The organism is Gammaproteobacteria bacterium (assembly GCA_016705365.1).
Taxonomy (GTDB): Bacteria; Pseudomonadota; Gammaproteobacteria; order Pseudomonadales; family UBA5518; genus UBA5518.
This window is the reverse complement of sequence record JADIYI010000002.1, coordinates 229239-690611: the sequence shown is the minus strand read 5'-3', so window position 1 is coordinate 690611 and position 461373 is coordinate 229239. Positions and strand designations below refer to the sequence as shown.

The following is a 461373-nucleotide window of genomic DNA, read 5'->3' as shown; positions in this document are numbered from 1 at the left end:
CGTAGAGATTGGCGATCTGGGCATAGCCGCAGTTCTGCGCGAGGTTGCCGTAGGGAATATCGAATTGCGCCTGCGGTGAGCCGTATTCGTTGCTCGAGGCGCCGAAGGGAAAGGGGTGTGGCTTGATTTCGCGTGGCATGGGTAGCGGTCCGGCGGGGAACGCACAGACCACGACTTCGGCAATTCCGAGTTCGATGGCCGCGGCCGCGCGCCAGACCGCGCCCGCCGCGCTCGCGCCGCCGAGATCCACATGCTCGGCGAAATTCAATTCCAGCCCCATGTATTCGGCCAGCGTCGCCGGCGCAAACATCGCCGATTCCGCAATGCTGGATGTGACCAGACCATCGACTTCGTGTTTGTCGATCCCGGCGTCCTGCAGCGCCGCCTGGGCCAGCAGCGCCCACTGTTCGATGCTGAACAGCGGATCGCCCGGCGGTTTCTTTTCCGGTTTCAGTTCCACGTAGCCGGCTATCGCGGCTGTGCCCTCGAGTCCCATTGACTACCTCGCTGTCTTGCATGGGCCGCTTGGCGCCCTGATGAACCGATGATGCGCTGGCGCCAGCATATCCGCAATGACGGGCGCGGCCAAAAGCTGTTCGATCAGGCCAAACCCGCCGCTGGGCCGGGACGTACTGTCCTCGACGATCTCGCCGGCGGCTTTCCCGCCGCCCGCTTGTCAGTCTGGAGCCTGGCGCAATGCCGGCAGCAACGCCTCACCGAAAAGACGCAGCGTTTCCCAGCCCACCTCAGGATCCAGTCCGGCCAGCAACGGATGCACGAACAGCCAACCGTTGTCTCCCAGCGTTTGCGCCAGGCCCAGCCCCTCGCTCACGCTCAGCACCTGGTAGAGACCGGATTCGCGCAGCGTTGCGGCCTCGGTGATCGGCTGATAGGGGCCGACGGTACCGGTTTCGGCGTACCAGCGCGCATAGGAGTTGGTCTCGTGCAGTGCGTGCGGGGCGATGCGCGCCCAGGCGGCGGCGGGATCGGCAGACAGAAATACCGCGGCGGCCGAACCCGAATGGCGCTGCTCCGAGGGAGTGACGCCGAGGGTCTGACAGGTCTCGTGATAGATCGGGTAGAGTTCTGGAACCGCCGGCACGAAGCCGTCGGCGATACGCGCCGCGCGGCGTGCCGCCTGCGGCGTAGAACCGCCGAGGAGCAATGGAGGATGGGGGCGCTGGAGCGGGCGGGGAGTGATTCGAACCTTGCGCCCCTGGTACGTGAAAGGCTCACCGCTCCAGGCCTGTTTGAGGGTTGCAATCCCGTGTTCCAGCAGCTTGATCCGTGCCGCGAACGGTTTGTCGAACTGGGCAAATTCTCCGGGGCGGAATCCGGCGACGCACACCAGCTCGATGCGTCCGCCGCTCAGACGATCGAGCACCGCCACGTCCTCCGCGATGCGCAGCGGATCGTGCAGCGGCAGAATCAGGGCCGAGATGCGGATTCGCATCCGCCGTGTGCGGGCCGCGATCGCTGCGGCCATCACCAGCGGCGATGGTAGATAGCCATCCTCCTCGCCGTGGTGTTCAGAGACCATGCATTCGCTGAAGCCGTGGGCATCGGCCCATTCGGCCATATCCAGCGCAGTGCGGTAGTAATCGTCGGGGCAACGGGCAAAGGGTGGGGTGCGCAGATCGAAGCGCAGTGTCAGTCGGGTCATTGGCAGGCTCCTGTTGCTAGATCCCGCCGAAGGGAAGTTCGCCCGAGGGTTGCAGCGGAGCCGTGCCGTGGGCTGCCTCCAGTTCGGCAAGATCCCGGCTCAGCAGGTGCTCGAGCAATCCGGTGAGTGCCAGAAACAGGGGCAGGGGATTCATGGTCTGAAGTTTCTGTTTCATGACCGGCACCCAGCGCCCCGGATGACGCGCGATGAAGTCACGCCGGGCGAGCCGATAGGCGGTGGTGGGGGCGCCCTGAGCCTGCAATTCATGTTCGCCGAGCGCGAGGAAGTGGAGGAAATTCAACTCGGTGGTGAGATGGTCAGGCAGTTCCTTCTGTTCCTCGCTCAGGGTCAGGCCAAAATGGGCATAAAAGCGCACCGCCTCCTCCATGACTTTCATCTGTGGACCCACCTGCAGGCCACCGTTCAGCGAGCAGGCCGTGCCGCGGGCGCCGGCATCGAAGAGGCGCGTGAATTCCACGGTCAGCGCATCGCTGGTGGCGGCCTCGTCCTCGAGGGCCGATATATCCAGCGACTCGAGAAACCCGGCATCCAGTTCGCCACAAAGAGCTCTCGCCTGTTGTGCCAGTGCGCCGCTGCGCACGCTCTCGGCAAGATCGGCATCCGGGTAGCAGAAACACTCGCCCAGCAAGCCGTAGAGCTGGCTGTAGGTGGCGGCCGACGAAGTCGCGCCGGCGCCGGAATCGGTTGCGATCAACTGGCTCAAAACAGGATCACTCCACGGGCGTTGCGGCCGGCTTGCAGGTCCTCGAAGGCCTGCGGCACCTCGTCGATCGTGTAAGTGCGGCTGATCATCGCGTCCAGATCCAGACGCTTGGCCATATAGAGTTCCAGCAGATTGGGCATGTCCACCTTGAAGTTGGCGTTGCCGTACATGCAGCCGACGACCGTTTTTGCATCGGAGGAAAAGGCGCAGGCATTGAGGGGGAAGCTCTCGGTGTAGCTGCCGATCCCGATGATGCAGACGGTCCCGCCGCGGCGTGTCGCCGCGTAGGCCTGTTCCATGACGGCGGTCTTGCCGGTCACCTCGAAACTGTAGTCCGCACCCCAACCGCCGCTCAATTCCCTGACTGCCGCGACCGGGTCGTCCTTGGCATTCACGGTATGGGTGGCGCCGAAATGCCTGGCGTATTCCAGCTTGGACTCCAGCGGGTCCACCGCGATGATGCGCCTGGCGCCCACCAGCCTGGCGCCCTGGATGGCGGACAGGCCGACACCGCCGCAACCGAATACCACCACGGTGGAGCCGGAGCGCACCCTGGCGGTGCTGGTCACCGCTCCAACGCCGGTCATCACGCCACAGCCCACCAGGGCGGCCTTGTCGAGGGGAATGGCACGATCGATCTTCATCACGCTGATCGCAGGTACCACGGCGAACTCGGCCATGCAGCCCAGCATCGCCATGGCGCCGATTTCCTGCCCGCGCAGGTGCAGGCGGGTGCTGCCATCCAGCATGCGTCCATCGGGCGAGCCCGCGGCACAGAGGTGAGGCTCATGGTGATCGCAGAAATAGCACTGCCCGCAAGCGGGAATGAAAGACAAGGTCACGTGGTCGCCCGCGGCGACCGTGGTCACGCCGGGACCGACCGCTTGCACGACCCCCGCTCCCTCGTGTCCCAGTGCCAGCGGCAGTGGCATCGGCACGACGCCGTGGAGCACCGAAAGATCCGAGTGGCAGACCCCGGTCGCTGCCATCCTGATCATCACCTCGCCGGAACGGGGCGGCTCCAGTGTCACGTCCTCGACGCTCAGTTTTCCGAAGTCAAGGGCCAGCGCTGCTTTCATGGGCGGTACTTCATGGTGGAAGATTTATCGGTTGCGGGCATTTCGTTTCGCCGGCGCAGGGTCCGGATGCATCAGCATCTGCACCGCAAGTTTTTTCAGCGTGGCGATCTCGTTCACATAGGCGTGGGGGCGGGGGCTCATCAGGCGCAGTATCGAAAGTCCCAGCAGAGTCGCCAGGGTGTAATTGCGGGCGTTCTCCAGTACGGCCGGGTCCACGCCGAATTCGTTGAAAAACCGGCCCCACATGATTTCGGCCTGGCGATTCGTCAATTGCTCCTGCTGCTGCATCAACCGCGGGTTTGTGCTCACGCGGTTGTAGATGACCAGTTCGTTGAATGCCAGGGCGGCTGGCTCGTTGATGTATTTCCAGGTCACGTCGATCAGGGTGTGCATCCGCTCCGGCAACGTGGGTCCGACGTGTTCCAGTGCGCTTGCGAGATAGTTGAGAAAGACCTCGGCATTGCGTTCGATTACCGCGAGCAGCACCGAATCCTTGTCGCCGAACTGATGGACTATCGCGCCCCAGGTGACGCCCGAGCGGGTGGCGATCCGCGCCGCCGTGGCGTTGTGCAGACCTTCCTCGACGATACAGTCGATCGTCGCATTGATCACTTTTTCCCGTGTCGTCGCGCTACGCTCTTCCTGGGTCCGGCGCTGGACGGTCTTGCGGATTGCCGTTTTCGGTTTGCTCATCTGCTGGCCTGGCATGCCCCGATTGCGGTGGATGGATCGAGTCGCAGCCGCGAGCGCTCCGTCAGCGGGAAAGGCTTGTCGCTACCTTGCGTTGCTGCGCGATCAGCATGCTATACTCGCCAAAAAAACAAAGCAAGCGCATGGGATGTTTGTTACAAGCGAGGAATGTTCGGCGATGCACACTCCGCAGGAACTATTCAACCTGGAAGGCAAGGTTGCGATCGTCACCGGGGGCAGTCGCGGGCTCGGCCGGGCCATCGCGCTGGGTTTCGCGGCTGCCGGTGCCGATATCGTCGTGACCAGCCGCTCCCTTGCTGCCTGCGAAGACGTCGCGAGGGATATAGAGTCCCTGGGACGTCAGGCCCTCGCGGTCGCCTGCGACGTGGCCGACTGGCAGCAACTGGAGCAGTTGGTGGAAACCGTCTACCGGAAATTCGGCCGTTGCGACGTCCTGGTCAACAACGCGGGCGTGACGCAGCTCATGACGCCCCTCACCCGGACCAGCGCGGAGATGTTCGATCAAATCTATGGCGTGAACACCCGTGGCCCCATGCATCTGGCGGCCCTGGTAGCCGAGCGCATGGGCAAGTCCGGCGGTGGCACGATCGTCAATATCGTCACCATGGGCGCATTGCGCTCATGCGGCCATATTGCTCTGTACACCTCGAGCAAGGCCGCCATGGTCGCGCTGACGCGCAGCATGGCTGACGAATGGGCGGCGCTCGGCATACGCGTCAATGCCATTGCGCCGGGGCCGTTCCTGACCGAAATGCTGGCCGATCTTGCCGCGCAGTCCGCCGGTTTCCTCGAGTATTCGGAGGGCGCGACCATGCTCAAACGCGCCGCGCAGCCCGAGGAAATCATCGGACCGGCACTTTTCTTCGCCAGCCAGGCTTCGAGCTATGTGACCGGGCAGACTCTCGCGGTCTGCGGCGGCGCGATCTGATTTTTCCTGGCTTTCGTTTCCGGAGACGGCCCGATGGTGACTCGCGAACAGACTCAGGCAAAGATGGATCTCGTTGCGGCCGGTGCCATGAAGCACACGCCCGAACAGTCCTATACCATCGTCGACCGGCTGGAGGAGTGGGCCGCACAGGCGCCCGAGCGTCCGTTTCTGATCTGGAACGGTCGTACTTTCAGCTATGGCGCGGTGAACACCCAGGCCAACCGCTATGCCCATTTTGCACTCGGCTGCGGTCTGCAACCGGGCGAGGTCGTGGCGCTGCTGATGGAGAACCGGCCGCAATACCTCTTCGTCTGGTTCGCCTTGGCCAAGATCGGCTGCGTTTCGGCCCTGATCAACAATCAGATCAGTGGGGATGCGCTGCGCCACGCCCTGGTGATGACCGCCAGCCAGCGTCTGTTCATTGGCAGCGAATGCCTCGATCGCCTGGAGCACACGCCCGAAATTCCCGAGCGCTTTCCCGGCTATGTGGTGCCGGATGATGGCGAGCCCGGCGTGATTCCGAGCACCTGGCTACGGCTCGACGAGCAACTGGCGAGCCTGCCGGGGACGAACCCCGACGCCGCGTTGCGCCGCGACGTGATTGGTCGCAGCACCCTGTGCCTGGTGTTCACCTCGGGCACCACCGGTTTGCCCAAGGCTGCCCGCATCACCCATTCGCGCTGGCTCGGCGTGGGCGAGGGCTGGGCCAATTTTCTCGGGGTGGGGCGCGAGGATGTCTTCTATTGCGTGCTGCCGCTCTACCATGTAGCTGCAATGATGTCCCTGCTCTCCAATGCCATGGCCTGTGGCGGCAGCGTGGTGCTGAAGCGGCGCTTCAGCGCGAGCCGGTTCTGGCGCGATGTGCGCGAGCACGGCGTGACGGTGGCGCAGTACAGCGGCGAATTGTGCCGTTATCTGTTCAATCAGCCGTCCGCTCCCGATGACCGGGCACACAAACTGCGGGTGATGACGGGCTCGGGCCTCAGCCCGTCCATCTGGCGGGCGTTCCAGGAGCGCTTCGGCGTCACCCGGATGATCGAGGGTTATGGTGGCACCGAGATCAACGTCGGACTGATGAACGTCGATGACCGCGTGGGCTCGTGCGGCCGGCTGCCCTTCAAGGAGCGATCCAACGCCCGGCTGGTGAAATATGACCGCGACAACGACTGCTACATTCGCAATCCCGACGGCACGCTGATCGAGTGCGAGGCGGGCGAGGTCGGTGAGATGCTGGGGATGATCCTCGAGCTTCCCGGCGTGACCGGCGGGCGCTTCGACGGTTATACCGATGCGGAGGCCACGGAGAAGAAGATCCTGCGCAATGCCTTCCGCCCCGGTGATGCGTGGCTGCGCACCGGTGATCTGTTTCGCCGCGACGAGGACGATTACTACTATTTCGTGGACCGCGTCGGCGATACCTTCCGCTGGAAGAGCGAGAATGTCTCGACAACGGAGGTGTCCGGCGCGCTGGAGGATTGTCCGGGACTGGACACCATCACCGTATACGGGGTGAGCATCCCGGGCCAGGAAGGCCGGGCCGGTATGGCCACCGTGGTGATGCAGCCGGGGCAGCGCTTTGATCCGGCGGATTTCTACCGGCGCGCAAACGACAAGTTGCCCGGCTACGCGATCCCGGTCTTCATTCGGCTCAGGACGAATGCCGATATCACCGCCACGTTCAAGTTGCGCAAGGTCGATCTGCAGAAGCTCGGTTATGCCGCGGCCGCGGGTGATGAGCTCTTCGTGACCGATCCTGGCGCGGGTAGCTACGTCCCGCTCACCGGGGAAAGTCTCACCCGGCTCGGCATGGCACCCCAACCTCAGTCCGCTTGAGGCCGGGCGCTTTCGTCCAGCCCTCGCTACGGGTGGAGATCGCTGCGTGGGACCACCCGGGCCTGGATATCCGGAACGGGCAGATGGGTTCTCGACCAGCGGAACAGCATCGGCCCTTCCAGGTGGCCCCGGGTATCGATCCAGTTGGGAACCCCCGGATCGCGCAACGAAATCACGATCCGCACGCTGCCGTCAGGTTCGCAGTGCACGGTGCGGTTGTTGTAGTGCGAACGGTGATCGGCGTAGGAGAGCGGTTCGAACCAGTAGCTGGTGGTGTCGAGGCCCCAGTAAGGCACGTCCGCCGGTGCGAAGTCGATCACCAGTGCCTCGTCCTCGCGCAGGCGGAAATAGCCGGATGAAAACCGATGTCCGGTCGGCATCTCCGGCGCCTCGTCCAGGTCATCCTTGTGCTCTGTTTCGAAAACGAAAAAGCGATTGGGCGGTGCGGCCCGGCGTTGATCCACGATCGCTGCCCAGATGTTGCTCGAACGCGCGACATAGGCCGAGGTCCGCGTCAGCGCCGCGCTCACTTCGGCCAGCGTCAGCGGCGGGCGCTCGCCACTGACGCCGATCTGCTCGATGTGGTAGGTGGCGTCGCGGGTCTTGCTCCAGTCGTGGGCGTACTGACGGATGTAAAGCAGCGTGGCCTCGGGCGTGGTGCGAATCCAGTTGCCAGGCTGGGGCGAGGGGGAGAGCATCAGCTCGTAGCTGGCGTCCGGATTCACCTGCAGATCGAGCTCGGTGATCGCGCCCACCTGGGCGCTGCTGCTGTCGAGTCCGATCTTGCCGGCGTAGACCGTGAATTCCATGTAGGGCGCGTCGCCGCGCTGACCCCATACCCGGTAGGTCTTGCTGCCGTCGATCACGACCTGGTGGTAATGCGCGTCGGAGGTTTCGCCTTCACCGAGCGTGGTGGGGGTGACCAGTTGATACACTTCGGGAAAGTCGCGGTTGCCATATTCCAGGGTGGCTTCGAAGCCCATGCGAATCATCCGCACCAGCTTGCGCAAGCCCTCGGCCTGGGTCAGTTCGTCATCCGGCGTCGATTCGCGTGCCAGCACCTGGCCCGCCTGCTTCAACTGCTCGCAGAATGATTCCCAGGCCCGCACGCTCGTCTGCTTTTCGGTGCTCATCGTTGCTCCTCGTGGCTGTGTCCGTCCTGGCTGTTCACGCCTCGTCGGCGACGTGGAAGTACTCCTGGTAGAAGCGGTAGCGCTTGCGCTCCTGCGCCGGGTCCAGGCCGAACTGCTCCAGTTTGTAGTGGTGGGTGCCGTGCCTTTCCTTCGGATGGTTGGCGATGAAGTCGTGCATTCGCTGTTTGGTGCTGGTCGGCAGGGGCAGATCGAAATGAGCGTAGATCCGCTCGACCATGCCTACCTGGTCCTTCACCAACTCGGAGAAATGCATGTCGAACACCTCCGAGGCCTTGCCGGCCTGGCGGAATTCGACGAACTTGCGCATGGCGTTTTCCCAGGTGACGCTCCAGAACTCGCCAACCTGCTTCTGGTCCACGGTGTCGCTGCCCATGCCGCAGGCCATGGATATCAGCGAGCAGTGCGAGGCGATCAGTTTGATCGGGTCGCGATGGGTCATCACGATCCGGGCATCCGGATAAATCGCAAGTATCGCGTCCAGACCCCAGAAATAGCTGGTGCTCTTCAGCACCCAGCGCGACCGGGGATTCTTCCACTGCATATACTGGAGCTGGCGCTTGTGGGTGCGATACACAGACAGGTTGTCGGTGTTCTCCACCCAGCGCTGGTAGGTGGGCACCCAGAACTGGTTGGAGAAGATCTGGCTCTTGAAATCGAAGGCATTGAGCATCAGGCATTCCTGCGCCAGCCGGGCCCCCATCTCGTGGATGGCCTGGAATTCCGGGATCAGGGCCTGGGCGGTCCGTTCCAGATGCGCTTCGCAGTCCGCGATACGGGGATCGGAGTCGTAGGTGGCCGCCTCCGGGGGGGGCGACATGTAGTTGCATTCCCAGGTCATCGGCACCCGGTTGTCCGGATCCTGGGCCAGCAGATCGTGAAGGATCGTGGACCCGGTGCGCGGCAGGCCCATCACGAAGACCGGCTTCTCGATCTTCACCTGCAGGATTTCCGGATGACGCGCGATGTCGTCAGTGACCCGCAGCCGGTTTTCCAGGTGGCGCAGCATTTCGCCGAAGGCGATGATGCGCCCGACCTTGTTGAGCATGGCCTCTTCGTTCAGCCCCTGCAGCAGTAGCGTGAAGCCCTCTTTCCAGTCCGCCTCGTCGCCGAAGTCGGACAGGCCGGTCTTGGCGCGGGCGGCTCCCAGCAGGGCAGCTTCAGTCAATTCCACGTCGGGCAGCGAGGAAATATCGAAACCAGGGTCGGCGGTGTTCACACGATCTGCTCCTTGGTGTATCGCGGCAACGAGTGCTGCTCAACCGGCTTGCGGGTGAATCTTCTCGATCTCCACCCGGGTCGCCCGGTCGGTGGAACCCGGGGTGAATTCGGCATCGCGTGCCTGGATATGGAAATATCCGCCCGCGAGCTGCAGCGGGTTGATCGGGTTCGGCGTCACCGAGGTGTAGGAGGTGCTTCCCTTGGACATGAAAGGCTCCCATGCGTGGTAGACGGTCACCTGGCCTGGCCGGTGCGCCGGCGTGATCTTGGCCATCAACTCCGTGGAGCTGACGTCGTTGAACAGGCGCACCTGGTCACCATCCTCGATGCCCCGTGCCGCCGCGTCCTCGACACTGACGAAGATCAGCGGCTGGCCCCGGTTCAATTGCTGCATATGGCGCTGGTCGCGCCAGGAGGAATGGATGGACCAGCGGGTGTGGCCGCCGGTCATGTGCAGCGGGTAGTCGCCACCGATGGCGGGCTGGTCCTTGTGCACCGGCAGTACCTCGCCCAACTCCTCGTAGAAGGGGTGATCGATGCAGAACTGCATGCGCCGTGTCATGGTCGGCCACGGCATCTTCTTTTCCGTGTGCCAGAGACCGGCGGTGATGGTGTCGGTCTCGCTGACGTCGGTGGCATTGCCAACGGTCATGTAGTCGTTCTCGGGCAGCGACGTGAAGCGCTGGAAGCCCTTTTTCTTCAACTGCTCCCAGTTCACACCGCCGACATTGGTGGATACCGAGAGGATCAGGTCGAGGAACTCGTCGACGTTGTTCTCGGTGTAGCGGCCGCCAAACGTGAACTCGTCATAGACATCGAAAGTGCGCTCCTCGCCATGGCGATCCTTGAAATGCGTCAGCCCGCGTTCCGCGGCGCGCTTCTGGATGGTCTTCAGCAGCAGACAGTGGATTTCCCAGTCCGGCTTTGCTTCGGCGATCGGTTCCGCCGCCCGCGTGATCACCTGGGAAAACGGTGACAGGGGAGTGGCCCAGGTGATGTCGTCCTTTTCGTACCAGGCGGCAGCCGGGAGCACATAGTCGCTGTGGAGCGCCGTGTTGCTCATGCGCCAGTCGATCGTGACCATCAGATCGAGCGTCGGGAGCAGACGCTCCGCCACCTTGTCGAAGGCGCGGAATCGTCGCAGCACGTTACCACCCGCCTCGAAGAAGATCCGCGGCCGGTCCGAGGGTTGCATCTGCCAGCCCTTGGCGATCGATTCCTTCATGTAGGAATCGAGCGGGCGCTTCATGGCCGGATCCCACTTTTCCGTCCGGCCGTAGGTGTCTTCCATGCCGCCCTGGTGGTAGAGCCAGAGCAGGCTGGCGGGGCTTCCGCCCTTGCGGTAGTGTTTCCGGCCCAGGTCATGCAGGATCATTTCGGGCGTGTAGTGGTTCCACTTGTACTTCAGCATTGCCGGAGCCATCGACAGGCCGAGCGCCGCCAGTGCCAGTGTGGGCGATCGCTGACCGGTCGCCTGCGACAGTGGTGCGACGCCGTCGACCGACATATAGGGGAAGCCCATGTAGCCTGCACCCTTGCGCCCCATCTGCCCGGCGAGGGCGAAGCACAGGAGTTGCGCACGTTCCATCTCGATGCCGTGGTAGTACTTCGAGAAGTTGGACTGGCTGATACAGGTGGCGGCGCGGGCCTTCGCGAGATCGCGCGCCAGGCCGCGGATGGTGTCCGGGTCGGTGCCGCAGATCGTCATCGCCTGTTCCGGCGTGTATTGCTGCAAATGGGCGCGCAAACGCGCAAATACCGGGGTGACGATCAGCGTGCCGTTCGTGGTCTGCACCTCGAACTCGCCTTCGAGAGCCGGATCCAGCCCGTCCAGCGCCAGCGTGGTCTGGGGTGCCAGCACCACGCCCTTGCCGCCGAGATCATGGATGTAGAACCGGTCATCGGCACCGCCTTCGCCGAGGTCGGACTCGCGCAGGAAGCGGCCGTTGTCGATGCGTACCAGCAGCGGCAAATCGGTCTGCTCCTGGATGAACTTGCGGTTGCACAGGTCCTCTTCGATCATCACGTGCGCCATCGACAACGCCAACGCCGCATCGGTCGCCACTTTCACCGGCACCCACTGGTCGGCGTGGATGGATGAGGCGGAGTAGTCGGGGGCGATGGTGATGATCCTGGCGCCGTTGTAGCGGGCCTCGAGCATGAAATGCGCATTCGGAATCTGCGTGTAGATCGGGTTGCCGCCCCAGATCAGGATCAGGTCGGAGTGAAACACATCATCCGAGGAACTGCAGAACACCATCTTGCCCAGGGTCACGGCGACACCGGGACGGTGATCGCCGATCTCGGTGTTCACGTCCAGTACCGGCGTGTCCAGCACCAGCGAGGTGCGCATCATCGCCAGCCCGGCGCCGCCGTTGGTCTGGGCCGTGCCCTGGTCCCAGACGATGGAGCCGGGACCGTCGCTGCTGATCATCACATCGATTGTCTTGTCGGCGATGTCGGTGAGTGCCTCGTCCCAGCTCACCCGCTGCCACTGTCCGGCGCCGCGTTCACCGACCCGCTTCAGCGGATGGCGCAGGCGGGATTCGTCGTACATGCGTTCCGAGTAGCACGCGCCCTTCTGGCAGCCGCGGGGGTTGTAGTCGGGAATCTTCGGGTCGATCGGCTCGTACATGCCGGCCTGCTCCTCGCGCCAGACCACGCCGTCCTTGACGTAGACGTTCCAGTTGCAGCCGCGCTGGTACCAGCAATTGACGAAGTGCGTGCCCTTGGCGACGCTGTCCCACTTCCACTGGCCGCGGTAGACGTCCTCGAAACCGGTGTAACTCACGGGCGGAAAATCGAAGTTTGCGGCGTGCGCGCGCTGCACGCCTCCCTTCCACTTCAGTTGCACCAGCGACAGCGCCAGGGCGCTGCCACCGGTCCGGATGAAACTGCGTCGGGTCAGCGTCATCGTCGTGCTCCTCTCAAAGTTGGGCGGGGTCCTGGACGAAATCGGGGAAGATGTCCTCGGGCCACTTGTAGACGATCAGGGTGTCCATCAGTTCGGAGGGCAGTCCCTTGGCCTTTTTCTCCTTCTCGGCCTGCAATACCGCCAACACTTCCTCGACACGGGGGCCGAACAGGCCCTGCAGATAGTCGAGCGGTATGCGGGGCTTGGAGAGATCCACCTTGCCGTTGATGTCCACACTCGGCGGCGACAGCGGCGGGACGTAGTAGACGTTCGGCTGGGTGCCATGCTCCTCGTGCAGGGGCAGGGCGACCTTCCATTTGTGCACCAGCTTGTGGATCGGTCCGTTCTCGTCGTCCAGGTAGCCGACGAAGCGCAGGCGGCCGGGGCACTGGCGGGCGCAGGCCGGGGCGACGCCCTTTTCGATCCGCGGGAAGCAGAAGATGCACTTCTGCGCCACGTCACGGACATGGTTGTAGTAGATCCGCTTGTAGGGACAGGCCTCCATGCAGAAGCGGAATCCCTTGCACTGCTTGTCGTTGACCAGGACGATGCCGTCTTCGTCGCGCTTGTAGATCGCACCCCGGGGGCAGGCTTCCAGGCAGGCGGGGTGGGTGCAGTGGTTGCAGATGCGCGGCAGGTAGAAGAAGTGTGAGTTGGGATATTCGCCACCGCCCTCGTCCTCGTCCCAATTCGGCCCCCAGTCAGGTGCCTCGCCCTTGGCGTTGACCGGTTTGAGGTGGCTCTCCTTGCCCTTGCCGCCGTAGAAGATCTCCTCCTTGTTGAACGTCCAGGCATCCCCATACTCGTCACGCAGCGGAATCCGGCTGGGATTGGGTTCCCCTTTCTCGTTCCAGCCGCCGCCCATGCCTTCCCAGTTCTTCGGCGTACCCTTGCCGGGCATGGTGTTGACCACCGCCCACCACTGGTTGTCCATGCCCTCGTCGCGGGTCCACTGGCGCTTGCAGGATATCGTGCAGGTCTGGCAACCGAGGCACTTGTTCAGGTCGAATACCATCGCCAGCTGACGTTTGGGCGTGTGCAGATTGCCATCGATCAGGCGGCCGATATCGGTTGTCTTGCTCATACGCTGTGCTCCTTCAGGCTTCCAGCTTCAGATCCAGCCAGGCGGGCGAAAAAGCCTTGATGCCCGCTCGTTCCTGGTTGCCGCCATCCCATACCGCAAACGCGCTGCGCAGGACCTGCCCCGGCGTGAACTGGATGGCCGTCATGCCTTCGGCCTGCACCTCCAACGCCCGGCGTATCACCACCGACCAGCGGCCATCCTGATGGACCGAGCGGGCGCTGAGGGATTCGCCATCCACTACCCGGGAGGTACCGATTCCGGTGGCGATATCGCTGCGTGCCCGGCTCGGGTGGTCGGCCCGCCAGTACCAGAGGTTGACCGGCGCTTCCGGCGTGCCCATGAAAAGAGAGGCGTTTTCGGCCAGGGGGAACAGCATCGCGACCGCGTCGGGAAAATCGGTGTTCTCGGCGCGTTGCTCGTTTTTGGTCGGATCCAGCCATTCCAGACGGAAGGCGATTTCCCGGGCATTGTGCAATGCCTTCACCGCGACGCCCTTGGTCTGGCCGTAGGGCTGGTTCTGCCACTTGGTCGTGATGTAGCGCGTGGGCTGCATCGCCGCCGGGGCCTGGATCAGTGCCACGGTCTCGTCGCGCAGCGCTTGCCAGGGGGCCGAGGCGGGGTCGTCGAACTCGGCGGCGCCGATATTGACTCGTTTGATCAGCATGAATCCCCCCGACCGTGAGCGAAGCGCCCTGGTCCAGGGTGTGCCTCGTCGTTTCACATACCAAGCAATCACTATGTAATTTGGATTATTATCCTGTCGCTCTGGATTTGCAAGGCCGTCTCGTCAAGGTTTTGTGTCTTCGCCGCCGCCGCCACCACCACCGTTGGCGGAGATGAGCGATCCGCCTGCGCTCGGCGTAATCCACCAGGAATCGGCGTGGTGCGTGCATACGGCGCGCGGGTCAGCGGGAACAGCAGGCAGCGGAACGCAGCGCCCGATCAGAGCGCCTGCTGCACCGGGTTGCTTGCCATGCTGATTGGTTGAGAACATTGATCAAAATCAATATGTCGGTGACTGGCAACATCTGACCTTGTATTTGGCCAGAAAGGACCTTGTTGAAATATGCGCTCACACTAGGCTGGCTATCGCGAGGATTCTTCTCCCACGCCTATAAAGGAGCACAATGTCATGAGCAATTTCCTGAGCGCCTACTCAATTCAAAGCTGGCTTGAAAGCTGCCCGCAGGGATACCTGATGAACACCGAGTACGGTCATGAACCCGGCGAAAAAGAACCCGATTTCAATCTCCACAACGATGTGATGCGCGAGGACGCCCTGCGCACCACCACACAACTGGTACTGGGAGAGCGTTGCGCCCTGGCCGCCTCATCCGGATTGATCAACTGCGCGCCCGATTATGAGAGCAAGCACTTTCTCGCTACCCAGACCCTCGATGAAGCCCGGCATGTGGAAATTTTCACCCAGCGCATGTACGACCTGGGCGTGAAAAAAGAGGATTTGGAAAGTACCCTCAACCACTATGGCAACCCGAACCTGGTGAAGTTTGCCGCGGTGCTTCTGGAAAAAGTGGACAAGAAGGATTTTGTCGCCGGTGTTGTTGGCCAGAATATCGTGCTCGAGGGAATGGCATTCTCGGTATTTGAAATGCTCAAGGCCGTCAACGAGAACAGCAACAAGAAGTTCGCCCATATCCTGGCGGGCACAATTGCCGACGAACGCAGGCATGTGGGTTTTGGTGAAAACAGGATCGGATCACTGATTACCCGGTACCCCGAACGCAAGCCCGAAATAGAGCAGATGCAGAAAGACATGACTTACCACATGCTTGCAACCTTTGCAGACGTCTTCAGTGACAACGAGAAGAGCTACGAGGAAGCCAGGAAAGTAACAGCCGCCGATACCAATGAGGAGGGTGTTATCTGGCACGGTGCCAACCTGTCGGTACTCGAACCAAAAGACATGGAAAAGGTTCTCGCCGATACCGTGCTCAAGGAGTTCAAGACCCGGCTGGGGCGAATCGGACTGGACTATCAGTCCCCGGCCAAACCCATGGCGGCATAGCTCTCGACAACTGACCGGGCCGGAGTGGTGTGATGCGGATGACAGCGGAACCCCATGAGCTGCCAGAGGCCGATTTCCTCAGCGAAGTGCACTCTTTCGACTTCTGGTTCCAGGCAGTTGAAGGTTATTTGCTGGATACGGAGCATGGGCGCGATGCCGCATTGACGGACGCGCCCATGGAGGAAGTTCAGCGGGAAAACCTGATAAGCACGCTGTGCAACTACTGCGTGGGAGAAACTGCCGCACTGGAAGCCTCCAGCGGCATGATCGGCTACGCACCCGACCGATGCATAAAGATTTTCCTGGCGACCCAGGTCGTGGACGAGGGTCGCCACCTGGAGGTTTTTCTGCACCGTCTGAGTGAGCTGGGTGTGGCCGACCCGGATAGCGAAATCCTGCGGCGCGCCAATCCCGCGCTGTTGAAATTCAAGGAGCAGCTGCTCGAATACGTCGACAGCCGTGACTGGGAGGCTGCCGTATTTGCCCAGAACATCATCCTGGAATCCCTGGAGTTCACCGTTTTCGGCGCCCATGCGCAGACCGCCGACCCGATAACACAACAGGTTCTGCTGGGTGTTGTCAAAGATGAAAGGCGGCATATGGGCTTCGGTGAAAATGACTTGGGTCGCAGGCTGGCACTCACGCCACACCTGCGTCCCCGCCTGAAGAAGATAAAGCGCCGGATGGATATGCTGGTGATGGAAACCTTCGCAGGCACTCTGCGTGATACAGGTGCATCGGCGGAAGACCAGGCCCGATTTACCAGCAACTACCTGGCGACTGTCGCCAGGCTGGGAGTGGACCTGTGAACGACCCGCTGCTGGCCGAAGCGCCGACCGAGGGCAAGGGCGACAAGGTCCCTCCCCGCCAACGCTACGTGCTGGAGGACACCGGCTTTGACGAAGTGCCAAAAAAATATCGCAAGTTCTACCGCCGATTCGGCGGCAAAGGCGATACGCTCGCGCCCAACGAGGTGATCTGTCCGGTGTGCATGGTGGTGGTGCGCTCGAGCCGCGAACTGCGACCCGGCGACCGCGTCTACTGCATGCCCTGCTTTTCCCGCCTTGTCGTAGTGGAATCCAACGGAAGACTGGAAGCACGGCCGGTTTACTGAACTTAGCGGACAGTCGCTTGCCACCACCGCCGTTGGCGGAGATACACGATCCAGCTGCCCTCGGCTGCGACTGACATGAGCCAGCAGGGTGCAGGCAATTCCCGATACCTGGACCGTGTCGCTCCCGCGGATGAAGGGCTTGCATCCGAACTGCCCGAACTGCAATCATCTCTTCCATCGCCAGCTGCAACGGGCCCGGGAGCAGAGCTGGCCGTTCCGCGATCGTTTGCCCGATAGGCTGCGGCGGCTGGAGTACACGGGTGCTGCCGCCGGCAAACGATTTCGTTTCCTTTATGTCCGAAGGAGATCGTGATGAACCGGTATCTCGCGGTGATCATCAGCGGGGTAATTGCAATGGCTTGCGCCCACGCGCCGGTTCATGCGCAGCAGAGAACGAGTGGCATGTTGCGCTTTGACCGCGCAATCATTCTCGATGCCTCCGGCTTCGAGCAGCCGATGGCCGCCTCGACGATGTTCATTCCGCATGGCTGGCAAACCACGGGTGGTGTCGAATGGGGCAACGAGCATGCCTGCACCAACGGCTACAATTTCAACTGGATGGCGGTGTCACCTGACGGCTCGAGCAGTATTACGGTACTGCCGCAGTTCAAGTGGGAGGCGAACAATTACCGGGCGCCTCCGAGCACTCCCGGATGCTCCTTCGCACCCTACACCAATGTGCAGGCCTATCTGCAGGCGGTCGTGCAGCGCTGGCGGCCCGGTGCGCGAATACTGGATTTTCGCCGGCGTGCCGATCTCGAGAGCAGGATGGCGCAGCTCAATGTTTCGCAGCCCACGGCGATGGGCGATCTGCGCACCTGGGTCGAGGGCGGCGAGATGCTGTTCGCGTTCGAGCAGCAGGGGCGCGATATGCGCGGGTCGGTGTCGGCATTGGTCATTTTTTCAGTGAGCAGGACCAATGCAGGATCCGGCATGGGCGTCATGGAAGCCCTGAACGCCATGGCGCTGCCGGCCTATGGCGTGATCGCGCCCAATGGTCAGTTGAACCTGGCGTTCTACGAGGCCTTGCGCCAGACGATCAAGACCAATCCGCAGTGGGAGAAGCGGCTCAGTAACCACAACCTGGCGATTGCCAGGGTTGCGCGGGAGGAAGGCGCCAAACGCGCGGCGATTATCGCGAAGAGCAATGACGAGATTTCCCGGATCCGTGAGCAGGCGTGGAACTCCTACAATGAGAGTTCGGATCGGCGGGCACGCGAATTTGGTGAGCTCATACGCGGGGTCGAGACCTACAGCGATGCGAACGCGCCTGGCGGCACCGTGGAGTTATCACATTATTACGACAACGCCTGGCGCTTGAATGATGGATCCTATGTGTTGTCGAATGATGTGAATTTTGATCCCGGACGGGATCTTGGTGTGGATGGCCAACGACTGGAGGCAGTGAAATGATGATTGCGAAAGGCATGATATTTAAATGTTGGGCGGCCGTTCTCCCGCTGAGTGGTGTTCTTGTTTCACTGAGCGCGGACGCTCAGGACAGCTTTGGCAATCAGCCGATGCCGCAGCAGCAGCAGCAGCAGCAGCAGCAGCAGCAGCAACAACAACAACCACCACCACAATATCAGCAGCAGCCCGGCTATTCGCAGCAGCCGCAATACGGGCAACAGCCACAGTACCCGCAACAGCCGCAATACGGCGAACAGCCACAGCCACAGCCGCAGCAGCAGCCGCAATATGGTGAACAGCCACAGCCGCCGCAGTACCCGCAACAGCCGCAGTATCCGCAGCAACCGCAGTATCCGCAGCCGCAGCAGCCGCAATACGGGCAACAGCCACCGCAGCCGCAATATCCGCAGCAGCCGCCAAATGGCGGCGGCCAGCCGTCGATGCAGAGTGAGCAGCAGGATTTTGGCGTGCCGCCCACACCGCAACTGCACAGCGGTGCGATGCATGGTCCGACACCCACCAGCATTCCCGGCGGACAGGTGATCAGCACGCAGGAATTGATGGCTCTCGTGCAGGGCAAACAGACGCCTCACTTCCTGTTCGATGTGCTCGGGGGGCAGGAATCCCTGCCCGGAGCGCTTCCCGCGGTTCCGGCCTCGCAAGCGGGCAGCTTCAATGATCAGACCCAGCAGCAGTTCGGCGCTTTCCTGCAACAGACCACGCAGGGCCGAACCGATACGCCACTGGTCTTCTACTGCCTCTCCAACCAATGCTGGATGTCGTACAACGCGGCCCTGCGCGCGATCAACATGGGCTACACCAAGGTGCTCTGGTATCGCGGTGGTATCGAGGCATGGAAGGCTGCGGGGATGCAGGCAGTGGCGAATTGAGGGCTGTGTCCCGACCTTGGCAGGCAAGCAAAATTTAAGTTGACAGAATGCTGAATCGGCGAGCAGACTAAAAACAGATCGCGCTGGGAAGGACCCCGTTCATGCGCACCGGAGCTGGTTTGATCCAACGGCTCGTCGCCGTAGTCATCGAACGTCTGCCGCACGGAAGCACACCGCGCGCGGCGCGGCTCGCTTTGCCTGGCAGCCTTTCTCTCGAAGATACCAGCTGGCTGCTGTCGTCGTTCTGTCTGCTTCATCGCATTGCATTCCACCCGGCGTTGTTCGCGCAACGCTATCCGCCGCCTGTCTCGCGCACGATGATCCAGGGTGCGGCTGCGGAGTTGGGGCTCGAATGCGAATTCCGTTCCTGTGGCCTCGAAACCGCACTGGCGTGGAAGTTGCCGCTGGCGGTTTGGCTGCACCCGGCAGAGGCTGGCGATGCCGCCGCTCCTGGGCTCGCCCTGCTGCTCAACGCCGACGAGAATCGGGTGGCGCTGCTGGAGCGCGGTGTCGAGGCTCCGGCAACGGTGCAGATACGCGAGCTGCGGCAACGCTACCTCGGCGCCGCATGCGCTTGCTGGCCGCACTTGAAGGATGTAATCGACCCCGACGGGATCGGGCGCAATGATTCGCGATTCGGACTGCGCTGGTTCGTGCCGGAGTTGCTCAGGCACAAGCGCGTATGGCGTGATGTGCTGGCCGGCTCGCTTGCGCTGCAGCTGATGGGGCTGACACTGCCGCTGTTCACCCAGGTGATCATCGACAAGGTGGTGGTGCATCGCACCCAAAGCACGCTGATTGCGCTGGGCATTGCCATGGCGGTGTTTCTGCTGTTCAACGGCTTGCTGTCCTGGGTGCGTCAGTACCTGATTCTCCACACCGGCCAGCGCATCGATGCAGTGCTCGCGGCGACGGTGTTCGACAAACTGTTCCGGCTCCCGCTCCGTTATTTCCGGCATCGCCCCACCGGGGTCATTTCGGCCCGGCTGCAGGGCATTGAAACCGTTCGCGAATTCATCACTTCGGCGGGCGTGAGCGTAGCCCTCGATCTGCCGTTCCTGCTGATCTTCGTTGGCATCATGTTCTGGTACAGCGTGCCGCTCACCCTGCTGGTGCTGGCGATCGTGTCGCTGGTCAGCGTGTTGAACCTGCTGGTCGCGCCCTTGTTTCACGAGCGCCTGAACCGGCAGTTCCGCTGCGGGGCCGCGAACCAGGCCTTTCTGACCGAATACATTGCCGGCATGGAGACCGTCAAATCGCTGCAGTTCGAGCCGCAGCTCGGACAGCGTTACCGCAACCTCATGGCGCAATACCTCGGCGCGGGGTTTGCCACCCGGCAGCTGGCCAATACCTGCAACGTTGTCGCCGGTGGACTCGAACAGCTGATGAGTACGTCGATCCTGCTGGTCGGTGCCTGGATCGTCATCAGCACCCAGGAACTGACGATCGGCATGCTGGTGGCATTCCAGATGTTTGCCGCCCGCGTCAGCCAACCGATGCTGCGGATGGTCGGGCTGTGGCAGCAGTGGCAGCAAATGCGCATCGCGGTGGCACGGCTCGGCGACATCATGAATGCGCCGAGCGAGCCCTACAGCCTGAAGCCGCGGCGTGCGGCAAGCCAGGCGCCGGGCTGCATCGAGGTGGAAGAGCTGGCCTTTCGCCACGACGAGCATCTGCCCTACCTGTATCAGGACTTCAGTTTTTCACTGCGCCCCGGCGAATTGACCGTGCTGACCGGACCCTCGGGATCGGGAAAATCGACCTTTGCCGCACTGCTGCAGGGTTTCCACGTGCCAACCCGGGGTCGCATCCGCATCGATGGCGTCGATACCGGACACCTGTCGGCCAATGAACTGCGAACCAGTTTTGGCGTGGTGCCGCAGGATACCGTGCTGTTTTCGGGCACGCTGTCCGACAATCTCAAGCTTGCCAATCCCGGCGCCTCGTTCGAACAGATGGTGGCGGCCTGCCAGATGGCGGAGATCCACCACACGATCGAGTCCCTGCCGTGCGGCTACGAAACCGAAATCGGCGAGCGCGGGGCGGGATTATCCGGCGGGCAGCGGCAACGGCTTGCGATTGCGCGGGCGCTGCTGAAGGGGCCGAAAGTGCTGATCTTCGATGAGGCGACCTCGAGCGTCGATACGGCCACCGCCGAGCAGATCGGCCGCACGATCAGCAGCCTCCGTGGGCGAGTCAGCATGCTGTTCATCGCTCATCGCCTGCCGCGAAGCCTGCAGGTCGACCAGGTCGTGCGTATCGGCGACAAGCTCAGCGTCGTGGCCGCCGAACTGTCGGGTATGGGGGCGAGGCCATGAAGCGGCTGTTATCCAGGCAGGCGCCAAACGCCGACGCGCAATCTCTCGCGACTCCCCGGGTTCGCAGCGCACTGTTCGAGATTGCCTTTCGTCCGTCTGCCCAGGCGGCGCGCTGGATGCTGTGGGGAATTTCCGTGTGGTTTGCGTTGCTGGCGCTGTGGGCCATCGTGGCAAAGCTCGATATCGTGGCGGTTGCGCCGGGGCGGCTGGTACCGCAGAGCTACCTCAAGATCGTGCAGCCGGCCGTATCCGGAATCGTGCGCGAACTCCTGGTCAGGGAGGGTGATGAAGTCCAGGCGGGACAGGTCCTGCTGCGGCTCGACGCCACTGAAACCAAAGCCGATCAGGCAGCCATCGAACGCGAACTCGCGATCCAGAAAATGCAGTTGCGTCGCATCGATGCCGAATTGCAGCATCAGCCGCTGCGCCAGCAGAGCGACGACGATGCGGAGCTGCTTGCCCAGGCCCTTGCCCAGTATCGCGCCCACCGCCAGACCTATCTGCACGCGCGCACGCAACAACGGGCGGCGCTGGAGCGCTCGGACAGGGAGCTGGCTGCGGCGCGCGAAATGGTGCGCAAGCTGGAACTGACCCTGCCGAGCTATGAGCGCTCGGCGCAGGCCTATGAAAGCCTGGCCACCCGCAATCTGGTCGGTGCGTTGCAGGCGGAGGAGGTACGCCGCGGCGCGATCGAGAACCGGCAGAACCTGCAAGCCGCGCGCGCAACGGTTGCGGGCCTGGAGTCGGCGGTGAGTGAATCCGGGCATCGGCTTGCCCTGCTCGCCAGCGAGTACCAGAGCGAGCTGCAAGGAGAACGTGTGCAGACGATCAGCAGGATCGGCCAACTCGAGCAGCAGCGGATCAAGGTGAATTACCAGCAGCGCAACCTCGAGCTCAGGGCGCCGCAGGCGGGCAGGGTCAAGGAGCTTGCAACCACTACGCTCGGCGCCGTCGTGCAGCCCGGCACCGTGCTGGTCAGTCTCGTTCCCCGGCATGAACCGCTGCTCGCCGAGGTCATGATCGAGAACCAGGATATCGGCTTTGTGCGGCCCGGGCACGCGGTGCGCCTGAAGCTCGCGACCTATCCGTTCCAGCGCTACGGCATGCTCGATGGCGTGGTCAAGACCGTGATTGCCGATTCGCAGCCGCGCGCCACCGCGGAGCCGGGTGTGGACCTGAGAGGGAAAACCGAAAGCGGCGTGGCATCGACCATGAGCTTCAAGGCCACGATCGAACTCGCCGACCAGGCGCTGACTGCAAACGGCGTGCGCCTGCCGCTCGCCGCGGGCATGCAACTGAGTGCCGAGATCATCGAGGGCAGGCGTACGGTGCTGGAGTATCTGCTGTCGCCGCTGCGGCGGGTGATCAGCGAGGCAGGGATGGAGAGATGACCCGCGGACAGTTTCTGTGATTCGCGAGCCTGGTCGCGAACGACGAAAGCCGTGAACCGATAATTTTTACAGCGCACCGCAATGGAGGGTGAAACATGGGCGTCGGTAAAGCCATCAAGTGGATTCTGCTGTTGCCACTGATCCTGGCAGGGCTCGGAATCGCCTACTGCGAGGCGAACAAGGCGTATTGGGATCATAGGGTTAGAGGTCTTTGCAAGAAGGATGGAGGGGTAACGGTGTTTGAGCAGTTGGAGATTGCAAAAGTCGACTATCCCACGCTCAAGTATTCGTCGTTTGGCGCTGTGATTTTCCTAGTGAAAGAAGATGCCAAACCTTCAGTCCATTTATCGATAGAGTTTAATTCGAAATCGTTGCATAGGGTTTTTCAAGACGTAATTAGATTTGGGCAATCGATTAGAAGGATGTTGATACCGAAAAAAGATAGCAAGCTCATTGCAAATTCATTTTAGCGAAGGCGGGGATTTTCCTATCGGAATTCTCACCCGTTTCGTTTCATTGTGGGGACCAAGGTCTGAAATCAACAAATTGTTCGAAAGTTGTTCTCAAAAGGAGGATTGAAAATGAACATGGAGCTGAACTGTTTAATGCCAGTGAACTTTCGCATGGCGGCCTATGCGAATTGCATGCTGGTCACTGCCACACACGTTCAAAGGCAAAGACTTGTATCGGTAGGGATGAGTGAATATCAAGCGACCGAATTCGCTACCCGCTACCCGGAAATCCTCGCGGTAAAGCCGGATACGATGGGAGGTTCCTACGGCTTTTCAGCTACGGTACTGAAGAGTGTTGACGGAAAGTTGACGTTGGCCATTCGTGGAACATCGGGAATTACCGATCTCGCCGAGGACTTCATGTCCGTCTTTCCCGATGGGACGGCCTACCGGCAGATTGTCGAGATGTACAACTGGTGGTTGCAGGTTTCAAGACCGGCTGGAACGCTGGTGGCGCAGTATGTGATTGCGGACGGATTGGGAACACCACCACCCGGAGGCGTTACATTGTCGCCCGGCGAGTACCTTGTCCAGGTGGCGCCGGTCGGTGCAACCGGCGAACTGAGCCAGGCGCTGGCGCTTGATCCGCTGATCGATGTAACGGGCCATTCGCTGGGCGGCCATCTCGCGATGGCATTTGCGAGTATTTTTGCCGCTGATGTCGGGCAGGTCACCGTGTTCAACGCACCCGGCTTCCTGTCGAGCACGGTGAATCAGCGTTTCTTCGCCGGGCTGGGTGGTTCGATTCCCGATGGTTTGCGCACAACCAATGTGATCGCCTCCGAGAACGGCAGCGACAGCAATTCCTTCAGCCCGATCGGTGGCCTGCATTCACGCCCGGGCGTGGCGGTCGATGTCCCGATCGAGGATCAGAGTGCCTGGCCGCCTGCGGGCAATCATGCGATCGCGTTGCTCGCCGAATCGCTGGCGGCCTACCAGTTGCTGGTGCAACTCGATCCGGGCCTCACGCTCGAGCGTTACCACGCGCTGCTGCAGTCTTCGAGCAACCGGATGGACGCGAGTCTCGAACGCGTGATCGACGGGGTGCGGGCACTGATCGGTATCGACGCGGATCCCTTGCCCACCGGATCCGCCCAGCGCGAGGCGCTGTACCAGGCCATCTACGCGCTGCAGGATCCCGTGGGCACGCCGCAGTTTACGCAATTGCGCGGCAACCTCGTGTTCAATGCGCTCGAGGATATTTCCGTCGCGAAGGCGCGCAGTGATTTCGGCGTGTTTCTGTCGTTGATGCAGTTGTCCCCACTGGGAATAGGGACCAATCAGGCGGGCGCGGCGGTGCTGCATGCCGTGCACGCCGCGGCTTATCAGCAATGGGCAAAGGGCGCTTCGGCCACCAGCGACACCTTCCTGCACGATCGGCTGACGCTGCTGAACGCCAGCGCAATCCTCAACAGCAATGACGCCGAGGTGATCGGCGAAAGCCTGTACGCGCGCGATCGCGGGCTCTACATCGACCGGGAAAAAATGGCGGCGGGCGATCGGGCGGTGCAGCTCGTGGATGAGGTTATTCGCCTGGTGGACAATCCGGATCGCGCGGAGTTTGCCGTGACGCGACGATTCGTGTTTGGAACCGATCAGGCCGATTACATCGAAGGTGGCGCCGCAAGTGATCGGCTGTACGGACAGGCCGGCAATGACACGCTCGAGGGCGGCGACGGTGATGACGAGTTGCAAGGCGGCGCCGGCAACGACAGTTACCTGATCGGCTTTGCAGGGGGTGGCGCGGCGAGACCGCTCGGCGATATCGTAAGTGATGAACAGGGAAGCAACACGCTTTGGGTGCAGCACGGCGCCGGCGGCAGTCATATGGCGGTCAGAGCGCTGGGCCAGATCGTCGGCAACCTGTACGCGGAACCCGACGCGCACGGCAAACCGGCGAACGGGACGCGCTATCTGCTGAGCGGGGTCGATCTGATCGCGACCACGGCGGGCGGAAATTCCGTGACGATCGAGGGATTCCTGCTGCGCGATGGCGTGGTGCTTGGCGACAGGAACGCCAATGCCTTTGGCATCAGCTTCAGCGACATGATCGATGCCGCTGCGCCAGCGACCGATATCACGGTCACGCGCTTGGGCAGCGCCAGCAACGAGACCGATCCGCTTGCCCACTGGCGCGAATACAGCAGCCAGGGTGGACACGGCTGGTCCACCACGGCCATCCGCTTCGATGCGGATCAAGTGCAGAATTACAACGGTTCGCCCGCCCACGGCAATCTTGGCGGTGTCTTCGAAGGCGGTCCGGTTGGCGACTATCTCGGAGGCGATGGTGATGCCAATGCGCTTTACGGGCTCGCCGGAGCCGACCTGCTGGAGGGCGGCGGCGCCGATGACTATCTCGCCGGTGGTGCGGGAGCGGACACGATCAGCGGCGGCGCCGGTCATGATCTGATATTCGGCAGCGAGCGCGCCGATTACGAGACGCTGTTCGCGGTTCAGGATCCTATCGTGCGCGGGTTCTATTTTACCCAGGCGCGTGACGCCGCAAGCGATATCAACTGGCTCGACGGTGGCGCCGGCGATGATCTGGTGAGCGGCGGCGAGCATGCCGACATCATCGACGGGGGCAGCGGCTGGAACCGTTTGTTCGGCGGTACCGGAAGCGACCAGATCGTCGGTGGTGCCGACACGGATATTGTCTACGGCGATTCCGCGCTGGCGTACCGGCTGACGACCGGTGCGAATCAGAATATCTTCGAGCACCTGGAGATCGCGTTCGCCGATGGTGCGGATACCGTTGACCGCTACGACGATCTGGTAACCGCGGGAGGCGGCGACGATTATCTCTGGGGTGAACTCGGAAACGACACGCTGTATGGCGAGGGGGGCGACGATCTGCTGGTTGGCGATCGCGTGAACGACCGCGACTGGTTCGATGCCGAACTGCCCGCTTATGCGAACACGTCGGCGGCACTGGCGACGGTACTGCACGGGGATGACAAGCTATACGGGGGCGCAGGCAATGACCTTCTGTGGGGGCTCGGCGGCAACGATCTGCTCGATGGCGGCGCCGGCAACGACACCCTGGTCGGTCACGAGGGCAGCAACACCTATCTCTTCGGTCGCGGGGATGGTCTGGATACCATTGTCCCCTTCGTTGATCCGGCGGCCGGCAAGCTCAATACGCTGAGATTCAAGCCCGGTGTCTCACCCGGGGAAATCATCGTGAGCCGCAACGGTGCGGACCTCAGGATCGCGATAGAGGCAACCACGGATTGTCTCGTCATCGGATCATTTTTCAAGGCGGACGATGTGCGGAATCCGGAAAATCCGCTGCAACGCATCGAATTTTCCAGCGGAACGGGCTGGACCCTCGATCAGCTGCTGGCGCGGTGTTTCACCGGTACCGCCGCTAACGACACGCTCACCGGCACGGTGACTGCGGAGGCCATGGATGGCGGTGGCGGTGACGACTCGCTGCTGGGGCGTGGCGGAGACGATACCCTGCGTGGTGGCACCGGCAACGACACGCTGAACGGTGAGGACGGGGTGGATATGCTTTTCGGTGGCGCCGGCAATGACAGCTACATTCTCGGCGCAGGCGATATCGTCGTGGAGCTGGCCGGCGAAGGGATCGACACGGTGTTCTCGGCTGCGTCCTGCACACTTGGCGAACAGGTGGAGAATCTGACGCTCACGGGGAGCGCATACGCGATGCAGGGATACGGTAACGCGCTGGACAATGTCATTCGCGGAACCACCACCGCGGCCGGCAGCTACCAGGGCACCAACCTGCTCTACGGGGAGGGCGGTAACGATGTGCTGTGGGGCGAGGGGCAGGACGACAACCTGTACGGCGGGGATGGCAATGACACCCTCTACGGTGACAGCGGCTCGTTGGCGCTTGCGTTGCATGGCAGCGACTACCTCAACGGCGGTGATGGCGATGACCTGATGTTCGGCTTTGGCGGTAACGATAGATACGCCGGTTTCAGCGCCAGCAGTGGACGCGATGTGATCAGCGACAACAGCGGCGGCAGCGATCGGATCGAGTTTGCGCTGGATGCGAACGTCGATATCGAAAGCATGCAGTTCACGCGTCAGGGCAACGATCTGAAAATGACGATCAACGCCGGTAATTCGATCACCGTCAGCGGCTGGTATGCGAACCCGAACAACGTCATCGAATCGATGCTGGTTCGCAACCAGGGATATTCGTACTGGTATACGGCAACCCAGATCCAGGGCTGCGCTGACGGCGTCAATACCGCACCCGTCGCGAACCAGATGGATATGCAGGATGCCCATCCCGGTCAGGCGAGCCGCTTCACGGTACCTGACTATGCGTTCTTTGACATCGAATCGCAGCACTCACTGAGCTACACGGCGACAATGGCCGACGGTTCGCCGCTGCCCGCGTGGTTGAGCCTCGACGCGGCCACTGGCGAGTTCACCGCCCTGGCGCCGGCCGACAGCGCGGACCAGTCTTTTCCTGTCCGCCTGACAGGCTGGGATGAGGGCGGGCTTTCGGCTTCAATAAGCTTTGAGTTTGCGATCGTCCGGGCCATGATCGATGGCACGGAAGGGGATGATGTTCTTGCTGGCAGCATGTGGAATGATTTTTTCGATGCGATGGGTGGCGACGATGTTCTCGATGGCCTGGACGGCGCGGACGAGATGTGGGCGGGCGAGGGTCAGGATACGCTTTACGGGGGCGCCGGAGACGATAGCCTGCTCGGCGGTGAGGGTAATGACTATCTCGATGGCGGTGTCGGCGCCGATGGGATGTGGGGCCAGAACGGTGACGATATCTACGTGGTCGACAACACCTTCGACCGTGTCACTGAAGACGATACCGAAGAGGACGACGGTGTCGACGAAGTGCGCGCCACGATCAGTTATACCCTGCCGGCATTTATCGAAAACCTGCTGCTTGTCGGCAGTGCCGCGATCAACGGCACCGGCAACACGCTGAGCAATGTGCTGACTGGCAACAGCGGCAAGAACACGCTTGCCGGGCTCGCGGGGAACGATACCCTGGACGGCGGCAGCGCCGGCACGGATGTGCTGAAGGGCGGAACCGGGAACGATACCTACCTGGTGAATCGCAGTTCGGGAATCACGCTGACCGAAAACGCCGGTGAAGGCACGGATACCGTTGTCGCCGGCGTGACGTATACACTCGGCAACAATCTCGAAAACCTGGTGCTCGCGGGAAGTGCCGTGATCAACGGGACCGGGAATACGCTCGCCAACGCGATCACCGGAAACAGCGCCAGCAATATCCTGGGTGGCGGTTCCGGAGCCGATACGCTCGTCGGTGGCGCAGGCAACGACACGCTCGATGGCGGATCGGGAAATGACTTCACGATCGGCGGTCCCGGCAATGATGTCCACGTGGTTGCCCAGGCGGGTGACGTGGCAGCCGAAAACGCGAATGAAGGCATCGACACCGTGAACTCTTCCATTACCCGATCGCTCGAGGCGAATATCGAGTTGCTGTTTCTCGGCGGTACCGGCGCCATCAACGGCACCGGCAACACGCTGGCCAATTTGCTGCGTGGCAACAGCGCGAACAACACGCTTGCCGGTGGCGGGGGTTGCGATATCCTGGAAGGCAGCGCGGGCAATGACAAACTGTCGAACACGTCCGGCAACACGCTGCTGTGTGGCGGTGCGGGTGCCGATACCCTGAGCGGCAGCGGCAGTAACGATCTGCTGATCGGCGGCACTGGCAACGATACGCTGAACACCGGCAACGGTGCCGATATCATCGTGTTCAACAAGGGCGATGGGCAGGACACGGTGGCCGCGAGCAGCACCAGGGACAACACGCTGTCGCTGGGCGGAGGCACGAAGTACGCCGATCTGTTGTTCCAGAAAAGCGGCAATAACCTGGTCCTGAAAGTGGGCAGCACCGACCAGATCACGTTCACCAATTATTATTCCAGCGCATCCAACCACAGCATCGACAGATTGCAACTGGTGCTGGAAGGCAGCACCGATTACAACACGGGTTCATCCAACCCGCTTTACAACAGGAAGATCGCAAGCTTCGATTTCAATGGACTGGTAGGCGCGTTCGATGCCGCCAGAACCAGCAATCCGAAGCTGGGTGCATGGGCGCTGAGCAGCGCATTGTCGGCACAGCATCTGGGTGGCAGCAACAGCGCGGCGATCGGCGGTGACCTGGCGTATCGTTATGGCGTGGGCGGCAAGCTTGCGGATATCTCCTTCACCCCTGCGATGGGGATCCTGGCTGCTGGCGGTTTCGGTTCGAGTGTACAGTCCTTGCAAGCCAGTGCCAGCCTGCAGGACGGCTCACCGAGATTGAGTTAGCACGGGATCTCGATGTATCTTGAGCGTCATGAAGCAGGGCATTGTCGGCTATCACCGCGATGAGCTTGAGGACTGGGTCGCGGAACTCGCCTGCGGGCATTTCCAGCATGTACGCCACACTCCGCCGTGGATGAATCGACCGTGGGTGGTCAGTGAAGAGGGCAGGACATCGATGCTCGGATTCGAACTGGAATGCAAGAAGTGTGATGCGGGGGCAGCGCGCGACCAGCTTTGATGCGCTGACTCAATACCGCACCGGCTTGCCGCTGTACAGCAGACGTCGCCAGCCATGACGCTCGAACGGTGACCATTGGCCTTCCGGCTGCGCCAGACGGTCGGCGAGTACGTAGAACGTCTGCGGGTTGACGCCAAAGCCGGCATGGCTGCTGCAGACGTGAATGTTTTCGGTGCGGGGGCCTTCGGTTTCGCAGGCGATGCTGGGATGAACGAAGCCGTCGGTCTTGCTCCAGATCACCGACAGCGGTACTTCGAGCGGAATGCGCGCCCGTTCCATCCAACGCTGCATATCAGCCTCGGGCGGTTCCCGTGTCTCGCGCAGGCGCTGCATGATCGGCCAGACGATGGTCGAGCGCGGATCACCGAAGGGCGTGCCCAAGGTGATCACCTGCCGTACCAGGTCCGGGTAGGTCGCCGCCAATTGCCGCGAGTAGAGACCGCCAAGGCTCCACCCGACCAGCGAGACGCGCTTGCCACTTTTTTTCTTGATGTCGTGCAGTTGCTTGCCAACGATCCCGATCACGGTGTCCATGAAATCGAGAACCGAGGACATTTCCTTTGCCGATCCCGGATTGAGGTTGCGTCCCAGCCGCCAGGGATGTGCTTCATAACCCCAGCGCGTGATATAGCGGCGCATCAGTGCGGTGCTGCCATCAGCACCACCGAATCCGGGTAGCGTCATCACCGGTTGCCCCTCGCCGTGCGGCAGGCGGGACAGCCAGCGATTGGTCGGTAGCAGGGAGCTGAGCTCCTGCACCGCACGCCCGAATTCCAGTGCCGCGTAGAGTGTTCGTGGCGCCTGATGGCGCGAAGGCTCGCTGCTGCTCATGTGTATCCGGTTCCGGAGGATGGATCGGACAAAGGCTAACAGAACAGGGGGACGCAAAACAATGATGCCGATGGTGTACCGGGAGGCCTTCGCCGGGCTGCTCAAACGCCGGCACGATGCCGTGTTATCAGCTCGCCGAGCTGTTCGAAAAAGTCCTGCTGGCTGGTGTTGCGCCGCCACACGAGACCGATCGTGCGGTGCGGTGCGGGAGCGCGGAACGGTATGAAGCGCAGATTGCGCGGGGCGTCGCGGGTCGCCATTTCCGGAACCAGTGTGATCCCCAGATCGGTCGCGACCATCTGGATCAGGGTCTCGAGGCTGGTGGCACGGAACTCGCGGCTTTCGTCGATCGCGTTGCGCTTGCAGAATTCCAGCGCCTGGTCGCGCAGACAGTGTCCTTCATCGAGCAGCAACAGGTTGGCGTCCTGCAGGTCGGACGGCCCGACATTTTTCTTGCGCGCGAGCGGATGCCTATCGCTTGCGGCAAGACAGAACGGTTCATCGAACAGCGTCTTGCAATAGAGGTCATCGCCCGGCACCGGCAGCGCGAGAAGCGCCAGGTCGATCTGGCCGCGCCGCAGCCGTGCCAGCAGCAGTTCGGTTTTTTCCTCGAGCAGCAACAGGCGCAGCCGCGGGTACTCGGCATGGATCGCGGGTATCACCCGTGGCAACAGGTACGGGGCAAGCGTGGGGAACACGCCGAGGCGGTAGTGGCCGGCGGTGGGATCCTTGAGGCGGCGCGCAACGCTTTGCAGTTCCTCGTAGTCGCGGATCAGGATGCGGGCACGCTCGACGATCTGTTCGCCCGCGCCGGTAATCAGGACGCGGCGTCCCGAGCGCTCGAACAGTGCCACGCCAAGCTGGTCCTCGAGCTTGCGGATCTGCATGCTGAGTGTCGGTTGGCTGGCATGGCAACGTTCTGCCGCGCGCCCGAAGTGCTGCAGTTCGGCAACCGCAACCAGGTACTGCAGGTCGCGGATGTTCACGCCGGTGCTGCGCTCACAGCAGGTCGTCGACGAGCGAGGCGAGGACGGCCGGATCCTCGATGCGATTCTCGAAATGATAGTGCGGATGATCGATGCCGAACGCGAGCGCAGCGCCGCTGCGTAGCGCGCTAATCACCTCGTCGGTCAGATCGAAACGCAGGAAGTGCACCGCTGACGTTTTCTCCTCGTTGGAGCGTTCCATGTCCTCGTCCGCGGTCGCGGCGATGCGGGTGCCACCGATGTCCGCGTAAACATGATGTTCGACGTGACGCAGGTACTTGAGCTGCACACGACGCTCGTCGGCATCCGCGAACTCGATGAGCATCGTCGCGCGCCAGTCCTTGCCGCCCGGGATCAGCGGATTGTAGGCATCGAGTTCCTGCTGCATGCCTTCGCTGTCGGTGGTCTTCTCGATACGCAGCATTTCGAGGATCTGGTAGAGCACGGTGGTGCGGTTCTCGAACAGCAGCGAGACATTCTCGCCGATCGCGACATAGCGCAGTTTCTTGGTCTGCATGACCTCGCTGCGATAGGCGTCGCGTTGCCGCGCATACTCATCGAGCGGAATCAGGTCGTTCGGTGTGATGGTGTGAATCATGTCGTTAACCTCATTGCATGAATTCGGGATTGACGCCGGGGATGTTCGCTGCAGGCGCGCCGTGAATACATCCCTGCAGGCTTGTGTCGCCGTCCCGGCGACACAATGCCTGCTGCGATCATCCCCGGCGCCACTCCCTCGCGTGGTGCCGCGACGCTCGCTTGGCTTGTGCCGATTCAGATCCCGTATGCCTTGCGCAGCAGCGACAGCGGGTGCAGGGGATCGGTGTCGTGACCGAGGCCGTGGGCGATATGCGAGCCCGCCATCGGGCAGTCGCTGGTATAGGACGTGGGGTCGAACTGCTGTACCTGGCCCACGACCGGCTTCACGATCTTCATCGCGTGTTCGTATGTCTCCTTGCGCACCGCATAGGTGCCATCGTGCCCCGAGCAGCGCTCGATGGCCTTGACCTCGGTGCCGGGGATCAGCGCGAGCACGTCGCGTGTCTTCAGACCGATGTTCTGCACCCGCTGGTGACAGGCCACCTGGTAGGCCACCTTGCCGAGACTGTTCGGGAACTCGGTGTTCAGCAGGCCGGCCTTGTGGCGATGCATCAGGTATTCGAAGGGATCGTAGATGTTCTCCTTCACGGTCCGCACATCGGCATCGTCCGGGAACATCAGCGGCAATTCCTGCTTGAACATCAGGACGCAGGAAGGGATCGGCGCGATGATGTCCCAGCCGGCGCGGATCGCTTCGACCAGAACCGGGATGTTGTGTTCCTTCAGCGCGGCGACGCTGTCGAGATCACCGAGTTCGAGCTTTGGCATGCCACAGCATTTTTCGCCGCTGACGAGTTTGGTCGGGATGCGGTTGTGTTCGAACACCCGCACCAGGTCCTCGCCCATCTGGGGTGTGTTGTAGGTGCCGTAACAGGTTCCGAACACCGCGACCTTGCCGCGCGTCGGACCCGCGGTCTGCGGTTCCTGGGCGCCGGGCTGGTGATTCCTGAGGCGCTTCCTGAGGTGATTGCTCTGGTATTGCGGCACCTTGGCCAGGTGGTGAACGCCAAGCGCCGCTTCGAGGCCCTTGCGCACAAAGCCAAGCTTGTTTGCCGCGTTCACGGTTACATCGACCAGCGGAATGCTGGCGAGGCGCCCGAGCGTGGTGGTGGAGGTGAGGACCTTGTCACGCAGGCTGGCGCCTTCGCGGCGGAACTTGATGGCCTTGGCGCGCAGCATCAGGTGCGGATAGTCGATCGCCCACTCGTGGGGTGGCACGTAGGGGCATTTCGTCTGGTAACACAGGTCGCAGAGGTAGCAATGGTCCACCACGTCCTTGTACTTGCTCTTGTCGGCGCCCTCGAGTTCGAAGGTGGGTGATTCGTCGACCATGTCGAACAGCGTCGGGAACGAGTCGCACAGGCTCACGCAGCGCCGGCATCCGTGACAGATATCGAACACGCGATCCATCTCCGCGAGGCATTTTTCCTCGTTGTAGAAATCCTCGCTGGTCCAGCCGAGCGGGTGACGGGTGGGTGCCTGCAGGCCGCCTTCGCGCGAACTCATCGGCGATTCTCCGGGTTTTGACGAAAGAAAAGGGGACAGGCGGCGGTTGCCGCCTGTCCGGTTGCGCTCAGCGCTCCGACAGGTAGCTGTCCAGCGTGCGCTGGAACTTGCCCGCGTGGCTGCGCTCGGCCTTGGCCAGTGTCTCGAACCAGTCGGCAATCTCGCCGAAGCCTTCGTCGCGCGCGGTCTTTGCCATGCCCGGGTACATGTCGGTGTACTCGTGGGTTTCACCGGCAATCGCCGACTTGAGGTTATGCTCGGTGGCACCGATGGCAAGGCCCGTCGCCGGATCGCCAACCTGCTCGAGATACTCGAGGTGGCCGTGTGCATGACCGGTTTCGCCTTCCGCCGTCGCACGGAATACCGCCGCGACATCCGGTGAGCCTTCGACATCCGCCTTGGCCGCGAAGTAAAGATAACGACGATTGGCCTGGCTTTCGCCGGCAAATGCGTCGGCCAGATTCTTTGCAGTTTTCGAGCCCTTGAGTTCCATGATTACCTCCTGGTGCATTGGATTGGGTCCACGCCAGACGACCCGCCTTGGGTGTTCAAGCCCTTACAGGATACTCTCTGACCGATAAGTTACAACAGTTATTTTCTATATTACCGATAGGTTTTGCCTATCAATTGATTCGGCGCAAATCATATCCACATCGGCACCCGGTACCGCCCGGGGCAGAGCGCCCGATCCGGGTTCCACAGCGAGGCGCGCTAATTCAGTAAACTGTCGCCCTGTCACCCGTGCCCCGGAATTTTCCCGACCATGTCTTTCAGCACAACCGCCTCGATCGTGAACCGCCGTTTTGCCGACTGGGCTCCAACCGCCGCGCTGATCGTCGTCCTGGCGTTTGCGCACCAGTGCCTGGCCGATGATACCGAGAGCGAGTTGTCGCTTCCCGAAATGCAGCAGCGCCTGGCAAGCTACCAGGGCGCCAGCCAGGCGGACCCGCAGAATGCCAAGCTCGCGGAACTCTATGCCGCGGTGGTCGCCAATCTCCAGACAGCGATCGAGTATCGCTCGGAGCAGGAGCGCTTCGATCGTTTGTTCCAGGAGTCGGCGGGCAAGGTCGAGCGCTCCGATCGCGAGCTGCGCGATCTGCAGCGCCAGACGCGCTCGGTAAAATCGCTGTCGCAAAGCGTCGCGATTGCCCGGCTCGAGCGCGTGCTCAGTGATACGCGCGCGAAACTGGAAAAGCTGCGGGTTCAGGACGCCAAGCTGCTCGAGACCATGCGCACCTTGCAGGGACGCAGCGAAGACGCGCGCTTGGAATTGAAGCAGGCGGTTGCGCAGGGCGCCGCGAGCATTGCGCCGGCCGCGCGCGCCGAAGACAGCAAGGCCCTGAGCCAGGCGCGACGCGACGAATGGCGCTCGCGGCAGCTACTTACCGACAGCAAGGTGGCAAAGCTGGAAACCGAGATACGCACCATACCGGAGCGCCTGGTTGCGGTGCGTGCGCAGCAGAAACTGGTGGGCGCACAGCGTGAGCTGGCGGAGCAATTCCTTGCCGAGCTGCTCAATATGGACACGCTGAAGCGCATCAGCGAGGCCGAGCAAGCGCGGACCTTGTTGGCGGAACGCATGGAGTCGATCCAATCGCAGCACCCCGAGGTGTTGGCGTTGAAGCAGGGTCTGATGCAGCTTGCCGACGAGCGCGTATTCGTGGTGACGCGCGCCGAGAGCATCAGCGAAGAACTCAATGAGACCAATGATCGCCTGCGCGAGCTGAAAGCCTCGGCGGACAGCATTCGCGAGCAGCTCACGATCTCGTCGATCGACGATGCGCTCGGGCCGGTGTTGATGGAGCACTACCTGAAGCTCGGAAACTATGATAGTCCGGAATCCAATCTGCGACGCATTTCCGCGATGCTGGCGGCGGCGCGCCTGCGCGGGTTCGAGATCGGACAATTGCTGCAGTCCGAAGTGAGCATGCACGAACGCGTCTACCGGGCCATCGAGGCGACGACCGAGCTGAACGGTGTTCCGTTCAGCAATGGCGAGCGCGAGGCAGCGCTGGCCGCGAGCGACCGCCTGTTGAGCGCGCGCAGCGCCTTGCTCGAGTCGCTGAACCTGGTGCTGGTCCAGGGGACCGAGCAACTGGTGGATCTCGACCAGGCCTATACGGAACAGGCCGAGGTGGCCGAGGACTTCCGCGAGCTGCTCGACCGCAACCTGATCTGGATGAAGTCGCATCGCCCGCTCAACCTCGATGACCTGCTCCATTGGCCAGCGGCTGCCTGGCAGGTGATCCGGGCCGCGAACTGGCGCGGCTTTCCGATGGAACTCGCGCGCGCGGCCCGGTCAAACCCGTTGATTCCCCTGCTTGCGCTGATTTTCTTCGCGCTGCAGCTGCGCTACAGGGGGGTGCTCATGCAGCGCCTCGAGTCGCGCAGCGCACGCAAGATCGGCTGGAGAAACTACCGCTTTCACATGGCGTTCGAGGCAATCGGAACGCATGTTTTCCTGGCCTTGCCGTTGCCGGTGCTGCTGGTGACGCTGGGCTGGTTGAGCGGGCATGCCGAGGAGCCTGATCAGTTGTCGACGGCGTTCGCTATTGCTTGCTATCGGACGGCATTGCTGGGTTATGGTTACCTGGTAATCCGCGAGGCGCTCGGTCCCCAGGGCTTCGCGCGCCAGCATCTGCGCTGGAAGGCCGCCCGCGTGCAGTCCGTCGAGCGTCTGCTCATCACTGCGCTGTGGGTGTTGCTGCCGCTGCTGTTCGTCAACGTTCTGACCACCGAGCTGTCGGCGAAGACTGCGGCGGACCAGTCGTTTCGTATCGGTCTGTTGCTGGTGGCGGCGGCTTTTTTCGTGTTTTCGGTGCTGGTCACGCGCGCCGCGCGTGGAATGTTCAATGCCGCGTTCTTTTCACGCACTCACCCGATATTGCAGCGGATCTGGCCGCTGCTGGTGCTGGCTGTCATCGCATTGCAACCGCTGGCACTGGTACTGGATGTTCTCGGCTACCACTTCACGGCGATCGCGCTGTTGCAGGGCGGTTTCGTAACGATCGTGTTGATCATGTTCACCAAGATGGCGCTCGATACCGGCTTGCTCGGGATCACGATTGCCTCGCAGCGTTCCATTGCAGCCCACGAGGAAGAGCGTGCCGATGGCAGCGATCAGGGCGATTCCACCGGGACCAAGCCAGCAGAGGCCGGCGATGAAATCAACTGGGAACGCATGAATGACAGTGCCGTCGCATTGTTCAACGTGATCATTCTGGGCGGGTCGGCGGTATTGCTGTTGACCATATGGAGCCAGTTTTTCACCGCGCTGCAAGTGCTGGATACAGTGGCGCTGTGGAATTACGAAACCGTGGTGGCGGGCACCGATACCCTGGCCACGGTGTCGCTGTTCGATGCCGGCAAGGCGCTGCTCGTCCTGGTGCTCGGCCTGGTGCTGGCGAAGGGTTTGCCGTCGCTGATCGGCATCGTGTTCTACAGTTTCATTACCAAGAAGGGCGTGCTGTATGCGATCCAGACGGTGCTCGGTTACCTGGTCGCCACCGCCGGCGTGATGATTTCGTTGCAGATGCTCGGGTTCGGCTGGTCCAAGCTGCAATGGATGGCCGCCGGATTGTCGGTCGGTGTCGGTTTCGGCCTGCAGGCGATTTTCGCCAATTTCTTCGCCGGCCTGATCATGCTGTTCGAGCGGCCGGTGCGTATCGGCGACGTGATCACGCTGGGCGAATTCAGCGGGACGATCCAGCGCATCCGCATGCGTGCCACCACGATCACCGATTTCGACAATCGCGAGATCATCGTGCCGAACCAGACCTTTGTGACCGAGCGCCTGATCAACTGGACCCTGTCCTCGACGGTGGTGAGGACGACTTTCGAGGTCGGGATTTCCTATGACGCGGACCCGCGTGTGGCGCGCGACACGCTGCTCTCGATACTCGGCAGCGATCCGCGGGTACTCAAGGAGCCCGCACCCAACGTGGTATTTCGCGAATTCGGCGCCAGCTCACTCAATCTGCGCTGCTTTTTCCATGTCGAGGACGTGGCGCTGCGGTTTCCGGTGCTGAACGATATGCATATGCGCATCACCGAGGTGTTCCGCGAGAAGGGCATCGAAATCGCCTATCCGCAGATGGATCTGCATCTGCGCTCGGTCGACCAGGCGGCGCAGCTCAAGTCGTAAGGGGGACGATACGATGAGCATGGACCGGGAACTCCTCCGCTCGACATGGGCGCCATCGAGGAACGGGTGCTGAACTGTTGCAGGGCAGTGGACCGGCGGGATTTCGATGCGTACTGAATCGCTGGTGCTGTTGTGCCGCGCGGGTTTTGAAAAGGAATGCAGCGCCGAGATCATCGAGCGCCTGGCAACCATTGGTGTTGCCGGATATTGTCGTGCCGGGCAAGGCAGCGGATGGGTCGAGGTGAAGTCGGCAGCGCATTGGGATCCGCTGGTGGCATTCGAGACCTTGCGGCTGAGGGATCTGGTATTCACCCGCGACTGGTTTGCGGGCGTGCCGTTCCGCGATCTCCACCCGGGCGATCGCCTGGCGCCGTTGCTCGCCATGGCACGGGCGCCGGGGCCGTTCATGCAGTGCTGGCTGCAGCACGTCGATACCGAAGACGGGCGCTCGGTGGGACGCCTTGGTACACGCATGCGCGCCCGGGTCGAGGGGGCACTGCAGGAGGCGCGGTTGATCAGGGCGGATGCGGGCGCGCGGTTGCATATCCTGTTTCTGGGCGGGACCGACGGGTTCCTGGGAATCTCGCGCGCCGATAACGGGGCGCTGTGGTCGATGGGCGTGCCACGCCTGCGCCTGCCTGGCGCGCCCAGCCGCTCGGCCGCCAAGCTCGAGGAGGCATTCCTGTGGTTTCTCGGCGAGCGCGAGGCACGCGAGTTGCGCGCGGGCATGAGCGCGGTCGATCTCGGTGCCGCCCCGGGCGGCTGGACCTGGCAGCTGGTACGCCGTGGTATCAGGGTCAAGGCGATCGATCGGGCGGCATTGCGCGCGGACCTGCTGGAAAGCGGCCTGGTGGAACATCTCGAGGCCGATGCATTCAGCTATCGGCCCGAGCGGCAGGTGGACTGGATGGTCTGCGACGTGGTCGACAAGCCGGCACGGGTCGCGGATCTGGTGGTGCGCTGGTTTGTGAACGATTGGTGCAAACGCTGTATTTTCAACCTCAAGCTGCCGATGAAGCAGCGCTACCGCGAGGTATCGACGCTACTCGAACGGATCCTGCGGCGCATCGTCGAGCAGGGCGGAGATGTGTCTTGCGAGGCGCGCCAGCTCTACCACGATCGCGAGGAGATCACGGTGTTCCTGCGCCGGCGCTGAGCGGCCCGTTGCGTGCCGGGCAGGGCATCGCCGATACTTGCGCCCTTTTTTCGCGGAGCACCATTCATGCATATCGCCAAGGACACCATTGCCCGATTCCATTACACCCTGAGCGGAGAGGACGGCATCGGGATCGAGGATTCGCATGCCGGCGAGCCGATCACCTATCTGCACGGTCATGGCAATATCCTGCCGGCGCTCGAGGAGCAGCTGCTCGGAAAGGCGGCAGGCGATACCCTGGAGGTGGCGCTGGCGGCGGAGCAGGCCTACGGTTTGCGCCACGCCGACGCGGTGCAGCGGGTGCCGCTGAAACACATTGTGCACCGGGGAAAATTGCAGCCCGGAATGGTGGTGGGCGTCCAGACCGGGCAGGGTGCACGCCAGGTCACGGTGCTGAAGGTCGGAAAATTCAACGTGGATGTGGACACCAACCACCCGCTGGCCGGGCGTGCGCTGACTTTCGCGATCGAAGTGCTCGAAGTGCGCACCGCGAGCGAGGAGGAGATTGCCCACGGTCACGCCCATGGTGACGGTGGGCATCATCATTGACCCGGGCTTGGACCAACCGCCAGCCGGACAGCGCTACTGCCCGGAATTCGGTGCCAGCCACTTGCGTTCGAGTTCGGCGAGATTGCGCACATGCGAAATCACCACGATTTCGTCGTTGTCGTGCAGCCGCGTGTCCTCGTCGGGAATCATGAATTTGCCGTCGCGATAGAAACAGATCACCCGGGTCATCTCGGGCAGATCGAGTTCGTGCATGTGTGTGGCTTCGTGGCCATGCAGAACAAATGAAAAAACCCGTGCCACATCGCGGATCATGGTGGTCATTTCCAGGACATTGCGCCCTTCGGCCATGTCGAACAATACACGGCTGATCGCGCGCGCCGGGATGACGGTTTCCTCCAGTCCGAGTTCCATGCAGATATGCTCGAACTCCGGATCCTCGATACGGGTCACGACGCGGGCGAAACCGAGCGAGCGCCCGACCAGGCTGGCGAGAATATTGGTCTGGTCGTTGTTGCTGAGGCAGAACAGCACATCGGTGCGGGCGGGATCCAGGTCGCGCAACACCAGCGGTTTGCTGCCATCGCCGTGGATCAGGCCGCAATCGATTTGCTCCGCAAGCGCATCGATGCGTTCCTTGTCGGGGTCGACGATGATCACCTCGTGACCCTGGCCGAGCAGCAGGCGCGCGGTGCGCAGCGCGATCGATCCCGCGCCGAGGATTGCTGCTCTCATCGCCGCCTATCTCCGTAATATCCAGGTGCGGGGGTAGAGTAGCACCAGCAGTGCGAACACCTCCACTCGCCCGAGCAGCATATCGAAGCACAGCAGCAGCTTCAGGCCGGTGGGCAGTGCCGTGCTGCTTATACCGACCGACAATCCGGTGGTGGCCAGCGCGCTGCTCACCTCGAACAGCGAATCCACCGCCGGGTACCCGCAGGCGACAAACACCAGCCAGGAACCGAGCAGCACCAGCACGAACAGCAGCAGCAGAATCAGGGCGTGCTGTATTTCGTCGCCCGACAGCAGGGCGCCACCGAGCTTGTGCGGCACCACGGCGTGTCTCGGCATCGCACTGCGCAGAAAATAGACCTGCAGTACCCGCAGCAGGATCAGGATTCGCAGCAGCTTGATTCCGCCGGCGGTCGAGCCGAGACAGCCGCCGCTCAGCATGGACAGGCACAGCAACAGCTTCGAGATGTCATCGAGTTGCAGCGGGGCGAGGACCGAGAAGCCGGTGGTCGATTGTGCCGAAATGCCGAGCAGCCCGCCCTGCAGCAGCGCTTCGGGCCAGTCGATACCGAGGTTCTGATGCATTCTCCAGGCCAGCAGCAGCGCCCATGCCAGGCACAGGGCCAGCAGCGCGCGGATTTCCCCGTCGCCACCCGCCTGCCTCAAGCCACGTTCGATCACCAGTGCCAGCGGCAGGGCGCCGATCAGGCTGAACGCAATGACCAGGTAGCGACTACCCCAGCCGGGCATATGCCGCAAGCTGTCGGCATACGGCGAAAAGCCACCGGTCGATACCGCCGACAGCGTGTGCAGCAGGGCATCGAAGGGGTCGGTGCCAGTCAATGACAGCACGGCCCATGCGCCGAGGCTCAGCAACACATAGGCGCGCAGCATGTTGCGCGCAAAGCGGCGTGAGGAGTTCAACAGCAAGCGGTCATCCAGCGGGGAGTAGAGCCGGCGCGTCGCGGTGTCTTGTCCGCCGAGCAGTGCGATGCCCAGCACGATCACTCCCAGGCCGCCATACCATTGCAGCCAGGCCCGCGTGAACAGAAAGGTCGCCGGGTAGGCGCCAGGGTCGGCAATCATCGACAGCCCCGTGGTACTGATACCCGATACGGCCTCGAACAACGCGTCGGTGATGGGCATGCCGTTTGCCACGAACGCGAGAGAGGAGAGCGCGGGTGTGATGACGAAGGCCAGCGCCACCAGGACCAGGGCTTCGTTGCGCTGCAACTCACCGTCGATGCCGCTGCGGTGAAGCACGATACCGAGCCCGCAGAACGCCAGCACGATCAGGCTCTGCACCAGGGCGCTGCTCCACTCGCCGAAGAACAATGCGACCAGAAGCGGTGCGCCGTTCATCACCGCGCCAACGAGCAGCAACTGTCCACCGAAGCGGGCGAGGACCCGCGCCCGTACCGGGCGTGCCAGGGTGGCGGGTCCCCCGCTCATCGGCGTATCGCTGCCTCAGCGGGCTCGGCGGCGCCGCGGTGCGCTCAGCAGAAGTGCCGCCCGGACCCCGGATTGTCCGAACCGGGCCATGCGCGAGAAAGCCGCACGGTCGATGGGTACGTATTCCTTGTCGGTCACCGATTCGTCGCGTTCGATCTTGATTTCCGGGTCGTGGATGTAGACGAAGTCGTCGTCGACGGCCGAAACCACGATCCAATGCGGCGCTTTCTCCCGCGTCAGCCGGTAGGAACTGATCAGCACCACCGGCACCTTGCGCTGGTTGAGGCAGCGCTCCATTTCCTCCACCGACAGCGGCTGGTAACTGAGCGGAATTCGCGCCGCGAGCGCCTGCTCGTGGTAGTCGGCATGAACCACTTTCAGGGCGCGCCGCTTGCTTTCGTCACGCAAGCCGTCAATAAACAGCACGCCTTCCCCGTTGAGGAACACTTCCGCCTTGAAGCCGCGCCGACGCGCCGCGAGCGCGAGTCCGCGCGGGCCGCAGCCGCCGTGTCCCGAGGTCATGAACACCGTGGTGGCTTCGCGCCACAGGCGCAGTTCCTCGCGCTGATCGAACGGTGCGGCCGGGTCGAGCGCCTTCATCGCCATCATCAGGCAGGACGCGCCGCAGGTGAACGGCGTGGTCTGGGAGTAGTAGGGAATGGGCAGGTCCGAGGGCTCGCGCTCGTAGAAGCGGATACGCTTCTCGAAGCGCAATGCATCGGTGCCATCTTCGTAATAATCGCTCAGGGTTCCGAACTGGCGGTAGCCCAGACGGGTGTAAAGCCGGATCGCGGCCGGATTGTCGCGCCGCACCTCGAGCCGCAACGAGGCGCAGCCGGCCTGCCGCACGGCCTCTTCTCCGGCCCTGACCAGGGCTTCGGCAATGCCTTGTCCGCGCGAGACCGCATCCACGCAGAGCGAGTACAGCCGCGCGAGCCGCGTGCCGCGCCGCTTGAGCAACAGGATATAACCGACAATACCGTCGGCGGTTTCGGCCAGCAGCAGATGATCGTTGCCACCCTGCAGGAAGCGGCGCAGGCTGCGGCGGCTGAGCCGGTCGGTTTCGAACGCATCCTTCTCCAGTCGCACCAGCGCCTCGAGGTCATCGATCCCGGCCTCGCGCAACCTGGCTGCCCGGGAGACGCTGGTCTTCTCGATCGTCATGCCTGTCATGGGCGTCATCCGGCAATCACGGTATGGGTGACCAGTCTAGCCCCGGGAGCGGATGGCGGGAATAGCGGCAAAATTGGCGGTTGCCACGCTGTGTGTGCCGGGCGGCTCTGCTAACATCTGTGGCGCCATTCCTGTCGGATCAAGCGGACGCCGTGCTCAAGATCATCGTAGACGACCCAGCGGACTGGGGACCTTTCTATCCCAGCGAACATGTCGTTGCCTTTGCCGATTATATTGCGCAGCCCGATGAGGCGATCAAGCAGCCGCTGCGGATCATCAATCTGTGCCGCAGCGATCGCTACCTGTCGCGCGGCTACTATTGCTCCCTGCTCGCGGAAGCGCGCGGGCACCGGGTGCTGCCAAGCGTCGCGACGCTCAATATCCTGCGCAACCGCAAGCTGTTCATTCTCGAGTTCGACGACCTCGAGGAGCGGGTCGATGCCCTCGTTGCCGGGCACTCTCCGGAGCGCCCGGAAGGCTTCAGTGTAAAGAGCTATTTCGGTCGGGTGCGGGAGGAAGCGCTGGCGCCCCTGGCGCGTGATCTGTTCGAGCGTTTTGCCTGTCCGATTCTCGAAATCGAGTTTCGCAAGCGCACGCGCTGGGAGATTGCGGCGCTGACGCCGCTCGGTCCAGCCGAACTCGACGACTCGGAACAGACCGTGTTCGCCGAGGCGCTGGAGCATTACAGCCGCGCGGTGTGGCGACGTCCGCGCGAGCGAACCCGCTATCGCTACGACATGGCGATACTGGTCGATCCGCAGGAACCCCACTCGCCCAGCGATCCCATCGCGATCAAGCACTTCATGAAGGCGGCCAAGCGTCTCGGAATCGCGGTCGACCTGATCAAGCGCAGCGACTACGGCCGCCTCCAGGAATACGATGCGCTGTTCATTCGCGCGACCACGGCGATCGACCATTTCACCTATCGCTTTGCGCAGAAAGCCGAGTCCGAGGATATGGTGGTACTCGACGATCCGACCTCGATCCTGCGCTGCACCAACAAGGTCTATCTTGCCGACCTGCTGAGGCGACACAAGATCCCGGCACCCGACACCCGCATCCTGATCCGCCAGCCGCAGTCGAAATTGCTCGCTTCCGTGGCGGGACTTGCCTTTCCGCTGGTGTTGAAGATTCCCGACGGCTCGTTCTCGAAAGGCGTGGTCAAGGTCAAGAACGAGGACGAGTTGCAGGAGACCCTGAAGGAATTGTTCAAGAAGTCATCGTTGCTGCTCGCCCAGGAGTATCTCTACACCGATTACGACTGGCGCATCGGGGTGTTGAACAACCGTGCGATCTACGCCTGCAAATATTTCATGGTGCGCGATCACTGGCAGATCTACCGCTATGGTGATAAAGGTGCTGTGGACAGCGGGCGCTTCCAGACGCTACCGACCCATGAAGTGCCGCGTCCGGTGATCGAGGCCGCGTTGCGCGCCACGCGCCCGATCGGCAACGGGCTGTATGGTGTGGACATCAAGCAGGCGGGTGATCGCATCGCGGTGATCGAGGTGAATGACAATCCCAGTATCGAGTCCGGCGTCGAGGACCAGTATCTCGGTCTCGAGCTCTATCACCTGATCATGGAAGATTTCCTGCGCCGTCTCGACGAGCAGCGCGCCAACCGCCCGAAATAGCCCGCTTAATGAACCATCCGCCGCGCGATACCTGGCTGTCGCGGCGTCTTCAGGCGCTCTCCGACGAGCTCTCGAGGCATCGCGTGCTGTGGCAGCACGCCGCGTTTCGCGCGCCGGTACTCCCCTGGGAAAGCGACTATCCGCAGCTCGCAACACGTTTGCGCGCGCTGACGCTGGCTGAAGCGGAGGCGCTGCATGGTGATCCGCCGGCGAGCGCCGCGCTGCTCGCCGGCTGGCTTCCGGTCGATCGCTGGTTGTCGCTGGCAGCCGTGGCGCGTGCTCGGCCGCGCCCGCTCGTTGCCTGGCCGCGGGCTTTTGCACGCGATGTGCCGGGGCGCAAGTGGGCGCAGATTGATGCCTTCGTTGCGGTGTTGCGCGATCAGGCTGAGCTGCCTTGCCTCGAGTGGTGTTCGGGCAAGGCGCACCTCGCGCGGGCGCTGCAGCAGCAGTGGAACGGACGCCGGCTGAGCGCACTCGAGAGGAATCCCGTGCTGATCGCACAGGGCCGGGAGCTGGCGCGACGCCATGGCATGCTGATCGATATGCAGCGCTGCGATGTGCTGGATGACGAGGTGCTGTGCCACCTGGCGCAACCGGTGCACGTCGTTGCGTTGCACGCTTGCGGCGATTTGCACCTGCGGCTCTTGCGTTGCGCGGTGGCGGCTACCTTGCCCGCCATCAGTTGCGCGCCCTGTTGTTATCACCTCGGAGCAGCGCAACACTATCAAGCCCTGTCGCGGGCGGCGCGTGCCTCGCCGCTGGCGCTTGGTCGCGGCGATCTGCGCACCGCGGTGCAGGAGACCGTTACCGCACCCGGGCACGCGCGCCGCCAGCGCGCGCGGATGCAGCAATGGCAACTCGGTTTCGATCTGCTGCAGCGCGAGCAGCGCGGTATCGATGAATATCTGCCGCCGCCCTCCGTTTCCGGTGCCGGCGATTTTGCCGCCTATTGCAGGGGCGCGGCGCAGTTTCTGCAGATTGCATTGCCATCCGCTGTTGCGCTGGCGGGATACGAGAGCGCGGGCGCTGAACGGTTTCGGGTGGTAAGCGCGCTGGACCTGGTGCGGCACCGGTTTCGCAGGCTGCTGGAATTGTGGCTGGTGCTCGACCGGGCGCTGTTTCTTGCCGATCACGGTTACCGGGTCGAGGTAACGGAGTTCTGCGCGCGGGAACTCACGCCACGCAACCTGCTGATCCAGGCGCGCGCGGGCTAGTTCGTCGAGCTGATCGCGGGCAAGCGTCTGAGCCCGAGCCTGATCAGGCCGATGCCCAGCAGGGCGGAGACCGTGGAGCCGAGGATGATCCCCGCGCGCTCGTCCACCCGTATAGCGGGGTCAACGAATTCGAATGCCAGCGAGCCGATGAACAGGCTCATCGTGAAGCCGATGCCGGTGAGGCAGGCGACGCCCGTGAACATCACCAGGTTGCCGCGGTCGGGCAATCGCGCGCAGCCGAGTGCGATGGCAATCCCGCTGAACAGCAGCACACCGAGCGGTTTTCCGAGCACCAACCCGAGGGTCACGCCAAGCGGGATCGGCGCAAAAAACGCCTCTGGCCCGACGCCGATGAACGTCACGCCGCAATTGGCCAGCGCAAACAGCGGCAGCACACCAAAAGCCACGCTGGAATGCAGTTCTTTTTCGAGCCGGCGCAACGGCGATTGCCCGGTGCTGTCCCTGAGCGGAATGAACATCGCGAGCAAGACTCCTGCGAGCGTTGCATGGACGCCGGATTTGAGTACCGAGAGCCACATGATGGCGCCGATCAGCAGATAGGGCACCATGGAGTCGACTTTCGAGCGATTGAGCGCGAACAGGCACAGCAGGCAGGCAGCGGCCAGGGCCAGCGACAGCGGTGCGAGCTTCACGGTGAAGAACAGCGCAATGATGATGATCGCGCCCACGTCATCGACGATCGCCAGCGTGACCAGGAACAGTTTCAGCGAGGTAGGCACCGATTTTCCGAGCAGCAGCAACACGCCGAGCGCAAATGCGATGTCGGTGGCCGTAGGGATCGCCCAGCCACGCATGGCAATGGCGTCGTTCCAGTTCACCAGCGAATAGGTGAGTGCCGGCACCAGCATGCCGCCGACCGCGGCAAAAGCGGGGAGGGCGATTTTCGACGGCGTCGAGAGTTCACCCTCGAGGATCTCGCGTTTGAGTTCGAGTCCGATGGTGAAGAAAAAGATTGCCATCAGGCCGTCGTTGATCCACAACCGCAGCGGTTTCAGCACCATGAAATCCCCGACACGTACCTCCACTTCGATTGCGAACAATGCGTGATAGGCACCGGCGAGCGGGCTGTTGGCGAGCAGCAGCGCGATCACTGCCGCGGCGATCAACAGCATGCCGCCCGCTGCTTCGTGGTGGATGAAGTTGCGTATCAGTTTCATGGTCTGGTTCAGCATCCGTCCGGTTGCACGCAAGTTTTGCGGAGGTACCCGGGCAAGCGTACCACGCAGTGCTTGTCGGCGGGCAATGGCATGCGTGCAGGAGAAACTCTGTGGCATCATGCGTGCCGTTTGCATCGGCGTGCCGCCGCAAAAGAGCAACACCTGAATCGGGAGGGCGATCGTGACAGATATCGGGAATCGGGAGTATTGCGTATGGTGCATGCGGGCAATCGCGTTGCTGCTGGCCGGCAGCTTGCTTTCTGCATGCGGCGACGGCGAGCCCGTGCGGCGCGGCACGGAAGGCTCGACGGGCACCGGCGCGGGCGCCGCGCAGGCGCAGGTCACGACGCAGCAGGTGCTGAACTGGAATCTCGCCGATCTCTACACCGATGCGCAGACCTGGCAGCGGGAATACGCCGCTCTCGACGTGGAACTGGTCCGGCTCGATGAGTGGCGTGGCAGACTCTGCACCGATGCCGCGACACTTGCCGATGCCGCCGGCCTGGCGTCGCGCCTCGGCAAGCGGGTGATGCGCCTCTACGTGTATGGGCAGCTGAAGGCGGACGAGGATACGCGGGTGCAGGCCAATCTCGCGCGCTTCCAGCTGGCCAAGCAGATGTACGTGCGCTACGGGGAGGTGGTTGCATGGATGAGCCCCGAGATCATCGCGGCCGGCGCCGAGCGGGTCGAATCGTTCATTGCGACGGAACCGCGCCTGGCAGTCCACGCGGTGATGTTGCGCGACAGCCTGCGCAATGCCGCGCATACGCTCGACGCGAGTGGCGAGCGCATCCTGTCCGCGGCCCGATTGCCGCTGTCGGGGGCGCAGACCATCTACACGCAGATGTCTGCTTCGGATATTCCCTGGCCAAGCCTGCTGATCGATTCGAGCGAAGTGCGCATCGACAACCAGGGCTACGGCCTGCACCGCCGGAACCCGGATCGTGCGGTCCGGCGCCAGGTGTTCGAGAGCTTTTTCGGAACCTGGAAGCAATACGAATCCGTTATCGGACAAACGCTCGCCTCGCAGGTGCAGGGGCAGGTGTTCGCGGCGCGGATGCGCAATTTTGCCAGTGCGCGCGAGGCCGCGCTGTTTGTCGACAAGCTGCCGGTATCGATCTATGACCGCCTGATCGAGCAGGCGCATGCGGGATTGCCGGTGCTGCATCGTTATTTCCGGCTGCGCGCACGGATGCTGGGTGTTGATGTTCTCGCCTACCACGACATCTATCCCGATCTGGTGAGTCTGCCTGAACCCGGCTACACGCTCGAGCAATCGAAAGTCATTACCCGCCGTGCGCTGGCGCCGTTCGGACCCGAGTATCTCGCGGTGCTCGACCGGGGGTTCGCAAGCGAGTGGATGCATGCGTTTCCGCAGGAAGGCAAGCGCAGCGGTGCGTACGTGTTCGGCAGTGCCTACGATGTGCACCCCTATGTGCTGCTCAATCATCAGGATGACTTCGACAGTCTGTCGACGTTTGCCCACGAGTGGGGTCATGCGGTGCACTCGGTGTTGTCCAACCAGGGCCAGCCCTGGGAGACCGCAGGTTACGCGACATTCGTGGCCGAGATGGCATCGACGATCAATTCGATCCTGCTGCTGCAACACCTTCAGGCCAATGCAGACAGCGAGCAGCAGCGGCTGTATTTCCTGGCGCAGGAACTCGAAACCTACCGTGCGACCTTTTTTCGCCAGGCCATGTTTGCCGAGTTCGAGGCCGCGATACATGCGGCGGCCGAGGCTGGCGAGGCGCTCACCGGGGAGCGTTTCAGCACGATCTATCTCGAGTTGTTGCGCCGTTACCACGGCAGCGATGAGGGGGTGATGGACATCGACCCGGGCTATGCGCTGGAGTGGGCCTATATCCCGCATTTCTATCGCAATTTCTATGTATTCCAGTATGCGACCTCGGTTACCGCCTCGACCGCGTTTGCCAGCCGGCTGACGGGGCCCGATGCGGCGCAGGCGCGCGAGGATGTGATCGGCATGCTGCGCAAGGGCAGCTCGGAGTACCCGCACGACATGTTCGTGGCTGCCGGCGTCGACCTGAGCGAGCCCGCTCCCTACCAGGCGGTATTTGCGCGCATGAATGCGATCATGGATGAAATGGACCGACTGGTAGCGGCAGGCAGCCCCCGCAGCTTGTCTTCCCGGGGGTGAGCGTAGCCATGATCAGGCCGTTCGTTGCACCGTGGTGGATTCGAGATATCCGTCAAGCGCAGTCAGCAGTGCCTGGCGTTCGGATGGCGATTCGCGGGTGTGGCGGAACACATGGCTTGGATGGGGTTCGCGATCGAGCCAGAATTTTCCGCTCGAGCGCGCGGCCTCGGTTGCCGCGCACAGCCACACGATCGTGTCGGCGCCCTGGGCAGGGCTGCGCAGGGCGCCGCGGGTCAGCCGGTGGAATGTCGGCAGCGAACTCTCGACACCAGGCGTGTCTGCCCAGCCCGGATGCATGGCGTTGACACATATGCCCTCATCCTTCCAGCGATCGGCCCAGACTTCGGTGAGGATCATCAGCGCACGCTTGGCGCGGGCATAGGCAAGCGCTCCGGAATATTTGCCGCTGCGGCTCTGCAGATCATCGACCTGCACCCGCTGCGAGTACATGCCACCGGACAGCACATTGACCACGCGCGCCGACCCGGCGCTCGCCAGCAGCGGGTGAAGGCGTTCGGTGAGAATGAATGGCGCCAGCAGCAGCAACGCGAAACTCAGTTCCAGTCCTTCCGCGCTGAGTTGCCGGGGATTGAACAGCGCGCCGGCATTGTTGACCAGGATGTCGATCGGCTCACCACGCTCGAGCAGGCGATCGGCCAGCGAATGCACCTCACGCATCAGGCCGAGGTCGGCAATTTCGATCTGCACGCGTTCGTTGCCGGTCTGTTCGCGGATCCGGCGCACCGTTTCCCGCGCTTTGCCCTGGTCGCGCGCCACCAGGGTGATCTTCGCTCCGAGCGCTGCCAGCGCCAGTGCGCTGGCTTCCCCGACGCCGGAGGTCGCACCGGTGATCAGGGCATGGCGATTTGCCAGGAACGCGGAGACCGGCTTCCAGTTCTTGCGCGCGCTGCGGTAACCGGCACGGGTAAAGCGCCAGATGCCAGGCAGCAGCAGGCGATCTCCGATCGCCCGTGCGGTGGATTCCCGCGGTGCCGGGAATCGATCCTCCAGCGCAGCCTTCAGCCCCTGCATCGCGCTTTTTCCGACACGATCCATCAGCGAAGGAAACAGTCGTGAAACCAGAGCCAGCGGCGCCGGGAAATCGAAGATCGCGACATAGCGTACGCGCGTGACTTTGCCCTGGCGACTGAACGTGATTTCTTCCCTTGCACTGAAAATGCGCGACGAGACCGCCATAAGCATGCGTTTGCCGGGCTCCCAGCCGATCACGCGGTAGTGCAGCGAAAAGCCCGCTTTCATGTCGATCCGGTATTCGCTGCCGAGCCCGGGCGCTCCTTCGCTCAACCGGGTGCCGTGCAGCACTGCCGGATCCCATTCCTCGATGCGCGAGAATTCCGCAACATAGGCGAACACTTCGTTCAGCGGGCGTTCGACCTCGATGGTCTCGTCCAGGGTCAGTTCACGATTCATGAGCGATGCACTCCACAATCTGCCGAGCCGGTTGTACGCATTCGCGTCGTGATCGGTTCATTGCGCGCGAGAGCGGGCTCCCGTGTCGCAGGCGGATTGCCATCGTAGCGGTAGCTGATTTCCACGGTCAGCGACGAATCATCGCCGTCTTCGAGATTCGACAGCCCGCGGTAGATTCTCAAACGCTTTTGCTCATCGTAGCCGAGCGTTATCGGGGCGACGAACGGGCGCAGCCATGCCTGTGCCGCAGAGATACGAAACCAGGCGCTCGTTTCCGGGTAGCCCTCGGGTGTGTCCATCCGCTGGATCCGCAGCCTGAATGCCTGTAGTCGGGCGGGAAGCGCGAAGTCGAAGTCGATTCGCTTGCCGCCGATCAGGGCGCCCCATTCAGCCTGCACGAAGCGATTGAACCCGGAGCTTGCGACCAGGCTGTCGGGCTGTCTGAGGGCGCGCGCCTGCCCGTTGCGTATCAAGGTGTATACGCCATTTTCCCAGCGTGCGCCGAATCGTGTTCCATCGCGCAAATCGTGCTGCTCGAATGCCGGTGCATTCTGGCTGCAGGCATAATCGAGGCGTTGTTCGGCGATCAGGGTGCCCTCGGGCGTGCGGTACTCGATGTGTTGCCAATGGGTATCGCTGGTGTGATGTTCGCGATAGGCCTCGGTCTGTTCCGGCAGGCGCAGCGCAACGCCCTCGATATACTCGAGCGATACTGCCGGCAGATGCCAGAGCAGTAGGGTTGCGCCCAGCGCAAGATCGCGCGGCGTCTTCACGGGTCGATTCCACGCTTGTGGATCCACAGCAAAAGCGGCAGCAGTGCCATCCATGCCGGTGCCATTGCCAGCGCGACCTGCCAGTGCGCCAGCCCCGATTGCGCGGCCCCGAGCGCGAGGCCGGCGTAGTAACTTGCCGGTCCGAAGACGGCGCCGAGCAGTGCGGCGAGCCGCAGGCGGCCATGCAGCCAGGAAAGCGACTGCCCGAGCGTGGCTGCAAACAGCAACCAAAGCATCAAGAGCCAGACCGGCAGCGGGCCGATTGCCGCGCCCCCGAAGCTCAGCAGTCCGGCGTATTGCCACGTCATGTCCAGCGTGACGCCGATGCCGGCACAGATCAGCATCAGGGCTGCCTCGCGGCGCGGCGTGCCGCACAGCGCGAGATGGATTGGCAGGAAGATTGCGGCCGCGGCCAGCGCCCATGCAGTACCGCCGATGACACAGGCAAACCACCCGCCCTGGAAGGCGATGGCATTGAGCAGCTTGCGTTGCGTGCTCATGGCGCGGAAAGCGCCGCCACGCCGAGGGCGCGAAAGGCCTGCAGTACCTGTTCGCGCGCAATCCGGGTGTCGATTATCGGTGCGGGGTAGCCGGTGGCGAGCAGCTCCGGGTGACCCGGCTCGAGCAGGGCAGCCGTCGTTACCCCGGCGAGTTCGGGCACATACCGGCGCACGAACTCGCCCTCGCGGTCGAAGCGCTCGGCCTGCCGGACCGGGCTCAGCACGCGGAAGTAGGGCGCGGCGTCGGTGCCGGTGGAAGCGGACCATTGCCACCCGCCGTTGTTTGCCGCGAGCTCGCCGTCCACCAGCTGGTCCATGAACCAGCGTTCGCCGATACGCCAGTCGATCAGCAGATACTTGCTGAGAAACATCGCGCACAGCATGCGCAGGCGATTGTGCATCCAGCCACGCGCGAGCAGCTGGCGCATTCCGGCATCAACCAGCGGAAAGCCGGTGCGTCCGCGTTGCCATTGGTCGAGCGCCAAGCCGGCACCACGCCAGGGAACGCCATTGGTATCGGCGCGAAACGGCTGGTTGCGGCTGACGCGCGGAAACGCGACCAGGATATGGGTATAGAACTCGCGCCAGACGAGTTCGCCGAGCCAGGTCTGTACGCCGCGTTGACCGCTGTCCCATTCGCCGTGATTGGCGGCAAGCGCTGCCTGCATGCAGCGGCGCACCGAAAGTACGCCGCTGGCCAGATACGGTGACAGGCGCGAGCTGCCATCGAGCGCGGGGACATCGCGATCTTCGTGGTAGCGCTCGATTCGGTGCGCGACGAAATCCTCCAGTCGCTGCCGGGCGCGGTTTTCGCCGATCGGCCACCAGTCCCGATCGAGCGAGCCGGGCGGCGGGTTCCAGGGCGGTACCGGCGGAGGCTCGATCGGGGTGCGCAAGGGGGGCGCCGGGAAGCAGGGAATGGCTGCACCACGCACCACGTCGAGCCAGGCACGGCGAAAGGGGCTGAACACGCGAAACGGAGCGCCTTGCCGGGTGAGCACGCTGCCGGGTGCCAGCAGCGTGAAGTCGTGCAGTACACGCAGCTTCACCCGATGTGCGGCAAGCCGGACCGCGACCCGTCGGTCGCGCGCACCCTCGTCGACGCCGTACTCGGCGTTGGCCAGCACGCGCCTGGCGTTGTGGTGAAGCACGAAAGCCGCCAGTGCGCCCGGCGCATCATCGAGGCGCGGTGCGTGTTCGATGTGCAGCGCGATGCCCCGTGCCGCCAGCGCGGTGCGCAGCGCCAGCACATGTTGCCAGACGAACAGCTGCTTGCGCGGCCCCCAGTGATGCGTGCGCCATTGCCCGTCGGCGAGCAGGAATACCCCGATCACGGGCTCGCCGATTTCCAGCGCGGCGTTGAGCGCGCTGTTGTCGTCGACGCGCAGATCGCTGCGAAACCAGACCACCGATGTCATCGGGCAGCGGGTGCACGGTACAGCGGTTTGGCGAACAGGAACTGCGCGGTGCCGACCGCCCGTTCGCGGAATCCACCTTCGCAGTAGCTGAAGTAATAATCCCAGAGACGCATGAAATCGTCGCCGTAACCGAGCGCTCGGATCGCATCTCCGTTGCGATGGAAGCGCCGGCGCCATTCGGCCAGGGTGTCGGCGTAGTGGGCGGTGATATCCAGCGTGTCCAGGAGCTGCATGTCGGTATGCTCGCCCGCATGCCCGATGAGCGCGCTGCTCGATGGCAGGAAACCGCCAGGAAAGATGAATCGCTGGATGAAGTCCACATTGCGTTGCGCGCGCTGGTAGCGTTGGTCGGGCATCAGGATCGATTGCAGCAGCATCAGTCCGTCGGCTTTCAGCAGCCGTGCGCAGCTGGCAAAGTAGCGTGCCAGGAAGCGATGCCCGACGGCCTCCACCATCTCGATCGACACCAGTTTGTCGTACTGGCCTTCGAGTTCGCGGTAATCGCTCAGCAGTACCGTTACGCGCTCCTCCAGGCCGGCATCGCGAATGCGCCGGGTGGCGTAATCATGTTGCTGGCGCGAGATCGTGGTCGTCGTCACGCGGCAGCCGAAATGGCGTGCGGCGTATTCGGCCATGCCGCCCCAGCCGGTGCCTATTTCCAGCAGATGGTCCGTGCTTTTCAGCTCGAGCTTGCGACAGATGCGCTCGAGCTTGCAGCGCGAAGCCTCCTCGAGCGAGGCATCGGCACGGGGGAAAATGGCTGCGGAATACATCATGCCGGGATCGAGGAACTGGGCGAACAGCTCGTTGCCGAGATCGTAATGGGCTTCGATATTGCGGCGTGAACCGGGCACATTGTTGCGATTCAGTGCATGCAGCATTCTCAGCGCGAGTCGCTGTAACACCGAGCTGCTGTCATCGAGGGTGTTGAGCAGCTCGATGTTGGCGGCCATCAGTTGCATGACTTTCAGCAGATCGTTGGTACGCCAATGCCCGTGCACCCAGGATTCGGCCGCGCCAATACTGCCGCCGCTGGCCAGTTCATGGTAGAAAGCCTCGTTGACGACGAACACCTGCGCCACCAGATCGCTGCGCTCGTCACCGCTACCGAATCGATAGACGCCATCGGCGTCCTCGATTACCAGGCGTCCGCGCGGCAACTTCCTGATCCGGCGGAAAATCTGTTCGCGCGCAAAGCGTGCCTGCCATGAGAGGCGCCGAGCCGTTGCCGGCAGTGCCAGTTCCCGGGTACTCGAATTCATTCTGTCGGCTCCTTGCTCACGGATGCGGTTTGCGGGTGCGGGTAAAACGGGATCCTCTTCAGCAGCAGGCGCATGGCTTCGAAGTAGATCGCGGCGGCAATGCGCAGGCTCATCAGCGGGAAACGGAGCAGCAACAGGCGTGCGAGTGCCCTGTGCGTGAGAGGCTCGCGCCGCAGGCTGAGAGTCGCGTCGAACACCTTTTCGTGCTCCAGATGATTCTCGAGATGGATCGTCAGGCGCTCGCCGGGCCGGCGACTGCGCCAGTCGTAGTGCATACCCATCGGATTGAACGGCGAGACGTGCAGCTTCTTGGCGAACTGCGCGCGTAACAGCGGACCGGCCCCGGAAGCGGGCAATACATAGGCGTGGCGCTCGTTCCATGGCGTACTGGTGACTTCCGCGACCACTGCCTCGAGCGTTCTGCCATCGCTGCCATAACAGTAGTAGCAGGAGATCGGGTTCATCAGTACGCCGAAATAGCGCAGGTTGGCCAGCAGCATGACTGGTCCCCGCGGGCGCGCCCCGGTTTCGATTTCGACCAGATCGCGCACGCAATCCGCCAGTGGACGGTTCGGGTCGCCGAGAAAGTCCCCGCGCCTGAACCAGCCGGGAGCCGGTCGCGTTGCGGACCACAGCCAGCTGCCCCTGAACAGTTCCGGGATTCGCTCCACATCGAGCAGCAGCATGAACAAGCGATAGCGGAATGCGTGCGCGACCGGGCGGAAGCGCCGATGACGCAGTTCGCCGCTGTAGATGGCGCTGCGGATCACCACTCGACCCCCAGTGCATGCGCGACGCGCAGCGCACTCGTCACGCCATCCTCGTGAAATCCGTTGCCCCACCAGGCGCCGCAAAACCAGGTGCGCCGGGTGCCGTTGATCTCGGCCCAGCGCGCCTGCGCCCGGATGCCGTTTACGCTGAATACGGGATGACTGTAATTGTAGCGGCCGAGAATGCGGGCCGGGTCGATCGCGGAAGTGTCGTTGAGGGTCACGCAGAACGTGGTGTCGGCATCGAGCTTCTGCAGGATGTTCATGTCGTAGCTGAGCACCGGCAGTTCGCCGGCGCCGGCTCGCACCCGGTAGTTCCAGCTCGACCAGGCGCGGCGCGAGCGTGGCAATACCCGCGTATCGGTATGCAGCACGACCGCGTTGTCGCGATATGGAATCGCCTCGAGGATGCTGCGCTCGGCGGTGGAGGGCCGGTCCAGCAAGGCCAGGGCCTGGTCGCTGTGACACGCCAGGATGACCTGGTCGAAGCGCTCGATGCGTCCGCTGCGGGTACCGAGCTCGACCTGCTCTGCCTCGCGCACGATGCGGATCACCGGATCATTGGTATGTATGGCGGATGCGAAGCGTTGCTTCAGCGGGTCGAGATAGGAGCGCGAGCCGCCGACGATGGTGCGCCACTGCGGGCGGTCAGCGATGCTGAGCAGGCCGTGGTTGCGGAAAAAGCGGATGAAAAATTCCACCGGGAACGCATCCATCTGACGGGTTCCCGATGACCAGATCGCGGCTCCCATGGGAACCAGGTAGTCGTCGCGAAACTGCGCGCAGTAGCCACCCTCGTCGAGGTATTCGCCAAGCGTCATGCCGTCGGGGATGCGACCCTGCTCGAGATCGCTTACCGCGCTGCGGTTGAAGCGCAGGATATCCCGCACCATGGCCCAGAATCGCGGCCGGAGCAGGTTGCGGCGCTGCGCGAACAGGGTGTTCAGATTCGATCCGGCGTATTCGAGCCCGCTGAGATCGTTGCTGACGCTGAAGCTCATCTCGGTCGCTTGCGAGGCTACGCCGAGCTCGCCGAGCAGGCGGATGAAGTTCGGATAGGTGCGATCGTTGAATACGATGAAGCCGGTGTCGATTGCGAAGTGCTGTCCTGCGACCGTGACATCGACGGTCGCGGTATGCCCGCCGATGCGCGGCTCGGCCTCGAATACCGTCACCTCGTGGCGACGGCTCAACAGCCAGGCTGCGGTCAGCCCGGAAATCCCGGCTCCTATCAGCGCGATTCTCATCAAACGACTCCATCCAGCATGGCGGCTTGCGGTTGCGGCTTACGCTCGTCGCGTTCTGCTGGATCAGTGCTCGCTGAAGTGATCTGCCTCCTGGCGCGTTGCGTATCAACGGTCGAACCATCATGTGTTGCGGAGAAGCGTCGGATGCGTGCCAGGAAATTGTTGTCCGTTCCATCCAGCCCGGGTTTACAGCTGGTAGCTCAGCGCCCATCATTGGCGACCATGGGAAACGTGGTGGCACTGGAACAGGAAAACGATGTCTGGACCTTGCGCCTGGAGGCGGTTGCCCGCCAGCGCGACCGCGAGGCATATGCCGAGTTGTTTCATTACTTCGCCCCGCGGCTGAAGTCCTTCGCCCTGTCCAGCCCGGGGATGTCGTCGAATGCACTGGCCGAGGAGCTGGTGCAGGAAGTGATGCTGAAGATCTGGACCCGGGCCAGCACCTTCGATGCGGCCAAGGCCAGCGCCACGACCTGGATCTATACCCTGGCACGCAATTGTCGCATCGACCTGTTGCGCAAGAAATTCAGGGTGCGCGAGGAGGTCGATGTCGATGAATTGTGGGACTTCGGTACCGATCCGGAGGAAGTCGAGGATGAAATCGACCAGCGTCGCGGCGCGATCGATGTGCGCGAGTCGCTGCGTTCGCTGCCCTCGGAACAGCGCCAGATCATCGCCAAGGTGTACATGGAGGGCAAATCGCACAGCGAGGCTGCCGAGGAGCTGAATCTTCCGCTGGGTACCGTGAAATCCCGGATCCGGCTGGCAATGAGCAAGCTGAAAGTGATGCTGGACAGATGAGTGCCCTGGCAATGACGCATTTTCACCCCGATCAATTCCTGCTCAACGATTACGCGGCGGGCAGTCTGGCCGGCGCGGTGGCGTTGCCGATCGCGGTGCACCTGGAATACTGCTCGCGTTGCCGCGCTGAATCGCGACAGCTCGAGGCGCTCGGCGCGCAGCTGTTCGAGGATCTCGATCCGGTTCCGGTCGCTGACGGTGCGCTCGAGCGTCTGATGCAGTGCCTCGAGGGCAAAACGCCTGTGGCTCCGATCACGGCACGCCCGGCGCCGGATGGGTTGCCACGGGTGCTGCGCACGCTGGTTCCGGGTGGCCTCGATGCGCTGGGGTGGAAGCGAATGGGCTCGTTGCGCGCGACCCGCCTGCGCTTTGGCGATGCCACGCGCGAGGTGGCGTTGCATCACATCACGGCCGGAGGCAAGGTGCTCGAGCATGGTCACTCGGGCACCGAGATCACGGTGGTTCTGAACGGACGCTTTTCGGATCAGGACGGGCTGTATCAGCAGGGCGATTTCCTGGTCCGCGGACCCGACGATGTGCATCGTCCGGTAGCGGCCGAGGACAGCGACTGTCTTTGTCTCGCGGTGCTGGATGCGCCGATCCGCTTCGCCGGCTTGCTGGGACGTATCGCCAATCCGTTCATGCGCATCCACCCGCGCTGATATTTTCTATAGCCCGGGACTATCCTCCACCAGCCCCAGCATCACCTGGGCGGAGTCGGTGTAGGTCTTCTCGCCGATAAAGGTATGCTGCGTGCCGGTATAGATATCGCGGAATGCGCGCTCCAGGCGGCTGCCTTCGCGGATCGCGCTGGTGCCTGCCGCGAGATGCGCCCAGTGCACCACTTCGCGGCAGGCGTCGGTGGCATAGGTTGCGGCAATGCGTGATTCGGCACGCATCGCGGGGCTGAGTTCCACGCCAGCCGCCACCTGCTCGCCGAGCGTGCCGAAGGTCTCCGTCACCAGCAGGCGTGCGGCCCGCCACATGCCTTCGTGATGTGCGAGATTGCGCTGGAATGTGGTCTTGTGCGCCAGCGTGGTCGTGTCACCCATGCGTATTTTCTCCAGCGCCAGGGTACGGATATCGTCGAGCGCGCTGCGCGCCACACCGAGCGCCCAGGCGGCATGCCCGGCCGCGGTCACCGGCATCACTCCGAATCGATACGGCGAACCACCGCGCAGCGGGGTGCGCGTGAACAGCGGGAAGATGCGCTGGTCGGGGACGAATACGTCCTGTACGTTGTAGTCGTAGCTGCCGGTACCTTTCAGCCCCTGCACGAACCAGCCATCGGTGAAGTTGATCTGCTCGCGCGGGAAGACCGCGATCAGCATCTGCGGCAGGCCGTGGCTGGCCATCTGCATCTCGCCGTCGTGCATCGGGATGAAGCCGCCGATCACGAAATTCGTGTGCCCGGTACCGCTGCCGAAATTCCAGTTTCCACTCAGCCGGTAGCCGCCGTCCACGCGCTGACCGAGGCCATTGGGCGCGAACTGCCCGCCGAGCACGCTGCGATTATTGTCGTTTGCGCCGAAGACTTCCCGGAAACCGGCCTCGGGCAGATAGGCGGCGGTGAGCGCGGTAGCGGGAAAATTGGCGATGCTGATCCACCCGACCGAACCATCCTGCCAGGCGAGTTCCTGCCAGGTATCGATCAGTTCGCGAAACGCGGGTTCGTGGCCACCGGCCGCGCGCGGATTCATGAACTGCATCAGCCCGCTGCCCCACAGCGCATCCACGATTTCAGGCACCAGTGTGCGTGCCTGCTCGCTGGCGCCCGCATGGCTGCTCACCACGTCGCGGATGGATCGGGCCATGGCGGGCCCATCGAGATGTGTACTCTGGCTCATATGTGTTTTGCTCCGGTCGGATTGATTTGCTGACGGCCTGCCCCAGGCAAACGATAGCGGCTTGTCGGGACAATGGGTGTTACGCATCGGTAATATCAACCGAACAATCCATGCATGAACCACTGCCTGCTGCCGTATTCACGGAATATCCAGCACAACGGGCCGCTCTCGTGGCGGGCGATGAAGTAGTCGCGTTTTACCGCATTGCCCCACCAGTTGCTCTCGATGCGCTCGGGGCCGTTCAACAGTTGCAGGTGTCCGTTCCAGTCGAGGCCGGTGGCGCGCTGTTGCAGCGCAACAGGTTGTGGCAGCAGCCAGCAGGGGCGCTGCGCGGGTGCCGGATTGTCGCTGCCGTGGCGGTCGTCATGGGTGCGCTGCCAGGCTTCCTCCGGAAGATGTGCATCCGCGAGACGGATGCCGTGCAGGCATTGTTCTCCGATGCGGATGGCGAGACGATCCAGCAGCAGTTTTTCGGCTTGTGCCAGGTCCGCCGTCGCGCTCTGGAACAGGGCAGCGCTCTGTTGATGGACCGGAGAAAATGCACGGCAGGCGAGGCTCAGTGACTCGACCGGTTCCGGCAGTTGCAGCGGCTCCAGTGCGAGACGCGTGAGATCGAACAGGGCCGTGTAACTGTGGTGCGCGAGCGAGCAGGGAACCGTCAGCCGGTGGCTTTGGTCGCGGGCGCCGTGCATGCGCCACTCCAGTCGCTGGCAATGGCATTGGCGCCGGTCCAGGAACTGTGACAACTCGCGCAGCAGGCGCTGCATCGGGAACAGCAGCATGGCGTGTTCGTGCAGGGGTTCGAGAAAGTGCAGCTCGCCGTGAAAAAAATCGCGCGGCCGGTGGGGCGCGCGGGGGTCAGCTTGCTCGCCGCACAACTGGCGCAGGCTGCCGAGCAGTTCCTGGCCAAAGCGTTTGCCGAGCGCGGCGCGCGGCAGGGCGAGCAGTTCGCCGATCCGGGTGAAGCCCATGCGTCGCATCGCCTGTTGTTGTTTTTCCGCCACATCGAGCAAAGCCAGCGGCAGGGTGTCGATCAGGGTGCGGAATGCTTGCGGGTCGCCGCTTGCGCACCACCCGGGTAATGCGGCGGCCGTGCAGGGCAGGGCGCGCGTCATCAACTGCGCACCGCGCGGTGTCGGCGCGAGTCCGCTGAGGTGGGTGTAACACCGTTCGGCGAGATCCGTCTCCACCTGCTCCAGCAGTTGCGCGAGGCCACCAAAGAGCCGCAGGCTGGCGCTGATCTCCAGCAACAACCGGTCCGGCGCCTGCAGCGTGAGCATCGGCGTGAAGCGGTATGCCCAGTCGGCGAGTTCGAGCAAGGCGGTGTTCTCGCGTGCAAGGTGACGTTCCAGCACCCGCAGTTCCGCGCACAATGCCTGTGCGGTGCCGGCCGAGACGCCGGTCATGATGCCGTGCTGTACGGCGGTCTCGTTGGCGCACAGCACACGGCTCTTCTCGAGAACCGCGATCGCCTCCCCGGATCGGGTTTCAGTTCGGCACAACTTTGCCGAACGGGTAAATACCTCGAGCGGAAGCAATGGAAAATGCAGGCAGAGCCACAACATGAAAGCAGCTTGCGTTCAGTGCATCGCGGCCCATGGCCGGGTGCCGGGGTACTCTTTGCGAAAGTGTGTGCCGGGTGCGGTTGCAGCGCAATCCACGCCTGCTGCACCGGGCATGACCGTCGGCAGCATGGATGGATCGATGCGGGCTTGCAGCAGCGTGCCGCTGCGCGCGATGCTTATGCATTGTCCGGCCCGACCACCGCGTTGCTTCACGATTTCCACCGCCAGCCGGTTTGCGGTGCCACGCAAAACCAGGCGCAACGCGGCCGGTGACAGCGCGCGGGCAGTGTGTGTGGGCCGGAACAGAAAAGCCGGGCCGCTGCTGGCGCGCGCGGCGAGTTGCAAACGGCGCAGCGCAGGATAATCGGCCTGGCGTGATCCGGGCAGCCAGGCCAGCAGGCAACTGCAGGCGCCAGAGCGAAGGATCTGTTCCGCGCACCACAAGGTGTCGCTACCCGGTTGTGCCGATACGAGTTGCAGACGCTCGAGCCGCAGGCCAAGCGCATGCAGCGAGGGGGCATATGGGAGATAGGGCGGGCTCAGGAAAAACAGCCGTCGCGGGTCCCGGCTGCAGTGCGCCAGTGCGGGTGCGAGCAGCTGCATCTCGCCGATGCCACAGCCATCCGTGAGCAATTCGGTGAGCGCCGCGTGCGGCCAGCCCCCCTGGTGCAGCGCGCTATCGAGCAGCGTGTGCCCGGTGGGCAGTACGTTGCGGGCTTCGTTCGCCGCGCGCTGCGAGGCTTGCCACACATCGGGGCGGGTGAGCAGGGCTTGCAACCGAGGGTTCATGAGAGCATCCTGATAACTGTAAGTATATACAGTATTCTTGTTGATGCAGGTGCTCCCTGTAAAGAGCCGGAGCCCGAGCTGGCGCTTCTCCATGAGGTTATGCACGCCGGGCGTGCAATACCGGGTTGTGGATGGTGACGGAGAAGTGCTATCGGGAACTTCGATGGTGATGAGGATTTTTTTAAAAAACAGATGGTTGAGTAATTGATGCGGAGTGATGAGCAGGGGCCAGGGATGGGAGGTGAACGCAACGATATTTTTATCCCCGCCTTTATCCACAAGGCGGCAAAACGCCTGTGCTAGGATTGCCACGCCCCGCACACCCCCCCCTACGAGGAGAGGATCAGCGCCGATGCAACAACGACTCATCACCATGCTGGAAATGCAGGACCGGATGAACCGCAAGGTCCACCCCGACTGGATCAGCCAGAATTTTGCATGGTATCGGGCGTTGTGGATCGAGTGTGGCGAGCTGGTCGAGCACTACGGATACAAATGGTGGAAAAAGCAGGAACCGGCCTGGGAGCAGGTCCGCCTGGAAGTGATCGATATCTGGCATTTTGGCATGAGCATGTACTTCGACGGCAACAACACGCCGCTACAGATCGCCGGGGAAATACTCCAGGAACTGCAGGAAGAGCCTCCCGCACAACTCGAGTTGCGTGATGCGGTCGAGGCACTCGCCGCCCACGCACTCGCTACCCGACGATTTTCGGCCAGCCGTTTCTGGGCGCTGATGCATGCCGCAGGCATGACGCCAGACGAATTGTTCGCTGCCTATGTAGGCAAGAACGTGCTGAATTTCTTCCGCCAGGATCATGGGTACAAGGACGGGAGTTATCGCAAGCAGTGGCAGGGACGTGAGGACAACGAGCACCTGGCCGAGCTTTTGGGGACTATCGACAGCGATAACCCTGCCTACGCGGAGCAACTCTACAGTGCGCTCGCGGAGCGATACTCCTATGCCGTGGGGCTTGACGTATGAGTGCCGGTTATGCACACCGTGACAAACGGTTGGCAGGGACGTCCAAAAACGTAACAAAAACGATCCGTTAGTCCCTAATCACATTAATAATAATCTGTAACATCATGATTAATAACGGAAAAATATATTTTGTACGTTTTATGAGCAATCCGTGCGAGAGCCAGCACATTCGCGGCATGGGGCCGCATACTCATACATTATCCTCAGACTTATCCACAGAAACTGTGGACAACTCGGCAGGTAAATCCAGTGTCCGGCACTGAGCAATACCTCTCGGGTTCCGCGCTTGCGCGGCGCCTCAACATACCGGTACGGGAACTATTCACCCTGCTGGCGGAGCACGGCTGGATCGTGCGCAATGGCGAGCAGTGGCGGCTCACCCGCAAGGGTGAATTCGAGGGGGGCCGCTACCAGGAGAGCGAACGCTTCGGACCCTACATCGCCTGGCCCGAGCAGGTGCTCGAACACCGTCTGTTCAGTACCAATCCGGGCAGCACCCTGCTGACCGCCGCCGCGCTTGGCGCGCGGGTCCGGCTGTCTGCCCGCCAGACCAACCTGTTGCTGCTCGAGCTGGGCTGGATACGCAAGGGCGTGAAGGGATGGGAGCTCACGGCACGGGGCAAGGCGCTCGGTGGCGTGCAGGAAGAATATCCGGACACCGGTGTTCCGTACGTGCGCTGGCCCGCGACGCTGCCGGGCAACCCGGTGCTCAACGAAAACCTGCAGATGATCCACGCCTATGAGCATATAGGGGAGGTCAGCGAAGGGGATCTGTTCGCCGACCCCGATCGCGAGATTCGCATCGAAGGCGGCAATGGACTGCGCGCACTCGATGGGCACGTGCTGCACAGCAAGGCGCAATTGGTGATCTGCCATTGGCTGTACATGTCCGAGATCGCGCATGCGCACCGCCGCCGCCTTCCGGTGGAAGGCGAATATCGCTGTGACTTCTACCTGCCGTCGCTGCATCTGTACATCGAGTACTGGGGTGACGAGGCGGCACCGGGGCAACTGGCCGCAAAGCTCGAAAAGAAGTCGGTCTACGAACGTCACGGATTACGCCTGCTGGAGCTCGTTGCCGATGACCTGCAGCGGCTCGACGACGTGCTGCCGCGCAAGCTGCTGAAATACGGACTGGCGGTCTACTGAGGCGCGGCGAAGCGCTCCATGGCCTCGGCCAGGACGAAATCGAGAACCGTGACACCTCCCGCATCATGGGTGGTCAGTGCCACGTCGACGCGGTTGTACACGTTTGACCATTCCGGGTGGTGATCGAGTTGCTCGGAGCGCAGCGCCGCACGGGTCATGAACGCAAACGCAGCGGAGAAATCCGCAAAGCGGAATGTCCGGTGCAGCCTGGCATCCTGCAGTCGCCAGCCCGGCAGGCTGGCAAGTCGCTGCTCGATTTCGTTTGGCGACAGCTTGGCGGGTCTCATCGCTCACGGCTCCTCGCACCAGGTACGCATCGTCATGGTGCGGACCCAAGGCGTTGCAGCAGCACCCCGCATTCGATGTGCTCGGTATACGGAAACTGGTCAAACAGTGCCAGGCTTTCGATGCGATGGCTGCCCTGCAACTGTTTCAGGTTGACGCACAGGGTATGCGGGTTGCAGGAAACATACACGATCCGCTCGAAGCCGGCGGCAAAATCCAGGGTGCGCGGGTCGAGCCCGGCCCGGGGAGGATCCACCAGCAGCGTAGCGGGCTGCAACGCGTCGAGATCGAATTCCCGCAGGCGGAAGAATGCCCGTTCGCGTGCCAGGGCCGCGGCTGCCTCGGCGCTCGACAGTCGCGCCACAAAGGTGTTGCAGACGCCGTTGGCGGCGAGATTGTGACGTGCCGTGGCAATGGCACCGGTGTTGATTTCGGTCGCCAGCACGGTGCGAAAGCGCGAGGCGAGCGCGACGGTGAAGTTGCCGATTCCACAATAGAGTTCCAGCAGATCGTCAGGGCTGTCGCCACAGACCGCGCGCGCCCACGAGAGCATGGCACGGTTGACCTGGGCGTTTGGCTGCGTGAAGCAGCCTTCGGGTTGGCGTAACACGAACTCCTCGCCGTCCACCGCCAGGCGCTCGCTGACGTAGGGCTCGCTGATCACCACGCGCTGGCCCCGCGAGCGCCCGATCAGGCGTGCACCGAGCAGGACTTCCAGCTCCCGCGCAGCGTCCTCCCATTCCAGGCCGAGCGGGCGGTGATACACCAGCGTGATCAGGGATTCACCGGCAAGCGTGTCGAGAAACTCCACCTGGTAAAGACGCTGGCGCAGTGTCGGGACTCTCAGCAGTTCGATCCGCAGCGCGCGCATCAACTCGTTGATGCGCCACGAGGCCGGTGCAAAGTCGTCGATGCGCAGCGGTGTGCGCGGCTCGCCACGCTCGAACATGGCGTAGAAAAGATCATCGCCGCAATGCCAGATACGAAACTCCGCGCGCTGACGATAATGCCTGGGGGGCGAGGCGTACAGCTGTGGATCGGGCGCTGCAAATTCGCGCATGAGCGTTGCAACACGAGTGGCCTTGGCGGTGAATTGCGCCGCGTAGGCTTGCGCGGAGCAATCGTCGGGGATGATCTTCATATGCTGCTGAAACCCCGGCTGGCTCGCCCGCGCCAGAGGGTATGCTCGGGAGGGATGGGCCGCAAGGCGCGCCCCGGATCCATCGTCACAGGCAATGCTCCGGCTTTGGCAGGCCGGCGATCTTGCTGGCGAGGCGTGCGGGGCTTCCCGGGAACAGCTGCAGCAGGTAGATGCTGCGTCCCTTGTCGGGGCCGAGTTCGCGACGGGTCAGGCTGACCAGCGCCCGCATCGCGGGGGAATGCGCGTGGCGGGCGTAGTAGGCGCGCAGCATCAGCAGGATTTCATGGTGTGCGGGTGTCAGGACGAGGTGCTCCTCGCTGGCCAGAAGCTCCGCGCAGCTTTCGTTCCAGTCGTGCCAGTCGAGCAGAAAGCCATCGGCATCACGCGGCCAGGTGATGCGGCGCGCGGGATTCATTTCAGAACCACGACACCGAGCGCGGGTGCCTGCAGGCAAGATCCACGAAGCCCGGATAATCCGTGGCCCGCACTACGGGCAACAGCCGCCCGCTGATGCCGCGGGCCACGCAGTCATCGCCGATCGCATACACCGCGACGGTAGCAGCTGCAAGTGCGTCGAGCTGCTGCGCACATGCGCCGTCCTGCAACGCTGCGTATACGCCGTCACACAGCAACAGCAGCGTATCCCCGGGGGCCAGCGCACGGCGGCACAGATCAAAGGAGGGGCCGGCATGGGGAGAGGCGGACAGGATGTGCAGGGTCATCGCGGTCACACGCTCAGGATCATGTCATGGCTTGCCAGCAGCACCGCGAGCTGTGCATCATCGGCGAGTTGGGCTCCCGCAACGAGATCGGCCAGTTCCAGGCCGCGTTCCTTCATGGCGCTGGTCTCCACGTGCAAGCCCGTGATGCCATAATCGGCCAGCGTACCGACCAGCTTGGCGATATTGCGTGCCGGCAGGGCGGTCGGATTCTGTTGCTCCAGCAACGCCAGTACTCCGTCACCGAGGAACAACAGCGTGGGCTGCTGCTCGAAGGCGCCGAAGGCCATTGCAATATCGAGGGCATCGCGTGCCCGCTCGCTACCATACGGAGGCGTGCAACACAGCACCAGAACCGAACGCGCCATCGCGCTCACCCGCCAAAACTCAACACGCGGTCGGAGCGAATGCACGCCTCGACCAGTTGTCCCATGCCGGAAATCTCGAATCCGGGGCGCAGGTTCGACCCGGCTAACCCGTGGCGGGAAGCCTCTTTCTCATCGATGATCCCGCGGCGCAGTGCCGAGCTGACACACACCACCAGGTCGACCTGATGCACCACCGCAAGCTCCTGCCAGGACCGGGGCAGGTTGGCTTCCGAAGCCGTGGCGATATTCAAGCCCGAGCCGTGCTGCACTCCGTCCCGGAAAAAAAACACGCGAAACAGTGTGTGACCCGCATCGATGCATCCCCGTGCGAATCGGTATGCCGCCAGGCTCGACTCCCTGCCGACCGGCGATTCCTGCACCAGGAGTGAAAAGATCATGGTTTACCAGCGCAACGGCCCCGCTGCCGGGGCCGTGGGAAATGAGGTCCGCGCGATCAGTCTTCGCCGCCGAGCAGACTGAGCAGGATCGTGAACAGGTTGTAGATCATCACGTAGAGCGTAACGGTGGCGGAAATATAGTTGCGTTCCCCGCCGTGGATGATCTGGCTCGTTTGCCACATGATCAGGCCCGAGGACAGGAACAGGAACATGCAACTCACTACCAGCGCCAATGTCTGGATCTGCAGAAATGCATTGGCAATCCCGGCCACGAAAGCCACCAGGATACCGGTGGTGAGAAAGCCCGTGGCAAATCCGAAATCGCGGCGCGTGACCAGCACATAGGCAGACAGACCGAAAAAGATCAGCGCCGTGCCACCAAGCGCGGTAAGCACAGGCTCGAATCCGGAGATGCCGACGTAGTGATTGAGGATCGGCCCGAGCGAGAAGCCAAGCCAGCCGGTCAGCGCGAAGACGCATACGAGGCCCATCGCGGAATTCTTGTTCTTCTCGACCAGGAACAGCAGCACGAAATACGGCAGCAGCGTCCACAGGCCCATATAAGGAATGGCCATGGCCATCGAAGCCGATGCGGTGAGCGCACTGAACATGAGTGTCATCGCAAGCAGTGCATAGGTGTTGCGCAGAACCCTGCTTGCGCCGGCATCGAGGCTACCGCTTCTGATCGCCTGGGTATTGACTGGCATCGTATCGAACTCCTGTTTGACGAACCGAACCATAGTGTAGCCTTATGGCGCTGCGAATTGAACCAGGCGCAGGTTTCAGCGGGGGAGTGTCGTGCGTCGGGGCGCTCGCGCGGACGAATTCGCCGAAATCCGCCGCGCTCATCGGTTTTCCGAACAGGTAGCCCTGCGCAAAATCACAACCGAGTTCGCGCAGATAGTCACACTGTGCCTCGGTTTCGACGCCCTCGGCCACGACTTTCTTGCCCAGACGCCGCGCCATCCCGATGATGGTGTCGATGAGCGTTTCATGGGCCTTGTCGAGGCCGATGCCGCGGGTGAATGAACGGTCGATCTTGATCGTATCGACCGGGAATCGCATCAGGTAGCCCAGTGACGAATAGCCGGTTCCGAAATCGTCGATCGAGATACTGACCTGCGCCGCCGACAGTTCCTTGAGCGCCCGGTGCGCCTCGTCGGATTCGCCAACCAGCAAACGTTCGGTAATTTCGATCGAAAGTCGCAATTCGCGTGCGGTTTCCCTGACCAGCCCCATCCAGCGTTGCAGATCCTGGTTCTTCGAGAAGAATATCCCCGGCGAGACATTCGCGGACAGGCCGATGGACGTGCCGTGCTTCGAATTGATGCAATTCAGGGCATTGATAGAGGTCTGCAACACGAAATAATCCAGACGGTTGATGAGTCCGCGTTGTTCGGCAACCTCGACGAATTCGGCCGGCGAAACCCAGACGCCATCGTTGCGCTGCCAGCGGGCAAGCGCTTCGCATGCGGTGATTTCACCGCTGCGCAGACAGATGATGGGTTGCAGATAGGCCTGCAACTGGTCGTTGTCGAGGGCCACGCTCAACTCGTTGAACAGGCGATGGCGGCGTTCGGATCGCTCGTGCATTTCCTGGGTGTAGAAATGCCATCCGTTGCGACCCGACTGCTTGACGCTGTACATCGCCTGATCGGCCTTGATGATGAGCGTGTCCGGATCGTCGGCATCACTCGGGTAGACAGCCAGGCCGACGCTTGCGGCGCAGAATACCTCCCTTTCGCCGACCCGGAACGCCCGTCGCATCGACAGGACAATTTTCTCCGCCACCTGGCCGATCGCGTCCTGCGCGGTGACATCATAAAGAATCGCGGTGAACTCATCGCCGCCCAGGCGGGCGACGGTGTCGGAGCCGCGCACACAGTCGCGGATCCGCTGCGCTGCTTCAATCAGCAATTGATCGCCCGCATCATGGCCGAGATTGTCGTTGACCGACTTGAAATCATCGAGGTCGATGAAGAGCAACGCATGGGAGGCGCCCGATCTTGCCGAGCGCGCAATGGCAGAGGAGAGTTTTTCCCTGAACGAGGCGCGGTTGGGAAGTCCGGTCAGTGCGTCTTCATTGGCCTGGCGGTTGATTACCGACGCGTACTCCCGTTCCTTGCGGTGCTGGAGCATGCGCGAGCGCAGCGCGGCAATCGTCAGCACGAGCAGGGCGGCAAACGCAAGGCGGATAACCCAGAGCCCGAACGGGGTGGCGGCGCCCGCAATGGCGGTGGCTCCGATCTGCCACGAGCCGCCACCGACGAGAATTGGCATGCTCACCACGTCAGGCAGATCGAAGGTCGCGGGATCGCCGTAAAAGACATCGCCCTGTTCGCCCGTGCCATCGCGCCCGCGAATGGCTATTCGCAGGTTCTGGAGCGCCGTGGCAATACCCGCGCTCTGCAGTGCTCCATCGACACTGATAGGTGCGGAAACCAGCCCCCAGATGTGTCTCACGCCATTGGCGTCGTCGACATAAACCGGCACGCGGCCGATGAATGCTTCACCGCCCTGCACCAGATTTACCGGGCCGGCCACGATCATTTCTCCGGTTTGCAGCACGCGCTCGGCAGCCTCGCGTTGCGCCTTGTTCTTGCGATAGTCGAGCCCGATGACGGCCTCGTTTCCCTTGCGTGGATAGACATGGCGCACCACAAGGTCAGGCGCCGCCGCAAGGTTGATCAGAGTGGGTTCGCGCGCGATGATGGCTTTGGCATAGGCTTCGAATTCCGCGTCATCGAGTTCGGGGTTTGCTGCAACGAATGCGGCCAACCCGTTGGTAAGCGAAAGATTGTTGTTGATAACACCCTCGATGCGCGCACGCACCGCGCTCAATTGCTCGATGACATCGAGGCGCACGTTCTGTGCCTGCTCCTCGCGATAACGCCACTCGACCAGCAATTCCGCCATCGCCAGCAAGGCAATCAACACGAACGAAGCATGGCGGAACCTGAATCTCCACCACACCATGACCGCGAACATCAGCAACACGATCGCGCCAAGCAATACCAGATCCAGCATGGTGGGGGAGCGCGCAGCGCCACTCCCGGTAGCGGATGCCGACAGCAGGTCCTCGATTGCGTAAGGATGCTCGATCAGACCGGCGTCGAGCAGCAGCCGATAGCTGCGGCTCCATCGATTGCGATCGCTGGTTCCGGGATTGACGCCGGGAAAGTAGGTGTACCGATCCATCCGGGCCGCGAATTCGCGGTTGTAGGTCTGCAAATCGCCGAAGGTATAGATGTAGCGTGGCAAGGTCGCGCTGATGCGATCGGCGACCTCCTGTTTGTTGTCCAGCGCGTAACGCCACCCCTCGAGGCTGGCACGCACGAACCGCTCGACGAGGTCCGGGCGCTGATGGACCAGATCGCCGGATGTGAACAGCGTGTCGCCATAGGTTTGCACACCGAAATCCGCCGGCTCGAGGCTGTGCAGACTGACGCCGAGTTCGCGGGCGCGGGCCTGCGCCGAAACGCCGTAAGTCACGATTGCGTCCGCTTTGCCGCTGACCAGGGAATCGACGGTTGGTGGCTCATGGACAATGTTCAGTGCCGCTGGCTCCAGCTTGCTGGCGCGCAGCATGGCACGTACCTCGACGATCCCGTACTCGCTTTCAAAGGTGGCAACCCGCAGTTTCAACAGGTCTGCGGGCTTTTTCAGCACGGTGCCGCTCAGGGCATGGACCGCGAGCGGAGAGCGCTGGAAAATGGGTGCGAGTGCGATGAGATCTTCTCCCTTTCCCCGCCCGACCAGGATGTCGAGCGAACCAACGCCGAACTGCGCGCGTCCGGCAAGCACCTCGCCGATGGGGTCGAGAAGCTTGCCCTCCGGGGTTGCGGCGGAACGTATCTCTACGTCGAGTCCTTCGCGCTCGTAGAATCCTTGCCATTTTGCAGCATAGTAGCCGGCGAACTGGTATTCGTGTTCCCACTTGAGTTGCAGCACGACATTTTCCAGCGCGAGCGCCGGCGCTGCGATACAAAGCATGGCTGCGAGAGAAAGAACGAAAAACCGGGCGGATTTGCCAATGTGCAACGAGAATTCCTGACACTTGGATAGCGGACAGCATGCAATGATAACGTCAAGCGGCGACTGCCGACAGCGCATGACAGGTGCGTTCCTCCGCCGCAACCATTGCCCGGAATCGGATTCCTGACCCGGCGAAAGCACGGCGCCCCGGCGTGGCGCCGTAGACGCCGGTATTCGAGATCATGGGGTCCACGCAGGCGGCCAGACGCCGGTCCAAGGTTCGCTCACTTCACGCCTTCGGATGGGGTTGGTCAGAACAGCCTTGGGGCTGTTCTGACCCTGGGCGCACTCGCTTCGCTCGTGCGTCCAAAGCGGCAGTCTTGCCGATTTGTCGAACCGGCGGGTTCGTGCACACCACCCTCTCCACCACTACAAAAAAGGCCCCGGGTGGGGCCTTTTTGTAGTGGTGGAGAGGGTGGGATTCGAACCCACGGAGGGCTTTCACCCTCGTCGGTTTTCAAGACCGGTGCTTTAAACCACTCAGCCACCTCTCCGCAACGCCGCGCATTATAGCGGCCGGGTAGCCGCAGACAATGCGCTCGTGTCATGCCTGCTCCCGATTCGACTCCACTGCCGCATTTCCCTCCGTCAGCACCGGGACAGCGTTGCTTGCCCGATCGTGACGCGGGTCGTTGGCAGCGCGCGGCGGCTGTGGCCGGGTAGGTTGGGGCAACGGAACCGGAGGGAAGCGTGACGGATCGATTACCAGCGATTCGGTAACGATCTCGACCTCGGCAACCGGACGTGGGTTCTGCCGCGGATCGTTGGCGGCGCGTCCAACGAGTCGCAACGGAGCCGCTGGCTTGGCCACTGGTGCGGCAACGGCAATCGGTGCGGCTTCGGGCCAGGGCTTGCTTGCCACGGCAGTTTGCGGCGCCGGCGATTTGCTGCCGGAATCCGAATCGGCGACGACCGCAACGTCATCGACGGTGGCCTCGATCGCCTCGGCCACTCGCACAGGCGGCGATGCCACGACGTCGGCTGCAGACGGCGTATCGTCGTCTTCCGCAATCAAGTCCAGTTGCACATCTTCGCCAGCGTCAATTTCGTCTTGCGTCAGATCTCCCTGACGTTCCGTCGCACGTTGTCTGCCGCGCTGGCGACGTCGACGCGGACGTGCGCTGCGCTGCTCGCTTTCGCCGTTGATGATGGTTTCCGCTGCTTCGCCACTCGTATCGACGGCGCTCGCATCCAGCGCGGTTTCGAGCGCTTCGACTGCCGGAGGCGCATCGGCACTCACGGTGGCGGCGCTTGCTTCTCCGCGCCGCCGCGGTCCGCGACCACTGGGCTGCGCATCGGTCGGGCGTCGTTCCGGGGCATCCGCACGCGGTGAATCGGGAGCGCGCCCGGCGGGGCGGGGTTCCCGTTCTCTCTCTCTGCGGGGTGCTCGTTCCCTTGGGGTATCTTCGCGTGTTCTCGATTCGTCACCGCCGGGAGATTCATCGCGAGCTCTGGGCTCGTCGCGACCGCTGCGCGAGTCGGGAGTCCGCTCGCCGCGCTGGGTGCCCTGCCCGGGGCTGCGGCTGCGGTTTGAACCACCGCGCCGCCCGCGCCGTCCGCTGCGCCGGGTGTTGTCTTCCGCGCTGCGCTCGGCAGCGCTGGTTGCTTCTACTACTTTGGGTTCCGCAACTTCTGCTTTCGCAGGGGGGGCTGCCACCGGCGCCGGTCCGAACAGCTTGCCGAACAAGGATTTCAGCAGCCCGGGTCTGGCTTCGGCCGCTGCCGCAACCGGTACTGCCGGCGTCGTGGAGGTCGGGGCAGCAAGTTCCTGCGGAGCTGCAGCCGGAGCGGGTTTGGGCTTTTGCGGAGCTACCGACTGAACCGCGGCCTGCGGCATTTTTACCGGTTCGGCGTTACGGGTTACCAGGTCAGCAGGTTGCGGTGCTTCGGGTATGAGTTCGAAACTGGTTTCCTCGCCGTGGATGAGCGTGCTGTCATCGCGCAGGCGGATCACTTCATAGTGTGGTGTTTCCATGTTCGGGTTGGGAATGACCACCACGTGAAGCTTGTTGCGTTGCTCGATGTCGATGATGGCGCGGCGCTTCTCGTTCAGCAGGTAGGCGGCAACCTCGACCGGCACGATCACGCGGATCTGTGCGCTGCGCTCCTTGTTGGCTTCCTCCTCGACCAGGCGCAGTATCGACAGCGCCAGGGACTTGGTGTCACGTACCGTTCCCTGTCCGCTGCACCGCGGGCACACCGCCGAACTCGTTTCCTCGAGCGACGGGCGCAGGCGCTGGCGCGACATCTCCATCAAGCCGAAACGCGAGATGCGTCCCACCTGCACCCGCGCACGGTCAGGTTCGAGCGCTTCGCGCAGGCGATTCTCCACCTCGCGCTGATTGCGGGAGCTGTTCATGTCGATGAAATCGATCACGATCAGGCCGCCCATGTCGCGCAGGCGGAGCTGGCGCGCGATTTCATCGGCCGCCTGCAAATTGGTCTGCAGTGCGGTTTCCTCGATATCCTGGCCCTTGGTCGCGCGCGAGGAGTTGATATCGATCGACACCATTGCTTCGGTCGGATCGATCACTATGGAGCCGCCCGAGGGCAGTTTGACTTCGCGTTCGTAGGCCGTTTCGATCTGGCTCTCGATCTGGTAGCGGTTGAACAACGGTATGGGGTCTTTGTAGAGCTTTACCTTGCTGCGGTAATTCGGCATCACCAGTTCGATGAACTCCAAGGCCTTCTCGTGGGCGTCCGCAGAGTCAATGATGACCTCGTCGATATCCTGGCGCAGGCAATCGCGGATGGCACGGATGACGACATTGCTTTCCTGGTAGATCAACAGCGGCGCCCGCTTTTCGGCGGCCGCGGTGATGGCGGACCACAATTGCAGCAGATATTCGAGGTCCCACTGCAGTTCCTCGCCGGAGCGTCCCACGCCGGCGGTACGGATGATGACACCCATGCCCTCGGGCAGTTTCAGCGAATCGAGCGCGTCGCGGAGTTCCGTGCGCTCGTCACCTTCGATGCGCCGGCTGATGCCGCCGGCGCGAGGATTGTTCGGCATCAGTACCAGATAGCGTCCGGCAAGACTGATGAACGTGGTCAGTGCCGCGCCTTTGTTGCCGCGCTCTTCCTTGTCAACCTGCACGATGACTTCGGTGCCTTCCTTGACCACGTCGCGAATCCGGGGGCGCCCCTGCGAATCGTCCGCCGAGCCGCTGAAATACTCACGCGATATTTCCTTTAGCGGCAGGAAGCCGTGTCGATCGGCCCCGAACTCGACAAACGCTGCTTCAAGGCTGGGCTCGACGCGGGTGATGCGGCCTTTATAGATGTTGGCCTTGGTCGCGATACGGTTGCGATTCTCGATATCCAGATCGTAAAGCCGCTGTCCGTCTACCAGAGCGACCCGCAACTCTTCCGGTTGAGTTGCGTTGATGAGCATTCTTTTCATGATAACCAATGTCCTTGATGCATATGGCAGGGACCTTGGCACCTTCTCAACAGCAGTGCGGCCTAATTGGCTTGTTGTGCAGAGGCTTCTTGCTTCCTCGAAGTCTGTTTGGCGTATGTGCAGGCAATGGCGGTACGCTCACTGCGCTGCGCGAATCCGGAATGGAGGCTACTACCAGTCCATCTCATCGGCGCTTCTCAGTCCTTTCAGGTCAAGCGGGCAACCGCAGTTGCGGTTTTCCCACAGAAAATCTCAACAAGCTTCCCGTTGCTGTTCGCACGGTGCCTTGTGTCTCCTGGTTTAATTCGATCAAACCAAGCGCATCCCGCGCGCCAAGCCCATGGGGCATTCCTGATAAGGCGCACTCGAGACGCTTGCATGGGCGGCATATATACACGCCAGAAACTCCGGGCCGATCGTTGCGCTTGGCGCAACTGCTTGCTCGGCTTCGCGCTCTGATCCGGCCCGAAAACGGGCGGTGACTTCGCCCCATGCGCGGGCGAGTATAGCAATGTCGGGTAAGTGCTTCAATTAGCAGCGAAAATGCTAGACTAAACAAATGATAGATCGATCAAAAAATGATCAGCCACGCGTGCAGTTGATGGAAATCGACGCTGAGCACGCGGGCCAGCGGCTGGACAACTATTTATTGGCACGCCTCAAGGGCGTTCCGCGCTCGCTGATCTATCGAATCGTACGCAGCGGAGAGGTGCGAGTGAATAGCGCTCGCGCTCGCCCCGAACAGCGGCTGGAGGGAGGTGACAGGGTACGAATCCCGCCCGTGAGGGTGGCGGATCGACCAAGCGCGGCGCCAGGCAGGGGGCTGATCGAGACGCTCGCGGGCCGGGTTTTGTACGAAGACGAAGGGTTGCTGGTCGTCAACAAACCGAGTGGCCTGGCCGTACACGGGGGCAGCGGGCTATCTCTCGGCTTGATAGAGGCACTGCGATCGATACGCAGCGATGCACGCTCGCTGGAATTGGTGCACCGGCTCGACAAGGACACCTCTGGGTGTGTGTTGATCGCAAAAAAGCGTTCCGTGCTGCGCCACCTGCATGCGGCCTTGCGTGATGGCACGATCACCAAGACCTATTCGACGCTGGTGCAGGGTCGCTGGCCGAAGCGCCGTACCCGTGTTGCCGTTTCGCTGGAAAAAAATACCGTCAGCTCGGGAGAGCGGGTGGTGCGGGCGGATGAGGGCGGCAAGGCGTCGGAGACCCGGTTCCGCATCGTTCGCGTGTTTCGCGAGGCGAGCTTGCTGGAGGCGCAGCCCGTGACCGGTCGCACCCACCAGATCCGGGTGCACGCGCAGGTGTCAGGGCATCCGGTGGCAGGCGACGAAAAATACGGTGACCGGGGGTTCAATCGGCACCTGCGTGACTTGGGGCTGCGCCGGCTGTTTCTGCACGCGAGCTCGCTTTCTTTCGAGCTTCCGGACGGGCGACCGCTCGATATCAGTGCGCCTCTGGACCAGGTGCTGCTGGATGTGCTCGAGCGGCTCGACCCGTGAGATGCTCCCCGCCGCACATTTTCATATTCGACTGGGATGGCACGTTGAGTGATTCCGTGGGGCGGATCGTTATCTGCCTGCGCCGTGCGGCACTGGATCTGGGGCTGGAGGATCTCGGGGACGATGCATTCAGCGAGGTGATCGGGCTGGGGTTGCCGCAAGCCATCGCTCAGCTGTATCCGGGGCTCGATGCAGATACAGGCGAGCGCTTCCGTGTCGGCTACGCGGGCCATTTCATCGCTGAGGATATTGCTCCATCGAAGCTGTTTCCGAAAGCATTGGAGGTGCTCGAGGAACTGAGGGCGCGCGGACACTACATTGCGGTCGCTACCGGCAAGAGCCGGCGTGGCCTCGATCGCGTATTGGCATCGATGGGGATGGAGGGCTTTTTCCACGCCACGCGATGCGCCGATGAAACAGCCTCCAAGCCGGACCCGCGCATGATCCTGGAGATCATCGAGGAGCTGGGTGAGGCGGTTGAGCAGGCGGTCGTGGTGGGCGATACCGAATACGATATGGACATGGCGCGCCGGGCCGGTGTGGCTGGAATTGGCGTGAGCTATGGCGTGCATTCGCCGCAGCGCCTGGCTCTTTATCGCCCGTCGTTGATAGTGGGCTGTCTCAGCGAATTGCTGGACTGGGTCCCGGGATCATCGGGCGAGTACGTTGATGCCGATTTGTGCGAGAAAGCTGGTGAGGCGGATCAGCGGTAGTCCCTCGAGGCTGGTGGGGTCATCGAGCGCCAGTTGTTCGAACAACGCGATTCCCAGGCCCTCGACCTTGAAGCTGCCAGCACAATCGAGCGGTTGTTCGCGTTCGACATAGTCACGTATCGAGGCGTCATTCAGCGCCCGAAACCGGACCCTGCAGGTTTCCACCGCGATGTGTTCCTGCCCGGATGCCGGGTCCAGCACGCAAAGTCCGGTCAGAAAGCGTACTTCGCGAGCTGATACGCTGTGTAGCTGGGCGATGGCCGTTTCTGTGGAGCCGGGTTTGCCAAGCAGGCGATCCCCCGCAACGCCGGCCTGGTCAGAGGCAATTATCACTGCATCGGGATGCACCAAAGCCACGGTCCGGGCTTTCAGGATGCTGAGACGGGTGACCATCGCCTCGGCCGATTCTCCATCGAGGCGCGATTCGTCGACGTTGGCGGCGATCGATTCGAATGGCAGGCCAAGTCGTGCGAGCAGCAGGCTGCGATACGAGGAGGCCGAGGCGAGAATGATCCGAGGCATGTCAGGAACGGGTCCGGAAGGGAGTCGGGTCGTTGAACTATGCGAATAATTCGCGGATTTTCAATCATTTATTTTTTGACACCCCACAAGCTCGTCACTATCATGGCGCGCCTATGTCTACCACCCGGGTGCCGAGACACGCTGATTTGCGCAAACTGGCTGCAGCCGGTGTGTGTCTGGCTGGTTCGATTCCGATCGCCCAGCTTGGGCGTTTGTGTGCGGAATTGCTCTCGTCGACCGGCGATGTGGCGGTCGAGCTGCAGTTTGGAGTGGATGATGAAGGCTTGCGGGTCATCGAGGGCAATGCCGAGGCATCGCTGAGTTGTACCTGTCAGAGATGTCTTGGTGAAATGTGCCTGGTGGTGCAGGCCCGGATAAACCTGGCGATGGTCCGGGATGAAGCGCAACTCGCGGCGCTCCCGACGCGCATCGATGGTCTTGTGGTTGGTGACGAACCTGCGGATTTGTATGGCATCGTCGAAGATGAATTATTGCTGGCGCTGCCATTTGCGCCGCGCCACGCCGACGAGCAATGCAGCATGGCAGTCGAGCCTGTCGCAGCGCTTGCCGGAGACGCCGGTGGCGAACGCGTGAAACCGTTTGCCGAAGCACTGGAGCTTTACAAGTTGGACCGATCCTGAATGCTCTTTGGCGCAGGTTCGGAACGTTGAAATGCCAGCATCCGCTGGGCTGATATTCAGTTGTTATTCGAGGAGCTAATCATGGCCGTTGGACAAGCCAGAATGACCAGATCCCGCCGCGGAATGCGTCGGGCCCACGATGCGTTGAGTGCATCCGCGCTCTCGAGCGACGCGACCAGCGGCGAGACACATCGCCGCCATCACGTGACCGCGGACGGCTTCTATCGCGGGAAAAAAGTAGTGGAGACGAAAAAGGACTGAGTATCCGGTCCTTGTGCCTCCATGAGAAACTCGGCGGCGAGCCTGTGAAGTGCTCGCCGTTTTCGTGTCTGCTCCTGCGTAAAGGAGGCTGAGATGGCGCCACGTCTGGCATGCGTTTTCCCGGGACAGGGTTCTCAGCGCGTCGGGATGCTGTCCGCGATGGCGGCGGTGGAACCGCTGATCGGGAATACTTTCGACGAAGCATCGAGCGTGCTGGGCTATGATCTGTGGCGGCTTGCGCAGACCGGTCCGCAGGAAGAGCTGAACCTGACGGAGCGAACCCAGCCGTTGATTCTCACCGCCAGCGTGGCGCTCTGGCGGGTATGGTCAGCGCGCGGTGGCGTGCGTCCCGAGTATATGGCCGGGCATAGCCTTGGCGAATTCACCGCGCTGGTTTGTGCGGGTGCTCTGGAGTTCGCCGATGCGGTGCGACTGGTTCGCAATCGCGGAGCGTATATGCAATCGGCGGTACCGGTCGGGGAGGGCGCCATGGCGGCTGTGCTCGGACTGGATGATGATCTGGTCGAACTGGCCTGCATTGAGGCGGCTGGCTCCGAGGTCGTGGCAGCGGTGAATTTCAATTCCCCGGGCCAGGTAGTGATCGCAGGTCATACGGCCGCCGTGCAGCGCGCTATCGCTGCATGCAAGGAAAAAGGCGCCAAGCGAGCCTTGCCGCTCCCGGTCAGCGCCCCTTTTCATACCAGCCTGATGAAGCCTGCCGGTGAGCAGCTTGCGCGCGATCTTGCCGGTATCCGTATAAGTGCGCCCGCAGTGCCGGTGGTGCACAATGTTCATGCGGGTACCGAATCCGAGCCGGAGCGGATCCGCGAACTGCTGGTGCAGCAGATTCATAGCCCGGTCAAGTGGACGCAGTCGGTACGCTTCATCGTCGCGCAACAGGTTGCCATGGTTCTCGAAGTCGGCCCTGGCAAGGTGCTTGCCGGACTGTGCAAGAGAATCGATGGCGGACTCGAATGCCACGCCAGCGAGGATCCCGATGACATGAAGATTTCAATTGCGGCAGCGGCCGCCTGACCCGGGAGGGGCGTGATATGCAGCGCGTGTGTCTGGTTACCGGCGCGAGCAGGGGCATCGGAGCGGCAATTGCGGATTCGCTGGGTGCGCTCGGTCATGTCGTGATCGGCACAGCCACCACCGATTCCGGCGCGACGCGCATCTCCGAGCGCTTTGCCGCAGCCGGTATTGCCGGTACCGGGATGGCGCTCGATGTCGCCTCGCCAGCAGCCATCGATGATGTCCTGGCGAGGATCGTGGATGCATACGGTGCACCATTGATCCTGGTGAACAATGCCGGCATCACGCGCGACAACATCCTGATGCGCATGAAAGAGGAAGAATGGCAGGGTGTTATCGACACCAACCTCAGCTCCGTTTTCCGCCTCAGCAAGGCCGTGATGCGTGCAATGACCAAGGCGCGCTGGGGGCGTATTGTCAGCGTCAGCTCGGTGGTTGGTTCGATGGGCAATGCGGGGCAGGCAAATTACGCCGCGAGCAAGGCCGGGATGGAAGGATTCTCGCGTTCGCTGGCGCGGGAAATCGGCTCTCGCGGAATAACGGTGAATTGCGTGGCACCGGGTTTTATCGACACGGACATGACGCGCGAGCTTCCGGACCAGCAACGCCAGGGTTTGCTGGAACAGATTCCGGCAGGACGATTGGGAGACGCTGCGGAAGTGGCGGCAGTAGTGGCCTTTCTTGCCTCGGAGTCAGCTGGATACGTGACCGGCGAGACGATTCATGTAAACGGTGGCATGTACATGCGCTGAGCGCATTTTGTCAATATATTAAATGTTGCGGAGATTCAGGGTAGAATCCTTGCTCGCGTTGCAGCACAGCGCGGGAATTGGTGAAACCGGTTGCAACGACGTACTCAACCCTTAACAGGAGCACGATACGAAAATGAGCAGCATCGAAGAACGCGTCAAGAAGATAGTCGCGGAGCAGCTTGGTGTGAAAGAGGAGGATATCCAGAACTCTGCTTCCTTCGTGGAAGACCTTGGAGCCGACTCTCTCGACACCGTTGAACTGGTCATGGCTCTTGAAGAGGAGTTTGAGACTGAGATCCCGGATGAGGATGCGGAGAACATAACCACGGTCCAGCACGCCATCGATTATATCGAATCCCATTCCTGATCAATGCCCGTCGGAAGGCTCCTGCGGCACACTGGATCGCGGTGTGGCAGGCGGCCTTCCAAGGCCTCCGTCCGGCGGATTTTCTGATGCTGCGGTGGACCGGATGCGTGGCCGGCACGTTGGTGATGAATTTCTGATGTCTTTGTCCGGGTTGCGTCTGTTACGTCCCGCCATTAAAAAGACGTTTCGCAAACGGAGTTCGCCGCAATGAAGCGACGCGTGGTCGTAACCGGGATGGGTGTAGTCACCCCCCTTGGAAACTCGGTTCCCGAGACATGGGATGGCATCGTCAATGGCCGCAGCGGTATTCGGCCGATCGAACATTTCGACGTTTCTGCTTATTCGACGCGCTTCGGTGGATCGATTCGCGATTTCGATACCTCCTTCCTCCCGCCCAAGGAAGTGCGCAAATTCGACGAGTTCATACTCTATGGCCTGGGCGCTGCAGTGCAGGCCATGGACGATTCGGGGCTCGTGGTCGACGAATCGAATGCTGCACGCATCGGCGCGGCAATCGGATCCGGCATAGGTGGCATCGCCTCGATCGAGAAGAGTCATCAGATCGTCATCGAATCAGGGCCACGACGCATCTCGCCGTTTTTTGTACCCGGATCGATCACCAACATGATCGCGGGCTATCTGTCGATACGCTATGGTTTCAGCGGCCCCAATCTGGCGGTGACAACCGCCTGCACCACGGGCACCCACAATATCGGCCTGGGGGCGCGTCTCATCGCGTGGGGCGAGGTCGATGCCATGGTGGTGGGTGGATCGGAAATGGCCACGACGCCGGTAGGCCTTGGCGGTTTTGCCGCGGCCAGGGCATTGTCGACGCGAAATGAAAATCCGGCGGCGGCGAGCCGACCCTGGGACCAGGACCGCGATGGCTTCGTGCTGAGCGACGGTGCCGGAGTGCTGGTGCTGGAGGAACTGGAGTGCGCGCAAGCGCGGCGCCCGAATTCACGCGGAGGTGATCGGTTTTGGCATGAGCGGTGATGCCTGTCACATGACCTTGCCTCCCGAGGATGGGCGCGGAGCGAGTTCCTCGATGATGAATGCGATCCGCGACGCCGGGATCGCGCCCTCGGATATCGACTATATCAACGCACATGGGACCTCGACTCCGGCCGGAGATGCAGCGGAATTCCGCGCCGTGCAGCGTATTCTCGGCAATGCAGCGCAAGATGTTGCAATGAGCTCCACGAAATCCATGATTGGCCATCTGCTGGGAGCAGCAGGCGCGGTCGAGGCGGTATTCAGCATTCTCGCGATTCGCGATGGGGTTGCCCCACCGACCATAAACCTCGACAACGTCGATGCGGATTGTGTTCTGAACTGCGTGCCGCATGTGGCGCAGGAGCGCAAGATCGATGTGGCCCTGTCGAATTCCTTCGGTTTTGGCGGGACCAACGGATCGCTGATTTTCCGGCGGTTCTGACGGGTATTCCGATGAGTCAGGATTCGCAGGAAGCGTTGGTGTGGGTCAATGCCAGGGAAGGTGCCTCGCCGGAGGCGGGTGATCGCGGGCTGGCTTATGGTGACGGGGTGTTCGAGACCATGCGCTACAATGAAGCGCGCATTCCCTTGCTCGACAGGCACATGGACCGGCTGGATTCTTCCTGTCGCCGCCTGTCGATACCCGTCGATCTTGATCAATTGCGCAGCGAGATCGGCGCCTTTGCTGGCGCGGCCCGGAGTCGTGGCGCACGTGGCATTATCAAGCTGATCGTGACGCGCGGCACCGGCGGCGCGGGCTACCGCACGGATGCGCACGCAACGCCGACGCGTATCCTGATACGGCAAGCATTGCCTGATTATCCTGTATCGCGTGCTGCCGAGGGTGTGGCGGTGCGCTTCTGTGATGCGCGGCTCGGCATGAACGTGACCTTGGCCGGCATCAAGCATCTCAACCGGCTGGAGCAGGTGCTTGCACGCATGGAGTGGGCGGACGATGACATCGTGGAGGGCCTGATGTCCGATTCGCGCGGGCGCATTGTGGAGGGAATTTCGACCAATGTATTTCTCGTCAGCGGTGGTCGGCTGATCACGCCGATCATAGAAAGCTGTGGTGTTGCCGGCGTCATGCGCGGATACATCATCGATGAAGTGGCACGGTCGCTGGGTATCGCCGTCTCCACCACGAATTGTGAACGGGCACTGCTCGCGGGGGCCCAGGAGTTGTTCATCTGCAACGCCGTGATCGGTGTCTGGCCGGTGCGCAAGCTTGGAGCAAAAGGCTATGCGGTAGGTGCGGTCACGCGCAAGATCCGGGATTATGTGGCGCGGCAGTTCGCGGCTTAGCGGCATCGGGCACTATGCCCCGGCGGCGCTTGCGGCGGGCGTTTTATCGTTGTTCATCGCCTGCCAGGCGCTGCTTTACTGGCTCGACAAACCGAGGCACTTCGACGCACCCGAGTTGGTGGAGTTGCGTGCGGGAACCAACCTCACCGTATTTCTGGACGATCTTGGCGAGCGCGGAATACTGCCCCATCCGGACTGGTTGCGCTATTACGCACGGCTCATTGGTGTCGCGGATGCGGTGCGTGCCGGTGAGTACCTCCTGGAGCCCGGTATCACGCCCCGAGGCATACTTCAGAAGCTGATCAAAGGCGAGGTTGTGCTGTATTCGGTGACCATCATCGAAGGCACGACCGTCAGGCAGATGTTGGCCCAGCTGCATGCGCAACGCAATCTGCAAGTACTGATCGACCCTGCAGAGCCGGATGCTCTTCTGCAATTGCTCGGCGCGGACAAGGAACTGAAATCCGCTGAGGGGGTCTTTTTTCCCGACACCTATCAGTTTCATGCGGGCATGAGCGATCTCGATATCCTGAAGATGTCTCATCAGCGCATGCAGCAGATACTCGAGGAAGAATGGCAAATGCGGGTTGACAACCTGCCGTATGCAAACTCCTATGAAGCGCTGGTGATGGCTTCGCTGGTGGAAAAGGAAACCGGGCTCGCCTCGGAGCGCCCGGATATCGCGGGCGTATTCGTCAGGCGATTGCAGCGCGGCATGCTGCTGCAGACGGACCCGGCAGTGATCTATGGTGTCGGGAGCGAGTTCACCGGTAATCTGACCCGAGTGCATCTTCAGACCCCGGGCCCCTACAACACCTATCTGAACCCGGGTCTGCCACCTTCTCCCATTGCGTTGCCGGGACGCGCGGCGATCACCGCGGCGCTGCATCCGGCCGGGGGAGATACCCTGTATTTTGTGGCGCGTGGCGATGGTTCCCACGAGTTCAGCACGACGCTCGATGCGCACAATGCCGCGGTGCGCAAGTTTCAGATCCGCAAGCGTGCCGTGAACTATCGTTCGAGGCCGACAGGATGAGCGGGTCGCAACGGGCTCGACCGGTGAAACGCGGAAAGTTCATCAGCGTCGAGGGCGGCGAGGGTGCGGGAAAGAGCACCAACATCGCGGTAGTGCGCGAGATTCTCGATTGCTCCGGCTTGAATGTGGTGGTGACCCGTGAGCCCGGCGGGACGCCGCTTGCGGAGGATATCCGAGCGGTGTTGCTGGCGCGCAGGGAAGAGCGCATGTGTGACTCTACGGAACTGTTGCTGGTTTGCGCGGCACGCGTACAGCATGTGCAAATGGTCATCGAGCCGGCGCTGGCGCGCGGGGATTGGGTGATCAGCGATCGTTTCGGTGATGCCACGCTGGCCTACCAGGGAGCCGGCAGGGGGATGGATACGCGTGCGATCCTCGAACTGCACAAGCTGCTGCTGGGTGAATTCGCGCCGGACCTCACCCTGCTGCTGGACGTTCCGGTAGCGGCGGGCATGCAAAGAATGCAGGCGCGCGGTGATCCGGACCGTTTCGAGATCGAGGACGAAGCGTTTTTTGAACGAATCAGGGCTTGTTATCTGGATCTGGCACACGCACAACCGGAACGGTTCCGGATCATCGATGCGGGTCGGGCGCTTGTTGAGGTAGAGCGCTCGGTGCGGGCCGTGATGCAGGATTTTCTGGATAGGCACAATGTCTGATGATGCGCGTGTGCCGGTGACAGCGCCGTTGCCCTGGCAGTTCGATGACTGGGCGCGTCTTTCAGGCAGCATCCGCAAACGTCGCCTGCATCATGGCGTGCTGCTCGGCGGGCCGGCAGGCATTGGCAAGCGTCTGTTGAGCGAACGGCTCGCCGCGGCAATATTGTGCGGTCATCTCATCGAAGGCGAGCCGTGTGGTGAATGCAAGAGCTGTTCGTTGATGCGGGCGGGCACGCATCCGGACCTGTTGCGGATCGCACCCGAGGAGCCGGGCAAGCAAATCAGGATCAACCAGATAAGGAACGAGCTCGGCGAATTCGTGATGCGTACGTCCAGTGTCGCGCAGGCAAAGGTGGTAATGATCGATCCGGCGGATGCAATGAATCACAGCACCGCGAACTGCCTGCTGAAGAGCCTGGAAGAGCCGGCGCCGGACACCCATCTTGTGCTCGTAACCGATGCTCCGGCGCGCCTTCTTGCAACCGTGCGCTCGCGTTGCGAACAACTGCGTCTGCGACCGCCTGCTCCCGGGCAGGGGCTGGCGTGGCTGACAACGGTCGCGGGTGCCGAGGACGCGGCCGACGCGCTCGAACTGGCTTGCGGCTGTCCGTTGGCTGCGCTCGAGCTGCTGCGCGACGGGGGTTTCGGACAGTTCGAGCGGGTGGCGAATCTGATGTTTCGCGCAGCCGATCCCGGGGCCTGGATTCCGGTGTTGGTGTCGGAGTATGCCGATCTGGATCTGCGCGTGCTGCTCGAGTGGATTTTCATGTTTCTTCTGGACTTCAGTCGATCCCTGACCACAAAAGATCCTGCCGTCGCACGGCTGCGCCGCACCACGGGAGATTATGTCGCTTTGACCGGCCGTAGCAGCGCCCGTCATGTTGCGCGTGTGTTGCAGCGCACTGTCGCAGCCAGGCGCGATGCCATGTCCACGGCGAATCCGAATCGCCAGCTATTGCTGGAGGCCCTGATGATTGACTGGCAACGTGGCTTTGTGGGCTGGCAAAAAGCCTGATGACTCGCTACCCTTCTATCGTTGACCAGCGCGAGAGTGCAGCATCCGGTTATGAGCGCACAGCAGGGAACCCGCAACGGGATATTGTCGTTGACCATCAAGGACAAGGCGGTGCTTTATGCCGCGTATATGCCATTTCTGCAAAATGGCGGGCTCTTCATCCCCACCAACAAGCCCTATCGGATCGGGGATGAGGTGTTCATGCTGCTGAACCTGATGGAGGAGCCGGAGAAAATACCGGTGGCCGGAAAGGTTGTATGGGTAACGCCAAAGCGGGCACAGGGGAACCGCGCCTCGGGTATTGGCGTGCAATTCAACGGGCAGGATGACACGGCCAGCAAGAAAATCGAGACCTATCTCGCCGGTGCGCTCGATTCAGAACGTCCCACGCACACGATGTAGCGCTGCGGCCCCGTGTGGCCGGGCAATACCATGCTGATAGACAGCCACTGTCATCTCGATTACCTGACCGGCCCGGACCGCAACATGGATATCGAGGTCGTTCTCGGATCCGCCGCCGCGGCAGGGGTCGGAGGGGTGCTCACCGTGTCGGTGGACAAGGACAATATTCCCCGCGTATTGCAGCATGCGCGTCAACATCGCCAGGTCTACGCCTCGGTTGGTGTTCATCCGATGTCCTGCGTGGACGAATTGATCGATGAAGAGACTCTCGTTGCCCTGACCCGGGAACCCAAGGTGGTTGCGGTTGGCGAAACCGGTCTCGATTACTACTACGAGGGTACGCAGGCAGAGTTGCAGCGCCAGAGCTTTGCCATGCATTTGCGTGTCGCTGGCAGGACTTCGTTGCCCGTGATTGTGCATACGCGGTCCGCGCAGGAAGACACGCTGCGGCTGATGGGCGAACATGCGGACCCGAAGTCGGCCGGCGTGATGCATTGCTTTACCGAATCCGCAGAGATGGCTGCGGCAGCCATGGAGATGAACTTCCTGATTTCATTTTCGGGAATCATTACCTTTCGCAACGCCACGGAGTTGCGCGAGGTGGTGCGCCAGGTTCCTCTCGAACGCCTGCTGGTCGAGACAGACTCGCCGTATCTTGCCCCGGTGCCACATCGTGGTCGTACCAATGAGCCCCGGTTTGTCGTCGAGGTCGCGGATGCGGTGGCGCAGATCAAAGGCGTGTCCAGAGCGGTGGTTGATGCGGTGACCACCGAGAATTTCTTCAGGCTGTTTACGCGTGCGCAGCCCGCCTGAGTATGCCGCTACACGCGCTTCCATTCGGCCTTGGCCTCATCGAGGGATTCTACGGCCGTGGCTGGGAAGAGAGAGATCGCCGGGACTGCATCGAGTTCCTCGCGAAGTCCGGTTATCACTATTACGTCTATGCTCCCAAGGGCGACCCATGCCTGCGAAAGAACTGGCGAGGGCGCTGGGCCGCGGATGCCGAGCGGCTCATGCATGACATTTCCGCGCAGTGTGCGCGTCAGCAGCTATTGTGGGGGACGGGCCTGTCGCCGCTCGGCCTGGTTGAAAACCCGACCCCGGGAAATCGCCAGAGTCTGCGCGACAAGGTGCGCTACCTGGACGGCTTTGGTACGCAGATACTGTGTATCCTGTTCGATGACATGCCGCGCGGTGTGGATAGCCTTGGCGAACTGCAATGCGAGCTTGTGCAGGAGGTGTTGTCGGTGACCTCGACGCCTCATGTGCTGGTATGTCCCAGCTACTACAGCGCCGATCCGATATTGGAGAAGCTCTTTGGGTCGATGCCTCCGCGATACTGGGAAACGCTCGGAAGCACCCTGCCGCTCGAGGTCGGGTTGTTCTGGACCGGGGAGCAGGTCTGTTCGCGATCCTATGACGAGGAGTCCTTGCGCCGCATTGCCGGGAGTTTTGGCCGCTTGCCGGTGCTGTGGGACAACTACCCGGTGAATGATGGCGCAAAGGCTTCGCGGCTTCTCCATCTCGATGCTTTCCGCAATCGACCGGCTTCGCTCGCGCAACTGAGCACGGCACATTTTGTCAATCCCATGAATCAGTGCTGGCTGTCACGGATTCCGCTCGCCACGCTGCCGCGATTGTATCGGGATGGCCCGCGCTATGAGCCGGATGTCGCGTTTCGGCGGGCGGCGGACGAGCTTTGTGGCCGGGAAATGGGCGCGTTGCTGGCAGAGGATCTGGGCTTCTTTCAAACGGCGGGACTTGCATCGCTTACCCCGGATTTGCGCAGAATGCTGGTTGATCGATATGGCCGGCATGACTCCCCCTATGCGCGGGAACTCCTCGACTGGCTGGCCAATGGCTATGCCTTCGATCCGGCGTGCCTCACTGACTGACCGGCAGCTATGCCACAGGTAGTGGTTTTCGCGGCGGCGCGATTCCTATAATCTGCGCTCTTCTGCTTCAATTCGACCGGAGTCATCCATGCACTTTCAGGGCAAGGCGATCAGGCTGCAACTGCTGCCGGACGGTATCGCGGAACTGTGTTTCGATCGCGCTGGCGATGCCGTAAACAAGTTTGATCAGTTGACGCTGGGCGAGCTTCGGGAGGTATTGCAGTTGCTCGGGTCGGCGCAGGATGCGCGCGGCGTGCTGATCTGCAGCGCCAAGCCGGAATCCTTTGTCGTTGGTGCGGATATCACGGAGTTTGGTGCTCTTTTCCGTCTCGGGGAGGAAGCGCTGCTGCAGAGCCTGGCGCAGGCGAACGCGATTTTCAATATGCTGGAGGATCTTGGACTGCCGAGCGTCTGTGCAATCAACGGATCGGCTCTTGGCGGCGGACTCGAATTGTGTCTGGCTGCCGATGCCCGCGTCATGGCCGCGTCGGCGCGAATCGGCTTGCCGGAAGTGAAACTTGGCATCAATCCCGGGTTTGGCGGAACGGTGCGATTGCCGCGCTTGATCGGGATCGACAACGCCGTGGAATGGATTTGTGGCGGTCGCGAGTACAAGGCGGATGCGGCGCTGGCGGTTGGTGTCGTCGATGCGATCGTGGATCCCTCGAAGCTTCGCGACGCGGCGCTTGATCTGCTCGGACAATGTATTTCCGGTGAATTGGATTATGTAGCGCGACGGCGCGAGAAGGTTTCGCCGGTTTTGCTGAACGATGTCGAGCGCATGATGGCGTTCATGACCGGCAAGAGCGTTGTTGCCGCGCAGGCTGGTCCGAACATGCCGGCCCCGGTGACTGCCGCGAAATCGATGGAAAAATCTGTCGGCTTGGCGAGAGACGAAGCACAGAAAGTGGAGGCGAAATTCTTTGCACGCCTCGCCATGGGCAACGAGGCGGACAGCTTGATCGGTCTGTTTCTGAACGAGCAGGTGGTATCCAGGAAAGCGCGGAGTCTCGGGAAAGCGGGGCGCAGCGTGAGCAAGGCGGCGGTGCTTGGCGCAGGAACCATGGGCGGTGGCGTGGCTTATCAATCCGCAAGTTGCGGTGTGCCGATCGTGATGAAGGATATCGCCGAGCGCGGGCTCGAGATCGGTATGGCGGAAGCCGGAAAGTTGCTGGCCGGGCAGGTCGACAGGGGGCGGATGTCGGCGATTTCCATGGCAGGCGTGTTGTCGGCGATCAGCCCGACGCTCGACTATGACGGGTTCGCCGGCGTGGATTTTGTGGTGGAGGCGGTAGTCGAGAACGAATCAGTCAAAAAGAAGGTGCTGGCTGAATGCGAAGCAACGCTGGGCGAAGATGCCATTCTCACCAGCAACACCTCCACCATTTCCATTACCCGGCTGGCGACTGCATTGCAGCGCCCGCAAAACTTCTGTGGCATGCATTTCTTCAATCCGGTTCACCGCATGCCTCTGGTCGAGGTCATACGTGGTGAGCACAGTTCCGATGCGGCCATCGCGACCACTGTTGCATACGCGCGAACCCTGAAGAAGACTCCGATCGTGGTACGTGACTGCCCGGGGTTCCTGGTCAACAGGGTGCTGTTTCCGTATTTCGGTGCGTTTGACCTGCTGCTGCGCGATGGTGCGGATTTCACCCATATCGATCGCGTGATGCAGAAATTCGGCTGGCCGATGGGCCCGGCCCATCTCATCGACGTGGTCGGTATCGATGTGGCGCATCACGCCGCCGGCGTGATGGCGGCGGGCTTTCCCGAGCGCATGAAAGTCGATTTCCGCTCCGCGGTGGATGTATTGTTCGACAGCGGACGTTACGGTCAGAAGACCGGGGCCGGGTTCTACCGCTACGAGCAGGACAAGCGCGGCAAACCGGTCAAGAGTCTGGATCCCGTGGTTGCCGCGATGCTCCAGGAGATCTGTGCGCCGGCGCGTGAATTTGCAGATCAGGAAATAATCGAGCGGATGATGATTCCGATGTGCAATGAACTCGTGCGTTGTCTCGACGAGAACATCGTTGATTCGGCCGGTGAAGCCGACATGGCGCTGATTCTTGGTATTGGCTTTCCGCTGTTCCGTGGTGGGGCGTTGCGCTACATGGATCATATGGGATTGAACGATTTCTGTGCCGCTGCCGACAGATTTGCCGATATCGCACCGGTGTATGCGGTGCCGCAGTCGCTTCGCGAGCGCGCACGGAACGGCAAACGCTTCTATTCCTGACCGGGCTGGTCGATTTACGTATTCGGGGGAGATCCAGGGTGAGCTACCAAGACGACGACGTGGTGATAATCGATTGTGCACGCACGCCGATGGCGCGCTCGAAAAACGGGGTATTCCGCCACGTGCGGGCCGAGGATTTGTCCGCGGACCTGGTCAACGCCCTTTTTGCCCGCAACCCGGCCATCGATCCGGCAAGCGTCGAGGATGTAATCTGGGGCTGCGTCAACCAGACCGAGGAACAGGGCTGGAACGTCGCCCGGATGCTGTCGTTGCTGACGGTGGTGCCGCACAGTGCCGGTGCCCAGACCATCTCGCGTCTTTGCGGCTCGTCCATGTCGGCGTTGCATATCGCGGCGCAATCGATCGGGACTGGCTACGGTGATGTGTTCCTCGTTGGCGGTGTGGAGCATATGGGGCATCTGCCGATGGACAAGGGCGTCGACCCCAATCCCAGGCTCAGCAAACACGTGGCGAAGGCGGCCGGCCTGATGGGTATTACCGCCGAAGGTCTGGCCATGCTGCATGGCATCACGCGTGAACAGCAGGATGCATTCGCCGTGCGCTCGCATCGGCTGGCGGCGCTCGCGCAGGACGAAGGGCGCTGGGAGCGTGAAATCATTCCCGCGCGTGGGCACGATGAGCATGGACTGAGCTTTCTGGTGCGTGCGGACACAACCGTTCGTCGTGACACGACCATGGAAGGTCTGGCGGTGTTGGCGCCCGCTTTCGATCCCCGCAATGGAACCGTAACGGCGGGCACCTCCTCGCAAATTGCCGATGGCGCTTCCGCGATGATCGTGATGTCGGGTCGCAAGGCAAGGGAGTTTGGCGCAACGCCTCGGGCGCGTATCCGTGCAATGGCGGTTGCGGGAGTGGACCCGTCGATCATGGGATACGGACCGGTTCCGGCCACCCATAAAGCGCTGGCGCGGTGCGGGATGTCGATGTCCGATATCGAGGTGGTCGAATTGAACGAGGCGTTCGCCGCCCAGGCGCTGCCGGTGCTGAAGGACCTCGGTCTGCTCGATGACATGGATTCCAGGGTGAATCTCAATGGTGGCGCGATCGCGCTTGGGCATCCATTTGGCTGCTCCGGCGCGCGCATCACCTCGACCCTGATCAATGTACTGGAACAGCGCGACCGGACGATTGGCCTGGCCACGATGTGTATTGGCATGGGACAGGGAATCGCGACGATTGTCGAGCGTCTTTGATGAGGCTCAGGTCGTGACGCTGATCGTGTTCGTGAGAGGCTGAGGCGTGCTTGCACCGGCGGAGTCGAGGCGATGGCTGCTGATTGCCAGCTATGCTTCCGTGGGAGTGGCCGTATTCCTCATCGTGGTGAAATCGGTCGCATGGATCTACACCGGCTCCGCCAGCCTGCTTGGTTCGTTGCTGGACTCGGTGATGGATTCCATGGCCTCGCTGGTCACCATGGCGGCTATTCATTACTCGTTGAAGCCCGCGGACGAAGAACATCGTTTCGGTCACGGAAAGGCCGAGTCGCTCGCGGCCCTCGCACAGGCAGGGTTCATCCTCGGCTCCGCGATATTGCTGTTCCTGTATTGCATGCAGAAACTGCTGCGTCCCGCAGGGCATGCAGTGGAAAACGCCGACATTGGCCTTGCCGTTACCGCGTGTGCGATTGTGCTGACGATCGGTCTCGTGCTGCTGCAGAGTTATGTCGTCAAGCTCACGAATTCCACCGCGATCAGCGCCGATCGGTTGCACTACAAGTCCGATTTGCTGCTGAACGTCAGCGTCATCGTGGCGCTGGTATGTGCACAGCGTGGTTTCGGGATGGTAGATGTGATTCTCGGAGTGTTGATTGCGCTGTTCATCAGTTATGGCGCACTGCGCATCGGGTGGGATGCGTTCGGCATGCTGATGGACCGCGAATTGCCTCCGGAAGTCGATAATGCAATTTTCGAGCTGGCTATGGTCCATAGCGGCGTGATGGGCGTGCACGACCTGCGCACCCGGCGCTCGGGTTTGAGGTACGTGATCCAGCTGCATATTGAAATGGCCGATGATATGCCGCTACTGCACGCGCATCGGATCGCCGATGAAGTGGAAGCCGCACTTCTTGGCAAGTTTCCGGGGGCCGATATCATCATCCATCAGGATCCGCACAGCATCGTGGAGGAAGAGGCTGCTTTGGCCCGGCGTGTTGTGTCATAGTCGCGCCGTGGGTCAGACATCCGGCTGCCGCTCGCGGTGCTCGGTGTCGCCAATGCACAGGCCGCATGTCTCTCTCGCGTACGTGTCGGAAGGGGGGCAAAAGCGATTATAATCATGAAGTTGGTGGCTTTTTTTGAGAAACCAATCGATGCGATGCCAGAGACAGCGCGAAAGTGGGGGAACTGGTAGACCCGCTGGATTTAGGTTCCAGTGCCGCAAGGCGTGAGAGTTCGAGTCTCTCCTTTCGCACCATCTCCGTGCTTTGAGTCCAGAAAGCAAAATCCCGTGCTAGAATGCGCGCCCTTGCAGCGGGCGCAAGCACCTGACCGAGCCTGGAATGTGCGCCGATCCGGCTGTCTTTAGAGATGACACGGGGCAGTTACTCTGCCGCAGGCAGAGGCGTGCCCCGAGCCTGCCACTGTGCGCGGTTATTGGCCCCGTGAATCGTGGTGACAACAGATTTTGAGAGAGAGGTTTGAAATGCAGGTTTCCGTTGAAATCACTTCGGGACTTGGTCGGCGGCTGACCATCGGTGTACCGGCGGCACGGATCGATTCCGAGATTGCCGCGCGCCTTGAAAAGGCGGCCAAATCCATAAGATTGAAAGGTTTTCGGCAAGGCAAGGTGCCGATGAAGGTCGTGCGTCAGCGTTTTGGGGCAGGTGTGCGTCAAGAAGTGCTGGGCGAGGTCATGAGCCAGTCATTCTATGAGGCGGTTCGGCAGGAGGATCTAAAGCCTGCCGGGCAACCGGTCATCGAGCCGCGGGCCTTCGGTAGCGGGCGTGACCTTGAATTTACCGCGACTTTCGAGGTCTACCCGGAAATCGAACTGATCGATTTCGGCAAGCTCAGCGTAGAGAAACCGATTGCCGAAGTCACCGAAGCGGACATCGATCACATGATCGATGTGCTGCGCAACCAGCAGGCGACCTGGATTGCGGTCGAGCGTGTGGCCCGGGATGGGGATCGGGTGAACATCGATTTCACCGGCCGGCGAGATGGCGAGGAGTTTGACGGCGGAAGTGCCAAGGGCAGCGATCTGCACCTGGGCACCGGGCGGATGATTCCCGGTTTTGAATCCGGCCTGGAGGGAATGGCGAGCGGCGAAACGAGGACTCTTGATCTGCGTTTCCCCGACGAATATCACGCGGAGAATCTGCGCGGCACACAGGTGCAGTTTGAAGTCCGGCTGAATGCGGTTTCGGAGAAGCAGCTTCCGGAGCTCGACGATGAGTTTTTCGCGCGCTACGGCGTTGCGGAAGGCGGCCTCGATGCCTTTCGTGTCGAGGTGCGCTCGAACATGGAGCGTGAACTGAAGCAGGCGCTACGCAACAAGGTCAAGGGGCGGGTCATCAACTCGCTGCACGAGCGCTCGGACATCGCCGTCCCGCAAGCACTCGTCAAGCAGGAAATCGGCGCCCTTCGCAAACAGACCTTGCGCCAGTTCGGCGGTGATGCGGCACGCATTGACGAGAACATGCTGCCTGACGATATGTTCCGCTCCCAGGCCGAGCGCCGGGTGGCGATGGGCCTGTTGCTCGGGGAAGTGATTCGCAAGGAAGCGCTCAAGGCCGACGCTGCCCGCGTACGGGCGGTCGTTGAGGAGATGGCCTCCACCTACGAGGAACCGGAGGAAGTCATCAGCTGGTATTACGGAAACAGGGAACAACTCGCCTCGGTCGAAGCCGTGGTGCTCGAGGATCAGGTGATCGATCTGATTCTCGAGCGCGCCGCAGTAACCGAGCTCCGTTGCACCTACGAGGAAGCGCTGCGCGCAGATGCTCCCCGGCCGGCGCAGCCCTGAGTTCCAGCTGGCGCGCGGGTTCGCGCGCCCCGATATTCGCACCCATCTGGCAGGAGAGATCATGGAGCAACGCGGAGAGCGTCAATCACAGGCCATTACCGGCCTTGGGCTGGTACCGATTGTTGTAGAGCAAACCGCGCGCGGAGAGCGCTCTTATGACATCTATTCGAGGCTGCTGAAGGAGCGTGTTATCTTCATGGTTGGCCCCGTCGAGGATCATATGGCGAATCTGGTCGTCGCCCAGATGCTGTTTCTCGAGTCGGAGAATCCGGACAAGGACATACACCTTTACATCAATTCTCCGGGGGGATCGGTCACTTCTGGCCTCGCCATCTATGACACGATGCAGTTCATAAAGCCCGATGTGAGCACAATGTGTATTGGTCAGGCCGCGAGCATGGGTGCGTTTCTGTTGGCCGGAGGGGCCGCTGGAAAGCGCTATGCGCTGCCGAATTCGCGCATCATGATCCACCAGCCGAGCGGTGGCGCGCACGGGCAGGCGTCCGATATCGATATCCATGCGCGCGAGATTCTCATCATACGCGAGCGGCTGAACATGTTGCTGGCAAAGCACACCGGGCAATCCATTGAAACAGTGGCGCGCGATACCGAACGCGATAATTTCATGAGCCCGGACAAGGCACGCGAGTATGGCATCGTCGATGAGGTTCTCAGCGGGCGCCCCGGCAAATAGGTACCAATTTGGGGCTATCCTGCTAGACTTTCCGGCAATGCGGGCAGCTGGCGACCATCCGGAGACCGGGGGAGCCGATTTGATGTGTGAATCCATTCGGGCGGAGCGGGAATGACGAAGGAAAGCAGCAGCGACAAGAGCAAACTTCTGTACTGCTCTTTTTGTGGCAAGAGCCAGCATGAAGTGCGCAAGCTGATTGCCGGGCCATCGGTGTTCATCTGCGATGAGTGTGTCGATCTGTGCAATGACATCATCCGCGAGGAAGTCCAGGAATCCTCGAGCGATTCGTCCAAGGGCAAGCTGCCCAAGCCGCGCGAAATCTGCCAGACACTCGATGAATATGTCATCGGGCAGCGACATGCCAAGAAAGTCTTGTCGGTCGCGGTCTACAATCATTACAAGCGTCTTCGCGAAGGCGAGCGCCAGCGTGACGATGTCGAACTGGGCAAGAGCAATATCCTGCTGGTCGGCCCGACGGGTAGCGGCAAAACCCTGCTCGCCGAGACGCTGGCGCGGTTGCTGGACGTGCCGTTCACCATTGCCGATGCCACTACCCTGACCGAAGCCGGATACGTCGGCGAGGATGTCGAGAACATCATCCAGAAGCTGCTGCAGAAAGCGGACTACGATGTTGAAAAGGCCCAGATGGGTATCGTCTATATCGACGAGATCGACAAGATTTCCCGCAAGTCGGAGAACCCCAGCATCACGCGGGATGTGTCTGGCGAAGGCGTACAGCAGGCACTGCTGAAGCTGATCGAAGGCACCATTGCGTCGGTTCCGCCGCAGGGTGGCCGCAAGCATCCGCAGCAGGAATTTCTGCAGGTCGATACCTCGAACATCCTGTTCATCTGCGGCGGTGCGTTTGCCGGTCTTGACAAGATAATCCGGGATCGCTCGGAAAAGAGCGGGATCGGCTTTTCGGCTGAAGTCAAAGGCAAGGACGAAGCCAAGAATATCAGCCAGTTGCTGCGTGAACTGGAGCCTGAAGATCTGATTCGTTATGGCTTGATTCCTGAATTCGTGGGCAGATTGCCGGTGATTGCGACACTCGAGGAACTCGATGGCGCGGCGCTGATCCAGATTCTCACCGAACCAAAGAACTCGCTCACACGTCAGTTCAAGAAGCTCTTCGACATGGAGGGCGTGGAGCTGGATTTCCGCGAAGATGGACTTCGGGCCATTGCCGAACGTGCGCTTGCGCGCAAGATCGGTGCGCGCGGGCTGAGGTCCATTCTCGAGTCGGTGTTGCTCGAGACGATGTACGAGATCCCATCCGAGCGTGACATCACCAAGGTCGTGATCGACGAGTCGGTGATCAGGGGTGACTCGGAACCGCTGAAAGTCTACGAATCCGTGCAGCCAAAGGCGGCGCCGGGCGAATGAGCTTGCGCGCGGCGCAAGACGCGCCGGGCCACGTCCTGTAGAATCTCCCTCATCGATCGATCCCGGCTTGTGCGCCGGGGTGTCTGTATTCATGCCCTCCGGGGGCAAGGAGTTGATACATGAAGTCCGGAACTGGCGCTCTGGCGACGTTGCCGTTGCTGCCACTGCGTGATGTCGTGGTTTTTCCGCACATGGTGATTCCATTGTTCGTCGGTCGCGAGAAGTCGATCAGTGCGCTGGATGCGGCGATGTCTGCCGAGAAGAAAATTCTGCTGGTCGCGCAGCGCAGCGCCGCGGAGGATGATCCCGGACAGAAGGAAATATACAAGGTTGGTACCGTCGCCAACGTGCTGCAACTGCTCAAGCTGCCGGACGGCACCGTCAAGGTGCTGGTCGAAGGCAGCGAGCGCGCGCTGGTCGAAGCGGTGACCGAGCATGCCGACTATCTGGCTGCGGATGTTCGGCTGACGCCGGGCAATCGCCTGCAGGATAAAGAAGGCGAAGCGCTTGTGCGTGCCTGCATGCGCCTGTTCGAGCAGTACGTAAATCTCGGCAAGAAAGTGCCGGCGGAAGTACTGAGCGCACTCAGCGGCATAGATGATCCCGGGCGCCTGGCTGACACCATTGCTGCGCACATGTCGCTCGAACTCGCCCAGAAGCAGGAAATTCTCGAGCTAACGGGAACGGCGGAGCGCATCGAACACCTGATGGGTCTCATGGAAGGCGAGATCGAACTGTTCCAGGTCGAGAAGCGTGTTCGCGGCCGGGTCAAGAAACAGATGGAGAAGAGCCAGCGCGAGTACTACCTGAACGAGCAGATGAAGGCGATCCAGAAGGAGCTTGGAGATCTGGAGGATGCCCCCAGCGAGTTCGAAAATCTCGACAAGCGTATTCGCGGCGCGGGCATGGCGCGTGAAGCCGAGACCAAGGCGCTTGCCGAACTCAACAAGCTCAAGATGATGTCGCCGATGTCTGCCGAGGCATCGGTGGTGCGCAGCTACCTCGACTGGATGGTTTCCGTGCCGTGGAAAAAGCGCAGCAAGGTGCGCAATGACCTCGCACGTGCGTCACAGATCCTGGAACAGGATCACTATGGCCTGGAAGAGGTCAAGGAACGGATTCTCGAATATCTTGCAGTGCAAAAGCGCGTCGGCAAGGCCAAGGGGCCAGTGCTGTGTTTTGTCGGGCCGCCAGGCGTTGGAAAGACCTCGCTCGGTGAGAGCATTGCCCGTGCGACCAACCGCCGCTTCGTGCGCATGGCCTTGGGCGGGGTGCGTGACGAGGCGGAGATTCGCGGGCATCGACGCACCTACATAGGCTCCTTGCCGGGCAAAATCCTCCAGAAGCTGTCCAAGGCCGGGGTTCGCAATCCATTGTTTTTGCTCGACGAAGTCGACAAGATCGGGATGGATCACCGCGGTGATCCCGCCTCGGCATTGCTGGAGGTTCTGGATCCCGAGCAGAATCATGCGTTCAATGATCATTATCTCGAAGTGGACTACGATCTTTCCGATGTGATGTTCATCTGCACGTCCAACTCGATGAATATTCCTGCGCCTTTGCTGGACAGGATGGAAGTGATTCGTATTCCCGGCTACACGGAAGACGAGAAAATCAATATCGCCGAACGGTATCTGGTACCGAAGCAGTTGAAAAACGCCGGACTGTCCGGCGATGAGCTCGGATTCGGGCGGGGCGCCATCCGCGACATCATTCGTTATTACACCCGAGAGTCCGGTGTGCGCAATCTGGAGCGCGAAATTGCCAAGATCTGCCGCAAACAGGTGAAGCGGCTGTCGCTGAAGAACAACGTCGAGGAAGCCCATCCGAAGGTGACGGAGAGTGCGCTCGAGGAATACAGCGGCGTGCGCAAATTCCGCTATGGCGAAGCGCTCGATCAGAATCGTGTCGGTCAGGTCACCGGGTTGGCCTGGACACAGGTAGGCGGAGAGTTGCTGACCATCGAGGCAGTGGCGGTCCCTGGCAAAGGGCGACACGTACGGACCGGTTCGCTCGGAGATGTAATGCAGGAGTCGATCCAGGCTGCGATGACGGTCGTGCGCAGCCGTGCAAAAATGCTGGGGATTCGCCCCGATATCCACGAAAAATATGATCTGCATATACACGTGCCCGAAGGCGCGACGCCCAAGGATGGCCCGAGTGCGGGAATCGGCATGTGCACGGCGATCGTGTCCGTACTGACCGGTATCGCAGTGCGTGCCGATGTGGCGATGACCGGAGAAATAACCCTGCGCGGACAGGTGCTCGCGATCGGTGGCCTCAAGGAGAAACTGCTGGCAGCGCATCGCGGAGGCATCAAGACGGTCGTGATCCCCGAAGAGAATGAGCGCGATCTGAAGGAAATTCCAGAGAACATAAAGAGCGCGCTTGAAATACGCCCGGTACGCTGGATAGATCAGGTTCTCGACATCGCGCTCGAGCGGATGCCCGATCCGGTATCGGACGAGGAGTGGAAGCGGCTGAGCGAAAAAGCTGCGGCAGAGATCGAACGCGGTGTTGATGAAAGCAGAATCAACACGCATTGAGTCAGTGTATCGCTTGACCTTCTTGGGCGCTGGTGGTGTAAACTTCACGCCCCTCGTACCGGTCGTATAGCGGTGCGTTTCAAATCAAAATTCTGAATACTTGACAGGTGTGGATGTGAATAAATCCGATATGATCGATCTCATTGCAGACAAATCCGATATTTCCAAGGCATCCGCTGCGCGCGCACTGGATGCGATGCTCGAGGGAATAACCGCGGCACTCAGGAACGGCGAGCAGGTTGCATTGGTTGGCTTTGGGACTTTTGCGGTGAAGGATCGTGCAGAACGCCAGGGCCGCAATCCCCAGACCGGTGCGACCATGGTCATCAAAGCGAGCCGGATTCCCGGTTTCAAGCCTGGCAAGGCACTCAAGGACGCCGTCAACTGAGACCTCGCAATCCGGACCTCAGGGCAGGTTCCTGCCGGTCGCGGCGTCAGGTTTGCGTGCTGACCTGATCGAACCGGCATCGCCGTTCCATCCAACGAACCTTCCATCCATTCCAGCGGGGCGTGCGCCGCAATGCTGCAAAACATCCGGGACAAACTCCAGGGAACCGTTGCCAAGGTGATCATTGCGCTGATCGCGGTGCCGTTTGCCGTGTTCGGTATCGATGCATTCTTTAGCGGCTCGGCACCGGATGCCGCGCGGGTCAACGGCGAAGCCATCAGCGAATCCGAGCTGGCTCAGGGTGTCGAGTTGCAGCGCCGGCGGCTGCTCGATCAGGCGCAGGACAATCCCGATCCCGCATTGCTCGATGAGGCGCGCTTGCGTGGACCGGTACTCGATGCCCTCATCGATCGCAAACTGGTGCAACAGGTGGCGGAGGAGGCCGGCTTTCGTGTAAGCGAAGCGATGCTGAACCAGATCATTCTCGAGAACACGAGCTTTCAGGACGATGGCAAATTTTCCCAGGCGCGCTTCCAGGGCATTCTTGCCAGTAACGGGATGAGCCCTTCGTATTACAAGGGTTTGCTGCGCGAAGAAATCCTCATGTCCCAGGTGATGAGTGGACTCGCGGCGAGCGAGTTCGTTACCGAGCACGAACTGCGCGAGGTCGCCCGCATTACGCAGCAATCGATGGACGTGCGTTATCTCACCATACCGGTCGCCGCTTCAGGCGGCGGGATAACCGTTCCCGAAGAGCAGGTCCGCAAATACTACGACGAGAACAAGACAGATTTCCGTACCGAGGAACAGGTCAGCGTGGAGTATCTGGAACTCAAGCTCGAAGACCTGGTCAAGCCGGTATCGGAACCGGATCTGCGTCGCGAATACGAGAGCCGAATGGCGAACTTCAAGGGCGTAACGGAACGTCATGCCGCGCACATCATGCTTTCCTCGCTTGCGGACGAGCAGGCCAGGGAGAAGCTTGCCGCCCTGCGCGAGAAGTCCCTCGCAGGTGCGGATTTTGCTGCGCTGGCGCGCGAGAATTCCGAGGACGTAGGCTCCGCGAACAGTGGCGGTGATCTGGGGTTCTCCGCGGGTGACGCCTTTCCGGCCGAGTTCGAGGAAGCGCTCGCCGGGCTCGAGCCGGGCGGGATTTCCGAACCGATTCAGACCGACTCCGGCTGGCATCTTGTCAAATTGCTCGAGGTGCGCGTCCAGGAGGCACCGGGTTTTGACGAGATGCGGGGGGCTATCGAGAAAGATCTGCAACGCGCGGCGGCAGAACCGCTGTTTGTGGAGCGCAGCGAGAAACTTGCCGACTTGACGTTCAATTCCGATGGCTTGTCGGAAGCTGCAAAAGAACTCGATCTCGGGATTGAGAGCAGCGGCTTGTTCGGTCGACGCGGGGGTGAGGGGCTGTTTGCAGATGCCCGGGTGATCAGGGCTGCTTTCAGCAAGGATGTGCTGGACAATGCCCAGAACAGCGAGTTGATCGAAATCGATTCCGGGCACGCCATGGTGCTGCGCCTCGAACAGCACCAGAAGGAAAGACAACAGGAGCTGGCGGATGTTCATGACCGCATCGCGGACCTGTTGCGTGAATCGTTGATCCGCGAGAAGGTCCGGGCCGAGGGCGACGAGATCCTGGCATCCATGAAAGCCGGACAGGACGTGGAAACGCTGGCAAGGAAAAACGGTTATCAGTGGCAGGTTGTCCTGCAGTACCGTCGTGGTTCACCGGAACTGGCGGTGGAGATCGGCAACGCGGTATTTGCCACGCCGCGCACCGAGGCCGGCACCGGCTTCGGGAGTGTGGTGTTGCCCAGCGGCGATGCGGTGGTTTTCAAAACCGCTAATTTTCATGAAGGAGATTTCGCGGGAATTCCCGAAGAGCAACGGCAGGTCCTCGGAAATCTGATGCAGCAGGCTCGCGGTCGCGAAATCACCGCGCATTACCAAAACCGGTTGCGTCAGGTCGCCAGCATAGAGCGACGCTGAACACGGGTAGCCGAGAGTGAGCAGCGCGCCCGAGAATGCGTGGAGCGCGGCGCCGCCGCGATTGCAGGACGGCGATGTGCATATTTGGCGCTGCGAACTCGATACCGATACGGATCCGGCGCTGCTGAGGCGTTTTGCTGCTCTTCTCGATGAAAATGAACAGCGACGCCATCGGCGATTCATCCACGCCCGGGACCGGCATCGCTTTCTTTCGAGTCACGCTTTTCTTCGTCTGGTTCTGTCGCAATACGCGCCGGTTGCCCCCGAGGCCTGGCGGTTCATCACCAACGCGGACGGAAAGCCTTTCGTTGCGGGCCCTCGGGGGCAGCGCGCTCCTCTGTTCAATCTTTCCCATTCCGGATCGGTCGCACTGCTGGCACTATCCATGGCGCCATGCGAAATCGGTGTGGATATCGAGCAACATCGTGAGTCGCGCCGTTTTCATGCGCTCGCACAGCGCAATTTCGCGCCCTCGGAGGCATTGACGCTGGCTGGTTTGCGCGGGTCCTCGCTGGTGCGACAATTCTACGATCTGTGGTCCTTGAAGGAGAGTTTTGTCAAGGCGCGTGGACTCGGTCTGAGGTTGCCTCTCGACGGGTTCTGGTTCGATCAGGATGCTGGCTGCGGAAGGCTGCTCTTCGATGTCGCTCCGGTGTGCGAAACATGCCCTGCGGCGTGGTCGTTCTGCAGTTATCGTCTCGCGGGCGGGTACAGTGCCGCCCTGGCGATCACACACCCTCTGGACCGGGCGCCAATCTGGTTTGATGCAAGGCCCTGGATCGAATGGCGCCTCGTCGAAGTGCCGATGCGCGGCCGGACCCGTCGGATTACCGCCAATTGAAAACACCCTGCGGGCGCTCCTGGGCTAAAATGGCCGCTTTGATGCCGCCCGCCTGGCGTCACTGCGTACTCCGATGTGGTGGTGCAGTTCAGCAGCGGGTTTTGTTGCAGACCACAGCCGGGAGAGATGCAGATGTTCAGGATAAGAACCTATAACCAGATTTCGGTAAAAGGGCTCGATCGGTTTCCCCGCGAGTGTTATCAGGTGGGCAGCGATGCCGACGCACCGGATGCGCTGTTGTTGCGCAGCCACAAACTCGTCGCGGAGCAGATCACTGCGCAGGTGAAGGCGGTCGCGCGAGCCGGTGCAGGCGTAAACAACATACCGATCGATGCCTGTACGGCACGCGGCATTCCGGTGTTCAACACCCCGGGAGCCAATGCCAATGCGGTCAAGGAACTGGTTGCCGCCGCGCTGCTGCTTGGCTCGCGCGGCATCTATGAAGGCGTTCAGTATGTGAATTCGCTGGCTTCGGATATGGCGGCTGCCGACATGAGCAAATTGCTCGAGCAGGAGAAGAAGCGCTTTGCGGGACAGGAAATTCGTGGCAAGACGCTGGGTGTGGTCGGGCTTGGCGCAATTGGTTCCAAAGTGGCACGCCTGGGGCTCTCGATGGGCATGGAGGTCATTGGTTACGATCCCGCGTTGTCGGTGGAAGCGGCGTGGCGCCTGCCGAGCGAAGTCAAGCGCATGGCGAACATGAATTCGCTGTTTGCCCGTGCTGATTTCATCAGCCTGCACCTGCCGGTTCTCGAGTCGACGCGCAACCTGGTCAACGCCGGCAATGTCGTCCATTTCCGCAAGGGCGCTTGCCTGCTCAATTTTGCCCGCGAGGAAATCGTCGATGTGGAAGCGATCGTGAGCGCGCTCGATTCCGGCCTGTTGGGTCGTTACATCGCGGATTTCCCCCATCCGCGCCTGCTCGGACGCAGCGACGTCATCCTCATGCCGCACATCGGGGCAAGCACCGAAGAGGCGGAGGAAAACTGCGCGGTCATGGCGGCGGATCAACTGAGGTCGTTTCTCGAGCACGGCAATATCCGCAACTCGGTCAACTTTCCCGGGCTGGAACTCGAGCGCACGGTGGGATACCGGTTGTCGGTGACCAATAGCAATGTGCCCGGTATGCTCGGCAATATCCTGTCCCTGCTCGCCTCAGCCGAAATCAACGTCGTGGACATGCTGAACAAGAGCCGCGACAACCTGGCCTATAACCTGATCGATATCGAAGGCGCGCCCTCGCAAACATTGCTCGACGGGATCCGTGCCGTGGAGGGAGTGGTCAATGTTCGTCTGATCCCGCCGCCTGCCTGCTGAACGGCCGCGTGCAGAGGCAATGATGGTGGATGCGGCGCGCGGGACGGGCACGAAGCGGGCGGCAGAATTCCTTATCGATCGGGAGGGTGTCTGGCATCATCGAGGTTCGCCGATAAAACGCGAGTCCATGGTCCGGTTGTTTGCCGGTATGCTGTGCCAGAACGAATCCGGTTATTTTCTGAGGACACCGGATCAGATGGTGCGAGTCGAGGTGCAGGATGCGCCGTTTCTTGTGACCGATTGCGAGTTCATCCGTGTTGATGACCAGCCAGAGCTGTGGATGACCACCAATCTTGGCGAGCGCTACCCGGTCGGAGAGGAATATCCCCTGGTGTTGCGTACCGACGTAACGCGTAACGAGACGCGCGTCTATCTGCTCATCCGCAATGGACTGACCGCCCTGGTGCACAGGAATGTGTTCTACCGGTTGGTCGATGTGGCGCAAACCGATCCGCACAGCGGCAAGCAGGGCATTCGCAGCCGCTCAGGTTTTTATCCCCTGCATTGATTCCTCGAGCGATCTGCCTTGCACCCATGCACAGGTTGCTGCCCATTGATTCTTTCGGCTCCCCTCGCTGTGCTTCAGGCGGGCCGAGCCAGGCCGTATTGCCTGAACAACTCGCTGGATCGGAGCGTGATATCGCTCTGCAGGGCTTTTTCGTACACCACGTCCAGCACATAGGCCTTGGCGCGCAGTCGAATCGCGAGCCGCTCCGCGACCGCCACTTCCTCGATTGAAAACGTCACCGGCTTTTTCAGGTAGGCGAAGCGGCTGGTCACGATCACCTGCCGCACGAGGTCGCGGGCCAGGTTGATATCGACATCGAGGGCGAGGTGGAAGTCGGTGACCACCATCATGTCGAGCGCCCCGGCATTGGCCGATGCCGTGATATCGTTGATGAAGCGCGAATTGGGAATCGTGACGAGATTGTCGTCGAGGGTTTGCAGGCGGACCGAGCGCAGGCCTATCGATACGATTTCCCCGTAAACATTGTCGAAGCTTACGCGGTCGCCGACCTGGAACGGTCGGTCGAACAGCAGGATGAGTCCCGATACAATGGAAGCGGCGATGTCCTTGAGCGCAAAACCCACCGCGACGGCGGCCGAGCCGCCAATCGCGATCAGAAATTCGCGCGGTGGCTGCAGTACCCCGACCACGAGCACCAGCGATCCGCCGATATAGACCGTAAAGCTGATCAGCGTCGCAAACTGCAGGATCAGAAAGCGCCGCGAAGGGAATCGTTGCATCAACGCCTGGCCAAGGCGACGAACCGCTGCGTTGGTGAACGCTATCGCGGCGATTCCGAGAATCAGCAGCGACATCCTGGCGACATCGAACATGTTCGCCAGCGTGGCCACCTGGCTCAGCACATTATCGTCATTCATGGAGCATGTTCTTCCTGCCGAGCAGACTGCGGACACTCGGATACCATATGGGCTCGAGGCGATACCTGCCACCCGCCGTGCGCTGCACAAAACCGGTGTCCTGGGCGGTTTTCAGGGCCGCCCTGATCACACCATCGCCCATCGCCGTGACTGACACCAGTTCCTCGGCAGTCATGTTCTCGTGAATGACGAGCGCTGCATACACGAAATGAAAATCATCGGGAAGACTCTCGAGGGCAGCTGTAGAGGGCTGCGCCGGCAATCCGACCACAACGGTCCCGCCGTCTGCACGCAGGGAACTGATCCACAAGCGCAGCGCCAGCAGTGGATTGCCGCGACAGGCATCCCACAAAAGGCTGAAATAACGTTGCTCGGCATTGCGCACATTTCCGGCTTCCGGTCCTCTCGATGCCAGTAGTACATCGTCGTAGCGGATCCGGAAGCGGCTGCGCTTGTGCCGCGACATGATCAACGAACGGATTTCGTTCTGGGTCCATGGCCGGGCGCGCAATATGCGGCTGAACTGGTAGTCACGGCGGAAGACATTGCCGAGATAGGCAAGGCTCTGGTTGTTGATCACGATCAACCAGAAAATGTTCGCCAGCCGGGCATTGGTGAGCCCCAGCAGGGTCTGCCAGCCATCCAGTCCGCCTACGCGGCGCAGGAAAAAGCCATGGGCATTATCCAGAATCACGATCGAGGGCTGGCGCTCGGCGTCGGCTTTCACCAGCGCCGCAGGGCCTTCGCCGAGGTCAGTCCCGAGCAACTCTCCGATCAGCGAACGAACCGCTTCCGGCGAGGTGGTTTTTGCGGGCACCTCCAACTGCAACACGCGGATGCCGGGATAGTTCTTTTCAAGTTCCTTCCCGAGCTGCAACAGCATCGAGGATTTGCCGATACCACGTTCACCGGTCAGCACCAGCGTGTTCTCTTCGGACTTGTCGGCGAGCCACGGCGACATACTGTCGATGATTGCCGCGCCCAGACCGGTATCGATCAACGGACCTTCGGCCAGTGAATCCGGTTCGAACCAGCGGTTGTAATCGCTGAGGCGCAATTCGTCGGCTTCGGATTCCGTACTCTCGGCGGCTTTCGATGTCTGCGCTCGCAGTCGAAAACCGCGCGCATACAGTTTCCGGTACCAATCGACATCGAGCATGGCGCGATTGACAAAAGCCACGCCGAACACGGCCAGCAGAGGAAGCACCGCCAGCGGCCCCGTCAGCCAGAACAATTGCCCGCGCAGGACTCGCTCCACCCACGGGTCGATGTGTGGCGGCAGCACCGACTGGAGCGCCTTCACCAGATCCTGTTCGCGGGTACGCAGCAGTATCCCGATCGCGACAAAAGCGGCCAACTCGCGGGCCCGAACGCACACATCGAGCAACTGGGAACTGCCAATGGCAATGTTCACGAGGTCACCGAGCAGCCACGGGAGCATCACAACCGCCGCCGCCTGATGCGCCCGGGTCTCCAGCAACGCGCTCTGCTCCGCGTTCAGATAACTGCCGGCCTGCTGGGCAATGCGCAGTACCAACCACTCGCCCAGAAGCGTACCGACGCCATACACGATGTACAGTCGGGCCAGGGGTATGGCAGGCACCAGAAACACGAACTCGTAGCGATAGAAAAACCAGCCCAGCAGATCGAGTCCGAACCAGCCTGCGAGCCATGGCAGCAGTGTCGGCAGTCCGGCGCCAACGCGGCTCAATTGGGTTGCGATGCGGTTGCCCCGGACACGGTCGCTCAGGTGCGCATGGAGCCGCAGCGCCGGCGTCGCAAGGGCGCGGGCAATTCGCGCGAGCAGCACAATCGCCGCCAGTCCGAGCAGGGTTTTCAAGGCCGTGACGGCGATGCGAGTGTAGGATGCCTCGGCCGATGCATCCTGCTGATAATCCTGTCCAACCTCGCTGAGCAGACGATCCAGCCGATGACGCACTGCCTGGGTCTCGATGATCAGCAAATTCCAGCGCCCGCCTGCCGCCTCCCTTGCCGTCGCCCTGAACACCCCATCGGGGGATTTCCAGAGTATTGCGCGAACCAGATTCAGCACTGAGCGCAGCTCGATTGCATCGAGGCGCGCCAGGACCATATAGTCACGTATCCCGCTCTGCAACTCGGCCGGCAGAGCTGCGAGCTCGCTTTCCGACGCCAACATCCCGGCCGGTTTCGCCTTGATAGCCAGGCTCCACAGTTCGAAGAATGCACGCGATTTTTCAACGGTGACGCCCTGGTTCAAATCAGGCACGACGCCAAGCATGGACAGTCTTACGCGCTGCAACCGCCCGTGAATGGTGCGCAGCGCGGCCAGCACGGTCTGGCTCGGCTTGTCGTTCTGTTTTTCGAGCTGTCCCGAAACCTGTTCGAATTGTTTCACCAGCCGTTGTCGCGATGCCCAGATCTGGCGCAACTCCTCGCGGAAATCCTCCGGCATTTGCGTCCAGACGCGCTGTTGCTGCCGGTAAATCTGTTGTCGCAGCCAGATCAGGTCGTCGTGTGTCGCCTGGTAACCGGCGAGCAGCGCATCGCAAGAGACGGTCTTTGGCCAGCCGTCGGGCTCGCCCAGGGCGCGCGCATTCGTGCGCGGATCGGCAACGCCACGAAGATCCGTGATGAAAAGATTTTCCAGTGAGACATCGCTCGACAACGTTCCCTTGAAAAGACTGTCTATCGCATCGTGCCATTCGGTCAATCGGGCGACATCGGCCTGAAGTCGGGAGACGGTGAATTGCGCTTCGCGACAGGCGGCGCCGGACGTGCTTTGCGGGTATGCACGCGACCCGTCAGTGTCTGTTCCCTTGACTGCGGGCGGTGGTGATTTTGCGACAGCCGGCTTGACGGATTCGGCGCGCGGACTGGCTGCGACAAAGCAGGCAAGCAGCACAATGAGCATGGCTTCGGCGAGTATCGAGAGGCCACTGGTAACCCGGTTCAAGGCTGAGCTCCTGAAGTCATTCGTTGCTTCAACAAGAAAGAACACCGGCACCGAGGGGTATCGCTGCAACCGTGTCATTATCGAAGCAAAACAGGGTGGAGGGAATGGTGCGACGCCGCCGTCCGCCAAAAACACCGTGCAGCGGCGCTGCCCGGTCAGCGCCGGCAGCAGGGCCTGTCCGCAGGGGGCCGTGCCCTGGCCTGCGCCACGAAGGGATGGTGCGGCAGCAGGGAGCTACATGCAGGCTTTGCCAGGGCTTTTGTCACATGTTCGGATAATTCGGTCCACCCGATCCTTCGGGTGTCACCCAGACGATATTCTGGGTGGGGTCCTTTATATCGCAGGTCTTGCAGTGCACGCAGTTCTGCGCATTTATCTGCAGGCGCTTGACTCCCTTGTCATTTTCCACGATCTCATAGACCCCCGCAGGACAATAACGCTGTGCCGGTTCGTCATACAGGGCAAGGTTGTGGCGGATCGGAATTTCCGGGTCGCGCAGGGTCAGATGACAGGGCTGGTCTTCCTCGTGGTTGGTATTGGAGAGGAACACCGAGGACAGGCGATCGAAACTCAACACATTGTCCGGCTTCGGATAGGCAATCTGCCGGGATTGGGCGGCCGGCTTCAGTTGCTCGTGATCCGGGTGCATGTCGTGCAGGGTCCAAGGCAACTTGCCGCGGAATATATTGATATCGATGAACGCATAGGCGGAACCGAGCACGTTGCCGAACTTGTGCTGGGCAGGTCCGAAATTGCGTTGCATCTGCAGTTCCTGACCGGCCCAGGAACTCATGAACGCCTCGGTGTAGGTGCTGATTTCCTCGCCCATCTGTTCGTGCACAGTAATCGCGCTGTGCACTGACTCCGCAGCCAGCATGCCGCTCTTCATCGCGGTGTGGGTGCCCTTGATCTTGGCGAAATTGAGTGTGCCGGCATCGCAGCCGATCAGCAGGCCGCCCGGAAAGCTCATGCGCGGCAACGCCTGCGGACCGCCCTTGGTGATAGCCCGTGCACCGTAGCAGATACGTTTGCCACCCCGCAGATACTGATTGATCACCGGGTGCTGCTTGTAGCGCTGGAACTCCTCGAAGGGACTGATATAGGGGTTGCTGTATCCGAGGTCGGTGATCAGTCCGATCGATACCAGGTTGTCATCGAAATGATAGAGAAAACCTCCGCCGTGCGCACCGCTCTGCTGCAGTGGCCAGCCGGCGCTGTGGACCACCAGTCCCCGCTGGAAATTCCCGGGCTTGACCTCCCACAACTCCTTGACCCCGAGACCATAGTGCTGCGGATTGCGTCCTGCGTCGAGTTTGAAGCGCGCTATCAGCTGTTTGCCGAGGCTGCCACGGCAGCCCTCGGCAAACAGCGTGTACTTCGCATGCAGTTCCATGCCTGCGGTGAAACTGTCCTTGTGTTCGCCGCTGGCGGATACTCCGGAGTCGCCGGTTGCAATGCCCTTGACCCGGCCGTCTTCGTGAAACAGGATCTCCGCCGCCGCGAAACCAGGATAGATTTCCGCGCCGAGGTTCTCGGCCTGCTGGCCCAGCCAGCGGCACAGGCTGCCAAGGCTGACGATGTAGTTGCCTTCGTTGTGCATGGTGCTCGGCACCATGAATCCTGGAACTTGCAACGACTTGTTCTCGTTGAGCAGAACGTGGATGTGGTCATCGCTGACCGGCGTATCCAGTGGCGCGCCATTCTCTTTCCAGTCGGGGAACAACTCGCTGAGTGCGCTCGGCTCGAGTACCGCGCCGGAAAGGATATGGGCACCCACTTCCGAGCCTTTCTCGACCACGCAGACGCTGAGATCGCCCGCCAGTTGCTTGAGCCGGCAGGCTGCCGACAACCCTGCCGGTCCTGCGCCGACGATCACGACATCAAATTCCATCGATTCTCTGGTCACTGGTATTCTCCACTGCTGCTCGACACGCACGCTCGCCGGAAAACAGGGCAGGAGAGCGGCTCAACCCATTGCGGCGAGGCAGACAAGCCCTCGCCAAGGCCCGAAGCATACTAGAAATGTACTTGCCGGACCTCAAGAATTCAGGGTGTCATGATGCGGCGCAAAGCTTGCGCGGCTTGACCTGTCAGGCGGATATCCGGACAATAACGCCGCTTTGCAGCCGGCGCGGCGCGCGGAACATGGCTGCAGGGTCCCATTCGAATTCTTTCCTGACGCAAGCGGAGAGTACATGAAAGTTCTGGTAGCGGTAAAACGCGTGGTGGATTACAACGTCAAGGTCCGGGCCAAGAGCGACGGGTCTGGCGTTGAACTCAACAACGTGAAGATGTCGATCAATCCCTTCTGTGAAATCGCGGTCGAGGAGGCTGTACGCCTGCGCGAAAAGGGCGTGGCCAGCGAGGTCATTGCGGTCTCGATTGGCGAAAAATCCTGTCAGGAACAGATCCGGACGGCCCTGGCACTGGGCGCCGATCGTGGCATCCTGGTCGAAACATCCGAGGATCTGCAGCCGCTGGCGATAGCCAAGCTGCTAAAGGCAATCGTCGAGAAAGAGGGCGTGGAACTCGCCATTCTCGGCAAGCAATCGATCGACGGTGACAACAACCAGACCGGACAGATGCTGGCCGCACTGGCGGATATGTCGCAGGGAACCTTTGCTTCCGAAATCGTCATTGACAACGGCAAGGCGCGGGTCACGCGCGAGATCGATGGCGGACTGCAGACCCTGGAGCTGACATTGCCCTGCGTCGTGACCGCGGACTTGCGGCTGAACGAGCCGCGCTATGCCTCGCTGCCGAACATCATGAAGGCCAAGAAGAAGCCGATGGACACGCTGACACCTGCGGATCTTGGTGTCGATGCCGCACCGCGCGTGCGCACGCTCAAGGTGGAGCCACCGCCCGAGCGCAAGGCCGGGATAAAGGTAGGTTCCGTGGCAGAACTGGTCGAAAAACTGCGTAACGAAGCAAAGGTGATCTGATGAGCACGCTGGTAATCGCTGAACACAGCAACAATGAACTGAAAGCCGCGACACTGCATACGGTCACCGCAGCGACGGCGCTCGGTGGAGAGGTCCATGTGCTCGTGGCGGGCGCAAATTGTGCCGCTGCGGCGGAAGCGGCAGCACGTATCGCTGGCGTGAGCAAGGTACTGGTCGCGGATAACGCGGCTTATGCACACCAATTGGCCGAGAATGTCAGCAAGCTGGTGGCAGAACTCGGTGTTTCCTATGAAAACTTGCTCGCACCCGCGACCAGCAATGGCAAGAACGTGATGCCGCGGGTTGCGGCGCTGCTCGATGTCGCGCAGATTTCCGAAATCACGGCGGTATTGAGTGCGGATACGTTTCAGCGTCCGATCTATGCGGGCAACGTGATAGCAACCGTGCAAGCGGGGGATGCACGCAAAGTCATCACCGTACGCACCACGGGCTTCGATGCCGCGGCCGCGGAAGGCGGCAGCGCTGTGGTCGAAGCGGTCGCCATCGTTGCTGACGCCGGGCGTTCGAGTTTTGTCGAGGAGAAAGTCGCGAAGTCCGACCGGCCGGAATTGACTGACGCCAGGGTAGTGATTTCCGGTGGCCGCGGCATGCAGAATGGCGAGAATTTCAAGATGCTCGAGGCGGTTGCCGACAAGCTCAACGCCGCCGTGGGAGCTTCCCGGGCTGCAGTGGATGCTGGCTTTGTCCCGAATGATTACCAGGTCGGGCAGACCGGCAAGATCGTTGCCCCGGAACTCTACATAGCAGTCGCGATTTCCGGTGCGATCCAGCACCTGGCCGGGATGAAGGACTCCAAGGTCATCGTGGCGATCAACAAGGACGAGGACGCACCTATTTTCCAGGTCGCCGACTATGGCCTGGTGGCTGATCTGTTCCAGGCAGTACCGGAGCTGGAGAGCCTGCTCTGACTGATCCGACGCGTTGTCGGGACGACAAGCGGGGGCGAGTGATCGCCCCTGTTTTCGTTTTGCTCAGGACAGACGGTTGCGGAAATCCTCGTAACCGAAGCGCCGCACGATCTTCAGCGCATCGGTGCGTGAATTCCAGATCGCGATCGAAGGCAGGTTGATGCCGTTGAAGGTCGAAGTCTTGACCATGGTGTAGTAAGCCATGTCCTCGAAGACCAGGCGCGTACCGACAGTGAGCGGCTCGGGGAAGGAGTAATCACCGATGACATCACCTGCGAGGCAGGTCTGGCCACCAAGCCGGTAGGCGTGTGCGTGCTCTCCCGTTTCACCCGCACCGCTCACCGCCGGACGATAGGGCATCTCGATCACGTCCGGCATATGGCAGGTCGCGGAGGTGTCAAGAATTGCCTGCGGCATCCGGTTGTGAGTGATATCGAGAACTTCGCTGACCAGGACACCACAGTGATAGGCAATTGCCTCGCCCGGCTCGAGATAGACCTCAACGCCGTGGCGCTCGCGGAAATCGATCAGCAGGCGGATCAACCCGTCGACCTGGTAGCCGGGGCGGGTGATGTGATGCCCCCCGCCAAAATTTATCCACTTCATACGTGGAATGAATTCGCCGAAGCGCTTCTCGAAGGCCTTGACGGTGCGCGCCAGCGGCGGCAGATCCTGCTCGCACAGGGTGTGAAAATGCAGCCCGCTCACACCATCGAGGGCCACCTCCCGGAACTCTGCGCGAGTGATGCCCAGCCGGGAGCCGGGTGCGCAGGGATCGTAGAGCGGGACCGCGCCTTCGGAATGCTCCGGGTTGACGCGTAAACCGATGGCGAGCCCGGGGCGTGCAGCACGCGCCGCGTCAATCAGCGTGCGGAATTGCTCGAGCTGATTTATCGAGTTGAAAACCACGTGATCGGAAATTTCCAGTACCGCGCGCAAATCCTGTTCCGTGTACGCAGCGCAGAAGGTATGCACTTCGCCGGCAAATTCCTCGTGTCCCAGGCGTGCTTCGTGCAGGCCGCTGGCGCAGGTGCCAGCCAGATAACGATCAATCAGCGGAGCCATGCTGAACATCGAGAAGGCTTTCAGCGCCAGCAGGATCCGCGCTCCGCTTTGCTGCTGAACACGCTGAAGGATGCGGAGGTTTTCTTCCAGCGCCACTTCGTCCACCACGAAGCAGGGCGAGGGCAGTCGCTGCAGATCGAGCCTGGCAAAGCGTTGCATGGCGATTGACATCGTTCAGGGCCTTTGCCGGGGTTCAGTCCAGACCCTGATCGAGCTGTATCAGCTGCCACGGCAGGCCGTGCATCGCCAATGCCTCCATGTACGGGTCCGGGTCGAGCTGTTCCATGTTGAACACGCCCTTGCCCTGCCACTTGCCGGTCAGCATCATCTTGGCGCCGATCATGGCCGGTACTCCGGTCGTGTAGGAGATCGCCTGGGACTGCACTTCGCGGTAACAGGCCTCGTGATCGCAGATGTTGTAGAGGAACATCGTCTTGGGTTTGCCGTTCCTGGTGCCGCGCGCCAGGCAGCCAATGCAGGTGCGTCCCTTGGTCAGCGGTCCGAGACTCGAGGGATCCGGCAGCAGTGCCTTGAGGAACTGCAACGGCACGATCTCCTGGCCCTGAAACATCACCGGGTCGATGCGCGTCATGCCGACATTGCCCAGCACCTGCAGATGATTCAGGTAGTTGTCGGAAAAGGTCATCCAGAAGCGAGCACGCCGCACCCCGGGAAAATGCTTGACCAGGGACTCGAGTTCCTCGTGGTACATCAGGTAAATTTTCTTCGGACCGATGCCTTCGGGGAAATCGAACAGCCGGCTCACCGATAGCGGGTCAGTACTCTGCCAATCGCCTTCATCCCAGTATTTTCCGCGTGCCGTGACTTCCCGGATATTGATTTCGGGATTGAAATTGGTCGCAAACGGCTGGCCATGATCGCCGGCATTGCAATCGATGATATCGAGTTCATCGATCTCATCGAACTCGTGCTTGTGCAGCCAGGCCGTGAACACATTGGTCACGCCCGGATCGAAGCCGCTGCCGAGCAACGCCATGAGGCCACGATCACGGAAGCGCTCGTGGTAGGCCCACTGCCACTTGTATTCGAACTTGGCCTCATCCGGCGGCTCATAGTTTGCGGTATCGAGATAATCCACGCCCGCCTCGAGACAGGCATCCATGATCGGCAGATCCTGGTACGGAAGCGCGACATTGATCACCAGGTCGGGCTTGACCCGCGCGAGCAGTGCGCCCATCTGTGCAACATCGTTGGCATCGACCTGGGCAGTCTGTATCGGACGTTTTATCTGGGCTGCGATCTGCCGGCATTTTTTCTCGGTACGGCTCGCAAGAACGATCTCCGAAAACACCTCCGGAACCTGCGCGCACTTGTGCGCCACGACCTGCCCGACGCCACCGGCTCCCACGATCAGTACTCTGGCCATGGCTCGTCTCCTCTCAATGTTCGTAATAGGTGTAGCCGCGCAAACTCGCGCTGAACAACTCGAGCAGGTTCTGGCGCTCGGAAGGCGCAATGCGCCCGCTGCGTACGGCGCGTTCGGCGGTGCGGCGGAATTGCTCGAGCAGTTGCTGCGGCTGGTATTCGACGTAGCTCAACACATCGGCGATGCTGTCTCCGCTCATTTCGCGGACAAAATCGAAACTTCCGTCCTCGTCGATGCGTACGCTGACCACATTGGTGTCACCCATGAGGTTGTGCAGATCTCCGAGCGTCTCCTGATATGCACCGACCAGGAACACGCCGAAATAGTACTGCTCGTTGTCCTCGAGCGGGTGTACGGGCAGTGTCTTGCGCAGGCCACGCGGGTCGATGAAGCGATCGATCTTGCCGTCCGAATCGCAGGTGATGTCTGCAATGATGGCCTGGCGCGTGGGTTGTTCCCGGTGGCGATGAAGCGGCATGATCGGAAACACCTGCTCGATCGCCCACACATCGGGCAAGGACTGGAATACCGAGAAATTTCCGTAGTAGATGTCCGAGAGGGAGTCCGCGAGACCGTCGAGACCGGGAGGCAGGCGCTTGGCGCCCTCGGTTTCGCGCACGATCGCGCGCACGGTTTCGAGGAACAGTTTTTCCGACAGTGCCAGGGAGCGCAGCCGGATCTGTCCGCGCTTGAACAGATCGCGTATCTCGTCGCGATAGTAAACCGCGTCGTTGAAGCACTCCTGAAGACTCTTGGCATTGACCGCGTTCAGCGCTTCGGCCATGTTGCGTATCAACTCGTGTTCGCCCGGGTCGATTGTCTCCGGCAGATTTCCCGACTCGAAGCGTGTCACGTCGAGAATGTTGAAAACCAGGATGGAGGAATAGGCAACCGTGGCGCGTCCGGACTCGGTGACGATGGCCGGATGCGTGATGCCTTCCGGGTCCAGCGTGCTCATGATCGACTCGACGATGTCGCAGCAATATTCGTCGAGCGAGTAGTTCTTGCTGTATTCGTAGTTGCTCTGCGAGCCGTCATAGTCGACGGCAAGGCCACCGCCGAGATCGAGAAAGCCGAGCGCCGCGCCTTCCTTGACCAGATCGACATAGAAGCGGCAGGCTTCGAGCACGCCACTGCGGATGTCACGGATGTTGGGAATCTGCGAGCCGAGGTGGTAGTGCAGCAACTGCAGGCAATCGAGCATGCCGTGCTCGCGCAGCATGTCGACTGTTTCCACGATCTGCGAGGTCGTAAGCCCGAATATGCTGCGATCGCCGCTGCTTTCGTTCCAGTAGCCGCTCACCTTTGAAACGAGTTTCACCCGCAAACCCAGTATGGGCTTCACGCCGAGGCGCTTGCTGCATTCGAGGATGATCGGCAACTCGGCGGGTGTCTCGATCACGAAGGTGCAGCGGAAGCCGAGCTTCAGTGCCTGCAGGCCCAGCGTGATGAACTCCTCGTCCTTGTAGCCATTGCAGATGATGTGACTCGAGTCCGGGTCGAGGCTTGCCAGCGCGATCAGCAGTTCCGCCTTGCTGCCGGCCTCGAGGCCGTGACCGTAACTAGCACCGAAGCGGGCAATCTCCTCGATTACCTGGCACTGCTGGTTTACCTTAATCGGGAACACGCCGCGAAAAACGCCTTTGTATCCCGCCTGGGCAATCGCGCGTGCAAAGGCCTCGTTCAGCAAGGTGATCTGCGAGTCGAGCAGGTTTTCCACCCGCAGCAAAACCGGCATTTGCAGCCCGCGCTGTTGCATGCCGACGATGATGTCGGGAATGCTGACGCTGGCCCGCGTGCCATTTACGGTCACATTGATCGTTACGGCGCCGTCTTCCGCGAGATCGAAATACCCCGCGCCCCAATTCTTGATGCCATAGAGTTCGGCAGAATCTGCCGGGGTCCAGTTCGGTTTGCCGTTACTTTTCAATTTTGGTCTGTCCCTCCAGGGTTGCCGGGATATCGAGTGGGCGCGGATAGTGCGGTCGCTCAACCGAAATATCAAGCCCGGAGATCATGAAAATTTGATGAAATGCGTGCAGTGCATTGCTCAGTCACGACGCAGGCGATCGGATATCGCAATCGGGTTGGGGCAGTTCAGCACTACTATATAAGACGAGATGATGAAGGTGATAATTGCCGTCGCCTGGATCAGATGCGAGGCTTCCTTGCCGATCAGCGCAAAGCCGGCTGCCAGGTAGGCAATCAGCAGCGAGAACTCGCTGTTCTGTCCGAGGCGCAGACCAACATCCCAGGCGAGCGCGGGAGTTTCGCTCAGGCGCCCGAGCAGGAAGCGGAACACCAGCGGTTTGACGACCAGGACAAGCAGCGACAGCAGCGCCGCCGCCGCGTAGATCGATCGGAGCACGCCGAGATCGAAACTCGCGCCGAGGGAAAAGAAAAACAGCACCAGGAAGAAGTCGCGCAACGGTTTGAGACTCACCGCGATGTACTGGCTGATGGGGCTGGAGGCGATCGACACACCGGCAACAAAAGCGCCTATTTCAGGTGACAGCTTGAGTGCTCCGGCCAACTCGGCCAGTCCCAGGCACCAGCCGATCGCCAACAGGAAGATGTACTCGTGGAAGCGGTCGAAACGCTGGATCAGGCGCACCAGAACCAGCTTGACCAGTGCCACGGAAACGGCGATCAGGAGCGGCAGTGCCAGCAGGGCGCCCAGTGCGGCACTGACCTCGAATTCACCCTTGCGACTGCCCATCAGCATGACCAGCACGAGGATCGCGATCATGTCCTGAAGCAGCAGCACGCCAACCATCAGTTCGCCGGTATGGCGGTGATGCAGCACCGTGGTCGGCAAGAGCTTTATGCCGATGATGGTGCTGGAGAACATCATGGCCAGGCCGATTATCAGGGCCTCGAGGGTGCTGAAGCCGAAGACATGGGCCACGCCGGCTCCGAGCAGCGCAAACACCAGCGAACTGAGCAGCGCAACGAGCGTCGATTTGCGCACCGTGGTGAGCAACGCCTGCGGCTGCATATCCAGCCCGAGCAGGAAAAGCAGGAAGATGATTCCTATATGCGCGATATCCTGCAGCAGGCTGAGATCGGTGACCAGTGCCATGCCATAGGGGCCGATCAATGCGCCAAGCACGATATAGGCGATGAGCAAGGGTTGGCGCGTGTAGAGCGCAGCGGACGCAAGCACGGCCGCCCCGCTGAAGATCAGGAAAAAGGAGAAAGTGACCGGTGACTGGTCCATCAGCGGAGGGCCCTCGATTCAGATCGTATCAGCGCTACGCGACGCCGATCCCCGGGGCAGTGGTTTCATTCCAGCCCGAAGCCCGGCGCAGTCTCCCCGCTTACGCGATCGGCGCGCTCCGCTTCGGCCAGAGCCCGTTCGAGCACCGAGTGCTCGTGCGGGGCGAGGCCCGAATGCAGGTAATGCCTGACCGCATCCCGCACCCGCTCGAGCTGGCCAATGCGGACATGGGAATTGAGCAAGGCTTTGGCAATGAAGTGCGGATCCTGCTGCTGTTCGCGCATGCGCGCCGCCTCCTGCAGCGCCGTGCTCATTTCGGATGCGGTCGGTCTGGACATTTTCGGCAGGGTCCTGAGTGGACGAATGAGCGAGAGTATACCAGCTTGCCGGGAATCAGCCCCGTTGCAGCAGCGGCGTGCCTGGATCCATGGTACAGAACTGGTAGGCATGGCGAAAATCCGCGAGGCTGGCAAGAGCCTGCTCCGGATCCCGGTCGGCGCGCAACTGAAAACTGTCGAAGCCACAACGGCGCATCAGGAACAACTGGTCGCGCAGCACGTCTCCGATGGCGCGCAGTTCGCCGCCAAAGCCGTACTGCTCACGCAGGATTCGTGCACTCGAATACCCTCGGCCATCGCTGAAAACCGGGAAATTTATCGCTACCATGGACAAGTGCGGCAAGATATCCGCAATGGCCTCGGGATGTTGGTCGGAATCGAGCCACACTGCCAGGGGCCCGTCGCGGACGAGCAGTTCAGCCTGCCGCTCGAGCCATACAGCCAACGGGAATACAAGCTTGCCCGGTGCAAGCTCTGCTCCTGCCTGCTCGGGCATGACCAGCACCCAGTCATCGACAATGATGCGGTTATCCCTGATCAGCCTTGCCATAGGCGGCCTCCCTGAATGGCTCGATACCGATACGCCGGTAGGTTGCGAGAAAACTTTCAGTGGCGTGCCGATGCGCGACATATACCCCGAGGATAGCGGCGATGACATCCGCAATGGCATCCTGCGCAAACGATGGGCCGAGTATGGTGCCGAGCGAGGCATCGGTGCCCGAATTGCCGCCGAGCGACACCTGGTAGAACTCCGCTCCTTTCTTGTCGACGCCGAGAATGCCGATCTGTCCGATGTGATGATGACCGCAAGCGTTCATGCATCCGGAAATATTCAGGTCGATGTCCCCGAGGTCATGCAGATAGTCGAGGTCATCAAAACGCCGCTGTATCGCTTCCGCGACAGGAATCGATTTGGCATTTGCCAGTGAGCAGAAGTCACCGCCCGGGCAGCAGATGATGTCGGTCAGGAGACCGATGTTGGGCGTGGCAAGGCCAGCCTTGCGAATGATTTCCCACAACTCGGGCAGCTTTGACTTGGGTACGTCGGCAAGTACCAGGTTTTGTTCGTGGGTTACCCGCAATTCGCCGAAGGAGTAGCGATCGGCAAGGTCCGCGATGAGATCCATCTGGCGATCCGTTGCGTCTCCCGGGGCAATACCAGCCGGCTTGAGGGATAGCGTGACGATGGCATAACCGGGCACCCGGTGAGCGGTAGTATTGCGCTGCATCCACCGATCGAACGCGCGGTTTGCCTCTCGTTCCCTGCGCAGTTCCTGCTCCGCCTGCTGGTCGTCCAGAGCCGCGTAGGCGGGCGCGGCAAAACACGCCCTGGCGCGTTCCAGCTGCGCGGGTGTCAGCGGTGGCATGCGGGTTCGGATCGATTCCCATTGCTGTTCGACCCGGGCACGAAACTCTTCCACGCCCAGCGCCTTGACAAGAATCTTGATCCTTGCCTTGAAGAGGTTGTCACGCCGACCGTACTGGTTGTAGATCCTCACGATGGCTTCGAGATAGGACAGCAAGTCGGCGACCGGCAGAAACTCGCGTATTGTTGATCCGATTATCGGTGTGCGCCCGAGGCCACCGCCCACCAGTACTTCAAAGCCGATTGCCCCGTTGTGGTCCTTTACCAGAATCAGACCGATATCATGGATGCGCACCGCAGCCCGATCAGCCAGTGAACCGTTCACCGCAATCTTGAACTTGCGGGGCAAAAACGCAAACTCGGGATGGAATGTGGACCATTGCCGGATCAACTCACAATAGGGGCGGGCATCCTCGATCTCATCGCGCGCCACTCCGGAAAACTGATCGGCGGTCGTATTGCGGATGCAGTTGCCGCTGGTCTGGATCGAGTGCATCTGCACGCTGGCAAGTTCGGCGAGTATCTCCGGTACCTCTTCGAGACGCGGCCAGTTGAACTGGACGTTCTGGCGGGTACTGAAATGCGCATATCCCTTGTCGTATTTCCGGGCGATATGGGCGATCTTGCGCAGTTGCCGGCTTTCGAGCATGCCGTAAGGTATCGCCACGCGCAGCATCGGCGCGAGACGCTGTATATACAGCCCGTTCTGCAGGCGCAGCGGGCGGAACTCGTTTTCCGCGAGTTCGCCGTCGAGGTAACGCTCTGTCTGGCCGCGAAACTGCGCGACGCGGTCATCGAGCATTGATTGGTCGAGTGAATCGTAACGATACATGATCTTACAGGTATGCAGGGAATCGGGTGTTGGCGGCCCGCTGGAGAGGCAGGCGCCGGCTCATGCGGTCCTTGATCGACTGTGGGCGCACATTAGCAGAACGATCGGGTGCATAGAACTAATGTTTTTCACTAACCAAGGAATATTTGGTCATAATGCGCGCGGTGCGCGGTCGAGCGCTTCTGTACGTGTTTGCGGTGCTGCTAGAATTCCCCCGACCTGTCTGATCAACACCCGAAATGGAGCAGTCTGCCGATGTCCAGTCAAACTAAAAGTGCACCGGTTTCCGATCCGGAGCGCGCGGCAGACGGCCGCGCCGATGCTCTGGGCGCCGTCCTGCTGGTGGTGATCGCCGTGGCGGCTGCGGTGTTCTGGATTTCCGGTCACTGAAATCAATGTGCACCGGCGGTTCGCAATACCAGTGATACGACCAGGGCTACCGTAGCCACGAACGCTGCCGCAAACAGTATTCCTGCGATGATGAAATGGCGGGAGTTGCCATGACTGAAATCGCGCTCCTTGTTTTTGCTGCTCTGGACACCGAAGGCGGCCGCTGCCACGCTGCGTATCAGCGTGCCGAACGTGACTGGTGGCGGCTGTTGCCTGGGTGAGGATGGGTCTTCGCTGCGCTCGTTCATGCGCGGTTTTCCTCCGGGGTTTCGAAGGTGTTCTGCGCATGGCTCTCATAGCCGAGATTTGGCCGGAGCCAGCGCTCCGCAACACGACAATCCACTTCCTTGCGGGCAGCGAGTGATTCCACCTGGTCCCGGCCGATTTTTCCGACCGGGAAATAACGTGCCTTGGGGTGCGAGAAATACCAGCCGCTGACCGAGGCGGCCGGGTACATCGCGAAATTTTCGGTCAGCGTGATGCCGATCGAGCGCTCGGCATCGAGCAACCGGAACAAGGTCGCCTTTTCCGAGTGGTCAGGGCAGGCGGGGTAGCCGGGTGCCGGGCGTATCCCGCGGTAGCGCTCGCGGATGAGGTCTTCCGCGCCGAGCAACTCATCGGGTGCATAGCCCCACAGTTCCGTCCTGACGCGCCGGTGCAGGTGCTCGGCGAGGGCCTCTGCGAGGCGGTCGGCAAGCGCCTTGGTCATGATGCTGCCGTAGTCGTCGTGCCGATGTTCGAACTCGGCTGCGAGCTCGTCTGCACCGAAGCCGACACTGACGGCGAAGGCGCCGATATAATCGGCCGGTCCATCTGCCGGCGCCACGAAGTCGGCAAGACAGTAATTGGGCCGATCATCGGGCTGAGCTTTCTGCTGACGGAGAAAATGCAACAATGCGATTTCCTGTTCGCGTGTCTCGTCGGCAAACACCGCAACGTCATCGCTGCCGCGACGAGCGGCCGGCCAGAATCCGAGCACCGCGCGCGCGACCAGCAGTTTTTCGCTCACGATGCGCCGCAGCAACGCAGAGGCATCCTTGAACAGGGCGCGCGCAGCCTCACCGATTTTCGCATCATCGAGGATCGCCGGGTACTTGCCGGCGAGATCCCATGCGATGAAGAAGGGCGTCCAGTCGATGATTTCGATCAGTTCGGCGAGCGGGTAGTCCGGGAATACCCGCAAACCGGTAAAAGCCGGTCGCTGCGGCGTGTAGGCACTCCAGTCGAGGTGTGCCGCGTTGGCCACCGCCGCGGGGTAATCGAGCAGAGCGGGGCGCTCGGGACGTTTGGCGTTGCGTTCGCGGATCGTGGCGTATTCTGTTCTGTGTTCGGCGACGAGCCCATCGCGCAGGTTGTCGCTCAGCAATTTCGTCGCAACAGTCACGCCTCTTGATGCATCCGCCACATAGATGGTCGGGCCGGACCGATACGCCGGCTCGATCTTTACCGCGGTATGAGCCTTGGATGTCGTGGCACCGCCGATCATCAGCGGTATGTCATAGCCGCGGCGCTGCATCTCGCTCGCCACGTAGATCATCTCGTCGAGTGAGGGAGTGATCAGGCCGCTGAGGCCGATGATATTGACCTGCTGCTCGCTGGCGGTGGCAAGTATTCTTTCGCAGGAGACCATCACCCCGAGATCGATGACCTCGAAATTATTGCATTGCAGCACCACCCCGACGATATTCTTGCCGATGTCGTGGACATCTCCTTTTACTGTGGCCATCAATACCTTGCCGTTGGATTGGCGGGTGCCATCGGCGCGATCCATGTATGGAAGCAGCCAAGCGACAGCCTGCTTCATGACGCGCGCGCTCTTGACCACCTGGGGCAGGAACATCCGGCCACTGCCGAACAGATCGCCGACGACGTTCATGCCGGCCATCAGCGGACCTTCGATCACGTCGAGTGGCCGTTCCGCGCGCAGCCGCGCTTCCTCCGTATCTGCTTCGATAAACGCGTTGATGCCTTTGATCAACGCATGCTCGAGGCGCTTCTCGACCGGCCAGCCGCGCCACTCGAGTTCCTCCACCGCGACCGCCTCGCTTTTGCCGGCGTATCGTATCGCGATTTCCAGCAAGCGCTCGGTGGCATCCGTGCGGCTATTGAGCACCACGTCTTCCACCCGTTCGCGCAATTCGGCCGGGATTTCGTCGAGGATGGCAAGCTGGCCCGCATTGACGATCCCCATGTCCAGCCCTGCGCGAATCGCGTGATACAGGAACACGGCGTGGATGGCTTCCCGGACGCGATCATTGCCGCGAAACGAAAACGAGACATTGCTGATACCGCCCGATACCAGCGTCCCCGGCAATTCGCGCTTGATAAAGCGACAGCATTCGATGAACTCGATCGCATAACCCGCATGCTCCTCGATGCCGGTGGCGATCGCAAACACATTGGGATCGAAAATGATGTCATGGGGTGCGAAGCCGAGTTGTCCGACAAGGATGTCGTAACAGCGTTTGCAGATTTCCTTGCGACGCTCGAGATTGTCCGCCTGACCCTGCTCGTCGAAGGCCATGACCACTACCGCGGCGCCGTAGCGCAGCGCGAGGCGCGCGTGGGCAACGAATTCCGCCTCGCCTTCCTTGAGGCTGATCGAATTCACCACGGATTTGCCTTGCACCACGCGCAATCCGGCCTCTATGACGTCCCATTTCGAGGAGTCGATCATCACCGGTACGCGCGAAATATCGGGTTCGGCGGCAACCAGTTTCAGAAAGCGCTCCATCACCGCCCGCGAGTCGAGCATGCCCTCGTCCATGTTCACATCGATGATCTGGGCGCCGGCCTCGACCTGCTGACGTGCGATATCGAGCGCGGCATCGTAGTCCTGCTCGCGGATCAGCCGGGCAAAGCGTGCGGAGCCCGTGACGTTGGTGCGCTCGCCCACGTTGACAAACAGCGAGTCGCTGTCGATCACCATCGGCTCGAGTCCTGCCAGGCGCATTGCCGGCGCGATCTGCGGCAGCTGTCGTGGCGCCACGCCGCTCACGCGGGCGGCGATCGAACGTATGTGCTCCGGTGTGGTGCCACAACATCCGCCCACGATGTTGAGCAGGCCGCTGTCGGCAAATTCACCGATTATCGAGGCCATGGTCCGGGCATCCTGGGTGTACTCGCCGAACTCGTCCGGCAGCCCGGCGTTGGGGTGCGCACTGACCGCAATGTCGGCTACCTTGCCGAGCGCCGCGACATATGGGCGCAGTTGCTCGGCACCGAGGGCGCAGTTGAGGCCGATTGCGACCGGTCTGGCATGTGCCACCGAGTACCAGAAGGCCTCGGCGGTCTGGCCCGACAGGGTTCGGCCGCTGGCGTCGGTAATGGTGCCCGAAATGAGTATCGGCCACTCGCGCCCCCGGTTCTCGAAGCTTTGCTGGCAGGCGAAAATCGCTGCCTTGGCATTCAGCGTGTCGAATACCGTTTCGATCATGAGCAGATCGACCCCGCCATCGAGCAGGGCATCCACTGCAGCGAGGTAATCATCGGCGAGCGCCTCGAAGCTGGTGTTGCGAAAGCCCGGATCATTGACATCCGGCGATAGCGAGGCGGTACGACTGGTTGGCCCAAGCACGCCTGCGACAAAGCGTGGCTTGTCGGGGCTGCGTGCGGTGAATTCGGCAGCCACTTCGCGCGCGATCCTCGCGCCGGTTTCGTTGAGTTCCCGCACCAGATGCTGCAACTGATAGTCGCTCTGCGAGGCGGCCGTCGAGTTGAAGGTATTGGTCTCGATAATATCGGCTCCGGCTTCCAGGTAAGCCTCATGGATCGAGCGGATCACGTCCGGGCGGGTCAGCGAGAGCAGGTCGTTGTTGCCGCGCAACGGCACCGGGTGGTCGGCAAAGCGGGTGCCGTGAAAATCGGCGTCCCCCAGCTTGCACCGTTGAATCATCGTGCCCATTGCCCCATCGAGCACCAGGATGCGTTGTTTCAGGCAGTGTTGCAGCAGGTCGTGGGTCAGGGTCATGGTAATTGGCACAAAAGCGGGAGATTGAAGGACCGTTGAACGGGGCGTGGAGCAGGCGGAATACTAGCAAACCAGGGTGACGGCGCGGCTGAGATTGACTAATCCGCAACATGAATATCGCCAATACCTGAGTAAAATAGTAGTATATTCAACTGTTCCAGTTCTGCAGGGTATACGTTGCATGATCACCATTACCGAATCGGCGCAGGAATACCTGCTCGGCCTGTTGTCGAAGCAGGATGCCGAGGTCAAGGGAATTCGCGTTTTCATCAATGATCCGGGTACTCCGAGGGCGGAAACCTGCATCGCCTACTGCCGCGAAGCGGACTTGAAGGACGATGACGAGCAACGCCAGTACGCGGGCTTTGTGGCCTGGTTCGAAGGCCGTAGCCTGCCGTTTCTCGAAGATGCTCTGGTCGATTATTCAAAAGACAAGATGGGCGGACAACTCACCATAAAGGCGCCCAATGCCAAGCTGCCGCAGGTAAATGCCAACAGCTCGCTGTCGGACCGGATCAATTACATCTTGTATAACGAAGTCAATCCCCAGCTTGCAGCGCACGGTGGCGAAGTGCGCCTGGTGGAACTCGACGACGACGGCGTGGCGGTGTTGCAGTTCGGGGGTGGGTGCCAGGGTTGTGGCCAGGTCGACGCAACCCTGAAATACGGTGTCGAGCGCTCGCTGCTCGAGCAGATTCCGGACCTCAAGGGAATCCGCGACGTGACCGACCATTCCGTACGAACCAACGCCTATTACACCTGACAGAGCGCAAGCTATCCAGTCTGTCTGCCCGCTGAGCTGTCGGGGCGATTGTTGCCGCCCGTCCCTTGAGGTTTTTTGATCTGACGCAGCAGTGCTGCACGATCCGACGCTATCATGTGCCTGCGAGTTCGGTTGCGCGCCTTGCGTGGAACAGTCATGGACAACAGGGGGGAGAGTGTTATGCCGACAGAATCCGCGGGTCCGGCAAGGGCTCCCCGGCGCCTGATTGCAGTGGTGCTGGCGCTGGGTGTAGTGATTGGCATCGTGGGGGTGGCGGTTTTCAACTTCAGCCTGGCCGCGACCAGCACCGACGAGTTCTGCCTGGGCTGTCACAACCACGCCATCCCCTATGCCCGGCACCAGCTGACTGTGCATTACAAGAACGAGTTTGGTGTGGTGCCGGGGTGTTCCGATTGTCATGTGCAACACGACTTCTTGCCCAAGATGCAGCGCAAAATGGAGGCGGCACGGGAGGTTTGGGGACATTTCCGCGGGGTGATAGACACGGACGAAAAGTACCTGGCACACCAGCCCGAAATGAAGGAGCGCGAGCTTGCACGTTTTCGCTCCAGCGATTCCGCGACCTGCCGCTCCTGCCACAACGTCGAGCGCATGGATCTCGAGGCGCAGAGTCCCAAGGCGCGGCGCGATCACGCCAAGCTGGGCCAAGGCAAGACCTGTGTCGATTGCCATGAAGACGCGGGACATGCAGTGGCCAGCGAGGAAGCTTCGAAGAGCGGTGATTCCTTCGACTTCTGAGGCCACCATGATCCGGATCAAGGTTGAACGAACCCGAGGCGGTTAGCGTAAAGACAGTGCAATAAGCCCTGAAAGGAGAGAGTTGCATGTTGCGGGTGTCCGATTCTCCGGTTGATCGTTTCTTGTCGGTGAAGACCAGGGTTGCTTGCGTGGGGTTGCTGTGTTGCATGCTCCCCGGTGGCGCATTTGCGCTCGATTGGAGCAAGGCAACAGCCAGGGACATCGCCCTGTTCCTGCCTGGCCAGACCTCATGGGAGCAGACGCTCACCGCTGCCTCGCACAAGGGTGCAGCGAAGATCCGTTCCGGCCAAAGCTGTAATGAATGCCATGCCGAGGAAGAGGCGGACATGGGCACGTCACAGGCAGCCGCGGTTTCCTACCCGGGACGTGCTTCGGTGGTGGTGCAGGTCAAGGCCGCAGTGGAAGGAGATGTTCTGCATTGGCAGATTTCCGGGCCGGCCGTCGATGGCAAAGTCCCCGGGGTGGCCATCATGCTCGGAAACGATGCGCTCAAATCGACCGCGCAAGCGGGTTGCTGGGCTGCCTGCCATGACGACGCCCCGGGGATGAAGAGCGATTCCGGTCAGAAGCTGGGCAAATATCTGTCCCGTTCACGCAGCAAGAACACGGCGACCGGAGGCGGCGACAGCGTGCGCCCTCAAGCGGAACTCGATGCCGCGCTGGCAGCCGGGGAATTCCTCGACCTGATCGAAATCGAGGCATCGGGTGCAGCGGAACGGGGCTACGTGCTGGACAAGTTTCACGAGAAGGAAGTTGGCGGAGCGGGCAGCATTCGCCTCGAAGGAGCCCGCTGGATTGCGGAAATTCAACGTCCGTTGGCTGCGGCGGGGGTCGGCGAACTCTCCCTCACCACCGGTGCCGTCTACCATTTCGGCATTGCCATCCATGATCCGGGTGTGAAAAAGCACCAGCACCTGGTGAGTCTGGAGCATTCGCTGGCCATTGGTGCGGGCAGCGCCGATGTGGTTGCAGCGGCGCAATGATCGATTCGGGGTATTCACGATGGACGCATCGTGAATCAGCTAAAAAAAGACCACGGCAAACGGTCCGGAACAGGGGAGCAAATGGTATGCGTAGTCTGATTATCAGGGCCTTGGGGGCTACGGCAATCGGTGCGGTGTTGTTCACTGTGGCGGTTGTATCGAAGGCCGAGGATCGCAGTGCGTTGCCGGCGTCCACCACCTACAGCGAAGGTGGCATCAAAGCCTGTACCGAATGTCACGATGACGAGCATGCCAGCGCCATCATGAGCGGCCCTCACGGGATGGCAGGCGACAGTCGAACCCCTGCCGCGAACAAGGGCTGTGAATCCTGTCACGGACCCGGCGGCGAGCATGCCAAGAAAGAAAAGCAGTTCCGGGTGGCGCAAACGTTTGCGAGCAAGGATCCCGCCGACGCGGCGGCGCATGCCGAAATGTGCCTGGGTTGCCATGGCAAGGTTGGACAGCGGCATTTTCTCACCAGCGAACACAGCCGCGCGGATGTTGCCTGCAATGATTGTCACAAGGTGCACGAACGCGAAGACAAGATCCTCGACCGCCAGACGCAGGTGGACGCTTGCGTGGGTTGTCACACTGATCAGAAAGCCAACCTGAACAAGTTTTCGCGCCACCCGATGCGCGAAGGCAAGGTGGTGTGCACCGATTGCCACAATCCCCACGGTGCCAAGGGTGATCACATGCTGGTCGAGGCTACCGTCAACGAGACCTGCTACAACTGCCATGCCGAGAAACGCGGTCCGTTCCTGTTCGAGCACGAGCCGGTGCAGGACAATTGTGGCGATTGTCATAACCCGCATGGATCGGTGAACGATTCCCTGCTGGTATCAAGGCCGCCGTTCCTGTGCCAGCAGTGCCATATCGACACCCGGCATCCGGGTACCGTCTACGCCAATGCGGCCGTCGCCGGCAATAACCGGGTCGTGGGCAGAGCCTGCACCAACTGTCATACCAATGTGCACGGGACCAACCATCCGGCGGGTCTGACGTTCCGACGCTGAAAATTTCGCGAGAAAATGGGGGAGGAAGCGGTATGAACAGCAAACACAAGGCGCTCTGGCTGGCGATCCTGGGGGCAAGTCTTGGCGCAGTCGGGGTCCAGGCTCAGGAAGAGTTTGCGTTCGAGGACACGAGCGCGCCCAAGGCGAAGCCGGTTTACGAAAATCATATCGAACTTGGCGGTGGTTATACCGACGACGGCAACGGGAAATTCGGCGAGTACACGTCGGGTATCAGCGACGCGTACCAGGATGACGGCGGCTTTCCGGTCGGCAGTTTGCACCTCGGCGGCAGCGACCCGGACGCGGCGAGTTCCTGGGACATCAAGGCGGGTATCGGTTTCGGGCGATTGCTGGAAGCCAGCTATGGCGTGCAGGGGAATTACGGCTTGTCGCTTTATGCCGATCAGGTCGAGAAAACGGAGTATGGCGAGGCGCGCACGGTTTATCCCGGGGGAACGCCGATCGCAAGGCTTCCCGCAGGTTATGTGCCGGGCGCGAGCAGCGCCGCCCCGGCTTTCTATACGGGAGAGGATATCGGCTCCAAGCGCAGCACCTTCGGGCTGGAAGGCCTGAAGACGCTGGGAGAACAATGGACCGTCAGTTTCGACCTGCAACGTCAGGACAAGACCGGCGACGATGTCATGGGCGGCAACCAGGGATTCAGCGGTACCGGCCTGGTGCCCGAGAACATCAATTACAGCACCGATCTGATGAGCGCGCGCGCGGATTATGCGAGCCGTTGTCTGCAGACCGGGCTGGAGGTCTATCTGTCGCAGTTCGACAACGACAACAACGCGCTTCCCTACGAGAATGCCAATTACGCGCCTATCGGCGTGGAGCAACTGGCGCTGGAACCCGACAACCAGTTTCTGCGCGTTGGGATCGACGGCGGCTGGAACTTCGATATGCGCACCCGTCTCAGCTGGTTTGCCGACTGGAGCCGCGGCGAGCAGGACGACCATTTCCTGCCGGTGGTCAATGACACCAATTTCTATCCGACGGTCAACCCGGTGTTTCCTTATTCTTCGCTGGATGGCGAGGTCGAGCGCACCAGCCTGAAGCTGGCGCTGGTAGGGCGGCCGACGGCGCGCCTCGACTACCGCCTGCAGTACGACTACAAGGACAAGGATACCCGGCACGATCCGATACAGACGCAGCTGGTCAGTTATTCGGGGTCGGCGTCAGACGGCTATTCGAACCGTATCTATGACTCCGAGCGCCAGACTTTCGCAATCGAAGGCGGGTACCGGTTCGCCAGTCGGGTGCGCTTGCGTGGTGGCATCGAGCTGGAAACCACGGATCGTGACACCGATGAACTGGACCCGCTCGGTGCGGCGCTTTCGTTCACCGATTCCACCGACGAGGATCGCTATTGGGTGGAGCTGAAACTGCCGAACCTGGCCGCCTTGTCGGTGAAGCTGCGGGCGGAGTACAACGTGGTCGAAGCGGATCTGAGCGACGAGACCGAGGAATTTATCTCTCCGGGTGGCGTCGGGCGTCGCGCCACCCCGTTTTTCCTGCTCGATCGCGACCAGGATGTGTACAAGATCAATGCCGATTATGCCCTTAGCGACAGTGTCTCGCTGTACGGTTCCTTCAGCGTGGTGCGCGACGATTTCAACAACGACACCTATGGCCTCGACACTCGCGATGCCGAGGTCACCACGGTGGGTCTGAGTTGGGCTGCGTCGAAAGCGGTATCCCTCTCTGCCTACGGCAGCTACGAGGACTACAAGGTCCGTCAGCTCGGGCGCCAGATGGGTGGCACCGCGGTGCCGTACTCGGAGTGGAAACTGGATAGCGAGGACAACGCCGATGCCTTTGGCCTAACCCTCGACTGGGTGGTGGTCGAGGACCGTTTCGATCTGTCGATGGATTTTGCCTACCTCGAATCCGATTCGAGCTATGAAACCAACGAGACCTATTTTGGTGGTATCACGCTGGTAACCGGGGATACGCCGGATTCGAACGACTCGCTGAGTCGCTTGAATATCGTGGGCAACTACCATTTCAACGACCGGATCGATGTGATTGGTCGCTACATCTATGAAAGCCGCAATGCCGAGGACTGGGCGTGGAGCCCGGATGTTGTCACTGCAGGCACGGCGGCTGCGGTTGCCTTCGCCTACGAGCGGCCCGACTATAATTCACAGGCTGTCATGATGTCGGTTCGTTACAAGTTCTGAGCGGCCGAGGTCGACCACAACGGCGCCCGAGGGCGCCGTTGCTTTTTTCGGGGGAAAACACCGGATGCCGAACAACAACGATTTGCCACCCGATATCGAAATCGCGCGAGCGGCAACGATGCTGCCGATCGCCGAGGTCGCGGCGCGCGCCGGTATCCCCGGAGATGCATTGATTCCCTACGGGCGCACCAAGGCGAAGATCGAGCGATCCTTTCTGGATTCGCTCGCGCCGCGCCCTGACGGCAAGCTGATCCTGGTGACCGCGATTTCGCCGACACCGGCGGGCGAGGGCAAGACCACGGTTGCGGTGGGGCTGGCGGACGGCATGAATCGCATCGGCTGCAACACGCTGCTTGCGCTGCGCGAACCGAGCCTCGGACCCTGCTTCGGCATGAAAGGCGGTGCCGCCGGTGGCGGCTATGCACAGGTGGTGCCGATGGACGATCTGAACCTGCACTTCACCGGCGATTTCCATGCCATATCGGCTGCGCACAACCTGCTTGCGGCGATGGTGGACAACCATCTGTACTGGTCGAATTCGCTGCGCCTTGATCCGCGCCGGGTCACGTGGCGGCGCACCGTGGACATGAACGACCGCAGCCTGCGCGCCATATGTGTGGGACTTGGCGGCGCCGGCAACGGACTGGTACGCGAGGCTGGCTACGATATCACTCCTGCTTCCGAGGTGATGGCGATTTTCTGCCTTGCCAAGGACATGGCTGACCTGGAGCGCAGGCTGGGCAATATCATCATCGGGTACCGGCGCGACCTCACTCCGGTGCATGCACGCGAGATCAAGGCCGAAGGCGCCATGACGGTGTTGCTGAAAGACGCACTGCTGCCAAACCTGGTGCAGACACTGGAAAACAACCCGGTGCTTGTCCATGGTGGCCCGTTCGGCAACATTGCCCATGGCTGCAATTCGCTGATAGCTACCCGCTCGGCACTGAAGCTTGCGGACTATGTGGTGACCGAGGCGGGTTTCGGCGCCGACCTCGGCGCCGAGAAATTCTTCAACGTTGCCGCCCGCAAGGGAGCGCTCAAGCCTGATGCGGCGGTGCTTGTTGCGACCGCCAGAGCCCTGAAGATGCACGGCGGAGTCGCGCGAGACCGGCTCGGCACGGAAAATCTGGAGGCGCTGCGTGCCGGATGTGCCAACCTGGCGCGCCATGTGCGCAACATCAGCCTGTTCGGCGTGCCGATAGTCATTGCGATCAATCGCTTCGACAACGATACGGACGCCGAGGTGGCGCTGCTGGTCGAACAAGCCGAACGGCTTGGTTGCGAAGCCATCGAATCGCGGCATTTCCGTGATGGAGGCGCAGGTGCCGAGGATCTTGCCCGGGCGGTGGCGAGGCTGGCCGATTCCGGGCGCTCGCAGTTCCGCACGCTGTACGACGACGATATGCCGCTATGGGAGAAGGTCGGCTGCGTGGCGCGCAACATCTACGGGGCGGGGAACGTCGTGGCCGACAAGAAGGTGCTCGACAAGTTTGCGCAGTACGACACCATGGCGCGCGGTTTTCCGGTGTGCATTGCCAAGACTCAATACAGCTTCTCAACCGATCCGGGCTTGCTGGGCGCACCGCTCGATCACACCGTGGCGGTGCGCGACGTGGTGTTGTCGAATGGTGCGGAATTCGCCGTGGTATTGTGCGGTGACATCATGACGATGCCGGGACTGCCGCGACGACCCGCTGCCGAAGATATCCGGCTCAACGGCCGCGGCGAGATCGAGGGTCTGTCCTAGTCGAATCTAGGTAGGTATGCGGCCAACCCGGCGCTCGATGAGAGTCTTGCGCACCTTCTTGCGCAACGCACGGATGGCGGTTTCGGTTGTACTCCAGTCCATGCAGGCGTCGGTCACCGACACGCCGTATTTGAGTGCCGAGAGGTCCGCGGGAATCGGCTGGTTGCCCGCCTCGAGGTTGCTTTCGAGCATGGCTCCCACGATCGAGCGGTTGCCTTCGAGGATCTGATTGCCGACGTTTTCCAGAACCAATGGCTGGAGGGAGGGGTCCTTGTCGGAATTGGCATGACTGCAATCGACCACGATATTGCAGGCGACGCCGGCCTTGCCGAGTTCGCGCTCGCACAACGCGATGTGCATGGAATCGAAATTCGGACCTTGTGAACCGCCTCTCAGCACGATATGGGCATGGCGATTGCCGCGCGTGTGGATCACCGCCACTTCGCCCTGGTGGTTGATGCCGAGAAAACGGTGCGGACCGGAGACGGATTTCAGTGCATTCACCGCCACCGTAAAACCGCCATCGGTCCCATTCTTGAATCCAACTGCGCAGGAAAGCCCGCTTGCCATCTCGCGGTGAGTCTGGGATTCAGTGGTGCGCGCCCCGATCGCCGACCAGGCGATAAGGTCCTGGAGATACTGCGGCGAGATGGGATCGAGCGCCTCGGTTGCCGCTGGCAGGCCCATCGCGGAAATATCGACCAGCAGCCGGCGCGCGATATGCAGGCCTTCCTGGATGCGGAACGAATCGTTCATATGCGGATCGTTGACCAGGCCCTTCCAGCCCGTCGTGGTGCGTGGCTTTTCGAAATATACGCGCATCACCAGGAACAGGCTGTCCTGGACTTCGTCGGCGAGGTGTTTCAGCCGCTGCGCATATTCCAGTGCCGCGCGCGTATCGTGTATGGAGCACGGGCCTACCACCAGGAACAGGCGGTGATCATTGCCGTCGAGAATATCGCGGATTGTGCTGCGTGCGCGTAGCACCGATTCACACACGGCAGCGCTCAACGGGATCTCGCGCTTGAGTTGATCCGGTGTGATCAACGGTTCGAATGCTCCTACATTGATGTTTTCAACGGATCTTTCGCTCATGTACTGCTTCAACCTGCCTGCTGCGTGAATGCCACCCGCGGAGCGGGCGCGCGATTATAGCGGAACCGCGCGGAGGGTTCACGCCGGGCGTACAGGCTCAGGCTTGCAGTGCGCGCTGCAATTCGCGATGGGCGTTTGCGAGATGCGCATCGAGGTGTTCGATCGCGGGCAACTGGTCGGGACAACTGGTGATGCCGAGGCACACGCGGGTGCCGCAACTGACGGCCGTGATATTGAGTGCCTGGGCATCGGTGACTACGGAGAGCGGATAGATTTCCTGCAGTTTCGAGCCCGACAGATAGAGTGGACGATCGGGTCCAGGCACGTTGGACACGATAACGTTGAACGCCGGAGGGATGAGGGTGGCAGCGTGCGCCAGTGTCAGCACCACGGTAGGAAGCAGCACCAGGTTCATATAGTCCTGGCGCGCGGTTTGCGACAGGTTCTTGACATCGCGCTTCGCGCACCGCGTGATGCGGCTGATGTTTCGCAGGCGGGTGAGCGGATCGCGGGTCGTGGTGCCGAGAGGGCAAACGATGGTGCTCAACTGGTTGCCATGACTTTCTCCGCTCGTCTTTACCGATACCGGAACCCCGGCCAGCAAGGTTTTGCTCGGTAACCGATGCTGTTCCAGCAGGTAGCTGCGCAATGCGCCTCCGCAGATCGCCAGAAGAACATCGTTTACGGTTCCGTCCACGATTTTTCCGATCCGGCGCAGCGAGGCGAGCGGGAAGCTCGCCGTTATCACGCGGCGTCGGTTGCTGATCTCGGTGTTCATGATGGCATGCGGGGCGGTAAAGGGCAGTGGTGGCGAAGCAGCGGCCTGCTCGCTGCGCATGCGCAGCAGCATTGCCGCAAGCTCCGGGAGTGCACGTCCCTGGGCCAGAAATGCCTCGGCGGTATGAGACAGGTCGCCGAGCCAGCTATGTGGTTCGATGCGAGACGGAACTACCTGTTGCGCCGTCTTCCGCGTAGTGGCCGGCGCGGTGCGCGGAGAGTCCGCAAGCAGGCTGCGAAGCACGCGCCAGGCGCCCACACCGTCGATCAGCGCATGATGCATCTTGCAGTAAACAGCAAAGCGATCGCCCGCGAGCCCTTCTATGAGGTGCCATTCCCACAGTGGGCGGCTGCGGTCGAGGAGGCGTTCGTGGACGCGCGAGAGTAACACCAGCAAGTCCTCGAGGCGCCCGGGCTGCGGCAATGCGTAATGGTACAGGTGATAGGCCGGATCGTAGTCTGTGGCTTCCAGCCAGCGCGGTTCCGAGGGTTTGGTGAGGTCCAGCTTCTTGCGAAAAACCGGATCGAAGCCTGGAAGTTGCCGGGACAGGCGGGCAGCAAGCTTGCGCAGGTAATTGGCTGGTGCATCCGGTGGCAGTGAAAAGATCAGCAGCCCGCCGACGTGAAACGGCCGCTCCGGACTCTCGAGTCGCAGGAACGCCGCATCCTGGAAATTGAGCTTTTCCATCGCCTGGTCCTCCCGCTCGCACTACTCTTGTGATGGTACTGCGCGCTGCACGGACAGTGCATCGAATGGATCAATGATTGACGCTGTCGTGGCGCAAGAGCGATCCGTGCACGACTCCCCCGCGTGATATGGAGTCATGGTATTGCCGACCGCAGCAGCATGCCCAACAGGCCGTCCACTGCGGTCTCTATCGCGCTCAACGTGGCATCGAAGGCTTCCGCCCCTTCATAGTAGGGGTCAGCTAGCTGGGTGTTTCCCGAGTCGGGTGCGAATTGCATCAGCAGGCGCAATTCGCCGCTGAAATCCGCAGGCGCCCAGCCGCGAAGCGTGAGCAGGTTGGAATTGTCCATTGCCACTATGTGGCGGAAGTTGCGGAAGTCCTCGTCGCTGATCTGGCGCGCGCGCTGGGCCGCAATTGCGTATCCGCGCCGCTCGGCCACGGCGATGGCGCGTGGATCGGGCTCCTTGCCGACATTGAATGCGGCAGTGCCACAGGAATCCACCAGAAATCGCCCGGCATCTGCCGTTTGCGCGAGACGCTGTTCGAGCACTCCCTGCGCGAGCGGCGATCGGCATATATTGCCCAGGCACACAAAAGCACACCGGTTTTGCGCATGGTCACGGGAAGATTTCCTGGTCGAGCCGTCGGCCAGTCTAGCAGCCCGGCGAATGATGCAATTTGTCATCGTTTATTGATCAGGCGATGCCATTGTGATGTGTTGCGTGGCGGATACACTCCTCGGACATCATTCTCCACAAAGGGAGTCCGCCATGGCATTCACGGGTAAAGTTGCGCTGGTCACGGGCGGCGCCAGCGGCATGGGTCGTATATCCGCGCTGCGGCTCGCCGCGGCGGGAGCGAAGGTGGCGATATTTGACCTGAACGAGGCCGCTCTGGCGCAGACCGCGACGCAATCGCCGAATATCCGTGCCTATCGCTGCAATGTGGCGGACTGGGTCGAGGTGCAGGCACGTGTTGCGGAGGTGGAATCGGAACTCGGGCCGATCGACCGGCTCACCCATGCGGCCGGCATCATGCCCAGCTACGCCGCAATCGATACCACGCTGGAACAGGCGCACCGGCTGATCGATATCATTTATTTCGGTACCCTGCATATGGTGCGCGCAGTGGTTCCCGGAATGCTCGAGCGCAATCGCGGCGATGTGATCCTGTTCGGATCGGTCTCGGGCATGGCGCTGGTGCCAAAACTCGCCGGCTACGCCGCGGCGAAGGCGGCGGTCAATGTATTCGGCGAGACGCTGGCCAATGAGCTGGCGGGTACCGCGTTGCGCATCGCGGTCGTGGTGCCGCCCGCGGTCAACACGCCGCTGCTCAAGCAGTCGCTGGACACCGATGCGGCGAAGGCCATGCGTCTGGCGCAGGAGAGCGGCAGGCTGAGCGATCCCGAGAAAATCGTCACCCAGATAGAGCAGGGGCTCGAGCGCGGCAAAAAAACCATTTACCCGGGAGAAGCACGTTTCCTTGCGCTGTGGCATGCCATCGCGCCGGGATTCTGGTGGAAGACCGTGCTCAAGTTCGAGAAATGAGCGTCGCGGATTCCGCCATCACCGCTGCCGTGGTGTGACCTTCGCCATGGCGCGGCCCGCCATCCGGCCCGAGAAGGTTGCATCGCCGACCGAGATGCCGCTGCTGTAGCCGGCACCCGTGCGTGGCACGCCACAGGCCGTTCTGCCGGCGGCATAGAGCCCCTCGATGACGCTGCGATCCGCCCTCAATACCTCGCCGCTCGCAAGCGTGTCGAGTCCGCCCAGCGTGAAGAAGGGATATTGTGCCCCATTGCCGCGCGTGCAATCGATCGCGGCCAACGGGAGTTCCAGCGGCTTCAACCATTCTGCGGACTTGTGGAACAAGGGATCCTTGCCACTGCGGGCATTGCGATTGTAGAGCTCGATGGTGTGTTGCAGCGCGGACTCGGGTAGCTGTAGCTCGGCCTCGAGTTCCGCGACCGATTCCTCGGCGGTTCCCGCAAACGGAGCCCCCAGAACATTCATCTTCTGGTAGCGGTCGAAATCCGCGGCGTTGGCTATCAGGTAGATGCGACGATCCGGCTGCTGCAGGCAGTAGTAACCGACCCGCCCATGGTAAACATCCTCGTTGATGAAGCGCTGACCTTGCGCATTGACCAGGATGCCGCAAGTCAGTTCTGCCGGCGGATAGTAGGGCAGGCTCACGAAACCATCGTGCATGTTGATGGCTGCTGCCCCCACGCCCATGCCCATCAGTATGCCGCTGCCGGTATCGCCGGGGTTCCCGATCGGCATGGTGGCGCCAAGCAGTAACGGTGCGTATTTGCGCACCATGTCAGGGTTCATCGCGAAGCCACCGCTTGCCAGCAACACGCCGCGCCGTGCGCGCACATAGCGCTCCTGCTGGTCGATTCGCACCACCAGTCCGTGAACGCATTGCCGATCATCGACGATCAGGGTGAGCGCGCGCGCTTCGTGGATCACCTTCACGCCGCGCTTGCTCATGTTCTCGGTCAGTATGCGGAACAGCAGTGGCCCGCCGTTGTCGCCCTCGATCTGCAGGTTGTGGCCGCGCGGACACGGCTTCGCGTGCTCGACGAAGGGCCATGCCTTTTCGCTGCCGGTATAGAGCAGGCAGTCGTCGCTCAGCGCCATGAGGGCGCGCTGGTCGTAGATCGAATCCTTGTACGGCACACCCAACCCGACCAGCCAGTTGAAATGATCGACGCTACCCTCGCAATATGCCCGGGTCTTGTCCGCATCGGCCGTTGGACCGCTTGCCATCATCAGGTAGTTGTACATATCCTCGGTGCTGTCCCGCAGCCCGCAGGCCTGCTGTACACGGGTTCCGCCATTGCCACCCATATAGATCTCCGCGCTGGACATGGCGGTCGAGCCGCCACCGGCACTGGCGAGTTCGAAAACCGTCACCTCGGCACCCATATCCGCAGCTTCGATCGCCGCGCATGCACCTGCGCCGCCGAAGCCGACGATGGCGAGATCGGTTTCCATGTCCCAGCGCTCGATATCTGCCAGGCGAAGCGGTCGGGAGGGAGAGCTTTTGTTGGTCCGTGCATTCATTTGTGTTGACTCTGCGGATTTCCGGGTGAACTGGAATCGGTTTCAATGAGTGACGAGCAGTTTAATTTATTGCCTCATGCGTGCCGCATTACCAAATTGACAGGCGAGGCGCGTGGTGCGTGTGCCAACGCCGACCTTTGGCAGAATGCTCACATCGGCACGAAGCGCAGGTCCGGATCGGCGACGCTGCGCTGCCACAGATCATCGAATTGCTCGCCAAAATGCTTCACCAGCGCCCGGTCGTCGCGATTCATGAAACAGGTCTTGTCGTCGTCGTTGGGAATGAAGAATATGCCGCTGTCATCGACCAGCACATAATTGGCGAGGAAGTGTTCGGGGGCATAGCTCAGCTTGCGCAGCAGCACCGAGGAAACGAGACGCCGGTGCAGCGCAGCCAGCCGGTGCGCCCGCTTGACCAGGAACGTGCTGTCCTTGATCAGGATCTGTACTTCGCACTGCCGCCCCTGGCGGGCGACGCGCGACAGTTCATGGGCCAGTTGGGCATTGTCAAACAATGCGGGGTCCAGCGTGTCGCTGAAAATGCGCACCCTGTGTTGCGCTCCCGTGAGCAGTTCGCACAGGACTCCGGCCTGATCGTCCGCCGCCGCCAGTTCGACTCTTCCTTCGATTCGCGGTTGTATCATCGTTGCACCCTCACTGCTCGAGATGTTTGCGTATTTGCCGTGCCTGCGCGGCGGCATTGCCGGTGTAGCTGGCCGGGGTCAATTGCAGCAGCGCCTGGCGCGCCGTCTCGGGTATCGCCAGGGACGCGATGAAACTGCGCAACTCTTCGCGGCCGATGCGCTGTCCGCGCGTGAGTGTCTTGAGTTTTTCGTAAGGCTCGGGTACGGCGTAGCGGCGCATCACGGTCTGGATCGGCTCGGCGAGCACTTCCCAGTTGGCATCGAGATCCTCGGCCAGGCGCGATTCGCCGAGTTCCAGCTTGCCCATGCCTTTCAGTGCGGCTTCATAGGCGATCAGGCTGTGCGCGAAAGCGCTGCCCAGGCTGCGCAGCACGGTGGAGTCACTGAGGTCACGCTGCCAGCGTGACACCGGGAGTTTCTCGGCGAAGTGGCCCAGCATTGCGTTCGCCAGCCCCAGGTTGCCTTCCGCGTTTTCGAAGTCGATCGGGTTGACCTTGTGCGGCATGGTGGACGAGCCGATTTCACCGGCACGCGTACGCTGGCGAAAATACCCGATCGAGATATAACTCCAGATATCGCGCGCCAGGTCGAGCACGATGGTATTGGAACGCTGCATGGCGGCACACAACTCGGCAAGACAATCATGCGGCTCGATCTGGGTGGTATAAGGATTCCAGCCAATGCCGAGCGCCTCGACAAAGCGGCGGGCATTGAGTTCCCAGTCGACCTCGGGATATGCGACGAGGTGCGCGTTGTAGTTGCCGACGGCACCATTGATCTTCCCGAGCAGAGTGACCTGTGCAAGCTGCGCGCGCTGCCGACTCAAACGGTACGCAACGTTGGCGATCTCCTTACCCATCGTGGTTGGCGTCGCCGACTGACCGTGGGTGCGCGAGAGCATGGGCATGTCTGCCCAGTCCTGCGCCATCGCAGCCAGGGTCTCGATGATGCGGTCCATCGCGGGCAGCATGACCTGGTCGCGTGCATCGCGCAGCATCAACGCGTAGCCGAGATTGTTGATGTCCTCGGAAGTACAGGCGAAATGCACGAATTCGATTGCGGCGCTGCAACCCGGAATGCCCGCAATACGCTCTTTCAGAAAGTATTCGACCGCTTTCACATCGTGATTGGTGGTCGCCTCGAATTCCTTGACCCGTGCCGCATCGCTCAGGGCGAAGCTATCCACGATGTGGTCCAGCGCCGCCCTTGTTGTGGCGTCGAACGGTCCGACTTCCGGCATCTCTGCAATGGAGGCGAGGCATTGCAGCCAGCGCACCTCGACCATTACCCGGTAGCGGATCAGGCCATACTCGCTGAATATCGTGCGCAGCGGCGCGGTTCTGGCAGCATAGCGCCCGTCGAGTGGTGAAATCGCGCTCAGTTCGCAAAGCTCCATGCAATCCTCGGTTTGTTGCTGTCAGCACCGTTGTGCAGAGCCACGATGATACTAGATGCCCGGCGGATGCGCAGTTCCCGTTCAGCCCGTCGCACGCAGTTCGCGGCAGGCGGCGAGCAGGCGGGAGCGCCCGAGCACGGTAGCGGTGCGGCTCCCGCCGATGAAGCGCCACAGCACCGCGGCGCGCAGCCCCGCCAGCAGCAGTGTGCGGATGCGTTCGGCGACCCGTTCGGTCTGTAGATGGGCTGCGCTGCCGGAAACCTGGATGCGGTAGCGATAGGTACTGATCGTGTCCTGATAGATCGCCGCTATCCGGGTGGAAAGTTCCTCGTCGCGGGTGGTGAGACGCTCGGATTCGAGGCCGATGTGGGCGAGTCGCGCGCGGATGGCTGCAAGCCGTTCGCGGTCACGCGATAACTGGCGGCCGAGGCGCAGCAGTGCGATCGTATAACGCAATATCGCGCCATGGGCGGGGCTGGAAAAGTTGCGCAGCATCTCTTCCAGCGTGGCCAGCGCCGGCTGCAGGGATGCGATGCCTCCGAACACTTCGGCCACCGATTGCCATTCGAAGCGGAACAGGCTTTCGGTCAATGCCTTGAGTTCCGCGGCCGGCGCGCTGCCGGTGCGTGCCAGCAGATCGACCAGCCGCGCGGCCTCGACCACGGCGGCCAGCGCGATGACCTGGTCGCGCATCGCCGGTGTCACGCTCATGCGATGCGTTCCTCGATCACTGCGCCCCCGAGGCAGCATTCAGCGTCGTAGAAAACCACGTATTGACCGGGAGTTACCGCGCGTTGCGGGCGCTCGAACGTTACGCGGTAGCCGCTGGCCGGGTCGCCCTGAAGCGTGCACCGCTGATCCGCCTGGCGGTAGCGGATCTTGGCCCCGAGTTGCACGGATGCTCCCGGGGGCACGCCGTCGATCCAGTGGATTTCGCGACAGCCGAGAGATCGGGAAAACAGGGCCGGGTGTTCGCTGCCCTGAACCACGATGAGCATGTTGCCGCCCAGATCCTTTTCCGCTACATACCAGGGCTGCTCGGGCTGGCCACGCCGGCCTCCGATCCCCAGGCCCTGCCGTTGGCCATAGGTGTAGTGCATCAGGCCGTGGTGCTCTCCGAGCAGTTCACCCTCGAGGCTGCGTATCTCTCCCGGTGTGGCCGGCAGGTAGCGGCGCAGGAAATCCCCGAAGCGGCGCTCGCCGATGAAACAGATGCCGGTGCTGTCTTTCTTGGCATGTACCGGGAATCCGTGCTCGCGCGCGATTCGCCGGACTTCGCTCTTGGACAGTGCCCCGACCGGGAACAGGCATTTGGCGAGTTGCGCACGGGGCACCGCATGCAGAAAATAGCTTTGGTCCTTGGCCGCATCGAATCCCTTGAGCAGCCGCGTTGTGTCAGCGTTGCCGCTGGTTCGCGCGTAGTGTCCGGTTGCGATACGCGCGGCACCGAGCATCTCCGCGTATTCGACAAACACCTTGAACTTGATTTCGCGATTGCACAGCACATCGGGGTTGGGCGTGCGCCCGGCGCGATACTCGGAAAGGAACTGCTCGAAAACGTTGTCCCAGTACTCGGCGGCGAAATTGGCTGTATGGAGGCGGATTCCCAGCAATTCGCATACGGCTTCGGCATCAGCGAGATCCGTCTTTGCCGTGCAATACTCCGTGCCATCATCCTCGTCCCAGTTTTTCATGAACAGGGCTTCCACCGCATGACCCTGCTCTTTCAGCAGCAGTGCGGCGACGGCGGAATCCACCCCGCCGGACAAGCCCACGATCACCCGGTGCTCATTGTTCATGGGTGTTGCGGGTAGAAGAAATGCAGCGGGAAGCGATGACCGCTGCGATGCTGCTCGATCGTGGCCAAAACGGATTCGCTGCGCAGGCGCGCGCGATTGTCGATGATTTCCCGGTAGCTCATCCAGCGCGGAGCGACGATTTCACTGTCGAGTGTCCGCGAGGCATGGTGGCGTAGCGGCCGCGCCAGAAAGCTGGTCCGGTAATAGCTGATGCCGGTCTGCTTGTTGTGGAACAGGCTGGCGCCGAGCACCGCCTCGATCTGCACTTCCCAACCCGTCTCTTCCAGCGTTTCGCGCGCCGCAGCCTCGCTCAGCGTCTCTCCGGCTTCGAGATGTCCGGCGGGCTGATTGAACACGTGCCGCCCGTTTTCCAGTTCCTCGACCAGCAGGTAACGCTCCTCGTGAAACACGACGGTGGCGACCGTCACGTGCGGAATCCATTGGCGGTTCTGCATGGCTGTCCGGGACCTCGTGAAAGCGGCGCATTATAGCCGCCCGGCTGGTTCGCGGCGCCACGCGCCACTTTCGAGGCCCTGCAGCGTCCAGTTCCCGACCTGCCAACGTACCAGTCTCAGCGTGGGGAAACCCACCGCGGCCGTCATTCTTCGCACCTGGCGGTTGCGCCCTTCGCCAAGCCCGAGCCTGATCCAGGACGTGGGGATGCGGGCCCGGAAACGTACCGGGGGATCACGCGGCCACAGTTGCGGGGGATCTATCGCCTCGGCGCTCGCGGGCCGCGTGAGCCCGTCCTTGAGTTCGACGCCACGGCGCAATCGCGCGATGGCGGTGGGGCTGACCAGTCCTTCCACCTGTACCAGGTAGATCTTGGGAAGCTTGAACCGCGGCGAGGCGATGCGAGCCTGCAGCACGCCGTCTGCGCACAGAACCAGCAGGCCTTCGGAGTCGTAGTCCAGCCTTCCGGCAGCGCGAAAGCCCGGCGCGTCCATGAAGTCGGCGAGCGTGCGGCGGCCCTCGCGGTCGGTGAACTGGCTGAGCACGGCGTAGGGCTTGTTGAACAGGATCACGTCGGACACTTCGCAGGTCACCGCTTGGATCAGGATGTGGTGCCCGGGTTCAAGGAGCGGGCGGCGATGCTATACTGCCGCCCCTCGGAAGACAGCAGTTTTATACTTACTTGACACATCAGCAGGAGCAGAAAATGGCGTACAAGCACATCAAGGTACCAGCGCAGGGCGAAAAGATCACGGTGAATCCGGATTATTCGCTGAATGTTCCTGCGAACCCGGTCATACCCTTCATCGAAGGGGACGGCATTGGTGTGGATATCACGCCGGCGATGCTGAAGGTCGTGGATGCTGCCGTTGCCAAGGCCTATGGTGGCAAGCGTCGGATCAGCTGGATGGAGATCTATACCGGCGAGAAGGCAGCGGGGCTCTACGAGGGAGACTGGTTCCCGGCCGAAACGCTCGATGCGATCAAGGAGTATGCGGTTTCGATAAAGGGCCCGCTCACGACTCCGGTCGGTGGCGGGTTCCGCTCGCTCAACGTGGCGCTGCGCCAGGAACTGGATCTCTATGTCTGCCTGCGCCCGGTGCGCTGGTTCGAGGGTGTGCCCTCACCGGTACGCGAGCCATGGAAGACCAATATGGTGATCTTTCGCGAGAACTCCGAAGACATCTATGCGGGCATCGAGTGGAAGCCCGGCAGCGTGGAAGCCGACAAATTGATCAGCTTCCTGCGTAATGAAATGGGCGTGACCAAGATCCGTTTTCCGCAGCAGTGTGGTATCGGCATCAAGCCGGTTTCGGAAGAAGGTACCCGGCGCCTGGTACGCCGTGCAATCCAGTATGCCATTGCCCAGGATCTGCCCTCGGTGACCCTGGTGCACAAGGGCAATATCATGAAATTCACCGAGGGAGCGTTCAAGGATTGGGGTTATGCACTCGCGCGCGAGGAGTTTGGCGGCGAACTCCTCGACGGCGGACCCTGGGTCAAGGTGCGCAATCCGAACACCGGCAAGGATATCGTGATCAAGGACGTGATCGCGGATGCAATGCTGCAGCAGATATTACTGCGCCCGGATGAATACAGTGTGATTGCCACGCTGAACCTCAATGGCGACTATCTGTCGGATGCGCTGGCAGCACAGGTGGGTGGTATAGGAATTGCTCCCGGTGCGAACCTCAGTGACACGGTCGCTTTGTTCGAGGCCACGCATGGCACCGCGCCCAAATACGCCGGTCAGGACAAGGTCAACCCGGGCTCGCTGATCCTGTCAGCCGAGATGATGCTGCGCCACATGGGCTGGAACGAAGCGGCCGACCTGATCATCAAGGGCATGAATGGTGCGATCCAGGCCAAAACCGTGACCTATGATTTCGAGCGCCTGATGGAGGGTGCGCAACTCATGAAGTGCTCGGCATTTGGTGAGGCGATCGTGCGCCACATGTGATCGCTGTGCGGCCCGGCGTCTCCTCAACGAGATGGCCGGGCAGCCATTCAACTTCCCAGCATTGCGGAAATCTCCAGGGCTTCGATGGCGATCGCGTGCATGCCCTTGGGGCCAGCTTCGACCTCGAAACGGACACTTTGCCCGGCTTTGAGCGTCTTGTAGCCTTCCATGTTGATCGCGGAATAGTGCGCGAATACATCGGTTTGGCCTTCATCCGGAAGAATGAAGCCATATCCCTTTGCATTGTTGAACCACTTGACGATACCAGTATTCATGACTCTGGTCCTCGTTGCCCTGAGCGGGCAGGCGCTGTGTTTTCGTTATAATTCCTCCGGCGTGACGAGCAGCTTCCGGGGAACAGGGCTTTTTTAACGAGCCGTGGAGCAATAGTCAAGCCGGCAGCAAGGCAAGGGGCCGCGGATTGGTGCCACCCCTTGTGCCGGTTCCTGATCCATGCAACATTCTTGGTGCGTATGTGTCTGACAAGTGGGTGATGAAAACGATACTCGAAATGGCAGGCGGCGCCTTGGTGCGTGGCAGCAAGGCGGTTCCAAAGGGTGACGGCGATATCCTGGTACAGGAATCGAAGCCCGAACTGAAGGAACCGCCGCTCTACCAGGTAGTGATGATCAATGACGACTACACCCCGATGGAGTTCGTGGTGGAGGTGCTACAGACGTTTTTTTCGAAGAGCCGCGAGCAGGCGACGCGCATCATGCTGACGGTGCATACCCAGGGCAGGGCTGTGTGCGGGGTGTACACTCGCGATATCGCCGAGAGCAAGGCAATGCAGGTGAATCGCCATGCAAGAGACAACCAGCATCCTCTTTTGTGCGAAATTGAAGCCGTCGGTGAAAGCTAGACTATTCTGGATGGTGTGGTAGCTGTTGTGGGAGAGCCACGATGCTGAGCAAGGATCTCGAGTTGAACCTCAACTCCGCCTTCAAGGGGGCGCGGGCGAGGCGCCATGAGTTCATGACGGTCGAGCACTTGTTGCTGGCCCTGCTGGACAACGAGACCGCGGCGAGGGTACTGCGTGCCTGCGGCTCGGACCTCGGACAGCTGCGCGGGGAGCTGGCCGAGTTCGTCGAGACCACGACCCCGGTGATACCCGAGGCGGACAGCGAACGCGAGACCGAGCCAACGCTCGGTTTTCAGCGGGTGCTGCAACGCGCGGTGTTTCACGTGCAGTCCTCGGGAAAAAGCGAGGTCACCGGCGCCAACGTGCTGGTGGCCCTGTTCAGCGAACAGGAAAGCCAGGCCGTCTACCTGCTGAAAAAGCAGAATATCGCGCGCATCGATGTGGTCAATTTCATCACTCACGGCATTTCCAAGGTCGCGGATAACCCGCGCCCCGGTGGTGTCGAGGGCGGCGAGGAGGACCAGCAGACCGGGGAAGGCGGAGAAGCCAGCCCGCTGCAGAGTTTCGCTACCAACCTCAATGACGAGGCGCGCGCAGGGCGTATCGATCCACTGGTCGGTCGCGCAGCAGAACTCGAGCGCGTTGCCCAGATCCTCGCGCGTCGGCGCAAGAACAATCCGCTGCTGGTGGGGGAGTCGGGGGTTGGAAAGACAGCCATTGCCGAAGGGCTCGCCAAGCGCATCGTCGATGGCGAGGTGCCCGACGTGCTGAGCTCGAGCGTGGTCTATTCGCTGGATCTTGGTTCCCTGCTGGCGGGAACCAAGTACCGGGGTGATTTCGAGAAGCGCTTCAAGGGACTGCTGGCCGAGTTGAAGAAAAGGCGCCACGCGATCCTGTTCATCGACGAAATCCATACCATCATCGGTGCCGGTGCCGCCTCCGGTGGTGTCATGGACGCCTCCAACCTGCTCAAGCCGCTGCTCAGTTCCGGCGATATCCGCTGTATCGGGTCGACTACCTTCCAGGAATTCCGGGGTGTTTTCGACAAGGATCGGGCCCTGAGCCGGCGCTTCCAGAAAGTCGATGTGAATGAGCCGAGCGTGGCCGAGACGATCGAGATCCTGAAGGGCTTGCGCTCGCGCTTCGAGGACCATTTCGATCTGCGCTACAGCGTCAAGGCGCTGGAAGCCGCCGCGGAACTTGCCAGCCGGCATATCTCTGACCGGTTCCTGCCCGACAAGGCGATCGATGTGATCGACGAGGCCGGCGCCTATCAGCGTCTGCAACCCGCGGCCAAGCGCAAGAAGCTGATCGGGGTGCGGGAAATCGAGGAGATCGTGGCCAAGATCGCGCGGATTCCGCCGCGCAGCGTGTCTGCTTCCGACAAGGAAGCGTTGCGTACGCTCGACAGCGATCTAAAGCAGGTGGTGTTTGGTCAGGCTCCGGCCATGGATGCGCTGGCGACTTCCATCAAGCTCTCGCGTGCCGGGCTCAAGGTGGGCGAGAAGCCGATAGCCAGCTTCCTGTTCGCGGGTCCTACCGGTGTCGGCAAGACCGAAGCCAGCCGCCAGCTGGCGAAAACGCTCGGTCTCGAGTTGATCCGCTTCGACATGTCGGAATACATGGAGCGCCACACTGTCTCGCGCCTGATCGGGGCGCCTCCCGGCTATGTGGGTTTCGATCAGGGCGGCCTGCTGACCGATGCCGTGACCAAGCATCCGCATTGTGTATTGCTGCTCGATGAGATCGAGAAGGCACATCCGGAGGTGTTCAACCTGTTGCTGCAGGTGATGGATCATGGAACGCTCACCGACAACAACGGACGCAAGGCGGACTTTCGCAACGCGGTGCTGATCATGACGACGAATGCCGGCGCCGAACAGATGAGCCGTCGCTCGATCGGCTTTACCGAGCAGGATCAGAGCAGTGACGGACTCGAGGCAGTAAAGAAAATGTTCACGCCGGAATTCCGCAATCGCCTCGACGGCATCATCCAGTTCGGCTCGCTCAGCCCGGAAGTAGTGCGCTCCGTGGTCGACAAGTTCCTTGCCGAACTCGAAACCCAGGTGGGCGAGCGCAAGGTGCGCATCGAGATCGATGACGCGGCGCGCGACTGGCTGGTTGCGAAGGGTTACGACGAGAAAATGGGTGCACGGCCGATGGCGCGCGTGATCCAGGAGCATATCAAGAAGCCGCTGGCCGAGATCCTCTTGTTCGGCGAGCTCGAAAAGCGTTCCGGCGTGGTGCGGGTGAGCGTGGACGGCGATGGGCTCAAGCTGAGTGTCGAGCCGCTGCACTGAGGCGCGGTGTCAGCGCTCGCGGAAGGTGATGCGGCCCTTGGTGAGATCGTAAGGAGTGAGTTCCACCTTGACCTTGTCACCGGTGAGAATACGGATGTAGTGCTTGCGCATCTTGCCGCTGATATGGGCGGTCACGATATGCCCGTTCTCGAGCCGAACCCTGAACGTCGTATTCGGCAGGGTGTCGACCACCTCGCCGTCCATCTCGAGAACATCTTCTTTCGCCATCCGGCACAACTCTTAGAAACTGAGGCGGGGCATTCTGCCTCAATCGCCGGCGGAAGCAAAGCGGCACAAATGCCCCTGATCAGTCGACCCGCACCCAATGACCGTTGGCGAGCAGTTCGATGGGCCGGAATCGGGTCTTGTAGTTCATCTTGCGACAGTCGCGGATCCAGTAGCCGAGGTATACCGCCGGCAAGCCGAGATCCCGTGCACGCTCGATCTGCCACAGGATCACGAAGCTGCCGAGGCTGCGCTGCGTCTGCGCCGGATCGAAGTAGGTATAGATCGCCGACAGTCCGTTCTCGAGCCGGTCGAGTACGGCAACCGCGAGCAACTGCTCTTCGGCCCGAAACTCCACATAACTGGTGCTGCCCCATTCGCGGGTCAGGAACGAGGCGTACTGTTCGCGATCCGGCGGGTACATGTCGCCGTCGCGATGGCGGGCATCGATATACCGGCTGTAGAGCGCGAAATGCTCCTCGGTCTGGATATCGCTTACCAGTGCGGCATCGAGATCCTCGTTGCGTGCCATGATCCGACGCTGGCTGCGGTTCTGGCGGAAATGGGCCACCGGGACGCGTGCCGGCACGCAGGCATTGCAGGCAGCGCAATGCGGGCGGTAAAGATGGGGACCGCTGCGCCGGAATCCGATGTACGACAGTTGGCTGTAGATACGCGCGTCGATCGGGGTGCTCGGATCGACAAACAGGGTGGTGGCCTGCTCGCCGTCGAGATAGCTGCAATCATGCGGGTAAGTGGCGAACACGCGCACGTTTGCAAGCAGCGTTACCGGATTGCCCATGGCGGCTGGCTCTGGCTCCAATCGAGCTGCCAGGGAAACTCTCGCCCCGGCAGATGAACGTTACGCTCTAATATATCGTGAAATTCGCTCCGGGCAATGGTGCGAGCACCGAACGAGCGCATGTGGACAGTGTCCTGCTGGCAATCGATCAGTGCAAATTCCCAGCGCTGCAGTTGCCTCGCGAGGTGGGCAAAGGCGACCTTGGAGGCATTGTCGACACGGCTGAACATGGACTCGCCGAAGAACACCCGCCCCAGTGCAAGACCGTAGAGACCGCCGACGAGTTGATCGCCGAGCCAGACCTCGATCGAGTGCGCATGGCCGAGCCGGTGCAACTCGCAATAAGCCTCGAGCATGGCCTGGCCGATCCAGGTGCCACCGTCCGCGGAGCGTGGTGCGGCACAAGCCTCGATCACGTGGCGGAACGCCGTGTCGGCGCGAACGGTGAAGCGTTGCCTGCGCAGCACCTTGCGCAGGCTGGAGGAGAGATGCAGTTGCGCGGGTACGAGTACCGCGCGGGGATCCGGCGACCACCACAGGATCGGGTCCGGCTCCTCGTACCACGGAAATACGCCTTGCCGGTAGGCTGCCAGCAGGCGTGCACTGCCCAGGTCGCCGCCGGCCGCCAGCAGCCCGTTCGGCTGGGAGAGCGCCTGCGCCGCAGGCGGGAACTCCTGCGTGCCGGCAATCCAGGGAATGGTCGCCATGGCCGGGCGGACAGCGTGTCTAGCTGGCGTCGAGATATTTTTCCGCGTCGAGCGCCGCCATGCAGCCGAAGCCAGCCGATGTCACGGCTTGCCGGTACACGTGATCGGCCACGTCGCCCGCCGCGAACACGCCTTCGACGCTGGTTGCCGTGGCATTTCCCTCGAGGCCGCTGCGGGTGCGGATATAACCATTGTGCATCTCGAGTTGCCCGGCAAAGATGGCGGTGTTCGGGGTGTGGCCGATGGCAATGAACACCCCGTGCAGATCGACGTCGCGGGTCGCTCCGTCGCTGGTCGAGCGCACACGCATGCCGGTCACGCCGGACTGGTCACCGAGGATTTCCTCCAGCGTCTGGTTCCACAGCATCTCGACCTTGCCCTCTTTTTCGCGGGCCAGCAGTCGCTGCTGCAGGATTTTTTCCGAGCGCAATGCGTCGCGGCGATGCACTACAAAGACCTTTGCGGCCAGGTTGGACAGGTAGAGCGCTTCCTCGACTGCGGTATTTCCGCCACCGATCACGGCCACCACCTTGTTGCGGTAGAAGAAACCGTCGCAGGTTGCGCAGGCGCTCACGCCGCGTCCCAGGAACTTCTCTTCCGAGGGCAGGCCGAGGTAGCGCGCCGAGGCGCCGGTCGCAATGATCAGGGCATCGCAGGTATAGCTGCCGCCATCGCCCTCCAGACGCAGCGGGCGGGTCGCGAGATCGGTGCTGTTGATATGGTCCGGGATCAGGTTCACCTCGAAGCGCTTGACGTGCTCCTGCATGGCTTCCATGAGTTCCGGACCCTGCAGTTGTGCATGACCCCCGGGCCAGTTTTCGACTTCGGTGGTGGTCATCAACTGACCGCCCTGCTGGATGCCGGTAATCAGCGCCGGCCGCAGGTTGCCGCGTGCGGCATAGACCGCCGCGGTATAGCCGGCGGGCCCCGAGCCCAGAATGATCAGTCGATGATGTGTGGTTTCAGTCATAGGTCCATGCAGTCCATGTAATTGCACCCGATGCACGGGCAATGCGCGGATTAGCGCCTATACTTCCAAGGTGCGCGCCTCCTCGGCGAGGAGGGCTGCAGTGTACCTGCAAAAACCTTGATTTCACAGGAATTTGCCCGTCCCGCGGGCACTCACAGCACGGGAAAGACATTGGCCAGAACACGAGGAGCATCGGCGATTGCCGAACGCACACTGACACCGAACTTCATGCATGGCATTCGTGAGGGACTGATCATCGGGCTGCTGGCATTCGGCGCCTACCTGCTGCTTGCGCTGGGAACCTACAGCGTTGGCGATCCCGGGTGGTCGAGCACCGGCAACGGCGCGGCGATCAGCAATTCCGGCGGAGCTGCCGGCGCGTGGATCGCCGACGTGCTGTTGTCGCTGTTCGGCTACGTTTCCTACCTGCTGCCGCTGATGCTCGGATACCGTGCCTGGGCACAGGTCCGGGTGCGCCAGACACCGCTGGAACTCGATTGGCTGCTGGTGTCCATCCGCGGTGTCGGCTGTGTCCTGGTCGTGATCTCCGGTACCGGGCTGCTGGCCCTGAAGGGCAGCGTCACCACCTTGCTGCCTTTTGGCATCGGCGGGATGCTCGGCGAGACGCTGGCGCAGGTGTGCCCGCGTGCATTCGGATTCGCGGGCAGCCAGTTGCTGCTGATGTCGCTGATGTTGTTTGGCATGACCATATTCACCGATCTGTCGTGGTTGCGCCTGACGGAGCAAACGGGGCGTCTGGCGCTGCTTGCCTGGGAGCGGATACGCCCGGTCGGGGCGCTGCTATGGCAGCGACTGCGGCCCGTGCACGATGGCGAGGACGGCGCGCAGGAGCAGGAACGGGCAGAAAGCGCGCCGCGCAAGCGGCGGCAGCGTCGCGAGCCGCAGATGGAGGACGCCGACGACACGATGTCGATGGTCGATGCCCGCGAGCCGGTTTTACGCCTGCCCGAAATCCGCCTGCCCGAAAAGCGCAGGGAAAGTGGCGAGCGTCTGCTGCGGGAGAAACAGGGCAAATTGTTTGCGCCCTCGGGCGCGACCGAATTGCCACCGCTCGGTCTGCTGGAGATGGCGGACAAAAGCGAGCAGCGGGGATTTTCCGCCGAGGCGCTGGAAAGCATGTCTCGTTTGCTCGAGATCAAGCTGCGCGATTTCGGTGTCGATGCCAAGGTTGTGGCGGTGGATCCCGGCCCGGTGATCACCCGTTTCGAGATCCAGCCGGCAGCAGGCGTAAAGGTCAACCGCATCAGCAACCTGGTCAAGGACCTGGCGCGCTCGCTGGCGGTGATCAGTGTGCGGGTGGTCGAGGTGATTCCGGGAAAATCCGTGGTCGGGATCGAAATACCCAATGAGGACCGCGAGATGGTGATGTTCGGGGACGTGCTGTCCTCGCGCGCTTACGAGGCGTCGAAATCGCCGCTTACGCTGGCCCTCGGCAACGACATTTCCGGCGAGCCCGTGGTGGTCGACCTGGCCCGCATGCCGCACCTGCTGGTGGCGGGCACCACGGGATCGGGCAAATCGGTTGGCGTCAACGCAATGCTGCTCAGCCTGCTGTACAAATCGACCCCGGCCGAGGTTCGCCTGATCATGGTCGATCCGAAGATGCTCGAGTTGTCGGTGTACGAGGGCATTCCGCATCTGCTGACACCGGTGATCACCGACATGAAGGATGCGGCCAACGGCCTGCGCTGGTGCGTCGGCGAGATGGAGCGTCGCTACAAGCTGATGGCCGCCATGGGGGTACGCAACCTGGCGGGCTTCAATCGCAAGGTGATCGATGCCGCCGCCGCGGGCGAGCCGATTGCCGATCCGTTCTGGCAGCCCGATCCGATGGTGTTCATCAGCGAGGAGGAGCAGCTGGCCTCGCCGCCGATGCTCGAAGCGCTGCCCGCCATCGTGGTGGTGATCGACGAATTTGCCGACATGATGATGATCGTCGGCAAGAAGGTCGAGGAATTGATTGCGCGCATCGCGCAGAAAGCGCGTGCCGCGGGTATTCACCTGATCCTCGCCACCCAGCGCCCCTCGGTCGACGTGATCACCGGTCTCATCAAGGCCAATATCCCGACCCGGATCGCGTTCCAGGTTTCCTCCAAGATCGATTCACGCACCATCCTCGACCAGGGCGGCGCCGAGCAACTGCTGGGTCACGGCGACATGCTGTACCTGCCGCCGGGAAGCGGCGTTCCGATACGGGTGCACGGCGCATTTGTCTCCGATGCGGAAGTGCATCGAGTGGTCGCGAACCTGCGTGAAGGCAGCGGTCCGAACTATATCGAGGGTATTCTCGAGGAGAGTTCGGCGGCGGGTATGACCTTGTTGCCGGGCGAGAGCAGCGACAACCCCGAGGAAGATGGGCTTTACGACGAAGCGGTCCGCTTTGTCACCGAGAGTCGCAAGGCGTCGATATCCGCAGTGCAGCGCAAGCTGCGGATCGGCTACAATCGCGCGGCCCGGATGATCGAGGCAATGGAAGCGGCGGGTGTCGTTACTTCGATGAACAGCAATGGAAGCCGCGAAGTGCTGGCGCCGCCGCCGCCCTCTCACTGACCCTTTGCAGGTGCGCTCTTGTCACGTCTTGCCGCTCTCGCAGCGTTGCTTGTCCTTTGCATGCAGGCACCGGCTGACCCTGCTGCTGCCACCCGTCTCGGGGTGCTGCTCCAGGGTATGCGCCAGATCGAGGCCGATTTTCACCAGACCCTGATCGATGAGCACGACGAGGTGTTGCAGGAGAGCAGCGGCAGGGTAGTGCTGCAGCATCCGGGGCGATTCCGCTGGGAAACCCGGGTGCCGTTCGAACAGCTGGTGGTGTCCGACGGCGCCAGCGTCTGGCAGTACGATGACGATCTGCAGCAGGTCGTGATCCGTCCGCTCGATCGGCGCGCCGATCAGGTACCCTCGCTGTTGCTCAGTGGCGAGATCGAGCAGGTGAATCGCCTCTACGAGATTTCCTCGCGCACGGACGACGCGGGTGTCGAGCGCTTCGAATTGCTGCCGCGCGATGCCGGCGGTCCGTTTGCCTCGCTGGCGATACAGTTTCGCGCTGGGGTGCTGGAGCGCCTCGAGATTGCCGATGGCATGGGGCAACGCACCATCGTCTCGTTCGAGAAGGTGCATTCCATCGAAAAAGCCGACGAATCCCTGTTTGTTTTCGTGACGCCACCCGGCGTCGATGAACTGCACGATGAGTGAGCACGATGCGGCGCAGACGCCGTATGTGCCGCTCGCGGCGCGCATGAGGCCGCGCGTACCGGAGCAGTTTTTTGGCCAGGAACATTTATTGGGCGATGACCGGCCGCTCGGCAAGGCAATCCGCTCCGGGGCCGTGCATTCGATGATCCTGTGGGGACCGCCGGGTGTGGGCAAGACCTCGCTGGCGCGGATGATCGCGGAAACGACCGGCGCGCACTTCCAGGCAATCTCCGCGGTGCTCGCGGGCGTGAAGGAAATTCGCGCCGCGATCGAACAGGCCCGAGAGCAGCGCGCCCTGAACGGACGGCGCAGCATCCTGTTTGTCGACGAGGTGCATCGCTTCAACAAGTCCCAGCAGGACGCTTTTTTGCCCTATGTCGAGGACGGCACCGTGATATTCATCGGTGCCACCACCGAGAATCCCTCGTTCGAGCTCAATGGTGCCCTGTTGTCGCGGGCGCGGGTATACCGATTGCGTCCGATGACCGAAGACGCAATCGTGGCGGCGCTGCGGCGTGCGCTGGCAGATGATTCGCAGCTGGCAGCCCGAGGCCTGATTGCCGAAGATCGTCAGCTGGAACGCATTGCACGCGCGGCGGATGGTGATGCGCGCCGCGCCCTCAATCTGCTCGAGATTGCCGCCGATCTGGCCGCTACCGATACCGTGGACGATGCCGTGCTGGTCGAGGTGCTCGGGGGTGATCCGCGACGTTTCGACAAGGGCGGTGATATCTTCTACGACCAGATTTCGGCGCTGCACAAGTCGGTACGCGGGGGCTCGCCCGATGCGTCGCTGTATTGGCTTGCGCGCATGCTCGACGGAGGCTGCGATGCCCTTTATGTTGCGCGGCGGGTAGTGCGTATGGCGACCGAGGATATCGGCAATGCGGATCCGCGCGGCCTGGATATTGCGCTTTCGGCCTGGGATACGCAGCAGCGTCTGGGCAGCCCGGAAGGTGAGCTGGCGATCGCGCAGGCCGTGGCTTACCTGGCTTGCGCGGCAAAGAGCAATGCGGTGTACAAGGCATTTGGCGCGGCCCGCGCGGAAGTCGCGGGCAGCCCCAGCTACGAAGTGCCGATGCATCTGCGCAACGCGCCAACGCGCCTGATGAAGGACATGGATTTCGGTGCCGGCTATCGCTATGCGCACGACGAGCCGGAGGCCTACGCGGCCGGCGAGAGCTATTTCCCGCCGGAGCTCTCCGGTCGGCGCTACTACTACCCGGTCGAGCGCGGACTCGAGAAGTTGATCGGCGACAAGCTCGAACACCTGCGCACGCGTGATGCCCAGAGCAGCCAGCAACGCTATCCGTCGCGGGGAAGCAGGCGTGATGACTGAGGCAAGGAGCTGTGCTTCATGGTGATACGCACGCTGGTGTTCGTGGCGGCAGGGGGAGCGTCCGGCGCCGTGGCCCGCTACCTGTTGTCGAATGCGGTGCATGCGCTGGTGCCGATGCGGTTTCCGCTGGCGACCCTCGGCGTGAACCTGCTCGGTTCATTGCTGATCGGAATTCTCTATGTGCTGATCGCCGAGCGTGGTGTGCTGCACCCGGAGTGGCGCAGCGTGGTGATGGTGGGCTTTCTGGGTGCATTCACCACCTTTTCGACCTTCTCGCTGGAAGCGGTGACCCTGCTCGAGCATGGGCTCGGCGCGCAGGCGCTGGCCTATATCGTGGCGAGTGTGGTGCTGTGTATTGGCGCTGCATGGGCTGCGATATTATTGACGCGGCTGGTATGGACGGTTTGAGGAACAGCGGATGATCGATGTGAAGTGGTTGCGCGGCGACGTGGACGGTATCGCGCGCCAGCTGCAGCGCAAGAAATTCCGGCTCGATGTGGCGCGCTACCATGCGCTCGAGGATCGACGCAAGCATTGCGATATCGAAACCCAGCGTCTGCAGGGCGAGCGCAAGCAGGCCTCGCGGCGCATTGGCGACATGGTTCGCGAAGGCGTACCGGTCGAGGAGGCGAAGGCGCGTGCGGGCAGGGAGCTCGAGGCGGTCAATGCCGCGCTGGACGGTTTGCGGCGTGAGAGCGAGACGGTTCATGCCGAGCTCGATGCCTTTCTCGCGGCCATCCCGAACGTGCCTGCCGACGAGGTGCCGGATGGCGATGCCGAGGAGCACAACGCCGAGGTGCTGAAGTGGGGCGTGCCCCCGCAATTCACGTTTCCGGCGCGTGATCACGTGGATCTGGGCGCGCGCGGCGCGGCCATGGATTTCGATGTTGCGGCAAAACTGAGCGGCTCGCGCTTCGTGGTGATGCGCGGCGCAGTGGCGCGCATGCATCGGGCATTGATCCAGTTCATGCTCGATGTGCATGTGCGTGAGCACGGGTACGAGGAAGTCTACGTACCGTTCATGGTGAATGCCGATTCGTTGTATGGCACCGGGCAGTTGCCGAAATTTGCCGAGGATCTGTTCCGCATCGGCGCCGAGCCCGGTCATTACCTCATTCCGACCGCGGAGGTGCCGGTCACCAATCTCGCGCGCGACACGATCGTCGAGGACGAGGCGCGGTTGCCGCAGCGCATGGTGTGCCACAGTCCCTGTTTCCGCAGTGAAGCGGGCAGTTACGGCCGTGATCAGCGCGGCATGATTCGCCAGCATCAGTTCGAGAAAGTCGAGCTGGTGCAACTGGTGCGGCCGGAGCAGTCGGATGCGGCGCTGGAAGAGCTCACCGCGCATGCCGAATCGATCCTGCAGCGTCTGGGGCTCGCCTACCGCAAGGTGCTGCTGTGCGGTGGGGACATGGGGTTTGCGGCCCGCAAGACGTACGACCTCGAGGTATGGCTGCCCGGACAGCAGAAGTATCGCGAAATTTCCTCGTGCAGCAACATGGGCGATTTTCAGGCGCGGCGCATGCTGGCGCGCTGGCGCAACCCGGCGACCGGCAAGCCGGAACTGCTGCATACATTGAACGGTTCGGGCCTGGCGGTGGGGCGCACGCTGGTGGCACTGCTCGAGAACTACCAGAACGCCGATGGCAGCGTGACCGTCGCCCCGGCGCTGCGACCCTACATGGACGGCGCGCTCACGATCCTTGCTCCATAAGATCGGCCAGCATGGACTACCTGCCGATTTTTCTCGATCTGCGCGGACGTACGGTGCTGATCGTCGGTGGCGGTGCGGTGGCATTGCGCAAGGCAGGCCTGCTCGCCGCGGCCGGTGCGCGCCTGCGGGTAGTCGCGCCGCAGATCCTGCCGGCCCTGGCGCAGCTGGTCAACGATGGCGGGGGTGAATTGATTCGCGCACCGTTTGCTGCGATGCATCTCGATTCGGTGGTGATTGTGGTGTCCGCGGTCGGCGATCGCGGCATCGATCTCGAGGTGCAACGGGCCGCCGCGCAGCTGCGCATTCCTGTCAATGTCGCGGATGTGCCCGAGCTGTGCAGCTTCATCCTGCCGGCAGTCGTGGATCGCTCGCCGGTGATCGCGGCATTCTCTACCGGAGGCAGCGCACCGCTGCTTGCGCGTCGCCTGCGTTTGCGCCTCGAAGCCATGCTGCCGGCCAACTACGGCAAGTTGGCCAGTTACCTTGGCGCACACCGTGCGCTGCTGCGCAGGCGCATTGACGACGTGGCGCTGCGCCTGCGCATCTGGGAGCGGATAATCGATGGTGCGGTGGCCGAGCGGGTACTGGCTGGGGACGAGAACGGTGCCGATCGCCTGCTCGAGCAGGAAATCGGCATGATCGAAGGGCCGTGTCAGGGTGAGGTGTATCTGGTCGGGGCGGGCCCCGGTGATCCGGACCTGCTCAGCCTCCGGGCCCTGCGCCTGATGCAAAAGGCCGATGTAGTGCTGCATGACCGCCTGGTCAGCGCGCCGATTCTCGAGTTGGTGCGCCGCGACGCCGAGCGTGTCTACGTGGGCAAACGCCGCGGTCGACACGCTGTCGCACAGCCCGACATCAACGAGTTGCTGGTGGGCTATGCGCGCATGGGAAAGCGGGTGCTGCGGCTCAAAGGCGGCGATCCATTCATCTTCGGACGCGGCGGCGAAGAGATCGGCCACCTGGCGGAGGCTGGCATTCCTTTCCAGGTCGTGCCTGGCATCACGGCGGCATCGGGGTGTGCGGCCTACGCCGGCATCCCTCTCACCCACCGCGATCATGCCCAGTCGGTGCAGTTTGTAGCCGGTCATCTCCACGAGGGCTCGGTCGATCTCGACTGGAGGCAGTTGGTGGGGCCACGCCAGACGCTGGTGTTCTACATGGGACTGCTGGGCCTGCCCACGATCTGCGCCAGGTTGATCGAACATGGAATGGATCCGGAGACCCCGGTTGCGCTGGTACAGCAGGGTACGATGCCGCAGCAGCGATTGTTGGTGTCCACCTTGCGAGCAATGCCGGAGGTGCTGCGCGGAACGGATATCCACGGACCGACCATCACCATCGTGGGCCAGGTGGTCTCGTTGCATGCGCGGTTGCAGTGGTTTGGGCACGACCAGACTAAAAATGATAAACAACATTAAAATAATATCTCAATATGCTGATTTATAAGTATTTTGATAAATTTTATCAATAGATCTTTGCAACGATACAGCCCTGTGCATTCGGTACTTTCCTAAAGATCGGGCGCGTGGTGCCGAAATCTTGTGTTGTATATCCTTATCAGGGAATGCCGGCAAGCTGCTGCATCGGGCCACCGGCTGTTGGCAGGAGGTCGTCAATGAGCATCGATATCCCGCGCATCCAGCCAGTGGTCACACCTCCCGGCGCGATGGACGAGGAGGAGATCAGAGTGCGTCGTACCGCACCCGAACCGCGTATCCCGGCCGAGTTGCCGCAGCCATCGAAGGAGCGCCGCGGTCTGCTACCGCGGCGTCGTTTCCGCGAACAACGGCCGGAGCCCTTCGAATCACGCGATGGTCATGAGCGCCGTTCGAAGGTCGATACCGACGCCTGAACCAAAGCGCCGGAAGGGTCCCTGCGCCGTGCGGTCGGGTCACGATTCCGTGGTGATCAGTTGCTGGCTGCCACGCGCCGGTTCAGCTGGATTGCGTCGAGCAGGATATTCCCCGACTCCGTGAGCAGGATGTCGTCAGCGGGATCTTTTTGCGCGCTCGTATCGTCCACCAGGGCAGCATCTTCCGATTCATCGGCAGCGTGCTGTTTTTCGAGCTCATCCACCGAAGCCAGCAGTTCGAGGCCCTTCGCCGAACGACGCCGGTTTTCGAGCGCGAGTTCCGCCTCACGCTGGCGCTGGCGTTCCGCCAGGCGGATTTTCTCGCTGAGCGAGACGGTGTTGGCCGCATCGTGTTCCTTGGCCAGCGCAAGTTCACCCTCCAGGTACTGGAAGTCGGGGTCATGTTCGACCCGCGCCTGGTGCCGTTCGCGTAGCGTGCTGATGATCGAGGGTAACTCCTGGTAGTTGCGATGGCGAACCGGTGCAATACGATCCCACGGCAAGGCATTTTCGAGCGCGCTCTCACCGACTTCAGACAGGTTGTAGATGGTTGGCAGTTCGATGTCCGGCACCACTCCGCGATGCTGGGTGCTGTCACCCGAGATCCGGTAGAACTTCGACTCGGTCAGCTTCAGCTGTCCGTGGTTCAAGGTGCTGAGTGATTGCACGGTGCCCTTGCCGAAGGACTGGGTGCCGACTACCAGTCCGCGTTCGTAGTCCTGGATCGCGCCGGCAAAGATCTCCGAAGCCGATGCGCTGAGGCGGTTGATCAGCACCAGCAATGGGCCCGCATAGTAGCTGTCATCGCGAAATTTCTGCTTGCGCTCCACACGTTCGTTGCTGTGGCGGATCTGCACGGTCGGACCCGACTCGATGAACAGCCCGGTAAGCGCATTCGCTTCCTGCAGCGAACCGCCGCCGTTCTCGCGCAGATCGATGATGATGCCGGCGACTTTCTGCTCCTGCAGCTCGCCGAGCAGACGGGCCACATCCCGGGTGGTGCTGCGATAGTTGGGATCGCCGCGCTGCATGGCTTCGAAATCGGCGTAGAACGCCGGAATATCGATGACACCGACCTTCTGCAGCGCCCCGTCGTAATACATATCGAGCACCCGGCTCTGGGCAGCCTGCTCCTCGAGCTTGACCCGTTCGCGCACGATGCTGATCACACGGTGCTCTTCGGCCGCTCCCGTGCCGCGTACGATTTCAAGGCGCACCGTGCTGCCCTTGTCGCCGCGGATCAGGTCGACCACGTCATCGAGGCGCCAGCCGACCACATCGACCAGCTCGTCGGATTCGTCCTGTCCCACCGCCACGATACGATCGGAGGGGCGCAACTCGCCCTGCTTCGCTGCCGGCCCGGCCGGCACCAGGCGCGCAACCTTGGTGAATTCGTCCTCCTGCTGCAGCACCGCGCCGATGCCCTCGAGCGAGAGCCGCATGTTCATGTTGAAGTTTTCCGACGAGCGCGGTGACAGATAGTTGGTGTGCGGATCGAACAACTCGGTGAAGGAGTTCATGTAGAGCTGGAACACGTCTTCGCTGTTGACCTGGCTCATGCGGCGCAGCTGGTCGCGGTAGCGCTTCAGCAGCAACTCCTCGATGTCCGGCATCTTCTTGCCCGCAAGCTTCAGACCCAGCACGCTCGACTTGAGCTGCTTGCGCCATATCTCGTCCGCTGCCGCGGCATCGGCCGGCCAATCGAGCTTCTCCCGGTCGATGATCAGGACTTCATCGGCAGTGAAATCCATCGCCTCGATCATCGAGTGCAGGTTGGCGGTCACGGCTTCGAGGCGCGTTTGGAGGCGGCTGCGGTAGCGTTCATATATGGCGAAGCCGGCGCTGAGATCTCCGCTGAGCAGCTGATCATCGAGTCCGGTGCGCAGGGTATTGAATTCTTCTATATCCGCCCGCAGCAGCACGCTGCGGGCGGGATCGAGATTATGCAGGTAGTTCTCGAGCAGGCGCTCGGAGAGCTTGTCGTCGATCGGCACGCGCGCATAGTGATGGCGTCCGAGCCGCTCGATGATGTCGAGCGTGGTGAGACTCTGGATGCGATCGTAGCCGAGGGGCTGGGGGTCGCTGCGGGCGCCGGCAACAGGCGGCACCAACAGCAACGCGACCAGGGCCGCGCGCGCCACGAAGGCCAGGGAAAAGCGGGATAGATGAGGCATGTTCAAGGGCGTTTGCTGCCGACTACGATGACATTGCCGACAATATTACTGATAATCCTCCGGCATTTCACGAACCGGATACCGAAATCCGGTGTGAATTCTCAATGCATTGAACAACTGGCGGGGAAGCGGGCATATGCGTATCGGGCTCAATATCGGATACAGCGGCAAAAAAGCGGTAGCGCCTGTGGAACTGATACGGCAGGCGGAGGCGGTTGGATTTGATTCGGTCTGGGTTGCGGAAGCCTACGGTTCCGACGCGGTATCCATTGCATCGTGGGTGTTGGCACAGACCACACGTATCCGCGTGGGCACTGCCATCATGCAGATGCCGGCACGCACCCCCGCGAATGCGGCGATGACCGCGATGACCCTGGCGCACCTGTCCGGCAACCGCTTCCTGATCGGGCTCGGCGCATCGGGGCCACAGGTCGTCGAGGGCTGGCACGGAGTGGCCTACGGCAAGCCGGTTACCCGCATGCGTGAATACATCCGGATCATGAAGCTGATCATGGAGCGCAAGGGGCCGGTGGAGTTCGATGGCGAGGTCTATCAACTGCCGTTTCGCGGCGTGGGTGCCTCCGGGCTGGGCAAGCCGCTCAAATCGATACTGGAAGCGACCCCCGGCATACCGGTTTATTGTGCGAGCTTTACCCCGGCCGGTCTTGCGGCGGCCGCGGAGGTGGCCGACGGCGTATTTCCGATCTGGATATCGCCGCAGAAGACCGATCTGATCGAGCAGCATCTGGCGGCGGGCTTTGACAGGCGCCAGGATGACCGTACCCGGGCAGATTTTGACGTGGCTCCCACCCTGAGCGTGGTGGTCGGCGATGATCTCGATGCCTGCCGTTTGCCGGTCAAGATGATGATGGCACTCTATATCGGCGGGATGGGAGCGCGCGACAAGAACTTCTACAACCGCTATACGCGAGAAATGGGCTACGAAGCCGCAGCGATCGAAATCCAGGACCTGTTCCTGTCCGGGCGCAAGGAGGAGGCGGTGCAGGCGGTTCCCGATGCGCTGGTCGACGAGGTCGCGCTGATAGGCCCGCTGGGGCGTATCCGGGAGCGGGCCAGCGAATGGCGTCGCCTGGGTGCCGAGGGCAAGGTGGGTACGCTGATACTCGGCATGCAGCAGCAGGAGCATCTGGGTGCAATTGCCGAGATCCTGCTTGGATGATGCTGCATAGATCAAACAGGCTGGCGGGGATCACCGGACCGGTAGTCACGGTTGTGCTCGATGGGGTGGGGCAGCGCAGCGCACACCTGGGCAACGCGGTGGCCAATGCCTGCACGCCGACGTTCGATCGGCTGTTCGCGCGTTATCCGCATATCCTGCTCAAGGCTCATGGCCTTGCCGTGGGAATGCCGGGCGATGACGATATGGGGAACTCCGAGGTGGGTCACAACGCACTCGGCTCGGGGCAGGTCTACAGTCAGGGCGCCTCACTGGTCAAGGAGGCGATTGCCAGCGGCAGCCTGTTCAGCGGCTCCGCGTGGAAGGAGATAGCCACCAATGCCGCGCGTGAGGGTGCCACGCTGCATTTCATCGGCCTGTTTTCCGACGGCAATGTGCATGCTCATATCGACCACCTGAAAGCGATGATCGTCGCGGCCCGCGAGCACCCGGTGCGGCGCGTGCGTATCCATGCGCTGCTCGACGGGCGTGACGTGCCGGAGACTTCCGCGCTCGATTACCTGTTGCCGTTCGAGCGCTTTCTGGCGGAGCTGAACACGGCCGAATTCGATGCGCGTATCGCCAGCGGTGGCGGACGCATGCAGATCACGATGGACCGCTACGAGGCAGACTGGGGCATGGTGGCTCGCGGCTGGGCCACGCATGTGCACGGCGAGGCACGGCAGTTCCCCGCTGCCGAGGCTGCGATCCGCCAGTTGCGCGCCGAGCATCCGCGGGTCAGCGACCAGGACCTTCCCGCTTTCGTGATCGCCGACCAGGGGCAGCCCGTCGGCTGTATCCATGATGGCGATTCGGTGGTGCTGTTCAATTTTCGTGGCGACCGGGCGATCGAGATCTCGCGCGCGTTCGAAGAGCCGGATTTTGCCGCCTTCGAACGCCAACCCCTGCCGCGAGTCGTGTACGCGGGAATGCTCCAGTACGACGGCGACCTGCAGATTCCGCGGCGCTTTCTGGTCGCGCCGCCGGCGATACGTGACACCATGGGCGAGTATCTGGCGGGCAGCGGCATCAGCCAGCTGGCGATTTCGGAAACCCAGAAATTCGGTCACGTGACCTATTTCTGGAATGGCAACCGGAGCGCGCGTTTCGATGAGCGGCTCGAGAGCTGGATCGAAATCCCCTCGGACCGGGTACCGTTCGAACAGCGTCCGTGGATGAAAGCCGCGGAGATCACCGATACCCTGATCGCGGAACTGCGCAGCGGAAAACACCGCACGGCAAGGGTCAATTACGCCAACGGTGACATGGTCGGCCATACCGGGCATTACCAGGCCGCGATCATCGCGATCGAGACCCTTGACCTGGCCTTGTCGCGGCTGTTGCCCGCGATCGACGCGCTGGGCGGTGTTGCGCTGATCACCGCCGATCATGGCAATGCCGAAGAAATGTACGAGATTGATCCGCGCAGCGGCCAACCGCTGCAGGCCGAGGACGGCAGGATTCGCGCCAAGACCAGCCATACGCTCAATGCCGTGCCATTGCTGCTCTATGACAACCAGAGTGGCGGCCGTCTCGGCCTGCGCGCCGATCCCGATGCGGGCCTGGCCAATGTCGCTGCCACCAGCGTGGAACTGCTGGGTTTCGAGGCGCCACCGATGTGGCGGCTGAGCCTGCTCGAGGTGGTGGGCTGAATTTCCTCTCCGGATCAACACATAGACGCGCGCAGGGACAGGACATGGGAAGCACGATTCATCTGGATGACCTGGCCGCGCCGCGCTTCAGTGAAGCGGTGCGCGAGATGCTGCAGGGCGTGGCTTCGATACCGGTCGATCTCAGCGAAGCGGCGGTGCTTGCGGCGGCGCGTGCGCAGACGGGCCTCGAGGATTTCGGAGCCGGGGATTTTCGCGAGCGGCTCGGCCTCATTGTGCAGAGCATGCACGAGGATACCGATCTCAGTGCGCTCGGGAAGCTGACAAATTTCAGCATGCTGGTCCGGTTTGCGGCCAACCGCCTGCGGCTGGAGGATCTGATCCGTCGTCATCCCGAGATTCTCGAGATCGAGATTCGCCGGCCGATCATCGTTGCCGGCCTGGCGCGTAGCGGCACCACGCACCTGCTGAACCTGCTGTCGAACGACACCGGGCTGCGTTCGCTGCCCTACTGGGAAGCGCTGGAGCCGATACCGGTTCCGGGCGAGACGCCGGACGCGCATGGCGAGGATCCGCGTCTGCTGCGCTGCCGCCAGGGCATCGAGATGCAGGACCAGGTGATGCCGCTGTTCAAGCTGATGTTCAACCTCCAGGCCGAGCGCACCCACGAGGAGATCGAGCTGCTGGCGATCGATTTCTCCACCATGTTCATCGAGAATCTCGGGCTGTTGCCGCGTTGGCGTGACCATTACCTCGCGCACGATCAGACCCCGCACTACGAGTATCTGAAAAAAGTGCTGCAGGCGCTGCAATGGTTGCGCGGGCCCGAACGCTGGCTGTTGAAGACGCCACAGCATCTCGAGCAGTTTGGTCCGCTGATGAAGGTGTTTCCGGATGCCACGGTGGTGATTACCCATCGCGATCCGGTAGCCACGGTGGCCTCGATGACGACGCTGGTCAGCTATGCCGCGCGCATGAGCAGGGAGCCGGTGCGCCCGCGCGATATCGGGCATTACTGGGCGGACCGGATCGAGCAGATGTTGCGTGCCTGCGTGCGTGACCGCGAGTTGTTGCCCGCCGCGCACTCGATCGATGTGCGCTTTCACGAGTTCAACGCCGATGACCTGGGCACCGTGCAACGCATCTACGATCTGGCCGGACAGCCATTGACCGCAGCGCTGCGTTCCGGGATGCAGCAGTTCATCCGCGAAAACCCGCGCGGCAAGGAAGGCAAGATCGCCTACGACCTGGCCGTGCTTGGTCTCGACGAAGCCGAGTTGCGCCAGAGGCTGCGCTTCTACAGCGAACGATTCGCCACCCTCGACGAGCGGATTGGCTGAGCCGCGCCGCTATTTCCTTGCGGGAATGGCCAGCAGCCGTGCGGGCAGTATCTGCATCAGTCGCCCCAGCAGCCGCCAGGGCAGGGCGGGCACGGTCGCGTAAGTCACGCCGCGCTCGATCCTGTCGGCCATGAGGCGCGCGCCTTGTTCCACGTCGATCACGAACGGGCGCGATGCGGCGCCGCGATTCATCGGTGTGTCGATATAACCGGGCGCGATTTCGGTGACGGTAATCGGCTCGTGATAGCTCTCGAGCCGCAATGCCTGCAGGTAGCGGTGCAGTCCTTCCTTGGCCGCGCTGTAGGCCCCGAATCGCGGCAGACCGCGATAGCGTGCCACCGAGGTGATGCCGACTACCTGCCCGTGGCCGCGGGCGCGAAAATGACGCACCGCGGCATCGACCGTGGCACAGGCCCCGGACAAATCCACCTCGATGGTCTCCAGCAACTGTTCCAGCGTGCCTTCACCAATCCTGCAGGTATGCGCGACTCCGGAATTGGCGACCACGATATCCAGTCCGTCGAGTTCCTCGGCACAGGCCTGCAGTGCCGGTTCGATCGCCGCCGCCTCGCGCACGTCGAGCGCCCGGACGCAGACCTGCGGCGCGCCGAGCATGAGCAACTCACCGCGCAGTTCCTCGAGTTTCTCGAACCGGCGCGCCAGCAGCGCCAGGCGATAGCCGCGGCGCGCCATTTCCCGCGCAAGCGCTTCGCCGATGCCGCTCGAGGCGCCGGTTATCAAAATGGATTTATTCATCGGTTGGCTTCTTCCGCGGTGGCAGTGCATAGGCGAGCAGCATATTGCCCGGCATCTGCCCGAACATGCTGTAACCCGACACGATGTACAGGTGATCGCCCTGGATCACGGCGCTGGTTACGTCTATCGCGCCTCCGTGGCCGTCGATACCGTTGCTGGCGGTGAAAGCGCGCGCGGTCTCGAACACCCGCAACTCGCGACCGTCGTCGGCCGCCAAGGCGCGCAGCTTGCCGTCGAGGGCGCCCGCATAGACCACGCCGTTGGCCAGCACCGCGGCCGCCGAATGCGCGTAGAAATAGGAGCAATCGGGCCATCGATCGCGCGGATTTGCATCGCTCTGGCGCATCTCGGCGAGACCCGCGGACGGTGCGTCGGCCGGATCGAAGTCGCAGCCACGCGTGACCGGATGTTCCCAGAGCAGGCTGCCATCGGCGATGCGTACGGCATAGATACCGGGGCGTGGAGTGTAGCCGGGCAACTTCCAGTCGGGATCCGACACCGGTGCAAAGACCGTCCCGGCATCGCTCGCCATGCCCCAATGGATACCGCTGTTGCCGCCGTTCGCGGTGCCCTGGCTGAGACGCTTGCGCCACAGCAGCGCGCCGCGCCGATCGGGGTCGAGCGCGAACAATTCGCCTGATTTCTGCCCGACCAGCAGTCGGTCGCGGCCGTTGCTGTCGGTGCTGAGGATCACCGAAGCGCCGATGTCCCAGTCGGGACCGGGATTTTCCGGGCAATTGGGCCCGTTCAACTGACACGCGCCGTTCCAGACATCGCCCGCCAGTGCCTGGAAATGCCAGCGTTCCTCGCCGCTCGCGATATCGATGGCAATGACCGCATCGCTGGTGGTGGTTTGCGGCTGGGACAGGTTCTCGCCGGTGCCGATATACACCAGGCCGCGGCGCGCATCCACGGTTGGGGTGCTCCAGACCGAGGCCCCCGAGGGACCCCACATCTGCACCCCTGCGCTGTTGAGCTTCGTTTTGGCCGCCTGCGCGGTGGTGTGATAGGTCCACAGCGTTTTACCCGTCAGGGCATCGAGTGCCAGCAGCAGGCCATGCGAGCGGCAACAGGGGTAGGTAGGCATGCCCGCGACCGCGACCTCGAACGAGGACAGCGGTACCAATAACCGGTCTTCATGAAACGTGAGGGAGCCACTGACCACCGAAGTCTGGAAAATTCGCACCGGGGTTTTCCAGCGCAAGGTGCCGTTTTCCGCCGCCACCGCATACACGGTTCCCAGGTCGTCGGCGAAAAACAGGGTTGCAACGCCATCGGAGGTCGCCGCGAGATTGAGCGACGAACGAATCGCGCCGAGGGTGCGGAACTGCCAGAAGACGCAGCCGCTACGCTGGTCGAGTGCCAGCAGATTGCCGTTTTGGGTGCCGAGGAACAGGGCATTGCCGGCCGCGACTGGCTGCGAGCGCATATCGGTGACCTGCGGAATCGCCAGCGACCAGGCGAGTTCGAGATCGCCGATATTGTCCGCGTCGATCGCGACGCCGTGTTCGATGTGCCGGGTGTTACGCACACCGAAACCCCAGTTGCGGTGGCCGTCGACCGGGATCGGGCCGATCCTGTTGCTGCAGGCATTGGCGCCGATCCAGTTGTCACGCTCGGCGTCATCGGCTACTGCAATCCATTGTGCGATAGCCTGGCGTTCGCTCGGGTCCAGCTGCGCTGCCTGTGGTTGCATCTTGCCGAATTCCAGCGCCGACAGCAGCCGCGACAGGGGCATCTGCTGCAGCGTGGCAAGCGGCGGGGCCTTGGTTTCGGGGTGTGCGTGGCAACTCGCGCAATGCGTGTCGAACAGTGCCTGTGGATCGCTTGCGGCGATACCGGGCGCGGCGCAGAGCAGCAGGGCGCCGAGCGCCGGAACCAGGCGGGCGAGGTTGACGAATACATGCATGACAGGCTCCTGCCCGCGGAATCCGGCGTTGATTGTGGCTGCGCCGGGCGCGGGGGGCAAGCATACGGCGGACCCGGATGACAGGGCCGTCATACCCGATCCGGGCCCGATCGATTATGCTTCCGTTCTGTTCCACCCGAGGTATCGCGATCCATGAGTAAAGGCAGTATCGGACCGTTGCTCGATGCGGACGAGTTTTTCAACCATCAGATTGTCGATACTTTCGCTACGGTCCAGCAAAGTGATTACTCCTGGACGGAAAAAGTCTGCGGCATGGCAGCAGCGCGCGACGGCTCGCTGCAGATCGCGTTCGGCTTTGGCAAATACACCAATCGCAATATCGTGGATGCCTATGGCGGCGTGAGCCGGGGGCTGGAACAGTGGACGGTACGGGCCAGCCGCGCGCTGGCATCGGAGCCGAACAGCGTGGGTGCCGGGCCCTTGCGCTACGAAGTGATCGAGCCGCTCAGGCGGGTGCGGGTCACGCTGGAAGCCAACGAGACCCAGCCGATCGCCTTCGACCTGGTACTTGAGGGAATCGTGCCGTGCATGCTCGAGGATCGCGAGGATCGCCGAACCTTGCACGGCTATCGTCATACCGCGAACCAGATCCGCTATCACCAGACCGGCACCGCGCGCGGCTGGGTGGAAGTCGCTGGGCAGCGCACCGAGGTCGGTCCCGACAGCTGGATCATGACCCGCGATCACAGCTGGGGGATCCGCCCCGATGTCGGGGTGCGTATCCCCGATCTCGCGCCTGACCCGATGGACGGCAGGGCGCCTGCTGCGCTGGCAATCTGGAATCCCTTGTACTTCAAGCGCCCGGATGGTTCGAGTTACGCATTTCATCAATACTACCTGAGTTACAGCGGCCCGGGATTCCGTCATGAGCGGGTGCAGGGTGGCTACGAGTATGCCGACGGGCGCCGTGAACCGCTGTCATCGCTAAGGCCGCGGCTGCAATTCGATCCGGCCAACCGGCGCCTGCTGCGCGGTGAATTTCTAGTACGCATGGCCGACGGCAGCGATCGCCTGCTGAGCGCCGAGGCAATTTCGGATACCGGGTTTCACCTCGGTGCCGGCCTTTACCATGGATTCGATGGCAAACATCATGGATCCTGGCTCGGAGACCTGCATGTCGAGGGCGAATACTTCAGTGATTGCTCGACGCCGGAAAGCGTTGCCCGTCTCAACCAGTTCCGTGACTGCCTGATCCGGGTCCATGACCATCACAGCGGCGCGACCGGCTGGGGTAACTGTCAGACCTATGTTCTGGGAGAGTTGCCGACGTCCGAAGACTGAAGATGGGCTTTAACCTACTAAAACGGTCAATTTAATAGTTGACTGAATAGGTTGGTTATTGGATACTGGCCACGGTACTTTCAGGCTTCCGAATCGATGAGGTATCCGTGCAACTGACCACGCGTGGCCGTTATGCGGTCACTGCCATGCTGGATCTCGCGCTGCGCGAAGATTGCGCGCCGATACGGCTCGCGGACATTGCCCAGCGCCAGGGAATCTCGCTGTCCTACCTGGAGCAGCTGTTTGCGCAACTGCGCCGTAGCGGCCTGGTGCTAAGCGTGCGTGGCCCCGGTGGCGGATACCGGCTGGCGCGAAAACACCACCTGCTCAGCGTGAGCGACATCATCGACTCGGTCAACGAGAGGATCGATGCCACGCGCTGCGACGGGCGTGGCGACTGCCAGCAGGGATCGACCTGCCTGACACACCACCTGTGGGTGGAATTGAGCGAAAACCTGCATGATTTCCTGCGCGGTATCACGATTGCCGACCTGATACGCGACAATGCGGCGGGCCAGGACCGTGGCGCGACCGAACTGGATGTATCCGATGACTGAACATATTGATGCCTTGATCGCCAGGGACTACCAGGCCGGATTTGTCACCGACATCGTGTCCGACACGCTGCCTCCTGGCCTCAACGAGGAGGTGGTGCAGTTTATCTCGGCGCGCAAGGGTGAGCCCGAATGGTTGCTCGAGTGGCGGCTGAAGGCCTACCGCGCCTGGGTCGGGATGAATGCACCCGGCTGGGCTCACGTCGATTTCCCGCCGGTGGATTTCGCTACCGTTTCGTATTATTCGGCGCCGCGCAATATGGCCGATGGCCCGAAAAGCCTGGCCGAAGTCGATCCGGAATTGCTGCGTACCTACGAGAAGCTCGGTATTCCGCTCCACGAGCAGGGCATCCTCGCGGGTGTGGCGGTCGATGCGGTCTTCGATTCGGTATCCGTGGTGACCACCTTCAGGGAAAAGCTGCTTGAAGCAGGCGTGATTTTCTGTCCGATTTCCGAGGCGGTGCACTCGCATCCGGAGCTGGTGAAAAAATACCTGGGCAGCGTGGTGCCGCAGCGTGACAATTTTTACGCGGCGCTCAACTCGGCGGTGTTCAGCGATGGCTCCTTCGTCTACATTCCGCAGGGCGTTCGCTGTCCGATGGAATTGTCGACCTATTTCCGGATCAACGAGGCCAAGACCGGGCAGTTCGAGCGCACCCTCATCATTGCCGACGAGGGCAGCCACGTCAGCTACCTCGAGGGCTGTACCGCGCCGATGCGCGATGAAAACCAGCTGCACGCCGCGGTGGTGGAACTGATCGCGTTGCCTGGTGCACGGATCAAGTATTCGACGGTGCAGAACTGGTACCCGGGCGACAAGGACGGCAAGGGTGGCATCTACAATTTCGTGACCAAGCGTGGCCTGTGTCACCGTGATGCGCGGATCTCCTGGACCCAGGTCGAAACCGGTTCCGCGATCACCTGGAAATACCCGTCGGTGATCCTGCGCGGCGACAATTCGGTGGGCGAGTTCTACTCGGTGGCGCTCACCAACAACCGCCAGCAGGCGGACACCGGCACCAAGATGATCCACCTGGGCCGCAACACCCGTTCCACGATCGTGTCGAAGGGAATTTCCGCCGGCCGCTCGAGCAATGCCTATCGCGGGCTGGTGCGGATGAATCCGGGCGCCGAGGGCGCCCGTAACTACACCCAGTGCGATTCACTGCTGATCGGCGATCGCTGTGCGGCGCATACCTTTCCGTATATCGAGAGTCGCAATGCCTCGGCGGTCGTCGAACACGAGGCCACGACCTCGCGGGTCAGCGACGATCAGCTGTTCCTGTGCCGCCAGCGCGGTCTCGACGCGGAGAAAGCGGTATCCATGATCGTCAACGGGTTCTGCCGCGAGGTATTCAAGGAATTGCCGATGGAATTCGCGGTGGAAGCGGGCAAGTTGCTCGAAGTGAGCCTCGAGGGATCCGTCGGCTGAGTTTGTCAAAGAAGGGTTTGGGAATGTTGTCAGTTTCAGGTCTGAGTGCGCGTATCGGCGACAAGCAGATACTCGCGGGAATCGATCTCGAGGTGCGCCCCGGCGAGGTGCACGCGATCATGGGGCCGAATGGCTCGGGCAAGAGCACACTGGGCTACGTGCTGTCCGGACGGGAAGGGTACGAGGTCACTGGTGGCAGCGTGTCGTTCCACGGCAAGGATCTGCTGGCAATGGCGACCGAGCAGCGGGCACGCGAAGGATTGTTCCTCGCATTCCAGTACCCGGTGGAAATTCCCGGCGTGAGCAATATGGAGTTCCTCAAGGCATCGGTCGATGCGGTGCGCGCGCACCGCGGCCAGGAAGCGCTCGATGCGGTGCGCTTCATGAAACTGGCGCGCGAGAAGTGCAGCGCGATCAGCCTGCGTCCGGATTTTCTCAAGCGCGGCGTGAACGAAGGTTTTTCCGGCGGCGAGAAAAAGCGCAACGAAATTCTGCAACTCATGCTGCTCGAGCCCACGCTGGCAATTCTCGACGAGACCGATTCGGGGCTCGATATCGACGCGCTGCAGGTCGTGGCGGAGGGAGTCAATGGCATGCGCTCGGCAGGCCGTTCGTTCGTGATAGTCACGCATTACCAGCGCCTGCTGAACTACATCGTGCCGGATCATGTGCACGTGCTGGCCCACGGACGGATCGTGAAATCCGGCGGCAAGGAACTGGCGCTGGAACTCGAGGACAAGGGCTATGCCTGGATCGAGCAAGAGGTTGCCTGATGGGTGTATTTGATCAACAGGTGGCGGCGCAACTGTTCGACGCCGCCGCAACGCTTCCCTGGCTGCAGGCGCAGCGCGGCGCGGCGCGTGCCGCGTGGCTGGGTGGCAAGATGCCGACCCGCAAGACCGAAGCCTGGAAGTACACCACGCTCGACGCGCTGGCCGAACTGGATTATCTGCCGGCCTTGCCGACGGGCTCCCCGGACATCGGCCAGACCGGCGCGCTCATCGACGGGCTCGAAGCGGACCGGCTGGTGTTCGTCGACGGACGTTACGAGCCGGCGCTCTCGAGCCTGCGCGCGCAACCGGGAGTCACCGTGGTGCGCTTTGCCGCGGCCGATGAGGCGCAACGCGCGCTGATTGCCAGCCGCTTCGCAACACTCGCCCACGGCGGAGACAATCCGTTTATCGCTCTCAACGGCTGCTGGACCACCGATGGTGTGCGGTTGCACGTGGCGGCGGGTGTAAAGGCCGAGCGACCCCTGTGCGTGGTGCATCTCGGAGTCGCCGACAGCCGCCCCGTGGCTGCGGCGCAACGCACCCTGGTGGTGCTCGAGGAACAGGCACAGGCACAATTGATCGAGTATTTCCCATCGGTCACCGGGTGCCAGAATTCGCTGCTGACCGGCGCCACCGAGATCGCGCTTGCGGCCTCGGCCCAACTCGAGCATTGCCGCCTGCACCTCGAGGAGGAGCATGCGATCCATATCGGCGGGGTATACGTCGACCTCGGGCGCACGGCGCGCTACCAGGGCTTTGTGATGGGGCTGGGCGGGCGCCTGAAGCGCCTCGACCTGCGCATCCGGCATCGCGGGCAGGGCAGCGAGTGCCATACCAACGGGATCTATCTCGCGCGCCATGCCCAGCATTTCGATCTGCACAGTACCGTGGAGCACGAGTCCACCCACGGCACCACCGCGCAGGTGTTTCGCGGCATCATCGACGATGCCGCGCGAGCGGTGTTCAACGGGCGCATCCACATTCACCCGCAGGCGCAGAAGACCTGCGCGGATCTCAGCAACCGCAACCTGTTGCTCAGCAACGAGGCCGAGATCGACACCAAGCCGGAACTCGAGATCTACGCCGACGATGTGCGTTGCTCGCACGGGGCAACGGTCAGCCGGATCGACGAGAAAAGCCTGTATTACCTGCAGACGCGCGGCATCGCGCGGGCCGAGGCGGAACGGCTTCTCGGGTTCGGCTTTGTCAATGAATTGCTGAACCCGGTGACGAACACAGCGCTGCAGGAATTGTTGCGTCGCGTGGTACGCGGCTGGTTTGGCCGTTCCGCCGACCCGCTGGGACAGTTGCCATGAATCGCGCGGTACTCAAGACGGCAGGTTTCGACGTACAGGCACTGCGCCGGGATTTTCCGATCCTGCATCAGCAGATCAACGGTCAGCCGCTGGTGTATCTCGACAACGCGGCGACCACCCACAAGCCGGTCGCGGTGATCGATGCGCTCGCCGATTATTACCGCACCATCAACTCCAACGTACACCGCGGGGCACATTCCCTGAGCGATCGCTCGACCAGCGCGTTCGAGCAGGCACGCGACAGGGTCGCCCGCTTCATCAACTCCCCCGCGCGCGAGCAGTTGATCTGGACCCGTGGTACCACCGAGAGCATCAACCTGGTGGCGGCGTGTTTTGCCCGCCCGCGGCTGCGCGCCGGTGACCGGATCCTGGTCTCCGGCATGGCGCATCACTCCAACATCGTGCCGTGGCAGATCGTTGCCGCGCAGTGTGGCGCAACCGTGGTGCCGATCCCGGTCACCGCGGAGGCCGAGCTCGATTTCGATGCCTTGCGCACCCTGCTCGATGCGCGCACGCGCATCGTAGCGCTCGAACATGTGTCGAATGCGCTCGGCACCGTGCATCCGGTGGCCGAGATCATCCGCCTGGCACATGCGGCGGGTGCGCAGGTGCTGCTCGACGGTGCCCAGGCGGTGGCGCATATGCCGGTCGATGTGCAGGCGCTCGATGCGGATTTCTATGCCTTTTCGGGTCACAAGATGTTCGGCCCGACCGGGATCGGTGCGCTCTACGGCAAGCGCGAGTGGCTGGAATCGATGCCTCCGTACCAGAGCGGCGGCGAGATGATCGAGACCGTATCGTTCAGCGGTACGCGCTATGCGCGCCTGCCTTATCGCTTCGAGGCGGGTACGCCGCATATCGCCGGTGCCGTCGGTCTGGGCGCGGCCGTAAGCTATCTCGAGGGGCTCGACCGCGTCGCGCTCGCCACCCACGAAGGCGCTCTGCTGGCGCTGGCGCTGGAACTGGCGAACGATTTTCCGGGCTTCAGGCTGATCGGTCGCTCTGCCAGCAAGATCGGCGTGCTGAGTTTTCTGCTCGAGGGTGCGCACCCGCACGATGTGGGCACGTTGCTCGATCAGCAGGGCGTGGCGGTGCGCACGGGACACCATTGCGCACAGCCGGTGATGGAGCATTTCGCGATTCCCGGCACCATCCGCGCCTCGTTCAGCATCTACAACACGCTCGACGAGGTCGAGCGCCTGTTCGCCGCATTGCACAAGGTTCGCAGTTTCCTGTGAGGGACGCCATGGAAGTACAGCTTATCGATCCGCAGGCGCCGCTGGTTGTCACCGACGCCGCGGTGCGCCATTTCCGCGAGCAGATCGCCGCCGCGCACGCCGCCGGTATCCGGCTGTGCGTGAAGGAAAGCGGTTGCACCGGGTATATGTACGTGGTCGATCTCGCGGAAAAAGCCGGGGACGATGACCTGCTCATGCAACTGGCAGACGATGTACGCCTGTTCGTGGATCGCGCCTCGCTGCCGATTCTGCGCGGCACCACCGTCGATTTCGTGCGCGAGGGCCTGAACAGCGTGCTGCGTTTCGGCAACCCCAATGCGCAGGATCATTGTGGCTGCGGCGAGAGCTTCAGCATCGGCGAGGCGCGCGCCTGATGGAGCGGCGTATCGTGGTGACCCAGCGCGACTGCCCTGCGCGGCTGGTTCCGGTGGGAACGCCGATCACCATAGCGAAGGACACCTTTGTCACCATCACCCAGGCGCTCGGCGGCAGCTATACCGTGACCGTCAACGGCAATATGGCGCGGGTGGATGGCACCGATGCCGATGCGCTCGGGATGGAGGCGCTGGAATTGCGTTTCGCGGAGCATCCCGGCGACGGGATCTCCGAGGAGCAGGTGTACCAGGCGCTGGAGACGGTCTACGATCCGGAAATACCGGTCAATATCGTGAATCTCGGCCTGATCTACAGTGTTGCGATCGACCAGGCAACGGCCACGGTCAGTATCCGCATGACCCTGACCGCACCGGGCTGCGGCATGGGACCGGTACTGGTCGGCGATGTGGAGTACCGGGTCGCCAAGGTACCCAACGTCAGACATGTCGCGGTTGACCTGGTGTTCGATCCGCCGTGGTCGCGCGAGATGATGTCCGACGAGGCGCGTCTCGAGACGGGAATGTTCTACTAGACGAATTCATCGGCGCCGGTCGCGCTACCGGGTGCCGGCAATACGGGATGTGGTGTGGAAAATCCTTACGGCACGCAAATCACGGCCGCCGATGTGGTGGAGACGCTGGGCTTCTTCGACAACTGGGAGGATCGCTACCGCTACATCATCGATCTCGGCAGGCAACTTCCGGCGATGCCGGAATCGCACAAGCGCGAGGAGTTGCTGGTTCGTGGCTGCCAGAGCCAGGTGTGGCTGGACTGGCGCGAGTGCGCGGGGCGGATGGTGTTCGAGGTCGACAGTGATGCGCATATCGTGCGGGGACTGATCGCGATCGTGCTGAGCGCCTATAACGACAAGACGCCAGGCGAAATCCTGGCCTTCGATATCGATGCGTATTTCACCCGGCTCGATCTGCTCTCGCACCTCAGCCCGACCCGGGGCAACGGACTGCGTGCGATGGTGCAGCGTATTCGCGATATTGCCCGGGCCGACGAGGCCTGATCACGGATCGCGCCACGGCAGGAGCGCGCCCGCATCTGCCTGCCTTGCCACGCCACGCCAATAGAAGCGCAGCCACGCCGGGCGTGTATCGCGCTCGGCATTGGCCGCGAACCGTTCCCAGCGCTCCAGCCAGTCTTCGGCGATTTCCCAGCCACCCCGCGGGTCGGCAAATATTGCCCGCTGCACGCGCTCGCGATCGATCGCGTACGAGGCCGGCAAATGGCCCGGATTGCGCATCACGCGCCGGTGAAACAGCTCGAAACGCCACCACAGGCTCGAGCTGTCGGGACTGCCGGTGGGGTGGCCGCAATCGCGAGCGCGGTTGAAATCGAGCGGGCGGAATATACCGAGGCAGGGTGCAGAGGTGCCGCTCGCCCAATGGGATGCGCCCTGATCGCCGAGCTCGCTGATCCAGCTCGAAACGGTCTGGCTGGCCGCGATCAATCCTCCCGCATGGACGCAGGGGGCCTGCATCGCCCCGTTCACGATGCTGAAACGGGGTGCGGGCCGTGGACCGTGATCGGCCAGCACGCCGGCTGCGGTACTGGTCGAATGCACCTCGCGGGCGAGACATTCGACCCGTGCGCGCCGGCTGCGACTGGCGGCGATCAGGGTGCGCAACGGGCGTGAGTAGCGGCTCAGTCCGGGGATCGTCAGGCCATTGGAGATGGCACGCACGCCGCGTGTCACGCGCTCGGTCGCCACGCGCTGCCCGGCCGTCTCGATCACCCAGGCCTGGTGCCGGTCGGCGACCAGAAAACTGTTGTGATAGCGAAAGCCGGGGTTGCCGTATGCGCAGCGCCCGCCCTGGCCGTGCGTTTGCACCAGTTCGCAGACGAGTTCGACCGCCTCCGTGGCGCTCGCGGTGCGCTCCAGCGCAAGCCGCACGATATCCATCCCGAGCAGGCCCTCGGGTGCGAATGCCGCGCGGGTGAATACCGCCTCGTTGCCGATCACGACGCCGTGTTCGTTGGCGCCCATTTCCGCGCCCCACATCCAGTACGGACGGCTGAGAATCAGCGCGTGGGTGTGACGTACCTGGGGCAGCGTGTGCCAGGTGCAGCGAAGTCGTGCACCCGGCGGGTGATCGCGGGCCGCGACCCAGTTCAGCACCTGGGCTTCGTTCGGATCACGATCACTGTTCTTTGCAAATATCACGCGATCGGTGTCCACGACCACGAAGGTGTCGCACATCCTGCCTGCTCCGCTGCCAGTCGTTATGCACCATAGAGCAGCAGTGCAGACAATGCACGAAGGTGGCCCTAGAATCCGCATGGCGAATTTTTCATGGCAGGGGGATGCGAGGATGGGAATCGGACAATTTGTCTGGACCAGCGGAGTGACGCTGCTGGCGTTGATCGTATATTTCTGGGTCACCTTGCGCGTCGGCCAGGCGCGCATGAAGCATGGGGTGCAGGCGCCTGCGACCACGGGTGCGCCGGAGTTCGAACGCGCATTCAGGATTCAGCAGAATACCCTGGAGCAGATCGTGTTCTTTCTGCCCTCGCTGTGGCTGTTTGCACTGCTGGTGAGCGATATGTGGGCCGGCGTGGCCGGTGCAGCCTGGGTGCTCGGACGGGTGCTCTATGTCCTCGGTTATGCAAAAGCCGCGGAAAAACGGGGCCTGGGCTTCGCGATTGCTCTCCTGGCGAGCGTGGTGCTGCTGCTCGGTGCGCTGGTCGCCTGGTTCATGGCGCGCTGAGATGTGTTCGTTTGCTCTCGATACCGCGGTGGAGCGGGTGCAGCAGGGCAGCTACCGCGGCCATATCGAGTCCGGGTGGGATATCGCAGGCAACGCCAACGGGGGTTACCTGCTGGCGCTCGCGGCACGCGCGATCGCGCTGGAAACCGCTCGCCCCGATCCGGTGACGATCACCGCTCATTATCTCAGCCCTGGCCGGGCGGGTCCGGTTACGGTCGAGGTGCAGGTACGCAAGCAAGGCCGGCGTTTCGCGGTCGCCACCGCCACGCTCTACGCGGGTTCCATCCCGCTGTTGCAGGTGTTGGGTACCTTTGGTGATTTGGGGCAAACAGTGGCGGGAATCGAGCGCATAGACGCTGCGCCGCCCGAGTTGCCGCGGCCGGAGGAATGCGCACCGCACGTTTCGGCCAACGGCGCGCCGCCGCTGTTCGACCAGCTGGATCTGCGTCTGCATCCGGAAGATGGTGGCTTCATGCGCGGTGCGCCGAGCGGCCTGTTGCGTGTGCGTGGCTGGTTCCGGTTTCCGGAAACCGACACCGTGGATACGCTGGGCCTGTTGCTTGCGGTCGATGCGTTTCCACCCACGGCATTCAACGCGCACCCGGTCGCATGGATCCCGACGGTCGAGCTGACCACGCATGTGCGCGCGCGTCCCGCCCCGGGGTGGTTGCGCGCCAGTTTCAGCTCGCGATTCCTGAGCGGCGGCTTTCTCGAGGAAGATGGCGAGATCTGGGACAGCAACGATCGGCTGGTCGCGCAGTCGCGGCAATTGGCCCTGCTACCACGCAGGGAATGAACTCCAGGCACGGTCCTCGGGCGCGCCGAACCCTGCCGGATCGGGTTAGAATCGCCTCATTGTCGTTCATGCATGGAGCTTCACCGGGATGAAAACACGTGCCGCGGTCGCATTCGCTGCCGGAAAGCCGCTGGAAATCGTCGAGGTGGATCTCGACGGACCCAGGGCGGGCGAAGTGCTGGTCGAGATAAAGGCGACCGGGGTCTGTCACACGGATGCGTTCACACTCTCGGGCGATGATCCGGAAGGTGCGTTTCCCGCCATTCTGGGACACGAGGGTGCGGGCATCGTGATGGAAGTCGGGCCCGGTGTGAAATCCGTGAAGCCGGGCGATCACGTGATACCCCTGTACACGCCGGAATGCCGCGAGTGCGATTATTGCCTGCACCCGAAAACCAATCTGTGCCAGGCGATTCGTGCCACCCAGGGACAGGGCCTGATGCCCGATGGCAGCAGTCGTTTCTCGCTCGATGGCAAGAAATTGCTGCATTACATGGGCTGTTCCACGTTCTCGAACTACACCGTGCTGCCCGAGATCGCGGTGGCGAAAATCCGCCCCGACGCGCCGTTCGACAAGGTGTGTTACATCGGTTGTGGCGTTACCACGGGTATCGGCGCGGTGGCGTTCACGATGAAGGTCGAGCCCGGTTCGACGGTGGCGGTGTTCGGGCTCGGTGGTATCGGACTCAACGTGATCCAGGGCGCGCGGATGGTCGGGGCGAGCCGCATCATCGGCGTCGATCTGAACGAGAGCAAGGTGGAACTGGCGCGCAAATTCGGGATGACCGACTTCGTCAATCCCAGGGATGTGGCGGATGTGACCCAGGCCATCGTGGACATGAGCAATGGCGGCGTCGACTACAGCTTCGAGTGCATCGGCAATGTGAAGACCATGCGCCAGGCGCTGGAGTGCTGTCACAAGGGCTGGGGGCAGAGCTGCATCGTCGGGGTCGCGGGTGCCGGACAGGAAATCTCGACCCGCCCATTCCAGCTGGTTACCGGTCGCGTCTGGCGGGGTACCGCATTTGGCGGTGCGCGCGGGCGCACCGATGTGCCGAAAATCGTCGACTGGTACATGGACGGCAGAATCCGCATCGATGAACTGATCACCCACACCATGCCGCTGGACGATATCAACAAGGCATTCGACCTGATGCACGCGGGCGAGAGCATCCGTTCGGTGGTGCTGTATTAGATCAGCCCGAAGGCTGGCACAAAGGGAGAGGGCGCATGGAACAGATCGCATCGCACCGGTGTTTCGGGGGCCAGCAGCTGCGTTTGCGCCACCGCTCGGAAGTCCTCGATTGCGACATGGTGTTTTCGCTGTTCCTGCCGCCGCAGGCGCAGGAGCGAGCGGTGCCGTTGCTGCACTGGCTGTCCGGCCTGACCTGCACGGACGAGAACTTCGTGTTCAAGGCCGGTGCGCAGCGTTACGCCGCCGAGTACGGCATCGCGATCCTGGCACCGGATACCAGCCCGCGCGGTGAGACGGTGCCGGATGATCCCGATGGGGCCTGGGACTTTGGCCTCGGGGCGGGCTTCTATGTCAATGCGACCGAGCTGCCCTGGAGCGCTCACTACCGCATGTATGATTACGTTTGCCGCGAACTGCCGGCGCTGGTGCTGGCCCGCTTTGCGCTCGATGCCGGTCGCCAGTCGATCAGCGGACACTCGATGGGCGGTCACGGCGCGCTCACCATCGCATTGAAAAATCCGGGCTGCTACCGCTCGGTCAGTGCCTTCGCCCCGATCTGTGCGCCGATGGAGTGCCCGTGGGGCGAAAAGGCGCTCGGCAATTATCTCGGTGCCGAACGCGCGGCGTGGGCAGCGCACGACGCTTCGCAGTTGATCGGGCGTGCAACCGAGCAATTGCCGATGCTGATCGACCAGGGAGAGGCCGACAACTTTCTGCTCGAGCAACTCAAGCCCGAGCGTCTGCAACAGGCGGCCGCCGCCGCCCGCTACCCGCTCACGCTGCGGATGCAGGCGGGCTACGATCACAGCTACTATTTCATTTCCAGCTTTATCGGCGAGCACGTGGCCTTTCATGCAGGACATCTCCATGCCTGATGCGCGCCCGCCGCCGGATGCCGCCATACGCGAGTGCGTGGACGCCGCGCTGCGCGAGTTCAGGGGTGTTCCCGGCGCACTGTTGCCGGTTCTGCAGGCGGTGCAGGAAGCGCTCGGTCATGTGCCGCCGCAGGCCGTGGCGCCGATCGCCGAAGCGCTGAATCTCTCGCGCGCCGAAATCCACGGTGTGCTGAGTTTCTACCATGATCTGCGCACCGTGCCGGGCGCCCGGCGACGGCTTCAGCTGTGCCGCGCCGAAGCCTGTCAGGCGAGCGGTGCCCGGGCCCTGGAAGCGGCCGCAAGGCAGCAACTCGGTATCGCGCCGGGTGAGATAACGGCCGATGCGGCCTGGAGCCTGGAGGCGGTGTATTGCCTCGGCAACTGCGCCTGCGGCCCCTGTGTTCGCATCGACGATGCGATATATGGTCGGGTCGATGCGCAGCGCCTCGCGCTGCTGCTGGGTGCAACCACCGCCCGGCCAGGCGCATGACGATGCGGCTGTTCGTACCCAACGACACCAGTGCCTGTTCGCTGGGCGCTGATGAGGTTGCAGCGGCGCTCGCTGCCGAGGCGACAGCCCGTGGCATCGATATCGAGCTGGTGCGCAATGGCTCGCGTGGCGCGTACTGGCTCGAACCGCTGGTCGAGGTGCACACCGCCGCCGGGCGACTCGGATTTGGCCCGGTGGGGGTTGCGGATGTTGCGTCGCTGTTCGACAGCGGCTTTGATGCAAACAGCCATCCCCTCGCGCTCGGCAACCTGGCCGAGTTGCCCTGGCTTGCGCGCCAGCAACGGGTGAGCTTTCGCCGCGTGGGTGAAATCGATCCGTTGTCGATCGCGGATTACCGTGCCCATGACGGCCTGCTCGCGCTGCACAGAGCGCTGGCACTTTCGCCGCAGCAGATAGTCGATGCGCTGAAGGAATCCGGGCTGCGCGGGCGTGGCGGCGCGGCGTTTCCGGCCGGCATCAAGTGGCAAACCGTGCTCGATGCGCCGTCCAGCCAGAAATACGTCGTGTGCAATGCCGAGGAGGGCGATTCGGGTACCTTCGCCGATCGTCTGCTGATGGAAGCCGATCCGTTCCAGCTGATCGAAGGCATGATCATCGCGGGCCTCGCGGTGGGTGCCACCCGGGGCTATATCGGGCTGCGCGTGGAGTACCCGCGCGCGGCCCGGGTATTGCGCCAGGCGCTGGAACTGGCGCGGGCCGATGGCTGGCTGGGCGCGGATATCGCGGGCAGCGGGCGCGCTTTCGAGATCGAGTTGCGCATCGGTGCCGGTGCCTATATCTGTGGCGAGGAAACCGCGCTGCTCGAGAGCATCGAGGGGCGTCGTGGCATGGTACGTGCCAAGCCACCGCTTCCCGCCATCAAGGGCTTGTTCGGCGAGCCGACGCTGGTGCACAACGTGTTGAGCCTGGCTGCGGTCACGACGGTGCTGGAGCAGGGCGCGGATTTCTACCGCCGCCACGGCGTCGAACGTTCGCGCGGCACGCTGGCGGTGCAACTCGCCGGGAACGTGCGCCGCGGCGGTGTGATCGAGCTCGCATTCGGGTTGTCGTTGCGCGAGGTGCTCGATGATTTTGGCGGCGGGACGCTGAGCGGGCGAGCGCCGCGCGCGATCCAGGTCGGTGGTCCCCTGGGTGCCTATCTGCCGCAAGCGCAATGGGATACGCCGCTCGATTACGAGGCCTTCGGCGCGATCGGTGCGCTGCTCGGGCACGGTGGCGTGGTGGTTTTCGACGATACCGTGGATATGCACGAACAGGCGCGATTCGCGATGGAGTTCTGTGCTCTCGAATCCTGCGGCAAGTGCACGCCGTGCCGCATCGGCTCGGTGCGCGGCGTGGAAGTGATAGAGCGCATCGGGCGCGGCGAGAAGCGGGCACAGAACCTGCGGTTATTGCAGGATCTGTGCGACACGATGAGCGCCGGTTCGCTGTGTGCGCTGGGCAGCCTGACGCCGTTGCCGGTGCTGAGCGCGCTGAAGCATTTCCCGGCGGATTTTGCCCGCGATCCCGTGGCCGGTAGCAGCAACATCGCGCTGCTGGACACGCTGTAGATTCGTCGCTTCGGAGCCGACGGTCGCGCGCGCCATCCCGGCCGGCGCAGTGGCGGGCTTTGGCGATGCCTGGTTTTGTGATCGATGACACTGGGAGGATGCTGCCATGCTGCAGTATTACGAACCCCGCAAGGATTTTGGCACGCCGGCGCCGGCCAGCGGGCGCCAGGTTGCGCTGAACATCGACGGCTTCGAGACGCTGGTGCCCGAGGGCACATCGGTGATGCGGGCCGCGGCAATCGCGGGCATCAAGGTGCCGAAGCTGTGCGCCACCGATTCGCTGGAGGCGTTTGGCTCGTGTCGCGTATGCCTGGTGCAGATCGGGGGCCGCAAGGGCTATCCGGCATCATGCACCACGCCGGTCGAGCCTGGCATGGTGGTGCGTACCCAGACGCCGGAGCTCGCGCGGCTGCGCCGCAATGTGCTCGAGCTGTACATTTCGGATCATCCGCTCGATTGCCTGACCTGTGCCGCCAACGGTGATTGCGAATTGCAGGATGTAGCGGGCGCGGTCGGCTTGCGCGAGGTGCGTTACGGCTTCGACGGCGCGAATCACCTGCACGCGGAAAAAGACCAGTCCAATCCCTATTTCAGTTTCGATCCGGCCAGATGCATCGTGTGCTCGCGCTGTGTGCGTGCCTGCGAGGAAGTGCAGGGCACCTATGCGCTGACCGTCGATGGACGCGGATTCGCGTCGCGGATCGCCGCCGGCATGGACGAATCGTTCCTGGAATCGGATTGCGTTTCCTGCGGCGCCTGCGTGCAGGCCTGTCCGACCGCCACGCTGCAGGAAAAATCCGTCATCGAACTCGGTCAGCCGGAACACAGCGTGGTGACCACCTGCGCCTATTGCGGCGTCGGCTGCGCCTTCCGCGCCGAGATGCGTGGCGACACGGTGGTGCGGATGATGCCGCACCGGGATGGCAAGGCCAACGAGGGACACTCCTGCGTCAAGGGGCGCTTCGCGTTCGGCTATGCGACTCACAAGGATCGCATCACCACGCCGATGATCCGCGACAGTATCGATCAGCCGTGGCGCGAGGTCTCGTGGGAGAAAGCGATCGCGTTCGCCGCCGCGCGCCTCAGGAGCATTCAGCAGCAATACGGTCGCAACAGCATCGGTGCGATCACCTCGTCGCGTTGCACCAACGAGGAAACGTTCCTGGTACAGAAGCTGGTGCGGACCGCATTCGGCAACAACAACGTCGATACCTGCGCCAGGGTCTGCCACTCTCCGACCGGCTATGGGTTGAAAACCACGCTTGGCGAGTCAGCCGGTACGCAGTCCTTCAGCTCGGTCGCCGAGGCCGATGTGATCATGGTGATGGGTGCCAATCCCACCGATGCGCACCCGGTGTTCGCTTCGCGGCTGAAACGGCGGCTGCGCGCGGGCGCGCAGCTGATCGTGGTCGATCCGCGGCGCATCGAGCTGGTGAAGAGCGCGCATGTCCAGGCCGCGCATCACCTGCAGCTTCTTCCCGGCAGCAATGTCGCGTTCATCAATGCGATGGCGCACGTGGTGGTCACCGAAGGGCTGGAGGACCGGGAGTTTGTCGAGGCGCGCTGCGACATCGATGCCTGGCAGCGCTGGCGCACCTTCATCGGTGATGTGCGGCATTCACCCGAAGCCACCGAAAATGTCACCGGGATACCGGCAGCGGAACTGCGCGCGGCGGCACGTCTGTTTGCCGGTGCCGGCAATGGCGCGATCTATTACGGACTCGGCGTGACCGAGCACAGCCAGGGTTCCACCGCGGTAATGGGTATTGCCAACCTGGCGATGGCAACCGGAAATCTCGGGCGCGAGGGGGTTGGCGTCAACCCGTTGCGGGGTCAGAACAATGTGCAGGGTTCCTGCGACATGGGTTCGTTCCCGCACGAATTTCCCGGCTACCGGCATGTGTCGGACGCCGCGGTGCGCGGACGTTTCGAGGCCGAGTGGAATGTCGAACTCGATGGCGAGCCCGGTTTGCGTATTCCGAACATGCTGGATGCCGCGCTCGATGGTCATTTCAAGGCTTTGTATTGCCAGGGCGAGGATATCGCGCAATCGGATCCGGATACCCAGCACGTCGAGGCCGCGCTGCGCTCCTTCGAATGCCTGATCGTGCAGGACCTGTTCCTGAACGAGACCGCGATGTTTGCCCATGTGTTTTTTCCGGGCGCGACCTTCCTCGAGAAGAACGGGACCTTCACCAATGCCGAGCGACGCATCTCGCCGGTGCGACGCGCGATGGCGCCGGTGGCGGGCATGGAAGACTGGGAAATCACCCAGGCGTTGGCGAATGCGCTCGGTTACCCCATGCGTTATACCCATGCCTCCGAGATCATGGACGAAATCGCACGCCTCACGCCCACCTTCAGCGGTGTGAGCTTTGCATTGCTCGACCGTCTGGGCAGCATTCAGTGGCCGTGCAACGAGGCCAGTCCGGAGGGCACCGCCACGATGCACGTTGACACCTTCGTGCGCGGCAAGGGGTTTTTCGCGATGACGCCGTTCGTGCCGACCGAGGAGCGTGCCAGCCGGCGTTTTCCGTTGCTGCTGACCACCGGACGTATCCTGTCGCAGTACAACGTCGGGGCGCAGACGCGCCGGACCGCGAATATCGTGTTCCATGGCGAGGATCTGCTGGAAATCCATCCCGCGGATGCCGAGGAGCGTGGTATCGGGGAAGCCGACTGGGTGGGGCTGCGGAGCCGCACCGGCGAAACCGTGTTGCGTGCGCATATCACCGAGCGGGTCCAGCCGGGCGTGGTCTACACCACGTTTCATCATCCGTGGAGCGGTGCCAACGTGGTCACCACCGGGAATTCCGACTGGGCCACCAACTGCCCGGAGTACAAGGTCACCGCGGTGCAGGCCACGCGTGTCACTTCGCCCTCCGGGTGGCAGCGGCGCCAGCGCGAGTTCGCGCTGCGCCAGCGCGAACTGCTGGCGATGGCAAGCGAATCCAGCGGCGATCGCGATTGAGCAGCGAGCCGATGGCGGCGGACTGCCGGCGCGATTTGCCCGTAACGCGCTGGCCGGAGCGGCGCACCCCGGTTTGTGATGCGGTTGCCGAGGAGGTAGCGGTAGCGCTGAGCTACAACGGGATCTCCCACGTGGTGATGATGATGACACCGGCGGACCTCGAGGATTTTGCATTCGGCTTCAGTCTTTCGGAGGGCGTGGTGGAGCGCGTCTCGGAGATTCATGGCGCCGAGGTGCTGCGGCACGAGGCGGGTTTTGAACTCGCGGTAACGATCAGCGGCGAGCGCTTTGCAAAGCTCCGCCAGGCGCGGCGGAACCTTGTCGGTCGCACCGGTTGCGGGCTGTGCGGCGCGGAATCGCTCGAGCAGGCGATACGCCCGGTGCCGCAGGTAGCGGATGGTGTGCGCGTCGCAGCTGCGGCAATCGATCGCGCGCTGGCGGCGCTGGACACGCGTCAACCGCTGCAGGGCGCTACCGGGGCGGCGCATGGTGCGGCATGGTGCGACGTGTCCGGCGACATAGTCTGCATGCGGGAGGATGTGGGGCGTCACAATGCCCTCGACAAGCTGATCGGTGCGGTGGCACGCAGCGACTTGCCGCTCGATGGCTTTGCGCTGGTGTCGAGCCGCGCCAGCTATGAAATGGTCAGCAAGTCCGCGCGTGCCGGCATGCAGGTGCTGGTGGCGGTGTCGGCCCCGACCACGCTGGCCGTGCAGCTTGCCGATCAGGTCGGGCTGACGCTGGTCGGTTTTGCCCGGCCCGGCCGTTTTTCGGTCTACAGTGCAGCATTGCGCATCGCGTTATGAACAGGGGGCGGGAATGGGACAACACGAGTTGGTGCATCTGAGCCGGATGCTGGAACAGATTGCCGCGAATTTTTGCTGGGAATCCGATCAGGAACGCGCTGCGGCCGCGGTGGCGGCGCATATCAAGCGTTTCTGGTCGCCGGATTTGCGGGCTCAGGTGGTGGCCGCGGCCACATCGGGAAGCATCAGCCCGGGGCCGGTGGCGCGGGCTGCGATCCGCCAGCTGGATTGATCGCGCTCGGTATGCGCGTCCGAATCCCGGACGCACGGTCTTTTCTTCCATCCATCGCAAGAGGCATGAATGTTCATCGATGGTACCGGGCTCTCTGGAGAGCGGACCCGGGCGCGAAGGTGCGCGCGTGGGACTCGAGGAATACCTGGAGACCAAGCTGGGGGGATTCAGCATCTGAGGGCCGCGAAAACGCGCGCCAGACGCAGTCCGCGCAGGCGCCCGGGCCGTTCGACAAAGCGATGGCCAAAAGCGGCGGTCTGGCGCGGTTGGCTGAAGCGGTTCCGTCGCGCGCCGGTATCCGTGCAGATGATCTGCACCATTGTGGCCACGCTGTCGTGCTGGTTCTTGCTCAACGGGATCTACCACGTGGTGCGCAAGCCATCGGAACTGTTCTTTCCGGTGAGCGGCGCGCTGTACAAGACGCCGACGCAGACCTGGCGCGATTACGCCCCGATCTTTCGTGCCCACTCCACTGCGGTGATGACGCCTGGGCTGCTCGCCGCGCTGGCCCAGGTCGAAGCCTCGGGCAACCCTTTGGTGCGCACCTATTGGCGCTGGTCGCTCACGCCCGATCCCCTCGATATCTACCGGCCGGCATCGAGCGCGGTTGGCATGTTCCAGATCATCGACGGCACTTTTGCGGAAGCGCGCCGCTATTGCATCCACGATCATGTGGTGGTCGAGGACGGGCCGTGGCACGATTTCGATTCATGCTGGTTCAACAGCCTTTATATGCGCGTGCTGCCGAGTCATGCGGTGGAGCTCACCTCGGCGTACCTCGATCGGCGAGTCGCCGATACGCTGGCGCGCCAGCGTGCCGCCGGGGCATCGCTGTTGCGACGCCAGGAGCTTGCGACGCTGATCCACCTGTGCGGCGCCGGGGCGGGAAATGCCTTTGTGCGCCGCGGATTTGTCCTGAGCGCGCACCAGCGCTGCGGAGATCACGACGTGCGCGCCTACCTGAACAAGGTTGCGCGCATGCAGGCGGAGTTTGCGCGCCTTGCGGTCCGCACTCCCGCGTGAGCGCCGCGGAGGCCTCATTTTGTCCCGAGCATTGCCGCCGCTGCCGTTTCATCGTTATTCTGCACATCCGCAAGAACACATGGGTCTGAAAATGCCACGTATAGCCTGGATGGCAATTTTGTTCCTGAGCGCGCTGTCGCTCGGGGCCAGGGCCTACGATTACCCGATCCAGGACCGCTTCGCCGCGACCATTGTCGGGACACCGGAGAAATATGCCGCGGTCTTGCCCGCGCATGTTCCGGTCAAGGTCTACGAGTTGCCAGGAATCAAGGAGATTCCCAGGCAGTTCTGGTACCAGAAAGGGCCCAAGTTCTCGGTGGCGAAGCAGAAGGGTCGGGCACCGCTGGTGTTTCTCATCGCCGGTACCGGTGCAGCCTACGATTCATCGAAAATGGTCTTCCTGCAGAAAGCGCTGTACGGTGCCGGTTTTCATGTTGTCAATATTTCCTCGCCCACGCATTTCAATTTCATCGTCAACGCGTCGACCAGTTCGCTGCCCGGATACCTGCCCGATGACACCCTTGACCTGTATCGGGTCATGGAACAGGCGTGGGCGCTGATTCGCGGAGATGTCGAAGCGAGTGAGTTCAGTGTCGGCGGCTACAGCCTTGGCGGCATCAACGCGGCATTTCTTGCCGCCCACGATGAGCAGGCCGGCAGTTTCGGCTTTCGCCACGCGCTGATGATCAACCCGCCGGTCGATCTCTACAGTTCGGTGACGCTGCTGGACGGGTACCTGCGTGACAACGTCCCGGCCGAGGAGGCGGGAACCTTTCTCGATCAAGTCATCGACCGCCTGGCTACAGCCTACAATCCCGATAATGGCATGCGCCTCGATGGTGACTTTCTGTTTCGCGCCTACGAGAGGCGCGGGAGTTTTGCTGAAGATCCGCTCATCGAAGGCGGCAACGCGGCCGCGGCGTTGATCGGCATGTCGTTTCGGCTGTCATCGAGCGCCATGCTGTTCGCGGGCGACGTGATGGCCCGCACCGGTTACATCGCGCCCGCGGACAAGAATTTCGGTCGCGCCGAAAACCTCGATTATTACGCGTGGGCGAGTTCGCACGTGCCGTTCGCCCGCTATGTCGATGAGTTGCTGGTGCCTGAGCTGATGAAGCGTCATCCGGGCAAAACGCGCGAACAGTTGCTGCACGAGGCGAGCCTGCGCGGTATCGAACCCTACATCCACTCCAGCAGCAAGATCTATGCGCTGACCAATGCCGACGAGATCATCCTCGCGCCGGGAGAACTCGAATACCTGCGTGCCGAACTCGGTGAGCGCATACACATCTATCCCTACGGAGGACACTGCGGCAATATCAGCTATCGCGATAACGTACGCGACATCATCGCGGTGTTTCGCGGTGAAGCGCTGGCGAGCGGAGCCTGACCCATGAAAGCCAAAACGCTTGCCCGCCTGTTGTTGCTGATCGCCTGTACCGGAATGATTGCCCCCGTGATCGCCGCGGAGCCGAAGCCGGTATTTTCCGATGTTCCGGATCCGGCCAGCGTGAAGCTTTTCTTCGAACCGCCGACGTCGCTGGACGGTACCATGCTGGAAGTAAACGACCCGCTCGAGGCGTTCAATCGCAGGATGTACACCTTCAACGCGGGTTTCGATCACGTGGTTTTCCTGCCGGTGGTGAATGGCTACCGTTGGGTGATGCCGGACTTCGCCGAGCGCGGGGTCAGGAATTTTTTCGGCAATCTGCTGGAAATCCGCAATTTCATCAATAATGCGCTGCAGTTCAACGGCAAGGACAGCGCGGTCACCCTGGGGCGTTTTGCGATCAACACCACGGTTGGCCTGGGCGGCTTGTTCGACCCCGCGACCAGGATGGGAATGCTGGTGCGCAAGGAGGATTTTGGTCAGACGCTGGGGCGCTGGGGTGTGGGTGCGGGGCCTTACCTGGTGTTGCCGTTGCTGGGCCCCTCGGGTTTGCGCGATGCCGGTGGACTCGCGGTGGATTTCGCGGTCCAGTATGCAATCGACCCGCTGAACATCAATGGCGATTCCGACAGGGACGACGAGCGCATCGCCCTGAACCTGCTCAATGCGGTGAATACCCGGGCCAACACCGCGTTCCGCTATTATCAAACCGGTTCGCCGTTCGAGTACGTGCTGGTGCGCTATGCCTACACCCGCATGCGCGAGGTCGAGGTCGAACGCTGAAGCCGTGCAATCGCCGGTGAATTGACGGGACAGAGGTGATTTGTGCATGATTCGGAGATGTTGTCTGCAACGGCAAATGTTCGGGAATCAACGCGTGCGCCGAGGAGAGTGACCATGAGTATCAACGGTTTTCGCGGCCTGCCGCTCATGCTGGTGCTGGCTGCCGGCATGCAGTTGACGGGTTGCAGCGACGACAAGGAGGCATCCGCGACGACGCAGATGCAGTCGAGCACCGCGGGCGCAGCGGTGGCGGGGTCGACAATGCCGGATGCAGCCAACGCCTGGTCAGCCGAGTCGCTGGAGGAACTGCTGGCACCGATCGCGCTGTACCCGGACCCGGTATTGGCACAGGTACTTGCCACCTCGGCCAATCCGCAGGAAGTGCTTGACGCCGGCAACTGGCTGCTGCAGAACGAGGGGTTGGCGGGAAAGGCACTGGAGACAGCGGCAACTGCTGCGGGATTCACGCCACCGATGGTGGCGATGGTCCAGTTCCCCACGGTGGTCGACATGATGTGCATGGAGATGGACTGGACCACCGAGCTTGGCTCGGCGTTTCAGGCCGATGAACCGGGCGTGCTGTCCGCGGTGCAGCGTCTGCGTGTTCAGGCCCGTGACATCGGCAATCTGCAGAGTTCGGAGCAGATGAAGGTAGTGACCGAGGAACGCAACAACCAGCAGGTCGTGGTGGTGGAGCCCGCCGACCCGCAGATCGTCTACGTGCCCCAATATAATCCCACAACGGTCTACACCACGCCGCCACCGGCGGCAGCGGCCGTGGCACCCGCGGCGGCGGTCGAAACCGGTCACAGCACCGGTACGCTGATAACGACGGGTTTGCTGGCGTTTGGCGCCGGCATCCTGGTCAATGAAATGTTCGATGATGATGACCACCATGATAATTATTACCCAGCCTGGGGTTACGGTGGCGGGGGCTATTACCCTCCACCGTACCGGCCGGTCTATGGCGGCGGATTCCACCCGGCCTACGGTTACAACCGGCCCCCCAACTACCAGCACGGTTTCAACAACAACAACGTGATCATCAATACCGGTGGCAACGACTACTGGAACCGCTTCGACAACAGCAAGAAAAACAATTATCGCAACAAGGCCCAGAGTCCGATCTCCGCGGCGCGCCCGAACCGCCCTGAATTGCAGCAGCGCGCTAACGCGCAGCCGGCAGCGAGGCAACAAGCTGGTGCATGGAAGGGACAGGGCAGTTATGCAGGTGCGCAGCAGGGCAACCGGCCGAAGGGCACCGAGGCGCGTTCCCCGACGGCACGTCCCGCGACGACACCTGGCGCGAAAAAGCCGCCTTCCGGCAGTTACGCCGGTGCAAAGCCGGCGACTCGCCAGCAGCCCGCAGGTGCACGCGATCGCGGTCGCAGCACCAGCGCCGCGGCACGGCCGGCCACGAAGCCGGCCACGGCGCCGGCCGCCAATCGCAGCCAGCAGCGTCAGCTGCCTTCCGCAAGCAACAAGGCGCAGCCCAGTCGCGCCAGTGGATTCCAGCAGTCGCAGGGCAGCGGCAAGGCTGACAGGGCCGCCAGCCAGCGGGGGCGTTCCAGCATGTCGCAAGGGGCCAAGCCGCAGCAAAAAGCCAGATCCGCGCCGAAACGAGGGAAGTGATCATGAACCGGTTTTTCAAATGCAGTTCCTTGCTGGTGGTCCCAGTTCTATTGCTGACGCTGCTGGGCGCGCCAGAGGCAAGCGCGCAGGAGCACCGGGGATTCGCCAGCGCCGACGAAGCGGTCGGCGCATTGATCACCGCGCTCGAAAGCGACGATCTTGCGCAACTCGGCCTGTTGTTCGGGCCGGGAAGCGAGGCCGTGGTGTCCTCGGGCGATGCGGTGGCGGACAACACCGCGCGCGAGAATTTCGTGGCCTCATACAAGACGCGCCACTCCCTGGTCGACGCGGGTGATGGCACCCTGGTGCTGCAGGTAGGCGATGACGAATGGCCGCTGCCCATTCCGCTGGTGGAGCGCGACGGTCAGTGGTACCTCGATGGCGCTGCCGGCGTCGAGGAACTCACCTTTCGCCGGATCGGCGGCAACGAGCTTGGTGCAATCGCGGTTTGTCGTGGCTTCGTGGATGCGCAACTGGAGTACGCGGCGCAGGGACACGACGGCAACGAGCCTGGCATCTTCGCGGCGAAGCTGCTGAGCGATCCTGGCCAGCACAACGGTCTTTACTGGGAGTCGGCAGAAGGCGAGTCGCCGAGTCCTGCGGGCCCCGCGCTTGCGGCGGCGGCCGAGGAGGGTTATCGGGCCGCGCTCGGTGGCAAGCGAACCGCCTATCATGGCTATTACTACCGGATGCTGTTCGCACAGGGCGCCAATGCCGAAGGCGGTGCCACGGAGTATTTCGTCGATGGCTACCTGACGCAGGGCATTGCCCTGCTGGCGTGGCCCGCGAGCTATCGCAGCAGCGGGGTGAAGAGCTTCATGATCAACCATGACGGCGTGGTCTACGAGAAGGACCTCGGCGAGAACAGCGGCGAAATTGCCGAGTCAATCCGGCTTTTCGATCCGGATGACTCGTGGTCGATCGTCGAAGAAGCTCCCGAATCCTGAGCCGCACGGAGGCGCGAGTCCGCGATGCCAGGGTTCAACAAGATCGTGCTGTTCACCGATGGCGATGGCCGTGCCCGCTTTCGCGAGGAGCGGCTGGCGTTTTCCGAGGGGACCCCGCAGTCGATGCTGTCCGCGCTGTTGCCGGGCGCTGGTCTGCAGCTTCGCGAGAGTCCGAGTGGCTTTCGCAGCAGTTTTCACTGCACCACGACACCACAATGGGTATTCATTCTGAGCGGTCGCATGGAAATCGGGTTGCAGGATGGCAGCTCGCGTGTCTTCGGGCCGGGAGACCACTTCTATTCGGATGATGTCCTGCCTGCTGGCACGGCATTCGATCCTGCAGTGCACGGCCACTGGAGTCGGGCACTCGGCGAGGAGCCGCTGGTTACGGCGTTCGTGCGCAGCGCCTGAACCGGCGCCCGCCACCTGCGCTTCAATGCGATCTGCGATCGCTCAGCCAGTAGAAACGAAAGCCGGGTATCACCAGGTCCTCACCATCCATCAGCGGCGATTCTCCGCTGTGGAGATCCTGCAACTGCACCTGCGAGAACAGGCCGCGGTTGCCGAGTTCGCCCAGCCGCATTGACTGCGCGTTGCTGTCGAAATTGCAGGCGACGAGCACGTTGTCGCCTTGCAGTCGCGGATTGTTGCGCATGAACATGAACAGGTGCGGATTGTCCGTCTGCAGCAGTTCGCGATTGTTGTAGTCGGCGAATGCGGGCGTGCTCTTGCGCACTGCGATCATTTTCTTCAGGCCATCGAAAATGCGCTGCTCCACGCTGCCGCGCTGCTTGCGCAGCTCTGCCCGCTGCCAATCGATGGTCGGGCGATGCATCCAGCGGTTGTCGTGCATCTTGCTCTGGTCATCGACAAAGCCGCGATCGTTCATGGTACCGGTCTCGTCGCCATAGTAGAGCAGCGGGATGCCGCCGAAGGACATGATCGCGCCGTGCAGCAGCAGGATCAGGTCGATGCTTTGCTGGATTGCGCTGTCGTCGCCGCGTTCCAGTGCAACTTCGAGACCCGCCAGCGAGGCGAGCGCCCCGGAAATCCGCGCATCGCCGGTTTTCGAGTTCTGGCCGAAGGGCTGGCCGCGGGCCGGCGAGCCGGGAAAGGCGCCGGTGAAATAATCGAGCAGAAAGCGCCGGTGGGCCTGCGGCTGGTAACCGGCACTGACGATATCGCGGTCATCGAAGCCGAGTCCGATATCGTCGTGGCAGCGCACATAATTGAGCCAGGTGGCGCGATCGAGCTTGACCGGCAGATTGCGAATCCCGTGGTTCAGCAGTGCGGCATTGCGGGTCGCCACCGCGTCCCACAGCAACGCCATGTAGGTGGCGTTGTAGGCGATCTCGCACTCCTTGGCGATCACCGCGTCCTCGCCGAAATACTTGATGATCTCCACCGGGGCGACGATGGCTTCCGCGATGAACAGCACGCCGGGTGCGGTGACCTGGCTGCAATCCTTCATCAGCTGCAGTATCAGGTGTGCCTCGTGCTCGTTCTGGCAACTGGTGCCGAGCTTTTTCCACAGAAATGCCACCGCATCGAGGCGCACGATATCGGCGCCCTGGTTGGCCCAGAACAGAATGATGTCCAGCATCTGCACGAACACCGCCGGATTGGCGTAGTTCAGGTCCCACTGGTAACTGTGGAACACCGTCATCACCCATTTTTCCATCGCCTCGTCGAAGGTGAAATTGCCCGGCGAACTCTCCGGGAATATCTCGGGCATGCTTTCCTCGAACAGGTCGGGCAAGCCACGGTCCTCGAACACGTGGTAGTAGTCCTGGTAGACCGTATCACCCTCGCGCGCGCGCCGCGCCCATTCGTGCTCGTCCGAGGTGTGGTTCACAACGACGTCCAGCGTGAGCAGGATATTGCGCCGGCGCATGTCCTTCGCCAGCGCCAGCAAATCCTCGCGGGTCCCTATGCGCTCATCGACATCGCGAAAATTGCTGACTGCATAACCTCCGTCGCTCGCGCCCTGCGGGCACTCGAGAATCGGCATCACGTGCATCATGTTGATGCCAAGTTCCTGGAGATAGCCGAGACGCGAGCGCAACCCGCGCAGGTCACCGGCGAAACCGCCGGTGTAGAGCGCCATTCCCACCCACTCCTGGCTGAGGAACCAGTTGTGGTTCTGCTCGCGCCGGATGTCGATTTGTTTCAATTCGCCGGAACGCTCGATGTAGCGCGTGGCCATGACCTCGACCAGGTGCAGCAGCTGGGCATCGAAATCGCCGCGCTGTCCGTAGAGGTGATGGAACAGCGAGTAGATCGCATAGAAATTCGCTCCGAGCCGCGTATAGAAATGACGCAGGTCGCGTTTGCGGATATCCGGCTTCAGTTCGTCGAGAATCCGGTTGAGCAGCGAGTGTGATACCTGTTCGTACATGGTTCTCGCGGGGCCTCAGTTTGCGCAGTTCCAGGCGGTGACAAACGGGCGATAGAACGCCCGCTCGCGCACGGTCGCGCCGCGAACGCCGACCACCGCGCTTGCGAAGCCCTGTGCCCGCTGCAATGCGAGCCCGTGCGGCCATTGTTCGAGCAGGCCGAGAATCATCACCGCGGCGAAGGCATCACCGGCGCCGACGGTGTCGGCCACCGGAGCCGCGGGCGGGCGCACCTCGAGACGTTCACCGTTGGCCCGGAACAGTTCGGCGCCGCGTGCCCCGTGGGTCACGATCAAACCCTGCAGCGCGTGTTGGCGCAGGAAGCCTGGCGCGTCGAGCGCGGGTCCGGCGAGCTTGGCGAGTTCCTCCGCGCTGAGCTTCACCCAGTGCGCGCCGTGCAGAGTTTCCAGCACCGCTTCACGCCGCCACCAGGGAGCGCGCAGGTTCACATCGATGAATACCAGCGGCGGATTGCCCTGCCTGATGTGTTCCAGTGCGCTGCGCGATCGCGTTTCGCGCAACGCGAGGCTCCCGTGATAGAGCAGGCCGATGTCGCCGCGCCTTGCGGGAGGATCGATGGCATCCCAGGCGCAGGGCCAGAGGATATCGTAGGCGGGTTCGCCGCCGCTGATCGTCACCTCGACGCGGCCGGTCGCAAGCGCCGGATCGAGCTGCAGTTCGCGGGTGTCCATGTCCCATTCGCGCATCGCCGCGGTGATACTCGCGCCATCGGGATCGTTGCCGATGCGACTGCATAGGAGCGGCCCCTTGCCAAAGGCCTGCAGATGCCACGCGACGTTGAAGGGGGCGCCGCCGAGCACCCGCGTTCCATTCGGGAAATGGTCGAACAGCACTTCCCCGAAAATGCATGTGCGCTTGCGAATCATGTGCGTGACCCGACCCTTGCGAAGCCCATCCAGCCCTCGGTATGGGGGAGAAAATGCGCGATGCCTTCCAGCGCGCCGGCACTGTAGTTTCCGTTCATGCCGTGGAAGCCGCCACGCGCGATATACAGTTGCTCGCGCAATCCCCGATCCGCCGCGAGACTCAGTGCAAGTTCGCGCACGGAAGGTTCGCAGTTGGCCACCAGCACCGCCGGGATCGGGCTGGCGAGGACCTCGATATCGTTGCCGCTGTCGCCGCAGAACACGCACTCGCCGGCGCTGAACCCCTGCCGGCGCATCAGGTACTCGATGGCGTGGAACTTCGAGGCACTCGCCGGCAACACATCCAGCAGCCCCACTCCGGCCGGCTCGTCTACGCTCCAGATCAGGTTGGCCAGGATCCGCGGTGCGGCGAATCGTGCATGAATCCTTGTCGCCAGGATTTCGCGATCACCGTACGGAGCCGTGTAATAACTGAGCTTGTGTTCGTTCTGGCGTTCTGGTTCCTGCGGGCGCAGCGCCTCGACATCGGCCAGCAGTGCCGCGAGCTGCTCATGGGACCGGCCGCCCCAGTCAGCGGCCAGGGTTTGCGCCCAGTCATCCTGGCGGAGCCAGTCATTCTCGTGGCCCACGTGATAGATTGTGGTACCCACATCGGCGATCACGAAATCGGGGCAGGGCAGGCAATAGTCTTCGATGGCCTGCTCGACCAGCGCGCGATGCCGGCCGCTCACATACGCAAGCGTGACCCCGGAATGCGCCGCGAGGGTGGCAAAATGCTCGCGGGCGGCGGGTGATTCGGGCAGGAGGCCGTTGGGGATCAGGGTACGATCCAGGTCGGTGCAGATCAGCAGGTGCGTGTTCATGCGGGTGCCGGGGAGATGCGGGCGTTGAAAAAATCGTAGTGCTCGATCGCTTCCAGAATACCGAGCGCATAGGGCTGGCTGGCAAAGAAGATCTTGTCCTGGTCGACCAGCTGCGACAACTCCTCGTGATGACGGTTGGCGACCACCACGGCCAGGGTATTGCCGCGCATCATGTCTTCATCACTGCCCGAGCCGCCGACCGCCAGGATCTGTTCGAGGGGAATGTCCAGACACTGGGCAACGTAACGCAGCGCCTGTCCCTTCGAGGCGCGCGAGGGCAGGATATCCAGAAACTGGCCAAACGAGCCGATCACGTTGGCCGTGAACTCGTTGGTGCGCAACAGCAGCACGATCTCCTCGAGCGATGGCGCGAGGCGTGGATCGAAATAGTACGACAACTTGAACGGCGTCTGTTCCTGCCTGGGCTGCCGCTTGATTCCGGGCAGGTCCGCGAGCAGGCGCGCGATCTTGCGCGGATTCCAGTTGTGGTCGATGTGATTGGCCCAGTATTCGTCCTCGGTCAGCGCCGTGCCGTAATGGATACGTGTGCCCATGCTGCTGATCAGCACGTCGGGGACCGGGATGCCATGCTTCCTGATCAGCGCCAGTGCGCTGTCGACACGCCGGCCGGTGGCAATGCCGAAGCTGATCCGCTGATGACTCGCGCGCACCAGTTCCACGAAGCGTTGCAGCCCGAGCTGGTCGCCGATGAGGTTCTGGTCGAGATCGGTGAATATCGCGCGATCGCGGTAACGTTGCGGGCGTGCCGCTGGCCGCTTGCCGGTATTGGGGCGAAATCCGCGCCGCAATTCATCGATCTTGCGCAGGTAGGTCGCGGCGTGCGCTTGCCAGGAATAGTGGCGCCGGACCCCGTCTATTCCGTTGCGCGCAGCCTCGAGCCATGCATCGTGATCGCACAGCAACGCGAGCAGCGCGGCGCTGATCGCGTCCTTGTCCAGGGGATCGACCAGCAATCCGTTGCGGCAGTTGGCAACGATGTCCACCGGTCCCCCGTTCTCCGTGGCCACTACCGGCAGCCCGCTGGCGGCGGCTTCGAGGAGGGTCAGGCCGAAGGGTTCGGTCAGCGCGGGGTTGATGAACACGCCGCCGCCCCGTGCCACGTAGCGGTAGATCTCCGGTACTTCGTCGGCGCGATGGGTCTTGGGAATCGCGACCTTGCCATAGAGGTCATGGCTGTCGATCTGCAGCAGGATGTTGGTGAGTACCGCCTGTGCACCGGTGTCGAGGTCGTGGATATGCTCGCGTACGCCGGCGATGATCAGCAGGTTGGCGGCGCGCTGCAATTGCGCGGATTCGCCATAGGCATCGATCAGGCTCAGGATGTTCTTGCGCTCGTCCGGCCGCGACAGCGCGAGTATCAGCGGTTTCCGCGGATCGCGGAAAAATCGCGCCAGCTGCTTCGCGAAGCGGGGATGCTCCGCCTGTTGCACCGGGTGGAACAGCTCCAGGTCGGTGCCCGGAGGAATTACCGCCATGCGCTCCTTGTCGTAGTAGTTGTAAAGGCTGTATTGCTCCTCGATTTCGTTGTGGGTGCTGGTCACGACCAGGTCGGCATTGGCAAGCGTTTCCTCCTCGGCGTCGATGCGTCGGTCAATGTGGTAGGAGCGCTCGATTGTCTCCGGCGAAAGACCGCTGGCCAGCAGGCGCTTGCGCTTGTCACGACCGAGCGAATGGCCGGTGTACACCAGCGGGACGGCGAGCAGGTTGCTGAGCCGCACCCCCACATACCCGGCATCGGCATAGTGACTGTGGACCACGTCGGGCTTGCGTGGCTGATCCTGCAACCAGCTCACCAGATTGTCGAGCAAGCCGTCCAGATGGTCCCACAGCAGTTCCTTGGGGATGTACTCCGCCGGTCCCGCATCGATGCGGATGATGCGTGCCTTGCCCGACAGCATCTCGACGGGTGCGGCGTAGTCCGTGCTGAGCGAGCGGTCGCGTACCATGCGGGTTACCAGGTCGACACGCTCCACACCCTCCTGCGTCGCAAGCGCACGGGCGAGATCGACGACATATTTTGTCTGCCCGCCGGTATCCGCATCACGACCGAGTTCGAGCTCATGCCCCCGGATCAAACCGTGGATGCTCAACAGGAGCAGGTATTTGCGCGTGTTGCTGATTCTCATCCTCCCACGATAGTTTCGGCGCCGGGTACGAACTTGCGTCGTGACGCGGCGCATGCTGTTGTCGGGTGAGGCCGCAGTATAACAACGCAGCATCCGTATCGGGGCATCGCTTCGCTTGCGCGCAGTGGGAGAGATCACCGAAGTCCCCGCATCCCGTGCGATTGACTCGGTGACGGTGCGGCCGCTATTCTAATATTAACGAACGTTAAGTAAGGGTTGTTGATAGTGATTTCCGCGGCATCGTGCGAGCCGAATACCCGCGAGGATATACTGCGTCAGGCGATCGCGCTGTTTGCCAGCGCAGGTTACAGCGGCGTGTCGATGCGCGACGTGGCGGCGCTGGTCGGCATCAGCGCCGCGGCGTTCTACCATCATTTCCCCGACAAGCAGGCGCTGTATCTGGCGGCCATGACCCGGGCATTCGAGAGCGCCAGCGCCAGCATGCGCGCGGTGCTCGAGAGCGATTCGCCCGCGATCGGGCGCCTGCAGGATTTTATCGAGCGGTTCACCGGGCTGGTAGCGGGTGACGAGCACCTGCGCCTGCTGGTTCAGCGCGAACTTCTCGATGGTGACGATACGCGTCTCGCATTGCTGGCCGAGCAGGTCTTTCGCGAGCTGCATGATGCGGTGGTCGCGCTGGCGCGCGAGCTGGATACGGATCTCGATCCCTACATGCTGGCGAACTCGATCATCGGACTGGTGCTGTTCAGCTTCCAGAGCGCGCCGCTCAGGCGTCATCTGGCGGCGGGTCGCGCCAGGCACGAGCAGCCCAGAACCATTGCCCGCCATATCGTCACGCTGCTCACGCGTGCCTGCGGTTCCAGGAGCGCCGATTGAAGATGAACAGCCGTTATCCGGTTCTGCTCCTGTGTGCCGTTGTCGCGTTGCTGGACGCTTGTTCGCGAGATGCCGCTACCGGCGCCGTCAGTGCCCCGGGCACACTGGTCACGGTAGTGGCGGCGGGCAGCCGCGATGTCCCGGTGGCGGTGAGCACCATGGGGCGGGTGGAAGGCAGGGCATCGCCGCTGGTTGCGGCCGAGGTGGACGCGCGGGTGCTGAGGCTGACGGTGGACGAAGGTGATGCGCTGGCGGTGGGCGATGTGATGGCCGAACTGGATGCCACTACCTTCGCGCTGGAACTGCGCGCGGCATCGGCCGAGACCGCGCGTGCCCAGGCCATGCTCGACAACGAGGAACGCCGCGTCGCCAGGCTGCACGATCTGCTGCAGAAGGGTTCCATTGCGCGTGAGCAATACGACGATGCGGCGGCGCAGCTCGCCGTCGTGCGCGCGCAACGCCAGGCGGTCGAGGCGCGCCTGCGTCTCGCCGACGACCAGCTTGGCAAGGCGATAGTCCGCGCGCCGATCGCGGGCCGGGTGCAGGCGCGGCTGGTCTCGGTGGGGGATTTCGTGAAGCGCGGCAATCCCTTGTTCGAAATCGCGACCAGTGGCGCGCTGCGCGCGCTGCTGCCCTTTCCCGAGCCTCTTGCCGCACAGCTTCGTCCTGGCCTGGCGGTAAGCCTGAGCACGCCTGTCGCGCCCGGTAGCGTGGCCCGCGGGGTGATTGCCGAGCTGCGGCCCGCGGTTGGCGCGCAGAGCCGGGCGGTGTGGGCGATAGTCGATATCGACAACCCCGGTGACTGGCGACCGGATTCCACGGTGCGCGCGCAGATCGTGGTGGCGACCCATGCCGATGCGGTCGTGGTGCCGGAGCGTTGCCTGGTACGCCGCCCCGCCGGCGAGGTTGTTTACGTGATTGTCGAAGGGCGCGCAGCGCAGCGCGTTGTAATGGTCGGAGAGCGCTTCGACGGTGTGGCCGAGATCAGTGCCGGGCTGGCTGCCGGCGAACTGATTGCACTCGAGGGAGCCGGGTATCTCAGTGATGGCGCGCTGGTGCGTACTGACGGGAACCTGCCGTGAACCTGGCCGAACTCTCGGTACGCCGCCATGTGCTGGCGTACATGCTCTCCGCGGTGCTGGTGATGTTCGGGGTGCTGAGCTTCGATCGCATCGGGGTCGACCGCTATCCGGAAGCCGAGTTTCCGATGATCACGGTGCTGACACGCCTGCCCGGAGCGAACCCCGGGATCATCGATTCCAGCATTACCCGCACGATCGAGAAAGCCGTGAACGGTGTCGCCGGGATCGAACACGTGGAGTCGGTATCGGCGCCCGACGTCTCGGTGGTACGGGTGAGATTCGCGCTCGAGAAAGACCTCGACATCGCATTCAATGAAATCCAGGCCAAGATCAACCAGGTTTTGCCGCGCCTGCCCGATGAGACCGATCCGCCGGTAGTGGCCAAGGTCGAGGTCGGCGGGTCGCCGCTGATGTGGCTCACGCTGAGCGGAGACCGCACGCTCCAGCAATTGAATCTCTACGCGGAAAACCAGATCAAGCGGCGCCTCGAGACGATCGGTGGCATCGGCGAAGTGCGCATAGGCGGCGAACGCCGGCGCACGATTCGCGTCGAGCTCGAACTCGAGCGCATGGCGGCCTTTGCCGTCACGGTGCAGGATGTGCAGGGTGCGTTTCAGCGCGAACACGTGCGCCTTTCGGGTGGTTTCATGGTCGCAGAGCACGGCGAGGATCTGTTGAAGGTCGACCTCGAATTCCATGACCTGGCGTCGCTGGAGAACATGATCGTGGCGCATCGCGACGGCGCGCCGATCCGCCTCGCGGATGTGGCGCAGGTCCGCGACGGACTGACGGATTTCCGCCTGCTCGCGCGCTTCAACGGTGAACCGACCGTCGGTATCGGCATCGTGAAAGTGCAGGGTGCCAATTCCGTGGCGATTGTCGAGGAGGTCAAGCGGCGTCTCGCAACCGAGATCGTGCCGCTGTTGCCGCCCGGTCTCGCCATTGGCATTGCGCACAACGAGGGTGATCTGATCGAGCAGATTGCCGCGGCATTGAACGAACATATCGTGCTCGGTACGCTGCTCACCGCACTCGTGGTTCTCGTCTTCCTGCGCAATCTGCGCTCGACGCTGATTGTCGCGGCTGCTATCCCGGTGTCGCTGTTCGGCGCGGTCGCGGCGATATATTTTCTTGGTTACACCTTCAACAACATGACGCTGCTCGGGCTGCTGCTGCTGATCGGAGTGGTGGTCGACGATGCGATCGTGGTGCTCGAAAGCATCTTCCGTCATGCCGAGGTGAACGGTTCCGACCCGCTCGTCGCGACGCGCGAGGGGGCGCGCGAGGTACTGCTGGCGGTCATGGCCGCGAGTCTGACCCTGGTATCGATCTTCGCGCCGGTAATCTTCATGCAGGGCATGGTGGCGCGACTGTTCGAAGCCTTCGCGGTGGTCGTGACGGTCGGCGTGCTGGTTTCGCTGTTCGTATCGCTTACGCTCACCCCGATGCTGTGCGCGCGTCATCTGCGTCTCGGCAGCGGGCACGGGCGTGTCGCGCGGGCGCTCGAGCGTGCATTCGGGAACCTGGAGGACGCCTACCGGCGCGCGCTTGGCATTACGCTGCGGATGCGCTGGGCCATCGTGCTGCTGACGCTGGTCTCGGTGATATCGAGCGGCTGGCTGTTCGCCCGGATCGGCAAGGGCTTTTTCCCGGAAATGGACGATGGCTACTTCCTGGTGACCGTGAAGGTGCCGCTCGGCTCGTCGATCACACACGCGACCGAACGCCTCGAGCGCATCGAGGAGGTGCTCGGGCGCCAGCCCGAGATCGACGGCTATTTCGCGACCATAGGCCAGGACCAGGCGGGGCAGGTTAGCCAGGCCAGCCTGATCGTGCATCTGCACCCCTGGCGTGAGCGCAAGCGCACTCAGCAGGAGCTGATAGTTCGCCTCGAGCGCGAGTTTGCCGGCATTGCCGGCGTCGAGGCCTTTCCCGCGCCGGCTTCGCCGATCGGCGGCATGCGCGGCGAGCCCTTGCATTTCGTGCTGCTCGGCCCGGAACTGGATGAAGTCGCGCGCCTGGCCTATTCGCTGCGCGAGCGCCTGATGGGGGAAGGCAATCTTGGCGGTCTCGATCTCGATCTGCAGTTGAGCCTGCCGCAGCTCGAGCTCGAAGTGGATCGCGACCAGCTGGCCAGCGTCGGGCTGGCGGCACGCGATGTGGCGCTGGCGCTCGGTGTTCTCGCCGGTGGCTGGGACATCGCGGACTACAATGACGAGCCCGGTGACGGCGAGCGCTACCGCATCCGCTTGAAGGCCGCCGAGGGCGAGCTGGCGCGGGTGGAGGATCTTGGCCGGATCTTTCTGCGCACGCCCTCCGGCGAACTGCTGCGCCTCGACAGCGTCGCAACCTTGCACCGCGGCGTCGGACCGGCGGTGATCGCGCGCTATGATCTGCAGTACGCCGCCAATTTCTATACGGCGCCGACCATTTCCGAAGCGCAGGCCGGCGCGCGTGTCCTGGCGCTTGCCAACGAGCAGATGAAACCGGGCTATCACGTCGAGCTGGCCGGGCGCGCCGAGGAATTCCAGAAAACCGCCGACTACATGCTGCTCACCTTCGTGACCGCGATCCTGCTGGTCTATATGGTGCTGGCGAGCCAGTTCAATTCCTTCGTGCAGCCGCTGATCGTGATGGTGGCGCAACCGCTGGCGATCATCGGCGGCGTATTCGCGCTGTGGGCCATGGGGCACACCATCAACATGTTCTCGATGATCGGACTGGTGCTGCTGGTTGGCCTGGTGGCCAAGAATTCGATTCTGCTGGTCGACCTCACCAACCAGTTGCGCGCCCAGGGTCTGGCGATCGATGCGGCGCTGACGAAGGCCTGTCCGATCCGCATGCGCCCGGTACTGATGACTTCGCTGACGATCGTTCTGGCGATGTTGCCGGCGGCGATCGGTGCCGGTGCGGGTTCCGATACCAACTCTCCGCTCGCGGTGGCGGTGATCGGTGGCATGGTCAGTTCCACGCTGCTGACGCTGGTGGTGGTTCCAGCGGTGTATTCGCTGGTCGAGCATGCACTCGAGCGCCACCGGGCGGCTGCCCGGACCTCGTTCTAGCGCTTTTGCTCGATGGGGTGATCGGCCCGCAGCGACTTCATCGGTGCCACCGACATGAATACGCCGACCACCACTGCTTTCAGCTTTTCTCGGATTGGTGAGCGCCGTATCCATTGTGTTGCGGATCACGCGATGAACTTCCATGGTGACGCAAGGCGGTTGCCGAATCCACAAAGAGTGACGGTTGCCGGGTCGCCGTGCGATTGCAGCGCATTGCGCAACAACGCTACGCTGCAACATCCTGGTGGGCAACGGCTGTACTGGATATGCGGATCAACGACTGGCTGGATTCGATCGCGGAGGCGGGCCGCGAACTGTGGCAGCGCGGCCGCAACAACCGCCGCGGCGGGGCGCGCCAGATCGAGTATCTGTGCCAGGAACTGGGCTCGAGCCGCGGCGAGGCGATGGGTACTGCGGTGGCGCAGGAACTCCTGTTCGCCTACCAGCGTCTCGACGATGCCGGTCGCATGGCGTTTTTCCGGTTGTTGCAGCAGGCTTACGCGCCGCGCCGCGAGGAAATCCTGCAATGCGCAGCGCGCTACCGCGAGGATGACAGCGAGGAAAACCTCAGGCGACTGCAAAGGGCACTCGAGGGGGGCCGGCGCAAGCTGTTTCGGCGCATCAACATGGCTTCCGGCGGCATGGCCACCATACTCGGCATGCGCCGCGACCTGTTGCGCCTGCTGCCGGATCAGAAGGATCTGAAACCGGTCGATGCCGATCTGTTGTATGTGCTGAAAGCCTGGTTCAACCGGGGGTTCCTCGATCTCAGGGCGATCTCCTGGGAAACGCCGGCGCATATTCTCGAGAAGCTGATCGCCTACGAGGCGGTGCACGAGATGGATGGCTGGGACGATCTGCGCCGCCGTCTCGCCGATGACCGTCGCTGCTTTGCGTTTTTCCATCCGGCGCTGCCCGACGAGCCGCTGATTTTCGTCGAGATCGCGCTGGTCGAAGGCATGTCCGGCAACGTGCAGCAACTGCTGGCGGCCCCGGCCGCCACGGCGCGCGGGAAAATCGACACCGCGGTGTTTTATTCGATCAGCAACTGCCAGGAAGGTCTGTTGGGGATCTCGTTCGGCAATTTCCTGATCAAGCAGGTGGTGATGGAGTTGCGTCGGGACTTTCCGGGGCTGAAACAGTTCGTGACGCTGTCGCCGATCCCCGGGTTCCGCGCATGGCTCGAACGGGAATTGAAAAAACCGGAACTGACGCTGTTGAGCGAGCCCCAGCGCCAGCTGTTGCGTGAGCAGTTGCCGAAGGAATGGCAGCGCAATCCCGCGCTGGCCGAGCAGATGCGAGAACTGCTGATGCCGCTTTGTGCGATCTATCTCGCCCACGCCAGGCGCGGGGAGCAGCCGCTCGATGCGGTGGAGCGGTTCCATCTCAGCAATGGCGCGCGCATCGAGCGACTCAACTGGCTGGGCGATACTTCCGGCAAGGGGTTCGCGCAGTCCTGCGGCATGCTGGTCAATTACCGTTACGTGTTACAGGAGGTCGAGGCCAACCATGAGGCGTACATCAACGCCCATTCGGTAGTGACATCGAACGGGTTCAGGAAGCTGCTCAACGAAAGGCGCGAGTTGCAGGCGAGTGCCGTTGCCGAGCGCAGCTGAAGCCGCCGTGGTGGAGCGGGTCGCACAACGGGCTGGGTTTCCGCACACTCACAATGGACCGGCCACCGCTGAATGCGCTGACGCTGGAGAGCCTCGGTGCGCTGCGCAAGGCAATGGGGGACGCGGCCCATGCCATCGACGATCCGATGTTCGGCAACATCATCGACGTCACTGTCGAGCCCGCGGAACTGTTGCCCGCGGCGCGGAGCCGGGCGTGGCAGCTTGTGGCGATGCCGGGATTTGCACGGGTGAAGGCGCAATACCGGCGCGCGACGCGTGCGCGACTGGCGGTGATGGCGAGTGGCCGCGACCCGTTGCTCGACATGATCTGAATTGGCGGAGCTGGCAACGCCGGCGGCAGCGCTGCGGCGCAAGCACGTTGTTGCCTGTCGCCAACGCACTTACCATTGGCTGGCAATGTTTCCAGCCACGCCCTGCATACGGAGCACTCATGCATCTTGGTTTCAGCTCGATGAATACGCTGCTCGACCCGACTCCGGTGGTGCTTGCGCGTGCGCTCGAGGAGCGCGGTTTCGATTCGTTGTGGTACGGCGAGCACAGCCACATCCCGGTCTCGCGCCAGACTCCGTACTCGGGCGGTGGCGAGTTGCCGGAACCCTACAAACTGATGATGGACCCCTACGTGTCGCTGATGGCAGCGGCTTCGGTGACCACCACGTTGCGGGTCTGCACCGGGATCGCCTTGTTGCTCGAGCGTGACCTGTTCTCGCAGGCCAAGTCCATCGTCACTCTGGATCAGCTCTCGGGTGGGCGTGTGATCATCGGCACGGGGGTTGGCTGGAACAAGGAGGAATTTTGCAACGTCAGCAGTCAGCCTTGGGGCAAGCGCTACGCAGTGATGCGTGAAGCGGTGGCTGCGCTGCGTACGCTATGGACCCAGGACCAGGCCGAGTACCACGGGCAGTACATCGATTTCGATCCGGTATGGTGTGCGCCGAAACCGTTGCAGCAGCCGCTGCCGGTGATTTTCGGCGCAGTGGGTCCGCTGGGTGTGCGGCATGCAGCCGAATGGGCCGACGGCTGGATGCCGGTCGACGTATTGTTGCGGGACATCGCAAAGTCCGTTGCCGATTTCCGCCGGGCGGTGCGCGACAATGGCCGTGATCCGGCCTGCGTTTCGATCACGTTGCAGGCGATGCGCACGCCGGATTTCGATACCTTGAAGCGCTACCGCGATATCGGTATCGAGCGGGTGAACGTCGGTGTGGCGGTGGATCTGTGGGACAAGCCGGAGCAGGTGATGCCGATGATCGATCACTTTGCGCACGTGATTCCCGAGCTGAAGCCCTGAGCGGGGAAGCGTGTCCGCCGCGATGATCCATGCCTTGCAACAGGAGGCCGGGACGGCTGCCCGGCTGCTCGGATTGCTGCAGCCGCAGTTCGATCGCGCGGTGGGGAAGCTCGCGCGCCTCTGCACGAGTGGCACAAGGCTGCAGTCCGGGCTTCTCGATACCCACCAGGTCGCTGCCTACGAGCTGGCGTGGTCGAGCGCGGAGCTGCTCGCGACCCGCACCGTGCTCGCACGACTCGATGCCGACAGCAGCATCCAGGACGCGCGGTTGGCGCTGATCTTCGCGGTCGAGGCGATCGCCGCGGTACTGGCGCGGCTGGAGCCGATCTTTCTCGAACTCGATCTGGAGTTGGCAGCGCTGCACTCGATTGCGGGCGATCCCGGGTGGGCGCGGTTGCGTCATGCGGTGGCAGGTGCACAGGCTCTGGCGGCAACCGGGCGGGCGCTGGCGCAGGGCGATCAGGAGGTAGGCCGGGTGCCGCTCGATCAGGAGCTGCGCATCGCCCGCGACACGTTCCGCCGGTTTGCGGCCGAGGTGGTCGCACCGCAGGCCGGAGCGATTCATCGTCAGAACCTGACGGTGCCCGAGAGCCTGCTGCAGCCGTTGCGTGCACTGGGTGTGTTCGGTCTTTCGATCCCGGAATGCTACGGAGGCAGCGCGACGAGCGATGTCGGCGCCACACGGATGATGGTGGTGGTTACCGAGGCATTGTCGGAGGCCTCGCTGGCGGCGGCCGGCAGCCTGATCACCCGGCCCGAGATTCTGAGCCGCGCGTTGCTCGCAGGCGCGACCGAGGCCCAGAAGCGGCGCTGGCTGCCGCAGATAGCGGCCGGCGATCCGTTGTGTGCGATCGCGATCACCGAACCCGATTTCGGTTCCGATGTGGCCAACCTGGCGCTGCAGGCTACACCTGCACGGGGCGGCTGGCTGCTCGATGGCGCCAAGACCTGGTGCACCTTTGCCGGCAAGGCCGGGCTGCTGATGGTGGTTGCACGCACCGACGCCGACCGGACACTGGGGCATCGCGGCCTCAGTGTGCTGCTGGTCGAGAAGCCCTCGTACGACACGCACTCTTTCGGGTTTCGCCAACCAGGCGGCGGGTCGCTCCAGGGCAGGGCGATCCCGACCATCGGCTATCGTGGCATGCATTCCTTTGATCTGGCATTCGAGAATTTTTTTGTGCCGGATGAGCATGTGATCGGTGGTGCAGCAGGGCTCGGCAAGGGTTTTTACTACACCATGGCGGGGATGACGGGCGGACGCCTGCAGACCGCGGCGCGCGCCACCGGGGTGATGCGTGCGGCTTTGCTCGCCGCGCTGCGCTACGCCACCGAGCGCAAGGTGTTCGGAGCGCCGTTGATCGGCTGCCAGCTCACGCTGGCCAAGCTTGCCCGCATGGCGGCGCGGCTTGCCGCGTGCCGTCAGCTGACCTATGCGGTTGCCGGTGCGCGGGAACAGGGCGACGCCCGGATCGAGGCGAGCCTGGTCAAGCTACTGGCCTGCCGCTCGGCCGAGCTGGTGACGCGCGAGGCGCTGCAGATCCACGGCGGCATGGGTTATGCCGAGGAGGCGCCGGTCAGCCGCTACTTCGTGGACGCGCGGGTGCTGTCCATTTTCGAAGGCGCCGAGGAAACTCTGGCCCTGAAGGTTATCGCGCGCAGCCTGCTCGAGCAGGCACTCGCCAGGGAGGACGGTTGATGGAAACCGAAGTTGCGCGCGGGCCGGTGCTCGCCGGGATGCGGGTGGTCGAGGCGGCCGCGTTCGTGGCCGCGCCGCTCGGGGGCATGACGCTGGCGCAGATGGGCGCCGACGTGATCCGCATCGATGCGCTCGGCGGTGGTCTTGATTACCGGCGCTGGCCGGTGACGCGTGACGACGTGAGCCTGTTCTGGTGCGGTCTCAACAAGTCCAAGCGTTCGGTGGCGCTCGATCTCGCATCTCCCGAAGGACGCGAGCTGGCGATGGCGCTGATCTGTGCACCGGGCGCGGATGCCGGCATGCTGCTGACGAATTTTCCGCCGCGCGGCTGGCTCGACCATGCACTGCTCGAGCAGCGCCGCCACGACCTGATCCAGTTGACGGTGCAGGGCGACCGCCACGGTGGCTCGGCGGTGGACTACACGATCAACCCGCGGCTCGGCTTGCCGTTCATCACCGGGTCCGCAGATCACGACGCGGTGGTCAATCACGTGCTGCCGGCCTGGGATCTGATCACCGGACAGATGGCGGCGGTGGGCCTGCTCGCGGCGGAGCGATACCGCTTGCGCAACGGTGTCGGGCAGCATGTGAAGCTGGCGCTCGAGGACGTGGCGCTGGCGGTGATGGGACATCTCGGCTTTCTCGCCGAGGCGCAGCTTGGGGAACAGCGCGCGCGGCACGGCAACGAGTTGTTCGGTGCGTTCGGGCGCGATTTCGTGTGTGCCGGTGGCGAGCGGGTCATGGTGGTGGGCTTGACCGCGAAGCAATGGCGATCGCTGCTGGGCGCGATGGATCTGGGCGCGGCGATGGCCACGCTTGGCCAGCGTCTCGGGCTCGATCTCGGGCTCGAAGGCAATCGCTTCCGTGCCCGGCGCGAGATTGCCGTGGCGGTGGGCGAGTGGATCGCGGCGCGGCCATTTGCGCTGATCGAGGATATTTTCCGTCGGCACGGTGTGTGCTGGGGCCGTTACCAGAGTCTGGAGGAACTGGTGCGGCGCGACCCGTCGTGTTCCGAGGCCAACCCCATGTTCGGTCGCATCGAGCAGCCTGGCGTGGGTGCGCTGATTGCGCCGGGCATTGCGCTCGATTTCTCGGGTCGGGATCGCTTGCCGGTAAGACCGGCGCCACGACTCGGCGAGCATACCGAGCAGGTGCTCGGTGAGTTGCTGGGGATCGGTGCCGGTGAATTCGCGCGCCTGCACGACCGGGGTGTGGTCGGCACGCCAGGATAGCCCCCGGCCGCCGCGAGCGGTGGAACGGGCGTCCGCGCTGCTGTCCCCGGTGCTTCAACCCGTGCTGCTGCACGCGCCACAGCAGCACATCGATGCGGTGCTGGCCAAGGCTGCACCGTTAAACGAGTGTCGGCACCCCCCCGGTGGCCGGCTGTCTCGCGTGCGATCCGGCGGATGCGCGGCGTCGCGAGATAGGAGCAGGGGCTGCGAAACGACCAGTACAGATCCACGTGCAATGTCATCGGCATATTCTTGACATTATTCAGAGCTGCCAGCCCAGTTCGACGAACAGGCTGCGTGGTTCGCCGACGAAATAGCGGTAATCGCCAAACGCGTAATCGGCACGCTCGGCATAATCCTCGTCGCCGAGATTGGTGACGCGCACGCCGAGCATCAGCGAATGGCCCAACTCGCGCCGCAGACGCAGGTGCAGCAGCTCGTGACCCGGATAATCGTAGGTATCGGTGGGCTCGAGAAAGTAGCGGCCGATATGCTGCCATTCGAGTTCCAGCGTGGTGCGCGGATCCGGGGTCCAGCCCAGGCGCAACGATGCCATCGAGCGTGGCGCCGTGTCGATGTCGCGGCCCTCGATGCTGGTGCCGGGCGCCAATCCCTGCAACGGGGCGTCGTCGGCGTAGCGGTGGCGCGCCAGCGTGCCGTCCGCGCTCAGCATCCAGTGGGGGGCAAGACGCCAGGCAAGCGAATACTCGAAACCGTAGTGCTCGGTGGCGGCGCCATCGACGTTGCGCCTCTCGGAATCCTGGAAAATCACGTCGGATTTTTCCATGTAGTAGCTGCTGAGGTTGTAATCGAATGCGGCCCAGCTGCCGCGCCAGCCGAGTTCGATGCTGTCGATCTGCTCGGAGTTGATATCGGCTGCCAGTTGTCCGCTCTGCAAGCGGTAGAGTTCGGCAGTCTGCGGTGGGCGGAAGCCGTGCGCAATGTTCAGGATCACTTCCTGGCTGGAGGTCAATGCATGGCTGATGCCGGCATTCAGCGACACTTCGCCGAAGGAATCGTTGCGATCCGCCGGGCGCGAATAACGGCAGGGAAGTGGCTGGGCGGGTGATCCGCAGTTGCTGCCGTCATCGCGCGTTGCCCCGTCGAGCATGCGGTTGTCGTAATCGTAGTCCTGCTCTTCGAGACGCAATCCAGCCATCACCCGGGTTGTGCTGCTCGCCTCCCAGCGCAGCTGGGCAAAGGCGGCGCCGTTCAGGCTGTCGACCCGGTAGTCGTAGTGTTTGCCGGTCGGCAGCACGCTCACAGTCACGGCTTCGCGCTGGGTTTCCTGCAGGTAGCTGTCGCTGTACTCGGCGTCGATTCCGGTGCTGAGCAACAGGGCATCGCTCAGAGACAATTCCCAGGCGCTCTGCCAGCCGACACTGCGCAAACCGTTTTCCTCGAGCGGCTGCCCGAGCAGGAAATGCTGCAGGAAGCGCATATCCTGGTAGCGCAGATAGGGGGTGATGGCGAGCGTGCCCGAGGCGCCGAGATCGATGTCGAAGCGACCCTGCCAGCGTGCCGTCTTGTTGTCGCGAAACGCTTCCGGGTTGGGGTTTTCGCGCTTTTCTCCGGAATGCTTGTAGGCGTCCTCGCCAACCACGAAGCCCGCGGTTTCCTGGTTGAGATTGGCGAGGCTGAGCAGCGAGGCGAGGGTCACGCCGGACCAGGCGACATCGTGGCGATAGCTGAGTTTCTGCTGGTCGAAACCGGAGTCGTCCTTGTAACCGCCGTCGTGGGCGGCGTTGATGCTGAGTCGCCAGGCATGCTCGGGATGCGCCTCGCCATAGCTGCCGAGCAGGCGTGCGTATTCGTTTGGGCCGCCCTCCAGCGACAGCGAGGCGTCGCGTGGCGTCTCGGGTGGTGGCATGCTGATCACGTTGATCACGCCGTGCTGGGCATTGCTGCCGTGTACCGCGGTGCCGGGTCCGCGCAACACTTCGATGCGGGCGGCCTGCTCGCCGTTGATTTCGGACAGTTCGTTGACATTGCAGACGCCGGGCGGGCGTATCGGCACACCGTCCTCGGCCACGTAGAACGCTCCGCAGCTGCCGGCCCCGGTGAATACCGGGGAACGGATCGCGGTGAGATTCTCCTGGCCATTGCCGCGGTTGATCCAGGCGCCGGGCACCCGCGCCAGGACCTCGCTGATATGCACTGCGCCGATCATCGCGAGTTCCTCGGCGCTCAGGGTGCGGATACTGTTGCTGAGTTCCGCTGCCGGTACCGAGCTGCGGGTGGCGCTGACCACCAGCGTTTCGAGTTCCTCGGCCGCCGCGACCGGGTTGCTCGATAGCGCGATCAGCGCCAGCAGTGCGTGCGGTGCGGATCTATTGGGTATTCTCATCGATGGTTCTCAATTGTTGAGTCGCCTGCTCCTGTGTCTGCAGCTCGAGCGCCCTGGCCTTGTCGGTCTGTTCCATGTATTGCTGCTCCGGCTTCTGTACCTGGCCCTCGCGGCCGTTCAGGTAGAGAGTCGCCAGCACCACGATGGCCAACACGATCAGCAAGCGAATCATTGGAAACCTCCGTTTGGTCGGGAATGCGCACTCATGTCGGCGGCTTCCGCTTCAGCGCCCACGCAGTATCGAACCCAGCACACCGCGCACGATGCTGCGTCCGAGTCCGCTGCCTATGCTGCGGGCGACGCTCTTGAGCAGTGCTTCCACCGGGCCTTCGCGGGTCGAACGCCGGGCGGGTTCGCGCGCCGGAGAGGCCTTTTCATTGCTTGCCTCGGCGAGTTGGCGCTGCGCGCGCTGTTGCAGGATCTCGTGCGCCGACACCGGGTCATGACTGGTGCGATAACGCGCAAACAAGGCGTCCGCGCCAAGCAGCGACTGGCGCTCGTGATCTTCCAGTGGTCCCATGCGCGAGCCGGGCGGGCGTACCAGGGTGCGTTGCACCACCGAGGGCACGCCACGTTGCTCGAGCACCGATACCAGCGCCTCGCCGACGCCGAGCTGGGCAATCACCTGCTCGGTTTCGAACAAGGGATTGGCGCGAAAGGACTGCGCCGCGACGCGCACCGCTTTCTGCTCGCTCGGCGTGTAGGCGCGCAGCGCATGCTGGATGCGGTTGCCGAGTTGCGCCAGTACGTCGTCGGGTATGTCGCCCGGACTCTGGGTGATGAAATAGATGCCCACGCCCTTGGAGCGGATCAGGCGTACCACCTGCTCGATTCGCTGCATCAGCGCCTTCGGCGCGCCGTCGAACAGCAGGTGTGCCTCGTCGAAGAAGAACACGATGCGCGGGCGTTCCGGGTCGCCGATCTCGGGGAGCTGTTCGAACAGCTCCGACATCAGCCACAGCAGGAAGCTGGTATAGAGCCGCGGTTGATTGATCAGCTCGCGCGCATCGAGAATATTCACGACCCCCTGTCCATTGGCGGCAGTGCGCATCAGATCCGTCAGCTGCACCGCAGGCTCACCGAAGAAGGTCGCGGCACCGGCATTTTCGAGCAACAGCAGGCGCCGCTGGATGGCGGCCACCGAGGGGCGCGAGAAAGCGGCGTAACGGGTGTCCAGCTCGCGCGCGTGTTCGCCAAGGTGCACCAGCGTGGTACGAAGATCGTTCATGTCGAGCAGCAGCAGGCCCTCGTCATCGGCAAACTGGAACACCAGCGACAGCACCGCCTCCTGGGTTTCGTTGAGTTCCAGCATGCGCGAGAGCATCTGCGGGCCGAGTTCGGAGAGGCTGAGCCGCAACGGGATGCCACCCTTGCCATACACGTCCCACAAGCTGACCGGTGCGGCGGCGAACGGGGGCTGGGCCACGCCGATGCGGCTCCAGCGCTCCTCGATGCGCGGATTGGCGACGCCGGGCATCGCCAGCCCCGCGAGATCGCCTTTGACATCGGCGACGAATACCGGCACGCCGGCCGCGGAGAAGCTCTCCGCGAGCCCCTGCACGGTGATGGTCTTGCCGGTGCCGGTGGCGCCTGCCACCAGTCCGTGACGGTTCGCATAACGCAACGGCAGGCTCACGGGGATTTCGCCGGCGCCGATCAGGATGCTGTCATCGTTCAATGCTCGATTCTCCGGCCCGAGGGCTTGCAAACAGTCGCAAGATCGCCGCAGCGGCGTTACACCACGACAAAAGGTTCAGGGTGTGATCATGATCTTGCAATGATCGTTGGGTTGTTGCAGCGTGGCAAACATCGCCGGCAGCGCGTCGAGACCGACCGTGCCGGTTACCAGGCCCTCGGTGCTGATCCGGCCGACAGCCAGCATGCGCAGCACGAACGGAAAATCGTCGAGCTCGTAGGCAAGGTGGAAGCTCATGCGCAGACGCTTCAGCGCGGCAGTCACCACGGTCAGTTGCTCGGGCTGCATGCCGGTGCCGACCATGACAAGGTGCGCGCCAGGGGGCGCCATGTCGATCAGCTTCTGGATCATCGGGCGGCCAACGCACTCGAAGATCACCGTCGGCGCGCGCCCGGTGATCCGCTGGAATTCGGCGACCGGATCGGCGTACCGTGCGGCATCGATAACGATATCCGCGCCAATCCGGCGGGCACGCTCGATGCGTGCCGGTACCATCTCGCTGATGCCGACATCGCCGGCACCGAAGAAGCGGGCCCACTTGGCGACCGCCAGGCCGATGATGCCGGCACCGATTACCAGCACGCTGGCACCGGGCTCGAGCGCCGCACTGCGGCAGGCACCCAGTCCGACCGCCAGCGGCTCGATGGTCGCGGCATCCTGCAGGTCCACCGACTCCGGCAGCTTCATCGCCAGCACCGCCATGCACCGCGTGTACTCGGCATAGGCACCGGGCATGCGCGGGTCGAAGCCCTGCATCAGCATATCGCCGCACTCGACAAAACGGCCCGCCTTGCAGGCCGCGCACACGCCACAGGGGCTCGCGGGCAACGCGGTGAGGCGCTCGCCGATGGCCCAGCCGTTCACCCCGGCACCGATCGCCACCACCTCGCCGGCATATTCGTGGCCGAGCACGTTGCCGGGACTGAGCATTCCCGGTGCCTCGCTCGCGTGCAGATCGGAGGCGCAGATGCCGCAGGCCCTGACCCGGATTACCAGCGATCCCGGCTCGGCGCCGGGCATGGGTCGTTCTTCGATTTGCAGCGGCTCGCCTGCTGCGGAAAAGATGGCTGCTCTCATTTGTGGATCCGATGGCCGAGGGTGCGCGTTGAGGGGGTGTGACTGCCGCTCATTGTACGGGAATCATCTTGATGCGGCATTCCGGCGATGATGCGATTGCCGTTCCCGGGCGATGCAGCTGCGGCAAACACTTCGCCCCCTTGGCTCGGTGCGCGCGGGATCGTTGCAAGCCAGACAAGCCGTCGCTACGCAGCGCCGTCCAACTCATCCAGCGCCTCCAGCAATTTTGCATCCCGCTGGTAGATGTCACGCTTGAGCAGGATGTCGCCATCGTCCTCGATCGCGACTGTCCAGTAGTAGAGCAACACCGGTACCGGGGTATCCAGGGACACCTTGCGGGTACGTTTGCCGGCGAGCGACTCCTCGACCTGCGCCGGCGTCCATCCCTGGCGCGCGAGCAGCAGCTTGGCCAGCGTCGCGGCCTCCTCGACTCGAATGCAGCCGGAACTGAATGCGCGCTCCGACTGACGGAACAGGTCGCGGCTCGGGGTATCGTGCAGGTAGACGTGGTGCTGGTTCGGGAACATGAATTTCACTCGCCCGAGCGCATTGTCCGGCCCCGGATCCTGGCGGATCAGGTAGGGCAGGTTCTTTCCCTGGTAACGCGACCAGTCCACGCTTGCCGGATTCACTTCCTTGCCCTCGAAGGTCAGCACGCGCATCTTCTTGCTGGCCAGATAGCCGGGATTCTTCCTGATTTGGGGCAGGACATCCTGGCGCAGGATGGTGGGTGGCACGGTCCAGGTAGGATTGAATTCCAGGTACTTCATGGTCGCGCGAAAGATCGGTGTCATGCGAAAGGGCTTGCCGACCACCGCGCGCGATCGCAGCAGTTCCTTGCCGTCCTGGACATAGCGCACCGTAAAGCCGGCGATGTCGACCAGAACATAGCTCGCCGGCAGATCGTGCAGCAACCAGCGCGCCCGCTCCAGGTTGATCCGGATCTGATCGATGCGCTGGCTCACCGGCACATTCAGCGCGGTGACGGTTTTCTTGCCGACCACACCGTCGGCATCGAGCTGGTGGCGGGTCTGGAAATGCCGGGTCGCCTGCGCGAGCGCGGTATCGAACAGCTCGCGGTCCGTTACCGGGCCGGGATCGCGAAGATCGGCGCTGGCGCTCAGGCGCTCGCGCAAAGCCACGACCCGCGGCGAGCGATCGCCCGGATGCAGGGTCGGGCCGTCAGCGACGAGCCCCCAGCCGCCGCGCTGTTCGATGGCCCGGTATTGGGCCAGTCCTGCTTTCAGCCGCTGATAGATTTCGCCGTGTGGCGTGAGCCGCTCGAGCAGTGCGGGAATATCCGGTTTGCCGATCGCATCCTCCAGCAGCTGCACCGCGCTGGCACCGAGTTCGGCGTTCTGCAGATCGATCTCGGGGAGATAGTCGATGGCGTCCAGCTTGCCGTGAAAGAGGTGCGCCGCGAGGCGGATCAGTGCATCCGTGCGCAGCGCATCGAAGGCGGCAGAGGTGGTGTTGGAGCCCTGCAGCGCAGCGAGATGGTAATCGCGCGGATTCAGGCCTTCGGCCGCGGCCGTGCCCACCGCCGCGAGCAGTTGCTGACGGCTCGCAGGGCCGTCCCACGCCGCCCGCTGGCCGCGCGTGACATAAAAGGATTGCAGCAGCGGACTGTTGCGGACCAGGGCCCCGGCAACGCGGATACTGCCGTCGCGCTGCAACTGTTCGAGCGTCGCGGCGAGCGTGTCCTGCGCTGCCGCATACTGTGGAAACAGCCAAATCAATAGAAGCAAACGCCAGGCTCTCAACGTAACGGACATGCTTCCTGCTTTACCAATCAAGGATATAGGGTTATTTTGTATGGACCTGCGCAAGTGTCGGTAACCGTTGGTCCGGGCGCACCATAGCATTTTATTCAGGCTGAATCACAACGGGAGGGCTTATGCCGTTTTCTTCCGACAAGCTGCCGTCGGCACCGTGCAAAGGACGTCGTGGCTTTCTGAAAACGCTGGCGGTTGCCGGGTTGATGGGCTCTGCCGGGGCCCGTGCGCTGGTTGCAAACGAGGGCGCGCGCGAACTCGGCTTCCTGAACCTGCACACCGGCGAGCGGCTGCGCGTTCCGTATTGGGAAAATGGCAACTATGTGAACGGTGCTCTCGCGGAGATCAATCATGTGCTGCGCGATCATCGCGCCAACGAGGAGCACACGATCGATACCGCGTTGCTCGATCTGCTGAGCCGTCTGCAGCGCGCGGTCGGCAACCAGCGTTCCTTTGAGGTGATTTCCGGCTACCGCGCACCGGCCTCCAATGAAATGCTGCGTTCGCGCAGCAGTGGAGTTGCCCAAGGCAGCATGCACCTGTATGGCAAGGCGATCGATATCCGCCTGCCGGGTTCTGACCTGTCAAAGCTGCACTCGGCCGCGCGCTCGTTGCGTGGTGGCGGGGTGGGGCTCTACCGCGCATCCAACTTCATTCATGTCGATACCGGGCGCGTCCGTTATTGGTGAGCCGCGCGCACCTGGTCGCGTGCGGCCTTGTCGAGTTCCTTCGGAAAACGTCGCGCGAGGCACATCCATTCACCGGGCGTCGCGCGGATCCAGCGTTCGAAACGCGCGTTCATCTGCTCGGTCATGTCCAGCGCCTGTTCCGGCGCCGGTGCCTCGGGATTGCGCGCCACGATGGGCGCTTCCATCGTGACCCGGTAGCGCGCGCCCGGCAGACGCAGCACGTGCACCGGCACCAGTTGCAGTCCCTGGCGCAGTGCCAGCCGCGCGGGTACCGTGTTGGTCAGCGCTGGATGCCCGAAGAATGGCACCGCCTCGCCCTGGTCCAGGCGAGTGTCGCAGGCAAGCCCCACCGAGCGCCCGGAGCGCAACTCCTCGATCAGGCGCTTGACGCCGCCGTCGCGCGAGATCCAGGTGCAGGGGAGCTGGTCGCGCAACCGGAACGTCAGGTCGGCGAGCAGCGGATTTGACTCGGGGGCATAAAGTGAGGTGAGTGCAAAGTTGTAACGGGCAGCGATGAAGTTGCTGAGCTGCCAGGCGCCGACGTGCGCCGTGACCAGCACCATTGGCGGCTTGCCGGGCCCGATACCGAGGATCGCGGGATCGGCCACGAACTCCATCCGGGCCTCGCGCTCTTGCCACAAGCGCTCGATGAGCACCAGCTCAGCGACCGCGCAACCCAGATGCGCGAACACGCCGCGCTGCAGCTGTCTGCGTTGGGCCGGGTCGAGTTCCGGGAATACGATCGCGAGATTCCGACCCACGTTGTCCCACATCGGCATCAGCGGTCCGATCAGGCCCATCACCCGCATTGCCAGCGCGATGGAGCGCTCGGGCGCGAACTGGCGCAGCAGCCAGGCAATGGCGCGGACGAACAGCGCCTCGACATGCCACGCGACCCGCCGCAACCAGGGCAGGGCGCGGGTCAGGCGCTTTGGTATCAGCAGGTGCTCGGCCACGGCGGATATCAGCGCGCGCGCCGGCCCGGTATCTCCTCTTCGGGATAGGTTCCGAATACCCGGTCCCAGAGCGGTGAACTCACGCCGTAGCGCTTGCCGTCGGCGCCGTAGTGGTGCCGCAGATGGTAGACCTTCAGGAAATGCAGCGCAGGATGCTTCATCGAAAAGTGGTGCGTCCCGTAGTGAATATAGTCATAGACCAGGTAGCCGACGATGAAGAAGGCGCAAAAGGGTTCGATCCACGGCGCCGGCACCACCAGGCGGAACATCTGCCACAGCAGGAACATCACGATCACCGCGCCCGCGGGCGGCATCACCAGGCGGGTCTTGTCGCGCGGCGCATCGTGGTGCACGCCATGGAACATGAACACCAGGTACTTGCCGACAGGACCCTTTGCCGGGTAATGGAACACGAAGCGGTGCAGGCAGTATTCCGCAAGTGACCAGACCACCAGGCCGAGGACCGCGATCAGCACCATTCCGTCTGCGGGCAATTGATGCACCGTGATGCTGCGCCACAGCAACCAGGCGACAACCGGACTCCAGAACAGCAGCGGCACGATCGGATGCACATGCGTCAGCGCCTCCAGGAAATCATTGCGGAACAGGCGGATCGAGGGCTCCTGTGCGCGTGGGGCCGGCTTGGCATGGATTGTCATGGGGAGTATCTCAAAGTTGATGCAGATATCAGGCAGCGCGCGCGCCGTCATTTCGGGTCCGTGAGCCGCCGTATGCTTCCTTCGGCCACAGCCGCTTGGAACAGAACCACTCGCCGGGGCGCTCAAGTATCCATTGCTCGAAGAGGCTGTGGATCTCGTGCGTCATGCGGATCGCCTGCTCGATCTCGTCTGCCGCCGCCGCTGCCGCAGGTGGCCTGATCGGCGGATAAAAGCTCACCCGGAAGCGGGCGCCATGCAAACGCTCGGTGCGTACCGGCACCAGGTCATAACCGAAGCGCAGTGCAAGTCGTGCCGGTATCAGTGATGTCGGCTTGTCGATCCCGAACAGCGCCACTGGCTTGCCGGAGTCGACCCGCCGGTCCGCCACGATACCGAGAGACGAACCATGTGTCAGCGCCCGGATCATCGGACGCATGCTTTCGTCGCGGGTCAGCATTTCGCATCCGAGTCCGCTGCGCCAGTGCCGCAGCATTTCATCGAGCAGGGGATTGGTCGGTGGCGAAAACAGTGCTGCGAGCGGGACGCCGAAGCGGGTAATGGCCGCCCCCATCATTTCCCAGTTTGCCTGGTGCGCTCCGACGAAAATGGCCGGGCGTGCGGGGTTGCGCAGGGTTTCGATATCGCCATGCACCACACATTCCATGCGCCCGGAATCGGCCGGGATGATGGTGTCGAGATGACCGTACTCGGCGAATACGGCACCCGCATTGGCCCAGGCCTCGCGCGCAATGCGTTTGCGTTCGAGCGGTGTTGCGTGGGGCAGCGCGATGCGCAGATTCTCGTCTAGCGCGCGGCTCTTTCTGAAGCGGGGCCCGAATGTGCGTCCGACGGCGGCGCCGAAGCGCGAGGCAAGATCGACCGGCAACAACCGGATCAACCACAGCAAGGCGCCAAAAAACAAGCGATCCAAGCGGTACAACACGCGCTCGACGCGGGTATTGCGCGCACCGAGCCCGCGCATTCCGTGTCCGAGGATGAATCGTGCCATGGCGCGGTGCGGTCTCCGTATACAGGTTCACGGTGAAAGTCTATCGCAGCCGCCAGTGTGCGACACGGAAATAACTGACACCGGAAACGCGGAAGATTTACCCATCGCGATCGCATTGGCGGCGGTCGTGACCGTGTTGAGCGGAGTCATTTTAGCTGCGCAGCCTGCGCCTGCGACCGGTGAGTGTCTGCCGGTGAGCAATCCATTCAGCCTGGCGTCAGCGGTGCAATTCGTCTTGCTCTTTGCAGTGGTGGTGCCCGGAAGAGGTCCTGTGCGCACCCTTCTGGTGCTGGCTACGGCGCGTATCACATCATTTGCGGGTGTAGTGCGCTCCTTGTGGGGAGCGTCTCGAGGCCGCGCGCCTTGCGTGCCGGGCATCCGGGCCTGGCGAGAACCGGGTGCCGGTTCCCGCCGGCTGGTAGTTCGGAACCAGGTGTTTCTTGCCGTTGCCAATCAGATCGGCGCGGCCCATGCGCTGCAATGCCTCGCGCAGCAGCGGCCAGTTCTCGGCATCGTGATAACGCAGGAACGCCTTGTGCAGGCGGCGCGATTTCGCCGCGCGCACGGTTTCCACGTTTTCGCCGTCGCGGCGCACGCGTTTGAGCGGGTTCTTGCGGGTGTGGTACATGGTGGTCGCCAGTGCCATGGGCGTCGGCAGGAACGTCTGTACCTGGTCGAGACGAAAACCGTTGCGCTTGAGCCACAGCGCGAGGTTCATCATGTCCTCGTCGGTGGTGCCCGGGTGTGCCGCGATGAAATACGGGATCAGGAACTGCTCCTTGCCGGCCTCGCGCGAGAAACGTTCGAACATCTCCCTGAAGCGTTCGTAACTGCCGATGCCGGGTTTCATCATTTTCGACAGCGGCGCGTCCTCGGTGTGTTCGGGCGCGATTTTCAGGTAGCCACCAATGTGATGGGTCACCAGTTCCTTCACGTATTCGGGCGAGCGTACCGCGAGGTCATAGCGCAGCCCGGAGCTGATCAGTATCTTCTTGACCCCGGGCAGCTCGCGCGCCTTGCGGTACACGCTGATCAGCGGCGAGTGATCGGTGTTGAGGTTCACGCACACGTCCGGGTACACGCAGGACAGGCGTCGGCAGGCGCTCTCGATTTCCGGTGCCTTGCAGGCCATGCGGTACATGTTCGCGGTGGGGCCGCCGAGGTCGGATATCACGCCGGTGAAACCGGGGCTGCGGTCGCGGATATCCTCGATCTCGCGCAGTATCGATTGCTCCGAGCGGCTCTGGATGATGCGTCCCTCGTGCTCGGTGATCGAACAGAAAGTGCAGCCGCCAAAACAGCCGCGCATGATGTTGATCGAGAAGCGGATCATCTCATAGGCGGGGATGCGTGCAGCGCCATACGCGGGGTGCGGGGTGCGCTGGAAGGGCAGGTCATAGACGCCATCCATCTCGGCCGTCGTCAGCGGCAGCGGCGGTGGGTTCAGCCACACGTCGCGGGTGCCGTGTGCCTGGACCAGCGCCCGCGCATTGCCGGGATTGGATTCGACATGAAAGGTGCGCGAGGCGTGGGCGTAGAGCACCGGGTCATCGCGTACCGCTTCGTAGGCGGGAAGCCGCACCACGCTGCGCTCGCGATCGAGTTTGCGCTTTTCGCGCGGCATGATGCGCAGCGCCTGCAAATCCCCGCCGGGTACCGGTTGGCGGCTGCACGCCGTGGTGTCCTCCCGCGGATCCATCGCGTAGGGATCGGGGTGCTGCACCAGTGGCCCTGGCGTGTCGACTTCCGTGGAATCGAGCTCGGCCCAGTCTTTGTCCGGTCGCCAGTCGCGCTTCACCATGAACGCACTGCCGCGCAGATCGCGGATAGACTCGATGGACTCGCCGGCAGCGAGCCGGTGCGCGAGCGCCACGATGGCACGTTCGGCATTGCCGAACAGCAGCAGGTCTGCCTTCGAATCGGGCAGTACCGAGCGCCGGACCGTGTCCGACCAGTAATCGTAGTGCGCGATGCGGCGCAGGCTCGCCTCGATCGAGCCGACCACGATATTGGCGTCGGGAAAGGCCTCGCGCGCACGCTGGGCATAGACCACCACCGCCCGGTCCGGGCGGCGGTTGGAAGCGGCGTCGGGCGTGTAGGCATCATCGGAGCGGATCTTGCGATCGGCAGTATAGCGGTTGACCATCGAATCCATGTTGCCGGCGGTGATGCCGAAGAACAGGTTCGGGCGCCCCAGCTGGCGGAACGCTTGCGCCGATTGCCAGTCGGGTTGCGCAATGATGCCGACCCGGAATCCCTGCGCCTCGAGCACGCGCCCGATCAATGCCATGCCGAAACTGGGGTGGTCGATGTACGCATCCCCGGTCACGATGATGACGTCGCAGGAATCCCAGCCGAGCACATCCATCTCGGCGCGTGTCATCGGCAGATAGGGCGCGATGCCAAAGCGCTGCGCCCAGTACTTGCGGTAGCCGAAGATGTCGGGTGCGTTGTTCATCCAGCTATCTTATCCGTCCCGCGCCCGCCATGCCCCCCGCAATTCGGGTAATCCTGTTCAAACACCGCCGGACCGCGGCCCGGTTCAGTAACCGAAGCGTTTGAGGATCCCGGCGCGACGCTTCTCCATGCGCCGCGCCCGTTCCGGCGCGTCGATGCGCCGTGCCCCGGGCAGCCGGGTGTCGAGTTCGCTGCGCGGCACCAGGGTGCAATCGGGGCGTGGGTAGGCGTCGGCACCGATCCAGCGGTAGGTGACGTAGCCCTCGCTGTAGCCGGCAGGGTCGAGCCAGTTCGCCAGTCCCGGATCATCATGGCTCACCACCACGACCAGCTCGCCGTCGGCCTCGAGATCGGCGTGATGACAGTTGGTGCTCGCGTGGCGGTAACGGTAATCCATGGTTTCCCACCAGTAATTGCCGAACTCCACGCTCCAGAAATCGGCACGCGGCGGGTGCACGCGGATGATCAGCGCCTGCCCGGGCGGCACCTTCCAATAGGCGATCAGGGGCTCGCCACCCGGTGTTGCATCGATCGCGTTGTCATCGAGCTGGCGGTAGGACAGGAATTGGTGTGGTTGCTTCTGCCAGCGGTCGAGCATGTCGGCCCAGTAGTGCAACGATACGTTGACCCAGCGCGCGGCCCTGGCCAGACCCTCGGCCATGCGTGCCTGATCTGGCGCGGCCGGCGGGCATGGGGTGTCGCAGAGGCGATCGATGCGCGCGCGCATCGGTTCCTCGTTGAGCCAGTCGGCGAAGAACTGGCGGATGGTGACGCGATAGGTTGCGGCATTGGTGGCTATCCAGTTTCCGGCTTGTGGCGTCGGTGCGAGTGTCACGCTGAAGCGGCCCTCGGCATCGGTCACGATATCGGGCCCGAACAGCGCGCCGACTACCTTGCCGCCCCACGGGGTGGCCCCGTCCTCGAGCACCGTGATCGCGAAGTAGCGGGCGCTGCCACGGGTGCCGTGAATGCGGTAGGTATCGCTGCCGTTGATCGGCGCGCCGACATAGAGCGCGTCGCTGTTGTCGCCGCCCTGCTTGCGGATCGGGTCGAAATAATGCAGCAGCTCCGGATGCAGGGGGTCGTTGTTCTCGAGCTCGAATTGCAGGCCGAGCGCGATATTGCGCGCCAGCGCCCGCAACCCGGTGGCCTGGTCAATGGCCGAGGAGGGCGTGCTCGGACGCAACAGCAGTTTGCCGGCATCTTTCAGCTCGTCACAGAAACTGTTCCAGATCTGTTGCGTTTGCGCATGTACCGAGTCGCTCACCATGATCTCCCGCCGCTGGTTTGACAGCCGGCAGTGTAATCGCGTCCTTGCGGCACTGCGAGCCCGGCTATTGCCCGTCGGCACGACTGCGATTAGTCTGCCCTCCGGCGTCGTGATGGAGGAAATGTCGGCACATGTTCGAGTGGATGAGCAGCCCGGAAGCGTGGGTCGCCCTTGGCACGCTGACAGCACTCGAAATCGTGCTGGGTATCGACAACATCGTGTTTCTGTCTATCCTGGTGGGACGACTCCCGCCCGAGCAGCGCGACTCGGCGCGCATCCTCGGCCTGGCGCTGGCGATGCTGACGCGCATCGCGTTGCTGCTCTCGATTGCCTGGGTGTCGCGGCTTACCAAGCCATTGTTCGTGATCCCGTTGACCGAGGAGGGGATATCGGGGCGCGATATCGTGCTGGTGCTCGGGGGGTTGTTCCTGCTGTTCAAGGCCACCTCGGAAATCCATTCCGCGGTCGAAGGGGCGGCCGACGATGCGCAACTGGTGCTCAAGCACGCTGCCTATATTGGCACCCTGGTGCAGATCGCGATCATCGATATCGTGTTTTCGCTCGACTCGGTGATCACCGCCGTCGGCATGGCCCGCGATATCCCGGTGATGGTGCTCGCGGTGATCGCCGCGGTCTTGGTCATGATGTTCGCGGCCAGGCCGCTGGGGGAGTTCATCGAGAATCATCCGACCGTCAAGGTGCTGGCGCTGGCTTTCCTGGTGATGATCGGAACCGCGTTGATCGCCGAGGGCTTCGACTACGGCATTCCGAAACCCTATCTCTACGTGGCGATGGCTTTTTCACTCGGTGTGGAGGTACTCAATATTCGCCTGCGTCGCAACCTCGGGAGTCGCGCCTGATTCCGCGATTCAGGGCCCGGCGGCAAAGGGGTCGGTGGCGGGACTGTCGATGATTGCCTGTGGCGAGGTGGTCTCGATGCTGTTGCCGCGCAGGGCTTCCTCGATTTCCTTTTTCAGTACCAGGATCACGATGCGCCGGTTGCCGGCATCCTGCGGATCGTCGACCAGGCGCGGGATCGAGGCACCCATGCCCTGCACCGTGAGCACCTTGGCGTCGGGGTAGCCGCCATCGAGCAGCGCCCGCCGTGCACTGTTGGCGCGGTCGGCGGAGAGTTCCCAGTTGGTGTAGTCCGCACCCGGTCCGTAGGCGACGGAATCGGTATGACCGTTGATGCTCAGCTTGTTCGGCACCACGTCCAGACGCGGCGCGAGCGCCCGCAACACTTCTTCCGCATAGACCTGCAATTCCGCCTGGCCGCGATCGAACATCGGACGGTTTTCCTTGTCCACGATCTGGATCCGCAAGCCGAGCGCGGTGCGGTCGATGAGGATCTGGTCGCGCAGCTTCATGAACGCGGAATCGTCCTTCTCGAGTTCCGCGCTGAGCTCGTGTTCAAGCTTGTCGAGTGAACGCTGCTCGCGCTCGGCCTGCTCGCGCGCGAGTTCGGCATCGCTGGCCTGGCTGAGGTTGGGCGAATCGGACGGCGGTTCCTGGCTGCGTTCGGGTTGCGTCAGCGGATTGTTCATGTCGATGACACCGCTGTCCGCGCCACCCGGTCCGATCAGGTTCGCGCCGGGGGCGTCGAGCCCGCCGCCCTGGCCGGCCAGCGAACCGCTGGGATCCTGGAAATAGCCCTGGATGGCATTGCGCTCCTCCGGGGTGGTGCTCGCGAGCAGCCACAGCAGCAGAAAGAAAGCCATCATAGCGGTCACGAAGTCCGCGAAGGCAACCTTCCACGCCCCGCCGTGGTGGCCATGCGCGACCACCTTCTTGCGCTTGATGATGATCGGCTGGGTGGCGCCGTCGCCCGGTGCGCTCATGCGGGTTTCTGCTTCACGCGCTCCTCGAGCTCGGTCCAGCCCGGGCGCACTTCATGGAACAGGATCTTGCGGCCGAATTCCACCGAGAGTTGCGGCGGCGCCCCGTTGAAACTCGCCATCATCGAGACCTTGATGCACTCGAAGAACTTGGCCTCCTCGCGCGAGAGGTGCTCGAGGTAAACGCCCATCGGGCCGACCACGCCATAGGACAGCAGGATACCGAGGAAGGTGCCGACCAGCGCCGCACCGACATGGTGTCCGAGCTCCTCGGGCGGACCGCCGATATGACCCATCGTGATCACGATCCCCATCACCGCGGCCACGATACCAAAGCCGGGCAGTGCCTCGGCCACCTTGCCCATGGCGCCCGAAACCAGGTGCGACTCGGCGTGGTGGGTTTCGAGCTCGGCTTCGAACAACGCGTCGAGATCGTGGCTCGCCACGCCGCCGAGCGTCATGACCCGCAGGTAGTCGATGATGAAGTCCATCGAGCCGTGGATCTTGGCCACGCTGCCGTATTTGCTGAAAATCGGGCTTTCATCGGGTGCATCGATATCCTTCTCGATGCCGAGCAGTCCTTCGCGGCGGATCTTGTTGAAGATCTCGAACAGCAGCGCCAGCAATTCGAGGTAGAGCCCCTTTTTGTACGGCGAGGCCCTGAGCAGGGTGCCGGTCGATTTCACCACGCCCAGGGTGACGCTGAGCGGATTGGACATGACCATGGCACCAAAGGCCGCGCCGCCGATGATCAGCAGTTCGTAGGGCTGGAACAGCGCCAGCAGTTCGCCGCCGGAGGCGAGGAATCCGACGACGCATGAAGCCAGCACCACAATCAGGCCAATAAGCACATTCATCGAGCGGGGGTTTCCATTGACGACGAGGGTTGCGCGAGTGCCGGCTCAGGGTATCTCGGCGGCCAGCCTGGCTGCCTCGGCGATGATTTCGGCTTCGCGTACCGTGTTGATTCCGAGCAGTTCGAGACACAACGGCCCCATTTTTTCCCACTCGCAGGTATGGCTGAGACCCGATTCCAGTTGCAGCGCGCGCTCGGCGAACTGGGCGATGGCAATCAGGACCGCGCTCTCCCGCGGGAGGGCAACCGCACCGGCCGCGATCGCGGGGATATCGTGGTGGTGGCGGATGGCGAGGCAACTCTGTTCAGGCAGCCACCAGGTGCGTGCCAGCAGGCAACCGACCACCGCATGATTGGAGGGGTGGTGCTCGAGTTCGATTGCGGTGAAGCAGCGTTCGTTGTTGTCATTGGCCAGACGCAGCGTATCGCCGTAGTCGCGAAAGCGGCGCATCATCAGCGCGATGCCGCAGTCGCGGAACAGCCCGAAGGTGTAGGCATCGCCCGGAGTCACGGAGTCCTCGAGCCCGATACGGCTGCACATCCAGCCGGATATCTGCGCGATGCGCGCCGAGGCGTCCCAGAAGCGCTCCAGCGAGGCAATCTGCGGAAAGGTGCTGCGCAGCACCAGGCCCGTCGCCGCGCGACTCGCGGTGTCCAATCCGAGCGCGAGCAGGGCCTGCTGGACCGTGCGCGCACGCCCGCGCAATCCGAAAAACGGCGAGTTGGCAATTTTCATCAGGCCCGCCGACAGGCTGACATCGGCACTGATGATGCCGGCGAGCCGCCCCGAATCGGGCTCCGGGCGCCGCATCTCGGTATTGATGCGCTCCAGAACCGCCGGGCGTGGCGGAATGCCGATATCACGCACGGCCTCCTCGAGCATGTTCCCGATGTCCTGTTTCGCGGTACTCGTTGCTTCTTTCATCAGCTTCTGCCCTTCAGCCATTGCACGAACGCGTCCGAAGGCATCGGTCGCGCAAAATAATAGCCCTGTACCGCGTCCACCTCCGCTTGCCACAGGGACTCGAGTTGTTCCGGCGTTTCCACACCTTCCGCCACCACGGTCATGCCGAGTTCGCGGCCCAGCTGGCTCATCGCGCGCACCACCGCAAACGCGCGTCGATCGGCGGGCAGCACGCTGGAGAACGCGCGATCGAGCTTCAGCTTGGTTGCGGGCAGATCCTTGAGCTTGGCCAGGCAACTTTCGCCGGTGCCGAAGTCGTCGATCGCGAGCGGGTTGCCGAGCCTGGTACAGGTGTCGATATTGGATTGCACCTCCGCCGAGAGCCGCAGCACCAGCGACTCGGTTACCTCGAGTTCCAGCAGCGCGGGATCGAGATTGGTGAGCAGCAGGGCACCGGCAAGACTCTCGGAGAACCCCGCCGCGTGCAGTTGCGTCGCGGAGACATTCACGGCGATCTTGGTGCGCATGCCCGTGGCACAGAGATCGCGGGCGAACTCGGCGGCGGTGACCAGCGACCATTCGCCGAGACGGGCGATCAACCCGGTTTTCTCGGCGACGCGAATCAATTCATCGGGCCGCGTGGTGCGGCCATTCACCGTGCAGCGCATCAGCGCCTCGGCACCCTCCACGCTGCCGTCGCGGTTGATGATCGGCTGGTAGTGAAGCGAGAGACCGCCGGTGTCGAGCGCATCGTGCAGATCGTTCTCGATCTGCAGGTCCTCGCGCTCGAGGGGAGTGCCGTGGCGCCCGAGCACGCGCTCCTCGCCGGAGAATACCCAGCAGTTACCGCCCTGTTCCTTGGCGTCGTGCTTGGCGCGATCGGCGCGGTGCAGCAGTTCCGCAGCTCCCTCGTCACGTTCGAGAATCGCAATGCCAATCGTCAGTGCCGGGTGCAGCTGTACCGCACCGAGTTCGAGCGGCAGTTGCACCACCGCCATCAATTCCGCGGCGATGCGTGCCGCCTGGTCGCGCGTGGTGCCGGGCGTCAGCAGCACGAACTCGTCGGCGCCGACATGACACAACACGGTGGCGGGGTTGCGGTGCGCCTCGATGCGCCGCGCCACCTGGTCGATGACCTGGTCGCCACCGGCATGTCCGAACGCGCGGTTGATCGACTGGAAACGGTCGAGATCGAGCCACAGGACCGCGAGCGTGGTCGCGCGCTGGCGCGCCTCGGCAACGAGCCGGCCTGCCTCGACCATGCAGGCACTGCGATCCGGAAGCGCGGTCAGTGCGTGTAGGGAGATCGGTATTGGCATTACGGCGTGGCCTTCCGTGTTCCAAGGAGGTTAGCACACGAATACGCGTATCGCCTCGGGGGATCAACCGAACAGCGCGATGGACTCGAAATGGCTGGTCTGGGGGAACATGTCGAGTACGCCGGCGGCAAGCAGTTCGAGCTTGCTGTCCGCGCACAGGTTGCGGGCGTCGCGGGCCAGTGTCGCGGCATCGCAGGAGATATAGCAAAGGCGTCGCGGACGCAGTCTCAGCAGGGTCGGAACCAGTGCCGCGGCACCGGCGCGGGGAGGGTCGAGCACGATCAGCTGGTAGCGCCGGCGGGCCCAGGCGCTGGCACCGGGGTCATGTGCGAGATCGGCACGCAGAAACTCGGCATTGGCGATGCCATTGAGTTGCGCGTTGTGGCGCGCGCACTCGATCGATGCGGCATCGCCTTCGATACCGGTTACCTGCGCCACCCGTCCGGCCAGCGGCAGGGCAAAGTTTCCGATTCCGCAAAACAGGTCGAGCAGGAGATCCGCCGGTTGCGGTTGCAGCAGGTCGCCGACCAGAGCGATCAGCGCACGGTTCACGGTGCGGTTGGCCTGGGTAAATTGCCAGGGCTGGAATTGCAACCGGATGTCCGCGCAGCCGGTGTGGTAGCCGAGTGCTTCGAGCCGTTCTGGCCAGCGGATCCGGCCATCGTTCACGATGCCGATCTGCAACTGCACCGAGTGGGCCGCGCAGAATGCGTGCAGACGTTGCAGGTCGTTGGGATGCGCTGTGGCGCGGGTGCAGCCAAGGGCGAGTGCCAGGCCGGGTTCGCCGCTCGCAAGCCATGCTTCCTGCAGCCAGCCGGGCTGTTCGAGTTCGCCGAGCAGCTGTGCCAGCGGCGCGAGCAACGCGCTTGCCGCTGCCACCAGAACCGGACAGGAATGCAACGCCTCTACACGCCTGGACCCCTCGCGGCGCAAGCCGAGCGTGGGCGCGGAGCCGCGCTCGCCACATTCGATGGCCAGGCGGGCTCTCGCCCGGTACTCCCAGGGCTCGCTCGCTACCGGGTCGAGCCAGCGCCGTGGGCGCAGCCCCGCGATTCGCTCGAGGGCGTCGCCAAGATGTTGCTGCCTGACCTCGAGTTGGGCCACCGGCGCAAGATGCTGCAGATTGCAGCCGCCGCAGCGACCGTAGTGGGGGCAGGGCGGCGCGACCCGTTGCGGCGAGGGGTGGAGGATCTCCAGTGTCAGAGCCTCGTCATAACGGGCGCGGCGCTTGCTGATCCGGTAGCGCACTTCCTCGCCGGGGAGCGCACCATCAATGAACAGCGTCTTGCCCGCAACGCGGGCCACGCCGCGTCCATCATGTGCAAGTCGCTCGACCAGGACCGTGCCCTGCTGCGGAGTCTGGCTGTTCAATGTTGCGGCCCGGCCGTTGCCTCCGGAATGGTCTGTCGGGGGGTGGTGAGTGCACGGCGCTCAACGTGACGCGCGCGTCACTTCCAATCCTGCCGTCAATTAAGCACCATAGCGCCCCTGAAAACCAAGCACGCCAGGAGCCGACCATGCCCGCCAAGATCATTTGCCTGCTGTTCTACGCCGCCGCGCTGCTATCGTTGTTTGTCGAGATGCCTGCCACCGTGGAACAGATTCTGCAATACGGCACGCTCGCGCTGTTTGCCGCGCACGCTGTCGAGATAGCGGTGGCATTGCGCTATATCAAGCTGTACGAGGGACCGCTGCTGATCAGCATGCTGCTGACGCTGTTGTTCGGCTTCATGCACTGGATGCCCTACAAGAAGCGCGCCGCACAGGGGAGCGCGGGTTGATGCGCCGGGGCTGCAGCCGGCGCTTCCCGTTGCTGGCGACTCCGGGACTCGTGCTCTTTTGCGTGGCGGTGCTGGCCGGGGAAAGCGCGCCGCGCTGTCTCGATTACAATCCGCTGCGCAACGCCTATGTCGGTGATATCCACGTTCATACCGCCTTGTCACTCGATGCCGCAACCCAGGACACGCGGGCGCGCCCGGCCGATGCCTACCGGTTTGCGCGTGGCGAGACGCTTGCTGTCCAGCCCTATGACGAGCAGGGCAAGGCGCTGCGCGAGTTGCGTCTGGCGCGGCCGCTCGACTTTGCCGCGGTAACCGACCACGCGGAGTTGCTGGGTGAGGTCAGCCTGTGCCAGACACCCGGATCGGCCACCTACGACAGCTGGCAATGCCTGGTTTACCGGCATGCGCCGCGAGTTGCGTATTACCTGTTCAATTACACCGCAAGCCAGGCGCGGCGGCTCGGCAACTGCGGCGCGGATGGCAGTGTCTGCCGCGAGGCGGCGTCTGGTCCGTGGCAGGAAATCCAGCAAGCGGCAGCAGCAGCTTATGATCGCAGTGCAGACTGCAGTTTCACCAGTTTCGTGGGCTATGAATGGACCGGCGCCCAGGGGCCGGAGGTGGGCAATATGCACCGTAACGTGATCTTTCGCAGCGAGGTGGTGCCGCGATTGCCGCTCAGCTTTGTCGACACCGGCAGTGCGGAGCGTCTTTGGGAAATGCTCGACAGCGAGTGTCGCGAAAGCTTGCCGGGATGCGAGGTGCTGGCAATTCCGCACAACGCCAACCTGAGTGCCGGCTACATGTTCAATGGCCTGCGTACCGATGGTGCGCCATATACCGTGGAGGATGCAAGGCTGCGCCTGCGTTCCGAACCGCTGCTGGAAATCATGCAGCACAAGGGTGCGTCGGAGTGCCTGCCGGGCGGCGAGGGACGTGTCGCGGCCGATGAGTATTGCGATTTCGAGATCCTGCCGTACGATTCCTTCGGCGGCCAGAACATGAAATGGCGCCGTCATGCACCGACCCGCAAAACCGGTTTCCTGCGCGATATCCTGCGTGATGGCCTGCGTCTCGAGCAACAGCTTGGCATCAATCCTTACCGGCTCGGTGTGATCGGCGGAACCGACAGTCATATCGGTGCCGCTGGTGGAGTGTCCGAAGACACATTCATGGGGCACGGCGGAGCCGGCGTGCCGGCGCGCGATGGCGTGCCGCGCGGGTTGCCTGATGCGCCGGAGTTCGGGCCCGGTGGCCTCGCGGTGATCTATGCCGAGGAAAACACGCGCGAATCGCTGTTCGCGGCGATGCAGCGGCGCGAAACCTACGCCACCAGTGGCACCCGTGCGCAACTGCGCTTCTTCGGTGCTTGGGACTATCCGGACAATCTCTGCTCCGATCCCGATATGGTGCGCACGGCCTATGCCGGCGGTGTGCCAATGGGCGGTGAACTGCACGCGCTGGCGGGGCAGGCAACGGCACCGGTGTTCGTGGTCGCGGCGTTGCGCGATGCGGTCGAAGGCCGTCCGCTGCAGCAGATCCAGATCGTCAAGGGCTGGATCGAAGCAGACGGCAGTTCCGCGGAGCGGGTCGTGGCGGTGGCGCGGGCGCCGGGGGCCACGGTGGGCGCGGATGCCGGCAACTGCGAGAGCAGCGCGGGCGGTGCCGATTCCCTATGTGCGGTATGGCGCGATGACGACCCTGTCGCCGGCAGTTCGCGCTGGTACTACGCGCGGGTGCTGGAAAATCCGAGTTGCCGCTGGAGCGAGCGCATGTGTGCCGCGAGCGGCGTTCGCTGCGATGATCCGGCCAGCATCGGCAAAGGTTTCGAGGGCTGCTGCGGTACTGGGCAAAAGGCGCCGTACCAGGAGCGGGCCTGGAGTTCGCCGATCTGGGTATTGCCGCCATTGCCGGGCGAAGGGGCCAGCGATGGCTGAGCCGGCCACGCGCCTTGGCTGCATGCTGCGCTACAAACCGCTGCATTTCCTGCTCGGTGGTTTGTTGCTGTTCGTGTTGCTGGATCCCGGCGCGGCGCGCCAGGCCCCGCTCGAGCCACTGCGCCTCGACCAGGCCAGGATCGATCTGCTGCGCAGCAGCTGGAGCGCCAGCATGGGCCAGGAGCCGGACGAGGCGGAGCTTGGCAGTCTTGTGCGTCGTGAACTCGACGACGAGATATTGTTTCGCGAAGCGCTGCAGCGTTCGCTGCACGAGCTCGACCCGGTGGTGCGGCAGCGGGTATTGCTGAACATGCGCTTCCTGGGTGCTGGCGCGGACGCCGATGACGAGACATTGTTTCGCGAGGCGCTCAAGCTCGGGATGCATCGCAATGACGTGGTCGTCAGGCGGCGCCTGGTGCAGATCATGGAAATGTCGATCGAGGATGGCGCCGATCGCAGCCCGGCTACCGATGCCGAGATCGCGGCGATGTACGAGCGGCGGCGCGAGGAGTTGCTGATTCCCGCGCGTTGGCGTATCACCCAGGTCTATTTCAGCAGCGATCGGCGCGGTGCGCGGGCGCCGGCGGACGCCGCCGTTGCGCTGGAGAGCCTTGCCGGACAATCACTCGCCCCGGCGCAGGCTGTCGGGCTTGGCGATCCGTTCCTCGGCGGGCACCAGTTGCCGTTGCTGAGCATCGCGCAATTGGCGGGGCAGTTTGGCGATGCGTTTGCCACCGCCCTCGGCAACTGCGCGGTGCACGCCTGGTGCGGCCCGCTGTCCTCGAGCTTCGGTGCGCACCTGGTGTGGGTGGAGGAAAGCATTGCCGCGCGGGAGCCCTCCAGCGAGGAGCCCGAGGTGCGCAAGCGCCTGGTTGCGGACGTGCTGCGCGAGCGCAGCGAACACCGCCTGGCCGAGGCCATGGTAATCCTGCGCCGCAAATATGGAGCAAGCACATGAAAACGCGGTGGCAAATGGTGCTTGTCGCGTTGCTGCTGGCGCTGGCGCAGTCCGTGTTCGCGCACAAGCTGGCGCCGTCACTGCTCGGACTGCAGGAACAGACCGATGGTGCTTTCGCGGTGACCTGGAAGACGCCGCGCTTCGCCTCCACGCCGGTACCGATCGAGCCCCGCTTGCCAGACGGTTGCATCGATCTCGGCGAGCGCGAATGGGCGTATGAAGGTACCGGTGTGCGTATCGACTGGAAAATGCGTTGTGCACAACCGTTGGCCGGAGCGGAAATCCGCGTCGACGGCCTGGCCGAGAACCAGTCGGCGGCGCTGCTGCGTATCGAGTGGCATGACGGTGCGGTGGTGCAGGGCATGCTGAACGGAGAGCATGCCTCGTACCGGGTGCCCCAGGCATCGCGTCCGCTCACGGTCGCGATGGATTACGCGCGCATGGGGGTAGGGCATATCCTCGGTGGTGTTGATCATCTGCTGTTCGTGCTCGGTTTGATGCTGCTGGTGGTGGGGCGTCGACGCCTGGTATGGACCATCACCGCGTTCACGGCCGGGCACAGTGTGACGCTCGCCCTCGCCGCGCTCGGCATGCTGCGCTACCCGGTCGACCTGGTGGAATTTGCGATTGCATTGAGCATCTTCGTGGTCGCGGTGGAACTCACGCGCGAGCGCACCGATCGGCACTGGCTGCGGCATCGGCCGTGGCTTGCTGCGGGACTGTTCGGCTTGTTGCACGGCATGGGCTTTGCGGGTGCGCTGCTCGAGGTCGGGTTGCCGGCCGGCGAGATCCCGCTCGCGCTGCTGACCTTCAACATCGGCATCGAACTGGGGCAGTTGCTGTTCGTGGCAGCAGTGCTGTTGTTCGGGATGGCATGGCGGCGCCTGCCGCTGGCGCCGCGCCCGTGGCTGCAATGGGTGCCGGTCTACGCGATCGGGGTACCTTCAGCCTATTGGTGCCTGGAGCGCGGCACTGCGGCATTGCTTGCCGGTATCTGATTCACTGCGCGTTGCCGTGCCTGGCAGCGCGATACACCTGGAGGAATGGAGCATGAGTCGATTTGCACGCGCAGAACTCGAACAGGCGCTTTCGATCTACAACGCGGCGCGTGATCGTGCCTCGGAAACCGGTGACTGGCGCATCTGGGCCGATCTGTTCACCGATGACGCGCACTACATCGAACACGCCTATGGCGAGATGCAGGGCAAGGCGGCGATCCGCGACTGGATCTGTGCGGTGATGGCGCCGTTTCCGCGCATGACTTTCCCGCAGGACTGGGTGATGTTCGACGAGGCGAGCGGCGCCATCGTGTTCCAGTGCCAGAATGCGTTTCCTGCGCCATTCGATGCCAGCGGAAAAGCCTATTCCTTTCCCAACTGGACGCGGTTGATCTACGCAGGGCAGGGCAAGTTCAGCAGCGAGGAAGATATCTACAATCCGGCGCGCGATGCGCATCGTACGGTGAAGGAGTGGCGCGCGGCGGGCGGCAAGTTCCTGACCCCCGAGCAGGTACGGATGCGTCACCGTTGAGCTTTGGCGCAGTGGACGCGGCGCGCTTCGGAGAAAGCCGGCTGCGCACGCTGTGCCGCAGGGCATTACCCCCTGCGGTGCTGGTGGTATTGGTGTTGTCGGTAATCAGGACAGCGCAGCCCCTGCCCGGTCAATACGGCGACAAGATCGAGCACGCGCTGGCTTTTTTCGTGCTTGCCGCCCTCGCGGGTATCGGCCACGCGGGGAGCGCGCTGGCATCGCGCCTGATGATCGCACTGATCGGCTACGGACTGCTTATCGAGTGCATCCAGTGGTGCATTCCGTGGCGTGAGTTCTCGCTGCTCGACTGGGCCGCCGATGCGATGGGTGTTCTTTGCTGGCTGCTCCTGGCGTGGCTGCGGCGCCGGGTGATGCGATGAAGCGTCTGCTGATCGTCTATCACACCCAGAGCGGCAGTACCGAGCGGTTGGCTTATGCCGCGGCCGAGGGCGCCGGCCGCGAAGCGGGCGTGGAGCTGCGTTTGCTGCGGGCCATGGAGGCGGGTGCACGGGATCTGCGCTGGTGCGATGCTTTGTTGCTCGCAAGTCCGGAAAATTTCGGTTTCCTGGCGGGTGGCATGAAGGACTTCCTCGATCGCAGCTACTACGCGGTACTGGAGGAGCAGCTCAACCGGGCCTGTGCGTTGATCATCAGCGCCGGCAATGATGGCACCGGTGCGCTGCGCCAATTGCGGCGCATCCTCTCGGGGTATCCGATGCGCGAGGTGGCGGAGCCGGTGATCGTGCGCGGAGAGCCGGATGCGGCGGCGCTGCAACGTGCGATCGATCTCGGGCAGGCGCTGGCGGCGGGACTCGATCTGGGAATTTTTTGATGAGCGAATCAATGTTGGGTGGCAGTGATGAACAACAGGTGCTCGCGGCGTTGCGCGATTGGCTGGAGCAGGGTGATCCCGCCTGGTTGTGCACCATCGTGGAGGTCAGCGGATCCTCGCCGCGCCCGCTTGGTGCGCTGATGGCTTGTCGTGGTGACGGGCTGATCGCGGGCTCCCTGTCCGGGGGCTGTGTGGAGGAGGACCTGGTGGCGCGGCTTGGCCGTGGCGAAATGGCGGGTGCGCAGCCGGAGTTGCTCACCTACGGCCTCAGTGCCGAGCAGAATGAGCGCCTCGGGCTCCCCTGCGGTGGCCGGCTGGTGGTGCTGGTCGAACCCTGCACCCGGGGGGCTCACCTGGAGCATGTGGAACATTTGCTCGAGGCACTCGCGCAGCGGCGCTGCGCGCAGCGTGAAGTCCGAATCGAGAGCGGTGCCTGCCAGTGGCGCGAAGTGGCGCGCATGAGCGTACTCGCTCTCGACAATGGCATATTGCGTCACACGCTTGGGCCGCGTTACCGCCTGCTGCTGGTCGGCGCCGGGCAGCTTTCGCAAAGCGTTGCGTTGTTGGCGATGATGCTCGATTACCGGGTCAGTGTCTGCGACCCGCGGCGCACGCTGATCGATGCATGGCCGGGACCGGATGTCGAGCGGGTGTGCGCGATGCCCGATGATTTCCTGCGCGCGGCGGGCGTTGACCGGTTCACCGCGATCATCACGCTGACGCATGATCCGCGCATCGACGATATGGCGTTGATGGAAGCGCTCGGACTCGATGCGTTCTACATCGGGGCGCTGGGCTCGCAGAGGACATCGGCCAGACGCCGCGAACGGTTGCGCGAGCTCGATCTCGATGAACAACAAATTGCGCGCCTGCACGCGCCGGTCGGTCTCGATATCGGCAGCAAGCGACCAATGGAGATCGCGATTGCGATTCTCGCGGAACTGATCGCGTTGCGCCGTGGTCAATCTTGAGTCAGGTGGAGGATCAGGATGTGGGGGCAGCCTTGCGGGTAGGCGGTATCGTGCTGGCGGCGGGACGCGGGCGGCGCTTCGGCTCGGACAAGCGCGAGGCGCGGCTGTCCGATGGCACCGGCATGCTGGAACGCAGCGCCGGGCTGCTGGCGGCCGTGTGCGACGAGCTGCTGGTGGTGATCGGCGAAGACGATCACGAACAGGATTACCGCGGGCGATTTGGTGCCGCCCGGGTGTTGCGCTCGCCGCGCAGCGATGGCGGCATGGGCTATTCGCTCGCCGATGCGGTCGCGCAGTCGCTGCACTGGGATGCCTGCCTCGTGATGCTGGCCGACAAGCCCTTCGTGGCGCCGGCGACGATGGCTCGGGTACGCGAGCTGCTGGATGAGCATCAGCTGGTGGTGCCGACGTTCGGCCAGGCCTGGGGACATCCGGTGGGCTTTGCGCGACAGCATTTTTTTGCGCTGACCCGGCTCGAAGGTGAAGCCGGTGCGCGGACCCTGATTGCTGCCGAACGTGATCAATGCCTGTTCCTGGAGCTCGATGATCCGGGCGTGATCGCCGATGTCGATACCCCGCAGCAACTTGATTACTGGAGTGGGCTGCTGGAGCGCTGAGCGGCACCATCGAGCAGCGCGAGAAATGCCTGCGCGGCATTCGACAGGGTGCGATCGCGATGGTAGACATAACCGAGACTGCGCTGCATGCGCGTCTCCTCGAGTTCCAGTGCCACCAGTTCCCCGGTAAGCATGCTGTCGGGGAGCACCGACCAGCCAAGCCCGATCGCCACCAGCATGCGCAGTGTCTCCAGGTAGTTGGTCGACATGCTGATCTGCAGTCGCGCGCCACAGGCCTGGAACTGTTGCTGCAGGATCTGCCCCGTGTAGGTGCTCACGCCGGGCAGCACCGCGGGGTATCCGGACAATATTTCTATGGAGACGTGGTTACGCGCGGCGAGCGGATGGTCGCTCGCCACCATCACCGACAGCGGATCGGGCCAGATTTCACGCGCTTCGAGGCGCGGAGCCGAACCTTCGGGTGCCAGTGTGATCACTGCGAATTCGATTACTCCTTGGGCGACCGCGGCGTGTGCCTTCTCGGAGTCCATGAATTCGATCTCGAGATTCACCTCGGGGTGGCGCTGCGAAAAAGCCCGCAGCACCGGCGGCAGTCGGTGCAGCCCGATATGGTGGCTGGTGGCCAGCGAGAGGCGTCCGCTCACCTGGCCACTCAGGTCGCGGATCGCGCGGGTGGTCTCCTCGATCTCGCGCAGGCTCCGCTCCGCGCGCGGCAGCAGGCGCGCGCCGCTCTCGGTCAGCGACACCCGGCGCCCGATGCGGTCGAACAGCCGCGCACCGAGCAACTGCTCGAGTTGGGCGATGCGCTTGCTGATCGCCGGCTGAGTCAGGTGCAACTGCTCGGCGGCTTGCGAAAAGGAAGCGGCCCCGGCCACCGCGATAAAGGCGGCAAGCAACTGAGTATCCATGAATATGTATTCCAAATAAGAATGATGTGAATGAAAAACATGAATTTGTTTTATTGTATGTCGAACCCGTACAATCTGCTCGCACGCACTGGCAAGCATCGGTATCTGGCATATGCAAGCACGTACCCTCTACGACAAGCTCTGGGACGCCCATCTCGTGATGCAACGCGAGGATGGCACCGCACTCATCTATATCGACCGCCACCTGATCCATGAGGTGACCTCGCCACAGGCCTTCGAGGGGCTGGCGCTGGCGGGTCGCAAGCCGTGGCGCATCGACGCCAACCTCGCGGTTCCCGATCACAACGTGTCGACCGATCCCGAGGAGCGCAAGGGCGGCTATGCGGCGATGACGGACCGCGTTTCGCGGATCCAGTTGCAGACGCTGGACGAGAACTGCGCGCGCTTCGGCATCGACGAGATCAAGCTCGACGATGTTCGCCAGGGCATCGTGCACGTGATCGGTCCCGAAACCGGCGCCGTATTGCCGGGCATGACCGTGGTCTGCGGTGATTCGCATACTTCCACGCACGGCGCGTTCGGCTGTCTCGCGCACGGAATCGGCACCAGCGAGGTCGAGCACGTGCTCGCCACCCAGTGCCTGGTGACCCGCAAGATGGGCAATATGGTGGTGCGCCTGGACGGTAAACCGGGCCCTGGCGTCAGTGCCAAGGACCTGGTGCTGGCGGTGATTGGCCGGATCGGCACCGCGGGCGGCACCGGTTATGCCATCGAATTCGCCGGGGAGGCGGTTCGCGGTCTGTCGATGGAAGGCCGGATGACGATCTGCAACATGGCGATCGAGGCCGGCGCGCGTGCCGGACTGGTCGCGGTGGACGAGAAGACCATCGAGTATGTGAAAGGACGTGAGTTGGCGCCGCGCGGAGATATGTGGGAGCAGGCGAGCCGAGCCTGGCGCGAACTGCACAGCGACGCCGCGGCGCATTTCGACCAGCAGGTCGTGATCGATGCCAGTGCGATCGAGCCACAGGTCTCGTGGGGTAACTCCCCGGAGATGGTCGCCGGCGTATCCGCGACGGTGCCGGATCCGGCCACGATTGCGGACCCCGAAAGGCGGGTCGGTGTGGAGCGGGCGCTCGAGTACATGGGGCTGAAACCGGGAATGCGGCTGCGCGACATCGCCCTGGATCGGGTGTTCATCGGTTCCTGCACCAATTCGCGCATCGAGGACCTGCGCGCTGCGGCGGCGGTCGCCAAGGGGCGCAGCAAGGCGCCCGGCGTGAAACAGGTGCTGGTGGTACCGGGTTCGGGGCAAGTAAAACGCCAGGCCGAGTCCGAGGGGCTCGACCGGGTGTTCCGTGATGCCGGCTTCGAGTGGCGTGAACCAGGCTGCTCGATGTGCCTGGCGATGAACGCCGACAAATTGTTGCCGGGCGAGCATTGCGCCTCGACCTCGAACCGCAATTTCGAGGGTCGCCAGGGTTTCGGCGGGCGCACGCACCTGGTCAGCCCGGCCATGGCCGCGGCGGCCGCGGTAAGCGGGCACTTCGTGGACGTGCGTGACCTGCTCGATCATCGCAACTGAGGAGATCCGACCATGCAAGCGTTCACCGTACGCGCCGGAATTGTCGCGCCGCTCGACCGGACCAATGTCGATACCGACCTGATCATTCCCAAACAATTTCTCAAGTCGATACGCCGCAGCGGGTTCGGCCCGAACCTGTTCGATTCGCTGCGCTATCTCGATGAAGGCCAGCCGGACGAACCCTGTGCCGGGCGCCCGCTCAACCCGGATTTCGTGCTCAACCGGCCGCGCTATGCCAAGGCCAGCATTCTGCTGGCGCGGCAGAACTTCGGCTGTGGCTCGAGCCGCGAGCACGCGCCGTGGGCGCTGGCCGATTACGGCTTCCGGGTGCTGATCGCGCCTGGCTTTGCCGATATTTTCTACAACAATTGCTTCAAGAACGGGTTGCTGCCGATCGTGCTCGACAACGCGCTCGTCGATGCGCTGTTTGCGGCGGTGGCCGCCCGCGAAGGTTATTCGGTGGAGGTCGATCTGCCGGCGCAGCAGGTAGTGCTGCCGGATGGCAAGCGGCTGGCCTTCGAGGTCGATGCGTTTCGCAAGCACTGCCTGCTCAACGGGCTCGACGATATCGGTCTGACCTTGCAGGAATCGCAGGCAATCCGCGCCTTCGAGGCCCGGCAGAAGCAGTTGGCCCCTTGGCTCGGACGCGCCGACTGAATTAGTGTAATAGTTTAGATAAGGTATGTAACTAGATGAAAATATTGGTTTTACAGGGTGACGGCATCGGCCCGGAGGTCATTGCCGAGGGCCTCAAGGTGTTGCGCGCGGCAGGGCAGCGATTCGCGCTCGATCTGGAACTCGATTGCGACCTGCTCGGTGGTGCGGCGATCGATGCCGACGGCCGGCCCCTGCCCGAGCGGACCCTGCGGAAAGCGCGCGCGGCCGAGGCCATCCTGCTCGGAGCGGTGGGCGGTCCGCAATGGGACGCCGTGGAGCGCTCGCTCCGCCCCGAAAAAGGCCTGCTGGAAATCCGCTCGCAACTGGGGTTGTTCGGGAACCTGCGCCCGGCAATTCTTTATCCGCAGCTGGCCGCAGCCTCCTCGTTGCGCGCGGAAGTGGTTGCCGGGCTCGATATCCTGATCGTGCGCGAGCTGACCGGCGGGATCTATTTCGGCGAGCCGCGCGGCATCCGTACCCTGGAGAACGGGGAACGCCAGGGCTTCAACACCGATATCTACAGCGAATCGGAGATACGCCGCATCGGGCGGCTCGCGTTCGAGGCGGCGCGCAAGCGCAACCGGCGGCTTTGCTCGGTCGACAAGGCCAATGTGCTGGAGGTCACGGTGTTGTGGCGCGAGGTGATGAACGAACTCGCGCCCGAGTATCCGGATGTCGAGCTCAGCCATATGTACGTCGACAACGCGGCGATGCAGTTGGTGCGCGCGCCCCGCCAGTTCGACGTGATGGTGACGGGTAACCTGTTTGGTGACATCCTTTCGGACGCGGCCGCGATGCTGACCGGTTCGATAGGCATGCTGCCCTCGGCCTCGCTCGACGCCGACGGCAAGGGCATGTACGAACCGGTACACGGCTCGGCACCGGATATTGCCGGGCAGGGCATGGCCAACCCGCTCGCAACCGTGTTGTCGGTGGCGATGATGCTGCGCTATTCCTTCGGCGAACTGGAGGCGGCGGCAGCGATCGAGGTCGCGGTGGGCACGGTGCTGGATGCCGGACTGCGCACCGGTGACATCATGAGCCAGGGATGCCGCCAGGTGGGCACCGTGGAAATGGGCGATGCGTTGTGTGCGGCGTTGCTCGCCGGTTGAGCAGCGCAGGGATCTTCGAAACAGCGACGGAGTAGTTTGATGAGCAGAACGTTTGATGTGGCGGTAGTGGGTGCGACCGGGGCGGTGGGCGAGTGCATGTTGCAGATCCTGGCCGAGCGGCGCTTTCCGGTCGGCAAGGTATATGCGCTGGCGAGCGAGCGCTCGATCGGCAGGACCGTGCAGTTCGGCCGTCAGGAACTCGATGTCGAGAACCTGGCGGATTTTGATTTCGAAAAGGTGCAGATCGGGCTGTTTTCACCGGGAGCCAGCGTCTCGGCGATCTACGCCCCGCGCGCCGCCGATGCCGGGTGCGTGGTGATCGACAACACCTCGCAATTCCGCTATGACGACGATATCCCGCTGGTGGTGCCGGAGGTCAACGCCCAGGCGCTGGCCGACTACCGTAACCGCAACATCATCGCCAACCCCAACTGCAGCACCATCCAGATGCTGGTCGCACTCAAGCCCATCTATGACGCGGTCGGCATCGAGCGCATCAATGTTGCCACCTACCAGGCCGTTTCCGGTACCGGCAAGGAGGCACTCGAGGAACTGGCCAGCCAGACCGCGAACCTGTTGAACGGGCGCCCGGTCGAGAGCAAGGTCTATCCGAAACAGATCGCCTTCAATGTCTTGCCGCAGATCGATGTGTTCATGGACAACGGTTATACCAAGGAAGAGATGAAGATGGTCTGGGAGACCCGCAAGATCATGGGCGATCCGGATATACAGGTGAACCCGACCTGTGTGCGGGTGCCAGTGTTCTACGGGCACTCCGAGGCCGTGCATATCGAGACCCGTGACAAGATCAGCGCGGACCAGGCGCGCAGCCTGCTGGCGGCAGCGCCCGGAGTCGTGGTGCTGGATGAACACAAGCCCGGCGGCTACCCCACCCCGGTGGGGGACGCGAGTGGCAAGGACGCGGTTTTCGTGGGGCGGATTCGCGAGGATATCTCGCACCCGCGAGGCCTGAATCTGTGGGTGGTGTCGGATAATGTGCGCAAGGGCGCAGCGCTGAATAGCATACAGATCGCCGAAACCTTGATTCAGGGCTTTTTGTAGCCAATACTTCCTGCATGCTTGGCACGGCGGGTGGCGTGAACCGCTGACCGGGCCAATCCCCCCCTTTCCGGACCGTATTCCGGGGCTGCTACTCCCATTCCGGGCGGTGCACGGGGATACATCAATAAAGGACTGCCGATGATCAGGAAGCATGCAACTACCACCCTGCTGGCCTTCGCGATGCTGCAGGCATCGCTGGTGCAGGCACTGGGACTCGGCGAAATCAGCCTTCGTTCATCGCTCGATCAGCCGCTGTCGGCCGAGATCCGGCTGCACGGAGCGGGCGATCTCGACGCCAGTCAGATCATCGTGAAACTTGCTTCGCAAGCCGATTTCGAGCGGGCGGGGGTTGATCGCCTGTTCTTTCTGGGCGAGTTGCGCTTCGATCTGCAGCTGAGCGGTGGCGACGCGTTGTTGCGGGTCACGACCGAACGTCCGGTCCGCGAACCCTACCTGGATTTCATAGTCGAGGCGCGCTGGCCCAATGGCAGGGTGCTGCGCGAGTACACCGTCCTGCTCGACCTGCCCACCTACCAGCGCGCCGCGCTGCCGGCGGTGCGCGCACCGGCCGCACCCGCGGCGCGAAGCGCCACGTCGACGGCCCCGATGCGCGGCGAATGGAGCGGGAACAGCTATACCGTGGCCCGCAACGATACCCTGTGGGGTATTGCCAGCCGTGCGCGCCCGCAAGGGGTGTCGATCCAGCGGATGATGGTGGCGATCCACCGCGACAATCCCGCGGCTTTCATCCGCGGGAACATCAATCTGCTGAAGGCGGTGCAGGTTCTGCGCATTCCGGCGGCCGCCGACATTGCCGGGCTCTCGCAGGCCGATGCGGCGAGTACGGTCTCGGAGCACAATCGTGAATGGCGCGCGGGCGATACCACCGCCCATGAACCGGCAGCGTCAGCGGAGGCTGCTCCCGCCGCCTCTGCTGCGGGAGATGAAGATGCGTATCTGCGGCTCGCGGGCGATTCGGTGGAGGATGCCAGCGGCAGCAGCGCCGCCGGTGGCAGCGGAGGAACCGTTACCGGCGGCTCGCAGGAGCAACTCGCGCAAACCGAGGAAAGCCTGTCGGCTGCCGAGCGCGCCAACGCCGAACTGAAGGCGCGGGTTGCGGCGCTCGAGGAACAGGTACAGGACTACGAACGCCTGGTGGAACTGAAGAGCGATGGCCTGAGCTCGGCCCAGGCCGGCACGGATGCGCCCGTCGAAGCCGCTGCTGCTCCCGAGACGCCTGCCGCCACCGCCGAGGTGCCGGCATCGCCCGAGACGCCAGTCGCGAGCGAGCCAGCGCAGAGCCTTGTCGACCGCCTGCTCGGCAATACCATGGTGCTGGCCGGTGGCGCGGGAGTGGCATTGATCGCAATGCTGGCGTTCCTGTTCACGCGCCGTCGGCGCGATTCCGAGATGCCGGTGCCGGCGCACGAACTGCGCAAGGCCGCGGCCCAGGCTGCGGCGGCCGCGGCCCCGCAGGTCGCCGCGCAGCGATCGGATCTCGAGCGCGATGACGTGGCTGAAAAAGCGCTGTTCGGCGCTCCGGCCCGCGTCAAGGCCGTCGCTGCCGGCGATCAGGAAATCGCCGACCCGGTGAGCGAAGCGGATATCTATATTGCCTATGGCAAACCGCAAACCGCCATCGAACTGTTGGGCAAGGCGCTGGTCCAGCACCCGGATCGCAGCGATGTGCGACTCAAGCTGATGGATATCCTTGCCGAACAGGGTAATGCCAGCGAATTCATCGCGGAATTCGACCGCCTCGAAGCACTCGGCGACAAGGCCGCGTTGCGTGCCGCCCGCGAGTTGCTCGAAGACACCGATCGTGCGCATTGGCTGCTGGAGATCGATGGGCAGCCCGCGACCGGGGTCGACGCCACCGACAGCGCGGAACCGGGCCTTGTCACCGCGGAGCTCGATATCGCCAGTCCGCAACTCGATGCCCCTGCCGACGAAGGAGAAGAAGACCTTTCGCTCGAGCTCGAGCTCGGGGAACTCGAGTCGGGCGCGGAGGAAGCCCGTGCGCCCGCGGAACTGGACCTGGTGGCGGATGAACCCGCCCGGGTCTTGCCGGCAGGCGAGCACGACGACGAGCTCGATCTGCTGCCCGACAGCGACGAAGTCGAGACCAAGCTCGAGCTGGCGCGCGCTTATATGGATATGGGCGATATGGACGGGGCCCGCGACATCCTCGAGGAGGTCGTTGCCGAAGGCGCGCAGTACCAGCGCGAGCAGGCCAGCAAGATTCTGGATACCCTGCGCGCCGGTTGAGCCATGTCCGGCGCGATTGGAGCACGACGCATCGCGCTTGGTCTCGAATATTGTGGCAGCACTTTTTCCGGTTGGCAGGCGCAGCGTTCGCCGCGCCTGCCAACCGTCCAGGAAACCCTCGAAAGCGCACTCGGCCAGGTTGCGGACGCTCGCATAAGCACGGTCTGCGCCGGGCGCACCGATGCCGGCGTGCACGCCAGTTGCCAGGTCGTGCATTTCGATACCACGGCGGATCGTCCGTTGCGTGCCTGGGTGCAGGGAGTCAATTCGCTGCTGCCGAAAAGCATCGCCGTGCAATGGGCGCGGGAAGTGGATGCAGCTTTCAATGCGCGCTTTTCCGCAACCCACCGTTGTTATCGCTACCTGATCCTGAATCGCCCGGTCCGCAGCGCGCTGCTGGCCGGGTCGGTGTGCGAGCAGCGTCGTCCGCTCGACGAGCAGCGGATGCGACAGGCTGCCAGGCAATTGCCGGGCGAGCGCGATTTCAGCGCGTTTCGCGGTGCGGGTTGCCAGTCGCGCACGGCGATGCGCCGGGTCGATACGGTAAACGTGAACCGCAGCGGCGAACTGCTCGTGATCGACATCCAGGCCAATGCCTTCCTGCTGCATATGGTGCGCAACATCGCCGGTGCCCTGATGGCGGTCGGAACCGGCGAGCGAGCGGTGGAATGGCTGGGAGAGGTGCTCGAATCGCGCGATCGTCGGCAGTCCGCTGCCACCGCGCCGGCGGCCGGGTTGTATCTGTGCGCGGTCGGTTATGCGCCCCGCTGGCAGCTGCCGGAGCCGCCTTCGGCCCCCTGGTTTTCCGGCTGAAGGATGCGCCATGGCAACGCGCGGCATCTGCTAGAATCGCGCCCTGCCATCGCAAGAGAAGCCGCTCAACGTGCGAGTAAGGGTCAAGATCTGCGGAATCACGCGCGCGCATGATGTCGAGGTCGCGGCACGTGCCGGGGCCGATGCGATCGGACTGGTGTTCTGGAGCAACAGCAGGCGCGCGGTGAACGTGGTGCAGGCGCGCGAGATTGTCGCGTCGCTGCCGCCGTTCGTGACCAGCGTGGCGCTGTTTGTCGATCCCGATGTCGCGCAGGTGCAGCGGGTACTGGATACACTGCGTCCGGATCTGCTGCAGTTTCATGGCAGTGAAACAGACGAGTTCTGTGCCCGTTTCGGGGTACCCTACATCAAGGCGCTCCGGGTGGGGGCGAGCGCTCCGCCGGACCATGCGCTGGCGTCCTGGCCGGGTGCCCGCGGTCTGCTGTTCGATACCGAGGATGCGGTGCACCCCGGTGGCAGTGGACGGGTATTCGACTGGAACCTGCTGCCCGCGGCAGCCGCGGCCCGCCCGCTGATCCTGGCCGGAGGGCTGCACGCGGGCAATGTCGGGGAAGCTATCCGCCGCGCGCGGCCCTGGGCGGTGGACGTGAGCAGCGGTGTGGAGCAGGCGCCGGGGATAAAGGATGCACGCAGGGTGCAGGATTTCATGCGCGCCGTGGCGACCGAAAATGCCATGACGCAGGACTGGACCGGAGGGATGAGACGATGAGTTGGCTCGACAAGATTGTGCCGGCCGCGGTTCGCCGTGGCGAACAGGATCGCAAGACCACGGTTCCGGAAGGCTTGTGGCACAAGTGCGTCAAGTGCGAGGCGGTGCTGTACCGGCCCGAACTCGACAAGAATCTCGACGTATGCCCCAAGTGCGATCACCACATGCGCATCGGTGCGCGCCGGCGCCTCGACATCTTTCTCGATCCGCAGGGGCGCACGGAGATCTGTGCCGACGTCGAGCCGGTCGATCGCCTGAAATTCAAGGATCTCAAGAAGTATCGGGATCGCCTGAGCGCGGCGCAAAAAGCCACCGGCGAGCGTGACGCCCTGGTTGCCATGCAGGGCACGCTGAAGGGAATCGCGCTGAATACGCTGGCGTTCGAATTCAATTTCCACGGCGGTTCGATGGGTTATGCGGTGGGCGAGAAATTCACCCGTGCGGCACGCGACTCGCTCGACAACAATATGCCGCTGGTGTGTTTCTCGGCCAGTGGCGGCGCACGCATGCAGGAAGCGCTGATATCGCTGATGCAGATGGCCAAGACCAGTGCCATTCTCGAACGTCTCAAACTCGCGCGGATACCCTATGTTTCGGTATTGACCGACCCGATCTACGGCGGCGTCTCGGCCAGCCTCGCGATCCTGGGCGACATCAACATTGCCGAACCGTATGCCCGCGCCGGCTTCGCCGGTCCGAACATCATCGAACAGACCATCCGCCAGAAGCTGCCGCGCGGATTCCAGCGCAGCGAGTTCCTGCTCGAGCATGGCGCGGTCGACATGATCGTGCCGCGCGGGCAGATGCGTGACCGGATTGCCTCGCTGCTGGCACGGCTGACCGGGCGGCCCGAGCCGGAGCTGGAGGTGGAAGTGGAGGCGGGTTGAGGCAGCGATAGCCGCATGCATCGGGAACGAGCGACGCTTGGCGACTGGCTTGATCGAATCGAGCGTGCCCACCCGGCCGAGATAGAGCTGGGGCTGGAGCGCACGGCCCGGGTGGCGGCGCGCATGGGCATCGCCAGCCCGGCAGCCACGGTGATAACCGTAGCGGGCACCAACGGCAAGGGATCCTGCGTGGCCGTCATGGAGCAGCTGTTGCTGGCGGCGGGCAAGCGCGTCGGTGCGTATACCTCGCCGCACCTGCGTCATTACAACGAGCGGGTACGGCTGCAGGGGCGGGCAGTCGATGACGCAGCGTTGTGCGCGGCGTTTGCCGCCGTCGAGCGCGCACGCGGAGAGACTCCGCTCACCTATTTCGAATTTGGCACACTCGCGGCGCTGGAAATATTCCGCCACGCAAGGCTCGACTTCCTGTTGCTCGAGGTCGGTCTGGGAGGTCGCCTCGATGCGGTGAACATCATCGATGCCGACGTGGCGGTGATATCCAGCATCCAGATCGATCACACCGATTGGCTGGGCAAGGACCGCGAGACGATCGCGGGAGAAAAAGCGGGGATATTCCGCTCCCGCAGCCCGGTGGTCTGCGCCGATCGGAATCCGCCGCAGGCGCTGTACCGCGCGGCTGGCTCACTCGAGGCGCCGTGGTTCGGAATCGGTGCGCAGTTCGATGCGTGGCGCAACGCCTCCGGTGAATGGTGCTGGCGCGGCACGGATCGCGCGGGACTGGCGTTTCGGCGCGAGGGACTGCCGCCACCGCAACTGCTCGCTGGCAACGTGGCGGCGGCGCTGCAGGCGTTGTTGTTGTGTGACATCGCTCTCGATCGGACCATGCTGGCGAGCGTGTTGCCGTCAATCACGCTGGCGGGCCGCTTTCAGCAATGCCGCCTGCGCGGAATAGACTGCGTGCTCGACGTGGCGCACAACCTCGCGGCTACCGAGGTGCTGGCGGCACGCCTCGCCGAGCAGGCACCTGCCGGACGCACCGCCGTGGTGTTTGCCGCAATGAGGGACAAGGACATCGAGGCGATGCTGGCGGTGCTGGCGGGATATGCGAGCGTGTGGTTCCTTCCGCAACTGCACGCGAGCCGCGCGGCGCCCGCAGCCGACGTGGTGCGACGCCTCGAGGCGCTGGCTGGCAAGGTGAGCGTACAATGCTGTGCGGACGTCGGGGTGGCGATGGACCATGCGCTCGCCACGCTCCAGCGCGGTGATCGGTTGGTGGTGTGCGGCTCGTTTCACACGGTAGGTCCTGCGCTCGAATGGCTCGATCAGCAGGATGGTATCAACGGAGATCGATTTTGACAGAGGCAATGAAACACCGTTTGGTAGGCACGGCGGTGCTGGTGGCTCTCGGGATCATCATCTGGCCGGTGCTGTTCGACACCACTCCGGTGCGCGAGATCAGCCAGCGCAGCAAGATTCCCGAGGCACCGCCGGTGGAGCGGTTCGCGATCAGCGAGCCCGAAGCACCGCAGCTGCCGCCCCAGCCAGACTACAGTGCGGAACGTGCGGCAAGTGCCGAAGCGGGCGAGACGTCCGTCATGGACACCGCCGCCAGTGCGGTGCCACTTCAACCTGCAGAGCCGGTGGCGCAAGCCCCCGCACCGGAGAGCGAAGCGGCGGAGCCCGCGCCACGGGACTCCGAGCCGGAGCCCGCCCTGCTCGATCGGCACGATTTGCCGGTGCAGTGGGCGGTGCAGCTCGGAGTGTTCGGCAAACTCGAGAACGCCCAGGATATCAAGCGGCGGGCCGAGAAATCCGGCTACCACGCGATCCTGCAGACGGTGCGCGATGGCAGTGCAATACAATACCGGGTCTATGTCGATCCCAAGCTCGACAAACAGGCGGCGCAGAAGCTCGCAACGGAGATCGCGAAGAATCTCGGCGTGAAAGGCTACGTTACGGGGTACTATCCCTGAGAGTTGTGTGTGGGACGAGCGTTGCCCCTTTGCTAGAATGGCGCGAATTCGCTGATCCGGAGCGGGCGTGGACGCGCTGAACGCGGCAGACTGGTCGATCATCACCGTGGTGGGTGTCTCCACGCTGCTCAGTCTGTTGCGCGGCTTCGTCAAGGAAGCGCTTTCGCTGATCGGGTGGGTACTCGCATTCATCGTGGCGATGGTGTTCGCCGAGCGTTTTGCCTATCTGCTGGCTTCCAGTATCGCCAACCCCACTGGCCGCTATATCGTGGCGTTCGCGGCGCTGTTCGTGCTGACGCTGATCGCGGTGGCGCTGGCGGCGCGGCTGCTGCAGAGCGTGGTGAACTTCGTCGGGCTGGGCGCGCTCGACCGGCTGCTCGGAATGGCGTTCGGCTTTGCGCGCGGGGTGCTCGTTTCGCTGGCGGTGGTCGCACTGCTCGGCCCGACGCTGCAGCTCGACAGCTATGCCTGGTGGCAGGAATCGGTACTGTTGCCGCACCTGCTGCTGATGGAAGGCTGGTTCAGGGGATTCACCGGTACACTGCGCGACCTGATCGTCGGGCTGGGCAACTGAGAGCGGAGGACGGCGCGCATGTGCGGTATTGCAGGCATCGTGGGTGCGAGCAGCGTCAACCAGCAGCTATACGATGCGCTGACGGTGCTGCAGCACCGCGGGCAGGATGCCGCGGGAATCATTACCTGCGATCGCGGCGTATTCAAGCAGCGCAAGGGCAATGGCCTGGTGCGCGACGTGTTCCGCACCGAGCACATGGAGCGGCTGCGGGGGAATTTCGGCATCGGCCATGTGCGCTATCCCACGGCAGGGAGTTCGAGTTCCGCGCTGGCACAGCCGTTCTATGTCAACAGCCCCTATGGCATATGCCTTGCCCACAATGGCAACCTGACCAATTCCGACCAGCTTCGCGAACAGGTATTCCAGGCCGATCTGCGGCACATCAACACCGACTCCGACAGCGAAGTGCTGCTCAACGTCTTTGCGCACGAACTGCAGATCCTAGGCAAGCTGGTTCCGGACGCGGACGATATCTTCACGGCGGTGCGCGGTGTTCACCGGCGCGCGCGCGGCGGTTACGCCGCGGTGGCGATGATTGCCGGCCACGGGATCGTCGCATTTCGCGACCCTAACGGGATCAGACCGCTGGTTTTCGGCGAGCGCCAGACACCCGCAGGCAACGAATACATGATGGCATCGGAGAGTGTTGCGCTCGATGTGCTCGGATTCCGCCTGATCCGCGATGTCGCGCCCGGCGAAGCGGTTTTCGTCGATATCGCAGGGCGCCTGCACACCCGTATCTGCGCCGAACACACCCGGCTGACGCCGTGCATTTTCGAGCATGTCTATTTCGCGCGACCGGACTCGATCATGGACGGTGTCTCGGTGTACAAGGCGCGGCTGCGTCAGGGCGAGCGCCTGGCGGACAAGATCAAGCGCCTGCGGCCCGATCACGACATCGAGGTGGTGATTCCCATTCCGGACACCAGCCGTGTGGCGGCGCAGGTCATCGCCTACGAGCTGGATGTGAAGTTCCGCGAGGGCCTGATGAAGAACCGCTACATCGGACGTACCTTCATCATGCCCGGCCAGGCGGTGCGCAGGAATTCGGTGCGCCAGAAGCTGAACCCGATCGAACTCGAATTCCGTGACAAGAACGTGTTGCTGGTGGATGACTCGATAGTGCGCGGCACCACCTGCCAGAAAATCATCCAGATGGCGCGCGAAGCCGGCGCGCGGCGGGTCTATTTCGCCTCCGCTGCACCCGCGGTTCGCTGGCCGAATGTCTACGGCATCGACATGCCGTCGGCGGATGAGCTCATTGCGCACGGGCGCAGCGAGGCCGAGATCTGCGAGCAGATCGGTGCCGACTGGCTGGTATACCAGGACCTCGAGGACCTGGTGTCCTGCTCGCGCGAGGGCAACCCGCAGATCGAGGGCTTCGATTGCTCGGTATTCGACGGGCAATATGTTACCGGTGACGTGAACGAGGCCTATCTGCAGCATCTTCACGCGGTGCGCAACGATGCCAGCAGGACGCTCGGCGATGCGGGTTCCGGCGGCGGCGATTCGTCCTTGATGGGTCTGCACAATCATTTCAACTGAGCGACGCGCAAGGAACCGGACGCGATGAGCGACAACGAACGACGCGAGGTGCTGGCGAGCGCGCGCCCCGATACGCTGGCAGTGCGCGCGGGACAGGTGCGCACCGCGGAGGGCGAACACGCCGAGCCGCTGTTCCTCACCTCGAGTTACGTGTTCGAGTCCGCGGCCGCGGCCGCGGCGCGTTTTTCCGGCAGCGAGGCAGGCAACGTCTATTCGCGTTACACCAACCCGACGGTGCGCACCTTCGAGGAGCGGCTCGCGGCGATGGAAGGTGCGGAACAGGCGGTGGCAACAGCCTCCGGCATGGCCGCCATACTCGCTGCCTGCATGAGCTGGCTCGCGGCGGGCGATCATATCGTGTGCTCGCGCGGGGTATTCGGGTCCACCACGGTGCTGTTCAATCGCTTCATTGCGCGCTTCGGCGTGGATATCAGCTATGTCGCGCCGGCGGACTACGCGCAGTGGCGCGCAGCGATCCGTCCTGACACGCGCCTGCTGTTTCTCGAAACACCCTCGAACCCGCTGATCGAGATCGTCGATATCGCCCGTGTCGCGGAGATCGCGCACGCGGCGAATGCGCTGCTGGTGGTCGACAATTGTTTTCTGACACCGGCCCTGCAGCAACCGCTGGCGCTTGGCGCCGACGTGGTGGTGCATTCGGCGACCAAGTACATCGACGGGCAGGGACGCTGTCTCGGCGGAGCGTTGTGCGGGCGGCGCGAACTCATGGAACAGGCGGTCGCCTTCATGCGCTCGGGCGGTCCCTGTCTCAGTCCGTTCAATGCCTGGGTGTTCCTGAAGGGGCTCGAGACGCTGCGCATCCGCATGGAAGCGCACAGCCACGGTTCCCTCGCACTCGCCCGCTGGCTCGAGGCGCAACCGGGTGTGGGTCAGGTCAACCACTGTGGCCTGGAGAGTCACCCGCAACACGCACTGGCATGCCGTCAGCAGCGCGGCTTCGGCGGGGTGATGTCGTTTACGGTGGCCGGCGGTCAGGCGGCGGCGTGGCGCTTCATCGATGCCACACGCCTGATGTCGATCACCGCGAATCTCGGCGATGCCAAGACCACCATCGTGCATCCGGCGAGCACCACGCACGGGCGGCTCAGCGAGGCCGAACGCCAGGCGCAGGGTATCGGCGCGGATCTCATCCGGGTGGCGGTCGGTCTCGAGGACGTCGATGATCTCAGGGACGATCTTGCGCGCGGCCTGGCGGCAATCGCGTAGGGTGCGTTGAACAGCGCGCGGCGGCGCGGGCCAATCGCGGGGAAGCGCAGTGCAGGAAATAATCGAGAAGACGGTTCGTGATATCGGCAGGGTGCTGCTCGGCAAGGACCGCCAGATCCGCCTCGCGCTGTGTGCCCTGTTCTCGCGCGGACACCTGCTGATCGAGGATCTTCCGGGCATGGGCAAGACCACGCTGTCGCATGCGCTGGCGCGCGCGCTGGGGCTCGAATTCACCCGGGTGCAGTTCACCAGCGACATGCTGCCCGGCGATATTCTCTGCGTCTCGGTATTCGATCAGCGCGCGAATGCCTTCAGCTTTCATCCGGGGCCGATATTCACCGAGGTGCTGCTGGCCGACGAAATCAACCGCACCACGCCCAAGACCCAGAGTGCATTGCTCGAGGCAATGGCCGAGCACCAGGTGACGGTGGAGGGGCAGACCCGCGAGTTGCCGGAGGAGTTTTTCGTGATCGCGACCCAGAACCCGGTCACCCAGGCGGGCACCTTTGCCCTGCCGGAGTCACAACTCGACCGATTTCTGATGCGTATCGACATCGGTTACCCGGACCGCAACGCCGAGCGGGCGATGCTGACCGGGCAGGGGCGGGTGCCGGGTGCGGAGGCGCTCGAGCCAAGTCTCGGGCGCGAGGACCTGCGGCGCATCCAGCGCGATGCGCAGAGCGTCGCGACCGCCGACATGCTGCTCGATTATGTGCAGCGACTCACCGGATACACGCGCAGCGCGCCGGAGTTTGCCCACGGCCTGTCGCCGCGCGGGGCGCTGGCACTGCTCGCCAGTGCGCGTACCTGGGCTTACATGGAGGGGCGCAGCCATGTGGTGCCGGAGGACGTTCAGGCCGTATTGCCGGCGGTGGTCGCGCACCGGTTGCGCGGCGCCAGCGAGTTCTCCGGTGACGGGCGCGCGCTCGCGGAGCGGCTCCTGACCCAGGTGGATATATTCGGCTGATGAGCGCGCGCGCCCAGGGGCAGCGTTTGCGCGAGGCCTGGCGCGAGCGCTGGTTTGCGTGGGTGATGCGGCGTATTCCGCCGGCACGCGAGCTCACTCTGAGCCAGAAGAACGTGTTCATCATGCCTTCGGGTGGCGGGTTTGCGTTCCTGTTGCTGTTGCTTGCGCTGCTGATCGCGGGGATCAATTACGAGAACAACCTGGTGCTCGCGCTGTGCTTTCTGCTCGGTGGCATGTTCATCGTGACGATCCTGCACAGCTATGCGAATTTTGCCGGACTGCAGTTGGGCGCCGGCGCGGCGCCGGCGGTTTTTGCCGGCGAGCGGGCGGCGTTCGCATTGACCCTGCGCGCCAGCACCAGACGTTGCCATGACGCGATCGAGATCCTGTGCTCCGGAGCGGCGCCGGTACATGCACGCATTGCGCCGGCGACGGAGGATCTGCAGACGGTGTTTCTCGAGGCGCGGCGCCGTGGCTGGCTGCGGCCGGGGAGAATGCGGGTGCGCAGCTACTATCCACTCGGACTGGTGCGGGTCTGGTCCTGGGTGGACCTGGACGTGGCGTGCCTGGTGTATCCGCGTCCGGCGGCCGTGGGCCCGTTGCCGCTCGACAGCGGTCACGGCGACGACGGTTACGCGACGCCCGATCCCGGCGCCGAGGATTTCAGCGGCTTCCGTGACTATCGCCCCGGCGATCCGCTGCGTCGGGTGGCGTGGAAAACGCTGGCCAAGGGGCAGCGCCTGCAGACCCGGGAGTACCTGGCATTCGCGGATCGCCGCCGCTGGCTCACCTGGGAACAGACCGAAGGCTGCGCTGGTGTCGAGGAGCGATTGTCGCTCCTGTGCCGCTGGGTGCTGGAGTTGCATCGGCTGAAAGCCGAATTCGGCCTGCTGCTGCCGGGGCTGCGACTGGAACCCGCCAGCGGCGAGGCGCATCGCGATCGCGCCCTCGCGGCGCTCGCACTCCACGGCATCGCTCCGGCATGAGTGTGCAGCTGCCGCGCCGCGCCCTGCTGTGGGTGCTGGGGGCGCTCGTGGTGGCGATCATGCCGCATGCCCCGCGACTGCCGGTGTGGATATTGCTGGCGGTGGGGATCGCGCTCGGCTGGCGTTATCGCGTCTACCAGGGGCGTTGGTCGTTTCCATCGCGACTGGTGAGATTCCTGCTGGTGCTGATGGCATTCACCGCGGTGGGGCTGCATTGGCGCACGCTGAACGGACTCGAGCCGGCGGTCGCGCTGCTGATCATCGCCGGCGGCCTGAAGAGCATGGAGCTGCGCTCCACGCGCGATGTGATGGTGGTGTGCTTCGTGGCTTACTTCCTTGCCGCGAGCCAGCTGTTGTTCGAACAGGAAATCCAGCATGCGCTGTACGCGCTGGTGGCGATCGTGATCACGACGGCCGCGCTGGTGGCGCGGCACCAGGCCGAACCGCAGCCGGGATTTCCGTCGCCGCTGGCGCTGGCCGCGACGATGCTCGCGCAGGCACTGCCGCTGATGCTGATCCTGTTCGTGGTCTTCCCGCGCCTGGCGCCGCTGTGGTCACTCCCGCAGAATGCCGCGGCCGCAAAAACCGGCCCGGGCGATACCATGTCGCCGGGCGATGTGGCCCGCCTCAGCGCATCCAGCGAACTGGCGTTTCGCGTCACTTTCAGTGGCCCGGTTCCGGCACAGCGGGAACTGTACTGGCGCGGGCTGGTGTTTTCGGAATTCGATGGGCGGGAGTGGCGTCTCGGTGCGCGGGCACGCTACGAACTGGAACTGGCCGCGCTGGGTGCGCGCAACGTGGCGCTGAGCAGCGCCGGGTTCGTGCCGAGCGGAATCGAAACCGGCTACGCAGTGATTCTCGAACCCAGCAACCGGCAGTGGGCCTACGCGGTCGGTTATCCCCTGAGTTTCGGCGAATCGCTGCGCATGGGCAGCGATTATCGGCTGATGACCAGGACGCCGGTCAGCCAGCGTCTGGGTTACCGGGTACACGCCGATCTCGGGGCAAGGCTCGAGCCGGAGCTCGGCGTTTTGCGGCGGCAGACGGAATTGCAGTTGCCCCAGGGTTTCAACCCGCGCGCGCTGGCGATGGCGCGCGCCTGGCGCGCGGAAGAACCCTCCGACAGCGCCTACATCGAGCGCTTGCTCGAGTGGTTCAACGCAGAGGCATTCATCTACACGTTGAATCCGCCCCTGCTCGGGCGCGATACGGTCGATGAGTTCCTGTTTGGCGAGCGGCGGGGCTTCTGCGAGCATTTTGCCAGCGCGTTCGTGGTGTTGCTGCGCGCCGCCGGAATCCCCGCGCGCGTGGTGACCGGTTACCAGGGCGGAGAGCGCAATCCCTTCGAGGATTACCTGCTGGTGCACCAGTTCGATGCCCATGCCTGGGCCGAGGCGTGGATCGCGGAACGCGGCTGGGTACGGTTCGATCCGACCGCGGCGGTTGCACCCGAGCGGATCGAGTCGAGTCTCGGCGAAGTACTGGGTGCGGAATTTCTCGCCGATTCTCCGCTCGCCATGCAGCGTTACCGCAGCATCCCGCTGCTTGGCTGGATCCGCATGCGTTGGGATCTGGTGACCTACCACTGGGCGCGGCTGGTGTTGCAGTACGATACCGAGCGGCAGATGGCGCTGCTCGAGCGTTTGCTCGGTGAAATCAGCCCGGTACGGTTGGCGAGCGCCTTGCTTGCTGCCGGTGGCAGCGTGCTGCTGCTGGTGACGCTGAGTCTGCTCGGTTGGCGTAAAGCACCCCATCACGATCCGGCCGCGCGTGCGTACCTGCTGGCGTGTGCCACGCTCGCGGCGCTGGGAATCGCGCGCAATCGAGGCGAGGGGCCGTGCGATTACGGACAGCGTGTGGCAGGCTTGCGCCCGGAGATCGGGCCGCGATTTCAGGCCATCACCGCGGATTTCGTCGCGCTCGGTTACGCCCCATGCCCGGGCGCGCGACGCGCCGCTATCCTGCGCCGCTTGCAGGGGCGGGTGCGCGGGTTGCGGGCTCGGGTTGCGGCCGGTATGCGCGACGGGTCCTGAGCGCAGCCGCTGGCCGCCGTGGCGTGGCAAGCGGGTGGTACATTGGTTATTTGACGAGAGGAGCGAATCCCGATGAGCGATATCCTGCGGCAACGCCTTGGCAAACGGCCCTACCTGCTGGCCGATGGCGCGACCGGCACCAATTTCTTTGCGATGGGTCTGCAGACCGGCGAGCCGCCGGAGCTGTGGAACGTCGAGCACCCGGAGCGTGTGGCGGCCAATCACCGCAGTTTCATCGAGGCCGGTGCCGACATCATTCTCAGCAACAGTTTTGGCGCCAATCGCTTTCGCCTCGCGCTGCACCGCAATGCGCACCGGGTGGCGGAACTCAACGAGGCCGCGACCCGCATCGCGCGTGCCGAGGCCGATCGCGTCGACCCCGCGGTCATCGTCGCCGGTTCGATGGGGCCGAGCGGCGAGATCTACCGGCCGCTGGGGGCGCTGTCGATCGAGGAGGCGCACGACGCCTTTCGTGAACAGGCCGAAGCCCTGGTGCGTGGCGGGGCGGACATTCTCTGGGTCGAGACGATATCCTCGCGCGAGGAAATGCAGGCCGCGGTCGAGGGTGCCGGCGCAACCGGAAAACCGGTCGTATGCACCCTGAGCTTCGACAGCAACGGGCGCACGATGATGGGTTTGTGCCCGGCCGATGTCGCGCGGTTTGCGGCATCCCTGGCGTCCCCGCCGCTTGCTTGCGGCTCGAACTGCGGGGTCGGCCCGGCGGAAACGGTGCTCAGCGTCATCAACATGGCACGTGCCGATTGCGCTCCGCCGCTGCTGGTGGCCAAGGGTAATTGCGGCATTCCGTACTGGAGTGGCGGCGCGATCGCCTATGACGGTACTCCGCAGTTGATGGCGGCCTATGCGCGACACGCCTATGCGGCAGGTGCGCGGATCATTGGCGGCTGCTGTGGCACCACGCCATTGCATCTGCGCGCGATGAAAGTCGCGCTGGACGAACATCCCGATTCCTGCGCTGCGTCACTCGAGGAGATCGTTGCCGAACTCGGCGCGATTTCGAGCGGCGCGCGCGCGCAGTATGGGGGCGATCTCAGTCTCGGTGGCGGCAGTGCCTCGGGCGCGGCGCCGCGCAGAAACCGGCGCAACCGCAATTGAGCGCCGGGCGGGCACGCCGTTGGGGAATACCGCGGGAATCTGTGTCGCGGGGGTTCGTTTCAGCGGGCGGGAGGATACGCCGTGTGCAGCTCGCGGAGCAGTGAATCCTTGTCCTGCCATAGCCTGTTGACCCATTGCTGGAAGCCGAGGCGGTAGTCCTCGTCCTGGTCGTAGCTGCGGCCGATGAATTGCGCGGGGATCGCGATCTGCTCGAAGCGCACCACGATGCGCGGGATCCTGCCGCACAACAGCTCCCAGAAAGTCGGGATGCCGTCAGGATAGTGAATCGTGACGTTCAGCATGGAGGCCATCTGCTCGCCCATGGCGTCGAGAACGAAAGCGATACCTCCGGCCCTCGGGCGCAGCAGATAGCGAAACGGCGAGTTCTGTGCGGCATGCTTGGAGGCGGTGTTGCGCGTACCCTCGAGAAAGTTGAATACCGAAACCGCGTGGTTCCGGTAGCGCTCGCAGGCCTTGCGGGTGGTCAGCATGTCCTGGCCGCGTTTCTCGGGGTGACGTTGCAGGTACTCGCTGCTGAAGCGCTTCATGAACGGGAATTCCAGCGCCCACCAGCACAGCCCGATCACCGGGACCCAGATCAACTGGTGCTTGAGAAAGAATTTCAGGAACGGTGCCCGGCGATTGAGCTGGTACTGCAGCACCAGTATATCGACCCAGCTCTGGTGATTGCTGGTGACCAGATAGGAATGATCGAGGTGGATCGACTGCAGTCCCTGCACGTCCCAGCGGGTCCGCCCGACGGCGTCCATCCACCACTTGTTGAGCGCGATCCACGCCTCGGCGCTCCAGTGCATCAGGCGGTTGATCCGGCGCCTGGCGGCGGCAAACGGCAGTGCGAACTTGAACAACGCGCCGATGAACAACGGCCAGCACAGCACAAGGGTATTGCACACCAGCAGCGCCGTGGCGATCGTTCCGCGCAGCGGAGCGGGCAAAAAACGCAGCATTGGTCGACCCCAAGTCTTCCCGATGGGAGTATTCTGCACCCCCGTTGGTCTGATGTTCGGGCCATTATCCCGGAAAATCGAGGCTCAGGTAACAATGCGTGTCGCGAATCCGTCTGCGCCGACAGCGAGAAGTGGTTGCGCAATCGCGCTGCTGCCGGGCTTGTCCTTGGCGTTGCTGCTGGGCGCCTGCGCCACGGTCAGCCCGTTGACGCCGGAGCAGGCGGCCAGGCAGTCGGATCGCAGCCTGTGCAGCGATATGCGCTCGCTGACCGAGTCCTATACCGATATCAGTCGCAACGGTGGCTACACCAACCTCGAGCAGGTCAAGTTGCGGCTTGGCGTGATTGCGGCCGAACTGGAGCGACGTAAAGTCAGCTGCGCCGACGGTTGATCCGCGAGCGGGATTCAGCCAACAAGGTACTCGCTGTGCGCACCGCGCATGCAATGATTTGAACTGCTCGAGGCGCCATAGCCGCCGGCATTGAGAAAGGCGAGGTAATCGCCTTCCCGGAGCGGCGGCAAGCTCACATCCTCGGCCAGCAGGTCGATCGCCTCGTTGATATGACCGGCGACCGTGACGGTCTCGACGGCGTTCGTGCCGGTGAGGCCTAGCGGCGCCACCACGAATGGTGTCTGGTAGTAAGCGGCAAGATTCTGCAGGCTGAAACCCGCATTGACGCCCACAAAGGTCGTACCACCTTTTTCCTCGACGCTATTCACCTGCGCGACCAGTGCTCCGGCGTCCTTTACCAGGTAGTCGCCGGGCTCGAGGTGAATGGCGACGCCGCGCGCCGTGGCAAAGCGCGCGATCAGCGCCGCCCAGGCAACGAGATCGAGCGGTGCGCGATCCGCGGTTACCGGCACCCCCATGCCGCCGCCGATATCGAGCGTGTCGATGTCGGGGCATTGGTCGAGAAACCAGCCGGCGTGCTCCAGTGCCTCCTCGAGTTGCGGCAACTGCGGCGTCAGGTAGCCGGAGCCGAAATGAAAATGCAGCTGCGTGACCTTCATTCCGAAACTCCCCGCGAGATCGAGCGCCTCGCGGAAGCGGTCGCGGTAGATGCCGAATTTGCTGGCCTTCTTGCCCGAGTAATGCAGGCCCGCGTGATAGCCGGCGCCGACCCGCGGGTTGATGCGGATGCCGATGCTGCGCCCCGGATCACGTTCGCCGAGGCGGCGGATGGTGCTCAGCGAATCGCAGTTGACATGCACCCCGGGATGACGCGCGAGCAAGTCGAGATCGCTGTTGGCGACCGAAGTGCCAGTATAGGAAATCTCGTTTTCGGCAAATCCGTGCTGGCGCGCCAGCAACAATTCGCCCGGCGAACAGGCATCGATGCCGCACAGCCCCCAATGGCTCATGGCGCCGATCAGCGGCGCGAAACGGTTGGCTTTCAGGGCGTAGAAAATCCGGTAATCGAGCTGGTGCAGCTCGAGTGCGGAGCGCAGGCGCTGCAGGTTGTCGCGCACCCGCGCCGAGTTGTAGACGAACAGCGGCGTCGCGCAGCGTTGCGCCAGCTGCAACAGGTCCTGCCGCGCCATATGCAGGCGGCCTTCGATATAGCGCAGATCATCGCGCTGCCACCAGGCGGGATCGAACATCCTGAGACTCCATCTGTGGAATCGAAAAGCCCCGCCGTGGCGGGGCTTCATGCCGGCACGCTCAGTTCATGCTGACTTCGCTGATCTCGAGTGCCGCGATGCGTTTGCCGTCCTGCGCACCCTTCTGGAATTCCGCGATCTGGTCGAAATTCAGGTAGCGGTAGATTTCCCCGGCCATCGCATCGATGCGTTTGGCGTATTCGAGATACTCCTCGACGCTCGGCAGACGGCCGAGGATGGCACCTACCGCGGCGAGTTCCGCCGAGGTCAGGTATACATTGGCGCCCTCGCCGAGGCGGTTGGGGAAATTGCGCGTGGAGGTCGACAGCACGGTGGAATTCGGTGCCACCCGCGCCTGGTTGCCCATGCACAGAGAGCAGCCCGGCATTTCGGTGCGCGCACCCACGCGGCCGTAGATCGCGTAATAGCCTTCCTCCATCAGCACGTGTGCATCCATGCGGGTCGGCGGCGCGATCCACATGCGGGTCGGAATCGAGCCCTTGAACTTTTCCAGCAGTTTGCCGGCCGCGCGATAGTGGCCGATATTGGTCATGCAGGAACCGATGAACACCTCGTCGACCTTGTCGCCGGCGACCTGTGACAACAGCCTTGCGTCATCGGGATCGTTCGGTGCGCAGACCACGGGCTCGCCGAGCTGATCGAGATCGACCTCGATCACCGCGGTGTATTCGGCGTCGGCATCCGCCGCCAGCAACTCCGGGCTGGCCAGCCATTGCTCCATGCCGCTGGCGCGTCGCTCCAGGGTGCGCCTGTCGCCGTAGCCCTCGCTGATCATCCAGCGCAGCAGCGTGATGTTGGATTTCAGATATTCCGCGATGGTGTCCTGCGACAGCTTGATGGTGCAACCCGCGGCCGAGCGCTCGGCAGAGGCGTCGGAGAGTTCGAAGGCTTGCTCGACGGTGAGGTTCTCCAGACCTTCGATCTCGAGGATACGACCCGAGAAGATATTTTTCTTGCCCTTCTTGGCGACCGTCAGCAAGCCCTGCTGGATGGCGTAGTAGGGGATCGCGTGTACCAGGTCGCGCAAGGTGATGCCCGGCTGCATGGTGCCCTTGAAACGCACCAGCACCGATTCCGGCATGTCGAGCGGCATGACGCCGGTGGCGGCCGCGAATGCCACGAGGCCCGATCCGGCGGGGAAGGAAATGCCGATCGGAAAACGCGTATGCGAATCGCCTCCGGTGCCGACGGTATCGGGCAGCAGCATGCGGTTCAGCCAGCTGTGGATGATGCCGTCACCGGGGCGCAACGACACGCCACCGCGGGTCATGATGAAATCGGGCAGCGTGTGCTGGGTATCGATATCGACCGGTTTCGGGTAGGCCGCGGTATGACAGAAGCTCTGCATGACCAGGTCGGCGGAGAAACCCAGGCAGGCAAGGTCCTTCAGTTCGTCACGGGTCATCGGGCCGGTGGTGTCCTGGGAGCCCACCGTGGTCATATGCGGTTCGCAGTAGGTGCCCGGACGAATGCCGGCAACGCCGCAGGCGCGACCGACCATTTTTTGCGCGAGCGTGTAACCCTTGCCGGTGTCGAGAGGCTCGGTCGGGCTGCGGAACAGCGTCGATGCGCCGAGTCCGAGGGCCTGGCGGGCGCGCTTGGTGAGGCCCCGCCCGACGATCAGGTTGATACGACCGCCGGCACGCACCTCGTCGAGCAATACATCGGATTTCAATTCGAACTCGGACAGCAGTTCGCCGCTTTCGGCGTTCAGGATGCGTCCCTCGTAGGGACGCACCTCGATCACATCACCCATGCCCAGCTTGTCGACCGGCGCCTCGAACACCAGTGCTCCGGCATCTTCCATCGTGTTGAAAAAAATCGGCGCAACCTTGCCGCCGATGCACAACCCGCCCGAGCGCTTGTTCGGCACGCCCGGCATATCGTCGCCGAAATACCACAGCACCGAGTTGGTGGCGGATTTGCGGCTCGAGCCGGTGCCGACCACATCGCCCACAAAGGCGATGGGATAGCCCTTCTTCTGCAATTGCCCGATCAATCTGATCGGGCCGATGCTGCCGTGCTCATCGGGTTCGATGCCGTCGCGGCGCATCTTGAACATCGCCAGCGCGTGCAGCGGAATATCGGGCCTGCTCCAGGCATCGGGTGCCGGCGAGAGATCGTCGGTATTGGTTTCGCCGCTCACCTTGAACACGGTGCTGCGGATCGACTCGGGCACGGCGGGGCGGCTGGTGAACCATTCGCCTTCTGCCCAGGATTTCAGCACCTCACTGGCATGCACATTGCCGGCCTTGTGTTTTTCGACTACATCGTGGAAAGCATCGAACATCAGCAGGGTGCCCTTCAGCTGTGTTGCCGCGAGCGTGCTGAGCTCGGTATCGTCGAGCGCGGCGACCAGGGTTGCGATGTTGTAGCCACCGAGCATGTTGCCGAGCAACTCGATGGCCCGGGCGCGATCGATCAACGGGCAGCTGATCTCGCGGTTCACGATGGCGCTGAGAAATGCTGCCTTCACATACGCGGCTTCGTCCACGCCCGGCGGCACCCGGTTGCTGATCAGGTCGAGCAGGAAGGCTTCCTCGCCGGCCGGCGGGTTCTTCAGCAGTTCGACCAGCTGCGCAGTCCACTCGGGACCGAGGGGCTTGGGTACGATGCCCTGGGTTGCACGTTCCTGTACATGTTCACGATAAGCTTCGAGCACGGATTCACTCCTCGTTGGTAGCGGCGGGATATCAGCACCTTGCGTGCCGCGTTCAGGGTAGCAGCGGCAGTATAATGCAGCCCCCGCGCCGGTGTTAATTCGACCATGGCGCGCAAGGGCCAAGCGGCAGCGGGCAGCGCGAAACTCCGGAGTTGCGGCGCGCCGCCGTTCGGCCACTCGATATACCTGCCCTGCAGGTCCCAGTCCCCGGTAACGTTACGGGTCCCGGCCTCGCATTCATGGCAACCGGGCCGGTGTGTGTGGCCGTGTATCCGAACAGGTCGCCGAGTATGTAGAGCGAGTCGAATCCGGGTGCCGCGTTGCCCAGGAAATCCGGAAACGCCCGCGTGACCCGTGGGTGCGTCTCGCACAGATGAAGATCCGCGATGAACAGGCTGCCCATGCGGATCGCGCGCGGCTCAATCGACGCTGACGCGCTCGATGACTACCGGATCCTGCGGCACGTCCTGGTGATGGCCACTGGTTCCGGTCGGCACGCCCTTTATCCGCTCGACCACGTCCATGCCGCTGCTGACCTTGCCGAACACCGCATAGCCCCAGCCCTGGCCGGTTGGTGCCTTGTGGTTCAGGAATTCGTTGTCCGCGACGTTGATGAAGAATTGCGCGGTGGCGGAGTGCGGATCGTTGGTGCGCGCCATCGCCACGGTGCCGATGCTGTTCTTCAGGCCGTTGTTGGCCTCGTTGTCGACCGGCGCGCGGGTAGGCTTCTGCTTCATGTCCGCAGTCATGCCGCCGCCCTGGATCATGAAATTGCCGATCACGCGGTGGAAAATGGTGCCGTCGAAGAAGCCATCGCGCGCATAGGCGAGAAAATTCTCGACCGTCTTGGGCGCCTTCGCGGCGTCGAGTTCCAGGGTGATATCGCCCATGTTCGTGTGGAGAGTAACCATCGTTTGCACCATAGGTGGGGAAAAAAGAGGGCGCAATCATATCGGGTTTTGCGCTGCGCACCTACCCCGGAACAGGCGTGCCGGGCCGTGACCGATCCGCCGCAGGCACCTCGGGATGCGCGGACAGCGGCTCCGGTTCAGGCCCGATACGCGTGAAAATTGCGCCTGCCGCCCCGGCGCGCTCGGTTTATCGTGCAGTGGCGCATCGCTATAATCGCCGGCTCGATCCAGACACCGGCCCCCGCGATGACCGATTCCGCAAAACCATCCCACTTTCTGCGCACCATCATTCGCGAGGACATTGCAAGCAAGCGTGTCGCGGCGGTCGCAACCCGCTTTCCACCCGAGCCCAACGGTTATCTTCACATCGGTCATGCAAAGTCGATCTGTGTGAACTTCGGTCTCGCCGCCGAGTTCGGTGGCACCTGCAACCTGCGCTTCGATGACACCAATCCGTCCACCGAGGAACTCGAGTACGTCGATTCGATCACCGAGGATGTACGCTGGCTCGGCTTCGAATGGAACGGCGCAGTGCGTTTTGCCAGCGATTATTTTCCGATGCTGTATGCCTGGGCGCAGCACCTGGTGCGCGCGGGCCTGGCCTATGTATGCGAACTTGGACCCGAGGAAATGCGCAGTTATCGCGGCACCCTGACCGAGCCCGGCCGCAACAGCCCGTTCCGCGACCGGGGCAGTGACGAAAGCCTGGCGTTGCTCGAACGGATGCGGAGCGGCGAGATCGGGGAAGGGCGGATGACCTTGCGTGCGCGCATCGACATGAGCTCGCCGAACCTGAACATGCGTGATCCGGTGCTCTACCGGGTAAAGCATGCGTGGCATCACCGCACCGGCGGTGACTGGCACATCTTTCCGTCCTATGACTTCGCGCATGGCCAGGAAGATGCGATAGAACATATCTCGCATTCGATCTGCACCCTGGAATTCGAGGATCATCGTCCGCTCTATGACTGGTTCATCGAGCATCTGCCGGTGCCGAGTCGTCCGCGTCAATATGAATTCGGGCGCCTGAATCTCAGCTACACGGTCACCAGCAAGCGCAAGTTGCGCCAGCTGGTCGAGGAAAAGCATGTCGAGGGCTGGGACGATCCGCGCATGCCGACGATTTCCGGCTTGCGCCGACGCGGGGTACGCCCGCAGGCGATACGCGACTTTGTCGAGCGTACCGGGGTCAGCCGTTCCGACGGCATCGTGGACCTGGCGACTCTGGAATTCTGCATTCGCGACGATCTCGACAAGAATGCGCCGCGGGCGATGTGCGTGCTGCGGCCGTTGAAGATCACCCTGAGCAACTATCCCGGGCAGGACAGCGAAGCGCTGCGGGTGCCCGCGCACCCCTCGCGCAACGAACTCGGGCAGCGGGTGTTGCCTTTCTGCCGCGAGCTGTACATCGACCGCGAGGATTTCCGGGTCGCGGCGGAAAAGGATTTCAAGCGCCTGGTGCTGGGTGCCGAGGTGCGTTTGCGCAACGCCTACGTGATCCGCGCCGACGAGGTGCTGCGCGATGCCGATGGCAACATCAGCGAGCTGCTTTGCACCTACGATCCGCAAACCCTCGGCAACAACCCGGCGGACGGGCGCAAGGTCAAGGGTGTGATCCACTGGGTGTCGGCGCGCGATGCGCTCGATTGCGAAGTGCGTCTCTACGATCGACTGTTCCGCGATGCCGCGCCGGATGCCGGCGCGAGCGGTTTCCTCGACAATCTGAATCAGCACAGTCTCGAGATCCTCACCGGCTGCAAGGCCGAGCCGGGCCTCGCGGCGGCGACGACGGAGGATCATTTCCAGTTCGAGCGTGAAGGCTATTTCTGCCGGGATCCGCGTGCGGGAACCAAAGCCGCGATGGTGTTCAACCGCACCATCAGCCTGCGCGATTCATGGGCCGACAGGAGCAAGTGAGATGGGATTGCGCATCTACAATACCCTGAGCCGCCGCATCGAGGACTTCCGCCCGCTGGTACCGGGACGCATCGGCATGTACGTGTGTGGCATCACGGTCTACGACTACTGTCACCTCGGGCACGCACGCCTGCTGGTCGGATTCGACGTGATCGCGCGTTATCTGCGCTTTCGCGGCTGGCAGCTCGACTACGTGCGCAACATCACCGATATCGATGACAAGATACTGCGCCGCGCGAGCGAGAACGGCGAGGCCTTCGATGTGCTGAGCGCGCGCTTCATCGAGGCGATGCACGAGGACGAGCGTGCCCTCGGCAACATCCCGCCCGATCGCGAACCGCGTGCGACCGCGCATATCGGGGAAATCATCGCGATCACCGCACGCCTGGTCGAGCGCGGCTTTGCCTATCGCGCCGCCAATGGCGATGTGTACTACCGGGTGATGCGCTTTCCCGGCTACGGAAAACTGTCGGGCAAGGTGCCGGACGAGCTGATTGCCGGTGCGCGGGTCGAGATCGGCGAGGACAAGGAGGACCCGCGCGATTTCGTGTTGTGGAAGGCGGCGCGCGCGGGCGAGGCGAGCTGGCCGTCGCCCTGGGGCGCGGGGCGCCCGGGCTGGCATATCGAGTGTTCGGCGATGGCGATGAATTGTCTCGGCGAAACCCTGGATATCCACGGTGGCGGACCCGATCTGGTATTCCCGCACCACGAGAACGAGATTGCGCAGTCCGAGGCGGCGACAGGAAAGTGCTTTGCCAATTACTGGATGCATGTCGGGGCGTTGCGTATCGACAACGAGAAGATGTCGAAATCGCTCGGCAATTTTTTCACGATCCGCGAGGTACTCGCACGCTTCCGTCCGGAGGTGGTGCGCTACCTGCTGATCGCGAGCCATTACCGCAGTCCGATCAATTATTCGCAGCAGAGCCTGCAGGGTGCGCAGGCGGCGCTGGAGCGCTTCTACGCGGCATTGCGTGATTTCGGCGATGTCGAGCCCTCCGACCGGAGCACCCTTGAATCGAGCGATTACGCCGCGCGCTTTTGCGCGGCAATGGACGAGGATTTCAATACCCCCGAGGCGCTGGCGGTGATGTACGAGCTGGTTCGTGAACTGAACAGCGCGGCGCGCGACGGCCTTGCGCGGGCGCGCAGCCTTGCCGCCGATCTCAAGGGGTTTGGCGCGGTGTTCGGGATACTGGCGGAAGATCCGCGGCTGTTTCGCCGCGGTGGCGGGGCCGATACGGAGGATGACGCGATCGATGAACTGGTGCAGCAACGCAACACGGCCAAGAAAGCCGGAGATTTCGCCCGCGCCGACGCGATTCGCGCGCAGCTCGGTGAGCGTGGCATCGTGATCGAGGACACCCGCGAGGGATCGGTCTGGCGACGCGGCTGAAAATCAGAGGTTGACGACCGGGATCAGTGTTCCGCTCGCGGCGCGCCGGCGTCCGAGGTGCATCAGCCACAGATAGCAACCGCTCAGCAGCAGCGCGCAGAAAACGAGCCACAGGCCCGCTGCAAGCGGATCGCTCGCAATGCGTCCACCCTGATAGCAGGCCACCGCCAGCGTATAGGCAATCACGGTATTCCAGGTCGCGGAGAAAAACGCCCAGAAGCCGCCGAGTTCCTTGTAGATGGCACCGAGTGTCGCGACACAGGGCATGTACAGCAGCACGAACAGGATGTAGCTGAACGCGCCGAGCGGTCCGTCGAACAATTGTGCCATCAGGCCGAGCGTGCCCACGTGCACCTGCTGGTCTGCCGCCGCGATGTCGCGGTCATCGAGATTGCCGAGCGACAGGCCGAGCGGATCAGCGAGGCGCTCGCCGAGCTCTCCCAGGTTTGTTCCGACTGAATCGATGGCTTCACTCAACATTGCCCCGATATTCGCCGCTCCGGTGCTCGAGCCCGGTTCGCGCGCCATGTTGGTGTACAGTGCGTCGAGAGTGCCGACCACCACTTCCTTGGCAAAGACGCCGCTGAAGATGCCGACCGTGGCTGGCCAGTTTTCCTCGGTGATGCCGATCGGTGCGAACAGCGGCGTGATCGCCTTGCCCACGGCCGAGAGCATCGAGCGCTCGGTATTCTGGTTGCCGTAGCTCCCGTCGGTGCCGATCGAGTTCACGAAATTGAGCACCAGCACCACCAGCACGATGGCCTTGCCGGCGCGCATCACGAAGCCCTTCAGCCGGTGCCAGGTATGGAGCATCAGGCTGCGCAGTGTGGGGACGTGATACGCCGGCAGTTCGAGCAGAAACGGTGACAGGTCGCGGTTGAGCAAGCCGCGACGGATCAGCAAGCCGGTGATTATGGCGAGAGCGATGCCGATCAGGTACAGAGCGAACACCACATTCTGGCCGTTGCGGGGAAATATCGCTGCAGCGAAGAGGGCATAGACCGTCAGCCGTGCACCGCAGGACATGAACGGCGCCATCATCGAGGTCAGCAGGCGGTCCTGGTGGGTGTCGAGGCTGCGCGTTGCCATCACCGCCGGCACGTTGCAGCCGAAACCCACGATCAGTGGCACGAAGGACTTTCCCGGCAGTCCGACGGCGCGCATCAGGCGGTCGAGGATGAACGCAGCGCGCGCCATGTAGCCCGAGTCTTCCAGAAAACTCTGGAACAGGAACAGCGTGGCGATCACCGGTATGAAGCTGCACACCAGCTGTACGCCACCGCCCACGCCGTCGGCAATTGCCGTGACCAGCCAGGCGGGCAGTCCGACCGCCTCGAGCAGGCGACGCGGCACTTCGACGAACAGCGCGCCGGCCGTGATATTGAAAAAATCGGTGAACGCACCGCCCACGTTGATCGTGAGCATGAACATCAGGTACATGACACCGAGAAACAGCGGAAACGCCAGCCAGCGGTCGAGCAGCACGCGGTCGAGCCAGTCGGTGAGGTTGAAGCGGTGGCCCGGATCGCGGTGCACTGCCTGTGCGGTGAGGTCACCGATCGCACGGTAGCGTGCCGCGATCAGGGCATCGCCGGCGCTCGCTCCAAGCTGGGTTTCGAGTTCGCCCACGATCGTCAGCGCCGCGGCACGCTCGGATTCGCCGAGTCGCGCCAGCACCGCGGCATCGCGCTCGAGCAATGCGGCGGCCAGCAGGCGGCCATTTGGCCCGGCATTGCTCGTGTCGAGCGCGGCCTGAACGCGCAGCAGCGCGCTTTCGATCGGGGCGTCGAGAGGCTGTCGCGCCGGCGCCGGCTGGCGGCCCAGCAGCTGGCTGCCGACCACGTCCATCAGCGCGCCGATGCCGTCACCACGGCTCGCGACCAGCGGCACCACCGGGCAGCCCAGACCCTCGGCGAGCCGGTAGGGATCGACGTGGATGCCCTGACCGTGAGCCACATCCATCATGTTCAGTGCAACCACCACCGGGATGCTGGCATCGAAAATCTGCGAACTGAGGTAGAGGCCGCGCTCCACGCTCGAGGCATCAATGATGTTGATGATCAGATCCGCTTCCCGAGACAGCACATAGCCCTGGGCGATCTGCTGGTCCAGTGAGTCCTCGCCGGGCGAGACGTGCAGCGAAAAGGTGCCGGGCAGGTCGACCACGTCATAGTGCGCGCCGGCATGCACGAATCGTCCGGTCTTGCGCTCGACCGTGACGCCGGGCCAGTTGCCGACCGCCTGGTGGGTGCCGGTCAGGCGATTGAACAGCGTGGTCTTGCCGCAGTTGGGGTTGCCTACCAGGGCGATCGTGTACGGGCGGTTCACAGCCTCAAGACCCTCAGTTGGGCTGCTTCCGCGCGGCGCAGGCTGAGCCGGAAGCCGCGCAGGCTGATTTCGACCGGATCACCGAGCGGTGCACGGCGCTCGACCAGGAACTCGGTACCGGGGGTGAGACCCATGCTGAGCAACCGGTTGCGGTAGTATTCGGGCATTGCACCAAAGCCAAGCACCGCGGCCCGGTCACCGCGTTCCAACGTCGCGAAGCTGGTTTCTGGTTGTTTCATGGATTGAGTTTAATCGTAAATGAGAATTGTTTGCAACAAGCTCAATGGAGCGCCGTGCTACCTCTCCGCAGTACCGTGTTGCGGGGTCGAATCAACCCCAAGCTGCGCACCACGCACATTGTCAATGCCAAGAGTGCAGCGTAGCATCGCCGGCGCCGGTTGGACTACCCGCCAACTGGCGGAGCAGTGACCTGGATGGAGCCATTGAATATTGCCGCCGAGGAATTCGACGCCCTGTTGCTGGCGAGTACTCCGTTCATCGATGTGCGTTCCGAAATCGAGTTTGCGCACGGCTCGATACCCGGTGCCGTGAATCTGCCGATCCTCGATACCCGCGAACGCGAACAGATCGGACTCTGCTACAAGACGCGCGGGCAGCAGGCGGCGATCGAGCTTGGACACGAGTTGGTCAGCGGGGCGTTGAAGGTGCAGCGCATCGAGCGCTGGTGCGCATTTGCCCGCACCTATCCCGATGCCATCCTCTACTGCTGGCGCGGTGGCTTGCGCTCGCGGCTGGCGACCCAATGGATGGCCGCGGCCGGGCACCCGGTTCCCCTGGTCGAGGGGGGATTCAAGGCCTTGCGCCGGCGATTGCTTGCCGAACTTGCTGCACCTTCGCCCCGGGAGCCCCTCTACGTGATTGGCGGGCGCACCGGCTCGGCCAAGACCGATCTGGTGAATTCGCTGCCGGGCGGAGTGGATCTCGAGGGTTTTGCGCGCCACCGGGGCTCCAGCTTCGGGCGCCGCGCCGACGCACCTCCGGCTCAGATCGATTTCGAGAACGCGCTGGCGCTGGCGCTGCTGCGCCAGCGTCATGCGCGGCCCGGCGCGCCATTGTTTCTCGAGGACGAAAGCCGCCAGATCGGGGCGATGTCGATTCCCCTCGATCTGTACCAGGCGATGCGGACAGCGCCATTGGTGATCGTGGAAATGCCGTTGGATTTTCGTATCGGGCAGATCCTGCGCGATTACATCGGTGCGGACATGGCAGTTTACCGGCAGCGCGATCCGCAGGGCGGCTTCGCGCGCTTCGGCGAGCAGTTGCTGGCGAGCCTGGGACGTATCGCGCGCCGTCTCGGTGACGAGCGTTTTCGCGTGGCGCGGCAGCTCATGCAGGAGGCGCTCGACCAGCAATCATGCGGTGGCGATGACGCCGCGCACCGTGCCTGGATCGAATTGCTGCTGCGCGAATATTACGATCCGATGTACGAGTACCAGCTGCAGAAATCGAGTGCGCGGGTGGTGTGTCGGGGCGAATATGACGCGGTGCGCGAGTGGTGTCTCAACACAGCGCGACACGCCCCGCGCTGATCTGCGGATCGCAGGCCGCGATGATTGCCGCATCCGGATAGCCAGCCCCCTGCAGCGCCGCCACGCAGCGTTCGGCCTGCTCCGCGGGCACCGCGGCGAGCAGGCCGCCAGCGGTCTGCGGGTCGAGCAGCAGGTCGGTGTCCTTTGACGACTCGATCCGCTCGGTCAGCGAGTCGAGGTATATGCGGTTGGCGTGATGCAGGGAACTGCGGTAGCCGCGCGCAAGACACTGGTGGGCGCCGGGCAGCACCGGAATCGCCGCCGGTCGCAGGTGGGCGCCGATCTCCGATGCACGCAACATCTCCTGCAGATGCCCGAGCACGCCGAAACCGGTCACGTCGGTGCAGGCGGCGACGCCATGTGCGCGCAATATCTCGAGCGCAACCCGCGGTGAAAGCAGCATGTTGGCGATAGCCTGTTCGATCCAGCGTCCTTCGGTGGCTGCTGCCTGGTTGGCGGCGAGCAGTGTGCCGGTGCCGATGGCCTTGGTCAGGATCAGGGCGTGCCCGCTGCGCAGCGCCGATTTGAGCAACAGCTGCTGCGGCATCGCGTAGCCGTTGACGCTGAGACCGAAGGCGAGCTCGGCGCCCTCGTTGCTGTGCCCGCCGAGCAGCGTGACCTGCTCGTGCTCGAGCGTGCGCAGCGCACCCTGCATCAGCTGATGCAGGCTCTGCTCCATCACTGCGGGCACGGCCCACGGAATGGTTGCGATCGCCAATGCCGAATGCGGGCGCGCACCCATGGCGTAGAGATCGCCGAGGCAATGCAGCGCGGCAATCCGTCCGAGCAGGTAGGGGTCGTCGATGAAAGCGCGAAAATAATCGACGCTCTGTACCAGTTGCTGCCCCGCGGGCGGCAGCAGCACTGCCGCGTCCTCGGCGCTTGCCAGGCCGTGCACGATGCCCTCGCGCCGCAGCGTGTGCACATCCGCAAGCACGCGGCCCAGCATTTCGCTGCCGACTTTCGCCGCGCAGCCGCCGCAACGCATTGCCGGTTCTTCGCCCCGCGGCGTGGGTGCGGCGGGTTGCGGGCGGTAACGGGTCATGAAGGCACGATCGATATGGTTCTTCCATCGCCACACCCAGCGTCCCGCCGCAAACAGCCGGCCACGCGATGCCACCGCGTGCCGCTCGCCGGTGGTGAGGAGACTGAGGAAGCCTGTTTGCGGGCGATACACGCGCAGCGGCTTTCCCAGCACCGCGCGGCGCAGGTTCCCGGCCAGGATCATGCCGGCGCGTACTGCATAAACACCGCTTTTTGCCACTGGCAGCGGCAGCGCGGCAATGTCTCCGACGGCAAACAGGCGCGGCTCGTTGACGCTGCGCAACGACTGGTCCACGCGAATGAAGCCTTCCTGGTCGCAGGCGATTCCCGAGTCGCGGGGCCAGCTGGCGGCGCCGGCATGGATTGCCCAGATAATCAGGTCCGCGGCGATGCGTGCCCCGTCCCCGAGCACCAGGCCGCGGTCGTCGGCCTCGATCACCCGGTGCGCGCAGTGCACCTTGATGCCGGCGGCAGCGAGCCGCTTGTCGAAGAAGGCGCGCACCCGCGCGTTGTGCGATTCGAGCAGCCGTGGCGCGGCGCAGACCAGATCACATGACACGAGCGCGGCGTTTGCGCCAGGCAAGGTGCGCAGTCGATGCATGCATGCCAAAGCCACTTCGATGCCGGCCGCTCCGCCGCCGACGATCGCGATGCGACAGGCGCGTGGTTGATGCGCCAGTTCCCCCGTCACGGCATGCCAGTGGGCGAGAAAGCGATCGATGGGCTTGACCGCGATGCCGTGCTCGCCAGCGCCGGGAATCGTGTGCAGCGCGGGGCGCGAGCCGATATTGACCGACACCCAGTCATAACGCAGCGCGGGTCGATCCTCTAGCAGCACCTGCTGTCGCTCGCGGTCGATGCCGATGACCGTGCCTTGAATCAGGCTTGCACCATTGGCCTGGCACAGCGCGCGCAGATCGATATGGCAGTCGTCGAATTCGTAGTGGCCGGCAATCAGCCCGGGCAGCATGCCGGAGTAGGGGGTATGCACGTCGCGGCTCAGCACGGTCACTCTCAGCCCGGGCAGCGGGTGCATGCCGAAATGGCGGATCACCGCCACATGGCTGTGACCGCCGCCGATCAGCAGCAGTTCATGGCGGATGGGCTCGATGGTGCCTGCATGGAGATGATTCATCGCGCGCCGTGTGTCCTTGCCCTGCGGTCGTTACTCAGGCGTTTCAGCAGGGGTGTCGCCACCCTGGCCAGCAACCGTTTCAGATCGCGCCGCTCGGTGTCGTCCAGGTGCGCGGTCAGGCGGTCAATGGTATCGAGTGCCGCCTGCTCGAGCACCATGCGCTGGCGTCTCCCGCGTGGTCTCAGGAAGGCCCGTACCACGCGCCGATCACGCGGGTCGGCGACGCGGCGTATATAACCATCGGTCTCGAGTCGCGCCAGCGCGCGCGCTGCCCCCGCCTTGTCTGCGCCCACCGTGTCGGCCAGTGCCTGCTGGGTGCGTCCGTCCTCGATATACAGCGCAAAGAGGTAAGCATAGCGCCCCGGGCCGAGACCGTGGGGTGCGAGTTCGCGATCGAGGTGCTTGAGCATGTGGCGGTACAGCGCCGCAATATGGCGTGCTTCGTGGTCGCCGAGATCAATCATGTGGCACTGGTGTCGTGGTGCTCGAGGCAAGACGGCCCGAAAGCAGCCAGCAACCTGCCCCGACCAGCAGCACCGCGCCGGCGCAAACGTAGAACAGGTCCTGTTGCCCGAGCGTGCGCGCCTGGCGGGTGATTATCGATTCGAGTGCGGCCAGCGCGGCTTGCGGATCCTGCAAGGTGTTGGTCATCGAGTCGAAGATGGCGCGGCGCTCCGGTGTGTCGCGCGATACCTCCTCGACCAGCCGGGCGCGATGGAATATGGAGCGCTCGTCCCACAGGGTAACCGCGGCGGCAGTTCCCAGGCTCGAGAGCAGCATGCGTGAAAAATTGAACAAACCGGTGGCAGTGTTGATCTTGTCCGGCGGCAAGCCAGTCAGGGCATTCATCATCAGTGGCATCCATACCAGGGGCATGCCCATGCCGATCGTGAAACGTGCCAAAGCCAGGTATGAGGAGGGGGCATCGGTGGTGGTGTGCGCATGAAGCAACATCGAACCGGTGATGCCGATACAGCCGATCGTGACCAGAGGGCGCGGATCGGCAGTTCGGACGTATTGTCCGACAAAGGGCATCGCGATCAGCGGCACGATACTGGTGGGCGACATCACGATACCCGACCAGCGCGCCGAGTAGCCGAGCACGGTCTGTATCCAGATCGGATAGACCACCGCCACGACCACGAAAACCGCGTAAAACACCGAGATCAGCGCGGTTCCGGTAACGAAGTTCGTATAGCGGAACAAGGACAGGTCCACGATCGGGTGCGGCGCATCACGCTCCCAGACGATGAACAGGAAAAAAAACATCACCGATACCGTCAGCATCACGCTGATCTGCGGCGAGGCGAACCAGTCGAGTTCATGACCGCGATCCAGTACCAGCTGGAAGCAGATCACTCCGGTGGCCAGCAGGAACAGACCGACCAGATCGACCGGCTCGCGTACCCGCTCCGATTCGTGCGCGGACATCAATGTCCAGCACAGGTATGCGGAAAACAGCCCGAATGGAACATTGACGTAAAAAATCCAGGGCCAACCCCACACATCGGTGATGTATCCGCCGAGCAACGGTCCTGCCACCGGTGCGATCGCCGTGCTGACGGCCCATATGCCGAGAGCCGTGCCGTGTTTTTCCGGCGGATAGATCCGCAACAGCAGGGATTGGGACAGCGGCAGCAGCAGACCCCCGGCGAAACCCTGAAGCGCACGGAAGAAAAGCAGCAGGTTGAAGGTGTTGGCGGAAGCGCACAGCCATGAGGTCAGCGTGAACAGCAGTACCGCGCAAAGAAAGGTGCGAACCAGCCCGTAGCGGCGCGATATCCACCCCGACAACGGCAATACCACGGCCAGGCAGACTCCGTAGGAGGTAACAACCCAGCTCGCCTGTGATGGAGTGGCAGCGAGATTGCCGGCAATGGTGGGCAGTGCAACCACCGCTATGGTGGTGTCGAGTACGTTCATGAACGCCGCGACCGAGACCGCGGCGGTGGCGCCGGCGAGGGCCAGCCCGTGCAGCGGTGTTGCCCGGGTGGGCTCGTCCATCAGGGTGCCGCCCCACCTGCGGTGCGCTCGATGATCACAGCGATCATGCGCTCGGCCGCATCGGTCGGGTAATCGAACACATCGGTTTGTGCCACCGGCGCAGTCGGCGGCTGCAATGCAACACGCGGGCCGCTGCGCTCGTGGGTGTCGATGCTGACGTTCAGCGATGCGCCGAAGGGCAGCGGATAGTCGGGGTCGTGATCCTGCGTCAGCGCGATGCGCACCGGTACGCGCTGCACGATCTTGATCCAGTTGCCGGTGGCGTTCTGCGCCGGAAGCAGCGAGAACACCGCACCGGTGCCGGTGCCGATGCTCTCCACTTCGCCGCTCAGACGGTATTCATCGCCATAGAGGTCGGAGCGTATGTCGACCGGCTGTCCCGGACGCACATTGCGCAGCTGGCTTTCCTTGAAATTGGCTTCGACCCAGGCATGGTGACGTTCGGCAATGCTGAACAACGGTGTTCCGGCTTCCACCCGCTGTCCGAGCTGTACCCGCCGACGCGCGACCTCCCCATCCACCGGGGCAACGATATGGGTCTTCTGCCAGGCGCGAAATGCGGGTCGCAGGCGGGCCGCGGCGGCCATGACCAGGGGTTGGGTCTCGATGGCCCCGGTTCCGGCGCGAATGTTTGTCTCGCTCAGGACCTGGCGGGCGGTATCGAGTTCGCCGGCAGTCTCCTCGGCGCGCGTGCGTGCGGTATCGAGTTCCTCGTCCGAAAGCATCTTGCGCCGGTGCAGATTCTCGCGTCGCTGGAATTCCTCCTGCGCCAGGCGCTTGGTCACTTCGCGCAGCGCGAGTTCCGCCCGGGCCCGCGCCACCTGGGCACGCAAGGCCACGACTTCCTGGACCGCGAGCGCCAATTCCTGCTGGCGCAACTGCAATTCCTGCAGGGCATCGCCATCGCCGAGACGGAGCAACTCGCTGCCAGTGGCGACGACATCGTTTTCCTCCGTGCTGATACTGACCACCGTGCCTTCGACCTGCGCGCTCACCACCACGAGATTCCCCGTGACATAGGCGTTGTCTGTGGTTTCGCGCCACTGACCCACGGTCCAGTACCACAACCCGGCCGCGACGCCCGCCAGCGCGAACACCAGGAACATCAGTATCAGGGTGACGCGGCGACGCGTTGGAGAGGTGGTCTGGTTCATCGTTCACCGGAGCATTGAGCGGACGCGCGGATGATAGGGCCGGTTTCGTTGACGTATCAACCAATTTCGTGAATTCGCCCGTATCGGGGCGGTCTTGGAGGCGCGCGATCCGGGCCGGCGCATTAGAATGGGTGCAGACGCATCCGCTCGCGAGCCGAACATGGATCTGGTTCCCTACGCCGTGCCGTTTTTCCTGCTGTTGATCGGCATCGAGTATGTGTGGGGGCGTCTCCACGGCAGCGATACCTATCGCCTGAATGACAGCGTGAACAGCCTGAGTCTCGGCGTCCTCAGCACCGCGATCAAGATCGTCGGACTCAATTTCGGTGGCGCGGTGTTCAGCTGGGTCGAGCAACACCTGGCGCTCACTCGCCTCGACATGCACTCCGCGTGGAACTGGATCTTCGCCCTGCTGCTCTACGATCTGTGCTACTACTGGTTTCATCGCATCAGTCACGAGCGCACGCTGTTCTGGGCATCGCATGTCGCGCACCACCAGAGCGAGGAATACAATCTCACCACGGCGCTGCGCCAGACCAGCACCGGGTTTCTGGTGAGCTGGTTGTTCTACATTCCGTGCTTCATCGCGGGAGTGCCCGCGACGATGTTCGTGACCGTCGCCTCGGTGCATCTGATCTACCAGTTCTGGATTCATACCCGCCACATACCCAAGCTCGGCGTGCTCGAGTGGTTCCTGATCACCGCATCCAATCACCGCGTGCATCACGCGCAGAATGCCAGATATGTCGACAAGAATTATGGTGGTCTGCTGATCGTGTGGGATCGCCTGTTCGGCACATTCGAGGAAGAACGCGCCGACGAGCCACCGGTCTACGGCATACTGGGTCCGCTGCGCAGCTGGAATCCGCTGTGGGCCAACCTGCATGTTTATGTGCAGATGCTCCGTGATGCGTGGTACACGCATGCTGTTGCCGACAAGCTGCGCGTGCTCGGCGCGCGCACCGGATGGCGACCGGCGGACGTGGCGCAGCGCTTCCCGCTGGCGAAGGGGCGGCTCGAGGATTTTCGTCGCTACGATCCGCCGCTGACGCGCCCGGTCGCGGCCTACACGCTGGCGCAATTCGTGTTCCTGCTGGGTTATGCATTGTGGATGGAGCAACGGGCCCCGGCGCAGGGGTTGATGCTGCGACTGGCGCTGTTCGGCTACCTGTTGCTCGGGCTGATCGCGCTCGGCGCCTTGATGCAGTGCGCGATGACAGGGCGACGCTGGGAACAGCTGCGTCTTGCACTGACCGCGGGTGCGGTGGCCTTGCTGTATCTGACACAAAGCTCACCCGTTTGGGTGAATTCGCTGATGATTGCCTATGTGCTTGCATCGCTGGTCGTGATGCGACGCATGGTGCCGGTTGCCGAAAGCATTTGAGTTTGCGCCCGGAAGCGAGCTGTTGGCGCTGTAATTGCCATTTGCCGGCACCAGACTTGGATTCGTTGCGATCCATCATCTATAGTGCTGACAGTTACTGATTTTCGAGTACTGTCGATAATTCGCATGTCCAAAGTAACCGTATCAAGACCGGGATATTTTCGAGGCGCCTCGGATCGGGTACAGGTTCCGGTCGCAGCGCTCAGGGTTGGCATGCGGGTGCTGGAACTGGATCGTCCCTGGACCGAGACACCGTTCCTGTTCCAGGGTTTCAGGATCGAGACGCTGCAGCAGATCGAGGAAATATCCAGGTACTGTGCCCACGTCGTGGTTGAATACGATGTCGATCTGTGGATAAAGCCCACGGAGCGGGCGGTATTGGGCAAGTCCGTGCGTCGTCGCCCGAGCTCCGATTCGCCGCCTCCCCTGCGTCAGAACTACGAGAGCGCCAGCCGTCTCCAGAACGACGCGCGCGCGCTGACGCGCAACATGATGGACGATGTGCGTCTCGGTCGTGCGATAAACATCGAGGAAGTCAAGGCCACGGTCTCGAACGCGGTGAAGACGATCATCGATAGTCCGGATGCGATGATCTGGCTGTCGCGCATCCGTACCAAGAGCGAATACACCGCCGAGCATTGTGTGAACGTCGGGTTGCTGTCGATCAATTTCGGACGGCACCTGGGCTATGGCGAGGACGACCTCAGGCATATCGGCCTGGCCGGTATGCTCCACGATGTCGGAAAATCGCTGACCCCGGTTGAGGTGCTGCACAAGGAAGGCGCGCTGAACCAGGAGGAGTTCGAGTTGATGCGTGCCCACACGACCGATGGGCGCAATATCCTGATGGCGCATCGCGATGCGCCGTACGGATCGGTCGATGTCGCCTATGCCCACCACGAGTCACTCGATGGCACCGGCTATCCGCGCAAGCTCAAAGCCGCGGGCATCTCGGACATGACGCGTATCGTCACGATCTGTGATGTCTACGATGCGATCACCTCGGACCGCTGCTATCGCAGGGGACAGCCGTCATTGCGCGCGCTGGACGTGCTGAACCGCGAGAGTGGCAAGAAGTTCGATGCGCGACTGGTGGAGGAGTTCGTGCGCTGCATGGGACTCTATCCGACCGGCAGCGTGGTGGAACTGAAGAACGGCTGTCACGGCATCGTGACCACTACCAATCACCGCAATCGGCATTTGCCGCGGGTGCTGCTGATTCGTGACGAAGCGCACCAGCCATGCGCGGAGCGTATCCTCGATCTCGGCAAGCTTTCCGGGCAGGAAGGCATGGAGGGTTGGCTGATCAAGACCGTGGTGCCGAACGGTGTGCACGGGATACGCGTCGAGGAATACGTCAGACGCGGTCTTCACCTGCAGTAGCTCCACATTGAGTTTTTACCACGACCATCTGTTGCCTCATTTGCTCGATCTTGCGTGCGGCACCTCGCCGATTGCCCGGCAACGGGCCAAGATCGTGCCGCTCGCGAGCGGGCGGGTGCTGGAGGTGGGCATGGGCTCGGGTCACAACCTGTCGTTCTACGATCCTGCGCGGGTTGAGTTCGTGTGGGGCCTGGAGCCAAGCCATGCGATGCGGGCGCGCGCCGAGAGCAGGCTTGCGCGCTCGCCGGTCGAGGTTCATTGGCTGGACCTTCCGGGCGAGCGCATCCCGCTCGCGGATCACAGCGTCGATACCATCGTGCTGACTTATACCCTGTGCACGATTCCCGATATCGGTGCCGCACTGGCGCAGATGAGGCGGGTTCTGAAACCCGATGGGCGCCTGTTGTTCTGCGAGCACGGTGCGGCTCCCGATGCCGCGGTGCGTCGTTGGCAGGATCGGGTCAACAGGCCGTGGCGGTGCGTATTCGGCGGCTGCAATCTCAACCGCGATGTGCCGCTGCTGCTGACCGAGGGCGGCTTTGGTATCACCGGCATCGATACGATGTATTTGCCCGGTACGCCGCGCTTTGCCGGGTTCAATTGCTGGGGTGAGGCACGGCCTGCGGCGGATTGATCGGCTGGGTGCCGGCCTTGCGGTAACCGGCGGTCATCGCGGCATTGATTTCGGCGGGTGTGTGTCCCTTGGCGGCGCATTGCTCCATCGTACTGTACATCCTGCCGGTAGGGAGCTTGCAGCGGTTGTCGTTGCGGCTGAACTCCTTGGTGCATTCCGCCCAGGTCTGGGTTCGTTTGGCGAGTTCGGTGAGACAGCTCGGTTTGAACAGTGCCATCGCCGTGGCTTGCAGCGGCAACAGCAGCAAGGCGAAACAGCCGGCGCATACACTCTGGCGGAGAAAGCTAATCATCCGGAACGGCCTGTGCCATGAATCCCCGTTGATTATAGACGAAGCCCGGAGGCGGGTCGGCGAATCCTCGCCCGACCCGGTGCGGGTGCCCCCAGAGCTTGCCGAATTCGCGATCCAGATCGAAACGGCGCGAGGTGACGTAGGCCTCGATGCCCTGGATGCGGCGCTCGATCCGCGCCAGCCGCTCGCGCCCTGTCAGCCGGGCAGCAGTCCGCGCTCGCGCAGGAAATCCCTGAGCAAGCCGCCCAGCCCCGGCTGTTCCAGCTCCGCGTACTCGTAACGCGCCCGTAGCACGGGCTTGCGCACCTTCAGCAATGACGCGAGGTCGATCGGCGTGCCGCTCACCACGAACTCGGCGTCGCAACGCTCGATCGTCGCGCCAAGTTCCTGCAACTGGGCATCGTAGTAGCCAAGCGCCGGCAATACCGATCCGATGTGCGGGTAGCGCTCGTAGACTGCCTGCAGTTCGGGACCGGCCCATGGACGCGGGTCGATCACGATCGCACCGGCGCTGATCGCGGCACGCCAGCCGGCCCCGTGGGGCATGCCGCCATGGGTTATGGTCGGCCCGTCCTCGACCACCAGCACGCGGTGGCCGCGCAAGCGGTGCGCCTGCTCGAGCGTGACCGGAGAGGCGCCGCGAACGATCGTTGCCGCGGGGTTCATGCGGAGCACGCTGTCGTTGAGCTGCGCAAGCTGTGCGGCGTTCGCGGTATCGGCCTTGGCGATCAATGTGATGTCGGCCATGCGCAGCACCGCCTCGCCGGGATGATAAGTCCGTTCGTGACCGGCACGCATCGGATCGAGCAGCACGATGTGCAGGTCGGGCCGCAGGAACGGGAAATCGTTGTTGCCGCCATCCCATACGATGACCGCGCATTCCCGCTGGGCAAGGGCAAGTATCGCGGCATAATCGACACCCGCGTAGACGATGGCACCGCGCTCGATATGGGGCTCGTACTCCTCGCGCTCCTCGATAGTGCAATGCGCCAGATCGAGATCCGCGCGGGTGGCGAAGCGCTGCACCCGTTGTGCCTCGAGATCACCGTAGGGCATCGGGTGGCGGATCACCGCGCAGCCGAGGCCGAGTTCCCCGAGCTGCCCGACCAGCCAGCGCGCCACCTGCGATTTGCCGCAACCGGTGCGCACCGCGGATACCGCCAGCACCGGTCGCTGGGCGTGGAGCATCGTGTTGCGCGGTCCGAGAAAGGTGAAATTCGCACCGCTCGCCAGCACCCGGGAGGCGGCGTGCATGGTATCGAGATGACTGATGTCGCTGTAGGAAAAGACCACTTCATCGATGGCGCGTTCGCAGATCAGTTGCTCGAGAAACTGCTCGTCGATGATGGCGATCCCTTCGGGGTAGAGCGGTCCTGCCAGCGATGCCGGGAAGCGGCGCGAGGCGATACCGGGGATCTGCGCCGCGGTAAACGCCACTACCTCGACCTGCGGTTCATCGCGAAATACGCACAGGAAATTATGAAAGTCGCGGCCCGCCGCGCCCATGATCGCGACACGCTTCTTTCCTGGCGCCATGTTCGTTCCCCGCTTTCCAGGCAGCCTGCAACATAAGGCCTGCAACGCGCGGCTTGAAGCACGGACCGGACAATCGTTGATTCCGGTCAATTTTGCCCTGCTGTGGGGCCGTGTTGCATTGCCGGGTAGCGCTCGGCAAGATGCCTGCCAATCGCGTGCCGGCACCCTGCGGGCACCGGACAGCGGATGGATCAGCGTGGAAGACAGCATCGTCATCGAGGGCGCGCGGCAGAACAACCTGAAGAACCTCACCCTGCGTCTGCCGCTCGGCGAGTTACTGGTGGTGACAGGCGTCAGCGGCTCGGGCAAGTCCTCGCTGGCTTTCGACACCATTTACGCGGAAGGTCAGCGCCGCTATGTCGAGACCTTCTCGCCCTATGCGCGGCAGTTTCTCGAGCGCATGGACAAGCCCCAGGTCGACGCGATACGCGGCATTCCGCCGGCGATCGCGATCGACCAGACCAACCCGGTGCGCACCTCGCGCTCGACAGTCGGCACCATGACCGAGCTCAACGATTATCTGAAGCTGTTGTTCGCGCGGGCCGCGCACCTTCACTGCCGCCGGTGCGATCAGCTGGTGAAGCGCGACAGCGCCGACAGCGTGGCGGAGACGCTGATGCGCGAGGCAGGCTCGGAGCCGGTTGCGCTGATCAGCTTTGCCGTGGAGCTGCTGCCCGGGATGAGCGCGGAGGAGCTCACGCAGCTGTTGCAGGCGCAGGGTTATACCAGGGTCAGCGTCCTTGGCGATGCGCTGATGGTGATCCAGGACCGCTTGCGGCTGCGGGAGGCAAACCGCTCGCGCCTCGGCGAGAGTCTCGAGACCGCGTTCCGGCTGGGGCGGGGCAAGCTGACGGTACAATTGCAGGACGGAGATGATGCGGCGCGCGAGTTGCGCTTCTCCAGCGGATTGCACTGCGCCGGGTGCGATATCGCCTACCAGGAACCCACGCCAAACACGTTTTCCTTCAATTCTCCGATCGGCGCCTGCGAGACCTGCCGTGGATTCGGGCGCACCATCGGTATCGATTACCGCCTGGTGATACCGGATCCGGCACGCACCCTGCGCGAGGGCGCGGTCAAGCCCTGGCAGACCGAGAGTTTCAGCGAATGCCAGCACGACCTGGAGCGTTATGCGCGCCAGCGCAGGATCAGGCTCGATGTGCCCTGGCAGGATATGAGCCCGGAGCAGCGCGCATGGGTGATCGAGGGCGAAGGCGAGATCGACACCGGTGTCTGGTACGGGGTGCGACGCTTCTTCGCCTGGCTCGAATCGAAGAGTTACCGGATGCATATCCGGGTGCTGTTGGCGAAATACCGCAGCTACGATAGGTGCAGCGACTGCCACGGTGCGCGGCTCAAGCCCGATGCGTTGCTGTGGCGCCTGGAGAGCGCGGCCGATGACGCCGGAACCGGGCGGAATTTCCCCGCGCTTGGTGCCCTGCCGATCGAGCGGGTGGAAGCATTTTTTGCCGCCATCCGCTTGCCCGCGGGGTTCGACGAAGCCAGCTCGATGGTGCTGACCGAGATCCGTTCGCGGCTGCGTTTCCTGGTCGAGGTAGGGGTCGGGTACCTGGCGCTGGATCGCCAGTCGCGCACGCTGAGCGGTGGCGAGGTGCAGCGGATCAACCTGACCACGGCGCTCGGCACCTCGCTGGTGAATACCCTGTTCGTGCTCGACGAGCCGAGCATCGGATTGCATCCGCGTGACGTGTCGAAGGTGGTGTCGGTGCTGCGCCGTCTGCGTGATGCCGGGAATTCGCTGCTGGTGGTCGAGCACGACCCGCAGCTGATGCTGGCCGCCGACCGGATTCTCGATATGGGCCCCGGCCCGGGGCATGCCGGCGGGGAGCTGGTGTTTTTCGGCGAGGCCTCCGCGATCCACGATGCGCCGGGCTCGTTGACCGCCGCCTGGCTGCGGGGCGAGCGCCGTATCGCACGCGTGCCGCGACCACCCGACGAGGATGGCGCAGCGCTGGAACTGCACGGTGTCAGCGAACACAATCTCAAGGCCATCGATGTACGCATTCCGCTCCGGCAACTGGTGTGCGTGACCGGGATCAGCGGCTCCGGCAAATCGACACTGGTCGGCGATGTGCTGGTCAACGCGGCGCGCCAGGCGCTCGGCAAACCCGGTGATGCCCCCGGGCGCCATGATGTGCTGCGCGGCATGGAGTACTTGACGGATGTGGTGCTGGTGGACCAGGCGCCGATCGGCAAGAGCGCGCGCTCCAACCCGGCCAGCTACGTCGGTGCCTGGGGTGCGATACGCCAGCTGTTCTGTGCCGCGCCGCTGGCACGCGAGCGCGGCTACACCCCGGGAACCTTCAGCTTCAATGCCGGGGATGGCCGCTGTCCGGTCTGCAACGGCAGTGGTTTCGAACACGTCGAGATGCAATTCCTGAGCGATGTGTACCTGCGTTGTCCGGAGTGTGACGGGCGGCGCTTTCGTGCCGAAGTGCTGGAGGTCAGACTCGCGAACGGCCACTCGATTGCCGAAGTGCTGGAACTCACCGTTGCCCAGGCGATCGCGTGTTTCGCGGCGGAGCACGCGGTGCTGGCCGGGCTCGCGCCGCTGGCGCAGGTCGGTCTCGATTATCTCGCGCTGGGGCAACCCGTGCCGACACTCAGCGGCGGCGAGGCCCAGCGGCTGAAGCTCGCCGGGCATCTCGCCAAATCGAATGCCAGCCGCGCCGGGCACACTCTGCTGGTGTTCGACGAACCGACCACGGGCCTGCATTTCGAGGATATATCGCGGCTGCTCGGGGCCTTCGACACCCTGCTCGATTCGGGTCACTCGCTGCTGGTGATCGAGCACAACCTCGACGTGATCGACTGTGCGGACTGGTTGATCGATCTCGGCCCCGAGGGCGGTGAGGCGGGTGGCGAGCTGGTGTTCTGCGGTACCCCGGATGCCATCGTGCGTGAACCGGGCAGTCACACGGGCGTGGCGCTGAAGACCTATCGCCGTGATCGCGGCAAGCGCATGAGGGTAATGGACAGACCGCAAAAGCGGGCGGCTGTGCGCAACTGCATCGATATTCATCGTGCGCGCGAACACAATCTGAAAGACCTGGATCTCTCCATTCCGCGCGATGCGTTCACGGTGATCACCGGCATCAGCGGCAGCGGCAAGAGCACCGTGGCGTTCGATATCCTGTTCGCGGAAGGACAGCGTCGCTATCTCGAATCGCTGAATGCCTATGCGCGCCAGTTCGTGCAACCGGCGGCACGCCCCGATGTCGATTCCATCCGCGGCATCCCGCCGGCGGTTGCGGTGGAGCAGCGCACCAGTCGCGGCGGACGCAAGAGCACGGTCTCGACCATGACCGAGATCCATCATTTTCTGCGCCTGTTGTTCGTGAAGCTCGGGGTGCAATATTGTCCGGATTGCACGATCCCGATCGATGCGCAGCCGGTGGAGGTCATCCACGAGCGCTTGATGCGCGACTTTCGCGGCACCCGCGTGCAGTTGCTGGCACCCCTGATCATGGCGCGCAAGGGTTATTACACCGAGCTGGCGAAATGGGCCGCGAGGCAGGGACACGAGCGGTTGCGGGTCGACGGCGAGATGCTGCCGGTCGAGCCGTGGCCGCGACTCGATCGCTACCGCGAACACACGATCGAGCTGCCGCTGGCAACGATCGATGTGCGGGCGCGTTCGGCGGGCGTGCTGCGCGAGGCGCTGGCGGTGGCGCTCGCGGCCGGCAATGGCATGGTCACCGCGCTCGGCATCGAGGGGCGCGCGCAGGGCGTGCAGCACGGCTATTCCACGCGGCGCGCCTGCCCGCGTTGCCAGCGAAGCTTTGCCGAGCTCGATCCGCGGCTGTTCTCCTATAATTCGGTGCATGGCTGGTGCGGCGGCTGCTTTGGCACCGGTCTGCGCATGGAGGGTTTCGATGCCGGGCAGAGCGGTGAAGAGCAGTTGTGGAATGCCTGGTGGCAGGGGAACGAGAGTGAATGCCCGCAATGCGCGGGACAGCGCCTGAAGCCGGAGGCACTGGCGGTGCGGTTGTGGGATCGCGGCATCGCCGATTTCAGTACGTTGACGGTGCTCGAGGCCGAGCAGTGCTTCGGGACTCTCAAGCTCGCCGGGCGCGAACGCGAGATCGCCCGTGACATCCTGCCCGAACTGTGCGCGCGGCTCGGCTTCCTGCGCGAAGTCGGTCTCGGCTATCTCGGCCTGCAGCGCTCGGCGCCGAGCCTGAGCGGTGGCGAGGCGCAACGCATCCGCCTCGCCGCGCAACTCGGCTCCAATCTGCGCGGGGCGTGCTACATCCTCGACGAACCCACCATCGGCCTGCACCCGAGAGACAACCGCATGCTGCTCGATACGCTCGAGCGGCTGCGCGCCAAGGGCAATACCGTGGTGGTGGTCGAGCATGACGAGGACACCATCCGGCGCGCGGATTTCCTGGTCGATCTGGGCCCGGGTGCCGGTCGCCTCGGTGGCGAAGTGGTCGCCTGCGGCAGTGTTGCGCAGGTGTTGCGCAACCCGCAGTCGGTTACCGCGCGTTGCCTGCGCGATCCGCTGCCGCATCCCATGCGCGGTGTCCGGCGCGCGGTGCCCGCCGATGGTGCGATGCTCACGGTGCGCGGCGCGAAGCTGCATAACCTGCGCGGGCTGGATGTTTCGATTCCGCTGGCGCGGCTGGTGTGCCTGAGCGGGGTGAGCGGCAGCGGCAAGAGCACGCTGATGCGCGAGGTGCTGGAGCCGAATCTGCGCGAACGGATCGCCGGGCGCGCGCAGCGCAAGAAGCACCGCACGCAATGGATGGCATGCACCGGCATCGAGGGCTGGGAAACCATCACCCGGGTGCTGGAAGTCGATCAGACACCGATCGGCAAGACGCCCCGGTCGTGCCCCGCAACCTATGTCGGGATCTGGGATGCGATTCGCAAGCTCTATGCCGCGACGCCCGAGGGACGTCTGCGCGGATTCGGCGCCGGACGGTTTTCCTTCAACACGGCGGGCGGGCGCTGCGAGGGCTGCGAAGGGCAGGGCATGCAGCGCATCGAGATGAGCTTCCTGCCCGATGTAAGCGTGGTGTGCGAGCAGTGTGGTGGCGCGCGTTTCGATGAGGAGACGCTGAAAGTGTGCTATCGCGGGAAACGCATCAGCGATGTACTGGCGATGAGTGTCAGCGATGCCGCTGAATTCTTTGTTTCGCACGCCGCGATACAGCGCCCGCTGCAACTGCTGATCGATGTCGGCCTGGGCTATCTGCGGCTCGGGCAGCCCAGTCCCACCCTGAGCGGCGGCGAGGCACAACGCATCAAGCTGGTCACCGAACTGGCTCGGGTCAAGAGCGACGGGAGCATGCGTGGTGGCGGGCAATCTCTCTACCTGCTCGATGAACCGACCGTGGGTCTGCACATGGCGGATGTGGAAAAGCTGCTCGAAGTGCTGCATCGACTGGTCGATGGGGGATCGACGGTACTGGTGATCGAGCACAATCTCGATGTGCTCGCCGAGGCCGACTGGGTGATCGACCTGGGGCCGGAAGGAGGGGATGCCGGCGGGCGGGTGGTTGCCGAGGGAACGCCCGAGCGTCTGGCACGCCGGAGCCGGAGTTCGCATACCGGTGCCGCGCTGTCACCGTTTCTGGGTTCGCGTAGCGCAGCGCAGCGGCAAACGGCAAATACACCTGGCGCGGGTGGCAAACCGCCCGGAGTCAAAATCAGGAGGGCGCGATGACAGAACGAGCCGAACCCCTGAGCGAACGCTGGCGCGAGGAGTTGGTGGCGCGTCTGCGCGCCATTCTCGGGCAGCTGAAAAATGGTGACGACGCGCCCCCCGCGCAACGCTTCAAGGCCGAAGGATTTGCCGAGGCCGGGTTGGCGCTTGGTCTGGCGGATGCGGCCGGGCTTGCCGAGTTGCTGGACCAGGTGTACGTGGAATTTCACGGCGCGCGCGTCGCCGAGCTGTTTCCGTTTCGCGCCGCGCGCTGCATCGAGACCGAATCGTGCCGGTTCAGGCTGCCACTGCTGATGCGGCGTGCGCCGGTGTACCCGGGAAGCACGGATGCGGCATAGGGCCCGGGCGTGTTGTTGACGGGGCTGGCACCGATCGCCGGGCAGGGTGCGCGCATCCTGATCCTGGGCTCTATGCCAGGTGCGGCATCGCTCGCGCAACAGAGCTATTACGCGCATCCGGCCAATGCGTTCTGGTCCCTGCTCGGGGAGGTTCTGGACTGCGAGTTTCCATCCGGGATGCCGGCACGGGCAAGGCTGCTGATCCGCCGGCGAATTGCGTTGTGGGATGTGGTGCACCGCTGCCGGCGCAGCGGCAGCCTCGACAGCGCGATCGAACGCGCATCAGTGGAACCGAACGATCTGCCGCGGCTGTTGCAGCAATATCCTTCGATCGGGCAGGTGTTTTTCAATGGTGCCGCGGCGGAAGCGCTTTACCGGCGCATTCTTCGGGTACACGTTGACGCGGCTCGCCCCGGGCTTTGTTACCAGCGATTGCCTTCCAGCAGCCCGGCCAATGCGTCATGGACGCGGGCACGCAAGTTGGCGGCGTGGCGTGCGATTGGCATCGCGCTAGACAGCGCCTGATGCAATTGGGAGGCACGCGACGACGCGGGTGCCATCACGTGTTTTAGGCCATATCGGTGTCTGCGGGGGTGAGTTCATGACCAGTCCGGGCTAGAAATCCGCTTCGCTGTGCCCGTGGGCACGCAGCGCGGCGCGAATCCTGGTCGCTTCATCGGCCAGGCGCGGCGCATCCGCCGAGCGTGCCCTGGCGAACGACAGATCGCCCAGATCATCGATCGGTACCAGGTGCAGATGGGTGTGCGCTACTTCCAGGCCCGCGATCATCATGCCGATGCGCCGGCACGGAAACACGTCTTTCAACGCGCGTGCGATACGTTGCGACACCACCATCAGATGCGCGGCCAGGGCTTCCGGCAAATCGTCCCAATGATCGATCTCGGCTCGCGGAATGACCATGAGGTGGCCCTCGCGCACCGGCTGGATGGTCATGAATGCGACCGCCTGTTCATCCTTCCAGACAAAATGTCCGGGGAATTCGCCGTCGATGATACGGGTGAAAATGCTTGGCATGAGGGTCCTCTCCTGCTTGTCAGGTGGGTTTCAGAGTGGCAGACGGATCTGCTCGTCGCGCTCCAGGTACTGTACGAGATTGCGCGGTCGATAGCGCTTGTCACGCAAATAACGCTGTTCGGCGCTGCTGTGCAGGGTCTCGTCGGCATTGCCGGTGCCGATCGGGCGGTCCGCGGTTCCGAACAGGCGCATCGCCGGGGATATTGCGGAGTGCACCACTGCCTCGCGACGCTGCGCGCTGATCCGCTCGATCAGCTCGTGGTCCACGGCCAGGCCCGATTGCCGCGCCTGCTCCGCCATCCAGCGCAGACTGGGATGCGAGAGCCCCGCCTCGTGATGCCCGCCGCCGATATCGAGGTGCGAGCCGCTGAACCAGGCCTGCTCCGTGCGGGTCCGGTCGCTGCGGGTGTTCCACAGTGTGGGCGCAAAGGGCTTGCGTCGCTCGTCGATCGCCAGTGCGTGACAGGCATGCTCGACGATGCGGCTGAGCGTGGTGTCGTGGAAGTTGTAGCGATCGGCATCGAAGCCCGCGAACAGATCGAGCGGGATGCCGAGCGCGCCAACCGTATCCCAGACGCCGAGAAAGCGCACCCGGACCGCGCGCGAGTGAGCTTCGCGGAATCGCAGCGCGTTGTCGGCATCGGCGTGCCACTTGGTGCGGTAGACATGATAGGCCCGGGGAACAAGTGCCTCGTGCTCCTTGCGCAGCAGCCAGGCATTGCGCAGCATCCCGACCAGGCTGCGCACGAGGTACGCGCCGCGGCTGAAACCGAACAGGAACAACTCGTCTCCCTTGCTGTAGTTGTGAACCAGGAAGCGGTACAGGCACTGGATATCGCGGTTGATGCCATCGCCGAGCGCCCCCGCGCCGAGGCCTTGCAGGGCGGCGCCATTGCCCTGACCCTCATGGTAGAACGTGATTTGTTCGATTCCCTCGGCGGATCGCGCCAGGATTGCGCGCGCGAGCTGCACCACATTGCCGCTGCGTGCGCCGTCGCCACCGAGCCAGGTTCCGTCACACAGGAGTACAAGTCGCTTCATGATTGCGCCACGAGCAGGGTGCCGAGTCCGGTTACAGTTTAACGAACCCGTCCGCAGTTGAGTAAACTGCATTTCCGATCGCTGCTGCGGGAGACCCTCATGAGCCGCTTACGTTCGTTGCTTTTCACCACGCTGCTGGGTGGGCTGGCAGTGATCCTGCCGCTGCTTCTGTTTGTGGCCCTGGTGCGCTGGCTGGTCGGATTGTTACGCTCACTTGCCGAACCACTCACCGGCCTGCTGGCGGATCATATCGGTGCCGCGGCCCCGTTACTGTTCCTGATCACGGTTGCCGCATTGGTGGCCGCGTGCTTCGTGACCGGACTGGTGGTGCGCACGCGCTTCGGCGCGCTGCTGCATGAGCATTTCGAAACCTGGCTGGGGCGGATCGCACCAGGTTATCGCATGGTGCGCGATACCGTGGTGCAGTTGCTCGGCACCGGGGATCGCAATGCGCTGCGTGGCGAAGTGGCGCTGGTGCGGTTGTACGGTGCACAAGCCCCCGCGGCCCAGATCGCAATCGTTACCGCGCGCCATGCCGGCGGCGGGTTCACGGTCTATGTGCCGACCGCACCACTGCCGACCCAGGGCTTCGTGTATCACCTGCCCGGCGAATGCGTGCAGCTACTACCGCAGGTGCGCATCGAAGTCGCGATGCGGATGGTGTTTGCCTGTGGCGCGGGTGCGGCGGAGATGTTCGCCAATGTATCGACAGAGGAGGGGCAGCCCTTTCCAATCAAGCGCTGAGCGTGACCGGGTGAGGTAAAGCCACCAGGCGGCAGGTTTTGCAAGCCTGCATGAGCTGCCACAGCTACCGTTCCTTGCTGAAGTGTTCGACGGGACGTTCGAGGAGATCCAGTACACGCTCCGAAGGCCGGCATAGACGAGCCCCGTTGTCGGTCACGACGATGGGGCGATTTATCAGGATCGGATGCGCCATCATCGCGTCGATCAATTGATCATCGCTCAGGGCGGGATCGTCGAGCCCCAACTCGGCGTAAGGCGTCTCCTTGCGCCGAAGGAGTTCGCGCGGCGTGATCTGCATCATCGCAAGCAACGCTACCAATCGCTCACGACTGGGCGGAGTCTTGAGATATTCGATGACTTCAGGCGTTTCACCCGAGGCTTTGATCATTGCCAGCGTATTGCGCGATGTGCCACAGCCAGGGTTGTGATAAATCAGCGGTTGCATAGGGTGCCTCAGGATTCGTTTGCTCGGGCAGGTATACCCGGTTGTCTTGCGCTCTCACCAGCAGAAAGCCTCTGTTGCCCTTGACGAACCAGGCGCCGGAACGCTTCCAGCCGAGTCTCCTGGGAGCGCGTGCCAAGACCCCGTACTGCCGTTGATATTTCCACAGGTTCATTGGTACGGAAATAACAGGCGATAGTCAACAGTTGCGTTTTTCGAGGCAAACAGAACGATCCTGGCTGATCGTAACGACAGCGCTGACAGCAAGCAGGTGCTCCGGATACCCAAAATTTCGATTCGAAATATATTGACAACAGAGGCAGCTTCAATTTGTAATGCGAATCGTTCGCATTACCAATCTGGAGCTATCGATGACATTATTTCCGCGTACTGTCGCGAATCTGACAGTGTGTCTGTTGCTGATCGTGCCACCCGCAATGGCAGCCGAATATCCCATCGGTGTGCCCGAACAGCGTTACGGCATGGAAATCGCCGCGGTCTATCTGCAGCCGGTGCGTATGGAACCGGAAGGCATGATGCGGCCTGCGGAGCAGTCGGATGTCCATATGGAGGCTGACATCCGCGCGCTGGATATCAATGCCAACGGTTTTGCGGAAGGCGATTGGATTCCCTACCTGCACGTCAAATATGAAGTAACGAAGGAGGGGGACGCCAATCCGGTCAGCGGGGATTTCATGCCCATGGTGGCCAACGACGGGCCGCACTATGGCGACAACGTCAAGTTGATGGGGCCCGGCAAATACCATGTCAAATACACTATCTATCCGCCCAATGCGCCTGAAAATCCTGGTGGCAAGCATTTTGGCCGCCATACCGATCGCTTGACCGGTGTGCGTCCCTGGTTCGAGACCTTCAGCGTGGAGTATGACTTCATATTTGCCGGGATCGGCAAGCGCGGCGGGTACTGAACATGGCGAGGCATGCTGCACTGGTACGCCGCAGGGCGCAGATAGGGATGTTTATGGCTATTTCCGTGGGCACCGCCTCAATCGTGCTGGCCGCAACGGATACGGATGCGGAGATCCTGCGCAGGCTGGCGGATATGGAACAGCGAATCGAAAAGCTGGAGGCAGAAAAGGCCGAACTGCAGCGCTCCCTGCATGAATCCTATATCAGCGCCGAGGAGCCGGAAATCGCAGCACGCCTGAAGGCGGTGGAAGCGCAGGCCAACAGCTACCGGCAGGCGGCCCGTACCGTTGAGAGTCTGCAGGGTATCAGTGCCGGGATGGGATTCACGCAGATGGCGCAGGGTCTCTCGGGTTCCCCGTCTGATGACAAGGACAGAGAGCTCAATTACCGTGCCGATGCCACGGTCAGTCTGCCGGCGGGCAGTCTGGGCAATGCCGAAGGATTTATCTTCACCCACTTCCGGATGGGCCAGGGCCTGGGGCTGGAAAATCCGGGCAGTGCCTTTTCTTCGGTCAATGCCAGCAGCTTCCAGCGTCCCGGCTCGGAATCATCGGACAGCACGGTACTGCTGGCGCAAGCCTGGTATCAGCTCGATGTGCCGCTGCCCCTGGGTGGCAACCCCGGCTTGTCGCGCCGCCATATCGAGTTCAACTTCGGCAAGATAGATCCCTTCGTGTTCTTCGATCAGAATGCGATCGCCGACGATGAGACTCGCGGCTTTGTCAACCAGGCCTTTGTGCACAACCCGCTGCTGGATGTGGGCGGCGACGTGGGCGTGGACGAGTTCGGTTTTACGCCCGGTCTGCGGCTGGCCTATGTCGATGACTTCTACAAACCGCAGCAGTACGCAGTCTCGCTGGGGGTGTTCGGCTCCGGCAACGGTGCGAGTTACGATGACTCGCTGAATTCACCCTTCGTGATCCTGCAGGCGGAGACCGAACAGCGGTTCTTCAGCGGACTGGCGGGCAATTATCGGCTCTATGCCTGGCGCAATGGCCGCGGTACCGATTTTGATGGCAGGATCACGGCGCACAGCGGTGTCGGTTTGAGCCTGAATCAGCAGGTGGCGGACTATACGACGGTGTTTGGCCGATATGGCTACCAGGCCGAGGGCGAAGCGACGTTTGACCAGACCCTGAGCATTGGTGCCGAGTTTGGTGGCAGCTACTGGGGAAGAGGTGCGGATGCCCTGGGTGCGGCGTTGGGCTGGCTGTGGATCGCGGATGATTTTCGGCAGGAGTCGCTCACCCTCGATGTCGATGCCGATGGCACCGCCGATTATGGTTATCGTGCCCAAGGCAGCGAGCAGGTGGCAGAACTCTATTACCGGTATCGACTGAATAGCCAGTTCGAACTGTCCCCCAACCTGCTGTATGTTCGCAACCCGGGAGGCGACGACGCGGCCTCCGACGTCAAGGCCTTGGGCGTGCGGGCGCAGTTGAGCTTCTGAGACGTCGATCAGAGGCAGCGAAATGATCCGGGTTCCGGGAGCGGTGGTATGAACATGAGCGGAAGGCATGCGTAGTGGAACAATGAATCGACGTCGCAACCGCCTGTGTGTGCTGTTGCTGTCGATAGTCGGCCTATGCGCGGGTGGCGCATGCCGAGCCGGGGATTTATTGGCCTTCTCGCTGAACATCGAGAACGGTCATTTTGATCCAGAGATCATCGAGGTACCGGCGCAGACACGGTTCAAGCTCGTGATTACCAATCACGGTCCCGGACCGGAGGAATTCGAGAGCAGGGAACTGCGCAAGGAAACCGTGCTGGCACCCGGGGTAACACGCGCGGTGGTGTTTGCGCCGCTGAAACCGGGTACCTATTCGTTCTTTGGTGAATTTCATCCTGATACTGCCCAAGGGCAGATCATCGTCAAGTAACGCAGTGATCACTATGGGTAATGTTGTTTTCATCGTCTGGCGCGAGAGTGTCGAGGCGATGCTGGTGATCGGCATTCTGTATGCCTGGTTGCGTGGACGCGAGGAAGCCGCGCAGGGACGGCGGTTCCTCTGGGGCGGTGTGCTGGCCGGTCTCGGTCTGGCGCTGGGGCTGGCGGGCATCATGTTCAAGATGCAGAGTGAGCTGGCCGGTGTGACGCTGGATTATTTCCAGATTGGCATCATTCTGGCGGCGGCAGCCCTGATTGTGCAAATGGTGCTATGGATGCGCCAGCACGGTCGCACTCTCAAGCGTGAGCTCGAGTCTGGCATGGAACGCGCCACGGAGGAGGCGAACTGGTGGGCCATGGCAACGCTGGCGGCACTGGCGGTAGGGCGTGAGGGTGCGGAGACGGTAGTGTTCCTCTACGGTGCGGGAATGGCCCGGAGCGGCATGGACCAGATACAGTTTGCGGCTGACGCGCTGCTGGGTTTCGCTCTGGCCCTGCTGACATTCTGGTTGCTGTCGCGCAGCAGTCGCTTCCTCTCGTGGAAGGTGTTTTTTCGTTTCAGCGAGATCGTCTTGTTGCTGCTCGCGAGCGCATTATTGGTCGACGGCATCGATCGCATGATCGGTATGGGTTGGTTGCCGCCCCTGGTCGATCCGGCATGGGACAGCACATTTCTCCTGGACGACAGTACGCGATTTGGCGGCCTGGTGGCTTCTCTTACCGGTTATCGAGCGCGTCCGGCCTTGTTGCTGCTGTTGGTCGACGCCGCCTACTGGATCATGATCGTTGTCATGCTGCGCCGGACGTCCGTCGTTCGGCGGGATGCTTGCGCAAGTCCTCCGCTACCATGAATGAGATCGCTGAACAACTGGGCACGACATCGTTGCGGACGCTGCTCGCAGCACTGGGCGATGCCATGGCACGGCATCGCGCTGTCATCCAGGGTATACAGTGGCTCGTCGTGCTGTTTTATTTCAGCCTGCTGATCTACCCGGCGTTTCTGCCGCTACCGACGGAATACGTCCACTTTTACGAAAACCTTATCCTGTTCGCCCAATTTATTTTCTGGGGTATCTGGTGGCCCTTCGTCATGCTCAGCATGATGCTGTTGGGACGGGTCTGGTGCGGGGTGTTCTGTCCGGAAGGTGCGCTGACGGAATGGGCGAGTCGGCGTGGCCTGGGACGTGCGATTCCGCGCTGGATGCGCTGGTCCGGCTGGCCGTTCGTGGCCTTTGCCATGACCACGATCTACGGGCAGCTGGTCAGCGTCTACGAATATCCGAAGGCCGCATTGCTGGTATTGGGCGGCTCGACGGTGGCGGCGATGATCGTCGGCTTTATCTACGGCCGCGGCAAACGCGTCTGGTGCCGGCATCTGTGTCCGGCCAATGGTGTTTTCGCCATTCTGTCGCGCCTGGCACCCATTCATCTGCATGTGGATCGTGACGCTTGGCGTGCGGCCCCGCATCGGATCGCGGCGGTCGACTGCGCCCCCTTGATCAATATCCGCAAGATGACCGGCAATAGCGCCTGCCATATGTGTGGTCGCTGCAGCGGCCACCGCGATGCCGTCACTCTCGGTCTTCGGTCTCCCAACCAGGAATTGCTGACGCTGCCAGCGCATGAAGTGACACGCTGGGAAGTGGCGACACTGGTATTTGGCGTGCTCGGTATTGCAATCGGGGCCTTTCAATGGTCCGCCTCGCCCTGGTTCATTGCGCTGAAACAACTGCTGGCGGCCTGGTTGATCAATCAAAATGCCTTCGTGCTGCTGCAGGACAACGCCCCCTGGTGGCTGCTTACTCATTACCCGGAGGTCAATGATGTCTTCAGCTGGCTGGATGGCCTGTGCATCCTGGCTTATATCGGTGCGACGACACTGGTTTTGGGAGGTGCCATCCTGGCCATGTTATGGTTGGCGCAATGGCTGCTGGGCGCTCAGGGCGCCATGTGGCGGCTGGCCTACGGTCTTACACCATTGGCCGGGGTCAGCGTATTCCTTGGTTTGTCCGGGCTGACAGTCAGCATGCTCACGGCTGAGCACCTGAATATGAACTGGGTGCCGGGTGCGCGTATCGTACTACTTGCCCTCGGAGTGAGCTGGAGTGGCTGGTTGGTGTGGCGCATGATTGAATCGCTTGCCACACCATTTTGGAATCGATTGATGGCAACTTTGCTGGTCATGGTTGGCACCATTCCCGTGGTGGCGTCCTGGCTGTTCATGTATTTTCTGTGGTGATGCCGCAATTGTGCACAATTCTGTTTGGCGGCAATTCCGGGGTTCGCACATGAACGATCTGTACGACAGAATGGGTCACCAATTCGCCGCTCTGATCGAGGATGAACAGGATTTCATCGCCAACTGCGCCAATTGCAGTGCCTTGCTGATGAGTGAGGTCGAGGGCCTGAACTGGGCGGGATTTTATTTCGCGCGTGATGGCGAACTGGTGCTCGGTCCATTCCAGGGAATGCCAGCCTGTACGCGCATTGCCTGGGGAGAGGGTGTATGCGGCACCGCGGCCGAGATCGGGGAAAGCATCCTCGTACCGGATGTGCACGCCTTTCCCGGTCATATCGCCTGCAATGCGGCTTCTCGCTCGGAGTTGGTGGTGCCGATGCTGTGGCAGGGACAGGTGCTCGGGGTGCTCGATCTCGACAGCCCGCAGCAGGATCGTTTCCAGGCCGAGGACCGCGAAGGGCTCGAGGCGCTGGTGGCCATCCTGCTGGGTGGCTCGGATTTGTGGAGCGCGTTCGGCAGCTCGGGGTAGCGGCTCGATGGAGTAGGATATGCGCGTTCGATGCGCAATTGACGGGGGTTCATGATGTCGCGTTTTATGGTGCCGGTATGGTTGCTGCTGCTGGGGATGTTTGCGCTGGCTGTGCGTGCGGACACCGAGCATGGACTGGACTACAACCTTGTGCGTCTCGATGCCGAGGCAGTGGCCGAGGTGCCCAATGACCAGATGCGCGTGCTGTTGGCGGTGGAGCACGACTCGCGTGATGCCGGCGCGCTTCCCGCGCTGGTCAACGCGGATATGCGCTGGGCGCTGGATGCTGCGAAAAAACATCCCGCGGTGCGTGCCGAGACCGGTGAATACACGACACAACCCGAATACGCATCGACGCGCATCGTGGGCTGGCGCGCGATTCAGCAGTTGCAGCTCGAGGGTGAGGATTTCGGCGAGGTCACGGCGCTGGTCACCGAGCTGCAGCAGAAATTGCAGGTACGCTCGATGGAGTTCATGCCGACGCGCGATACCCGCAAGCGGGTCGAGAACGAACTGACCACGCAGGCACTGAAGGCATTTGCCGCGCGGGCGCAATTGATCGCCGGGGCAATGGGATCGAGCCGTTACGAGGTGGTGGAGCTTGCGGTGGGCAGTGCGCCGCGACCCTACCAGCCTCGTGTGCGTGGCATGGAAATGATGGCGATGAAAGCGGACGCCGCGCCGCCGGTAGCGGTGGAGGCGGGGACCGCGACGCTGACGGTCACGGTGAGCGGGCAAATCCAGCTACGCTGAGCGAATGATTTGCTCGCCACGGCCGGAGCTCGCCGGTCGCGGCGGCGGCGTGCAGCATGCGGACATGAACGCGCTCAGCCCAGCGTGTGCTCCGCGGCCTGCACGGTCTGGAATATCAGCGTATTGATCGTCATCGGTCCGACTCCGCCCGGTACCGGCGTGTACGCGGCAACGCGTTGTGCGAGCGGCGCGAGCTCGATATCGCCGATCCCTCCAGGGTGATATCCGGCATCCACCACGATGGCTCCGTCCTTGATCCAGTCGGCGCGGATGAACTCCGGTTTGCCGACCGCGCCGACCACGATATCGGCCTGGCGCACCAGCGCGGACAGATCGCGCGTGCGTGAATGGCAGATGGTCACGGTGCAGTGCGCGTTGAGCAGCATCAAGGCCATCGGTTTGCCGAGAATCGGACTGCGCCCGACCACGACCGCATGGCGTCCGCTCAGCGCTATCTCGTAGGCTGCCAGCAGGCGCATGATGCCGGCCGGTGTCGCCGATCCCCAGGCGTGCTCACCCATGGCCATGCGGCCAAAGCCGAGACAGGTCACCCCATCGACATCCTTGTCCAGCGCAATGGCGTCGAAGCAGGCACGCTCATCGATCTGCGAGGGTACCGGGTGTTGCAGGAGGATGCCATGGCAGCGCGGATTGGCATTGAGCTCCGCGATTTTCGCCAGCAGTTCAGCGGTGGTGGTGGCAGAGGACATCTCGACCGCGAGCGACTCCATGCCGACGCGCTTGCAGGCGTTTTGTTTCATCCGCACATAGGTGGCGGAAGCAGGGTCGTCGCCGACCAGGATAGTGGCGAGAATCGGAGTCAGACCGCCACTGCGGTCGTGGATCGCGGCGACGCGCTTGGCGAGTTCCGCTTCGGTCTGCTGCGAAAGGGTCTTTCCATCAAGAACTATGGCTGGCATGTGGGAGGCTCTGGGATCCGTGAACGGCGGCGTATTCTGGCATCCCGCTGCAATTTGGGCAAAGACGCGCGAAATTCACCGCCGTTGCGATTGACGCTGTCAGGAGCCGCCTTTAATATCCCGCTCCCGTGAGGGGATGCATCGGGGTATAGCGCAGTCTGGTAGCGCGCCTGCTTTGGGAGCAGGATGTCGGGGGTTCGAATCCCTCTACCCCGACCAATCACGCCAAGTCGGTTTTTCAGTGGTGGCCGTAGCTCAGTTGGTAGAGCACAGGATTGTGGCTCCTGATGTCGCGGGTTCGATTCCCGTCGGTCACCCCACCCGATTGCGCCATCGATTTGCATAACGCCATGCAGTTTTCCGCGCGCCGCAGGCAATCGGTGCCGCCATATTCCTCAAAGCCATTCCCGGCATCGAGCCATGCTTCGATACCGGGAATCGCGGTGATGGCGCTCAGATTGCCTCGTAGCTGAATTTTTGCCCGCCCACGCTTGCTTCGTACATCAGGCCGCCCTTGGCGACCGTGAAGGTTGCCATGCCCTTGTAGTAACCTGGCGCAACCGTGGTGGCGTCCTTCTTGCCACCACTCGCGCCGGCCGAGCTGCCGGAGGTACTGGTGGAGGCCGAAGCTGCCGCGGTGATTGCCACCGCCGTGGCTTGCGCGCCGAACTCGAAATTGCCGCTGGTGAATTCATCCAGCGCCCGCTTGTCCTCGAAGAAGATCACCTGGCTGAAGGCCTGGCCGCCGAGCTGCAATCCAACCGTGAGCTGGGTCATGGTGGTGTTTCCGACATGCCGGCCACCGACATAGACCCGCCCCTTGCCGCGCGCACCGCCGATTCCTATTCCGCCTTTGCCAATGGTCGGGAACAGCGCGTAGGCGTAGGCGTGGTTGAAGAACTTCGAACTCTCGCCAGCGCCCTTGAAAATTTCCACGGTGTCGGAATATTCATCCGCGACCGCGCTTGCGGTGGCGCAGAGTAGCAGGAGCAGCAGTGTTGCGTTGCGTGCGAGTAGATTCATGATCAGGATTTCCAAAGTGTGATGAATGGAGAGATCGAGCGCCGGTCTTGCAAAGTCCGCGCTTGTCACGAGCGAGCCCGGTTCGCGGGGGCATAATGGAATGGGGCGCCATCGCAGTCAAGCATTGGCCTGTCATCAGGAACGCCATGCTCGATATAGACAGGTAGCTTGTACTAAATCAATTGAAAGTGATACATTTGAACAGCGGCAGGCTGTTGACGAATTTCCTTGCTCCCGGAGCCAGGCTTTGCAACACCTGATTGTTTGAGAGCCTCACATTTGGATGCAGGAGACAGTGATGGATTTCCGCTTCACCCCGGAAGAACAGGACTTCCGCATGTCAGTGCGCCAGTTCGTCAAGGATGAGATTCCCGACATTATCAAAGGGGTTGAAGAGATTCACTCGTCTCATATCGAATTGGAGATGGAAGTCGTACGGAAAATTGCGGCCAAGGGCTGGCTGGGCGCTGCCTATCCCAAAAAGTATGGCGGACGCGGTGAAAACAATGTCCCCATGACCGAGTACATACTGCTTGACGAATTGCATCATGGTCGTGCGGCAGGAATATCACTCACCATCACCTATCTGGTATCGATTATTGGCAATACGCTGCTGAACATCGCTTCCGAGACCCTGAAGCAGCGCTTTATTCCGCGAATTCTCAACGCGGATATTCGTTTTGCGATCAGCTACAGCGAGCCGGACTCGGGTAACGATATCGCCAGCATCAGATCTACCGCGATTCCGGAGGGTGATGAATACGTGGTAAACGGCACCAAACGTTTTATCACCTGTGCTGATACTTCTGACTACCTTTGGTCGCTGGTACGTACCGAGAAAGGCTCCAGGCGCCACAAGGGCTTGAGCATAATGCTCATCAAGACAGACTCACCCGGTATTACCATCATTCCTTTCGCGATGATGAACGGCATCGAGACCTGCGAGGTCATCATGGAAGAGGTTCGGGTTCCCAGGGAAAATCTGGTCGGTGAAGAAGGGCAGGGCTGGTCTCACCTGATGGAAGCGCTGAGTCGCGAACGCTTTACCATGATCAACTTCAAGGGGGTTTCCGGGCCCTTCGATCGCTTTGTGCAGTGGGTGCGCAGTGCCGAAATTGATGGTGAGCGTCTGGTGGACGACCCGGTTATCCGGCAGAAGCTGGCGCGCCAACATCTGGACATGGTCGGTGGCAAAATGATGCAGCTGATCGCAGGCTCGCGAACAATGCACAAGAATTACGTTCCCACTGTGGAAGCGGCGGCATCCAAGAGTTGGCGGGCAATGCAAAGTTGGCCGAAAGCGGACCTGGCAATTGACATCATGCGCAACTACGGCCTGATGACGGAGGACTGCCCCGGTGCACCCATCGACGGCTTGTGGGCCGCCGAGTACTGCTGGGCCGGACACGAGCTGTCCGGGGCAGGTGGACTGGACCTCAACCGGAAAATTATTGCCCAGCAGGGTCTCGGTTTGCCCCGTTGGTCCAACTGATACATCTTGGTAAAAGGCTTTGAGTCTATGAACCTTGAATTTTCTGAAGAGCAGCGGATGCTCATGGACAGCGCCCGGGGTTTTCTCGAGAAAGCCTGCCCTCTGGATAAAGTACGCCAATGGGAATTGTTGCCAGAGGGTTATCCCGGCCATATCTGGTCGAAAATGGTGGAGATGGGGTGGACCGGTATCGTCTACCCCGAGGAGTATGAGGGCCTGAACCTATCCAACCTTGATGCCACACTTTTGATGCGCGAAATGGGCCGTGTGGCATTGTCTACGCCCTTTCTGTCCACTGTTCTGTTAAGCGGCCGAGCGGTTCTCGAAGGCGGCAGTGATGAGCAGAAGAGGGACGTCCTGCCCGCCATTATTTCCGGTGAACGACTGGTGTCCTTTGCCTTGTCCGAGGCGAGCGCGAGGCCCAATGCGGCAACCGTCAAGAGCACAGCCCGCGTGGACGGCACCGGCTATGTATTGAATGGCAGCAAACATTTCGTGGAATTTGCCGAACAAGCTGAGCAGATCCTGGTCGTGGCTCGTACCAGCGACAGCGAGGATCCGGAGTTCGGCCTGACCATGTTCCTGCTGGATGCCAAAGCCGCGGGCATTCATTACGAGACCCTGAGGATCATGGCTCTGCAGCCTCAAGCCAAAGTCACCCTGGATAATGTGCGTGTCGAGGCCAGTAGTGTAGTAGGTGAGGTCGACCAGGCATGGTCGGTGCTGAATCCGGTGCTTCAGGCGGCCACCGCGATACTCTGTGGCTATATGACCGGCCTTGCCGAGCGGGCACTCGATATGGCCATCAATTATTCACAAGAGCGGATCCAGTATGGACAACCCATAGGTGCCTTCCAGGCGATCCAGAATTACCTTGCCACGGCCTGGACCAAAACCTCCATGGGTGAGTACATGGCGTACTACGCGGCTTGGCTCATCGACAACGATATACCCAGCCGCGAGGCGGTAGCTACCGCCAAGGCCTTTGTTGGCTACGCCTGCGTGGAAGCTACCCAGTTGGCCACCCAACTACACGGCGGGCTCGGCGCGACAGTAGACGCACGTACCACGCCATTTCTCAAATGGGCCAAGCAGTTGCAGCATACGCTTGGCAGCAGCAGTTATCACGAAACCGTTGTTGCCCAAGAGATCCTGGACAAAGATCCCCTGGGGCTGGACGTAACACATTCTGTCGCACTGACCTGAGTCCAGCGGTTCGTAACGATTGAATCGGGAGTGATGCTCTTGGATGCATCGAAATGCTTCCAATTCACAGGTTCAGCTTTTTGGTTTTGCTGACGGATATATCGCATGAGCTTTCACTTGAGGTCAGCTCAGCTTGTAACACTCACGTCCGACATGCCGTGGGAGCAGGCCCGCCAACCGATCCTCCGTGAAGCGCTCGCTCCAACGCGCGATAAAGCTATCGGTGCAATCGAAGTCGGAGTGAATTGCCGCCCATCAGCCAGTAGCAGAATCAACCGATCATGTCGGGTTTGAACATTCAGGAGACAGTTGTCATGTCACTACCAGAAGTAAAGGATACCCACTACGAAGATGTGGAGGTGGGCGAGAATATTCCGTCGATCAGTATTGGCCCGCTCAGCCATACTCATTTCGTCTTTATCGCGTCGTCACACCATGACTGGTACCCCGGCCACCACGATGTGGAGTATGCCCGCAAACAGGGTCTGCCGGACATCTTCATGAACGCTACCTGGCAACACGCCCTGATCCAGCGCCTGGTCTGCTCCTGGGCCGGACCCAACTGCATCCCCCGCAAGATCAAGTACCGGATGGGGATGCCGATCGTCCGTTACGAGACCATTACTGTCAGAGGCATCATCACCGGCAAGCGGGTTGAAAATGGCGAGCACCTGGCTGACCTGGATGTCTGGTTTGACAAGGAAGACGGCGAAGGCAATGTACACGAAAAAATTACTGTCGGTAGCGCCATTGTTGTACTTCAAAGTACAGGCTAAACGAATCTGTTGACCGATATTCAACGAAATTCATCAGGAGGGAAGATGGCCGAGCGAAAGATTGAGACTGATCCATCCGGTCTGGTTTACGTCATCGGTACCCAAGAGGAAGGCATGGGCTGGATCGGTCGTGAGTCCGATACAGCGGAAGAGGCTTATCCCGTAGAGACAAGAGCTATCGAGCACTTTGTCGAGGGTATCGAGGATCCCAATCCCCTCTACTGGAGTGACGAGTTTGGCAAGCAGACCCGGTGGGGTGGGCGAATCGCTCCCTGGGGTGTGATCGTACTGTGCAAGGAACACCAGGTGTGGCGACCCGACTGGATGGGTACCCACGAGGGGCAGATCACCTTCCACTGCCGGACACCGCTGCCCGGTAATCGGCTGCTGGCCACTGACTACGAGATCGAGTGCTACCAGCCGTTCTATCCGGGGGACAGAATGTTTATCAACGAAAAGCTGATCAATATCGTCCCCAAGTCCTTCAGTATTGGTAAAGGCCATCATATAACTGTTGAAAATTTCTTCCGCAATCAGGATGGCGACCTGTGCTACAAGGATAGCCGGACGGTATTCCGTTACCGGGTGGATGCCTGAGAATCACGGGAAAAAAACATGACTGATCAACCAAGGCGCAAAGCCGCCATCGTTGGCATTGGGGCCACGGAGTTTTCCACCAACTCGGGCCGCAGTGAGCAACGGCTGGCGGTGGAAGCCATTCTGGAAGCACTGGGAGACGCAGGGCTGAGCCCGGATGATATCGACGGCATCATCAACTCGGATTACGAGCCCACCAACCATATCGATGTGGTCAATGCGATGGGGCTTCGCAATATTCGCGCCTACGCTACTATCCCTCACGGCGGAGGCTCACCCTGTGGCACCATTGCCCAGGCTGCGATGATGGTGGCATCCGGTGAGTGCAAGTGTGTTCTTGCCTACCGTTCCATGAATGAGCGTTCCGGACATCGCTATGGCTCGCCGGAGATTCCCGCAACCTTCGACGGGGTCTACGGTCTGCACGCGCCCTACGGCCTGATCGTTCCCGGCGAGTGGGTTGCCATGCACGCCCGCCGCCGCATGATCGAGTTCGGTGAAACGCGTGAGCAGTGGGCAAACATCCCCCTGACCTTCCGTAAACACGCCAATCGCAATCCCAGGGCCATATTCCACGAGAAAGAAATGACGCTGGAGGATTATCTCCGCGCACCGATGTTAGCCGACCCACTCTGCCGTCTGGATTACTGCCTGGAGACGGACGGCGCAGTGGCTTATATTGTGACCTCTGCCGAAAGAGCCAGAACGCTGGGTTCCATACCTGCCTATATTCACGCGACGGCACAGGCCATGGGCTACCCCATTTGGTACCAGTCGAATTACTACCGTGAATCGCTGACCACCGCATCGGAAATGGTTGCTACCGCGAAAATTCTTTGGAAGAAAAGTGGGCTGACGCCCCGGGACATCGACGTGGCCCAGATCTACGACCACTTCACCCCCGCCGTGCTCACCGCTCTGGAAGATATGGGTTTTTGCGAGAAGGGCGAAGCCGGCGAGTTTGTCGGTGAAGGTCGGATCGGAGTTGATGGCGACCTGCCCATGAATACCGCCGGGGGCCTGCTCTCCGAAGGCTATATCCACGGCTGGAACCTGATTCTCGAAGCGGTACGCCAGGTGCGTGGCACATCGACGGCCCAGGTCAAGGACGTGGAATTCTCCCTGGTCACCAGCTGCGTGGGGGCTCCCACCAGCGCAGCGATTCTCTCCAGGTAACAGGATATGTCACAGGAAATCCGGAAAATGCCGCGCCCTGTTCCCAAACTCAACGCCGATACCGAGGCATGGTGGGCCGGGCTCCGTCGACACGAACTGCTGGTACAGGAGTGTGCAAGCTGCGGGCATCTGCTGCACCCGCCCGGCCCCATGTGCCCCGAGTGCCGCTCACTGGACCGCGGTTGGCGCAAGAGCGACGGTAGCGGCAAGGTCTACAGCTGGGTTGTAGTGAACAGGCCCATGCACCCCTATTTTTTTGACAAGGCGCCTTTTCCGGTTGTCCTGGTGGAAATGAAGGAAGGGTTTCGCGTGGTTGGTGCCATCGACTGCGAGATAGATCGCTTGTGTGATGGCCTGCCGGTTGAAGTTGATTTCGAGGATGTGAACGACAGCTTTAGCATGCTGTTGTTCCGCGTTATTCAATGATACTCACCCTGACAAGTGCCAGAGTCGGCGTGTCAATTTTCCCATCGAGTCCTGAAAAATCCGCTTGGACTGCAAGTCCCCGATGAAACCCATCAGCCTGTGCTCGATCATTTCCGGTACAGCAGGGTGAGGAGACTTGTCCCTACACCTGGATCACTGCCGCCCCGAAACCCGATTTTTTGTGCAAGCTTGGCTATACGATTATCAGGAGAAAACAATGGCTGGTTTGGAAGGACTGCGGATCCTGGATATCAGCACCGGGATATCCGGACCCTTTTGCGCGAGGTTACTTGCGGACGGCGGAGCGCATACCATCAAGATCGAAGACCCGGCGGGAGGCGATCCGACGCGACAGGAAGGGGTCGTAACAGGGCAAGGTGGTGATCACCAAACCAGTCCCCTCTACGTTTTTCTCAACCAGAACAAGCAAGGTCTCTCGCTGGATATTAGCTGCAGCTCAGGTCAGGAGATATTCAAAAAGCTGGTAGCGAAATCGGACGTAGTCGTCGAATCCTTCAAACCCGGGACAATGGAGCAACTGGGGCTGGGCTATAGCGATCTGACGGCAGTTAATCCGGGAATTATTCTGGCCTCCATTACCCAGTATGGTCAAACAGGACCCTATCGGCAGTACCAGGGTGACCACCTGGCGATTTCTGCGCTGGGCGGCTGGTCATTCAGCTTTGGCGAACAGGATCGGGAGCCGCTGCAACCCGGTTTTCCGGTTATGTATTACATGGCTGGCACTTACGGTGCAATCGGGATCCTCGCGGCGATCAGAGGGCGGCGGGAAGACGGCAGAGGACAGCATGTTGATGTGTCCGCACAGGAAGCCTGCCTCAATATGCTTGCTTACCCGCAAGTGCTGGCGCAGTACAACTGTCCGGTGCCGGTGAGAAGTTTTACCGCTTCGATGCAATCCTTTTATGTCAAGGCCAAAGACGGCTGGGTGGCACTCAACCATCTGTCGGCGTTGGAGTGGGAAAACCTGTGCGCACTGATTGGCGCTTTCCATCTGGCGGAAGATCCGACCTTGCTCTACGACATACAAAGGAAGCGCTCTATTTTGCCCGAGCTCCTCGGCATTGCCGCCGAGTGGGCAAAGGACAAGACCAGTAACGAGGTCTTTCATGCCGCCCAGGAATTGCGGGTACCCGCCGGCATTCCCTACACACCAAAAGAGATGCTTTGTTCCGATCAATTCATCGCACGCGACTTTTTCCGTAAGGTAACCCAGCCAGGATTGGGCGAGTTTTCCCAGCCGCGCAACCCTTTTAAATCCATTTCCTGGAAAACTGACTGGCAGGGTGCTCCGGATGCGGGACAGGACAACGAAGACGTTCTGGGGAGTATCGGATTGCAGCAAGAAGATCTGCGTGAACTTCGGAATGCCGGTGTCATTTAGGAGAAACCGAAGGAACATATGATGAAAAAGGAATTACTCAAGGATGTCCGGGTTGCTGACCTTACACACTATCGTTCAGGCCCTTCCGGAACAACCCTTCTCGGCGGCATGGGCGCTGACGTGGTGAAGGTTGAAGCCATCCAGAGACTGGACGGTTTTCGCGCTTTCAATACACTGAACCCCCGGGACCCGGACTTTTACGAAATGGGCGCCTATTTCAACGGCTGCAACACCAACAAGCGAGGAATAACCCTTGACCTGAATTCGACCAAGGGCAGAGAACTGTTTCTTGGATTGCTGAGAAAAAGCGATGTGGTAATCGATAATTTTTCGGCCCGTGTCATGGATAGCCTGGGTCTTGGCTATGAGCAGCTCAAGGAGATCAATCCTGGACTCATCATGGTCTCCATGACCTGCTTCGGACAGACTGGCCCCTGGCGGGAATATGTAGGTTTTGGCTATGTTTTCGACCAGATTGGCGGCGCCTCGGCTGTCAGCGGTTATGAAGACAGCCCGCCGACTCATATATCCGCGGCCTCGGATGTGATATCCGGCATCATGGCGGTATACGCCATCCTCCTCGCACTCGAGGAGCGGGAGCGAACCGGGCGCGGCCAGTACATCGATATGTCCCAGGTTGAGACACTTGCCTTTCTGATGGGTCCCAATATCATCGACTATCAACTTACCGGGAAAATTCAGCCGCGGACGGGAAACCGGCATCCCGTCTTTGCACCCCACAACATTTACCGCTGCAAGGGTGAGGAAGAGTGGGTGAGCATTTCAGTCGAGTCCGACCAGCAGTGGTCGGCGCTGGCTGTGGCGATGGGCAGGGCGGAATGGGTAGACGATGAGCGATTCGCGACCTCGCTGGCACGGAAACAGAATGAATACGACCTGGATAAAGCTGTTACAGAGTGGACTCGTGGACAGGAAAATCGCGTGGTAATGGAGTTGCTCCAGTCTCTCGGCATTGCTTCCGGCATGGTTCTCAATGGACTGGAGCTGCTTGATGATCCCCATCTCCAAGACAGGAGAATGCACAAAAAACTGGAACGCCAATTCACCGGCGAACATCTTTATCCCCAATTTCCAATCCGTTATTCCAATGCAATATGCGAGCAGCGAAGACCCGCCCCGACGCTGGGGCAGGACAATGAAGATGTACTGGCAGGATTGCTTGGACTCACGCCCAACGAAATGGAAAAACTGCGCGAGGAGAAAGTCATCGGAGAAAAACTGTTACAAAAGTCGCGCGGCCCAGCTTGAACCGAGCCCGGGAACCAGCGGTTGCAACAACTGATTGTTCGAGAAATTTTCCATTCAGGAGATAGTGATGGATTTTCCTAAAACCAAACCCATACCCGAATCCCACCAGTACATTTTGACGGATCTGCCTATCGGGCATATGGCTACCATTCGCGCCGATGGATTGATATCCGTAAACCCCGTTAGTCTTATTTGGGACGGAGAATACGTTCGAGTGAGCACTGTCAAGACACGAATGAAATACAGGAATCTATTGAAGGATCCCCGTGTATCCATCTCCATACCCCATCGAAACAATCCGAATATTTATATCGAGATCCGGGGTGTCGCCGAGTTGACAGATGACCCTGATCGCAATTTCGTGAATTCCGTCGCTCGCCATTACATGAATGTAGACGTGTATCCCTTTGATGCACCAGGAGACGAGCGCGCGACCATTACGATCCATGCCCAGCAAGTATCCGCGCCCCCAATCCCCCTGGCGGAGAAGCCGCCGGGAGCGCCTGATCATGAGTTTCAGATCAGCAAGAAAGACACAAAATGATCCAAAATGTAAATAGAGTATTGCCATGAAAACAGACGTGTTGCAGGCAACGATCCAGAAACTCAATGATGTCAATGACCTCAAGCAGCTCAAGGCACGCTATTGTCACCTTGTCGATTCGAAGGACTGGGATGAACTTGAAACCCTTTGGACTGAAGACGCCATTTGTGATTATGGTTTTTTCGGGGCTTTCAATGGCAGGGAGGATATTATCAACGGCTTCTTTCGTGGACTGGTAGCCAACGCTTCATCCTTCAGCGCACACATGATACACAATCCCATCATTGAGGTTGACGGTGATTCCGCGTCGGCTTGCTGGTATGTAACTGCCCATACAACGCTTCAACCCCACAATCAGGCCATCTGGATGATGGGGCTGTATCATGATCGGTACAAACGTATTGACGGCAAATGGAAAATTTCCTCGCTCAAAGTGGATTTCAAGTACTTTTCGCCCTTCGAGGAAGGGTGGGCCAAGACCCCGATCTGGGAAATACCCTCCTGATCAGGCAAGGCCAAGGCAATGGCGGCGGATAGCCCGCTGGTGATCGATGATCTGGACACAAATTCAGCGCTAATGCGGAAGTTCACATCGGGAGAGGTCGTGTGGAATCCAAATTCAGAGCTGCTTGATCCAGTAAACCGATTATCATGGGTATAATCAGCGGCAAACCGGAGGAATAGAAGAATAATGGCGCGAAGAGGGAAATTGACCCAGGAAGACCTCGATTTCTATAAATCGAACAATATAGGTCAGGCATTGATAGAAGTAGCCCGTGATTACCAGAAAAGCGCGCTTGATGCATACGCAAAGGTCGGACACGGCAAGCTTCAGGCATCCCATCAATCGTTACTTCTTCATCTGGGTCTGGAGGGTGCCAGGATGACTGATCTGGCTGAACGAGCAGGTGTCAGCAAGCAGACCATGGGGCAGATTATCGATGAAGTTGAAGCCCTGGGTTATGTAGAACGCACTCCCGCCCCCTACGATCGCAGAGCGAAAATCATAAAGTTTACCGATAAAGGCATAGATCTTATTAAGATTGGTACGATAATCGGGGAGAATATCCAGCAACGTTATGCACAGTATATAGGCCCCAAGATGGTGACCTTGCTCCATAAAATACTGGTTGAACTGCGCAGCAATATCCATAAACACTCGAGTTAGCCCGGATTTCATCGTATCCGGTGTGCGAACCGCAGGGGCCTGTCTCGTTTCTGAAGGGATTTTTCACCGCCCACGGCAACCTGTAATACATGCCTGCAGCCTGCGCCGGGCATGACAGTGATTTAAGCTGTGACTATCCGCGGCCACGTGTATTCTTGGGTTTTCGCCAACCGAGGTTGCACTGATGTCTTTCATCACTGTCGAGCGGCCGCGATCGCAGATCGCGCTGGTAACGCTGAACCGTCCCGAGCGGATGAACGCAATGGCCTTCGATGTGATGGTGCCGCTGCGTGATGCGCTCGAGGAAATCAGTTTCGACAATGGCGTGCGGGTCGTGGTGCTGACCGGCGCGGGCGAGGGCTTCTGCTCGGGGGCGGACCTTGTCGATCCGGGGTATCTGCCGATTTTCGACGGACTGACCATGCCCGGCATCGCACGCCGCGCCATGCGGGTGCTCGACAATGTGATCATGACGATACGCGAGATGCACCAGCCGGTGATCGCTGCGGTCAACGGGCCGGCTATCGGAGGCGGCTTCTGCCTGGCCATGGCCACCGATATCCGCGTGGCTGCCGACCATGCGTATTTTCGTGCGGCCGGGATCAACAATGGATTGACTGCGGCGGAGCTGGGTCTCAGCTTCACGCTGCCGCGTGCGATCGGATCCGCGCGCGCTTTCGAGTTGATGCTGACGGGGCGCGATCTGGGCGCGGAGGAGGCCGAGCGCATCGGGATGATCGCGGCTCGCTGCCCCCGCGGGCAACTGCTGGACCACTGCTACACGATGGCCGATCGCATCATTGGCCTCAGTCAACTCGGCGTGGAACTCACCAAACAGATGCTGTGGGCGGGGCTCGAAGCCGGCAGCATGCACACGCACATGAATCACGAAGGTCATGCGCAACTGTTCGTACGCATGACCACACGCAACTTCGAGGAAGCGATAACGGCGCGCAAGGAACAGCGCAGACCCGATTTCAAGGACTGAAGCGGCCTGATTGCAGGGAAAAAGGGCGCACCGGCAAACGAGCGGGAGCGAATGCTACGCGGCTTTGCGACGTTTCGCGCTGCCGTGGCGCGGCGCGGCCTGGCCGTTGAGACGCGCATGTTCCTGTTGCTTGAAATCGCGGCGGATGCGATCGAGGGTTCGACTGATCCTGGTGCAGACGCGGATCGTTTCGATTTTTGGCCAGGTCGAGCGTTTGCCTTCCATCATCAGTTCGATGACCTCGCTCTCGCTCAGATGCGACAGGAGCTTGGTCGGATCGAAATAGCGGAATCCCGGGAAAATATTGATGTCTGCCGTATAGGTCTGGACCGCGATGGAAGTCGCCATGCTCAACAACATGTTGAATCGCGGTAGTTGCCGCGAGTAGCGCTGCGCAGATTTCTGCGCCGAGCGGATGCTTTCCCTGGCGAGGCTGCGCACGAGCCCCATGGCGGCACTCCCGAGCCCGTCGGAAGCACCGGGATCCCTGATGAACGGCAGCACCACCGGGTTGATCTGGCTCGCGACGTAGTGGTTCACACCGTACAGGCGTCCGAGGCGCTTGGCCGGCAGGTCGTCACTCACCGAACCATCGATCCATTTCAGCGAAGGCAGATACGGTTGGCTGTCTCCGTGCACGTTCTTCGCGGCCAGCGAGACCGCGGGGAACACTCCCGGCACTGCGCACGAGGCCATGACTGCCTTGCGGACAAAAACATTCGGCGAAGTTATTGCATTCAGCAGCCGCGATGCCTGTTGCAGTTCGGCCGGCGCTATCGAGATATTGATGCTCACGCCGGTGCGGGCATAGGCCTCGGCAAAGGTGAGGTCGGGCACCAGTCGCGCCACGAGTTCCTCGAGCTCATGCACGTCTATCTGTGCCGTGCGGTGACCAAGGATATTGTCCAGGAAGCGAGCTTCCTCCGCCGCCTCCCTGGCAAAGTGCGTGGGCTCGAACAGGCGCTGCAGTTCCGCGGGAGTGCTGCAACCTATGACCGCAGCATTTATCGAACCCGCACTCGACCCCGATATGATGCTGGGGAGGATGTCGTGTTCGACCAGTGACTGGACCACGCCGGCATGGAAATGACCGAGCGCACCGCCGCCGCTCAACATCAACGCGGTGCGTCCATAACAGTGGCTGGCGCGTTTGAAGAAGTCGAGCTTTTCGGAAAACGGTATCACTGCTTCGTCGACGTTCGCGATCAACTCCAATGCATCGCATATCTCGTAGGTATAGTCCTGCACCAGCTGCTTGGTTCCGAAGCGCGCTCGCGCATGCAGCGAGGCCTTGCCCATTCCGCCAATATTGCCGTGAATGCCCTCGTTGAGCGAGAACAAAAGGCCATGGTAGTCATGCCGGGCGCGGTGCGCGCGCAGGCGATCGAGCCGGGCACGGATTGCCACGTGATCGTACATATGGGTCTGGTCCATCTGCTTCCAGCGCGTCATGCCGCTCAGGTCGTCATGGGTGCGCGCAGCTTCGCTCCAGGCCTCGTAGCTCTGCGCTTCGCGCATCTCGCGCTCGCAGGCTTTGAGTTTGGCACGTTTGGTCCTGATCATTGCGTTTGCTCTCCCTGCCGATCCGGCTTATGTGCTCTGCGCTGGAGTTTCAGCCATATTTATAGAGCATGTAATCTGACTTCGCCCGATTCAGCCGCGCTTTTGCGGTTGATTGATCAATGTCAGCGAGCAGCGGCCGATCATATGCGCCCGCTACCAGTCCCTTCGCCAGAGAATGTTTCACGGTTGCGGATCTGCTCGACTGACGTCCGGGTTTGCCGCTGAACTGCGCCGCCAAGGCGACTGCTGATTTGTCAGGGGCGCGCGAATTTTCCTTGTTCCTGCACCGTGGGCCACGATCATTGTAACTCGCGCCGATGGGCCTCTTCGGCCAGCGTCTTGATTTCTTTGGCCGCAAGAGTGCGGTCATAGATACGAACCTCGTCGATATATCCGTCGAACTCGCCCACGCTGTCATTGATGTCGGATCCGTTCAGCTCGGCCCCGATAATCAGGGGACGACTCATGCTTTCAGGATCCAGACGAATCTCGCCCGGGCTCGTTTCGCGGGTGCCGAGGAGCTCGCCGTTGACATACAACGCCATGATGCCGGTATCCCCGTCATAGGTGCCGGCCAGGCATGTCCATTGCTCCACGGGCGGCGCTTGCTGTTCCTGCGGCAGACGATACAGGCTCGCATCATCATCGTCCGTCACGCCAACGTGCCATTTGTAGTTGAGGACATTCTTCTTGGGACCAAAACCGAGATAGAACAGGTCGGGATGGATCGTTTCTCGCCACTGGCGTTGAACGATCGCAATATACCCGGATTTTGCGGGCGCGGATTCCCAGAATGCCCAGGCCCGCTTGGGCGCCCACAGCGATCGTGGATAGATATGCGCAATGACCGTAATGTGCTTTTTCAGTCCGCTGCCGTCAAGGGAGGGCGATGCGGGGATCCTGATGTGCTGATCCCTGCCGCCGCTGAGGGATACGGACCCGGCAAATTCACCCGAGCCCCACGGCGAGTGCTGCGGATCGGCGCCGACGATCACCCCGTCGTTATGGTTGCCGGACGAATCTGCCACCGCGTTGCCCGAGCCTTCCCCGAATTGCCATCGTGCGACCAGTCCGTCATCGCCTCCCGGTGCCGCGCTGGCCATCGAGATGCCGAACAGGGCGCGCATCAAACACAACGCCAGCAGACGAGGGAAGGCGCCGCGATGGCTGTGTTTCATGAGTTCGATATTTCCGGAAATGGTTGAATCGATATCGCTGCCTGAGCGGAAACCTTGGATATCATCCAGAAACACCCGCCCGCGCCATGCGAAATTTGCCCAGCTGGCATGCAGGTTCTCATAGGTCCATCAGGTACCCGACCAGCGCAGCACGCTCTTTTTCGTCCTGGATCCCCAGGGCGTCCATGGCCGTGCCCGGTGCGAATTCACGCGGCGAGCGCAGGAACGCATCCAGTTGCGATGCTGTCCAGCGTTGATCGCGCAGCCTGCCGAGTGCGGCAGAGTATTGGAAGCCGGGCAGTGAGGCAATCTTGCGCTTGCCGATGCCACGCAGAGCGGGGGCGACACCGCGCTGCGTCGGGTCGTCACCCAGGTAATGGCAACCCTCGCACCGGGCGATCAATCGCTCGCCTTCGCTGGCCGGATCGGTGGGTGTCAGCGCGACAATGGCCCGTGACTGATCACACCAAAGCAGCAAGGCGCCGTCCCGGGTCTGCAAAATATCGCGTATCCGGCATCCGACCGGAATGGTTTCAAAATAAACCACTCGCTGTTCGGCATAACGCAGGCGCCAGATGCTGTTGTTTGCCAGCGAGCTCACCAGCAGATCATCCTGCCAAAGCGCGAATGCGCGACCGTTGCTGCGCACCAGATTCGAAACGCCGATGGACGGAACCCACGAAAAAACCGGAAGAATGTAACCGTCGTGGCGACCGGGTGTCCTGCTCGGTGGCCAGTCGGTCCTGTCGTAGGCCCTGCCATATGTAACGCTCGGCCAGCCATAGTCGCCATTGGCCACGATGATGTTCAATTCATCCCCGCCATTGGGGCCGTGCTCCGTCGACCAGATCGTGCCCCCCGAATCGACGAAGAGGCCCTCCGGATTGCGATGACCCGATGAGAAGATCTCGCTCTTGCCGCTGTCGATGGATATCTTTATGGTCTTGCCGTACGAGTTGTCCATTTTCAGCGGCAGGGCGGGTTCGGCGTAGTAGCCATCGAACTGATGATCACCAAACGTGAGCAGCAATGTGTTGTCGTCGATGAGTGCCATCCGCCCGCCGTTCTGGATGCCGCCAAACGGGGAAACGCGGTCCTTGAGTGGCAGACAGGGCGTGGTCTCGAAAACATCCTTCCATTCGAAAGTCGTTGCTGGTTGGCTGAACGTCTCCGTACGGCCCTCGACATAGGACACGCGCATGGTTGAACATTTGTCCGCGCTGTTCCATACGTGGTAGGAGGCGAAGAGGCGCGTCTTGTTGCCCACCTGCTGCGCCAGGACATCGGCAACACGAAACGTGGACCTGTCGACGGAGTCGCCGATCGCTGCAATGAATTCCTCGGTATTGACCGGGACCCTGAGGTCGAGCCTGGTCATGTCCAGGCGTTCCATGGAACTCGTCCAGTCAAAAACAAAAATTCTGCCGTCACCGGTCGCCAGCAGGTAACGGTCGCCGATCGCTGTGAGTGCTCCACCACGGCGGACTTCGTTGTCGATGCCTCCAGGAGCGGCAAATCGGGGTGCCTGCACGATATTGCTGAACCGGGTCAGCTTCACCTTGTAAAGCGCCGTTGACAGATTGCGTGATTTGGCGAGCTGGGCGGTCTTGCCCTCGTTGCCGATTGTCAGGAGATCCCTGCTGTCTCCCAGGGCGATCAATGCAAGAAGGGATAATGCGCCGATGGCGAGGCAGGTTGTGCGCCATCTCCTGGCCAGGACATCGAGCAGCAGCATGTAGAGCGTGGCAGCAATGCCGCTTGTCAGCAACGAAGGAGCGGCACTGGATTCAGCGATGAAAAAGAACGGCAAGGAAAGCATCGCGTAAACAGCCAGCGCAATGCATATCGCGGCACCTGGCGGCGTTGCGGGTGCGAAAAAGATCCGACGCGCGCGATCCAGCGCGATGAACAACCCGTATCCGGCCGCCAGGAGCAGCAGCAGAGCCGCCTCCCGCTTCGACAATCTGTCGATTGAAATGCCGAGTACAAGCAGTCCGCTGGTCAGCACAAATGCGATGGCGATGAGGTGACGCAGTGCAGCCATTGTGGTCGAGCGCAATCCCCGGATCTCCATGCAGGTTGTCGTGCCGAGTGGCGGCCCAGCCGCAACGCTCAATTCGTGGCGCGATTCCCGTTACCCAAGCCCACGCGGGTAAAATCCGGCTGGCACGGTAATAGCCGTTCGATCGTCATTCGCCTCGGCTGGAAAGAATAGCATCTCAACCTTGCTGGCGCGCGCCACTGCCACGGCGACAGCGTGTAAATCGCGCGCGGACGTTAGCTGGCAGCGAACGGTGTCGAAGCGGCATACAGTTGCACGACGCGGGAGGAAAAATCCGCCAGCGCAAATGCCTGTGCAGACCGGTTGGCCGCAACGCCCATTTGCTGGCGCCGGGTTTCGTCACTCAACGCGGTATTCATGGCCTGCGCCAGGGCGGCCGGATCGTTTGGTGGTACCAGCCAGCCGGTTGCACCGTCCTCGATCATTTCGGGTATGCCACCGGTATCGGAGCCGATAACGGGAACTCCACAGGCCATCGCTTCCAGAACGACCACGCCCTGCGGCTCGAACAGGGACGGCACCACGACGACCCTGGCCTGGCGGATCAGTTGCGGCAATCGATCGTTCGCGACCCATCTGGCAAACCGCACCCGTGATCCGCACTCTGCCTGCAGCCGTTTGCGCAGCGGTCCGTCGCCTGCTATCACCACTTCCAGCGGGCGCGTCTGCAAGCGCAGGGCATCGAGCAATGTACGCAGGCCTTTCTCGATGGAGAGTCGACCGACATACAGGATGTCTATCTTTTTTTCTTCCGTCGGCGCGGGCACAAAGCGCCCGGTATCAATTGGATTGTGGACAACCGTGATCCGGTTCGGGGTGACGTCCTGCGCGAGCAGCAGTCGTTCCAGATAGCGCGATACCGGGACACATCGCACGGGTTGCCGAAAAACACAGCGCTCCGCCGCGCGATAGAAGCGCAGCGTCAACGCATCATCGCGGTAGACGCCCATCGTGGATTGCTCCTGCGCGAGGCCATGGATGACGAATGTCGCGGGAATTCCGTGAGCGGCAGTGACACGACACGCGGCACGCAGAAGCGAAGCCTTGTGGCAAACCACCAGTCCTACGTTGTGTTGCGCGACGAGCCTGGACAGCGCCCGGGATGCGAGCTTGGCATACAACGGTTCGCCTGGCAGCCGGTAACGCAGTCCACGCAGCGCCCGGGGCCAGATGTTGACCAGCCCGAACCGATCGGGAAACCGCAGCGCAAGCGGGTCAGTGGAGTGCGCGTCCGAAATCACGGTCACGTTGTTCCCCGCCTGCAGCAGTGCTTCGACTTCATGTCGAGCGCGATTTGCGACTGCCCCGACATCCTGAAAACCGATCAGGATCTGCACGATCATGGCCGTTTCCCTATTCGCACATTCCAGCTTCATCATCCATCGGATACCCTTCGAGTGACCGATTCAGGAAATCTCCCCGGCGGCGTGCCGCAATGTGCGCGCCGAACGTGGTTGCCGCAGTCCGGTGCTTCGTACGATGGGTGGATTCATGCGGCAGAACCGGTTCGCGTCCGGCCGTTGCCGCAGGTCGCGATGAAGTATAGCAACTGCTCTTCCGTGCCGCCGGGCGCTGACACAATGGGCGATTTGCAGGAGGATGGGCGCCGTCTGCCATTCTCTCGGGGTCGACAGCGAGTGGCATCGGCATCGCGAGTCTCTACGGACTCGAGATCGGCTGGTCCGCACGCAAGGAGCGGTTGCGTGCAAACACCGGGGAGTTGATCGAGCGCGCTCCAGAGTTTTCTCGAATACCCCGTACCTGTTCGGGATAAATCATTCGACAAATCCCGGCGTTGCCGGGATAGCGTTCAACAATCCGCGTGATCGATCAGGCGATGGGCGGGCGACGCTCCGCCCAGGGTGCGGCCACTTCGAGCTGCGCAGCGAGCTTCAGCAGCGTGAGCTCGTCGCCAAAGCGCGCGGCGAACTGCGAGCCGATCGGCAGACCCTGGGTATTCCAGAACAAGGGTACCGACATCGCCGGATGACCGCTGATATTGTAGGGTGACGTGAAGGGGCTGGCATCGGCCGCGACCTGCATGAAGCGCTCGTAAGGCTGATCCAGCGACAGTTCGCCGAGCTTCGGCGGCGGTATCGGCATGACCGGCGACAGCAGCACGTCGTAGCGTGTCAGGAACTCGTCCAGGATGCGCCCGACGCGATCGAAGGTCGTACGCGCACGGTAGAGGCGCTCGGCATCGTATTTTGTGGCTTCCTGGATATTGTGCCAGGTTACTTGCTCCAGGTCCTGCTCGGTCACGGCGCGCCCAAGCACCTTCTCACGGTCCCGGATCGTCACCAGCACACCCGTGCCGACCATGGTGCCGAGCGCGGTGAATGCCTCCATCACCGGCAGTTCAGGCGCAGCCGGCTCGACGTGATGGCCGAGCGACTCGCAGAGTTTCGCCGCGTGCGCAAGTGCTGCCTTGCAGTCCTCGTGCACCGGCCGCCCGAAGGGATTCGTTTCCCAGAGTGCGATGCGCAGACGCTTCGGCGCGCCACCGAGCTGCGCCGCGTACGATGGCTCCGGTTGCAGGGGCACGACGCGGCTGCCGGGCTCGGGTCCCTGCGCGATGTCGAGAAGTACCGCAGAGTCACGTACCGTGCGCGTGATCGCATGCATCGTCGAGAGACCCATCCAGTTCTCGATTGATTTCGGGCCGAAAGGCACCCGCCCGCGGCTGGGCTTCAGCCCGAAGAGCCCACAGTTGGCCGAGGGAATGCGGATCGAGCCGCCACCGTCGCTGGCGTGCGCTGCGGGCAGGATGCCGGCGGCTACCGCCGCTGCGGCCCCGCCCGAGGAACCTCCCGCGCTGTAGTCCCGATTCCAGGGGTTGCGCGTCAAGCCCCAGAGCTTTGATTCCGTCGTGGCCGTCTGACCGAGTTCGGGACTCGCGCTCTTGCCGAAAATCACGAGGCCGGCGGCCCGGTAGCGGCTGACGAACGTGCTGTCATAATCGGCGACCGCGTCGCGGAAAAAGACCGAGCCATTGCTGGTCACCGTACCACGCAGTTGCAGGCCCAGATCCTTCAGCAGCATTGGTACACCGGCAAGCGGCCCGGCGGGCAGACCGGCCCGTACCGCTTCGCGCGCGAGCTCGTAGTGTTTCAGCACCACGGCATTCAATGCCGGATTCACGGCCTCGGCACGTGCGATCGCGGCTTCCAGCACTTCGGCGGCACTGACTTCGCGCTTGCGCACGAGTTCGGCGAGCCCGGTGGCGTCATGGCGGGCGTAGTCGGCGAAAGCCAGGGGTGCCGCCTGCGCGCCGCGGGCAACCCCGCCGAGGAGCGCGACGGCCGCCGCACTCGCCGTAGTCTGGAGGAAGCGGCGGCGCTCATCGTCGGCGCATTTGTTGTCTGCCGGTGGTTCATGTGACAGTTCTGACATACGAGACTCCGTTTCAGGTTGAGCGTGAGCGTCGTTCGCGCGACTCGAGCAGCGCGCTGACGCGATTCCAGCGGGCGTCCGGGGAGCGGTTCCATCGAGTGATACCACAACCCGGTGCCCACGATACATCGTTACGTATCAGAGTGCGGTCCAGGGGCTGACGACCTGCTCCTGCAGGATGATCCCCATGGTGCGCTGGTAATCCTGCCAGCCCGCTTCCAGCGACCGAAAAATTTCGGGATGTTGGGTAGACAAATCGTGTGTTTCACCGGGATCACGTGCCAGATCATACAACGCCCACTCGCCGGAGCCGTTGGGCTGACTCACAAAGACGAGCTTCCAGTCGCCGCGACGAATGGCACGCTGGCCAAACAGCTCCCAGCCGAAAACCTCATCGGCATCATGGACGGTATCGGATTGGCGCATCAAGTAGGGCAACAGGGAACGGCCGCCGAAGGCCTCGGGTTCTTTGGTCTGCTCCACGCCTGCCAGTGACAATAGGGTAGGGACGATATCCAGTGCAGTGGCAAAGCGCTTTTCGATGCTGCCCTGGCGCGCAAATCCGGGGTAGCGGAGGATGAGCGGGCTCAGCAGGCCACCCTCGGTGATCACGGATTTATACAAGCGGTGCGGTGCCGTGCCAGTCTGCGCCCAGCTCGGGCCATAGGAGAGCATGGAGTCGACCCCACCCCAGTCCTCTGGCCGGCCTTCGTCGATGGGAGGGAAGCCGGGCACCTTTTCGGCAAGGCTCGACAGCGTGTCGCCGGCGGCCCCGTTGTCGGACATGAAGATCACCACGGTGTTGTCCAACTGGCCTGACTTGCCGAGCTGGTCGATGACGCGACCGATGTTCCAGTCCATGCGCTCGACCATCGCCGCGTAAATTTCCATTTTCCGCGCATAACCTTGTTGTTCAGGCTTGCTGAAACTCTCCCATTTCCGCTGGGTTGCCGGTGGCTCCAGGTTGATATCAGCGGGCAGGATACCCAGGGCCTTCTGGCGTTCCAGCCGTTCACGCCGCAGGACATCCCAGCCGGCATCGTAGCGTCCCTGGTAGTGCGCGATGCTTTCCTTTGGTGCCTGCAGGGGCCAGTGCGGTGCGCTGAAAGGAAGGTAGGCGAAGAACGGCTTGTCCGTGGGCCGGGACAGGTATCCGAGCAGCTTGTCAGTGAAATAATCCGATGAGTAAAAGTCATCGGGTATCGCTACTGACTGGCCGTTCTCCGTATAGTGTGCACCGCCGAGTGAGGACGGCGGCAGGTTTGGTTTGCCGAAATGGTTGTGACCGGCCTCGAGCAGCGCGAACACCTCCTCGAATCCCCGGCTTGCCGGATCGAACGCCGGCTCGACACCCAGGTGCCACTTGCCACTCATGATGGTGTGATAACCCGCCGTGCGCAGGCGCTCGGCGACCGTCGGCACATTGAGGTCGAGATGCCCGAGATAGCCGGGATGGCCCTGCTGCGCAGGAGTAATCAGCTCCTGCATGTTGGCCAGACCCGCGCGATGGTGATCCACCCCGGTCATCAACATGGCGCGCGTGGGGGAACAGGTGGCTGCCACGTGGAAGCCGGTCATGCGCAGACCGTCGGCGGCCAACCGGTCAATGTGGGGTGTGGCGATTTCGCCACCGAAAGCACCGACATCGGAAAAGCCCATATCGTCGGCCACGATCAACAGTATATTGGGGCGCGCAGCCGTGGCTGCGGCATTGCACACAGCCGGCAGGGCTAACAGGAGTGCGCACAGAATGCGCCGGTAATGCCGGCGAAATGTGAATCTACGCACGGTGAATCCTTTGCATTTTTTCCGCTTGAAACTCGATTATATATGCAGCCGGCGTTGTGCGCCGGCTCCCGCACGTGCGACAGTCGAGCGTACCGCTGTGTGGACTGGCCATGCCGGCCAGGTATCGAAAGAGGTCGTCAACCTGATAGGCGATCTCGGCACCCCTGACGCACCGCAAATGTAAACTGCCTGTGGCAGATCCTCAGATCACCTTGGTTTTATCGCGATCGCTGAACTTGCAGTCTTCGAAGGCGCCTGGCGAGCCGTACCGGACATGGGCTTCACACAGGCTCTCCTGGACCATCCACTCGCCTTTTTCGTCGGCATACGACGCCTTCGGCATTTCCACTTCGCTGCCCGCATAGCACTCGTAGATGGTGACGCTGGCCGGCTGCACGCCAATGCTCCGCAGATGGTTGCAGACGCTGCAGAAGGTGTCGCCGAACCAGTCTCTGGTCAGCTCCTCCGGATCTTCAAAGATCCGGTAGCTGGCGTGGTAGGTATAGGGGATGTCCTTGTTGTATCTGGACCCAAACAGGCGTTCGAGTAACTTCACCGGACTCCTCCAATGCTGGACGCTTTCTCACTGTACAAGCCCGGTCAGGCCATGTGGTTGATCTGAATCAGAATCCTGCTGCATTCATCACCAGCGGATTCTCGAAGTCGATCAGCACGCTCGTGTGAGCGAGAGCGGCTCAGGCACCACCCGCGGGTATGGCTTGAAGTACAGGTGGTTGACGCGGCGCGCTGCGTCGGGGGAAAGCTCGCACAGGGCCATGGCGCCTCACTATACTGTCACTGCGTCAACTCGATAACTGCCAGCATAACTGCCAGCAGATTGTAACGAGGAAATCGGGAAGTCGCAGAAAGTGCTTGTTTCAAGACACGCGCCCGTAGCTCAGTTGGATAGAGCAGCGGCCTTCTAAGCCGTTGGTCGGGGGTTCGACTCCCTCCGGGCGCGCCAATCAAGCAGAATGAGTTGCGGTGAATCATGCATCCCGTCGCACTTCGCAAGTGCCTGGCAAGTACAGTGGAGTGCATGCAGTCGGTAAGTGCAGCGGCGCCGCAACTGCCGCAATCGCATGCGGCATTCACCTGCCTGTGCCTGATACGGCGCCGGTCGACTTACTCGTTGGCGAGATAGTCCGCGAACGGAATCAATTCAAGCTGGTCCTGAGCCTTGCGCGCTGCGGCAAGATCTTCCTCGGTCGTTGCGAGAAAGCGATAGACCAGCCATACCTTGTTTGATGTGGCCTCGATTATCGGCAGACGTGTGCGATCGCCAGTGAATCCCGGGGGAACGAGCAATGCAGCCGTCGCGTGGCCCTTGCCGTGCGTACGTGAGCCAAGGTAGCCGAATACGTCGCTTCGATCGTCCATCATCTGCACGTTCCAGTATTTGTCAAAAGCCGGTACATACACGACGACAGGTCCATTGTGCAGATCGATCACAGCGGATGAATAGAGCGTATCCCGGTTGGGCTTGACGACATCACGTGCACTGGCGGTGGCGAGCTCACGCATATGGTAGAACTTGTTCCAGGCACCGGTGTTTCGCACTTGCATGTTCTGGATGAGAAAAATCAAACCACTCGGAAAGACAAGGACCAACAGGCTCGTCGTCAATGCGCAACTGATCAGGGTGAGTGACAGAAGCTTCCACAGCCTGGAGATGCTGCTCATCATGGCGCCCCATCGAGTTGTGTGATCGTGGGCAGCGTTGTGGTCTCCGGCGCATCCAGTACCGCACGCGATGCCCCGTAGTAACGCAATAACAAGCTGAAGTTTCCCGAGGGCGGGGCTGACAGCCAGTTGGCTTCTCGGAGGGGGCATCACGCGAGACCACGATATCGAAGGAGCCCTCGGCATTCCTGCGCAGCGGGATGCCGTTGCTTAGCGAATAATGTTCGGCGGGGTTGCGGGACAGCTTGTCCTCCTCGTCGTAGAGCGTCAGGCTCCAGAACTCGCTGACATCGGGTTCGCCGCTGAAGTGGACGACATAATTCCTTGAAGAGTGCAGCGCCGCATCCCGAGAAGTACGGGCGGCATGCCAATAAATCGCTTCGTCGATGGTATTGGAACCGACGGCGTAGCGCGCAATCGCCGCTCGTACCAAGGGGCTGCTGTCGGCGCTGCCGGCGTCTGGATGCATGCTCCAGGGACCATTGCGGATGCCTGTGTGGTTATAGGCCGTGCGCGTATCAATTCCGTAACCGGCACGCCAAGAAGCATGCCGACCAATATGGCCAAGGCCATGAAACGCTTCTTCAATGGTGCGTTGGTCACGAGAATCGTTCCTTATCCAGCGGCGCTTGGTCCCCGTTGCTTGGTGTAAGCCTGCTCGACTTCAAGCACCCGCCTGATGACCGGTTCTTCCCTGATGCTCCCCAGATAGCGCACCAGTGCTGGCCAGCGTCTTGCGTCCGGTCGAAAGTCGGCCATTTCAGCATTGATAAAGCCGGTGAGAATCGAGATATCGGCAATGCTGAAGTGTCCGCCCAACAGATAGTGCCGCTCGCCGACCAGCTCCTCCAGATAGTTGAACATGGGCGGTAGAAAGTGTTCGATGATTTTCGTCACACGATCTTCATCGGTGGGCTGTTTGTACACCAGAGGTTTTATCATGCGCTCCAGGCACACACCGCGCAGCAGCCCGTCCTGCAATGCCGTGTCGGCGTACTCCTCGATCCAGAGGGCGTGTGCGCGGTACACAGGGTCCTGCGGGTAGAAGGCAGGCTCGGGGTAACGACTCGCGAGATAGTCGCAGATGACGGATGAGTCGCAAAGTGTCACATCGCCATCACGAAATGCGGGTATCTTGCCCAGCGGACTCATGCGGACAAACCCTGCATCCTTGTCGTGGGGCAGCACATCGACGATCTCGCACGGCAAGCCCTTGTGCTGCAGCGTGACGTAGACTTTGCGCGCATAGGGCGACAGGACGTTGCCATAAACTCTGATTGTCACGGAGGCTCCTCGGGCTCGGGTCAACAGCGTATCGCGCGGGCGAGCGAAGCTGTCGTCATCGCAACGTGTGTCGATAGTATCCGCATTGAACCCGGATCGTATGCATCTCTGTCCTGATAAACAGGCCATGGTCCGGTAGCATATGCCAAAAGGCCGTTGAAATTTTCATATTTGGGAGTTGGCAATGAACGAAGCATGGATCATAGACGCATGCCGCACGCCGCGCGGCATTGGCAAGGCCGGCAAAGGCGCGCTCGCGGGTATGCATCCGCAGCAGCTTGGCGCCACCGTGCTGAAGGCACTCGCAGCGCGCAACTCGATCGACACGGCCGAGGTCGACGACATCGTCTGGGGTACCAGCATGCAGCGCGGTATCCAGGGCGGCGATCTCGGGCGCATGGCGGCGCTGGATGCGGGTTATGACGTCCGTTCGAGCGCGGTCACGCTGGACCGTTTCTGCGGTTCGGGGATCACCAGCGTCAGTATGGCGGCCAGCTCGATCATGGCGGGGATGGAGGATCTGGTGATCGCCGGTGGCACCGAGATGATGTCCACCTTCGGCCAGGGCGGCGGCGAGCAATCGCCGTTCATGGACAACGGCAATTTGCGGCTGCGTGCCGTTCATCCGCAACCGCACCAGGGCGTGTGCGCCGATGCCATCGCCACGCTGGAAGGCATCGGCCGCGAAACGCTGGATCGACTGGCCCTGCTCAGCCAGCAACGTGCCGCGCACGCGATCGCCAACGGTTACTTCGCGCGCAGCCTGATACCCGTCCATCATGAGGACGGACACCTGGCTCTCGACCGGGAGGAGTTCCCGCGCACGGATACCACGCTCGAGTCGCTCGCGCAGCTGAAACCGTCTTTCGCCGGGCTGGCCGACTACGCGCTCGACGAGCGGGGCACCACTTTTGCCAGCCTGGTGCGCATGAAGTACCCGGAGCTGAGGATCGAGCACGTGCACCACGCCGGCAATTCCTCCGGCGTGGTCGACGGCGCCGCCGCGTTGTTGCTGGCCTCGCCGGATTATGCGAAGAAGCGGGGCTGGAAGCCGCGCGCGCGTGTCGTGGCGATGGCGAACATGGGCGACTCCCCGACACTGATGCTGAACGCACCGGTGCCTGCGGCACGCAAGGTATTGCAAAAGGCCGGACTGACGCTTGCCGATATCGACCTGTTCGAGATCAACGAAGCGTTTGCGGTGGTCGCGGAAAAATTCATCCGCGACCTCGGGCTCGATCGTGACCGGGTCAACGTGAACGGCGGCGCCATGGCGCTCGGTCATCCGATAGGTGCTACCGGCGCGATCCTGATCGGGACGTTGCTCGACGAACTCGAACGGCGCGGCCTGCAACGGGGCCTGGTCACCATGTGCGCGGGGGGAGGCATGGCGCCGGCGATCATTATCGAGCGGATATGATCTGCGTACCGCCGGTGTGCTTACAGCAATCGCGGCACAAAGATCACCGCGGTGCCGGCCACATAGCCGAGCAGGGCAAGACCGCCGATATTGCGCGCATACCAGAAGAAATTGATCCGTTCCATGCCCATCGCGGCCACACCCGCGGCCGAGCCGATGATCAGGCAGCTGCCACCCGTGCCGGCCGCGAAAGCCAGGAACTCCCAGATCGAGGCATCCATCGGGTAGACGCTGAGGTCATACATCCCCATCGCGGCAGCAACCAGCGGCACGTTGTCGACGACCGCGGACAGCAGCCCGATCAGGAACACGATGATGCTGATATTGCCGACCGACTGATCGAGCAGGCTTGCGGCCTGGCCGAGCAGGCCGGATGCCTGCAGCGCGGATACGGCGGTCAGTATGCCGAGGAAGAACAGTACGCTGGGGGTATCGATGCGACGTATGATTTTCAGTATATGGGTGCCGGATTCCATGGCCGATTCCCGATCGTCGTGCAACAGCTCGGAGGTGACCCACAGCACGCCGAGGCTGAACAGCATGCCCATGAACGGCGGCAGATGCGTCACGGTCTTGAATACGGGCACGAACAGCAGCCCGCCCATGCCCAGGGCAAAGATGATGTTGCGATGAGAGCGTGAAATGACGTGCGAGGTGGTATCACCGTTCGCCTCGGGCGTGGTGATGCGCTGACCATGCAGGCGCCATGACAGCCACAGCAGCGGCACGGCAAGACAGGCCACCGCGGGCAGGAACAAGCCCTGGATGATTTTCACCGTGGATATCTGACCACCGATCCAGAGCATGGTGGTCGTCACGTCGCCGATCGGCGACCAGGCACCACCGGCGTTGGCCGCGATCACGATGATCCCGGCGAAAAAATAGCGGTCCGACTGCTCCTTGATCAGCTTGCGGATCAGGGAAATCATCACGATGGTGGTCGTCAGGTTGTCGAGTGCCGCTGACAGGAAGAACGTCACCAGGCCGATGGTCCACAACAGCGTCACGGTCTTGGTCGAACGGATACGATCGGTAATGATCGAGAAGCCACCGTAGGTATCGACCATCTCCACGATGGTCATCGCGCCGAGCAGGAAGAACAGGATGCTCGCGGTCTCGGCAAAGCCTTCCAGCAACTGATGGTGGCTAACCCAGGAGATGGCGGTCTCCGCGGCTTCCTTGCCCGAATGTTCGTCCAGGAAAGCCTGCGGCAGTGCGCTCAGGTCCACCAGGTGGGGCGCCGCGAGCACATAAACCGTCCAGCACAGCACCCCGGTGAGCACCGCCGAGGCGGCCTTGTCGACGTGGATGTTGTGCTCGAGAACGATACAGCTATAGCCGATGATGAAGATCGCGACGATGGCTAACAGGGGCAATGGCATGAACGGGCTCCAGGCTGGGGCAGGGGTTGGGGTGTCTCATCAGCTGCAAAAAGCGGCGGCACATTCGCATGATCGGTGGGGGCCGCGCAAGGGGAAAAGGCGCGGATGTGGAATCGTGCCACAAGGTGTGCGTGGCCGGTGCTTCGGAGCCGGCGCAGACCGTCCGCGACCGTCCGGGACTTGCGCTGCACGTGCAGACAAGGCTACTTTTAGCCTTGCGTGATTCGGATTTGCGGCTCGGTGGCTGATCGCGCTGAAAATATCTATAAATGTATATATCCCGAGGACTACAAGATGAAGACATTCCGCGCTTCGCGCAATACCCTTGCCTTGTCCATTTCCGTGACACTCTCATGTCCGGTGGCACTTGCCCAGGAAAGCGGTTTCGCTCTCGAGGAGATCGTGGTCACCGCCCGAAAACGCGAGGAGAACCTGCAGCAGACACCGATCGCGGTGTCGGCTTTTTCGGGTGAACAGCTGGCACGCAGCGGAATCTTCAATATTTCCGACTTCAACAAGGCCGTTCCCGGCATGGAAGTGCAGGCAGGCAACGGCGTCGCCGGTGTCGCCAATATCTATATACGCGGCGTCGGGCAACGCAACACGGAGCCGAACGTCGACTCCGGGGTGGGCATCTACCTCGATGGCGTCTATATCTCGCGCGCGGACGGCGCCTTGCTGGACATGAACGATGTCGGCTCGGTGCAGGTGCTGCGCGGACCGCAGGGCACGCTGTTCGGCAAGAACACCACCGGTGGCGCGCTGCTGATCGAGACCAACCGGCCGAGCGAGGAGCTGGAAGGCAAGGTCAGCGTGACGCTCGGCAATTACAACCAGCTCGACGGCGCGCTGGTCGTGAACCTGCCGTTGATCGACGACACGCTGTACACCCGGCTGTCGCTGATGTCGATCAATCGTGACGGCTATATCCACAACACCACGCTCGGTACCGATTACAACGATGCGGACCGCATGAGCGGTATCTGGCAGTTGCGCTGGCTGGCGAGCGAGAACCTGAGCGCCGACCTCAACCTCAATTACGCGAAGACCCGGCAGCGCCCGCGCGGTCTGCAGTGCTCGCCCTCATCGGAGAACTTCGGCAGTGGCTGGCTGGCGACCCTGCAGAACGGTGCGATCAAGCCCTCGCACGGCGGCAAATCGGTGGAAGACCTGTGTCTGGATTCGGCGGCCACCGACAAGGACACCATCATCCAGGATCTCGGTGGCGGTTATGACGCCGAGAACAAGGGGGCCTCGGTTACCCTGGACTGGGATCTCGGCGACAACATGGGGCTGAAGAGCATCTCGGCGTGGCGCAACACGGTGGCCGGTCAGGCCGATGACCTGGACCCGCTGGCAATACCCTTTCAGCACCGCAGTAACCAGTTTCCGTTTGCCAGGGATCGTGACACCGACCAGTACAGTCAGGAGTTCGACTTCACCGGCGAAACCGGGGCGCTCACCTATATCGCGGGCCTCTATTACTTCAAGGAAGAGACCACCGACTCGCGCACGGTGGGAATCACCGGACCCTTCTTTATCGTGAACCCGGCCATTCCGGCGATCTTTGATGCGGTGTCCTACACCGCCAATGCCACCGGCCTGGCGACCGATAACGAGTCCTACGCGGCTTTCCTGCAGAGCGACTGGGCATTCGGCGAAAAATGGAAACTGACCACCGGCATCCGCTACACCAAGGAAACCCGCGAACTCGAGCGCACCTCGTATCTGCCCGTCATCAGCACAATTTCCACCACCGGCACGGTGATTCCCACCAGCGGAATCTTCCTGATGCCCAAGGGTACCTTCAATCCTGATCATGACTACGAGCAGAGCGATTATGACCGCGACGATGTGGACGATGACGCATGGACACCGCTGGCCAGCCTTAGCTACCAACTGGACGGGACGGGCTTTATCGAGACCGGCTCCGCCTACATCACCCTGAGCAAGGGTTTCCGTTCCGGTGGGCTATCGGAGTCCCCGACCGCCGATCTCGAGGAGTTCGATCCCGAGGAAGTGGTTTCCGCCGAACTCGGTCTCAAGTTCGATGCGCTCGACAGCCGCCTGCGGGTGAACATGGCGCTGTTCGATCTGCAGTACGACGACCGTCAGCTGACCACGATTGTGGTCTCGCCGCAGGGACGAATCGCGGGCGCGACCGTCAACGCCGACAAGTCCAGTGTGCGGGGCCTGGAGATCGAGAGCACGATCCTGCCGGTCGACAACTTGCAGATCACCGTCAATGCCGCGTGGTACGACGGCGAGATCGAGAAATGGGAGGATGTACAGCTCAGTCTGAATACCTCGGGCCTGGTTCCGGGCGCGGGAAACGACGTGGCTCCGGTTCCCAGCGGGCCGAGTTGCGAAATCTCGGCGACCGTAGTCGAGAATGTCGGTGCGGTGGAGTCCTGTGTCATCGACCGTTCGGACGAGAATCTGCCGCGTCTGCCGGAGAAGGCCTTCACGGTTGCCGCGCAGTATTTCTTCGATACCTCGGTCGGTACCGTGATCCCGCGGCTGCAGTACAGCAAGAAATTCGAGATCGATGCCTGTTTCGATCGCATCAGTTGCACCTCGGGCGATTTCCTGTCCGATCACGAAGACCTCAGCGCGCGCCTCACCTGGGTGGACAGGGGGCAGAACTGGTCGGTGTCGGCGTACGTCAACAACATCACCGAGGAGGATTACGTGATCGGCGGCCAGCCGCTGTACGACGCCTGGGGCTTTGGCGGTTATGTGTATGCGCCACCGCGCATGTACGGCGCGGAGTTCAGCTTCAACTGGTAATCGTCCGCAACACCCGGCAACGCCGGCGGAATCGCCGGCGTTGCCGTTTCGGAGGCGGGCGGATCAGCGCGATTTGGCGATGATGTTTTCCGCGTACCAGTTGATCTCCCCGAGCTTGTGCTCGAGGCTGGTGTCGGGCGCCTTGGCGTAGGCGTCGCGGAAGGCCACGATCGATTCATGCACGCCGATATCCTCGAGGCGTTTCACGCCATCGGTCGAGTAGGCCTCGGCGGTCATCGCGTGGTATTCGAACGGCAGCTTGTCGCGACCGTATTCGGCTCGATACGCATTGATCTTGCGCTGGTATTCGACATAGCCGGCCAGGTCCGTACCGGCGCTGATCCAGCCATCTCCGAGCCGTCCGGCGCGTTTGAGAGCGACATCGGCATGTCCACCGATCAGGATCGGCACCGGCTGAGTGGGTACCGGGCAGATCTTGAGCGGATCGATCTGGAAAACCTCGCCCTCGTAGCCGAAATAGTCACCGCTCATCAGGCCGCGAATGATGTCGATTATTTCGTCCATGCGCTTGCCGCGCCCTTCCCACGGCACCTGGCAGGCGGCGAAGTCCTCCGGCCAGGGGCTGAGACCCACCCCGAGGGCGATGCGATTATTGCTCAGCACGGCCAGGCTGGACAGTTGCTTGGCCACGATCAGCGGTTGCCGGATTGCCAGCTTGACCACCGAGGTTGTCATGCGCAGGCGGGTGGTTACCGCCGCTGCCGCCGCCATCGCGATGAATGTTTCGATAAACGGTACACCGTCGAGGAATTCGCGGCTGCCATCATCGTTGTACGGATACTTGGTGCTGGTTTGCTGCGGATAGCAGATGCCATCGGGAAAAGTGAAGCTGTCGAACCCCGCCGCTTCGACGGCGCGGGCCAGCGGGATATATTGATCGGGTGCGCACATCGAGGCGTGGTAGGCGAAACGCATGGAAATTTCCTCTGTCGGTTTGAATCCAGGTAAATCGGTACAATCCCTTGTAGCGGCCGGGAACCCGTGGATCCCGTAGAACTTGATACGCGGGGCGGAGCAGATTGGATCGGTTGCTAAAATAACCCATATCGCGGCGCGGCGGTAACGCGATTTGCGTCATGAGCGGATGACAATTGCGTTCAGCCCTCGATTGCCGCTCAGCCATTGGCGGGGCTCGCTCGCGCGAAGCGGCCCAGGGGTTCGGCGCGCAGAGGCAGCCGGACGGTGCTGCGCAGGCCCACGATGTGATCATCGATGCGACGGAAACTGCCGAGTCGATGCGCCAATGCGCGAGGCTACCAAACCGTAATTGCGGGGCGGTCGGGGATCACCGATACTCCCGCCCGAATCCGGACCGGTTGCGATGGGAGAAGGAGCATGATTCTCGGTGTGAACCACGTTGCGATAGCGGTGGCCGATATGCGGGGCGCGCTCGATTTCTATTGCGGGGTGCTGGGATTTGGCGTGGTCATGGAGGCAGAACTGCCGCCCGGGGTCGAGACGCTCAACCGCGCATTGGGCATCGTCAATGCGGCCTGCAAGGTGCGGATGGTGCGCAAGGGGAATTCCTGCATCGAGTTGTTCGAGTTCGCCGAGGGCGAGGAAGGTGATTCCGCCCGTCCGGTGAACCGTCAGGGGATTACCCACCTGGCGCTGGCGAGCGACGATTTCCAAACGGACTACGATCGCCTTGCCGCCCATGGCGTCGTGTTCAATGCGGCACCATTTGGCGCGTCACCGCAGCGCTTTGCCTACGGGCGCGATCCGTTCGGCAACGTGATCGAGTTGCTCGAGCATGCATCCGATGATGCCATCGCTCTGCGCTATGCCGATTGAGCTTGCGGGCGTTGCCCTGCTGACGCGGTGCCGATATGCTGAACACGAATTCCTGACGGGTACCCGAGGTGAAAGTGGAACGATTCTGCGCACCGCAGACGATCGATGAGGCCGTGGCCCTGCTGGCCGCGCAGCGGGGGAGCTTCGCGCTTGGCGGTGGCACCGATTTGCTGGTCCAGATGCGCAGCCGCGCGAAAGATCCGCGTGCCATCATCGACCTGAAACGCATCGCCGGGATGCAGGGCGTGGAAATCACGGCCACCGGCGCGCACATCGGCGCGGCAACCAGCTGCCATACACTGGGTTCGAATGCCGAGCTGGCACGCATCTGGCCGGGCCTGATGGAGGCCGCGACCCTGATCGGTTCGAAACAGGTGCAGGGTCGGGCCAGCCTCGGCGGCAATCTGTGCAACGCCTCACCGGCCGCGGATTCGGTGCCGGCGCTGGTTGTCAATCGCGCCACGGCGCAGATCGCCGGGCCGGACGGGACGCGCAGCGTCGCGGTGGAGGACTTCTGCACGGCGCCCGGCCAAACGGTGCTTGGAGCTGGCGAATTGGTGCACGCGTTGTTGCTGCCGCTGCCGGCGGCGCGGTCCGCCGATGCCTATCTGCGCTTCATTCCGCGCAGTGAAATGGACATTGCCGTGGTCGGCGCCGCGGTGTCGCTGACGCTCGACGGGAGCGGACGCTGCGTGGCTGCGCGCGTCGCGCTGGGTGCGGTGGCCCCGACCGTGCTGCTGGTGCCTGCGGCGGCGGCCGCCCTGGTTGGCTCGTCTCTGGAGGGCGAGGCGCTCGCGGCGTGTGTGGCGGCGGTTCGTGCCGCGGCACGTCCAATCACGGACCGGCGCGGAACCGCCGATTTTCGTCGTCATGTGGCGGGCGTGCTGGTGCGCCGCGCCATCGCTATCGCGGCGCGGCGCGTAGCCGCGCGATCCTGAATCCGGAGAAGAATCGATGGCAATGCATATACGCAGCACCGTGAACCGCGAGAGCGTGGAGTTCCTGTGCGATCCCGATCAGAGCGCACTCGAGGTGCTGCGCGATGTGCTTGGTCTGACCGGCACCAAGGAAGGCTGCAATTCGGGTGATTGCGGCGCTTGTTCGGTGCTGCTCGATGGCACACTGGTGTGTGCCTGCCTGGTCCTCGGGGCGGAGCTCGAGGGCCGCAGCGTCACGACTATCGAGGGGGTTGCCGATGGTCCGCAGCTGCATCCGCTGCAGCAGAAGCTGCTAGAGCACAATGCGCTGCAGTGCGGGATCTGTATCCCCGGAATCGTGATCGCCGCCAAAGCCCTGCTGGAACGCAATCCCGATCCCAGTGAAACCGAGTTGCGCTTCGGCCTGGCCGGAAATCTCTGTCGCTGTACCGGTTATGACAAGATCATCCGCGCGGTGCTCGATGCCGCGAGCAGCATGCGGGCGGAGGCATCCGCGACATGAATGAGCAGCAAACCGGCGCGATGCGTTATGTAGGCACCCGTCCACCGCGTCCCGACGGTGCCGACAAGGTCAGCGGTCGTGCACTCTTTGGTGCCGATGTCTCGTTACCCGGCATGGTGTGGGGCGCGGTGCTGCGCAGTCCGCACGCCCATGCTCGCATACTCGGGATCGATGCCGGTGCTGCGCTGCGGATGCCGGGTGTGCTCGCGGTAGTGACCGCGGAAGATTTCCTTGCTTCCCCCGAGGGCGAAGCGGCGGGGGGTGAAGCGCAAGTTTCGCTGGCGGATCTCAGCCGCAACGTGCTGGCACGCGAGAAAGTGCTGTATCACGGCCATGCTGTCGCGGCGGTTGCGGCGACCACGCAGCGTCTGGCACGCGCCGCCCTCGATGCGATCAGGGTCGAATATCAACCGCTTGGCGCGGTGCTGGACCTCGACAGCGCGATGGCGCCTGATGCGTCGCTGGTGCACGAGGAGATGCTCACGCAGGGCGCGGAGCCCGCGGCCACGCAGCCGTCGAACATCGCCTCGCGCATGGCGATGCAGAAGGGCGATGTGGAGCAAGGTTTCGCCGAAGCCGAAGTGGTGCTGGAGCGCACCTACAGCTGTTCGATGGTCCACCAGGGCTATATCGAGCCGCATGCCTGCCTGGCCACGGCGAACGCCGATGGGCAGGTCGATTTGTGGTGCTGCACCCAGGGCCAGTTTGCGGTGCGGGCCAATGTCGCTGCGCTGCTGGGGATGGATGAGGCGGATGTACGAGTCATTCCGACCGAGATCGGCGGGGGTTTCGGCGGCAAGACCACGGTGTACCTGGAACCGGTGGCAGTCGCACTGGCGCGCAAATGCGGGCGTCCGGTCAAGATGCAGATGAGTCGCGAGGAGGTGTTCCGTGCCACCGGGCCGGCCTCGGCTACGCGGGTATGGGTGAAGATCGGGGCGCGCCGCGACGGAACGCTGACCGCGATGGACGCGCGGCTGGAATACGAGGCCGGCGCATTCAAGGGTTCGCCCGCGATACCCGGCGCAATGACGGTGTTTGCCTCCTACGATGTGGCGCATCAGCGCGTGGAGGCTTTCGATGTGGTGGTGAACAAGCCCAAGGTGGCGGCCTATCGCGCTCCCGGGGCGCCACAGGCCATACTGGCGTCGGAGTGCCTGATCAACGAGCTGGCCACCGAACTCGGCATCGATCCGCTGGAGTTGCGGCTGCGCAATGCGGCGGATGAAGGGACGTGCACGATCTATGGCGCGCCCTTCCAGGCGATTGGTCTGCGCGAGTGCCTGCGCCGGGCGCAAGCGCACCCGCATTATTCGGCGCCGCTGGCGCCGAACCAGGGACGTGGCGTCGCGATCGGTTTCTGGTTCAACGTGGGGTTGCAGTCGAGTGCTTCGGTGAATCTCACCGAAAACGGCAAGGTGCTCCTCGAAGAAGGCAATCCCGATATCGGTGGCTCGCGTGCCTCGCTGGCGCTGATGGCGGCCGAGACCCTGGGTGTGCCCTACGAGAATGTGCGACCGGCGGTGATGGATACCGCGAGTATCGGCTACAGTGATCTGACCGGCGGCAGCCGCACCACCTACGCGACCGGCTATGCGGTGATCGAGGCTTGCAGGGACCTGATCGGCAAACTCGTTGCACGCGCGGCGCAGATCTGGGAAGTGGAGCCAGCGCGTATCAATTGGCGCGACGGCGCGGCTTGGCACCCGGAAAAGGGTGGTGAAAAGCTCGGGATCGGCGAACTGGCGCGGCTTGGTGAACGCACCGGCGGACCGTTGAGCGGGCAGGGCGCGGTGAACCTGCAAGGCGCGGCGCCCGGTTTCGCGGTGAACATCGCCGATGTCGAGGTGGATCCGGAAACCGGTCGCAGCCGGGTGACGCGCTTCACCGCGATCCAGGACGCAGGCCGTGCCATTCACCCGGATTTTGTCGAAGGCCAGATGCAGGGTGGTGCCGCCCAGGGTATCGGCTGGGCGCTGAACGAAGCGTTCTGTTTCGATCGTAACGGGGTGCTCGAGAATCCCGGATTTCTCGATTACCGGATGCCGGTGGCATCCGATCTGCCAATGATCGATACGGTGATCGTGGAGGTGCCGCATCCCGGTCACCCGCTCGGGGTGCGCGGCGTCGGCGAGACACCGATCTGTGCGCCGATGGCGGCGGTCGTCACCGCCTTGAATGCCGCCGCCGGTATCCGTCTCACCGAGGTGCCGTTGACTCCCTCGCGCGTGCTCGAGGCGATTCTCGCCCGAGGCTGAGATGGCGCGGATCGTGTTTCTCTCCGGCCAGCGGGCCTGGACCGGCGGCGTCGCCGAGATCGAGGTGGATGCGGCGAATTTCCGCGCTGTCGTGGCCGCGATCCGGCAGCGGTTTCCGTCGTTTCCGGAACAGGAACTGTGGCGTTGTGCGGTGGCCATCGACGGCGAGATCGTGGCAAAACCACTGCTCGAGCCGTTGAGTCCAAGCAGCGAACTGATCCTGATGCGACGCATTGCTGCCGGATGAGTCGGATGAGTGCGCTGCAGGACACGCTGGGCTCGCTGATACCCGGGAGGCCGGAAAATTGAAATTTGCGGTGATCGCGCTGAGCCTGCTCCTCGCGCTCGGTAGCGGCTGCGCCGCGACTACGGTTCCCGGGCAGCAGGGGGACGAGACGATCGATCGGCGCATTGCCGAGTGTTTTCGTATCGATGGCGTGAACAACTGGCGGGTGATCGACAAGCGGCAGCTGATCGTTTACGGGCCGGGGCGCAACGACGCCTGGCACCTGACGCTGTTCGCCAACTGCGAAGGGCTCGACTTCACCGAGGTGCTGGCGTTTCGTGCTCGCGGGAGCACCCTGATCTGTGGTGATCCGGGCGACGAGATCCTGTTTCGCGATCAGCGCTGCAGCATTGTGGCGGTGCGTGCGATCTCGCCGGCCGAAGCGGAGCTCCTGCGCAATCCCGGGTTGCACGATGATATCGGCAAGTTGCCACCTTCTGACACAACGCGATCCGGAGACGAGAGCGAATGACGGTTGAATTCGAATTGAACGGCGCACCGGCCAGTTGTGATGCTGATCCGCAGACACCGCTGCTGTGGGTGTTGCGCGAGGATCTCGCCTTGACGGGCACCAAGTTCGGTTGTGGCAAGGGTCTGTGCGGAGCCTGCACGGTGCATCTCGACGGCACGCCGGTGCGTTCCTGCACGCTGCCTGTTGCGCTGGTGACGGGAAAGGCGGTCACCACCATCGAAGGCCTGGGGCAGCAGGGCATTCATCCGTTGCAGCAGGCGTGGATCGAAGCGAATGCGCCGCAGTGCGGTTATTGCCAGTCCGGCCAGATAATGTCGGCCGCGGCGCTGCTCGCCACCAACCCCCAGCCATCGGATGCGGATATCGATGGCGCCATGTCCGGAAACATCTGCCGCTGCGGTACCTATCCGCGGATCCGGCGGGCGATTCATCGGGCCGCCGAGCTGCTGCAGGCTGATGCCGCGCAGCCGGTGGAGGTCGCGACATGAGCGCGCTGTCGCGCCGCGATTTTCTGCGGGTGGTGTCGCTTGCCGGCGGCGGCATCGCGCTTGGCATCGGCCTTGGTGGCTGCGCGGGCGAGCCCGCGCCGTGGCCCAATGCGCGCAGCGGAGTGTTTCAGCCCAATGCCTTCCTGCAGCTGGGCAGCGACGGGACGCTGACGCTGGCGATTCACAAGGCAGAGATGGGCCAGGGCGTCATGACGGGTCTTGCCACGCTGGTGGCCGAGGAGCTGGCGATCGATCCGCGCACCCTGCGCTTCGAGTTTGCCCTACCACATCCCGATTACCGCGGCGACGATGCCGTCATGGTCACGGGCGGCAGCGCCTCGATTGCCAGCAGTTTCGACACTCTGCGGCAGGCTGGCGCGGTCCTGCGCGAGTTGCTGACGCAGGCGGCGGCAAACGCGTGGCAGGCGAAGCCCGGCGACTGCGTTGCCGAGGACGGCATGATCCGGCTGCGTGATGGTTCGCGCGCGCTTGGCTACGGGGCGCTTGCCGAGGCTGCCGCGCGACTGCCGGTACCCGCGTCCGTGGCCTTGAAGGAGCGCGCCGATTGGCGCCTGATCGGCCGTTACGATGCGCGGGTCGATGCGGCCGCGAAGGTCGATGGCAGTGCGCAATTCTCGATCGACGTGCAGTTGCCGGGGATGCTGGTCGCGGTGCTTCTGCGCTGCCCGCATTTTGGCGGTTCGTTGCGCCGCTTCGATGCCGAAGCTGCCAAGGCCGTGCCTGGTGTGCGTCATGTGCTCACGGTCGATGGGGCGATCGCGGTGCTTGCCGATGGATACTGGCAGGCGCGCCGGGCGGCGGACCTGGTGCTGCCCGAGTGGGACAAGGGACCACATGCCGCGCTCGATTCCGCCGTGCTCGTCACCCGGCAGCAGCAGCTGCTCGACCAAGAAAGCGGAAAGATCGTGCGTGAGCAGGGCGAGCAACCCGCAGGGAACGCGACGAAGGTTGTAGAGGCAGAGTACCGGGTGCCGTACCTCGCGCATGCGACCATGGAGCCGATGAACGCAGTCGCCCGGGTCGGTGCGGCAAGTGCCGAGATCTGGGCTGGAAACCAGGCGCCGGATGTGTTGCAAGGACTCGTGGCGCGCGCGCTGGAGGTGCCGACTGCCAACGTGATTGTCCACTCGACCTATCTGGGTGGTGGGTTCGGGCGGCGCGTCGCGATGGATTTTGCGGTCGAGGCGGCGCTGGTGGCCAGGGCGGTAGGCGCGCCGGTAAAGCTGGTGTGGTCGCGCGAAGACGATATTCGGCATGATCTCTACCGGCCGGCGGCGTTGTCGCGGCTGCGCGCGGAAATCGATGTTAGCGGTACGCTGGTTTCGTGGCAGCACCGGATCGTCGCGCCGAGCATCATGGCGCTTGCGATGCCGGCGATGGGGCTGGCGATGTTGCCACAGTGGGTGCCGAACGGGGTGATGCGCCCGGTCGGGATGATGATCAGGGGCAGCGACGGGACTTCCGTCGAGGGGGCGAAGGAACTGCCCTATGAAATACCCCACCTCAGCGTGGAATACCTGCACCATGATCCGGGCGTGCCGATTGGCTTCTGGCGCTCGGTGGGTCACTCGCAGAACGCCTTTTTCGTCGAGTCGTTTGTCGATGAGGTAGCGCAGGCGATGGGCGAGGATCCTTGCGCGTTCCGGCTCGATCGGCTTCCCGCGGGCTCGCGCCAGGCCGCGGTATTGCGCCGTGCCGCGGACGAGGCGGGCTGGGGCAAGGCGCCGGAGGGCAGATTCCAGGGGCTTGCGGTGCATGAAAGTTTCGACACCGTGGTGGCCGAAGTGGTGGAGATTTCCGTGGCCTCGGGCAAGCCGCGAGTCCACCGGGTGGTCTGCGCCGTGGACTGCGGCACGGTGGTCAATCCGGACGTGGTGCGGATGCAGCTCGAAAGCGCAGTGGTGTTTGCGCTGTCGGCAGCGCTCTATGGCGAGATCACCCTGCGTGATGGCGCCGTGGAGCAGGGCAATTTCGACGATTACCCGGTGCTGCGCATGAGCGAGTGTCCGCAGATCGAGGTACATATGCTTGCCAGCGATGCGCCACCGAGCGGCATCGGCGAACCCGGGACGCCACCGCTCGCCCCTGCGCTTGCCAACGCCATATTCGCTGCCACCGGGCAACGCCTGCGCAGTCTGCCATTGAGGCTTGCCTGATATGCCGAAGTTCAGTCTTCTCGACGATCCGGGTTCATCCGTCGCTGACCGTGGTGATGTTCCGTAACTGTTCCATCCGCATGCCGGTGATACGGATCTCGCACTCGCGTAACGCAGACTGCACTTGTTCGAACAGCTGGTTTGGCCGTGATTAAAGGGGGGGGAGGGAGCATGAACAAGCGACTGGAACGGCGGGTGGCGGTGGTCACTGGTGCGGGGCAGGGAGTCGGACGCGGAATTGCGCGTCGCCTGGCGCTCGAAGGTGCGACGGTGGTGGTCGCTGAAATCAATCGGCAAAGCGGTGAGCAAGTTGCCGGCGAGTGCAGCGAGCTTGGCGGGCGCGGAGTGTTCATCCACACCGATGTGCTCAGCAAGGAATCGGTGGAGCAATGTATCGCACACTCGATCGAGAGCCTCGGCACGCTCGATATCCTGGTCAACAATGCCTACGCCGCGGGCCCGCCGCAGCGCCTCCAGGCAAAGCCGGAAGCCGATTTCCGCCTCGCGATGGATGCCTGCTTTTTTGCCGCACTGTGGTCGATGCAGGCCGCTTTCGGCACGATGCGCACGCAACGGCGCGGGCGCATCATCAACCTGTGCACGCTGAACGGCGTCAACGCACACCTGCATTCGGCGGACTACAACACCGCCAAGGAGGCGCTGCGCGCGCTGACGCGCTCTGCGGCGCGTGAATGGGCGGAGCATGGCATCACCGTGAACGCTATCTGTCCGGCGGCGGTCACGCCGGCCTACGAGCGCTTTCGCAGCGCGGCGCCGGAGCTGGCAAAGCGCATGCTCGAGCAGAATCCGATGGGCTATATGGGCGATGCCGAGCAGGATATCGGCGGGGTGGCGGCCTTCCTGGCCTGCGACGATGCGCGCTACCTGACCGGCAACACACTCTTCGTGGACGGTGGCAGTCATATCAACGGCGTGCAGTGGGCTCCGCCGCTGCCACCGGAATGACTGCGCCGGCGGCAAGTTCGCGGATGTGGGCGCAGAAATCCGGATCCTCTCCGATCAACAGGGCCTCCAGCACGTCGCGGAAATCCTCGCGTGCGCACCACTCGCGCATATAGTCCTCCCACGAGCGCCAACGCCGCAGTTTCGAGCCGCTCAAACCGTCCTGGTAGAGCAACAGGTAGGCGCGCTCGAACAGTGACACGAGCATGCCGAAAATCACCATCACGCGCTCCTGCTGTTCGTCGCTCAGCGCGGGTGTCCTGTTCATCGAGAACAGGTGCAGATCGGGATGCTCCAGCATCACCCGCAGGAACTCCTGGTAATTGTCGGAAATCGATTCGTAAACGGCATCCTGTTCGTTCAGGCGCTCCTTGCGCTGCTCGAACACGAATACCGCGATCGCGAGCGGCAGGCCCACCACGGTCACCACGTAACTCAACAACTCCCAGGTTTCGAGGCTCATCACGGCTACCTGCACACGGATTCTCGGGTGGTGTGGACGATGATACCGGAAGCGGCAGTGGCGCGGTTTGCCGATCGTTCATTTGCCATCGTCGCCAGCGCGTCGAATAATGCTCGCTCGCCGTCCCGCACAAGGAACCTTGCTTGAAAAACGAATTGCAGTATCCCTTCACGGAGCTTCCCGCGCCCGGTGGCGTGGTGCGGATCCAGGAAGGCGTGTTGTGGGTACGCATGCCGTTGCCCATGAAGCTCGATCACATCAACCTGTACCTGCTGGAGGACGATCGCGGCTGGTGGATCGTCGATACCGGTTTGCGGGGCGAGCGCACCCGCGCGCTCTGGGAGCAGGTATTCGCCGGCGCCCTCGGCGGCAAGCCGGTGATCGGACTGATCTGTACCCATTGCCATCCCGATCATATCGGGCAGGCGGGTTGGCTCAACGAACGCTGGAAGGCGCCGTTGTGGATGAGTTACGGCGAGTATTACACCGGACGTGTGTTTGCCAGCGCGGGCAAGGACGGGCCGGTGTGGGAAGCGCTGGATTTCTATGCCCGCGCCGGTGTGTCGCGCGAGTTTCTCGATGCGTTTGCGAAACATACGGGCGGGTTCCTCAAGCTTGTCGAACCGTTGCCGCGCACGTTCCGGCGCGTGGCGCAGGGCGATGTGCTGCATATCGGGGGATCGGGATGGGAGGCGGTGATGGGCCACGGCCATTCGCCGGAGCATCTGTGCCTGCTCAACCGTGAACGCAAGCTGATGCTCTCGGGAGACCAGGTGATTCCGATCATCACGTCGAACGTGAGCGTGATGGCGGTGGAACCGGAGGCAAATCCGCTGCGCCAATGGCTCGAGTCGCTGCAACGCTTCCGCGGGCTGCCTGATGACCTGCTGGTGCTTCCGGCGCACAACACGCCGTTCCGTGGTCTGCATCGGCGTCTCGAAGCACTGATCGAACACCACGAGGATCATCTGCTGGCGCTGGAGGAGGCCTGCGTCGAACCGCGCACGACCATGGAGTTGCTGCCGGTGATGTTTCGCCGCAAGCTCGACTCCGAGCAGATTGGGCTGGCGCTCGGCGAATGCATCGCGCATCTGAACCTGTTGCTCGAACGCAAACTGCTGGTGCGCGAGCTGGGTGAGGACGGGCTCTATCGTTATCGCTCGATCGACGCCACGCTGCCGAGCAGGGCGCGGCCCGGCAAGCATCGCCTCGATGACGATCCGATCATGGAGTTCGAGGGCGCGCCGATATAGCCGTCAGTGGTACCCGCAGGATGCGATCGCCGGCGTAGGAACCGAGGTACAGTGCATCTCCTGCCTGCTGGGCCACCGTGGCGGCTCCCATCGGGGCGCCGGCGTGGCGGAAAACGGTGCGGGACTGCATGCTCTGCGGATCGATTTCGACAATCGCGAATGCTGCCGGGCAGGCGCCCTCGGTCACCAGGTAGCAGCCCCGCGACTCGCTGTAACCACCGATGTGGGAAGCAACCAGCAGGCGCCCGTCGGCGTCCCACTGGATGTTGTCCGGGGCATCGACCTTGGCGATGCCCAGCAAGCGCCCGTCCGGATAGGAAATCTTGCGCACCTCGCCTGCCAGGTAGCCGTCCACGTACATGGTGCGACCGTCGCGCGCCAGCTGGATGCCGTTCGGAAATGCGGTCTCGGTGCCCGCAACCGCGTTGCAGCCGCCGTTATCGCAGTGCACGACGTGGCCAGTTGCAAAGCCGAGCATGCCTTTCAGCATATGCAGGTTGATCGAGCGCAACGTCGGTCCGCTTTTGGGGAACATGTGGGTGGCGAGGAAGCCGCCCTCGGGCAATGCGACCACATCGTTCAGGTACGAATCGGGCGGTGGCAGTACGCAACCGCGCCACTCGAGATGATGGCCGGCCGAGTCATCGGACAATTCGAAATACTCGACGCTCTCGCGTCCGCCATGGTTGACCGCCAGCACCTGCCAGCGGCCGTCCGCGCGCCGCGAGAGATGGATGCCATGGGGCGAGAACGCCGTCCCGGGTGGCGTGGTACAGCTGGGTTGCCCCCAGTATTCATCACTGGGCTCGGTAAACTGGGGCAGGCGGGTGATGGTTTCGCTGCGGGTGTCGAACAATACCAGGGAGCCGGGACTGTTGGTTTGCGGTGAACCCATCTCGCTGATCAGCAAGGTGCGCGAATCCCCGAGCAGTTCCATGTCCTCGGGGCGTGAAAAGCCGCATACCGGCGCGAGCTCACCGAGCGCCGCGCAACCGGTGATGCGCTCGCGCGGCGAGCCACAGCCACCCAGCAATACCATACCCAGCAGCAGCACGATCGCGCGCATGGTTGTCATCTCCCCTGGTCCGCAAGGCTATGGTAGTGTGCCGGGGCATTGACGGCCAGCCTCCCCGGACGGACCGCTCGCGCGTCATCGACAGATCATCAACAGGAGCGAGAATGGCGGCGGAATTGACTCATTTGAATGAGGCGGGCGAAGCGCGCATGGTCGACGTTGGCAGCAAGCCGGTGAGCGAGCGCGAGGCGGTCGCGGAGGCGCTGGTACGGATGCGTCCGGCAACGCTGGCGTTGATCCTGAGCGGCGGCCACCACAAGGGCGATGTGTTTGCGGTGGCCCGTATCGCGGGCATCCAGGCAGCCAAACGCTGTGCGGATCTCATACCACTATGCCATCCGCTGGGGCTCGATGCGGTCGAGATGCACCTCGAGGCGCTCGCAGCGCAATCGACGGTTCGGATCGTGGCCCATTGCCGGCTGCACGGGCGAACCGGGGTGGAGATGGAGGCATTGACCGCCGTCTCGGTGGCGGCTCTCACGGTATACGATATGTGCAAGGCGGTCGATCGTGCGATGGTGATCGAGGGCGTGCGACTGGTGGAAAAGCGTGGCGGGCGCTCCGGGCATTGGCGGGCAGGAGACTGAGGTGGAACTGCAACTGCGATTTTTTGCCAGTATCCGCGAACACATCGGCACTGCGCAGTTGCGCCAGTCCTTTGCCGGCGAGGGAGTCAGCGTTGCAGCCCTGGTGCAGTCTCTCGACCAGGGTCCGCTGCCGGGCTGTGCCCGCTGGCTGCTGGCCGACAACACGATAATAGCGGTGAACCGGGTCGTGGCGCACCCGGACCAGGCATTGTGTGACGGGGATGAAGTCGCTTTCTACCCGCCGGTCACGGGGGGCTGAGGTGGAGATGGCAACACGCGCGGAAGTGGAGATCCGGCAGGCGGATTTCAGCCTCGAAGAAGAGTACCGCGCGTTGCTCGCGGGTGCGGAGGGCGTTGGCGCCTGCGTGCTGTTCAGCGGTCTGGTACGCGATACCGGCGCAGCGGGCTCGTTGCAGGCGCTCGAGCTCGAGCATTATCCGGGGATGAGCGAGTCGAGCATCGCGGATATCATCGCCGAGGCCCGCACGCGCTGGACGATTGCACGGGTGCGGGTGATTCATCGCGTGGGACGCCTCGAGCCAGCTGCACAGATCGTGCTGGTCGGTGTTACCAGCGCGCACCGTGCGGATGCCTTTGCGGCCTGCAGTTTCATCATGGATTACCTTAAAACGCGGGCGCCGTTCTGGAAGAAGGAGATCGGCGCCAGGGGTGAGCACTGGGTCGAGCATCGCGCCTGCGACGGTGAGGCCGCGGCGCGCTGGGCGAAGAATTGATGTCAGCACGAGAGAATTCATGAGCTTTGACGATCTGCAGTTTCGGCAGGCGCTGGGGCGTTTCGCCACTGGAGTGTGTGTCATCACCGCGAACCCGGAGGGGCACGTGCCGTTCGGCCTCACCGTAAATTCCTTTGCCTCGCTGTCACTGACGCCGCCGCTGGTGCTGTGGAGCCTGCAGAAAACTTCCGATACGATGGATGCGTTCCGGGCGGCGAAGCGCTATTGCGCCAATGTGTTGTCGAGCGATCAGCGGGCGATGTCGGGGCGCTTTTCCCGCAAGGGCGAGCATGCGCTCCATGGCGATCAGTATTTCGAGGGTGCCACCGGGTTACCGGTGCTGCATGGCTGTCTGGCCGCGTTCGAGTGCGATATCGAGGCCCGGCATGACGGGGGCGATCACATCATCCTGATCGGCCGGGTGCTGGAGCTCCAGGCGAAGCCCGGCGGACGCGCGCTGCTTTACTACGAAGGCGGATACCGGGAAATCAAATAGCACATGAAATTCTGCAGCAGCTGTGGTCGGGAGCTTGCGCGGCGCGTGCCCGCAAACGATGACCGCGAGCGGCTGGTTTGCGATCACTGCGCGATCGTTCACTACCAGAATCCGCGTATCGTGGTCGGCTGTCTGCCGGTCTGGGAGGAGCGGGTACTGCTGTGCCGGCGCTCCATTGCGCCGCGCCTCGGCTACTGGACGCTGCCGGCGGGGTTCATGGAGAACTGCGAGTCGACCCTCGAGGGGGCGCTGCGCGAGACCTGGGAGGAGGCTCGTGCGCGGGTGCGGGGAGAGAGCCTGTACACGATTTTCGATCTGCCGCACATCAGCCAGGTGTACATGTTCTACCGGGCCGAGCTCAGCGCACCGGAATATTCCGCCGGGCCCGAGAGCTCCGCGGTGGAATTGTTCGCCGAGCATGAAATTCCGTGGGACGAGCTCGCGTTTCCGGTCATCAACGTGACGCTCGAACGTTTTTTCGAGGATCGGCGCCGCGGCGCATTCCCCGTTCACAGCGCGGTCCTGCGTCCGCAGGACTGGCGCCGCAAGGGCTGAAGGGAGCCATTGCCGCGCAGCGATCTTCTATACTTCGGGCGCCGCCTTGCCCAGGTTGACCGTTGTGCCCGATTTGGCCCGATTCACTGATTTGCTGCCGGCCGCGATTGTCGGTGCGCTGTTTGCAGGTGTGCTGGCGCTGATGCTGGGCATGCTTGCGCGGCGCAGTGCCGCGCGGGCGCGCCGCCGGGAATTCGAGGTGATGCAGCAAGTGGCGACCGCGGAGTCTGTGGCTTGCCACATGCGCCAGGAACTGGATGCCGCACGCATCGAGCGGCTCGAGGGTGAACTGCGGCGTCGCGAGGCGCGAATCGATCAATTGCAGCAGAGCCTTGCCCGCGAACAGAATGAACACGCCGCGCTGCGCGCGCGCCAGCAGGAACAGCAGCGTGCCGCGGCCGAGAAGATGCACTTGCTCGAGCAGGCGCGGGCGCAGCTTTCGGTCGAGTTCACTGCGCTGGCCAACCGCATTTTCCAGGAAAAGACAGACCGCTTCGCACGCGAGAGCAAGACCACGCTCGATCTGACGCTGACGCCGCTGCGCGAACAGCTCGCGGAGTTCCGCCGTCGCGTCGACGAGGTCTACACCGGGGATAGCGAGGGGCGGGTCAAACTGCTGCACGAGATCGGCGCGCTGAAGGAGCTGAACCGTCAGATGAGTGACGAGGCGCTGAACCTCACCCGCGCCCTGAAAGGCGACAGCAAGATGCAGGGAGGTTGGGGCGAGGTGATCCTCGAGCGGGTGCTCGAGGAGTCGGGGCTGCACAAGGGCCGCGAGTACGATACCCAGGTGACAATCCGCGATGCCGAGGGTCAGCGGCGCATACCGGACGTGATCGTGCGCCTGCCGGAGGGCCGCGACGTGGTGATCGATGCCAAGGTGTCGCTGCGCGATTACGAGCGCTACTGCTCGGCAACCGACGAGGACCTGCGCAGCGCGGCGCTCAGGGCGCATGTGGGCGCATTGCGAAATCACATCGAGACACTCAGCGTCAAGGACTACCAGGACCTCGAGGGCCTGCGCACGCTCGATTTCGTGCTGGTGTTCGTGCCGATCGAGGCGGCGTTCATCACCGCGCTCGAGCAGGAGCCGGCCTTGTTCCGCCGTGCCTACGACCGCAATATCATCATGGTCAGTCCGACCACGCTGCTCGCGACGCTGCGCACGGTGCAGAGCATCTGGCGCTATGAGCGGCAAAGTCGCAACGCCGAGGAAATCGCACGCGGGGCGGGTGCGTTGCATGATCAGTTCGCGCGGGTGCTGGAGTCGCTCGATGATCTGGGGCGGCACCTGGCACGTACCCAGGGTGCATTCGAGCAGACTCTCGATCGCCTGGCACGGGGTCGCGGTAACCTGGTGAGCCGGGTCGTAAAGCTCGAGAAACTCGGCGCCAGGACCCGCAAACAATTACCCGCGCAGATCCTTGCGATTGCGCAACTGGACGAAGATGCGGATGATGATTCCGTGGACTTGGATGAGCCCTGAGCCGCGGGATCCACGAACGAATGGTCCATATACGTCAGGAGACACGCTATGGCATTTCCGAAAATCGGCAATCTCGCACCGCTGTTCAGCCTGCCCAACCAGGACGGGCGGATCATCAGCCTGAAGGATTTCAGGGACAGGAAGACCGTGGTGCTGTATTTCTATCCCGCTGCCATGACACCCGGCTGTACCACCCAGGCCTGCGGTTTGCGTGACAGCGCCGCCCAGCTCGCAAAGCTCGATGCGGTGGTGCTCGGAGTGAGCAAGGACCTTCCGGCGAAGCTGCTGCGATTTCGCGAGCGCGACCAGCTGGATTTCGACCTGTTGTCGGACCCCGATCACGCAGTCTGCGGGAAATACGGTGCATGGGGGCCGAAGAAATTCATGGGGCGTACCTTCGACGGTATCCTGCGCACGACGTTCATAATCGGCAAGGACGGACGGCTGCTCCACGTGATGGACAAGGTCAAGACCAGGACGCACCACGAGGATGTGCTGGCGTTGCTGCGCAACCGCGCTTGATATTACCGTCGCGTAACAGGGAAATTTTGCGCATGACAGGGTGGCGCGACGCCATCTAGAATCCCGTTTTTCGGCCAAAATCAGTCAGTTGGCCCTTTTTATCCTGCGCGGAAAAGCCTTGATGAAGAAACCCATGGTCCTGATGATCATCGCACTGGTGGTGGTGTTCGGTGCGATTTTTGGCTTTATCGAGGGACGCCAGCTGATGATCGAGCGCTACCTGGCGGATTTCAAGCCACCGCCGGTCAGCGTTTCCGCGCAGGCCGCGCGGCAGCAGACCTGGGAGCGCGGCATTACCGCAGTGGGAACGCTGAAAGCGGTGCAGGGAATCGATGTTTCCACCGAGACGTCGGGGGTGGTCAGCAGGATCCATTTCAGCGCGGGCGAGGAGCTGCAGAGCGGAGCGGAACTGGTCAGCCTCGAGGATCAGGTCGAAGTGGCCACTCTTAAAAGCCTCAATGCACAGCGGCGTCTCGCGGAGATCAATTTCGAACGCGATCAGCGTCTGCTCGGCAGCAAGGCGATATCGCGTACCGATTTCGACAAGACCGAGTCGCTGCTGAAGGATATCAGCGCGCAGGTCGAGAAGACCCAGGCGATCATCGCGCGCAAGCATCTGCGGGCGCCCTTTGCCGGGCGCATCGGCATTCCCCTGGTGGAGCCCGGACAATATCTGAACGAAGGGCAGGCGGTGGTCACGCTGCAGGCGCTCGATACGCTGGAAGTCGATTTTTCACTGCCCGAGCAACAGCTGCCGTTGCTGTCCGTGGGGCAGGTCGTGCGTTGCAGCGTGCAGGCCTACCCGGATCAGCGATTCGATGGATCGATCGCGGCAATCGATGCCAAGATCAATGGAAGCACCCGCAACGTGCTGGTGCGCGCGCGTATTCCCAATACCGAGCTGGCGCTGCTGCCTGGAATGTTCGTAAGCGTCGAGGTGGTCATCGATGCCAACGTGGTGGTGGTCACGGTCCCCGAAACCGCGATCAGCTACAACCTGTACGGCGATTCGATATTCGTGATCAAGGAGCGGCAAAACCCGGCCGGCGCGGCAGAGCTGTTCGTCGAGCGTCGTTACGTCGATGTCGGTGACCGGCGCGATGGACGTATCGCGGTGCTCGATGGCATCGCCGTGGGGGATCAGGTGGTGGTTGCCGGCGCGCTGAAACTCGATGCCGGTGCCGCGGTAGCCATCAACAACACGATCGATCTCGGTCGATGAACATTACCGATATCTTCATCCGCCGGCCGGTGCTGGCCACCGTGCTCAGTCTGCTGCTGGTGTTTCTCGGGCTGCGGGCTTATGGCAGCCTCAGCCTGCGCCAGTATCCGGAGATAACCTACCCGGTGATCAACGTGATTACGGTCTACCCGGGAGCCAACGCCGAGTTGATGCAGGGCTTTATCACGCGGCCCCTCCAGCGCGCACTCGCCACCGCCGAGGGTATCGATTATCTCGAATCGCACAGCGAGGACGGGATATCTAATATTTCCGCACACCTGCAAGCCGGTTATAGCGTTGATGCCGCGTTCGCCGACATCAGCGCGAAGGTGCAGCAGGAACGCAAGCAGCTGCCGCGCGATGCCGAAGATCCGATCGTGCAGAAAGAAGCCGGGATGTTCAGCAGCACGTTGTTCTATCTCAGTTTCACGAGCACGGAGCTGTCACGCCAGCAGATCACCGATTATATCGATCGTGTGGTGCAGCCCGTTTTGAGTACGGTGAAAGGGGTTGGCAGTGTAGAGATCCACGGGCGGCGAGATTTTGCGATGCGCATCTGGCTCGATCCCGCGCGCCTCGCAGCCTTTGATCTCACCGCCGAGGATGTCACCGTCGCGGTTACCCGCAACAATGTGCAGAGCGCGGCCGGCACCGTGCGCGGCGAATACCTGCAGTTCTATCTCAATCCGCAGACCAGTATCCGCGACGCCGAAGGCTTTCGCCAACTCGTGGTGCGCCGCGACGCCGGTTCGATCGTGCGCCTCGGTGATGTGGCACGGGTGGAGCTCGGCGCACAGAACTATGACTGGCACGTCAGCGACAACGGTACCGGCGCGGTGTTCATCGCGCTCGGTGCGGCGATCAGTGCCAATCCACTGGAAGTCGGTGAACGTGTCAAGGCGATCCTTCCGCGGATCATCGCGCAATTGCCCGATGGCATGAACGGATCGATTGTCTTCGATGCCACCAGCACCATCCGCCAGTCGATCAACGAAGTCGTCAAGACCCTGGTCGAGGCGAGTCTGATCGTCATCGTGATCATCTTCCTGTTTCTCGGCTCGCTGCGCTCGGTGATCATTCCGGTGATCACGATTCCGCTGTCGCTGATCGGCGTACTCTCGGTGATGCTGTGGCTGGGCTTCTCGGTGAACCTGCTGACCATGCTGGCCATGGTGATTGCCATCGGCCTGGTGGTCGATGATGCGATCGTGGTGGTGGAGAACATCCAGCGTCATATCGAGGAGGGGTCGACGCCGCTCGAGGCGTCATACCAGGGCGCGCGCGAGATCGCCTTTCCGGTAATCGCAATGACCCTGACGCTCGCGGCGGTGTACGCACCGATCGGATTTCTCGGCGGACTCACCGGGAAACTGTTTGTCGAGTTCGCGTTCACGCTGGCCGGTGCGGTGGTGGTGTCGGGTTTGGTTGCGCTTACGCTGTCGCCGATGATGTGTTCGCGCCTGCTGCGACCGGAACCCGCCGGGCAGGGCTTCGCGGGATTTGTGGACCGCAATTTCGAGAGCCTGAAGCGCCGCTACGGCAAACTGCTGCGGCACACCCTCGATAACCGCCGGGTGGTATTTGTTTTTGCGGCAACCGTCCTGGTCAGCATTTTCTTTCTGTTCCGTGCAATACCCCAGGAACTGGCGCCGACCGAGGATACCGGCGAGGTGTATATCATGGGCCAGGGCCCACTCAATACCACGGTCGAATATACCCTGATGTTCGTGGCCCAGGTCGAGCAGGTGCTCGAAGCAGTGCCGGAACATGTCCGGCATTTCCTGGTGAGTGGTGCGATGGGGCAGAACACGTTTTTCGGGATGCTGATGCTGGATCCGTGGTCCGAGCGCGAGCGCAGTGCGATGGATGTGCAGCAGTCCCTGATGGACGAACTGGGTCATATCACCGGGATGCGGGTCAATACGTTCAACTTTCCATCGATTCCCGGTGCTTCCGCGGATTTGCCGCTGAAGTTCGTGGTTTCCTCGACCGGCTCCTACGCACTGGTATATCAGGTTGCCAAAGAGATCGAGGCCAAGGCACGCGCCAGCGGCCTGTTCGTGTACGTGGAATCGGAGCTGCGCTTCGACAAGCCCGAAGTGCGCCTCGATATCGATCGCGACAAGGCCGCTCGACTCGGCATGAATGTGCAGCAGATCGGCGCCATGCTGGCGACCTTTCTCGGTGGCAATGAGACCTCCCGGTTCAGCCTCGACAGCCGCAGCTATGAAGTCATCCTGCAACTCGAGCAGGAGTACCGGCTTTCGCCCGAGCGCCTCGATACCTATTATCTGCGCACCGGCACGGGCGAGCTGGTGCCACTCTCGGCGGTGGTCACCCGTTCGCGCGAGAACCGTCCCAACCGGCTGACCGAGTTCCAGCAGCTCAATTCCGCGACCATCGGCGCGATGATGAGCCCCGGCGTTTCGCTGGGGCAGGGGATTTCCTGGTTCAATGAGCAGGCGCGCGCCCTGCTGCCCGATGGCTTCAGTGCCGACTATGTCGGGCAGTCGCGGCAGTTCATCGCCGAGGGCAGTGTGCTGATCTATACGTTCCTGTTTTCCTTTGTGCTCATTTACCTGGTGCTGGCCGCGCAGTTCGAGAGTTTCAGCGATCCGCTCACGGTACTGGTGAGCGTGCCGTTATCGGTCTGCGGAGCGCTGGTGCCGCTCGCGCTCGGTATGGCAACCATGAATATCTACACCCAGGTCGGACTGCTGACGCTGATCGGCCTGATCAGCAAGCATGGCATCCTGATCGTGGATTTTGCCAAGCGGCTCCAGGAGCGCGAAGGGCTCTGTGCGAGCGAGGCTGTACTCGAAGCCGCGACGGTACGTCTGCGGCCGATCCTGATGACCACCGCGGCAATGGTGTTCGGGGTGATGCCCTTGCTGATCGCCAGCGGCGCCGGTGCCCAGGCACGCATCTCGATCGGCATCGTGATCACCTTCGGCATGCTGGTCGGAACGTTGTTCACCCTGTTCGTGGTGCCCGTGATCTACAGCGTGGTGGCGCGTCGGCGCAGTATCGAGACCGCGCACCCTGCCTGAAGCGCGGTCAGGAGGCGCTTCGCAGCGAGGGATTGTGCGTGGAGCCGCCTTCCTGTTGCTGCAGCGCAGCGAGGTACCAGCTGATGAACTTGATGCTGATTTGCTCGAATTCCGGGTGATACGGGCCGGGTTCGTAGAAGCGGGAGTTGGCGCCCTCGCTGTTGCGCTTGATGATGAACTCGTCCTCGAGCGTGGTGTTGTGCCATAGCCAGATCAACTCCTCCTTCCGGTAATCGCGTCCCTCCACGGCATTGCCGTTCACGAACCACACGATTTCCATGTCGGTCGCGGTGAGCGAGCGTGGTGTGAACCGGTACAGCACGCAATGGTCCGGATAATTCAGCATGAAACACAGCGGCCCGAACTGGAAATCGCCGGCGCCGCCGTCGTAGCCCTTGAAGGCACCCATCAGCGGCGCGACCGGTTTGCCGTCGCGGCTGCCGGTCACGAAACCCTCGTACAGCGCGTAGCGGCTGCAATAGGCGCAGGCGCCGAAGCCGGGGGCGGCAGCATAGATCTGTTCGAAGTCGCGGGTGAGATCGCGGACGCCGGTTTGCTGCTCCGAGCGCTCGTACAGCGCAGCGCGCAGGTGCGCAATGTTGATGCCGAGCTCCTTGATCGTATGCATGCGGGCATAGCTGCGGTGCGAGGTCGCGCAGTGATAGCACTCGACGTAGTTCTCCAGTGCGAACTTCCAGTTGGCGTCGACCTTGTAGACCTGGCGATGGGCCACGCGCGCGCTGCCCAGATCGTAGGCGGCGAGCGCATGCTCGACACCGTCGAGCGAATGATTGAAATCGAAAGCCTGCGGATCGCAGTTCATGAAGATCATTCCGTGGCGCAGCACCACGCGGACTTCCCGCAGGCCGAACTGCTCGGCCTTGAAAGCGGGCAGGCGGTCCATGTGGCGTGCGCTGCGCAAGCCGCCGCCGCAATCGTAGGTCCAGCCGTGGTAGGGGCAGACAAAGGTCTTGCGGTTGCCTTCGGGATCGGCGCAGACGCGCGCGCCGCGATGACGGCAGCTGTTGACGAGTGCATGCACTTTGCCGTCCGCGTCGCGGCTGATGATGAACGCGTCCTCGCCGACCTCGTACTGGAAGAAATCACCCGGGTTCGGAATCTGGCTCTCGTGCCCCGCATACAACCAGCTGCGGAAGACCATCGACTCGAGCTCATGGCGATAGGTCACGTGTGAACGATAGAAATACCGGTCGATGGAGTAGCCGGGCTTCTGTTGCTGGGCCCTGGCCATCGCGCGCATCCGCGTGACGCTGTCCTCGACGTCGGTGGCAATGCTGTACATCGGTTTTTCCTCCCGTCAGCGGCCGATCAGAAGCGGATCCAGGCCGACTTTTCCTGTGTGTATGAACGCACGCTGTCCATGCAATTGTCCTTGGCGTTGCCCGACTGCTTGTAACCGCCGAAGGGTTGCGTCATGTCACCGTCGTCGAAGGTGTTGACCCACACCACGCCCGCCTGGATTTCGCGGATGAAGCGGTGGGCAGTGCCCAGATCGCGGGTCCAGATGCTCGCGGCCAGGCCGTAGATCGTGTCGTTGGCGATGCCGAGCGCCTCGTCGATGTCATCGAAGGCGATCACGCTCGCAACCGGACCGAAGATTTCCTCGCGCGCAATGCGCATATTGCTGTGCACGTCGGTGAACAGCGTGGGGTTGACGAATGCGCCCTCGCCGAGCGCGGAGGGGGTGTCGCCGCCCAGCATCAGGCGTGCACCCTCGCTGCTGCCGCTTGCGATGTATTCGAGCACCCGCCGCTGCGCCTCGCGATCCACCAGCGGTCCCATGGTGGTGGCGGGATCGAGCGGGTCGCCCGGCTGGAACAGCCCGGGCGCGCGGGTGATGAAACGCTGCACGAACTCCTCGTGGATGCTGCGTGCCACCAGCAGCCGCGAACCGGCATTGCATACCTCGCCCTGGTTCGAATAGATGCCGCGGCAGGCGGCCTCCACCGCACGGTCGATGTCGGGCAGGTCGGCAAGAAATATCTGCGGCGATTTGCCGCCGCATTCAAGGGCCACCTTCTTCATGTTCGACTGGCCGGCGTAGACCAGCATCAGTTTGCCGACCGCGGTCGAGCCGGTGAAGCTGATCTTGTCGACGTCCGCATGCAACGCGAGCGCCTTGCCGGCAATTTCGCCGATGCCGTTCACCACGTTCAGAACGCCCGCCGGGCCACCGGCTTCGACAAACAGCTGCGCCAGCAGCAGGCAGCTGAGCGGGGCCTGTTCTGCGGGTTTGAGTACCACCGAGTTACCGGCCGCCAGCGCCGGCGCGATCTTCCAGGTTGCCATCAGCAGCGGGTAGTTCCACGGCGAAATTGCCGCCACCACCCCGTAGGGCTCGCGCGCCACGAAATGCAGCGCATCCGCTTCCGTGCTGGTGACCCTGCCATCGATCTTGTCGATGCATTCGGCGCAGAAACGGATGAAATTGATCACGCTCGGCAGATCGCCTGTCACCACGTCGCCGATGGGTTTGCCCATGTCGAGTGTTTCGAGAACGCACAGGCGATCGGCATTGGCGTCGATCAGGTCGGCCCAGCGCTGCATGATCGCCATGCGCGCGCGCGGCGCGCTTTTTGACCATGTACCGCCCCGGAACGCGCTGCGTGCGGCGCGCACCGCGCGCTCGATATCCTCCTGGCTTCCCGCGTGCACGTCGGCGAGAATCTCGCCGCTGGCCGGATTTACCGACTGGAAGCGCAGCCCGGAATGGCTGTTGCAGTAATCCCCGCCGATGAACAGGCGGGTGTCGGTGTTGGCGATGCTGCGTTCTGCGAGCAGGCGCCATTGCTCATGATCGAGCAATGAGGCGGAATCGAGACTCATGGCACGGTTCCCTGTCTTAAGGAGTGTCAGGCGACGATTATATGTTTGTATAGTATATTGAATGAGCATTGAATCAGCAATATCCAGGCACCGGCCTGCACGAGGTGGCAATGGCGATCACACCAAAAGAAAATTCACAGGCACTGCAGCAGGAACGAAAGCGGCTGCTGATCGATGCGACCATGACCTCGATCGCCCGCCAGGGCTTTTCGAACCTCACGCTGTCGCGGATCGCCGGGCATGCGGGACTCACCGCGGGGATAGTCAATTTTTATTTCAACAGCAAGGAAGCCCTGTTGCTGGAGACGCTGAAAAGCGTCGCGGAGGAATTCGATCACACGGTCTATTCGGCGCTCGATCGCGCCGGATCGTCGCCGGCAGAGCGTCTGCGCGCCGTGGTGCTCGCCTCGCTGGCACCCGAGATCACGGAGCCGCGCAAGGTCGCGGTGTGGTATGCGTTCATGTCGGAGGGGCATGCGCGCGCCGACTACCAGGAAATCTGCGGGCATCGGGATCAGCGCTATTTCACCGAGATCCATGGCTTGTGCCGCGAAGTCATCGCGCTGGCGAACCCTCGCCCGGCGATCAGCGCCAGCGCCATCGCGCACGCGATTTGCGGCCTGATCGACGAGTTCTGGCAGGACGTGCTGTTCATCGGCGCCGACTTCGAGCGCGAACGCGCCAGCAACCAGTGCCTGGCCTTCCTCGCCAGTGTGTTTCCCTGGGCTTACCAGATGCCGGAGGGCGAAGGCGCCGATCCGCAGCACCCGGGCGCAGGCGTCCGCAAACCGGCCATTCGCCGCGCGTCCACCGATGATCTGTCCGAGGTGGCGCGCTTGTTCGACCTGTATCGGCAGTTCTACCAGCAGCCGGCGAACCGGCGCGGTGCCGGTGTCTACCTCGACCAGCGCTTCGCGGCCGAGGATTCGGTGATATTTCTTGCCGAAGACGAAAGCGGGCGTGCGATAGGCTTCACGCAGATGTATCCGGCCCTGTGCTCGGTCGCGATGGCGCGCTATTGGGTGCTGTACGATCTGTTCGTCGATCGCGCGGCGCGCGGCGCGGGTGTCGGACGGATGCTGATGGAGCGTGCCCGCGCCCATGCCGTGGAGAGCGGTGCGCTGCGCATCGATCTGGAAACTGCCGTGGACAACACCATCGGACAGGCGCTGTACGAATCGCTGGGTTATGTACGCGAGACGCAATTTCACAAATACTCGCTGAACCTCGGCTGAACGAGGCCGCGGCAATGCAGGAGAGAGCGTCAGAGCGGCTCAGACGGTTCGCAGGTACCAGCTGAAATCCCGGTCGCTGATCTCGGCATGAAAACGGTCGCATTCGCTGCGCCGATTGATCTCGTAATGCCGGCAATAGCGCTCGCCGAGATAAGAGCGCAGGACCGATGCGCCGGTGAATCGATCGAGCGCGGCGTCCCAGCGATAAGGCACGGTGATCGGCGGGTCCTCGACGAAGGTACCGGATTCGATCATCGGTCCCGGATCGCAGGCGTTCACGATGCCGTGATGGATGCCGGCCAGCACGCAGGCCACGACCAGGTAGGGGTTGGCATCGGCACCGGCCGAGCGGTGCTCCACCCGCATGTTGGGCGGGTCGCAGATCGGGATCCGCAGCGAAACCGCGCGGTGGTTGTAACCCCAGTTCGGGGTCAGCGGCACGAAGGCACCGGGGACGATGCGGCGATACGAGTTCGCGTTGGGCGCAAACACCGCCATGCCCTCGGCCATGGTGGCGGCGAGGCCGCCAATGGCATGGCGCAGCAACGGGGCATGCGCCGGCGCGGCCGCACCGGAAGGGTCCGCAAACACATTGTTGCGGTTGCCATCGTACAGACTCGTATGGATATGCAGACCGCTGCCGGCGTGTTCGGCGAAAGGCTTGGCCATGAACGTCGCGGTCAGCCCGTGGCGCGCGGCGACTCCCTTGATCAGGCGTTTGAGCAGCACCGCGTGATCGCAGGCCAGAACCGGGTCATCGACGTGGTGCAGGTTGATCTCGTACTGACCGGATGCGAATTCCGACAGCGTGGCACCGGCCGGCAGGCCTTGCGCCTCGCAGGCCGCGTACACGTCGGCGAGAAAATCGTCCAGTTCCCACAGGTCCTCGAGCATCGCGTATTGCACGCCGTCCTGACGACGGCTGGTATTGCCGACTCGTGACAGGCGCGGCTGGAGGGTTCCCGCGGCATCCTCCTCGACCAGGTAGAACTCGAGCTCGGTGGCCACCACCGCGTGGTAGCCGAGTTCCGCGAGTCGCGCGACCACGTTGCGCACGATATGGCGCGGATCGCTGGCACAGGGCGTGCCGTCGAGTTCGTCGAGACTCATCAGCACCTGTGCCGGACACGAGGGCAGCCAGGGCACCGGCGCCAGCGAGCCCGGCACGGGCAGTGCAATGCAATCGGGGTCTCCATCGCGTGAACCCAGTCCGAGTTCGGCCACGGTGCTGCCTTTCACGTCGAGCAGGGTGCTGGCGCGGCAGACCTTGAGGCCCTTGTCGTAGAGGGTGCGAAATTCATCGCGGGCGATGCGCTTGCCGCGCAGGATGCCATGGGCATCGACATTGAGCGTCTCGATCATCCGCGTCCCGGGATGACGCTGCAGGAATTCATCCAGTTCCACAGGCGCGACCGTATTGCTCATTCAAGGTTCTCCGTGCTCGATTGGCGCCAGGCAAGGGCGGCTCTCAGGCCCTCGACCTGCAGGATCTCGTTGAAGCGTTGCGACTCGGGTGTTGTGCTGGATTCGATCTCGGCATCGATTTCCAGCGCCTGGTCCAACGCGGTGCGCAGGCCCATGATATCGATGCTGCGGTTGATCGCGCGCTTGGTCAGGCGCACCGCCCGGGTGTCGTTGGCGGCGATCGAACGCGCCAGCGCGAGGCTTTGGGTGTCGAGCTGCCCGCGCTCGACCACGCGGTTCACCAGCCCCATTGCCAGCGCCCGCGCCGGCTCGATGTGGTCATCGCCGCTGAGCAGCATTTCCTTCGCGAATTTCGGCCCGATCAGCCACGGCAGGATCAGGCATACGATACCGCTGCCGTATTTGACTTCCGGAGCGCCGAAGCGCGCGTCATCGGCCGCCAGCGTGATATCGCAGGCCACCGCCATTTCCATCGCGCTGCCGAGGCAGTAGCCGTGCACCGCGGCGATGGTCGGCTTGGGGGAGTCCCAGAAGCGCATGATGATGTCGAGATCGCGCCGCAGTTCCGCGCGCCAGTAGGCGAGGTCTCCGGCGCCGGCATCGAGATCGAAACCGGCCGAAAAGGCCCTCCCGTTGCCGGCGAGCAGCACCACGCGCACCGCGGGGTCGTGTTCGGCACGATCGAGCGCCGCATGCAGTCCGGTGATCATGTGGGCATCGATCGCGTTCAGTTTGTCCGGTCGGTCCAGCGTGATGCGGGCGACCGCGCCATCGCGCTGGTAGCGAACAGTCGATTCGCGAGCGGATTCATCCATGCTGCTGGCTCCTGGTCGCGTCACGCATGCTCTCGAGCGCCGGCACGATGAGCGCATCGAGCCCGATGCAGCCGCTGGGCAAAACCAGCAGCGGATTGATATCGACCTCGCCGATGTGCTCGCGACAGGCATCGGCCAGCACCGAGAGCCGCGAGGCGACACGGCAGAACGCCGCGACGTCGACCGCGGGCGCACCCCGCAGGCCATCGAGCAGCGCACGCATGCGCAGCCTGCCGAGCGCGCGCAGCGCATCGGCCTCGTCGAAGGGCGGCAACAGTACCGTCACATCCTCCAGGAGTTCCGCGTGTACACCGCCAAAGCCCAGCACCACCAGGGGGCCAAACTGCGCATCGCGCGTGATGCCGAGAATCATTTCCACGCCCTCGTCCTCGATCATCTGTACCAGCAGCACGCGCGGTCCGAGACGTTCGCTGATGCGGGCGTAGGCTGCGCGCAGCGCGGCCCGGTCGCGGATGCCGAGCACCACGCCCCCGACATCGCTCTTGTGATGGATCCCGGGCGCAGCCGTCTTCAATACCAGCGGAAAATCCATTTCCGCGGCGCACGCGAGCAGGCTCGCCTCGCTGTCCACCGCACAGACCTCGGGCATCGGGATGCCGATGGCCGCAAGCAATACACAGGCTTGCGCCTCGGTGACCGGCGTCGGATCGTCCAGGCGCTGACGCCAGCGCTGCAGGCTTGCCGCATCCAGCGGCGGGATCGCGCTCCGCTGGCGCTTCCGATGATCGCGATGACCGAGCATGCAGCGCGCACCGGCGAGGAAGCCCGCGACACCGTCGAGCACCGGAAATCCCTCGCGGGTGAGTTGCAGCGCGAGCGGGTCGCTGCCGGAACCTTGGCGCGCTGCGACCAGGAATGCCGGTTTGCCCGAAGCGGCATGGCCGGCGCGCAGATAATCCGCGTAGGCAGGATAGATACGGCTCAGCGGCCCGCGTGCGTGTACCACCGCGCCGAGCGCGGCGCCGGGGTCCGCCAGCAGCGTGGCGAAGCAACGCTGCATCCGGATATTGAAATCCGCGCCGCCGGTGCTCCACGCATCGAGCGGATTCACCGGTGGCAGGCCCGGATCGAGAACCTCCTCGAGATCGCGCGTCGCGGTGGCACCGAGTTCGGTCAGGGCAACGCCAGCGCCGTGGGCAAGATCGATCAGCAGTTGCCGCTCTCCGCCCGAATCGTGCAGGGTCACGATGCCACCTTCACCTGGTGTATGAGGTTGTGCAAACATGATCAGTGCAGTGGCCAGTTCGTCCATGTCGTTGACGCGTTGCACCCCGTAACGATCGAATACTGCCTGGTACGCGGCATCCGCACCGGTCAGCGCCCCGGAATGGGACAGCGCCATCCGGGCGCTGAACTCGGTGCGGCCAACCTTGAGAATGACCAGCGGAATGCCGCGCGCATTGGCTTTTTCGAGACAGGCGATGAACTGCGCCGGCTTGCGCGTGGTTTCGAGAAACAGGCCGACCACGCGGGTGGCCGGCTGATCCAGCACATAATCCAGGTAGTCCTCGATGCTGACCACCAGTTCCTGCCCGGTGGAGGCGGCGAAACTGAAGGCGATGCGCTCCTCGCAATCGAGTATCGCGGACATGCCCGAGCCGGACTGGCTGAGCAGCACCACGTTGCCATCGCGGTGGTGGTCGCGGGTGTCGAAGCCGCAGGCCCACACACCATCGCTGAAGTTGTAAAAGCCCATGCCGTTGCCGCCGGCCAGCAACAGTCCGGCCTCCAGGGCGCGCGCGCGGATACGCTCGCTGAGCACCGGTGTGGTGTCGTCCTCGAGCAGCAGCGTGGAGTAGATCATTGCAGCTCGCGCTCCGTGCCGGATGGCCTCCTCGAGCGCGGCTTCGATGCGGGTGTCGGCAACCGCGAAGATCACCAGTTCCGCGCGCGCGGGCAGTTCGTCGAGCGTGGCGTGGCAGGGCACATCCAGCACCCTGTCGTAGCGCGGATTGACCGCGTGGATGCGACCGGGGTATTGGCCCCGGCGCAGGTTGCGCAGAACCTCGTTGCCCACCGAGGCCGGCCGGGTGCTGGCGCCATAGACCGCGATGGAAGCAGGCCGGATCAGCGCGCGCAGACGATGCTCCATGGCCGGGTGCTCGCTCAGCAGGAGGGCGCCGGGGTCATGCGCCGGCGCTCGGGATCGAATACCGGATCGGTGATCACGCGGCACGTCGCCATCAGCCTGGTCCATTTCAGCTCGCGGTTGTAGTAGATCTCGGCGCTGAGCCGGTGCTCGGGCAATCCCCAGGGCATTTCCAGCGAGGCGAATGCGATATTGGTTTTCGCGCTCGGGCACCAGGCCGCCGAGGTGACGGTTCCCACCACCTGTTTGCGCGCATTGAATATGAACGAATGTTCGGCGGGCTTGTTGCCTTCCACGTCGAGCTTCACGAAGCGATAGCGCGAGCCGTTCTTCTGTTCCGCGAGCAAGGCCTTGCGACCGGTGAAGTGTGGCTTGTCGAAGTCGACCAGCCAGCCGAGCCCGAGTTCGAATGGCGAGCGGGCGCGGCCGGGGCGGATCGTCTGTTCGGCAGGCACGAAGTCGACGCCCGCCTGGATGAAGCCGGCTTCGATGCGCGCAATATTCAGCGCTTCCGAGCCGACCGCGCGGATCAGGTGGTCACGGCCTGCTTCGAACAACGCATCCCACAGCGGCAACGCGAGATCGGGCGTGGTCCACACCTCGTATCCCAGGTCGCCGGTAAAACCGGTGCGCGAGATCATGACTTCACCGTTGGCAAACGGAAAATTGCGCATCCCGAACGGCTTCAGCATTTCGATGCCGTCAAAGCCCATCGCGCGCAGGGTGGCGCAGGAAGTGGGGCCCTGCACCGCGAGCGCGGCGATAGCGGCGGTTTCATCGGTGATCCGCACATCGAAACCGAGTGCCGCCCAACAGAGCCAGTCGAGACAGCGTTCCTGCGAACACAGTCGATAGACGGTGTCGGCCAGATGGAACACCGTGCCGTCGTCCTGGACCTGCCCCTGGTCATCGCACCACACGCTGTAGCCGACACGCCCGACTTTCAGCTTGCTGATGTCCCGGGTCATCAGGCGGTTCAGATAGGCTTCGGAATCCGGACCCTCGATACGGTACTTGGTCATGGGGCAGAGGTCGAATACCGCGGTGGCGTTGCGTATCGCGAAATATTCGAACTCCACCACCTCGTAGCTCGAGGGTGAGGTGTAGCCTTTCCAGTCATACCAGGAATTGCTTTGGTTCAGTGCCTGCACACGATCGTGGAACGCGGTGCGCAGCATCATCGGCGCAGCGTGGCGGATCTTTTCCGGGGTGTTGTGCGAATGGTTCATGCTGCGTTTCCCAGGCGAATGATCTCGCGTGCCGCGTTGCGCCCGGCGAGCCCCATCACTCCGCCACCGGGATGCGCGCCGGCACCGCACAGATAAAGACCGTCGATCGGCATGGCATATTGCGCCGCGAGTGGCACCGGACGCAGCATCAGCAACTGGTCGACCGCGATCTCGCCGTGATGCCAGTGCCCGCCCTCCATGCCGAACTCGCGCTCGAGGTCCACCGGTGTCAGCAGTTCGCGCGCCACGATCTGCTCGCGAATGCGTGGCGCGCACATGGCCAGCTTGTTCAATACCAGCTCGATGAACCCCTCGCGCGAGTTGCCCCAGCCACCCTCAAGGGTATAGGGAGCATATTGCACGATTGCCGAGAGCACATGCTTGCCGGCGGGAGCCAATGAGGGATCGTGCAGGGTCGGGACGCAAAACTCGATAACCGGTTCCGCGGAATGCTGGCGGTACTTCGCCGGATTGAATGCCCGTTCCATATAACCGAGATCGGGCGCGAACAGCAGTCGCTGGCCGAGTTGCGCGGTGTCGAGCCCGGTGAACTCCGGTAGCCCGTCAAGCGCCAGGTGCAGCTTGGCGGTGACTCCGCGCATGCGGATGCCCTCGATGCGCCGTACGAATCCGGTATCGAGTTGCGGGTAACCAACGAGCGTTTTCATGGTGGTGCGCGGATCGGCGTTGGAAACCACGATCCTTGCCTTCAGGCATTCGCCGCTCTCGAGCACCACTCCGCTGGCGCGTCCGGCGTCGGTCTCTACGCGTACCACCCGGGCGCCGCAATTGATGCTGACGCCACGTGCTTTCGCCTCGGCTGCCAGCGCGGCACCTACCGCGCCCATGCCGCCCGCCGGCAGGGCCGCGCCGTTGTAGCCAAACACATCGCCGACCCGGCGATAGAGATAGCTCATGACCGTGTTGGGTGAACGCGGTCCCATCGCGGTGCCGAGAACGCCGTCCATCGCAATCGCGGCGCGCAGCAGTTCGCTTTCGAAACGATCCGTGGCGAGATCGTGGATGTTCATCAGGCCGACCCGCATCAGTTCACGCATGCTGTCGCGTCCCAGCCGGCGGATATCCCAGCCGAGTTTGAGCAGGCTGAGCTTATCGCTGAAATCGTTGTCGACCAGGCGCGGAGCGCGGCGCTGGAAGGCGCCGGCAAGTATCGCGGAAAAGCGCAGCATTTCGCGGTGGAAATCCGCGTATTCGGTCCGGTCCGTGGTGCTGAGTCCGGTGCCTTCGCAATTTCCCCCCGCCAGTGTCAGCTGTTCGCCGCGGCCATTCAGCGCCACCGTGTGCAGATCGCGCGCTGCAAAACGCAGGCCGTGACTGGCCAGCTTCAACTCCTCGATGATGCTCTTGTGCAGCATCGTGAGCAGGTGTGCAGCGGAGGAAACCGAGTAGCCATCCGCAAAACCGCGGGTGCGCGCGGCACCGCCGACGTGTTCCGAAGCCTCCAGGACCAGCACCCGCCGCCCGCTTGCGGCAAGATAATTGGCGCAGATCAACCCGTTGTGGCCGGCTCCGACGATGATCGCATCAAAGGTATCAGTCATCGGCGTAACTCCCGGGAACCAGTGCAGGTCGTTTGAGGTCGAGCAGGATCTCGCGAGCGCAATTGGCGCCGGGCGCGGCCATCACGCCTCCTCCCGGATGGCTGCCCGAGCCGCACAGGTACATGCCCTGAACCGGCCCGCGATATTGTGCATAGCCGGGGAACGGCCGGTTGAACAACAGTTGATCGAAGGTCAGCTCCCCCATGAAGATATTGCCCTCGGTGAGGCCCACCTCTTCCTCGAGTTCGCGCGGTGTGCGCACCTCGGCGTGCAGGATCAGATCCTTGAAATCGGGGCTGTATTCGGCAATCTGATCGATCACGGTCTTGCCGAAGGCATCGCGATCGGCATCGGTCCAGTCACCGCCGGCGAGTGTCGGCGGACAATACTGCACGAACACCGTCATCATGTGCTTGCCCGGCGGCGCCATGGTCGGGTCGACCTGGGTGGGGATCAGCATGTCGACATAGGGGTCGGCTGACCAGGTGCCGGCTTTCCAGTCATCGTAGGCGCGCTCCATCCGCTCCAGCGAATCGATGAAATGCATGTCGCCGAGCATCAGCGGGCTGCGCTGGTCGAGCCCGTTGAAATGCGGCAGCCCGTCGAGCGCGATATTCAGTTTTCCCGAGGAGCCGCGGATCTTGAAATTCCTTGCGGCGGTGACCAGCTTCGGCGGCAAATCGGCCGGATCCATGATTTTGGTGAAGGTGCGGCGCGGATCGAGGCTCGAGACCACCACCGGTGCGTGGATCTCGTCACCGTTTTCGAGCGCCACGCCCTGAATCTGGCCGCTCCTGACGATGATCTGCGCGACGGCGGCGTCGGCGCGGATTTCTCCGCCGAACGAGAGGAATGATTTTGCAAGCGCCGCCGATACCGCGCCCATGCCGCCGCGTGCAAAGCCCCAGGCACCCACGTTGCCGTCGACATCGCCCATGTAGTGATGCAGGAGCACATAGGCGGTCCCCGGTGAATAGACACCCAGCGCGGTACCGATGATGCCGCTGCCGGCGAGGTGGCATTTGAGCAGATCGGTTTCGAAATATTCATCCAGAAAATCGCCGATGCTCTTGGTCCAGAAGCGCAGGGCATCGGCCAGCCCTTCCTCGCCGAGTTCGGTGAAGGCACGCGCGAAAGTCATCAGTTCGCGCAGGTCGCGCGGCTTGAACGAAGTCGGATCGGGGGGGGTGCGCAGCAGGAACGGCCGAATCAGGCGGGTCTGGCGGATCACGTCGGCCGAGTAACGCTCGTAGGCGTTGGCATCGCGCATCGAGTGCCGGCACATCTCGCGATACTGGCGCTCGTGATCGGCGTAGTTGCCGAAATATTCGCCGTTGCGCGAAAAGGTCACTCCACCGCCGTAGGGGACTACCTGCAGCCCGTGGCGTGGCAACTCCAGGTCGCGGGTGATCTCGGGTCGCAACAGGCTGCAGACGTAGGAACAATTGGAGTATTTCCAGCCCTGGTGCAACTCGCGCGACACGGTTGCGCCGCCGATATACGGGTTGCGCTCGAGCACCACGGTGCGCAGTCCCGATTTGGCAAGATAGGCGGCGCTGGTCAGACCGTTGTGACCGGCGCCGATCACGATCGCATCATAGTGGTTCAATTCGCCGTTCCTCCTGCCTCGCGAATCCTGCCTGCGGCATCCGGCCCTATCCTGTCGAGCGTGGCATCCACCGCCTGCGCGAATCGTTCCAGCGTGACGTCGAGACAGCCCTCGTCATGGGCGGCCGAGACGAACCACGGCTCCCGGGCATCGGGTTCCACGATGATCCCGAGATCATGAAGCTCAGGGGCGAGCGTTTCGTAGAAGGAATAATCATTGCGCACCCAGTCGCGGTAGCTGGTGGGTGGCCTGGAGGAGAAAAACATTCCGCCCATTGCCGGGTGTCCGACAAAGCTGTGGGCAATTCCACGCGCATCGAGAATGCGGGCGAAACCCTGCTGCATGCGGCTTCCGTAGCGTGCGATATCGTCGAGAGCGCTGGTGTTCTCGAGAATGTCGAGGGTCTTGTCGGCCGCTGCCAGCGAGACCGAGTGCGCGGTTTAGGTGCCACCGTGAACAACGCCGTTGCCGATATGGTTCATCAACTCGGCGCGGCCGCAGACCGCTGCAATCGGGTAGCCATTGCCCATGGCCTTGGCGAAGGTGCAGAGATCGGCGCGAAAGCCCAGCAACTCCTGCACTCCGCCGCGGGCCACACGAAATCCGGTTTTGACTTCATCGACGATCATCACCACGCCGTACTGGTCGCACAGGCGACGCGCATCGCGCAGGAATTCACGGCTTGCGGTGATTGCGCAGCAGTTACCCATCATCGGCTCGATCAGAAAAGTACCGATGCGATCGCCATGGCGACGCAGCAGGTCCTCGAGGCGGTTGCTGTCGTTCATCGGCACCAGGTGCACGTGCTGGCGTGCCGACTCCGGCACCCCGTTGCTGAATGGCAGCATCCTGGGTTCGCGTCCGAGCTGGGGGGTCCAGCCTTCCTCGATTTCACTGTACCAGAGCACCGAATCGAAGACGCCGTGATAACCGCCCTCGACCATGATGAAGCCGTCCTTGCCGGTGTGCGCGCGCGAGATTCGCAATGCCGCCATCACCGCTTCGGTACCGGAATTGGAGAATCGCACCCGTTCGGCGGCAGGCACCATGCGGCTGATGCGCTCGGCCACCGCGAGCTCCATTTCGGTACCGAACGCAAAAACCCCGCCGACATCGATTCCGCGACGTGCTGCCGCGTCGACCTCGTCATTGGCGTAACCGAGGATCGTCGGGCCGTAGGCCAGCCGGTAATCGATGTACTCGTTGTCGTCGATGTCCCACAGCCGCGCACCTTTGCCGCGCGCGATATACAGGGTTGCTTCGTCTCCCCAGTAGCGGAAACTGGAGGAAACGCCGAGCGGCAGGCGGGCGGAGGCCTTCCTGAAGTGGGCGTTGGAGCGGGTCAGGGTGCGGCGCATGATGATGATCTCGGGTTATTTCGCGGGGATGCTGCCACAACCACAGGCATCGTGTCCAATTTCAATGAATGAATGATCATTCATTAAATGTTGTTTGTTGGATGCGCTGGTGCTACGGTATGGCCGGCTTGCAACGGGGATTTCGGGTTTTTTGGCGGGCGGCGGTGTCCGTCCCGGGAGTAGCAAAGGCATGGCAGTTGGCGCAGCGGACATCGCTGCCGTCCCCAGCGACGGAGTCGGCGGCAATTCATTGACTCGCGGTGCAGGCAAACGCGATGCGGCGCGCGAACGCCGGCGGAGCCAGCTCATTGCCGCAACCATCAAGTGCATCTCGCGCAGCGGACTGGCCGGCGTCACGATGCAGGAAATCACCCGCGAAGCCGGGCTGAGTCTCGGTATCGTCAACCTGCATTTCGACACCAAGCAGAAACTGCTGATCGAAACGCTGCGCAGCATCGCCGAGGAGTACCGTGCCGGCTGGCGGCGTATACTCGATGGCGATCGCTCGGCCGCCGAGCGGCTGGCGGCGCTGGTGGACTTCGATTTCAGCACCAGGGTGGTGCAGCGCGGGAAGCTGTCGGTATGGTTCGCGTTCTGGGGCGAGACCAAGACCCGGCCAACCTACCGCAGGATCTGCGCCGAGGTCGATCGCGCGATAGACGAGGAACTGTGCGGGTTGTGCACGCAACTGGTTGCCGAGGGTGGTTACAGCGACGTCGAACCAAAGCTGGTGGCGGTGACCTATTCGGCGCTGACCAACGGTTTGTGGCTCGATATACTGGTTTGCCCCGAGGAAATGGATCGCAAGGGTGCGCGGCGGATCTGCCTCGAGTATCTTGCACGGATCTTTCCGCGCCACTTCGATCGCGGCAGCTGATCGCGACGGGAGCGCGGTTCGAGGGTCAATCAACGGAGAACAATAAATGGATGTCATGCTCAACGAATCGGCTTCCACCTGGCGCGACCGCGCGCGCGCCTTTGTCGACGAGGAACTGATCCCGTGGGAGGTGCACGCGGAAATGCACGCGGGCGAACTGCCGCGGGAAATTGCCGCGCGCCACGCGCGAATCGCGGTGGAGCTTGGCCTGCCGCGCATGGACATCGCGCTCGAGCATGGCGGTCTCGGGCTTGGTATCGAGGAGCAGTGCGCGGTCTGGGAACAGCTGGGGCGCGTCACCAATGCCCTGTGCTGGTGTTTTTCCGAGGCGCAGCACTGGATGTTCGAGGCCTGTTCCGCCGCACAGATCGAGCGTTATATCCGCCCGCTGATGGCGGGCACCATGCGCGAGTGCTACGCAATCACCGAAGCGGAATCCGGGTCGTGGGAGAGCATCGACAGCACGGCCACGCGCTGCGAAGGTGGCTATCTCATCAACGGCGAGAAATGGTTCGTGACCTCGGCAAACCTGGCGGATTTCTTCTTTCTGCAGGCAAAGCTCGCCAACGGCGAGCACGCGTTGTTTTTCATGCCGATCGATGCACCCGGCGTAACGATGGTGCGCTCACCCCTGTTCACCCACACTTTTGCCTCGCACCATCCGACCTATCGCTTCGACAATGTATTCGTGGCCTCGGCGGAGCGCATCGGCGAGGAAGGGGCCGGGATGGGCTATACCCGCAGCTGGTTCCGTCACGAGCGCCTGATGATTGCCGCGCGCTGCTGCGGTGCCGCGGCGCGCCTGATCGAGGAGGCTTCCGCCTTCGCGCGCACGCGGATGGTCAATGGCGAACCGCTGGGGCAGCAGCAGGTCATCCAGTTCATGTTCGCCGACAGTGTCACCGAGCTGTGGGCCGCGCGCCTGATGCTCTACGAGGCGGCGCGCGCACATGATCGCGGCGAGGATCTGAAATCGCTGCACACGCGCTGTTCGATGGTGAAGCTCTATTGCTCGGAAATGGCCAACCGGGTGGCCGATCGGGCGGTGCAGATCTTCGGCGGTCGCGGTTATATGCGCGAGTATGCCGCGGAGCGGTTTTTTCGCGAGTTGCGGGTCGACCGTATCTGGGAGGGAACCAGCGAGATCCAGCGCATGATCATCGCCAGCAGTCTCGAAAAGCGTGGCCTCGAGGGCATGTAGGGCGTGAGCCGCTCGCTGTGCGGATCCCTCGCGGGACTGCTGCTCGGATGTTCTGTTCCGGGCATTGGCCTGGCGGCCGAGCAACCGTTGCTCAACATCTACAATTGGGCCGATTACATCGCGCCCGATACGCTCGCCAATTTCGAGCGCGAGACCGGCATCAAGGTCAATTACGATATCTATGATTCGAGCGAGATCGTCGACACCAAGCTGATGGCCGGCGGCACCGGCTACGATATCGTGTTCCACTCCGCCTCGTTCACGGCCCGCCTGATTCCGGTAGGCATCATGCAGCCGCTGGACAAGACGAAGCTCGACAACTGGCACAATCTCGATCCGCGCATTCTTGCCACCTACGGGGAATTCGATCCCGGACTGCGCTACGGTGTGCCTTATACCTGGGGCACCACGGGCTTTACCTACAACAGGCGCAAGATTCTTCAGCGCATGCCGGACGCGCCGGTGAACAGTGCGGACCTGGTGTTCCGGCCCGATGTCGTCTCGCGTTTCGCCGACTGCGGAGTCACGCTGCTGGATTCCCCGACCGATGTGCTGCCAATGGCCTTGATCTATCTTGGTCACGATGCGAATTCGGTACAGCCCGAGGAACTGCGTGCCGCCGAGGATCTGCTGAAGGCGATCCGCCCCTATATCCGCTACTTCAGCAGCCAGAAAATGCTGATCGACCTGCCGAGCGAGGAGGTCTGCATTGCGATGAGCTGGTCGGGCGATTATTCGGTGGCGAAGACGCGTGCGCGCGAGGCGGGTCTCGATGTCGATCTGGCTTTTGATATGCCGATCGAGGGTATGCCGGCCTGGTTCGATGCAGCCTATATACCTGTCGATGCACGCCACCCCGACAATGCGCACCGGTTCCTCAATTACCTGTTGCGACCCGAGGTCATTGCCGCCGTGACAAATTTTGTGGGCTATGCGAATGCCAATGCCGCGGCGACGCCGCTGGTCGATGAGCGCCTGCGCAATGACCCGGCTGTCTACCCGGACGCCAAGGTGATGCAACGCCTGCACACCACGCACGTGCTGCCGCCCAAGATCGAGCGCTTGCGTTCGCGCAGCTGGTCACGGGTAAAAACCGGAATGGCGGCGGGCGCTCCATGATTTCCACCACGGCGATGCCGGACGGGGACGCTGCAGCGGGACAGCAGGAAGTAATCCGTCTCGAGGGGCTCGGGAAGCGCTTTGGCGAGATCAGCGCGGTGGAGGATGTGAATCTCTCCATCCGCCGCGGCGAGATATTCGTGATCCTCGGAGGCTCGGGGTGCGGGAAATCCACCTTGCTGCGGATGCTCGCGGGCTTCGAGAAACCGAGCAACGGGCGCATCCTGATCGATGGTATCGACATGACCACCACGCCGCCCTATGAGCGGCCGGTGAACATGATGTTCCAATCCTATGCGGTGTTTCCGCACATGAACGTGGAGCAGAACATCGCCTACGGCCTGAAGAAGGAGGGTCTTGCGAAGGCCGCCATCGCCGAGCGGGTTGCGGAGATGCTGGCGCTGGTGCAGCTCGGGACTCTCGCGCGCCGCAAACCCGACCAGTTGTCCGGAGGCCAGCGTCAGCGTGTGGCACTGGCGCGCGCGCTGATCAAGCGTCCGCAGGTATTGCTGCTCGACGAACCGCTGGCGGCACTCGACAAGAAGCTGCGCGAGCACACCCAGTTCGAACTGATGAACATCCAGTACCAGCTCGGCACGACCTTTCTCGTGGTGACCCATGACCAGGAGGAGGCGATGACGCTCGCCTCGCGCATCGCGGTGATGGATCGCGGCCGGCTGGTGCAGGTGGACACGCCGCTCAGGGTCTACGAATACCCGACAAATCGTTTCGTGGCGGATTTCGTCGGTACCACCAACATGTTCGAATGCCGCGTCAGCGAGTGCGGGAACGGCAGGTTGCTGCTCGATTGTACCCAGACGGCAACCCGATTCGAAGCGCGCGAGACGCAAGGCGTGGTCCAGGGAGATCGGGTGTGGATGGCGGTGCGCCCCGAGAAAATCCGCATCAGCAAGGAGCCCCCGGGTGACGACGGGCACTGTGTGCTTGCCGGTGTAGTAGAGGATTTCGCGTACTACGGCGGACAGTCCGTCTACCGTGTGCGTTGCGCTGCCGGTCATATGCTGCAGGTCAGTGCGCAAAACCGGGTACGTGCCGCCGAGCGGGTGCTCGAATGGGACCAGCAGGTGTACCTGTCCTGGGATCGCGGCAGTTCGGTGGTGCTTCGCGAATGAATCCATCCGCGCTGCGCCCGGGGCGGCGAGCCTACCGTGCGTTCGTGATCCTGCTGCCGATGGCATGGCTGCTGGTGTTTTTCCTGGCGCCGTTCGGACTGGTTTTCAAGATCAGCTTTTCCGACCCGCTGATCGCACAACCGCCGTTCACGGCGCTTTTCGGACGCGGTGCCGATGGCGCGCTCACGCTGGGCGCGACCCTCGACAACTATCGCGCGCTGTTCCAGGACGAGCTCTACCTGCTCAGTTACGTCGGTTCGCTGCGCATCGCTTTTTTCTCCACGCTGGCGTGCCTGCTGATCGGCTATCCGATGGCCTACGCCATAGCGCAGGCGCGGGGAGCCTGGCGCAACATCCTGCTGCTGCTGGTGATACTGCCGTTCTGGACCTCGTTTCTGCTGCGTGTCTATGCCTGGATGGGCATGCTTGGCACGCATGGAGCGATCAACTCGCTGTTGCTCTCGCTGGGTCTGATCGAACGGCCGCTGGCGCTGATGTATACCGATTTCGCGGTTTATATCGGCATTGTGTACACCTATCTGCCGTTCATGATCCTGCCGCTCTATGCGGTACTGGAAAAGCTGGATATCGAGTTGCGCGAGGCTGCCGAGGATCTCGGGGGGCGTCCGCTGGCGGTGTTCCGTGATGTGACCTTGCCGCTGTCGCTGCCGGGAATCATGGCCGGTTCGCTGCTGGTGTTCATCCCGGCGCTCGGCGAGTTCGTGATCCCGAGCCTGCTGGGGGGGCTCGACACGCTGATGATCGGGCGTACGCTGTATGACGAGTTCTTCATCAATCGCGACTGGCCGCTGGCAGCGGCCGTCGCGACGATGCTGCTGCTGATCGTGGTGGTGCCGTTCATGCTGTTCCAGCGCAGCCAGTTGCGGGAGCCCTCGTGAGGCGCCGCGCGTTGACGCTGTATGGCGCGCTGGCGTTTGGCTACGCCTTTTTGTACCTCCCGATCGTGCTGCTGGTACTGAACTCTTTCAATGCCTCGCGGATAAGCAGCACCTGGGGTGGGTTTTCGTGGCGCTGGTATGCGGCGCTGCTGGACAACGACCAGGTGATCGAGGCCGCGCTGCTCAGTGTGCGCATCGCGGTGATCAGCGCCAGTGCCGCGACGGTGCTGGGCGCGCTGGCGGCGCTGGCGCTGGCACGGGTCGGGCGATTTGCCGGGCGCACCCTGTTCACCGGCATGATCGTGGCGCCGCTGGTGATGCCCGAAGTGATCACCGGCCTGTCCTTGCTGCTGTTGTTCGTGAGTATGCAGGCCGTTATCGGTTGGCCGGATGCGCGCGGGGCGATGACGATCACGATCGCCCACACCACCTTCTGCATGGCCTATGTCGCGGTGATCGTGCAGTCACGGCTCGCGGATCGTGATTCATCGCTCGAGGAGGCGGCGATGGATCTCGGTGGCCGGCCGTTCCGGGTCCTGTTCGATATCACCATTCCGGGTATTGCACCGGCCCTGGTGTCGGGCTGGTTGCTGGCATTCACCCTGTCGCTCGATGACCTGGTGATTGCCAGTTTTGTCAGCGGTCCGGGCGCCAATACGCTGCCGATGCTGATTTTCTCCAAGGTGAAGCTTGGCGTCACACCGGATATCAACGCGCTTGCCTCGATCATCATCGGGGTGGTTGCGCTCGGTGCAGTGCTGGCTGGCGTGCTGATGTTGCGCCAGGAACGGCACGCAGGCGCAGCGAGGCGCGAACCGAGCGGCAGGGAATGACTTCCTAGGGAGCGGCTTCCCCGGCTTGCATGCCACGTCCGCGCTGCGCTCGTTTTTCCTTCATGGCGCGGCGCTCCTGTTCCCACTTGGCATATTGCGTGTCGTCCAGCACCTTGCGCAGCTCCTGGTCATGCTGTTCCATCAGCTTGCGGACCGCTTCACGACGTGCCTGTCGCACTTCCTCGGGTTCGCGCAGCGCACGCATCTGCTCCGCAAAGCGGTTGTTTATCTCGGTCACCGAACTGATCTGTTCCGGCGACAGATCGAGGTCCCTGCTCATGCGCTCGGTGTGTTGCTCGGGGCTCATATGGCGCCGGTGAGGCCCATCGGGCGGCATCTGGCCTGGATCCGTCTGCGCCGTGACCGGCAAGGCAGAGCCGATCAGGGCTGTCAGCAGCAGTGATTTCAGTGTCGTGTTCATCGGCATCTCCTCATGGTGGGTTGCTGGTTTGACGGAGCACGCCGGCGGTTTCCTTCGCTTTTTTCTCGTCGCATAGAAACATTCCCCTGCAGCACCTATGATTAGCACGGTCGAACAACCAATAATCACGGGACGCCGAAGGCGCCTGCCACCGGAGAACACCATGAACAAACGATTTGCTCCGCTGCTGATGGTTGCCGCGGTACAGTGTGCGCAGGCACAGCTCATCGAGGAGGTGCTGGTTACCGCACAGAAGCGCGCGGAAAACGTGATGGACGTGCCGATCGCGATCACTGCGTACACGGGTGAGGCGCTCGGTCAGCTGGGGACTCGCTCGCTATCCGATGTCGGGCGCTTCACGGCCGGGGTGGACATGAACAACGACAAGAGCCTGCAGCCGACCTACAGCATCCGCGGCATCGAGACCAACGACTGGACGATCGGCTCCGACCCGGCGATTGCGGTGTATGTGGACGGGGTCTACGCCGCGCGCGGTGCCGGCGCCGAGGCAGCGCTGATCGATATCGAGCGCATCGAGATCCTGAAAGGACCGCAGGGTACGCTGTTCGGGCGCAACGCCACCGGTGGTGCGATCCACATCATCACTCCGAAACCCTCCTTCGAGACCGAGGGCGAGGTCACGCTGAGGGCCGGCAACTACGACCGCGCCGATGCCGAGCTGATCTACAACACCCCGCTCGGCGAGAGCGTGGCCATGCGTCTCAGCGCCAGCCTGCGCAGCCGTGATGGCTACATGGATAATCTCCACGGCGATGATCTGAACAACGAGGACAAGAAGAATGTCCGGGTGGCATTGCTCTGGAATGCCAGCGATACGACCGAAGTTATCCTGCGCACGGGCTACGAGGACATGGACCAGGAGTCCGGCGTCCTGCATACCACCAATGCCGCGGTCTGGGAGGCAGCGAACCCGGGACACAAACATGACAATTTCGGCGACGTGGCCTATGACGCACCCAAGCAACAGGAAAAGCGCGAACTGTACACGGCGAGCGTCGAGATCAATCACGAGATCGGCGACATGCTGTTTACCTCGATCACCGGTTGGCGCGAGTTCCAGACCGAGTTGCTCGAAGACCTCGACGGATCGAACAACGTGGATTTCTATTTCGCCTCATCAAATCCCGAAGACAGTGAATTCTTTTCCCAGGAGTTCCGCCTGACCGGCGCCAACGAGCGGGTGAAGTGGACCGTCGGCGCGGGATACACCAACGAAAAGGTCACGCATACCACGGATGCGAATTTCATGATGACGACTTTCGAGAGCTTTGCGCTGCCGCCGGTATTTGATCAGCTCGGGATGGTGATTCTGCCGGAGGAAATCCCGGCGTTTCGTGCCAGTGCGCGCACCGGTACCAATCCGACCCTGAACGCGCTGAACCCGCTGCTGAATGCGCTTTACGGCGTGAACTGCGTGGGCCAGAACTGCGACGGCATTGCGGCATCGTTCTTTATTTCGAGCCTGCCCGGTGTCACGCAGACGGTAGGCGAGCTTCTGACCGCGCTGCAACCGCGCATCATGGCAGGTTATGCCGATCCGTGGACCGAGACAGTCGACAGCAAGGGCGACTACACCAGCATGGCCGTCTACGGTGACACGACCTGGAGTCTCAACGATCGCAGCAATCTCTCGGTCGGCATGCGCTACACCTACGATGACAAGACTTTCGATCTCTATACGGCCTATCAGAACGAGCTGGTACCGGGTGTTCCGTTCGGCATCGCGTTCTTCAACGGCGGTCAACCGTTGCTCGACGAGACCGAAAGCGACAACTGGGGTTCGGTGTCGGGTCGGGTGGTGCTGGATTACCATTTCACGGATGAGGTCATGGGCTATGCCAGCGTCGCGACAGGCTTCAAATCCGGTGGCTTCAACAGCCTGAATTTCGGTCCGGACATCTCGACTTCCTACGATTCGGAGGAAGTCATCAATTACGAGCTCGGGATGAAGGGAACGGTGCTCGACGGGGCGATGCAGTTCAGTTCCGCCGTGTTCTATTACGATTACCAGAACCTGCAGACGCTCGAGCTGATCGGCCAGCCGATCCCGAGTTACAACCTGCGCAATGCCGATGCCGATGCCTACGGCTTCGAAACCGAGATGGCATGGATGATCAACGACAGCTGGATGCTCGCCGGCAATTACGCTTACCTCGACACCGAGTTCACCAAGTACGAAATCATTCCGGCAGCGGGCGAGACCCCCGAGGACGATCTGACCGGTGAGCCGCGTGCCGAGAGCCCCAAGCACAAATACAACCTGAGCCTGCAATACAGCAAGACGCTCGGTGAGATGGGAGAGCTGCAGGCGCGGGTCGACTACACATGGAGCGACGACCGCATCGATGTCACTCGCGGCGAGGTGCCCGACTACGCGCTGACCAACGCGCGCCTCAGCTGGTTCAGCAGCGATACGAGCTGGGAGCTTGCCTTGTGGGGTTCCAACCTGAGCGATGAGGAAGTGCTCACGGTGTTTGGCAACGGTTCAGCGGTCAATTCGACGCCCGCCTGGCGCATCCCGCCGCGCATGTACGGCGTGGATGTTGCGTACAACTTCTAGAAAGCCATTTGAAGGGCGGCTGGAATCGGGGGGCAGGCAAGCGGATTTCCCGGCAGGAGTTGTGGATCAGTCAGGCTGTCCCGCGGCATCCTGAATTGAATAAACTGTCACCGGTTCCCGATGGCATTCCGGAGCATTCGATGCACAAGCAGTTTATTCCCGCGCTGCCTGCCACCGGCATCGGCGGCCTGGCCTTGGCGATATTCTTGGCGATCTCGCCAAGCTTGCACGCGCAGGTGTGCGCATTCAGCCAGGAGCAGGAGCAGGCGGTACTGCAGAACGCCAACACGCGATATCCCGGTGGCGTGCTCGCCAGGGAAAAACGCGAGGTGAATTGGGCGTTGCCGGACGGGGGCAGTACCACGTTTGGCTATGGTGGCTGCGACCATCTCGGTTCGCTTGCGTTCCGCTCGGTTCGAGCTCCGGCTGCGCTTGGGCAAGAGGAGGTCATTGCGGCCGGCCGCGAGCTGGCCGAGCAGTTCTGGAATGCCCGGATTCTCGGCGATAGCCTGGCCCTCGATACGCTTGTATCCGGGCTCGATCGCAAGGATTTCATCGTGGAACTGTCGCGTGGAAAAACATTCATCAACGTGCGGGATGCGGCGTTCGCCGAGTTGTATATCGAGCACAGTTACGAGAACGGCTTTGACAGCGTTGGCATCGTCTGGCAAAAGCAACCGTAGTTTCGCAGGGCACGGCAAAAAAAAAGAAGGCAGATATTCAACCCCGCGTGCCCAAAGCGCTCAGCTGATGTCATGTTTCCGACGGGTTCTCGAAAGCCCTTCATTTCAATAGAAATATTCGCTTAAAAAACAATAAACTATGGCTCCTAATTAAAGTCATTAATACATGGCATTGTTTTTGAATTGCAAGAGTGCTTAGCCATCCGGAAGACAATTCAATGACACCAGAAGTTCTTCAGCCGCTGCACAACGTCATCATCTGGGCGAGCCACTGCGCGGACCCGATCGTATGGCAGGAGGCTGCGCGCCGCTATGTCGTCGTCGATCAGGAGATCGGTTTGCGCGACGCGAACGAACGTCAGGCACTCGAGGAGAGCGTCTTTCGCATGCTTCCCAGCGACTGGCCGCTGTGGATGGAGAGTTGCCGCTTTCCGAACGCCGGCCTCAATCGCCTGCCAGGGGCCGTACTTCAAAACTGACACCGGCGCGCTGGTTCGACCATTGAATCCGGATCCGCGAACGAGACTGGCGCGGATCGGCAGTGCCGTCCGGCGTGCCGGACTGGTCGCCGGTCCGCTCGCGATGACGGCTTTCGTGCTGCTGGCGGGGCAGGGCATCGGTACGGATGCGCGTGTGGTTCTCGGAATGGCGCTGTGGATGGCTCTGTGGTGGATGAGCGAGGCAGTTCCGCTCGCCGTCACTTCGCTGTTGCCGTTGGTGATCCTGCCATTGTTCACCTCGCTCGGTTTTGCCGCCGCGTCGGCCCCTTATGCCAGCAACGTCGTGTATTTGTTCATGGGGGGGTTCATGCTCGGGCTGGCGATGCAGCGCTGGGGGCTGCATCGACGCATCGCCCTGGCGATGCTCGTCGCGATGGGCTCGGGACAGCGGCAGTTGATCGCGGGCTTCATGCTGGCAACCGCCTTGCTGTCGATGTGGCTGTCCAACACCGCCACCATGATGATGCTCGCCCCAATCGGTCTCAGCGTGGTGCAGACCTGGCGCGAGGAGCGCGCGCCGGCGAACGCAACCGATGGCTTTGCCGCGGCGCTGATGCTGGGCATTGCCTATGCGGCATCGATTGGCGGTATGGCGACACCGATCGGGACGCCGCCGAACCTGGTGATGGCGGGCTTCATGCGTGCCCATTACTCCATGGATATCACGATGCTGCAATGGCTGCGCGTGGGGCTTCCGGTGGTGCTGATATTGCTGCCGCTCACCTGGCTGTGGTTGTGCTTTGGCGCCTTTCGCCTGGGCAACGGGCAATTTGCCGGGGGCAGGCAGGCGCTGCGGATCAGGCTGCGTGATCTTGGTCCGGCCGGTAGTGCCGAGTGGCGCGTCGGAGCGGTGTTTGCCCTGGTTGCCGGTGGCTGGGTGCTGCGACCACAACTGGCTTTGTGGCTGAACCTGCCGGGACTCGATGATGCGCTGATCGCATTGCTCGGTGCGATGGCATTGTTCATTCTGCCCGCAGGGGATGCAGACGGAACGCGCTTGCTCGACTGGAATACCGCGCGGGGTCTGCCGTGGGATATCCTGCTGCTGTTCGGAGGTGGCCTCAGTCTGGCGGCCGCGATCACGAGTTCGGGCGCTGACGTACCGATTGCTGCGCTGATCGGGAAGCTCGGTGAACTCGGCCCGGGCTCGATGATGGTGCTGCTGGCTGCCGTGATCGTGTTTTCCGGCGAACTCACCAGCAACACCGCGGCGGCAAGTGCAATCATGCCGATACTCGCGGTCGTCTGCACTGCCAGCGGCCTCGAGCCGCTGCCGGTATTCATGGTCGCAACCCTCTCCGCAAGCTGCGGTTTCATGTTGCCGGTGGCGACACCGCCCAACGCCATCGCCTACGGCAGCGGTTGCGTACCGTTGGGCGCGATGATCCGTGCCGGCTTTGGACTCAATCTTCTTGGCATCCTGGTGGTAGTTGGCTATGTCTGGTTCATCGCATTCTGAGGCAGCGCAGATCCCGGCCTGGGAGCGCTTCCCGCCGTTGCTGATGGGTGCGGATGGCAGTGCCTTCGAGGTGCTCGATCAAACCGTACTGCCGTTTACGGTGCGGTTTCTGACGGTCGACAGCGTGAGCGCGTGCGCCCGCGTGATCCGCGACATGCAGGTACGCGGGGCTCCGTTGATCGGTGTTGCCGCAGCGGCGGGAATGGCGCTCGCGGCGCATGCCGATGCCGGTGACGTTGCGCTGCGCAGTGCCGCGAGCGAACTGCTGGCGAGTCGCCCGACGGCCGTCAACCTGCGCTGGGCGGTGGCCGGGATGTTGCGCCTGCTCGAGGCTTTGCCACTCGCAGCGCGCGCCGATGCCGCGCTCGTTCATGCCCGCGCCCTGCAAAACGCGGAGCACCGGTGCTGCGAGCGCATCGGCGAGCAGGGCTTCGAGTTGTTGCGCGTCGCGGCGCACTCGCCGCGCGCGCGCGCCCGCGGGCGTCTCGATGTGCTGACCCACTGCAATGCCGGCTGGCTTGCCACCGGTGCCTGGGGTACCGCGCTCGCGCCGTTGTATCGGGCCGCTGCCGCGGGCATGGAGTTGCATGTCTGGGTCGATGAAACGCGCCCGCGCAACCAGGGTGCCCGGCTCACGGCCTGGGAACTCGGACAGGCGGGGATCGCGCACAGTATCGTGGTCGACAATTGTGCTGCGCACCTGATGCAGCGCGGCATGGTCGATCTTTGCCTGGTCGGCAGCGATCGCACCACCGGCAGCGGTGATGTGTGCAACAAGATCGGCACCTATGCCAAGGCGCTGGCCGCGGTCGACAACGGGGTGCCGTTCTATGTCGCGCTGCCGTGCTCGACCATCGACTGGGAACTCGACAACGGCGTCGCGGAAATCGAAATCGAGGCCCGCGATGGCGCCGAAGTGCTGATGCACGAAGGCGCCGGCGCCGATGGCAGCCTGCAGCGGGTGCGTGCAGCGCCTCCCGGCAGCGCGGCGGTGAATTTCGCGTTCGACGTGACGCCTGCCCGCCTGGTCAGCGCACTGATCTGCGAGCACGGGATATTTGCCCCCGACCAGGCCGGGATGAGTCGCCTGCGCGCGATGGCGAGCAGCGCGCCGGAACGGGTATAGTGCTTCGCACAGACGTTTATCGGATCATTTGATGGACTACAGCGATGGATTGACAGGATTGGTGGGCAACACGCCGCTGGTACGGTTGCGCCACGCCTCAAAGCTCACCGGCTGCGAGATCCTGGGCAAGGCGGAATTCCTCAATCCGGGTGGCTCGGTAAAGGATCGCACCGCGCTTGGCATCATCCGCGACGCCGAGCGCCGCGGCGTGCTTCGCCCCGGTGGCCGGATCGTGGAGGGAACGGCCGGCAACACCGGTATCGGGTTGTGCCTGCTGGGCAATGCGCTCGGTTACCGCACCACGATCGTGATACCGGAAACCCAGAGCCCGGAAAAAATCGACATGCTGATGCTGTGCGGGGCCGATGTGAAGCTGGTACCCGCGGCGCCGTCGAGCGATCCCAATCACTATGTGAAAGTCTCGGGACGCCTTGCCGGGGAACTCGCCGGGCGCGAGGAGCACGGCGCAGTGTGGGCCAACCAGTTCGACAACACCGCCAACCGTGACATGCATCGCGACACCACCGGCGCCGAAATCTGGCGGCAAACGGCCGGCAAGGTCGACGGCTTCATCTGCTCGGTGGGTACCGGTGGCACGCTGGCCGGAGTGGCCAATTGCCTGAAGAGCCACAATCCCGCGGTGCGGATCGGCTTGGCCGATCCGATGGGCGCGGCGTTGTACAACTATTACACCAATGGCGAACTGCGCGGCGAGGGTGATTCGATCACCGAGGGGATCGGCCAGACGCGGATCACCGCCAATCTCGAAGGCGCGCAGATCGATTTTGCCTGCCAGGTGCCGGATGCCGAAGCGCTGCCCTATATTTTCGATCTGCTGCAGCACGAGGGTTTGTGTCTCGGCGGTTCCTCGGCGATCAATATTGCCGGGGCCGTGCGGCTGGCGCACGAACTCGGGCCCGGGCATACGATCGTCACCATCCTGTGCGATTATGGCACCCGCTACCAGAGCAGGCTCTTCAACCCCTCGTTCCTGCGCCGCAAGAACCTGCCGGTACCCGGCTGGCTGGATTGAGACACCGCTCTCTCTTCCAGGCTTTCGTTCAGACGCCGGGAAAACTGGCCGCAGGCAATCCAAGGATCAACGATACAAGCGCAACGGTTCCTCGTCGAGCGCAGCTAGCTGTTCGCGCAGTTCGAGTACGTGTTCCGACCAGTAACGCGGCGTGTTGAACCAGGGAAAATATTTCGGAAATGCCGGATCGTGCCAGCGCGCCGCGAGCCAGGCCGCGTAGTGCATCAGGCGCAGCGTGCGCAGCGGCTCGATCAGGGGCAGTTCGGAGGCGGGAAAGTCGTGGAACTCCTCGTAGCCGTCCACGATCTCGGTCAATTGCGCCATGCGCTCGGGTCGCTCACCGGACAGCAGCATCCAGATGTCCTGCATCGCGGGCGCGCTGCGGCAATCGTCGAGATCCACCAGGCACAAGGCGCCGTCACGGCAGAGAATATTGCCCGGGTGCAGGTCGCCGTGGCTGCGGATCAGGGTGAGTTGCTCGGGACGATACAGTTCACGCAGGCGTCCCAGCAGCGATTCGCACAGCGTGACATAGGAGGTCTTCAGCTCGGCAGGAATGAAGTGCTGCTCGATCAGCTCGAAGCTCGCCTGCGCGTAACTCTCGATATCGACCCGGGGGCGCGCGCTGAACGCACGACTCGCGCCGATCGCGTGCATGCGCCCGAGGATGCGCCCCAATGACAGCAACTGTTCCGGCTGGTCGAGTTCGGGAACGTGTCCGCCGATCCGCGGAAACAGCGTGAAACGAAAACCGGCGAAATCCAGCAGCGTCTGTCCATTGTCATCCACCAGCGGCGCAATCACCGGCAGTTCGGCATCCAGCAATTCACGACTGAAGGCATGTTCCTCGAGGATCGATGCGTCGCTCCAGCGCCCGGGACGGTAGAACTTCACGATCAACGGCGCCTCGCCCTCGATACCAACCTGGTAGACACGGTTTTCATAACTGTTGAGCGCGAAGATACGCAGGTCGCTCAAGCGACCGGTGCTTTCGATGGCGTCGATCACGGTATCCGGGGTCAGTGCATCGAAAGGGTGCTCGGTGCTCATCGAAGTCTGCCTTGCGCGGGGTACACAGGGTACGGTTCAGCGCCGCCGGGAACAAGTGCACCGCAACGGAAAAACATTGTGGCGCGATTATTTTTTGACGCCGGCAAGCCGTGGTTCAGGCGATGAAGCAGCCCGGGGCACGGGTGGATCGCGCTGTCACGCTGTCGCAGCTAGGCCCGCGACGTTGCCGCGATGCGAAACAGCAGCGCATACAGTGTCGGCACCACGATCAGCGTCAGCACCGTCGCAAAGCCGAGACCGGCCATGATGGTGATGGCCATGTTGACGAAGAACACATCCGGAAGCAGCGGGATCAGCCCGAGGATGGTGGTGACGGCTGCCAGCAGCACCGGACGCATGCGGCTGACCGCGGAATCCAGTATCGCTTCGAGTCCATCCTTGCCCGATTCAATCTGCTGATCGATCTCCTCGATCAGCACGATGGCGTTCTTGATCAACAGTCCGACCAGTGACAGGGCACCGAGCAAGGACATGAAGTCGAAGGCGCCATCAGCGCCCAGGAGGCCGGCGGTAATGCCGATGATGGCGAGCGGCACGGTCAGCCAGATGATCAAGGGCTGGCGCAACTTGCCAAACAACAGGATGCTGGTAAGGATCATCAGCAGGAAGCCCATCGGCAAGGCCCCCGAAAGGCCCTGGCTGGCTTTTTGCGAATCTTCGTGTTCGCCGCCCCAGGCGAGCGCGTATCCGGGTGGCAGTTCGACCTGCTCGATGCGTTCGCGCAGGCGCTCGAACAGGTCCGCACCGGGTTCTCCGCTCGGGTTGCAGGAGGCGATGATCGTCAGCTGGCGGTTGCGGCTGCGCAACAGCGAATTTTCCCAGCTTGTTTCGAATCCCGATACTACCTGCGACACCGGCACCGATTGCGCGAGTATCGGGCTCCAGACGCGGATATCGCGCAGGTTGCTGATATCGCCACGCTCTGCCTCGGGTGCGCGCATCAGTATCGGCAGCAGGTGCACACCGTCACGGTAGAGGCCAACCTGGGTGCCGTCGAAGGCATACTGCAGGGAACCCGCCACGGCCTCGCGGCTGATGCCGAGCTGGCGTCCGATCTGCTCGTTGAACAGCGGGCGAACCACCTTGACCGGCGCCCGCCAGTCGTCGCGTATTTCCTTCGCCTCGGGGTCCGCGCGCATGATCGCCTTGGCCTGCTCCGACAAATCGCGTAACACCAGCGGATCGGGTCCGCTGAAGCGTGCCTCGATCTTGCTGTCGCGTCCGGGACCGATCCGCAGCGGCTTGATGATCGGGTCGGTCCAGGGCAACTCCTCGCGCAGGAAGCGGTCGGCTTTCGCCCAAACTGCTTCGATGCGCTCCCGGCTGTCGGTCTGGACGACGATCTGTGCATAGGCGCGTGAGGGTTCCTTCGCGTCGTAAACGAGAGTGAAGCGCTGGTGCCCACCGCCGATCACCGCCGAGGCACGGAGCACGCCTTCCTGTTGTTGCAAAAAGCGGCTGACTTGCAGTGCGTCACGCCGCGTCATGCGAATGTCGCTGCCTTCCGGCTCCCAGATGTCGACAAAGAACAGCGAGGCGTTTGCATCGGGGAAGAACCCGTGCTTTACCGAGCCAAAGCCGATCAGTGCCACGAAGAACAGGCCGCCGACGAGCCCCAGTGTCGCCCAGCGATGCTTGATTGCCAGCGCGACGCTCGCGCGGTAGACACGAAAGAAAATGCTGCCGTAGGGGGCGGTGCCGGCGTTGGCGGGCGTTCCCGCACGCAACAGCCATGCGCACAGCAGGGGAGTGGTGCTGATTGCGGTCAGCCATGACAACGACAGCGAGATCAGGATCACCCAGAAGAGAGAGCCTGCGAATTCACCGGTTGAATCCGGTGAGAGTCCGATGGCAGAGAACGCCAGGATCCCGATCGCGGTGCCGCCAAGCAGGGGCCAGATGGTTTTGCCGACGCATTCGCGCGCAGCGGCAGTCGCGGACATGCCCGCCTGCATGCGCACCAGCATTCCCTCGGCCACCACGATCGCGTTGTCGACCAGCATGCCGAGTGCGATCACGAGCGCACCGAGCGAAACGCGCTGCAATTCAATGCCGTTGAGATGCATCAGGAACAGCGTGCCGCTCACGGTGATCAGCAATACCGCGCCGATGACGATCCCGGTGCGCAGCCCCATGAACAACAGCAGCACCACCAGCACGATCGCGACCGCCTGCGCAACGCCGAGCATGAATCCTCTGACCGATCCCGCCACTTCCCGCGGCTGGTCATAGATCGGGGTAATCTCCATGCCTACCGGAATGATGGTGGTCATGGCGTCGAAGCGGGCCTGCAACTGCTCGCCAATGGCGACCACGTTTTCGCCGCCAAGCATGGAAATTCCGAGCGTGAGCCCGGGTTTGCCGTTGACGTAATACATCTTCCCCGGAATGTCTTCGTAGGCACGGGTGATGGTTGCGATGTCGCGCAGGAAAACCAGCCGCTGCTCGCCGGAACTGATCAGCACGTCGCCGATGGATGCCACGGATGCAAATTCGCCGCTCGGCTCGATGCGCAGCAGTTCGTCGCCGATCCGTACCCTTCCGGCATCGGCGACCACATTCTGGGATTGCAGCACTGCGGCGATCTGGGTGGGTGAAACACCCAGCTCGCCGAGTCGCGCACGCGAGATATCGACGTAGACCACTTCGCGTTGCTCGCCTTCGATCACGACCTTGCGCACACCCGGCACCAGCACCAGTTCGCGCTTGATGCGATCGGCGGTGTCCCACAGGTCGCGCCAGCTGTAGCCCTCGCCGGTGAGCACGACATAGACACCGTAGACGTCACCGAAATCGTCGATCACCTGCGGTTCGGCGGCGCCGGGCGGGAGGCGTCCGCGCACATCGACCAGCTTGCGGCGCAATTCGTTGTAGATGTCGGGAAAATCCTGCGCGCGATACTTGTCCTTGAATTCGATCTGGATATCGGACAGGCCCGGGCGCGATACCGTCATTTTTATGTTTTTCACCTGCTCCATGCGCTGAATCGCATCCTCGAGGTGATAGGTGACTTCCTGCTGTACCTGCTCGGCCGATGCGCCGGGATAGCGGGTCATGATCTTGGCCAGCTTGATGGTGAAGGCGGGGTCCTCGAGCTTGCCCATGCGCTCGAATCCCCAGATCCCGCCCCCCACCATAACCACGATCAGCAGCCACGACACGACCTTGTTGTGAACGGAGTACTCGCCGATATTCATGGGCGGATCAACGCGGGTCGTCCGCGCGCGGCACTGCCTGCTCGCTCTGCTTCATGCGCGAGACTTTCATGCCCTGCGCCATGTAGCTCGCACCGACCGCGACGATTTCCTCGCCACCTTGGAGTCCGCCGGTGATGGCGATGCGATCGCCCTGCAGATCGCCTACCTGTACCGGGCGCTTGCTCACCGTGAGCGATACCGGATCCAGCAGCCAGACATGGGGGGAGAGGGTCGCATCCGCGACTACCGCTGCTGCCGGCAGCCAGATCAGCTCGACCACTGCGGATATCCGTGAAAAATCGATGGTGACGGTGGCGGTCATGCCGGGCAGTACCACCATGGATTTGGGGTTCGGCATGCTGAAGGTGGCTTCGAAAGTCTGGGTCCGTGGGTCAGCCCGGGTCGATACCTCCTTCACGGTCAGTGCAAAACGCTGCTCGGGCATGCCCTCGAACTCGGCCCATGCCTCGGTTTGTGGTTGCGCGGCGTCGGGAACCTCGGCGCGTTCGGCACGAATGGTGCGCACCAGTGCTTCCGGCACGTCGATTTTCACGTCGAGTGCGTCGCTTTGTTGCAGGCTGACCACGCTCATCTTGGCCATGACTTCCTCGAAACGCTCGACATAGCGCTTGGCAAGACGGCCGGCGAAAGGGGCCTTCAATTCCGTGTAGGCGAGGTCCTGGCGCGCCTGCTTGAGCGCGGCCTCGGTGGATTTGAAATTCGCTTCCATGCGGTCGAAGTCGAGCTTGGAGATATTGCCGGCCCCGATCAGTTCGTTGGCCCGTCTGAAATTGCGCTGCGCATTGTCGAACACCGCCTGGCGATCCGCCAGCACGATCCTGAAATCGGTGGGATCGAGGCGGGCGATGGTGGCGCCTTCGGGTACGTTGTCGCCTTCCTTGAACAGCAACTCCTTGACCGTCCCTGACACGCGGAAGCCCAGTTCGGCACGCCGCGCAGCTTCGATGCGCGCCGGAAAACTGCGGCGCACATCGGCCGAGCCGCCGCTGACCGTGACCGTCTTTACCGGGCGAACGGCTGCGACGGGCGCTGGCGGCCCCGGGTCAGCACCACAACCCGCGAGGAAAAACAGCAACATCGCAAACGGCAACGCGGCACCGGCGAGTCTTGGCATGGGGCGGTATCCTGGGCACGAGTCGCGACGGCGCATGCTAGCATCGCGCCCGATGCGATGACAAAATCCGCCGTGCAGCGCCCGCAACGAAGTTCGGCGATGGACACGAGCGCCTGCAGCGACGAAAATTCCGCTTCGCCGTCATGCGGACGGCACTGGCAAACGGAGAATTGACATGTCCGATGAAGTCTTACTCAGCGAATCAGACGGTGTACTGACCGTCACGATCAACCGCCCGGCGGCAAAGAACGCCATCAATCTTGCGGTTGCGCAGGGCATTGCGGCCGCCATGGACAGGCTGGACGGGCGCGCCGATCTGCGGGTCGGCGTGCTGACCGGGGCGGGCGGCACGTTTTGTTCGGGCATGGACCTCAAGTCGTTTCTGACCGGTGAGTTTCCGGAGATCGAGGAGCGTGGTTTTGGTGGGCTCACCGAGGCGCCACCGCAAAAGCCGCTGATCGCGGCCGTGGAGGGGTACGCGCTCGCCGGCGGATTCGAATTGATGCTGGCCTGCGACCTGACCGTAACCGGAGACAACGCCCGTTTCGGCATACCCGAGGCCAAGCGCGGCTTGGTGGCAGCGGCTGGCGGACTGGTTCGCCTGCCACGTGTCGCACCCTACCGGGTAGCGATGGAAATGGCGCTCACCGGCGAGTTCATCAGCGCTGCGCGCGCGTATGAGCTCGGCCTGGTAAACCGGGTGGTGCCTGCGGGCGCGGCGCTGGAGGGCGCCATGACTCTCGCCAGGGCGATCGTTGCCAACGGTCCACTCGCTACCGCTGCGAGCAAGCAGGTCATTCGGGATTCGGCGAGCTGGTCCGAGGCCGAATTGTGGTCCAGACAAAAGGCGATCACGGTACCGATTTTTGCCTCGGAGGATGCGCGCGAGGGTGCCGCGGCGTTCGCCGAAAAGCGCGCTCCGAACTGGAAAGGCAAATAGTTCCCACGGATTTTTCACTTCCACACACCCCGCAACAGGAGCAGGCACAGCATGGATATTTCGGGAAAGACGGCAATCATCACCGGTGGCGCATCGGGCCTGGGCGAGGCTACCGTGCGGCGCCTCGCGCGCATGGGCGCGAAGGTCGCGATCTTCGATCTCAACGAACAGCGCGGCACGGCGCTGGCGACGGAACTCGGCGCGAACGTGCGGTACCTGAACGTCAACGTCACCAGCGAGGAATCGGTGCAGGCCGGCATCGCCGCGGTGATCGAGCGCTTCGCCGCGGTGCATATCTGCTGCAATTACGCCGGTATCGGCAACGCGGTCAAGACGCTCGGCAAGAACGGTGCGTTTCCGCTCGCGGATTTCACCAAGGTGATCAATATCAACCTGATCGGCACCTTCAACGTGTTGCGCCTTGCGGCCGAGCAGATGGCGAAGAACGAACCCGTCAACAGCGATGGTGTGCGCGGCGTGATCATCAACACCGCCTCGGTTGCAGCCTATGAAGGACAGATCGGACAGGCCGCCTACAGCGCCAGCAAGGGCGGGATCGTCGGGCTGACGCTGCCGGTTGCACGCGACCTCGCCTCCTATGGCATACGCTGCAATACCATCGTGCCCGGGCTGATCGATACTCCGCTGTTCCAGGGCCTGCCCGCGCCCGCGGTCAAGGCACTCAGCGAATCGGTGCTGTTTCCGAAGCGCCTCGGCAATACCGATGAAATCGCCCATCTGGCGGTGGCGATCATCGAGAACGACTACATCAACGGCGAGTGTATCCGCATGGATGGCGGTATCCGCATGCAGCCGCGCTGATCGGGGCAGCAAGGCTCCGTCCGCAATCACGCGATAAAAGACCGCGCGGCCGAGCACGTCGGTGCCCCCGGCAGCAGCGCCGCACTTGGCGAAGGGCGCGGAGCGGCGGTCACGCCACGCCTGGTCGACGCGCTAAACTGGCCACCCAAGGGTTAGCGCTGATGCCGTGCAGGATGACGCTGAGCAAAACGGTGCAGATGACCGTCGCCAGCAGGGTTTTCGTGGCTTGCAGTGGGACGTCCATGATCATTACCGCAAACACGATGCTGGCCAGCCCGCGCGGACCGAACCAGCCGACAAACAGACGCGTTTCACGTGGGAGATTGGTGCCGAGCAGACTGAGATAGACCGGCACCATGCGAATCAGCGTCAGGCTCAGCAGCGCATAGAGCCAGATGCCCGGGGTAAAGCTGCTCCAGGCCAGCGGCAACACATAGGCGCCGAAAATCAGCCACGTGAGTACGGAGAACAGGCTGGCGAGTTCTTCACTGGCGTCCAGCAAGTGATGTTTTTGCTCGTTGAGCAAATGGCCGCTGAGCAAGCCGCCGACGAAGGCGGCAATGAAGCCGCTCCCGCCGAGCGCCTGCGCGAGGGCAAAACAGAGCAAAGCCAAACCCGGCAGAGTCAGTTGTGACCAGCGTGGCAGTTGCCAGCCGTGCTTGGCCGACAGCCGCAGCAGTTGCCATGCAATCAGCGCCATGCTCACGCCGACCATGGCACCAATGCCCAGTTCCTCGCTGATAAAGGCCAATGCGAGGTTGAGGGGGGCATGGGATTCGATATCCACCGTCAACGCTATCAGCACCAACAGGACCGGCACGCAGATGCCGTCATTCAGGCCGCTTTCTATGTTCAAGCTTTCGCGCACCGCCGCCGGGACTTGCGGGTTGCTGACCACGGCCTTGCCCAGGGCGGCATCGGTGGGTGCCAGCATGGTGGCCAGCAAGGCGAGCTCCAGCAGCGGTATTTGCGGAAACAGCCAATAGCCAACCAATCCACCACCGATCAAGGTGAGTGGCAGGCCGATCAGCAGTAGCCGCAACGGTAAGCCGTCATTGGCGCGTAACACCTTGAGGTTGGCGGTGGCCGCATCACTGAACAGCACGATGGCCAAGGTGAGTTCGGCCAGCAGCTTGATCGCCTCCTTGGTGACATCGAGGTGCAGCAAGCCAAGCGCCGCCGGGCCGAGCAGCAAGCCCGCCAGCATGAACATGGCCGGGCCGTTGAGCAGGCGCGACTCAAAGCGCCCGGCAAAGATGCTGTAAACCAGAAGAAAGGCTGCGAAAACAGCAAGATTTTGATACATGACAGCAACCAGTGAAGGAAAGCTGAACTCTGCCGCGCCTGGGCAGGCAGCGCAAGACGACCGCGTCGATTGGCGATCCAGCGTGGCCCTGCTTGCGCAGATCGACTACACCCCTTCCTCATGCAAGCGCAGCTGCTACGCTTCAGCCCGCACTATTCATGAATTCGCCAGCTCCCTGGCTTTATGCCTGGGCGCCAAGCTCGAGCGGCAGCGCCGGATCGGCGACCCACTCCATCATCGAGCCGTCGTAGACGGCGATGTCGGGATGCCCGGCGAGCGTCAGCGCGAGCGCGTTCATCGTCGCCGAGATCCCGCCCCCGCAATAGCAGATGACGCGCGGCTTGCCGAAGGCGCCGACCGAGTCGAACAGCGGCTTCAGGCGCGCGGCGGGCAGGAGGGTGCCGTCTGCCGGGTCGAGGAGGCAGTCGTAGAAGACATTGACACTGCCCGGGATGTGGCCGGGGCGGCCATACATGTTCTTCTCGCCGCTGTAGACCGCCGGCGACAGCGCATTGATCGTGCAGACACCGCTGTCGTTCATCGCCGCGAGCATCGCATCACGATCGGCCCACAGAGCCGGTTGCGCCTTCGACGTCAGGCGCGCCGGCGTTGGCGGCGCCACGTTGACCGTGACGGGCCGTCCTTCGCGCTGCCATTTGGGCAGGCCGCCATTGAGCACCGCGCACTGATCGAAGCCAACGGAGCGGAACATCCACCACAGCCGGGTCGCCCACATCGGGCTGCCGCTGCTGTAGACGACGACCCGGCTGTCGTCGCCCACGCCCAGCGCGCCGGCGAGCTCGCAGAAGCGGGGCGGGGACGGCATCGTGAAGCGGACCGCGGACGTCTGATCCGAGAAGACTTCGATCAGATCGACGAACTGTGCACCGGGGAGGTGCCCGGCGTCGAACTTCGCGCGGCCGCTTTCGGTGGTGTAACCGGGGCCGTCGGTATTGACGTGCAGGAAGACGGTCGCATCGAGGATGCGAAGATCGGTCGCGCCAAGCTGGTCGTTGAGCCAGGCAGTGTCGACGAGAAAACCGGGCAGAGTCATCGTCTAGCCTCCTTGGTGAGTCAATTGGCCGGATCCGAGGATTGACACTCGAGTCACGCGCTCAGTACGGTCGGATGCAATACAAACCCAATCGAGGCGTCCATGCAAGCACACCTGCGGGTCGGCGCGCTCGACGACGCGCTGGGGCGGAAACCGGCAAGCTGCAGGGGCCGCTGCACGGCATTCCGGTGCTGCTGAAAGACAATATCGACACGGCGAACCTCCCGACGAGCGACGGTAATGTCGCCTTCATGAACCATCATCCAGCCCGCGACGCGACGGTGGTCTCGCGCCTGAAGGCAGCAGGCGCCATCGTGATCGGCAAGACCACGCTGCCCGATTTCGCGACCTCATGGTGGGGCTATTTCTCGCGCAGCGGCGAAACGCGCAACTCCTGCGACCTCACGCACGATCCGGGCGGCTCGCGTGCGGGGACCGGCGCGGGCGAGGCCTTGCTCAGCTGTCCTGCCAGCAGGCAGGACGCTTGTGGAAAAATGCGTCGATGCCTTCCCGCGCGTCGTTGGACTGCATGTTGCGCACCATCACCGCGGCGCAATGGCGATACGCTTCCTCGAGACTCATTTCGGCCTGCGCGTAGAAGGCTTCCTTGCCCACCGCCAGCGTATGCGAGGACTTCGAGGCGATGCGTTGCGCGAATTCCGCCACGCTGGCATCGAGTTGGCCGGCCTCGACCACGCGGTTGAGCAGCCCCATGCGCCAGGCGTCGTGGGCATTTACCAGGTCTCCGATCAGCAGCATTTCCATTGCATGCTTGGGCCCGAGATTGCGCGACAGCGCCACCATGGGCGTGCTGCAGAACAGGCCGATATTGACGCCAGGGGTGGCAAAGTGTGCGCTGTCGGCCGCGACCGCGAGATCGCAGGAGGCAACCAGCTGACAGCCGGCGGCAGTGGCGATGGCGTGCACCCGCGCGATCACCGGCTTGGGACAGCGCACGATCGCCAGCATCAGGGCCACACACTGATCCATCAGCCTGGCATGAAATACCGGATCGCTGTTGCCGCGCATCTCCTTCAGATCGTGCCCGGCGCAGAACGCCGGCCCGTTCGCCGCGAGGATCACCACCCGCACCGCGGGCTCTGCGGCAGCCGCCACGAACGCCTCGTGCAGCAACGCCATCATGGTGCCGGAGAGCGCGTTGCGCGCCGCCGGGTTGTTCAGCGTCAGGGTGCGGATACCGTCACGGTCCTCGCACAGGAGAATGGGTTCGCTCATCGCCGGTTTCCTCGCAGGTTGTTTGCAGTGGATCACACCCGACTCCGTGGTGCGTATTCAGATCAATGATGCGCTGATCCATTCGGGACCTGGCCGATCATACCCCCTGGCGGGTTTGTTGTGGGAGGACCGCATCCGATGCGACAGAAACCCCCGCCAGACAAGGGCGATTCAGGAGCATTGCCGACGCAATTATTCGCGCATAATGGCGGACGTCGATGGAACACCCTGCCGCGATGCGGCGGTGATTGCGATCGCGCAGGCTCCCGGGCTTCGGCCAGCGCTGCCGGACGCAGACAAAAGAGCAATCAAACCGTAGCGCTTGATAGTGGAGGATCTGGTCATGGGAAGTGCTGCGATAATCCTGTTCAACCGGCGGCGGGTATTGGCCCCGGAGCCGCGCTGAATGAGCGAGACGGTTGCCGGATTCTGGAAACGCAAGACCTTGGCGCAACTCGATCCCGTGGAATGGGAGGCGGTGTGCGATGGTTGCGGCCTGTGCTGTCTGCAGAAGCTCGAGCACGAGCACGATGGCTCTGTGTTCTACACCGATGTGGCCTGCAAGCTGCTCGATCTGCAGAGTTGCCGCTGCACCGGTTACCCGACGCGGCGCGAGCAGGTACCCGATTGCATCCAGCTGACCCCGGCACAGGTCCAGGGCTATACCTGGCTGCCGCCCACCTGTGGCTATCGATTGCTGAGCGAGGGCAAGGATCTGCCGAGCTGGCACCACCTGGAATGTGGTGATCGCGCGGCAGTGCACCGCCTCGGGATGTCACGCGCGGGGCGGATGACGAGCGAAACGACGGTAGCCGAGGACGACTGGGAGGATCACATCATTTTCCGCTGCCGCTAGGCGGCGGGGTTGCGCGCGTGGGCGGTTGCGACCACGCGCGGCTCGTCTCAGGCGTTGCGGGTGCCTTTCTTGGCTTTTTTCTCGGCCCGCTTTTCCTTCATGGTCTTTTCCGACTTCTTCTTGGTTTCCTTTTTCTTGTCCATGCCCTTGCTCATGACGCCCACTCCTGGCTGATGGTGATTCGGTGCGGTGGCGAACCCGCGTGCAATCCGCCAGTCGAAGTCTAGTCCGCATCCCGTGCGAACACTAGCAAGCTGTCAGGCAGCAATCACCACCGTCGTATGTATATCAGCGGGCATGTGCTGCTCGATCGGCGCCACTATCGAGAGCATCGCCAGCAGCGGAAAACTCCCGCCCATCAGCTCGCGAGACACCGCGCCGCCCCCGCACAATGCCGTTGTTCTCATCCCTTGGTAGTGCTCCGCTCACGCAACTGTTGCAGCTTGTGCCGGAGGCTCATGCCTCGTCCCCCTCGATCACCAACGCCGCGCTGCACAGCCCGCGATCGAAGTTGATCATGCCGTAGCCGCTGGCGAGGGCATGACAGGCGCCGGGCACCTGGTTGCCGTGCGCGGTGCCGGTTACCTGGCGCAGCGCTTCGACGACACCCATGAATCCCGCGGCCGATCCGGCCTGTCCGGCCGAGAGCTGTCCACCGCAGGTATTGTGCGCGAGTTCGTCACCATCGAAAGTGAGTGGCGTTTCGCGCACGAAGCGTGGCGCCTCGCCGCGCTGGCAGAAGCCGAGTCCTTCCATCTGCAGCATCGCGATTACCGGGCAATCGTCGCAGGTCTGCAGCACATCGATTTCCGCCGGTGCGATTCCCGCGGCATTGTAGAGCCGGGTGGCAAAACTCTCCCAACCCGCGCGCAGTTGCACCGGGTCGGGCGCAAAGGCATTGTGCAATTCCTCCGCCGCGAGCACCCGCGCATAGGGCAGATCGAGCCGGCGCGCGCGCTCCTCGCTCATCATCAGGAAGCCCTCGCCGCCGGCGCAGGGCATCACGCAGTCATACAGGTGCAGCGGGCCGGCCACCGCGCGTGCACCGAGATAGCTGGCCATGTCGAGCGGCTTGTTGCCGAACAGCGCGTTGGGATAGTGCTGCGCGTTGTAACGCTGGCTGATGCAAAGGCGCCCGAAGTCCTCGTGGGTCGCGCCATGCTCCTCCATGTAGCGCTGCGTGATCAGCGAGAATGCCGTATTCGGTCCTTCCGCCCCGCAGGGATGGCTGGCATCGACGCTGGAGCTGCTGGTATTTTCTCCCGGCTCGCGAAAGCCATCGGGCCGGTTGGTGTCGCCACCGATGCAGGCCACGATATTGGCATCGCCCGCCTGTACCGCGCGTGCCGCGCGGCGCAGCGCGAGCACACCGGCGGCGCCGCCGAAGGGCAGTTGCTCGAGCCAGCGGGCGCTCATGTCGAAATACCGGGTGAGGCTGAGCACCGAATCGGGAGCCAGGCTAAAGCTCGCCACGGCCAGGCCATCGATGTCTTTCTTTTTCAGGCCGCTTGCCCGCAGCATCTCGCGCAGCACGCTGCCGATGAACCACGGCGCGTCGTGTTCGCTGTAGCGTGTGTATGGCAGGCTGACCGGTGCGGTGATCACCACACCCTGGTAATTGGCATGCGAAGGCATCAGTAGAACTCCGGGTGGCGTTGCAATCGACGCAGATCGAAACAGCGGGGGCTGCCGAGCCATTTGGCGGCAATTGGCCAGCTGCTGGTACGAGGCAATGTACACGAAAGGAATCGATTTGGATGCAAACCGGCAATAGGTAGCGCGGGTTCAGCGGCGATGGAATTCCTCGGGAGTAATGGGGTGCCAGCTCGAGAGCTGACCCCGCCTGGCCGCCTTGCGATCGAGATGTCGCCACCAGAACCTCAGGACGGCCTGATCGGCGCGGTGAGACCAGGGCAGGCCGAGGCCGGGCCAGGGGTTGAACGGGTTGCAGCGGCTGTAGGCCCACAGTTCGAGACGCGCTGCGCCCGGCATGGCTGGACCGCGACGATGGATACCGAAGGTATTGGCGATGACCAGGGTATTGGCGGGGACCTCGAGTTGCCGCGGCGGCGGCAGACCGAGTGCCTCGAGGTCCCGGGGCTCGAAACGAAACGAACCCTTTTCGCTGTAGCCATCGGCGAGATCCGCGGCAACGATGCTGCGCCGGTATTCCCAGCGGATACGCGCGAGACTGAGGCGGTTCGAGCCCGGCACATAGGTGAACGGGCCACGCGCGCTGTCCACGTCCTCGAGAAAGAACCAGGCTTTCATGCTCGGATGGAAGGTGTCCGAGTGGAGATTTTTCTGCGGGTCGGGGGCGGCCTCGCGGACCCCGTTGCGGATCGCCTGGATATAGAAGAGCGGCAGGTGGTTCTTGGCCGCCGCATAGCGCATCGGGCCGGTGATGTGCGGATCGCCGAGCAGGCGGCGCGTCACCGGCAGGGACGCGAGCGTCGCCTGGTCGAGCAGCACGCGGTGGGTGAGAGTGTCGCCCTGGATGCACTCGCGAGGCGCGCCACGCGCGCCGCTAATCTCCTGTCTGAGCGCTGCAAATTCCGCCGGGGTCAGCACGTCGCGCACCACCAGAAAACCATCGCGATGGAACACGGCGCGGTCGGCAGGACTCATCAGTGGCGTCAGCATCCACCAGCGAAACCGGGTGACGGCGTGCGCGATCAGCAGGCGCAGCACATGCAGGCCGCAGCGATTGAGCCAGTGCGAGCCGATCACCGGGTTGGCATGGAAATCGTGCTTCTGCGTCAGCGGGGAGAGCAGCCACCACGGCCATCGCAACAACTTGAGCCAACGCGCGGGAGCCTGTCGTGATGGTTTGAGCATGGTGGAAGAGTGCACAAAATTGCGCCTGCTGTCGATACCACCACGGATTTCGCGCGATCGAGTCAAGGCTTGACACTGCTTCCCCGCGCCACTTACAACAGGGCGCTTGGCGGAGCAGGACAGCCCAAGCTCGATGAAACCTAAGCAGCATCAAGGCGCAAGCCCGGCGCAACTCCTTCCCGACGAATCGCCGCTGGATCGCTCCGTGGCCGTGTTGCGGGCACGCTTTGGCATTGCCGACTGGCAGGTAATTCCCGGAGTGCTGAGGGCACGCAAATCGAGCGTGGTACGGCTGCGCTCGCCGGGCAGCGGTCACTGTGCCGCGCTCAAGCAATACCATGACGCGCTGGCGGCGGGTTTGCAGGCCGCCGCACTGCGCGCCACCCGCCCGCTGCTGGATTGCGCCGGCAGCGGTTTCGATGTGCCCGAGCTATACGCCTGTTTCGAACAGGAGAATGCGCTGCTGGTGGAATGGATCGATGCGCGCCCGCTCGAACAGGTGCTGGTACGGGCAGCGCTGCGGCCCGCCGCGCACTGGCGTGCGGTGATGCTGGCAGGCAACTGGTTGCGGCGCTTTCACGAGAGTTCCGGCATCACGCAGGCGCCGTTCGATACGCAGCGCTACCGCAACCTGCTGGCGACCCGCATCGCCGCGGCACCGGCCGCATGCGCATTGCTGTCGGCGGATCCCCTGTGGATCGCCGCGCTGCGTCGTTTCGAGCAACAGGCAACGGTTCTCGAGGGCAGACCCGTTGGCAGCACGCTGACCCACGGAGACTTTACGTCGACCAACCTGCTGCTCGGAGCGGGGCGTGTCACTGGAATCGATCTGTGGGCGCATCGCCGCAGCCCGGCTGTGGACGACCTCGCGCGGATGTTCGTGTATCTCGCGATGGGTGATCCGCTGCCGTTCACGGCGCGGTTGCGCCCGGTGCCGCTGGAGGCGCGGCGCGCGATGCAGGCGCTGTTCGAGGGCTACGGTGCGGACCTGGCGGCGGAGCTGGATCGCGAGGTCTGGCGTCACGTGGTTCTCTACGAGACGCTGGCGCGTTGGGTTGCGCTGGCCGGGCGGCTTGCGCAACGGGCCAGTTTCACCGAAAGCTGGAAGCGTGGTGGGCTGCGCGCGTTGGTGCGGACAATACTGGATGACTGAGACGCCCTCGGACTCCTGGCGCAACCCATTTGACCACCCGGACCGACAACGCTTAGGCTGCCATTGACCCGCGGAAGAGCAACTCCATGCCCAGAATCACCTACATCGCACACAATGGTGCCGAGCACGAGGTCGATGCGCCGATCGGCGACAGCGTGATGATGGCCGCGCTCGCCAACAACGTGCCCGGAATCGATGCGGATTGCGGTGGAGCCTGCGCCTGCGGCACCTGTCACGTGATGGTCGATCCGGCCTGGATGGCCAGGGTCGGTGTGCCGGGTGCGATGGAGGAGGGGATGCTCGGTTTCGTGCCCGCAAGGGAACCCAACTCGCGGCTTTCGTGTCAGATCATGGTGACCGAACAGCTCGACGGACTGGTGCTCAGGCTTCCTGCCTTCCAGATGTGAGCGCGATGCAACACCACGATAACGGAAGCCGGCGATGACAGAACCCGCAATTACCCATGGCGCCAATGTCCTCGATATCGATCCCTGGAGCATCCCGCTCGAACGGATCGATGTCAGCAATCCGGATCTGTTCCTCCATGACGCATGGCGACCCTACTTCAAGCGTCTGCGCGCCGAAGCCCCGGTTCATTACTGTACGCAAAGCCTGTTCGGCCCTTATTGGTCGGTGACCCGCTTCAAGGACATCCAGCACGTCGATACCAACCACCAGATTTTCTCCTCGCAACCGACCATCGTGCTCGGCGATGCGCCGGAGGACTTCCTGTTGAACCCGGGATTTATCGCGATGGATCCGCCCGGACACGACGAACAGCGCCAAACCGTGCAATCGGTGGTGGCGCCCGCGAACCTGATGCGGTTGGAGCCGCTGATCCGCGAGCGCGTCAGCGCGATTCTCGATCAGCTTCCGCTCGGCGAGGAGTTCGACTGGGTCGACCGGGTGTCGATCGAGCTGACGACCCAGATGCTCGCCACGCTGTTTGATTTTCCGTGGGAGGATCGACGCAAGCTCACCTGCTGGTCGGATATGGCGACCGCCGGGCCGCGCCAGTCGGGGGCTGGGAACATCAGCGAGGAGCAGTGGCGTTCAACCATGATGGAGTGCCTGGATTATTTCACGGTGCTGTGGAACGAGCGGGTCAACAAGGTGCCGGGCGAGCGTCTCGACCTGATCACGATGCTGGCGCATGGCGAGGCCACCCGCAACATGACGCCGCTCGAATATCTCGGCAACCTGATCCTGCTGATCGTGGGCGGCAACGACACCACCCGCAATTCGATTTCCGGAGGGGTGCTGGCACTGAACGAGAATCCGGCGCAATACGCAAAGCTGCGTGCCGATCCCGCGCTGATTCCGAACATGGTTTCGGAAATCATCCGCTGGCAGACCCCGCTGGCCTATATGCGCCGTACCGCGAACTGCGATACCGGGCTCGGCGGCCAGAGGATCCGCAAGGGTGACAAGGTCGTGATGTGGTATGTCTCGGGCAACCGCGACGAGGAGGTGATCGAGCACGCTGATGAATTCATCATCGATCGGGCGCGGGCACGTCACCACATCTCCTTCGGTTTCGGCATCCATCGCTGCATGGGCAACCGGCTCGCCGAGATGCAGTTGCGGATCGTCTGGGAGGAGATACTCGCGCGTTTCCACACGGTCGAGGTGAGCGGCGCCCCACAGCGTGTGCGCTCGAGCTTCGTGCGTGGTTACGAAAGACTGCCGGTGCGCCTGCACGCGCGCAAGTGACAACTACCCGATCCTGCTCGCGCGCTGCCACGCGCGCCGTGCCGGTCACCGCTTCGGTTTGCTAGATTTCTCGATCGCCCACCACAGCAGCCCCGGGAACAGACGACGCCACAGCACCATGAAACCGGCGCTGCCCGGACGCACCACCCACTTGCCCTGTTCGATCGCGGTTTCAATCGCATCGATGATGAATTCGGGGCTGACCATGCGGCCCGCTTCGCGCGACTCCACCAGGCCCGCCGGGCCGTGTGCGATCGCCTGTTCGATCAGCGGCGTGTTGACCATCGGCGGGCACACCAGCAGCAGGCGCAATGGACCGCCCTTGTTTTCACGCGCCAGCACCTCGGCAAAGGTGTTGGTCGCGGATTTGGTCGCGCAATAGGCACCGAGATTCAAGGCCAGCACATCGCCGGCCATCGAGCCGAACATGATGATATCGCCGCGTCCGCGCCGTTCCATCAGCGGCATCACGCTCTTGACCATGTTCACGGTACCGCCGTAATTGATGCTCATCATCCGGGTGATGCTGGCGGCCGGCATATCGCGCAACGATTGCCCGGGCATGATCGCCGCGCAATGGGTGAGCCGGTCGATCGGGCCGATCCCGGATTCGACCTGTGCGACCAGCGCCTCTACGGCCTCGAGATTGCTGACATCGCAGACGTGGGTATGGATATTCGCCGACTCGCAGGCGAGTCGCTCGAGCGCTCGGGGGTCGAGATCCACCGCCGCGACTTTTGCGCCTGCGTTCGCGAGCCGCAATGCCGCGACCCGACCCATGCCGCTCGCGGCGCCCGTTACCAGTGCCACCTTGCCGTGAAATGCCATGTTGTTCGCCTGCTCTGTTGTGGGGTTATCGGGCCTGTTCCTGCTGCGCGCGTAGTTACTCCGGCGGCGGCAGTCCACGTATTGCCGCCAGGGTCTGGGTGACTGCATTGTTGCGCTCGAGCAGCGGACAATATTCCGCCGGCAATGTCCCATCGAACACCAGGCGCTGCATCAGGCGCAACATCACGATGCCAAAACGCAGTCCGGCAAATACCTGGTAGTAGAGCGAGTGCCGCACCGGGCGCCCGATCATCGCGCCATAGCGCTCGACGCTTTCCTCGTGCGAGGGCAATCCCTCGAGGCGCGGGCGTACATACGCATCGCCGAGACCGCCACCGGCCATCGTCACCTTGTCCACGAACAGCCACCAGCCGAGGTCGATCTCGGGGCTGCCAATCGCGACCATCTCCCAGTCGATGATCGCGACCACCTTGAAATCGTCGAAAATCTGGTTGCCTACCCGCGCATCACCCCAGGAAATGGCCTCGGGCTCGCCCACCGGTTTGTTCCGCTTCAGCCATTCGAGCGTGGATTCGAGCAGCGGTTGCTCACGCCCCGCGGATGCCCATTCGAGGTCCTGCTCGCACTTGGCAAGATAATGGTCGATGGCACTGCGTCCATCGTCTGGCCAGGCGAGAAACCCCAGCCCCGCCTTTTTCCAGTCCAGCCGGTGCAGCCGGGCCATGGCCTCGAGGCCGCTCCACCACATTGCCTCGCGTTGCGCCGGGCTGGCGTCCTTCACGAAGCCCTCGGTCGGGTAGGGCGGGTTGTCGCTCGGGATCTGGCCCTCGATGTGTTCCATCACGTAGAACACCTCGCCGAAGATCGCGGTGTCGAGCTCCTTCCACAGCATTCTCGGCACCGGCACATCGGAACTCTCACCGAGTGCCTTCATCACATCGTACTGCAGCGGGATATCGTAGCTTCTGAATACCGGGTAGCTGTCTCGCGATGCAGGGGCGATGCGGATCACGATCCGGCGCGTGATTGCCTCGCCGTGCTGGCGGTAGCTGAGCGTGGTGAACAACGTGGCATTGGAGAATCCCGAGGCTCCGGGAGCCGTGAACTCGCTGAGTCGCAGATCGTCGACCTCACCGAGGCGCTCCTGCACCCAGAGATGGAACTTTTGCTGGCATGCCCTCAGCGATTCCTCGGTTTCTTTCATGTTCTACCTGTCGTTGCTGGCGGATTCCGCGCCCTCGGCGTCAGAGCATACGGTGCTGTCGTTTCACGATAGCACGGCGAATTTGCGCGAGTGATTACAATCTGGCGAGCTTCTGGCGGGTTCCGGCATCAAAGGTGCGTTGCACGGCGGATACCCGATCATTCAGGGCAGACTACCCCGGGACTCCCCGAGTGATGGCGGCCCCTTCAGTTCGACGGTGTTTCCTTCCGGATCCTCTATATAGATCGAGGGACCCGTACCCTGCGCACCATAGCGCATTGCGACGTCCCCGACCTCGATACCGAGCGCCCCGAGATGCCGGCGAATCGCGGGCTCATCGAACGGCTCGATGCGCAAGCAGAAGTGATCGAGGTTGCGACCGCCGCGCCCGGGCGGGCTGCCTCCCGCCGCACCGAGCTTGCCGTCGACCGGCACCAGGTCGATCAGCGAGCGACCGGCACGCAGCTGAACCAGGCCGATTTCATCGACCTGGCGTTCGATGGTGCAGCCCAGCCCATCGCAGTAGAAGCGCAGCATTGTTCCGAGATCGATGACACGCAGCACCAGGTGATCGATATCACAAATCCTGATCATGTCCGTTTCCGTCGCTTGTCCAGCCCGAACCGGAATCTACTATCGGCGTCCCGCGCAGGCAAGCGCGCCGGCGCTGGTTGACGTCTGTGGTCACGACGTCTTTCAATTCGCGATGAGCGGCCGGGAGAATGCAGAGCATGAACGGGTTGAACACCGCGAAGATGCTGTTGCTGCGGGGCAACAGCGGCGCCGAAGTGCGGGAACTGAAGACCGCACTGCAGCGGGCGCTGGGCGAACACGCGGCCATCGAATACGGACTGGTGCTCGATGAGCAGTTCGATGCGGCCACCGAGAGCGCCCTGCGCGCATGGCAGGCAAGCGCGGGACTGGTGGCCGATGGCATTGCCGGACCGCGCACGCGCGCCGCGCTGGGTTGCCCGAGTGCGGCAAAACAGGCGCTGCGGGTCGATGCCAGCCTGGTCAGCCGGCTTTTTCCTTTCACCGGCTCCGCCAGCGTCGCGCTGAATCTTCCGTATGTAAGCAGCGCACTGGCGGAATTCGGACTGACCGAGGAGCGGCTGGTTTATGCCGCGCTGGCAACGATCCGTGCCGAAGCCGAGGGCTTCGTGCCGATTGCCGAGCAACCCTCGCCATTCAATACCCGGCCGGGCCAGGAAGCATTCGGCGTCTACGACGGCAGGCTCGGCAACCGCCTGCCGGGCGACGGCGCCCGCTATCGTGGCCGCGGTTATGTGCAATTGACCGGCCGCCACAACTACGCAAGGTTTGGCGCGATGCTCGGGATACCGCTGCTCGACAACCCGGACAGCGCCTGCTCTCCCGAGGTCGCTGCCTGTCTGCTGGCTGCCTACCTGGATGCCAACCGCGCGCGTTTGTGCGCGGCGCTGGACACAGAGCACGAAGACCTGGTTGCCGCCCGGCGGGTGGTCAACGGCGGCAGCCACGGACTGCAACGATTCAGGGAAACCTACACCCGGGCCAAGGAACTGCTTGCAAGCTTCGGCGGTCGCTTGTTCGATACGGCTGCGCCGCAGGACGGCCCGGACGATCAGGTCTGAGAGAGAGCAAAAGGGTCGTAGTGGCATCCTCGTCGAGGATGGCACTGGCCATCGATCAATCGAAAATCTCCCCGCTGGCAGCATCGGCCAGTGTCTCGCGGCGGATGATGCCGAGCACCGAATGCAAAGCCAGCGGCTCGATCACGCAGGCCACATCCGCCGCACCTTCCTGCAGTCGTTGCCAGGCCTCGCCGAGCGACGACTGGGCCGGCACATCGCAACAGGGACGGGCGAATTCGATCGCGCGTTCCCGCAAATCACCGGCGTCGACGCCTTCCAGCAAGGCACACAATGCCGCGCGATCGGCAAGCCAATGCATCCTGTCGCGGCTGAACACGGCCCAGCGATTGGTTGCGGCCCGCAGCCGCTCCAGACCCTCGGCACTGTCCGGCTCACCCTCGAGCACGAGCACATCCCGGTCCATCAGGCTGACCACGCCGCTGCGCTCGAGCGAGCGGCGCAGCGGATCGCGGGTGATCGATACCCCCATCGCCTCGAGCGTATTGCGGGAGGTCGATACCTGCCCGAACAGCACCCGGCAGACGAGGTTGGCCACGATTACCGCCACCATGCCCGGGAGCATCGCCGAGGTGCTGCCACTGAGTTCCATCACCGCGGTCAGCGCGGCCATCGGCGCATTGAGCGTGGCACCCATCATCGCCACCATGCCCAGCAACACGTAGAGACTTTCCGCGCCGTGGAAGGAGAGCGAAGCGATGCCGAGCAGCTTGCAGATCGCGCCGCCGATGCAGCCACCGATCAGCAGCGTTGGTCCGATGATGCCGATTGGCATGCCGAGGCCGCTGACGGTGGCGCTGAGCAGCAGCTTGGTGATCGCGAGCAATACCAGCGTCAGCAGGCCGAGTTCGCCGATCAGCGCCGCGTTCAGCGAATCGTAGCCGACCCCCATCGCCTCGGGAACGGCGAGTATCGCGAGTGCGCTGATCAACCCACCGATCGCGATGCGGGTAAACGGCAATCCGCTGCGCACCCGAAGTGCCCGGGCCTGCACCGCGACGAACAGTGCCGAGGCAGTGCCGGCGGCGAGGCCGAGCAACACGATCGCGGGCATTTCCGCGAGGCTGTGGGGCTGTATCGGTGCGATGGAAAACAGCAGGGTCTCGCCGAAGATGCTGCGGGCCACGGTGGCACCGGCAGCAGCCGCCAGGATGATCGGGACGAAGCCGGAAATGGTGTATTCCATCATTACCACTTCCATCGCGAAAACCACCCCGGCGAGTGGTGTGTCGAAGGCCGCGGCGATCGAGGCGGCGGTGCCGCACCCGACCAGGATCTGGATGCTGTTGTTCGGCAGCTTGAGGTAGTTGCCGGCGATGCTGCTGACCGCGGCGCCGATGTGCACCGTGGGCCCTTCGCGCCCCGCTGCCTGCCCGGTGATCAGGCACAGCATGCCGCCGCAGAACTGCCAGGCGAGATTGCCCTTTGGCATCGAGCCGCTGTGGCGATTGAAGCGATCGATCACGTGCGCCACTCCGACCGCGCGCCAGCGGGGCGGAATCAGCTGGGCGATCAGCCCGAGCAGCAGCGCGCCACCCAGTACCAGCACGAAGCGCAGGCTCGGGTCGAGCGCCTCGAAATTCTCCGGATCGCCACCCGGCAGCATGGCACCGAGCGAGGATTCGACGATGAAACGGTACACCACGATCGAGAGACCGGCGAGCACACCCGCCAGCAGCCCGAGCACGGAAAAGTGCAATAGCGAATCGGGGTCCGCGAGCCGCGTCCTGAAACCCTCGGCCGCAACGGCGCGGCGAATCCTTGCAAGCAACGCTGAGTGCCCCCCGGCATGGTAATGGTTCCAGTCACACGAGCGCGATCAGCGCGCGCACCGCAGCATGCGCACCCGATGCCCTGCGGGCAATACGCTTCAATAGTGGCGCGCATTATTGCACACTGTCGCGCTCGATCATCGGACACAGGGAGAACGCGCGACCATGAAAATTCTTCGCACCCCGGATGCGCGCTTCGCCGCGTTGCCGGATTTTGCATTCGAGCCGCGCTACGTCGAGGTGCGCGATCCGCAACTGGGTGTATTACGCATGCATTATGTGGATGAGGGGCCGCGCAGCGCGCCACCGGTTTTGATGCTGCACGGCGAGCCGAGCTGGAGCTTCGCATGGCGCCACGTGATTTCAGGCATCGTTGGCGCCGGCTTTCGCGCCGTTGCACCGGATCACATCGGCTTCGGGCGTTCCGACAAACCCGCCGCGCGCGGTGATTACAGTTACGCACGATTCGTGGACTGGATGAGCAGTTTTGTCGGGACGCTCGATCTGCAGCACATCACCTTGCTGTGCCAGGACTGGGGCGGACCGATCGGGCTCAGCGTGCTGGCGCGCATGCCGCAGCGCTTCGCGGCGGTGGTGGCGGGCAATACCCTGTTGCCGGGATGCGAGGCGCCGCCACGCGGCGTTGCTCCGTGGCCAGGCAGGCAGATCGAGGACTGGGTCGGGTTGTGTGCCGCGGCGGAGGATTTGCCGGTGGGCGAAATCGTCTCGGGCAGTGGTGTGCAGGCGCTCGGGGATGCGGTCAAGGCCGCGTATGACGCGCCGTTCCCGGATGCCAGCTACAAGGCTGGTGTGCTGGCTTTCCCTGGCTTGATCCCGCTCCACGAGCAGATGCCCGGGGCCATGGAAAACCGCGCGGTGTGGCGCGTGCTCGAACAGTGGAACAAACCCTTCGTGTGCGCCTTCAGCGATGCGGATCCTTCCACCCGCGACTGGGCTGCGGTGTTTCGCCAGCGTATTCCCGGCGCGCGCAATGCGCTGCACACCACCATCGAGAATGCCGGGCATTTCCTGCAGGAGGAGCAGGGCGCGGCGCTGGCGGCGGCGGTGTTGCGGGTGTTGAACACGCGCACCTGAGCGGTACCCGGCACGTCCAGCCAGCAACGCGGATCAGCGCCCGGGCAGGAAGGTGGAAATATAGTCCTCGAAGGCGTGCCCGATGGTGGCATCATCGAGACCGAATTCCTCGGCGCTGTAGCGGTGGGTCGGGTTGCGCGCCGCGGGACGCTGCTCGGTCCAGTGCCTCACCGCCTGCCGGCTGTGGCGATCGAAGGGCATTGCAAAGCGTCGATAGATGCCCTCGATACAGCCCATCGGATCGCGTTGCAGATCCTCCATCCGTAAATCGTGCACCTGCAGTTGTGGATTGTCGCGGCGCAGCGCGGCGAGATTGTTCAGCACCCGTGCCCACTGCCGTAACTGCTGCCGACCGACTTCGTGCTTCTCGAGCGCGGGCTCGAACATCCGGCGCGCGTTGTATACCAGGCTGCTGACCGAGGGAATCAATTCACGCGGGTGGCGATGGGTCTGCACGATGCAGGCATCGGGGAAGGTCTGCAGCAAGGCGCGCGGCGCCCACAGATGGCTGGGATCCTTCAGGATCCAGCGCGCCTCGTTGCCGAGCCCGATGAGACGCAGGTTGTCACGATAGCGGCGGTATACCGGCGCGAAATCGGCACCGTACAGCCATTCCTCGTACTCCGGAACGCGGGCATTGGACTGCAGCGTCACATTGGCAAAGCTCTGCAGCAGCAGTAGCCGGCATTCGTCGGCTTCATCCGCCGCCATTTCATGGATCGCCATCAGCTGCGGCGCCAGCCCAGCATACTGCGCGAGCCCGGCGCGGCACTCCGTGAACTCCGGCAGCGACGGCCACAGGTTGCGCCCAGGACGCGGCATCGGCGTCTGTCCGAGCCAGTATTCCAGCCCCTGGTGTTGCGGATCCGCCGTGAGGATCCGGTGCAATGCGCTGGTGCCGCTGCGGGGCAGGCCGACGATGAACAGCGGGCGCGTGATCTGCTGCGCGGCGTATTCCGGATGCAGTCTCTTGTAGTGCTCGCTGTAGAGACGCCCGCGCAGATGGCCGACGATACCCTGCGCCAGCATCGTTTCTCCCTGTACCGAAAGCCGGGCCCCCTGATCGAGCGAACGCGTGTACTGCTCGAGCGCCACCCGGTACTCGTTGCCACCGAAATCGTCCCAGCCGCAGCTGTCGATCGCCTGCTGATGGAACTCGGCGAGACGCGCGGCAAAACGGGTCTGGCTCACGACGCAGGCTCCGGACCGAGCTCCGTGAGCTTGAGACGGCGCACCGGCGGGGGTTGCTGCACCGGCGCTCCGACCCAGCGCAATGCGATCACGCCGCGTCGGTGGCCCTGGGTGTCGAGCCAGTTCGGCAGACCGGGATCGCGCTGGCTCACCACCACGTGGACCGATCCGTCCGCGCGCACGCGGGCATTGGCAAGATTGATCGAGGAGGGGATGTCGGGATTGTCGAGCGATTCCATCCAGTGGTTGGCGAGCTGGATATTCCAGTATTCGCAGGCGGGCGGTTGCAACCGGATCGACAGGGCCTCGTCATCGGCGAGATCGAAATATCCGTAGCTGTAGCGGGAGTTGGGATCACCGCGGGCGCGCCCCAGCAGCTCGTCCCTGATCGGGTGAATCTCGTTGGGACGCTGGCGAAAATCACGGGTCCAGCCGATGAACTGGCGCACGATGCCGTGCACGGTCTTCGCGCTCATGTCGAGGCTGTGATCGAGTTGCTCCGCATCGAGGGGCGCGAGCGGCGCGCGGGCATCGCCCTCGATGATCTCCACGCTCAGCGCGGCGGGAGCGTCCCGGCCCGGATTCAGGATGGTCTGGCGTACCAGCAGCTGGGTAGATTCGGGGCACAGCTGCAGCCAGTTTCCGGGATGCCTGGTTTGGCTGGCGATGATCACGAACTGTCCGTCGGTATCCGTGTGCAGGGCGGAGGAGGCGAGAAAGCCGCTGCATTGCAGCCCCTGCGCACTGCCGAGGCTGCCATGGTAGGCGCCGATATTGAAATTCCAGGCGTCGTTGGCGCGGCCGCGGATACGATAGCTGCAGGCGGCGCTGATGCGGCAGGCTCCGTACATGAAATCGGGATTGTTGGCGCCGATCTTCGGCGCATCGTAATTGAAGGCCGGTGCGGACAGCGCCGCGGAAGAAAAGCTGGTGCGCAGGCCGTGCGCGGTCAGCCGCGCGAGATAACGGAAACCTTCGGCGCACTCGAGTTCGTCGGCGGCGGAGTCGTGCAGGATATCCCTGCCCGCTGCCTTGAGGGCATCGCAGAACGCATCCCATGTTTGTCCGCTCAACACTTTTTCCTTTGCCGATATCATCGATGTACCTCTGCTACGGCTGGTTGGTCCGGAACAATCCGGGTGGACGCCAGCACGGCGTCGCGACCCGCGACCGCGCTCACGACGGTCGGCCCAGGTAAAAATCCACGGCCTCGGCGATTGCCAGCGCCGTTGCCCGCGGGCGCCATTGCAGCTCCGTGCGGGCCCTGGTGGCATCGGCATCCGGCAGCAGGCTGGCGCATTGCAGCGAGGCTACCGAAAAGAAACTGTCGGTGCGGGTGAAGCGGCAGTAAACATCACACGCGAAGGTCGCGGCATACATTAGCGACATCGGCACCCTGACGGCGGGCGGCGCGCGTCCGGCCGCGCGTGCCGCGACGGCGAACAACTCCCGGTAATCGAACCAGCGATCGCTCAGGATATAGCGTTCACCAACGCGGCCGAGGCGTTCGGCCGCAATCATTCCACTGGCGGCATCCTCGATTCCGAGACATGGAGCACCACCGTCCCAGTACACCGGTATCCTGCCGAGCGCCACGTTCCGGATCAAGGCGCCATGGGGCGTGGGCGCGATATCCCCGGCACCGTAGGTATTGGCCACGCAACAGGCGATGCCAGGCAGGCCGCGTTCGCGGCAATACTCGAAGAATCGCTGCTCGGCGGCCACGCGGCATTTGACGTAGTGTGGTGCCTTGTCGGGCCAGTTGAAGATATCCGCTTCGCTGGAGGCGCCGGAGGGATTGCGCCCCAGCGTGGCGTAGGTGCTGGTGAATACGAAACGCTGCACTCCGGCCGCCAGCGAGGCATCCATCGCGTTGACCAGGCCGTCGACATTGACCCGGTACAGCGGCTGCGGGTCGCGCAGCCAGGCGCGCGTATCGACGATGCAGTGGAACACCCCGTCGCAGCCGCCGATCGCGCGCGCGAGGGACGCGCGATCCAGCGCGTCGCCATGAACGCGCTCGATATCCAGGTCATCGGTTGCCGAGGTGTCGCTGTCGGGGCGGGTCAGGATGCGTACCTCGCGCCCCGCGGCGACCAGCGCGCGCACGACATGACTTCCGAGGAAACCACTCGCGCCGAGTACGATCGTTCTACTCATGGCGGTGCGGTCGCAGCAGCCGGCGCAACACCAGGTGCGTCGGATAGAACAACACCAGCGGGTAGGCCAGCATCATCACCAGAAACACGCCGGAGGGCGGCACGTAATCCTGGTGGACCCCAAATGGTCGCCACAACCAGTTGATGTTGAGCTGCGGCTCGGTAACGAGAAAAGTCACGGGCAACAGCACCCAGATGAGCAGTGTCTGCACGACCCAACCCGAGCGGTGATAGCCGGTTCGCCGCAGGCTCCAGATCAACAGCGCTGGCATGACCAGGTGAAACAGCGACATCGCGCGCAACAGCAAGGGCAGCGAGGTATCGAACATGTATTCGGTGCCGCCCACGAGATGGCGCCCGCACAGCAAAGCGCCCAGGAAGTCCGCGCTCCAGACGATCTGTACGATCAGCACCCCTGCCGCCTGCGATGACAGCAACAATGGACTCTCCCGCCACAGCCCGAACAACACCACGATGCCGGCGACGTCACACATCCACAACTGGTTCTGCGGACCGTAGTGATTCCAGTAGAGCGGCAGCCACAACAGCACCCACAACAGGTACAGCACTTTCAGTGCGATCGGAATGCCGCGGTCTGCTGCGTTCATGCGCGTCGGTCTGCTTCGCTCGCTCGCCATTCGGGGCAACAGTGTAGTCAATCGCAAGATCGTGCAGAAACTCCGGGGACGGCAGCGCGCACGCGCCGAGTACGCGTGGAATCGGGGAGGTCTCAGGGGGCGATCGCCCCCGGATCGTGCTGCGCCGAATTCAGGTAGAGGCGAATCGGCAGGGTTTCCTTGCGCCCGAGGTAGATCACCAGCCCGTAGTAGTCGTGATCGTAGTCATTCACGAAACGGTGTGGCACCGATTGCAGCAGTTCCACCAGGTTCGTGGATTCGGGCCGCTTCCCCATGACCACCACCTCGTCGATGGGGCCGCTGGTACGCGGTACGGCGAGCAGTATCTGCTGGGTCTGCGCCGTCTCGTCAGGGGTGATCTTATCGACCCTGACCCCGCTCTGCGGATCGACATACCCTTCCTGCAGTTCGAGATCGGCGGTGGTTTCGGCGCCGAGGACGCCGAGCGGAAACAGCGCGGCGAATGCCAGCGCCGTGAGGATTGCGGTAACACGTGGGCGGATCATGGATTTGCTCCGGACAGAAATGCCAGTGAGCATACACAATTGCGTGGCGGAAAAAAGCTGCCATGACATGTGTCAAGGAGTGCGGACGCCGATTCCGGCCGGTAGCCAGTGCAAAGCTGACCGTGTTTCGCTGCACCCCGATCCAGCCCTGCGAACCCGGGCGGTCACCGTCCACGGCCGTGCATATGCGATGGCTCTGGATTTTCAGAATTATACGAACGTATAATGAAGTTGAACAATCGGTTAAAACGCAGGGGCAGCATGTGCAGCGACACGCTACGCGAGGAAGCGCCTCGCGCGCGCCGGTCCGGGGGACGCGAGGCGCGCAAGGCGGCACGCGCCGGGGGAGCGGCGAAACGCGCCATATGGCCGGGAATGAGCGGCGGTCAATATCGTCCGCTCAGCGAATCCGACATCCGGCGTATCAATGATACCGCGCTGATGATTCTCGAGAACATCGGCATCGGTGACCCGAGCCAGGACTTGCTGGAGGTGGCGATCCCCGCGGGTTGTATCCATGACCGTGAGCACAACCGGATTCGCTTTCCGCGCGCCCTGGTCGAGGACCTGATCGCGGTGGCCGCCACGGAGTACGTGATGTACGGGGTCGATCCCCGCCACGACCAGGAGATCAAGGGCGAGCGGGTGATCTTCAGCACCTCCGGCGAGGCCATCAGCATCCTGGATTTCGCATCCGGGCACTACCGTCCATCGACCCTGGTGGACCTCTATGATGCCGCGCGCCTCGCCGATCATCTCGAGAACATCCACGCTTTTGGCCAGACTTTCATTGCCTCGGAGCTGAGCGGGGACGTGCCATTGCACGACATCAACATCGCCTACGCGCAACTCGCGGGCACCAGCAAGCCTTTCGCGCTGGGCATCGCGATGGCCGACAACGTGGATACGATCATCGCGATGTTCGACACCTTTCGCGGCCGCGAGGGCGCCTTCCTCGAACGGCCTTTCTGCACTTTCGGTGGCTGCCCGATCGTCTCGCCGCTGCGCTTCGGGAGTGACAACCTCGAGGTGCTGATCAAGACGGCAAGACTTGGGCTGACGGGCGATATCGCGGTCGCGGCGCAAGCCGGCGCAACCGCACCGGCCGCGCTTGCCGGTGCCCTGGCACAGACTTTTGCCGAGACCCTCGGCTGCCTGTGTGTGACGAACCTGATCCGCCCGGGGAGTGCGCTCAACTTCGGCATGTGGCCGTTCATATCGGACCTGCGCACCGGTGCGTTCAGCGGGGGTAGCGGTGAGGAGGCGCTGGTAATCGCGGCCGCTGCCCAGATCTGCAACCACTACGGCCTGATCACCTCGATGCCCTCCGGCATGAGCGACTCCAAGCTGATGGATGCGCAGGCCGGCTACGAAAAAGGCATCACCACGCTGGCCGCGGCACTCGCGGGCAGCAACATGGTGTGCCACTATCCCGGCATGCTCGGCAGCCTGATCGGCATGTCGTTCGAGGGGATGGTGATCGACGATGACATGGCCGGCAACGTGATGCGTGTGCTGCGGGGTATCGAGGTGAACGATGCGACCCTGTCCTACGATGTGATTCACGACACCGTGTTCGGCGCCGGTCATTTCCTGGGCAGCGCGCAGACCCTGGAACTGATGGAATCGGAGTACCTGTACCCCCACACGGCCGATCGGCGCACGCCGGGGGAGTGGGAGCACAGCGGCAAGCAGGACATCCTGGAACTCGCGCACGGCAGGACCCGGCGCATCCTGTCGACGCACTATCCCGAGCACATGGACCCGGCGGTGGACGCCAGCATCCGCTCGCGTTTTCCGATCCGGCTGGAGCGGGCGGATATGGCGCCAGGCTGCCGTCGCTGGTCCTAGAAGCGCAATCGTTCAGTAATGCGGCGGCGTTTCGATGGGCGGCGCTGCACCCTCGCGCTCGTCGAGATGCTGCACCCGTTGCTCGAGGCGCTCCATCAGCTGGGTCAGGCGGTCGATCGTGGCCCACTGCGCACACACCACCTCGTTCAGCTTGTCGATGGTTGCATCCTGGTGGGCGATGCGGCTCTCGAGATCGTCGAGGCGCGCGGCGCTGTCTTGTTCGGCAGTCGTGTTCATCGGTTCGTTCCCGTTTCGTGCGCGGCGTCAGTAGCGGCCCCGCGATGGCGGCAACTCACAGCGCCATGAGTCTGCCGGACCTGTACCGATCCTGAACCGAGGCCACCGCGGTCAACCCATTCGATCACTGCGCACTGATTTCACGGTACAGGTTGAGCGCCATGCGCGCCAGCATCAGTACCGCGGCGATCAGGACCGACCACAGCAGGTAGCGTTGCCAGGGGATTGGCGGTGCCGCCGCGCGCAGCGCCGCCGCGCCGCCCAGGGTGTGACGCGGGCCAAGCGTGGCGTCCATGATCAGTGCGGCACGCTGCGCGTCATCGAAACCGGCGAGCAGCGAATCAACACCAGGTCCCGGATCGCTGCGCTCGAGTGCGCCGACCGCGAGCTGGAACGGTGGTTCGCCGCGGGCCATGAACCGCAGCTCATCGGGCTGCCAGCCCAGCTCGAGCCGCGGTTTTCGTCCAAGTGCGGCGGCATCGCCATCGACCACTTCCACCCGCCAGTAGCGGTCACGACGGGTGCCCAGTGCCAGATCGGGGCTGATCAGGGACGTGCCGTCGAGGTTCAGTCGATAAGCCACCGCGCTGCCGTGGTCGTGCCACAGCGCGCCGGGCGCGTTGCGCGAATACCAGCGCAACTGCACCAGTGTATTGTCCTGGTCGAGGACGATGCGCACACGGTTCACCGGCAGTGCCGCCAGCGCGTCGAAGCGAAATCCGCGCTCCGGGTCCGGCGCCGCTTCGCCGCTCACACCGGACCACTGTTCGGCGGGCACCGGCTCGAGCGCCTGCAGGCGGGCGTGAACCGAAGCGAGCGCCATATCGTCGTGGCCTGCGGGCCAGTCGATGCGCAGATAGCGCTCGAGTGGCTGTAGCAGTTCGATATGGCGCTGCTGCAGCCGATGCCCGCCATGATCGAGATCGGCCAGCGTGGCGCTGCCCACCGCACGCCAGGCGCCAAGATCGCTGCTGCTGCTCACGGCAACCGTGCCAAGAAAGCCTGCTGCGGGCCGTAGCCATTCGAGATCCAGACCGGCGATCGACGCCGTGCTCTGGCCGGTATCCACGATATAGGCGCGCAAGCGCTCGCTGTCGTCAGGGGGCGTTTTCAGATCGACGATCGATCCGTCCGCGGCAATGGCGATATGCACCGTGCCGCCGGCGCCGTGGTCGCTATTTTCGTAAAGCGGGTAGAAGGGCAATGTTTGCTGGCCGAGCGGCGAGGCCTTGCGCGATCCGGAGCGCAGCAGCGAATGCGGAACCGCCTCGCCGCTGCCGTTGAATACCCGCAGGTCTCCGAGGTCGGCGTGCCGCGCGCTGCGGTAAACCTCTTCGCCGAGGGTGAGGCGATACACCGCGGCGCCGGCGGGTGCATCGATCGAAAACCCGTCGGCAAATTGCCGCGGGTCGAGTTCGGCGAAGCCCGCGAGTGGGGCGAGCAGCAGTGCTCCGGATACCAGAAACCGCTTCATGGGCGATGCTCCGCAGGGGCGACGGGTGGCGCAGGCGACAGGTACCCGATCAGCACCATCAGCCCTCCAGCCGCCATGAACGAGACGATGCGTGCCACGGTACCGCTGCCCGCAAGATCGATGAAGAACAGCTTGAGCACCAGCAACGCCAGCAGTGCCGCGCCACTCAGCCACAACCGGCGTTGCGCGCTGCGCGTGGCCGCCACCATCAGCGCCAGCGCGCTGAGGCCCCACAGCACCGAGATGCTGCCCTGAAATACCGCGGAGTGTCGCAACGCCTGCGGCGTGTAGCTCACCGCCGCGAAAAAATGCACCGTGCGCGCGGTGGCAGCGTTCAGCCACAGGAAAGTGATGCTACCGACGAGCGCCGGTACCAGGAAAGCGGGCAGCGGGCGCAGCAGCAGCCGGGGCTCATCGCGCACGGCAAGCCACCAGCGCAGCACCAGCAACAGGCTGGTGGCCTGGGCCAGATCGAGCGGGTTCAGCAGTGGCAGGAAATCGAGCGGGTACGGATCACCGGCGCGCAGGCAGGCGCCGAGCACCCACACCAGCACCGCGCCGGCCACCGGCAATTGCGCATTGGCGATATACAGGGTGCGAAAGCGCTGCAGCGGCCACTTCACACGATCCTCGAGGCGCAATATCAGCACCAGCATCAGCGCCGGCACCACGCCCCATACAGCGAATGCCCAACTGCCGGCGTGCGGCATGGCGATGCCGATCGACCAGTCCAGGCCCCAGCACACGAGCAGCAATCCGCTCCACCACAGCAATGCATGGCCCACGCCCAGTACGGAATCCGCGTGGATTGGCTCGGCGCGCCGCAGCACCAGGCACGCTGTCCCCGCAGCGCACAACCACCCCAGCCAGCGCAATCCGGCAAGCGGACCGGCAGCGGCGCTGTCGTGGAACTGTGAAAGCGCCAGCAATGCAAAGGCTGGCAGCCACAACAGGGTTACGCGGGTTGCGGGCAGCCAGTCGAGACGTGCCGCGGCTTGCGCCAGCGCCCCCGCACTCAGCGAAAGGAACAGCAGCAGCGCGGCGGTTTCGAATCGCGGCGCGATATGCAGCCCGATTTCGTGGTTGCCCGCGCCAAGCCACCAGAGCACACCCCATGCCAGCAACACGATGCTCAGCGCTCGTTCCCCGGCACGTAGCGTTTTGCGTGCATCCCACAGCAGAAAGCTCGCCAGCAATGCGCCCAGCGCGATGAACAGGCTGCCGAGGAAGCGTGCGTTCAGCACCATGATTTCGTCGTCGCCACCGTGCGAATGAATCACCAGGAATGCCGCACCGGCCGCGAGTTGCAGCAGCGAACCGAAGGCACGCGCCAGAACCCGTTGCTGGCGAATCCCGATCCACACGAGTCCGACACCCTCCAGCGCCCAGGCCGTCGCCGTGATGTGCCCGTCGAAGGCGAACGGAATTGCCAGGCTCAGCGCCACCACTCCGAGCGCCAGCAGCGACTCGATCAGCATCCGCATATGCGCTATGTTGCGGTTCCACAACCAGCGTGCCGCCGCGAGATAGACCAACCCCATCCCGAGTGCGCTCCACGCGCGTCCGAAAGCGATATCGCGCACCAGCGCTGCCTGCAGCGCGAGGAACACCAGCGGCAGCCCGAACACAAGGGTGCCGTCCACGTAACCGCGCAGACGCGGTGGATGACGCTGCGCAAACAGTACCGAAACCGCGAGATAGAACAGGAACGACAGGATCAGGAACGGCTCGGTGCTGGCAAAATGTGCCGGCGTATAAAACCGGTAACCCCAGGCCGCGCCGATCACGAAGGTGAACATGAATCCCACCCAGTTCAGGATTCGCCAGGCCTTGAACCAGGCAATGCCGACGATGCCGAGATTGAGCAGGGCGTAATAGCTGAACAGCGCGACATGATTGCCGCTGCCGGTCGAGGTCAGTATCGGCGCCAGGAAGCCACCGACGGTGCCCAGCGTGGCAAGCGCGCGCGAGTCCTGCACCACCGCGAGAAATGCGGAAAGTCCCACCAGTGCGAGCAACAGCAGCAGGGTCAATCCCAGCGGCAGCACCTGGTAGAGGCGTGCCGCCGCGAATATCGTGACGTAGAGAATTCCGACTCCCGCACCCTGCAGGATCAATCCGAAGGCCGCGCGCCGGGCGCGCAGTCGCCACCCGCCAACCAGCAATGCCAGTGCTCCGAGAGCAGTTCCGGCAAGACGCAACTCGATCGACAGCGCATTGCGCTCGACGGCGTATTTCAACAGGAACGAGACGCCGACGAACAGCACCAGCACCCCGACCTTGGCCACCACATTGCCGGTGCTCATATAGCGCTTGAGCCACACGAGCGCGCGTTCGATGATGCCAGGTGCACGGGGGTGGTCTTGCCGGCGCAGGACACTGGCCGCGCGTGGAGCATCGTCCCCGTCCCTTGCGGCGGCGGAGATTGCAACCGCCTTGAGGGCAACAGAGCCAAGGGATTGCGCAGCGGCGGGCGAGGGCGGGTGGCGCTCATCCGCGCACTCGTCCGGAGCCGGAGCTTGTTCGAGTTGCAACTCGAGCCGTCGCAACCGGTCATGAGTGCGCAACTGCAGGCCGAGCAGCAGACCGAAGCCGATTCCGCACAGGAACCCGAAGCCCCCGGCAGCCGCGCCACCATAGGCTGCCAGCACCACGGCGAGAAAAATTGCAATAACGAGATGGTTCATGCAGCAGGTTTTTTGCCAGTACCGAACGCGACGCTCAAAGCCTAGCACAGTGCACCTTGCGCGGCGGTGCGATGCCGCACGGGCGCGGCATTCGCGGCGCTGGATATGAACAGATATTTACGCCGGGAAGTGCATGCGATCAGCTAAACTGTCGCTCCGCCTCAACACAGCAAATGATGCATGAATACCGGACTGTCACCGATTGCGCCGCTCGCGCGGCGCGCGCGGACCACATGGCGGCGTCTTTTGCCGCCGCTGGTGGTGATCGCGGCCTTGCTGATTGCGCTGCTGCTGTACCTCACACGCTCGCAACTGGTGCCGCATACGGTCGAGCGGCCGCCAACCGCGGTGCGTTTTGTCGAGGTTCAGCCGCGCGATATGCGCCTGACGGTCATATCCCAGGGTGAGGTCCAGCCACGCACCGAGTCCGAGCTGATACCGGAAATTTCGGGCACCGTGGTGTGGCTGTCTCCGGCGCTGGCCTCGGGCGGGCGCTTCGCGGCCGGGGAAGTTCTGCTGCGAATCGACGAGCGCGATTACCGCAATGCGCTCGGCAGCGCCGAGGCAGCGTTGGTGCGGGCGCAGGCCGAAGCCGAGTACGCACACTTCGAGAATGAACGGCTCAGCAAGCTCCAGGCGCGTGATCTGACCAGCCGCTCGCAGGCGGAGAATGCGTTGCGCGCAATGCGTGTGACCGCGTCGGCGCGCGAGGAGGCGAAAGTGGCGGTGGAGCGTGCGCGCCTCGATCTGCAGCGCTGTGAAATCCGTGCCCCTTTCAGCGGGCGCGTGCGCAGCAAACGTATCGATATCGGGCAGATGGCGAGTCGCGGCAACAGTGTCGCGACACTCTATGCCGCGGATTATGTCGAGATCCGCCTGCCGATCGCGGACCGCCAGCTCGCATTTCTGGACCCGCAACTGATGCTGAGCGGAACGGTGAGCAGCGCGCAGGCGGCACCGGTGCGGTTGCGCGCGCATTTTGGTGGCCGCGAATTGACCTGGGACGGGCGCATCGTGCGCACCGAGGGCGAGATCGATGCGCGCAGTCGGATGGTGCATGTCGTGGCACGGGTCGAGAACCCCGACGGCGACGGGCAGTTGCCCCTGCCGGTGGGCCTGTTCGTCGATGCCGAGATCCGCGGGCCGTTGGCGAGCGGAGTCATCGAACTGCCACGCACCGCGATGCGCGATGGTAACCGGGTGCTGGTGATCGACGCCGGGCAGCGCCTGCGCTTTCGTCAGGTCGAGGTGCTGCGCATCGAGCACGATTTGGTACTGATCCGCTCCGGGCTTGCGCGCGGCGAGCGGGTTTGCGTTTCCTCGCTGCAGCTGGTGGTGGACGGCATGCCGGTCACCGCGCTGCGTGACGACGCGGAAGCGCAGGAGTAAGTGCGTGCCGCGCCTGATTGCCTGGTTCGTCGACAACCCGGTTGCCGCCAACCTGCTGATGCTGATCCTGGTCGTGGGCGGCCTGCTGATGCTGCCGCAGATTCGCAAGGAGGAATTTCCGAACGTAGATACCGACTATGTGCAGATCACGGTGCCCTATCGTGGCGCAGCGCCCGAAGAGGTCGAAAAGGGTGTCTGCATCCGCATCGAGGAGGCGATTCGGGGCCTCGAAGGCATCAGGAAGATCAATACCGCTGCCATGGAAGGGCTGTGCAATATCAGCGTCGAGCTGTTTCACGATGCGAACAAGAGCAAGGCGCTCGATGATATCAACGCGCGGGTGTATTCGATCAGTACCTTCCCGCGCGAGACTGAACGCCCGGTGGTGACGGAAGTCACCGTAACCAGCACGGTGATGGAAATCACGATTTCGGGCCCCACCGACGAGCGTGCGTTGAAGGAACTTGCCGAGGAGGTACGCGAGGAGCTGACCGAGGATTCGCGCATCAGCCAGGTTGAAGTGCTCTATGCGCGTCCCTACGAGATTTCGATCGAAATTTCCGAGCAACAGCTGCGTCGTCATGGACTGACATTCGAGCGGGTGGCCGAGGCGATTCGTGATGCCAGTCTCGATGTGCCGGGCGGTTCGCTGAAAAGCGATGAAGGCGAAATCCTGTTGCGCAGCAAGGGACAACTCTACGCAGGCCGGGAATTCGAGGATGTGGTGGTGCTCAAGCGTGCCGACGGCACCGCGCTCAGGCTTGGCGAGATTGCCACCGTGGTCGATGGCTTCGAGGATACCGATCTGCGGGTGCGCTTCGACGGCAATCCCGCGGTGATGCTGCGGATTTCGCGGATAGGAGACGAGGATACGCTGGAGATCGCGCGTGCCGTGAAGGCCTATCTGGCACGCAAGCAGGACTCGCTCCCGAGCGGCATTGCCCTGGTGATATCACGCGACGAGTCGCAGGACCTGGTGGATCGGCTCGATGCGCTGCTCGGTAACGCCTTCAGCGGTTTCGTGCTGGTGGTGCTAATCCTGGCGCTGTTTCTGCGCCTGCGGGTTGCGCTGTGGGTGAGTGCCGGAATCCCGATTGCCATCCTCGGGGCGCTGGCACTGTTCCCGGTCGTCGGCCTCACCATCAGTTCGCTGTCGTTGATGGGTTTTCTGCTGGTACTCGGTATCGTGGTCGATGACGCCACGGTGGTGGGCGAGCGCATACACGCCTATCAAACGCAGGGCATGGATGCACGCAGCGCCGCGATACGCGGCACCAGCGAAGTATCCATTCCGGTCATCTTCGGGGTGCTGACCACGATGGCGGCGTTTCTGCCGATCATCACGATTCGCGGCAATCTGGGCTCTTTCTTCGCCGCCGTGGGCGTCACCGTGATTCTCTGCCTGAGCTTCAGCCTGGTTGAATCGCAATTGATTCTGCCCTCGCATCTCGCCCACCGCAGGGCGCGCCGCACGTCCGCGCAGCGCGAGGGCCGGGTTGCCGGGATACAGGATGCGGTGTCGAACTGGCTCGAGCGGCTGATCGCCAATCACTACAACCCGTTGATGCTGAAAGTGGTCGAGTATCGCTACCTGGTCTGTGCCATCGGTCTCGGCTGCATGATCGTGATGGGCGGAATGATTGCAGGTGAACGCATCGTGTTTCAGTATTTTCCCTCGGTGGAAGGTGACCGGCTGTACGCGACACTGACCATGCCGGAGGGTACCTCGGCGGAGGTCACGCAGCGTGCCGCGCGCCGACTGGAATCATCGGCCGAGCGTTTGCGCGAGCGGCTCGATCAGGGTCGGTCTGCGCAAGAGTCGGTGGTGCTCCACACGATGACATCGGTGGGCAAGCGCATCGGTCGCGGAACATTGGAATTCGGTGGCAGCGAGGGCAGCAATTATGCCGAGGTGCTGATCGAGCTGGCGCCTTATCGCGAGCGTGGTGGAATGAACTCCACCGAGGCCGCAGGGTTATGGCGTGACCTGACAGCGCGGATTCCCGATGCGCTGGAACTGGCATTCACCGCCGAGGCGTTCAGTGCCGGCAAACCGATCGACATCCAGTTGCGCGGGCGCGATGTGGCGCAACTCGGCGCCGCGGCCGCCGAATTGCGGGCAACCCTGCAGAGCTACGACGGGGTGTTCGACCTCAGCGACACCTTCCGTGCCGGCAAGCAGGAAGTGCTGCTGGCGATCCGTCCGGAAGCGGAGTTGCTTGGCCTGTCGCAGCGCGATCTCGGCACCCAGGTGCGCCAGGCATTCTATGGCGAGGAAGCACAGCGCGTGCAGCGCGGTCGTGACGATGTGCGCGTTATGGTGCGATTCCCCGAGGCCGAGCGCGCCTCGCTCGGCGATCTGGAGAACCTGCGCATCCGTACCGCGGAAGGTGCGGAAGTTCCGTCGCTGAGCGTGGCGCGGATGGTGCTGGGGCGCGGCTATTCCACCATCAACCGGGTGGACGGACAGCGTGTCATCAGCGTCAGGGGCGATGTGGACCGCAGTGTCAACACCCCCGAGCGGGTGCTGGCCTCGATTGCCAAAACCGAGTTGCCGCGCATCGCCGAGCGCTACCCGGGAATCAGCTTCGCACTCGCGGGTGAAGCCGAGGATCGTGCCGAAGCGATGAAGGGGCTCGGCGAGATGAGCCTGATGGCATTGCTGATCATCTACGCACTGCTCGCCATCCCGCTGCGTTCCTACCTGCAACCGCTGGTCATCATGAGCGCGATCCCGTTCGGATTCATCGGTGCGCTGCTGGGCCATCTGCTTATGGGAATCGACCTGGTGTTCTTTTCGCTGCTGGGCATCGTCGCACTCTCCGGAGTGGTGGTGAACGCAAGCCTGGTGCTGGTCGACTACGTGAACCAGCAGCGGCGCTCCGGGATGGAATTGGTCCCGGCGGTACTGCGCGCAGGCGCGGTGCGATTTCGGCCGATCCTGCTTACCTCGGCCACCACGTTCTTCGGACTGGCCCCGCTGATGGCGACGGCCAACGTGTCGACGACGTTGTTCGTGCCGATGGCGGTCTCGCTCGGGTTTGGCGTGCTGTTCGCGACCGGTGTCACACTGCTGCTGGTACCGGCGCTGTACCTGATAGTCGATGACTTCCTGCGCTGGGCGCGGCGTCATTTCGCAGCCGACGCCGCTGCCGAGCAGCTGGAGCGCGCAGCGGCAGCACTCGAGGCATCGCCCGGAGAGAATTCCGCCAACTGAGCACGGACGCGCCGGGATTCACACCGACGTCGCGGGCGTGGGCGCGTTGCTTGCGGCTGCAGCCAGTTCCGCTTCCTCATCCAATACCGCTTCGATCTTCGCGCTCGCCAGCACCGTGACCTTCCAGCCGGCCTTGGGCTCGAGCGAGCCGAGTTCGGTGAAGAAGTGAAGCATGCCCTTGTCGCTCAGCGCAAACAGCGGCAACGGCGCATCGTCGAATTGCTCGATGAACTGCTTCCAGCGAAAACTCTCGCTCATGCGCGTGGTGCGCAGCTGCCAGCCCTCGCCAAGGCGCTGGGTGATCAGCGCGTGGGTAATTCCCTTGGCAAAAATGGCCGGTGTCTGCAGTGCCTTGGCATGGGACTGGCGCGGTGCCTCGCCGGTGCCGAGAAGGCGCATGCGCAGCACGTTGTTCTTGGCGAAATCGCCGCGATAGCGCATGCACGCCAGCGAGTTCATCTCGATCCGGGTCGACATCGCGAGCAACCAGCGCATCGAGGACAGGGGCAGTGCAGCCTCCGCGTGCTCGGACACCGGGTTGCCGAAATAGGTGGGGATTCCGGTCATGCGGCATTGGCTGATGCCCTGCCAGTCGTCATCGGCCACCAGTACCGGAATCTCCTGCTTCTGCAGTGCCTGGGCCAGCAGGCGCGGCAATTCGCTGGAGCCGACGATCAGCACGCCGCGCGATTGCGGTTGCACCACGTCCAGCCAGCGTGCTACCCGGGCCGCCGTGACACTTTGCAGCACCACGGTGCCAATGATGATCATGAAGGTCAGCGCCACCAGTTCGTTGGCGCCGCTGATTCCCTGCTCCTCGAGGCGCAGCGCAAACAATGCCGACACCGCGGCGGCGACGATTCCGCGCGGCGAGACATAGGCGACCATGGTGCGCTCGGCGAATTTCAGCGGGCTGAACAGCGTGGACACGTAGACCGACAGCGGACGGATCACCAGTGTCGCCACTGCCAGGATCGCCAGACCGGCCAGGAAGTTGTCAGCCGACGGCCATTCGATGCGTGCCGAGAGCACGATGAACATCATCGAGATCAGGAAGATCGACAGGTTTTCCTTGAAATTCAGGATGTGCTCGACATCGAGGTTGCGGATATTGGCCATCGTGATGCCCATCACCGTGACCGCCAGGAGCCCGGATTCCTCCGCGCACAGGTTGGATATCGCGTAGGTCCCGACCACCGCGGCGAGTACCAGGAAATTGTCGAGAAATTCCGGCACCCACTGCCGGCGCAACAATTCCGCAATCGCGAACCCGGCCGCGAGGCCCAGGGCGGTACCTGCGCCCACCGTCAACAGCAGGAGTTCGCCGGTGTGCTGTTGCGAACCGAGCACGATCGCCTCGAAGGCGAGCAGCGCCAGCATCGCGCCGATCGGGTCGATGATGATGCCTTCCCAGCGCAGCACCTGGGCGATCCTGGCGTTCGGACGCACGGCGCGCAGCAGCGGGATGATCACCGTAGGTCCGCTCACACAGTTGATCGCGCCGAACAGCAGCGCGACAGGCCAGGGCAATCCCGCGAGGTGATGCGCGGCGGCGGCCAGTCCGGCGACCGCGATGGCCGCGCCCACCGTGACCAGCAACACGATTGCCGGCGCGAAACTGCGGATCTCGCGGAAACGCAGCGTCAGCGAGCCCTCGAACAGGATGATCGCCACCCCGATTTCCACCATCGGAAAGAACATCTCGCCGAAGATCTGTTGCGGGTCGATCAGCCCGGTTACCGGCCCGAGCAGCAGTCCGGAGATCAACAGGAACAGGATCGCCGGCAGGCGTGTGCGCCATGCCAGCCACTGGCAACCGAAGCCCAGCAATACCAGTCCGGCCAGCACTGCACTCAATTCCATCCGGCTTCTCCGCGAACCCAAGGTTTGACGATTGCGCCTCCCGAAGAAGCGGCGTGTTGCGAGCGGGTCTGGTCCGCTGGCGCAGGGACCGCCCGCGTGCGCGGTGCGTATTCAGGTACCCGATGCGCGATAAATGCTGGCAATCGATTCATCGAGGAGACTGTTGAACCCGGAATCACTCTGACCAGCCAGCAACCCCTCGCTCAGCGCCCGTGAAAAGCTGGCCACCACGCCGTGGTTGCGGGCCAGGCGCGCGTTGGCATCGGCACGGGTATAGCCGCCCGAAAGCGCGACGACGCGCACGACGCGCGGGTGGTCAACGAACTCGGCGTAGAAGTCGTCGCGCTCCGGTAGCGTGAGTTTCAACATCACCTGCTGTTCGGAGTCGAGCCGATCGAGTTCCTCGAGCAGCACCGTTTTCAACAGATGTTCGGCGCCCGCTTTCTCGGGGCAATGGATATCGACCTCCGGCTCGATGATCGGCACCAGCCCGGCATCGAGAATCTGGCGCGCGATCGTGAACTGCTGAACTACCAGCGCGGCGATTCCGCTCGGGTCGGCCTGTTTGATCACCGAACGCATCTTGGTGCCGAAGATGTTCCTGACCCTGGCCTTGCGCAGCAGCTCCGCCAGGCCTGGCATCGGCGCCATGGGTTGTACACCTTCGGCCTCTGCGGCGAGTCCCTTGTCGATCTTCAGGAACGGCACGATATTCTTGATATTCCACAGATAATCCGCGGTGAGCAGACTATCGATGCGGCGCTCCATGGTGTTCTCGAACAGGATGGCACCGAGGATGCGATCGCCCCCAAACGCGGGGCTGGTGATGATACGGGTACGCATCTGGTGCACGATGTCATACATCTCCCGTTCGTTCGACCATGCCTGCGGGTCGATCCCGTAGAGTTGCAATGCCTTCGGCGTACTGCCGCCACTCTGGTCGAGCGCGGCGATGAAGCCGGCGTGTAATCGCATTTTCTGCAATTGCAGTTCGATGTCGCTCATATCGCACCTCGTCTGATAATCGTGGATGGCGCAATTCTAGCCCAGGTGCCCACACGAAGGCTCGCACCCCTGGGTCGGGGCAGGTCCTAATCGCTCAGCGCGACGGTCTTGACCTGGGCCCACACCGCCATGCCAGGCTGCAATGCCAGGCGTTCGGCCGAGCGCCGGGTCAGGCGCGCAACCAGCGTGGAATTGCCGAATCGCACCTTCACCAGAACGTCTGCCGGGTGCGTGTCGTCGGCGATCTCCTCGACGACGCAGGACAGCTGATTGCCGATGCTGGTGTCAGGCAGCGCACCGAGCGCCAGACTGACATCGCGTGCCAGCACCCGCACCCGGACCGCGCTGCCGCTTGCATGGCCCTGGTCGCGCGTCCACAGCGAGCCGCCATCGACATCCAGGCGAGCCAGTTGCCAGCGCTCATCGCGAAGCGCAACGCGTGCCGGCAGCACCACGCCCGCATCCTCTCCCAGTTGCAGCGGCAGGTCGAGCCGGGACAGCATCTCGACCAGCCCGCCACTGGCGAGCACTCGTCCGGCCTGCATCAGGACCAGTTGATCGGCGAGGCGGGAGACCTCGTCCAGCGCATGACTGACGTAGATTATCGGGATATCGAGTTCCTGGTGGAGTCGCTCGAGACAGGGCAGCACCTCGGCCTTGCGTGCCGCATCCAGCGATGCCAGCGGTTCATCCATCAACAGCAGGCGCGGACTTGTCGCCAGCGCGCGCGCAATTGCCACGCGCTGGCGTTCGCCCCCGGAGAGCGAGCCCGGGCGTCGCTGCAGCAGGGTGCCGATGTCCAGCAACTCGATGGCCCGCTCGAGCGGTACCCGGCGCTCGGCGGGTTTGACCCGACGCATGCCATAGGCCAGGTTTTGCCGTACATCGAGGTGTTCGAACAGGTTCGCGTCCTGGAACACCAGCGCCAGCGAACGCCGGTGCACCGGCACGAATTGCCTGTCATCCTGCCAGACGTGCTCGTCGAGGCGCATCTGTGCGCCAGGCACCCGTTCCAGCCCGGCCAGGCAGCGCAGCAGCGTGGTCTTGCCACAGCCCGAGGGTCCGAACACCGCGCTGACCCCGCGCATCGGTACCCGCAGTTGCGCATCGAGCGTGAAGCCCTCGCGTGTCAGCTGAAATCGCGCTTCAAGCACGCCAGCCACCGCCACCGCGACCGTACATCCACAGCAGCACCAGGAAGCTCGACAACACCAAGCCGCCCGCGAGCCAGTGCGCCGAGGCATACTCGAGGGCCGCGACGCGATCGTATATCTGCACCGAGATCACGCGGGTCCGTCCCGGAATATTGCCGCCGATCATCAGCACCACCCCGAACTCGCCGACCGTGTGTGCAAAACCGAGCACGGTAGCGGTCACCATGCCGGGCCGCGCAAGCGGCAGTGCCACCGTGAAGAAGCGATCCAGCGGACCGGCGCGCAGCGTCGCCGCCGCTTCCAGCGGACGCTGGCCGATGGCTTCGAAGGCGTTGCGCATGGGCTGGACCACGAAGGGCATCGAATAGATCACCGAGGCCACGACCAATCCGCCAAAACTGAACGGCAACAGGCCGATGCCGAGCGCCTGGGTGAGCCGGCCCACGGGTCCCTGCGGCCCCAGCAATAACAGCAGGTAAAAGCCGAGCACGGTCGGCGGCAGCACCAGAGGCAGCGCCACCAGCGCCGCGACCGGCCCCCGCCAGCGCGAACGCGTCTGCGCCAGCCACCATGCGATCGGCGCACCGATCAGCAGCAGCAGGACCGTGACCACGGAGGCAAGCCGAAGCGTGAGCCAGATCGCATCGAAATCGCTTGCATCGAGCATCGTCGCCTCAGATCTCGTAGCCGGAGTCGCGGATCAGCGCGGTCACCGTTGCCGATTGCAGGAACTCCAGCAGTGCCATGGCGGCGGGGTTGTGCTTCGCGGGCAGCAGCAGCACCAGGTCCTGCAGGATCGGCTGGTGCAGGGTCGCCGGTACCAGCCATGACGAGCCGCTGGCGGGCCGCCCGTTTTTGTCGATGACCTGCGACCAGGCAACAAAGCCGAGTTCGGCGTTGCCGGTGGCAACGAACTGGTAGGCCTGGCTGATGTTCTCGCCCTGTACCAGGCGTGACGCCAGCGTCTCGCGCACCCCGAGCGCCGCGATCACTTCGGCCGCGGCCGCTCCATAGGGGGCGAGCTGCGGACTCGCGATCGCGAGATGGCGCCAGCTGGTGTCTTGCAGGATCTCGGGGCCGCCGCCGACCAACTTCGGGTCGGCTGACCACAGGACCAGTCGTCCGCGCGCATAGGTGCGACGGGTGCCGGGGAGAGCCAAACCCTCCGCGAGCAGCGCCGCAGGGATTTTCTGGTCCGCCGACAGCAGAACGTCGAATGGCGCCCCGGCCCTGATCTGGGCATGGAACATGCCGCTGGCGCCGAAGCTGAGTCGGGCACGATGGCCGCTGGCGGCCTCGAAAAGCTCCGCGATGCGACGCATCGGTTCGCTGAAGTTCGCCGCTACCGCGACCTGCACCTCGGCACCGCGCGCGCAGGCACTGGAGAGGATCAGCAGGAATGTCAGCACGAAGCAGGATTTGGCAGACATTCGGTCCCGGCGGTTGGCATGCGTTCGCTGTGCAGTGTATAACACGGCGTGCAATTATGATCGATTGTTCGCCCGCGGCGTTCGACAGACCGGGTCCTCGATCGGGACTTCAATCCAGTATCTGCCCGATCTGCAGGTACAGCGCGCGCTGATCATTCTCGGCAACCCCGACCCCCAGATAGATCGGGCCGATGGGTGAATCGACACCCAGGAACAGGCTGCCGGCGTAGATCAGTTCATCGGCGGCAACATTGTCTTTCTCGAGCCAGACATTGCCGGCCTCGAAGCTTGCACCCACGTACACGGGCAGGTCGATCGGCAGCAGGGATTGCTCGTTCATGCGCCGGTAGTAGAGAAGCGCGCCCTGGCCGAGATAATTGCCGGCCAGCGAGTTACGCGAATACCCCGAAAGGGCCAGGAACCCACCCAGCGTGGAAAGCTGGGTCGCCACGGTCAGGGGTGTGCCGGGATTGTCGAGTTCGAGTTCCTGCCAGCGCAGGAGGCCGGCGAGCGTGTGCTCGCCCCAGCTCGTGGCATGCATCGCGAACACGTTCAGCGAGTCGTATCCGGTTTGCGCGCCCCAGCCCTCCTTGCCGGTCTGGAAGCCAGCGCTCAATCGCGACCCCGAGCCCGGGAAAAACGGCCGATCGAGCGTATCGTAGAGAAGTTGCGCGAAATAACCCGCATCGTTGGCGCTGGAACTTCCCAGTCGCGGATCGCCGATATCGAATTCCGTGTCGGCAGTCTGGGCAAAGGCGCCGACGCGCACCGAGGCCGCGTCTCCGAGGTAGAAACCGGGCGCGATGTCGACGGTGTGGCTGTCGATCTCCGCGCGGGCGATAATGTCGCCGTCGGCAGACAGGTTGACGGTGCGCCGCTTGAAAGAGTAGCCCGTGTCGAAGAAATAACGCTGGTTTACATCGAGCGGTTGGTAGTACTGCGTCTTGAGCACCGAATCGCCACCAATCTGTATTTTTGTATACCACTCGGCGCCAAGCCGGTTGATCCCCTTCTGGCGCCAACTGCCGGCGATACCGAAAGAGTTTTCGCCCTTGGTGTCCTGGTCCAGCGAGAGACCCAGTTTCAGATATTTTTCGCTGTAGGGAATGGCTATTGCGCTGATCGTCAGAACCTGCTCGCCAGCGACGTCGTTGACGACATATTCGACCCGCGAAAACTGGTCCAGACCATATATTTCGGCAATATCCCGCTCGAGTTGCGCCTTGTCGAGCGGGGCACCGATCGGCTGGGTGATCCTGTTGCGCAGCAGTTCGCTCGAAATCTGCGAATCCTGATGAATTTCGATGCGCTGGATAATCGGGGGCTCCGCGCTTCGCGAGACGACCGCCGAGGGCATCGCATTACCGGGGGTGGACAGCGCAGCCAGCTTGTCACCCATGGCCGTTGCTGCCTGGTAGCCGAGCTGTATCGCGAGTTCCGCCTTGTCGAAGGACATGGTCTCCACGCCGGAATCATCGAGGTCCGGAATCAGCAGGATATCCTGTGGTCCCATCAAGGCTATCTGCTCCTCGGAATTGCGCCGCGTCAGGATGGTGGTGAGCTGCCCGATCAGCGAGAACATGTTCGCCATCGATTCGCGCCCGGCAAGCGGGGTTCCGATATCGATGACGATGAGCCGGTCCACGCCCATCGCCTGCACGACATCGACCGGAATGTTCTTGGCGATGCCGCCATCGACCAGCAACTTGCCATCGAGCTCGATCGGGGCAAAAAAAGCCGGGATCGACATGCTCGCACGCATCGCAACCGCCAGGTCGCCCTTGGCAAGGATCACCGGATCGCCGCTCACGATATCGGTCGCGATTGCACGGAACGGGATCGGAAGCTGGTCGAAGTCATGCACATCGGAGACATGCGCAACCAGATCGTGCAACAGCAAATTGAGATGCTGACCCTGCACCAGGCCCAGCGGGATGTTCAGCTTGCCATCCTTGAAGCGCAGTTTCGCGCGCACCAGGAAATCGAAGTCTTCCTGCTTCTGGCGAAAGCTCAGTTGATCGCGCGTGGTCGAATCGTCGAAGGCCGATTTCCAGTCGAGGGTCTGGACGATCCCGGCGATCTGGTCGGCGTTCAGTCCCGAGGCATACAAACCGCCCACGATCGAACCCATGCTGGTGCCGGCGACCGCGCTGATCCGGATGTGGTGTTCCTCGAGATACTTGAGCACGCCGACGTGGGCCAGCCCGCGCGCACCGCCACCCGCGAGCACCAGGCCGATGCGCAGCGGCGGATCTGCCGCAAAGGGAGCGCTTTCGGCAGCGCTGGCTGATGAAATTCCAGTCAGGCAACACGCCACCAGAACCAGCATCACGGACGCTCTTGACAGCGACCCCTTCAATCCGGGATTTCTCATCGAGGTGCTCACAGGTATTTCTCCAGCGGAAGCCTGGCGATCGTCCAGGATTTGAATCGGCGCCACCAGCCGGTATCCGGCTCGTGCCGTGATGTCACGATCTCTCCGGCGCGCTCGGTGCGCCACAGCAGCTTGCCATCGTCGAGCGTCACTGCCCAGCTGCTGTCGGGCGAAGCGGCGCGATCGATGGCTGCAGCGACCTCCTGGGCGATTTCCGGACTTTCGATGATCATCGTGGTCTCGGCATTGAGGTAGGCCGAGCGCAGATTGAGGTTCATCGAGCCGATGGCGACCGTATGGCGGTCGAACACGAAGGTCTTGGAGTGCAGCCCGAGCGTGCGCGGCGCCGCTGCGCAGCCGTTTTCGATCACGATCACCTCGGCGCAATACTCCGCGTCCGGGCGCAGCTCGTGCAGTTCGATGCCACTGTTCACGATCGGCTGCCGTCGCCGGGCATAGGCCGCGTGGTTGGCGGTCACATCGTTGGAGGACAGGGAGTTGGTCAGGGCGATTACCTTGACACCACGGTCGCGCATTGCACGGACCACCTCGAGACTCGCATCGTCCAGCACCAGGTAGGCCGATTCGATCAGGATTTCCCGGCTTGCCGCGCGGGCGAGTTCGGCGAGTGCGCTTGCGGTCGGCTGCACCTTGTCGGTGTCTGCTTCAGCGCCGGGCAGCGGCGGTTCATCATGCACCAGGTGCGCCGGAACATGGCGCATGGCGGTGCGCGATTGCGCCAGATATGCCGCGCTGGCGGCGGCATCAGCCGGCAACGGATAGCCCATCGCACGCAGCTCGACCGCATCCTCGCGCAACGCTTCGTCGAGTTCCGCTGCGGTGCGGGTCCGGATCCGTTCGCTGCTCAGTTCGCTGATCGGAACGCTGTATACGCTGTTCCAGAAATCGTCGAACATCGCGCCGGTCTGGGCCACCACCGGACCCGTTGCGACCACATCCCGGTCACGGAAATTGAATCCTGCATGGGCGTCGAAGTACTCATCGCCGATATTGCGCCCGCCAATGATCGCAACCGCGCCGTCGGCAGTCAGCGATTTGTTGTGCATGCGGCGATTGAGCCGCGAGAAATCGAAGGCGAACTGCAGCAGTTTGCGGGCACCGCGGCGCTGCTCGAAGGGATTGTAGATGCGCAGCTCGATATTCGGATGTGCATCGAGAGTGGCGAGCAGCGCATCACGGCCGGCGGTGTTGATGTCATCGAGCAGCAGTCTCACCCGCACACCCCGGTTCGCGGCCGCGAGCAGGCGCAGCGCGAGATAGCGTCCGGTCAGGTCGCTGTTCCAGATGTAGTACTGCGCGTCGATCGATTGCTCGGCGATATCGATCAGCGCCGCACGCTCCAGAAACGCATCCGCTCCGGTATCGAGTACGCGCACATCGCTCAGCCCGTCAGCGATTGTCAGGCCCATGCGCCCCAGCTTGCTGTGCTCGTCAGCCGGCAGGAAAGTGGAAGCTTGCTTGTGTTCGGAGTCCGGCATCGAAACGCACGCCACCAGCAGCAGCAGGCCGAGTACAGCCAGGCAGAAAACGCGAATGGGGCAGCACCTCAGACTCACCCGTGCTTGCCCCACGCGTCCGGGACGCTCAGTTCGGCTTGGGCGGGAAGGTGGCCAGAACGGTCTCGACCGATTCGCGGATCAGTTTGTCGCGCTCCGCCGAGGTGCGCTTGCTGCTCAGGCGCTTCGATACCAGTCCGCGCCATTGCAGTTCGCGCGACGCGGGATCGATGAAATCGATGAACAGGGTTCCTTCTTCGTAATTCCGCACGTCGACGGTTGTCGCCATGGTGTTGCAGGATATCGACCAGCAGCGCCGGTAGCTGAAGCCGTCGTTGTAGGTGCGGATATCGGTCTTGCTCTGGCTGGTGACAAAGAAGCTCACCAGCATATCCGCCTGGGCTGGCTCCACGACCTTGAAACCGCGCGCAGCCAGGGCTGTCGTGATCGCACTTTCGATGCGATTGCTCAGCAGATCGTTGCTCTGCGCGGCACCGTTGCCCGTGGACGCTTTCCTGACCAGCGCAAAGGAGTGCTTGGCAGAAAAATCGTAAGCGGGGTTGAAGTCGGTGCTGACATTGGGCGTGCTGGTGCACCCGCCGAGAAGCGCCACGAAGGACAATAAACTGAACAGCCTGTACATCGCCGGTATCCTTGATGGTGGGAAAGCCCGCGCAGTCTAGCGGCTTTTTCCGGACTGTGGCAAACGTCGCTACCGGTGCCGGATTGAGCGCCGCTGGCGAGGTCAGGCACCGTTGCCGGGTATCCGTCCCCACGCCTCGGAAAAAGCTCCGGTGAAGTGGCGGGCATGATGCCGCGGTGCCCCGCCATGGGTCCCGCGTCTGCAGTGCGTGATCATCAGGTTGCGGAGGCGGCGTGTTTCGGTGCTCGAATCGCGGGACATCGTCAGCCCCAGTTTGGCGGCCGCTTTTCGGCAAAGGCCGCGATACCCTCGCGTGCATCGGCGGTCTGGCTCATGCGCGAGATCATCAGCTGGGCATATTCGAAACACTCGCCGATGCTCATGTCCTGCATCGCATGAAACGCCTTCTTGCCGAACAGCAACGCCGCCGGCGAATTGCCGAGAATGCGTTCGAGCAGCGCCTCGACCGCGGCATCGAGTTCCTCTGCCGCGACGACCTTGTTCAGCAAGCCGTGAGCGAGCGCCTCGCTGGCGCTGAACGGGTCGGCGGTCATGCACATTTCCAGCAGCCGCCGACGGGGTATCAGGCGCAGCATGTAGCTGAGGATCATCATCGGAAACACCCCGACCCTGGCCTCCGGCGTGCCGAACTTCGCGCTGTCGACCGCAATCGCCAGATCGCACATGCACAGCAATCCAAGTCCGCCGGCCATGACGTGTCCGTTGACGCGCGCAATGAGCGGCTTGTTGCATTGCTCGGCAGCGCGGAACATCTCGATCATCGGGTGTGTATCGCTGTCCGTGGTGAATACACCGCCCCCGCTGCGGTTGGCCTGCTTGAGGTCGGCCCCGGCGCAGAATGCCTGGTTGCCGGCACCGGTGAGCACCAGCGCCCGCACGGTCGGGTCCGTGGCCGCCCGTTGCAATGCGCCACTGATCCCCGCAATCACTTCGTCATTGATCGCGTTGCGCTGCTCGGGCCGGTTGATCGTGACCCACAACACCCGTCCGCGCACTTCGCACAATACCGAACCCATGCCGTCCGACTCCTGTTTGCCCTCGAGGCGCCGAGTGTGGCCGATCGCTCCGCGATCGTAAAGCGAATCGGCACACCCTGTGCGCACCGCATCATTGTAGAATCGGTGCAGCAATGCTTGTGGAGGTGTTTGATGCGCCAATCGGAGACGTCTGCCCTGGATCCGGCACGGCTGCACAGGATCGGTTCGCGGATCGATGCGGATATCGAAGCGGGGCGCTACGACGGTGCCGCGATCCGTGTGGCGCACCGCGGAACGATCGTGCACCAGGGCGTGCATGGCTGGGCCCATCGTGGCAGCGGGCGGCGCCTGCAGCACGGCGATGTGTTTGTCTCGATGTCGATCGGCAAGCAGTTCACCAATGTGCTGGCGCTCGATCGGGTGGAGCGTGGCCTGCTGAGCCTCGACCTGCACATTGGCGAAGTCCTGCCGGCATTCGCGACGCCCGAGCTGCGCGCCATGACGCTGTTCCATCTGCTCACCCACACCAGCGGTATCCTCGCGGCAGTGCCGTCCGTGCCGCCCGAGGTGCTGATGGACAGTGCGCGGCTGAGCGGGTTCATAGCGGGACTGCGCCCCGAATCGGCACCCGGCGAGCGGGTGAACTATTCGATCATCGCGGCGCATTCCGTTCTCGCCGAGGTGCTCCGGGCAGTCGATGAAGGGCGCCGCGACTTTACCACGATGATCGCGCAGGATCTGTTCACGCCACTCGGGATGATTGACACCAGCCTCGGACCACGCGCGGATCTGCTCGATCGCGTCTGTCCGGTGGTGGCCTGCTACAGGGAGCCCGGATTGTTTGTGCCTGAAGAACTCGAGGGCCTGGGTCAGCTGATCCTCGTCCCCGGCTGCGAGATTCCGGCCGGCGGCTTCCTCACCACGATCGACGATCTGCATCGTTTCGCGCAGATGCTCGCCAATGGTGGCGAACTCGAGGGAACCCGTATCCTGTCGCCACGCACCATCGATTATTGCGCCCGCAATTTTACCGGCAACAAGCCCAATGGCCTGTTCGATTACACGCGCGGGTTTCGCGGCTGGGAGCCATGGCCGGCCAATATCGGCATCGGCTTTTTCGTCCGCGGGGAGGGCCTGACTCCGGGGCCCATCAGCAATTTCTGCTCTCCGCGAACCCTGTGTGGCTGGGGCGCGGGATCGAGCTGCTTCTGGGTCGATCGGGACAACGAACTCAGCTTCTCATTCCTGTCCACCGGCCTGATGGAAGACAGCCATCATATCCAGCGGCTGCAGCGGCTCGGTGACCTGGTCATGGCGTCGATGACGCGTTAGCCGGGCCTTGCCCGCTCATTGTTAGCGTCGAAAAAGCAGGCGTCGCGACGCTCAGTCTTCCCGTAGCGCGAGATCCGCCGCGAGCGTGCGTGACGCCTGCCAGAACAGCAGGCTCGCGGTGCCACCGAGCAGGCCGATCACGAGCATCGAGTAGCGGATCGCGAGCTCGCCATAATGCGGTCCGAACACGTAGTCGTTGAGCACACCCACCGATAGCGGTCCGAGTCCCAGGCCGATCAGGTTCACGACGAAGAGCAGCAGTGCCGACGCCGTCGCGCGCATGCGCAGCGGCACCAGCCCCTGCACCATCGAGAACATCGGACCGACGTACATCGCGCCGAGTGCGTAGAACGGGATGAACGCGAGCAGCGAATACTGCTGAGGCAGCAGCGCGAACCCGAGCACGAACGGCACCCCGGCGATCGACTGCAGCGCCGGCAGACGCATGTACCAGCTTGCGTCGCGCGCCCCAAAGCGGTCCGCGAGCCGGCCGCCGGCATAGGCCCCGAGGCATCCCGCGAGCCCGATGATCCACCCGAGGAACGTTCCGATCTCGGTCCACGGCATCTCGTGTACGCGGTGCAGGAACGTTGGCCCCCAGGTCAGGACTCGGTAGCCTGACAGCGACTGCACCGAGGCGCCGAGCACGATGTACACGAAGGCTCGCCGTCGGAGCAGGTGGCGCAACACCTCGGGGAACGACGGCTGTACGCTGGATTCCACGCGCTGCTCGGAGGCGCCGCGTGGCAGTTCGCGCACGGTCAGCGCGACGATCGCTGCCAGAAACAGCCCCGGTAGCCCGACGACAAAGAACGCCGTCCTCCAGCTGTAATTCGTCACCAGGTAGCCACCGGCGAGGAACGCGATCGCCGAGCCGATGTAGACGCCCCACGCGTAGATCGACAGTGCAGTGGCGCGTTTGTGCGGCGGGAAGTAATCCGCGATGAGCGAGTGCGAGGGCGGGTTGCCGCCCGCCTCGCCGACGCCGACCAGTACGCGCAGCAGCGCGAGTTCGACAAAACTGCGCGCGAGTCCGCAGGCCGCGGTCACCGCACTCCACAGGGTGAGCGCGAGCGCGATGATGCGCGTGCGTGAGCCACGATCGGCCCAGCGCGCGATCGGAATTCCGGCCAGCGTGTAGAGCAGCGCAAACGCAAATCCCGAGAGCAGCCCGAGTGCGGTGTCCGAGACACCGAACTCTTCCTTGATCGGCACGATCAGCATGGCGAGGATCTGGCGGTCGATGAAGTTGACGACATAGACGAGGCTCAGCAGGACGAGAACATAGTTCGCGTAGGCGGGGCTCGGAGTCCGGGAATGCTGCTTGTCGATATCGGTATCCTCTGGCGGGGCGCAGGCCGCGCGCAGTATAGACCGCGGTCCACGCCACGGCACAGGGAGGGTAGCAACTGCATTTGCCGAGGATTCGCAATTGACGGCAAGCCCGATGGACTCTCCCGACTTGAACACGTTGCAATCGCTGTCACCGGACAGCCTGCTTGATCTCGTTGGCGATCTCTAATAAGGGCGGCTCTAGCCGATCCCTGTGGCAGTTTTACCAAACGATTGCGTAGCGTGTTCGTCGTGCGCAACGTCTCGATAACGCTGCATCACAGCGAGGTGCAGGTCTTCGATACCCATGTGATGGCGCGCCCCCTCGCGACACGCCGGGCTGGGGGGAGGTGGGGGGAGGTGGGGGGAGGTGGGGGGAGGTGGGGCTGCGTACCGCAAGCATTCAATGCATGATGATCTCTGGCGCCCGCGTTGATGCAGGATGGTGATATCCGGGAGATGGACGCCGCAGCGGTATGCTGGAGATCGAACTGGTCGCATGGCGCTCGGGGACAAGCTCGCACCGCGCTTTTCGGCCAGAGCCAGCAGCTTTTACCGGGTTCGCGCGGTGGCGGTCATGGAGAAGGGCTCTCTCATGTCCGTGCACCGCGCACGGGCCGGAATCGACTCCTTGGCGTGTTGCGAACGCACCTCAGAGAATCATCTTGACGTCGACACCAAAGCGACGGGGTTCCAGCCAGTACTTGCCGGCAAAGCCCAGCGAGCCGAAATCGATACCATCACCGACGTTGTTCTGGTCGGTCAGGTTATCTCCCCAGACGCCAAGCTCCCAGGTCCCTGTTTCGCCCAAGCGCAACCCGGTCAGGGAGATGCGCGCGCTGAGATTTTCGTGCCCCGGGTCGTGAATCTCCTCGTTGAACGGAGTCTCCCAATCGAGCGGGTGCATATAACGCTCGCTGCTCTGGGCGTAATCGACCCGCGCTCCCAGTTCGCCGAAGGCGAACGGCTCGAACAGGTATTCCGCGCTCACGTTCCAGTTGCTCCTGGTCATCTGGATGAACCTGGCCTGGTCCGACACATCAGTCACTACGCCCGTGACCGGATCGCGGTACAGGTATTCATCGTAGGTGGGGTCCACATAACCCATTGCCGCCGTCAGCGTCAGATTGTCAGTCACGAGGGCGACTACTTCGAGTTCGCCACCGCGAAAGGTCGCTTCACCTGCATTCACGATTGCTGCGCTCGCACCAGCCGCATCGGCGAGGAACTGCTGGATCTGCAGATCGGTGTAGTCCGTAGTGAACAGGGCCAGGTTCGTGCGCAGCCTGTTGTCGAGCCACTGCGCCTTCAGGCCGATCTCATAGGATGTCGCCTCCTCGGGCTCGAAACTCGTCAGCACCGTGGCACGCGGCGAAAAGCCGCCGGCCTTGTAGCCGGTCGACACCCGCGCATAGGCCATCAACTCGTCGGTGAACTGGTAGTCGAGTGAGAACAGCCAGGAGTCGTTGTCGAAATCCTGGTCGCCTTTCTCCGGAAACGCATTCGACCAGAACGTCTTGTTATCCTTGGTATAGCGTCCTCCCACGGTAATCTCGAGCTTGTCCTCGAGCACGGGCGGACGGTAGCCCACCTGGCCGAAGATGGCTTTCGACGTCGTGTCGCCGCCGAACGCGGAGAGCGGTGCAAGGTTGAGCCCCGCCTGTCCGCCAGGCAGCACAAAGGTCAGGCTTTGTTCATTGTGTTCGTCCGCGGTCTCATCAAAGTAGAACAAGCCGCCAACGTATTTCCAGCGTTCCGTACCGCCCACCAGTTGCAGTTCCTGCGAATACTGATTTTGGCGCTGGGGATCGTTGTTGCAGGTGTAGGGCCCGTTGAGGTCCTCGATGCCAACCGGCGCATAGGTGACCGGGTCGAGCACGAAGCCACGCATCACGCCGTTGCCTCCGAGGGCACAGATCGTGTCCTGATTGAAGCCACGCGCCGCACTGATCGATTTGAGCGCAAGTGAATCGCTGAAGTCGTAGGTCAGTGTGAGCGCGCCACCGAATACCTCCCCCTTGCTGTCAAAGCGTCCGTAGTAGGATGACTGTTGGCCCTTGTCGAGCCGCTTGCCGGTAACCACGAACGGCGCGCCGCCATAAGACGGCGACTGCCCGTAGTAATTTCGCAAATCGTCAGTCGCGCCGACCAACTGGAAAAAGACCGGCGCGCCTGTGCGCTTGCCGTAATCGAATGTCAGATCTGCCGTGAAAGCGTCACCAAAATCCCCGTGAATCGCGAGCCAGACCGAATTGTTGTCCAGCGATCCGGGATCCTCGTCGCTACTGGCGAGGGTGTTGTTGAAATAGCCGTCACGCTCCCGGTGCACGTAGGCGAGAGTCGCCTTGATCGAACTGCCGCCGAGCAGTCCCGTATCGATGCGGGCGCGGGTGTACCAGTCGTTGTCACTCCCGTACCCCGCCTTGCCTTCGAAGCCGAACTCGTCAGTGGGCTGCTTGGTGACCAGCTGTACGGCTCCGCCCGTGGTATTGCGGCCGAAGAGTGTGCCCTGCGGACCGCGCAGTACCTCGATGCGTTCGACATCCACGAGATCGAAAATCGCGCCGGCCGTGCGCGCGATGTACACGCCATCGAGATAGAGGCCGACACCTGCTTCCGCGGTGGCGGCGGGTTCGGTCTGGCCGATGCCGCGAATGAAGATCGAGGCAGCGTTCAGACTGGAAGTCTGCTGTACGATGACCAGGTTCGGGGCCAGCTGTCCCAGCTTGGTCACGTCCTGGACGTTGAGCTGATCGAGCAGTTTGCCCGAAACGGCAGTGACCGCGACCGGAGTCTGCTGCAGGCTTTCTTCCTGCCGGCGTGCGGTCACGATGATTTCCTCGAGCTGTCCTGATGCGTGCGCGGACTCGGTCCCCTGCGCAAGAACATCGGGATTGAAACACATGGCAGCAAGGATGGCCGTGCCACCGGCCATGTTGGCACGAGAGCGCTTCTTCATTATCTGAGTCTCCTGAATGAATCGGGTGGTTGTGCTACTGAAAAATGACTGTGGTCTGAATCTCGAGCATGCAGTTATTGTGAACAGTCGCGGCGGCCACACCATCAACCTGCCTGCATTGCGGACAGTTCATCGGTGCTCAGCCGCAGAGTACAGGCGCCTACACTGTCGATGATCTGCTCGGGGTGACTGGCGCCAATGATTGGAATCGTCTGCGCCTTCTGGCACAGCAAATACGCCAGCACCACCTGATTGATCGAGGCGTTGTGTGTTTGTGCCAGCTGCTGCACCAGCTTCAGGCGCCGTCGATTCACGTCATTCAGGTACAAATCGAGCAGTTCCTGACCCAGGCTGCTCTCGCCACCTTGTGCGAGCTTGCTGAAGACCCCGCGGCTTTGACCTGAATAGGGAATCATCGTCAACCCGGCCGCATGGAGCGACTGATAGCCATCTTCGTAGTAGCCGCCGGGGCAGTAGCGCTGCATGGCTTCCCGGTTTGGCTCCGCCAGGCCCCAGAGCGGCTGACAGGCCAGAAAACCTGCATGGCCGATGCGCAGCGCGTAAGCCAGGCCTTCGGCGATGCGCGTCGGCGACCAGTTCGAGCAGCCGAAATACCTGATCCGCCCCGCCTGTTGCTCCTCGATCAGGGCATCGATCAGAGGCTCTACTGGCCGCGACGAGTCATCGCGGTGCAACCAGTACAGATCGACATGATTGCATTGCAGGGCATCGAGGCTGGCGGCGAGGTCTGCGCGCAAATGCGCCGGCGTTACCCGCGGCGCAAAATTGCCGGCGCGATAATCGAACTCACATCCTTTGGTTGCGATGACCAGGCTCGTGCGGTCACGACAGGCCAACAGACGACCGAGCGTGCGTTCACTCGCTCCGCGCGGCGCATCGGGAATCCAGTCACCGTAGGAGCGTGCGGTGTCGATGAAGTTGCCACCAGCGGAGATGAATGCGTCCAGAATTGCCGCTGCTGCGGCATCATCCAGGGCGGTGCCAAACTGATTGGAGCCCAGGCACAAGGGGCTCACAATCAGATCGGAACCCGCAAGCCGCTGCTGTTGCATCATGATCAAGCGACGTTCCTGCGGTATGACAATCCGGGCATCCGTGTGGCCCGTGGGTTTACGATGATCATGCGTTCAATCCTGCCCATGATTCCCGACGCAGGCCTGGTGGATTCTGTGTGTCTCTCCCGGCATTGCTGTCCGCTGGATTTGGTTGTCCACATCAATGACGAGGCGCAGAATAGACCAGTTGTGAGTAATCGATAATCCGTTACAATCAAAACAGGTTGTTCAGCTGAGCCACACAATGGGCGGAGCGGAGTTTACGCAGCTGCGGGCATTCGTCGCAGTGGCAGAGCGTTGCAGTTTTCGTAAAGCGGCCAATCATCTGGGCCTGGCTCCTTCGACTATGAGCCAGACGGTTCGGGCGCTGGAGGACAGGCTGGATGTACGCCTGCTCAATCGCACCACGCGCAGTGTCAGGCTGACTCATGCGGGCGAGTTGCTGCTAGCCCGTGTTCAGCCGCTGCTGCAGGATCTCGCACAGTCGCTGCATCAGGTCAGCAATATGGATACCGGCCGTCTGCGCCTGGTGGCCTCGCGCGCAGCGGCGCGGCTGGCACTGGTGCCAGCGCTCAGCGAATTCTGTCATCAGCACCGCAACATCGAGTTGGAACTGACGGTAGACGATACGATCACCGATATCGTGGCGCGTGGATTCGATGCGGGCGTGCGTATCGGAAGCCTGCTGGAAAAGGATATGGTGGCGCTCCCGCTGACGCCGGACCTGCCGCTCAGCATTGTGGCCTCACCCGATTACCTGCGGCGATATGGCGAGCCGCTGACCACCGATGATCTGCGCGACCACAACTGCCTGCGCGTGGTCCATCCCACCACCGGTCAGTTGTTCCCGTGGCACCTTCAGGACGGCCCGCGGCGATTCGATTTCATACCCTCGGGTAATTTCTCCATCAACGACGATGTCGTGCTGCTGCAAAGTCTGCTCCATGGCGGCGGGATCGGCTGCATGCTGCTGGCTGACGTACAGCCGTATCTCGACAACGGCATGCTGCTGCCGTTATTGCAGGACGAAGTGAGCTCCCTGCCGGGTTTCAATGTCTACTATGTGCGCAACCGGCACATGCCGGCTGCCTTGCGCCAGCTGCTGGATTATCTGAAGGAGCAGCGCAAATGGTGATCCGGCGCTACCCCCCTCGCAGCAGCCCGCCGTGGGCAAAAGCGTGATGCGCGAAACGCGCGCGGCGGTCTGCATCGAGGCGGGTGCACCGTTGCAGTTGCGCACACTGCAGCTGACGCCGCCCGGCCCGGACGAGGTATTGGTCGAGATTCGGGCCAGTGGCTTGTGCCACTCGGATCTGCATCAAATGACCGGCAACAGTACGCCTTACCTGTTTCCGGTGGTACTGGGTCACGAGGGCGCTGGCGTGGTACTAGAGTGTGGCCGCGCGGTGTCCGACCTCCGGGTTGGCGATCATGTGATACCGCTGTCGATTGCAGAGTGCGGCGTATGTCGTAACTGCCTTTCCGGCAAAACCAATCTTTGCGCAGTCTTTCTTCCGACCATCGGCAAGGGAGATTCACATTTCCTCCTCGATGGAGAGCCCATTCCCGCCTACGCCGGACTCGGCACATTCGCCAATCACATGGTGCTCAAAGCCATCAATGTAGCCCGCATTCCCAAGGAAATTCCGTTTGATATTGCCTGTTATGTGGGCTGCGGGGTGAGCACCGGCGTCGGGGCCGTACGGTACACGGCAAGGATGGAAGCGGGTGCAACGGCCGCCATTTTCGGCCTGGGAGGCATTGGCCTCAATGTGGTGCAGGGCGCGAGACTGGCCGGCGCATCACGGATCATCGGCATCGACACGAATCCGCGACGAGAGCCCATGGCGCGTCGGTTCGGGGTGACGGATTACATCGATCCCGCGCAGCCAGGAGACGATCTGGTGGCAAGACTGCGGGCCATGACCGACGGTGGCGTCGACTACAGCTTCGAATGTGTCGGCAGCACCGATCTCATGCGCCAGGCGCTGGACTGCACCCGCCCGGGATGGGGCGTTTCCGTGGTTGTAGGTATCGCCCCGGACGGCGCCGAGCTGCATGCCGATCCCTTTACTCTGCTGCTTGGCAGAACCTGGAAGGGTTCGTTTCTGGGTAACGTCAAAACCCGCAGTCAGCTGCCGCGACTGCTGGATGAATATCTGGCGGGACGGCTGGATCTCGAACGCCTGATCACACATCGTCTGCCGCTTGCCGATATCAATCGGGGGTTTGAACTGATGCGCCAAGGCGATTGCATTCGCACCGTGGTGATCTTTTAACGGCCCGTGGCAGCATCCGGCTCAACGATCGATCGTGATATCCACCCGCTTCACGGTTCCGTTGAACCTGCCCCCATCGTGATACTCGGCACTCACTGGTGTGTCTGCATCGAAGCCGATGTCCATGGTGTCGGTCATCTCGGGGAGCTTGGAGATCGTGCGGAGGATACGTCCACGCCCGATCTCCTTGTCGTCAGCACTGATTTGCATCTCGCCACCGGCGTTACTGCCGCCATCGGATACGAAGCGGTAGCGCAGCACTGATTTGCCCTCTGGCAGCTTGGCACTGGCCGCCACGCGCGACTGATCGCCATCGAGTTGCGAGGCCGCCATCAGCGCAACCGGCGTACCATCGTTTATGAAGAAGCTCCAGCCGCCGAACTTGCTGCCCAGCGCCATGATCACACCATGGGCCTCCTCGGGCACCTCGATATTGGCGGTGACCGTGAAGGAGTGGTTCAGGATCGGTGCGGCACTGACGGCGGGCACGCTGACGCCGGCACCCCAGTAGGTGTAGCTGCGCGCGTTGCGCTGCTGGCTTGCAGCGGCCAGAAAGCGCTCCATCGTCAGACGGTTGTCGAGCGGTAAAACCTGGTTGTGCCGGGCCTCTTCCATGAACAATGCCTGCATCTGCGCCAGCTTCTGCGGCTGCGTCGACGCCAGATCATGCGCCTGCGAGAAATCCGTGCGCAGATCGTAGAGTTCCCATGCGTAATCGCTGGGCAATACGGCTTTGCGGGATGCAATCCATGGCAAGTAGGCTGGCGTGGTGCTCGCCATCCAGCCATCGTGATAGATCGCGCGGTTACCCATCATTTCAAAATACTGCGTGCGATGACGCTCCGGCGCCGCGGGCAAATCGAAGCTGTACGCGAGGCTGACACCGTCGATCGGCTGCTGCTTCACGCCGTTCACCATCTCGGGAGCCGTGATCCCGGCCAGCTCGAATATGGTCGGCGCGATATCGGTGACATGGCTGAACTGCGAACGAATACCGCGCGCCTTGATGCGCTGCGGCCACGACACCACCATGCCGTTGCGGGTGCCCCCCAGATGCGAGGCATACTGCTTGGCGAGCCGGAACGGCGCGTTGGTTGCCCAGGTCCAGCCGTAACCGAAGTTCGGCACGGCGTCCGGTCCGCCAAGCTTGTCCAGGTTGGCAAGAAGGACTTTCTCGTCCTCCTGCGTACCGTTGGCGAAGTTCGACATCGGGTTCATGCTGCCGTGCGCACCCGCTTCCGCGGACGCGCCGTTGTCGCCCTCGATGAAGATCACCAGTGTGTTGTCGCGCAACCTCATGCGTTCGATCTCGTCGAGCAAGCGGCCAACCTGCGCATCCTGGTAGGCGAGCATCGCGGCGTAGACTTCCATCATGCGCGCGTTGATGCGCCGCTGTGCGGGCGTCAGATCTTTCCAGGCGGCGATCTGTTCAGGTCGCGGCGTGTTGACCGCATCGGCGGGTATGATCCCAAGCTTTTTCTGCCGCGCGACGGTATCGGCACGCACCTGGTCATAGCCCGCGTCGAATCGCCCGCGAAACTTCGCGATCCAGTCGGCGGGCGCCTGTAGGGGCGCATGTGCGGTGCCGGTCGCGTAATACATGAAGAAAGGCTTGTCGGGTGCGGCTGCGTTATGCTGGTGCAACCAGTCGATCGCATCGTTCGCCAGCGCCTTGTCGAGCACGCCTTCTTTCAGCGTCGGGAGCGGGGTGATGCCGCGATAGAGCGCGGGCGTGTACTGGTTCGTCTCGGCCGCCATGAAGCCGAAAAAATACTCGAAGCCGAGGCCCGTGGGCCAGAGGTCGAAGGGGCCCGCCGCGGACACCTGCCATTCCGGTGCATTGTGATGCTTGCCGAACATTGCGGTGTTGTAGCCGTTCTGGCGCAGTACCTCGGCAATGGTCGCCGCGCTCTTTGGCAGCAGGTTGTCGTAACCGGGAAATCCGGTCGAAAGGTTCGCCACGATGCCGTTGCCGACCGCATGGTGATTGCGCCCGGTCAGCAGCGCTGCGCGCGTTGGTGAGCACATCGCGGTGGTGTGAAAGCGGTTGTAGCTGAGACCCTGCTCCGCCAGCTGATCGAGATTCGGCGTCGGGATCGGCCCGCCGAAGGTGCTGGCCGCACCGAAGCCGACATCGTCGGTCATGATGAGCACGACATTCGGCGCGCCCGCCGGCGCCTTGACCGGTGTGGGGAACGCCGGGGTGGAATCGGCGTACGTGACGCCGATCTTGCCGGTAAAAGGTTCAGCCGGTGGCGGGAGCACGTTCGGTTGCGCTACCGCCACCGCGGACACCGCCGCAAGCAGTAATGTCGCAAGGCAACGTGCGATCGGATGATCTCTCTCGCACTTTCGCCGGCGCGCAAGCGGCCATGCGGTCTCCACCAAAGCCTGGACGATCATCTTTTATCTCCCGTTACTGCCATCGTCGTCAAGCGACGGTTGCCTCACCACTTGTAGTCGAAGTTCACGCCGTAGGTGCGAGGTACCACCCAGGTGGCGTTCTGGAAGTAGCTGAAGTCGATCGGATTCGCGAGCTGCTTCGAATCAGCGAGATTTCGGACCCACAGTGAGACATTCGCTGCGCCGGGTCCGCCGACACGCATATCAGCCAACGTCAGCCGCGCGTTGATCCGCTCCACACCCGGGATCTCGTTGAGCCTGGCAAGGGTGCCGGCGCCGGCATCGGCCACCGTCAGCGACTTGTTGCTGGCGTAGGCATAGAAATCTGCGGAGTACTGGTACTCGAGCAAGCCACGCAATTGACCCCACTCGGTATCGAGCAGTTTCCCGTCGAGCACCAGGTTCAGCGTGTGCTCGGGAGCATAGGGGAATACGCGGTTATCACCGGTATTGATAAGCGTGGACATGCTGACACCAGCCAGCGCTGCCGTGGCTGCGTTATACGGATAGTCCATGTACTCGTCGAATTCGCCGTGCAGATAACCGTAGCTGCCTTGCAGTTTCCAGTTTTCGCCCAGCAGCACCACGCCCTCGAGTTCGACCCCCTGCATGGTCGCTTCACCTGCATTGCTCAGTATTGAAGCTGTACTCCCCGCCAGCAGTCTCGAAAGCTGCATGTCGGTGATCTCGTTGCGAAACACGGCGGCATTGAACTGCGCGATACCGTCTGCCAGAGTCGACTTGAATCCCAACTCGTAGGTGGTGGACTCCTCTGGATCCACTGGAGTGGTCACACCCGCCACCGTGGGTACTTCACCCGAGAATCCACCAGCGCGGAACCCCTTGGCAAAGCGCGCATAGAGCGTCAGGTCGTCGTTGAAAGCGTAAGTTGCCGCAAAAACAGGCGTGGTGGCGTCCCAGCTCTCGTCAGCCTTGGTCCATGGCAGGATCGTTGCGATAATTGGCCCGCGATAGCCCATGGTGGCGAACTGCGCCGAGTTGTTGCGGCGCTCTTCCGTAGTCCAGCGTAGCCCCGCAGTCAGTGTCAGTGCGTCGGTCAACGCGTAGTCCAACTGACCGAAAACCGCCTTCGCCGTGTCACCCACCTTGTAGGCCACATACTTGGCGTTGGCCGGTGGGGGGCTCAGCATGATCAACTGACCACCGACATTGATGCCGTCTTCCTCGTAATAGTACAGGCCTCCCACATAATTGAGACGCCCTGCCTCACCGATCCATTGAATCTCGTGGGAACTGGAGTCGAGATGACTGTTACGCCCGGTTTTCACTAACTCGACTGGCGTGCCCTCCATATCGACCCGATCTTTCACCCACATATTGCGAATCGATCCGATGTACTTCAGGGTGTTGGTCTCGTTCAGTTCATAGCTGAGCGTGAGCGCCTGACCGTCCACATTCAGCCTCTGGACATTCTCGTTGGAGGTATCGCTTGCCATCGATCCAGGTCGGCTCCGACTGACGTAAGGTGCCATCTGGGGCTCTGCTGCAAGCAGGAAATTGCCGGACTGGACCAGCGACGGGATGCCCAAACGCGTGCCCGTGCCCAGCAGGATGTTGCCCAGATCGCTGATCGAGCCGACACTGCCGCTTGTGCTGTAAAGAGTGCTGGGTGTCTGGGTTTCATCGATGGTTGAATAGTCGTAGGCGTAATCGAGCGTCAGTGCACTGCTGAGATCGAGACGGAGCGCGCCACGAAACGATTGCCGGTCCGTGCTGCCTTCGTCCTTGCCGTTACGATTCGACATCCAGCCGCCCGCTTCCTCGTTGCGTGCGGAGAGATTGACACTGGCAATTCCCCACTTCGGCAGATCCAGAGACAGCTTTTCGATATGGCTGTTATTGTTGCCGATATCCACGGATGCCGAACCGTCCCACTCGCCCGTAGGCTTGCGCGTGATGAAACTGATGGCACCGCCCAACGTGTTGCGCCCGAACAGGGTTCCCTGCGGACCGCGCAACACTTCTACCCGCTCCAGGTCGAGCAAATCGAACATACTCCCCTGAGCCTTGCCGATGTAGACCCCGTCCACATACATGCCGACGGCGGGATCCACATAGATCGCGGTCTGGCCAGTGACGCTACCGCGAATGGATACCTGCGACGTCAGGCTGTTGCCCGGCGCCCTGTTGACCTGCAGATTGGGTGCGAGACTGGACAACGACTCGAGTCCCTCGATTCCGCGCGCCTCCAGCTGCTCGCCGGAAATGGCGGTGATCGAGATGGGTACATCCTGAAGGTTCTGTTCGCGCTTCTGCGCGGTCACGACCATCTCTTCGATCACGGCGCCCTGCGCATATGTCACGGTGGTATGAAGCGTCGATATCAAGCCGAGTGCAAATGCGCAGGACATGGCGCCGGCGAGTGGCTTGCGTGCCACGCAATGAGAGTATGAGTACGTAGTCATCGAGGATGCTCCTGTTATCACGTGTGTGAAGTCGCGTTCATGCCGCGCAATTTGTTGTGTTTCGTCAGGTTCACCACTGGCGTAATCGGGACGCGGCCGCAGAGCCGTGCGAGATTCTAGCGCCAGGTGTTTTATTCATCAAGTGCTCAAACCATATGCTTTGTTGCAAGAACATGACAAAGTCGTTTACGGTACTCGTCCGCAACCCTGAATCGACCCATTGCGAGAGACCGATACCATGCGTACCTCAGGAGTCAACCTACGAAAATGTGGCCGCCAATTTTTTGCGCTGGTCGCTGCACTGGGTATCGCGCAGCCGCTCATCGCGGCAGATGCGACGCCAGCGACACAACCGCAAGCCGCGCCGGTAGTGACGCGCCAACTGCCACCGGCCGGCGCGCCGAATATCGTGGTGGTGCTGCTCGATGACGTGGGCTTCGGCGCCACCAGCACCTTCGGCGGCCCGGTCGCAACGCCGGCGCTGGAGCAACTGGCCAATGATGGCCTTCGCTACAACCGTTTCCACACCACGGCGATCTGCTCGCCGACGCGCGCCGCGCTGCTCACGGGACGCAATTCACACGCCGCGGGTGTGGGCACCGTGATGAACAGCGCGACCACCTACCCGGGGTATCGCGGCGTGCTGCGCGACGATAGCGCCACCATCGCGCGCGTGCTCGGCCAGAACGGCTACGCGACCTCGGCCTGGGGCAAGTGGCACCTGGTGCCGGACTGGGAAGCCACCCAATCCGGCCCGTTCACGCACTGGCCGACCGGTGTGGGCTTCGACACGTTCCATGGTTTCCTCGGTGGCGAGGCGGATCAATACGAGCCCACGCTCTATGACGGCACCACCCCCGTGGTGCGTGAACGGCAAGCGGGTTACCACCTCACCGAGGACATCGCCGAGCACGCCATCTCGTGGATGCAGATGCAGCGTTCGGTGGATCCGGCACGCCCCTTCTTCGTGTACTTCGCACCTGGCGCCACCCACGCCCCGCTGCAGCCGCCTGCAACCTGGGCCGAGCGCTACCGTGGCAAGTTTGACCAGGGCTGGGATCGCCTGCGCGAGGAAACCTTCGCGCGCCAGAAGAAGGCTGGCGTGATCCCGCGCGACGCTCTGCTGACGCCGCGACCCGCCGAGCTGCCGGCCTGGGATTCGCTGACTCCGAAGCAGAAGCGCACCTCGGCGCGCCTGATGGAGCTCTATGCCGCGTTTCTCGCACACACGGACGCGCAGGTCGGCCGGCTGCGCGATGCGCTGAAGGAAATGGGACAGTATGACAACACCTTGTTCGTCTATATCGTCGGCGACAACGGCGCCAGCGCCGAGGGCGGATTGCTCGGCAGCAGCAATTACCTGGGCGATCTGCAGGGACTGCAGTCGAACCTGGCGAGCTTTGCCGACGATCCCCAGGCGCTTCTTGGCGAGAACAGCTACGCGCATTACAACTCCGGCTGGGCCTGGGCCACCGATACCCCGTTCCAGTGGACCAAGCAGGTAGCCTCGCATCTTGGCGGTACACGCAACCCCATGGTCATGACGTGGCCGGCGCGCATCCGTGACCACGGCGGTCTGCGCCAGCAGTTCGCTCACGTGAACGATATCGTGCCGACGATCCTCGAACTCACCGGCATCGAGGCGCCCGCGAGCGTGAACGGCGTGGCGCAGCGCCCGATGGACGGTACGAGCCTCGCGTACACTTTCGCCGACGCGAAGGCTGCCGAGCGCCACACCACGCAGTATTTCGAGGTTTACGGCAACCGCGCGATCTACCACGACGGCTGGATGGCCTCCGCATTCCGGGGTCGTGTGCCCTGGAACGTGATCAGCGCACCGCGCAACACGGATTTCGCCGCCGACCGCTGGGAGCTCTATGATCTGCGCACCGACTTCAGTCAGGGTCGTGACCTCGCGGCGCGCGAACCCGGCAAGCTGCGCGAACTGCAGCAGCTCTTCGATATCCAGGCCGCTGCCAACAACGTGGTGCTGCACAACCCTACCCGCGAGAACACGCAGTTTCCCAATCTCGCCGCCGGGCGCACCCACTTCGAGTACCGGCCCGGCACCATCGGCATTGCCGAGAAGGAGGCGCCGAACACGAAGACACGGTCTCACGTCATCGAAGCCCACATCCGGGTGCCCGAGGGCGGTGCGCACGGTGTGCTGGCCACCCTGGGCGGACGCAGTGCCGGCTGGTCGCTGTACCTGGACGATGCAGGTGTACCGGTCTATCGCCTGCGTATCTTCGACGCCGAGGAAATCACGCTGCGCGGCAAGGCGCCACTCGAGCCCGGTGAGCACGTGCTGCGTTACGAGTTTGCCACCACGGGTGCAGGCCTGGTGCCCGGCGGCACCACGCGGCTCAGCGTGGACGGCAAGGAAGCAGCGAGTGCAACGTTAAGGCGTACCGCCACGATGTACTCGATCGATGAGACCTTCGATATCGGCCTGGATACCGGCTCATCGCCGGCCGATTACCGTGCGCCATATCCCTTTACCGGCGTGATCGAGCGCGTCGTCGTTGAGCTGCTGTAGGAGCAGCGCATGCCGCCACGCCCCCGAACCGACCCGTCGGCGCGAACGCGCAAGCGGATTCTTGATACCGCCGAGCGACTGTTCGGCGAACGTGGTGTCGGCGCCGTGTCGCTGCGCGACATAAACCGCACCGCGGGCATCAGCCAAGGCGTACTGCACTACCACTTCGGCGGGCGGGATATGCTCGTGAAAGCCATTCTGGAACGCTGGTTGCCGTCGATCAACGCCGATCGACGGCGTATGTACGACGCATTGCTCGCTTCAGGTCGAGCGCCGCAGCATCGCGACATCGTGGAGATCCTGTGCCTGCCACTGGCGAAGCTCGCCATCGACCGACAAGCTGCGGGCCGGCGCTTCCTGCGCTGCCTGGCGAAGTTGCACCAGGAACATAACCCCTTACGCTCACAGGTGTCTGACAGATACATTGATGTGCCGATTCTTGAAATGCTGCACGATGTTGCTCCCGGCGCGTCCCGGCCGCTGATCGAATGGTACCTGGGCATGATCATGAACGTCATTCACGCCACGCTGGGCGACATCGGACGCCCGGGTCAGCCGTGGCAGGAAGCGCTCAATGCGACACCGCTGACTCCGCAGGAGCAGGTGAGTGCGTTGGTGGAGTTCATCAGCGATGGTGTGAACGCGCTCTGAGCATGGACCTGACCAGGATCCCGGCGGACGATCCATGCACAGCCCTGCATTTCTGGCTCTGTCGACGGAAAACTCGGGCCTTGTGCAATAGTTGGTTCGCCTCGTCCGGGGTCAGAAACAGCACCCCAGCGACGGTTCCCTCCGGCAGCCCCGGCATTTTTCGCGTCTCGATGCGGCAACTGACCGTCTAGTTGTCCTTGGCGGCGTATACCGAGCCGGGCTTGCCCGGCTGGCCCAACTCAACCGTTACCTTGTCGATGTCACCGGTGAAGCGCCCATCCTTCGTGTAGTCCTCGATCACAGGTGCACCTGTATCGTAGCCAATGTCGAAGGTCTCACCCAGACCGGCACGCAGTACAATGGTGCGCTCGATTCGGCCGTTCGCAACCTGCTTTCCGTCGACCAGGATGCGCATGGTTCCACCCCCTCCCGGCCCGCCACCGTCAAAGTCGAAATCGAAACGGATCGTGGCCTTGCCCGCTGGAATCACGGTGTCCGCCTCGACATGGAACTGGTCCTTGGGCTGCTCCGAGAACGCTTCGTGTGCCACTGGCCGGCCATCCTTCAAATAGAAGACCCACCCGCCAAACCAGCTACCATTGGCGACCAATACACCATTCCCGCCGCCTTGCGGGATCGTAACCTCCGCCGTGATACTGAAAGAGCGCGCAGCCATGGGCGGCGCTGCGTCGTAAGCGACCGTGATGTCGCGGCCCCAGTAGATCCAGTTGGTGCGGTGTGAGCCGTAGTTCACCAGGCTTGCCTGATATCCCACGGGCACGTTCGGCGCGTTCGGGATCATGGGCAGCACGTTGTTGTGTTTTGCTTCCTGCCAGAACAGATCGACCAGCTCAGCCAGCTTCTTTGGTTCCTTGGTTGCCAGGTCATGGGCCTGCGAATAGTCATTTCGCAGATCGTAGAGCTCCCAATGCAGGTCGGTCTCATCCAGATTCGGTGCGCGCAAGCCACCCCAAGGCGTACGCCGTGGCGTCGTGCTGGCGATCCAGCCGTCACGATACATCGCGGCATTGCCATTCAGTTCGAAGTACTGGCTGGTATGGCGGCTGGGTGCGCTCGCCTGCTCCCAGGTGTAGGCGAGGCTGACGCCGTCGATCTTCTGCTGCTCGACACCGTCGACCATGGCCGGGGTCTTCAGTCCCACCGCGTCCAGCAGGGTCGGTGCAATGTCGACAACATGGTGAAACTGGGAGCGTACCTCCCCATGCGCCTCGATGTGCTCTGGCCATGCCACGACCATGCCGTTGCGCGTGCCGCCGAAATGCGAGCCGATCTGTTTGGTCCATTGGAATGGCGTGTTCATTGCCCATGCCCAACCGACAGGATAAAGATCGTAGGTCTTGGGTCCGCCCATCAGCCTCAGTACGCTGCTCAACCAGGACGTGGACTCCGTGACGCCGTTGGCCAGCATACCGATCTCGTTGGTGGTTCCCTGCAGGCTGCCCTCACCACTGCCGCCATTGTCGCCTTCGATGAAGATCACCAAGGTGTGGTCGAGTTCACCCATTCGCTCCAGTTCATCCAGGACCCGACCGAACTGGAAATCCTGATAGGCCAGCATGGCCGCATAGACTTCCATGAAACGGGCTGAAATACGTTTCTGGTCGCGGTTCTGTGAATCCCAGGCATTGATATCGGGTGGTCGTGGCGTCAGCGTGGTGGACGGCGGAATGATTCCGCGCAGCTTCTGTCGTGCGATGCTCTCCTGACGCACTTGATCCCAGCCCTCGTCAAACCTGCCTTTGAAGCGGGCAATCCAGTCGGCAGGTGCTTGATGCGGCGCGTGTGCGATCCCGCTGGCGTAGTAGATGAAGAACGGCTTGGTCGGGTCAGCGGCCTTCTGATTGTGAATCCAGCGGATGCTGTCATCGGCGAGGCGTTCGTCGAGTAGCTTGGCATTACGCGGTGCCGCCGCCTGGTCGATCTCGGTACGTTCGGTCCCGCGGTAGAGCACTGGGTCCCACTGGTCGGCGTCACCACCGATGAATCCATAGAAGTACTCGAAACCCAGCGAAGTCGGCCACTGGGTGAACGGCCCTGCGGCCGAACTCTCCCAAACCGGCACGTTGTGATGCTTGCCGAACATCGCGGTGTTGTAGCCATTGTCGCGCAGCACCCGTGCCACCGTCGCGGCACTGTGTGGAATGGTCGCCCAATAGCCGGGATAGCCGGTGGCGCCGTCGATCACCGTGCCGTTACCGACGGCCTGATGATTGCGTCCGGTCAACAGCGCCGCGCGCGTCGGCGAGCACATGGCGGTCGTATGAAACTGGTTGTAGCGCAGGCCGTGGGCTGCCAGGCGATCGAGGTTGGGCGTCGGGATCGGTCCGCCGAAAGTGCTCGCCGCGCCAAAGCCGACATCGTCAGTCATCACCAGAAGGATGTTTGGAGCATCCGCTGGTGCCGTGACGCGCTTCGGAAAAGCACCGATTGAGTCCTTTCCGAACCGGCTGATCTTTCCGGTGAACACAGGATCGGCATGTGGCAGGTTTGCGGAGGTGTCCTGTGCTTGCGCCAGCCCAGCGGTGAGTAGAATCATTGTGCCGGCGATGCAGCGCAGTATCTTGTGCATGTGTTGGCCTCTCTGCCATCAGGAATATGGGCGCGCCAACGTTGCTGCATCCCTGGCTTCGGCCGCGCAACAACTGACCGAATAACCGACTCCCGACATCGAAAGCGGCGCGCGCTTTGGCCTTGATCGAGTGCCGGTCGGTGTTTGTGTGCCTCCAATGGTATTTCTTTAATGAAGAGAGATGAAGAGCATCATGCGGTCCATGTTTCTGTGCGCGCTGCAGGCGTTCCTTCGCCCCCGGACAATGATCGTTCGCGCCCGCACAAGCAGCCAGCCCCAACAGAGTTCACGACTCTGCCGTTTCGGCATTTCTCGTTAGCCATGGTGAAGGCATCCTGACCGTGTATTTTGACGTCGATGATGCGGATGCCGCACTCGCGCGGGCAAATGTGAGTGGTTGCGTCTGCCTGGATGCGCTTGATTACAGTCAGAAGGAAATCGACGCACATCTCGGAGGACTCCTCAGCCGCTACCAGGAATGCGTCCTCGCAACGACGGATCGCTGCGGCTTCGGGATCTCCTTGGCCAGGTTCGAACCCAAAAGGGGTATCGGCGGGAGAATACAGGCGCTTGGCGAGGAACCGCCCACCGGCTTGAATGCCAGTTCACGGGTGCGGATCCAGGACCGGCTCGCGCACCATTGTCGTTGCGTCGAGACCGGCAACGAATTCTGGCGTTTGCACGAGAATGTCGCCACTCGTGCGCAGCCGAGAGCCCAAAGCGATAAGCGTGAAGCACGTGGCTTCGCCGAGCCGGTCTAGTACACAATGAGCAAGTTATACTGGCCCCGTGGGCAGCGGCTCGGAATTGGATGAAGACTGTGGCCCGGTATTGGATATATCTCAGGAAACAGCATTGTCGGAGCTTTACTGATGGATCTCGAGTTGCAGAACAAAGTCGTCATCATCACGGGTGCTGCCAGTGGCATCGGGCTCGCTTGCACCCGCGCATTCGTCGCCGAGGGCGCGCGCGTGCTTGCGGTCGATATCAACGCCGGGGCGCTGGAGAGTGCGCTGGCATCATTGCCCGCGGGGCGTGCGATTGCACACGTCGCCGACGTGACCAATGCGACTCAGGTGCAGTCGATGGTCGATCGCGCACGCACCGAACTCGGGTCCATCGACATCATGTTCAGCAATGCGGGTGGTGCCACTCCCACCCCTGTCGAGCAGCAGAGCCTGCAGGATTATCGCCAGCTCATGGCACTCAATTTCGATGCGGTTTTCTACTGCGTTCACGCGGCGCTGCCGCTGATGCTCGAGCAGGGCAGGGGTTGCTTTCTCGCGACCTCTTCAGGGGCTGGCCTGAATCATGCGACCGGACTCACGATCTACGGTGCCGCCAAGGCCGCGGTGGTGAGCCTCATGAAGAGCATTGCCGTCGAGTTCGGTTCGCGCGGCATTCGTGCCAATGCGATCGCGCCGGGTGCGATGGATACACCCGGCATGCGTGCCTGGCTGAGCGGTTTTGACAACGGAGCGGCACGCTTCGCGCAGCAGATTCCAGCCGGCAGGATGGGAACGCCGGAGGATATTGCGCAAACCGCAGTGTTTCTTGCCAGCGAGCGTGCCGCCTACCTCACGGGGGCGGTGATTCCGGTCGATGGCGCCAGCCACGCGCGTCTCTCTTCGCCCCAGATCGATTGAGATGCAATCAATGTGTACAGGAGAACAAGGATGAAACTATTGCTCGCTCTGCTCTTGCTGTTGACTGCTGGTGCGGCGGTGGCGCAGATGTCCGTCCCTGCCGCACTGACGCCGGGGTCGATGAGCCGAGCGTCTCCCTTGCTGAAAGCGGAGCGCTTTGCGGAGAATTTCGAGCCGGCGCTGGTCCATCGCGAACAAGCGCGCGCGGTGAAAGCAAAGCTCGATGAATTGCGCAGGCGAACGGGGCGGGCGCCCAATATCCTGTTCCTCGTAGTCGATGATATGGGCTACGGCGATACGGGAGCCTATGGCGGTGGTGAGTCGCTCGGCGCGCCGACGCCGCATATCGACCGCCTGGCGCGCGAAGGACTGAAGCTCACCTCCGCGTATGCACAACCAAGCTGCACACCGACGCGGGCGGCACTCAACACGGGGCGCTTGCCGGTGCGCTCAGGCCTGCTGATGCCTTCCCTGCTCAACGACAAGGCGGATATTTCAGGCGAGATCCTGGCGGCGAAGCTGCTCTCGGCCGCCGGATATCGCAGCGCGCTCTCGGGCAAATGGCATCTGGGAGAGAAAGACGGTTCGCGTCCGTGGCAGGTCGGATTCGATGAATTCGAGGGCTTCCTTGGAGTGCTCAACGCCTATCAGGAGGAGCATCCGAGTGCGACCGATGTGGCGAATGATCCTGAATTGCTGGCGGAACTCCATTCGATGCCGGGCGACCGGACCTTGTGGCGGGCGACCAAGGCGGGCGGGGGCAAGGCGCTGGGAACGATCAACTGGGAGAATAGTCGCGATCTCGACCAGAAATTCGCTGAATTCTCCGAAGACTTCATCCGGCGCGCGGTAAAGGAGGGCAAGCCCTTCTACTTGTCGCATAATTTCGCGAAGCTTCACTATTTCAACATGCCGTCCAGGGCCTTTGTGGGGCGCTCGGCCACAAAGGATGTGTACCGCGACAGCGTGATCGAGGTCGACGACATCGTCGGGCGGCTGACGGGGCTGCTGGAGGAGTTGAAGGTTGCCGACAATACGCTCGTATTCTTCACCTCGGACAATGGACCGGAAGAAGACAGCTATCCCGACTCCGGGGTAACCCCGTTTCGCGGGGCCAAGGGAATGACCACGGAAGGCGGGGTACGCGTGCCGGGGCTGTTCTGGTGGCCCGGGATGATCAAGGGCGGGCGCGTTTCCGACGGGCTGTTCGACCTGAGCGACATGTTCAACACCTCGCTGTCGCTGGCAGGAGTGGATGCGCAAAAGGTGATCCCGGCGGATCGCTATATCGATGGGATCGACCAGAGTGGCTTCCTGCTGGCCGACAATGGCCAGTCGGCGCGTGAGGCGATTTTTTATTACAACGCGGACATGATGGCAGGCGTGCGCTGGCGGTACTACAAGATGGCGCTGTCCGAAATGGAGGTGGGCAGCGGCAATGTTCATGACTTTGGCGGGCTCGACAACGTGCACCTGCTGCTGCCACCGAGCGGGTATATGTACAACCTCTATCTCGATCCGCGCGAGCGCAAAACGGTGTTGATCGAAAAAGCGTGGGCGCCGGCCTACGCACTGGGGCCACTGATGGCGGTGCATGGTGCGACGATGGCGAAATATCCGCCCAAAGTAAAAATCAGGCTGCGCTGAGGCGCATGCCCCGGATGCCCGGGATTCGACCAGGATAGCGAAGAAGCGAATATTGCAAGAAGTGAAGTACATTTCACTGGAGGATCTGCTGCTCGCGGTGCGCGCTTGCCGTGTATGTGAAGCGCACCTGCCGCTTGGCCCGCGTCCGGTGCTGCGTGCCGCCGCAACCGCTCGCATCCTGATCGTCGGACAGGCACCAGGCGCGCGCGTGCATGAGACCGGCATTCCCTGGAACGATCCGAGCGGTGACCGTCTGCGCGCATGGATGGGCGTGAGCAACGAAGAGTTTTATGATGAATCGCGGGTCGCGATCATTCCGATGGGTTATTGCTACCCCGGCCGGGGCAATGGCGGCGACCTGCCGCCACGACCTGAATGCGCGCAACGGTGGCTCAACCAACTGCTGGCCATGCTGCCGCATATCGAACTGACGCTGCTGGTCGGGCTATATGCACAGCGCCATTTTCTGGGCATCCGCCGCAAGCGAACACTCGCCGAAACGACGGCGGCATGGCGCGAGTTCGCTCCGCGATATGTCCCGCTGCCTCACCCCTCGCCACGCAACACGCCCTGGCTCCAGCGTCATCCGGAATTCGAACAGCAACTGCTGCCGGAGTTGCGCCTGCGGATCGCCTCCCTGCTTGCGCGTTGAGAGTGTTCGGGCGGCGCGCGCCACCGCGGTTGCGCCACCCGCACATCGATGTCGCGTGTTGCGCAACATCCGGCTCCGATCTCGGCATGATCCCGTGACCGGCAAGACACGATATTGAACGGTTGAATCTCCTCTTGATTCAGGCTGGAGGGTCGCGGCGAACGCCCCGTTCGACTGCTGAGGCAATTGAGCGCTTGTTCTGCGAATTGAAAAAAGATATCCGGTAATTTACCGTGGGGATGAGCGCTTTGCGCGCCAGCAACACACGACTCAGGAATACGCCATGTCCCTGGACTTCGACACTGCACGACTCCCCGACCCGAATCTGCGGGCGGATCACGAGGAGTGGCGCACGCAATTGCGCCGCTTTGTCGATGCCGAGATCATGCCGCACGTCGATGCCTGGGACGAGGCTTGCACGATACCGGATGCGCTGTGGGCAAAGGCCGCCGCCATTGGTCTGCTGCAACTGGGCTATCCCGAGGAATACGGCGGCATATCCGAGGGAATCGATATCTACCACCAGAACATCGTGGCCGAGGAACTGGCGCGCACCAGCCTCGGCGGCATCAACAGTACCCTGCTGGTGCACGGGATCGGCCTGCCGCCGGTGGTGAATTTCGCCTCGGCCGCGATAAAGCAGCAGGTGATCCCGCCGATCATGCGCGGTCAGAAGCGTATTTCGCTGGCCATCACCGAACCCTCGGGCGGCTCCGACGTGGCGAGCATCCGTACCACCGCGCGCCGTGACGGCGATCATTATGTCGTGGACGGCTCCAAGACCTTCATTTCGGGCGGTATGGGCGCGAACTGGTTCACCACCGCGGTGCGTACCGGTGGCGAAGGCGCGCGCGGTGTATCGGTGTTGCTGGTTCCCGCGGATTGCGACGGTGTGTCGCGTACACCGCTCGCACGCAAGCAGGGCTGGTGGTGTTCGGATACCGCGACGATCTATTTCGATGAGGTGCGGGTTCCCGCGGGCAACCTGATCGGGACCGAGAATTCCGGGTTCCTGGTGATCATGGCGAACTTCAACAACGAGCGCATGGCGATGGCGGTCGGAATGGAGGCCTTCGCCCGGGTGTGTCTCGAGGAAGCGGTGAACTGGGCACGCGAGCGCCGGACCTTCGGCAAACGGCTGGCCGATCACCAGGTGATCCGGCACAAGATCGCGCAGATGAAACAGCGCATCAACGCCACCCAGGCCTATATCCAGTTGTGCTCGCGCCAGATCGTCGATGGCAATCCGCAGCCCGGCGATATCGCGCTGCTCAAGGTGCAGGCCAGCGAAACCATGGAGTTCTGCGCCCGCGAGGCCATGCAGGTGCTCGGTGGCGCGGGCTACATGCGTGGCAACCGTGTCGAGCGGATCTATCGCGAAGTGCGGGTAAACGCGATCGGCGGCGGGTCGGAGGAAATCATGCGCGATCTGGCCGCGCGCCAGTTTGGTCTCTGACCCTGGTTTTTCTTTCATCATCGGACAGTTCAGGAGCAGACATGCGATTCAGCGACGAGCACCGCGCACTGCGCGCGACCACGGCGAAATTCATCGACAGCGAGATCAATCCCTACGCCGAGGAATGGGAAGCCGCGGGTATCTTTCCGGCCCACGAATTGTTCCGCAAGATGGGCGAGCTCGGTTTGCTGGGCATCAGCAAGCCGCCCGAATTCGGCGGACTCGGCCTCGATTACAGCTACCAGATCGTGTTTTCCGAGGAACTCGGACGCGTTCAATGCGGTGGCGTCGGCATGGCGATCGGGGTGCAGACCGATATGGCCACGCCTGCGCTGGCGAAATTCGGCAGCGACGAGTTGCGCCGCGAGTTTCTCGCACCGGCGATCGCCGGCGAATACGTGGCCTCGATCGCGGTCAGCGAACCAGGCGCAGGCTCCGATGTGGCGGCCATCACGACCCGTGCCACCCGGGATGGCGATGATTACCTCATCAATGGCAGCAAGATGTGGATCACCAGCTCGACCCAGGCCGATTTCCTGTGTCTGCTGGCCAACACCGGCGAGGGCAAGCCGCATTCGAACAAGTCCCTGATCGTGGTGCCGACCAATATCCCCGGGGTCTCGTTTTCGGAGCGGCTGAACAAGCTCGGCATGCGCTCCTCGGATACCGCACAGGTGTTTCTGGACAATGTGCGCGTGCCGCAGCGCTATCGCATCGGTGACGAGGGAGCCGGCTTTTTCTACCAGATGCTGCAGTTCCAGGAAGAGCGCCTGTATGCGGCCGCGGGTGGACTCAAGGGGCTCGAGAGCTGCATCAACGCCACCATCGAGTATGCCCGCGAGCGCCAGGCTTTCGGCAGATCCATCCTCGACAACCAGGTGGTGCATTTCCGTCTTGCCGAACTGCAGTCCGAGGTCGAGGCACTGCGCGCACTGACCTACGATGCGGTCGAGGGCTATATCAACGGCGAGGACGTGACCATGAAGGCCTCGATGGCAAAGCTCAAGGCCGGTCGTCTCAGCCGCGAACTCACCGATGCCTGCCTGCAGTACTGGGGCGGCATGGGTTTCATGTGGGACAACCCGATCGCGCGCGCCTACCGGGATACGCGGTTGACCTCGATCGGCGGCGGTGCCGACGAGGTGATGCTGTCGATCATCTGCAAGCAGATGGGTATCCTGCCCGGCAAACCGAAGTAGCGCCTGCGGTCGAGTATTGCATGCACGCCAGCCATTCGCCCTGCATCTGGCCAGCCTGAGCGGCGCGGTTTTCCGCCCACGGCGTTGCGGTTATGCTGCGCGCCCGATCAGGAGAAACTCATGGCAGGCATAAAATACCCGGCATTCGACACGCTGACGCTGCACGCGGGCGCACAGCCCGATCCGGCAACCGGCGCCCGCGCGACCCCCATCTACCAGAGCGCCTCCTTCGTTTTTCGCGACTCGGACCAGGCCGCCTCGCTGTTCAATATCGAGCGCACCGGTCATGTCTATTCGCGGCTGAGCAATCCCACCAACGCGGTGCTCGAGGAGCGTATTGCCGCGCTGGAGGGCGGTATCGGTGCGATCGCGACCGCCAGCGGCCAGGCCGCGTTGCATCTGGCGATTGTGACGCTGATGGGTGCCGGGTCGCATATCGTGGCGGCGCGTTCGCTCTACGGCGGCTCGCACAATCTGCTCGCCTACACCTTGCCGCGTTTTGGGATCGAAACCACTTTTGTCGATGCGCGTGACCCGGAGGCCTTTGGTGCGGCAATCCGCCCCGAGACACGGCTGGTGTTTGCCGAGACGCTCGGCAATCCGGGTCTCGAAGTGCTCGACGTGCCGGCCGTTGCCGCGGTTGCGCACCAGGCCGGGCTGCCGTTGCTGGTCGATGCGACCTTTACCACGCCGTACCTGATGCAACCGCTGCAACTCGGCGCCGACCTGGTGATCCATTCGGCGACCAAGTTCCTCAGTGGTCACGGCATCGTGATCGGCGGGCTGCTGGTCGACGGAGGCTCCTTCGACTGGGATGCGAGTGGCAAATTTCCTACCCTGAGCGAGCCCTATGCCGGGTTTCACGGACTGGTGTTCAGCGAGGAATTCGGCCCTGCCGCCTTCATTACCCGGGCGCGCAAGGAAGGCATGCGCGATTTCGGGGCCTGCATGAGTCCGACTTCGGCGTTTCACATTCTGCAGGGCATCGAAACCCTGGGCTTGCGCATGCAGCGCCATGTCGACAACACGCGCCGGGTGGTGATTTTCCTTGCCGGCCACGAACAGGTCGAGTCGATCGGCTACCCGGAACTCGAGGGCCATCCCGATCACGCCCTGGCGAGCCGCTTGTTGCCGCGCGGCTGTGGCGCGGTTTTCAGTTTCGAGATCAAGGGGGGCAGGGCAGCGGGCAGCGCATTCGTCGATGCGCTTGATCTGTTCTCGCATCTGGCCAACGTGGGCGATGCGAAATCGCTGGTCATCCATCCGGCCAGCACCACCCACCATCGGATGGATGCGCAGGCGCTGGCGGCGGCCGGAATCGGTCCCGGCACGATTCGCCTTTCGGTGGGGCTCGAGGATCCCGCGGACCTGATCGACGATCTGAAACAGGGCATGCGTGCAGCGGCCAAGGCCAGCACGGAGCACTCGTCATGAAGATCCGCGTTGGCGAGCACGAGGCCTATTGCTTTACCGCCGGGCGTGCGCTGGATGAGGGCAAGCGCAGTGTGCTGTTGCTGCACGGCGCCGGCCTGGATCACACGGTGTGGACGCTGGCGGCCCGGCATTTCGCCCGCCATGGACGCAACGTGATCGTGCCCGATCTTCCGGGTCACGGACGATCTTCGGGGCCGGGCAGGGAATCGGTTGCGGCGATGGCGGATTGGGTCGTCGAATTGCTGGATGCGCTGGGTCTCGAAAAGATTGCATTGGCGGGACACAGCATGGGCAGCCTGGTGGCGCTCGATTGCGCGGCGCGTTACCCCGGGCGTATCACGGCGCTGGCGATGGTCGGCACCACCGTGCCGATGCCGGTCTCCGAGGCGCTACTCGAGGACTCGCGGGCCGATCGGCACGCCGCCTTCGACATGCTGACCCAATGGGGTTACAGCAAGCGCCACCAGTACGGCGGCAACAGCAATCCCGGCATCTGGATGATCGGGGCCACGCTGCGCCTGTTCGAACGCTCGCGCCCCGGCGTGCTGCACGCCGACATGAATGCCTGCAACGCGTTCGTGGAGGGTCTGGAGCGTGCAGCCGCGGTGCGCTGCCCGGCACTGCTGGTGCTCGGCAACGACGATCGCCTGACGCCGCCACGCAGCACCCGGGCACTGCAACAGGCGCTGGCGGGCGCCGATGTGCGGGTGCTCGCCGACTCCGGGCACACGCTGATGGTCGAGGCGCCGAATGCGCTGCTCGATGCATTGCGCAGCATTCTCTAGAGTCGATCAGATCTCGGAGCTGACTGCGAAGTACTGCTGGTAGTGCGCAACCTTCAGGCGTTCGCGAGCCACTTCCAGCCCGGTGTCCTCGAAGCGGTGGCGATGACCACCGTGCTTGTCGGACGGGTTCTCGGCAATGTAGCGCTTGATCGCTGCTGCGAACGATTCGCTGAAACGCAAGCCAAAATGCGCGTATACCCGCTGCACTTGTGCGGCCGGATCGTGCATGAAGTCGCCGAACTGGATATCGATGACCTGTGCCGGTGTGACGACGCCGGCACGGCGCGAGGCAAGCGAGGCATTCAGCGCGCTCGCGCCGTTGTCCGACCACTCGAGCGCGACTTCCGTCGGATTCACGTTCCTGGCGTAAGCCGTGCGCATCGTCGGCAGCATGCTGGCCAGTGAGGACACCGTCTTCAGCGGGTCGCGGTGTGTCTGTATCAGGCGGGCATCGGGATAGGCGGCCAGCAGCGCCTCGAGTTGCCACAGGTGGGCCGGTGTCTTGAGCGCCCAGCGCTCGCCCGGACAGCGCCACTGAAGATACTGGAGGAAGCGCCTGTGAAAGGCATAGACGCGGCTGTAGTCGGGACCGTCGCCAAGCCAGCGGGTGTAGCTGGGCAGGCGGAAAATCGTGTTGTAGATCATGCTCACGAACACGCAGGCGGTGATCGACACGCATTCCTGCGGCAGTGTGGCACCCATGCGGTGCATGTTCTCGACGCCCGGCATCAGGTAGTGCGAGATCCGCAGCTCGCGTGCCAGCCGCGCGATGCGTGGGTCGTCGTCATGAGTGGCCGATTCCGGTGGCGGGAAAGGATATGCCACTTCCCAGCTGAGCGGACAGCGGTTCGCCGGATCGAGTGCCAGCAGTTCGTGCAGGATGCTGGTGCCGGTGCGCGGCATGCCGATGATCACCAGCGGTGCCTCGATCGGGCGCTCGAGAATTTCGGGATGCCGGCGGATCCAGTCCTGCAATTGCAGCTGGATGGCGACGCCCTGCGTCAGCATTGTGCGGGTCAGCACGCGCCCCAGAGGGGTCAGCGAGGCTTCCTGTTCGAGCGAGTCGCACAGCACCGACAGCGCATCCTCGAACGGGCCGTCGGGGCCGAAATCGCGCAGTCCGGCCTTGCGCCGTGCGTCATCGATCAGCGTTGCGCTGTTCAGCGGCTTCGCGGGCACCAGGCCGAGCAAGCCGTTGAGCGCCCGCACGCCGAGCGGCGCGCGCGGAGGGCGGATCATCTGGGGGTGTTCCGGTTAATTGACTCTGACCCCATTTACTTGAGGTCGGCGAATTTCACGACGCGGGCCGCGGGGGTTGGCACGTCGGTGCTGGCCAGCAGGAAACGCCAGTACATCAGCCCGCTGCTGCGGCCTTCGGTGTCGAGCCAGTTGGGCAGGCCGGGGTCGCGATGCGCGAGCACGATGCAATAGCGTCCGTCCTCGCCGAGTTTCATCTGTGCCCGGTTCAGCGACACCTGGCGGCGCGCAGAATCGAAGGTCTGCATGTAGCGATTCCACAGCACCAGGTTGGCGAACCGGCATTGCGGCAGCGAGCCCTCGATCAACAGCGCCTCGTCGGGCATCAGCACGAACGGTGCCGCGGCATAGTGCGCATGCAGGTTGCCGTAGCCGGTCTCGCTGAGCCATTGCCCGGGCGCGCTGAAAGTGTTGGGAATGACCGAAAACCAGGCCGGACGTCCCTGACCGGAAGCCGCGCTCGCAAGCGTAATGGTCATCATCGCGCGCACGTGGCGGCTCACATTGGCGATGCGACGCGCGATTTCCGCGTCATCGGGCGCCGGCGAAATCGGTGGCGGATCCAGCGCCTCGATGCTCACCGGAACCTCGAAGGCAGTCTGGTTCACGATGCAGTTGCGACTCTCGAAATAGTGCCGCGTGGTGATCTGTCCGGCACCCGGTTCCAATGGCAGCCAGTTCCCCGCGGCGGGCTTGTCCGCACTGACGATGATCTCGTAATTGCCTTCCGTATCCGCCTGCAACGTGTTGTCGTCGAGCGCCGCCGTGGAGCGTGCCGCCGCATTGCCTTCACCGCTCCCGCCCTCGACCGTGAACGAGGTGAAGGTGGCGCCGGCGAGATTGCCGCGGATGCGGTACCGGCCATCACCACGAATCGGCGCAAAGTAATACAGGGCATCCGGATTGTCGCCGAGCAGCTTGCGCGCCGGAGCGATATAGGAGGTGAATACCGGCCGCGAGAGATCCGCCTCGAGCCAGAAATTGAGACCGCTGTTCAGCAGGTGGAGCACCAGTCGCTGGCCCTCGGCAATGTCGCCGGGCGAGACGATGCGGAATTTTTCGGATAGAAATTCGCCTTGCAGCTGGTCGATGGTGCGCAGCAACTCCTGCATGGCCACGCGGCTGGCAACCACCGGCGCATTCGCCTGGGCGCCGGCTGCCGCCGACGAAAGCAGCACCGATGCACCACCAACCGCGCCGACCCCCGCGAGAAATTCCCTTCGATCCATTGCCGTTCTCCCGACTGTCAATTGTTTTGCCTCGGCGCGCAACTATATAGTGGCGCGATCCAGCCGCGATATTACATCGTCGTCAGATTGCGCCACAAAGCACCCGCCGCCAGCTGGCACGAGTCAATTGCAGCGCCATGGCACTGTTTACACGGAGACATATATATTGTAAAACAATAGCATATACGATTCTATTAATCTTATTTATACGTCGTGGCTGGTTGAAATATGCTGCTTTCCGCACTTGCCGAGATCGTCGGACCGCGCCATGTGCGCAACGATCGCGATGCCCTGGAGCAATTCGGCGTCGATCGCAGCAGTGGCTGGCGACCGGCACCCACCTGCGTGGTACTGCCCGGATCGACCGCAGAAGTGCAACGCATCGTGCAACTCGCACGCGAACAGCGCATCGCCCTGGTACCCAGCGGCGGGCGCACTGGGCTCAGCGGTGGCGCGGTCGCGCGCAACGGCGAATTGGTCGTCGCGCTCGAACGCATGGACCGCCTGATCGATTTCGATCCGGTGGCACGCAGTCTCACGGTTCAGGCCGGCATGATCACCGCGCGGGTGCAGGAACATGCCTCCGCGCAGGGCTTCCATTACGGAGTCGACTTTGCGTCCGCGGGCTCGAGCCATATCGGTGGCAACGTCGCGACCAACGCCGGGGGAACCAGGGTGATACGGTATGGCATGACCCGCGACCAGGTGCTCGGGCTGCAGGTCGTGGATGGCAATGGCGAAGTGCTCGAGCTCAACCGGGGCCTGATAAAGAACAACAGCGGTCCCGATTTTCGTCACCTGTTCATCGGCTCGGAGGGCATTCTCGGTATCGTCACCGAGGTCACGCTGCGGCTGCAGCGCCAGCCCCCGATGGTCCGCGTGATGCTGCTCGGAGTGCCCGATTGCGCCTCGATCATGCAGGTTCTGCAGGTCTTCAGCCGTGATATCGAGCTCGCTGCATTCGAGTTCTTCGCCGACAACGCGCTGCGGAAGGTACTGCGACACACCGACGCGAGCGCGCCGCTCGAGGGCACGCATGCGTTCTATTGCTTGCTGGAAATCGAAGCCGATGACACGGATCGGGCGCTGGCCCTGTTCGAACACTGTCTCGCACAGGGCTGGGTGCGCGACGGGGTGCTGAGCCAGAGCCTTGGCCAGGCACGCGCCCTGTGGCGCCTGCGCGAGGACATCTCGGAGACGCTGTCACGCTGGCATCCCTACAAGAACGATATCTCGGTGGCGATCTCGCGGATGCCGGCATTCATCGAGCAGGTCGAGGCGTTGGTGCGCCGCGAGTACGCAGCGATGGAAGTGGTCTGGTACGGCCATATCGGCGACGGCAATCTGCATCTGAACATTCTCAAGCCCGATGGCATGGCGGCAGCGCAGTTCACTGCCCGCTGTGCCGGCGCGACCCGCAGCATCGCGACGCTGCTCGGTGAGTTTGGCGGCAGTATCTCCGCGGAACACGGCGTTGGCTTGCTGAAGAAGGACTATCTTTGCTGCACGCGCAGCGCTGGCGAGTTGCAGCTGTTGCGCAGGGTGAAGGATGTCTTTGATCCGCTCGGAATCATGAATCCCGGCAAGGTCATCGATTGAGGCTCGTGGCGGCATCGCGGCCAAGCACGCGGTACAACGAGAACCTGCAGCTGGGCAATCAGGCCACGATCACGCTGCTCCACGACCGGCTTTTCGGCACGCTGTACTGAACGATTCCCCTTTAGCCACAAAATAGGACATACCCATGGATTTCAACGGAAAAACCCTGATCGTCACCGGTGCCGGCGGCGGCATCGGCGAATGCTATGCAAAAGTGGGCGCCGCACGCGGCATGAACGTGGTGATTGCCGAACTCAGCGAGCAGGGCGGCAGCCGCGTTGCCGAGGAGATCGACGCCAGTGGTGGCAGCGCGCTGTTCGTGCGTACCGACGTCGCAAGCGAGGCATCGGCCAGGGCCTGTGCGGACGCCGCAATGGAGCGCTTCGGGCGCATCGATTACCTGATCAACAACGCGGCGATCTTTGGCGACATGCGTCTCGACAGCTATCTCAGCGTGGATATGGACTACCTCGAGAAGTTCATGAGGGTCAATGCGCATGGCTGCCTGATCATGACGCGCGCCGTGGTCGAGCACATGAGCGTCGGTGGTGGTGGCAGCATCATCAACCAGTCTTCCACCGCCGCATGGATGGGTGTGGGCTTCTATGGTGTGGCCAAGCTCGCGATGAACGGCATTACGCAGAGCCTGGCGCGGGAGCTCGGGCCGCGCAATATCCGCATCAATGCGCTCGCGCCGGGTCCCACCGACACGGGAGCGCTGCAGAAGACCGCCGGTTCCTACGCACAGGAAATGCTGAAAACCATGCCGATCGGGCGTCTCGGGCAGCCGCAGGACCTGGCCGATGCCGCGCTGTTCCTGCTTTCGGACGAGTCACGCTGGATCACCGGGCATGTGCTGAATGTCGATGGTGGTCAGTTCATGCGACCATAAGCGCCTCACCATCAGGAAATCGCCCATGCCAGCCGCTCCCGGATTTACCGGTTCGATACTCGATCACGCCGATCATCTGCGCGAGGACCGCGAGGGCCTCGACGCGGCCCGGCACGACCCGCGCGCCCGGTTGTTGGCACTCAACGGGCTCGACCCGCAGGTGGGGCCGGACGGGCGCCTGCGCTGGCTCGGTCTCGCGGAGTCCGATCCGGGCAATGAACTGGTTCTGCTCGGTCTCGATGGCGATGTGCCGTGTTTTGCCGAGCTCAAGGTTGCCGAGGCGGATTCGATATCACGCTCGATGGCGGTGATGCAGGTGCTGGCGCGCATGCCCGGCGCCGATGCGGCACTTTACGGTGGTGCGCGCAGCCTGGTCGACTGGCACTACCGGCACGGATTCTGTGCCCGCTGCGGCAATGCCACGGAAATTTTCCGGGCCGGGTGGGGGCGCAAATGCGCGCGTTGCGCGGCGGAACATTTTCCGCGTGTCGATCCGGTAGTGATCATGCTTGCCGAGTTCGAGGGGCAGGTGCTGATCGGTCGGCAACCCGGTTTTCCGCCACGACTCTATTCCGCCCTGGCAGGATTCATCGAGCCCGGTGAATCGCTGGAGGAAGCGGTGCGCCGCGAGATCAAGGAAGAAGCCGGTATCGGGACCGGTGCCGTGCACTATATCGTGAGCCAGCCTTGGCCATTTCCTTCCTCACTGATGATGGGCTGTATCGTCGAGGCCGAACATGCCGCGATCACCCTCGACGCCCGTGAATTGCAGGACGCGATCTGGGTCGATCGCGCAGCTGTCGAGGCGGCGCTGGCGGGTACTGCGGATGCCCGTTTCATGCCGCCACCGCCGTTTGCTCTCGCCAGCTCGCTGCTGCGTGCATGGCTGGCCCGCGCGGGCTGAGATTTGACTTCTATACTGGATCAAAACCTCCGCCGAGTGGATTGAGCGATGTCCTCCGTACACAGCAGCACCGCGAGCAGCAGCAAGGTGCTCAGCGTCATCATGGGCGGCGGTGCAGGCACGCGGCTGTTTCCGCTCACTGCCGAGCGTGCCAAGCCGGCAGTGCCGCTGGCCGGCAAATACCGCCTGGTCGACATCCCGATATCCAACTGCATCAATTCGGCGATGCGGCGCATCTACGTCCTGACCCAGTTCAATTCCGTCTCGTTGCACCGGCACATCTCCCAGTCCTACCAGTTCGATCATTTCGCCGGCGGCTTCGTCGAGATACTGGCCGCCGGCCAGACCACCGGCTCCACGACCTGGTACGAAGGCACGGCGGATGCGGTGCGCAAGAACCTCGTGCATCTGCTGAACAATGATTTCGAGTACGTGCTGATCCTCAGCGGCGACCAGTTGTACCGCATGGATTTTCGCGAATTGATCGATGCACATGTTGCGGCAGGAGCCGAGCTCACCATCGCCACGCTGCCGGTCAGGCGCGAGGAGGCTCACGGACTCGGCATAATGCAGATGGATCATGAGCGGCGTATCCGGCGCTTCGTCGAAAAGCCCGCCGACACGACGTTGCTGGATTCGCTGGCCATCGACGCCGAATCGCGTGCCACGCTCGAGCTGCCGGCACACGACGGCGATCGCTACCTGGCCTCGATGGGAATCTATGTGTTCAACCGGGCCACGCTGGTCGAGTTGCTCGACAATACCCACACCGATTTCGGCAAGCACATCATTCCGCATGCCATCGCTACCCATCGTGTGCACTCGTTCGTGTTCCAGGGTTACTGGGAGGATATCGGAACCATCGGTTCTTTCTTCGCAGCCAATCTCGATGCCACCTGCGAGCTGCCGCGCTTCGATTTCTACAACATGGCGGCGCCCATATTCACCCACCCGAGGTTTCTTCCCGCCTCGAAAATCAATGGCGCCCAGATCGACCATGCGGTGATCTCGGACGGTTGCATCATCAATCCCTCCCGGATCAGTCACAGCCTGGTAGGCATCCGCAGCATCATCGGGCGTGGTTCGCAGCTTCACCGGGTAATCACGTTCGGTAGTGACTACTACGAGTCGGAGGAATCGATACGGAAGGCGCAGCGCGATGGCAGACCGCGCATCGGCATCGGGGAAAACTGCCGCATCGAGAACGCGATCATCGACAAGAATGCCCGGATCGGCAACAACGTGCACATTTCGCCGCATGGCAAACCGTCGGCGGTGGATGACTCGCGGTACTACGTGCGCGACGGTATCGTGGTCATTGCGAAAAATGCCGTCATTCCCGACGGCACCCATATCTAGAGGACGCGCAACAGCAGCGGAAAGCTGCCCGCCGGATCTCGTCCGGGACTGATTGCGCATTGAAAGATGCGTATCCTTGTCTACACTTCAAGCGGACATTCGTCGGAGGCGTTGCGCTGCCGAAGTGCGGCGTCGCCTGCTGAAATCATGGTGTGGAAATGATCAAGTGCACAAAACTCGTCGGCATTTGCCTGCTGCTGCTCTCGCTTCATGGCTGCAAGGTCCAGGTCAGCGCCCCCGCAGGCGGTTCGGTGATATCCGGCAGCGGCAACCACAATTGCGCTTCGGGCCGGACCTGTCTGGTGAATGTTCCGGGTTTCGGCTTTTCGGACACGTTTACGGCGGTTCCCAAGGCGGGCTATGTGTTTACCGGGTGGGCGACGGGACATCGCCATTTCTGCGCGGGCGAAACCGGTTCATGCGTCATCAACCCCGGGCCGGTAGCCTCGCTGGAATCGTCGGACAACTCGAGCTTGGTGAAATTCTACCGGGACATGCGCCGTATGCTGG

394 protein-coding genes, 5 tRNA genes and 2 pseudogenes (2 of these 401 running past the window's edge) are annotated in these 461373 nt (G+C 62.8%); 229 read left to right on the top strand and 172 right to left on the bottom strand.

The window, feature by feature from the left end:
- From IPF49_03265 to IPF49_03245, 5 genes are all read right to left on the bottom strand, one after another.
- On the bottom strand, positions 1 to 496 hold the 5' portion of the coding sequence (locus IPF49_03265) for a thiolase family protein (protein MBK6286667.1). 704 nt of this gene lie to the left of the window's left edge; 496 of the gene's 1200 nt are visible here — the first part of the coding sequence; it begins with the start codon at positions 494 to 496; the stop codon falls past the left edge of the window.
- A gap of 180 nt (positions 497 to 676) precedes the next feature.
- A complete protein-coding gene (locus tag IPF49_03260) occupies positions 677 to 1663 on the bottom strand; it encodes an LLM class flavin-dependent oxidoreductase (protein MBK6286666.1) in 987 nt (328 codons plus the stop codon).
- Between the two features lie 16 nt (positions 1664 to 1679).
- Positions 1680 to 2387, bottom strand: a complete 708-nt coding sequence (locus IPF49_03255) for a molecular chaperone TorD family protein (GenBank protein MBK6286665.1) — start codon at positions 2385 to 2387, stop codon at positions 1680 to 1682.
- Positions 2384 to 3466 (bottom strand): Zn-dependent alcohol dehydrogenase, encoded by a 1083-nt coding sequence (locus IPF49_03250; protein ID MBK6286664.1) that lies wholly within the window; start codon positions 3464 to 3466, stop codon positions 2384 to 2386. Before IPF49_03250 ends, IPF49_03255 begins: the two co-directional genes overlap by 4 nt.
- 24 nt (positions 3467 to 3490) lie before the next feature.
- On the bottom strand, positions 3491 to 4159 hold the full coding sequence (locus tag IPF49_03245; protein MBK6286663.1) for a TetR/AcrR family transcriptional regulator: 669 nt from the start codon (positions 4157 to 4159) through the stop codon (positions 3491 to 3493).
- 175 nt (positions 4160 to 4334) lie between these two features.
- Here IPF49_03245 and IPF49_03240 point away from each other — a divergent pair, with 175 nt between their 5' ends.
- Positions 4335 to 5105, top strand: a complete 771-nt coding sequence (locus tag IPF49_03240; GenBank protein ID MBK6286662.1) for an SDR family oxidoreductase — start codon at positions 4335 to 4337, stop codon at positions 5103 to 5105.
- A 33-nt stretch (positions 5106 to 5138) separates the two neighbouring features.
- Positions 5139 to 6938 (top strand): long-chain-acyl-CoA synthetase, encoded by a 1800-nt coding sequence (locus IPF49_03235; protein MBK6286661.1) that lies wholly within the window; start codon positions 5139 to 5141, stop codon positions 6936 to 6938.
- Positions 6939 to 6964: 26 nt separating this feature from the next.
- Here the strand turns inward: IPF49_03235 and IPF49_03230 are convergent, their stop codons facing one another.
- The 5 genes from IPF49_03230 to IPF49_03210 form a co-directional block, all read right to left on the bottom strand.
- Positions 6965 to 8071, bottom strand: a complete 1107-nt coding sequence (locus IPF49_03230; GenBank protein MBK6286660.1) for a DUF1214 domain-containing protein — start codon at positions 8069 to 8071, stop codon at positions 6965 to 6967.
- Between the two features lie 34 nt (positions 8072 to 8105).
- Positions 8106 to 9308: a sulfotransferase gene (locus IPF49_03225; protein MBK6286659.1), complete on the bottom strand. Its 1203-nt coding sequence runs from the start codon at positions 9306 to 9308 to the stop codon at positions 8106 to 8108.
- Positions 9309 to 9347: 39 nt separating this feature from the next.
- On the bottom strand, positions 9348 to 12224 hold the full coding sequence (locus IPF49_03220; GenBank protein MBK6286658.1) for a molybdopterin-dependent oxidoreductase: 2877 nt from the start codon (positions 12222 to 12224) through the stop codon (positions 9348 to 9350).
- Positions 12225 to 12237: 13 nt separating this feature from the next.
- Positions 12238 to 13239: a respiratory nitrate reductase subunit beta gene (locus tag IPF49_03215; protein ID MBK6286657.1), complete on the bottom strand. Its 1002-nt coding sequence runs from the start codon at positions 13237 to 13239 to the stop codon at positions 12238 to 12240.
- A gap of 82 nt (positions 13240 to 13321) precedes the next feature.
- Positions 13322 to 13972, bottom strand: a complete 651-nt coding sequence (locus IPF49_03210) for a hypothetical protein (protein ID MBK6286656.1) — start codon at positions 13970 to 13972, stop codon at positions 13322 to 13324.
- A gap of 468 nt (positions 13973 to 14440) precedes the next feature.
- Between IPF49_03210 and IPF49_03205 the strand changes: the two genes are divergently transcribed.
- From IPF49_03205 to IPF49_03190, 4 genes are all read left to right on the top strand, one after another.
- Positions 14441 to 15334, top strand: coding sequence for a long-chain fatty aldehyde decarbonylase (locus tag IPF49_03205; protein ID MBK6286655.1), 894 nt, complete (start codon positions 14441 to 14443; stop codon positions 15332 to 15334).
- Positions 15335 to 15372: 38 nt separating this feature from the next.
- Entirely contained in the window at positions 15373 to 16143 is a 771-nt protein-coding gene (locus IPF49_03200) for a ferritin-like domain-containing protein (GenBank protein MBK6286654.1), read from the top strand.
- A complete protein-coding gene (locus IPF49_03195) occupies positions 16140 to 16448 on the top strand; it encodes a hypothetical protein (GenBank protein MBK6286653.1) in 309 nt (102 codons plus the stop codon). The genes IPF49_03200 and IPF49_03195 overlap by 4 nt, the downstream gene beginning before the upstream one ends.
- Before the next feature lie 312 nt (positions 16449 to 16760).
- Positions 16761 to 17861: a hypothetical protein gene (locus tag IPF49_03190; GenBank protein ID MBK6286652.1), complete on the top strand. Its 1101-nt coding sequence runs from the start codon at positions 16761 to 16763 to the stop codon at positions 17859 to 17861.
- 65 nt (positions 17862 to 17926) lie between these two features.
- Here the strand turns inward: IPF49_03190 and IPF49_03185 are convergent, their stop codons facing one another.
- Entirely contained in the window at positions 17927 to 18202 is a 276-nt protein-coding gene (locus IPF49_03185; protein ID MBK6286651.1) for a hypothetical protein, read from the bottom strand.
- Positions 18203 to 18298: 96 nt separating this feature from the next.
- Here IPF49_03185 and IPF49_03180 point away from each other — a divergent pair, with 96 nt between their 5' ends.
- From IPF49_03180 to IPF49_03155, 6 genes are all read left to right on the top strand, one after another.
- Positions 18299 to 18748 (top strand): sulfurtransferase, encoded by a 450-nt coding sequence (locus IPF49_03180; protein MBK6286650.1) that lies wholly within the window; start codon positions 18299 to 18301, stop codon positions 18746 to 18748.
- A 101-nt stretch (positions 18749 to 18849) separates the two neighbouring features.
- Positions 18850 to 21066 carry a peptidase domain-containing ABC transporter gene (locus tag IPF49_03175; protein MBK6286649.1) on the top strand — a complete coding sequence of 739 codons (2217 nt, stop codon included), beginning with the start codon at positions 18850 to 18852 and terminating at the stop codon, positions 21064 to 21066.
- On the top strand, positions 21063 to 22457 hold the full coding sequence (locus tag IPF49_03170) for an HlyD family type I secretion periplasmic adaptor subunit (GenBank protein MBK6286648.1): 1395 nt from the start codon (positions 21063 to 21065) through the stop codon (positions 22455 to 22457). Before IPF49_03175 ends, IPF49_03170 begins: the two co-directional genes overlap by 4 nt.
- Positions 22458 to 22552: 95 nt before the next feature.
- A complete protein-coding gene (locus tag IPF49_03165; GenBank protein MBK6286647.1) occupies positions 22553 to 22927 on the top strand; it encodes a hypothetical protein in 375 nt (124 codons plus the stop codon).
- A 111-nt stretch (positions 22928 to 23038) separates the two neighbouring features.
- Positions 23039 to 29266 carry a putative Ig domain-containing protein gene (locus IPF49_03160; protein MBK6286646.1) on the top strand — a complete coding sequence of 2076 codons (6228 nt, stop codon included), beginning with the start codon at positions 23039 to 23041 and terminating at the stop codon, positions 29264 to 29266.
- 28 nt (positions 29267 to 29294) lie between these two features.
- Complete coding sequence (locus tag IPF49_03155) at positions 29295 to 29501, top strand: DUF3565 domain-containing protein (GenBank protein MBK6286645.1); 207 nt, start codon at positions 29295 to 29297, stop codon at positions 29499 to 29501.
- Between the two features lie 9 nt (positions 29502 to 29510).
- Here the strand turns inward: IPF49_03155 and IPF49_03150 are convergent, their stop codons facing one another.
- The 5 genes from IPF49_03150 to IPF49_03130 all read right to left on the bottom strand — a co-directional run bounded on the left by IPF49_03150 (position 29511) and on the right by IPF49_03130 (position 33917).
- Positions 29511 to 30332 carry an alpha/beta hydrolase gene (locus IPF49_03150; protein ID MBK6286644.1) on the bottom strand — a complete coding sequence of 274 codons (822 nt, stop codon included), beginning with the start codon at positions 30330 to 30332 and terminating at the stop codon, positions 29511 to 29513.
- A 101-nt stretch (positions 30333 to 30433) separates the two neighbouring features.
- A complete protein-coding gene (locus IPF49_03145; protein MBK6286643.1) occupies positions 30434 to 31318 on the bottom strand; it encodes a LysR family transcriptional regulator in 885 nt (294 codons plus the stop codon).
- Positions 31319 to 31331: 13 nt separating this feature from the next.
- A complete protein-coding gene (locus IPF49_03140; GenBank protein MBK6286642.1) occupies positions 31332 to 31916 on the bottom strand; it encodes a DUF3501 family protein in 585 nt (194 codons plus the stop codon).
- A gap of 176 nt (positions 31917 to 32092) precedes the next feature.
- Complete coding sequence (locus tag IPF49_03135; protein MBK6286641.1) at positions 32093 to 33424, bottom strand: Fe-S oxidoreductase; 1332 nt, start codon at positions 33422 to 33424, stop codon at positions 32093 to 32095.
- Between the two features lie 67 nt (positions 33425 to 33491).
- Positions 33492 to 33917 (bottom strand): rubrerythrin, encoded by a 426-nt coding sequence (locus IPF49_03130; protein MBK6286640.1) that lies wholly within the window; start codon positions 33915 to 33917, stop codon positions 33492 to 33494.
- 270 nt (positions 33918 to 34187) lie between these two features.
- On the opposite strand from IPF49_03130, the gene IPF49_03125 reads away from it, so the two are divergent.
- The 3 genes from IPF49_03125 (at position 34188) to IPF49_03115 (ending at position 39273) form a co-directional block, all read left to right on the top strand.
- Complete coding sequence (locus IPF49_03125) at positions 34188 to 37568, top strand: mechanosensitive ion channel (GenBank protein MBK6286639.1); 3381 nt, start codon at positions 34188 to 34190, stop codon at positions 37566 to 37568.
- Between the two features lie 106 nt (positions 37569 to 37674).
- A complete protein-coding gene (gene rlmM, locus IPF49_03120) occupies positions 37675 to 38724 on the top strand; it encodes a 23S rRNA (cytidine(2498)-2'-O)-methyltransferase RlmM (protein MBK6286638.1) in 1050 nt (349 codons plus the stop codon).
- Between the two features lie 66 nt (positions 38725 to 38790).
- Positions 38791 to 39273 (top strand): peptidylprolyl isomerase, encoded by a 483-nt coding sequence (locus IPF49_03115; protein MBK6286637.1) that lies wholly within the window; start codon positions 38791 to 38793, stop codon positions 39271 to 39273.
- A 33-nt stretch (positions 39274 to 39306) separates the two neighbouring features.
- Here IPF49_03115 and IPF49_03110 read toward each other — a convergent pair whose 3' ends face one another.
- The 3 genes from IPF49_03110 to IPF49_03100 are packed head-to-tail and all read right to left on the bottom strand — an operon-like array spanning position 39307 to position 42579.
- Entirely contained in the window at positions 39307 to 39966 is a 660-nt protein-coding gene (locus IPF49_03110; GenBank protein MBK6286636.1) for a TrkA family potassium uptake protein, read from the bottom strand.
- A 6-nt stretch (positions 39967 to 39972) separates the two neighbouring features.
- The gene (locus IPF49_03105; protein ID MBK6286635.1) at positions 39973 to 41415 is read right to left on the bottom strand and encodes a TrkH family potassium uptake protein; all 1443 of its coding nucleotides are present in this window, start codon (positions 41413 to 41415) and stop codon (positions 39973 to 39975) included.
- A 15-nt stretch (positions 41416 to 41430) separates the two neighbouring features.
- Positions 41431 to 42579: a peptidase C39 family protein gene (locus IPF49_03100; protein MBK6286634.1), complete on the bottom strand. Its 1149-nt coding sequence runs from the start codon at positions 42577 to 42579 to the stop codon at positions 41431 to 41433.
- A 140-nt stretch (positions 42580 to 42719) separates the two neighbouring features.
- Here IPF49_03100 and IPF49_03095 point away from each other — a divergent pair, with 140 nt between their 5' ends.
- The gene (locus IPF49_03095) at positions 42720 to 44222 is read left to right on the top strand and encodes a RimK family protein (protein ID MBK6286633.1); all 1503 of its coding nucleotides are present in this window, start codon (positions 42720 to 42722) and stop codon (positions 44220 to 44222) included.
- 8 nt (positions 44223 to 44230) lie between these two features.
- Positions 44231 to 45436, top strand: coding sequence for a methyltransferase (locus IPF49_03090; GenBank protein MBK6286632.1), 1206 nt, complete (start codon positions 44231 to 44233; stop codon positions 45434 to 45436).
- On the opposite strand, the gene nhaA is transcribed toward IPF49_03090, so the two are convergent.
- Positions 45433 to 46614, bottom strand: coding sequence for a Na+/H+ antiporter NhaA (gene nhaA, locus IPF49_03085; protein MBK6286631.1), 1182 nt, complete (start codon positions 46612 to 46614; stop codon positions 45433 to 45435). The genes IPF49_03090 and nhaA overlap by 4 nt on opposite strands.
- Before the next feature lie 181 nt (positions 46615 to 46795).
- On the opposite strand from nhaA, the gene IPF49_03080 reads away from it, so the two are divergent.
- The gene (locus tag IPF49_03080) at positions 46796 to 48775 is read left to right on the top strand and encodes an oligoendopeptidase F family protein (protein MBK6286630.1); all 1980 of its coding nucleotides are present in this window, start codon (positions 46796 to 46798) and stop codon (positions 48773 to 48775) included.
- 12 nt (positions 48776 to 48787) lie between these two features.
- Here IPF49_03080 and IPF49_03075 read toward each other — a convergent pair whose 3' ends face one another.
- Genes IPF49_03075 through IPF49_03045 form a run of 7 tightly spaced genes read right to left on the bottom strand, consistent with a single transcriptional unit; the run spans position 48788 to position 56176 of the window.
- A complete protein-coding gene (locus IPF49_03075; protein ID MBK6286629.1) occupies positions 48788 to 50206 on the bottom strand; it encodes an SDR family NAD(P)-dependent oxidoreductase in 1419 nt (472 codons plus the stop codon).
- The gene (locus IPF49_03070; GenBank protein MBK6286628.1) at positions 50203 to 50979 is read right to left on the bottom strand and encodes a hypothetical protein; all 777 of its coding nucleotides are present in this window, start codon (positions 50977 to 50979) and stop codon (positions 50203 to 50205) included. Before IPF49_03070 ends, IPF49_03075 begins: the two co-directional genes overlap by 4 nt.
- Complete coding sequence (locus IPF49_03065) at positions 50976 to 51479, bottom strand: DUF2878 domain-containing protein (protein MBK6286627.1); 504 nt, start codon at positions 51477 to 51479, stop codon at positions 50976 to 50978. The genes IPF49_03070 and IPF49_03065 overlap by 4 nt, the downstream gene beginning before the upstream one ends.
- Positions 51476 to 52897 (bottom strand): deoxyribodipyrimidine photo-lyase, encoded by a 1422-nt coding sequence (locus tag IPF49_03060; GenBank protein MBK6286626.1) that lies wholly within the window; start codon positions 52895 to 52897, stop codon positions 51476 to 51478. The genes IPF49_03065 and IPF49_03060 overlap by 4 nt, the downstream gene beginning before the upstream one ends.
- Entirely contained in the window at positions 52894 to 54159 is a 1266-nt protein-coding gene (locus IPF49_03055) for a class I SAM-dependent methyltransferase (GenBank protein MBK6286625.1), read from the bottom strand. The genes IPF49_03060 and IPF49_03055 overlap by 4 nt, the downstream gene beginning before the upstream one ends.
- Positions 54156 to 54929 carry a DUF1365 domain-containing protein gene (locus IPF49_03050; protein MBK6286624.1) on the bottom strand — a complete coding sequence of 258 codons (774 nt, stop codon included), beginning with the start codon at positions 54927 to 54929 and terminating at the stop codon, positions 54156 to 54158. The genes IPF49_03055 and IPF49_03050 overlap by 4 nt, the downstream gene beginning before the upstream one ends.
- Positions 54926 to 56176, bottom strand: a complete 1251-nt coding sequence (locus IPF49_03045; protein ID MBK6286623.1) for an FAD-dependent oxidoreductase — start codon at positions 56174 to 56176, stop codon at positions 54926 to 54928. The genes IPF49_03050 and IPF49_03045 overlap by 4 nt, the downstream gene beginning before the upstream one ends.
- A 144-nt stretch (positions 56177 to 56320) precedes the next feature.
- Between IPF49_03045 and IPF49_03040 the strand changes: the two genes are divergently transcribed.
- Positions 56321 to 56977 carry a sigma-70 family RNA polymerase sigma factor gene (locus IPF49_03040; GenBank protein ID MBK6286622.1) on the top strand — a complete coding sequence of 219 codons (657 nt, stop codon included), beginning with the start codon at positions 56321 to 56323 and terminating at the stop codon, positions 56975 to 56977.
- A complete protein-coding gene (locus IPF49_03035) occupies positions 56974 to 57639 on the top strand; it encodes a cupin domain-containing protein (GenBank protein MBK6286621.1) in 666 nt (221 codons plus the stop codon). The genes IPF49_03040 and IPF49_03035 overlap by 4 nt, the downstream gene beginning before the upstream one ends.
- A 6-nt stretch (positions 57640 to 57645) precedes the next feature.
- Here the strand turns inward: IPF49_03035 and IPF49_03030 are convergent, their stop codons facing one another.
- The 3 genes from IPF49_03030 to imuA form a co-directional block, all read right to left on the bottom strand.
- Entirely contained in the window at positions 57646 to 58824 is a 1179-nt protein-coding gene (locus IPF49_03030) for an acyl-CoA dehydrogenase (protein ID MBK6286620.1), read from the bottom strand.
- Positions 58825 to 58919: 95 nt separating this feature from the next.
- The gene (locus IPF49_03025; protein ID MBK6286619.1) at positions 58920 to 60389 is read right to left on the bottom strand and encodes a DNA polymerase Y family protein; all 1470 of its coding nucleotides are present in this window, start codon (positions 60387 to 60389) and stop codon (positions 58920 to 58922) included.
- A 15-nt stretch (positions 60390 to 60404) separates the two neighbouring features.
- Positions 60405 to 61178 (bottom strand): translesion DNA synthesis-associated protein ImuA, encoded by a 774-nt coding sequence (gene imuA, locus IPF49_03020; protein ID MBK6286618.1) that lies wholly within the window; start codon positions 61176 to 61178, stop codon positions 60405 to 60407.
- A 352-nt stretch (positions 61179 to 61530) separates the two neighbouring features.
- On the opposite strand from imuA, the gene IPF49_03015 reads away from it, so the two are divergent.
- Complete coding sequence (locus tag IPF49_03015) at positions 61531 to 62163, top strand: dUTP diphosphatase (GenBank protein MBK6286617.1); 633 nt, start codon at positions 61531 to 61533, stop codon at positions 62161 to 62163.
- 249 nt (positions 62164 to 62412) lie between these two features.
- Complete coding sequence (locus tag IPF49_03010; protein ID MBK6286616.1) at positions 62413 to 63312, top strand: glycerol kinase; 900 nt, start codon at positions 62413 to 62415, stop codon at positions 63310 to 63312.
- Here the strand turns inward: IPF49_03010 and IPF49_03005 are convergent.
- The 10 genes from IPF49_03005 to rne all read right to left on the bottom strand — a co-directional run bounded on the left by IPF49_03005 (position 63306) and on the right by rne (position 73661).
- Positions 63306 to 63599 carry a 4a-hydroxytetrahydrobiopterin dehydratase gene (locus tag IPF49_03005; protein MBK6286615.1) on the bottom strand — a complete coding sequence of 98 codons (294 nt, stop codon included), beginning with the start codon at positions 63597 to 63599 and terminating at the stop codon, positions 63306 to 63308. The genes IPF49_03010 and IPF49_03005 overlap by 7 nt on opposite strands.
- Positions 63600 to 63631: 32 nt before the next feature.
- Positions 63632 to 64738, bottom strand: a complete 1107-nt coding sequence (gene trmA, locus IPF49_03000) for a tRNA (uridine(54)-C5)-methyltransferase TrmA (protein ID MBK6286614.1) — start codon at positions 64736 to 64738, stop codon at positions 63632 to 63634.
- Between the two features lie 85 nt (positions 64739 to 64823).
- The gene (locus tag IPF49_02995; protein MBK6286613.1) at positions 64824 to 65153 is read right to left on the bottom strand and encodes a TusE/DsrC/DsvC family sulfur relay protein; all 330 of its coding nucleotides are present in this window, start codon (positions 65151 to 65153) and stop codon (positions 64824 to 64826) included.
- A gap of 1 nt (position 65154) precedes the next feature.
- Positions 65155 to 65469, bottom strand: coding sequence for a sulfurtransferase complex subunit TusB (dsrH, locus tag IPF49_02990; protein MBK6286612.1), 315 nt, complete (start codon positions 65467 to 65469; stop codon positions 65155 to 65157).
- Positions 65466 to 65825 (bottom strand): sulfurtransferase complex subunit TusC, encoded by a 360-nt coding sequence (gene tusC / locus IPF49_02985; protein MBK6286611.1) that lies wholly within the window; start codon positions 65823 to 65825, stop codon positions 65466 to 65468. The genes dsrH and tusC overlap by 4 nt, the downstream gene beginning before the upstream one ends.
- Before the next feature lie 5 nt (positions 65826 to 65830).
- The gene (gene tusD / locus IPF49_02980) at positions 65831 to 66223 is read right to left on the bottom strand and encodes a sulfurtransferase complex subunit TusD (GenBank protein MBK6286610.1); all 393 of its coding nucleotides are present in this window, start codon (positions 66221 to 66223) and stop codon (positions 65831 to 65833) included.
- A 56-nt stretch (positions 66224 to 66279) separates the two neighbouring features.
- On the bottom strand, positions 66280 to 66930 hold the full coding sequence (locus IPF49_02975; GenBank protein MBK6286609.1) for a Bax inhibitor-1/YccA family protein: 651 nt from the start codon (positions 66928 to 66930) through the stop codon (positions 66280 to 66282).
- Positions 66896 to 70174: an EAL domain-containing protein gene (locus IPF49_02970; GenBank protein MBK6286608.1), complete on the bottom strand. Its 3279-nt coding sequence runs from the start codon at positions 70172 to 70174 to the stop codon at positions 66896 to 66898. Before IPF49_02970 ends, IPF49_02975 begins: the two co-directional genes overlap by 35 nt.
- Before the next feature lie 488 nt (positions 70175 to 70662).
- Positions 70663 to 70752: transfer RNA gene (locus IPF49_02965), tRNA-Ser, on the bottom strand.
- Positions 70753 to 70802: 50 nt separating this feature from the next.
- Positions 70803 to 73661 carry a ribonuclease E gene (gene rne, locus IPF49_02960; GenBank protein ID MBK6286607.1) on the bottom strand — a complete coding sequence of 953 codons (2859 nt, stop codon included), beginning with the start codon at positions 73659 to 73661 and terminating at the stop codon, positions 70803 to 70805.
- A 559-nt stretch (positions 73662 to 74220) separates the two neighbouring features.
- On the opposite strand from rne, the gene rluC reads away from it, so the two are divergent.
- Together rluC and IPF49_02950 are read left to right on the top strand one after the other, a co-directional pair.
- On the top strand, positions 74221 to 75171 hold the full coding sequence (gene rluC, locus IPF49_02955) for a 23S rRNA pseudouridine(955/2504/2580) synthase RluC (protein ID MBK6286606.1): 951 nt from the start codon (positions 74221 to 74223) through the stop codon (positions 75169 to 75171).
- A gap of 17 nt (positions 75172 to 75188) precedes the next feature.
- Positions 75189 to 75884, top strand: a complete 696-nt coding sequence (locus tag IPF49_02950; protein ID MBK6286605.1) for an HAD-IA family hydrolase — start codon at positions 75189 to 75191, stop codon at positions 75882 to 75884.
- Here the strand turns inward: IPF49_02950 and maf are convergent.
- On the bottom strand, positions 75822 to 76406 hold the full coding sequence (gene maf / locus IPF49_02945) for a septum formation protein Maf (GenBank protein ID MBK6286604.1): 585 nt from the start codon (positions 76404 to 76406) through the stop codon (positions 75822 to 75824). The genes IPF49_02950 and maf overlap by 63 nt on opposite strands.
- 32 nt (positions 76407 to 76438) lie before the next feature.
- On the opposite strand from maf, the gene IPF49_02940 reads away from it, so the two are divergent.
- The 26 genes and pseudogenes from IPF49_02940 (at position 76439) to IPF49_02815 (ending at position 102671) form a co-directional block, all read left to right on the top strand.
- Positions 76439 to 77047: a DUF177 domain-containing protein gene (locus IPF49_02940; GenBank protein MBK6286603.1), complete on the top strand. Its 609-nt coding sequence runs from the start codon at positions 76439 to 76441 to the stop codon at positions 77045 to 77047.
- Between the two features lie 81 nt (positions 77048 to 77128).
- Complete coding sequence (gene rpmF / locus IPF49_02935; GenBank protein ID MBK6286602.1) at positions 77129 to 77308, top strand: 50S ribosomal protein L32; 180 nt, start codon at positions 77129 to 77131, stop codon at positions 77306 to 77308.
- Positions 77309 to 77401: 93 nt separating this feature from the next.
- Complete coding sequence (gene fabD, locus IPF49_02930) at positions 77402 to 78343, top strand: ACP S-malonyltransferase (protein MBK6286601.1); 942 nt, start codon at positions 77402 to 77404, stop codon at positions 78341 to 78343.
- Positions 78344 to 78360: 17 nt separating this feature from the next.
- Entirely contained in the window at positions 78361 to 79095 is a 735-nt protein-coding gene (gene fabG, locus IPF49_02925; GenBank protein ID MBK6286600.1) for a 3-oxoacyl-ACP reductase FabG, read from the top strand.
- A 133-nt stretch (positions 79096 to 79228) separates the two neighbouring features.
- The gene (acpP, locus tag IPF49_02920; protein MBK6286599.1) at positions 79229 to 79462 is read left to right on the top strand and encodes an acyl carrier protein; all 234 of its coding nucleotides are present in this window, start codon (positions 79229 to 79231) and stop codon (positions 79460 to 79462) included.
- A gap of 234 nt (positions 79463 to 79696) precedes the next feature.
- Positions 79697 to 80900, top strand: a pseudogene (fabF, locus tag IPF49_02915) (beta-ketoacyl-ACP synthase II).
- 11 nt (positions 80901 to 80911) lie between these two features.
- Complete coding sequence (pabC, locus tag IPF49_02910) at positions 80912 to 81763, top strand: aminodeoxychorismate lyase (GenBank protein MBK6286598.1); 852 nt, start codon at positions 80912 to 80914, stop codon at positions 81761 to 81763.
- Positions 81738 to 82799: an endolytic transglycosylase MltG gene (mltG, locus tag IPF49_02905; protein MBK6286597.1), complete on the top strand. Its 1062-nt coding sequence runs from the start codon at positions 81738 to 81740 to the stop codon at positions 82797 to 82799. Before pabC ends, mltG begins: the two co-directional genes overlap by 26 nt.
- Complete coding sequence (locus tag IPF49_02900) at positions 82796 to 83458, top strand: dTMP kinase (GenBank protein MBK6286596.1); 663 nt, start codon at positions 82796 to 82798, stop codon at positions 83456 to 83458. The genes mltG and IPF49_02900 overlap by 4 nt, the downstream gene beginning before the upstream one ends.
- Positions 83451 to 84473 carry a DNA polymerase III subunit delta' gene (gene holB / locus IPF49_02895; protein ID MBK6286595.1) on the top strand — a complete coding sequence of 341 codons (1023 nt, stop codon included), beginning with the start codon at positions 83451 to 83453 and terminating at the stop codon, positions 84471 to 84473. Before IPF49_02900 ends, holB begins: the two co-directional genes overlap by 8 nt.
- Positions 84474 to 84524: 51 nt before the next feature.
- Positions 84525 to 84875: a PilZ domain-containing protein gene (locus tag IPF49_02890; GenBank protein MBK6286594.1), complete on the top strand. Its 351-nt coding sequence runs from the start codon at positions 84525 to 84527 to the stop codon at positions 84873 to 84875.
- A gap of 30 nt (positions 84876 to 84905) precedes the next feature.
- Positions 84906 to 85688, top strand: coding sequence for a TatD family hydrolase (locus IPF49_02885; GenBank protein MBK6286593.1), 783 nt, complete (start codon positions 84906 to 84908; stop codon positions 85686 to 85688).
- A gap of 2 nt (positions 85689 to 85690) precedes the next feature.
- Positions 85691 to 86770, top strand: a complete 1080-nt coding sequence (locus tag IPF49_02880; protein ID MBK6286592.1) for a beta-N-acetylglucosaminidase domain-containing protein — start codon at positions 85691 to 85693, stop codon at positions 86768 to 86770.
- An 88-nt stretch (positions 86771 to 86858) separates the two neighbouring features.
- Positions 86859 to 89009, top strand: a complete 2151-nt coding sequence (gene fadB, locus IPF49_02875) for a fatty acid oxidation complex subunit alpha FadB (protein ID MBK6286591.1) — start codon at positions 86859 to 86861, stop codon at positions 89007 to 89009.
- A gap of 38 nt (positions 89010 to 89047) precedes the next feature.
- Complete coding sequence (fadA, locus tag IPF49_02870; GenBank protein MBK6286590.1) at positions 89048 to 90223, top strand: acetyl-CoA C-acyltransferase FadA; 1176 nt, start codon at positions 89048 to 89050, stop codon at positions 90221 to 90223.
- A gap of 46 nt (positions 90224 to 90269) precedes the next feature.
- On the top strand, positions 90270 to 91190 hold the full coding sequence (locus IPF49_02865; protein ID MBK6286589.1) for a cation diffusion facilitator family transporter: 921 nt from the start codon (positions 90270 to 90272) through the stop codon (positions 91188 to 91190).
- A gap of 167 nt (positions 91191 to 91357) precedes the next feature.
- Positions 91358 to 91442, top strand: a tRNA-Leu gene (locus IPF49_02860).
- A 228-nt stretch (positions 91443 to 91670) separates the two neighbouring features.
- Positions 91671 to 92993, top strand: a complete 1323-nt coding sequence (tig, locus tag IPF49_02855) for a trigger factor (protein ID MBK6286588.1) — start codon at positions 91671 to 91673, stop codon at positions 92991 to 92993.
- Between the two features lie 109 nt (positions 92994 to 93102).
- Entirely contained in the window at positions 93103 to 93687 is a 585-nt protein-coding gene (gene clpP, locus IPF49_02850) for an ATP-dependent Clp endopeptidase proteolytic subunit ClpP (GenBank protein MBK6286587.1), read from the top strand.
- A gap of 111 nt (positions 93688 to 93798) precedes the next feature.
- The gene (gene clpX, locus IPF49_02845) at positions 93799 to 95073 is read left to right on the top strand and encodes an ATP-dependent Clp protease ATP-binding subunit ClpX (GenBank protein MBK6286586.1); all 1275 of its coding nucleotides are present in this window, start codon (positions 93799 to 93801) and stop codon (positions 95071 to 95073) included.
- 119 nt (positions 95074 to 95192) lie between these two features.
- Positions 95193 to 97619, top strand: a complete 2427-nt coding sequence (gene lon / locus IPF49_02840) for an endopeptidase La (GenBank protein ID MBK6286585.1) — start codon at positions 95193 to 95195, stop codon at positions 97617 to 97619.
- A 115-nt stretch (positions 97620 to 97734) separates the two neighbouring features.
- Positions 97735 to 98007, top strand: coding sequence for an HU family DNA-binding protein (locus tag IPF49_02835; GenBank protein MBK6286584.1), 273 nt, complete (start codon positions 97735 to 97737; stop codon positions 98005 to 98007).
- A 132-nt stretch (positions 98008 to 98139) separates the two neighbouring features.
- The gene (locus IPF49_02830; GenBank protein MBK6286583.1) at positions 98140 to 100005 is read left to right on the top strand and encodes a SurA N-terminal domain-containing protein; all 1866 of its coding nucleotides are present in this window, start codon (positions 98140 to 98142) and stop codon (positions 100003 to 100005) included.
- A gap of 16 nt (positions 100006 to 100021) precedes the next feature.
- Positions 100022 to 100846, top strand: coding sequence for a 4'-phosphopantetheinyl transferase superfamily protein (locus IPF49_02825; GenBank protein ID MBK6286582.1), 825 nt, complete (start codon positions 100022 to 100024; stop codon positions 100844 to 100846).
- Between the two features lie 132 nt (positions 100847 to 100978).
- Complete coding sequence (locus tag IPF49_02820) at positions 100979 to 102163, top strand: phosphoglycerate dehydrogenase (protein MBK6286581.1); 1185 nt, start codon at positions 100979 to 100981, stop codon at positions 102161 to 102163.
- 19 nt (positions 102164 to 102182) lie between these two features.
- Complete coding sequence (locus tag IPF49_02815; GenBank protein ID MBK6286580.1) at positions 102183 to 102671, top strand: DUF1285 domain-containing protein; 489 nt, start codon at positions 102183 to 102185, stop codon at positions 102669 to 102671.
- Positions 102672 to 102745: 74 nt separating this feature from the next.
- Here the strand turns inward: IPF49_02815 and IPF49_02810 are convergent, their stop codons facing one another.
- The 3 genes from IPF49_02810 to IPF49_02800 form a co-directional block, all read right to left on the bottom strand.
- Positions 102746 to 103549 carry a mechanosensitive ion channel gene (locus tag IPF49_02810; GenBank protein MBK6286579.1) on the bottom strand — a complete coding sequence of 268 codons (804 nt, stop codon included), beginning with the start codon at positions 103547 to 103549 and terminating at the stop codon, positions 102746 to 102748.
- Positions 103542 to 106484, bottom strand: a complete 2943-nt coding sequence (locus tag IPF49_02805) for an ATP-binding protein (protein MBK6286578.1) — start codon at positions 106482 to 106484, stop codon at positions 103542 to 103544. The genes IPF49_02810 and IPF49_02805 overlap by 8 nt, the downstream gene beginning before the upstream one ends.
- Before the next feature lie 262 nt (positions 106485 to 106746).
- Positions 106747 to 108390, bottom strand: coding sequence for an electron transfer flavoprotein-ubiquinone oxidoreductase (locus IPF49_02800; GenBank protein MBK6286577.1), 1644 nt, complete (start codon positions 108388 to 108390; stop codon positions 106747 to 106749).
- A gap of 289 nt (positions 108391 to 108679) precedes the next feature.
- On the opposite strand from IPF49_02800, the gene IPF49_02795 reads away from it, so the two are divergent.
- Together IPF49_02795 and IPF49_02790 are read left to right on the top strand one after the other, a co-directional pair.
- The gene (locus IPF49_02795) at positions 108680 to 109429 is read left to right on the top strand and encodes an electron transfer flavoprotein subunit beta/FixA family protein (GenBank protein MBK6286576.1); all 750 of its coding nucleotides are present in this window, start codon (positions 108680 to 108682) and stop codon (positions 109427 to 109429) included.
- Positions 109429 to 110358: an electron transfer flavoprotein subunit alpha/FixB family protein gene (locus tag IPF49_02790; GenBank protein MBK6286575.1), complete on the top strand. Its 930-nt coding sequence runs from the start codon at positions 109429 to 109431 to the stop codon at positions 110356 to 110358. Before IPF49_02795 ends, IPF49_02790 begins: the two co-directional genes overlap by 1 nt.
- A gap of 63 nt (positions 110359 to 110421) precedes the next feature.
- Here IPF49_02790 and nspC read toward each other — a convergent pair whose 3' ends face one another.
- From nspC to metH, 9 genes are all read right to left on the bottom strand, one after another.
- The gene (gene nspC, locus IPF49_02785) at positions 110422 to 111582 is read right to left on the bottom strand and encodes a carboxynorspermidine decarboxylase (protein ID MBK6286574.1); all 1161 of its coding nucleotides are present in this window, start codon (positions 111580 to 111582) and stop codon (positions 110422 to 110424) included.
- 34 nt (positions 111583 to 111616) lie between these two features.
- On the bottom strand, positions 111617 to 112810 hold the full coding sequence (locus tag IPF49_02780) for a saccharopine dehydrogenase family protein (GenBank protein MBK6286573.1): 1194 nt from the start codon (positions 112808 to 112810) through the stop codon (positions 111617 to 111619).
- Between the two features lie 13 nt (positions 112811 to 112823).
- Positions 112824 to 114740 carry a biosynthetic arginine decarboxylase gene (speA, locus tag IPF49_02775; protein MBK6286572.1) on the bottom strand — a complete coding sequence of 639 codons (1917 nt, stop codon included), beginning with the start codon at positions 114738 to 114740 and terminating at the stop codon, positions 112824 to 112826.
- A gap of 120 nt (positions 114741 to 114860) precedes the next feature.
- A complete protein-coding gene (locus IPF49_02770) occupies positions 114861 to 116030 on the bottom strand; it encodes a cation:proton antiporter (protein MBK6286571.1) in 1170 nt (389 codons plus the stop codon).
- A 65-nt stretch (positions 116031 to 116095) separates the two neighbouring features.
- Positions 116096 to 116368, bottom strand: coding sequence for a hypothetical protein (locus tag IPF49_02765; GenBank protein MBK6286570.1), 273 nt, complete (start codon positions 116366 to 116368; stop codon positions 116096 to 116098).
- A gap of 55 nt (positions 116369 to 116423) precedes the next feature.
- The gene (locus IPF49_02760) at positions 116424 to 116918 is read right to left on the bottom strand and encodes a DUF934 domain-containing protein (protein MBK6286569.1); all 495 of its coding nucleotides are present in this window, start codon (positions 116916 to 116918) and stop codon (positions 116424 to 116426) included.
- Complete coding sequence (locus tag IPF49_02755; GenBank protein ID MBK6286568.1) at positions 116896 to 118566, bottom strand: nitrite/sulfite reductase; 1671 nt, start codon at positions 118564 to 118566, stop codon at positions 116896 to 116898. Before IPF49_02755 ends, IPF49_02760 begins: the two co-directional genes overlap by 23 nt.
- A 392-nt stretch (positions 118567 to 118958) precedes the next feature.
- Positions 118959 to 119204, bottom strand: coding sequence for a DUF2970 domain-containing protein (locus tag IPF49_02750; GenBank protein ID MBK6286567.1), 246 nt, complete (start codon positions 119202 to 119204; stop codon positions 118959 to 118961).
- Entirely contained in the window at positions 119201 to 122926 is a 3726-nt protein-coding gene (gene metH, locus IPF49_02745; protein MBK6286566.1) for a methionine synthase, read from the bottom strand. The genes IPF49_02750 and metH overlap by 4 nt, the downstream gene beginning before the upstream one ends.
- Before the next feature lie 181 nt (positions 122927 to 123107).
- On the opposite strand from metH, the gene nfuA reads away from it, so the two are divergent.
- The 6 genes from nfuA to IPF49_02715 all read left to right on the top strand — a co-directional run bounded on the left by nfuA (position 123108) and on the right by IPF49_02715 (position 130404).
- A complete protein-coding gene (gene nfuA, locus IPF49_02740; protein MBK6286565.1) occupies positions 123108 to 123689 on the top strand; it encodes a Fe-S biogenesis protein NfuA in 582 nt (193 codons plus the stop codon).
- Between the two features lie 180 nt (positions 123690 to 123869).
- The gene (locus IPF49_02735; protein MBK6286564.1) at positions 123870 to 124448 is read left to right on the top strand and encodes a NapC/NirT family cytochrome c; all 579 of its coding nucleotides are present in this window, start codon (positions 123870 to 123872) and stop codon (positions 124446 to 124448) included.
- A gap of 86 nt (positions 124449 to 124534) precedes the next feature.
- A complete protein-coding gene (locus tag IPF49_02730; GenBank protein MBK6286563.1) occupies positions 124535 to 125452 on the top strand; it encodes a hypothetical protein in 918 nt (305 codons plus the stop codon).
- An 86-nt stretch (positions 125453 to 125538) separates the two neighbouring features.
- Entirely contained in the window at positions 125539 to 126468 is a 930-nt protein-coding gene (locus IPF49_02725) for a DmsE family decaheme c-type cytochrome (protein ID MBK6286562.1), read from the top strand.
- Positions 126469 to 126500: 32 nt separating this feature from the next.
- The gene (locus tag IPF49_02720; GenBank protein ID MBK6286561.1) at positions 126501 to 128654 is read left to right on the top strand and encodes an MtrB/PioB family decaheme-associated outer membrane protein; all 2154 of its coding nucleotides are present in this window, start codon (positions 126501 to 126503) and stop codon (positions 128652 to 128654) included.
- Between the two features lie 64 nt (positions 128655 to 128718).
- Entirely contained in the window at positions 128719 to 130404 is a 1686-nt protein-coding gene (locus tag IPF49_02715; GenBank protein MBK6286560.1) for a formate--tetrahydrofolate ligase, read from the top strand.
- Positions 130405 to 130410: 6 nt separating this feature from the next.
- Here IPF49_02715 and IPF49_02710 read toward each other — a convergent pair whose 3' ends face one another.
- From IPF49_02710 to IPF49_02700, 3 genes are all read right to left on the bottom strand, one after another.
- Positions 130411 to 131499, bottom strand: a complete 1089-nt coding sequence (locus IPF49_02710; protein ID MBK6286559.1) for a 3-deoxy-7-phosphoheptulonate synthase — start codon at positions 131497 to 131499, stop codon at positions 130411 to 130413.
- A 97-nt stretch (positions 131500 to 131596) separates the two neighbouring features.
- Positions 131597 to 132964 (bottom strand): wax ester/triacylglycerol synthase family O-acyltransferase, encoded by a 1368-nt coding sequence (locus IPF49_02705; GenBank protein MBK6286558.1) that lies wholly within the window; start codon positions 132962 to 132964, stop codon positions 131597 to 131599.
- Positions 132965 to 133098: 134 nt separating this feature from the next.
- Positions 133099 to 133650, bottom strand: coding sequence for a low molecular weight phosphotyrosine protein phosphatase (locus IPF49_02700; protein MBK6286557.1), 552 nt, complete (start codon positions 133648 to 133650; stop codon positions 133099 to 133101).
- 85 nt (positions 133651 to 133735) lie between these two features.
- Here IPF49_02700 and IPF49_02695 point away from each other — a divergent pair, with 85 nt between their 5' ends.
- Positions 133736 to 134512, top strand: coding sequence for an SDR family oxidoreductase (locus IPF49_02695; protein MBK6286556.1), 777 nt, complete (start codon positions 133736 to 133738; stop codon positions 134510 to 134512).
- Between the two features lie 18 nt (positions 134513 to 134530).
- Here IPF49_02695 and IPF49_02690 read toward each other — a convergent pair whose 3' ends face one another.
- From IPF49_02690 to IPF49_02660, 7 genes are all read right to left on the bottom strand, one after another.
- A complete protein-coding gene (locus IPF49_02690; GenBank protein ID MBK6286555.1) occupies positions 134531 to 136033 on the bottom strand; it encodes an FAD-dependent oxidoreductase in 1503 nt (500 codons plus the stop codon).
- A 149-nt stretch (positions 136034 to 136182) separates the two neighbouring features.
- Positions 136183 to 136677, bottom strand: a complete 495-nt coding sequence (locus IPF49_02685) for a hypothetical protein (GenBank protein MBK6286554.1) — start codon at positions 136675 to 136677, stop codon at positions 136183 to 136185.
- Positions 136678 to 136687: 10 nt separating this feature from the next.
- Entirely contained in the window at positions 136688 to 138073 is a 1386-nt protein-coding gene (purB, locus tag IPF49_02680) for an adenylosuccinate lyase (GenBank protein MBK6286553.1), read from the bottom strand.
- 81 nt (positions 138074 to 138154) lie between these two features.
- Complete coding sequence (hflD, locus tag IPF49_02675) at positions 138155 to 138784, bottom strand: high frequency lysogenization protein HflD (protein ID MBK6286552.1); 630 nt, start codon at positions 138782 to 138784, stop codon at positions 138155 to 138157.
- Complete coding sequence (gene mnmA / locus IPF49_02670) at positions 138781 to 139872, bottom strand: tRNA 2-thiouridine(34) synthase MnmA (protein MBK6286551.1); 1092 nt, start codon at positions 139870 to 139872, stop codon at positions 138781 to 138783. The genes hflD and mnmA overlap by 4 nt, the downstream gene beginning before the upstream one ends.
- Complete coding sequence (locus tag IPF49_02665; protein ID MBK6286550.1) at positions 139869 to 140327, bottom strand: NUDIX hydrolase; 459 nt, start codon at positions 140325 to 140327, stop codon at positions 139869 to 139871. Before IPF49_02665 ends, mnmA begins: the two co-directional genes overlap by 4 nt.
- A gap of 30 nt (positions 140328 to 140357) precedes the next feature.
- A complete protein-coding gene (locus tag IPF49_02660) occupies positions 140358 to 140906 on the bottom strand; it encodes a pseudouridine synthase (GenBank protein ID MBK6286549.1) in 549 nt (182 codons plus the stop codon).
- Positions 140907 to 141031: 125 nt separating this feature from the next.
- Between IPF49_02660 and icd the strand changes: the two genes are divergently transcribed.
- Positions 141032 to 142285, top strand: a complete 1254-nt coding sequence (icd, locus tag IPF49_02655) for an NADP-dependent isocitrate dehydrogenase (protein ID MBK6286548.1) — start codon at positions 141032 to 141034, stop codon at positions 142283 to 142285.
- Positions 142286 to 142332: 47 nt separating this feature from the next.
- Here icd and cspD read toward each other — a convergent pair whose 3' ends face one another.
- Complete coding sequence (cspD, locus tag IPF49_02650; GenBank protein MBK6286547.1) at positions 142333 to 142560, bottom strand: cold shock domain-containing protein CspD; 228 nt, start codon at positions 142558 to 142560, stop codon at positions 142333 to 142335.
- 218 nt (positions 142561 to 142778) lie between these two features.
- On the opposite strand from cspD, the gene clpS reads away from it, so the two are divergent.
- On the top strand, positions 142779 to 143147 hold the full coding sequence (gene clpS / locus IPF49_02645; GenBank protein MBK6286546.1) for an ATP-dependent Clp protease adapter ClpS: 369 nt from the start codon (positions 142779 to 142781) through the stop codon (positions 143145 to 143147).
- A 41-nt stretch (positions 143148 to 143188) separates the two neighbouring features.
- Entirely contained in the window at positions 143189 to 145447 is a 2259-nt protein-coding gene (gene clpA, locus IPF49_02640; protein ID MBK6286545.1) for an ATP-dependent Clp protease ATP-binding subunit ClpA, read from the top strand.
- Positions 145448 to 145456: 9 nt separating this feature from the next.
- Here the strand turns inward: clpA and infA are convergent, their stop codons facing one another.
- The 4 genes from infA to trxB form a co-directional block, all read right to left on the bottom strand.
- Positions 145457 to 145675 (bottom strand): translation initiation factor IF-1, encoded by a 219-nt coding sequence (gene infA, locus IPF49_02635; protein ID MBK6286544.1) that lies wholly within the window; start codon positions 145673 to 145675, stop codon positions 145457 to 145459.
- Positions 145676 to 145754: 79 nt separating this feature from the next.
- Complete coding sequence (locus IPF49_02630; GenBank protein MBK6286543.1) at positions 145755 to 146474, bottom strand: arginyltransferase; 720 nt, start codon at positions 146472 to 146474, stop codon at positions 145755 to 145757.
- On the bottom strand, positions 146459 to 147181 hold the full coding sequence (locus IPF49_02625) for a leucyl/phenylalanyl-tRNA--protein transferase (protein MBK6286542.1): 723 nt from the start codon (positions 147179 to 147181) through the stop codon (positions 146459 to 146461). Before IPF49_02625 ends, IPF49_02630 begins: the two co-directional genes overlap by 16 nt.
- A 19-nt stretch (positions 147182 to 147200) precedes the next feature.
- Positions 147201 to 148151: a thioredoxin-disulfide reductase gene (gene trxB / locus IPF49_02620; protein MBK6286541.1), complete on the bottom strand. Its 951-nt coding sequence runs from the start codon at positions 148149 to 148151 to the stop codon at positions 147201 to 147203.
- Between the two features lie 228 nt (positions 148152 to 148379).
- On the opposite strand from trxB, the gene IPF49_02615 reads away from it, so the two are divergent.
- From IPF49_02615 to IPF49_02585, 7 genes are all read left to right on the top strand, one after another.
- Positions 148380 to 150722, top strand: coding sequence for a DNA translocase FtsK 4TM domain-containing protein (locus IPF49_02615; protein ID MBK6286540.1), 2343 nt, complete (start codon positions 148380 to 148382; stop codon positions 150720 to 150722).
- A 60-nt stretch (positions 150723 to 150782) separates the two neighbouring features.
- Positions 150783 to 151364, top strand: coding sequence for an outer membrane lipoprotein chaperone LolA (gene lolA, locus IPF49_02610; GenBank protein ID MBK6286539.1), 582 nt, complete (start codon positions 150783 to 150785; stop codon positions 151362 to 151364).
- The gene (locus tag IPF49_02605) at positions 151357 to 152703 is read left to right on the top strand and encodes a replication-associated recombination protein A (GenBank protein MBK6286538.1); all 1347 of its coding nucleotides are present in this window, start codon (positions 151357 to 151359) and stop codon (positions 152701 to 152703) included. Before lolA ends, IPF49_02605 begins: the two co-directional genes overlap by 8 nt.
- Before the next feature lie 24 nt (positions 152704 to 152727).
- Positions 152728 to 153111, top strand: a complete 384-nt coding sequence (gene crcB / locus IPF49_02600; GenBank protein MBK6286537.1) for a fluoride efflux transporter CrcB — start codon at positions 152728 to 152730, stop codon at positions 153109 to 153111.
- A gap of 10 nt (positions 153112 to 153121) precedes the next feature.
- Positions 153122 to 154417, top strand: coding sequence for a serine--tRNA ligase (gene serS / locus IPF49_02595; GenBank protein ID MBK6286536.1), 1296 nt, complete (start codon positions 153122 to 153124; stop codon positions 154415 to 154417).
- Between the two features lie 11 nt (positions 154418 to 154428).
- Positions 154429 to 155835 (top strand): uroporphyrinogen-III C-methyltransferase, encoded by a 1407-nt coding sequence (cobA, locus tag IPF49_02590; protein ID MBK6286535.1) that lies wholly within the window; start codon positions 154429 to 154431, stop codon positions 155833 to 155835.
- A 197-nt stretch (positions 155836 to 156032) separates the two neighbouring features.
- Positions 156033 to 156269 carry a hypothetical protein gene (locus IPF49_02585; GenBank protein MBK6286534.1) on the top strand — a complete coding sequence of 79 codons (237 nt, stop codon included), beginning with the start codon at positions 156033 to 156035 and terminating at the stop codon, positions 156267 to 156269.
- 56 nt (positions 156270 to 156325) lie between these two features.
- On the opposite strand, the gene IPF49_02580 is transcribed toward IPF49_02585, so the two are convergent.
- Entirely contained in the window at positions 156326 to 158443 is a 2118-nt protein-coding gene (locus IPF49_02580; protein ID MBK6286533.1) for a carboxy terminal-processing peptidase, read from the bottom strand.
- A 136-nt stretch (positions 158444 to 158579) separates the two neighbouring features.
- Here IPF49_02580 and IPF49_02575 point away from each other — a divergent pair, with 136 nt between their 5' ends.
- The 3 genes from IPF49_02575 to IPF49_02565 are packed head-to-tail and all read left to right on the top strand — an operon-like array spanning position 158580 to position 162570.
- Positions 158580 to 159623: an LLM class F420-dependent oxidoreductase gene (locus IPF49_02575; GenBank protein ID MBK6286532.1), complete on the top strand. Its 1044-nt coding sequence runs from the start codon at positions 158580 to 158582 to the stop codon at positions 159621 to 159623.
- Positions 159623 to 161272, top strand: a complete 1650-nt coding sequence (locus tag IPF49_02570) for a 2,3-bisphosphoglycerate-independent phosphoglycerate mutase (GenBank protein MBK6286531.1) — start codon at positions 159623 to 159625, stop codon at positions 161270 to 161272. The genes IPF49_02575 and IPF49_02570 overlap by 1 nt, the downstream gene beginning before the upstream one ends.
- Positions 161273 to 161316: 44 nt before the next feature.
- Positions 161317 to 162570: a sulfotransferase gene (locus tag IPF49_02565; protein MBK6286530.1), complete on the top strand. Its 1254-nt coding sequence runs from the start codon at positions 161317 to 161319 to the stop codon at positions 162568 to 162570.
- 9 nt (positions 162571 to 162579) lie between these two features.
- Here the strand turns inward: IPF49_02565 and IPF49_02560 are convergent, their stop codons facing one another.
- On the bottom strand, positions 162580 to 163326 hold the full coding sequence (locus IPF49_02560; GenBank protein MBK6286529.1) for an SDR family NAD(P)-dependent oxidoreductase: 747 nt from the start codon (positions 163324 to 163326) through the stop codon (positions 162580 to 162582).
- Positions 163319 to 165235: a PQQ-binding-like beta-propeller repeat protein gene (locus IPF49_02555; GenBank protein MBK6286528.1), complete on the bottom strand. Its 1917-nt coding sequence runs from the start codon at positions 165233 to 165235 to the stop codon at positions 163319 to 163321. The genes IPF49_02560 and IPF49_02555 overlap by 8 nt, the downstream gene beginning before the upstream one ends.
- A gap of 153 nt (positions 165236 to 165388) precedes the next feature.
- On the opposite strand from IPF49_02555, the gene IPF49_02550 reads away from it, so the two are divergent.
- The 9 genes from IPF49_02550 to IPF49_02510 all read left to right on the top strand — a co-directional run bounded on the left by IPF49_02550 (position 165389) and on the right by IPF49_02510 (position 173240).
- Positions 165389 to 166537, top strand: coding sequence for a hypothetical protein (locus IPF49_02550; GenBank protein ID MBK6286527.1), 1149 nt, complete (start codon positions 165389 to 165391; stop codon positions 166535 to 166537).
- A 107-nt stretch (positions 166538 to 166644) separates the two neighbouring features.
- Complete coding sequence (locus tag IPF49_02545) at positions 166645 to 167094, top strand: Rrf2 family transcriptional regulator (protein MBK6286526.1); 450 nt, start codon at positions 166645 to 166647, stop codon at positions 167092 to 167094.
- Positions 167087 to 168523, top strand: a complete 1437-nt coding sequence (gene sufB, locus IPF49_02540) for a Fe-S cluster assembly protein SufB (GenBank protein MBK6286525.1) — start codon at positions 167087 to 167089, stop codon at positions 168521 to 168523. Before IPF49_02545 ends, sufB begins: the two co-directional genes overlap by 8 nt.
- Before the next feature lie 23 nt (positions 168524 to 168546).
- A complete protein-coding gene (gene sufC, locus IPF49_02535) occupies positions 168547 to 169296 on the top strand; it encodes a Fe-S cluster assembly ATPase SufC (GenBank protein ID MBK6286524.1) in 750 nt (249 codons plus the stop codon).
- Positions 169296 to 170612, top strand: coding sequence for a Fe-S cluster assembly protein SufD (gene sufD / locus IPF49_02530; protein ID MBK6286523.1), 1317 nt, complete (start codon positions 169296 to 169298; stop codon positions 170610 to 170612). The genes sufC and sufD overlap by 1 nt, the downstream gene beginning before the upstream one ends.
- Entirely contained in the window at positions 170609 to 171850 is a 1242-nt protein-coding gene (locus IPF49_02525) for a cysteine desulfurase (GenBank protein ID MBK6286522.1), read from the top strand. The genes sufD and IPF49_02525 overlap by 4 nt, the downstream gene beginning before the upstream one ends.
- Before the next feature lie 8 nt (positions 171851 to 171858).
- Entirely contained in the window at positions 171859 to 172224 is a 366-nt protein-coding gene (locus tag IPF49_02520; GenBank protein MBK6286521.1) for an iron-sulfur cluster assembly accessory protein, read from the top strand.
- On the top strand, positions 172224 to 172757 hold the full coding sequence (gene sufT, locus IPF49_02515) for a putative Fe-S cluster assembly protein SufT (protein ID MBK6286520.1): 534 nt from the start codon (positions 172224 to 172226) through the stop codon (positions 172755 to 172757). The genes IPF49_02520 and sufT overlap by 1 nt, the downstream gene beginning before the upstream one ends.
- 54 nt (positions 172758 to 172811) lie before the next feature.
- Positions 172812 to 173240 (top strand): SufE family protein, encoded by a 429-nt coding sequence (locus IPF49_02510; GenBank protein ID MBK6286519.1) that lies wholly within the window; start codon positions 172812 to 172814, stop codon positions 173238 to 173240.
- Here the strand turns inward: IPF49_02510 and IPF49_02505 are convergent, their stop codons facing one another.
- Entirely contained in the window at positions 173241 to 174434 is a 1194-nt protein-coding gene (locus IPF49_02505; protein ID MBK6286518.1) for a hypothetical protein, read from the bottom strand. It abuts the gene before it with no gap.
- A gap of 112 nt (positions 174435 to 174546) precedes the next feature.
- Here IPF49_02505 and IPF49_02500 point away from each other — a divergent pair, with 112 nt between their 5' ends.
- From IPF49_02500 to IPF49_02430, 15 genes are all read left to right on the top strand, one after another.
- Entirely contained in the window at positions 174547 to 174942 is a 396-nt protein-coding gene (locus IPF49_02500) for an MAPEG family protein (protein MBK6286517.1), read from the top strand.
- 1 nt (position 174943) lies between these two features.
- Positions 174944 to 175738: a thioesterase family protein gene (locus IPF49_02495; protein ID MBK6286516.1), complete on the top strand. Its 795-nt coding sequence runs from the start codon at positions 174944 to 174946 to the stop codon at positions 175736 to 175738.
- An 88-nt stretch (positions 175739 to 175826) separates the two neighbouring features.
- A complete protein-coding gene (locus IPF49_02490) occupies positions 175827 to 176933 on the top strand; it encodes an S-(hydroxymethyl)glutathione dehydrogenase/class III alcohol dehydrogenase (protein MBK6286515.1) in 1107 nt (368 codons plus the stop codon).
- 35 nt (positions 176934 to 176968) lie between these two features.
- The gene (gene fghA, locus IPF49_02485; protein ID MBK6286514.1) at positions 176969 to 177808 is read left to right on the top strand and encodes an S-formylglutathione hydrolase; all 840 of its coding nucleotides are present in this window, start codon (positions 176969 to 176971) and stop codon (positions 177806 to 177808) included.
- Positions 177801 to 178298 carry an NAD(P)H-dependent oxidoreductase subunit E gene (locus IPF49_02480; GenBank protein ID MBK6286513.1) on the top strand — a complete coding sequence of 166 codons (498 nt, stop codon included), beginning with the start codon at positions 177801 to 177803 and terminating at the stop codon, positions 178296 to 178298. The genes fghA and IPF49_02480 overlap by 8 nt, the downstream gene beginning before the upstream one ends.
- On the top strand, positions 178295 to 179869 hold the full coding sequence (locus IPF49_02475) for a formate dehydrogenase (protein ID MBK6286512.1): 1575 nt from the start codon (positions 178295 to 178297) through the stop codon (positions 179867 to 179869). The genes IPF49_02480 and IPF49_02475 overlap by 4 nt, the downstream gene beginning before the upstream one ends.
- Positions 179870 to 179975: 106 nt before the next feature.
- Positions 179976 to 182840 (top strand): formate dehydrogenase subunit alpha, encoded by a 2865-nt coding sequence (gene fdhF, locus IPF49_02470; protein MBK6286511.1) that lies wholly within the window; start codon positions 179976 to 179978, stop codon positions 182838 to 182840.
- 11 nt (positions 182841 to 182851) lie between these two features.
- The gene (fdhD, locus tag IPF49_02465) at positions 182852 to 183646 is read left to right on the top strand and encodes a formate dehydrogenase accessory sulfurtransferase FdhD (protein ID MBK6286510.1); all 795 of its coding nucleotides are present in this window, start codon (positions 182852 to 182854) and stop codon (positions 183644 to 183646) included.
- Positions 183647 to 183659: 13 nt separating this feature from the next.
- Positions 183660 to 183878, top strand: a complete 219-nt coding sequence (locus tag IPF49_02460) for a formate dehydrogenase subunit delta (protein MBK6286509.1) — start codon at positions 183660 to 183662, stop codon at positions 183876 to 183878.
- Between the two features lie 306 nt (positions 183879 to 184184).
- A complete protein-coding gene (locus IPF49_02455; protein MBK6286508.1) occupies positions 184185 to 184901 on the top strand; it encodes a transglycosylase SLT domain-containing protein in 717 nt (238 codons plus the stop codon).
- Positions 184902 to 185010: 109 nt separating this feature from the next.
- Positions 185011 to 186291, top strand: a complete 1281-nt coding sequence (locus tag IPF49_02450; GenBank protein ID MBK6286507.1) for an alpha/beta fold hydrolase — start codon at positions 185011 to 185013, stop codon at positions 186289 to 186291.
- A 3-nt stretch (positions 186292 to 186294) separates the two neighbouring features.
- The gene (locus IPF49_02445) at positions 186295 to 187074 is read left to right on the top strand and encodes a VacJ family lipoprotein (protein ID MBK6286506.1); all 780 of its coding nucleotides are present in this window, start codon (positions 186295 to 186297) and stop codon (positions 187072 to 187074) included.
- 114 nt (positions 187075 to 187188) lie between these two features.
- Complete coding sequence (locus IPF49_02440; protein ID MBK6286505.1) at positions 187189 to 188706, top strand: DUF3300 domain-containing protein; 1518 nt, start codon at positions 187189 to 187191, stop codon at positions 188704 to 188706.
- A 2-nt stretch (positions 188707 to 188708) separates the two neighbouring features.
- Entirely contained in the window at positions 188709 to 189653 is a 945-nt protein-coding gene (locus tag IPF49_02435; GenBank protein ID MBK6286504.1) for a DUF2950 domain-containing protein, read from the top strand.
- Between the two features lie 24 nt (positions 189654 to 189677).
- Entirely contained in the window at positions 189678 to 190064 is a 387-nt protein-coding gene (locus tag IPF49_02430; GenBank protein ID MBK6286503.1) for a hypothetical protein, read from the top strand.
- A 22-nt stretch (positions 190065 to 190086) separates the two neighbouring features.
- On the opposite strand, the gene IPF49_02425 is transcribed toward IPF49_02430, so the two are convergent.
- The 4 genes from IPF49_02425 to IPF49_02410 are packed head-to-tail and all read right to left on the bottom strand — an operon-like array spanning position 190087 to position 195946.
- A complete protein-coding gene (locus IPF49_02425) occupies positions 190087 to 192051 on the bottom strand; it encodes an alpha-amylase (GenBank protein MBK6286502.1) in 1965 nt (654 codons plus the stop codon).
- Between the two features lie 15 nt (positions 192052 to 192066).
- The gene (locus tag IPF49_02420; protein MBK6286501.1) at positions 192067 to 192936 is read right to left on the bottom strand and encodes a carbohydrate kinase; all 870 of its coding nucleotides are present in this window, start codon (positions 192934 to 192936) and stop codon (positions 192067 to 192069) included.
- The gene (locus IPF49_02415; protein MBK6286500.1) at positions 192933 to 193799 is read right to left on the bottom strand and encodes an HAD-IIB family hydrolase; all 867 of its coding nucleotides are present in this window, start codon (positions 193797 to 193799) and stop codon (positions 192933 to 192935) included. Before IPF49_02415 ends, IPF49_02420 begins: the two co-directional genes overlap by 4 nt.
- Entirely contained in the window at positions 193796 to 195946 is a 2151-nt protein-coding gene (locus IPF49_02410; protein MBK6286499.1) for an HAD-IIB family hydrolase, read from the bottom strand. Before IPF49_02410 ends, IPF49_02415 begins: the two co-directional genes overlap by 4 nt.
- Positions 195947 to 196165: 219 nt before the next feature.
- Here IPF49_02410 and IPF49_02405 point away from each other — a divergent pair, with 219 nt between their 5' ends.
- The 8 genes from IPF49_02405 (at position 196166) to IPF49_02370 (ending at position 206786) form a co-directional block, all read left to right on the top strand.
- Entirely contained in the window at positions 196166 to 196783 is a 618-nt protein-coding gene (locus tag IPF49_02405) for a TetR/AcrR family transcriptional regulator (GenBank protein ID MBK6286498.1), read from the top strand.
- The gene (locus IPF49_02400; protein ID MBK6286497.1) at positions 196780 to 197865 is read left to right on the top strand and encodes an efflux RND transporter periplasmic adaptor subunit; all 1086 of its coding nucleotides are present in this window, start codon (positions 196780 to 196782) and stop codon (positions 197863 to 197865) included. The genes IPF49_02405 and IPF49_02400 overlap by 4 nt, the downstream gene beginning before the upstream one ends.
- Positions 197862 to 200927, top strand: a complete 3066-nt coding sequence (locus tag IPF49_02395; GenBank protein ID MBK6286496.1) for an efflux RND transporter permease subunit — start codon at positions 197862 to 197864, stop codon at positions 200925 to 200927. Before IPF49_02400 ends, IPF49_02395 begins: the two co-directional genes overlap by 4 nt.
- Positions 200928 to 201193: 266 nt before the next feature.
- Positions 201194 to 202543: a malonyl-CoA decarboxylase gene (locus IPF49_02390; protein ID MBK6286495.1), complete on the top strand. Its 1350-nt coding sequence runs from the start codon at positions 201194 to 201196 to the stop codon at positions 202541 to 202543.
- 53 nt (positions 202544 to 202596) lie between these two features.
- Entirely contained in the window at positions 202597 to 202875 is a 279-nt protein-coding gene (locus tag IPF49_02385; protein ID MBK6286494.1) for a hypothetical protein, read from the top strand.
- Between the two features lie 119 nt (positions 202876 to 202994).
- Positions 202995 to 203855, top strand: coding sequence for an LLM class F420-dependent oxidoreductase (locus IPF49_02380; protein MBK6286493.1), 861 nt, complete (start codon positions 202995 to 202997; stop codon positions 203853 to 203855).
- Positions 203856 to 203877: 22 nt separating this feature from the next.
- Positions 203878 to 205554: an acyl-CoA/acyl-ACP dehydrogenase gene (locus IPF49_02375; GenBank protein MBK6286492.1), complete on the top strand. Its 1677-nt coding sequence runs from the start codon at positions 203878 to 203880 to the stop codon at positions 205552 to 205554.
- Positions 205554 to 206786, top strand: a complete 1233-nt coding sequence (locus IPF49_02370) for a CoA transferase (protein ID MBK6286491.1) — start codon at positions 205554 to 205556, stop codon at positions 206784 to 206786. Before IPF49_02375 ends, IPF49_02370 begins: the two co-directional genes overlap by 1 nt.
- 262 nt (positions 206787 to 207048) lie before the next feature.
- On the opposite strand, the gene IPF49_02365 is transcribed toward IPF49_02370, so the two are convergent.
- From IPF49_02365 to IPF49_02345, 5 genes are all read right to left on the bottom strand, one after another.
- The gene (locus tag IPF49_02365) at positions 207049 to 209133 is read right to left on the bottom strand and encodes a TonB-dependent receptor (protein MBK6286490.1); all 2085 of its coding nucleotides are present in this window, start codon (positions 209131 to 209133) and stop codon (positions 207049 to 207051) included.
- Positions 209117 to 209305: a hypothetical protein gene (locus IPF49_02360; protein ID MBK6286489.1), complete on the bottom strand. Its 189-nt coding sequence runs from the start codon at positions 209303 to 209305 to the stop codon at positions 209117 to 209119. Before IPF49_02360 ends, IPF49_02365 begins: the two co-directional genes overlap by 17 nt.
- Before the next feature lie 51 nt (positions 209306 to 209356).
- The gene (locus IPF49_02355) at positions 209357 to 210811 is read right to left on the bottom strand and encodes a DUF853 family protein (GenBank protein MBK6286488.1); all 1455 of its coding nucleotides are present in this window, start codon (positions 210809 to 210811) and stop codon (positions 209357 to 209359) included.
- Between the two features lie 75 nt (positions 210812 to 210886).
- On the bottom strand, positions 210887 to 211906 hold the full coding sequence (locus IPF49_02350) for an alcohol dehydrogenase catalytic domain-containing protein (protein ID MBK6286487.1): 1020 nt from the start codon (positions 211904 to 211906) through the stop codon (positions 210887 to 210889).
- A 185-nt stretch (positions 211907 to 212091) separates the two neighbouring features.
- Entirely contained in the window at positions 212092 to 213654 is a 1563-nt protein-coding gene (locus IPF49_02345; GenBank protein MBK6286486.1) for a L,D-transpeptidase family protein, read from the bottom strand.
- 149 nt (positions 213655 to 213803) lie between these two features.
- Between IPF49_02345 and IPF49_02340 the strand changes: the two genes are divergently transcribed.
- Positions 213804 to 214370 carry a YcbK family protein gene (locus IPF49_02340; protein ID MBK6286485.1) on the top strand — a complete coding sequence of 189 codons (567 nt, stop codon included), beginning with the start codon at positions 213804 to 213806 and terminating at the stop codon, positions 214368 to 214370.
- On the opposite strand, the gene IPF49_02335 is transcribed toward IPF49_02340, so the two are convergent.
- From IPF49_02335 to IPF49_02315, 5 genes are all read right to left on the bottom strand, one after another.
- The gene (locus tag IPF49_02335) at positions 214361 to 215326 is read right to left on the bottom strand and encodes a lysophospholipid acyltransferase family protein (protein MBK6286484.1); all 966 of its coding nucleotides are present in this window, start codon (positions 215324 to 215326) and stop codon (positions 214361 to 214363) included. The two genes, IPF49_02340 and IPF49_02335, sit on opposite strands and share 10 nt — an antisense overlap.
- Positions 215327 to 215334: 8 nt before the next feature.
- On the bottom strand, positions 215335 to 215985 hold the full coding sequence (locus tag IPF49_02330; protein MBK6286483.1) for a sterol desaturase family protein: 651 nt from the start codon (positions 215983 to 215985) through the stop codon (positions 215335 to 215337).
- 28 nt (positions 215986 to 216013) lie between these two features.
- Positions 216014 to 216994: a lauroyl acyltransferase gene (locus IPF49_02325; protein MBK6286482.1), complete on the bottom strand. Its 981-nt coding sequence runs from the start codon at positions 216992 to 216994 to the stop codon at positions 216014 to 216016.
- 310 nt (positions 216995 to 217304) lie between these two features.
- Positions 217305 to 219452 carry a YgiQ family radical SAM protein gene (locus tag IPF49_02320; protein ID MBK6286481.1) on the bottom strand — a complete coding sequence of 716 codons (2148 nt, stop codon included), beginning with the start codon at positions 219450 to 219452 and terminating at the stop codon, positions 217305 to 217307.
- An 84-nt stretch (positions 219453 to 219536) separates the two neighbouring features.
- Positions 219537 to 220721 (bottom strand): DUF1214 domain-containing protein, encoded by a 1185-nt coding sequence (locus tag IPF49_02315; GenBank protein ID MBK6286480.1) that lies wholly within the window; start codon positions 220719 to 220721, stop codon positions 219537 to 219539.
- 131 nt (positions 220722 to 220852) lie between these two features.
- Between IPF49_02315 and IPF49_02310 the strand changes: the two genes are divergently transcribed.
- Positions 220853 to 221581 carry a TerC family protein gene (locus IPF49_02310; GenBank protein ID MBK6286479.1) on the top strand — a complete coding sequence of 243 codons (729 nt, stop codon included), beginning with the start codon at positions 220853 to 220855 and terminating at the stop codon, positions 221579 to 221581.
- A 9-nt stretch (positions 221582 to 221590) separates the two neighbouring features.
- On the opposite strand, the gene motB is transcribed toward IPF49_02310, so the two are convergent.
- The 5 genes from motB to IPF49_02285 all read right to left on the bottom strand — a co-directional run bounded on the left by motB (position 221591) and on the right by IPF49_02285 (position 227009).
- The gene (gene motB, locus IPF49_02305) at positions 221591 to 222562 is read right to left on the bottom strand and encodes a flagellar motor protein MotB (protein MBK6286478.1); all 972 of its coding nucleotides are present in this window, start codon (positions 222560 to 222562) and stop codon (positions 221591 to 221593) included.
- Entirely contained in the window at positions 222559 to 223416 is an 858-nt protein-coding gene (motA, locus tag IPF49_02300) for a flagellar motor stator protein MotA (GenBank protein MBK6286477.1), read from the bottom strand. Before motA ends, motB begins: the two co-directional genes overlap by 4 nt.
- Before the next feature lie 45 nt (positions 223417 to 223461).
- Complete coding sequence (locus IPF49_02295) at positions 223462 to 224340, bottom strand: HDOD domain-containing protein (protein MBK6286476.1); 879 nt, start codon at positions 224338 to 224340, stop codon at positions 223462 to 223464.
- Positions 224340 to 225638 (bottom strand): EAL domain-containing protein, encoded by a 1299-nt coding sequence (locus tag IPF49_02290; GenBank protein MBK6286475.1) that lies wholly within the window; start codon positions 225636 to 225638, stop codon positions 224340 to 224342. Before IPF49_02290 ends, IPF49_02295 begins: the two co-directional genes overlap by 1 nt.
- Positions 225639 to 225701: 63 nt before the next feature.
- On the bottom strand, positions 225702 to 227009 hold the full coding sequence (locus IPF49_02285; protein MBK6286474.1) for a methyltransferase domain-containing protein: 1308 nt from the start codon (positions 227007 to 227009) through the stop codon (positions 225702 to 225704).
- A gap of 146 nt (positions 227010 to 227155) precedes the next feature.
- Here IPF49_02285 and IPF49_02280 point away from each other — a divergent pair, with 146 nt between their 5' ends.
- The 9 genes from IPF49_02280 to IPF49_02240 are packed head-to-tail and all read left to right on the top strand — an operon-like array spanning position 227156 to position 234261.
- Complete coding sequence (locus IPF49_02280) at positions 227156 to 227419, top strand: hypothetical protein (protein ID MBK6286473.1); 264 nt, start codon at positions 227156 to 227158, stop codon at positions 227417 to 227419.
- Complete coding sequence (locus IPF49_02275; protein MBK6286472.1) at positions 227419 to 229353, top strand: DUF3604 domain-containing protein; 1935 nt, start codon at positions 227419 to 227421, stop codon at positions 229351 to 229353. The genes IPF49_02280 and IPF49_02275 overlap by 1 nt, the downstream gene beginning before the upstream one ends.
- Positions 229346 to 230311, top strand: a complete 966-nt coding sequence (locus IPF49_02270; protein MBK6286471.1) for a peptidyl-prolyl cis-trans isomerase — start codon at positions 229346 to 229348, stop codon at positions 230309 to 230311. Before IPF49_02275 ends, IPF49_02270 begins: the two co-directional genes overlap by 8 nt.
- Positions 230308 to 231309, top strand: a complete 1002-nt coding sequence (locus tag IPF49_02265) for a HupE/UreJ family protein (GenBank protein ID MBK6286470.1) — start codon at positions 230308 to 230310, stop codon at positions 231307 to 231309. Before IPF49_02270 ends, IPF49_02265 begins: the two co-directional genes overlap by 4 nt.
- A 52-nt stretch (positions 231310 to 231361) precedes the next feature.
- The gene (locus IPF49_02260) at positions 231362 to 231841 is read left to right on the top strand and encodes a nuclear transport factor 2 family protein (GenBank protein MBK6286469.1); all 480 of its coding nucleotides are present in this window, start codon (positions 231362 to 231364) and stop codon (positions 231839 to 231841) included.
- Complete coding sequence (gene vanZ, locus IPF49_02255) at positions 231838 to 232221, top strand: VanZ family protein (protein MBK6286468.1); 384 nt, start codon at positions 231838 to 231840, stop codon at positions 232219 to 232221. Before IPF49_02260 ends, vanZ begins: the two co-directional genes overlap by 4 nt.
- Positions 232218 to 232673 (top strand): flavodoxin family protein, encoded by a 456-nt coding sequence (locus IPF49_02250; GenBank protein ID MBK6286467.1) that lies wholly within the window; start codon positions 232218 to 232220, stop codon positions 232671 to 232673. Before vanZ ends, IPF49_02250 begins: the two co-directional genes overlap by 4 nt.
- Positions 232673 to 233644, top strand: a complete 972-nt coding sequence (locus IPF49_02245; protein MBK6286466.1) for an XdhC family protein — start codon at positions 232673 to 232675, stop codon at positions 233642 to 233644. Before IPF49_02250 ends, IPF49_02245 begins: the two co-directional genes overlap by 1 nt.
- Positions 233641 to 234261, top strand: coding sequence for a nucleotidyltransferase family protein (locus IPF49_02240; GenBank protein MBK6286465.1), 621 nt, complete (start codon positions 233641 to 233643; stop codon positions 234259 to 234261). Before IPF49_02245 ends, IPF49_02240 begins: the two co-directional genes overlap by 4 nt.
- On the opposite strand, the gene IPF49_02235 is transcribed toward IPF49_02240, so the two are convergent.
- Positions 234234 to 235130, bottom strand: coding sequence for a LysR family transcriptional regulator (locus tag IPF49_02235; GenBank protein MBK6286464.1), 897 nt, complete (start codon positions 235128 to 235130; stop codon positions 234234 to 234236). The genes IPF49_02240 and IPF49_02235 overlap by 28 nt on opposite strands.
- Positions 235131 to 235242: 112 nt before the next feature.
- On the opposite strand from IPF49_02235, the gene leuC reads away from it, so the two are divergent.
- From leuC to bmt, 17 genes are all read left to right on the top strand, one after another.
- On the top strand, positions 235243 to 236676 hold the full coding sequence (gene leuC / locus IPF49_02230; protein ID MBK6286463.1) for a 3-isopropylmalate dehydratase large subunit: 1434 nt from the start codon (positions 235243 to 235245) through the stop codon (positions 236674 to 236676).
- A gap of 12 nt (positions 236677 to 236688) precedes the next feature.
- Positions 236689 to 237333, top strand: coding sequence for a 3-isopropylmalate dehydratase small subunit (gene leuD / locus IPF49_02225; protein ID MBK6286462.1), 645 nt, complete (start codon positions 236689 to 236691; stop codon positions 237331 to 237333).
- 35 nt (positions 237334 to 237368) lie between these two features.
- Positions 237369 to 238445, top strand: a complete 1077-nt coding sequence (gene leuB / locus IPF49_02220; protein ID MBK6286461.1) for a 3-isopropylmalate dehydrogenase — start codon at positions 237369 to 237371, stop codon at positions 238443 to 238445.
- A gap of 36 nt (positions 238446 to 238481) precedes the next feature.
- Positions 238482 to 239507 (top strand): aspartate-semialdehyde dehydrogenase, encoded by a 1026-nt coding sequence (locus IPF49_02215; GenBank protein ID MBK6286460.1) that lies wholly within the window; start codon positions 238482 to 238484, stop codon positions 239505 to 239507.
- A gap of 138 nt (positions 239508 to 239645) precedes the next feature.
- Positions 239646 to 241775 (top strand): FimV family protein, encoded by a 2130-nt coding sequence (locus IPF49_02210; GenBank protein ID MBK6286459.1) that lies wholly within the window; start codon positions 239646 to 239648, stop codon positions 241773 to 241775.
- A 3-nt stretch (positions 241776 to 241778) separates the two neighbouring features.
- A complete protein-coding gene (truA, locus tag IPF49_02205) occupies positions 241779 to 242588 on the top strand; it encodes a tRNA pseudouridine(38-40) synthase TruA (protein MBK6286458.1) in 810 nt (269 codons plus the stop codon).
- 70 nt (positions 242589 to 242658) lie between these two features.
- Positions 242659 to 243318, top strand: a complete 660-nt coding sequence (locus tag IPF49_02200) for a phosphoribosylanthranilate isomerase (GenBank protein ID MBK6286457.1) — start codon at positions 242659 to 242661, stop codon at positions 243316 to 243318.
- On the top strand, positions 243315 to 244205 hold the full coding sequence (locus IPF49_02195; GenBank protein ID MBK6286456.1) for an acetyl-CoA carboxylase carboxyltransferase subunit beta: 891 nt from the start codon (positions 243315 to 243317) through the stop codon (positions 244203 to 244205). Before IPF49_02200 ends, IPF49_02195 begins: the two co-directional genes overlap by 4 nt.
- 15 nt (positions 244206 to 244220) lie before the next feature.
- Complete coding sequence (gene folC / locus IPF49_02190; GenBank protein ID MBK6286455.1) at positions 244221 to 245522, top strand: bifunctional tetrahydrofolate synthase/dihydrofolate synthase; 1302 nt, start codon at positions 244221 to 244223, stop codon at positions 245520 to 245522.
- 8 nt (positions 245523 to 245530) lie between these two features.
- Positions 245531 to 246139, top strand: coding sequence for an SPOR domain-containing protein (locus tag IPF49_02185; protein ID MBK6286454.1), 609 nt, complete (start codon positions 245531 to 245533; stop codon positions 246137 to 246139).
- Positions 246140 to 246215: 76 nt separating this feature from the next.
- Positions 246216 to 246713: a CvpA family protein gene (locus IPF49_02180; protein MBK6286453.1), complete on the top strand. Its 498-nt coding sequence runs from the start codon at positions 246216 to 246218 to the stop codon at positions 246711 to 246713.
- Positions 246714 to 246731: 18 nt separating this feature from the next.
- Positions 246732 to 248258 carry an amidophosphoribosyltransferase gene (purF, locus tag IPF49_02175; protein MBK6286452.1) on the top strand — a complete coding sequence of 509 codons (1527 nt, stop codon included), beginning with the start codon at positions 246732 to 246734 and terminating at the stop codon, positions 248256 to 248258.
- A 24-nt stretch (positions 248259 to 248282) separates the two neighbouring features.
- Positions 248283 to 249485 (top strand): O-succinylhomoserine sulfhydrylase, encoded by a 1203-nt coding sequence (locus tag IPF49_02170; GenBank protein MBK6286451.1) that lies wholly within the window; start codon positions 248283 to 248285, stop codon positions 249483 to 249485.
- Between the two features lie 49 nt (positions 249486 to 249534).
- Positions 249535 to 250452: an AAA family ATPase gene (locus IPF49_02165; protein MBK6286450.1), complete on the top strand. Its 918-nt coding sequence runs from the start codon at positions 249535 to 249537 to the stop codon at positions 250450 to 250452.
- A complete protein-coding gene (locus IPF49_02160) occupies positions 250452 to 251438 on the top strand; it encodes a DUF58 domain-containing protein (GenBank protein ID MBK6286449.1) in 987 nt (328 codons plus the stop codon). The genes IPF49_02165 and IPF49_02160 overlap by 1 nt, the downstream gene beginning before the upstream one ends.
- Positions 251435 to 253471, top strand: a complete 2037-nt coding sequence (locus tag IPF49_02155; GenBank protein MBK6286448.1) for a DUF3488 domain-containing transglutaminase family protein — start codon at positions 251435 to 251437, stop codon at positions 253469 to 253471. Before IPF49_02160 ends, IPF49_02155 begins: the two co-directional genes overlap by 4 nt.
- Positions 253472 to 253543: 72 nt before the next feature.
- Positions 253544 to 254587 carry a betaine--homocysteine S-methyltransferase gene (gene bmt / locus IPF49_02150; GenBank protein MBK6286447.1) on the top strand — a complete coding sequence of 348 codons (1044 nt, stop codon included), beginning with the start codon at positions 253544 to 253546 and terminating at the stop codon, positions 254585 to 254587.
- Positions 254588 to 254646: 59 nt separating this feature from the next.
- Here bmt and IPF49_02145 read toward each other — a convergent pair whose 3' ends face one another.
- Positions 254647 to 255555: an acyltransferase gene (locus IPF49_02145; protein ID MBK6286446.1), complete on the bottom strand. Its 909-nt coding sequence runs from the start codon at positions 255553 to 255555 to the stop codon at positions 254647 to 254649.
- 166 nt (positions 255556 to 255721) lie between these two features.
- Between IPF49_02145 and IPF49_02140 the strand changes: the two genes are divergently transcribed.
- Positions 255722 to 255946, top strand: coding sequence for a hypothetical protein (locus tag IPF49_02140; protein MBK6286445.1), 225 nt, complete (start codon positions 255722 to 255724; stop codon positions 255944 to 255946).
- A gap of 14 nt (positions 255947 to 255960) precedes the next feature.
- Here the strand turns inward: IPF49_02140 and IPF49_02135 are convergent, their stop codons facing one another.
- The 3 genes from IPF49_02135 to IPF49_02125 all read right to left on the bottom strand — a co-directional run bounded on the left by IPF49_02135 (position 255961) and on the right by IPF49_02125 (position 260751).
- Positions 255961 to 257157 carry a diaminopimelate decarboxylase gene (locus IPF49_02135; GenBank protein ID MBK6286444.1) on the bottom strand — a complete coding sequence of 399 codons (1197 nt, stop codon included), beginning with the start codon at positions 257155 to 257157 and terminating at the stop codon, positions 255961 to 255963.
- A gap of 61 nt (positions 257158 to 257218) precedes the next feature.
- Positions 257219 to 259840, bottom strand: a complete 2622-nt coding sequence (gene acnB, locus IPF49_02130) for a bifunctional aconitate hydratase 2/2-methylisocitrate dehydratase (protein ID MBK6286443.1) — start codon at positions 259838 to 259840, stop codon at positions 257219 to 257221.
- A gap of 419 nt (positions 259841 to 260259) precedes the next feature.
- Positions 260260 to 260751, bottom strand: coding sequence for a peptidyl-prolyl cis-trans isomerase (locus IPF49_02125; GenBank protein MBK6286442.1), 492 nt, complete (start codon positions 260749 to 260751; stop codon positions 260260 to 260262).
- A gap of 246 nt (positions 260752 to 260997) precedes the next feature.
- Between IPF49_02125 and IPF49_02120 the strand changes: the two genes are divergently transcribed.
- Together IPF49_02120 and IPF49_02115 are read left to right on the top strand one after the other, a co-directional pair.
- The gene (locus tag IPF49_02120) at positions 260998 to 262668 is read left to right on the top strand and encodes a glutamine--tRNA ligase/YqeY domain fusion protein (GenBank protein MBK6286441.1); all 1671 of its coding nucleotides are present in this window, start codon (positions 260998 to 261000) and stop codon (positions 262666 to 262668) included.
- A 1-nt stretch (position 262669) separates the two neighbouring features.
- On the top strand, positions 262670 to 264064 hold the full coding sequence (locus IPF49_02115) for a cysteine--tRNA ligase (protein ID MBK6286440.1): 1395 nt from the start codon (positions 262670 to 262672) through the stop codon (positions 264062 to 264064).
- Positions 264065 to 264067: 3 nt separating this feature from the next.
- Here IPF49_02115 and feoB read toward each other — a convergent pair whose 3' ends face one another.
- Together feoB and IPF49_02105 are read right to left on the bottom strand one after the other, a co-directional pair.
- Complete coding sequence (gene feoB / locus IPF49_02110; GenBank protein ID MBK6286439.1) at positions 264068 to 266392, bottom strand: Fe(2+) transporter permease subunit FeoB; 2325 nt, start codon at positions 266390 to 266392, stop codon at positions 264068 to 264070.
- A complete protein-coding gene (locus IPF49_02105; protein MBK6286438.1) occupies positions 266389 to 266631 on the bottom strand; it encodes a ferrous iron transport protein A in 243 nt (80 codons plus the stop codon). Before IPF49_02105 ends, feoB begins: the two co-directional genes overlap by 4 nt.
- Positions 266632 to 266826: 195 nt before the next feature.
- On the opposite strand from IPF49_02105, the gene mnmH reads away from it, so the two are divergent.
- Positions 266827 to 267942 carry a tRNA 2-selenouridine(34) synthase MnmH gene (gene mnmH, locus IPF49_02100; GenBank protein MBK6286437.1) on the top strand — a complete coding sequence of 372 codons (1116 nt, stop codon included), beginning with the start codon at positions 266827 to 266829 and terminating at the stop codon, positions 267940 to 267942.
- Here the strand turns inward: mnmH and selD are convergent.
- The 4 genes from selD to IPF49_02080 are packed head-to-tail and all read right to left on the bottom strand — an operon-like array spanning position 267914 to position 273279.
- Positions 267914 to 270121 carry a selenide, water dikinase SelD gene (gene selD / locus IPF49_02095; GenBank protein ID MBK6286436.1) on the bottom strand — a complete coding sequence of 736 codons (2208 nt, stop codon included), beginning with the start codon at positions 270119 to 270121 and terminating at the stop codon, positions 267914 to 267916. The two genes, mnmH and selD, sit on opposite strands and share 29 nt — an antisense overlap.
- Entirely contained in the window at positions 270118 to 270585 is a 468-nt protein-coding gene (locus tag IPF49_02090; GenBank protein MBK6286435.1) for a winged helix-turn-helix transcriptional regulator, read from the bottom strand. The genes selD and IPF49_02090 overlap by 4 nt, the downstream gene beginning before the upstream one ends.
- A complete protein-coding gene (locus IPF49_02085; GenBank protein MBK6286434.1) occupies positions 270578 to 272125 on the bottom strand; it encodes a DHA2 family efflux MFS transporter permease subunit in 1548 nt (515 codons plus the stop codon). The genes IPF49_02090 and IPF49_02085 overlap by 8 nt, the downstream gene beginning before the upstream one ends.
- Complete coding sequence (locus tag IPF49_02080) at positions 272125 to 273279, bottom strand: HlyD family efflux transporter periplasmic adaptor subunit (GenBank protein ID MBK6286433.1); 1155 nt, start codon at positions 273277 to 273279, stop codon at positions 272125 to 272127. Before IPF49_02080 ends, IPF49_02085 begins: the two co-directional genes overlap by 1 nt.
- 160 nt (positions 273280 to 273439) lie before the next feature.
- On the opposite strand from IPF49_02080, the gene IPF49_02075 reads away from it, so the two are divergent.
- The 3 genes from IPF49_02075 (at position 273440) to IPF49_02065 (ending at position 276680) form a co-directional block, all read left to right on the top strand.
- On the top strand, positions 273440 to 274663 hold the full coding sequence (locus IPF49_02075) for a sterol desaturase family protein (GenBank protein ID MBK6286432.1): 1224 nt from the start codon (positions 273440 to 273442) through the stop codon (positions 274661 to 274663).
- A 126-nt stretch (positions 274664 to 274789) separates the two neighbouring features.
- Positions 274790 to 276046 (top strand): HD-GYP domain-containing protein, encoded by a 1257-nt coding sequence (locus IPF49_02070; protein ID MBK6286431.1) that lies wholly within the window; start codon positions 274790 to 274792, stop codon positions 276044 to 276046.
- Between the two features lie 7 nt (positions 276047 to 276053).
- Positions 276054 to 276680, top strand: a complete 627-nt coding sequence (locus IPF49_02065) for a class I SAM-dependent methyltransferase (GenBank protein MBK6286430.1) — start codon at positions 276054 to 276056, stop codon at positions 276678 to 276680.
- On the opposite strand, the gene IPF49_02060 is transcribed toward IPF49_02065, so the two are convergent.
- Together IPF49_02060 and IPF49_02055 are read right to left on the bottom strand one after the other, a co-directional pair.
- Positions 276643 to 276972 carry a hypothetical protein gene (locus IPF49_02060; GenBank protein MBK6286429.1) on the bottom strand — a complete coding sequence of 110 codons (330 nt, stop codon included), beginning with the start codon at positions 276970 to 276972 and terminating at the stop codon, positions 276643 to 276645. The genes IPF49_02065 and IPF49_02060 overlap by 38 nt on opposite strands.
- 195 nt (positions 276973 to 277167) lie before the next feature.
- Positions 277168 to 278508 carry a GTPase gene (locus IPF49_02055; GenBank protein MBK6286428.1) on the bottom strand — a complete coding sequence of 447 codons (1341 nt, stop codon included), beginning with the start codon at positions 278506 to 278508 and terminating at the stop codon, positions 277168 to 277170.
- Between IPF49_02055 and uvrA the strand changes: the two genes are divergently transcribed.
- From uvrA to IPF49_02040, 3 genes are read left to right on the top strand one after another with little or no spacing between them, the layout of a single operon-like run.
- Positions 278507 to 284203: an excinuclease ABC subunit UvrA gene (gene uvrA / locus IPF49_02050; GenBank protein MBK6286427.1), complete on the top strand. Its 5697-nt coding sequence runs from the start codon at positions 278507 to 278509 to the stop codon at positions 284201 to 284203. The genes IPF49_02055 and uvrA overlap by 2 nt on opposite strands.
- Entirely contained in the window at positions 284200 to 284541 is a 342-nt protein-coding gene (locus IPF49_02045; GenBank protein MBK6286426.1) for a hypothetical protein, read from the top strand. Before uvrA ends, IPF49_02045 begins: the two co-directional genes overlap by 4 nt.
- Before the next feature lie 9 nt (positions 284542 to 284550).
- A complete protein-coding gene (locus IPF49_02040; protein ID MBK6286425.1) occupies positions 284551 to 285066 on the top strand; it encodes a DNA-deoxyinosine glycosylase in 516 nt (171 codons plus the stop codon).
- 90 nt (positions 285067 to 285156) lie between these two features.
- On the opposite strand, the gene IPF49_02035 is transcribed toward IPF49_02040, so the two are convergent.
- Complete coding sequence (locus tag IPF49_02035; protein MBK6286424.1) at positions 285157 to 285576, bottom strand: HIT family protein; 420 nt, start codon at positions 285574 to 285576, stop codon at positions 285157 to 285159.
- A 30-nt stretch (positions 285577 to 285606) separates the two neighbouring features.
- Positions 285607 to 286617: a DUF2235 domain-containing protein gene (locus IPF49_02030; GenBank protein ID MBK6286423.1), complete on the bottom strand. Its 1011-nt coding sequence runs from the start codon at positions 286615 to 286617 to the stop codon at positions 285607 to 285609.
- Positions 286618 to 286716: 99 nt separating this feature from the next.
- On the opposite strand from IPF49_02030, the gene IPF49_02025 reads away from it, so the two are divergent.
- Positions 286717 to 287361, top strand: a complete 645-nt coding sequence (locus IPF49_02025) for a DUF502 domain-containing protein (protein ID MBK6286422.1) — start codon at positions 286717 to 286719, stop codon at positions 287359 to 287361.
- Positions 287362 to 287425: 64 nt separating this feature from the next.
- Here IPF49_02025 and arsC read toward each other — a convergent pair whose 3' ends face one another.
- Positions 287426 to 287806 (bottom strand): arsenate reductase (glutaredoxin), encoded by a 381-nt coding sequence (gene arsC, locus IPF49_02020; GenBank protein MBK6286421.1) that lies wholly within the window; start codon positions 287804 to 287806, stop codon positions 287426 to 287428.
- A gap of 368 nt (positions 287807 to 288174) precedes the next feature.
- On the opposite strand from arsC, the gene IPF49_02015 reads away from it, so the two are divergent.
- The 7 genes from IPF49_02015 to IPF49_01985 all read left to right on the top strand — a co-directional run bounded on the left by IPF49_02015 (position 288175) and on the right by IPF49_01985 (position 294142).
- Entirely contained in the window at positions 288175 to 288732 is a 558-nt protein-coding gene (locus IPF49_02015; protein MBK6286420.1) for an iron transporter, read from the top strand.
- A 53-nt stretch (positions 288733 to 288785) separates the two neighbouring features.
- Positions 288786 to 290183, top strand: a complete 1398-nt coding sequence (locus IPF49_02010) for a carbohydrate porin (protein ID MBK6286419.1) — start codon at positions 288786 to 288788, stop codon at positions 290181 to 290183.
- An 82-nt stretch (positions 290184 to 290265) separates the two neighbouring features.
- Positions 290266 to 290613, top strand: coding sequence for a cupredoxin domain-containing protein (locus tag IPF49_02005; protein ID MBK6286418.1), 348 nt, complete (start codon positions 290266 to 290268; stop codon positions 290611 to 290613).
- A gap of 13 nt (positions 290614 to 290626) precedes the next feature.
- A complete protein-coding gene (locus tag IPF49_02000) occupies positions 290627 to 291472 on the top strand; it encodes an FTR1 family protein (GenBank protein ID MBK6286417.1) in 846 nt (281 codons plus the stop codon).
- Entirely contained in the window at positions 291469 to 292860 is a 1392-nt protein-coding gene (locus tag IPF49_01995) for a 4Fe-4S binding protein (GenBank protein MBK6286416.1), read from the top strand. The genes IPF49_02000 and IPF49_01995 overlap by 4 nt, the downstream gene beginning before the upstream one ends.
- A 49-nt stretch (positions 292861 to 292909) precedes the next feature.
- Positions 292910 to 293389, top strand: a complete 480-nt coding sequence (locus IPF49_01990) for a GAF domain-containing protein (GenBank protein ID MBK6286415.1) — start codon at positions 292910 to 292912, stop codon at positions 293387 to 293389.
- Positions 293390 to 293440: 51 nt separating this feature from the next.
- Complete coding sequence (locus tag IPF49_01985) at positions 293441 to 294142, top strand: SIMPL domain-containing protein (GenBank protein ID MBK6286414.1); 702 nt, start codon at positions 293441 to 293443, stop codon at positions 294140 to 294142.
- 74 nt (positions 294143 to 294216) lie between these two features.
- Here the strand turns inward: IPF49_01985 and folD are convergent, their stop codons facing one another.
- Positions 294217 to 295062 carry a bifunctional methylenetetrahydrofolate dehydrogenase/methenyltetrahydrofolate cyclohydrolase FolD gene (gene folD, locus IPF49_01980; GenBank protein MBK6286413.1) on the bottom strand — a complete coding sequence of 282 codons (846 nt, stop codon included), beginning with the start codon at positions 295060 to 295062 and terminating at the stop codon, positions 294217 to 294219.
- Positions 295063 to 295204: 142 nt separating this feature from the next.
- On the opposite strand from folD, the gene IPF49_01975 reads away from it, so the two are divergent.
- Together IPF49_01975 and IPF49_01970 are read left to right on the top strand one after the other, a co-directional pair.
- Positions 295205 to 295281, top strand: a tRNA-Pro gene (locus tag IPF49_01975).
- Between the two features lie 25 nt (positions 295282 to 295306).
- Positions 295307 to 295382: transfer RNA gene (locus tag IPF49_01970), tRNA-His, on the top strand.
- 133 nt (positions 295383 to 295515) lie between these two features.
- Here IPF49_01970 and IPF49_01965 read toward each other — a convergent pair.
- Positions 295516 to 296085, bottom strand: a complete 570-nt coding sequence (locus tag IPF49_01965; protein MBK6286412.1) for a hypothetical protein — start codon at positions 296083 to 296085, stop codon at positions 295516 to 295518.
- 298 nt (positions 296086 to 296383) lie between these two features.
- Here IPF49_01965 and IPF49_01960 point away from each other — a divergent pair, with 298 nt between their 5' ends.
- The 12 genes from IPF49_01960 to IPF49_01905 all read left to right on the top strand — a co-directional run bounded on the left by IPF49_01960 (position 296384) and on the right by IPF49_01905 (position 307132).
- A complete protein-coding gene (locus tag IPF49_01960) occupies positions 296384 to 297577 on the top strand; it encodes an acyl-CoA dehydrogenase family protein (GenBank protein ID MBK6286411.1) in 1194 nt (397 codons plus the stop codon).
- Between the two features lie 27 nt (positions 297578 to 297604).
- Positions 297605 to 298783, top strand: a complete 1179-nt coding sequence (locus IPF49_01955) for an acyl-CoA/acyl-ACP dehydrogenase (GenBank protein ID MBK6286410.1) — start codon at positions 297605 to 297607, stop codon at positions 298781 to 298783.
- A 314-nt stretch (positions 298784 to 299097) separates the two neighbouring features.
- The gene (locus IPF49_01950) at positions 299098 to 299559 is read left to right on the top strand and encodes a hypothetical protein (GenBank protein MBK6286409.1); all 462 of its coding nucleotides are present in this window, start codon (positions 299098 to 299100) and stop codon (positions 299557 to 299559) included.
- Positions 299560 to 299604: 45 nt separating this feature from the next.
- A complete protein-coding gene (locus IPF49_01945) occupies positions 299605 to 300156 on the top strand; it encodes a MaoC family dehydratase N-terminal domain-containing protein (protein MBK6286408.1) in 552 nt (183 codons plus the stop codon).
- An 18-nt stretch (positions 300157 to 300174) separates the two neighbouring features.
- Entirely contained in the window at positions 300175 to 301332 is a 1158-nt protein-coding gene (locus IPF49_01940) for a lipid-transfer protein (protein ID MBK6286407.1), read from the top strand.
- A 6-nt stretch (positions 301333 to 301338) separates the two neighbouring features.
- The gene (locus IPF49_01935) at positions 301339 to 301758 is read left to right on the top strand and encodes an OB-fold domain-containing protein (GenBank protein MBK6286406.1); all 420 of its coding nucleotides are present in this window, start codon (positions 301339 to 301341) and stop codon (positions 301756 to 301758) included.
- Between the two features lie 217 nt (positions 301759 to 301975).
- A complete protein-coding gene (locus IPF49_01930) occupies positions 301976 to 303163 on the top strand; it encodes a CoA transferase (protein MBK6286405.1) in 1188 nt (395 codons plus the stop codon).
- 18 nt (positions 303164 to 303181) lie between these two features.
- Positions 303182 to 304432 (top strand): CoA transferase, encoded by a 1251-nt coding sequence (locus IPF49_01925; GenBank protein MBK6286404.1) that lies wholly within the window; start codon positions 303182 to 303184, stop codon positions 304430 to 304432.
- A 67-nt stretch (positions 304433 to 304499) separates the two neighbouring features.
- Positions 304500 to 304976, top strand: coding sequence for a PPOX class F420-dependent oxidoreductase (locus IPF49_01920; protein ID MBK6286403.1), 477 nt, complete (start codon positions 304500 to 304502; stop codon positions 304974 to 304976).
- A gap of 25 nt (positions 304977 to 305001) precedes the next feature.
- Entirely contained in the window at positions 305002 to 305481 is a 480-nt protein-coding gene (locus tag IPF49_01915; GenBank protein MBK6286402.1) for a nuclear transport factor 2 family protein, read from the top strand.
- A gap of 186 nt (positions 305482 to 305667) precedes the next feature.
- A complete protein-coding gene (locus IPF49_01910) occupies positions 305668 to 306144 on the top strand; it encodes a MarR family transcriptional regulator (protein MBK6286401.1) in 477 nt (158 codons plus the stop codon).
- 184 nt (positions 306145 to 306328) lie between these two features.
- Positions 306329 to 307132 carry an enoyl-CoA hydratase gene (locus tag IPF49_01905; protein ID MBK6286400.1) on the top strand — a complete coding sequence of 268 codons (804 nt, stop codon included), beginning with the start codon at positions 306329 to 306331 and terminating at the stop codon, positions 307130 to 307132.
- Between the two features lie 54 nt (positions 307133 to 307186).
- On the opposite strand, the gene IPF49_01900 is transcribed toward IPF49_01905, so the two are convergent.
- The 7 genes from IPF49_01900 to IPF49_01870 form a co-directional block, all read right to left on the bottom strand.
- Positions 307187 to 308695 (bottom strand): DUF3336 domain-containing protein, encoded by a 1509-nt coding sequence (locus IPF49_01900; protein MBK6286399.1) that lies wholly within the window; start codon positions 308693 to 308695, stop codon positions 307187 to 307189.
- Between the two features lie 299 nt (positions 308696 to 308994).
- Complete coding sequence (locus IPF49_01895) at positions 308995 to 309948, bottom strand: LamG domain-containing protein (GenBank protein MBK6286398.1); 954 nt, start codon at positions 309946 to 309948, stop codon at positions 308995 to 308997.
- Positions 309949 to 309991: 43 nt separating this feature from the next.
- The gene (locus tag IPF49_01890) at positions 309992 to 311932 is read right to left on the bottom strand and encodes a PQQ-dependent sugar dehydrogenase (GenBank protein MBK6286397.1); all 1941 of its coding nucleotides are present in this window, start codon (positions 311930 to 311932) and stop codon (positions 309992 to 309994) included.
- A gap of 218 nt (positions 311933 to 312150) precedes the next feature.
- Positions 312151 to 313278, bottom strand: a complete 1128-nt coding sequence (locus IPF49_01885) for a glycosyltransferase family 4 protein (protein MBK6286396.1) — start codon at positions 313276 to 313278, stop codon at positions 312151 to 312153.
- 487 nt (positions 313279 to 313765) lie between these two features.
- Positions 313766 to 315328, bottom strand: coding sequence for an amidase (locus IPF49_01880; protein MBK6286395.1), 1563 nt, complete (start codon positions 315326 to 315328; stop codon positions 313766 to 313768).
- A gap of 138 nt (positions 315329 to 315466) precedes the next feature.
- A complete protein-coding gene (locus tag IPF49_01875; GenBank protein MBK6286394.1) occupies positions 315467 to 316987 on the bottom strand; it encodes an arylsulfatase in 1521 nt (506 codons plus the stop codon).
- Between the two features lie 331 nt (positions 316988 to 317318).
- A complete protein-coding gene (locus tag IPF49_01870; GenBank protein ID MBK6286393.1) occupies positions 317319 to 317672 on the bottom strand; it encodes a hypothetical protein in 354 nt (117 codons plus the stop codon).
- A gap of 331 nt (positions 317673 to 318003) precedes the next feature.
- On the opposite strand from IPF49_01870, the gene IPF49_01865 reads away from it, so the two are divergent.
- Positions 318004 to 318080: transfer RNA gene (locus IPF49_01865), tRNA-Arg, on the top strand.
- Positions 318081 to 318241: 161 nt separating this feature from the next.
- Here the strand turns inward: IPF49_01865 and IPF49_01860 are convergent.
- The 3 genes from IPF49_01860 to IPF49_01850 all read right to left on the bottom strand — a co-directional run bounded on the left by IPF49_01860 (position 318242) and on the right by IPF49_01850 (position 320083).
- On the bottom strand, positions 318242 to 318640 hold the full coding sequence (locus IPF49_01860) for a DUF1254 domain-containing protein (protein ID MBK6286392.1): 399 nt from the start codon (positions 318638 to 318640) through the stop codon (positions 318242 to 318244).
- Positions 318633 to 319268 (bottom strand): DUF1214 domain-containing protein, encoded by a 636-nt coding sequence (locus IPF49_01855; protein ID MBK6286391.1) that lies wholly within the window; start codon positions 319266 to 319268, stop codon positions 318633 to 318635. Before IPF49_01855 ends, IPF49_01860 begins: the two co-directional genes overlap by 8 nt.
- Before the next feature lie 146 nt (positions 319269 to 319414).
- Positions 319415 to 320083: a glutathione S-transferase family protein gene (locus tag IPF49_01850; GenBank protein ID MBK6286390.1), complete on the bottom strand. Its 669-nt coding sequence runs from the start codon at positions 320081 to 320083 to the stop codon at positions 319415 to 319417.
- 184 nt (positions 320084 to 320267) lie between these two features.
- On the opposite strand from IPF49_01850, the gene IPF49_01845 reads away from it, so the two are divergent.
- A complete protein-coding gene (locus IPF49_01845) occupies positions 320268 to 321503 on the top strand; it encodes an acetyl-CoA C-acetyltransferase (protein MBK6286389.1) in 1236 nt (411 codons plus the stop codon).
- A gap of 20 nt (positions 321504 to 321523) precedes the next feature.
- Here the strand turns inward: IPF49_01845 and nhaD are convergent, their stop codons facing one another.
- A complete protein-coding gene (gene nhaD, locus IPF49_01840; GenBank protein ID MBK6286388.1) occupies positions 321524 to 322873 on the bottom strand; it encodes a sodium:proton antiporter NhaD in 1350 nt (449 codons plus the stop codon).
- A 306-nt stretch (positions 322874 to 323179) separates the two neighbouring features.
- Here nhaD and IPF49_01835 point away from each other — a divergent pair, with 306 nt between their 5' ends.
- On the top strand, positions 323180 to 325675 hold the full coding sequence (locus IPF49_01835) for a TonB-dependent receptor (GenBank protein MBK6286387.1): 2496 nt from the start codon (positions 323180 to 323182) through the stop codon (positions 325673 to 325675).
- Positions 325676 to 325738: 63 nt separating this feature from the next.
- Here the strand turns inward: IPF49_01835 and IPF49_01830 are convergent, their stop codons facing one another.
- Entirely contained in the window at positions 325739 to 326611 is an 873-nt protein-coding gene (locus tag IPF49_01830) for a TIGR03619 family F420-dependent LLM class oxidoreductase (protein MBK6286386.1), read from the bottom strand.
- 420 nt (positions 326612 to 327031) lie between these two features.
- Here IPF49_01830 and IPF49_01825 point away from each other — a divergent pair, with 420 nt between their 5' ends.
- The 9 genes from IPF49_01825 (at position 327032) to IPF49_01785 (ending at position 335577) form a co-directional block, all read left to right on the top strand.
- The gene (locus IPF49_01825) at positions 327032 to 327490 is read left to right on the top strand and encodes a VOC family protein (protein ID MBK6286385.1); all 459 of its coding nucleotides are present in this window, start codon (positions 327032 to 327034) and stop codon (positions 327488 to 327490) included.
- A 68-nt stretch (positions 327491 to 327558) separates the two neighbouring features.
- Positions 327559 to 328428: an FAD binding domain-containing protein gene (locus IPF49_01820; GenBank protein MBK6286384.1), complete on the top strand. Its 870-nt coding sequence runs from the start codon at positions 327559 to 327561 to the stop codon at positions 328426 to 328428.
- Between the two features lie 16 nt (positions 328429 to 328444).
- Positions 328445 to 328930 (top strand): (2Fe-2S)-binding protein, encoded by a 486-nt coding sequence (locus IPF49_01815; GenBank protein ID MBK6286383.1) that lies wholly within the window; start codon positions 328445 to 328447, stop codon positions 328928 to 328930.
- A complete protein-coding gene (locus tag IPF49_01810) occupies positions 328927 to 331188 on the top strand; it encodes a xanthine dehydrogenase family protein molybdopterin-binding subunit (protein MBK6286382.1) in 2262 nt (753 codons plus the stop codon). Before IPF49_01815 ends, IPF49_01810 begins: the two co-directional genes overlap by 4 nt.
- Before the next feature lies 1 nt (position 331189).
- Positions 331190 to 331435 (top strand): MoaD/ThiS family protein, encoded by a 246-nt coding sequence (locus IPF49_01805; protein ID MBK6286381.1) that lies wholly within the window; start codon positions 331190 to 331192, stop codon positions 331433 to 331435.
- Between the two features lie 58 nt (positions 331436 to 331493).
- Complete coding sequence (locus IPF49_01800) at positions 331494 to 331946, top strand: hypothetical protein (GenBank protein MBK6286380.1); 453 nt, start codon at positions 331494 to 331496, stop codon at positions 331944 to 331946.
- Positions 331943 to 332434 (top strand): (2Fe-2S)-binding protein, encoded by a 492-nt coding sequence (locus tag IPF49_01795; GenBank protein ID MBK6286379.1) that lies wholly within the window; start codon positions 331943 to 331945, stop codon positions 332432 to 332434. The genes IPF49_01800 and IPF49_01795 overlap by 4 nt, the downstream gene beginning before the upstream one ends.
- Positions 332431 to 334611, top strand: a complete 2181-nt coding sequence (locus IPF49_01790; GenBank protein MBK6286378.1) for a xanthine dehydrogenase family protein molybdopterin-binding subunit — start codon at positions 332431 to 332433, stop codon at positions 334609 to 334611. The genes IPF49_01795 and IPF49_01790 overlap by 4 nt, the downstream gene beginning before the upstream one ends.
- Positions 334612 to 334782: 171 nt before the next feature.
- Positions 334783 to 335577 carry an SDR family oxidoreductase gene (locus IPF49_01785; GenBank protein ID MBK6286377.1) on the top strand — a complete coding sequence of 265 codons (795 nt, stop codon included), beginning with the start codon at positions 334783 to 334785 and terminating at the stop codon, positions 335575 to 335577.
- Here IPF49_01785 and IPF49_01780 read toward each other — a convergent pair.
- Positions 335537 to 336037: a hypothetical protein gene (locus IPF49_01780; protein ID MBK6286376.1), complete on the bottom strand. Its 501-nt coding sequence runs from the start codon at positions 336035 to 336037 to the stop codon at positions 335537 to 335539. The two genes, IPF49_01785 and IPF49_01780, sit on opposite strands and share 41 nt — an antisense overlap.
- 143 nt (positions 336038 to 336180) lie before the next feature.
- Between IPF49_01780 and IPF49_01775 the strand changes: the two genes are divergently transcribed.
- Positions 336181 to 337290, top strand: coding sequence for an MBL fold metallo-hydrolase (locus IPF49_01775; protein MBK6286375.1), 1110 nt, complete (start codon positions 336181 to 336183; stop codon positions 337288 to 337290).
- Here the strand turns inward: IPF49_01775 and IPF49_01770 are convergent.
- A complete protein-coding gene (locus IPF49_01770; GenBank protein ID MBK6286374.1) occupies positions 337262 to 338365 on the bottom strand; it encodes an SMP-30/gluconolactonase/LRE family protein in 1104 nt (367 codons plus the stop codon). The genes IPF49_01775 and IPF49_01770 overlap by 29 nt on opposite strands.
- A gap of 104 nt (positions 338366 to 338469) precedes the next feature.
- Between IPF49_01770 and moaC the strand changes: the two genes are divergently transcribed.
- From moaC to IPF49_01725, 9 genes are all read left to right on the top strand, one after another.
- A complete protein-coding gene (gene moaC, locus IPF49_01765; GenBank protein ID MBK6286373.1) occupies positions 338470 to 338952 on the top strand; it encodes a cyclic pyranopterin monophosphate synthase MoaC in 483 nt (160 codons plus the stop codon).
- A 7-nt stretch (positions 338953 to 338959) separates the two neighbouring features.
- Positions 338960 to 339211, top strand: a complete 252-nt coding sequence (locus tag IPF49_01760) for a MoaD/ThiS family protein (GenBank protein MBK6286372.1) — start codon at positions 338960 to 338962, stop codon at positions 339209 to 339211.
- A 7-nt stretch (positions 339212 to 339218) separates the two neighbouring features.
- Positions 339219 to 339686 carry a molybdopterin synthase catalytic subunit MoaE gene (gene moaE, locus IPF49_01755; protein MBK6286371.1) on the top strand — a complete coding sequence of 156 codons (468 nt, stop codon included), beginning with the start codon at positions 339219 to 339221 and terminating at the stop codon, positions 339684 to 339686.
- A 19-nt stretch (positions 339687 to 339705) separates the two neighbouring features.
- Positions 339706 to 340182 carry a flavin reductase family protein gene (locus IPF49_01750; GenBank protein MBK6286370.1) on the top strand — a complete coding sequence of 159 codons (477 nt, stop codon included), beginning with the start codon at positions 339706 to 339708 and terminating at the stop codon, positions 340180 to 340182.
- A gap of 3 nt (positions 340183 to 340185) precedes the next feature.
- Positions 340186 to 340737: an NUDIX hydrolase gene (locus tag IPF49_01745; protein MBK6286369.1), complete on the top strand. Its 552-nt coding sequence runs from the start codon at positions 340186 to 340188 to the stop codon at positions 340735 to 340737.
- A 64-nt stretch (positions 340738 to 340801) separates the two neighbouring features.
- Positions 340802 to 342223, top strand: a complete 1422-nt coding sequence (gene rmuC, locus IPF49_01740) for a DNA recombination protein RmuC (GenBank protein MBK6286368.1) — start codon at positions 340802 to 340804, stop codon at positions 342221 to 342223.
- Between the two features lie 48 nt (positions 342224 to 342271).
- Positions 342272 to 342745, top strand: coding sequence for a thioredoxin-dependent thiol peroxidase (bcp, locus tag IPF49_01735; protein MBK6286367.1), 474 nt, complete (start codon positions 342272 to 342274; stop codon positions 342743 to 342745).
- Between the two features lie 121 nt (positions 342746 to 342866).
- Entirely contained in the window at positions 342867 to 343967 is a 1101-nt protein-coding gene (locus IPF49_01730) for an efflux RND transporter periplasmic adaptor subunit (protein MBK6286366.1), read from the top strand.
- Entirely contained in the window at positions 343964 to 347017 is a 3054-nt protein-coding gene (locus IPF49_01725; protein ID MBK6286365.1) for an efflux RND transporter permease subunit, read from the top strand. The genes IPF49_01730 and IPF49_01725 overlap by 4 nt, the downstream gene beginning before the upstream one ends.
- Positions 347018 to 347024: 7 nt before the next feature.
- On the opposite strand, the gene IPF49_01720 is transcribed toward IPF49_01725, so the two are convergent.
- Together IPF49_01720 and IPF49_01715 are read right to left on the bottom strand one after the other, a co-directional pair.
- Positions 347025 to 348320: an aromatic ring-hydroxylating dioxygenase subunit alpha gene (locus tag IPF49_01720; GenBank protein ID MBK6286364.1), complete on the bottom strand. Its 1296-nt coding sequence runs from the start codon at positions 348318 to 348320 to the stop codon at positions 347025 to 347027.
- A 26-nt stretch (positions 348321 to 348346) separates the two neighbouring features.
- Positions 348347 to 349864, bottom strand: coding sequence for an aldehyde dehydrogenase (locus IPF49_01715; GenBank protein MBK6286363.1), 1518 nt, complete (start codon positions 349862 to 349864; stop codon positions 348347 to 348349).
- Positions 349865 to 350046: 182 nt separating this feature from the next.
- Between IPF49_01715 and IPF49_01710 the strand changes: the two genes are divergently transcribed.
- A complete protein-coding gene (locus IPF49_01710; protein ID MBK6286362.1) occupies positions 350047 to 351099 on the top strand; it encodes a GNAT family N-acetyltransferase in 1053 nt (350 codons plus the stop codon).
- Between the two features lie 39 nt (positions 351100 to 351138).
- Here IPF49_01710 and IPF49_01705 read toward each other — a convergent pair whose 3' ends face one another.
- The 8 genes from IPF49_01705 to IPF49_01670 form a co-directional block, all read right to left on the bottom strand.
- Positions 351139 to 352524: a glutamine synthetase gene (locus IPF49_01705; protein MBK6286361.1), complete on the bottom strand. Its 1386-nt coding sequence runs from the start codon at positions 352522 to 352524 to the stop codon at positions 351139 to 351141.
- Positions 352521 to 353339 carry an enoyl-CoA hydratase/isomerase family protein gene (locus IPF49_01700; protein ID MBK6286360.1) on the bottom strand — a complete coding sequence of 273 codons (819 nt, stop codon included), beginning with the start codon at positions 353337 to 353339 and terminating at the stop codon, positions 352521 to 352523. Before IPF49_01700 ends, IPF49_01705 begins: the two co-directional genes overlap by 4 nt.
- A complete protein-coding gene (locus IPF49_01695) occupies positions 353332 to 355452 on the bottom strand; it encodes an acetate--CoA ligase family protein (GenBank protein ID MBK6286359.1) in 2121 nt (706 codons plus the stop codon). Before IPF49_01695 ends, IPF49_01700 begins: the two co-directional genes overlap by 8 nt.
- A 14-nt stretch (positions 355453 to 355466) precedes the next feature.
- Entirely contained in the window at positions 355467 to 356630 is a 1164-nt protein-coding gene (locus IPF49_01690; GenBank protein MBK6286358.1) for an aminomethyl transferase family protein, read from the bottom strand.
- 44 nt (positions 356631 to 356674) lie between these two features.
- On the bottom strand, positions 356675 to 358240 hold the full coding sequence (locus tag IPF49_01685; GenBank protein MBK6286357.1) for an NAD(P)/FAD-dependent oxidoreductase: 1566 nt from the start codon (positions 358238 to 358240) through the stop codon (positions 356675 to 356677).
- Positions 358233 to 359849: an NAD(P)/FAD-dependent oxidoreductase gene (locus tag IPF49_01680; protein MBK6286356.1), complete on the bottom strand. Its 1617-nt coding sequence runs from the start codon at positions 359847 to 359849 to the stop codon at positions 358233 to 358235. The genes IPF49_01685 and IPF49_01680 overlap by 8 nt, the downstream gene beginning before the upstream one ends.
- Positions 359846 to 360193: a hypothetical protein gene (locus IPF49_01675; GenBank protein MBK6286355.1), complete on the bottom strand. Its 348-nt coding sequence runs from the start codon at positions 360191 to 360193 to the stop codon at positions 359846 to 359848. The genes IPF49_01680 and IPF49_01675 overlap by 4 nt, the downstream gene beginning before the upstream one ends.
- Before the next feature lie 96 nt (positions 360194 to 360289).
- Positions 360290 to 361207: an aminotransferase class III-fold pyridoxal phosphate-dependent enzyme gene (locus IPF49_01670; GenBank protein MBK6286354.1), complete on the bottom strand. Its 918-nt coding sequence runs from the start codon at positions 361205 to 361207 to the stop codon at positions 360290 to 360292.
- A gap of 190 nt (positions 361208 to 361397) precedes the next feature.
- Here IPF49_01670 and IPF49_01665 point away from each other — a divergent pair, with 190 nt between their 5' ends.
- The 6 genes from IPF49_01665 to IPF49_01640 are packed head-to-tail and all read left to right on the top strand — an operon-like array spanning position 361398 to position 367269.
- On the top strand, positions 361398 to 362084 hold the full coding sequence (locus IPF49_01665; protein ID MBK6286353.1) for a TetR family transcriptional regulator C-terminal domain-containing protein: 687 nt from the start codon (positions 361398 to 361400) through the stop codon (positions 362082 to 362084).
- Between the two features lie 46 nt (positions 362085 to 362130).
- Complete coding sequence (locus IPF49_01660; protein ID MBK6286352.1) at positions 362131 to 363285, top strand: acyl-CoA/acyl-ACP dehydrogenase; 1155 nt, start codon at positions 362131 to 362133, stop codon at positions 363283 to 363285.
- 3 nt (positions 363286 to 363288) lie between these two features.
- A complete protein-coding gene (locus IPF49_01655) occupies positions 363289 to 364404 on the top strand; it encodes a polyamine ABC transporter substrate-binding protein (protein MBK6286351.1) in 1116 nt (371 codons plus the stop codon).
- Positions 364401 to 365537 carry an ABC transporter ATP-binding protein gene (locus IPF49_01650; protein MBK6286350.1) on the top strand — a complete coding sequence of 379 codons (1137 nt, stop codon included), beginning with the start codon at positions 364401 to 364403 and terminating at the stop codon, positions 365535 to 365537. The genes IPF49_01655 and IPF49_01650 overlap by 4 nt, the downstream gene beginning before the upstream one ends.
- Positions 365534 to 366436 (top strand): ABC transporter permease subunit, encoded by a 903-nt coding sequence (locus IPF49_01645; protein MBK6286349.1) that lies wholly within the window; start codon positions 365534 to 365536, stop codon positions 366434 to 366436. Before IPF49_01650 ends, IPF49_01645 begins: the two co-directional genes overlap by 4 nt.
- Positions 366433 to 367269, top strand: coding sequence for an ABC transporter permease subunit (locus IPF49_01640; GenBank protein MBK6286348.1), 837 nt, complete (start codon positions 366433 to 366435; stop codon positions 367267 to 367269). The genes IPF49_01645 and IPF49_01640 overlap by 4 nt, the downstream gene beginning before the upstream one ends.
- 4 nt (positions 367270 to 367273) lie before the next feature.
- On the opposite strand, the gene IPF49_01635 is transcribed toward IPF49_01640, so the two are convergent.
- A complete protein-coding gene (locus IPF49_01635) occupies positions 367274 to 367690 on the bottom strand; it encodes a hypothetical protein (GenBank protein ID MBK6286347.1) in 417 nt (138 codons plus the stop codon).
- A gap of 163 nt (positions 367691 to 367853) precedes the next feature.
- Between IPF49_01635 and IPF49_01630 the strand changes: the two genes are divergently transcribed.
- The 6 genes from IPF49_01630 to IPF49_01605 all read left to right on the top strand — a co-directional run bounded on the left by IPF49_01630 (position 367854) and on the right by IPF49_01605 (position 375072).
- Positions 367854 to 370271 carry a TonB-dependent receptor gene (locus IPF49_01630; GenBank protein ID MBK6286346.1) on the top strand — a complete coding sequence of 806 codons (2418 nt, stop codon included), beginning with the start codon at positions 367854 to 367856 and terminating at the stop codon, positions 370269 to 370271.
- 140 nt (positions 370272 to 370411) lie between these two features.
- Entirely contained in the window at positions 370412 to 370954 is a 543-nt protein-coding gene (locus IPF49_01625; protein MBK6286345.1) for a hypothetical protein, read from the top strand.
- Between the two features lie 218 nt (positions 370955 to 371172).
- Positions 371173 to 371433, top strand: coding sequence for a hypothetical protein (locus IPF49_01620; protein MBK6286344.1), 261 nt, complete (start codon positions 371173 to 371175; stop codon positions 371431 to 371433).
- 22 nt (positions 371434 to 371455) lie between these two features.
- Positions 371456 to 372913 (top strand): SLC13/DASS family transporter, encoded by a 1458-nt coding sequence (locus IPF49_01615; protein MBK6286343.1) that lies wholly within the window; start codon positions 371456 to 371458, stop codon positions 372911 to 372913.
- Between the two features lie 43 nt (positions 372914 to 372956).
- Positions 372957 to 374039, top strand: coding sequence for an S-methyl-5-thioribose-1-phosphate isomerase (mtnA, locus tag IPF49_01610; protein ID MBK6286342.1), 1083 nt, complete (start codon positions 372957 to 372959; stop codon positions 374037 to 374039).
- 31 nt (positions 374040 to 374070) lie between these two features.
- Complete coding sequence (locus IPF49_01605; GenBank protein ID MBK6286341.1) at positions 374071 to 375072, top strand: cysteine synthase A; 1002 nt, start codon at positions 374071 to 374073, stop codon at positions 375070 to 375072.
- Positions 375073 to 375138: 66 nt separating this feature from the next.
- Here IPF49_01605 and IPF49_01600 read toward each other — a convergent pair whose 3' ends face one another.
- The 3 genes from IPF49_01600 to IPF49_01590 form a co-directional block, all read right to left on the bottom strand.
- Positions 375139 to 376122 carry a serine/threonine protein kinase gene (locus IPF49_01600; GenBank protein MBK6286340.1) on the bottom strand — a complete coding sequence of 328 codons (984 nt, stop codon included), beginning with the start codon at positions 376120 to 376122 and terminating at the stop codon, positions 375139 to 375141.
- 170 nt (positions 376123 to 376292) lie between these two features.
- The gene (locus IPF49_01595) at positions 376293 to 379340 is read right to left on the bottom strand and encodes an efflux RND transporter permease subunit (GenBank protein ID MBK6286339.1); all 3048 of its coding nucleotides are present in this window, start codon (positions 379338 to 379340) and stop codon (positions 376293 to 376295) included.
- Positions 379341 to 379347: 7 nt separating this feature from the next.
- On the bottom strand, positions 379348 to 380433 hold the full coding sequence (locus IPF49_01590) for an efflux RND transporter periplasmic adaptor subunit (GenBank protein MBK6286338.1): 1086 nt from the start codon (positions 380431 to 380433) through the stop codon (positions 379348 to 379350).
- 217 nt (positions 380434 to 380650) lie between these two features.
- Between IPF49_01590 and IPF49_01585 the strand changes: the two genes are divergently transcribed.
- Positions 380651 to 381415: a crotonase/enoyl-CoA hydratase family protein gene (locus IPF49_01585; protein MBK6286337.1), complete on the top strand. Its 765-nt coding sequence runs from the start codon at positions 380651 to 380653 to the stop codon at positions 381413 to 381415.
- A 51-nt stretch (positions 381416 to 381466) separates the two neighbouring features.
- On the top strand, positions 381467 to 382237 hold the full coding sequence (locus tag IPF49_01580) for a 3-hydroxyacyl-CoA dehydrogenase (GenBank protein ID MBK6286336.1): 771 nt from the start codon (positions 381467 to 381469) through the stop codon (positions 382235 to 382237).
- Between the two features lie 109 nt (positions 382238 to 382346).
- On the opposite strand, the gene IPF49_01575 is transcribed toward IPF49_01580, so the two are convergent.
- Entirely contained in the window at positions 382347 to 383543 is a 1197-nt protein-coding gene (locus IPF49_01575; protein ID MBK6286335.1) for a cation:proton antiporter, read from the bottom strand.
- 181 nt (positions 383544 to 383724) lie between these two features.
- Complete coding sequence (locus tag IPF49_01570; protein ID MBK6286334.1) at positions 383725 to 384597, bottom strand: sulfurtransferase; 873 nt, start codon at positions 384595 to 384597, stop codon at positions 383725 to 383727.
- A gap of 74 nt (positions 384598 to 384671) precedes the next feature.
- Here IPF49_01570 and IPF49_01565 point away from each other — a divergent pair.
- Positions 384672 to 385040 (top strand): annotated as a pseudogene (locus IPF49_01565) (hypothetical protein).
- A 13-nt stretch (positions 385041 to 385053) separates the two neighbouring features.
- Here IPF49_01565 and IPF49_01560 read toward each other — a convergent pair.
- Positions 385054 to 385833 (bottom strand): enoyl-CoA hydratase, encoded by a 780-nt coding sequence (locus tag IPF49_01560; protein ID MBK6286333.1) that lies wholly within the window; start codon positions 385831 to 385833, stop codon positions 385054 to 385056.
- 406 nt (positions 385834 to 386239) lie between these two features.
- Between IPF49_01560 and IPF49_01555 the strand changes: the two genes are divergently transcribed.
- Positions 386240 to 386689, top strand: coding sequence for a YcgN family cysteine cluster protein (locus tag IPF49_01555; GenBank protein ID MBK6286332.1), 450 nt, complete (start codon positions 386240 to 386242; stop codon positions 386687 to 386689).
- Positions 386690 to 386946: 257 nt separating this feature from the next.
- On the opposite strand, the gene IPF49_01550 is transcribed toward IPF49_01555, so the two are convergent.
- From IPF49_01550 to IPF49_01540, 3 genes are all read right to left on the bottom strand, one after another.
- A complete protein-coding gene (locus tag IPF49_01550; GenBank protein ID MBK6286331.1) occupies positions 386947 to 387096 on the bottom strand; it encodes a hypothetical protein in 150 nt (49 codons plus the stop codon).
- Positions 387097 to 387145: 49 nt separating this feature from the next.
- Entirely contained in the window at positions 387146 to 388324 is a 1179-nt protein-coding gene (locus tag IPF49_01545; protein ID MBK6286330.1) for a thiolase family protein, read from the bottom strand.
- A gap of 150 nt (positions 388325 to 388474) precedes the next feature.
- Complete coding sequence (locus IPF49_01540; GenBank protein ID MBK6286329.1) at positions 388475 to 389593, bottom strand: phytanoyl-CoA dioxygenase family protein; 1119 nt, start codon at positions 389591 to 389593, stop codon at positions 388475 to 388477.
- Positions 389594 to 389660: 67 nt separating this feature from the next.
- Between IPF49_01540 and IPF49_01535 the strand changes: the two genes are divergently transcribed.
- From IPF49_01535 to IPF49_01525, 3 genes are all read left to right on the top strand, one after another.
- Positions 389661 to 390680 carry a phosphotransferase gene (locus tag IPF49_01535; protein MBK6286328.1) on the top strand — a complete coding sequence of 340 codons (1020 nt, stop codon included), beginning with the start codon at positions 389661 to 389663 and terminating at the stop codon, positions 390678 to 390680.
- A gap of 86 nt (positions 390681 to 390766) precedes the next feature.
- Positions 390767 to 391087 (top strand): 2Fe-2S iron-sulfur cluster binding domain-containing protein, encoded by a 321-nt coding sequence (locus IPF49_01530; protein MBK6286327.1) that lies wholly within the window; start codon positions 390767 to 390769, stop codon positions 391085 to 391087.
- A 34-nt stretch (positions 391088 to 391121) separates the two neighbouring features.
- Positions 391122 to 392393 carry a cytochrome P450 gene (locus IPF49_01525; GenBank protein MBK6286326.1) on the top strand — a complete coding sequence of 424 codons (1272 nt, stop codon included), beginning with the start codon at positions 391122 to 391124 and terminating at the stop codon, positions 392391 to 392393.
- A gap of 45 nt (positions 392394 to 392438) precedes the next feature.
- On the opposite strand, the gene IPF49_01520 is transcribed toward IPF49_01525, so the two are convergent.
- The 3 genes from IPF49_01520 to IPF49_01510 form a co-directional block, all read right to left on the bottom strand.
- A complete protein-coding gene (locus IPF49_01520) occupies positions 392439 to 393221 on the bottom strand; it encodes an SDR family oxidoreductase (GenBank protein MBK6286325.1) in 783 nt (260 codons plus the stop codon).
- A 55-nt stretch (positions 393222 to 393276) separates the two neighbouring features.
- On the bottom strand, positions 393277 to 394386 hold the full coding sequence (locus tag IPF49_01515) for a phosphotransferase family protein (protein MBK6286324.1): 1110 nt from the start codon (positions 394384 to 394386) through the stop codon (positions 393277 to 393279).
- A gap of 162 nt (positions 394387 to 394548) precedes the next feature.
- On the bottom strand, positions 394549 to 394980 hold the full coding sequence (locus tag IPF49_01510; GenBank protein MBK6286323.1) for a VOC family protein: 432 nt from the start codon (positions 394978 to 394980) through the stop codon (positions 394549 to 394551).
- Positions 394981 to 395117: 137 nt separating this feature from the next.
- Between IPF49_01510 and IPF49_01505 the strand changes: the two genes are divergently transcribed.
- On the top strand, positions 395118 to 395999 hold the full coding sequence (locus IPF49_01505) for a peptidoglycan-binding protein (protein MBK6286322.1): 882 nt from the start codon (positions 395118 to 395120) through the stop codon (positions 395997 to 395999).
- Between the two features lie 55 nt (positions 396000 to 396054).
- Here IPF49_01505 and IPF49_01500 read toward each other — a convergent pair whose 3' ends face one another.
- Positions 396055 to 397788 (bottom strand): chloride channel protein, encoded by a 1734-nt coding sequence (locus IPF49_01500; GenBank protein MBK6286321.1) that lies wholly within the window; start codon positions 397786 to 397788, stop codon positions 396055 to 396057.
- A 166-nt stretch (positions 397789 to 397954) separates the two neighbouring features.
- On the opposite strand from IPF49_01500, the gene IPF49_01495 reads away from it, so the two are divergent.
- Positions 397955 to 398884, top strand: coding sequence for an alpha/beta fold hydrolase (locus IPF49_01495; GenBank protein MBK6286320.1), 930 nt, complete (start codon positions 397955 to 397957; stop codon positions 398882 to 398884).
- A gap of 33 nt (positions 398885 to 398917) precedes the next feature.
- Here IPF49_01495 and IPF49_01490 read toward each other — a convergent pair whose 3' ends face one another.
- From IPF49_01490 to IPF49_01470, 5 genes are all read right to left on the bottom strand, one after another.
- Positions 398918 to 400075 (bottom strand): sulfotransferase, encoded by a 1158-nt coding sequence (locus IPF49_01490; GenBank protein ID MBK6286319.1) that lies wholly within the window; start codon positions 400073 to 400075, stop codon positions 398918 to 398920.
- Positions 400072 to 401148, bottom strand: coding sequence for a DUF1214 domain-containing protein (locus IPF49_01485; protein MBK6286318.1), 1077 nt, complete (start codon positions 401146 to 401148; stop codon positions 400072 to 400074). The genes IPF49_01490 and IPF49_01485 overlap by 4 nt, the downstream gene beginning before the upstream one ends.
- 103 nt (positions 401149 to 401251) lie before the next feature.
- Positions 401252 to 402235, bottom strand: a complete 984-nt coding sequence (locus tag IPF49_01480; protein MBK6286317.1) for an NAD-dependent epimerase/dehydratase family protein — start codon at positions 402233 to 402235, stop codon at positions 401252 to 401254.
- Entirely contained in the window at positions 402228 to 402842 is a 615-nt protein-coding gene (locus tag IPF49_01475; protein MBK6286316.1) for a hypothetical protein, read from the bottom strand. The genes IPF49_01480 and IPF49_01475 overlap by 8 nt, the downstream gene beginning before the upstream one ends.
- A 122-nt stretch (positions 402843 to 402964) precedes the next feature.
- Entirely contained in the window at positions 402965 to 403378 is a 414-nt protein-coding gene (locus IPF49_01470) for a hypothetical protein (GenBank protein MBK6286315.1), read from the bottom strand.
- A 261-nt stretch (positions 403379 to 403639) separates the two neighbouring features.
- Between IPF49_01470 and IPF49_01465 the strand changes: the two genes are divergently transcribed.
- On the top strand, positions 403640 to 405229 hold the full coding sequence (locus IPF49_01465; protein MBK6286314.1) for a trimethylamine methyltransferase family protein: 1590 nt from the start codon (positions 403640 to 403642) through the stop codon (positions 405227 to 405229).
- 12 nt (positions 405230 to 405241) lie between these two features.
- On the opposite strand, the gene IPF49_01460 is transcribed toward IPF49_01465, so the two are convergent.
- The 3 genes from IPF49_01460 to IPF49_01450 form a co-directional block, all read right to left on the bottom strand.
- Positions 405242 to 405466, bottom strand: a complete 225-nt coding sequence (locus IPF49_01460) for a SlyX family protein (protein ID MBK6286313.1) — start codon at positions 405464 to 405466, stop codon at positions 405242 to 405244.
- Between the two features lie 124 nt (positions 405467 to 405590).
- Entirely contained in the window at positions 405591 to 406940 is a 1350-nt protein-coding gene (locus tag IPF49_01455) for a DUF3999 domain-containing protein (GenBank protein MBK6286312.1), read from the bottom strand.
- A complete protein-coding gene (locus tag IPF49_01450) occupies positions 406937 to 409627 on the bottom strand; it encodes a DUF2339 domain-containing protein (GenBank protein MBK6286311.1) in 2691 nt (896 codons plus the stop codon). Before IPF49_01450 ends, IPF49_01455 begins: the two co-directional genes overlap by 4 nt.
- Before the next feature lie 180 nt (positions 409628 to 409807).
- On the opposite strand from IPF49_01450, the gene IPF49_01445 reads away from it, so the two are divergent.
- Positions 409808 to 411016 carry an efflux RND transporter periplasmic adaptor subunit gene (locus IPF49_01445; protein MBK6286310.1) on the top strand — a complete coding sequence of 403 codons (1209 nt, stop codon included), beginning with the start codon at positions 409808 to 409810 and terminating at the stop codon, positions 411014 to 411016.
- Positions 411017 to 411074: 58 nt separating this feature from the next.
- Entirely contained in the window at positions 411075 to 414233 is a 3159-nt protein-coding gene (locus tag IPF49_01440) for an efflux RND transporter permease subunit (protein ID MBK6286309.1), read from the top strand.
- An 18-nt stretch (positions 414234 to 414251) separates the two neighbouring features.
- Here IPF49_01440 and IPF49_01435 read toward each other — a convergent pair whose 3' ends face one another.
- From IPF49_01435 to IPF49_01395, 9 genes are all read right to left on the bottom strand, one after another.
- Positions 414252 to 416096 (bottom strand): sodium:proton antiporter, encoded by a 1845-nt coding sequence (locus IPF49_01435; GenBank protein MBK6286308.1) that lies wholly within the window; start codon positions 416094 to 416096, stop codon positions 414252 to 414254.
- Positions 416097 to 416207: 111 nt separating this feature from the next.
- Positions 416208 to 417101: a fructose bisphosphate aldolase gene (locus IPF49_01430; GenBank protein ID MBK6286307.1), complete on the bottom strand. Its 894-nt coding sequence runs from the start codon at positions 417099 to 417101 to the stop codon at positions 416208 to 416210.
- Between the two features lie 86 nt (positions 417102 to 417187).
- Positions 417188 to 418345 carry a molybdenum ABC transporter ATP-binding protein gene (gene modC, locus IPF49_01425; GenBank protein ID MBK6286306.1) on the bottom strand — a complete coding sequence of 386 codons (1158 nt, stop codon included), beginning with the start codon at positions 418343 to 418345 and terminating at the stop codon, positions 417188 to 417190.
- Positions 418248 to 418922, bottom strand: a complete 675-nt coding sequence (modB, locus tag IPF49_01420; GenBank protein MBK6286305.1) for a molybdate ABC transporter permease subunit — start codon at positions 418920 to 418922, stop codon at positions 418248 to 418250. Before modB ends, modC begins: the two co-directional genes overlap by 98 nt.
- Positions 418923 to 418929: 7 nt before the next feature.
- Entirely contained in the window at positions 418930 to 419685 is a 756-nt protein-coding gene (gene modA / locus IPF49_01415) for a molybdate ABC transporter substrate-binding protein (GenBank protein MBK6286304.1), read from the bottom strand.
- Between the two features lie 109 nt (positions 419686 to 419794).
- Positions 419795 to 422017: a patatin-like phospholipase family protein gene (locus IPF49_01410; GenBank protein ID MBK6286303.1), complete on the bottom strand. Its 2223-nt coding sequence runs from the start codon at positions 422015 to 422017 to the stop codon at positions 419795 to 419797.
- A gap of 50 nt (positions 422018 to 422067) precedes the next feature.
- Positions 422068 to 423558, bottom strand: coding sequence for a phospholipase D family protein (locus tag IPF49_01405; GenBank protein ID MBK6286302.1), 1491 nt, complete (start codon positions 423556 to 423558; stop codon positions 422068 to 422070).
- Positions 423559 to 423664: 106 nt separating this feature from the next.
- Positions 423665 to 424219 (bottom strand): DUF4136 domain-containing protein, encoded by a 555-nt coding sequence (locus IPF49_01400; protein MBK6286301.1) that lies wholly within the window; start codon positions 424217 to 424219, stop codon positions 423665 to 423667.
- Between the two features lie 263 nt (positions 424220 to 424482).
- Positions 424483 to 425256, bottom strand: coding sequence for an enoyl-CoA hydratase/isomerase family protein (locus IPF49_01395; protein MBK6286300.1), 774 nt, complete (start codon positions 425254 to 425256; stop codon positions 424483 to 424485).
- A gap of 132 nt (positions 425257 to 425388) precedes the next feature.
- Here IPF49_01395 and IPF49_01390 point away from each other — a divergent pair, with 132 nt between their 5' ends.
- Entirely contained in the window at positions 425389 to 426549 is a 1161-nt protein-coding gene (locus IPF49_01390; GenBank protein ID MBK6286299.1) for a beta-lactamase family protein, read from the top strand.
- Between the two features lie 51 nt (positions 426550 to 426600).
- Here IPF49_01390 and IPF49_01385 read toward each other — a convergent pair whose 3' ends face one another.
- From IPF49_01385 to IPF49_01375, 3 genes are all read right to left on the bottom strand, one after another.
- A complete protein-coding gene (locus tag IPF49_01385; GenBank protein MBK6286298.1) occupies positions 426601 to 428019 on the bottom strand; it encodes an MFS transporter in 1419 nt (472 codons plus the stop codon).
- 514 nt (positions 428020 to 428533) lie between these two features.
- Positions 428534 to 430786, bottom strand: a complete 2253-nt coding sequence (locus tag IPF49_01380; protein MBK6286297.1) for a TonB-dependent receptor — start codon at positions 430784 to 430786, stop codon at positions 428534 to 428536.
- 158 nt (positions 430787 to 430944) lie between these two features.
- A complete protein-coding gene (locus IPF49_01375) occupies positions 430945 to 431916 on the bottom strand; it encodes an aldo/keto reductase (protein ID MBK6286296.1) in 972 nt (323 codons plus the stop codon).
- Between the two features lie 244 nt (positions 431917 to 432160).
- Here IPF49_01375 and IPF49_01370 point away from each other — a divergent pair, with 244 nt between their 5' ends.
- Complete coding sequence (locus tag IPF49_01370; GenBank protein ID MBK6286295.1) at positions 432161 to 433051, top strand: LysR family transcriptional regulator; 891 nt, start codon at positions 432161 to 432163, stop codon at positions 433049 to 433051.
- Between the two features lie 46 nt (positions 433052 to 433097).
- A complete protein-coding gene (locus IPF49_01365) occupies positions 433098 to 434195 on the top strand; it encodes a zinc-binding dehydrogenase (protein MBK6286294.1) in 1098 nt (365 codons plus the stop codon).
- A 21-nt stretch (positions 434196 to 434216) separates the two neighbouring features.
- Here the strand turns inward: IPF49_01365 and IPF49_01360 are convergent, their stop codons facing one another.
- On the bottom strand, positions 434217 to 436598 hold the full coding sequence (locus IPF49_01360; GenBank protein MBK6286293.1) for an arylsulfatase: 2382 nt from the start codon (positions 436596 to 436598) through the stop codon (positions 434217 to 434219).
- A 44-nt stretch (positions 436599 to 436642) separates the two neighbouring features.
- On the bottom strand, positions 436643 to 439024 hold the full coding sequence (locus IPF49_01355; protein MBK6286292.1) for a TonB-dependent receptor: 2382 nt from the start codon (positions 439022 to 439024) through the stop codon (positions 436643 to 436645).
- Between the two features lie 238 nt (positions 439025 to 439262).
- On the opposite strand from IPF49_01355, the gene IPF49_01350 reads away from it, so the two are divergent.
- Positions 439263 to 441563: an arylsulfatase gene (locus IPF49_01350; GenBank protein MBK6286291.1), complete on the top strand. Its 2301-nt coding sequence runs from the start codon at positions 439263 to 439265 to the stop codon at positions 441561 to 441563.
- A gap of 9 nt (positions 441564 to 441572) precedes the next feature.
- Complete coding sequence (locus tag IPF49_01345; protein ID MBK6286290.1) at positions 441573 to 442214, top strand: TetR/AcrR family transcriptional regulator; 642 nt, start codon at positions 441573 to 441575, stop codon at positions 442212 to 442214.
- 187 nt (positions 442215 to 442401) lie between these two features.
- On the opposite strand, the gene IPF49_01340 is transcribed toward IPF49_01345, so the two are convergent.
- Positions 442402 to 444606 (bottom strand): arylsulfatase, encoded by a 2205-nt coding sequence (locus IPF49_01340; GenBank protein MBK6286289.1) that lies wholly within the window; start codon positions 444604 to 444606, stop codon positions 442402 to 442404.
- Positions 444607 to 445145: 539 nt separating this feature from the next.
- On the opposite strand from IPF49_01340, the gene IPF49_01335 reads away from it, so the two are divergent.
- The 8 genes from IPF49_01335 (at position 445146) to IPF49_01300 (ending at position 453623) form a co-directional block, all read left to right on the top strand.
- A complete protein-coding gene (locus tag IPF49_01335; GenBank protein ID MBK6286288.1) occupies positions 445146 to 445565 on the top strand; it encodes a hypothetical protein in 420 nt (139 codons plus the stop codon).
- Between the two features lie 111 nt (positions 445566 to 445676).
- The gene (locus tag IPF49_01330) at positions 445677 to 446450 is read left to right on the top strand and encodes an SDR family oxidoreductase (GenBank protein ID MBK6286287.1); all 774 of its coding nucleotides are present in this window, start codon (positions 445677 to 445679) and stop codon (positions 446448 to 446450) included.
- Between the two features lie 120 nt (positions 446451 to 446570).
- Entirely contained in the window at positions 446571 to 448097 is a 1527-nt protein-coding gene (locus IPF49_01325) for an arylsulfatase (GenBank protein MBK6286286.1), read from the top strand.
- A gap of 52 nt (positions 448098 to 448149) precedes the next feature.
- Positions 448150 to 448749, top strand: a complete 600-nt coding sequence (locus tag IPF49_01320) for a uracil-DNA glycosylase family protein (protein ID MBK6286285.1) — start codon at positions 448150 to 448152, stop codon at positions 448747 to 448749.
- A 283-nt stretch (positions 448750 to 449032) separates the two neighbouring features.
- Complete coding sequence (locus tag IPF49_01315) at positions 449033 to 450205, top strand: acyl-CoA dehydrogenase family protein (GenBank protein MBK6286284.1); 1173 nt, start codon at positions 449033 to 449035, stop codon at positions 450203 to 450205.
- 41 nt (positions 450206 to 450246) lie between these two features.
- Positions 450247 to 451404 (top strand): acyl-CoA dehydrogenase family protein, encoded by a 1158-nt coding sequence (locus tag IPF49_01310; protein ID MBK6286283.1) that lies wholly within the window; start codon positions 450247 to 450249, stop codon positions 451402 to 451404.
- Between the two features lie 120 nt (positions 451405 to 451524).
- Positions 451525 to 452838 carry an O-acetylhomoserine aminocarboxypropyltransferase gene (locus IPF49_01305; protein ID MBK6286282.1) on the top strand — a complete coding sequence of 438 codons (1314 nt, stop codon included), beginning with the start codon at positions 451525 to 451527 and terminating at the stop codon, positions 452836 to 452838.
- Positions 452835 to 453623, top strand: a complete 789-nt coding sequence (locus IPF49_01300) for an alpha/beta hydrolase (protein MBK6286281.1) — start codon at positions 452835 to 452837, stop codon at positions 453621 to 453623. Before IPF49_01305 ends, IPF49_01300 begins: the two co-directional genes overlap by 4 nt.
- 6 nt (positions 453624 to 453629) lie before the next feature.
- Here the strand turns inward: IPF49_01300 and IPF49_01295 are convergent, their stop codons facing one another.
- Complete coding sequence (locus tag IPF49_01295) at positions 453630 to 454862, bottom strand: sulfotransferase (GenBank protein ID MBK6286280.1); 1233 nt, start codon at positions 454860 to 454862, stop codon at positions 453630 to 453632.
- Positions 454863 to 454897: 35 nt separating this feature from the next.
- On the bottom strand, positions 454898 to 456109 hold the full coding sequence (locus IPF49_01290; protein MBK6286279.1) for a DUF1214 domain-containing protein: 1212 nt from the start codon (positions 456107 to 456109) through the stop codon (positions 454898 to 454900).
- A gap of 228 nt (positions 456110 to 456337) precedes the next feature.
- Here IPF49_01290 and IPF49_01285 point away from each other — a divergent pair, with 228 nt between their 5' ends.
- From IPF49_01285 to IPF49_01265, 5 genes are all read left to right on the top strand, one after another.
- Positions 456338 to 457708 (top strand): FAD-binding oxidoreductase, encoded by a 1371-nt coding sequence (locus IPF49_01285; GenBank protein ID MBK6286278.1) that lies wholly within the window; start codon positions 456338 to 456340, stop codon positions 457706 to 457708.
- Between the two features lie 145 nt (positions 457709 to 457853).
- Entirely contained in the window at positions 457854 to 458600 is a 747-nt protein-coding gene (locus IPF49_01280) for an SDR family oxidoreductase (GenBank protein ID MBK6286277.1), read from the top strand.
- Between the two features lie 25 nt (positions 458601 to 458625).
- Entirely contained in the window at positions 458626 to 459504 is an 879-nt protein-coding gene (gene nudC / locus IPF49_01275; protein ID MBK6286276.1) for an NAD(+) diphosphatase, read from the top strand.
- 48 nt (positions 459505 to 459552) lie between these two features.
- Positions 459553 to 460863 carry a glucose-1-phosphate adenylyltransferase gene (locus IPF49_01270; GenBank protein MBK6286275.1) on the top strand — a complete coding sequence of 437 codons (1311 nt, stop codon included), beginning with the start codon at positions 459553 to 459555 and terminating at the stop codon, positions 460861 to 460863.
- A 158-nt stretch (positions 460864 to 461021) separates the two neighbouring features.
- Positions 461022 to 461373 carry the 5' portion of a fibronectin type III domain-containing protein gene (locus tag IPF49_01265; protein MBK6286274.1) on the top strand. It continues 317 nt past the right edge of the window, so the window shows 352 of its 669 coding nt (coding positions 1–352); the start codon lies at positions 461022 to 461024; its stop codon lies beyond the right edge, outside the window.

Coding starts and splice junctions, on each gene's coding strand:
- IPF49_03260 (MBK6286666.1), bottom strand. CDS start 1,663: ATGACCCGACTGACACTGCGCTTCGATCTGCGCACCCCACCCTTTGCC.
- IPF49_03250 (MBK6286664.1), bottom strand. CDS start 3,466: ATGAAAGCAGCGCTGGCCCTTGACTTCGGAAAACTGAGCGTCGAGGAC.
- IPF49_03245 (MBK6286663.1), bottom strand. CDS start 4,159: ATGAGCAAACCGAAAACGGCAATCCGCAAGACCGTCCAGCGCCGGACC.
- IPF49_03240 (MBK6286662.1), top strand. CDS start 4,335: ATGCACACTCCGCAGGAACTATTCAACCTGGAAGGCAAGGTTGCGATC.
- IPF49_03235 (MBK6286661.1), top strand. CDS start 5,139: ATGGTGACTCGCGAACAGACTCAGGCAAAGATGGATCTCGTTGCGGCC.
- IPF49_03230 (MBK6286660.1), bottom strand. CDS start 8,071: ATGAGCACCGAAAAGCAGACGAGCGTGCGGGCCTGGGAATCATTCTGC.
- IPF49_03220 (MBK6286658.1), bottom strand. CDS start 12,224: ATGACGCTGACCCGACGCAGTTTCATCCGGACCGGTGGCAGCGCCCTG.
- IPF49_03215 (MBK6286657.1), bottom strand. CDS start 13,239: ATGGTATTCGACCTGAACAAGTGCCTCGGTTGCCAGACCTGCACGATA.
- IPF49_03210 (MBK6286656.1), bottom strand. CDS start 13,972: ATGCTGATCAAACGAGTCAATATCGGCGCCGCCGAGTTCGACGACCCC.
- IPF49_03205 (MBK6286655.1), top strand. CDS start 14,441: ATGAGCAATTTCCTGAGCGCCTACTCAATTCAAAGCTGGCTTGAAAGC.
- IPF49_03200 (MBK6286654.1), top strand. CDS start 15,373: ATGACAGCGGAACCCCATGAGCTGCCAGAGGCCGATTTCCTCAGCGAA.
- IPF49_03190 (MBK6286652.1), top strand. CDS start 16,761: ATGAACCGGTATCTCGCGGTGATCATCAGCGGGGTAATTGCAATGGCT.
- IPF49_03180 (MBK6286650.1), top strand. CDS start 18,299: ATGCAGAGTGAGCAGCAGGATTTTGGCGTGCCGCCCACACCGCAACTG.
- IPF49_03175 (MBK6286649.1), top strand. CDS start 18,850: ATGCGCACCGGAGCTGGTTTGATCCAACGGCTCGTCGCCGTAGTCATC.
- IPF49_03170 (MBK6286648.1), top strand. CDS start 21,063: ATGAAGCGGCTGTTATCCAGGCAGGCGCCAAACGCCGACGCGCAATCT.
- IPF49_03165 (MBK6286647.1), top strand. CDS start 22,553: ATGGGCGTCGGTAAAGCCATCAAGTGGATTCTGCTGTTGCCACTGATC.
- IPF49_03160 (MBK6286646.1), top strand. CDS start 23,039: ATGAACATGGAGCTGAACTGTTTAATGCCAGTGAACTTTCGCATGGCG.
- IPF49_03155 (MBK6286645.1), top strand. CDS start 29,295: ATGAAGCAGGGCATTGTCGGCTATCACCGCGATGAGCTTGAGGACTGG.
- IPF49_03150 (MBK6286644.1), bottom strand. CDS start 30,332: ATGAGCAGCAGCGAGCCTTCGCGCCATCAGGCGCCACGAACACTCTAC.
- IPF49_03140 (MBK6286642.1), bottom strand. CDS start 31,916: ATGATTCACACCATCACACCGAACGACCTGATTCCGCTCGATGAGTAT.
- IPF49_03135 (MBK6286641.1), bottom strand. CDS start 33,424: ATGAGTTCGCGCGAAGGCGGCCTGCAGGCACCCACCCGTCACCCGCTC.
- IPF49_03130 (MBK6286640.1), bottom strand. CDS start 33,917: ATGGAACTCAAGGGCTCGAAAACTGCAAAGAATCTGGCCGACGCATTT.
- IPF49_03125 (MBK6286639.1), top strand. CDS start 34,188: ATGTCTTTCAGCACAACCGCCTCGATCGTGAACCGCCGTTTTGCCGAC.
- rlmM (MBK6286638.1), top strand. CDS start 37,675: ATGCGTACTGAATCGCTGGTGCTGTTGTGCCGCGCGGGTTTTGAAAAG.
- IPF49_03115 (MBK6286637.1), top strand. CDS start 38,791: ATGCATATCGCCAAGGACACCATTGCCCGATTCCATTACACCCTGAGC.
- IPF49_03110 (MBK6286636.1), bottom strand. CDS start 39,966: ATGAGAGCAGCAATCCTCGGCGCGGGATCGATCGCGCTGCGCACCGCG.
- IPF49_03105 (MBK6286635.1), bottom strand. CDS start 41,415: ATGAGCGGGGGACCCGCCACCCTGGCACGCCCGGTACGGGCGCGGGTC.
- IPF49_03100 (MBK6286634.1), bottom strand. CDS start 42,579: ATGACGATCGAGAAGACCAGCGTCTCCCGGGCAGCCAGGTTGCGCGAG.
- IPF49_03090 (MBK6286632.1), top strand. CDS start 44,231: ATGAACCATCCGCCGCGCGATACCTGGCTGTCGCGGCGTCTTCAGGCG.
- nhaA (MBK6286631.1), bottom strand. CDS start 46,614: ATGAAACTGATACGCAACTTCATCCACCACGAAGCAGCGGGCGGCATG.
- IPF49_03075 (MBK6286629.1), bottom strand. CDS start 50,206: ATGAATCGTGAACTGACCCTGGACGAGACCATCGAGGTCGAACGCCCG.
- IPF49_03065 (MBK6286627.1), bottom strand. CDS start 51,479: ATGAGCACGCAACGCAAGCTGCTCAATGCCATCGCCTTCCAGGGCGGG.
- IPF49_03060 (MBK6286626.1), bottom strand. CDS start 52,897: ATGACATCGGTGGTCTGGTTTCGCAGCGATCTGCGCGTCGACGACAAC.
- IPF49_03055 (MBK6286625.1), bottom strand. CDS start 54,159: ATGAATTCGAGTACCCGGGAACTGGCACTGCCGGCAACGGCTCGGCGC.
- IPF49_03045 (MBK6286623.1), bottom strand. CDS start 56,176: ATGAGAATCGCGCTGATAGGAGCCGGGATTTCCGGGCTGACCGCAGCC.
- IPF49_03040 (MBK6286622.1), top strand. CDS start 56,321: ATGCGTGCCAGGAAATTGTTGTCCGTTCCATCCAGCCCGGGTTTACAG.
- IPF49_03035 (MBK6286621.1), top strand. CDS start 56,974: ATGAGTGCCCTGGCAATGACGCATTTTCACCCCGATCAATTCCTGCTC.
- IPF49_03030 (MBK6286620.1), bottom strand. CDS start 58,824: ATGAGCCAGAGTACACATCTCGATGGGCCCGCCATGGCCCGATCCATC.
- IPF49_03025 (MBK6286619.1), bottom strand. CDS start 60,389: ATGTTGTGGCTCTGCCTGCATTTTCCATTGCTTCCGCTCGAGGTATTT.
- imuA (MBK6286618.1), bottom strand. CDS start 61,178: ATGAACCCTCGGTTGCAAGCCCTGCTCACCCGCCCCGATGTGTGGCAA.
- IPF49_03015 (MBK6286617.1), top strand. CDS start 61,531: ATGCAACAACGACTCATCACCATGCTGGAAATGCAGGACCGGATGAAC.
- IPF49_03005 (MBK6286615.1), bottom strand. CDS start 63,599: ATGAGACCCGCCAAGCTGTCGCCAAACGAAATCGAGCAGCGACTTGCC.
- trmA (MBK6286614.1), bottom strand. CDS start 64,738: ATGAAGATCATCCCCGACGATTGCTCCGCGCAAGCCTACGCGGCGCAA.
- IPF49_02995 (MBK6286613.1), bottom strand. CDS start 65,153: ATGAATCCCGCGCGCCGCATCACCTGGCCGCGTGATGCCGATGGCTTT.
- tusC (MBK6286611.1), bottom strand. CDS start 65,825: ATGGCGCGTTCGGTTCTGGTGCTGTGTTGCACGCCTCCGTATGGTAGC.
- tusD (MBK6286610.1), bottom strand. CDS start 66,223: ATGATCTTTTCACTCCTGGTGCAGGAATCGCCGGTCGGCAGGGAGTCG.
- IPF49_02975 (MBK6286609.1), bottom strand. CDS start 66,930: ATGCCAGTCAATACCCAGGCGATCAGAAGCGGTAGCCTCGATGCCGGC.
- rne (MBK6286607.1), bottom strand. CDS start 73,661: ATGAAAAGAATGCTCATCAACGCAACTCAACCGGAAGAGTTGCGGGTC.
- rluC (MBK6286606.1), top strand. CDS start 74,221: ATGATAGATCGATCAAAAAATGATCAGCCACGCGTGCAGTTGATGGAA.
- maf (MBK6286604.1), bottom strand. CDS start 76,406: ATGCCTCGGATCATTCTCGCCTCGGCCTCCTCGTATCGCAGCCTGCTG.
- rpmF (MBK6286602.1), top strand. CDS start 77,129: ATGGCCGTTGGACAAGCCAGAATGACCAGATCCCGCCGCGGAATGCGT.
- fabD (MBK6286601.1), top strand. CDS start 77,402: ATGGCGCCACGTCTGGCATGCGTTTTCCCGGGACAGGGTTCTCAGCGC.
- fabG (MBK6286600.1), top strand. CDS start 78,361: ATGCAGCGCGTGTGTCTGGTTACCGGCGCGAGCAGGGGCATCGGAGCG.
- acpP (MBK6286599.1), top strand. CDS start 79,229: ATGAGCAGCATCGAAGAACGCGTCAAGAAGATAGTCGCGGAGCAGCTT.
- pabC (MBK6286598.1), top strand. CDS start 80,912: ATGAGTCAGGATTCGCAGGAAGCGTTGGTGTGGGTCAATGCCAGGGAA.
- mltG (MBK6286597.1), top strand. CDS start 81,738: ATGTGGCGCGGCAGTTCGCGGCTTAGCGGCATCGGGCACTATGCCCCG.
- IPF49_02900 (MBK6286596.1), top strand. CDS start 82,796: ATGAGCGGGTCGCAACGGGCTCGACCGGTGAAACGCGGAAAGTTCATC.
- holB (MBK6286595.1), top strand. CDS start 83,451: ATGTCTGATGATGCGCGTGTGCCGGTGACAGCGCCGTTGCCCTGGCAG.
- IPF49_02890 (MBK6286594.1), top strand. CDS start 84,525: ATGAGCGCACAGCAGGGAACCCGCAACGGGATATTGTCGTTGACCATC.
- IPF49_02885 (MBK6286593.1), top strand. CDS start 84,906: ATGCTGATAGACAGCCACTGTCATCTCGATTACCTGACCGGCCCGGAC.
- IPF49_02880 (MBK6286592.1), top strand. CDS start 85,691: ATGCCGCTACACGCGCTTCCATTCGGCCTTGGCCTCATCGAGGGATTC.
- fadB (MBK6286591.1), top strand. CDS start 86,859: ATGCACTTTCAGGGCAAGGCGATCAGGCTGCAACTGCTGCCGGACGGT.
- tig (MBK6286588.1), top strand. CDS start 91,671: ATGCAGGTTTCCGTTGAAATCACTTCGGGACTTGGTCGGCGGCTGACC.
- clpX (MBK6286586.1), top strand. CDS start 93,799: ATGACGAAGGAAAGCAGCAGCGACAAGAGCAAACTTCTGTACTGCTCT.
- lon (MBK6286585.1), top strand. CDS start 95,193: ATGAAGTCCGGAACTGGCGCTCTGGCGACGTTGCCGTTGCTGCCACTG.
- IPF49_02830 (MBK6286583.1), top strand. CDS start 98,140: ATGCTGCAAAACATCCGGGACAAACTCCAGGGAACCGTTGCCAAGGTG.
- IPF49_02820 (MBK6286581.1), top strand. CDS start 100,979: ATGTTCAGGATAAGAACCTATAACCAGATTTCGGTAAAAGGGCTCGAT.
- IPF49_02815 (MBK6286580.1), top strand. CDS start 102,183: ATGATGGTGGATGCGGCGCGCGGGACGGGCACGAAGCGGGCGGCAGAA.
- IPF49_02810 (MBK6286579.1), bottom strand. CDS start 103,549: ATGAATGACGATAATGTGCTGAGCCAGGTGGCCACGCTGGCGAACATG.
- IPF49_02795 (MBK6286576.1), top strand. CDS start 108,680: ATGAAAGTTCTGGTAGCGGTAAAACGCGTGGTGGATTACAACGTCAAG.
- IPF49_02790 (MBK6286575.1), top strand. CDS start 109,429: ATGAGCACGCTGGTAATCGCTGAACACAGCAACAATGAACTGAAAGCC.
- nspC (MBK6286574.1), bottom strand. CDS start 111,582: ATGCAACGCTTTGCCAGGCTCGATCTGCAGCGACTGCCCTCGCCCTGC.
- IPF49_02780 (MBK6286573.1), bottom strand. CDS start 112,810: ATGGCCAGAGTACTGATCGTGGGAGCCGGTGGCGTCGGGCAGGTCGTG.
- IPF49_02770 (MBK6286571.1), bottom strand. CDS start 116,030: ATGGACCAGTCACCGGTCACTTTCTCCTTTTTCCTGATCTTCAGCGGG.
- IPF49_02765 (MBK6286570.1), bottom strand. CDS start 116,368: ATGTCCAGACCGACCGCATCCGAAATGAGCACGGCGCTGCAGGAGGCG.
- IPF49_02760 (MBK6286569.1), bottom strand. CDS start 116,918: ATGGCAAGGCTGATCAGGGATAACCGCATCATTGTCGATGACTGGGTG.
- IPF49_02755 (MBK6286568.1), bottom strand. CDS start 118,566: ATGTATCGTTACGATTCACTCGACCAATCAATGCTCGATGACCGCGTC.
- IPF49_02750 (MBK6286567.1), bottom strand. CDS start 119,204: ATGAACGAGCGCAGCGAAGACCCATCCTCACCCAGGCAACAGCCGCCA.
- metH (MBK6286566.1), bottom strand. CDS start 122,926: ATGACCCTGACCCACGACCTGCTGCAACACTGCCTGAAACAACGCATC.
- nfuA (MBK6286565.1), top strand. CDS start 123,108: ATGATCACCATTACCGAATCGGCGCAGGAATACCTGCTCGGCCTGTTG.
- IPF49_02735 (MBK6286564.1), top strand. CDS start 123,870: ATGCCGACAGAATCCGCGGGTCCGGCAAGGGCTCCCCGGCGCCTGATT.
- IPF49_02730 (MBK6286563.1), top strand. CDS start 124,535: ATGTTGCGGGTGTCCGATTCTCCGGTTGATCGTTTCTTGTCGGTGAAG.
- IPF49_02725 (MBK6286562.1), top strand. CDS start 125,539: ATGCGTAGTCTGATTATCAGGGCCTTGGGGGCTACGGCAATCGGTGCG.
- IPF49_02720 (MBK6286561.1), top strand. CDS start 126,501: ATGAACAGCAAACACAAGGCGCTCTGGCTGGCGATCCTGGGGGCAAGT.
- IPF49_02715 (MBK6286560.1), top strand. CDS start 128,719: ATGCCGAACAACAACGATTTGCCACCCGATATCGAAATCGCGCGAGCG.
- IPF49_02710 (MBK6286559.1), bottom strand. CDS start 131,499: ATGAGCGAAAGATCCGTTGAAAACATCAATGTAGGAGCATTCGAACCG.
- IPF49_02705 (MBK6286558.1), bottom strand. CDS start 132,964: ATGGAAAAGCTCAATTTCCAGGATGCGGCGTTCCTGCGACTCGAGAGT.
- IPF49_02700 (MBK6286557.1), bottom strand. CDS start 133,650: ATGACAAATTGCATCATTCGCCGGGCTGCTAGACTGGCCGACGGCTCG.
- IPF49_02695 (MBK6286556.1), top strand. CDS start 133,736: ATGGCATTCACGGGTAAAGTTGCGCTGGTCACGGGCGGCGCCAGCGGC.
- IPF49_02690 (MBK6286555.1), bottom strand. CDS start 136,033: ATGAATGCACGGACCAACAAAAGCTCTCCCTCCCGACCGCTTCGCCTG.
- IPF49_02685 (MBK6286554.1), bottom strand. CDS start 136,677: ATGATACAACCGCGAATCGAAGGAAGAGTCGAACTGGCGGCGGCGGAC.
- purB (MBK6286553.1), bottom strand. CDS start 138,073: ATGGAGCTTTGCGAACTGAGCGCGATTTCACCACTCGACGGGCGCTAT.
- hflD (MBK6286552.1), bottom strand. CDS start 138,784: ATGAGCGTGACACCGGCGATGCGCGACCAGGTCATCGCGCTGGCCGCC.
- mnmA (MBK6286551.1), bottom strand. CDS start 139,872: ATGAACAATGAGCACCGGGTGATCGTGGGCTTGTCCGGCGGGGTGGAT.
- IPF49_02665 (MBK6286550.1), bottom strand. CDS start 140,327: ATGCAGAACCGCCAATGGATTCCGCACGTGACGGTCGCCACCGTCGTG.
- icd (MBK6286548.1), top strand. CDS start 141,032: ATGGCGTACAAGCACATCAAGGTACCAGCGCAGGGCGAAAAGATCACG.
- cspD (MBK6286547.1), bottom strand. CDS start 142,560: ATGAATACTGGTATCGTCAAGTGGTTCAACAATGCAAAGGGATATGGC.
- clpS (MBK6286546.1), top strand. CDS start 142,779: ATGAAAACGATACTCGAAATGGCAGGCGGCGCCTTGGTGCGTGGCAGC.
- clpA (MBK6286545.1), top strand. CDS start 143,189: ATGCTGAGCAAGGATCTCGAGTTGAACCTCAACTCCGCCTTCAAGGGG.
- infA (MBK6286544.1), bottom strand. CDS start 145,675: ATGGCGAAAGAAGATGTTCTCGAGATGGACGGCGAGGTGGTCGACACC.
- IPF49_02630 (MBK6286543.1), bottom strand. CDS start 146,474: ATGGGCAATCCGGTAACGCTGCTTGCAAACGTGCGCGTGTTCGCCACT.
- IPF49_02625 (MBK6286542.1), bottom strand. CDS start 147,181: ATGGCGACCATTCCCTGGATTGCCGGCACGCAGGAGTTCCCGCCTGCG.
- trxB (MBK6286541.1), bottom strand. CDS start 148,151: ATGACTGAAACCACACATCATCGACTGATCATTCTGGGCTCGGGGCCC.
- IPF49_02615 (MBK6286540.1), top strand. CDS start 148,380: ATGCATGGCATTCGTGAGGGACTGATCATCGGGCTGCTGGCATTCGGC.
- lolA (MBK6286539.1), top strand. CDS start 150,783: ATGCAGGCACCGGCTGACCCTGCTGCTGCCACCCGTCTCGGGGTGCTG.
- IPF49_02605 (MBK6286538.1), top strand. CDS start 151,357: ATGAGTGAGCACGATGCGGCGCAGACGCCGTATGTGCCGCTCGCGGCG.
- serS (MBK6286536.1), top strand. CDS start 153,122: ATGATCGATGTGAAGTGGTTGCGCGGCGACGTGGACGGTATCGCGCGC.
- cobA (MBK6286535.1), top strand. CDS start 154,429: ATGGACTACCTGCCGATTTTTCTCGATCTGCGCGGACGTACGGTGCTG.
- IPF49_02585 (MBK6286534.1), top strand. CDS start 156,033: ATGAGCATCGATATCCCGCGCATCCAGCCAGTGGTCACACCTCCCGGC.
- IPF49_02580 (MBK6286533.1), bottom strand. CDS start 158,443: ATGCCTCATCTATCCCGCTTTTCCCTGGCCTTCGTGGCGCGCGCGGCC.
- IPF49_02575 (MBK6286532.1), top strand. CDS start 158,580: ATGCGTATCGGGCTCAATATCGGATACAGCGGCAAAAAAGCGGTAGCG.
- IPF49_02570 (MBK6286531.1), top strand. CDS start 159,623: ATGCTGCATAGATCAAACAGGCTGGCGGGGATCACCGGACCGGTAGTC.
- IPF49_02565 (MBK6286530.1), top strand. CDS start 161,317: ATGGGAAGCACGATTCATCTGGATGACCTGGCCGCGCCGCGCTTCAGT.
- IPF49_02560 (MBK6286529.1), bottom strand. CDS start 163,326: ATGAATAAATCCATTTTGATAACCGGCGCCTCGAGCGGCATCGGCGAA.
- IPF49_02555 (MBK6286528.1), bottom strand. CDS start 165,235: ATGCATGTATTCGTCAACCTCGCCCGCCTGGTTCCGGCGCTCGGCGCC.
- IPF49_02550 (MBK6286527.1), top strand. CDS start 165,389: ATGAGTAAAGGCAGTATCGGACCGTTGCTCGATGCGGACGAGTTTTTC.
- sufB (MBK6286525.1), top strand. CDS start 167,087: ATGACTGAACATATTGATGCCTTGATCGCCAGGGACTACCAGGCCGGA.
- sufC (MBK6286524.1), top strand. CDS start 168,547: ATGTTGTCAGTTTCAGGTCTGAGTGCGCGTATCGGCGACAAGCAGATA.
- sufD (MBK6286523.1), top strand. CDS start 169,296: ATGGGTGTATTTGATCAACAGGTGGCGGCGCAACTGTTCGACGCCGCC.
- IPF49_02525 (MBK6286522.1), top strand. CDS start 170,609: ATGAATCGCGCGGTACTCAAGACGGCAGGTTTCGACGTACAGGCACTG.
- IPF49_02520 (MBK6286521.1), top strand. CDS start 171,859: ATGGAAGTACAGCTTATCGATCCGCAGGCGCCGCTGGTTGTCACCGAC.
- sufT (MBK6286520.1), top strand. CDS start 172,224: ATGGAGCGGCGTATCGTGGTGACCCAGCGCGACTGCCCTGCGCGGCTG.
- IPF49_02505 (MBK6286518.1), bottom strand. CDS start 174,434: ATGTGCGACACCTTCGTGGTCGTGGACACCGATCGCGTGATATTTGCA.
- IPF49_02500 (MBK6286517.1), top strand. CDS start 174,547: ATGGGAATCGGACAATTTGTCTGGACCAGCGGAGTGACGCTGCTGGCG.
- IPF49_02495 (MBK6286516.1), top strand. CDS start 174,944: ATGTGTTCGTTTGCTCTCGATACCGCGGTGGAGCGGGTGCAGCAGGGC.
- IPF49_02490 (MBK6286515.1), top strand. CDS start 175,827: ATGAAAACACGTGCCGCGGTCGCATTCGCTGCCGGAAAGCCGCTGGAA.
- fghA (MBK6286514.1), top strand. CDS start 176,969: ATGGAACAGATCGCATCGCACCGGTGTTTCGGGGGCCAGCAGCTGCGT.
- IPF49_02480 (MBK6286513.1), top strand. CDS start 177,801: ATGCCTGATGCGCGCCCGCCGCCGGATGCCGCCATACGCGAGTGCGTG.
- IPF49_02475 (MBK6286512.1), top strand. CDS start 178,295: ATGACGATGCGGCTGTTCGTACCCAACGACACCAGTGCCTGTTCGCTG.
- fdhF (MBK6286511.1), top strand. CDS start 179,976: ATGCTGCAGTATTACGAACCCCGCAAGGATTTTGGCACGCCGGCGCCG.
- fdhD (MBK6286510.1), top strand. CDS start 182,852: ATGGCGGCGGACTGCCGGCGCGATTTGCCCGTAACGCGCTGGCCGGAG.
- IPF49_02460 (MBK6286509.1), top strand. CDS start 183,660: ATGGGACAACACGAGTTGGTGCATCTGAGCCGGATGCTGGAACAGATT.
- IPF49_02455 (MBK6286508.1), top strand. CDS start 184,185: ATGATCTGCACCATTGTGGCCACGCTGTCGTGCTGGTTCTTGCTCAAC.
- IPF49_02450 (MBK6286507.1), top strand. CDS start 185,011: ATGGCAATTTTGTTCCTGAGCGCGCTGTCGCTCGGGGCCAGGGCCTAC.
- IPF49_02445 (MBK6286506.1), top strand. CDS start 186,295: ATGAAAGCCAAAACGCTTGCCCGCCTGTTGTTGCTGATCGCCTGTACC.
- IPF49_02440 (MBK6286505.1), top strand. CDS start 187,189: ATGAGTATCAACGGTTTTCGCGGCCTGCCGCTCATGCTGGTGCTGGCT.
- IPF49_02435 (MBK6286504.1), top strand. CDS start 188,709: ATGAACCGGTTTTTCAAATGCAGTTCCTTGCTGGTGGTCCCAGTTCTA.
- IPF49_02430 (MBK6286503.1), top strand. CDS start 189,678: ATGCCAGGGTTCAACAAGATCGTGCTGTTCACCGATGGCGATGGCCGT.
- IPF49_02425 (MBK6286502.1), bottom strand. CDS start 192,051: ATGTACGAACAGGTATCACACTCGCTGCTCAACCGGATTCTCGACGAA.
- IPF49_02420 (MBK6286501.1), bottom strand. CDS start 192,936: ATGATTCGCAAGCGCACATGCATTTTCGGGGAAGTGCTGTTCGACCAT.
- IPF49_02415 (MBK6286500.1), bottom strand. CDS start 193,799: ATGAACACGCACCTGCTGATCTGCACCGACCTGGATCGTACCCTGATC.
- IPF49_02410 (MBK6286499.1), bottom strand. CDS start 195,946: ATGAGAATCAGCAACACGCGCAAATACCTGCTCCTGTTGAGCATCCAC.
- IPF49_02390 (MBK6286495.1), top strand. CDS start 201,194: ATGCGGATCAACGACTGGCTGGATTCGATCGCGGAGGCGGGCCGCGAA.
- IPF49_02385 (MBK6286494.1), top strand. CDS start 202,597: ATGGACCGGCCACCGCTGAATGCGCTGACGCTGGAGAGCCTCGGTGCG.
- IPF49_02380 (MBK6286493.1), top strand. CDS start 202,995: ATGCATCTTGGTTTCAGCTCGATGAATACGCTGCTCGACCCGACTCCG.
- IPF49_02375 (MBK6286492.1), top strand. CDS start 203,878: ATGATCCATGCCTTGCAACAGGAGGCCGGGACGGCTGCCCGGCTGCTC.
- IPF49_02370 (MBK6286491.1), top strand. CDS start 205,554: ATGGAAACCGAAGTTGCGCGCGGGCCGGTGCTCGCCGGGATGCGGGTG.
- IPF49_02365 (MBK6286490.1), bottom strand. CDS start 209,133: ATGAGAATACCCAATAGATCCGCACCGCACGCACTGCTGGCGCTGATC.
- IPF49_02360 (MBK6286489.1), bottom strand. CDS start 209,305: ATGATTCGCTTGCTGATCGTGTTGGCCATCGTGGTGCTGGCGACTCTC.
- IPF49_02350 (MBK6286487.1), bottom strand. CDS start 211,906: ATGAGAGCAGCCATCTTTTCCGCAGCAGGCGAGCCGCTGCAAATCGAA.
- IPF49_02340 (MBK6286485.1), top strand. CDS start 213,804: ATGCCGTTTTCTTCCGACAAGCTGCCGTCGGCACCGTGCAAAGGACGT.
- IPF49_02330 (MBK6286483.1), bottom strand. CDS start 215,985: ATGACAATCCATGCCAAGCCGGCCCCACGCGCACAGGAGCCCTCGATC.
- IPF49_02325 (MBK6286482.1), bottom strand. CDS start 216,994: ATGGCACGATTCATCCTCGGACACGGAATGCGCGGGCTCGGTGCGCGC.
- IPF49_02320 (MBK6286481.1), bottom strand. CDS start 219,452: ATGAACAACGCACCCGACATCTTCGGCTACCGCAAGTACTGGGCGCAG.
- IPF49_02315 (MBK6286480.1), bottom strand. CDS start 220,721: ATGGTGAGCGACTCGGTACATGCGCAAACGCAACAGATCTGGAACAGT.
- IPF49_02310 (MBK6286479.1), top strand. CDS start 220,853: ATGTTCGAGTGGATGAGCAGCCCGGAAGCGTGGGTCGCCCTTGGCACG.
- motB (MBK6286478.1), bottom strand. CDS start 222,562: ATGAGCGCACCGGGCGACGGCGCCACCCAGCCGATCATCATCAAGCGC.
- motA (MBK6286477.1), bottom strand. CDS start 223,416: ATGAATGTGCTTATTGGCCTGATTGTGGTGCTGGCTTCATGCGTCGTC.
- IPF49_02295 (MBK6286476.1), bottom strand. CDS start 224,340: ATGAAAGAAGCAACGAGTACCGCGAAACAGGACATCGGGAACATGCTC.
- IPF49_02290 (MBK6286475.1), bottom strand. CDS start 225,638: ATGCCAATACCGATCTCCCTACACGCACTGACCGCGCTTCCGGATCGC.
- IPF49_02280 (MBK6286473.1), top strand. CDS start 227,156: ATGCCCGCCAAGATCATTTGCCTGCTGTTCTACGCCGCCGCGCTGCTA.
- IPF49_02275 (MBK6286472.1), top strand. CDS start 227,419: ATGCGCCGGGGCTGCAGCCGGCGCTTCCCGTTGCTGGCGACTCCGGGA.
- IPF49_02270 (MBK6286471.1), top strand. CDS start 229,346: ATGGCTGAGCCGGCCACGCGCCTTGGCTGCATGCTGCGCTACAAACCG.
- IPF49_02265 (MBK6286470.1), top strand. CDS start 230,308: ATGAAAACGCGGTGGCAAATGGTGCTTGTCGCGTTGCTGCTGGCGCTG.
- IPF49_02260 (MBK6286469.1), top strand. CDS start 231,362: ATGAGTCGATTTGCACGCGCAGAACTCGAACAGGCGCTTTCGATCTAC.
- IPF49_02250 (MBK6286467.1), top strand. CDS start 232,218: ATGAAGCGTCTGCTGATCGTCTATCACACCCAGAGCGGCAGTACCGAG.
- IPF49_02245 (MBK6286466.1), top strand. CDS start 232,673: ATGAGCGAATCAATGTTGGGTGGCAGTGATGAACAACAGGTGCTCGCG.
- IPF49_02235 (MBK6286464.1), bottom strand. CDS start 235,130: ATGGATACTCAGTTGCTTGCCGCCTTTATCGCGGTGGCCGGGGCCGCT.
- leuC (MBK6286463.1), top strand. CDS start 235,243: ATGCAAGCACGTACCCTCTACGACAAGCTCTGGGACGCCCATCTCGTG.
- leuD (MBK6286462.1), top strand. CDS start 236,689: ATGCAAGCGTTCACCGTACGCGCCGGAATTGTCGCGCCGCTCGACCGG.
- leuB (MBK6286461.1), top strand. CDS start 237,369: ATGAAAATATTGGTTTTACAGGGTGACGGCATCGGCCCGGAGGTCATT.
- IPF49_02210 (MBK6286459.1), top strand. CDS start 239,646: ATGATCAGGAAGCATGCAACTACCACCCTGCTGGCCTTCGCGATGCTG.
- truA (MBK6286458.1), top strand. CDS start 241,779: ATGTCCGGCGCGATTGGAGCACGACGCATCGCGCTTGGTCTCGAATAT.
- IPF49_02195 (MBK6286456.1), top strand. CDS start 243,315: ATGAGTTGGCTCGACAAGATTGTGCCGGCCGCGGTTCGCCGTGGCGAA.
- folC (MBK6286455.1), top strand. CDS start 244,221: ATGCATCGGGAACGAGCGACGCTTGGCGACTGGCTTGATCGAATCGAG.
- IPF49_02185 (MBK6286454.1), top strand. CDS start 245,531: ATGAAACACCGTTTGGTAGGCACGGCGGTGCTGGTGGCTCTCGGGATC.
- purF (MBK6286452.1), top strand. CDS start 246,732: ATGTGCGGTATTGCAGGCATCGTGGGTGCGAGCAGCGTCAACCAGCAG.
- IPF49_02170 (MBK6286451.1), top strand. CDS start 248,283: ATGAGCGACAACGAACGACGCGAGGTGCTGGCGAGCGCGCGCCCCGAT.
- IPF49_02160 (MBK6286449.1), top strand. CDS start 250,452: ATGAGCGCGCGCGCCCAGGGGCAGCGTTTGCGCGAGGCCTGGCGCGAG.
- IPF49_02155 (MBK6286448.1), top strand. CDS start 251,435: ATGAGTGTGCAGCTGCCGCGCCGCGCCCTGCTGTGGGTGCTGGGGGCG.
- bmt (MBK6286447.1), top strand. CDS start 253,544: ATGAGCGATATCCTGCGGCAACGCCTTGGCAAACGGCCCTACCTGCTG.
- IPF49_02145 (MBK6286446.1), bottom strand. CDS start 255,555: ATGCTGCGTTTTTTGCCCGCTCCGCTGCGCGGAACGATCGCCACGGCG.
- IPF49_02135 (MBK6286444.1), bottom strand. CDS start 257,157: ATGTTCGATCCCGCCTGGTGGCAGCGCGATGATCTGCGCTATATCGAA.
- IPF49_02125 (MBK6286442.1), bottom strand. CDS start 260,751: ATGGTTACTCTCCACACGAACATGGGCGATATCACCCTGGAACTCGAC.
- IPF49_02120 (MBK6286441.1), top strand. CDS start 260,998: ATGACCGATTCCGCAAAACCATCCCACTTTCTGCGCACCATCATTCGC.
- IPF49_02115 (MBK6286440.1), top strand. CDS start 262,670: ATGGGATTGCGCATCTACAATACCCTGAGCCGCCGCATCGAGGACTTC.
- IPF49_02105 (MBK6286438.1), bottom strand. CDS start 266,631: ATGAAACAACCAGAAACCAGCTTCGCGACGTTGGAACGCGGTGACCGG.
- mnmH (MBK6286437.1), top strand. CDS start 266,827: ATGGAGCCATTGAATATTGCCGCCGAGGAATTCGACGCCCTGTTGCTG.
- selD (MBK6286436.1), bottom strand. CDS start 270,121: ATGAATCATCTCCATGCAGGCACCATCGAGCCCATCCGCCATGAACTG.
- IPF49_02090 (MBK6286435.1), bottom strand. CDS start 270,585: ATGATTGATCTCGGCGACCACGAAGCACGCCATATTGCGGCGCTGTAC.
- IPF49_02085 (MBK6286434.1), bottom strand. CDS start 272,125: ATGGACGAGCCCACCCGGGCAACACCGCTGCACGGGCTGGCCCTCGCC.
- IPF49_02080 (MBK6286433.1), bottom strand. CDS start 273,279: ATGAACCAGACCACCTCTCCAACGCGTCGCCGCGTCACCCTGATACTG.
- IPF49_02075 (MBK6286432.1), top strand. CDS start 273,440: ATGGATCTGGTTCCCTACGCCGTGCCGTTTTTCCTGCTGTTGATCGGC.
- IPF49_02070 (MBK6286431.1), top strand. CDS start 274,790: ATGTCCAAAGTAACCGTATCAAGACCGGGATATTTTCGAGGCGCCTCG.
- IPF49_02060 (MBK6286429.1), bottom strand. CDS start 276,972: ATGATTAGCTTTCTCCGCCAGAGTGTATGCGCCGGCTGTTTCGCCTTG.
- uvrA (MBK6286427.1), top strand. CDS start 278,507: ATGTTCGTTCCCCGCTTTCCAGGCAGCCTGCAACATAAGGCCTGCAAC.
- IPF49_02055 (MBK6286428.1), bottom strand. CDS start 278,508: ATGGCGCCAGGAAAGAAGCGTGTCGCGATCATGGGCGCGGCGGGCCGC.
- IPF49_02045 (MBK6286426.1), top strand. CDS start 284,200: ATGACAGAACGAGCCGAACCCCTGAGCGAACGCTGGCGCGAGGAGTTG.
- IPF49_02035 (MBK6286424.1), bottom strand. CDS start 285,576: ATGCCAAGCATTTTCACCCGTATCATCGACGGCGAATTCCCCGGACAT.
- IPF49_02030 (MBK6286423.1), bottom strand. CDS start 286,617: ATGAAGCGACTTGTACTCCTGTGTGACGGAACCTGGCTCGGTGGCGAC.
- IPF49_02025 (MBK6286422.1), top strand. CDS start 286,717: ATGAGCCGCTTACGTTCGTTGCTTTTCACCACGCTGCTGGGTGGGCTG.
- arsC (MBK6286421.1), bottom strand. CDS start 287,806: ATGCAACCGCTGATTTATCACAACCCTGGCTGTGGCACATCGCGCAAT.
- IPF49_02015 (MBK6286420.1), top strand. CDS start 288,175: ATGACATTATTTCCGCGTACTGTCGCGAATCTGACAGTGTGTCTGTTG.
- IPF49_02010 (MBK6286419.1), top strand. CDS start 288,786: ATGGCTATTTCCGTGGGCACCGCCTCAATCGTGCTGGCCGCAACGGAT.
- IPF49_02005 (MBK6286418.1), top strand. CDS start 290,266: ATGAATCGACGTCGCAACCGCCTGTGTGTGCTGTTGCTGTCGATAGTC.
- IPF49_02000 (MBK6286417.1), top strand. CDS start 290,627: ATGGGTAATGTTGTTTTCATCGTCTGGCGCGAGAGTGTCGAGGCGATG.
- IPF49_01995 (MBK6286416.1), top strand. CDS start 291,469: ATGAATGAGATCGCTGAACAACTGGGCACGACATCGTTGCGGACGCTG.
- IPF49_01990 (MBK6286415.1), top strand. CDS start 292,910: ATGAACGATCTGTACGACAGAATGGGTCACCAATTCGCCGCTCTGATC.
- IPF49_01985 (MBK6286414.1), top strand. CDS start 293,441: ATGATGTCGCGTTTTATGGTGCCGGTATGGTTGCTGCTGCTGGGGATG.
- folD (MBK6286413.1), bottom strand. CDS start 295,062: ATGCCAGCCATAGTTCTTGATGGAAAGACCCTTTCGCAGCAGACCGAA.
- IPF49_01965 (MBK6286412.1), bottom strand. CDS start 296,085: ATGAATCTACTCGCACGCAACGCAACACTGCTGCTCCTGCTACTCTGC.
- IPF49_01960 (MBK6286411.1), top strand. CDS start 296,384: ATGGATTTCCGCTTCACCCCGGAAGAACAGGACTTCCGCATGTCAGTG.
- IPF49_01955 (MBK6286410.1), top strand. CDS start 297,605: ATGAACCTTGAATTTTCTGAAGAGCAGCGGATGCTCATGGACAGCGCC.
- IPF49_01950 (MBK6286409.1), top strand. CDS start 299,098: ATGTCACTACCAGAAGTAAAGGATACCCACTACGAAGATGTGGAGGTG.
- IPF49_01945 (MBK6286408.1), top strand. CDS start 299,605: ATGGCCGAGCGAAAGATTGAGACTGATCCATCCGGTCTGGTTTACGTC.
- IPF49_01940 (MBK6286407.1), top strand. CDS start 300,175: ATGACTGATCAACCAAGGCGCAAAGCCGCCATCGTTGGCATTGGGGCC.
- IPF49_01935 (MBK6286406.1), top strand. CDS start 301,339: ATGTCACAGGAAATCCGGAAAATGCCGCGCCCTGTTCCCAAACTCAAC.
- IPF49_01930 (MBK6286405.1), top strand. CDS start 301,976: ATGGCTGGTTTGGAAGGACTGCGGATCCTGGATATCAGCACCGGGATA.
- IPF49_01925 (MBK6286404.1), top strand. CDS start 303,182: ATGATGAAAAAGGAATTACTCAAGGATGTCCGGGTTGCTGACCTTACA.
- IPF49_01920 (MBK6286403.1), top strand. CDS start 304,500: ATGGATTTTCCTAAAACCAAACCCATACCCGAATCCCACCAGTACATT.
- IPF49_01915 (MBK6286402.1), top strand. CDS start 305,002: ATGAAAACAGACGTGTTGCAGGCAACGATCCAGAAACTCAATGATGTC.
- IPF49_01910 (MBK6286401.1), top strand. CDS start 305,668: ATGGCGCGAAGAGGGAAATTGACCCAGGAAGACCTCGATTTCTATAAA.
- IPF49_01905 (MBK6286400.1), top strand. CDS start 306,329: ATGTCTTTCATCACTGTCGAGCGGCCGCGATCGCAGATCGCGCTGGTA.
- IPF49_01900 (MBK6286399.1), bottom strand. CDS start 308,695: ATGATCAGGACCAAACGTGCCAAACTCAAAGCCTGCGAGCGCGAGATG.
- IPF49_01885 (MBK6286396.1), bottom strand. CDS start 313,278: ATGATCGTGCAGATCCTGATCGGTTTTCAGGATGTCGGGGCAGTCGCA.
- IPF49_01880 (MBK6286395.1), bottom strand. CDS start 315,328: ATGTCAGAACTGTCACATGAACCACCGGCAGACAACAAATGCGCCGAC.
- IPF49_01875 (MBK6286394.1), bottom strand. CDS start 316,987: ATGGGCTTTTCCGATGTCGGTGCTTTCGGTGGCGAAATCGCCACACCC.
- IPF49_01860 (MBK6286392.1), bottom strand. CDS start 318,640: ATGCGTGAGCTCGCCACCGCCAGTGCACGTGATGTCGTCAAGCCCAAC.
- IPF49_01855 (MBK6286391.1), bottom strand. CDS start 319,268: ATGCATCCAGACGCCGGCAGCGCCGACAGCAGCCCCTTGGTACGAGCG.
- IPF49_01845 (MBK6286389.1), top strand. CDS start 320,268: ATGAACGAAGCATGGATCATAGACGCATGCCGCACGCCGCGCGGCATT.
- IPF49_01835 (MBK6286387.1), top strand. CDS start 323,180: ATGAAGACATTCCGCGCTTCGCGCAATACCCTTGCCTTGTCCATTTCC.
- IPF49_01830 (MBK6286386.1), bottom strand. CDS start 326,611: ATGCGTTTCGCCTACCACGCCTCGATGTGCGCACCCGATCAATATATC.
- IPF49_01825 (MBK6286385.1), top strand. CDS start 327,032: ATGATTCTCGGTGTGAACCACGTTGCGATAGCGGTGGCCGATATGCGG.
- IPF49_01815 (MBK6286383.1), top strand. CDS start 328,445: ATGGCAATGCATATACGCAGCACCGTGAACCGCGAGAGCGTGGAGTTC.
- IPF49_01810 (MBK6286382.1), top strand. CDS start 328,927: ATGAATGAGCAGCAAACCGGCGCGATGCGTTATGTAGGCACCCGTCCA.
- IPF49_01805 (MBK6286381.1), top strand. CDS start 331,190: ATGGCGCGGATCGTGTTTCTCTCCGGCCAGCGGGCCTGGACCGGCGGC.
- IPF49_01795 (MBK6286379.1), top strand. CDS start 331,943: ATGACGGTTGAATTCGAATTGAACGGCGCACCGGCCAGTTGTGATGCT.
- IPF49_01790 (MBK6286378.1), top strand. CDS start 332,431: ATGAGCGCGCTGTCGCGCCGCGATTTTCTGCGGGTGGTGTCGCTTGCC.
- IPF49_01785 (MBK6286377.1), top strand. CDS start 334,783: ATGAACAAGCGACTGGAACGGCGGGTGGCGGTGGTCACTGGTGCGGGG.
- IPF49_01780 (MBK6286376.1), bottom strand. CDS start 336,037: ATGAGCCTCGAAACCTGGGAGTTGTTGAGTTACGTGGTGACCGTGGTG.
- IPF49_01770 (MBK6286374.1), bottom strand. CDS start 338,365: ATGACAACCATGCGCGCGATCGTGCTGCTGCTGGGTATGGTATTGCTG.
- moaC (MBK6286373.1), top strand. CDS start 338,470: ATGGCGGCGGAATTGACTCATTTGAATGAGGCGGGCGAAGCGCGCATG.
- moaE (MBK6286371.1), top strand. CDS start 339,219: ATGGCAACACGCGCGGAAGTGGAGATCCGGCAGGCGGATTTCAGCCTC.
- IPF49_01750 (MBK6286370.1), top strand. CDS start 339,706: ATGAGCTTTGACGATCTGCAGTTTCGGCAGGCGCTGGGGCGTTTCGCC.
- IPF49_01745 (MBK6286369.1), top strand. CDS start 340,186: ATGAAATTCTGCAGCAGCTGTGGTCGGGAGCTTGCGCGGCGCGTGCCC.
- bcp (MBK6286367.1), top strand. CDS start 342,272: ATGGCATTTCCGAAAATCGGCAATCTCGCACCGCTGTTCAGCCTGCCC.
- IPF49_01730 (MBK6286366.1), top strand. CDS start 342,867: ATGAAGAAACCCATGGTCCTGATGATCATCGCACTGGTGGTGGTGTTC.
- IPF49_01725 (MBK6286365.1), top strand. CDS start 343,964: ATGAACATTACCGATATCTTCATCCGCCGGCCGGTGCTGGCCACCGTG.
- IPF49_01720 (MBK6286364.1), bottom strand. CDS start 348,320: ATGTACAGCATTGCCACCGACGTCGAGGACAGCGTCACGCGGATGCGC.
- IPF49_01715 (MBK6286363.1), bottom strand. CDS start 349,864: ATGAGTCTCGATTCCGCCTCATTGCTCGATCATGAGCAATGGCGCCTG.
- IPF49_01710 (MBK6286362.1), top strand. CDS start 350,047: ATGACCTCGATCGCCCGCCAGGGCTTTTCGAACCTCACGCTGTCGCGG.
- IPF49_01705 (MBK6286361.1), bottom strand. CDS start 352,524: ATGAGCAATACGGTCGCGCCTGTGGAACTGGATGAATTCCTGCAGCGT.
- IPF49_01700 (MBK6286360.1), bottom strand. CDS start 353,339: ATGGATGAATCCGCTCGCGAATCGACTGTTCGCTACCAGCGCGATGGC.
- IPF49_01695 (MBK6286359.1), bottom strand. CDS start 355,452: ATGGAGCATCGTCTGCGCGCGCTGATCCGGCCTGCTTCCATCGCGGTC.
- IPF49_01690 (MBK6286358.1), bottom strand. CDS start 356,630: ATGATGCTGCGCACCGCGTTCCACGATCGTGTGCAGGCACTGAACCAA.
- IPF49_01685 (MBK6286357.1), bottom strand. CDS start 358,240: ATGACTGATACCTTTGATGCGATCATCGTCGGAGCCGGCCACAACGGG.
- IPF49_01675 (MBK6286355.1), bottom strand. CDS start 360,193: ATGCAGCAGGGTTTCGCCCGCATTCTCGATGCGCGTGGAATTGCCCAC.
- IPF49_01670 (MBK6286354.1), bottom strand. CDS start 361,207: ATGCGCCGCACCCTGACCCGCTCCAACGCCCACTTCAGGAAGGCCTCC.
- IPF49_01665 (MBK6286353.1), top strand. CDS start 361,398: ATGGCAGTTGGCGCAGCGGACATCGCTGCCGTCCCCAGCGACGGAGTC.
- IPF49_01660 (MBK6286352.1), top strand. CDS start 362,131: ATGGATGTCATGCTCAACGAATCGGCTTCCACCTGGCGCGACCGCGCG.
- IPF49_01650 (MBK6286350.1), top strand. CDS start 364,401: ATGATTTCCACCACGGCGATGCCGGACGGGGACGCTGCAGCGGGACAG.
- IPF49_01645 (MBK6286349.1), top strand. CDS start 365,534: ATGAATCCATCCGCGCTGCGCCCGGGGCGGCGAGCCTACCGTGCGTTC.
- IPF49_01635 (MBK6286347.1), bottom strand. CDS start 367,690: ATGAACACGACACTGAAATCACTGCTGCTGACAGCCCTGATCGGCTCT.
- IPF49_01630 (MBK6286346.1), top strand. CDS start 367,854: ATGAACAAACGATTTGCTCCGCTGCTGATGGTTGCCGCGGTACAGTGT.
- IPF49_01625 (MBK6286345.1), top strand. CDS start 370,412: ATGCACAAGCAGTTTATTCCCGCGCTGCCTGCCACCGGCATCGGCGGC.
- IPF49_01620 (MBK6286344.1), top strand. CDS start 371,173: ATGACACCAGAAGTTCTTCAGCCGCTGCACAACGTCATCATCTGGGCG.
- mtnA (MBK6286342.1), top strand. CDS start 372,957: ATGGGTGCGGATGGCAGTGCCTTCGAGGTGCTCGATCAAACCGTACTG.
- IPF49_01605 (MBK6286341.1), top strand. CDS start 374,071: ATGGACTACAGCGATGGATTGACAGGATTGGTGGGCAACACGCCGCTG.
- IPF49_01600 (MBK6286340.1), bottom strand. CDS start 376,122: ATGAGCACCGAGCACCCTTTCGATGCACTGACCCCGGATACCGTGATC.
- IPF49_01595 (MBK6286339.1), bottom strand. CDS start 379,340: ATGAATATCGGCGAGTACTCCGTTCACAACAAGGTCGTGTCGTGGCTG.
- IPF49_01585 (MBK6286337.1), top strand. CDS start 380,651: ATGTCCGATGAAGTCTTACTCAGCGAATCAGACGGTGTACTGACCGTC.
- IPF49_01580 (MBK6286336.1), top strand. CDS start 381,467: ATGGATATTTCGGGAAAGACGGCAATCATCACCGGTGGCGCATCGGGC.
- IPF49_01575 (MBK6286335.1), bottom strand. CDS start 383,543: ATGTATCAAAATCTTGCTGTTTTCGCAGCCTTTCTTCTGGTTTACAGC.
- IPF49_01570 (MBK6286334.1), bottom strand. CDS start 384,597: ATGACTCTGCCCGGTTTTCTCGTCGACACTGCCTGGCTCAACGACCAG.
- IPF49_01560 (MBK6286333.1), bottom strand. CDS start 385,833: ATGAGCGAACCCATTCTCCTGTGCGAGGACCGTGACGGTATCCGCACC.
- IPF49_01555 (MBK6286332.1), top strand. CDS start 386,240: ATGAGCGAGACGGTTGCCGGATTCTGGAAACGCAAGACCTTGGCGCAA.
- IPF49_01550 (MBK6286331.1), bottom strand. CDS start 387,096: ATGAGAACAACGGCATTGTGCGGGGGCGGCGCGGTGTCTCGCGAGCTG.
- IPF49_01545 (MBK6286330.1), bottom strand. CDS start 388,324: ATGCCTTCGCATGCCAATTACCAGGGTGTGGTGATCACCGCACCGGTC.
- IPF49_01535 (MBK6286328.1), top strand. CDS start 389,661: ATGAAACCTAAGCAGCATCAAGGCGCAAGCCCGGCGCAACTCCTTCCC.
- IPF49_01530 (MBK6286327.1), top strand. CDS start 390,767: ATGCCCAGAATCACCTACATCGCACACAATGGTGCCGAGCACGAGGTC.
- IPF49_01525 (MBK6286326.1), top strand. CDS start 391,122: ATGACAGAACCCGCAATTACCCATGGCGCCAATGTCCTCGATATCGAT.
- IPF49_01520 (MBK6286325.1), bottom strand. CDS start 393,221: ATGGCATTTCACGGCAAGGTGGCACTGGTAACGGGCGCCGCGAGCGGC.
- IPF49_01515 (MBK6286324.1), bottom strand. CDS start 394,386: ATGAAAGAAACCGAGGAATCGCTGAGGGCATGCCAGCAAAAGTTCCAT.
- IPF49_01510 (MBK6286323.1), bottom strand. CDS start 394,980: ATGATCAGGATTTGTGATATCGATCACCTGGTGCTGCGTGTCATCGAT.
- IPF49_01505 (MBK6286322.1), top strand. CDS start 395,118: ATGAACGGGTTGAACACCGCGAAGATGCTGTTGCTGCGGGGCAACAGC.
- IPF49_01495 (MBK6286320.1), top strand. CDS start 397,955: ATGAAAATTCTTCGCACCCCGGATGCGCGCTTCGCCGCGTTGCCGGAT.
- IPF49_01480 (MBK6286317.1), bottom strand. CDS start 402,235: ATGAGTAGAACGATCGTACTCGGCGCGAGTGGTTTCCTCGGAAGTCAT.
- IPF49_01475 (MBK6286316.1), bottom strand. CDS start 402,842: ATGAACGCAGCAGACCGCGGCATTCCGATCGCACTGAAAGTGCTGTAC.
- IPF49_01470 (MBK6286315.1), bottom strand. CDS start 403,378: ATGATCCGCCCACGTGTTACCGCAATCCTCACGGCGCTGGCATTCGCC.
- IPF49_01465 (MBK6286314.1), top strand. CDS start 403,640: ATGTGCAGCGACACGCTACGCGAGGAAGCGCCTCGCGCGCGCCGGTCC.
- IPF49_01460 (MBK6286313.1), bottom strand. CDS start 405,466: ATGAACACGACTGCCGAACAAGACAGCGCCGCGCGCCTCGACGATCTC.
- IPF49_01455 (MBK6286312.1), bottom strand. CDS start 406,940: ATGAAGCGGTTTCTGGTATCCGGAGCACTGCTGCTCGCCCCACTCGCG.
- IPF49_01450 (MBK6286311.1), bottom strand. CDS start 409,627: ATGAACCATCTCGTTATTGCAATTTTTCTCGCCGTGGTGCTGGCAGCC.
- IPF49_01445 (MBK6286310.1), top strand. CDS start 409,808: ATGAATACCGGACTGTCACCGATTGCGCCGCTCGCGCGGCGCGCGCGG.
- IPF49_01440 (MBK6286309.1), top strand. CDS start 411,075: ATGCTGATCCTGGTCGTGGGCGGCCTGCTGATGCTGCCGCAGATTCGC.
- IPF49_01435 (MBK6286308.1), bottom strand. CDS start 416,096: ATGGAATTGAGTGCAGTGCTGGCCGGACTGGTATTGCTGGGCTTCGGT.
- IPF49_01430 (MBK6286307.1), bottom strand. CDS start 417,101: ATGAGCGACATCGAACTGCAATTGCAGAAAATGCGATTACACGCCGGC.
- modC (MBK6286306.1), bottom strand. CDS start 418,345: ATGCCTCGGCGCACTGGCTCGCGGGCGGCTTGGTGTTGTCGAGCTTCC.
- modB (MBK6286305.1), bottom strand. CDS start 418,922: ATGCTCGATGCAAGCGATTTCGATGCGATCTGGCTCACGCTTCGGCTT.
- modA (MBK6286304.1), bottom strand. CDS start 419,685: ATGTCTGCCAAATCCTGCTTCGTGCTGACATTCCTGCTGATCCTCTCC.
- IPF49_01405 (MBK6286302.1), bottom strand. CDS start 423,558: ATGCCGGACTCCGAACACAAGCAAGCTTCCACTTTCCTGCCGGCTGAC.
- IPF49_01400 (MBK6286301.1), bottom strand. CDS start 424,219: ATGTACAGGCTGTTCAGTTTATTGTCCTTCGTGGCGCTTCTCGGCGGG.
- IPF49_01395 (MBK6286300.1), bottom strand. CDS start 425,256: ATGGGTTCGGTATTGTGCGAAGTGCGCGGACGGGTGTTGTGGGTCACG.
- IPF49_01390 (MBK6286299.1), top strand. CDS start 425,389: ATGCGCCAATCGGAGACGTCTGCCCTGGATCCGGCACGGCTGCACAGG.
- IPF49_01380 (MBK6286297.1), bottom strand. CDS start 430,786: ATGTGTTTCAATCCCGATGTTCTTGCGCAGGGGACCGAGTCCGCGCAC.
- IPF49_01375 (MBK6286296.1), bottom strand. CDS start 431,916: ATGATGCAACAGCAGCGGCTTGCGGGTTCCGATCTGATTGTGAGCCCC.
- IPF49_01370 (MBK6286295.1), top strand. CDS start 432,161: ATGGGCGGAGCGGAGTTTACGCAGCTGCGGGCATTCGTCGCAGTGGCA.
- IPF49_01365 (MBK6286294.1), top strand. CDS start 433,098: ATGCGCGAAACGCGCGCGGCGGTCTGCATCGAGGCGGGTGCACCGTTG.
- IPF49_01360 (MBK6286293.1), bottom strand. CDS start 436,598: ATGATCGTCCAGGCTTTGGTGGAGACCGCATGGCCGCTTGCGCGCCGG.
- IPF49_01355 (MBK6286292.1), bottom strand. CDS start 439,024: ATGACTACGTACTCATACTCTCATTGCGTGGCACGCAAGCCACTCGCC.
- IPF49_01350 (MBK6286291.1), top strand. CDS start 439,263: ATGCGTACCTCAGGAGTCAACCTACGAAAATGTGGCCGCCAATTTTTT.
- IPF49_01345 (MBK6286290.1), top strand. CDS start 441,573: ATGCCGCCACGCCCCCGAACCGACCCGTCGGCGCGAACGCGCAAGCGG.
- IPF49_01330 (MBK6286287.1), top strand. CDS start 445,677: ATGGATCTCGAGTTGCAGAACAAAGTCGTCATCATCACGGGTGCTGCC.
- IPF49_01325 (MBK6286286.1), top strand. CDS start 446,571: ATGAGCCGAGCGTCTCCCTTGCTGAAAGCGGAGCGCTTTGCGGAGAAT.
- IPF49_01315 (MBK6286284.1), top strand. CDS start 449,033: ATGTCCCTGGACTTCGACACTGCACGACTCCCCGACCCGAATCTGCGG.
- IPF49_01310 (MBK6286283.1), top strand. CDS start 450,247: ATGCGATTCAGCGACGAGCACCGCGCACTGCGCGCGACCACGGCGAAA.
- IPF49_01305 (MBK6286282.1), top strand. CDS start 451,525: ATGGCAGGCATAAAATACCCGGCATTCGACACGCTGACGCTGCACGCG.
- IPF49_01300 (MBK6286281.1), top strand. CDS start 452,835: ATGAAGATCCGCGTTGGCGAGCACGAGGCCTATTGCTTTACCGCCGGG.
- IPF49_01295 (MBK6286280.1), bottom strand. CDS start 454,862: ATGATCCGCCCTCCGCGCGCGCCGCTCGGCGTGCGGGCGCTCAACGGC.
- IPF49_01290 (MBK6286279.1), bottom strand. CDS start 456,109: ATGGATCGAAGGGAATTTCTCGCGGGGGTCGGCGCGGTTGGTGGTGCA.
- IPF49_01285 (MBK6286278.1), top strand. CDS start 456,338: ATGCTGCTTTCCGCACTTGCCGAGATCGTCGGACCGCGCCATGTGCGC.
- IPF49_01280 (MBK6286277.1), top strand. CDS start 457,854: ATGGATTTCAACGGAAAAACCCTGATCGTCACCGGTGCCGGCGGCGGC.
- nudC (MBK6286276.1), top strand. CDS start 458,626: ATGCCAGCCGCTCCCGGATTTACCGGTTCGATACTCGATCACGCCGAT.
- IPF49_01270 (MBK6286275.1), top strand. CDS start 459,553: ATGTCCTCCGTACACAGCAGCACCGCGAGCAGCAGCAAGGTGCTCAGC.